Raw genomic sequence first — 461,373 nt, forward strand, 5'->3', positions numbered from 1 at the left:
CATGTCCGGCACGGTCGCGGAGGCCGGGACGGTCTTGCCCAGCGCCTCGCCCTCGATGTCCACATTCGGCAGCACACGGTTCAGGGTACGGGGCAGCCACCAGGCCCGGTGGCCGAGCAGGGCCAGGACCGCGGGAACCATCGCCATCCGGACCACGAAGGCGTCGAAGGCGACGGCGGCGGCCAGGCCGACGCCCATCGTCTGGATGGTCGGATTGCTCATCCCGACGAATCCGGCGAACACGCTGACCATGATGATCGCCGCCGCGGCCACCACCCGGCCGCTGTACCGGAAACCGTTGACGATCGCCTCGCCGGGGGACCCGCCGTGGACGTAGGTCTCCCGCATCCGGGACAGGAGGAAGACCTCGTAGTCCATGGCGAGGCCGAACACGATGCCGATGATGAGAATGGGCATCAGCGACATGACCGGTCCGGTCTGCTCGATGCCGAGCGCGTCCGCCGCCCAGCCCCACTGGAAGACGGCGACGAGGACACCGAAGGCGGCACCCACCGACAGCAGGAATCCCAGCGCGGCCTTGACCGGGACCAGGACCGAGCGGAAGACCACCAACAGCAGCAGCACCGCGAGGCCGATGACCACGGCCAGATAGGGCAGGAGGGCGTCCGACATGGCCTCGGAGATGTCGATGTTCAACGCGGTCAGGCCGGTCACCAGAACGCCCGCGCCCGTCTCGGCCCGGATGTCCGGGGCCCTGTCCCGCAGCGCGTGCACCAGGTCCTTGGTCTCGCCGCTGGTCGGCGCGGTCTCCGGGACGGCGGTGATGACGGCCGTGTCCCCGTTCTCGCTGAGCACCGGATCAGCGACGGACGCCACCCCGTCCACGCTCTCCACGGTCCTGACGACCTGGTCCGCGGCGGCCCGGGCGTCCGTGGACTCCGCCAGGTCCACCACCACGGTCAGCGGGCCGTTGAATCCGGGGCCGAAGCCGTCCGACAGCAGGTCGTAGGCGCGGCGCTGGGTGGTCTCCACCGACTTGGACTCGTCGCCCGGGAGGCCGAGTTCGAGGCTCAGCGCCGGCACGGCCACCGCTCCGAGGCCGAGTCCGGTGACCAGCAGCACGACCACCGGCCGGCGCAGCACGAACCGCGCCCAGCGGGCGCCGAGGCCGGGCCGGCCGGCCCTGCGGGAGTGTTCGCTGCCCGGCCGGCCGGCCTTGCGCAGGGCGCGGGGAAGGACCCGCCGGCCGAAGAAGCCGAACAGCGCGGGGACCAGCGTGAGGGCGACGAGCACGGCGAGGGCCACGGCGCCCGCGCCGCCCATGCCCATCTTGGTGAGTTCGGGGATGCCGACGACCCCCAGACCGACCAGGGCGATGAAGACGGTCGCACCGGCGAAGACGACGGCGGACCCGGCCGTCCCCACCGCCAGACCGGCGGCCTCTTCCGGCTCGACGCCCTTGGCGCGCTCGTCCCGGTAGCGGGAGGTGATGAAGAGGGCGTAGTCGATGCCGACCGCCAGCCCCAGCATCAGCGCCAGGATGGCGACCGTGGAGGTCAGGCCCAGCGGAGCGGCCAGCGCGGAGACCAGGCCGAAGGCGATGCCGACCCCCATGAAGGCGGTCAGCAGGGACAGTCCCGCCGCGACCAGCGACCCCAGGGCCAGGACCAGCACCACCGCGGCCACCGCCACGCCGATGATCTCCGTCGTACCGCCCGGCGCCTCGTCCGAGTCCAGGGCCGAGCCGCCGATCTCGACGGTCAGCCCCGCGGTTCGGGCCTGCTCCGCGGCGTCTTCGAGGGCGCTCTTCGTCTCCTCGGTCAGGTCGATGACGTCCGCGGTGTAGGTGATCGTGGAGAAGGCGATGGTGCCGTCCTCGCTGACGGTTCCGCTCTCATAGGGGTCGGCGACCGACGCGACCTGGCTGCCCCCCTCCAGCGAGCCGAGTGTCTCCTCGACGGCCGCCTTGTTCTCCTTGGCCGTCACCCGCTGCCCGTCCGGGGCCTGGAACACCAGGCGGGCCTCGGCACCCGTGGAGTTGCCCTGCGGGAACCGCTCGTCCAGCAGGTCGAACGCCTTCTGCGACTCGGTGCCGGGCATGGAGAGGCCCTCGTCCTCCGCGGCCGGCGCCATGGCGGCGGCCGCGATGGCCGCCACCAGGGCGCACAGCCACAGAACCCCTACGAGTCGGCGTCGCCGGAAGGCCCACCGCCCGGCCCGGTAAAGAAAAGTAGCCACGTGCTCATCACTCCAGAGACATGAGAAACGCGCGGAATCCCGCGCGCCTCCCACACTCCCCTCGGCCACCCCCACGGGGCATCGTCCCCCGAACCCGTCCCGGCCTGGTGCCCCCGAACCACCCGCCAACCCGATCTAGTGCATGCGCACTAGACGCCCGCGCCCGCCCCGCCGTTCTCCCCGTCCGTGACAGCGGAACGCCACACGGCTCCGTCCTCCTTTCCCCCTGTTTCGGGACGTCCGATTCATGAAAAGCGCGGGATTGTCACAAGGGGGGATACGGATCGGCGTGAACCGGTGGGTGCGTTCCCACCGTCTCTAAGGGCGAACGACCGCTTTCTTGCGGTACCCCTGTTTTCAAGGACGCACGTACCCATGTATTTACCGGTTAGTAGCAGGAATGCGCCTGTCCGAACGGGCAATGCGAATTGCCCTTCCGTCCCCATTTCGAATTGCCCTTCCGTCCTCATTCTTTTGACAGAAGGCGGGGCGCGCGCATGAGAAAGAGGTTCGATCCGCTGACCGTCGCGGCGTTGGCGGTGGCGGTGGTCTCCATCTCGACCACGGCCCCTCTCACGGCCGCCGCCTCCGCCTCACCCTTGGCCATGGCCTTCTGGCGCACCGCTCTGGGCTTCGCCACGCTCGGACCGTTCCTGCTGATCCTGCGCCGCCGCGAGGTGGTCCGGGTCGCGCGCGGGGAGCGCGACCTGGTGCGCCGCGAGCAATGGCGGCCACTGGCCTACGGCTTCCTGGCGGCGACGGCACTCGCCCTCCATTTCGCGGCCTTCATGACGAGCACCCGGATGACGACGGTCGCCATGTCGACCGCGCTCGTGGCCACGCAGCCGGTCTGGCAGGCGCTCATCGCCGCGGCGCAGGGGGTCAGGGCGTCCCGCATCACCTGGGCGGGGCTGATCCTCGCCGTGGTGGGAGCGGCGGCGGCCGCGGGCCTGGACGTGAAGTCCGGCGGACCGGCGCTGACGGGTGACCTGCTCGCCCTGGGCGGGGCGGTGGCCCAGGCGGGCTACACGGCCCTGAGCCAGAAGGCGCGCGCGGACGTCAGCACCCCGCTGTACTCGACGTTCAGCGCGCTGGTCTGCGGCCTGGAACTCTTCGTCATCTGCTGGATCGCGGACATTCCCCTCACGGGCTTCGACACCTCGACGCAACTGTCCCTGCTGGGACTGCTCCTCCTGCCCCAGCTCCTGGGGCTGGGCTCGATGAACTTCGCACTCGGCAGGGCATCGGCGACGACGGTCAGCGTTCTGCTCCTGCTGGAAACCCCGGTGGCGGCACTGCTGGCGTGGTGGCTGATGGGCCAGAGCGTGGCGCTCGCGTCGGTACCGGGAATGCTGCTGATCATCATCGGCACCACGATCGTGGTGACCAAGGGGGAGGCCGACCAGGAGGAGCCCCGCCAGGAGCAACACCCAGCCCGTGTCCCACCGCCCCCGGGCCCCGCCCCGAGTCCGAGTCCGCACCTGGTGCCGGCGGGCAGGTACGACGACACCCCGACACTGAGCTTCGTGGCCACATGGCTGGCGTCCCCCAAACCGCAACTGATCGGGCCGGAGGCGAGACGTGACCCGAGAGCGGCGTGGGCGGGCCTCGTCGACGAGATCGACAGTCCGACGGTGAGCCTCAGCCCGCCCTCGTTTCCTCCGGCCTCCGCGGCCGGCCACCGGATCACGGGGCCGGACGATCACCCCACGCCTTCCGGAGAGCCGGCTGGACCTCGTCCCCCAGCAGGATGTGGGTCGTCGTGTCCGGGAGGGTGGGCAGGGCCGCCCAGTGGGTGACGGCGTTGCGGTGGGAGCGGCCGTAGGGGAGGTGGATGTAGCCGTCGGAGTCGATGAAGCAGTCCGTGTGCTCCGTGCCGTCCTCGCTGAAGTGCAAAGACGTGAAGTACATCGGCCTCACCAGCCAGAACTCCTCCCCCGAAGCGGTCTCGGGCCGGGCGGGGTCCGGGGGATACCGGCCCGTGACCGCCGCTGCCACCGGTGCGCCGCTGTGCGGCAGTTCCTCGCGTGCGTCGACCCAGGTCACCTGGGTGTTGTGACTCGTCATACCCGTCCTTGGTCAAGCGTTGTCGGTATCCGGTAGGACCGCACCGCGCCGGTATGGGTTGAGCGTGTCCCAACCGGCCCCCGCCGGCGGACAACTGACGGTGAGTCGGAAACGGACGTCGCGAAGCCGTCGTCGTCATGTCACGAGCGTGTCCTGAGCGTTCTCCCGACACAACGCGGGCAACCACACTCACCGTCATCGGGGACAGAAAGCAACACGGGTGAACAGACGGCCCCCCTTGCAGAGGACGGACACCAGCATGCGTACTCGGAAGATCTCGATACTGGCGATCACCGCGGCGGCCCTCAGCCTGGCCCTCACGGCCTGCGAGAACGGCGACGCGGCATCCTCCTCCCCCGGGGGCGGTTCAACGGTCACGGCCACCGGCACCCCGGGGCCCGACACCGCCGGGGACAAGGGCAACTCGTCCGGCACGCCCGCCAAGCCCGACCAGAAGTGCACGGACCAGATCGACTACTCGGCCGACTCGCGGTCGAATGCCGAGATCAACTCGATCGGTGCGGACACGGGTACCTGTCCGCCGGTGCAGAAGTCGCCGTCGGATGTGAAGTGCACGGATCAGATCGACTACTCGGCCGACTCGCGGTCGAATGCCGAGATCAACTCGATCGGTGCGGAGACCGGTTCCTGTCCGCCGGTGCAGAAGTCGCCGTCGGATGTGAAGTGCACGGATCAGATCGACTACTCGGCCGACTCGCGGTCGAATGCCGAGATCAACTCGATCGGTGCGGAGACCGGTTCCTGTCCGCCGGTGCAGAAGTCGCCGTCGGATGTGAAGTGCACGGATCAGATCGACTACTCGGCCGACTCCCGGTCGAATGCCGAGATCAACTCCATCGGCGCGGAGACCGGCACCTGCCCGCCCGTCGAGGCCGGGTGAGGCCGGACCCACACCGGCCCCAGCCCCAGCACCAGCACCGCCGCGTACCACGCCCGTGGTACGCGGCGGTCGTCATGTACGCCTCCGGGAGGTGCCCCGGTTCGGTCTCCGGTCGACATCCGGGCGACAGGTTCGCCCCGTACCGTTGACGCATGGATCTTCGACTGTCCCCGACGCGGTGGCCGCGGCCCCGGCGGCCCAGACGGATCGCCGCCGCCGCGGCAGCCGTCGTCGTGCTCGCCGGTGCCGGGACCTGGAGTGCCGTCGCCTCCGACGACGCCCCCGCCGTGCGCCGTGCCGACCGGGTCATCAGCACCGGCGAGGGGGTGCGGATCGACACCTCGTACTTCACCGCCGGAGCCGACGGGCGCCGGCCCGCCGTGCTGCTCGGGCACGGTTTCGGCGGCAGCAAGGAGGACATGCGGGGGCAGGCCGAGAAGCTCGCCCGGGACGGATACGCCGTACTGACCTGGTCCGCGCGCGGCTTCGGGAAGTCGACCGGGAAGATCGGGCTGAACGACCCCGAGGGCGAGGTCGCCGACGTCGCCCGGCTGATCGACTGGCTCGCGGACCGGCCCGAGGTGCGGCTCGACCGGGACGGCGACCCCCGGGTCGGGATGGCGGGCGGCTCGTACGGCGGTGCCGTCGCCCTGCTCGGCGCCGGGTACGACGACCGGGTCGACGCCATCGCTCCGGCGATCACCTACTTCGACCTCGCCGACGCGCTCTTCCCGAACGGCGTGTTCAAGAAGCTGTGGGCCGGCATCTTCGTCAACTCCGGCGGCGGCTGCGACGCGTTCGAACCCGCGCTGTGCGCCATGTACGAGCGGGTCGCCGAGTCGGGCGTGCCGGACGCCGAGGCCCGCGAGCTGCTCGAGGAGCGTTCGCCGTCCGCGGTCGCCGACCGCATCGACGTGCCCACGCTGCTGGTGCAGGGGCAGTCCGACTCCCTCTTCCCGCTCGGCCAGGCCGACGCCGCCGCGCGGGCGATCCGCGCCAACGGCGCCCCGGTCGACGTCGACTGGATCGCGGGCGGACACGACGGCGGCGACATGGAGACCGACCGCGTGGAGGAGCGGGTACGGAGCTGGTTCGACCGGTACCTGAAGGGCGAGGAGAGCGCCGGCACCGGCCCCGCCTTCCGCGTCACCCGCACCGGCGGCGTCGACTCCACCGACGGACAGGCCGTGCTGAACGGCGCGAGCGCCGGCACCTACCCGGGGCTGGACGCCGGCGGCCGGTCCGTCCCCCTCACCGGACGCCAGGAGCAGCGCTTCGACAACCCGGCCGGCGCCAGTCCGCCCGCCGTCTCCGCCCTGCCCGGCCTCGGCGGCACCGGCGGACTCGCCCAGCTGTCCTCGCTCGGCATCGGGATCTCCCTGGACTTCCCCGGCCAGTACGCACGCTTCGAATCCGCCCCGCTCGACAGCGATCTGCGGATCACCGGTTCGCCGACCGTCACCGTGCACGTGAAGTCGTCCAGCGAGGACGCCGTCCTGTTCGGCAAGGTGTACGACGTCGGCCCGGACGGCCGGCAGCAGGTGCTGCCCTCGCAGCTGGTCGCCCCGTACCGCGTGGAGGACGCCCGGTCGGGCAAGGACGTGACCCTCACCCTCCCCGCCGTCGACCACGAGGTCCAGAAGGGCCACCGGCTGCGCCTCGTGCTCTCCTCCACCGACCTCGGCTACGCCTCACCGGCCGCCCCGGCGACGTACACCGTCTCCCTGAAGGGCGATCTCACGGTGCCCACCGCGCCCGGTGTGAGCACCGCCGCCGCCCCGCTGCCCGCCTGGGTGGTGTGGCTGCCGATCGCCGGCGCGCTGATCGCGCTGGCGCTGCTGCTGACCGGACGCCGCCGCACCACCGCCCCGGCCCCGGACCCCGGCCTGGCCGACGTCCCGCTCCAGATCACCGGCCTGAGCAAGCGCTACGCCCGCTCCACCGACCGGTACGCCGTGCAGGACCTGTCGTTCCGTGTCGAGAAGGGCCAGGTGCTCGGCCTCCTCGGCCCGAACGGCGCGGGCAAGACGACCACCCTGCGCATGCTGATGGGTCTGATCAGGCCCGACGGCGGTGAGATCCGCGTCTTCGGCCACGCCATCCGCCCCGGCGCCCCGGTGCTGTCCCGGGTCGGCGCCTTCGTCGAGGGAGCGGGCTTCCTGCCGCACCTCTCCGGCCGGGAGAACCTGGAGCTGTACTGGCGGGCCACCGGCCGCCCGCCCGAGGACGCCCACCTGGAGGAGGCCCTCGAGATCGCCGGACTCGGGGACGCCCTCGCCCGCGCGGTGCGCACCTACTCGCAGGGCATGCGGCAGCGCCTGGCCATCGCCCAGGCCATGCTCGGCCTCCCGGACCTGCTCATCCTGGACGAGCCGACCAACGGCCTCGACCCGCCACAGATCCGCGAGATGCGCGAGGTGATGATCCGGTACGCCGCCGGCGGACGCACGGTCATCGTCTCCAGCCATCTGCTCTCCGAGGTCGAGCAGTCCTGCACCCACCTCGTCGTCATGGACCGCGGACGGCTCGTCCAGGCCGGCCCGGTGCACGAGATCGTCGGCTCCGGCGACACCCTCCTCGTCGGCACCGCCACGCCCGTGGAGGAGCCGCTCGCCGAGAAGATCGCCGCACTGCCGTGCGTCGCCTCGGCCGACCGCACCGACGAGGGGCTGCTGGTACGGCTCGACGCCGACGGCACCGCCGCGGGCCTGGTCGCCGAACTGGTCCGGCTCGAGGTGCCCGTGGCGTCGGTCGGCCCGCACCGCCGCCTCGAGGACGCCTTCCTCACCCTGATCGGAGGTTCCGCATGAGCACGCTCACCGAGCGGAACGGGACGGCCCGGGACACCGCCTCGGCCGAGGTCGCCGCCGGCTACCGGGCGGGCCGCACCCTGCCCCTGCGGGTGGAACTGGTCCGCCAGCTCAAGCGCCGCCGCACCCTGGTGATGGGCGCCGTCCTCGCCGCCCTGCCGTTCGTGCTGGTGATCGCCTTTGCGATCGGCGGCACACCGGACGGCGGCCCGGACGGCGACCGCGTGAACCTGATGGACACGGCCACCTCGTCCGGCGCCAACTTCGCCGCCGTGAACCTGTTCGTGTCGGCCGGCTTCCTGCTGGTCATCCCGGTCGCCCTGTTCTGCGGGGACACGGTCGCCTCCGAGGCCGGCTGGTCCTCCCTGCGCTATCTGCTCGCCGCGCCCGTGCCCCGGATGCGGCTGCTGTGGTCCAAGCTGGTCGTCGGACTGGGGCTGAGCCTCGCCGCGATGGTGCTGCTGCCGGTGGTGGCGCTCGCCGTCGGAACGGCCGCCTACGGCTGGGGGCCGCTGCAGATCCCCACCGGCGGCGCGCTCGAACCCGGCACGGCGGCGCAGCGCCTCGTGGTGGTCGTGGCGTACATCTTCGTGTCGCAGCTGGTCACCGCCGGGCTGGCGTTCTGGCTGTCCACCCGCACCGACGCCCCGCTGGGCGCGGTCGGCGGGGCGGTCGGCCTGACCATCGTCGGCAACGTCCTCGACGCGGTCACCGCGCTCGGCGACTGGCGCGACTTCCTGCCCGCGCACTGGCAGTTCGCCTGGGCGGACGCCGTCCAGGCCACCCCGGAGTGGTCCGGCATGGTCCAGGGCGCGGCTGTCTCCGTGACGTACGCACTGGTGCTGTTCGCGCTGGCGTTCCGCGGATTCGTGCGCAAGGACGTGGTGTCCTGACGCCCCGGGCCCGCGTGCGGCGTTACGCGGGCCAACCGGGTGAACCTGCGCAACCGATTCCGCGGAGCCGGGTTGATGAGGGAGTAGGCCATGCGGCAGCGGAGGGCCAGAACGCGTGGCCGCTCCCGACTCTTCAAGCAGGAAGACAACCACATTGCGACAGACCCTGAGCAGGGGAGTGTTCGCGGCGGCGGCGGCCGCCACGGGCATTCTGTCCCTGTACGGAACCCCCGCCCTCGCCGACTCGTTCGCGGGGGGCGGTGCCGAGGATTCTCCCGGTGTGCTGTCCGGGAACAACGTGCAGGCGCCCGTCCACGTGCCGGTGAACGCCTGCGGCAACACCGTGACCGTGGCCGGCGCCCTCAACGAGGCCGCCGACAACACGTGCGTCAACAGCGATTCCCATGACGGACACGGTGGCGGCGCGCACGCGGTCGGCGGCACCGAGGGCTCGCCCGGCGTCGGCTCCGGCAACAACGTGCAGGCACCGGTCCACGTGCCGGTGAACGCCTGCGGGAACAGTGTCAACGGTCTCGCGGCGGCCAACGGCGCGTACGACAACACCTGCGCCAACGTCTCCGGCCACGACGCGCACGACGCCGCGCACGACGACGGCAAGGCCGCGGACCGCTCGGGTGGCTCCTCGTACGCGGAGGCGAGCGGCTCCTCGTACACGGACCCCGAGTCCGGCTCCTCGTACACCGGCTCCGGTGACGGCGCGCACGCGGTGGGCGCCGCCCAGGGCTCGCCCGGTGTGCTCTCCGGCAATGTCATCCAGGCTCCCGTCGACCTGTCGCTGAACGCCTGCGGCAACAGCGTCAACCTCGTCGGCCTGTTCAACGGCGCCAGTGGCAACACCTGCGTCAACGAGACGGGCCACGAGAAGGAGAAGGAACAGGAGAAGGAGAAGGACAAGGAGAAGCCGGAGCCTCCCGTCAAGGTGAAGACGCCTCCCACGCCGGCCGAGGAGCCGCCGGCCATGGAGGAGCCCGGCAACCCGCCGCACATGGCTCAGACCGGCACCGACGGCATGATGGCGGCCTCGGCCGCCGGCGCGGTGCTGATCACGGGCGGTGCGATGCTGTACCGCCGCGGCCGTCTCGCCCGCCGGTAACCCCCGCAGGGTGCCGGGACCGCCCCGTCCGGCACCCGCACCCTTCCGACGCAGCGTCCCCCGGACCGGTCAGGTCCGGGGGACGCTGCGCCGTACGCCCTCGGTCAGCCGCGCACCGGCGACGGCGTCCCGCTGCGGCTGCCGGTGCCCGGCACCGGAACCGTGCCGCGCACCGGGGTCGCCCCGAGCCGCCGGCGCACCCCCTGGACCAGCGTCGACGCCGTGAACGTGGCGCCGTGCACGAAGCGCATCGCCGGGCCGAAGCCGGACGCGGTCACCAGGCCCGCGAGGAACAGACCCGGATACGAGGTCTCGAGGCCGTGCCCGGTCGCGGGGGAGCCGTCGGGCAGCACCGACAGCGTCCCGCGCAGTTCGGCGGAGAGCATGCCCAGCCGGTCACGGTGGGCCTTGAACCCGGTGGCGGCGATGACGTGTTCGGTCTCCATGCTGCGCCGGACGCCGGAGTGGTCGGTGAGGTCGAGCCGCAGCCCGCCGGGCACCGCGGCGGCCGCGGTCACCTCGTGACCCGGCAGCAGGTCCACCGCCCGCTCCACCCGGTCCCGCACCCACCAGGCGCCGGCCGGACCCAGCGCCGTGGCCGCGATCCGTGAGCGGGTCGACTCCGGCAGCCGCCGGAACAGGTTCGGGCGCTCGGAGTAGAACCAGTTGCGCCAGCCGGGGCCGAGACCGCTGTGCGGGGAGCGGACCGACTGCCACCGGGACCGCTCGAGGGGCGGCGGCACGTCGTTCCACCGCAGCCGCTCCGCCCGCGCCAGCACCCGTACCCGCGTGCCCTGTTCGGCGAGGAGCGCCGCCGTCTCGAGGGCCGCCTGGCCGCCGCCGATCACCGTGACGTCCTTGCCCTGGAACGGGCCGAGGTCGTTGTGGTGGCTGCTGTGCGTCACCAGCGTGGGGTGCAGTCCGCGCAGGGTCGCCGGCACCTCGATGAACGGCATCACCCCGACCGCCAGCGCCACCGTCCGCGCGTGCAGCGCCTCCCCGTCCTCGGTGACCGCCGTGAAGCCCTCGGCGCTCGGCGACACGCGGGTGATCGTGCGCTCGTCCACCGCCGGCACGGCGTTGCGGGCGAACCACAGGCCGTACGACGCGAACGCCTCCACCGGGATCGGTTCCGCGTGACGCGCCGTCATGCCCTGTTCCTCGCAGTACGCGTCCAGCGTCCAGCGCCCGGCCGGGTCGGAGAGGTTGGACGCCCAGGGCTCCGACTTCAGGAACATGCCGGCGGGCATGTGGTCCCGCCAGGACGCCATCGGCCGGCCGAAGACGCGCAGGTTCAGTCCGGCGGCCGCGGCGTGGGACGCGATCGACAGACCGTACGGCCCCGCGCCCACCACCAGAAGGTCGTACATCATCAGCTGCTCGCTTTCTCGTTGTCGGTCCGTGAGGACCGGGAGGTCCGTGAGGTCCAGGGGGCCCGGGGGATCCGTGAGGTCCGGGAGGCCGGGGCCGTCCCGGGGCCGGCCGGGCGCGGCGCCGGTACCCAAGCCGCCGGGCCCAGCCGCCGGCGCAGCCGGCCGGAGACATGGCGGGCCCACAGCGCCCACATCGCCCGTCCGGGCCCGGGGTCGTCCCCGGCGTGCCAGGCCAGCTCGCGCCCGCCGGGCGGCGTGCGCAGCGCGGCGAGGGGCGCGTAGTTCTCCACCACGAACGACCGCCCGGTCAGCGGATCCCCGTCCGGCAGCGGACGGCCGGTCAGATCCAGGTGCAGGGCGCGTACGACGTCCAGCCCCGCGCTGTCCGCGAACAGCCGGAACTGGGCGCCGGGGCGCGGGTTGAAGTCGAGGAGGTGGTAGCGGCCGGTGGTGCCGCAGCGGCGGAAGTCGAGGTCGAAGACGCCGCGGTAGCCGAGCTCGCCGGTGAGGTGCTCGGCGAGGGCGCAGATCTGGGAGTTGGGCGCCCAGTGGCCCACCGCGGTCAGCCCCGCGCCGCGCGGCCAGGACTGCCGTTTGCGGCCGGCGCCGCCCGCGCGGACCGTGCCCGAGCGGTCGGCGTAGCCGTGGAAGAACCAGTCCCGGTCCTCACCCGGCGGCAGATACGACTGGAGCAGCAGTGGGCTGCCCGCCTCCGTCGTGCGCGCGTACAGCTCCCGTACGTGCTGAACGGAGTGCAGCAGCCGGGTGCTGCGCAGTCCGCTGCCGGGCGGGAGCAGCCAGGGGCGGCTCCACTTGGCGACCAGCGGCAGCCCGAGCCGCTCCGCGTCGGCGACGGCACGGTCGGGGCTGTCGGGGACCAGCGTCTCCGGGTGCGGGATGCCCACGGCGGCGCACAGGGAGGCCAGTTGCGCCTTGTCGGCGACGCGTTCGGGCAGCGTGGCCGGCATCGCGGGCAGCAGGTAGTCCGGCGCGAGCTCCTCGCGCAGGCGGCCCGCGGCGATGGCGGTCGCGTCGTCCAGCGGGATCAGGACGGCGGGGCGGCCGACCTGCCCGGCCACGCGGCGCAGCACGGCGAGGATCTCCTCCCCGGTCGCCTCCGGCGGCGGCGGCGGATGCATGCGGCGCACATAACGCGAGCGCGGCACGGGACTTCCCGTGGAATCGGCGACGACATGCACCTCCGCACCGGCCCGGCCGAGCGATCGTACGGCCCCCAGCGTTCCGTGGTGAAAGGGATTCCGGTCGGTCCGCAGCAATACGGCGGGGACGCGGATGTCAAGCGATGACACGCATTCTCACTTTCTTCTGGTACCGGCTCACCCGCACGGGTCACCCCGGTACTCGAAAGCCGCAGTGACGGTGGCACCGACGGTTTTTGTATGACTGAATTCATATGACTGCCCGTCAAGAGCGTGGAATTCCGGCACACGGCGGACGACAGCGAGAAGAGGAGCAGCCAATGGCCCCACAGCACAGGCGGGTCCGGGCCCGGGCAATGGCCGTGGGCACGGCGGTGGCCGTCGTGTCGGCCGCCCTCGCGGCCGGTCCCGTGGCGGGGGCGGGGGTGGCGCGGGCCGACGACTCCCGCCCCGTGCGGCCGGTCCCGACGGAACCCGCGGCGGCCGCCCCGGCCCCGGGACCCGCGCCCGCCGCCCCCGCCGTACCCGCCCTCCCCGCCGTCCCGGCCGTCGGAGCGCCGCGGATCACCACGCCGTTCGCCCCCCTGCGCAGGCCGGGTGTGCCGGCCTTCGGCGCCTTCCTCGCCTCCGACGCCCGGGGCGTCGAGCGCATGGAGGAGCTCAGCCGCTGGCTGGGCGGCGCGGAACTGCGCGTCGGGCACACCTACCTGCCCGGCAACCGCTGGAGCGACATCGAGGGCGACATCGGCTTCCTCGAGTCGTGGGCGCGCTGGCGCAACGCCGAGAAGGACCGGATGCTCGTCCTCAACGTCCCCCTGCAGGAGCGCAACGAGGAGGGCGTCTCCGACGAGGAGGTGCGGCGCCTGCTGCGGCGGGGCGCGGCGGGAGAGTTCGACCACCACTTCCGTGCCCTCGCCGAGCGGCTCGTCGCGCTGAAGGTGCCGGACACCATCCTGGTGCTCGGCTGGGAGATGAACGGCATCACCTACACCCACCGGTGCGGCCCCGACCCGGAGTCCTGGAAGAAGTACTGGAACCGCGTCGTGACCACCATGCGGTCGGTGCCGGGCCAGAAATTCCGTTTCGATTTCACCCCGAGCCGGGGCCGGGACGCCATTCCCTGGACGGAGTGCTACCCGGGCGACGACACGGTCGACATCATCGGCATGGATTCCTACGACCAGCCCGCCGGACGGTCCTTCGACGAACAGGTGAAGGAACCCTACGGACTCCAGGCGCACGTCGATTTCGCCAAGGCGCACGGAAAGCCCATCTCGTACCCGGAATGGGGGCTCTTCCGCAACGGCGACAATCCCGAGTACATGCGGCGCATGCTCGCGTGGATGGAGGAGCACCGGCCGCTCTACAACACGGTGACCGACTACTGCCCGCACGGGGTGTGGCAGTGCGACGACAACCCGCACTCCTCCCGCGTCTACAAGAACGTGCTCTACGGCCGCACCCACGGCGCGGATCCGGAGACCACCCCCGAGGCCACCCCGGCGCCGTCCGCGCCGGCCGGGCAGGTCCCCCCGGAGAACTGCTCGCCGCTGGACCTGGGCCGCTGGGTGGAGTACTGGCTCGGCGGAAAGCTCTGTCTCCGCTTCGACTGGTGGTCGCGCGACCGCTGACGCGGCCGCCGTTCCGGCCCGGCGCACCGCCCTCACCGCTGCACATCGGCGGCGGTGGCCGGGCCGGGCACCGAGGCGGCCGGCACCGCGTCGTCGGCCCGGCCGCCCCGCCTCGGCCGTACCAGCAGGGCCAGGCCGCCCAGCAGCCCGCCCGCGCTCGCCCCCACCAGGGCGGTCACCGCCGTCGACGCGGACGCCGGCCCGCCGGGCTTGACCGCGCGCGAGAACTGCACCAGACGCACCTGGGTGCTGCCCTTGGTGTCCTCCGCGTGCCGGGTCAGCGCCCGCGAGACCGCGTTCGCCATGTCGACGGCCTCCGCGGGCCGCGTCGAGGTGGCCGTGACGGACACCATCGGGGCGTCCGGCGAGGTCGACGTGCGCACACTGTCCCGCAGCGTGCGCAGCGGCACCCCCGCCCACACCTGCGCGTCCCCGAGCACCGCGAGCTGCGTGGCCACCCGCCCGTAGGCCTGCGCGAAGCCGCGCGCCGCGTCCGGGGTCGTCTGCCCGGTCGGTACGGCGACGACGTAGCTGGTGGCCTGGTACGACGGCGGCGTGAGCAGTCCGTACGCGCCGCCGAGCAGCCCGCCGAGCAGCGTGCCCGCCACCAGCGCGGACCAGGCGGGCAGCCGCTTGAGGCGGGCGAAGGACGGAAGGCGCCGACGGGTCTCGGTGTCGGTCATGACGGGCTTGCTCCCTTGTGGACATGCGGGGACGGCCAGGACGGCCGGGGCGCGGAGGACGGCGACGTGCCGGCGAGGGCCGCCGCGTACACGTCCATGAGCCGGGCCGTGCTGCGGGTGATGCTGTAGTGACGGGCGGCCTCCCCGGCCGCGCGGGCGCCGGGGCCCGCCGCACCGGCCTCGGCGATCGCGCGGGCGTACGCGTCCGGCCCGCCGCGCACCCGCCGGGCCGCGCCGGCCGCGGCCGGCGGCAGGTCCTCGATCGCCGGGCAGGAGGCGTAGAGCACGGGCAGCCCGGACGCCAGCGCCTCCACGGCCGCCAGCCCGAAGGCCTCCTCCGCGGAGGGCGAGGCGAACAGGTCCATCGCCGAGGTCAGCGAGGGCAGGTCGGGACCGGGGGAGCCGTCGGGCAGGGCGGGGCGCTCCCCGGTGAACAACACCCGCCCGGCCACCCCGGCCTCATGGGCCGTACGGCGCAGGACGTGCTCCTCGGGGCCGCCGCCCACCAGCAGCAGCCAGTGGTTCTCCGGCAGCCGGGCCAGCGCCCGGATCAGCACGTCGAACCGCTTGCCCGGGGCCAGCCGGCCGACGCCGCCCACGACGAACGCCCCCTCCGGCAGCCCCAGACGCCGCCGGGTGAGCGCCCGCCGCTCCGGGTCGAAGCGGAACCGGTCCACGTCGACGCCGTTGGGCACCACCTCGATCCGCGGGGCGGGCACGCCCCATCGCCTCAGCCGCTCGGCCACCGTCGGGGAGACGGCGACCGTCGCCGAGCCGAGCCGCTCGCTCGCCAGGTACAGCGCGCGCACTCCCGGGGTCAGCCGGCGGCCCTCCATCTGCGAGTCGCCCAGCGAGTGTTCGGTGGCGACGACCGCGCGCACCCCGGCGAGGCGGGCGGCGAGCCGGCCGTACACACAGGCCCGGTACAGATGGGTGTGCACCAGGTCGTAGCCGCCGGAGCGGATCAGCCGCACCAGGCGGGGCAGGGCGGCCAGGTCGCGGTTGCCGTGCATGCCCAGATGCACGACGCGGACCCCGTCGGCGCCGAGCCCCTCGGCGACCGGGCCCGGGTTGGTGAGCGTCACCACGTCGCACGCGACGGGCAGATGACGCAGCAGCAGCCGCAGTTGCAGCTCCGCCCCGCCGACGCCGAGACCGGTGATGATGTGCAGGGCCTTCATCACACGCCCTCCACCGGGCGGCGGCGCAGCCGGTGCAGCCGGAGCTTGAGATACAGGCGCAGCGCCGTGTCGTTCTGCCCCACGTGCGCCCGCGGCAGGGCGTGCGGGCCGGTCAGCGGTCCGGGGTCGATGGCGCAGGCGTAGCGGTAGCCGGCAGCCCGTACGGCCCCGACGACCCGCGCGTCGACCGTGCCGTACGGATAGCAGAACCCGTTCACCGGCGTCCCCGTCAGCTCCGCGAGCAGGGCGCGGCTCTCGGTCACCTCGGCGGTGAGGGTGGCGTCGTCGACGCGGGTGAGGTCGAGGTGGGTCAGTCCGTGCGAGCCGATCTCCACGCCCTCGGCGGCGGCGCGCCGGATGCCGTCCGCGGTCAGCAGCGGCTTGCGCGGGCCCAGCGGGTCCCACGCGTTGTCGCCGCCGAGCCGGCCCGGCAGTACGAAGAGCGTGGCGCCGCAGCGGAAGCGGCGCAGCAGCGGCAGGGCGGCGGTGAGGAAGTCGGTGTACCCGTCGTCGAAGGTGAGGCCGACCAGGTCCCGGCCCTCGCCGCGGGCCCGCGCGGCGAGCAGGTCGGTGACCGGAACGCCCCGCAGCCCGCGCCGGCGCAGCCACGTCAGCTGCCGCTCGAGCCGTTCGGGCGTGACGGTGATGCGGTACGGGTCGTCCGAGCAGTCGCCGACCGAGTGGTACATCGCCACCCAGGGGACGGGCCCGGGGCGGGACGCCGGGGAACTGCGGGTGCCGAGGGAATCAACGGAAGCGGCCATGTGTGAGCTTTCGTGTGACGGTGCGTACGGAGCGCACGGCGGATGCGGAGCCCCGTGCGCCCAGGACGGACAGGACGAGCGGGACGAAGACGGCGGTCACGGTGAGGCAGCCGGCCGCGAGCGCCGCCACCGGCGAGGCGTACCGGCTCGCGGCGTACGCCCCCGCGGCGACGGCGAGGGCCGAGGCCAGCACGGGCCGGGCCAGCTCCGCCAGTACGGTGCGGACGCCGACCGTGACGCCGCCGGCGTCCTCGCGGCGGGCGGAGCGCAGGCCCGTCAGCAGCAGGACGGCGGTGACGGTGATGCCGATGGCGTTGGCGGCGGCGATCCCCGCCACCCCCCAGCGGCCCACCGTCACGGCACCGGTCAGCGAGGTCGCGGCGATGCCCGCGGTCATCACCCCGACCGGGTACCAGCGGGGGCGGCCCGCCGAGAAGTAGCAGCGCACGAGGGCGCCCACGAGGGTCTGGCCGAGCAGGCCGAGCGCGTACACGCGCATCACGTCCGCCGTCGCGGCGGTGTCGGCGGCGGTGAACGCGCCCCGCTGGAACAGCAGGTGGATCATCTGCGGGGCGCAGGCGATCACCGCGGACATGCCCAGCAGCACCACGCAGGACGCCAGCAGCAGGTCCCGCTGCACCCGGGCGCGGGCCCGTTCGGTGTCGCCGTCAGCGAGGGCACGCGCCACCACCGGAAAGGTGACCGTGCACACCATCAGCGACAGCGTCATGGGGATCTGGGCGACCTTCTGCGCGTAGTTCAGGTGCGAGATGGCGCCGGCGGGCAGCGAGGACGCCAGGAACCGTTCGACGAGCACCTGCGACTGGCGGCACAGCGCGAACAGCAGGACGGCGGCGATCAGCGCGAGCCGCACCGGCCGCTCCTCGTCGGCGGGCGCGGTGACGGTCGCGGGCCCCGCCGCGCGGGAGGCCAGCTGCCGCCACAGCGACGGCAGTTGCACCGCCACCATCAGACAGCCGCCCACCGCGACCCCGGCCGCGGCGGACCGCACGCCCCACTCCGCGCCAAGGAGGAACATCGTCGCGACGATGCCGGTGTTGTAGGCGACGTAGATGGCCGCCGGCGCGAAGAAGCGCCGGTGCGCCCTGAGTGCGGCGCTGCAGTACCCGGCCAGGCCGAAGGCCAGCAGGCTGAGCGCGGTGAGCCGGGTGCAGTCGACGGCCAGGCGCGGATCGGGCAGACCGGGCGCCAGCACGCGCACGAGGAACGGCGCCCCGGCGGCGGTCAGTGCGGCCACCGCGGCGAAGGCGAGGCACAACCGCGGCAGTGTGGCTCGCACCAACTCCCGCACCGGGTCACCGGGAACGCCCCGCGCCCGGCGCGCCAGCGCCACACTGAACGCCGGGATCAGCGCGATCGCCAGCCCGTCCTCGATCAGCAGCGTCGCGGCGATCTCCGGCACGGTCCACGCGACCAGGAACGCGTCGGTGTCGCTCCCGGCCCCGAACAACCGCGCCAACGACTGATCCCGCACCAGCCCCAGCACGGACCCGGCGATCGACAACACCGCGGTCACCAACGCGGCCCGCGCGAGAAAACCCCGGGACGCGGTGGTGCCGCCGGCGGGTTCGGCCTCCGCTCCGGCCGGCCGGGGTCCGGTCCCGGTGGTTTCGGGGGCGGCGGTGACGTCGAGGTGGTGGTCGGTGCCGGCCGGCTCGGCACGGCCGGCGCCCGTGGCGGTGTCGCTCGCAGCGGTGGTACCGGCGGCGAGCGCGCCGGGGCCCGCCGCCTGCGATCGGTGGGCTGGGCGCTTGGATTCAGGGGCCGTACGCGCGTCGGGGCCGGTGCCCTTGGCGAGGGGTGCGGCCGCGCCCGGCCGGTCCGGCGCGGTCGTACGGCCGGCGGGGCCGCCTCCGTCGCCGGGTGACCGGCCGGTCCGCGGTCCGGCCGGGGCCGGTCTGCCGGTCGTGGGCCGGTGCGGCGCCGGACCGCGGGTGCCGTGGCCGCCGGACCCGCCCGACTCCGGCGCGATCCCGCCGGTGGCGAGGACATTGGGCCCGGCGCCGCCGACTGCCGCGCCGCCGACCGCAGCGGCGCCGGGTGCCGTGCTGCCCACCACCGCGCCGCTGACCGCCGTGCTGCCGGGTGCCGTGGTGCTGACCGCCGCGCTGCCGACCGCCGTGCTGCCGGGTGCCGTGCCGCCAGGCGCCGTGCTGCTGACCGCCGCGGCGCCGACTGCCGCGCCGCCGGGCGCCGTGCTGCCGATCGCCGTGCTGCCGACCGTCGCGGCGCTGACTGCCGTGCTGCCGGGTGTCGTGCTGCCGACAACCGTGTTGCCGGGTGCCGTGGTGCTGACCGCCGCGCCGCTGACCGTCGTGCCGCCAGGCGCCGTGCTGCTGACCGTCGCGGCGCTGACTGCCGTGCTGCCGAGTGTCGTGCTGCCGACAACCGTGCCGCCGGGTGCCGTGGTGCTGACCGCCGCGCCGTTGACCGTCGTGCTGCCGGGCGCTGTGCTGCCGATCGCCGTGCTGCTGACCGTCGCGGCGCTGACTGCCGTGCTGCCGGGTGTCGTGCTGCCGACAACCGTGCTGCCGGGTGCCGTGGTGCTGACCGCCGCGCCGTTGACCGCCGCGCCGTTGACCGCCGTGCCGCCAGGCGCCGTGCTGCCGACAACCGTGCTGCCGACTGCCGCGGCGCCGACTGCCGTGCCGCCGGGTGCCGGCGCGGTGGGGTTCGTGCCGTGGCCGGGGCCGTGAGCGGCACCGGCACTCGCACCGGTGGCCGCACGGAGGGCGGCACACGCGCCCGTACCGGTGTCGGCACCCGCGCCCGTACCCGCGTCGGTGCTCGTTCCAGGGCCCTGCGAAGGCACCACCGTCATCGGGTCACGGCCTCCTCGAGGCGGTCCGGGGCGCCGTCGCCGCATCCGGGGGTGTCGGGTCGTTCGGCGTGGGGGAGGGCCCACCAGGCCGTCAGGCCCAGGGCCACGCCGGTCAGTACCGTCGAGGGGCCGCCGATGTCGCCGTACACGAAGTCGGTCAGCTGCCAGAGCAGCAGGCCGCACGCGACCAGCCCGCAGTCCAGACCGGGCCCGCGCCGCCGCACCCGCAGCAGACCGCGCACCGCGCACACCAGCAGCGCCAGCCAGCTCCCGGCGAGGGCGACAAGGCCGACCAGGCCCTGCTCGCTCAGCACCAGCAGATACATGCTGTGCGGGGAGAGCAACGCCTGCTTGTGGTACGACTCGCCCGCACCTCCGATGTCACTGCCCGACGACAGCGCCAGCGTCGCGTGTCCGTCCCGGTACTCGGGAAAACCCTTCAGCCCCACACCGGTCAGCGGCTGCTCGCGCCACATGCCGGCCGCCGCCGCCCACAGGGTGTACCGGTCGATCACGGACTGGTCCGGCGCGTCGGTGACCTCCGTGATGCTGTCGATCCGCTCCTGCAGCATCGCCGTACCGACGCCGAACCCGCCCATCAGGACCACCCCCGCGGCGACCAGGGCCGCCCCCGCCTTCAGGGCGCGCCGCAGCCCCGCGAACGCCAGCTGCACGGAGCACGTCAGCGCGGTCGCGATCCAGGCACCCCGGCTGAAGGACAGCGCCAGCGGCAGCACCAGCGCCAGCGCGCACCCCGCGGCGGCCGCCCGCTGCCGCAGCGGCGTCCGGCCCAGCGCGAGCCCCACCGCGCACACCACGCCCAGCGACACCGCCGTCGCCATACCCATCACGTCCTGCGCCCCGAAGGTGCCGACCGCCCGGATGGTCTCCCCCTGGTAGGAGGCGCCGGTCCCGGTGACGTACTGGTGCACCCCCACGGCCCCCTGCCACAGCGCGAGCCCCACGAACGCCCAGGCCAGCACCCGGAAGTCGGCCCGGCCCCGGAGCAGCACCAGCACCGCCGCCGGGACCAGCACGAAGACCTGCAGATAGCGGCACATGCCGCCGACCCCCGCCGCCGTCGACTCCGCCCCCATCGCGGCGAGCGCGAACCCCGCCACCGGCAGCCCCAGCACCACCGCCGCGCGCGGCGTCAGGGGCCGCCGCCGCTCCCGCAGCAGACGGATCACGCAGTACCCCACGACCAGTGCGGACACCACGTCGGCGGCCCCCGCGCCGTCCCCCGCCGACGGAAGGGCCAGCAGCGCGACCACCGCCACCAGCGGCAGGACCGGCGCCAGTGCGGCGGCCCGGGGCGGCAGGGGGACGAGGACGTGGCTCACGGGTCGTCAGCTCCCCGTCGGACGGACCAGCGTGGCCGCCGTGCGCAGCAGGATGCAGATGTCCTGCCACAGCGACCAGTCGTCGATGTAGGCGTTGTCGAACCGGCAGCGGTCCTCGATCGAGGTGTCACCGCGCAGCCCGTGGATCTGCGCGAGCCCGGTGATGCCGGTACGCATCCGGTGGCGCGCCGCGTATCCCGGGTACGTCTGGCTGAACTGCGCCACGAAGTACGGCCGTTCGGGGCGCGGACCGACCAGGCTCATGTCGCCGCGCAGCACGTTCCACAGCTGGAGCAGCTCGTCCAGCGAGGTGCGCCGCAGCATGCGGCAGAACCGGCGCATCTCGTGCTCGCCCGCCACGCTCCACCGGGTCGCCGACTCGTGCTCGTCGGCCGGGCGGTGGGTGCGGAACTTCAGCAGCGTGAACGGCTCCCCGTTCCGGCCGATGCGCTCCTGCCGGAACACCACCCCGGGCCCGTCGGTGATCCGCAGCGTCACGGCGCACACCAGCAGCAGCGGGCTGACCAGCAGCAGCATCGCGCCGGAGAGCAGGACGTCGAGGGCCCGCTTGCCGATGCCGCCGTCGCGCGCCGGCCCGAAGTCCAGCCGCCGGCAGGCGAACCCGGCCAGCCGCTCCCGCGTCGGGCAGGGCCCGGCGTCGGGCTCGACCTCCCAGACCACGCACCCGGCCCCGGCCAGCGACCGCAGCAGCGGCCCCTGTTCGGCACGGACCGCCGGATGGACGGCGAGCACGGCCCGCACCCCGTTCTGGATGACCGCCCGCTCGACCTCCTCGTCCGTGCGCAGCACGGGCACCCCCTCGCCGCCGTCCGCCTGCCCGGCGACGACCCCCACCGGCCGCACCCCGCACCCCGGGCGGCGCAGCACGGCGGCGGCCACGCGCTGCGCGGTCGCCGCCGGCCCGATGACGAGCGCGGCGTACGGATGCCGCCGCAGCGCGGCGCGCCGCCGCCCGTGCACCACCGCCCGCAGCACACCGCCCGCCGTCACCTGCACGGCGAGCCCCGCCAGCAAGGTCGAGGCGGACAGCGCCTCGTCCGGCCGGTACGCCGCCCACAGCGCCGCGGTCCCCAGCCAGGCCACCGCGGCACGACCGCACACAGCGGGCAGCTCGTCCAGCAGCCCCGGCGTCCACGGCCGGGCACCGCGCGGACGCGGCAGCAGCGACACGCCGGCCAGCAGCGCGACGAGCAGGGGATGCGGCCCGGCACCGGCGAGCACCGGCACCGCGAGCAGGACGGCACCGGCGTCCGCGACGAGCAGCGGCACCGGGGAGTCCGGCCGGGCGGGCGGCCGCGAGGCGGGCAGCCGGGGGCCGTCGTCGGCGGGGCGCGGCGGCATGACGGAGACGGGCGAGAATCCGTGCTCCCGCGGCGGTACGCCGGGGGAGGGCACGGTGCGTTCGGCGGTCACGAGTGGATGGACTCCCTGTGCTCGTACGACTCGGCGGTCGGTGACATCCGTTCGGCCCCGGCGTCCCCGGCCGTCCGGTGCGCGCGCGCCCAGGGCGCCGTCGCGGCCGGCCAGGTGCCGAGCAGATCGCGGTAGACGCCGGTGACCGCCCTCGCGGTGTGCCGCACGTCGTGGAGGGACAGCACATGGTGGCGGCCCCGGTCGCCGAGGGAGGCACGCAGCGACGGGTCGAGCAGCAGCGCGGCGACGGCGCCCGCCAGCGCCCGCGCGTCCTCCGGCGGCACCAGGCACGGGCCGGCGAAGGAACGCGGCAGGCTCTCGCGGGCGCCGTCGACGTCCGTGACCACCACGGGCCGCCCGCAGGCCATCGCCTCCAGCGGCGCGAGCGCCATGCCCTCCCAGCGGGACGGCAGGACGACGACATCGGCGGCCTGGTACCAGGGCGAGGCGTCCGCGACGGCCCCCGCGAACAGCACGGAGGCGGGGGCGGCCGCGCGCAGCCGGTCACGGTCGGGGCCGTCGCCGACCAGGACGAGACGGGCGTCCGGGACCTGGCGCAGCACGGCGTCCCAGGCCCGCAGCAGGACGTCCTGCCCCTTCTGCCGGCACAGCCGGCCCACGCACACGGCGAGCGGCGCCCGCGCGTGCGTCCCGGCCAGCGGCGCGAGCCCGTCCCGTACGGCCTCCGCCGGGGCCGGGCGGAAACGCTCGGGGTCGATGCCGTTGGGTACGACGGCCCACCGGCCGGTGATCCCCGCGCGCACCCCGGTGGCGCGTTCGGCCTCGCTCACGCACATCACCCGGGCGGCCCAGCGTGCCGCCCACCGCTCCCAGCGCAGCGCGAGGGCCGCGGTGGAGCCGCCCACCGCCTCGAACGACCAGGCGTGCGGCTGGAACACGGTGGGGATCCGCCCGCGCACCGCGAGCCGCCCGGCGAGCCCGGCCTTCGCGCTGTGCGCGTGCAGCAGGTCGGGGCGCGCCTCGTCGAGCAGCCGGGCCAGCTGCCGCACCTCGCGGACGAGCGACGCGCCCGGCGAGCGCGTCGCGTGCCAGTGCCGTACGTGCGCGCCGAGCGTGCGCAGCTGGCCGGCGAGCGCGCTGTCGGGGCAGACGGCGGTGACGTGCAGCCCGTCCGCCAGCTGGGCCCGCACCAGGTCGGTGACGACCCGCGCGACCCCGCCGTCCACGGGCTGGGTGAGGTGCAGGACCCGCGGCCGGTGTCCGGACGACGGTGGCAGCTCCGTGCGCACGGCTTCCTCGCTCGGGCCGGGCTCGGCGACGGGCGGCGACGCGTTCACCGTCGGGCGTCGACGGCGGCGAACAGCACGCCCGCCCACGCGGCGTCGCGCTGGGACGTGAGGCGGACCGTGGCCCGGTCACCGGCGCGCGCCAGACGTTCGCCGAGGTCGAACACGTCGGAGTCGTAGCCGAGGGTGTTGGTGTGGGCGGGGACGCGTGCCGGGGCGGTCCCGGGGGCGGAGACGGTGGAGTTCAGCACGTCGTCGAGCGGGTTGGCCCGGTTGGCCAGCGCGGTGGCCGGCGCACCGCCCGCGCTCACGGTGAGCGAGTCGCCGGTGGTGCCGCGGTCGCCGTTGTAGGCCACCAGACCCACCTGGCCGGCGGCGCCCGCGGCGAACGGGATGTCGCGCAGCGCCATCTCCGCGCCCCCGTCGGAGGCGAGCGGCGTGAAGCCGTCCCAGATGGACAGGTGCCGCAGCGGCTCCGCCGGGTCCTCGTACGCCACGACCAGCGTCCAGCCGCCCCAGGCGCCGGCCGCCGACCTGCCGGAGGCGACGTTGATCTGCGCCACCGTGTACAGGCCAGGCGCGCTGTCCCGCACCAGCCGGGTCACATCGGCGGAGGCCTGGAAGGCGTCCGCGCCGTCCGCCACGCGGTGGCCCACGACCGTGTCCGCGAGCAGTTCCTTGTACGCGCCGCCGGGTTCGGCGATCAGCACCCGCTCGTTGTCGGCGGCCGGCTTCTGCTCGCCCACGAGGAGATTGCCGCCCCAGTACAGACGGGCGTAGGTCACGCGGGCGCCGGCGGGCAGCCGGAGCTCCGCGCGGGAGGAGTTGTACGTGTTCGGGTCGCTGTCGACGTCGATGTAGCCCATGTCGAAGTCGCCGTTCACACCGTCGGCGTCGCCGCCGCGCACGTTCCGGCAGGAGGACGCCGAGGTGCGGCAGGTGGCGGAGGAGTTGGCCGCGCGCACGATGTTGCCGTGCTGGAGCGCCCGGTAGCGCTCGCCGAAGGCGAGCCCCTCGGCCTCCGGGGCGGGCGCGGACGGCGCCGCGGCGGCGGGGCCGCAGGGGACCCACAGCGCGGCGAGCGCGAGGGCGCCCACGGTCGTACGGCGAAGCAGCTGACCCAGGGATTGACGCATGTCCGTCGGAGCCTTTCGGAACAGGTGGCGGCGGCAGGCAGCGGAGACGAGTGCGATGCGTCCGCCCATGAGGGTGCTTCAGAGGTTCGCAACTCTAGCCATCAAACGAGCAAATCAATTGAAATCGGACCAAGAGTGGCAATTGTGTTGAAACGGTGAAGTCGAGTGTGCGTGTCATCCGGCCCGGTGCACCGTCTGGTCAGGCAGAACAGCGAGAGGGTGAAGGGCGGAACCGAACGGCGTACGCCCGGTCGCGAGGGACCGTGGGCGCTTACACGGTGAGTTCAAGATCCGAAACTCCGCGAAAGGAACCTCCATGCGCGCTCTGCCGGCACGGCGTATCGCACTCGGCGCACTGTGCGCCGCCCTTCTGGCCGGAACCACCGGCCCCGTCGCCATGGCAGCGGACCCGGCGCCCGAAAGCGACCGCGCGGTGTCGTCCGCCGCGCTGCTGACGCAGCTCAGGCATGTCGACACGCACGGCAGTGAACTCACCCCGGTCGTCGACCTGGTGAACGCCGTACTCGGGGCGCCTGGCGGCCGACTGCCCCGGGAACGGGCCGTGAAGCTGGGCGACGCCGTCCAGGCCGCCGTGGCCAAGGCGGCGGACGGCGACCCCTCGACCACGGTCACCTCGACGACGGTGACCACGTCCACGTCAGCATCGATGTCCACGTCCGGAGCGACAGCACCCGGGACCGTACCGGCCGTCACCGCCTCGGCGACGGGTGTGCTCCTGCCGTCGACGACCGAGACCGCCGCCGGCCCCGCGAGCGACGTGATCGGCGTCGTGCGGGAGGCCCTCGACAACCTCCTGGACCTGCTCCTGCCGAAGGACGGCACCGCGACCGCCGACGAGCCGACGACCGGCTTCACCGCCGAGACCTCTGACGAGTCCACAGCCGCGACCACGGACGGGACCACCGACGAGTCCGCGGATGCATCCACCGAGGCGGCCATGTCGCCGGTCGGAAACCTGCTCGCCCGCCTGGACGCCCTCGTCGAGGCGCTGACCGCTGCCGACACACAGGTGACCACCCTGCCCGCACCCGCCGCCGCGACGCCGTCGGAGCCCAGCACGCCCACCACATCCACCACGCCGGCCACGCTCCCCGCGCTCACCTCACTTCTGTCGACTTCCTGAACCGCCCACGAAGCGGTATTCACTCCGTCAGCCGTTCATAGATTTCATATGAGGACTCGGAAATCTTCGACTTTCCGGTTTCCGCCCGGGCTGGGGATCGTTGAGCACGGCGACAGAATTCCCCTCCGGCGCCCCGCGTTGCCGAAGAAAGGAACACGATGAAGTCCCTGAAGGCTGCCGCCGTTCTTGCCGGGTCCCTGATCGCCGCCGGTGTAGCCGCCCCCGCGTACGCCGCGAACTCCACCGACCTGGCGTCCACCCGCCTCGACACCGGCCTGCGCACCGCGGTCCCCTTCGAGCTCATGCCGCTGTACGAGTCGGACTCGCTCGTCGAATCCGACGAGGACTCGCTGCTCGGCACCACGAAGGAAGCGGCCGCCGTCGTGAACGAGGCCAAGCCGGTGCATGGCAATGTGGGGCTGCGCGCCTGAGAACAGGCCCAGCGAATTCGGCCCCCGGTTTCCTGCCGGGGGCCGAATTGCTGTGCCGCGGTCGTTGCTCGTGCGGGCCGCCGCTGTTGCTCGGGAAACGGGCGCCGCTCGGCTACGGCAAGAGCCCCGGCGCGCGAGGCTGCCGGGGCTCTCGGGGTACTACGGCGGACGTCCGTAGCCTTGATTCCCTGCGGTACGTCAGCCGTTCACGCAGACATTGCCGGCGGCCGGGTTGAGGAAGCCGATGACGTTCACGGTGTTGCCGCACACATTGATCGGCACATGGACCGGAACCTGGACCACATTGCCGGACGCGACACCGGGCGAGTGGACCGCTGCACCCTCCGCGCCGGAGTGGGCAGAGGCCATTCCGGCGCCGCCGAGCACCACGGCACCCGTGCCGAGAGCCAGGGTGGCCGCCTTCGCGATGCGAGACATCACGTTCTCCTTACTGGTCTGGTAATCGCGGCAGCATGACGAGCGGCCGCACTCCCCGCTCAACGCGGAGGCAGGGTGTCGGGTCACGGCTCATGTCCAGAGATCACCGCTTGATCCACCTTTGGGTGCGAACGGTGACCTCGACGCAGCCCTTCTGTCGACCGTTCGGGACGGCATAACAGGCCTATGACCTGCACTTTCACAGAAAACATGTGCAAATGGGCGTTTCGGCTGTCCAAAGTCGCAAAGGTCCCTTACGTTAGCAACTGTGAGTGACCGGTCCGTAATGGACTGTGTCCGCTACGAGAAACGGAGAGGTAATGCGTAAGTTCCAGAAGGCCGCCGTCGTCGCGGCCATGCTCGGCAGCGCTGGCTTCCTTGGTGCCGGCGTCAGCTACGCCGGTGACAACCCGGGCTTCGAGCTCAACAGCGAGCAGACGACGACCTGTGCGCTGGACCAGTCGATTCAGTCGCTGGTGGCCATCGACGACATCAACGCCGGTGTTGGCGCGCTCCTCGGCCTGGGCAACGCGGAGAACAGCGAGACCAACGCCGTGGCCTGCTCCTCGAACCTCGGCTGAGCAGTCGCTGTCAGGTGAGCCCGGTGGGCTCCGGGTTCCGCGCCTTCGTGGTGCGGACCCGGGCCCGCCCGGCCCCTCGGCCATCCCACGACCGTCAAGGAAAAGGTTGATGCTCCAGTCGAAGAAGAGTGCAGTGGCGGGCCTCCTGGGCAGCCTCGCGCTGATCGGTGCCGGTGCCGTGCAGGCCGTCGGTGCCGAAAGCCCCGGCAACTGCACCGAGAACGACAAGGGTCAGATTCGCTGCATTGAGGTGAGCGAGCACCGCGTCGTCGAACAGGACGGTACGGTCCGCGTCGACAGCAAGGCGACGCAGAGCTGTTCCGGCAAGGGTGAGCTCACCTGCAGCAACACCCTCGTCCTCGAGGACGAGAAGTCCTGACTGTGCGGGTGATGCGCCTCTGCGGGTCGCTCGATGGTCGAATTGCCGGGCCGATTGTGTGAAATGGCGACAGTAATCTGATGTGTCTTTTTGCGCCATGTGAATACCGTTCGGCGTTTCACTATTAATTGCCGCAAATGTCGCCCTAGGTTTGGCGGCTGTCACCGACCGGCCCGTTCCGGGTCGCGTCACATCCAGAATGGAGCAGTAATGCGCAAGTTCCAGAAGGCCGCTGTCGTCATGGCGATGCTCGGCAGTGCCAGCTTCCTCGGCTCCGGCGTCAGCTTCGCCGGTGACGAGCCGGAGGTGGAGATCAACAACAGCCAGACCACCACCTGCGTGCAGGACAACTCGGTCCAGTCGCTGATCGCCATCGACGACATCAACCTGGCGGTCGGCATCCTGGGCCTCGGCAACGCCGAGAACGAGGAGACGAACGCCGTGAAGTGCGCCAGCACCCTCGCCCTCGGCGGCGAGTGACCACCCTCGGGTGATGGGGCAGGCCCCGGCGTCCGGTCGCATCCGATCGGGCACCGGGCCTGCCCTGCTTCGTTGACCGTTTCGGCATCCGTAACGGTACCGCCGCCCGGTCGCGGTGGTGCCGAGCGTCGAGGAAAAGGCAGATGCTCAAGTCGATCAAGATCACGGTGATGACGGGAGTTCTCGGGAGCTCCGTCCTGATCGGCCTCGGCGCCGTTCAGGCCGCCGCTGTTGAGGGCCCCGGCACGTGCACCAACAACGGCAGGGGCCAGGTGCGCTGCGAGGACGTGCGCAAGGAGCAGATCTCCAGCGAGGAGTACGGGACGATCCACCTCGTCAACGACATGAAGCAAAAGTGCTCCGGTAGCGGTGCGGTCTCCTGTGCCACCAGGGTCCTCGTCGACGGCGAGGAGTCCTGACACCGCCGCGGTCGTGCGAAAGGGCCGGAACCCGCTTCGGGTTCCGGCCCTCCACGCGATCGGCGTCATGCCGGGGCGGGCACGGCTGCGGCGCACGAGGCCTCGATGGGAGTGCAGTACGGCAGCCCGTCGACGGGCCGGTCGGTGCAGAACCGGGCGATCAGGTCTGCCGATTCCTGCCTGCGCTCGACCGTGACCAAGTGGTCGGCCTCCTTGACGGTGGTGAACAGCGCCCCGGGCATCGTCGCGGCGAGTTCGCGCCCCATCTGCGGCGTGCATAGGGTGTCGTACTCTCCGGTGAACACCAGGGACGGCACACAGGGCACCGGCAGCGGCCGGTAACACCCGTGCGTCACCAGCCGCGTGTTGTGCTCGACCGCCTTCTGGATGTCCTCCGGTGTCTGGTTCATGAACTGACGCTGGAGCAGCCGCGCGACGGCGGCGTGCCTGCGCACCTTGCCGGCCTCCGGGTTGGACATGAACAGCCGCACCAGGCCGTCGGCGGCCTGCGCGACGTCCCCCCGTGCGAGCGTCTCCGACAGCCGCGGGACGGCCTCGAGGTAGAGCTTGGGGAGGCGCATCGCCGCGGCCGCGAACACGATGCGCCGGACCGACTCCGGATGCCGCTGGGCGAACCGCAGGCCCACGGCCTCACCGAAGCAGCCGCCGAACAGGTTCACCTGCGGCACCTCGAGCTCCGTCAGCATGTGCTGGACCGCGTCCGCGAGAAAGCCCATGTCGTAGTGGGCCGGCAGGAAGTCCGAGTCGCCGTAACCGGGAAGATCCACGGTGATCATCGTGCACAGGGGTGCCAGCCACTTCTCGTGGTTCTGCCAGGAGTACCGGTTCTGGGACGACCCGCCGAGCAGCAGCAGCGGAGCCGTGCGCGGGGCACTCTGCCGGACGATCCGGCAGGTGTACGCGAATCCCCCGAAAGTGAGCCTTCGTTCCTCCACCTGCTCGGGCCCTGGACTGAGGAGCCCGGAGTACCCCGCGGGGGGCGGGTCCTGGGCGGTAGTGACGGCAGTGCGCATGAGCGGCTCCGGGAAGGGCGGAACGACGGCGAACCGTTCCATGATTACCAGGAAACGCTCCATTCGGACGCACTCACTCAATTGTGGGCGATCCGAAAAAACTGCCCGCGCGTAAAGGACACGGAAACCAGGCGGGCTGTCGCGCTAGTGTGCGAGCGTGACTTTATCCGTCGTAGTGGGATCAGGGCCCGCGGGAGCAGCCACCGCACGGCTGCTGGCCGACAGGACCCAGTCAGTGAGAGTCGTCACCAGATCGGGCCGGAGCCGGGAGCCCGGTATCGAGCACGTCGCCTTGGACGCGGGGGACAGCACGCGGCTGACCGAGGCCGTGCAGGGCGCGACCGCGATCTACTGCTGTGCCGCACCGCCCTACCATCGCTGGGCGAGTGAATGGCCACAGCTGGCCTCGTCGGTCTGCGCGGCGGCCGAGGCGAGCGGGGCCGTCCTGGTCATGCTCGGCAACCTGTACGGGTACGGCCCGGTGGACGGCCCCATGACCGAGGGGCTGCCGCTCGCGGCGACCGGCACCAAGGGGAGGGTGCGCGCCGCCGTGTGGGAACAGCTGCGGACCCTGCACGAGCAGGGCCGTATCAAGGCGGTCGAGGTGCGGGCCTCGGACTTCTTCGGGCCCGGCGTGACCGACGGCGGGCACCTGGCCGCGCGGGTGATGCCGCGACTGCTGCGCGGCAAGCCCGTCTCCACGCTCGGGGATCCCGACGCGCCCCACAGCTGGAGCTTCGTCCCCGATGTGGCCAGGGCCCTGGTCGAGGTCGCGGGCGAGGAACGGGCCTGGGGCCGCGCCTGGCACGTGCCGACCGAGCCCGCGCTGTCCGTCCGGGAGATGGTCGACCGCCTCGCCGCCCAGGCGGACGTGGGACCGGTCGCGGTGCGCCGGGTACCGCCGGCGGCCCTGGGGGTGGCGTCGCTCTTCTCCCCGCTGATCCGCGAACTGCGGGAGATCCGCTATCAGTTCGACCGGCCGTTCGTCGTTGATTCGAGCGCCTACGAAGCCGAGTTCTCGGTCCGGGCCACGCCCGTCGACGCCCAGGTCAAGACGGTGGTGGACTGGTGGCGTGAGCGCGCGGCGGCTGCCGTCGCGTGACATCCGAGAGAACGCGTGACTTCCAAGAGAACGAGGGGATCCAGAGTGAGTGCAACGGGGGCGCGGCGTGATGACGTCGCGGTGGTGGGAATGGCCTGCCGGTTTCCGGGGGCCCGGAATGTCAACGAGTACTGGAGGCTCCTCACGGAGCCCCATCCGCAGTTCTCCACCGTCCCGGACTCGCGGTGGCGTGCGGCCGGTTTCCGCAGCGACGACTTCCGCGATGTGACGTCGTCCTACACGGACACGATGGCGCTGCTGCCGGACGTGGGGCACTTCGACCCGGCGCACTACGGCATACCGCCCCGGCGGGCCAAGGCGATGGACCCCCAGCACCGGCTGCTGATCGACCTCGCCCGTGAGGCGATCCAGGACGCCGGGTGGGAGGCCGAGGGCTTCGACCGCGAGGAGACCTCGGTGATCACGGCGCTGAGCGAGAGCGGCTACCGCGAGCTCAGCACCATGCACATCCGGATGCGGCAACTGGCCGGCGGGGAGTTCGGGGTACCGGCGGTCCATCCCCAGCTACGGGAGACGGTCCGCGCGGTCGCCGGGCTGCACGGCAGTTCCGTGGCCGGGCTGCTGCTCAACATGGGACCGAACACCGTCAGTTCGGTCTTCGATCTGCACGGCGAGAGCTACGCGCTGGACGCGGCGTGTTCCGGTGGACTCATGGCCGTGGCCAACGCCGTGTACGCGCTGCGCGCGGGCCGCTGCCGTATCGCCGTCGCCGGTGGCGCGCAACTGATCCTGGCCCCGGACCTGCTGGTGGGGCTGTGCCGGGTCGGTGCCCTCTCCCGCAGCGGCGCGTGCCGGCCGTTCGGCAGCGGGGCCGACGGGTTCGTCCTGGGGGAGGGCGCCGGGATCCTGGTGCTGCGGCCGCTGTCCGACGCGCTGGCGGCCGGCGACCGGGTCTACGCGGTGATCCGGGGTGTGGGCACCGCCAACGACGGGACCGTGCCGGGCGGAATGCAGCCGCAGGCGGCGGGCCAGGTCCGGGCACTGCGCCGGGCCTACCGCGACGCGGACCTCGGCCCGGACTCGGTGGACTACCTGGAGGCGCACGGCACCGGGACCGCGGCCGGGGACCCGGTCGAGGTCGCGGCTCTGCGCGAGCTGCGCGGTGCGCAGGGTGCGCCCGCCTTCCTGGGCGCGGTGAAGGCGGTGGTGGGGCACTCGCTCAACGCCGCCGGGATGGCCGGTCTCATCAAGACCGTGCTGGCCGTGCACCGGGGAGTGATACCGCCGCAGCCGGAGTTCGAGCCGGCCGACCCGGCCGCGCTCGACGCCGCGCGGCTGACCGTCCCGACGACGCCGACCCCGTGGCCCGGCACCGGCCGGCCGCGCCGGGCGGGAGTGAGCGCCTTCGGATTCGGCGGCACCGGAGTCCACATGGTGGTGGAGGAGAACGCCACGGCAGCCGCCCCCGCGGCACGGGACGGGGAGTCGCAGCTGCTGGTGCTGAGCGCCCGCGACCGGGCCGGGCTGGCCCGGCACGCCAGGGAACTCGCCCACACCCTCACCGGCGACCGGCCGTCGCTGGCCGCGGTGGCGGACACCCTGGCCCGCCGCGCGCCCTTGACGGAGCGCCTCGCCCTGGTCGTGGAGGACACCGCCGACGCCGCCGCCAAGCTGGCCGCGGCGGCCGACGCCGTGGCGACGGGGCGTACCGGCGAGCTGGGGCCGGGGCAGATGGCCGGCACGGTCCCGCCCGGCGAGCTGCCGAAGGAGGCGGAGGTCCCGGCACCCGGCGCGCTGGACGCCACGGCGCGTACCGCCGCGCTGGCCCGGCTCGCGGAGCGCGCCGTCACCGGCACGGGCATCCGTCCGGTGACGGAACGAATACCCCCGTGCACGCTGCCGCCCAGTCCGCTCGCCCCGCGCCATCACTGGGTGGTGGACGAGTCGGCCCGTCAGCTGGTGGGGGAGGAGGGCGAGGACCGGCCCCGACCGGTGGAGTCGGAGTCGCCCGGGACGGCGTCCGAGGCGGTGCCCGGGGCGACGCGGGAGGACCGTGCGTCCGTCGCGTCCGTCGTTTTCGAAGAGGTGTCGCGGACCGGTGTCTTCCCCCTCGAAGGGCTGGGCGAGCGCACGGCCCTGGTGACCGATCTCGGTTTCGACTCGCTGATGCTTCAGGAGCTCGAGACCAACATCGGCAAGCGCCTGCCGGGCTTCCGTACGGACGAGCTCCACTCGCCCGACATCACCATCGGACGGCTGATCACGCTGGCCGGTCCGCATCTCACGGAGCCGCCGGCCCCCAGTGAGGTCCTGCCCCGGGAGGAGCCGGGGGCGGACTGGGAGGACGGGACCGCGTGCGTGGACGACTTCCCCGAGGTGCGGCAGTTCGAGGAGCGCCTCGACCACCTGGTCCGCAGCGGTGCGGACTTCCCGTACTTCCGGGTCCACCAGGGCAACATCCGCGACACGACGGTGATCGGCGGCCGGCCGTACCTGTCCTTCGGCAGCTACAACTACCTGGGGCTCTCCGGTCATCCGGCGGTCAACGAGGCCGTGCACGAGGCCGTGGACCGGTACGGGACGTCGGTCTCGGCGAGCCGCGTGCTCTCCGGCGAACGGGACCTGACCATACGGCTCGAACGGGCCCTGGCGGGCTTCCTCGGGGCCGAGGACTGTCTGGCGCTGGTGAGCGGCCACGCCACCAACGTCACCGCGATCGGGCACCTCGTCGGCGCGGGGGACCTCGTCGTGCACGACGCGCTCGCCCACGACAGCATCCTTCAGGGCATCACGCTGTCCGGGGCGGCGCGACGCCCCTTCGCCCACAACGACATGGGGCAGCTCGAGGGCATGCTGCGGCTCAACCGGACCCGGTTCAGAAGGGTGCTGATCGTCGTCGAGGGCGCCTACAGCATGGACGGCGATCTGGCCGACCTGCCCGCCGTGATCGAGCTGAAGAAGCGGTACGGCGCCCTGCTGATGGTCGACGAGGCGCACAGCATCGGCACCGTGGGCGAACGCGGCCGTGGCGTCGGTGAGTTCTTCGGCGTCGACCGGGCCGATGTGGACCTGTGGATGGGCACCCTCTCCAAGGCGTTCGCCAGCTGCGGCGGTTACCTCGCGGGCTCGGCCCGGACCGTGCGGTGGCTGCGGCACACGCTGTCGGGTTTCGTCTACAGCGTCGGCCTGACCCCGGCCAACGCGGCCGCGGCGCTGGCCGCCACCGAGCTGATCGAGGCCGAACCGCACCGGGTGCGCACGCTGCGGCGCAACGCGGAGCTGTTCCTCACCCTGGCCGCCTCGGCCGGTGTGGTGACGGGGACCAGCGCCGACACCCCGATCGTGCCGTGCATCCTCGGTGCTTCGCCCATGACCCTGCGCGTCGCCGACCGGCTGTTCGAGCGGGGTGTCATCGCCGACCCCATCTTCCATCCCGCCGTGGAGGAAGGGCTTTCGAGGCTGCGGTTCTTCCTCTCCAGCGAGCACCGCGAGGACGACATCCGGCGGGCCGTCTCGATCCTGGCGGAGGAGGTGGCGGCGGCTCGGGCATGAACGGCCCACGTCAGATCAGGGTGCGCTCGATCCGGCTGAGCATGGCGATCTCCCCGGATTCCGCGTCCTCGTCCTCGACCTCGTCCGGAGGTGTGCCGTGCCGGCCCTCGGTGCTGCCCACCCGCTGGGAGAGTATGTAGGCGATGACCTCCGCTTCCTGTTCCTGGACGTCGTCGTAGGTCGCGCGCAGGAGCATGTCGCGCACGAGGTCGGGATCGAGGTTGGGGAAGAGGAGGCGGGCACTCGCCTCGTCGAGCCAACCCGCCCCGCGGTGGCAGCAGATGATGTGGCCCAGCTCGTGCAAGATGATGTGCTCCTGATGCGCGCTGGTCGTGTTGGCGTCGTAGAAGATGAGATCCTCGTCCCGTGCGGCGACCCATATGCCGCACGGGTGCGACGCCGGCATCGGTAACGGGACCAGAGTGATGGGACGTTCCCTGATCTCGCCGAGGTAGCGGCAGAGTTCTGCCACGTCGGCCATCTCCGGCAGGTCCAGGGCGTCGACGCGCCGCGCGCCGGCCTTGCGCAGCCGCTTGAGCTGACTGCGCCGGTCCTGGACGAAGGCACGTTCCTTCTTGGTGTGCTTCACTCGTCGGCCCCCCTCATTCCGGGTCCGAGGAGTCGGCGACCGGCGGCAGGCCCTGAAGCTGCCGGTACTGGTCCATGATGGCCGTGATGGCCTGGAGGTTCTCCTTCTTCATCCCGGCGGCCCGCATCGCCACCGCGCGGACCCCTGCCTGCCGCAGCGCCTCGATGGCGGCGACCTCGCCGAGGACCGACTCGGCGACCTCGTCGTCGAAGAAGTAGGCGACCGACACCCCGAAGAAGCGGGCCAGGGCGGACAGCAGGTCCGGTGAGGGGTTGGAGCGTTTGCCCGTGCGCAACTGCGACAGATACACACCCCCGACCCTGAGCTCGGGGTTGACTCGTTTCAGTTCTTCGGCCACCTCGGCGTTGGTCCAGTGCCTGCCTTTGGGGCGAACCGTTCTGAAGAGGTCGTCGAGACGCACGGCCAGTACAGGCCGGTCCTCGGTCTCGGGCATCACGATCTCCTTCCCCGCCTCCCCCGACCTTGCTCCCAGCTGTGCGACAGTTTCGCAGATTAGCCAGTAGTTGACAAATGGCCGAGAATCCGCCAGCGTGGGCCACCGCGGATAGCTGACAGTTAACTTGGCTCGCGGGGGTGGCGAAGTTGACTGCCGGCCTTGCCTGTCCGGCCCGACCCGCCGAGTAGGGGTCGGGCCGGACGGAGGCAGGCCGCGGCCGCCGGATCCGGCGGGAGAGGCAGGGATGCCACGGGAAGGCCCGCCAGGGGCCGCCCGGTCCGGCGGGGACGGTTCATGCCGGTCTCCCCGTGCGCGGCGACGGTCCGGCGCGGCGGTCTCCCCCTCTGTGCACAGGTCATTCGCGGTTGAAACCTGTGGACGGGCGAATAGGGGTACCGCCCGGCCGGAAAGCGTCGTTAGCATCCGCCGCACGGTTGTTCGCACATACTTTCCGGCAGCTTCACACGCTGTCCCCACGGGAAAGGGAAAAGCGTTACTGTGACTGAACCAGCAGTGGCCAGCGCGTGGATCCGACAGTTCCACCCGGCGCCGGACAGCGCCGTGCGGCTGGTCTGTCTGCCGCACGCGGGCGGTTCCGCATCCTTCTACTTCCCGCTGTCCCAGGCGCTGTCCGACCGCCTGGACGTCATGGCGATCCAGTACCCGGGCCGGCAGGACCGGCGCCGGGAACCGTGCATCGAGGACATCGGCGACCTCGCACGCGCCATCGCCGCCGAGCTGGAGCCCCGGCTCGACCGGCCGATGGCTCTCTTCGGGCACAGCATGGGCGCGACACTCGCCTTCGAGGTGACCAGGGTGCTGGAGCGGACGTACCACTTCACCCCGGCCCACGTCTTCGTGTCGGGCCGCAGGGCTCCCTCGGTCCACCGGGAGGAGACGGTGCACCTGCGCGGTGACGACGGCATCCTGCGCGAGATGCTGGCCCTGCAGGGCACGGACGCCGGAGTGCTCGCGGACGAGGAGCTGCTGCGCATGGCGCTGCCCGCGCTGCGCGGCGACTACCGGGCGATCGAGACCTACCGCGCCGAGCCGGGGGCCGTCGTCACGGCCCCGGTCACCGCTCTGACCGGTGACTCCGACCCGCGCGTGTCGATCGGCGACGCGGAGGCGTGGCGCCCGCACACCGAAGGCCGTTTCGACCTGCGGGTGTTCACCGGCGGCCACTTCTTCCTGGCGCAGCATCAGAAGGAGATCACCGGGCTGGTGGCCCGTCAGCTCCTCGCGTCCTGACCGGCGGGAAGCCATCGAAGGGCACCGGCAGGGACAAGCGCCCGTCCCGCCGATGCTCCGCACCGACCAAGGGCGCGCGCGGTGCGGCTTGAGTGCCGCACCGGCAACTCACGGGGGAGTAAGTAAAGTTGCAATCTGTCAATCTCACTCACCGCGACGAACAGGTGGCGGAACTCAGGCGGGCGTTCGCCGACGCGCGGGAGGCCTCCGGCCGGATCGTCCTGATCACCGGCGCCGTGGGAAGCGGCAAGACCGTCCTGCTGACCCAGTTCGCCGACGAGACGGTGACCGACGGGGCCCTGCGGCTGGACGCGTCGGCCGCCCGCGGCGAGGACCGCATCCCCTTCGGGATCCTCCGGCGCCTCATGGCCCATGCGCCGCTGTCGCCCTCCGCGCGCGCCGAGGCGGACCGGCTGCTGCGGCCGCAGTCCGCGACCCTGGAGCCGGCCGCGGTGACGGAGGCGATCCCCCAGCTGGCCGTGGCGCTGCTGCGATCCGCCGGTGACCGCCTCCTGGTCATCGCCGTCGACGACGTCCACCACAGCGACCAGCAGTCACTGCAGTTCCTGCTGCACATGGCCCGCCGCATCCGCCACGAGCGGGTGCTGATGGTGTTCACGGACACGGCCCGGCGCTGGGACAGCACGGCCTGCTACCGCTCCGAACTCTCCCAGCAGCCCCATTTCCGCCGCATCCGGCTCAAGCTGCTCTCCCGCACCGGCACCCAGGAGATGATGGCCGGTCAGCTGCCCCCTGCCGCCGTCGCCCGGCTCAGCGGCGAACTCCATCAGGTCACCGGCGGCAACCCGCTGCTGCTGCGCGCGCTGGCGGCGGACTACCGGGCCACCGCCGAAACCGAGGGCACCCCCCTGAAGGTCATCCGGGCCGAGACCTACGACGAGGCACTGCTCGACTGCCTGCACCGCTGCGGCACCGAGAGCCTCGCCGTGGCCCGGGCCATCGCCGTGCTCGGCGAGCGCTGCGCACCGGCGCTGCTCTGCCGGCTGCTGAACCTGAGCACGCAGGCCGTCGACATGGCCCTGTACACGCTGAACCTGTGCGGGGTGGTCCACGGCAACTGCATCCGCGACCCCGAGGCGCTGAAGACGATCTACCACGCCACGCCCGCGGCCGTCCTGGCCGACCTGCACCGGGACTCCGCCGCTCTGCTGCACGCGGAGGGCGCTCCGGCGACCGAGGTGGCCCGGCACCTGCTGCGGCTGCTGAACGGACACGAGCTGTGGGCGGCCCCCGTCCTGCGGGAGGCGGCCGAACACGCCCTGGCCGGTGGCGACACGGCCTTCGCCCGCCGCTGCCTGGAGGAGGCCCTGGCGGCCACCGCCGACGACCGGGTGCGAGCGGCGGTCCGCCAGCGGCTCACCGGTGTCCTGTGGCGAACCCTGCCCACGGCCACCGAGACCCATCTGCCGCAGCTCCTCATCGACATGACCGAGGGCCTGCTCTCGCCGGTGGAGGCCTCGGCGACCCTGTCGCAGCTCGCGTGGACGGGCCAGGTGGAGCAGGCGGCCGAGGTCACCGAGCAGCTGAGCGAGGCGCAGCCGTGGGGGCCGGATGTCGACGGCCGCCTCACCGGTGTCCGGTCCTGGCTGGCCATGCTCTCCCCGCGGCTGCGGGAACGGCTGGCCGGCGACGGCACGGCACCGTCCGGGGAGGAGGCCCGCACGGACGACCCGTACTTCCACGCCGCCGCCGCGGTCACCGAGTCCCTGTCGTCCGCCTCGACGGACAAGGCGCTCTACGTCCTGCAGCGCTACCAGCTCGGCGACACCACCGTGCAGTCGCTGGTGTTCGCCCTGTGGGCACTGATCTACGCGGAACGGCTGGACCTGGCCGACGACTGGAGCAGGCGGCTGCTCGCCGAGTGCTCGGGCACCAACGCCTCGTCCTGGCAGGCGCTGCTGCAGTCGGTGCGCGCCGAGGTGGAGCTGCGCCGGTCGCGGCTGAGCGGCGCCGAACACCTCGCGAACGTCGCGATGCGCGGTATGTCGACGCGCAGCTGGGGACTGGGCGTGGCCTTCCCGCTGTCCGTCCGGGTCGAGGCGCTCACCCGCATGGGCTGCTTCGACGAGGCACTGGACCTGCTCAGCCGGCCGGTGCCGGAGGCGCTGCTGGAAACCCTGCCGGGGCTGCACTACCTGCGTGCCCGCGGCCACTTCTACCTGGCGACCAACCGCCACCACGCGGCGCTCGGCGACTTCCTGGCCTGCGGTGAACTGGTGGAGCGGTGGGGCGCGGACACGCCCGCGCTCGTGCCCTGGCGGACCGACGCGGCCGAGGCGTGGCTGGCGCTCGGGCAGCACAAGCGGGCCGCCCGTGCGGCGGCGGAGCAGCTGGCGCGGATCCCCGCCCAGGAGCGCCGGCTGCGCGGCATCACGCTCCGGGTCCTGGGCGCGGCGACCCGGGACACCACGGCGCGCACGGCGATGCTCCAGGAGGCGGCCGAACTGCTCGAGGGCGGCGAGGACCAGCTCCAGCTGGCGCTCACCCTGGGCGAGCTCGGCGACGTCCACCACGCCGCGGGCGACTTCGGCGGAGCCCGGATGCTCGCCCGGAGGGCCTGGCACCTGGCGAAGTCGTGCGGTGCGGAGCCGGTGTGCCGGCGGCTGGCCCCGCTGCGCCCGGAGGAGGAGTCCCCGGTGGAACCCGGCCCCGAGAACGAGCTGTCCCAGGCGAACGACGCCCTCCTGTCGGAGGCGGAGAACCGGGTGGCGGTGCTGGCCGCGCAGGGACTGACCAACCGTGAGATATCGGCGAAGCTGTACATCACGGTGAGCACGGTCGAGCAGCATCTGACCCGGATCTACCGGAAGCTCGGCGTGAAGCGGCGGCGCGATCTGCCCACGGCACTCGCCGAGCTCGCCCAGGCCGCCTGCTGAAACCCCCTGTCCACCCCCTATTCCGGGCAGAGGTAATTCCACCCGCTGTTCCACCTTGCTGTTGATGCGTCTTCGACAGGGGCAGTCGTAGGGTGATCTGCGAAATGCGATATCCCCCGTATCGGAGGCTCCCCCCATGTACGTCAACAGCCCGAGTGGTATCAGCGTGCACCGGATTTACTGCACCACACAGTCGGCGAAATACCGGCTGGCCTGTTTTCCGCATTTCACCGATGCGCCCCTGGACTTCCACAGGCTGTCCGGCCTGCTCCTGCCCGGCGTGGAGACCCTGGCCTTTCAGTACATCGGCAGCCTCCCCGACGGAACCCCCGCGCACATCAGGGACGTCGAGGACCTGGCCGACCAGGCACTGCGGACCCTCCTGGAGTGGACGGACCTGCCCCTGGCCCTGTTCGGCCACCGCAGCGGCGCCTACCTGGCGCTGCGGGTCGCCGAACGGCTGGAGGAGGAGTACGGGTTCGGCCTCGCCAGCCTGTTCGTCGCCGACCGGGCCGCGCCCCACGAGGTCGGGCACGAGGAGGGGCGCCAGGTGGGGTGCCGCGTCGTGGCCCTCACCGGCGTGCCCTCGCAGCGCGCCGAGCCGGACGCCGTGGGCGCCTGGCGGAACGTCACCACCGGACCGTTCGACCTCGAGGCGTTCCGCGGGATGAACGGATATCTGGATTACAGCTCCAGCGAGGTCGCGAATCTCATTCACGACCAGCTTCTCTCCCTTCCCCTCTGATCCCTCACCGGCCTGGGGAGACCGCGCCGGATGAGGGGCGACTAGGGGCACACGTAGGGGTTCCCCAGGCCCGCCCGAGAAACCATAGTTTCCCGGGCGGGACCCTGTAACTCGTGTTGCGTCCTAGCCCGGTCCGGACGCGGAAGGGAGCGTGCGGAATGACCGCCAAGATATTCGCATCCGACTCTGTGCAGACGCTGGCGGAATTCGAGGACGACGTTCTTCGACTTGCCGATGTGCTCGCCGAGCGGGGTGTCACACCCGGTCAGCGGGTCATCCTCAAGGCGGGGAACTCGGCCGCCTATGTGGCCACCCTCCTCGGACTCATGCACGCCGGGGCGTCCATCGTCCTCGTCGACCAGCAGGCACGCCCCGAGGAGACCAGCCGCATCGCCCGGCGCACCGGCGCGAAACTGGTCCTCGTCGACAACGACGCGCCCGTCGACCCCGAACTGCGGCCCATCGCCCTGTACGAGCTGCTGGTCGCCGCCGCGGGCCGCTCGCCCCTCGGCCGGCGCCTGTCCTTCGACACCTGGTGCGACCTGCCCGACTCCCTGATCATGTGGACCTCCGGCTCCACGGGGGACCCCAAGGGCATCGTCAAATCGGGACGCAAGTTCCTGAAGAATCTGCGGCGCAACGCCGACCAGGTCGGCCACCGCGCCGACGACGTCCTGGTGCCCCTGCTGCCGTTCTCCCACCAGTACGGCCTGTCCATGGTGCTGATCGCCTGGCTGGTGCGCTGCTCGCTGGTCATCACGCCGTACCGCCGCCTCGACCGCTCACTGATCATGGCCGGGCAGGCCGGCGGCACCGTCCTGGACGCCACGCCCGCCAGCTACCGCAGCATGCTCAACATCCTGGAACGCACCCCGGCCCTGCGCGCCCACCTCCAGCAGGTGCGGATGTTCTGCGCCGGCGCCGCGCCCCTGGACCAGCCGCTCGTCGACCGTTACGTCGAGGAGTTCGGCCTGCCGCTGCTGGACAGCTACGGCAGCACCGAACTGGGCAACATCGCCTTCGCGACCCTCGACAACCCCGTCTCCTGCGGCAGGGCGATGGAGGGCATCCGGCTGCGCGTCACCGACGAGGACGGACTGCCCCTGCCGGCCGGGCAGGTGGGCGAGATCGAGGTGGACACCCCCGACGCCCTGGAGGGCTACCTGGGCGAGGACGGCGAACTGGCACCCGTGCCGGGCGGCTGGACCCGCACCGGCGACCTCGGCCACCTCGACGAGCACGGCAACGTCTTCGTCCTCGGCCGCAAGTTCGCCGTCCACCGCAAGGGCTACACCCTCTACCCCGAACTGATCGAGCGGAAGGCCGCCGCGGCCGGCTGCTCCACCCGGATCGTCGCCGTCGACGACGAGGCGCGCGGCTCCCAGCTCGTGTTCTTCGTCGAGGACGAGGAGGACCGCGGGGTACCGCACTGGCGGACGGTGCTGCGCGACGCGCTGCCCGAGTACGAGGGGCCCGACGTGGTCATCGCCCTGGACCGCTTCCCGCTCAACCGCAACGGCAAGCCGGACAAGCTGCTGCTGCGGCGACTGGCGGACGAACACCGCACCAGCCGCATCCCGGGGCAGCGCGACGCGTCGTCGCAGGACACCCGGACGTCGGTCTGAAGCCATGAGGATCGCTTGCTGGCAGGCGGCCTGCCGCCCCGGAGGCATTCCCGGATTCCTGGACCGGCTCCGCGAGGTGGCCCGGCAGGCCGCCGACGGCGGCGCGGAACTGCTGCTCACCCCGGAGATGTCGGCGGGCGGCTACCCGCTGACCGCCACCGCGCTCGCCCGCGCCGCCGAACCGGCGTCCGGCCCCACCGCCGAGGCCGTCGCCGGCATCGCGCGACGCCACGGGATCTCGGTGGTGCACGGATGGCCGGAGACCGACGGCACGGCCGTCCACAACGCGGCCATGCTCACCTCCCCCGACGGCCGGCTGCTGACGTACCGCAAGGCCCACCTGTACGGGCCGGAGCGAACGCAGTTCACCCCCGGTGGCGACGGCGTCGTGCAGACCGTCCTGAACGGCGTCACCGTCGGACTGCTGATCTGCTACGACGTGGAGTTCCCCGAGGCGGTCAGGGCGCACGCGCTGAACGGCACCGAACTGCTGCTGGTCCCCACCGCCCTGATGCGGCCGTGGGACTTCGTCGCCCGGACCCTCGTCCCGGCGCGGGCCTTCGAGAGCCAGATGTTCATCGCGTACGCCAACTGGACCGGCGACCACGAAGGGCTGAGCTTCTGCGGTCTGACCTGCGTGGCCTCGCCGCACGGCACCCAGGTGCGCGTGGAACACGCCGGGGAGGGCGTCCTGTTCGCGGACATCGACCCGAAGGACGTCACCGCGGCCCGCGGCACCACCACCTACCTGCTCGACCGTCGCCCCGAGCTCTACGGCGAGCTCCACTGACGGACCCCCGGCAACCCATCAGGAGGCAACACCATGGTGCGCGACTCCGAGTCCGGACTGCCCATCGAGCCGGTCTACGGGCCCGATGCCCTCGACGGCTGGGACCCGGCGGACAAGCTGGGCGAGCCGGGGGCGTATCCCTTCACGCGGGGTGTGTATCCGACGATGTACACGGGCCGGCCGTGGACGATGCGTCAGTACGCGGGTTTCGGTACGGCGACGGAGTCCAATGCCCGGTACAAGCAGTTGATCGCGAACGGGACGATGGGTCTGTCGGTGGCGTTCGATCTGCCGACGCAGATGGGTCATGACTCCGACGCGCCGATCGCGAGCGGTGAGGTCGGCAAGGTGGGTGTGGCGATCGACTCGATCGACGACATGCGGGTGCTGTTCGGCGGGATTCCGCTGGACAAGGTGTCCACGTCGATGACGATCAACGCGCCGGCGGCCCTGTTGCTGCTGCTGTACCAACTGGTGGCGGAGGAGCAGGGCGTCAGCGCCGACAAGCTGACGGGCACGATCCAGAACGATGTGCTGAAGGAGTACATCGCGCGGGGTACGTACATTTTCCCGCCGAAGCCGTCCTTGCGGCTGATTGCGGACATCTTCAAGTACTGCCGGGCGGAGATCCCGAAGTGGAACACGATCTCGATCTCCGGCTATCACATGGCGGAGGCGGGCGCCTCGCCCGCGCAGGAGATCGCCTTCACCCTCGCCGACGGTATCGAGTACGTGCGGACGGCGGTGGCGGCCGGGATGGATGTGGACGACTTCGCCCCGCGTCTGTCGTTCTTCTTCGTGGCGCGGACGACGGTCCTGGAGGAGGTCGCGAAGTTCCGTGCGGCGCGCAGGATCTGGGCGCGGGTGATGAAGGAGGAGTTCGGGGCGAAGAACCCCAAGTCGCTGATGCTGCGTTTCCATACGCAGACGGCCGGGGTGCAGCTGACGGCGCAGCAGCCGGAGGTGAACCTGGTCCGTGTGGCCGTGCAGGGCCTGGCCGCGGTGCTGGGTGGTACGCAGTCGCTGCACACCAACAGCTTCGACGAGGCCATCGCCCTGCCCACCGACAAGAGTGCGCGGCTGGCGTTGCGTACGCAGCAGGTGCTGGCGTACGAGACGGATGTGACGGCGACGGTCGATCCGTTCGCGGGTTCCTATGTCATCGAGAGGATGACCGACGACGTCGAGGCGGCGGCGCTTGAGCTGATGCGGAAGGTCGAGGACCTCGGAGGCGCGGTCAGCGCCATCGAGCACGGCTTCCAGAAGAACGAGATCGAGCGCAGCGCTTATCGCATCGCGCAGGAGACCGACTCCGGTGAGCGGGTCGTGGTCGGCGTCAACCGTTTCCAGCTCGACGAGGAAGAGCCGTACGAGCCGCTGCGTGTGGATCCCGCGATCGAGGCCCAGCAGGCCGAACGCCTGGCGAAGTTGCGCGCATGGCGGTGTGCCGAGCGGGTGGGTGAGGCCCTGGTCCGGGTGCAGAAGGCGGCGGCGGGCGAGGACAACGTCCTCTACCCGATGAAGGACGCTCTGGCCGCCGGTGCCACGGTGGGCGAGGTGTGCGACGCCCTGCGCGAGATCTGGGGGACCTACACCCCCGACCACACGGGAGGGTCGTGGTGAGAAGAGGAGAAGCGGGCATGCTGTCCGAGCCGATCCGTATCGTCGTGGCCAAGCCCGGCCTCGACGGGCACGACCGGGGTGCCAAAGTGGTCGCCCGGGCCCTGCGCGATGCCGGGGTCGAGGTGATCTACACGGGTCTGCACCAGACGGCCGCGGACATCGTGGCCACCGCCCTCCAGGAGGACGCCCACGGCATCGGGCTGTCGGTGCTGTCGGGCGCCCACATGACCCACTTCACCGAGGTGTTGGCGCTGCTCCGCCAGGAACAGGCCGGCGACATCAAGGTGTTCGGTGGCGGCATCATCCCCGAGACGGACATCCCGCGGCTGCGGGAGCGGGGTGTGGCCGCCGTGTTCACGCCCGGCACGCCGGCGCGGCGGATCGTGGAGTGGGTGCGGGAGGAGTTCGGGTGCGCCGGTACCCCGGAGAAGGTCTGACATGGATGTGGCCGGATCTCAGCGCTTGGCCCAGAACGCCACGCCGACCACACCCCTACGCCTCGTAACCGACCGGTACGGTTTGGCCATGAGTTTTTCCGGAACGAGCGCTGCTGGCGAGAACGCCGGGCTGCGCGAGGCCGTCAAGGGCACCGCGCGCGACCTGCTGGTGAAACGAGGTGCCGGGGGACTGTCCCTGGACGCCGTGGCCCAGGAGGGCGGCCGTGCCGTCGCCGAGGTCGAAGCCGTCTTCCCGCACCGGGACGACCTGCTGACCGCCCTGGTCGTGGACGCCTACAACGCCTCCGGCGCCGCGATGGAACAGGCCGACCAGGCCGCCAGGGACGCCGGTGCGCCGGCGGGCGGGCGGCTCCTCGCGGCGACCCGCGCGCTGCGGCAGTGGTCCTTCGCCAACCCCGGCGAGTTCACCCTGATCTACGGCTCGCCCGTGCCCGGCTACCACGCCCCGCAGGACACCGTCCCGCCCGCCTCGCGCACCCCCGCCGTGCTGGCAGGGATCGTACGTTCGGCGCTGGAAGCAGGTGAACTCGCCCCGCCCCGAAGGGAGTTGCCCGGACCTCCGCTGCTGAGGCCGGAGGCCGTGCAGCTCTTCGGCGGCGTGCCCGAGGCACCGTTCTCGGACATCATCGAGCGCGGCATCGTCCTGTGGAGCAACCTGATCGGACTCCTGGTCTTCCAGGTCTTCAGCCGGACCCACGACAGCGTCCGGGACGAATCCGCGTTCTTCGACTACGCCGTCGCCGTCGCGGCGGAGAGCGTCGGGCTGGACGTCGACCCGTCGGGCGGGGGAGCGGGCCCTGAACACGATTAGGACCGTCTGTTTCGTCATCGCGGCACTGTCGTCCTACGCCGCGCTCGTCTACCGGCTGTGCCAGGTCCGGCGCAGCTGGCGGGACAGCTCCTACCGGGCCCTGCTGGTCACCCTGGGATTCCAGTGCCTCACCTTCACCATGGGCGCCGTCGCCATGACCGACGACCACGTCCTCGGCGTCGGCAACCTCGCCATCCTCGTGATGCACCTGTCGGCGGTCGCCTTCTGCGTCTGCGCGCAGATCATCCTGCTGCGGTGGGCGGAGGACGAGGGCGCCGACCGCAAGATCCGCTACTGGGTGACGGCCGGCATCGCCCTCGACCTGTTCCTGACCGTTCTGTTCCTCGTCGCCGACGGCCCCCACCGGCCGGCCGCGGACTTCAACACCGGCAGCGGCCAGCCGCTGGTCCTGACCTATCTCCTGGTCTTCATCGTCTCCCAGGCGCTGCCGTGCGTGACGGTCTTCCGTCAGTGCGGCCCCTACGCGCGCAGGGCGGGCAGGACCCCGCTGCGCCAGGCCCTGCGGCTGCTGTCCGCCGCCGCCGTCGTCCTCTTCCTCTACTGCGCCGCCCGCACGGTCAACATCCTCACCGCCGCGGCCGGGCTCGACATCGGCGCCTGGCAGCTGGCCCCGTCCGTGCTCAGCGCCGTCGGCATCGTGGACCTCTCCCTCAGCCTCACCATCTCCTCCTGGGGAGCCTCCCTCACCCGGCTGGTGGAGTGGGCCCGCAACTACCGGTCGTACCGCGTGCTCTACCCGCTCTGGCGGGACCTGTACGAGTCCTCCCCGGACATCGTGCTGGAGCCGCCCGCGGCCACCGTCTCCGACCTCGACTACCGCCTGCACCGGCGGGTCATCGAGATCCGCGACGGATGGCGTGACCTGCGCCCCTACATCGACCGCGGCGCGCACGACGACGGCGGCGCCGGCCCGCGCGCCGACGAGGACCGGCAGGCCTTCGCCGAGGCCGCCCAGATCCGGCAGGCCCTGCACGCCAAGCGCACCGGCACCATCCCCGACGACAACAAGGACGCCGCCGACTTCGAGGACCGGGACACCGACAACTTCAGCGCGGAGGTCACGTGGCTCACCAAGGTCGCGGCCGCCTACAGCAAGCTCGGCAGAACCGGCGCCAACCCCCCGGAATCCGGGGCGGAAGCGGTGCGCGTCCCTAGGGGACGTTAGGGGTGGGGGCCACCGGCTCTCCTTGAGTAGGGTCACCGCTCGCGGACCGAACCGCGAGCGGTGGCCGCCGGCCCCGCGCGTCGCCGGCGCAGCCAGAAGGAGAGCCATGTCCAGCGCAACCGCCCTCGTCTTCCCCGGCATGGGACCGTCGAACTTCTCCGAAGTGGGGAAGTTCATGGTGCTCGACCCCTACACCCGCCGTCGGCTCCAGGAGGCCGACGAGGCCCTCGGATACCGGCTCCTCGACCGCTTCTACGCCTCGGACAGCGACTATTCCGAGTACACCCAACTCGCCTTCCTGGTGAATTCGATCGCGCTCGCCGACCGCGCCGTGGAAACCCTCGGAATGCGCCCGGAGATCTGTGTCGGACCCAGCTTCGGGCAGAAGGCCGCCGCCGTGTACGCGGAGACCATGAGTTTCTCCGACGCCCTGCGGATGACCGCGGAAACCGCCCGCTGCGAGGCCGAGTTCTTCGCCACCGAATACACCGACACCGTCACCCAGTCCGTCGCCCGCACCCCGCGCGCGCAGCTCGAGGAACTCGTCGCCGAACTCAACGGCCGCGGCGAACTCTGCGAGATCTCCGGCTACATGGACAGCACCTTCTTCCTCGTCACTCTGCGCGAATCCGCCCTCGACGGGTTCACCGCCGCCGTACGGGCCATGAACGGGCACCCCATGTACACCATGCGGCCGCCCGTGCACGCCCGTGCCTTCGCCGCACTGCGCGCCAAGGCCGAGCGCGAGGTGTTCTCCCGCTACCGGATCGACGCCCCCGCGCTCACCGTCGTCGCAGATCAGGACGGACGGATCGTGGACACGGCCGACGCCGTGCGCACCATGCTCCTGGACACCTTCGACCGCCCCGTCGACTGGCCCGCCGCCGTCGAAGCGCTGCGCGGACTCGGCGTGGAGCACGTCGTGGTGACCGGGCCCGACAACCTCTTCCGCCGGCTGGCGTGCACCACCTCCCACTTCCAGGTCACGGCCTTCGACCCGAAGAGCACCGTGCGCCGCATGACCGCCCCCGTCACCACACCCGCCAGCGCCTGAACCCGCCCCGAAAACCGGGTGAATTCCCCTTCGGTCAGGGGGTTTTAGGGGTGCAGACAAGCTCCTGGAGCTGCGTAGTCTCGGCCATGGATCGGCGTTCGCCGAGAAGTGCGGCAGAGCTCTGGAGTGGTCAAAAATGCTGGATGATCCCCGCGAATTCGAGGCGCGCCCACAAGACGCCCGCCAGGAAAACCCCGGGCACCATCGGTCCGCGGTCCGCGACGCGCTCGCCGGAGCCTCCGCATACGAACGCAGGCGCATTCTCGTCACCCTCGTCCGCGAGCAGGCGGCGGACATCCTACGGCGCCCCGCCGACGAGATCGGCCCCGACCGGCCGCTCCTCGACCTCGGACTCGGCTCGCTGGGCGCGGTCGAACTGGTCCGCCGCATCGGCGACGCCACCCGGCTGCGCCTGCCGCTCGTCCTGGTCTACGACCACCCCACCCCCGAAGCCCTCGCCGAGCAGCTGACCGCCGAACTCGCCGCCGACGGCCTCACCTTCGACGACACCACCGAGCCGGCCGAGGCCGCCCCGGACCCCGTGCCGGCCGGCACCCAGGACGACCCGGTCGTCATCGTCGGCATGGGCTGCCGCTTCCCCGGCGACGTCACCTCGCCCGCACAGCTGTGGGACCTCGTCGCCGAGGGCCGTGACGCCGTCAGCGCCTTCCCCGACAACCGCGGCTGGGACCTCGACGCCCTCTACGACCCCGACCCCGACCACCCCGGCACCAGCTACACGCGCCACGGCGGCTTCCTCCACGACGCCGACCAGTTCGACCCCCAGTTCTTCGGAATGACCCCGCGCGAGGCCCTCGCCACCGACCCCCAGCAGCGCCTGCTCCTCGAGACCGGCTGGGAGGCCCTGGAACACGCGGGCATCGACCCGACCACGCTGCGCGGCAGCCGCACCGGCGTCTTCGTCGGCGCCGAGACCCAGGAGTACGGCCCCCGCCTCGGCGCCGCCGAGGAGGGCCTCGAGGGCTACCTCCTCACCGGCAACGCCGCCAGCGTCGCCTCCGGCCGCGTCGCCTACGCCTTCGGTCTGCAAGGCCCCACCCTCACCGTCGACACCGCCTGCTCGGGCTCCCTCGTCGCCCTGCACCTGGCCGCCCGCGCCCTGCGCGCCGGCGAGTGCACCATGGCCCTGGCCGGCGGAGTCGCCGTCATGTCCTCGCCCGGCGGCTTCCTCGCCTTCAGCCGGCAGCGCGGCCTGTCCGCGGACGGCCGCTGCAAGCCGTTCTCCGCGCACGCCGACGGCACCGGCTGGTCCGAGGGCGTGGGCATCCTCGTCCTCGAGCGGCTCTCCGACGCCCGGCGCAACGGCCACCGGGTCCTCGCGGTCGTCCGCGGCACCGCCGTCAACTCCGACGGCGCCTCCAACGGCCTCACCGCGCCCAACGGCACCGCCCAGCGCGGCGTCATCCGCCAGGCCCTCGCCGACGCCGGCCTCACCGCCGCCGACATCGACGCCGTCGAGGCCCACGGCACCGGAACCGTCCTCGGCGACCCCATCGAGGCCCGCGCACTCATCGAGACCTACGGCCGCGACCGGCCCGCGGACCGGCCCCTGTGGCTCGGCTCGATCAAGTCGAACCTCGGCCACACCCAGGCCGCCGCCGGGGTCGCCGGCGTCATCAAGATGGTCATGGCCATGCACCACGGCACCCTGCCCGCCACCCTGCACGCCGACGAGCCCACCCCCCACGTCGACTGGTCCGCGGGCGAGGTACGACTGCTGCAGCACAGCCGGGCATGGGCCGGGGCCGGGGACGCCCCCTGCCGGGCCGGTATCTCCTCGTTCGGCATGAGCGGCACCAACGCCCACGCCGTGATCGAGGCACCGCCCGCCGCCGACCGCGGGCCGGAGGAAACGGACTACTCGGCCGACTCCTCCGGCTCCGCAGAGACCCCGCCCTCCTCGGGTAGCTCCGGCTCCGCAGACTCTCCGCACTTCTCGGGTAGCTCCGGCTCCGCAGACTCTCCGCACTTCTCGGGTAGCTCCGGCTCCGCAGACTCTCCGCACTTCTCGGGTAGCTCCGGCTCCGCAGACTCTCCGCACTTCTCGGGTAGCTCCGGCTCCGCAGACTCCCGGCACTTCTCGGGCAGCTCCGGCTCCGCGGCCTCCCCGCACCCCGCGGACACCTCCGGCGCCGACGCCGCCCCCCTGCCCTACACCCTGTCCGCTGCGACCCCCGACGCCCTGCGTGACCAGGCACGCCGGCTCCTCGACCACCTCACCGCGCACCCCGGCATCTCCGGCGCCGACCTCGCCCACTCCCTGGCCACCACCCGCGCCCACCTGCCCCACCGGAGCGTCGTCGTCGCCGGTGACCGCGCCGAACTGCTCGACGCGCTGGGCACGCTGGCCGAGGGCGGCGAGCACCCCGGCGCCGTCACCGGCACCCGTACCGACGGCGGCACCGCCGTCCTCTTCACCGGCCAGGGCAGCCAGCGCCCCGGCGCCGGCCGCGAACTGGCCGCCGTCTTCCCGGTGTTCGCCGACGCCCTCGACGAGGTCTGCGCCGCCCTCGACGCCCACCTCGACCGGCCCCTGAAGCAGCTCATGTTCGCCGACGAGGGCACCCCCGAGGCCGCCCTCCTCGACGAGACCCGCTACACCCAGCCCGCCCTCTTCGCCCTCGAGGTCGCCCTCTACCGGCTCGCGGCCTCCTGGGGCCTGCGCCCCGACTACGTCACCGGGCACTCCATCGGCGAACTCACCGCCGCGCACATCGCCGGCGTCCTCAACCTCGCCGACGCCGCCCTCCTGGTGACCGCGCGCGGCCGGCTCATGCAGGAACTGCCCGCAGACGGCGCCATGACGGCCGTCGAGGCGACCGAGGAGGAGATCCTCCCCCTGCTCGCCGGCCGCGACCACGAGATCGGCCTCGCCGCCCTCAACGGCCCCGGCTCCGTCGTCCTGTCCGGCACCGAGGACGCCGTCACCGAGATCGCCGGGATCTGGCAGGCACGGGGCCGCCGCATCCGCCGCCTCGCCGTCAGCCACGCCTTCCACTCGCCGCTGATGGAACCCATGCTCGACGAGTTCCGGTGGATCGCCCGGGTCGTCGACTACCGGCCGCCCACCATCCCCGTCGTCTCCAACCTCACCGGCCGCACCGCGCCCACCGAGGACATCTGCTCCCCCGAGTACTGGGTCCGCCACGTCCGCCACGCCGTACGCTTCGCCGACGCCATCGGCTTCCTGCGCGGCCAGGACGTCCGCCACTTCCTCGAACTCGGCCCCGACAGCGTCCTGTCCGCCCTTGGACGGCAGACCGCCGGCGACGACTCGCCCGCCCTGTTCACCCCCGCCCTGCGCAAGGACCGCCCCGAGGCCCGCCAGCTCACCGCCGCCCTCGCCGGACTCCACGCGCACGGCGCCCGCCTCGACTGGGCCGCGGCCCTGGCCGACCGCGGCGGCAGCCGCGTCGACCTGCCCACCTACGCCTTCCAGCACCGGCGCTACTGGCTCGACGCCACCGCCCCCGGCACCGACGCCGAGGGCCTCGGCCAGCGTGCCACCGGACACCCCCTGCTCGGCGCGGCCGTCGCCCTGCCCGACTCCGGCGGCATCGTCCTCACCGGGCGCATCTCGCAGCGTACGCACGCCTGGCTCGCCGACCACGCCGTCATGGGCACGGTCCTGCTGCCGGGCACGGCATTCGTCGAGATGGCCGTCCGCGCCGGCGACGAGGCCGGCTGCGACCGCCTCGACGAACTCACCCTGGCCACCCCCCTCGCCGTACCGGAGCACGGCGGCATCGCCCTGCGCGCCACCGTCACCGCCCCCACCGCGGACGGCTCCCGCGAACTGACCCTCCACTCACGGCCCGAGGACGCCCCGGACGACGAGTGGACCCTGCACGCCACCGGCCTGCTCGCGCGGGCCGGCACCACCCCCGCGGCACCGGCCGAGGCCTGGCCCCCGGCGGACGCCCGGCCCGTCGACCTCACCGGCTTCTACGAGCGCCTCGACACCGACGGCTACGGCTACGGCCCCGTCTTCCAGGGCCTGCGCGCCGCCTGGCGGCACGGAGACGACATCCTCGCCGAGGTCGCCCTGCCCGACGACGCCGCCGACAGCGCCGGACGGTTCACCCTGCACCCCGCGCTCCTCGACGCGGCCCTGCACACCACCAGCCTCCTCACCACCGAGGACGGCGACGGCGTGCACCTGCCGTTCTCCTTCGCCGGGGTCTCCCTCACCCTCGGCGGCGCGGCCAGGTGCCGGGTCACCCTCTCCCCGACGGGCACCGGCACCGTCCGGCTCGCCCTCGCCGACGCCACCGGCGCCCCGGTCGCCACCGTCGAGGCCCTGACCATGCGCCCGGCCTCCGCCGACCGGCTCACGGCCGCCGCCGTCACCCACCACGACGCCCTGCACCGTGTCGAGTGGACACCCCTCACCGCACCGGCCACGGACACCTCCACCGCCGCCTGGGCCGTCCTCGGCGACGACACCTCCCCGCTCGCCACGGCCCTGACCGGCGCCGGCGTCAACGCCACGGCCCGCACCGGACTCGACACGGCCGCCGCCGACGCACCCGGCCTCGTCGTCCTCAGCAGCGCCCCGCACGAAGGCGACGACCTCGCCGCGTCCGTGCACACCCGCGTCGCCGCCGTGCTGGAACCGCTCCAGCAGTGGCTCGCCGACCCCCGCTTCGAGGACACCCGGCTCGTCGTCCTCACCCGCGGCGCCGTCGCCGCCGCCTCCGACGAGGCACCCGCGGACCTGCCCGGCGCCTCGGTCCGGGGCCTCGTCCGCTCCGCCCAGGCCGAGAACCCCGGCCGGATCCTGCTGATCGACCTCGACGAGCCGCGGTCCGCGGCGGCACTGCCCGCCCTGGTCGGCCTCGACGAACCGGACCTCGCCCTGCGCGACGGCACTCCGTACGCCCGGCGCCTGGTCCGCGCACCCGTCCCCGCCGCCACCGAAGACAACGAGGAGAACACGGCAGCCGCCGACGGCACCTGGCTCGTCACCGGCGGCACCGGCGCCCTCGGTGCCCTGGTCGCCCGCCACCTCGTCGCCCGGCACGGCGTCCGCCGGCTGCTGCTCACCAGCCGCCGCGGCCCCGACGCCCCCGGCGCCGACCGGCTCACCGCGGACCTCACCGCCCAGGGCGCCCAGGTCACCGTCGCCGCCTGCGACGCTGCCGACCGCGACAGCCTGCGGTCCGTCCTCGCCGCCGTACCCGACGAGCACCCGCTCACCGGCGTCGTGCACACCGCCGGCGTCCTCGACGACGCCCTCATCGGGTCCCTCACCCCCGAGCGGCTGGCCCGCGTCCTGCGGCCCAAGGCCGACGTCGCCGTCCACCTGCACGATCTCACCCGCGACCGGGACCTCTCGGCGTTCGTGCTCTTCTCCTCCGACGCGGGCGTCCTGCCCGCCCCCGCACAGGGCAACTACGCCGCCGCCAACACCTTCCTCGACGCCCTCGCCGAACACCGGCGCGCCCAGGGACTCCCCGCCCTCTCCCTCACCTGGGGACTGTGGGAGCAGCGCAGCGGCATGACCGCCCACCTCACCGACGCCGACGTCGAACGGATGAAGCGCGCGGGCTCCCTGCCGCTGCCCACCGACCTCGGACTCGAACTCCTCGACCTGGCCCTGCGCACCACCCTGCCCGTCGTCGCACCCGTGCGCCTCGACCTCGCCGCCGTACGCGCCTCCGGTGACGTACCCGCGCTGCTGCGAAGCCTGGTCCGCACCCCGGCCGTCCGCCGCGGCACCGCCGACGCCGGCGACTCCGCCCGGACCTTCGCCGACCAGCTCGCCGCGCTCACGCCCGCCGACCGCTACAAGGCCGCCATCGACCTCGTACGGCGCACCGTCGCCCTCGTCCTCGGCACCGGCCGAAGCGACGCCCTGGACGACGAACAGGCCTTCAAGGAGCTGGGATTCGACTCCCTCTCCGCCGTGGAACTGCGCAACCGGCTCACCGCCGCGACCGGTCTGCGGCTGCCGGCCACACTGATCTTCGACTATCCGACACCGGGCGCCCTCGCCCGCGAACTCGCCTCCGGCCCCGCCGACACCACCTCCGCGGCCACCACCCCCACCACCGTGGCCGCCCCCGACGACGACCCCGTCGTCATCGTCGGCATGGCGTGCCGTTACCCCGGTGACGTGCGGTCGCCGGAGGACCTGTGGCGGATGGTCGCCGAGGGCACGGACGGTGTGTCGGGGTTCCCGGAGGACCGTGGCTGGGACGTGGAGGGCATCTACGATCCGGATCCGGACCGTCCGGGGACGACGTATGTGCGTGAGGGCGGTTTCCTGCACGACGCGGCGGAGTTCGATGCCGGGTTCTTCGGGATCAGTCCGCGTGAGGCGCTGGCGATGGACCCGCAGCAGCGGCTGCTCCTCGAGGTGTCCTGGGAGGCGTTCGAACGCTCCGGCATCGACGCCCAGGCCCTGCGCGGCGACTCCGTAGGCGTCTTCGCCGGCGTCATGTACGGCGACTACGCCTCCCGCGTCGACGAGATCCCGGCCGACGTCGCCGACTTCGTCGGCAACGGCAACTCCTACAGTGTCGCCTCCGGCCGCGTCGCCTACACCTTCGGCTTCGAGGGCCCGGCCCTCACGGTCGACACGGCGTGTTCGTCGTCGCTGGTGACCCTGCATCTCGCGGCGCAGTCGCTGCGGCGCGGCGAGTGCTCGATGGCCCTGGCCGGCGGTGTCACCGTCATGTCGACCCCGGACACCTTCATCGACTTCTCCCGCCAGCGCGGACTCGCCCGCAACGGCCGCTGCAAGTCGTTCGCGGCCGCCGCGGACGGCACCGGCTGGGGCGAGGGCGTGGGCATGCTCCTGCTGGAGCGGCTGTCGGACGCGCGGCGCAAGGGGCACCGGGTGCTGGCTGTGGTGCGGGGCTCGGCGGTCAATCAGGACGGCGCGTCCAACGGCCTGACGGCGCCGAATGGTCCCGCGCAGCAGCGGGTGATTCGTGCGGCGTTGGCGGATGCCGGGCTGTCGGCGGCGGATGTGGATGCGGTGGAGGCGCATGGCACGGGCACGCGGCTGGGCGATCCGATCGAGGCGCAGGCGTTGCTGGCGACGTATGGGCAGGAGCGGTCTGGTGACGATCCGTTGTTCCTGGGGTCGTTGAAGTCGAACATCGGGCATACGCAGGCGGCTGCGGGTGTCGGTGGTGTGATCAAGATGGTGCAGGCGTTGCGGCATGGGGTGTTGCCGAAGACGTTGCATGTGGATGAGCCGTCGGGTCAGGTGGACTGGTCGGCGGGTGCGGTGGAGTTGCTGAGGGAGACGCGGGAGTGGCCCGAGGTGGGGCGTGCGCGTCGGGCGGGTGTGTCGTCGTTCGGGATCAGTGGGACGAACGCGCATGTGGTGCTGGAGGCCGCACCGGAGGAGGCGGAGCCGGTCGTCTCCGATTCGGGGGCGGTGGTGCCGTGGGTGGTGTCGGGCAAGTCGGCTGCCGCGGTGCGGGATCAGGCGGCGCGGCTGGCGGAGTTCGTGGCCGAGGGCGGGCCGCGTGTGGTGGATGTGGCGGCGTCGCTGGTGCGGTCGCGGGCCACGTTCCCTCACCGGGCAGTCGTCGTCGGTGCACGGCGTGACGAACTCGTAGCTGAGCTGGCCGAGTTGAGCGTGGCTCCGGCTGGTTCGGTGGGTTCGGGTGTGGTGTTTGTGTTCCCGGGTCAGGGGTCGCAGTGGCTGGGGATGGCGGTGGAGCTGGCGGAGGCTTCGCCGGTGTTCGCTGAGGCGCTGGCCGAGTGCGAGGCCGCTCTTGCCCCGTTTGTGGACTGGTCGCTGAGCGAGGTGCTCAGGGATGGGGAGGGTGGTTGGCTGGAGCGGGTTGATGTGGTTCAGCCGGTGTTGTTCGCGGTGATGGTGTCGTTGGCGCGGTTGTGGCGGTGGCTGGGGGTGGAGCCGGCTGCGGTGGTCGGTCATTCCCAGGGTGAGATCGCGGCTGCGTGTGTGGCGGGGGCGTTGTCGCTGGAGGATGCGGCGCGTGTGGTGGCGTTGCGGTCGCGGGCGATCCGGGTGCTGTCCGGACGCGGCGGCATGGTGTCCGTCGCCCTGCCGGTCGACGCCGTACGGGAGCGGATCACCGCGTTTGAGGGCCGTGTGTTGGTGGCGGCGGTCAATGGTCCGTCGTCGGTGGTGGTCTCCGGTGAGCCGGGGCCGTTGGAGGAGTTGGTTGCCTCGTGTGAGGCGGAGGGTGTGCGGGCGCGGGTGATCCCGGTGGATTACGCCTCGCACTCGGCCCAGGTCGAGGAGCTGGAGACGGAGCTCCTGGATGTCCTCGCTCCGATCAGTGCTCGGTCGTCCGAGGTGCGGTTCTTTTCCACCGTGACGGGTGACTGGCTGACGGACACGTCGGTGATGGATGCCGGGTACTGGTATCGGAATCTGCGTCAGACGGTGGAGTTCGCCGACGCGGCGGCGGCGTTGGTCGAGCAGGGGCATGGTCTGTTCATCGAGGTCAGCCCGCACCCCGTGCTGACCGTGGGGCTGGGCGAGACGGTCGAGGTGGCCGACCGGCCGGTGTCCGTCCAGGGGACGCTGCGTCGCGACGACGGCGGCTGGCAGCGTTTCCTGGTCTCGGCGGGGCAGGCGTTCACGGCCGGCGCGGACGTGGACTGGGACAGGACACTGCCGGAGGACGCCCGGATCGTCGACCTGCCGACGTATGCCTTCCAGCACACCCGCTACTGGCTGGAGAACACCGGTGGTGTCGGGGACGTGGCGTCCGCCGGACTCGCGGCCACGGATCATCAACTGCTGTCCGCTGCCGTGGCGTTGCCGGACTCCGACGGTGTCGTCCTCACCGGGCGCATCTCGCAGCGTACGCATTCCTGGCTTGCCGACCACGCCGTGAACGGCATGGTTCTGCTGCCGGGTACCGCGTTCGTGGAGATGGCGGTGCGGGCCGGTGACGAGGTCGGTTGCGGCATGGTCGAGGACCTGACGCTGGCTGCGCCGCTGGTCGTGCCGGAGCGGGCCGGTGTGGTCCTGCGGGTGGTGGTCGGCGCGGCGGGTGAGGACGGACGGCGTGAGCTGTCGGTGTTCTCGCGTCTCGACGACGAGAGCGGCACCGACGCCGACACGAGCTGGACGTGCCACGCCACCGGAGCCCTCGCCGTGGGCGACGGGTCATCGGCGGCCACGCTGGACCTCTGGCCGCCGCGTGAGGCGCGGCCGGTGAACGTCGCGGGCTTCTATGCGTCGGCCGAGGCGGACGGGTACGGGTACGGGCCGCTGTTCCAGGGTCTGAAGGCCGCCTGGCGGCACGGTGACGACGTGTTCGCGGAGGTCGTCCTGCCCGAGGGTGCGGACGCGGCCGGGTTCGCCCTGCACCCGGCCCTCATGGACGCCGCACTCCACGCCACCGGCCTCGCCGATGCCGACCGGGCCGACGGCTCGGGACCGCTGCTGCCGTTCTCGTGGAGTGGTGTGACCCTGCACGCGCAGGGCGCGACCGCGCTGCGGGTGCACGTCCGGCCGGTGGGCCGCGACGCCGTCGCGCTCACGCTCGCCGACAGCTCCGGTGCGCCCGTGGCGTCCGTCGAGTCGCTCGCCCTGCGTGCGCTGTCCACGGACGGACTGACAGCCGACCCCGCAGGTGAGGCGGCCTTCCACGGCTCCCTCTTCCGTTCGGAATGGCGTCCGCTGACCCTGCCCGAGGACGTGCCGGCACCCTCGTGGGCCGTCGTGGGGCGGGACCCGCTCGGGCTGGCGGGCGTGCCGTCGTACGGCTCGCTGGAGGAGCTGACCGGCGACGTGCCCCCGTACGTCCTCGTCACCCTGCCCACCGCGCAGGACGCGGCCCTCGCCGAGCAGGTGCACGACGCCTTGCAGGAGACCCTGCGCCTGGTGCGGAGCTGGCTCGCGGAGGACCGGTTCGCCGGATCGCGGCTCGTACTGGTCACCCGGGGCGCGGTCGCGGGCGAGCCGGGGGAGAGGATCTCCGGGCTCGCGCAGTCGCCGGTGTGGGGCCTGGTGCGCTCCGCGCAGGCCGAGAACCCGGACTGCTTCGTCCTCGTCGACGCCGACGAGGCACCCGCTTCCCTGGCCGCCCTGCCGGCCGCGCTCGCCACCGGCGAGCCCGAAATCGTCCTGCACGGCGGCGAGGCCCGCGTCCGCAGGCTCGCCCGGGTCACCGAGCGGCAGGCCCTGGTGCCGCCGCAGGACGGTCCCTGGCGGTTGGACGTCTCGGCCAGCGGCACCCTGGAGAACCTCTCCCTGGTGCCCGCGCCCGACATGGCCGAGCCGCTGCGCGAGGGCGAAGTGCGGATCCACGTCCGCGCCGCCGGCCTCAACTTCCGTGACGTGGTGACCGCGCTCGGCATGGTCGTCGTGGACGAGATCATGGGCGGTGAGGCGGCCGGTGTGGTCGCCGAGGTCGGTCCGGGTGTCACGGACCTGGCGGTCGGTGACCGTGTGGTGGGCCTGTTCACCGGGTCCTTCGGTCCGCTCGCCGTGACCCACCGCGACTACCTGGTCCCGATGCCGCAGGGATGGACGTTCGCCGAGGCCGCCGCCGTCCCCGTCGTCTACGCGACGGCCCTGTTCGGCCTGGTGGACCTGGCCTCGACCGCCCCCGGCCAGCGGGTCCTGGTGCACGCGGGCGCCGGTGGCGTCGGCATCGCCGCCATCCAACTGGCCCGCCATCTCGGCGCCGAGGTGTTCGCCACGGCCAGCCCAGCCAAGTGGGACACCCTGCGGGCGCTCGGCCTGGACGAGGATCACATCGCCAACTCGCGTGATCTGGGCTTCGAGGAGAAGTTCTCGAAGGTCACCGGCGGTGAGGGCATGGATGTGGTGCTCAACTCGCTGGCGCGGGAGTTCGTGGACGCCTCGCTGCGGCTGCTGCCGCGTGGCGGTCACTTCCTGGAGATGGGCAAGACCGACAAGCGCGACCCCGAGGAGGTCGCCGCACAGCACCCCGGCGTCCGGTACGCGGCGTACAACCTGCCCGACTTCGAGCCGTCCCGCTCCCAGGAGATGCTCACCGAGGTCGTCGAGCTCTTCGAACGCGGTGTGCTCACCCACAGCCCCGTCACGGCGTGGGATGTGCGGCGGGCTCCGGAGGCGTTCCGGTTCATGAGTCAGGCGCGGCATGTGGGGAAGATCGTGCTGACGGTGCCGGTGGGGCTGGATCCTGCGGGGACGGTGCTGATCACGGGTGGGACGGGCACGTTGGGTGCGTTGGTGGCCCGTCATGTGGTGGTGGAGCACGGGGTGCGCAGTGTGGTGCTGACCAGTCGGCGTGGTCTGGCGGGTGAGGGTGCGGCCGCGTTGGTGGCGGAGTTGGAGGCGTTGGGTGCGTCGGTGTCGGTGGTGGCGTGTGATGTGAGTGACCGGGAGGCGTTGGCGGGGGTGTTGGGGGGTGTTCCTGCGGGGGCTCCGTTGACGGCGGTGGTGCATGCGGCGGGTGTGCTGGATGACGGTCTGGTGGGGTCGTTGTCGGGGGAGCGGCTGGCGCGGGTGGTGCGTCCGAAGGTGGATGCGGCGGTGCATCTGCATGAGTTGACGCGGGGGATGGATCTGTCGGCGTTCGTGTTGTTCTCGTCGGCGGCGGCGACGTTGGGGGAGTCGGGGCAGGGTAATTACGCGGCGGCGAACACGTTCCTGGATGCGTTGGCGGAGGTGCGTCGGGCGGAGGGTCTGCCGGCGACGTCGCTCGCGTGGGGGTTCTGGGAACAGCGCAGCGGCATGACCGCCCACCTCACCGACGAGGACGTCGAACGCATCAAGCGCACCGGAGTCCAGCCGCTCCCCACCGAGCTCGGCCTCGAACTTCTCGACCACGGCACGGCGTCCCCCTGGCCCACCCTGGCACCGATCCAGCTCGACACGGCCGTCCTGCGCGAGAGCGGAACCATCCCGCCCCTGCTGCGCGGCCTCGTCAGGGCACCCGCCCGGCGCACGGTCGCCGCGGGCCCCGCCGCCGAGTCGGCGGCGTCGCTCACGGACCGGCTCGTCGCCCTGCCGGCCGCGGAACGCGAACGGTTCGTCCTCGACCTGGTCCGCCGCGACGTCGCCACCGTCCTCGGCCACGGAGGAGCGGACGCCGTCGAGGCCGCCCAGGCGTTCAAGGAGATCGGCTTCGACTCGCTGACCGCCGTCGAACTGCGCAACCGCCTCTCCGCGGCCACCGGACTGCGCCTGCCCGCCACCCTCGTCTTCGACTACCCCAACCCCGCGGCCCTGGCCCGCCACCTCGTGACCGAGCTCGCCCCGGCCGACGCCGCGGCCCCGGCCGACTCGCAGGAGGAGCGACTCCGGGCCGCCCTGTCGGAGCTGCCGCTCGCCCGGCTGCGCGAGGCAGGCGTGCTCGATGTCCTGCTCACCCTCACGGGGCTCGACGACGAGTCCGCCGGCGCGGACGCCGACGCCGGCACGGACGAGAGCGAGGGCGCCATCGACGAGATGGACGCCGAGAGCCTCATCCAGCTCGCCCTGAGCAACCCCGACGCCTGATCCGAGACCTGTGGAGCATGTGATGGCTACGTCCAACAACCAACTCGTCGATGCCCTGCGTGCCTCGCTGAAGGAGACGGAGCGGCTCAAGCAGCAGAACCGCCAGCTGATCAGCGCCGGGACCGAACCGGTCGCGATCGTCGGCATGGCGTGCCGCTACCCCGGTGACGTGCGGTCGCCGGAGGACCTGTGGCGCATGGTCGCCGAGGGCACGGACGGTGTGTCGGGGTTCCCCGAGGACCGTGGCTGGGACGTGGAGGGCATCTACGATCCTGATCCGGACCGTCCGGGGACGACGTATGTGCGTGAGGGCGGTTTCCTGCACGACGCGGCGGAGTTCGATGCCGGGTTCTTCGGGATCAGTCCGCGTGAGGCGCTGGCGATGGACCCGCAGCAGCGGCTGCTGCTCGAGGTGTCGTGGGAGGCGTTCGAACGCTCCGGCATCGACCCCACCACCCTGGCCGGCGGTACCGCCGGTGTCTTCATGGGCGTGATCAACAACGACTACACCGCCAAGGCGCAGTCCGTCCCCGCCGAACTCGAACCCTTCCTCGGCAACGGCGGCGCCAGCAGCGTCGCCTCCGGCCGTATCGCCTACACCCTGGGCCTGGAAGGGCCCGCGATCAGCATCGACACGGCGTGCTCGTCGTCCCTCGTGGCGCTGCACCTGGCGGTGCAGTCCCTGCGCCGCGGCGAGTGCTCGCTCGCCCTGGCCGGAGGCGTCAGCGTGATGGCGAACCCCGGCGGCTTCCTGGAGTTCTCCCGGCAGCGGGGGCTCGCGGTGGACGGCCGATGCAAGGCGTTCGCGGCGGCCGCGGACGGCACCGGGTGGGCCGAGGGCGTCGGTGTGCTGGTGGTGGAGCGGCTGTCGGACGCGCGGCGCAAGGGTCACCGGGTGCTCGCGGTGGTGCGGGGCTCGGCGGTCAACCAGGACGGCGCGTCCAACGGCCTGTCCGCCCCGAACGGTCCTGCCCAGCAGCGTGTCATCCGCGCGGCGCTCGCCAACGCCGGTCTGTCGGCGACGGACGTCGATGCGGTGGAGGCTCATGGCACCGGGACCACGCTCGGGGATCCGATCGAGGCGCAGGCGCTGCTGGCGACGTATGGCCAGGACCGGTCGGGTGAACAGCCTCTGTGGCTCGGCTCGTTCAAGTCGAACATCGGACATGCGATGGCGGCTGCGGGTGTCGGTGGTGTGATCAAGATGGTGCAGGCGTTGCGGCATGGTGTGTTGCCGAAGACGTTGCATGTGGAGGAGCCGTCGGGTCAGGTGGACTGGTCGGCGGGTGCGGTGGAGTTGCTGACCGAGACGCGGGAGTGGCCCGAGGTGGGGCGTGCGCGTCGGGCGGGTGTGTCGTCGTTCGGGATCAGTGGGACGAACGCGCATGTGGTGCTGGAGGAGGTGCCGGGGGAGGCGGAGCCGGTTGTCTCCGATTCGGGGGCGGTGGTGCCGTGGGTGGTGTCGGGTAAGTCGGCTGCTGCGGTGCGGGATCAGGCGGTGCGGCTGGCGGAGTTCGTCGCCGGGAGCGAGTCGCGTGTGGTGGATGTGGCGGCGTCGCTGGTGCGGTCGCGGGCGACGCTCTCGCACCGGGCGGTGGTGGTGGGAAGCGAGGCCGAGGAACTCATCGCGCAGCTGCGGGAGTTGGCGGAGACTCCGGCTGGTTCGGTGGGTTCGGGTGTGGTGTTTGTGTTCCCGGGTCAGGGGTCGCAGTGGCTGGGGATGGCGGTGGAGCTGGCGGAGGCTTCGCCGGTGTTCGCTGAGGCGCTGGCCGAGTGCGAGGCCGCTCTTGCCCCGTTTGTGGACTGGTCGCTGAGCGAGGTGCTCAGGGATGGGGAGGGTGGTTGGCTGGAGCGGGTTGATGTGGTTCAGCCGGTGTTGTTCGCGGTGATGGTGTCGTTGGCGCGGTTGTGGCGGTGGCTGGGGGTGGAGCCGGCTGCGGTGGTCGGTCATTCCCAGGGTGAGATCGCGGCTGCGTGTGTGGCGGGGGCGTTGTCGCTGGAGGATGCGGCGCGGGTGGTGGCGTTGCGGTCGCGGGCGATCCGGGTGCTGTCCGGGCGTGGCGGCATGGTGTCCATCGCTCTGCCGGTCGACGCGGTACGGGAGCGGATCACCGCGTTTGAGGGCCGTGTGTCGGTGGCGGCGGTCAATGGTCCGTCGTCGGTGGTGGTCTCCGGTGAGCCGGGGCCGTTGGAGGAGCTGGTCGCTTCCTGTGAGGCGGAGGGTGTGCGGGCGCGGGTGATCCCGGTGGATTACGCCTCGCACTCGGCGCAGGTCGAGGAGCTGGAGACAGAGCTCCTGGATGTCCTCGCTCCGATCAGTCCTCGGTCGTCCGAGGTGCGGTTCTTTTCCACGGTGACCGGTGACTGGCTGACGGACACCTCGGTGATGGATGCCGCGTATTGGTATCGCAACCTGCGTCAGACGGTCGAGTTCGCCGACGCGACGGCGGCGTTGATCGAGCAGGGGCATGGTCTGTTCATCGAGGCCAGTCCGCATCCCGTGCTGACGGTGCCGGTGGAGTCGAGTATCGAGGCTTCCGGGCAGGCCGGTGTGTCGGTGATCGGCAGCCTGCGTCGCGACGACGGCGGCTGGGAGCGTTTCCTGGTCTCGGCCGGGCAGGCGTTCACGGCCGGCGCGGACGTGGACTGGGACAGGACCCTGCCGGAGGACGCACGGATCGTCGATCTGCCCACGTATGCCTTCCAGCACACCCGCTACTGGCTGGAGAGTGGCGGAAGCACGGGAGACGTGACCTCGGTGGGCCTTGAGGCCACGGATCATCAACTGCTGTCCGCTGCCGTGGCGTTGCCGGACTCCGACGGTGTCGTCCTCACCGGGCGCATCTCGCAGCGTACGCACGCCTGGCTCGCCGACCACGCCGTCATGGGCACGGTCCTGCTGCCGGGTACCGCGTTCGTGGAGATGGCGGTGCGGGCCGGTGACGAGGTCGGTTGCGGCATGGTCGAGGACCTGACGCTGGCCGCGCCGCTGGTCGTGCCCGAGCGGGCCGGTGTCGTCCTGCGCGTGGTGGTCGGAGCTGCGGACGAGGACGGACGGCGCGAGCTGTCGGTGTTCTCCCGTCTCGACGACACCTCGCAGCCCGACTCCGGGTGGACCTGCCATGCGACGGGCGTGCTGGCGCTCGGTACCCAGGCGTCGCCCATGTTCGACCTGGGCGTCTGGCCGCCGCGTGAGGCGCGGCCGGTGGACGTCGCGGGCTTCTATGCGTCGGCCGAGGCGGACGGGTACGGGTACGGGCCGCTGTTCCAGGGCTTGAAGGCCGCCTGGCGGCGGGGTGAGGAGGTGTTCGCGGAGGTCGTCCTGCCCGAGGGTGCGGACGCGGCCGGCTTCGCCCTGCACCCGGCCCTCATGGACGCCGCACTCCACGCCACCGGCCTCAGCGGCGACAGCGGCGCGGTACAGCTGCCGTTCGCCTGGAGCGGGGTGTCGCTGCTCGCGTCCGGGGCCACCCGGCTGCGGGTGCGGGTCACCAGGTCCGGCGACGGCGTCGTGTCCCTGCAACTCGCCGACGGGGCCGGGGCGCCGGTGGCGTCCGTCGAGTCGCTGACGCTGCGCGACGTCACGGCCGAGCAGCTGTCCGCCCGGCCCGGTGACCCCGACGCCCTCTTCCGCAGCGAGTGGACGGCGCTCCCCGCCCCGACCGGCCTCGACGCCGACGCCCAGGATCGCCGTTGGGCGCTCGTCGGCGCGGCCGGCACGCTCGGGCTCGCGGACACCCCGACCTATGCGTCGCTCGACGAACTCGCCCCGGCCCTCGCCGACGAGTCCGCCGAGGCACGGCCCGACACCGTGATCGTGCCGCTCCTCGGCACCCACGACGCGGCGGACGACGTACCGGCGGCCGTGCACCGCGCCGCCTGCGAGGTCCTCGCGACGGTGCAGCAGTGGCTGGCCGACGACCGGTTCGCCGATCTGCGGCTCGTCCTGGTCACCCGGCGCGCGGTCGCGGCCGGCTCAGGTGAGAAGGCGGTGGACCTGGTCCACGCCCCGGTGTGGGGTCTGGTGCGCTCCGCGCAGGCCGAGCACCCCGGCCGCCTCGTCCTCGTCGACACCGACGGCGTCGACACCGCCGTACGTGCCCTGCCCGCCGCGCTGGCGCACCGAGAGGAGCGCGAGTTCGCGCTGCGCGACGGCACCGTGCTCGTACGGCGTCTCGTGCGCGCCGCGTCCGGGGGCGCCCTGACCCCGCCCGCCGACGCCGAGTCCTGGCGGCTCGACGCCACCGTGCGCGAGACCCTCGACAACCTGGAACTGATCCCCGCCCCCGAGGCGGTGGCGCCGCTCGCCGACGGCGAGGTACGGGTCGCCGTGCGCGCCGCCGGGGTCAACTTCCGTGACCTCGTCTCGCTGCTCGGCATGGCGGCGACCGAGGAGATCATGGGCGGTGAGGCGGCCGGTGTGGTCGCCGAGGTCGGTCCGGGTGTCACGGACCTGGCGGTCGGTGACCGGGTGGTGGGCCTGTTCACCGGGTCCTTCGGTCCGCTCGCCGTGACCCACCGCGACTACCTGGCGCCGATGCCGGAGGGGTGGACGTTCGCCGAGGCCGCCGCCGTCCCCATCGCGTATCTCACCGCCTACTTCGGCCTGGTGGACCTCGGCGGTCTGCGCCCGGGCAGCCGGGTCCTCGTCCACGCGGGAGCCGGCGGTGTCGGCACCGCGGCCGTGCGGCTGGCCCGTCATTTCGGGGCCGAGGTGTTCGCGACGGCCAGCCCCGGCAAGTGGGATGCTCTGCGGGCGCTGGGTCTGGACGAGGATCACATCGCCAGCTCGCGTGATCTGGGCTTCGAGGAGAAGTTCTCGAAGGTCACCGGTGGGGAGGGCATGGATGTGGTGCTCAACTCGCTGGCGCGGGAGTTCGTGGACGCCTCGCTGCGGCTGCTGCCGCGTGGCGGTCACTTCCTGGAGATGGGCAAGACCGACAAGCGCGACCCCGAGGAGGTCGCCGCACAGCACCCCGGCGTCTCCTACCGGGCGTTCGACCTCGTCGAGGCCGGACCCGACCGCACCCGCGCGATGCTCGCCGACATCCTCGGCCTGTTCGCGCACGGAGCACTGCGGCCCCTTCCCGTCACGGCGTGGGATGTGCGGCGGGCTCCGGAGGCGTTCCGGTTCATGAGTCAGGCGCGGCATGTGGGGAAGATCGTGCTGACGGTGCCGGTGGGGCTGGATCCTGCGGGGACGGTGCTGATCACGGGTGGGACGGGCACGTTGGGTGCGTTGGTGGCCCGTCATGTGGTGGTGGTGCACGGGGTGCGCAGTGTGGTGCTGACGAGTCGGCGTGGTCTGGCGGGTGAGGGTGCGGCCGCGTTGGTGGCGGAGTTGGAGGCGTTGGGTGCGTCGGTGTCGGTGGTGGCGTGTGATGTGAGTGACCGGGAGGCGTTGGCGGGGGTGTTGGGGGGTGTTCCTGCGGGGGCTCCGTTGACGGCGGTGGTGCATGCGGCGGGTGTGCTGGATGACGGTCTGGTGGGGTCGTTGTCGGGGGAGCGGCTGGCGCGGGTGGTGCGTCCGAAGGTGGATGCGGCGGTGCATCTGCATGAGTTGACGCGGGGGATGGATCTGTCGGCGTTCGTGTTGTTCTCGTCGGCGGCGGCGACGTTGGGGGAGTCGGGGCAGGGTAATTACGCGGCGGCGAACACGTTCCTGGATGCGTTGGCGGAGGTGCGTCGGGCGGAGGGTCTGCCGGCGACGTCGCTCGCGTGGGGGTTCTGGGAACAGCGCAGCGGCATGACCGCCCACCTCACCGACGTCGACATGCAGCGCATGCGGCGCTCCGGCGTCGTACCCCTGACCAGCGAACTCGGTCTGCGGCTCTTCGACGAGGGACTCTCCTCGGCCTGGCCGGTCCTCGCACCGATCAAGCTCGACACAGCCGCCCTGCGGACCGCAGGAGACATCCCGCCCCTGCTGCGCGGCCTCGTCCGGGCGCCCGCCCGGCGCACCGTAGCGGCGGACACCACCGGCGGCGGCAGCTCCCTCGCCGACCGGCTCGCCGCCATGGCACCCGCGGAGCGTGAGCGCTACCTGCTCACAACCGTCCGCACCCATGTCGCGGCCGTCCTGGGCTTCACCGACGGCGAGGCCGTCGTCCCCACCCAGGCGTTCAAGGAGATCGGCTTCGACTCGCTGACCGCCGTCGAACTGCGCAACCGGCTGGCGACCGCCACCGGCCTGCGCCTGCCCGCCACTCTCGTCTTCGACTACCCCAACCCGACCGTGCTCGCCCAGCACCTCGGCGCCGAACTCGTCGGCGACGCCCCCGCGCCCGCCGGCCCCGGGACCGCTCCGGTCGCCGCCGTCGCACGGGACGACGACCCCGTCGTCATCGTCGGCATGGCCTGCCGCTACCCCGGCGGGGTCCGGTCGCCAGAGGACCTGTGGCGCATGGTCCACGACGGCGTCGACGCCATGACGGGCTTCCCCGACGACCGCGGCTGGGACGTCGAAGGGCTCTACGACCCCGACCCCGACCACCCCGGCACCACCTACACGCGTGAGGGCGGCTTCCTGGAGGACGCCGGTCACTTCGACCCCGAATTCTTCGGGATCAGTCCGCGTGAGGCGCTGGCGATGGACCCGCAGCAGCGGCTGCTCCTCGAGGTGTCCTGGGAGGCGTTCGAACGGGCCGGCATCGACCCCGAGGCGCTGCGCGGCACCCCGACCGGCGTCTTCATGGGCGTCATCACCAACGACTACACATCCAGCGTGCCCTCCATCCCGGAGGACGTGCAGCCCTTCCTCGGCAACGGCGGCTTCAACAGCGTCGCCTCCGGCCGCGTCGCCTACACCCTGGGCCTGGAAGGGCCCGCGATCAGCATCGACACGGCGTGCTCGTCGTCCCTGGTGTCCCTGCACCTGGCCGCCGACGCGCTGCGACGGGGCGAGTGCTCCATGGCCCTCGCCGGCGGTGTGGCGGTCATGGCCACGCCCATCGCGTTCACCGACTTCTCCCGGCAGCGCGGCATGGCGGTGGACGGCCGCTGCAAGGCCTTCGCGGCGGCCGCGGACGGCACCGGGTGGGCCGAGGGCGCCGGTGTGCTGGTGGTGGAGCGGCTGTCGGACGCGCGGCGCAAGGGGCACCGGGTGCTCGCGGTGGTGCGGGGCTCGGCGGTCAACCAGGACGGCGCCAGCAACGGTCTGTCCGCCCCGAACGGTCCCGCGCAGCAGCGCGTCATCCGTGCGGCGCTCGCCAACGCCGGTCTGTCGGCGGCGGATGTGGATGTCGTCGAGGCGCACGGCACCGGGACCACGCTCGGTGACCCGATCGAGGCGCAGGCTGTGCTGGCGACGTACGGGCAGGAACGGTCCGACGGTCAACCGCTGTTCCTGGGGTCGTTCAAGTCGAACATCGGCCACGCCATGGCGGCCGCGGGTGTCGGCGGTGTGATCAAGATGGTGCAGGCGCTGCGGCACGGAGTGCTGCCGAAGACGCTGCACGTCGATGCGCCCACCCCGCATGTCGACTGGTCGGCGGGTGCGGTGGAGCTGCTGAGGGAGACGCGGGAGTGGCCCGAGGTGGGGCGTGCGCGTCGGGCGGGTGTGTCGTCGTTCGGGATCAGTGGGACGAACGCGCATGTGGTGCTGGAGGAGGTGCCGGAGGAGGCGGAGCCGGTTGTTCCCGATTCGGGGGCGGTGGTGCCGTGGGTGGTGTCGGGCAAGTCGGCTGCCGCGGTGCGGGATCAGGCGGCGCGGCTGGCGGAGTTCGTGGCCGAGGGCGGGCCGCGTGTGGTGGATGTGGCGGCGTCGCTGGTGCGGTCGCGGGCGACGTTCCCCCATCGTGCGGTTGTCGTGGGCCGGGAAAGCGGCGAACTTACCCAGCAGCTCCGGGACTTGACCGAAACTTCGGCTGGTTCGGTGGGTTCGGGTGTGGTGTTTGTGTTCCCGGGTCAGGGGTCGCAGTGGCTGGGGATGGCGGTGGAGCTGGCGGAGGCTTCGCCGGTGTTCGCTGAGGCGCTGGCCGAGTGCGAGGCCGCTCTCGCTCCGTTTGTGGACTGGTCGCTGAGCGAGGTGCTCAGGGATGGGGAGGGTGGTTGGCTGGAGCGGGTTGATGTGGTTCAGCCGGTGTTGTTCGCGGTGATGGTGTCGTTGGCGCGGTTGTGGCGGTGGCTGGGGGTGGAGCCGGCTGCGGTGGTCGGTCATTCCCAGGGTGAGATCGCGGCTGCGTGTGTGGCGGGGGCGTTGTCGCTGGAGGATGCGGCGCGTGTGGTGGCGTTGCGGTCGCGGGCGATCCGGGTGCTGTCCGGGCGTGGCGGCATGGTGTCCATCGCTCTGCCGGTCGACGCGGTACGGGAGCGGATCTCGTCGTATGAGGGCCGTGTGTCGGTGGCGGCGGTGAATGGTCCGTCGTCGGTGGTGGTGTCGGGTGAGCCGGGGCCGTTGGAGGAGCTGGTCGCGTCCTGTGAGGCGGAGGGTGTGCGGGCGCGGGTGATCCCGGTGGATTACGCCTCGCATTCGGCGCAGGTGGAGGAGCTGGAGAGGGAGCTTCTGGATGTTCTGGCGCCGATCAGTCCTCGGCCGTCTGATGTGCGGTTCTTCTCCACCGTGACGGGTGACTGGCTGACGGACACCTCGGTGATGGATGCCGCGTACTGGTATCGCAACCTGCGTCAGACGGTCGAGTTCGCCGACGCGACGGCGGCGTTGATCGAGCAGGGGCATGGTCTGTTCATCGAGGTCAGCCCGCACTCCGTGCTGACCGTGGGGCTGGGCGAGACGGTCGAGGTGGCCGACCGGCCGGTGTCCGTCCAGGGGACGCTGCGTCGCGACGACGGCGGCTGGCAGCGTTTCCTGGTCTCGGCCGGGCAGGCGTTCACGGCCGGCGCGGACGTGGACTGGGACAGGACACTGCCGGAGGACGCCCGGATCGTCGACCTGCCCACGTATGCCTTCCAGCACACCCGCTACTGGCTGGAGAACACCGGTGGTGTCGGGGACGTGGAGTCCGCCGGACTCGCGGCCACCGATCACCCGCTCCTCTCCGCCTCCCTGCCGCTGGCCGAGTCGGACCGGACCGTGCTCACCGGGCGGCTCTCGCTGCGTACGCATCCCTGGCTCGCCGACCACGCCGTCATGGGCACGGTCCTGCTGCCGGGCACGGTGTTCGTGGAGATGGCGGTGCGGGCCGGTGACGAGACCGGCTGCGCCCGGCTCGTCGAGCTGACGCTTCTGGAGCCGCTGGTGCTCAGGGCGTCCGAGGCCGTGCAGGTGCAGGTCGCCGTCGGTGCGGCCGACGAGAACGGGCGCAGGCCGGTGGACATCCACTCCCGGCCGGCGGACGCGGACGACGGCACCGCCGACTGGACCACCCACGCGACCGGCGTGCTGGCCCCCGAGGCGGTCGCCGCCTCGATCGACCTCGTCGCGTGGCCGCCGGCCGGGGCCCAGCCGATCGACCTGGGCAGCGGATACGACGACCTGGTGGCCCAGGGGTACGAGTACGGCCCCGTCTTCCAGGGCCTGAAGGCCGCCTGGCGGCACGGTGACGACGTGTTCGCCGAGGTCGCCCTGCCCGAGGGCGTCGGCGCGGGCGGATTCGCCCTCCACCCGGCGCTGCTCGACGCGGCGCTGCACGCCCTCGGCACCGTCGAGAGCGGTGGCTCCGGTGAGCCGGGTGTCCGGCTGCCGTTCTCCTGGAACGGTGTGTCCGTGCACGCGACCGGCGCCACCTTCCTGCGCGTACGGCTGACGCCCGAGCCCGCCGGTGACCGGGTGCGGGTCAGTGTCGCCGACGCGGGCGGCACGCCGGTGGCGACCGTCGAGGAACTCGTCCTGCGGGCGATCTCCCCCGAGCAGTTGTCCGCGGCCGCCGGGCCGAAGGGCGACATCCTGTACCGCACCGAATGGAGCCCGCTCTCCGTCGCACCGGAGGCCTCCGCGGCGCACGACGGCCGGACGGTCGTCGGGGTGGACACGCCCGGGCTCCAGCAAGTGCTCAAGACCGGGGGCGAGGAGGTCGTGAACCACCCGGACCTCGCCGCGCTGGCCGAGGCGGTCGACGCGGGCGCCACCGTGCCGGACGTCGTGCTCGCCCCGTTCACCGCTGCACCCGTCGCGGGCGAGGGCGGCCTGCCGGCCGCCGTGCGGGCGAGCACCGGCCGGGCGCTCGAACTCGTCCAGGAGTGGCTGGCGGACGACCGGTTCGCCGGGGCCCGCCTGGCGCTCGTCACGAGCGGCGGGGCCGCCACGGCGCCCGGCACGGCACCCGAGGATCTGGGACTGGCCGCGGTCTGGGGGCTCATACGGGCCGCCGAGGCCGAGCACCCCGGCCGGTTCGTCCTGATCGATCTGGACCAGGAGCCGGCGTCCCGCCAGGCGGTCCCGGCGGCGCTCGCCACGGGGGAGCCCGAGGTGGCCGTGCGGGACGGACGTCTCCTGGCCCGACGGCTGCACGCGGTGCCCGCGACCGAGGGGACGACCGGTGCCGGTACGTCGGCCGCCACCGGCCCGACGGACGCCGCGCCGCCCGTCTTCGCCCCCGCCGGCACGGTGCTCGTCACCGGCGGCACCGGCACCTTGGGTGCCCTGGTCGCCCGGCACCTGGTCACCCGCCACGGTGTGCGCAGGCTCCTGGTCACCAGCCGCCGCGGCCTCGCCGCCGAGGGCGCCGCGGAACTGCGCGACGAACTCGCCGGGCTTGGCGCGACGGTCGACGTCGCGGCCTGCGACGTGGCCGACCGGGACGCGGTACGGGCGCTGCTCGACGGCATACCGGCCGAGCACCCGCTGACCGCCGTCGTCCACACCGCGGGGGTCACCGACGACGGGGTCGTCGCCGCCCTCGACGCGAAACGCCTGGACACCGTGTTGCGCCCGAAGGTCGACGCGGCCGTCCACCTGGACGAACTCACCCGGGAGCTGGGGCTGCCGGTCACCGCGTTCGTGCTCTTCTCCTCCGCCGCCGGCACCATCGGCAGCCCGGGACAGGCGAACTACGCCGCGGCCAACGCCTTCACCGACGCCCTCGCCGCCCGGCGCCGGGCCGAGGGGCTGCCCGCGGTCTCCCTGGCCTGGGGCTTCTGGGACCAGCGCAGCGAACTCACCGCACGGCTCGGCGAGACCGACGTGGCACGCATGAGCCGCTCCGGGGTCACCGCGATGCCGACGGCGACCGGACTCGCGCTGTTCGACGCGGCGCTGGGCAGGGAGGAAGCGGTACTGGTACCGGTGCGCTTCGACCTGCCGGCCGTCCGCGCCCGGCTCCTGGAGCACGGCACCCCGGCCGTCCTGCGGGACCTCGTCCGGCTGCCGGCGCGCCGGAACCAGGCGCAGGCCGCGCTGTCCCGCTCCGAGGCCGACGCGCTGCTCCAGCGGCTCGGGGCGCTGCCGGCGCAGGAACGCGCCAAGGCCGTCCTCGACCTGGTACGCACCCAGGTCGCGGCCGTGCTCGGCTTCGCCGGACCGCACGCGGTGGCCGCCGACCGGGGCTTCCTGGAGCTCGGGTTCGACTCGCTGACCGCGCTCGAGCTGCGCAACCGGCTCACCGCCGTCACCGGACTGCGGCTGCCCGCCACGCTGATCTTCGACTACCCTTCGGCGCACGCGCTGGCCGATTACGTCGTCGCCGAGCTGCCGGACACCGAAGCGGCGGGCGCCGCCGCCTCTCTTGTCCGGACCGAACTGGAGCGGCTGGAGAAGGCCGTCTCCGGCACGGAGGTCCCGGAGGAGGAGCGGGGCGAACTCGTCGAGCGGCTGCACGCCGTCCTGGCCACGCTGGGCGGGGCCGGTGGCGGCTACACCGAAAGGCTCGAATCGGCCTCCGACGACGAGATGTTCGCGTTCATCGACAATGAGCTCGGCCTTTCGTAGGGGCGGGGCCACTACCGAATCCTGAATTCGTCGCAAACCCTGAAGGCGGGCCGCTTCGACCCGCCTTCAGGGCTCTCTTGCATAGGGGTCGACCCAGGGGCGGCTAGGGGTGGTCGAGCCCAACGGGCCGGACCAAGCTTGGCTCGAACAGCTCCTGGGCTGCTGTGTGTTTGCGCCAGGCCATCGACGAAGAGGTTGCCCCAGATGCAGAACGAGCAGAAGCTTCGCGACTACCTCAGGCGGGTCACGGCCGACCTGGCGCAGACTCGCCAGCGGCTGCACGAGGCGGAGGCCAAGGCCAACGAACCCATCGCCGTCGTCGGCATGAGCTGCCGCTATCCCGGCGGCGTCACCTCGCCCGAGGAGCTGTGGGATCTCGTCGCCGGCCGGCACGACGCGATCTCCCCCTTCCCCGAGGACCGGGGCTGGGACATCGACGCACTTTACGACCCCGACCCCGAGAACTCCGGCACCTTCTACGCCCAGGGCGGTGGATTCCTCGAAGGCGTCGGGAATTTCGACGCCGAATTCTTCGGCATCAGCCCGCGCGAGGCGCTGGCGATGGACCCGCACCAGCGGCTGCTGCTGGAAATCGCATGGGAGACCTTCGAACGGGCCGGAATCGACCCGCAATCCATGCGCGGGAGTTCAACCGGCGTATTCGCCGGAGTGATGTACCAGGACTACGCGTCCCGGCTCGACACCATTCCCCACGAACTCGAAGGATATATCGGCAACGGCAATGCCTACAGTGTCGCCTCCGGTCGCGTCTCCTACACCCTCGGCCTCGAGGGCCCCGCGATCACGGTCGACACGGCGTGCTCGTCGTCTCTGGTGACGCTGCACCTGGCGGTGCAGTCGCTGCGGCGCGGCGAGTGCTCGATGGCCCTGGCCGGCGGTGTCACCGTCATGTCGACGCCCGACGTCTACATCGAACTCAGCCGCCAGCGCGGACTGTCCCCCGACGGCCGCTGCCGCTCCTTCGCCGACGGCGCGGACGGCACCGGCTTCTCCGAGGGCGCCGGCATGATCCTCCTGGAGCGGCTGTCGGACGCGCGGCGCAACGGTCACCGGGTGCTCGCTGTGGTGCGGGGCTCGGCCGTGAACCAGGACGGCGCCAGCAGCGGCCTGACGGCGCCGAATGGTCCCGCGCAGCAGCGGGTGATTCGTGCGGCGTTGGCGGATGCCGGGCTGTCGGCGACGGATGTGGATGCGGTGGAGGCGCATGGCACGGGCACGCGGCTGGGCGATCCGATCGAGGCGCAGGCGTTGCTGGCGACGTATGGGCAGGAGCGGTCTGGTGACGATCCGTTGTTCCTGGGGTCGTTGAAGTCGAACATCGGGCATACGCAGGCGGCTGCGGGTGTCGGTGGTGTGATCAAGATGGTGCAGGCGTTGCGGCATGGGGTGTTGCCGAAGACGTTGCATGTGGATGAGCCGTCGGGTCAGGTGGACTGGTCGGCGGGTGCGGTGGAGTTGCTGAGGGAGACGCGGGAGTGGCCCGAGGTGGGGCGTGCGCGTCGGGCGGGTGTGTCGTCGTTCGGGATCAGTGGGACGAACGCGCATGTGGTGCTGGAGGCCGCACCGGAGGAGGCGGAGCCGGTCGTCTCCGATTCGGGGGCGGTGGTGCCGTGGGTGGTGTCGGGCAAGTCGGCTGCCGCGGTGCGGGATCAGGCGGCGCGGCTGGCGGAGTTCGTCGCCGAGGGCGAGTCGCGTGTGGTGGATGTGGCGGCGTCGCTGGTGCGGTCGCGGGCCACGCTCTCGCACCGGGCGGTGGTGGTGGGAAGCGAGACCGAGGAACTCATCGCGCAGCTGCGGGAGTTGGCGGAGACTCCGGCTGGTTCGGTGGGTTCGGGTGTGGTGTTTGTGTTCCCGGGTCAGGGGTCGCAGTGGCTGGGGATGGCGGTGGAGCTGGCGGAGGCTTCGCCGGTGTTCGCTGAGGCGCTGGCCGAGTGCGAGGCCGCTCTTGCCCCGTTTGTGGACTGGTCGCTGAGCGAGGTGCTCAGGGATGGGGAGGGTGGTTGGCTGGAGCGGGTTGATGTGGTTCAGCCGGTGTTGTTCGCGGTGATGGTGTCGTTGGCGCGGTTGTGGCGGTGGCTGGGGGTGGAGCCGGCTGTGGTGGTCGGTCATTCCCAGGGTGAGATCGCGGCTGCGTGTGTGGCGGGGGCGTTGTCGCTGGAGGATGCGGCGCGGGTGGTGGCGTTGCGGTCGCGGGCGATCCGGGTGCTGTCCGGGCGTGGCGGCATGGTGTCCGTCGCTCTGCCGGTCGACGCGGTACGGGAGCGGATCACCGCGTTTGAGGGCCGTGTGTCGGTTGCGGCGGTCAATGGTCCGTCGTCGGTGGTGGTCTCCGGTGAGCCGGGGCCGTTGGAGGAGCTGGTCGCTTCCTGTGAGGCGGAGGGTGTGCGGGCGCGGGTGATCCCGGTGGATTACGCCTCGCACTCGGCGCAGGTCGAGGAGCTGGAGACAGAGCTCCTGGATGTCCTCGCTCCGATCAGTCCTCGGTCGTCCGAGGTGCGGTTCTTTTCCACGGTGACCGGTGACTGGCTGACGGACACGTCGGTGATGGATGCCGCGTATTGGTATCGCAACCTGCGTCAGACGGTGGAGTTCGCCGACGCGACGGCGGCGTTGGTCGAGCAGGGGCATGGTCTGTTCATCGAGGCCAGTCCGCATCCCGTGCTGACGGTGCCGGTGGAGTCGAGTATCGAGGCTTCCGGGCAGGCCGGTGTGTCGGTGATCGGCAGCCTGCGTCGCGACGACGGCGGCTGGGAGCGTTTCCTGGTCTCGGCCGGGCAGGCGTTCACAGCTGGCGCCGACGTCGACTGGGACAGGACCCTGCCGGAGGACGCCCGGATCGTCGACCTGCCCACGTATGCCTTCCAGCACGCCCGCTACTGGCTGGAGCCGGAGCAGCTCGCCGACGATGTCACGGTCGACCCGCTCGACGCCCGCTTCTGGGAGGCCGTCGAGCGCGGGGACCTCGCCGCGCTCAGCGACGATCTCGAACTCGATGTCGCTGACGACGCCCAGCAGAGCGCGCTCGGCGACGCCCTCCCCGTTCTTGCCAACTGGCGCCGACAGCGCCGTAACCGCTCCCTCGTGGACTCCTGGCGGTACCGCGTCTCCTGGCGCCGGATCGCCGACCCGCGGTCACCCAACCTGCAAGGCGGCTGGCTCCTCGTCACACCCCCGGACGGCACGTCCGACAACGGCGTCGAGAACTCCCTGACCGCGTACGGCGCCACCGTCGTCCGCGTACCGTGGGACCCGACGGACACCGACCGCACCGCACTCGCCCTGCGGCTGCGCACCGCCGCCGACGACCTGCCCACCGGCGTACGGGGTGTGCTGTCGCTCCTCGCGGACGACACGCGTCCGCACCCCGAGCGGCCCGACGTGGCGGCCGGTCTGGCGGGCACGCTCACGCTCACCCAGGCCCTCGGTGACTCTGCGATCGAGGCACCGCTGTGGCTGCTGACCCGGGGAGCCGTCTCCACCGGCGCCGCCGACGGGCCCGCCCGTCCGGCGGGAGCGGAGATCTGGGGGCTCGGACGGGTCGTCGGACTCGAACACCCGCAGCGCTGGGGCGGCCTCGTCGACCTCCCCGACCACGCCGACGACCTGGACGAGCGGGCCGCCGCGCGGCTCGCCGGAGTCCTCAGCGGCATCGGCGACGAGGACCAGCTCGCCGTGCGCGGCACCGGTGTCCACGCCCGCCGGCTGGTCCGCGCCCCTCTCGCCGGAAAGCCGGCGCGCAGCTGGCGCCCGCGGGGTTGCGTACTGGTGACCGGCGGCACCGGCGCCCTCGGAGCGCACGTCGCGCGCTGGCTCGCCCGCAACGGCGCCGAGCATCTGGTGCTGACCAGCCGCCGTGGAGCGGACGCGCCGGGAGCGGCCGAACTGACCGCCGAGCTGGAGCAGTCCGGCGCGCGGGTCACCGTCGCGGCCTGTGACGCCGCCGACCGGGACGCACTGGCCGGCCTGCTCGCGGGCCTGGAAACCGACCTCACCGCCGTGGTGCACGCGGCCGGTATCGGGGACGTCGCCGCCGTGACGGACACCGGGCTCGACGACCTGGCCGCCGCCCTGTCCGGCAAGGCGGCGGGCGCCCGGCACCTCGACGAACTGCTCGGCGACACCCCGCTCGACGCGTTCGTGCTGTTCTCGTCCAACGCCGGCGTCCTCGGCGGCGGCGGGCAGAGCGCCTACGCCGCCGCCAACGCCTCCCTCGACGCCCTCGCCGAACAGCGCCGCGCCCGCGGACTGGCCGCCACATCCGTCGCTTGGGGCCTGTGGGACGGCGGCAGCGGACTCGGCGACGCCGATGACGCCGACTACGTACTGCGGCGCGGCCTGCGCCCGATGACGCCCGAACTCGCGGTGGCGGCCCTGGTACGCGCCGTCGAGCACGACGAGACGACGGGTGTCGTCGCCGACATCGACTGGGAGCGTTTCGCCACCGCCTTCACCGCGCACCGCTCCCGCCCCCTCATCGCCGACCTGCCCGAGGTCAAGGAGCTACTGACGGCCGCCGAACAGCCCGGCGACGACAGCCCCTCCGCGCTCGCCGCCCGGCTCGCGGACGTGCCCGCGCAGGAGCGGGCCGGGATCGTCCTCGACCTGGTCCGCACCCAGGCGGCGGCCGTCCTCGGCCACGCCGGACCCGAGGCGATCGAACCGCACCGAGCCTTCCGCGAGCTGGGCTTCGACTCGCTCAGCGCCGTCGAGGTCCGCAACCGGCTCAGCACCGCGACCGGCGTACGGCTGCCCGCCACCCTCGTCTTCGACCACCCCTCGGCGAGTGCTGTCACCGACTTCCTGCTCGCCGAGGTCCTCGGCGACTCCACGGACGCCGCCCCGCTCGCCGCCGCGACGGCCGCGCTCGACGACGACCCGATCGCCATCGTCGGCATGGGCTGCCGCTACCCGGGCGGCGCCCACTCCCCCGAGCGACTGTGGCAGCTGGTCCTCGAAGGCCGCGACACCATGGGCGAGTTCCCCACCGACCGCGGCTGGGACCTCGACGCGATCTACGACCCCGACTCGGCGAAGTCGGGCACCACCTACACCCGTCAGGGCGCGTTCGTGTACGACGCGGGCGCCTTCGACGCCGGTTTCTTCGGGATCAGTCCGCGTGAGGCGCTGGCGATGGACCCGCAGCAGCGGCTGCTGCTCGAAGCGTCCTGGGAGACCGTGGAGCGCTCCGGCATCGACCCCACCACCCTGCGCGGCAGCGCGACCGGCGTGTTCGTCGGCGTCAGCTCGCAGGGCTACGGCACCGAGGCGTACGAGATCCCCGAGGGCGCCGAGGGCTACTTCATCACCGGCGGCCAGACCGCCGTCGTCTCGGGCCGGGTCTCCTACACGCTCGGCCTGGAGGGCCCGGCGATCACCGTCGACACGGCCTGCTCGTCGTCGCTCGTCGCGTTGCATCTCGCGGCGCAGTCCCTGCGGCAGGGTGAGTGCTCCCTGGCGCTCGCGGGCGGTGTGGCCGTCATGACGAGTCCCGGCGCGTTCATCGAGTTCTCGCGCCAGCGCGGCATGGCGGTCGACGGCCGGTGCAAGGCGTTCGCGGCGGCCGCGGACGGCACCGGCTGGGGCGAGGGTGTCGGCCTGCTGCTGCTGGAGCGCCTGTCGGACGCGCGCCGCAACGGTCACCAGGTGCTGGCCGTGCTGCGCGGCTCGGCGATCAACCAGGACGGCGCGTCCAACGGCATCAGCGCCCCCAACGGCCCCGCCCAGCGACGCGTGATCCGTCAGGCGCTCGCCAACGCTGGTCTGACGACGGACGACGTCGACGCGGTCGAGGCGCACGGCACGGGGACGACCCTGGGCGACCCGATCGAGGCCCAGGCCCTGCTGGCCACCTACGGGCAGGAGCGGTCGGAGGACCGACCGCTCTGGCTCGGCTCCATCAAGTCGAACATCGGCCACACCCAGACGGCGTCCGGCGTCGCCGGTGTCATCAAGATGGTGATGGCGCTCCAGCAGGGTGTGCTGCCGGCGACGCTGCACGTGGACGAACCGACACCGCATGTCGACTGGTCGTCGGGTGCGGTGGAACTGCTCACCGAGCGCCGTGACTGGCCGCAGTTCGACGGCCGTCCGCGTCGCGCGGGTGTCTCCTCCTTCGGCGTCAGCGGAACCAACGTCCACCTGATCCTCGAACAGCGGCCCGAGGACGAACCGGCCGACCAGCCCGCGGGCCGGAACTCCGACGACGGGGACGGGGACGGGGCGCGCACCGACGGCATCGTGATGTGGCCCTTCTCGGCCAAGTCCGACACCTCCCTGCGCGGCCAGGCCCAGAAGCTCCTCGACCTGCTCACCGAGCGCCCCGACCTGGACCCGGTGGATGTCGGCTTCTCTCTGGCCGCCACACGCACCTCGTTCGAACGGCGTGCGGTGGTACTGGGCACGGACCGTGCGGAGTTGGTGCGTGGGCTGTCGGCTGTGGCTGCTGGTGCGGCGGGGCCGGGTGTGGTGTCGGGCCGGGTTGTGGGTGGTCGTACGGCGTTCCTGTTCACCGGTCAGGGTGCGCAGCGGGTGGGGATGGGGCGTGAGCTGTATGACGCGTTCCCGGTGTTCGCTGCCGCGTTGGATGAGGTGTGCGGGGTGTTGGACGAGTGGGCCGAGCGTCCGGTGCGGGAGGTGTTGTTCGCCGAACCGGGCACGGCTGAGGCTGCTTTGGTGGACCGGACGGGGTTCACGCAGGTGGCGTTGTTCGCGCTGGAGGTGGCGCTGTTCCGGCTGGTGGAGTCCTGGGGTGTGCGCCCGGACTTCGTGGCCGGGCACTCGGTGGGTGAACTGGCGGCCGCGCATGTGGCGGGCGTACTGACGCTGGGGGATGCGGCACGTTTGGTGGCTGCGCGGGGCCGGCTGATGGAGGCGCTGGCCGAAGGCGGCGCGATGGCAGCGCTGGAGGCCACTGCGGAGCAGGCGGCTGAGCTGGTTGCCGGGCGTGAGGCGGAGGTGTCGATTGCCGCGATCAACGGCCCCACCTCGGTCGTCATCTCCGGTGTTGCGGCGGTGGTGGACGAGATCGTGGAGGGGTGGAAGGCGGCGGGTCACCGTGCGCGCAGGCTGACGGTGTCGCATGCGTTCCACTCTCCGCTGATGGAGCCGATGCTGGCCGAGTTCGGTCAGGTCGCGGCCCAGCTGGACTACCGCGAGCCCCGCACGCCCGTGGTGTCGAACGTCACCGGTGAGCTGGTGACGTCGTACGACGCCGAGTACTGGGTGCGGCATGTGCGTGAGGCGGTGCGTTTCGCGGACGGGGTGCGTTTCCTGGCCGGCCAGGGTGTGACCGCTTTCATCGAACTGGGTCCGGACGGTGTGCTGTCCGGCATGGGCCAGTCCTGTCTGCCGGAGGACGAACGCACGCTGTTCGTTCCGGTGTTGCGCAAGGACCGCGACGAGGCCCACACCCTGACCACCGCGCTCGCCCGCGCCCACACCCACGGTGTCACGGTGGACTGGCAGGCCCTCTTCGCCGGCCGCAACGCCCACCGGATCGACCTGCCCACCTACGCCTTCGAGCACGAACACTTCTGGCTGAAGCCCGCTGCCGCCCTCGGTGACGTGACCTCCGCCGGTCTCGGTGCTCCCGACCACCCGCTGCTGGGTGCCACGGTGGCGCTGCCGGATTCCGACGGTGTGGTGCTCACGGGCCGCTTGTCGCTCCGCACGCACCCGTGGCTGGCGGACCACGCCGTCATGGGCAGCGTGCTGCTGCCGGGCACCGCGTTCGTCGAACTGGCCCTGCGCGCGGGTGACGAGACCGGCTGCGACCTGGTCGAGGAGCTGACCCTCGCCGCCCCGCTCGTCCTGCCCGAACAGGGTGGCGTGGTCCTGCGGCTCACCGTGGGCGCCGCCGACGACTCCGGCCACCGCGAGCTGGCCGTCTACTCCCGTCCCGAGGACGCGCTGCCCGAGGAGCCGTGGACCACTCACGTCACCGGTCTGCTCGGACACGGAGGCTCGCCCGTCGAGCAGCACGCGGCCCTCACCGAATGGCCGCCGCCCGGCGCGGAGGAGGCCGACGTCGAAGGGCTCTACGCCGACTCCGCCGAGGCCGGCTTCGCCTACGGCCCCGTCTTCCAAGGCGTACGCGCGGCGTGGCGGCGAGGCCAGGAGGTGTTCGCCGAAGTCGCCCTGCCCGAGGACGCCGACGCCACCGCGTTCGGCATCCACCCCGCCCTCCTCGACGCCGCCCTGCACGCGGTGGGCTACGGAGATCTGCTCGCCGACGACGGTGAGGCGAGGCTGCCGTTCTCCTGGAACCGGGTCGCCCTCCAGGCCGCGCACGCCTCCGAACTGCGGGTCCGGCTGGCCCCCGCCGGCGACAACGCCATCTCCGTGACCGTCGCCGACGGCACCGGCGCGCCCGTCGCCTCCGCCGCGTCGCTCTCCTTCCGGGCCGTCTCCGCCGACCAGCTGTCGGTCTCGCGGGGGCCCGCCTCCGACTCCCTCTTCCACCTCGACTGGACGGAACTGCCCTCCGCCGCACAGGCGGCGGACGCGCCCGCCCTGTCGGTCGCCGTCCTCGGCACGCCTCTCGCCGGCCTGCCGGACGCGGCCGTGTACACCGACCTCGCCGAGGTCCAGGACGTCCCCGACGTCCTCGTCGTACGGCTGTCCGCCGCATCCGGTGACGGTACGGCGACGCTCGAGGCCGTACGCCAGGCCACCACCAAGGCGCTCGACGTGGCACGCGCCTGGCTGGCGGACGAGCGGTTCGCCGACGCATGCCTGGTGCTGGCCACCGAGGGGGCCGTCGCGGCCGACGGACGCCCTCTGGGTGATCTCGCGTATGCCCCTGTGTGGGGCCTGATCAGGGCCGCGCAGGCGGAGAACCCCGGCCGCTTCCTGCTGCTCGACCTCGACACCGCCGAGGACGCGTTCCCGCTCACGCCCGCGCTGGCCGCGGCCCGTGCCGCAGACGAAGGGGAACTGGCGATCCGTGGCGGTCGTGTTCTGACGCCGCGGCTGGTGCGCTCGGTGCCCGCGGTGGAAGACAGTGCCGGGGGCTTCGGTTCGGGCACGGTGTTGGTGACGGGTGGCACGGGTGCGTTGGGTGCGCTGGTGGCGCGGCATCTGGTCACCGAGCACGGTGTGCGGGATCTGCTGCTGACCAGCCGGCGCGGTGCGGACGCGCCGGGAGCCGCTGAACTCGTCACCGAACTGGAGCAGTTGGCTGCGCAGGTGTCGGTCGCCGCGTGTGATGTGGCTGACCGGGACGCTCTGGCCGGTCTGCTGGAGGACGCGCCCGACCTGTCAGCCGTGGTCCACACCGCGGGTGTGCTGGACGACGGTGTGCTGACGGCGATGACCCCGGACCGCATCGACGCGGTGCTGCGCCCGAAGGTCGACGCGGCTTGGCATCTGCACGAGTTGACCCGCGACCGTGACCTGGCCGCGTTCGTACTGTTCTCCTCGGCCGCAGGTGTCTTCGGCAACCCGGGGCAGTCCAACTACGCCGCCGCCAACGCCTTCCTCGACGCCCTTGCCGAGCATCGGCACACCCTCGGTCTGCCCGCGACCTCGGTCGCCTGGGGGCTGTGGCAGAAGTCCGGCAGCATGACCGACGATCTCGGCGAGACGGACCACACCCGGATGTCCCGGTCGGGCGTCACCGCGCTCTCGGACGCCGACGGGCTCGCCCTGCTCGACGCGGCACAGGCCGCCGCCGACCGCCCGGCGCTCGTGGCGATCCGCCTCGACCCGGCCGGACTCCGCGGCCAGACCGTCCCGCCCGTCCTGCGTGGTCTGGTGCGGGTGCCGGTGCGTCGGGTGGCGCGGGCTGGTGTGGTGGAGTCGTCGGCGTTGGCGCGTCGTGTTGTCTCGGTGGATGAGGCGGAGCGGGTGCCGGTGGTGCTGGAGGTGGTGCGGGCGCAGGTGGCGGCCGTGCTGGGCTTTTCGGGTGCGGGGTCTGTGGATGCGGGTCGTGCGTTCAAGGATCTCGGGTTCGATTCGCTGACTGCGGTGGAGCTGCGGAATCAGCTGGGTGCGGCGGTGGGTCTGCGGTTGCCGGCGACGTTGGTGTTCGACTATCCGACGCCGCTCGCGCTGTCCGAGCACATCGTCAGCGAGCTGCTCGGTACCGCGGACATGACTCCGGCGGCCACGACGGCAACCACGGTGTCCGTTGACGAGCCGATTGCGATCGTGGCGATGAGCTGCCGTTATCCGGGTGGTGTGGAGTCGCCGGAGGATCTGTGGCGGCTGCTCGCGGAGGGGCGGGACGCGATCTCGCCGTTCCCCACCGACCGCGGCTGGAACACCGACGCCCTCTTCGACCCGGACCCGGACAACCCTGGTACCTCGTACACCACCGAGGGTGGCTTCCTGGAGGGCGCGGCGGAGTTCGACCCGGGCTTCTTCGGGATCAGTCCGCGTGAGGCTCTGGCGATGGACCCGCAGCAGCGGTTGCTGCTGGAGACGTCGTGGGAGGTGTTCGAGCGGGCCGGGATCGACCCGGCCGGGCTGCGCGGCAGCAGGACTGGTGTCTTCGCCGGCGTCATGTACCACAACTACGCGACCCGGCTCTCCCGGGTCCCCGAGGAGGTCGAGGGCTTCCTCAGCACCGGTGCGTCGAGCAGCGTGGTCTCCGGCCGGGTGTCGTACACGTTCGGGTTCGAGGGTCCGGCGGTGACGGTGGACACGGCGTGTTCGTCGTCGTTGGTGGCGCTGCATCTGGCGGCGCAGGCGCTGCGGCAGGGCGAATGCTCCCTGGCGCTTGCGGGCGGTGTGACGGTGATGCCGACGGCGGACACGTTCGTGGAGTTCTCGCGTCAGCGTGGTCTCGCGCTGGACGGCCGGTGCAAGTCGTTCGCGGCCTCCGCGGACGGCACCGGCTGGGGCGAAGGCGTGGGTGTCCTGTTGCTGGAGCGTCTGTCGGACGCGCGCCGTAACGGTCATCAGGTGCTGGCGGTGGTGCGCGGTTCGGCCGTGAACCAGGACGGCGCTTCCAACGGTCTGACCGCCCCCAACGGCCCCTCCCAGCAGCGCGTCATCCGTCAGGCCCTCGGCAACGCCGGTCTCTCCACCACGGACGTGGACGCGGTGGAAGCCCACGGCACCGGCACCACGCTCGGCGACCCGATCGAGGCGCAGTCCCTGATCGCGACGTACGGGCAGGAGCGGGCGGAGGACCGACCGCTGTGGCTCGGCTCCATCAAGTCGAACCTGGGTCACACGCAGGCCGCGGCCGGTGTGGCGGGTGTGATCAAGATGGTGATGGCGATGCGGCAGGGTGTGCTGCCGGCGACGTTGCACGTGGACGAGCCGACGCCGCATGTGGACTGGTCGGCGGGTGCGGTGGAACTGCTCACCGAGCGCCGTGACTGGCCACAGCTCGGCGGCCGTCCGCGTCGCGCGGGTGTCTCCTCCTTCGGCGTCAGCGGAACCAACGCCCACGTCGTCATCGAACAGGCCGCCGAGCCCCCGGCCGTTGCGGAGCGTCCGGGCACCGACCCCGTCGTGAGCATGACCGTCGTCCCCTGGGTCTTCTCCGCCCGCTCGGAGGACGCCCTGCGCGCCCAGGCGGCGCGCCTGATGGAGGCCGTGGAGGCGGACGACACCCTCAACCCGGTGGATGTCGGCTTCTCTCTGGCCACGACGCGTGCGCACTTCGAGCATCGGGCGGGTGTGATCGCTGCCGGTCGTGCGGAGTTGGTGCGTGGGCTGTCGGCTGTGGCTGCTGGTGCGGCGGGGCCGGGTGTGGTGTCGGGCCGGGTTGTGGGTGGTCGCACGGCGTTCCTGTTCACCGGTCAGGGTGCGCAGCGGGCCGGGATGGGGCGTGAGCTGTATGACGCGTTCCCGGTGTTCGCTGCCGCGTTGGATGAGGTGTGCGGGGTGTTGGACGAGTGGGCCGAGCGTCCGGTGCGGGAGGTGTTGTTCGCCGAACCGGACAGTGTTGAGGCTGCTTTGGTGGACCGGACGGGGTTCACGCAGGTGGCGTTGTTCGCGCTGGAGGTGGCGCTGTTCCGGCTGGTGGAGTCCTGGGGTGTGCGCCCGGACTTCGTGGCCGGGCACTCGGTGGGTGAACTGGCGGCCGCGCATGTGGCGGGCGTACTGACGCTGGGGGATGCGGCACGTTTGGTGGCTGCGCGGGGCCGGCTGATGGAGGCGCTGGCCGAAGGTGGCGCGATGGCGGCGCTGGAGGCGACACCGGAGCAGACTGGCGAGCTGATCGCGGGCCGTGAAGCCGAGGTGTCGATTGCCGCGATCAACGGCCCCACCTCGGTCGTCATCTCCGGTGTTGCGGCGGTGGTGGACGAGATCGTGGAGGGGTGGAAGGCGGCGGGTCACCGTGCGCGCAGGCTGACGGTGTCGCATGCGTTCCACTCTCCGCTGATGGAGCCGATGCTGGCCGAGTTCGGTCAGGTCGCGGCCCAGCTGGACTACCGCGAGCCCCGCACGCCCGTGGTGTCGAACGTCACCGGTGAGCTGGTGACGTCGTACGACGCCGCGTACTGGGTGCGGCATGTGCGTGAGGCGGTGCGTTTCGCGGACGGGGTGCGTTTCCTGGCCGGCCAGGGTGTGACCGCTTTCATCGAACTGGGTCCGGACGGTGTGCTGTCCGGTATGGGGCAGTCCTGTCTGCCGGAGGACGAGCGCACGCTGTTCGTCCCGGTGTTGCGCAAGGACCGCGACGAGGCCCACACCCTGACCACCGCGCTCGCCCGCGCCCACACCCACGGTGTCACGGTGGACTGGCAGGCCCACTTCGCCGGCCGCAACGCCCACCGGATCGACCTGCCCACCTACGCCTTCCAGCACGAACACTTCTGGCTCCAGGACCTCCCCGGCTCTGGTGACGTGGGAAGCCTCGGCCAGCGCCCCACCGGGCATGCGCTCCTCGGCGCCACGGTGGCGCTGCCCGACTCGGACGGTGTGGTGCTCACGGGCCGCTTGTCGCTCCGCACGCACCCGTGGCTGGCGGACCACGCCGTCATGGGCAGCGTGCTGCTGCCGGGCACCGCGTTCGTCGAACTGGCCCTGCGCGCCGGTGACGAGACCGGCTGCGACCTGGTCGAGGAGCTGACCCTCGCCGCCCCGCTCACCCTGCCCGAACAGGGCGCGGTCGACCTCCGTGCCGTCGTCGGCGCCGCCGACCCGGACGGAGCCCGCACCCTCACCATCCACTCCCGCCCGGAGCACGCGCTCGCCGAGGAGCCGTGGACCACCCACGCCACCGGCGCCCTGCGGCAGGCCACCGTCCGCACGGCGGAGTCCGGCTTCGACGCCGTGGTCTGGCCTCCCACGGGCGCTGAGCCGCTCGCGATGGACGGGTTCTACGACGACATGGCCGCGGCCGGTCTGCTGTACGGCCCGCTGTTCCAGGGGCTGCGTGCCGCCTGGCGGGGCACGGACGGAGAGGTGTTCGCCGAGGTCGCCCTGCCCGGGGACACCGGCGCCACCGAGTTCGGCATCCACCCCGCCCTGCTCGACGCGGCCCTGCACGGCACCGGGTTCAGCGACCTCGTGGCCGCGGACGGCCGGGCCAGGCTGCCGTTCTCCTGGCAGGGAGTGAGCCTGTACGCCACGGGTGCGTCGGTGCTGCGGGTGCGGATCACGGCCGTCGGTCCCGACACGATCGCACTGGCGGTCTCCGACGAGACCGGCGCGCCGGTCGCCGCCGTCGAGGCGCTGGACTTCCGCAGCGTCACGGCCGAACAACTCGCGGAGACCTCCCCGGCCTCTCTGAACAACTCCCTCTTCCGGGTCGACTGGACGGAGGTCCCGCACCCGGCATCGGACGCCGGTCTGTCGGCGGTCGTCCTGGGCCCGGACGAGGACCTGGCGGCCCTGGCCGGCAGCACCGACGTACCCGACCTGGTCTTCCTGACCTGCTCGACACCGGTGGGAGCCGGTGCGGACACCGCCCACATGGCGGCGCACCGGGCGCTGGCCGCCGCACGCGGCTGGCTGGCGGACGAGCGGTTCGCCGAGTCCCGGCTGGTCTTCCTCACGGCCGGTGCCGTCTCCGTACTGCCCGACGAGCCGGTGCCCGGCCTCGCCGACGCGCCCGTGTGGGGTCTGGTGCGGTCGGCTCAGGCCGAGAACCCGGGCCGGTTCGTGCTGCTCGACGTGGACGAGGTGGTGTCGACCACCGAACTGGCGTCGGCTCTGGCGAGCGACGAGCCCCAAGTGGCCGTTCGTGGCGGTCGTGTTCTGACACCGCGGCTGGTGCGCTCGGTGCCCGCGGTGGAAGACAGTGCCGGGGGCTTCGGTTCGGGCACGGTGTTGGTGACGGGTGGCACGGGTGCGTTGGGTGCGTTGGTGGCGCGGCATCTGGTCACTGAGCACGGTGTGCGGGATCTGCTGCTGACCAGCCGGCGCGGTGCGGACGCGCCGGGGGCCGCTGAACTCGTCACCGAACTGGAGCAGTTGGGTGCGCAGGTGTCGGTCGCCGCGTGTGATGTGGCTGACCGGGACGCTCTGGCCGGTCTGCTGGAGGACGCGCCCGACCTGTCCGCGGTGGTCCACACCGCGGGTGTGCTGGACGACGGTGTGCTGACGGCGATGACCCCGGACCGCATCGACGCGGTGCTGCGCCCGAAGGTCGACGCGGCTTGGCATCTGCACGAGTTGACCCGCGACCGCGACCTGGCCGCGTTCGTACTGTTCTCCTCGGCCGCCGGTGTCTTCGGCAACCCGGGGCAGTCCAACTACGCCGCTGCCAACGCCTTCCTCGACGCCCTCGCCGCCCACCGCCGCGCCGCCGGGCTCCCGGCCGTCTCCCTCGCCTGGGGAGCCTGGTCGGAGAGCGCCGGCATGGCAGGCACCCTCGACGCGGACGAGATGGCTCGTATACAGCGCTCCGGCGTCGGTGGTCTTTCCTCCTCCGAGGGGCTCGCCCTCCTCGACGCCGCGCTCGCGGACGAACGGGCGCTGCTCGTCCCCATGCGGCTGGACATCCCCGCCCTGAGCGCCCAGCCCGACACCCTGCCCAGCCTCTTCCGCGGTCTGGTGCGGGTGCCGGTGCGTCGGGTGGCGCGGGCTGGTGTGGTGGAGTCGTCGGCGTTGGCGCGTCGTCTTGTCTCGGTGGATGAGGCGGAGCGGGTGCCGGTGGTGCTGGAGGTGGTGCGGGCGCAGGTGGCGGCCGTGCTGGGCTTTTCGGGTGCGGGGTCTGTGGATGCGGGTCGTGCGTTCAAGGATCTCGGGTTCGATTCGCTGACTGCGGTGGAGCTGCGGAATCAGCTGGGTGCGGCGGTGGGTCTGCGGTTGCCGGCGACGTTGGTGTTCGACTATCCGACGCCGCTCGCGCTGTCCGAGCACATCGTCAGCGAGCTGCTCGGTACCGCGGACATGACTCCGGCGGCCACGACGGCAACCACGGTGTCCGTTGACGAGCCGATTGCGATCGTGGCGATGAGCTGCCGTTATCCGGGTGGTGTGGAGTCGCCGGAGGATCTGTGGCGGCTGCTCGCGGAGGGGCGGGACGCGATCTCGCCGTTCCCCACCGACCGCGGCTGGGACGTCGAGGGCATCTACGACCCGGACCCCGACCGAGCGGGCAAGAGCTATGCCCGTGAGGGTGGCTTCCTGCAAGGGGCGGCGGAGTTCGACCCGGGCTTCTTCGGGATCAGTCCGCGTGAGGCTCTGGCGATGGACCCGCAGCAGCGGTTGCTGCTGGAGACGTCGTGGGAGGTGTTCGAGCGGGCCGGGATCGACCCGGCCGGGCTGCGCGGCAGCAGGACTGGTGTCTTCGCCGGCGTCATGTACCACAACTACGCCAGCCGTCTGACGGACGTGCCGGACGAGGTCGAGGCGTTCCTCGGCAACGGCAGCGCCAGCAGTGTCGCATCGGGCCGGGTGTCGTACACGTTCGGGTTCGAGGGTCCGGCGGTGACGGTGGACACGGCGTGTTCGTCGTCGTTGGTGGCGCTGCATCTGGCGGCGCAGGCGCTGCGGCAGGGCGAATGCTCCCTGGCGCTTGCGGGCGGTGTGACGGTGATGCCGACGGCGGACACGTTCGTGGAGTTCTCGCGTCAGCGTGGTCTCGCGCTGGACGGCCGGTGCAAGTCGTTCGCGGCCTCCGCGGACGGCACCGGCTGGGGCGAAGGCGTGGGTGTCCTGTTGCTGGAGCGTCTGTCGGACGCGCGCCGTAACGGTCATCAGGTGCTGGCGGTGGTGCGCGGTTCGGCCGTGAACCAGGACGGCGCTTCCAACGGTCTGACCGCCCCCAACGGCCCCTCCCAGCAGCGCGTCATCCGCCAGGCGCTCGCCAACGCTGGTCTGACGACGGACGACGTCGACGCGGTCGAGGCGCACGGCACGGGGACGACCCTGGGCGACCCGATCGAGGCCCAGGCGCTGCTGGCCACCTACGGCCAGGAGCGGGCGGAGGACCGACCGCTGTGGCTCGGCTCCATCAAATCGAACCTGGGTCACACGCAGGCCGCGGCCGGTGTGGCGGGTGTGATCAAGATGGTGATGGCGATGCGGCAGGGTGTGCTGCCGGCGACGTTGCACGTGGACGAGCCGACACCGCATGTGGACTGGTCGGCAGGCGCGGTGGAACTGCTCACCGAGCGCCGCGAGTGGCCGGAGACGGGCGGCCGTCCGCGTCGCGCGGGCATCTCCTCCTTCGGCATCAGCGGAACCAACGCCCACATCCTCGTCGAGCAGGCACCCGAAACACGGGTGCCGGTCATCGACGACGCGGCGCCCGTCAACACGCCCGTCGCCCCGGTCCTCGCCTCCGGCAAGACCGTCGAGGCCCTGCGTGCCCAGGCAACAAACCTGTTGTCGTACGTCCAGAACCACCCCGAGGCGGCCGTCGCCGACCTCGGACTCGCATCGACCACGACGCGTGCGCACTTCGAGCATCGGGCGGGTGTGATCGCTGCCGGTCGTGCGGAGTTGGTGCGTGGGCTGTCGGCTGTGGCTGCTGGTGCGGCGGGGCCGGGTGTGGTGTCGGGCCGGGTTGTGGGTGGTCGCACGGCGTTCCTGTTCACCGGTCAGGGTGCGCAGCGGGCCGGGATGGGGCGTGAGCTGTATGACGCGTTCCCGGTGTTCGCTGCCGCGTTGGATGAGGTGTGCGGGGTGTTGGACGAGTGGGCCGAGCGTCCGGTGCGGGAGGTGTTGTTCGCCGAACCGGACAGTGTTGAGGCTGCTTTGGTGGACCGGACGGGGTTCACGCAGGTGGCGTTGTTCGCGCTGGAGGTGGCGCTGTTCCGGCTGGTGGAGTCCTGGGGTGTGCGCCCGGACTTCGTGGCCGGGCACTCGGTGGGTGAACTGGCGGCCGCGCATGTGGCGGGCGTACTGACGCTGGGGGATGCGGCACGTTTGGTGGCTGCGCGGGGCCGGCTGATGGAGGCGCTGGCCGAAGGTGGCGCGATGGCGGCGCTGGAGGCGACACCGGAGCAGACTGGCGAGCTGATCGCGGGCCGTGAAGCCGAGGTGTCGATTGCCGCGATCAACGGCCCCACCTCGGTCGTCATCTCCGGTGTTGCGGCGGTGGTGGACGAGATCGTGGAGGGGTGGAAGGCGGCGGGTCACCGTGCGCGCAGGCTGACGGTGTCGCATGCGTTCCACTCTCCGCTGATGGAGCCGATGCTGGCCGAGTTCGGTCAGGTCGCGGCCCAGCTGGACTACCGCGAGCCCCGCACGCCCGTGGTGTCGAACGTCACCGGTGAGCTGGTGACGTCGTACGACGCCGAGTACTGGGTGCGGCATGTGCGTGAGGCGGTGCGTTTCGCGGAGGGGGTGCGTTTCCTGGCCGGCCAGGGTGTGACCGCTTTCATCGAACTGGGTCCGGACGGTGTGCTGTCCGGTATGGGGCAGTCCTGTCTGCCGGAGGACGAGCGCACGCTGTTCGTCCCGGTGTTGCGCAAGGACCGCGACGAGGCCCACACCCTGACCACCGCGCTCGCCCGCGCCCACACCCACGGTGTCACGGTGGACTGGCAGGCCCACTTCGCCGGCCGCAACGCCCACCGCATCGACCTGCCCACCTACGCCTTCCAGCACGAACACTTCTGGCTGGTCTCCGGACCGAACACCGGTGACCCGGCGGGCCTCGGACTCGACGCCGCGGACCACCCGCTTCTCGGCGCCACGGTGGCGCTGCCCGACTCGGACGGTGTGGTGCTCACGGGCCGCTTGTCGCTCCGCACGCACCCGTGGCTGGCGGACCACGCCGTCATGGGCAGCGTGCTGCTGCCGGGCACCGCGTTCGTCGAACTGGCCCTGCATGCCGGTGACGAGACCGGCTGCGACCTGGTCGAGGAGCTGACCCTCGCGGCCCCGCTCACCCTGCCCGAGCAGGGCGCGGTCGACCTCCGTGCCGTCGTCGGCGCCGCCGACCCGGACGGAGCCCGCACCCTCACCATCCACTCCCGCCGGGAGGGCGCGGCGTCCGACACGCCCTGGACGCTTCACGCGACCGGCCGCCTCACCGAGGCCGGAGAAGCCACGGCCCCGCCCGTGACGTCCACGACGCAGCCCCCGGCCGACGCGGTCGCGGCCGACGTCACCGGGGTCTACGACGACCTCGCCGGGCTGGGACTGGAGTACGGCCCGCTGTTCCAGGGTCTGCGTGCGGCGTGGCGGGGCGCGGACGGTGAGGTGTTCGCCGAGGTCGCCCTGCCCGAGGACACCGGCACCACCGCGTTCGGCATCCACCCGGCCCTGCTCGACGCGGTGCTCCACGCAGCCGGCTTCGGCGCGATGGCAGCCGAGGACGGCAAGGCGAGGCTGCCGTTCTCCTGGCGTGGTGTGCGCCTGTACGCCACGGGTGCGTCGGTGCTGCGGGTGCGGATCACGGCCGTCGGTCCCGACACGATCGCGCTGGCGGTCTCCGACGAGACCGGCGCGCCGGTCGCCGCCGTGGAGGCGCTGGACTTCCGCTCCGTCACGGCCGAACAGCTCGCGGCGGCGGGGGACCGGGACTCCGCACAGGAGGACCTGTTCCAGCTGGACTGGGTCTCGCTCCCGGTGACGCCCGCGTTCCCCGAGGACGGATGGGCGGTGCTGGGCGACAGTGCCCCGGCCCTGCTGCCCGCCCTCAAGGGCGCGGAGATCGATGCGACGGTCCACCCGACGCTGTCCGGGCTCCGCGAGGAGATCGCGGCCGGGGTGCCCGCGCCGTCCGCCGTACTGGTGCCGATCGGCGACCTCGTCGGCGCGCTTCCGGACACGGCTGCCGTGGCCCGCGCGACGACGCACCACGTGCTCGCCCTCCTCCAGGAGTGGCTCGCGGACGACCTGCTCGCCGGCTCCCGCCTGGTCCTCGTGACCTCGGGCGCCGTCGCGGCCACGGCCGAGGACACGGTCACCGACCTGTCGTACGCGCCGGTGTGGGGTCTGGTGCGCTCGGCCCAGGCCGAAAACCCGGGCCGGTTCCTGCTGCTCGACGTGGACGACGTGGCGTCGGCCGCCGGGCTGGCGTCGGCGGTGGCCGGCGGTGAGCCGCAGCTGGCGATCCGTGGCGGTCGTGTCCTGGCGCCGCGGCTGGTGCGCTCGGTGCCCGCGGTGGAAGACAGTGCCGGGGGCTTCGGTTCGGGCACGGTGTTGGTGACCGGCGGCACGGGTGCGTTGGGTGCGTTGGTGGCGCGGCATCTGGTCACCGAGCACGGTGTGCGGGATCTGCTGCTGACCAGCCGGCGCGGTGCGGACGCGCCGGGAGCCGCTGAACTCGTCACCGAACTGGAGCAGTTGGGTGCGCAGGTGTCGGTCGCCGCGTGTGATGTGGCTGACCGGGACGCTCTGGCCGGTCTGCTGGAGAACGCGCCCGACCTGTCAGCCGTGGTCCACACCGCGGGTGTGCTGGACGACGGTGTGCTGACGGCGATGACCCCGGACCGCATCGACGCGGTGCTGCGCCCGAAGGTCGACGCGGCTTGGCATCTGCACGAGTTGACCCGCGACCGCGACCTGGCCGCGTTCGTACTGTTCTCCTCGGCCGCCGGTGTCTTCGGCAACCCGGGGCAGTCCAACTACGCCGCCGCCAACGCCTTCCTCGACGCCCTCGCCGCCCACCGCCGCGCCACCGGGCTCCCGGCCGTCTCCCTCGCCTGGGGGCTGTGGCAGCGGGACAGCGGTATGACCGCCGCGCTGGACGGCGGCGACGTACGCCGGATGTCCCGGGACGGTGTGACGGCCCTGTCCGACGACGAAGGGCTCGCCCTGTTCGACGCCGCCCTGCGGGGTGCCGCGTCGGTGGTGCCCATCCGGCTCGACCTCGCCGCGCTGCGCGCCGGGGGCGAGGTGCCCCCGCTGCTCACCCGGCTGGTGAAGACGCGGGCCCGGCGCACGGCGTCGGCCGGTACGGGCGGGGCGGCGCTGCGGGAGCGGCTGGCCGGGCTCGCCGGCGCCGAGCGGGAGGCCGTGCTGCTGGAGGCGGTCACCGCCGAGGTGGCCGCGGTGCTCGGGTACGCGGGGACCCAGGAGGTCGAGCCCGACCGGGCGTTCCGGGACCTCGGGTTCGACTCGCTGACCGCGGTGGAGCTGCGCAACCGGCTCGGCGAGATCACCGGGCTCAAGCTGTCCGCGACGCTCGTCTTCGACCACCCGTCGCCGGCCGAGCTGGTCGCGCACATCGCGGACGAACTCGGCGACGAGCAGGGCGGGTCGCCGGTCCTCGACGACCTGGACCGGCTCGCCCGCACCCTGGCCGGGGCGCGGCCCGACGACGCCCAGCGGGCCAGGGTCACCGCACGGCTGCGGGCGCTCCTCGCGAGCTGGTCCGAGGCGGAGCCCGGAAGCGAGGAGGGCGACGACGTCGCCGGGACGATCGAGTCGGCCAGCGACGACGAGATCTTCGAGTTCATCGGCAAAGAGTTCGGTATCTCCTGATCCGCATCTGCGAGGAGCGCAACACGATGGCGAACGAAGAGAAACTGCGACACTTCCTCAAGCAGGTCACGGCCGATCTGCACCAGACGCGGCAGCGGCTGAGCGAGCAGGAGGCGAAGGCGTACGAGCCGATCGCGATCGTCGGGATCGGCTGCCGGTTCCCCGGCGGGGTCGAGTCGGCCGAGGATCTGTGGGACCTGGTGGATCAGGGCCGCGACGGTGTGGTCCCCTTCCCCACGGACCGCGGCTGGGACGTCGACAACGGCGTGCGGCCGCTGACCTGCCGCAGCGGCGGCTTCCTGGACGACGTGGCCGGCTTCGACCCGGTGTTCTTCGGGATCTCGCCGCGGGAGGCCGCGGCCATGGACCCGCAGCACCGGCTGATGCTGGAGGTGGCGTGGGAGGCCTTCGAGCACGCGGGCATCGACCCGACGGGACTGCGGGGCAGCGACACCGGCGTGTTCGCCGGGCTGATGAACAACTCCGACTACGTCTCGCCGCTGACCACCGTGCCCGAGGGCGTCGAACCGTTCCTGGGCACGGGCAGCACCGGCAGCATCGTCTCCGGCCGCATCGCCTACACCCTCGGCCTCGAGGGCCCGGCGCTCACCGTCGACACGGCCTGCTCGTCGTCGCTGGTGACGCTGCATCTGGCGGTCCAGGCGCTGCGCCAGGGAGACTGCTCCCTGGCGCTGGCCGGCGGGGTCACGGTGATGTGCACGCCGACGACGTTCTTCGAACTGAGCCTGCTCCAGGGCCTCGCGCCCGACGGCCGGTGCAAGTCCTTCGCGGAGTCCGCCGACGGCACCGGTTTCGCCGAGGGCGCGGGCATGCTCGTCCTGGAGCGGCTGTCCGACGCCCGCCGCCGGGGGCACCGGGTGCTGGCCGTGGTGCGCGGCACCGCGGTCAACCAGGACGGTGCGTCCAACGGGCTCACCGCGCCCAGCGGGCCCTCCCAGCGGGATGTGATCCTCGCCGCGCTGGCCAACGCCCGGCTGAGCCCCGACCAGGTCGACGCGGTCGACGCGCACGGCACGGGGACGACGCTCGGCGACCCGATCGAGGCCCAGGCACTGCTGGCGACGTACGGCACGGCCCGGCCCGAGGGCAGGCCGCTGTGGCTGGGATCCCTGAAGTCGAACATCGGCCATACGCAGGCCGCCGCCGGGGTCGCGGGCGTCATCAAAATGGTGCAGGCCATCCGGCACGGGGTGCTGCCCCGGACGCTCCACGTGGATGAGCCGTCCGGCCGGGTCGACTGGTCGGCGGGCGGGGTCGAGCTGCTGACCGAGGCCCGCCCGTGGCCCGAGACGGGCGCGCCCCGGCGGGCCGGTGTCTCCTCGTTCGGTCTGAGCGGCACCAACGCGCACGCCATCATCGAGCAGCCCCCCGCCGAGGACGAGGCACCGGCCGCCGACGCCCCCGCGGGGCCGGTGCCGGTGCTGCTGTCGGCGAAGACGCCCGACGCGCTGCGCGGCCAGGCCCGTGCGCTCCGCGTCCACCTGCGCCGCGACCCCGGCCTCACCCCGTACGCGGTGGGGCGGGCGCTGGTCCGCGACCGGGCGCTGTTCGACCATCGGGGCGCGGTCGTCGCCGCCGACCGGGAGACGCTGATGAGCGGCCTGGCGCTGCTCGCCGACGACGAGACCGCCGGGGACGTGGTCCGCGGGACCGCCCGGCCGGGGGCGCGTGCGGTGTTCGTCTTCCCCGGGCACGGCACCCAGTGGGCCGGCATGGCGGCCGGACTCCTCGACAGCGAGCCGGTGTTCGCCGAGTCGGTCGCCGCCTGCGACGCCGCGTTCGCCGAGTTCCAGGACTGGTCGGTCGAGGCCGTGCTGCGCCAGGAGCCCGGTGCGCCCACCCTCGACCGGATCGACGCGGTGCAGCCGGTGCTGTTCACCATGATGGTGTCCCTGGCCGCCCTGTGGCGCTCGTACGGCGTCGAGCCCGCGGGCGTGATCGGGCACTCCCAGGGCGAGGTGGCCGCGGCCTGTGTGGCGGGGGTGCTCGGTCTGCGGGACGCGGCGCGCATCACCGCCGCCCGGAACACGGCGCTGTGTTCGCTGGCCGGGAAGGGCGCCATGGCGTCGGTGCTGGCCGGGCAGGACGAGGTGCTGTCCCGGATCGCCCGCTGGGAGGGCCGGCTGTCGGTCGCCGCGGCCAACGGCCCCGCCGCCTGCGTGGTCTCCGGCGACCCGGACGCCGTGGACGCCTTCGTCGCCTCGTGCGAGGAGGACCGGCTCCGGGCCCGCCGGATCCGCGGGGCCGACGCGGCCGGTCACTCCGCCCAGGTGGAGGCGCTGCGCGAGCGGCTCCTCGACCAGCTGGCCGTGGAGCCGGGCCCGTCGGAGCTGCCGCTGTACTCGACGGTCACCGGCGGCCGGATCGACCCGGCGGACATGGACGGGGAGTACTGGTACCGCAACGCCCGCCAGACCGTGCAGTTCAACGACGCCGCCCGGGCGATGCTCGCCGACGGCCACCGCGTCTTCCTCGAGGTCAGCCCCCACCCGGTGCTGACCGTCCCGCTCCAGGGCATCGCCGACGACGCGGGCGTGTCCGTCGCGCCGGTGCCCACGCTGCGCCGTGACGAGGGCGGCCGGCACCGCTTCCTCGGCGCGCTCGCCCAGGCCGCGAGCCACGGTGTCGTGCCCGACTGGGACACCGTCTTCCCCGTCGACTGCCCTCGCGCGGAGCTGCCCCCGTACGCGTTCCAGCGCGAGCGCTACTGGCTGGACAGCCTGCCCGCGGCCGGTGACGTGTCCGCGGCCGGGCTGCAGCCGGGCGGGCATCCGCTGCTGTCGGCCGCCGTCACCGTCGCAGACACCGAACACACGGTGCTGACCGGGCGGCTGTCGCTGCGCACCCACCCGTGGCTCGCCGACCACGTCGTCCTCGGCACGGTCCTCGTGCCGGGCACCGCGTTCGTCGAGATGGCCCTGTGCGCGGGTGACCGCACCGGGTACCACCGGCTCGACGAGCTCACCCTCGCCGCGCCGCTGGTCCTCACCGGTGACACGGGCACGGCCGTCCAGGTCGTCGTCGGCCCGCCCGACGACACCGGCCGGCGCCCCGTGTCCGTGCACGCCCGCACCGACGGCGCCCCCGACGACCTGCCGTGGACCCTACACGCCACGGGCGCGCTCGCCCCCGAACCGGCCGCCCCCGACTTCGACTTCACGGCCTGGCCCCCGGCGGGCGCCGAACCCCTCGTCACCGACGGCCTGTACGACCGGCTGCACGCCGCCGACGTCGGCTACGGGCCGGTGTTCCAGGGGCTGCGGGCCGCCTGGCGCTCCGGCGACGACACCTACGCCGAGATCAGCCTGCCCGAGCAGGCGGCGTCCGAGGCGGCCGCGTTCGGACTGCACCCCGCCCTGCTGGACGCCGCCCTGCACGCCGGCATGGTCGGCGCCGAGATCTCCGCATCGGTGCGGCTGCGGCTGCCGTTCGCGTGGACCGGCGTCACCCGCCACCTGGACGGCGCCGCCCGGCTGCGGATCCGGCTGACCAGGACCGCGCAGAACGAGATCTCCCTGCGCGCCGCCGACGGCGACGGCATCCCGGTGCTGTCCGCCGAGGGCCTGGCCGTACGGGATGTCGCGCCGGAGACGATCGGCGCCACGGCCGGCCGGCACCACGACACCCTGTTCGCCGTCGACTGGACCCCCCTGCCCGGCGGCGGGCGGGCGGACCTCGGCGACTGCGCGGTCGTCGGCGCCGTACCGGGCGATGCCCTGCGCGCCGCCACCCGCCACGACACGCTCGACGCGCTGATCGCCGCGCTGGAGGCCGGCGCGCCCGCCCCCGAACTGGTCCTGCTGCCGCTCACCGGGCACACCGCCCCGGGCGGGGTGGAGCCGGCCGCGGTGCACGAGCGCACCGCGGAGGTGCTGCGGCTGCTCCAGGCCTGGCTGAACTGCCCGCAGGCCGCCGGGACCCGCCTGGCGTTCCTCACCCGCAACGCCGTGGCCGCCGTCCCCGGCGAGCCGGTCACCGGCCTGTGCGAGGCCGCCGTATGGGGCCTGGTGCGCTCCGCGCAGTCGGAGCACCCGGGCCGGTTCGCGCTGGTCGACCTCGACGGCACCGCCGAGTCGGAGCGGGCGCTGGCCGCCGCCCTGGCGAGCGGTGAACCGCAGACCGCCGTCCGCGCGGGCGCCGTCAGCGCCCCGCGGCTCGCCCGGCCCGACCTCACCTCCGACGGTGTAGCCGGCCGGCCCGCCCTCGACCCCGAGGGCACCGTGCTCGTCACCGGCGCCACCGGCACGCTGGGCGCGCTGGTCGCCGCCCACCTGGTGCGCGAGCACGGGGCGCGCCGGCTGCTGCTGACCAGCCGGCGCGGCCCGGCCGCCAACGGCGCGGACGCGCTGCGCGCCGAACTGGAGGCGCTGGGCGCCGAGGCGGAGTTCGCCGCCTGCGACACCGCCGACCGGGACGCCGTCGCCGCGCTGCTCGACGCGATCCCCGCGGACCGTCCGCTGACCGCCGTGGTGCACAGCGCGGGCGTCCTCGACGACGGCGTGCTGGACCTGCTGACACCGCAGCGGCTGCACGGCGTGCTGCGGCCCAAGGTGGACGCCGCCCTCCACCTGCACGACCTGACCCGGGAACGGAACCTGTCGGCGTTCGTGCTGTTCTCCTCCGCGGCGGGCGTCGCGGGCAACCCCGGCCAGGCCAACTACGCCGCCGCGAACGCCTTCCTCGACGCCCTCGCCGCCGACCGCCGCGCCCAGGGGCTGCCGGCCGTCTCGCTGTCCTGGGGACTGTGGAACGAGCGCAGCGGCATGGCCGGCGACCGGGACGAGGAGGAGGTGAAGGCGGCGCTGCGCACCGGCATCGCGGGCCTGGACACCGAGGAGGGCCTCGCCCTCTTCGACGCCGCGCTGTCCTCGGACCGCGGTCATCTGGTGCCGATGCGGCTCGACTTCGCCGCCCTGCGCACCGGCCTGGACGAGGTGCCGCCGCTGCTGCGCGGCCTGATCCGGGTGCCGCCGCGGCGCTCCGGGTCCGCCGACGGCGCCGCCCGCGCCTTCCGGGACCGGCTCGGCCGGGCCGGGGACGCCGAACGGCCCGCCGTGGTGCTGGAGTTCCTGCGCACCCAGGTGGCGTCCGTGCTCGCGCTGCCCGACGCGTCCCTGGTCGACCCCGAACGGCCCTTCCTGGAAATGGGGTTCGACTCGCTGACCGCGGTCGAACTGCGCAACCGGCTGTCCCGGGCCGTCGGGGTGACGCTGCCGCCGACGGTCGCCTTCGAGAACCCGACGCCCGCCGCTCTGGCCGCGTACATCGCCGACGCCGCGGCCGCCGCACCCGAGCGGGCCGACGGGCCCGGTCCGGCCGCGCACACCGCCCAGGGGGAGAGCCTGTTCGGGCCGATGGTGCGGCGCGCCGTCGAACTGGACCGGCTGGCCGAGTTCACCGGACTGCTGTCCGCCGCCTCCGAGTTCCGCCCCGTCTTCACCTCCGGCGCCCAGCTGACCGGCGAACTCGACGTCGTCCGGCTCGCCAAGGGACCCGCCGGACCCGCCCTGGTGTGCATCCCCTCCGTCCTGGCGATGTCCGGGCCGCACGAGTACGCGCGGTTCGCCGCCGCGTTCCGCGAGGTGCGCTCCGTGTCCGTGCTGCCGGCGCCCGGGTTCCTGCCCGGCGAGCTGTTCCCCGCGAGCGTCGAGGCGCTCGCCGAGGCACAGGCGGACGCGCTGCTCGCCCACACGGACGGGGAGCCGTTCGCGATCGCCGCGCACTCCTCGGGCGGGATGCTCGCCCACGCCCTGGTCCGCGCCCTGGAGACCCGCGGCGCGGGACCCGACGCGCTGGTGCTGATGGACGTGTACGCGCCCAGCCGCAAGGCGTTCGACGGGATCGAGAGCCGGCTCGCGGGCGGCATGAGCGGCGACGCGGCGGGCTTCCTGCCCATGGACGACGCGCGGCTGACCGCGATGGGCGGCTACTTCCGGCTCTTCGCGCAGTGGGACCCCGAGCCGGTCGCCGCCCCGACGCTGCTGGTGCGGGCCGAGGAGCCGCTGTCCGCCTGGGAGGCGGGCGACGACTGGCGCTCGCGGTGGGAGCACCCGCACGACGCCGTGGACACCCCGGGCGACCACTTCTCCATGATGGAGGAGCACGCCGCCGCCACCGCCGCCGCGGTGGAACGCTGGCTCGCCGCCCGGAGCGCCGGCTGACCGGAGAACGGGAGCGCACGGGAGGGCGGTCCACCCGGGGTGGACCCGTGGGTGGAGGAAACCGCCCTCCTTGCCGGACCCGTACCTCCACCGCCGGGCCCAGGTAAACACCGCAGCCCGGCCCTACTTTTTCTTCCGTAAGGCAAGGCCCCTGGCCCAGGGGGCGGATGAAGGGGGCTCGGATGAGTGACGCCATGCAGGAGGCGCTGCTGCTCAGCGGCGCGCTGTTCGCCATCGTCATGCTGACCCAGGTCGGCCGGCACAGCTTCGGCTGGATCAAGTTCGGCGTGTCGATGGGCTTCACGGTCTACCTGTACTGGGACACGTACGAGCGCACGCCCGTCACCACCGCCAACACCACGGCCGCCGTCCTCGGCATCCTGATCGGCACCGGCATCGGCTACTTCCTGATGCGGCACATGGTCGTGTACCGCAACGAGCAGAAGAAGTACAAGGTCTACACCCGGGCCGGCTGGCCCTACCTGCTGATCTGGGTCGCCGTGCTGGTCCTGCGGACCTGCTTCCTGCTGGCGCTGGAGAACTCCGACTGGTTCTCCGAGAAGGTCGGCACATTCATGATCGAGAACAACCTCGGTTCGGAGGGCATCGCCGCGTTCTTCGTCCTGATGGCGATGACGATGGTGGGCTACCGCACCGTGGTCTGCCTCATCCGGGCCCGGCGGCTGCCGCCGGCCCCGCAGACCCCGTCCGGCGACTCCGCCGGTACGGACACGACGCCCGTGGCGGGCCAGGACGAAGCCGGGAAACCCCCCGTACCCGGCTCTGCCGCCGCCACGCGCGACGGGGCGGCGACGTCCGCCTGAACGGCGGCGTCCCCGCCCCATCCCCCGGCCCGGCCCTGAGCGATCAGGGCCGGGCCAGTCCTTTCTGGAACGCGTAGCGCACCGCGTCCGCCCGGTTGCGCGCGTCGATCTTGGCGAACGCGTTGTTGATGTGCGTCTTGACGGTCGTCTCCTCGATGAACAGCGAGGAGGCGATCTCCGCGTTGCTCAGCCCCTCGGCGATCAGCCGCAGCACCTCGGCCTCCCGGTTGGTCAGACCGTCCGGGAAGACCCGCCGGCGGGGCCGCTCCTTCACCGCGGGCGCCGGGCCGGGGTCCGCGGGCACCGGGGGCGCCGGCGCGGCGAGCGCGGCCGCGAGCCGGCGGGTGACCGTCGGGTCGAACGTGGACTGCCCGTGGGTGGAGTTGCGGATCGCCATGGCGATCTGCTCGCGGTTGGCGTCCTTGGTGAGATAGCCGCGCGCCCCCGCGTTCAGCGCGGCCGCGATCGACTCGTCGTCGGCGTAGGTGGACAGCGCGAGCACCGCCACGTCCGGGTGGTCGGCGAGGATGCGCGCGGTCGCCTCCGCGCCGCCCATTCTCGGCATCCGCAGATCCATCAGCACCACCTGCGGGGTGGTCTCCGCCACCAGCCGCACCGCCTCGACACCGTCCGAGGCGCCGCCGACGACCTCGATGTCGTCCATCAGATCCAGCAGGGACATCAGCCCCTCACGGACCAGTTGCTGGTCGTCGACGACCAGCACCCGAACCGGCCCGGCCGTCCGTTCCGTCGTGCTCACTCGTAAAACCCCCGAGGTCGTGCTCCAGGTCCTGGCAGGCGCACCGCGCAGTGACGAACCTACCCGCTGTCATGACGAAGGGCGCGGGTCCGCGGCTCCCGGCGGACGGCTCCGTCCCCGGTCAGCCACGGGCCCGCGCCCGTGCCCGCTGTACGGCGCTCAGCGCGCGGCGGCTTCCGGCAGCTCCCCGGCCAGGTGGAGCGCCCGGCAGGCCCGGCGCTGCACCTTGCCGCTGGTCGTGCGGGGCAGCGTGCCGCGGCGGATGAGGCGGACCTCGTCCACGTGCAGCCGCTGACCGTCGTACACGGCCCGCCGCACGTTCTCCCGCAGCCGCTCGGCGCCGTTCTCGCGCAGCACCCGGCCGTCCGTCTCCACCACGACGACGAGCCGCTCGGCGGTGCCGTCGTCGACGGAGAACGCGGCGGCGCAGTTGGGCCGCAGCCCCTCGGCCGCGCTCTCGGCGGACAGTTCGATGTCCTGCGGATAGAAGTTGCGGCCGTTGCGGATGACGACGTCCTTCAGCCGGCCGGCCACGAACAGCTCGCCGTCGTGCACGAACCCCAGGTCGCCGGTGCGCAGATACGGCCCGCCGGGCTCGCCGGCCACCTCGGCGCCGAACGTCTCCCGCGTCTCCCGCTCCCGGCCCCGGTAGCCGAGGGCCACACAGGGGCCGTCGATCCAGATCTCGCCGATCCGCCCGTCCGGGCAGGCGGCGCGGGAGGCCGGGTCGACGATACGGACCCGGGTCGTGGAGGCCGCCGCCCCGGCGCCGATCAGCGGCTGGGCCCCGTCCGTGCCCTCGGCGAGCAGCTCCAGACGGCCCTCCATCAGCGCCTCGGTGCCGACCCACAGCACCGTCGGCACCCGGTCCGACGGGGAGGCCGTGGCCTTCAGGGTGTTCTCGGCCAGACCGTAGCCGGGGCACATCGCCTCCGGTGCGAATCCGGTGGCCGCGAACGCCTCCGTGAACGCCCTGACCGAGCGGTGGCGCACCGGCTCGGCACCGTTGGCGGCGACCCGCCAGGCGGACAGGTCCAGCGGGTGGCGTGCCCCGTTCTCCGCGAGATCGCTCACGCACAGCTCGTAGGCGAAGCTGGGGGCGGCGGCGTGCGTGCCGCGGAACCGGGTCAGCGCCTCCAGCCAGCGCAGCGGCCGGCGGACGAACGCGGCGGGCTCCATGAGGTACGCCGGGATGCCGGAGCACAGCGGCAGCAGTACCCCGAACAGCATGCCCATGTCGTGGAAGAGCGGCAGCCAGGAGACGACCACGCCGTCCGGCCCGGTCGGCCAGACGTCCTCGGTCTCGGCCACGTTGTGCAGGAAGTTGGCGTGCGAGACCTGCACGGCCTTGGGGTGCCCGGTGGACCCGGAGGTGTACTGGAGCAGCGCCACGTCGTGCGGCTCGGGCTCGGGCGCGGTCCACCCGCCCGGCCGCCCGGGCAGTGTTCCGGTGTCGACGAGCCGCAGCCCCGCCAGCTCGGGCACCCCGGCGAACCGCTCCTCCAGGTCCCGCTTGACCGCGCCGGTGGTCAGGACGGTGGTCGTCCCGGCGTCGTCGGCGATCCGCCGCAGCCGCTCCAGGCCGCGGCGCCGGGTGGGCACCTGGACGGGGGCGGCGGCCACCCGGGCGTACATGCAGCCCAGCAGGGTGCGGATGAACTCCAGGCCGGTCGGGTAGAGCAGCACGGCGCTGTCGCCGGTGCCGAGTCCGGCGGCGGACAGCGCCGCGGCGCGGGCCTGCGCCTCCGACTCCAGGCGCCGGTAGGTCAGTTCGCCGTCGGGCGTCTCACCGTCGCGCAGATACACATAGGCGGTCTCGTCCGGCTGCTTGACGCTGCGCAGCGCCAGTGCCTCCGTCACGGTGCGCGCGGCGGCCGGCACGTGGTCCTGTGGGTGTGGGGCCATGGTGGGGTCCTGTTCTTCAGTCGTAGGGAAGTGCGACCGGAGCGAGGCCGTCGAAGACGTCGCCGGGGCCGGGGTTGGCGGCGTGGGTGCGCCCGCCGAGCCGGTGCAGGACGCCCCAGACCGCGTTCAGCGCGGTGGTCACCGCCCCTTCGGCGAAGCCCGGCGTCCAGGAGACGTCGTCGCCGCACAGGAACAGACCGCCGTGCGCGGCATCGGCCCGGTCCTGCGCGAACTGGGTGAACAGCCGCCGCTGGTACCGGTACTGGCCGGGAAGGTTGGCGCGGAAGGCCCCCATGAAGTGCGGCTCGCTCTCCCAGGTGACGCCGATGGGGCCGTCGATGATGTGCGAACGGATGTCGACGCCGGGGTAGATGTCGGCGAGCCGCGCCAGCACGACGTCCAGGCGCTCGCGCTGCGAGAGGGTCGCGAACTTCAGCGAGTCGTCGTTCCACGTGTACGACAGGCACATCACGCCCGGCCGGTCCGGTCCCTCGTCGAAGAGGTACACGCCGCGCGCCGAGCGGTCGGTGAGGGTCATGCCCATCGTCTCGCGCCCGGTCCGCGGGTCGGTGTCGCGCCAGAACGGCCGGTCGGTGAGGACGAACAGCTTCGAACTGCCCATGTAGTGGGTGCGTTCGACGGCGAACCACTCGTCGGTGGACAACAGCGACGGGTCGCAGTCGATCCGGTTCAGCAGCGTCCACACGTGCGGGGTGAACACCACGGCCGCGTAAGGGCGCACCGCGCCGGACGCGTCCGTCACCTCGATGCCGGACCCGCTGCGGCGCAGCGCCCGCACCCCGGGTCTCGGCGTGCCGCCGTGCAGGGAGGCGAGCGAGGTGCCGGCGGGCCAGTGGACGAGGTCCTCGGGGGAGCGGTGCCACAGGCCGCGGGGGAGCTGCTCGGCCCCGCCCTCGATCAAGACGTGGTTGTTGTCGGCCTCGGTGAAGACGACCCGCAGGATCTCCAGCATCGAGTTGGGGAAGTCGGTGTCCCAGCCGCCGCTGCCGAAGCCGACCTGGCCGAAGATCTCGCGGTGCCTGAAGGAGCGGAACGCCGGGGAGGAGGCGAGGAACCCCCAGAACGACATGTCGTCGTACTCGGTGACCAGGCGGTTCCACACGCTCTTGAGGGTGCGGGTGTCCCGGTCCTGGATCGCGCCCCGTATCACCGACAGCTCGGTGCGTTCCTGCAGGGACTTCTCCCACGCGGTGGAGACCTCCTGAAGGACCGGCGGCAGATCGTCGGCGTCACGCGCCCACTGCGTGCGCCCGGCGAGGTGGACCACGGTCGTCGGCGTGCCGGGGGCGAGCGGGTTGGGGAAGGGGCGGGTCGCGAGCCGCAGCGTGTCGATGTAGTGGAACAGCGCCCGGGAGGAGACGGGGAAGCGCATCGCGCCCATCTCCGCGACGCTGGACGGGTGCCGGGGGAAGGGCGTGGAGCGCATGCGTCCGCCGATCCGTTCCACCTCGTGGACCACGGGGCGCAGCCCGAGCCGCAGCAGCTCGTGGGCGGCGGTCATCCCGGCCATGCCGGCGCCGACGACGGCGACCTCGGTGCCGTACCGCTCCGGCGGCAGCGAGCCGAGGCCCGCCGGGTGGCGGAGCCAGTCGTCGTACGCGAACGGGAAATCCGGCACGAGCATGGTCACCGGAGGAGAACTGGCTGGCATCATCGAGAAAACCTCTCGGGCCGTGCGCGAAAACCCGGACCGGAAGCTGGGAAGCCGACGGGAAAGAGAAATGTCACCGCGGCAAGGGGCACGGAGAATCCGAATCCGGCGGACTTATCCAATTGAGCCCGCCGATGGGTACGTGAACAACCCCTAGCCGCCCCAGTGCCCCGCCGCGCCCGGGCCGGCCGCCCACGACGGCTTCATTAGGGGGTCGGTGACGGCGGTAGGGGCTTGTTCCGGCCTATTCGCGCTGTTCATTCTTGAGTGCCCTGCCGCACCGGTTCGCCTGCGGGAAGCGTTCTCCGGCGGCCCACTCCGACCACTCCGATATAGGGAGACACACGCGATGACAGCCTCGCGAACGGGGCACCAGGAGCCGTCGGACTCCGGCTCGCCGGCGTCACAGGAGGAACGCGAACGCGCCCACCGGCTGATCACTGCGGTCATGCCCGGACTGATGGCGGGCATGTTCCTTGCGGCTCTGGACCAGATGGTCATGAGCGCCTCGATCCGGACCATCGCCGACGACCTCGGCGGGCTGCACCTTCAGGCCTGGGCCACCACCGCCTACCTGATCACCTCCACGGTCACGACCCCGCTGTACGGCAAGCTCTCCGACATCTACGGCCGCAAGCCGCTGTTCGTCGTCGCGGTCGTCACCTTCGTGGCCGGCTCACTGGCGTGCGCCCTGGCCCAGACGATGCATCAGCTCGCCGTCTTCCGCGGGCTCCAGGGACTCGGCGGCGGCGGTCTGACGGCTGTCGCCGTGGCGATCACGGCCGACCTGGTGCCGCCGCGCGAACGCGCCCGCTACCAGGGCCGCTCCATGACGGTATGGCTCGCCGCCAGCCTCCTCGGACCGCTGATCGGCGGACTGTTCTCGGACGCCGGCGCGGTCCTCGGCATCACCGGCTGGCGCTGGATCTTCCTGATCAACGTGCCCATCGGGGCCGTGGCGCTCATCGTGATCCTGCGGGTGCTCAACGTGCCGCACCGGGCCCGCTCCCGGCGGATCGACCACTGGGGGGCCGCGGCCATCACCGGCGGCACCGTGCCGCTGCTGCTCCTCGCCGAACAGGGCCAGCAGCGGGGCTGGACCGCGCCCTGGTCGCTGACGTGCGCGGTGCTCGGCGGGGCCGGGTTCCTGGCGTTCCTGCTGATCGAGTGGCGCCTCGGCGAGGACGCGCTCATCCCCCTGCACCTGTTCCGCGTCCCGACGTTCAGCGTCGCCATCGCGGTCACGATGCTGGTGGGCGGCGGCATGTTCGGCGCCATCTCGGTGGTGCCGCTGTACCTGCAGATCGTGGTGGACAACTCCCCGGTGCAGGCGGGCCTGATGATGCTGCCGATGCTGGCGGGCGTCTTCATCTCCACCGTCTGGTCCAGCCGCGTCCTCAAACGCGGCGGCGGCTACAAGGCGTTCCCGATCATCGGTGCGGGGGTCACCGCCGTGGGCATGTTCGCCTTCCGGGCGACGGACGCGGGCACCCCGCTGTGGGTGCGCATGGTCATCCTGGTCGCGTTCGGCATCGGCATCGGCAACTGCACCCGCACGCTCATGGTCGCCGCCCAGAACTCCGTGCCCGTCGCGGACATCGGCTCGGCCACCGCATCGCTCACCTTCTTCCGGCAGGTGGCCGGGGTGTTCGGGGTGGCGGCGTTCCTGTCGGTGCTCTTCGGGGTGCTGCCGGCGAAGCTGTCGGAGACGGCCGCCCGGCCCGAGGTGGCCGCCGTCATCGAGGACCCGGCCGTCGTCGCCGACGAGCGCAGCGAGCCGTTCTTCGCGCTGAAGGACGGCACCCGGAAGCAGTTGGAGGACTCGTCGTTCCTGGACGACGCGGACCCGCGGCTCGCGGACCCGTTCCGCGACGCCTTCGACGCCGCCACCGACCGGGTGTTCCTGATCGGCGGACTGCTGATGTGCGTCACCGCCGTCCTCGCGATGTTCCTGAAGGAAGTACCGCTGCGCGAACTGAGCGCGGCCCAGCTGGCCGAGCGCGAAGCCGCCGCGAAAGCGGCGGAGTGAGGGCTCCGCCCGGGACGAGCAAGCAACGAGAGAGGGGACCGGTGTGAGTGCGGACGCTGTGGAGGCGGAGGACATGAGGGGGCACGACGGGAGTGTGGACACGGGGGGCTTCGACGCGGTGACGCCGTGGGCGGACCCCCAGTGGCGGGCCGAGGTGCTGGCCTGGGTGGAGGAGGCACTGGCCCGGCGCGACCAGAAGCCCGCGTCCGGCGCCGAGGGGCCGCGGGTACGGCTGCGGCCCTGGTCGGTGCTGGTCCAGGTGCCGGTCGAAGGGGGCACCCGCGTGTGGTTCAAGGCGAACCCCGCCGCCTCCCGCTTCGAACCGGCGCTCGCCGGGGCCCTGCACTCCTGGGTGCCCGGCCAGGTCCTGGAACCCGTCGCCGCGGACACCGGGCGCGGCTGGACGCTCTTCCCCGACGGCGGCGAACAGGTCGCGCTCGGCGGGACGTCCGGCGACGTCAAGGCCTGGGAGGACCTTCTGGTGCAGTACGCGGTGCTCCAGCGCGCCGTCGCCGCCCACCGCGAGGAACTGCTGTCCTTCGGCCTGCCCGACCTGCGGCCCTCGGGCCTCGCCCCGGTCCTGGGCCTGCTCACCCACCGCACGGGCGGACTCGACGACGCGGTGCACACCTCCCTGTCCGGCCTGGCCCCGCGTTTCGCCCAGTGGTGCGCCGAGCTGGAGGCCGCCGGCATCCCGGCGACGCTCGACCACGCCGACCTCCAGGACGGCCAGCTCTTCCGCGCCGACGGCGGCCGCTTCGTCTTCCACGACTGGGACGCGGCGTCGGTCGCCCACCCCTTCGCGAGCCTCGTCGTGGTGGCGCGGGCGGTCCGCCGGCGGTTCGGCGACGACGCGTCGGCGGTGCTGGCCCGGCTGCGGGACGTCTACCTGGAGCCGTGGACGGACGACGGCCACTCCATGGCCGAGCTGCGCCGCCTCGCCGACCTCGCCACCCGGGTGGCGCCGCTGGGACAGGCGGTACGCGCGCTGGCCCCGGGCCGGATGTTCCCCGGTACGGAACTGGACACGAGGGCGGTGCACTCCGTGGGCGTACAGGAGGGGCTGGCGGTCGCCTGCGGACTCATGCTGACGCTCTGACGTACCGGACCGGCCGGACGAAGGACACCGGACGCGGCCGAGGCCCGCTTCCCCGCCGACCCGGCGGGGAAGCGGGCCTCGCCAATTGACCGTCGATTTACCGTTGACCGGGCCATGAAACGGTTAATCCGGCTTTCCCTAGGGGAGTTTAGGGGGTTGTCCCGTCTCTCGCGGCGCGGATAGCGTGCGATGCCAACGGTCCCGGGCGGCGATGACATTGGCCGAGTGAATGGGATCGAATTCTCGCCGACCATCGGCATTCGCCATCGACACCTTGGGAATGGTGGACGTGTCCAAGTCTCTGTATGAAGTCGGAGAGATTCCTCCGCTCGGTGAAGTCCCGGAACGGATGTATGCGTCGGTCATTCGGCAGAACCGCTTCGGAGAGCCGAAGGAGGCCTTTCGCACCGAGGTCGTCGACACGCCCCGCCCGGGCCGCGGCCAGGTGCTGGTGTACGTCATGGCCGCCGGCATCAACTACAACAACGTGTGGGCGTCACTCGGCACGCCGATCGACGTGATCGGGATGCGGCAGAAGATGTTCGGCGCCACCGAGGACTTCCACATCGGCGGCACCGACGGCTCCGGCGTCGTCTGGGCCGTCGGCGAGGGCGTCAAGGACGTGAAGGTCGGCGACGAGGTCATCATGTCGGGCGCCAAGTGGGACGAGACCGCCCAGGACATCCGCCTGGGCGCCGACCCGCTGTGGTCCAAGTCCCTCCAGGCCTGGGGCTACGAGACCAATTACGGCTCGTTCGCGCAGTACGCCCTGGTCGACGAGTACCAGTGCCACCCCAAGCCCGCCTCCCTGTCCTGGGAGAACGCCGGCAGCTTCATCGTCACCGCCGCCACCGCCTACCGGCAGCTGTGCGGCTGGGAGCCGCACACCGTCCGCCCGGGCGACCCGGTCCTCATCTGGGGCGGTGCCGGCGGCCTCGGCTCCATGGCCATCCAGATCGTCCGGTTCCGCGGCGGCATCCCGATCGCCGTGGTCTCCGACGAGGAGCGCGGCCGGTTCTGCGTGGAGCTGGGCGCCGAAGGCTTCATCAACCGCAAGGAGTTCGGCCACTGGGGCCGGCTGCCCGACGTCGCCGACACGGCGGCCACCGAGGCATGGAGCGCGGAGGCCCGCCGGTTCGGCAAGAAGATCTGGGAGATCCTCGGCGAGCGCCGGGCGCCCCGGATCGTCCTCGAACACTCCGGCCAGGACACCCTGCCCACCTCGATCTTCGTCTGCGACTACGGCGGCATGGTCGCCATCTGCGGCGGCACCAGCGGCTACAACGGCGATGTCGACCTGCGCTACCTGTGGATGCGCAGCAAGCGGCTGCAGGGCTCGCACGGCTCGGACACGACGCAGAACCGCGAGGTCATCAACCTCGTCGGCACGGGCCGCATCGACCCCTGTGTCCACTACTGCGGCACCTTCGAGGACATCGGCCCGGCCCACCAGATGCTGTACGACAACGCCCACCCGACGGGCAACATGGCCGTCCTGGTCAACGCCGAGCGCCACGGGATGACGTCCTTCGCCCGCTCCTGACCACGGACCGCACACGGCAGCGGGCGGCGGACCACCCCGGAGCCCGGCGCCTCGCGCCCGGCTCCGGCCCCCGGCCCCGCCGCGCTCCCGACGCGTCGCGGACCTCACCGCGACGCGCCCCCGGCCGTTCCCGGCCCGCTCACCGGCCACAGGGCCGGCCCGGGGCCACGCACGCCCTTCCACTCACGCCGAAAGGTTCCCCTCGCTCATGCGCGTTCTCTCCACCGTCACCGGTTCCCAGGGCCACGCCCGCGCCGTCCTGCCCCTCGTACGGGCGCTGGCCGCGGCGGGCCACGAGGTCGTCGTGGCCCTTCCCCCGCATCTCGCCGACGTGTACACCGACTCCGGTGCCCGCGTCGAGGCCGTCCTGCCCGACTTCATCGCGGCCATGCAGGAGATGCGCCAGCTCCGCGAGAACATGGACCCCTCCCTGCTCGGCCCGAACGGAGAGGTCGACGAGCGGGCCCAGCTCATCGGTTTCGCCGGCGGCCCCCAGGTCGCCAGCGCCTACCGCGCGGTCCTGCCCCTGGCCGAGAAGTTCCGCCCCGACCTGGTGCTCCGCGACGGCGGTGAGCTCGCTGGCTGTCTGATCGCGGAGAAGCTCGGCATCCCGCACATCTCCGCCCCCTCCGGCGCCGGCAACCTGATCGACCCGGCCGGCCTCGCCCCCCTCCTCAACGCCCGCCGCGAGGAGCTCGGCCTGCCCGTGCAGGACGACAAGTGGTCCATCTACGCCCACGGACGCATCGACTGCATGCCGGAGGGCTACGCCTTCAACGCCTTCGAGTCCCCGGAGCCGTTCCGCTACAGCCAGCCCATGCTCACCGACGGCAGCGGCGGCCTGCCGCCGGAGTTCGCCGAGCTGTCCGGCGACAAGCCGCTGGTCCTCGCGTCCGTCGGCACCTCGCTGCCGGTCGTGATGGGCATGCAGTTCATGGGCATCGAGCTGCCCGACGGCATGATGGACCCGGCCGACACCCTGCGCGCCATCGTCGGCGGGCTGTCCCGCATGGACTGCCACGGCATCGTCTCCAGCGGCGGACTGCCCGTCGAGGACCTGGAGCCCGGCCCCAACGTCCACGTCGTCGACTGGGTCCCGCAGCCGCTGCTGCTGCAGTGCGCCCAGGTCTTCCTCACCCACGCCGGCTACAACGGCATCCGGGAAGGCATCAAGGCCGGTGTCCCGATGGCCACCCTGCCCCAGTACGCCGACGAACCGCACAACGCCGTACGCATCGGTGAACTCGGTCTCGGCGCCCCCATCGAGGACGTCACCCCCGAGGGCATCGCCGCGGTCTGCGAGCGCCTGCTCACCGACGAGAAGATCACCGCCAACGTCCGCTCCGCGCACCGCCGCATGCTCGGCCTGCCGGGCATCGACGCCGCGGTCGCGCACCTGGAGCAGCTCGCCGGACACGGACGGACCGCGGTGTGAGCGCCGGATCCGACGGCCGCCGGGCCGTGTTCGGGCTGCGACCGGGCGACCGTGCCCTGGTCGTCGCCCCGCACCCGGACGACGAGACCATCGGGCCCGGCGGCACCGTCGCCCGGCTGGCCGCCGAGGGCGTCGAGGTCCACGTCCTGTGTGTGACGGTCCGCGCGGCCCGGATGTACGGCAGCGTCAGCGACCCGTCCGTCCGGCTGGCGGAGTTCGACAAGGCGTGCGCGGCGCTGGGCGTCGCCCGCTCGGTGATCGCCTGGGTCGACGAGACCGGCGACCTCGACATCAGCACCCGGCAGCGGGCCCTGGTGGATCTCATCGAGCGTCACGAGGAGGTGTCGCTGGCGACGGCGCGGCCCCGGCTGATGCTGATCCCGTCGGCCGGCGGCTTCCACCAGGACCACCAGGCCGTCCACCGCGCCGCGTTCGCCGCGGCCCGGGTGCAGACGAAGGGGCTCAAGCCCACGCCGGAGCTGGTGCTCGGCTACCGGGGCGTCGAGGACCGCTGGTCCGCGCAGAACGAGTCCTGGTGGGCGCATGTCGACACCACCCGCTTCTGGGCCGCCAAGGAGGAGGCGCTGCGGGCCTACGGCACCCAGATGAGGGCCGAGGGGCCGCGGTCCGTCGAGCAGATCCGGCTCACCGACACGGTGACCGGCTCGGTCCTCGACTTCGGCTGCGCCGAGAGCTTCGTCCCCTACCGGATGGCCTACGGGCATTCATGACATCGGGCCGGCCCCCGAGAGGGACCGCGTCTTCAGAGCAAGGAGACACCACATGAGCGGTCAGCGCGTGGGCATGGTCGGGATCGGCTACGCCGGACTGCCCCTCGCCGTGGAGCTGGGGCGCGCGGGCAACCGCGTGACCGGGTTCGACATCGACCAGGAGCGCGTGGACCTGGTCAACTCCGGGCGCTCCCCGGTCGACACCGTCACCGACGACGACATCCGCGGTCTCGAGGGCCGGCTGGACGCCTCCTCGGACCCGTCCGTGCTCGCCGAGTGCGAGGTGGTCGTCGTCTGCGCGCCGACTCCCGTCCGCGGCGACCGGCCGGACCTCGGGCCGCTGCTCGGCGCCACGAAGTCCGTACGGGACCGGCTGCGCCCCGGCCAGCTGGTGATCGTCGAGTCCACCACCCACCCGGGCACCACCGACAGCCTCCTGCTGCCGGTGCTGGAGGAATCCGGGCTCAAGGGGGGCACCGACTTCAACATCGCCTACTCACCCGAGCGCATCGACCCCGGCAACACCCGGTACGGCATCAGCACCACGCCCCGGGTCGTCGGCGGCCTCACCGAGGTCTGCACCGACCGGGCCGTGGCGTTCTACCGCCAGGTCACCGAGGTCCACCGCACCCGCGGCATGCGGGAGGCCGAGGCCGCGAAGATCCTGGAGAACACCTACCGCCAGGTCAACATCGCCCTGGTCAACGAGTTCGCCCAGCTGTGCCACAGCATGGACATCAACGTCTGGGACACCATCGAGGCGGCCGCGACCAAGCCGTACGGATTCACGTCGTTCCGGCCGGGCCCCGGCGTGGGCGGTCACTGCATCCCGGCCGACCCGCTGTACCTGGTCCACCACGTGGCGACCATGGGACTGCCGTTCCACATGGCCGAGACGGCGCACAAGGTCAACGAGGGCATGCCGCTGTGGGTGGCGGACCGGATCGTCAAGGATCTGGAGGCGTCCGGCACCCCCGCGGACACGGCCACCGTGCTCCTGCTCGGTGTCACCTACAAGGCGGACACCGCCGACACCCGTCACACCCCCGCCGTCCCCATCGCCCGGACGCTGCTCGAGCGCGGCGTGCGCGTGGTCTGCCACGACCCCTACGCCGACGGTCTCGACTGGCCCGGCGGCCGCGTCGAGTCCGTCCCCGACCTGGACGAAGCGCTCGGCGAGGCCGACATGACCGTGCTGCTCCAGCGCCACAAGGAGTACGACACGGAGCGCCTCGGCCGCCGCGCCCGCAGGCTGTTCGACACCAGCGGGGCGGCGGCGGACGTCGCCGGCGTCGTGCTCTGACGTATCCCCGCCGGGCCCACCCCGGTGGAGAAGGGGCGGAGACCGGTTCTCCGCCCCGATCTCCACCGTCGGGTGGGTCCGTCGCATCGCGGACGTCCCTACTCTCGGGGCATTCGCCCAAAGGAGTGCTGACATGCAACTGGCCCTGGATCTCGACACGGTCATGACCGTCATGCTGGTCCGCTTCGCCCTGGTGGTCGCGGCCGTCTCCGTGCTTCTGATCATCGGCTTCGCGATCGTGATCACCCTCAAGCGCAACGGCCGTATCGACGGCGTCTCCAAGCACGTCGGGCCCGTCGCCCGCGCCCTGAGCCAGAGCCGCGCACTGAACACCGACCGCTACGGCCGCCCGCCGGGCCTGCGCCGGCGGGCCCTGCTCTCCGTACTGGACCACCTCGGCCGTGAGGGGAACCGCAAGTGATGCCCGCCGCCCTGACCGTCCTGGCGTCGTCGGACGACGAGAAGGACGAGATCCTCCATCACCTCATCCGCGACCACCTGTGGAAGCTGGGTATCGTGGCCGTCGCCGGGCTGATCGTGGTGACCGCCATGGTGATCATCTACAAGAAGGCCGGCGTCAAGTAACCCTCTCGTCGGGGAGCCGTAGGCATGACAACGACGCCCGAGGGCGGTCACTTCATCGACCGGCTCGCGCCCGGGTGGCTGGTCGTCCAGTTCCTGGGCACCGGGATGCTGGTGGTGGCCCTGGTCACCGCCCGGGAGGACTCCCTGTGGATCTGGGGCGTCTACGCCTTCAGCGTCATCACCTGGATCCTCTTCATCGTCCTCCACCCGTGGCGCCCGCGCGGCGCGGCGGCCGTGCTGGCCGCCAGCGCGCTGGTGCCCGCCCTCGTGGTGGGGGCCGCGGACGACTCCACGGCCGTCATCCTGCTCTGCGTGATGCTCGGCCGGTTCACCTCGCTCACCGCCCCGTCGGGGCAGCTGATCGCCGGGGTGACGGCGGTGTGCCTGCTGCTGACCTGGATCAGCTGCACGGCGGCCGACCGCCCGCTGAGCGACGTACTGGGCTATCCGCTGCTGATCCTGGTGCTCACCCTGCTCAGCCTGAACCGGCGTCAGTCGCAGCTGCGCGCCGAGCAGGCCGAGCAGTTGCTGGACCAGACGCGGCTGGTGCAGCAGGAGCAGGCGCGCGCCGCCGCCCTCGCCGAACGCACCCGGATCGCCCGCGAGATGCACGATGTGCTGGCGCACTCGCTCGGGGCCCTGACGGTGCAGCTGAAGGTGGCCGAGGCGTTGATCGAGAAGGGCGACACGCAAGCGGCGCTCGCCCGGGTCCGCCGCTCGAACCGGCTGGCGGACGAGGGGCTCACCGAGGCGCGCAACGCGGTCGCCGCACTGCGCGGTGACGTGCCGTCGCTTCCCGCGGCACTGAGGGATCTCGTCGCGGAACACCGGGCCAGTCACCCGGGCGAGGTGACGCTGGACATCACCGGCGAGGCGCGCCGTCTCGAGCCGGCCGCGGCGGTGTCGCTCATCCAGGCCACCCGTGAGGCACTCACCAACGCGGCCAAGCACGCGGCGGGGGAGAGGGTGGAGATCTCACTGGACTTCGGCGACGACGCCGTCCATCTGAGGGTGGCGAACAGCACCCCGCGCGACACCCTGCCGGACGCCGACCATGTGCCGGGCTACGGGCTGACCGGGATGCGTGAGCGGATCGCGCTGGTCGGCGGCACGCTCGCGGCGGCCAGGGAGGACGAGGGCAGGGCCTGGGTGCTGTCGGCCGAGGTGCCCGTCTGAGGGTCAGAACTCGATTTTGGCCAGCAGGCCGGCCAGCGACGTGGTGCCGTCGAGGAGCCACGGGCCGACGTTCCCCGTCTGGCTGAGGAAGAGCCCCAGCAGCACGCACAGCACGGCATGCCCGAGCTTCAGGCTGCCGCCCCGCCAGATGAAGAAGATGGTCACTCCGAGTAACAGCAGGACGACGACTGAGATGGCCATATTGTTCCCTCTTTGTGAGGATATCGACGCGCTTGCAGCAGAACGCTACTGAAGCCGCCGTCGAAACTCCTGGGCCCGCGGATGGAGACAAGGGTGGAGTCGGCGGAGGGCGGGAACGCACCCGGAGACGGACGCGAGGGTGCGGGCGCGATGGCCGTCACCAGGGGCGGCCACGCCGTCCGGCGCCGGCAGCACCGCCGCCGGACGCTCCCGCACCTGCTGCGCAACGCAAGAACGCCCTCCCGAAGGAGGGCGGCGACTGGGCGCCCCCGGCAGGACTCGAACCTGCGGCCAAGCGCTTAGAAGGCGCCTGCTCTATCCACTGAGCTACGGGGGCCGGTGTGCTGGCCTGGGTGTCAGGGTGTCCTGGTCGGACGCGTCCCTGACGTTGCCGGAGACAAGGATAGGGCTCCCGCATCCTTGTCCCTGCCGCCTCGCCTCCGTGGCTCGATGTGGAGGTTCGGTGAAGCGGTCCTGATAATCGCAGGCAGGTACGAATCGTGCACCGTTTTTGGCCTCTGGCGCATCGGGTGTTGTCCACTCGTTATGCCTGGACCGCCCCCGTGCCTCAGTCGCCCCTTCCACCCCTTGTGTCCGGTCGGCACGCAGGCATGCTCATATGCTTCAGAATTCCCCTAAAATTGGGCATTCTTCGCATGTGGTGACCTTGGACGTACGGCCTCAGCTGCTCGACGCACTCTCCGCCCTGCGCGACCGTGTCGCCGCCGCACGCTTCCCGCTGCCCCTGGCGGGGGCCGCACGCGCGCGTGCCGACCGCGACGAGCTGCTCGCGCAGCTCGACGACTATCTGGTGCCCCGGCTGAAAGATCCCGAGGCGCCGCTGCTGGCCGTCGTGGGCGGCTCCACCGGGGCCGGGAAGTCCACCCTGGTGAACTCCCTCGTGGGCCGGCGCGTCAGCGAGGCGGGCGTGCTGCGGCCGACGACACGGACGCCCGTGCTCGTCTGCCATCCGGAGGACCACCACTGGTTCAGCGGCATGCGGGTGCTGCCCGACCTCACGCGCGTATGGGTGCCCCACCACCAGGACCCGGCGGACGACCTGCTCCTGCCCGGCGAGAACCCCGCCCGCGTGCTGCGCGTCGAGACCGCCGACACCCTGCCGCCCGGCCTCGCCCTCCTGGACGCCCCCGACATCGATTCCCTGGTGTCCGACAACCGGGTCCTGGCCGCCGAACTCATCAGCGCCGCCGACATCTGGATCATGGTCACCACCGCCGCCCGCTACGCCGACGCCGTTCCCTGGCACATGCTGCGCACCGCCAAGGAGTACGACGTCAGCCTGGTCACCGTCCTGGACCGGGTGCCCCACCAGGTCGTCTCCGAGGTGTCCCGGCAGTACGGCGCCCTCCTCACCAAGGCCGGACTCGGCCACGTGCCCCGCTTCACCGTGCCCGAGCTGCCCGAGTCGGCCTGGGGCGGCGGCCTGCTGCCCGCCACCGCCGTGGCCGCGCTGCGCACCTGGCTCGTCCACCAGGCGCTGGACCCCGCCGCCCGCCAGCACGTCATGGCCCGCACCGCCCACGGCGTCCTCGACTCCCTCAACGCCCGCCTGCCCCAACTCGCCGGGGCCGCCGCCGCCCAGTACGCCGCCGCGCTGCGGCTCACCTCGGCGATCGAAATCGCGTACGACAGCGAGCACTCCCGTGTGCGGGGACGGCTCCAGGCCGGGGCCGTGCTCGCCGGGGACGCGCTCAAGCGGTGGCGCGCCTTCCCCCTCGACTGCACCCCGGGCGAACTCCTCGACACCCTGGTGGAGAGCCTCAGCGCGCTGCTGCTGTGCGCCGTCGCCGCCGCAGACGAGCGCGTGGAGGACGCCTGGCGGCGCGAGCCCGCCGCGGACGCCCCCGAGCTCACCGCGCGCGCCGCCGCCCCGGAGAGCGCCGAACACCGCATCGGCCTGGCCGTACGGCGCTGGCGGCGCGAACTCGAGGAGTACGCCGAGGACGAGGTGCGCGAGCTGGACCGCGGCCTCGCGCCCGACCCCGAGGTGGTCGCCGCGCTGGTGGCCACGGCCCTCCTGGGCGGCCGCCGGGCCCGCACCGCCGGGGAGGGGCTCGCCGAGCGGCTCGGCGCACACGGCGCGCTGCGCCTGCGGGACCGCGGCGGACGCTTGCTCGTCGGCTGCGTGGACCGGGTCATGCACGCCGAACGCGAACGCCGGCTCGCCCCGCTCGACGCGCTCGAGGTGCACGCGGAGCCCCAGCCCGAACTCATCGCCGCGTTGTCCGTACTGCAGAAGGAGAGGTGACCGGTGACCGCCGTCACTGACCAGGACCACACCGAGCACCCGGAGCACCCCGAACGCCCCGAACGTGACGCCGAGGGCGCTCCCCGAGCGGAGGCCGGTGGCCCCTGGGACGACGGGCTGATCGCGCGGCGGGTCAACGGGAGCGGCACGGAGGAGCAGCACCGGGTGACCGAACCCCGCTCGTCCACGCCGCAGAAGGTGACGCCCCTGACGTACGGCCCCCAGCTGGGGTCGCGGCTCGACGCGCTGGGCGAACTGGTGGGCCTGTCCCGCACCCGGCTCGACAACCGCACCCTCGCCCAGGCCGGCCGGGTCCTCGACGAGGCCGCCGCGCGGCGCGCCCTGTCCGGACAGCACACCGTCGTCGCCATCGCGGGCGCCACCGGCAGCGGAAAGTCCCAGCTGTTCAACACGTTGGCCGGGGTGCCCATCTCCGAGACCGGCGTACGGCGGCCGACCACCGCCGCGCCCATCGCGTGCAGCTGGAGCGACGGCGCCGCGAGCCTCATCGAACGCCTCGGCATCCCGCCCCGGCTCAGGCGGCGCCCCCTCCAGGCGACGGCGGACGCCGACGACCGGCTGCGCGGGCTCGTCCTGGTCGACCTGCCCGACCACGACTCGGCGGCCGTGCAGCACCGCGAGCAGGTGGACCGCGTCCTGGGCCTGGTCGACGCCGTCATCTGGGTCGTCGACCCCGAGAAGTACGCCGACGCCATGCTGCACGAGCGCTATCTGCGGCCGATGGCGGCCCACGCGGAGGTCATGTTCGTCGTGCTCAACCAGATCGACCGGCTTCCCGGGGAGGCCGCCGAGCAGGTCCTGGACGACCTGCGGCGCCTGCTCGACGAGGACGGCATCGTCCTGGGCGAGTACGGCGAACCGGGCACGACCGTGATGGCGCTGTCCGCGCTCACCGGCGACGGGGTCGGCGAACTGCGGGAGGCGCTCGGCCGCTTCGTCTCCGAACGCGGCGCCCCGGCCCGCCGGATCTCCGCGGACCTGGACATCGCGGCGGCCCGCCTGTGGCCCGTGTACGCCACCCGCCGCCGCACCGGCCTGAGCGAGGAGGCCCGCGAGGAGTTCTCCGACCGGCTCGCGGACGCGGTGGGCGCCACGGCGGCGGGCGAGGCCGCCGAGCGCGCGTGGCTGCGCAACGCCAACCGGGCGTGCGGCACGCCCTGGCTGCGGCTGTGGCGCTGGTTCCAGGAGCGGAGCGAACCCGGCACCGGCAGGGTCGTCGTGCGCGGCAGGCCCGACGAGCAGGCCACCGCGCGGCAGCGCGTGGAGCAGGCGGTGCGCACGGTGTCCGACCGGGCGTCGGCCGGACTGCCGGCGCCGTGGGCACGGGCCGTGCGGGAAGCCGCCGTCCGCGGCTCGCAGGGACTGCCGGAGGCGCTGGACGAACTCGCCGTCCGCGCCGGACTGCCCCCGGGAAAACCGCCCCGGCCCGCCTGGTGGCCGGTCGCCGTGTTCGCCCAGGTCTCGATGACGGCCCTTCAGTTCATGGGCGGGCTGTGGCTGCTGGGGCAGATCATCGGGATCACGGTGCCGAACCTCGGGGTGCCGGTGCTGCTGATGGTGATCGGCATCGTCGGCGGGCCGCTCATCGAGTGGAGCTGCCGCATGGCCGCCCGCGGGCCGGCCCGGCGCTACGGGCTGGAGGCGGAGAGACGCCTGCGAGAGGCGGCCGCCGGGTGCGGACGGGCCCGGGTCCTGGACCCGGTGGCGGCGGAACTGCTGCGCTACCGCGAGGTACGGGAGCAGTACGGGCGGGTGGTGGGGGTGCGGACGGGGAGCGTCTGAGACCGGCGCCTGCGGCTCTGCTCGGACGGTGCCGGTCCCTCTTTCGGGTGGCGGAGTTTTCCACAGGCTGGGGGTGGTCCACAGCGCCCGGCGGGCCCGGCCCGACGGAGGCAGTCTGGCTTCACGGCGATCGCGGGAGGGACCGGGATCGCCGCGCCAGACGGCAGCCGTACGGGACGGGCCCGTACGCGTGTCCGCCCGGCCCCGTCGGCGAGGACGCCGGCGGGACCGGGCGGGGGAGGGAAACGCGATGAACGAGACGATGGTGTGCGTGGTGGGGAACGTGGCGACCCGGCCGGTCTACCGGGAGACGGCCTCCGGCCCCGCGGCGAGGTTCCGGGTCGCGGTCACCGCCCGGTACTGGGACCGGGAGAAGAACACCTGGGCGGACGGACACACCAACTTCTTCACGGTGTGGGCCAACCGGCAGCTCGCCACCAACACGGCGGCGTCCCTGTCGGTGGGCGACCCGGTCGTCGTCCAGGGCCGGCTGAAGGTGCGCACGGAGACCCGGGAGGGGCAGCCCGGCTGGATGTCGGCGGACATCGACGCGGTGTCGATCGGGCACGACCTGGCACGGGGCACGACCGCCTTCCGCCGCGCACCGCGACCGGAACAGACGCCTGCGGTGGCCGAACGAGCGGAACCCGACTGGGAATCCCCGCCGGACAGCGCACCGCGGACGCGGGAACCGAAGGAGAGCGCGGCCGTGACATGACGTCAGCGGCCGGCAACGCGGCGCCACCGCCTCGGAACTGAGGCTTATCGGCGGATACATGCCGGTCCATCCGAGGTGGATTTGTCGATAAGCCATCTCGCCAGGAGTCCCGGCGATAACGATTCCGAGTCGGATCGGTCCTCCGATGCGATCATCGGCAAGCGCTGTCCGCCGTCTCCTTAGGATGCCGGGACGGCCCCGGGGCTCAGGGGTCCGGAGATTCTGCTGGTGGGACCGTCCCCCCGTACAACGGGTCCTGCTCGGAAGGGAATTCGGTGTCTGTTTCGTTCTCCGCGCGGTCCGTGCGCGGACGTGGATCGGTCCGCCTCACGGCGGGAACGCTGGTGTCCGCACTGGTCGCCACCACCGTGCTGGCCGGTGCCGGAACGGCCGCCGCCGACGGCGACGGTGCGACGGTCCCCGGCCACACCGGACGCGGCGGAGCCACGGCGACCGTGGCCGGACTCAAGACCTACGGTGCGGCCGTCATCCACGGCGCCACCGGCGACCAGCAGGTGTCGGCGGGACTGTTCGAGATGTCCGTCGAGGGCGGCGGCACGCTCCAGACGTACTGCGTCGACATCAACACCCCCACGCAGAAGGACGCCAAGTACCACGAGACCGCCTGGAGCGGGACCTCGCTGGGCACCAACAAGGACGCCGGCCGCATCCGCTGGATCCTGCAGCACTCCTACCCCCAGGTGAACGACCTGGCGGCGCTCGCGAAGAAGGCGGGCATCCGCGGCCAGCTCACGGAACAGGACGCCGCGGCCGGCACCCAGGTGGCCATCTGGCGCCACTCCGACGACGTGGACGTGGACGCCGTCGACCCCCAGGCCGAGCAGCTCGCGGACTACCTGCAGAAGAACGCCCGCAACCAGGCGGAGCCGAAGGCGTCGCTGACCCTGGACCCGCCGACGGTCTCCGGCCGCCCGGGCGCGCGGATCGGCCCGGTGACGGTACGCACGGACGCCCGCAGCGTGACGATCGTGCCGCCCGCGGACGCCACGGCGAGCGGCGTGCGCATCGTGGACAAGGACGGCGAGCCCCTCACCACCGCCACCAACGGCAGCGAGTTCTTCTACGAGGTGCCCGAGGACGCGTCCGCGGCCACCGCCGAAGTGACCGCGCAGGCCTCGACCACGGTGCCCGTCGGCCGCGCCTTCGTCTCCGACTCCAGGAGCCAGACGCAGATACTCGCCGGGTCCAGCGAGTCCACCGTCTCGGCGACGGCGACCGCCACCTGGGCGCTGGAGGGCGCGATACCCGCGCTGTCCGCCCGTGAGAACTGCGCCAAGGGCGGCGTGGACCTCACCGTCACCAACCACGACGACGAGCCCTTCACCTTCGAACTGGCGGGTACGGAGCACACGGTGGCGGGCGGCGCGTCCCGGACGGTGACGGTTCCGCTGAGCGAGGACAGGGCGTACGACTTCACGGTCACGGGCCCGAACGGCTTCGGGCAGCGGTTCACCGGCATGCTCGACTGCCTGACCAGGACCGCCGAGACCGGCACGACCGTCCAGAGCTACACGGCCCCGACCCCCTTGGCCGGCGCCCCCGCCGACACCAACCTCGCCGAGACCGGCTCCTCCAACGCCACCCCGTGGATCGCCGGCACCGCCATCGCCCTGGTCGTCCTCGGCGGCGCGGGCCTGGTCATCACCCGCCGCCGCCAGACCCCGACCGACGACTGATCCCCGCCCGGGTCACAGACCCGGGCGCTCGACCAAAGTCCCGTCGGGCCCGAGCGCGTAGAACCGCGGAGGACCCACGACCTCCTCGGCACGGCGCAGTGCCGCCGCCCCCCCCGTTCGGCTGGACCGGGCCGCGGGGGATCCCGCACGGACGCTCAGCAACGCCTCGATCCTGGTGAGTTGGGGCAAGAAAGTTGTGTCAGAATGATCGTCGCCGGACGGCGTCCCGGAAGCGCGACGCCGTGTCGCGGGGTGTCGTGGTTGGTGATTCCGCCGACTGCGAATAGTCCCCCGTGCAAGCCGGCCACCGGTCGCGAATGGCTGACCGAACTGACGAGTAGTCCCCGTGCGGCGTCGTCCACGCGGGCACATTCCAGTCCAGGAATTCACTGCTCAGGTTTTCCACAGGCCCGTTGAAACACCGACCGGGCCGTACACCTCCAGGCCGAGATTCGGTAGCTGTTCCGATTGCGCAACCGAAGGGAATGTACGTATGTTCCGTAAGTTCATGACAGCCGCCACGACCGCAGTGGCGGCTTCCGTACTGGTCGTGGGCCTGCCCGCGACGCAGGCGTCCGCGGCGGCGATTCAGGAGGTCGCGTGCAACAATCGCACCGACTTCCTCAAGATCACCTCGTCTTACGCCAGCACGGGCGAGACCTGCTTCGCGAACGCCGGGAGCCTGCCTGTGGGACTTGTCGGGGTGAACCACGTTTCTTCAGGGAATAACGCGGGATACCTCGTATACCGTGATTTCCTTAGCCAGATTGATCGCGAGTACCACTTCGGGAAGGGGCACAACAAGCCCGTCAACTTCTTCGGTGTGTTCCGCGTCGTCATCTACTGATCCGATGCACCGGTAGACCTTTCGAGGGCCCGAACCGGTCGACGGTTCGGGCTTCGTCCCGGTCGCCGTGGGTGCCTGGCGGTCACGGGGCCGTGCGAGGGTGTCGAGGGCGCTCGGCGGTGACCGACGGTGACGGGTGATGCGCGGGGTGCGCGTGGAAAGGGCTGGTCGAGGGCCGAGGGGCGGACGCGTTTCCGCCCAGGGGTGGCGGTACGGCAAGATGGGGTGTATCTGCCCACTGCCTGATTTCAAGCTGCCGGACGGTTTCTCTTGGCTGAGTTCATTTACACCATGCGCAAGGCGCGCAAGGCGCACGGCGACAAGGTGATCCTCGACGATGTCACCCTGAGCTTCTACCCGGGGGCGAAGATCGGTGTCGTCGGCCCGAACGGCGCCGGTAAGTCGACCGTTCTGAAGATCATGGCCGGGCTGGAGCAGCCGTCCAACGGTGACGCCTTCCTCACGCCCGGCTACACCGTGGGCATCCTGCTCCAGGAGCCCCCGCTGAGCGAGGACAAGACCGTCCTGGAGAACGTCCAGGAGGGTGTCGCCGAGATCAAGGGCAAGCTCGACCGGTTCAACGAGATCGCCGAGCAGATGGCGACCGAGTACACCGACGAGCTCATGGACGAGATGGGCAAGCTGCAGGAGCAGCTCGACCACGCGAACGCCTGGGACCTCGACGCCCAGCTCGAGCAGGCCATGGACGCCCTGGGCTGCCCGCCCGGCGACTGGCCGGTCACCAACCTCTCCGGTGGCGAGAAGCGCCGCGTGGCGCTGTGCAAGCTGCTGCTCGAGGCGCCCGACCTGCTGCTGCTCGACGAGCCCACCAACCACCTGGACGCCGAGTCGGTGAACTGGCTGGAGCAGCACCTCGCCAAGTACGAGGGCACCGTCGTCGCCGTCACCCACGACCGGTACTTCCTCGACAACGTCGCCGGGTGGATCTGCGAGGTCGACCGCGGCCGGCTGCACGGCTACGAGGGCAACTACTCCAAGTACCTGGAGACCAAGGCCGCCCGTCTCAAGGTCGAGGGCCAGAAGGACGCCAAGCGGCAGAAGCGGCTCAAGGAAGAGCTGGAGTGGGTGCGCTCCAACGCCAAGGGGCGCCAGGCCAAGTCCAAGGCCCGTCTGGCCCGCTACGAGGAGATGGCCGCCGAGGCCGACAAGATGCGGAAGCTGGACTTCGAGGAGATCCAGATCCCGCCGGGCCCGCGCCTGGGCAACGTCGTCGTCGAGGTCAACAACCTCACCAAGGGCTTCGGCGACAAGCTCCTCATCGACGACCTCAGCTTCACGTTGCCGCGCAACGGCATCGTCGGCGTCATCGGACCCAACGGCGCGGGCAAGACCACGCTGTTCAAGATGATCCAGGGCATCGAGGAGCCCGACTCCGGCACCATCAAGGTCGGCGACACCGTCAAGATCTCCTACGTCGACCAGAGCCGCGAGAACATCGACCCCAAGAAGAGCCTCTGGGCGGTCGTCTCCGACGAGCTCGACTACATCAACGTCGGCCAGGTCGAGATGCCCAGCCGCGCCTACGTCTCCGCCTTCGGGTTCAAGGGCCCGGACCAGCAGAAGGCGGCCGGCGTGCTCTCCGGCGGTGAGCGCAACCGGCTGAACCTCGCGCTCACCCTCAAGCAGGGCGGCAACCTGCTGCTCCTCGACGAGCCGACCAACGACCTCGACGTCGAGACGCTCTCCAGCCTGGAGAACGCCCTGCTCGAGTTCCCCGGGTGCGCCGTGGTCGTCTCCCACGACCGGTGGTTCCTGGACCGCGTCGCCACGCACATCCTCGCCTACGAGGGCGAGTCCAAGTGGTTCTGGTTCGAGGGCAACTTCGAGTCGTACGAGAAGAACAAGATCGAGCGGCTCGGCCCGGACGCGGCGCGTCCGCACCGTGCCACCTACAAGAAGCTGACCCGGGGCTGATCTCTTGCGCCACATCTACCGCTGCCCGCTGCGCTGGGCGGACATGGACGCGTACGGCCACGTCAACAACGTGGTGTTCCTCCGCTACCTGGAGGAAGCACGCATCGACTTCCTGTTCCGCCCGGAGAAGGACTTCCAGCAGGGGTCCGTGGTGGCGCGCCATGAGATCGACTACAAGCGGCAGCTCGTCCACCGGCACACGCCCGTGGACATCGAGCTGTGGGTCACCGAGATCAGGGCGGCGTCCTTCACCCTCACCTACGAGGTGAAGGACGACGACCTCGTCTACGTCCGCGCGTCCACGGTGATAGTGCCGTTCGACTTCGAGGCCCAGCGCCCGCGCCGGCTCACCGGGGAGGAACGCGCGTTCCTCCGGGAGTACACGGACGACGCCGACGACGAGAAGAAGGAGGAGGCCGTCGCCGCATGACGGCACTCCACCTCGCCGACGAAGGGGAGGCCGCGGACCTCGCGGCCTTCCTCTCCCGGCTGCTGCACTACGACCGGTCCGCCGCCGTCCGGTTGCAGGCGGCCGGCACGGCGCTCGCCGTCTTCGGCCGGCCGCCGTCGTTCGAGGTGCTCGTCGTACGCGCCGTCCGGCTGGCGAAGCCGTACGAGAACGGGCTCGACGTCACGCTGGACGTGACCGTGTCCGCGGGTGAACTGCTGGAGTCGGTGGACGAGTCCGCCGCCACGGCCCTCGTGCCCGGCGCCGTCACCGGCCCGCCGTGGGCCGGGGTACTGCCCCCTCGCGGCGGCTGGCGGGCCGAACCCGGGCTGCCGGCGCCCCATGAGCTCCGCGCACTGGTCGCCGCGTCGGTCGCGGAGTTCCGTTCCCGTACGGAGGAACTCGCGCCCGAGCGGCGTACCCGCGCGGAACTCGACCGCATCGGGCGGGAGATCTGGTCCCGCACGGTCGCGGACACCGGCCTGCCGGTGCGGGCGGTGCACGCCGCCCAGTCGCTGGGCTTCCTGCGGGGCGCCGAGCAGACGCTCCTCACCTCGGGATCCTGGCTGCGCCTGCGGACGCCCTACGGCTCGGTCGCCGTACGGCGCACGTCGGGACTGCTCGGAGGGCTCGACCTCAGCATCCGCTGAGGCTCTCCTTCCCCGTTACTCCACGCTGTCGTCCGGCCGCACGGCGATGTGGTCGGGCTCCAGTTCCAGGGCGACGCGGTCCCGCATGTTCAGGGCGCGGGTGTAGTCCGCGGGGAGCTGGAGGCGGCCCGCGCGGTCCAGCATGGCGTACTCGCGCGCGACCACCGACTCGTGGCCGGTGACGGCGTCCACCTCGCTGCGGCGCAGCACCTCGGTCGACGTACGGCCGTCACGGATGGCGACCGTGCGGCGCACCTCGCCCGCCACCTCCTGGTCGTGGGTGACGATCACGATCGTCGTGCCGAGCTGCTCGTTCGCCGTGCGGAACGCGGCGAAGATCTGCTCCGCGGTGTGCGAGTCCAGCTCGCCGGTCGGTTCGTCCGCGAGCAGCACCGACGGGTCGTTCGCGATGGCCACCGCGATGGCCACGCGCTGCTGCTGCCCGCCGGACATCTCGTGCGGGCGCCGGTCGCGGCAGTCGCCGACCTCCAGCAACTCCAGGAGCTCCAGCGCGCGTTCGGCGCGGGCGCGGCGTCCGGCACGGGACCGGCCGCGGCGGCCGGCCAGCTGCATGGGCAGGGCGACGTTCTGCGCCGCGGTCAGGTAGGGCAGCAGGTTGCGCGAGGTCTGCTGCCACACGAAGCCGACGACCTCACGGCGGTAGGCGAGGCGGTCCTTCGCGGACATGGTGAGCAGATCCCGCCCGGCCACGCGGGCCGCGCCGGCCGTCGGGGTGTCCAGGCCGGCCAGGATGTTCATCAGGGTGGACTTGCCGCTGCCGGACGCCCCGACGAGGGCCATCAGTTCGCCCTCGCGCACCAGGAGGTCGAGTCCCTGGAGCGCCTGCACCTCCACCCCGTCCGCGGTGAACACACGGACCAGCCGGTCGCAGGTGATGAGCGTGTCGTGGCCGTAGGCCGGGCGGTCGCGGTCGGCCGTGACGCGGCCGGCGAGTTCGGCCAGGGTGGGATTCGAGGTCATCGGAAGCCTCCTGCGGAGAGAAGGGGAGAAGTCGACGCGTCACGGGGCGGGCGGAGGCGGCTCACCGGGCATCGCCCGCTCTCAGCTCCCGTACCGATCCCTTGCGCCCCGACCACCAGGCCTGCGCCGCCGCGATCCCGACGGACAGGGCGACGACGGCCAGCGCCGGCACCACCAGCGACACCGGATCGGTGCGCAGCGCCGCCCGTCCCGCCGGGGACTCGGACGCCGCGACGGCGATGGTGGTCAGGTCGATGCCGGGCTCCAGCAGCCGGATGGCGGCCCAGGCCGTGAGGATGCCGCCGGCCGCCGCGAGCAGCGCCTGCGGCAGGGACTCCAGGACGAGCAGCCGGCGGCCCTGGGCGCGGGTGAGGCCCATGGTGCGCAGCCGGGCCAGCAGGGCGGCGCGTTCGGGGGCGGCGCGCAGCAGGGTCAGCAGCAGCGCGAGCACGGCGTAGGCGGTGCCGGCCGCCACCGCCGCCGTGTAGACGCGCTCGGCGCCGGACTGCAGCGGTGAGCCGACGAACCCCTCGAGCCGCTCCGAGCGGAGCTGGACCCGCGCGGCGTCGCCCGCCGCCTCGCGCAGCGCGGCCCCGTCCGGGTGGCCGGTCACCAGCAGCGCCGTCGGCCGGGCGAGGGCCCGCGGCAGCCCCGACCGGTCCACGATCAGGAAGTCCGGCCCGGTCAGCACCGGCGTCCGCTCCCGCACCCCCGCGATCCGTACGGTGACGAACTCGGCGGCGTCCAGCCGCACACGGAACGGCCGGGTGCCGTAGCGGTCGGCGACCTCGGGGGACGCCAGGGCGGGCAGCACCGCGGCATCGCCGCCGGAGGCGCCGGAGGCGCCGGACGCCTTCAGCTCGTCCGCGTCGAACGTCCCGATGCCGGTGTGCCGGGCGAGGGCCGCGTACCCGGCCGGGTCGACACCGGCCACCGGCACCGTCAGCCGGCCGTTCGAGGGATACGAGTAGGGGAAGACGCTCACGGCGGTGACGTCCCGCACGCCCGGTGCGCGCCGGACCTTGCCGGTGAGGTCGGCGGGCAGGTTCCGCAGCGCCTCGAGGCGGGCGTCGGCGCCGACGGAGACCGTGGCCGCGCGGTCCCGGGCGTCGGCCACACCGGTGAGGACGCTGCCGCCGAAGGCGGCCGTGGTCAATGCGGTCAGCAGCGCCAGCAGAGGCAGCATCGCGGTCCCCGGGGCACGGCCCGCGCGGGCCAGCGACAGCGGGCCGACCACACCGCGCAGCCGCCCGGCCGGGCGGGCCAGCCCGCGCAGCGGCCACGGGTGCAGCCGCGCCAGCACCAGGGCGGCGATCATCCCCACCAGCACCGGGGCGAGGGACACCAGCTCGTCACCGGACCCGGCCCCGCCGTCCGGCGTACCGCGGGTGCGCAGCGCCACCACCGCGCCCACCGCCAGGGTGAGCAGTGTGAGTTCGGCGACCGTGCGCCGCCGGGACGGGCGGGCCGACACGAGGTCGTCGCGGGCGGTGTGCACGCGTACCGCGCGGTGCGCGGCGACGGCCCGCAGCGGCAGCGCCGCACAGGCGAGCAGGGCCACGGCAGCGGCGGCGGCCACCGCGTACGGCAGCCGGGGCCCGGGCACCGCGAGCCGGGCGGCGGCCATGCCCAGTGCGGCGCCGGGCACGGCCGCCACCGCCGTCTCCGCCAGCAGCCGTCCGGCGAGCGAGCGCAGGGAGCCGCCCCGGGCCCGCAGCAGGGTGAGTTCGGCGCGGCGCCGGTCGGCGGCGAGACCGCCCGCCATCAGCAGGACGACCGCGGCGACCGTGCCGGTGCCGAAGGCCGCGACGGCCACGACGGGTCCGATGGCGGAGCGCAGTTGGGCGTACTCGCCGAAGACCTCGTCGAGCGAGGTCTCGGCCAGCAGGGGCGAGGAGGCGGCCGTGCCGGCCCGCCGGAGCAGCGGGCCCGCCTCCAGGGAGGCCACGGCCGACTTCAGCTTCGGCAGGTCGTAGCCGTGCAGGGCGGAGGTGTCGGGGGCCAGCGCCCAGTACCGCTCGGGGACCCCGGTGGTGCCCAGGAGGGCCGGGCCCGCGTCCGGGGGCAGCAGCAGCGCGGCGACCCAGTACTGGTTGCGCGACGGGTCGTCGGGGCGGGTCGCCAGGCTCGGGCTGTGCATCACGGGCGTGGTCGACCAGTACGCCTCGCCGGGGGCGAGCGGTTCGACGATGCCGGTGATCCGTACCGTCAGCGGGTCGCGTTCCACCCCGGGGACGTGGAGGACGGAGCCCACCTCGATGTTCAGTTTCCGGGCCGTCTCGCTGCTGACGGCCGCCTCGACGGCCGTCGTCCCCGCGGTGACGTCCTTCGGGGCCCGCGGCAGCCGGCCCGCCGCCGGCCGGGAGTGCCGGTCGAGCCCGCTCTGGGCGATGAGGTGGAACTGCGGCGGCACCCCGTCCGGCCGGGACAGCCAGGGGTCCGGTACCTCGACCCGCTGGGTGGTGCGCACCCCGTAGGACGACTGGCCGGCGTCGATCGGCAGGGCGTCGCCGGGCAGCGCGAGGATCGTGCCGTACGGTCCGCTCGCGGCCTCCCGGCGCAGGCCGGCCTCCCGCGTCTCCTGCGGCTCGATCACGTCGTCATGGGAGGTGTACAACTGCACGGTGGTGCGGGCGGGCCCGGCCACCTCGACCGAGCGGCGCAGGCCCGCGTCGCCGTACCGGTCGACGGCGAGCGGCAGCGCGGCCGCGAGGAACGCGGTCACCGCGGCCAGCAGGGCGAGCGCCACCGTGGCCCCGGGGGCCGACCGCAGCCGTGTCCGTACCCAGGGAGCGACCGTGCGGGGCCGCCTCGGCGTCTGTACGCTCACGTCACTCGCCTCCCCGTTCACGCAGCGACGTCACCGGGTCCGCGCGGCGCAGCGCCAGTACGGCCGTGATCACCAGCAGGGTGAGCGCCACCGTGGCCCCGGGGGCCGACCGCAGCCGTGTCCGTACCCAGGGAGCGACCGTGCGGGGCCGCCTCGGCGTCTGTACGCTCACGTCACTCGCCTCCCCGTTCACGCAGCGACGTCACCGGGTCCGCGCGGCGCAGCGCCAGTACGGCCGTGATCACCAGCGGGACGGCGGCCACCGCGGCCAGCAGGGCGGCCACCCGCAGAACGGGCAGCTCCACCAGGACCTCGGGCACCGGGCGGGTGGCCTCCGCGGTCAGCATGATCAGCGGGACCACCGCGCGGGCCAGCACCGCGCCCAGCAGGACGCCCACCGTCAGCGCAAGACCGACCAGCACCCCGTGCTCGGCGAGCACCACCCGGGCCAGCCGCCGCCGTGAGGTGCCGAGCGCGCGCAGCACCGCGAACTCGGCGGACCGCTCGCGCAGCGACCCCGCCGCGCTCACCGCGAACCCGACCGCCGTCAGCGCCGCCGCCGCGACGGCAGCCGCCCCGAACGCCGTGCCGGGCCCGGCGCCGAACGGGTCGTCGCGCAGCTCCTCGGCGATCTCGTCCCGCACCACCAGGCGGGACGGGTCCATGTCGGGCCGGTCGCGCAGCGCCGCGGCCACCTGGCCCGTCCGGCCCGGCTCGGTCGCCAGCCACCACTCGTCGGGCGGCAGGCTCTCGTCGTGCTGCTCCTGGAGCACCCGGTTGACGGCCCGCAGATCGACCAGGAGCGCGCCCCCGTCGTCCTGCCCGCCGGCCGGCGTGGACGGCAGCTCCCGCACCGACCGTACGATCCGCACCGGCACGGTGCCCCCGCCGATCCGCACGTCCAGCCGCTGCCCGGTCCGCGCGCCCGTGGAGGCGAGGTAGCGGTCCGTCGCCACGGCGCCGACCTCGGACACCGCCCGCTGCGGGACGCGGAGGCCGATCGTGAGCGGCGAGGGCCGCCAGGACATGTCCGTCGGGACGTAGCCGGTGCGGTAGGTGAGGGTCGACGGGTCGTCCGGGGCCGCCGTGGGCCGGGTCGGGCTCGTCCTCCCGCCGGGAGAGGACGCCGCTCCGTCCGCGTGGGCGGACATCTTCCACCCGGCCGGCAGCGACAGCTCCCGCTCCCGGCCGCCGGTGTCCGTGGCGGTCAGCGAGGCCAGGGTGAGGCGGTGCCGCTCGCCCCGCCCGACCGGCTGCAGCAGGTCGAGCCGGAGCCCGGTCAGCGTCAGTTCCCCGGGCGGCGCCTCGGCGGCCTCGGTCAGGTCGAGGGTGAGCGCGTGGGGCCGCCCGTCGGTGGGCAGGGCGCCGAGGGCGAGCGTGTACGGGACGCCCGAGGAGTCCTCCAGAGTGGCATGGACGTCGATGTCGCTCTCCGCGTCCGCGCCCCGGATCCGCGCGGTGAGCGCCAGGCTCGCGGTGCCCGCCGGTACACGGACGCCCGCGGAGGTGTCCTTCGGGGCCAGTCCTGCCACCAGCGCGCGCACCGGCACGGGCGCGAGATCGGGGCGCATCAGCAGGGTGTCCGCCGCGTGCGCGGTGTCCAGCGCGAGCACGGTCGCGCTCCGGCCGGCGGACAGCGGCAGGCTCGTGCGGGCGGCGGGCACGGCCAGGCGTACGCCCGGGACGTCCGCGTACATCCGGGTGTGGCCGATCCCGTTGTCCCCGGCGCCCAGGACGCGTACCTGCGCCCCGGCCCGGAAGTCGGCCTGGTCGTCCTGCGAGCGCTCCCAGGAGGAGCCCTGGCCGATCGCCAGCATGCCCAGCGCCACGGCGAGCACCAGCAGCAGCACCGGTCCCGCGCCGCGCATCGGGCGGCGGCCGATCTGCCAGCCCGCCAGCGCCCCCGGCAGTCCCCGGCCCGCCGCAGCCCGGCGTTCGGCGAGCCGCGCCAGCGGCGGCAGCAGCCGCAGCGTCAGCACCGTCCCGGCGAGCAGCGCCAGCGCCGGGGCGACCACGAGCAGCGGATCGACTCCGAGGTCCTCGCCCACGGCCTCGGCGGGCCGTCGGCTCAGCCGCCAGTACGCCACACCGGCCACCACCAGCAGACCCACATCCGCCCCCGCCCGTACGACGCCCGGCAGGGGTTTGGCGCGGCCGGGCCGGAAAGAGGCGGTGAGCGCGGGCAGCGTGACGGCCAGGGCGCAGCCCAGGGCCACGCCCGCCGACACCAGCCACAGCGCGCCGTGCCCGGCGACCGCGCCCACGGAGGCGTCCAGGCGCAGTCCGATCCGGGCCAGCGCGCCCTGCCCGGCCAGCAGCCGGACGAGCGGTCCCGCCAGCAGCGGGGCACACGCTGCCGCGGGCACGGCCAGCAGCAGCGCCTCCACCGCCGCGAGCCGGGCCACCTGGGCGCGGGAGGCGCCGCGGGCCCGCAACACCCGGGTCTCGCCTGCGCGTTCGGAACTCAGCAGCCGTGCCACCAGCAGCAGGGCGCACGCGGCGAGCAGGGCGATCTGCAGCGCGATGATCAGAAGGGTGGAGCGGGAGACGAGCAGGGAGCGCTCGATACGGTCCAGGGTGGCGGGCAGTTCGCTGGTGGCGGTCGCCCTGCCGCCCAGCGCCTCGGCCTTGGGCAGGGCGGCGACGCCCTCGCGGGCCGCGTCGCGCAGCGCGTCGATCCGGTCGCGGGTCGTCGTCGAGAAGTCGGCCGAGGCCAGCCAGCCCGACGCGGCCGTGCCGACCCGGCCGCCGGTGAACGCGGCGGGGTCGGCGAGCAGCGGGCCGTACGTCGTGAAGTGGAGCTCGACGATGCCGCGGCCGCCCAGTTCATCCAACTGCCAGTACGGTGACGCGGTGTTCACGGGCCGGTAGACGCCGGTGATGCGCACGCGTGCCGGCGGGCCGTCGAGGCGGTTGTCGAGGGTGAGCGTGGCGCCCGGCGTCAGGCCGAGGGCCCGCGCGGCGGCCTCCGGCACGGCGGCCTCGGTCTCCTCGCCGGCGCGCTCCCGGGGCATCCGCCCCTCGGTGATCCGCACCTGGGCCGGGTCCAGCGCGGCGAAGTGCGTGAGGTCGGGCTCGTCCGCCTCCGCGCGTTCGCCCGGTGGGCGCAGGGAGGCGGGCAGGGCGTAGGGGCCGGAACGGGTCAGGGTGCGCAGCGTCACCGGCAGCCCGTCGAAGACCTCGCGGGCGGCCTCGCGCACGGCGGCGTCGGCGGCGGCGCGGCCGTCCTCGGGCACCTCGGCCTCGACGGCGAGCGTGGTGTCGGCGGCGTGGCGGGGGTTGGACAGGGCGTGCCGCAGCGCGGCGTCGCCAATGGTGGTCGAGTAGGCGGTGAGAGCGGCCAGCACCGCCGTGACCAGCAGGACCGTGAGGAGCGCGGCGGCGAGGAGGGGGCGGTGGGCGCGTGCGCGGGCGAGGACAAAACGTACCGTGCCTGCTGCGGCAGTCACTCAACCCCCCGTGGTTGTCCCGACCTCCGGGTGATGTTGTCAGAGGACGCGGGACGGGGGTAACCGGGTGGCGCGCGGGTTTGACCGGATCGTGATCGGAAAGCGGTGAGAACTGATCGGAATCCGACCGTCCGAGGGTGGTGAAGGTTCTTCGCGCCCCCCGTCCCTTCCCGTCAGTCCGGGGAGTTGATCAGGGTGGCCGCCGCGTAGGTGAGGTACTTCCACAGGGTCTGTTCGTGTTCCTCGGACAGACCCAGTTCGTCCACCGCGTCGCGCATGTGCTTCAGCCAGGCGTCGTGGGCCGCGCGGTCGACCTTGAAGGGGACGTGGCGCATGCGCAGGCGCGGGTGGCCGCGGGTCTCGCTGTAGGTGGTGGGGCCGCCCCAGTACTGCATGAGGAAGAGCGTGAGCCGGTCCTCGGCCGGGCCCAGATCCTCCTCGGGATACATGGGCCGCAGCAGCGGGTCGTCCGCCACCCCCTGGTAGAAGCGGTGGACGAGCCGGCGGAAGGTCTCCTCCCCGCCGACCTGCTCGTAGAAGGTCTGCTCCTGAAGCGTGCCGCGCCGAATCTCTGTCACGCCGTCCATGGTCTCAGACGCCATGGCCTAGGACTCGGGTCCTAGGGAGCGGTCAGGCCGTTCACCAGGGCCCGGAGGCCGTCCAGATAGGTGTTCGCCCGATCGTCGCCGCCGCGACCACCGGCGTCGCACCCCACGAGGCCGGCATGGCCTCCGGCCTCATCAACAGCTCCCGACAGCTCGAAGGAACGCCGTCATGACGACGACACCCCTCGCGCCCGCCGACCTGTTCGCCTCGGCGCCGCACCTCCACCCCGGCGGCGATGTCCGGGCCGCCGAACGGCGGATGACGCACAGCGACCCCGGTGCCTGGCAGCTCGCGACGTTCCACGTGGAGACCGGCGCCGACATGCACGCCGACCACTGGGAGATGCACCCCGAGGCCGAGGACATGGTGCGGCTGCGGCCGGGCACGGCCGTGATCGTCCCCCGTGGCCGCCGGCACCGCCTGGAACTGGACGCCCCCAGCGACCTGATGTCGATCACCCTGCGCCACGGCACGCGGCTCGAGAAGCGCACCGGCACCCGCTGAGGGCGGGCCGCTGCTCAGCCCCGGCGGATCGTGATCGTCGTCCAGGCGCCCACGTGGACGCGGTCGCCGTCCTGGAGCGGGACCGGGACGAACGGCTGGATCGGCTCGTCCGACCCGTTGACCGTCGTGCCGTTCGTCGAGTTCTGGTCGACGACCGCCCAGCTGCCGTCCGGCTGCTGCACGAGTACCGCGTGCTGGTGCGAGACGCCCGGGTCCTCCGGCGGGGTGGACAGATCGATGTCGGGGGTGTCGCCGGTGGAGTGGCGGCGGCGGCCGATGGTGATCTGGTTGCCGGTGAGCTGGCGCTGCTGCTCCGGCGAGTACGCGGGCAGGTTCAGGCCCGCGGCCTCGGGGCCGGAGCGCTGCATCATCGCCATGAAGTAATCGCGGTCCGGACCGATCGTCGCGGTCCAGGTCGCGGGGCCCTGCGGCGGGCGGGGCTGCTGCGGGAAACCGCCGGGTCCGGGCGGCGCCTGGGTGGCACCGGGCTGCGGGTAGCCGTAACCGCCGCGCTGACCGGGACCGTTCGGTCCGCCGGGCCCGCCCGGGCCACCGGGTCCGCCCGGGCCGTTCGGGCCGCCGCCGGGGCCTCCCGGCGGGGAGATCACCCAGTCGTCGTCACCGCCCCCGAAGCCGGGTCCGCCCTGCGGCGGGCGGCCGGTGTCCTGCGGGTATCCGGGCGGGGCCGGCGGTCCGGGCTGGTACGCCTGCGGAGCACCCGGGCCGCCCGGGCCGCCCGGGCCACCGGGGCCACCAGGACCACCGGGTCCGGGGCCGTGCGGGCCGCCGGGTCCTCCGTGACCGCCCGGGCCGGGCGGGGGCGTCGGGCGGGACGGTTCGCCGCCGAAGCCGGGCGGGCCCGGCGGGATCGGCTCGGCGGGCCGGTTCACCTGCGAGGGGCGCGAGCCTTGGTAGTCGTAGGAGTCACCGCCGCCGTACGACGGGCCGGGCGGCGGCTGCTGCTGGTAGGGTCCGCCCGGACCGGGGGCCGGGGGACGCGGGGCGGCCGGGGTGTACGACGTCGCCGTGTTCGTCAGGAAGTTCCACCGGCACTCCTCGCAGAACGGCGCGCCGCCCTCACGCGGCGTACGGCACTGCGGGCACAGCTCCGTGCGGCCGCCGTTCGGAGCGCCTGGGCCGCCACCGGGGCCACCGGGACCGCCGTAGCCGCCGGGGCCACCCGGGCCGGGACCGCCTGGGCCGCCGGGACCACCCGCGGGGCCGCCGGGCGGAGGGAATCCGTAACCTCCGCCACCGGGCGCCGGCGGCGGGGGAGGCGGAGGTGGGGGCACGGCACCCGCCATGCGGTGACCGCACACCTCGCACCAGTCGTCGGAACCCGACTGGTGTCCGTTCGGGCAGGTCGGCATGTCGGCGCTTCCCCCTCTCCTTTTCCGGTCGCTTTCGACCGGATTTCTCCAACCCCGAGGGGTCAGGCTCGATCACTTATAAATACTTACAGATCACTTCTTCACACGAACGGTCTTGGTCGACCGGGTTTCGAGAGTCATCTCGTCGGCCTCCTCCACCTTCGCCTTCAGTCGCACAGTACCGGTCGCGGCGTCGACGACGTCCACCACCTTCGCAAGCAGTTTCGCAGTATCCGCGTTGCCCGACGCACTCGCGAGCTGAACGGCACGGCCCAGTTTGGCCGTTGCTCCATTGATATCTCCCACTTTGCGCAGATCCAACCCTTCTTGGATGACGTGCGCCAGTTCGGCCTGCCCGGTGTAGTGGGCGACCTGAGGGTGGATCGCCGTCGAGGCGGCCATGTCGTCGGTCCACACCGCCCGCACCAGCCCTTGTGCGCCGAGGTTCTGCACGCTGCCGTCGGGCTGCGGAATGACCAGCGAGAGCCGGGCCGCCAGCATCTCCCGGCCGATGCCCGCGGGCGGGACCTCGACGCATACGTGGTAGTCACGGGACTCGTCGCCCCAGCTGCCCAGGGGGTAGTCGCCCGCCCGGGGACCCGCCTCGGTGCGGCGGCCGGTGAGTTCCTCGACGGTGGGCGCGACCTGCTTGACGAACTTCACGGCCGTACCGACCGGCGTCCACAGCCGCAGCGAGACATCCGCGACCTCCTTGCCCATCGCCGTCTCCATCATCTGCGTGAAGTCGGCGGCGAGGCCGGACGGGTCGGCGACGATGTCGGCGGTGCCGAGGAGCGCGGAGGCGATGCCTGTGACTTCTTTCACTTCCCAGTCGGTGCCCACGCCTCGGGCGTCACAGGTGAACCGTCCGGCGCAGGAGTCCAGGGCCGCCTTCAGGTCCTCGGGCGACTCGTGCTCGTTGCGGCCGTCGGTGAGCAGGATGCCGTGCCGGATCGCCACGTCCGCCGACGCCAGCAGCCGGTCGGCCAGGCGCAGCCAGGTGCCGATCGCCGTGCCGCCGCCCGCGCTGAGCTTGCGCAGCGCCTCCTTGGCCTGGTCGCGGGTGGCGGCGTCGGCGACCGCGAGTTCACCGGCGCCGGGGTAGACCTCCTTGGCCACGTGGGTGCCGCCGACCACCGCGAAGTGCACCCCGTCGCGCAGGGCGTCGATCGCGGCGGCCGTCGCGTCGCGGGCGTTGCGCATCTTGGTCGGCGGGTAGTCCATCGAACCCGAGCAGTCGACCATGAGCACCACGGCCGCGGACGGGCCCTCGCCCGGCGAGTACACGTGGGGCGCCGTCAGCGCGCTGCCGATGGTGCCGCCGCCGGTCGCCGTGACCGTGACGATGGCGTTGACCTCGCTGCCGCCTTCCGGCAGGTACTCGTTCTGGTACACGTCCACCGAGAACTGCGGCACGTTCGGTTTCGAAAAAATGGCCATGCCTGTTCGATCCCCCTCGGGTGCCCCGACATCGGGGCGACGACGGCTGTCGGACCGGTCCCCTCCGGTCCGTTGAGGCTTCCCCGTAGGACGTGTCCCGTACGCGGCCTCAGGCCGATCCTGCCCCCTGGGGGACGGCGGGGAACGGCACGAGGGCCACTGTTACGTTGTCGTGGCCCCCGCCGTCGAGGGCGTGACCGACCAGCACCCGCGCGCTGTGCAGCGGGCGCACGGCGGCGTCGGCGGGGACGACCTCGGCCATGTCGTCGGCGGACTCCGCGTAGTTCCACAGGCCGTCCGTGCAGACCACGACCACTCCGGGCCGGTCCGGCTTGAAGGACGCGGTGTGCGGCTCGAGTTCGTAGGCGTCGGCGCCGAGCCAGCCGGTGATCGCGTGGGCCCGGTGGTCGGCGTACGCCTCGGCCTCGCCCATCAGACCCGCGGCGACCATCTGCGCGGCCCACGAGTCGTCCTCGGTGAGCCGGGCGGCCGGGGCGGAGCGGTCCACCGGGACCCAGTAGGCACGGCTGTCCCCGACCCAGCCCACGACCAGCAGACCCTGGGTCACCACCGCGCCGACGATCGTGCACGCCGGGGCGTTCTGGTGCGGGTCCTGCTCGCTGGCGGCCGGGTCCGGCGCGTCGGCGAGCGCGTTGACCGCGTCGGAGGCCGCGATGATCGCGTCGTGCATCGCCTGCTGCGGGTGCGTGCCGCGCGGCAGGGCCGCGAGCAGCGACTCGCTCGCGGCGCGGGACGCGGCCGCCGACGCCTCGTCGGGGCGGGTCGCCGAGGAGACGCCGTCGCAGACGATCGCCACGGAGGCGGGCGAGCCGTCGGGCAGCGCGGTGGTGCCGACGCCGAAGGCGTCCTCGTTGCGGTGGTGGCGCAGTCCGCGGTCGCTGACCGCGGCCAACGGTCCGCATTCCTGTTCCATGTGGTCCCGTTCGCGCGGCTGGGCGTGGCCGCAGTTCTCGCAGTAGCCGTCGTCGTCCACCCTGCCCGCACGACAGGCCACGCACACGGCGGCGGCGTCGCCGGCGCTGTGCTGCCCCACCGGTTCGGCAGCCACCCGCGGGTCGGGCGCCTGCAACGGATACTCATCGGGCTGAGTGGACCGACGCCCGCCGCCGTGGGCGCCGGCGGGGTGGTCGGGGACGGCACCGGCGGCGCGATGGGGTTCGGCGTCGGCGGCGGGTCGGTCTGCGGCGACGCCGGCAGGGCGGCCGGGGACGGCACCGGCGGCGGGACCGGCCGACTCCGCGCGGCGGTCGAAGCGCACGCCGGTCGACGGAGCGGGGGGTGCCGCGGGGGGCGGCGGCACGACCGGGGCGCTCCCGGGCGACGGTGGCGGTACGACGGAACCCTCGGACGAGGTTCCCACGGCGGGACTTCCAGCGCCGGGGCCTCCGGTGGCGGGCGTGCCGACGTGGGGAGTTCCGGTGCCGGGGTGCCCGGTGGCGGGGCCTCCGGTGGGGGTTCCGGTGCCGGGGTGTCCGGCCGCGTGAGGTCCGGTGGCTGGGGTTCCGGTGGGGCCTCCGGCGGCGCGGCCTCCGGTGGCGGGCGTGCCCGCGTTGGGGGTGCCGGTGCCGGGGCGTCCGGCGGCTGGGGTTCGGGCGGGGTGTCCGGTCGCGTGAGGGCCGGTGGCTGGGGTTCCGGCGGCGGGGGCGCCCGCGCTGGGGGTTGCGGTGCCGGGGCGTCCGGCTGGGGTTCCGGTGGGGGCCCCGGTGGCGCGGCCTCCGGTGGCGGGCGTGCCCGCGTTGGGGAATTCGGGGCCGGGGTGTCCGGCGGCTGGGGCTCCGGGGGCAAGAGGGCCGGGGCCCGCGGCCGCGTGGGGGTCGTGCGGGTTGGTGGGGAGGGGGGAGCCGTCCGAGTTCGTGCCGGGGACGTCCGTCGGCTGGTGGGTCGGGGGGCCCTCCACGGAGCCGTCGTGGCGGGCGGACGGCCAGTCCGCCGGCACCTGAGGCGGCACCGAGCCGTTCAGTGTGATCGTCGGCTCGTCACTGGGCCGTGCGGGAACCACGGACAGGTCATATCCGCACGCACCGCAGAAACGATCACCCGACTCGAGGGGTTCCTCGCAGCTCGGGCATTTCGACAGAGCGGCCTGCTGAGGCATCTGCGACATCAACTACACCCACGTCCGGGGGCGGTAACGATTGGCACGTTCCACCAGGTCGATCCTCTCCTCGCCGCTCCGCGCCAGCCGGGCCAGCGTGCGGTACGAACGCTCCAGGCCGAAGCGCAGACCGCGCTCGTCCAGGCCGCTGCCGAGCAGCGTCCGTCCCCCGGCGGCGGGAGGGGCGGAACCCTGGCCCCCGGAGAGTACCCAGTCCAGACCGCAGCCGAGGACCTCGGCCGACAACTGCTCCCGCCGTGCCGGATCCAGCCCGTACGCCTCCAGGGCCTCGACCTGCCCGGCGGCGGCGGTCAGGTCGTTCAGGAACGGTACGTCACCGGCGGCGGCCGTACGCCCGCGCAGCCGCGCCCGGACGGCCGCCACCCGCGCGGCCGTGTAGTGGATGGAGGACTCCGGAACCGATTCCAGGGTCCGCACGGCACCCCCGCGGTCCCCGGCCGCCAACTGGACCCGGGCCAGCCCGAACGCGGCGCTCACATAGCTCGGATCGGTCGCCCACACCAGGCGGTAGTACTCCGCGGCGTTGTCCAACTGGCCCAGTACCTCCGCGCACAGGGCCAGCGCCAGCTTCGGCGCGATCTCGCCCGGGAAGGCGTCGTAGATCGCGTCGAAGGCGAGCGCGGCGCTCTCGTGATCGCCGGTGACCAGCGCGGCGACGCCCCGGTACCAGACCACCCGCCAGTCGTCGGGGTCGTGTTCCTCCACGGCGCGCAGCGTCTCCAGCGCGACGGCCCACTCGCCGGTCTCCAGCCGGGCGCGGACCTCGCGCAGCCGGGTCTCGGTCGACGGGGCGGGCGCCCCGGCCAGCGCGTTGATCAGCTCACCGGGTGCGGACGTGAGCAGGCCCGCGAGGAAACCCGCGTTGGGGTCGGACGGGTGGACGTGCGGCACGGGCAGCGCGAGCGCCGCGGTGGCGCAGTCGACCGGCTTGACGAGGGCGGGGGGCGCGGGCAGCGCGGGAGGCGCGGAGGCTGTGGAAGCGGGTGCCGTGGAAGCGGGTGCCGGGCGCGTTCTGCGGGAGGTCCGTGTCCTGTTGCCCAGCCGGGAGACGTCGCCCAGGGCGGTGAACAACTCCGTGTCCGTCACCCGCGGTTCCGGCCCGAACAGCGGCGACAGCGCCGGACGGGCCCGCCCCGACTGCAGCGAGACGACCTCGCGCAGCACACCCGTCAGCTGCTCGGTCATCTCCTGCGCCGAGGCGAACCTGCGCGCCGGGTCCGGGTCGGTGGCCCGGACGAGGAGCCGGTAGAAGGACTCGTACTGCCGGAACACCTCGATGGTGTCCGGGTCCGGCAGCGAGTCCACGTAGACCGTGGTGTAGCCCTGGAAGTCGAACGTCAGGACGGCGAGCGTACGGGCCACCGTGTACAGGTCCGACGCCACCGACGGGCCGACGTCGGCGACCTCCGGTGCCTGATAGCCGACCGTGCCGTAGATGGCCGACTCGTCGTCGTCCATCCGGCGCACCGCGCCCATGTCGATCAGCTTCAGCTCGTCCTCGGTCTGGATCGCGTTGTCGACCTTGAAGTCGCAGTACAGCAGGTTCCGGCTGTGCAGATGACCGAGCGCCTCCAGCGCCTCGATGCCGTACGCGCACGCCTGCTCCACCGGCAGCGGATCGCGCCTCCCCTCCGGTGTGCGGCGGGCGTTGGCGATCTCCTTGAGCGACTTGCCGCCGACGTACTCCATGACGATGTAACCGTCGAGCGAACCGGTGCGCTGGTCCAGGTGCTCCACGAAGTTGTAGATCCGCACGATGTTGGCGTGCTCGATCTCCGCGAGGAACCGCCGCTCGGAGATCGCCGCCGCCATCGCGTCCTGGTCGCCCGTGTCCAGCAGGCCCTTGAGGACCACCCAGCGGTCCGAGACCGCCCGGTCCACGGCGAGGTAGATCCAGCCCAGACCGCCGTGCGCCAGACAGCCGACCACCTCGTACTGGCCGTGCACCACGTCCCCGGGCCGCAGCTTCGGCACGAACGAGTACGGGTGCCCGCACTTGGTGCAGAACCCCTCCGTACGCCCCGGCCGGCCGCTGCGGGCCCGCCCCACCGGCGCCCCGCAGTCCGAACGCGAGCAGAACCGCTTGCGTTCGGGCACCTCGGGGTGGTCCAGCACCATCGCCCGCGGATCCGGGCGCGGGATCGGCGGCACCTGCACCAGGCCGGCGCCCAGCCGCCCCCGGCTGCCGGAGGAGGAGGCACCGGCGCCGGAGCTGCGCACCGACACCGAGCGGTTCGACGCGCGGCCCGACAGTGAGCGGGACAGGCGGCCGGAGACCGAGCGGCGGGACTTCGACGACTGGGACGACGTACGGGAGCTGCGGCCGGTGGAGCGGGAGCCTCGTGAGCTTCCGGTGCCCGAGCTGCCAGCGCTGCCCGAGCCGCCGGAGCTGCCCGAGCCGCCCGTGCCGGAGCCGCCGGACGTGATGCCGGTCGGGGGCGAGACGACCAGGCCCCTGGGCGACACGACCGGGGCCAGACCGCAGGTGTCGCAGTACAGTTCACCGCCGCCGACGTCCTCGTACGTGCCCCCGCAGTCCGGGCGCTGACAGGTACGCGGTGCCGCACCGGCGTCGGGCTGCTGCTGCTCCGGCTCGCTCATGACCGCGCCTCCCCCTTGTCCCTCATGCGTCCGGCCCCCTCCGGTCGTCGGGCCCGTTCTGGCCCGGTACCCGCGGGGCGGCCCCCAACTGCTCCAACGCCGCCTGCTGGTAGCGCAGCACCGCCTCCTCCGCGGCGCGCAGATCGCAGGGCGCGCTCCACAGCATGCGGCGCGCCTTCTCGTACCGCTCCACCAGGAAGGGGTCCTCCGCCAGCCCGTGCCGGGCCACCTTCGCCTTGTACGCGTCCAGCCGGCCGCGCAGCTCAGCGCGGACGGCCAGCGGCGCCGTGACCGCCGTCAACGACTCGCGGGCGCGCAGCAGTTCGTCCTCCGCCTTCTCCTCCAGCGACTCCAGGAGCGGGGACAGACGGTGCCACTGCGCGTGCCTGCGGTACTCGGCCGCCGTCGTCAACTGCTCCTGCAGAGCCGTCGGCGGACCGCTGACCACCGGCACCTCCGTCGCCGCGATCTTCGCCAGCACCTCGCCCCGCGCGGTGCGGGCCTCGGCGAGCGTGCGGTCGGCGCGGGACAGCACGTCACGCAGCCGGACGATCCTCTTCTCCGCGTCCTGACGCACCGTCAGTACCGCGTCGATCTCCCGGCGTACGTCCTCCAGCGCCCGGGCCTCCCGGTCGTAGACCGTGGTGTCGGGCCTGCCGCCGCCCGGCGCGGAACTGCCTTCGGCGGGCTTCCAGAACGCGAGCGGGTCGGACACCACCTGCTCGCGCAGCTTCGTCAGCGTGCGGGTGATCCGCTCCAGGTCGTCACCCGCCGGGTGCTCGCCCGGGCGCACCCCCACCGAGTGCGCGAGCCGGCTCGTGCGCTGGAGTTCGGCGGCCAGTAAATCGATCCTCGCGGGCAGCGCCGACCACACCGCGTCCGCGGCCACGACCATGTCCAGCGAGGTCGCGTACAGCTCGTTCATACGGTCGACGAGGGCGGCGAGCGAGTAGCGCTCGCTGAGTCTGCCGGGCCGGCCGCCGTGGAGGGTGGGCGCGTTGGCGGTCGCCGCCGCGCTGCCCGCGACCGTCACCGACTCGCCGCGCAGCAGCTCCGTCAGCTCCACCAGGTCCTCCCGGCTGGACCAGCGGCGGCGGGCGCGGATCTCCCGGGCGGTGCGCAACGCGGCCGTGTACGCGTCGAAGTAGGTCCACAGCAGCGTGATCGACGCCTCCGTGGATCTCCAGCGCTCCTCGGTGAGGCCGGTGAGCCGCGCGCCCTCAAGGAGTCTTCGGCCCGCGTGGTCCTGCAGGGCGAGGAGCGAGGTCTCGATCGCCTCGTGCTCCGCGCCGAGCCGCGCCAGCGCACGGTCCACCTCGTCCCGGTCCAGTACCGGCCCGGTGGGGTCCGTGTCGGCCATCGATCACCTCTCGCTGGGGAGTCGTTGATGCTGCTTGGGGCTCGCTCGGGTCGGCTTGGCTCTATTCGGGGTGGGGGTGGGTGGTTGGGGGAGGTGTGGGTGGTTGGGGTGGGTGGGGTCAGTCTTCTCGCAGGTACTCCGGGGGCGGGGGTTTCGATGCGGTGGGGTCCTCGCCCAGTGTCGCCGACAGCCAGTCCGCGTACGAGGCGTCCCAGCCGTCCGCGTCCTCACGGAAGTCGACCAGGATCTGGTTGACCCGGCGGACCAGGTCGTCCGCGTCCTCCTTCATCGCCACGCCGTAGTACTCGGCCGTGAACGCCTCACCCTTGAGCTCCACCGTCGGATCCTGCGCTGCCTGGCTGGCCGCGAGCGCCCCGTCGGTGACCACCGCGTTGACCTCCCCGAGTTGCAGCCGCACCAGACAGTCGAGCTGGTTGGGCACCGTCGTACTGATGTCCGTGGACTCCGGGAGCCGGCCGGCCTTCTTGTCCGCCTTCAGCTGCGTGTGCGCGGTCGATCCCGCCGCCGTGCATATCCTCTGGTCCGCGAGGGTCTTGTCGTACCCCTTGATCGGCGAGGACTTCGGGGCCAGGACCTGCTGCCCGGTCCTGAAGTACGGGGCGGAGAAGGCCACTTCCTGCATACGGTCGCAGTTGATCGTCATCGTACGGACGACCATGTCGACCCGGCCGCCCATGATCGCGTCCGTGCGCTGGTCGGTCGGGATCGCCTGGAACTGCACCGCGTTCGGGTCGCCGAGGATGTCCTCGGCGATGCGGTGCACCAAGTCGATGTCGAAGCCCTCGAGTTTGCCGGTCACGCCGCCGTTGGGGTCGCGGTAGCCCCAGCGGTAGCTGTTCTGGTCCACCCCGACGCGCAGCTTGCGCTTCTCGCCCTCACGGTTCTTGATCTCCTCGATCGTGGGGCCGTCGGCGGTGGAGGGGGGCAGCGTCTGCTTCTCCGGGTCGGTGCACTCCGCGTCGGCCCGGGCCTGGGTCGTTCGGCTCGCCTGGGACTGTGCGGGTGCGGCGGCGTCGGCGGGGCCGGAGGTGTTCGAGCCGTCGCGGTTCACGGAACCGGTGCAGGTCAGCATCAGGGCGAAGACCAGGGTGACGGCGCAGCCGGCCGCCATCGCTCCCACCCCGCCCCAGCCCCTCACGCCTGCCCGCAGGCGTCGTGCGGTCATCCTCGGCGTCCCCTTCGGCTCGGCCGGCCCCTTCGGGTGCGTTGCGTGTGCGTTCATCGGTACTCCGTCAGCCTGCGGCCGATGCCCAGCACCGCGCCCGCCGCCCCCAGCACGGCGAGGACCGCCGCGCCGGCCGGCAGGCCCGTCAGCGCGTCCCTGCCGTCGCCGGCAGCCTGCTTGAACTCGCGCTCCTCGTGCTTCAGCGCGGCGGCCAGGTTGTCATCGACGCTGTCGAAGCACTCGCCCGTCGCGCCCTTCGCGCCGATCACCATGTCCAGCGCCTGCTGGTAGTTGCCGTTCTCGTCCTGCGTGCGTGCCGCCTTGTGGCGCTTCTGCCACTCCGTCATATTGCCCACGGCCGCGGTGACCGGCTTCGCGCCGGCGTCGTCGTCCGCGAGGCGCTCGGCGCGGGCCAGGCCCTCGGCGAGGGTCTCCATGTCCTTGCCGAAGTCGTAGTCGTAGGCGTCGTACGTCTCGTCGCCCACCTCCGTCGTCTCCGCGCCGCGCGCCACCAGGGTCAGGTTCTCGTTGCCCCGGGCCTTCAGGGACGCGATGCGCGCGTCGTGCAGGACGTTGAGCGAGCGGACTCCGTGGTCGAAGGACTCGTTGAGGTTCGAGCGGGCGAGGGTGTGGCCTGCCGTCAGCCACAGCAGGACGATCGCGGCGGCCGCCGTCGCGGCCACGAGGCCGTGGTTGAGTACGCGGTTGGTGCGCAGGTAGTTGCGGCGCTGGGCCCAGGCGAGCGCGGCGAGCACGGCGACGCCGAGGGCTATCGCGAGCCAGGGGTACGGGGTCGCGTCCGCGTAGTCGTCGCTGAGACGCCGGTTCTCGCTGGTGTAGAGGTCCTCCGCCGCCGGGAGCATCTCCTCCTGCATCTTCTCGTTCGCGTACCGGAGGTAGGCGCCGCCGACGGGGTAGCCCTGGCGGTTGTACGTGCGGGCGCGTTCGACCAGGCCCTTGTACTCCGGGAGCAGGCGGTTGAGTTCGGCGATCGTCGTCGCGGAGGGGGAGCCGGGCTCCGCGTTGGCGGCGGCGTTGACGAGTTTCTCGGCCGCGGTGCGGATGTCCAGCTCGTAGCGCTCCCGGGAGCGGGGGGTCTCCTGACCGCCGGCGAGGAAGCCGCTGGACGCGGTGGTGTTGGCGTCGGCGAGGGAGCGGTAGATCTCGGCGGCGTCGGTGGTGAGCGGCTGGCTGCTGGTGAGGACGTCGTTGGCGGCGTCGGCCCGCTCGGTCATCTGCCAGGCGGTGACGGCGCCGAACGCGACGACGAGGGTGGCGAGGACCGCGCCGATGATGCGGAGGCGGCCGGGTTCCGTGGTGGCGGCCCTGCGGACGCGGTCCACGCCGTCGGCGAAGGCGGTACGGCGGGTGCCGGCGGGGGGCGCGGGGGGTGGGGTGGTGTGCGGGTGTCCCGGTTGGCCCGGTTGACCACCCGGTGCCGGCGTGCGCTGCGGTGGCATCGCGGGCAGTGCGGGCAGTGCGGGCGCGGCGTTGCCCGGTGGTGGCGCCGTGCTCTTCGGCGTGTTGGTCACTTGCCCCCCCATGGTCCTCCTCCGCGGCAAGTATCGCCGCCGGGGCTGACATATGCACCGGCCTTGGCACGATCTTGATCCAATCGCAGTGCGATTGCCGGTCATGACGATGCTGCTGCCGCCCCCACCCTGCCCAGGAACACGCCTCGGAAATCGGTTCGGTTCCCAACGGACGTACGCCTGCGGCGCAGCTGCGGGTGCGGTGGGGGTGCGCGTAGCGCCCACGGGGGGTGGGTGGTGCGGGGGCGGGTCGGGGGTGTACGTCCTCGGACTGGCGCGATTGTGCTTGTTGGCGGGAGGTGAACGGCGCGGACGCGCCAGCCACTGCGGGCGCACACCCCCGCCCCGCCCCCTCCTCGCCGTCGGCGCCTGCCGCGCGGCTGCGGGCTGCGCGCCGCCGCTTCCCGCCATCCGCGCCGTCCGCGTGATCCGCGCCGTCCGCGTGATCCGCGTGATCCGCGCGAGCCCCGCGAGCCTCGCGATCCGCGGGCAGTCGTGCCTCCCCCAGAGCCTGAAGGGCCTGGGAGGCACCCCCATGGGCGATGGGGGTCCCCCGCTCATGGGGGTACCTCCCGCTCGAGCGAAGCCGAGAGTGGGGGAGGCACTCCGCTGGCGCCGGGCTGCGTGAACACCCCGGTCCACGCCAACGCAGGGCACCTGCGGACCGCGCCGGCTGTGCAACAGCCCCCGGTCACCGCAAGGTCCGGCGGCCGCAGGCGCCGTGGGGCGGGGGCTGGGCGCTGGCCGAGGAGGCGCATAGTCATCCCTTGACTCCGGTGAGGGTGATGCCCTCGACGAACGCCTTCTGGGCGAAGAAGAACACGAGGATCACGGGCGCCATGACGAGCACGGTCGCCGCCATGGAGAGGTTCCAGTCGGTGTGGTGGGCCCCCTTGAAGGACTCCAGACCGTAGGACAGGGTCCACGCGGCCGGTTCTCCACCGTGATGTTGGGGTGTTCCTTCTCGAAGCGGTCCACGGTGGCCTGGACGGCCTTCACCTCGGCGAGGGCGCGCCGGCCGTGCCAGAAGGTGAGGGTGGTCTCGGCGTCGGGGTCGTCGGTGGCGCCGTCCGCCGGGGCAAGGATCGCTTTCCTTTATATTCCGGGCATAGCGGTGCTCCCTGGGGCAAGGGGTGGGAGGGGGAAGGGGGTGCGGCGGGGTCAGCGGGAGGTGTCGAAGACCTCGTCGCGGGTGGTCGCCAGCGCGCTCTCCAACGCGCCGCGCAGGACGGGGTGTTCACGGACGTCGCCCACGACGAGCCGGGGGCGGGGCGCGGCCAGTTCCTCCAGTTCGGACTGGATCAGGGCGCGCAGCACCTCGCCGCCCGAGGTGAGGCCGGTGCCGCTCAGAACGACGAGTTCGGGGTCGAGGACGGAGACGAGGGAGGCGAGGCCGGTGGCCAGGCGGGTGGCGTAGGTGCGCAGGAGGCGGCGGTGGGGGCCGTCGTCGTCGGGGAGCGCGGCGGCGCGTTCGAGGAGGGCGGCCGCCGCCTCGGGGTAGGCGTTCTGGGGGATGTCCTCGATGCCGAGTTCGCGGGCGAGCCGGGGGACGGCCTGGGAGCCGGCGAGCTCCTGGAAGCCGCCGCTGTTGGCCTTGGTGACCTGGCGGACCAGGGGGGTGCCCGGCACCGGCAGGAAGCCGACCTCGCCGGCGCCGCCGGTCCAGCCGCGGTGCAGCCGGCCGCCGAGGACCAGGGCGGCGCCCAGGCCCTCCTGGTTCCACAGAAGCACGAAGTCGCTGTGGTCGCGGGCCGCGCCCAGGCGTTGTTCGGCGACGGCGACCAGGTTGACGTCGTTCTCGTACTCGAACGGCATCGGCAGGGCGGCGGCCAGTTCGTCGAGCAGGGTGGGGGAGTGCCAGCCGGGGAGGTGGGAGGCGTAGCGCAGGCGGCCGGTGTTCGGGTCGAAGGCGCCGGGGGTCCCTATGACCACGCGGTGGACGTCCGCCCGGGTCAGTCCCGCCGCCTTCACCGCGCCGTCCAGCGCGTCGGTGACCTGCTGGACGACGGGGACGGTGGCGCGGCGGCCGGGGGCGGGCACCTCGTGGAGGCCGATGGTGCGGCCGGTGATGTCGGCGACGGCGGCGCGGATCCGCCGGGGGGTGACGTCGAGTCCGGCGGCGTGGGCGGCGGACGGGTTGACCTCGTACAGCTGGGCGTTGGGGCCCGGGCGGCCCTCGGTGGTGCCGGTGGCGAGGACCAGTCCGGCCGCTTCGAGGCGGGCCAGGAGCTGGGAGGCGGTGGGCTTGGACAGGCCGGTGAGCTTGCCGATCCGGGTGCGGGAGAGCGGGCCGTGCGCCAGCAGGAGGTCCAGGGCGGTGCGGTCGTTCATGGCGCGCAGCACGCGCGGGGTGCCCGGCGTACCGGCGGTTCCTGCCATGGGGTGCGACACCTGCCCTTCTTCACCGCTCAGCTTCTCAGCGGCCGGTGCGGGACGTCCATCCCGGGCGGCCGCGTCGGTCGGTCACTGTTAGGAAAGTTTCCTGTCGGATGTCCAGGAACGTAAGCCCGGTGCGGAGGGGGCGTCAAGGGGGGAGACGGCACAGGGCGGCACCCGGGGATTCCGGGTGCCGCCCTGTGTGGGGCGGCGGTTACTTCGTGGTGCTCGTCGGGGGCAGCGGGGACGCGGCGATGGACTGCGGGGAGACGGAGCTGGCGTAGGCGGAGGGGGCCGCCATGCCGGCCGTCGGGTCGGGGGCCGGCGCGTCCTCCACGGCCGTGGCGCCGCCGACGATGGGGATGCCCCGGGCGTCGAACGCCTGCTTGATGCGCCAGCGCAGTTCCCGCTCCACGGTCAGGGACTTGCCCGGCATGGTCTTCGCCGAGACCCGGACCACCATCGACTCCAGCAGCACCGAGTCCAGGCCGAGCACCTCGATCGGGCTCCACAGGAACTCGTTCCAGGGCTCCTCCTTGCCCATCTTCTCGGCGACCTGGTCCAGCGTGGCCTTCACCCGGTCCAGATCCTCGTCGGAGCGGACCGTGACGTCGACGCCCGCGGTCGCCCAGCCCTGGGAGAGGTTGCCTATGCGCTTGACCTCGCCGTTGCGCAGGTACCAGATCGCGCCGTTCTCGCCGCGCAGCTTGGTCACCCGCAGCCCGACCTCGATGACCTCGCCGGAGGCCACCCCGGCGTCGATCGAGTCGCCGACGCCGTACTGGTCCTCAAGGATCATGAAGACGCCCGACAGGAAGTCCGTCACCAGGTTCCGCGCGCCGAAACCGATCGCCACGCCCGCGACACCGGCCGAGGCCAGCAGCGGCGCGAGGTTGATCTGGAAGGTGCCCAGGATCATCAGCGCGGCCGTGCCCATGATCAGGAAGGACGCCACCGAACGCAGCACCGAGCCGATCGCCTGCGAGCGCTGCCGGCGCCGCTCGGCGTTGACCAGCAGACCGCCGAGCGTGCCGCCGTCCACCGCCTGGCCGGTCCGGGACATCCGGTCGACCAGCTTGGTGATGGCCCGCCGCACCACGACTCTCAGCACCACCGCGATCACCAGGATCAGCAGGACCCTGAGCCCGATCGCGAGCCACGTCGACCAGTTCTCCTCGACCCAGCCCGCGGCGTTGGTGGCGCTCTCCTGGGCGTCCTCGAGCGAGGGCACCCGCGGGGTGCCGGACTCCGAGGGCGTCGGCGACGGATCGGCGGCCGGCAGGGAGACGGACAAGGACACGGCAGGTACCTCCAGGTGCACACACTGCCTCCGGTGCGGCGGTCAAGGCCGATGAGGTCACGATCGGGTCACCGGACGGGCAGAACCACCACACTAACGGGGCATTGTGCGGGGCACGGCCGAGTGTGTGAAGAAGAGATGGTGCTCACTGCGCGTGAACAGGCCATGATCCTGGGGATGAACCCGGAGTGTGGTCGAAAACACTCCCAGCCCGTTACCGGGACATGGTGGCGCTTCCACCAGGCATGAGGGGAAACTGACTACGGATCGTCCCGGCGCGAGCCACGCGCCGCCGGCGTACAAGGAGGCCATTCCGTGCCGCATGTCCTGGTCCTCAACGCGTCGTACGAGCCGCTCGGTGTCGTACCGCTCCGCCGCGCGCTCGTGCTCGTCCTCGAGAACAAGGCAGTCTGCCTCGAGGAGACCGGCGCCTATCTGCACAGCGCGACCGTCACAGTCCCCGCACCCAGCGTGGTCCGGCTCAAGCGTTTTGTGCGGGTCCCCTACCGGGGGCCCGTTCCCCTCACCCGCCGCGCGCTCTTCGCCCGCGACGGGGGCCGGTGCATGTACTGCGGTGGCGTCGCAACCAGCGTCGACCACGTCATCCCGCGCAGTCGCGGGGGCAAGCACGTCTGGGACAACGTGGTGGCGTCATGCCGCCGCTGCAACCACGTGAAGGCCGACCGCCATCTGATCGAGCTGGGGTGGCGCCTGCGCCACAAACCGGCTCCGCCCACGGGTCTGGCCTGGCGCATCATCGGCACGGGCCATAGGGACCCGCGCTGGCTGCCGTACCTGCAACCGTACGGCGCGGACGACGCCATGGCCCGGATCGACGGCATCTCTGCCTGACACCGATCCGGGCCATTCGTATCGGCGGATCGGCCGGCGGGCGTCAGGACGGTGCCTCCGCGGCGGTGTCGGGGGGCAGGGACTCCGCGACGGCGTCCCGGGGCAGGGTCTCCGCCTCCACCACTCCGTCCAGTACGTCCCGCACGGTGTAGCGGCCGAGGGTGGTCGCCACCGCGTCGGCCACCGTGCGGTCCAGCGCGGTGAGCGTCCTGCGCACGCCGCGGCCGGTGGCGCAGGAGGGGTCGGGGCCGTGCAGGCCGAGGACGGGTTCGTCGCCCTGGAAGAGCTGCCAGACCTGCTCCAGGGTGATGCGGGCGGGGTCCGCCGCCAGCACGGAGCCGCCGTTGACCCCGGGGCGTGAGTCGACCAGCCCCGCGCCGCGCAGCGGCCCGAGGACACGGCGGACGTAGACCGGGTTGGCGTTGGTGCTTCGGGAGAGCTCCTCCGAGCTCACGGCGCGGCCGTCGGAGATGCCGGCCAGGTAGGTCAGTACGTGGACGGCGACGGCGAACCGGGTGTTGGTGGGTCGGACCATGCCTCCATCTTGCCCTTTTGTAGCCGCCGTGGCTACGCTTCAAGTAATTCGTAGCTGAGACGGCTACAAAAATCCGTAGCCATTCTGATTACAGTTAGGGGTGAGGGTGATGATCGGCATCACCGGCGCTTCCGGACCGCTCGGCCGCGCCACCGCCGAGGCGGTGCTGCGCACCGTCGACCCGCGCGAGGTCGTCCTGACCACGCGCTCGCCGGACACGCTCGCCGACCTCGCCGCGCGGGGCGTCCAGGTGCGGCGCGCCGACTTCGACCGGTACCGGGAGCTCACCGACGCGTTCGCGGGCGTCGAGCGGCTGCTGCTCGTCTCCACCGACCACGTGGGCGGCCGGCTCGCCCAGCACCGGGCGGCCGTCACGGCGGCGGCCCGGGCGGGGGTGGCGCACATCGTCTACACCTCCGTGCCCGACCCGGTCCCGGCCAACCCGGCCGTGGTGGTCGCCGACCACGCGGGCACCGAGCGGGCGCTGCGCGAGAGCGGGCTGCGCTGGACCGTGCTCCGCAACCACCTCTACGCCCACCTCCAGGTGCCCGTGATCCAGCGGGCGGCGGCCGACGGACGGCTCGTCACCAACGCCGGCCACGGCAGGTCCGCCCACGTCTGGCGGGAGGACTGCGCCGAAGCCGCCGCCGCGGTGCTCACCCAGGACGGGCACGAGGACCGCGCCCTCGACATCAGCGGCCCGCGCGCGCTCGACGCCGACGACCTCGCGGCGCTGGCCGGCGAGATCGCGGGCCGTGACGTGGAGGTCGTGCACGTCGGCGACGACGAGTTCGCGGCCGGACTGCGCGCCTCCGGGCTCCCCGAACCCGCGGTCGCGATGGTCACCTCCTTCGGTGCCGCGACCCGCGCCGGCCACCTCGCCCGCCCCACCGACGCCGTCACCGACCTCACCGGCCGCGCCCCGCGCCCCCTGGAGGACGCCGTCCGCGCCGCCCTCGGCATACGTCCCGCCCACCGCCCCTGACGCGCACCGCACCAGGCCCCCCCGCACGCTTCCCGCACCTCAAGGAGACCCACACCATGACCACCGCGAACGACACGGCCGTGACCGGCGCCGGCACCGAGCTCCAGCTGCGCCGCCTCGGCTGGGCGGGCGTCGAGGTCCGCCTCGGCGAGACCCGCGTCGTCATCGACGCGCTCGAGAACGTCGAACCCCTCCGCCCCGTCCTCGGCCGCCCCAAGCGCCCCCTGCCCGCCGTCGACGTCCCCGCCGGCACCCACGCCCTGATCACCCACCTCCACCCCGACCACTACGACCGGGACCTCGTCGGGCGCCTCGCCGCCACCGGCACCGCCGGCTGCCACACCACCAGCGCGGCCGCCCTGGCCGAGGACGGCATCGAGGCCGTGGCACAGGAACTCGGACAGCCGCGCCGCATCGGAGAGCTGACCGTCACACCGGTCGTCTCCCTGGACTGGCGGGGCACCGACTCTCACCAGGTCGCCTGGGTCGTGGAGGGCGCGGGGCGGCGCGTCATCCACTGCGGGGACACCATGTGGCACGGCAACTGGTGGCAGATCGCCCGCGACCACGGCCCCTTCGACGTGGCGTTCCTCCCGGTCAACGGCGTCATCGCACGCTTCGAGGGCTACGAGGCCCACGTGCCCGTCACGCTCACCCCCGAACAGGCCGTGGAGGCCGCCGCCGTCCTCGGTGCCACCGCCGCCTGCGCCATCCACTACGAGCTGTTCAACAACCCTCCCGCCTACACCGAACAGCCCGACATCCCCGACCGGTTCCGCCGCGCCGCCGAGGCCCGGGGCGTCATCCCGCACCTCGTGGCCGACGGCGGAAGCGTGCCGCTGCCCGTGGCCGCCGCACAGAGCTGAGAGCGAAGGCAGTCGCCATGAGGTTCGCAACCATCGAGCGCACGAACGGCACGGCCGCCGTCGTGGCGGTCTCGGACACCGAGGCCGCCGTACTGCCGGACGGCTTCACCGACGTCGCACACGTCATCGCCGCGTCCGAGGAGGCCCGGGCGGCGGCGGTCGCCCAGGCGCTGCGCACGGGCCGGCGCCTGCCCGTGGCGGAGCTGTCCTGGCTGCCGCCGGTGCCCCGGCCGGGCAAGGTGCTGTGCGTCGCCCTCAACAACAGCGCCAACCCGGACCGCATCCTGTCCGGCCCGGACACCCCCGCCCTGTTCCTCAAGCCCTCGACGGCGCTGGTCGGCCACGGCCGCGCCATCCGGCTGCGCGAGGACGACGGACGGGTCCACCCGGAACCCGAACTCGCCGTCGTCATCGGCCGGTCCGCCACCGACGTCGACCCCGCCGACGCCCTCTCCCACGTGTTCGGCTACACCGTCCTCAACGACATCACCGCACCCGGCCTGCGCGCCGAGGACACCTTCCACTACGGGGCGATCCACCCCGACCCGCAGGCCGCCGACGGCGTGCGCACCGTGGAGAGCTGGGTCAGCTACCCCGGCCGCTACAAGGGCTCCGACACCTTCGCACCCCTGGGCCCCTGGGTCGTCACCGCCGACGAGGTGCCCGACCCGCACGCCCTGCGCATCACCTGCTCCCACGACGGCCGGACCGTCACCGACGACACCACGGCCCATCTGCGGTTCGGTGTCGCGCAGGTGATCGCGTTCGCCTCCCGCTACCTGACCCTGGAACCGGGCGACGTGATCGGCATGGGCACGGCGCTGCGCCGCTCGGCCACGGGCGGCGCGGTGCAGAACCTCGACCTCAACCGCCTCGGCGGACGGGTGGAGATCACCATCGACCGCGTCGGCACCCTCGCCAACACCGTGGAGTGGCGATGACCGTCGACCCGGCCACCCGCGCGGAACTGGCCGACCTCAACGCCCGTTTCGCCTGGGCCCTCGACCTGCACGACTTCGACGCCCTGCGCGACCTGCTCGCACCGGACGTCCACTACGCGGGCGGCAGCGGCGAGTTCCACGACGCCGACGCCGTCATCGCCTCCTTCCGCGCCCGCCCCGGCACCCGCACCACCCGGCACGGCCTGGGCAACCTCCTGCTGCGCGAGGGACCGCACGCCACCGTGCTCGGCCGCTCCAGCTGGCACACCTTCGCCGCCAACACCGACCCGGCGCCCGGCGTGCCGCTGTTCATGGTCGCCGACTTCCACGACATCTACGCCCGCGACGCCTACGGGTCCTGGCGGATCGCCGAGCGCGTCATCGCGCCCGTCTTCCGCGACGACGCCCTCGCGCCGCCCCGCACCCCCGGAGCACCGTGATGACCGACGAACCCCGCCACGAACTCGCCCACCTCGGCCCCCACGCCCTGCGCACCCCCGACCCCGAGGGCACCCTGCGCTACTTCACCGGCCTGCTCGGCATGGACGTCGTCGCCGAGGAGGGCAGGGCCACCTACCTGCGGGCCTACGGCGACTACGAGGCATGGTCGCTCAAGGTGATCGCCGACGAACGCGCCGAACCCGCCTGGGTCTCCTGGCGCACCTGGAGCCCCGGCGCCCTGCTGCGCCGTACCGATTGGCTCGAGACCCACGGACACCGGGGCCGCTGGGTCCCGGCCGACCGCGGCATCGGCCCCTGGTACGAGTTCACCGACCCCGACGGACACGTCTTCCGCCTCTACCACGGCACCCGGCGCCACACCGCCCCGCCGGAGAGCCGCCCGGCCGTCCCGACCAACCACCAGGCCTACGCGGGGCGCGGCGCGAACGTCCGCCGCCTCGACCACGTCAACCTCCTCGCCCGCGACGTCCGCGCCTGCCGCGAGTTCTGGGAGACGGCGTTCGGGCTGCGCACGTACGAGATCGTCCGCCGGCCCGACGGCCACCGGGAGGCCGCCGCCTGGATGAGCAGCTCCATCCAGGGCCACGAACTCATCTACACCGGCGAGAACACCGCGGCCCAGGGACGGCTGCACCATCTCGCGTACGTCGTCGACAGCCGCGAGGAGGTGCTGCGCGCCGCCGAGATCGTCGCCGACGCGCGCATACCGATCGAGGCCGGGCCCTCCCGGCACACCGCCATCCAGGGCTTCTACCTCTACACCCGCGAACCCGGCGGCCACCGCATCGAGATCGCCCACGGCGGCTACCTCGTGTTCGCCCCCGACAGCGAGCCCCACATCTGGAACGCCGAGGAGTGGAAGGCCAAGCCCGGCTGGGGCGCCCCCCTGCCACCGGAGTTCCACCTCTACGGCACCCCGCCCGACGGCACGGCACCGGGAGGCGACGATGCACGCTGAACGGACGCGCACGGAACGCCTCCTGCCGCCCCCGCCGCATCAACTCCCCCCGGGCCAGGCGGTCTTCCGCCGCCGCCTGCTCGACGGGCCCCGGGGGCGGCGCGGGGACGTGCCGCTGACCGACGAACGGGGCGCCCTCGTCGGCCCGTTCGCCGTCATGGCCGTCGCCCCCGGCGTCGGCGACGCGGTGCAGAACCTGGGCGCCGCGCTCCGGTACACCGCCGGGCTCGACCCGCTGCTGCGGGAGGCGGCGGTCCTGCTCGTCGCGGCCCACCACGACAGTGCCTTCGAGTGGTACGCCCATGAGCCCGCCGCGCGCCGGCTCGGTCTCGGCGACGGCGAACTCGCCCTGCTGCGTGCCGGAAAGCCGCCGCGGCGCGTCTCGCCGGCGCACCGCGACGCACTGCACGCCGTCTGCGTGATGCTCCGCACCGGAGGCCTGGACGACGCCACCTACGCCGACACCGTGGCCGCGCTGGGCGAACGCGCCCTGGCCGAACTGGTGTGGCTCACCGGCTACTACACGATGCTCGCCCTCGCCCTGAACGTCTTCGACCCGCCCGGCCCGCCCGCTCCTCCCGGCCCATCGGGTCAGGGGCCCGCCGCCGCCCCCTGACCGGCCCCTCCGTACAACCCGCTCCACCGCGCCACCACCTATACCGAGGAACGCAGCCATGCGCGTACACATCGTCGTCCACGAGTCGTTCGAAGGCCCCGGAGCCATCGAGGACTGGGCCCGCACCAGGGGCCACGCCCTCACCCGCACCCGTCTCCACGAGGGGGACGCGCTCCCGGCGTCCGCCTCCGGCATCGACCTGCTCGTGGTCATGGGCGGGCCGCAGAGCACCACCACGACCACCGAGGAGTGCCGGCACTTCGACGCCGCCGCGGAGCAGGCCCTGATCGCCGCCTGCGTCACGGCGGGCGCGGCGGTCGTCGGCGTCTGCCTCGGCGCCCAGCTCCTCGGCGAGGCCCTGGGCGCCCCCGCCGAGCCGAGCCCGTACCGGGAGGCGGGCGCCTTCCCCGTCACCCTCACCGCGCAGGGCCGCCGCCACCCCTTCCTCGCCGGCTTCGGCGACTCCTTCACCGCGGGCCACTGGCACAGCGACATGCCCGGCCTCACCCCCGGCGCGGCCGTCCTCGCCGCCAGTGCCGGCTGCCCCCGCCAGATCGTCGCCTACGGGGACCACGTCTACGGCTTCCAGTGCCACCTGGAGTTCACACCGGACCTGGTACGGGACCTGCTCGCCCGCACGAACGACGAAGCCCCCCGCCCCGAGGGCCCCTTCGACCGCCCCGACGGCCTGCGGACCCTCGACCTCCCGGCCATGAACCACCGGCTCACGTCCTTCCTCGACCGCCTCGCGGGGGTGTGACATGACGGAACCGCACTACCTCTCCGCCACCGAGATCCTGCGCCGGTACCGGGCGCGCACCTTGTCACCCGTGGAACTGGTCCGGGCCGTCATCGCCCGGGCGGAACGCGTCGAACCGCACGTCAACGCCTTCGCCGAGGAGATGTTCGAGCAGGCGCTGCGCGCCGCGGCCGCCGCCGAGAAGCGCTACCGGCCCGGCGGCGACCCACGCCCGCTGGAGGGCCTGCCCGTCGCGGCCAAGGAGGAACAGCCCCTGGCCGGGCACCCCGTCACCGACGGCACCCTGCTGCGCCCCGCCCGCGTGGCCGGGGAGACGGCCGTGGGCCTGGCCAGGATCCAGGCGGCGGGCGGCATCCTCCACGCCCGCACCACCACCTCGGAGTTCTGCTGCATGCCGCTGTCGCACACCCGCCGCTGGGGTGTGACCCGCAACCCGTGGAACCTCGACGCCTCCGCGGGCGGTTCCTCCGGCGGCTCCGCGGCCGCCCTCGCCGCCGGCACCGCCACCCTCGCCACCGGCTCCGACATCGGCGGCTCGCTGCGCGCCCCCGCCTCCTTCAACGGCGTCGTCGGCTACAAGCCGCCCCACGGCCGCATCCCCGTCCTCCCGCCCGCCGGGCTCGACCCGTACTTCCACCACGGCCCCATGGCCCGGACCGTCGCCGACACCGCCCTGCTGCACAACGTGATGGCGGGCCCCGACCCACGCGACCCGGCCTCCGCGCGCCGCCCGGCGGTGCCCGTCCCGGCCGACCTCGCCGGCGTACGCGGCCTGCGCGTCGCCGTCAGCACCGCGCCGGGCGACTTCCCCGTCGACCCCGAGATCCGCACCCGCACCGCGGAGGCGGCCGAAGGCCTGCGCGCGGCCGGGGCCGTCGTGGAGGAGGTGGAGATCGGCTGGCGGCTCGAGGACATCAACCGCGCCCTGTGGGCCCACTTCGGCCAGGGCGGGGCCGCGGAGATCCTCGCCCTGGACCGCGCGCACCCGGGCGTGATCACCCCGTACACCCTCGCGTTCGCCCGCCGCGGCATGGCGGCCGCCCCGACGGTGGACCCCGCCGAGGGACGGCGCCTCGAGGCGGCCGTACGCGGGCAACTGGACTCCGTGCTCGCCGGGTTCGACGCCTTCGTCCTGCCCACCGTCGGCGCGACGGCCTTCGCGGCCGGCGAGGACTACGTCGAGACCGACCTCGTCGTGAACGGTGTCCCCCTGGCCCACTTCGCCGACGCCTCCCTCACCCCCGCCTTCAACATCTGCAGCGCCCACCCGGTCCTCTCGGTCCCCTCGGGCCGCGCCTCCAACGGCGTCCCCACCGGCGTACAGATCGTCACCGCCCCCGACACCGAAACCACCGCCTTCCGCATCGCGGCAGCAGTCGAACAGACAACAGGCGCAGGCTTCAGCGCAACCTGGACCCCCCGACTCCCGCCCGAAGCCCCCGGGACCACGCCCACCGCCCCGAGCTAGTGCCGCGGCAGGCAACGTTTGCCCGTCAAGGAGCGGCGTCCGGTGCGTGCTCTCGGCGTGCCGGCCGGAAGTCCTCGTACTGGACGTACTTGGGCTTTCGGCCGGTGCGGCGAGAGTGCGTGCCGGGCGTCGCGACGGGGCGAACGTTGCCTGCCGCGGCACTAGCCTGCGCGCGACGCTCAGTCCGCGACCGCGTATGCCTCCACCGACCACAGGGAGTACCCGAACCGTGTCGCGCGCTTTTCGCCCTGGACGCGGATGTGGCGGACGTCGGGTTCGTCCATGCGGACGGTTTCGCGGCCGCCCTTGCCGTTGTGGATCTCCGCCGCCGTGCGCCAGTTCCGGCCGTCGGCCGAGACCTGCACGCGGTAGGCCGAGGCGTACGCGTCCTGCCAGTGCAGCGCCACCTTCCCCAGGCGCACCGGGCGCTTCAGGTCCACCTGCCACCAGGCGTCGTCCTCCGCGGGGGAGGACCAGCGGGTGCCGGCGTCACCGTCGTTGGCGCCCGTGGGCGGGAAGTCGGGTGTCTCGTCGGCCGAGGAGCTCGCCCGGCCCGAGCGGGCCAGGTCCGGTCCGGCGGTGGGCGGCACGGCGTGGACGGTCAGCGTGCGGGTCGCGCCGCCGAAGGCGAAGCGGATGTCGTACGACCGGGCGGGTGTGTCACGCTTCACCGTCACCTCGACCGTTACCTTCCGCGGCGTACCGCGCGCCACGGTCAGGGTCTTGTCCGGCACGCGCACGTCGATGCCCTTCGGTGCCTCGGCGGTCAGCCGGCCGCGCACCTCCTCGGGGCGCAGCGAGCCGAGGGTGAGCGTCAGCCGCCGGGTGGCGCCGATGCCGGCGTCCGCCCGGTGGTCGGGCAGCTCCAGGGAGGCGGACTCGTCCGCGAACCAGGGGACGAGATGCCGGACCCGGGCCGGGTCGGCGCCGGTCACCCGGACGGCGTCGATCCGCCGGCCGTCCGCGCGCAGTTCGGTGGCGCCCCGCTCGGACAGCGCGCCGAGGCGGCGCCACCCCTCGCCCGGCACGCGCGCCTCCACGACGCCCTCCGTCCCGGGCTCGGTGAGCACCGTGACGGCGTCCATCGCGCGGGCGTCCGGGAGGTCGAGCGCGTGGTCGCCGCCGGTCCGCGCGGGCGGCTCGTGGTCGATGCCCGCCCAGCTCCGGTACGCCTCCTGCGCCCGGCTCAGGAACGGCTCCAGGACGCCCTCGCCGACCGTCACCCGCGCGGACCCGGCCTCCTCCCGCAGCGCACCCAGCCTCCGGTACGCGGCCCAGGCGGCGCCCGCGTCCCCGGCCCGCTGCGCGCGCAGCATGTCCAGGGCCGTCGTACCGGCGTCGCCGTAGTGGGCCAGCCGCTCGGTCCACGGGGCCACCTCGGTGCCGAGCGCGGTGCCCGACAGCCGCTCCGGCAGCCGGCGCAGGGCGGTGAAGGCGGTGCGCAGCCGGACGGACTCCGCCGTCTCGTCCGTGCCGCGCGTGGTCGCCCGGGTCCGCCAGAACTCCTCCATCAGCGGTCGCAGATACGCCGACTCCTTGCCGCCCAGCTCCGAGGACGCGGTGTTCCCGGCGAGCGCGGTCAGGTCCGCCTCCCGCCGTGCGTCGCCGCCGGCCAGATCGGCGATCGCGGCCCGCCAGGACTCCTGGGGGCGGTAGTCGCGCGGGTTCCAGGCGAAGTCGGCGGCCGTGAACAGCGGGATGCGCGACGCCTCGGGCTGCTCCATCGCGTTGGCGAGCAGCCCGGCCGAACCGGCGGCCACGGCCGGTTCACGCCCCTGATAGGGGCCGAGGAAGAGCCGCCCGGGGGCGTAGTCGTTCACCGGGTAGTTGTCCATGGTCACCAGCGGGTGACCGAACACCCGCCGGGCCTCGGCGAGTTGCCCGCCCGTGATGGTGCGCGGCACCACCCCGACCCCCGTCCACGCCACCTCGACCCCCGCGTCCAGCGCGCGGCCGAGGGCCCGCCGGTAAGCGGTCGACCCCTCCTCGTAGTACTCGGTGGGCATCAGGGACAGCGCGGCGGCCTCCGGGTGACGGGCCGCCAGGTGCCGGGAGACGGCGTTCGCCACGTGCGCCTGCGCGCGGGCGGCGGCCCCGGGGCCCGTGCCGAACCGGTCCGCGTCCGCCCCGCAGTGCCACTCGCTGTAGCTGACGTCCTGGAACTGCAGCTGGAAGGCGCGGAACCCCAGCGCCCACATCGCGTCCAGCTTGCGCGTCAGCGCGCGCAGATCGTCGTCCGAGGCGAAGCACATCGTCTGCCCGGGCGCCACCGCCCAGCCGAGCGTGACGTGGTTGCCCCGGGCCCGCTCGGCCAGCTCCCGGAACTCCGCGCGCCGCCGCGCCGGGTAGGGCTCCCGCCAGCGGGCCTGCCGCAGCAGGTCCTCGCCGGGTGCGTAGAGGTATCGGTTCTGCTTGGTGCGGCCCAGGAAGTCCAGCTGGGCCAGCCGCTGCCGGTGCGTCCAGGCGGGGCCGTAGAAGCCCTCGGTGACGCCGCGCACGGTGGTGGCCGGCCAGTCGCGTACGACGGCGGCGGCGATCGTGCCGTCCGGGCGCAGCAGCTGCCGCAGCGTCTGCACGGCGTGGAACTGTCCGGCCCCGTCGGCGCCCGCGAGGGAGACGACGCCCTTGCCGACGGTCAGCGCGTAGCCGCCGGCCGGAAGGGCGTGCCGTGGGTCGTCCGGGGCGCGCTCCCTGCCGACGCGCACCACGAGCGCCCCCTTGGGTACCTGTGCGCCGGGGGCGCTGAACCGGCGCGCCCCGGCCTCCCGCAGCAGCTCCCGCACCGCCCGGACGGCGTACGGGTCGGCCGCCTCGTCCGTGACCAGGGCGACCTCCTCGGTCACCTCGGCCGCCGCGCCGTTCGCGCGCAGGGAGTGCGGGCGCGGCCACACGGAGAGGCCGCCGGCCCCGGTGGCGTCGGAGGCGGGGGACGTGGCCGTCCCCGGTGCGGGCGGCGCCGCCACCGCGGCCGGTACGACCCCCAGGGTTCCGGCGAGCACGGCGAACGCGAGGGCGGCCCTCCGGGCGTTCGCGGTCCTCCCACGCCGCAGCCGCACGCGACCCTCCCTTGTCGTCCGGGGCGGCCGTCCGGCCGGTGACCGGCGACCGTGTCCAATTCGTTATCGAGAAACCCTGAGCCCACCATTCCTGCGGTGAACGTGTCAATGAGAGTGGACGTTGTGGCGCATTTGTCCCACTGTGGAGGGACTGTGGAGGGACGGAAGAGGGACGGAGGAGGGACGGGGCAGGAAGAGAATGTGAGCAGGAGCACGTTGAACCACTTTGTGCGTCTGGCATCGCGCCCGCTGGGTAGGGCTGCGAGATAACCCGCACGACCCGCACCCGCACGCCCGCGTGATCCGCGCACCGTGCTCGACGAGGAGGCCATCTGTGGCTGCACCGGCGTACGTTCCTTCCCCGGCCCTGTCCAAACGCGTGGCGGAGCCGACCGCCGACGAGCCTCACTTCTGCGTCTTCAGCGCAGAGGGCACCTGCACCGAACTCCCGCTGACCAGCGAACCCCCGCTGCCCGACGCCGAGCCCCTCACCAGCGAACCGCCGCTCGCCGAGGCCGCGCCCCTGACCAGCGAGTCCGACGCTTTCAATGACTCCTCCGACGCCTCCGGACTCGACTCCTTCCCGGCCCAGTACCGCCCGGAGCCCTAAGTGACCGCGCCACGGCCGGCCGAGCCCCCTTCCGAGGATCTGTCCCGGCTCGCCGCCCTGCACGGCGTCGCCACTTCCTACAGCCCCTCACCGGACCGCACGGTCGCGGCCACGGCCACCGCCGTCAGCCTCGCGCTGGCCGCCCTCGGTGTCGACGCCTCGACACCGGAGGCCGTCCGCGCCGCCCTCGCCGCCGGCGAACACGAACGCGCCGAGCGCCTGCTGCCCCCCACCGTGGTCGCCTGGGGCACCGCCGCCCCCGCGGCCCTCACCGCGCTCCCCGAGGGCACCCGGCTGCTCGTCCGCACCGAACAGGGCGAGACCCGCGCCTCCGTCGAGCACCTCCCGCCCGGCGTGCACGAGCTGACCGCCAGCACGCCCGACGGCCGCGCCGCCCGCGCGCACCTCGTCGTCGCCCCGGCCAGGCTGCCCCGGCCGCCCGGCCGCGCCCACGGCCTCCTGGTCCAGCTCTACTCGCTGCTGTCCCGCCGTTCCTGGGGCATGGGCGACCTCGCCGACCTCGGCGAACTCGCCGGCTGGGCCGGACGTGCCCTCGGCGCCGGATTCATCCAGGTCAACCCGCTGCACGCGGCCGTCCCCGGCCCGCCGACCGACCCCTCCCCCTACCGCCCCTCCTCGCGCCGCTTCCCCGACCCGGTCCACCTCCGCGTCGAGGACGTCCCGGAGTTCGCGTACACCGACGCCCCGGACCGCGTACGCGCCCTGCGCGAGCGGGCCGCACGGCTGCGCGAGGACGTGCTCGACAAGGGCGCCCTGATCGACCGGGACGCGGTCTGGGAGGCCAAGCGGGAGGCCCTCGAACTCGTCTACGAGGTGCCGCTCACCCCCGGCCGCCGCGCCGCCTACGCCGACTTCCTCGCCGCGCAGGGCCCGGCCCTGGAGGACCACGCCACGTACAACGCCCTCGCCGAGGTCCACGGCCCCGACTGGCACCGCTGGCCCGCCCCCCTGCGCGAGCCCCGCTCGCCCGCCACCGCCGACGCGCGGCGCGAACTCGCCGGCCGCGTCGACTTCCACTCCCGCCTCGTCTGGCTCACCGACGCCCAGCTCACCGCCGCCCAGCGCGCCGCACGCGAGGCCGGCATGCCGGTCGGGATCGTCCACGACCTCGCCGTCGGCGTCCATCCCGCCGGTGCCGACGCCTGGGCGCAGCAGGAGTACTTCGCGGCCGGCATGTCCGTCGGCGCGCCCCCGGACGCCTTCAACGCGCGCGGCCAGGACTGGGGCCTGCCGCCCTGGCGCCCCGACCGCCTCGCCGACTCCGGCTACGCGCCCTTCCGCGCCCTGCTCCAGGCCCTGTTCCGGTACGCGGGCGCCCTGCGCATCGACCATGTCATGGGCCTGTTCCGGCTCTGGTGGGTCCCCGAGGGCCACCCGCCCACCGAGGGCACCTACGTCCGCTACGACGCCGAGGCCATGCTCGCCGTGCTCGTCCTGGAGGCCTCCCGCGCCGGGGCGGTGGTGATCGGCGAGGACCTCGGGACCGTCGAACCGGGGGTGCGCGAGGCGCTGCGCGAACGCGGCGTGTACGGCACCTCGGTGCTGTGGTTCGAGCGGGACTGGGACGGCGACGGCCGCCCGCTGCCCCCGGACGCCTGGCGCGCCGACTGCCTCGCCACGGCGACCACGCACGACCTGCCCTCCACGGCCGCCCGGCTCAGCGGCGACCACGTGGAGCTGCGGGACCGCCTGGGGCTGCTGACCCGGCCCCTGGAGGAGGAGCGGGCGGAGGCGGCGGCGGACGTGGGGGAGTGGCGGGAGCTGCTGCGGCGGCAGGGGCTGCTGAGGGAGGACGCCGGTGAGGAGGCGGAGATCCAGGCGGTGCACCGGTATCTGCTGCGGACACCGGCGCGGATGATCGGCGTATGGCTGCCGGACGGCGTCGGGGACCGGCGGCCGCAGAATCTGCCCGGCACCTGGGACCAGTATCCGAACTGGCGCCTTCCGATCGCGGACGCGCGGGGACGCCCGGTGACGCTGGAGGAGCTGGCGGAGTCGGCGCGGCTGCGGGCGCTGATGGACGTGCTCGCACCGTAGTGCCGGGGCCGCCGCGTCCGTGGGCGGCCGGCCGCGACAGGCACCCCCTTACGACACCCCGGCCGCGCGGCACTGAACCCCGTTCGATAGTTTGGGGACCGTGGACAAGAAGAACGCCCTGCGCGCCGGCGCCCTGGCAGCCGGTACGACGCTGATGATGCTGCTCATGTCGTCCCCCGCGCTCGCGCTCACCCGCGACGACGGCGACGACCCCGGCACGGGCCTGAGCGTCATCGAGACGCTGGGCCTCTACGTCTTCCTTCCGATCGGTCTGTTCCTGGGCATCGCCGCGCTGGTGATGATCGGCGACAAGTCGCACAAGAAGAAGGACGTCACCAGCTCCAACATCAGCACCAAGGCCGAGGCCAAGGCCTGACGGCGGCAAGCCCGGCCCCGGTCCCGTCCAGGGTCCGCTTCATGGTCTGATCCCGGGCCGCAGCACCGGCCGCCCCGCGCACCTTCCCGAGGGCGCCGCCCCGCACGTACGTACGCGCATCCGCCGTACGCGACGCGGGCGGCGCCCTCGGTGTTTCCCGCTCACTGCGGGTACGGCGCCGTCAGGTAGCGCTGGACGGTGGGGGCCAGCCACGCCGCCGCCTCCTGGATGTCCAGCGCCACGGCCGGCGGGAACCGCAGGATGTAGCGGGTGAGGGCGAACCCGAGCAGCTGCGAGGAGACCAGCGCGGCGCGCGCCGGGACCTGCTCGGGGTCGGGGCAGAACCGCTGGGCGAGCGGGAGCACCTGCTCCCGGAAGATGCCCTGCATGCGCTCGGCGCCGGCCTGGTTGGTGGTGCCCACCCGCAGCAGGGCCGTGAGCACCTCGCTCTCCTCCCACATGGCGAGGAAGTGCGCCACCAGGGCCCGGCCCACCTCGTCCCGGGGCAGTGTCGCCGGGTCCGGCAGCCGCAGGTCGATCGTGACGGCGGCCGCGAACAGGCCCTCCTTGTTGCCGTAGTAGCGCATCACCATCGACGGGTCGATGTTCGCGTCCTTGGCGATGGCGCGGATGGTGGCGCGCTCGTAGCCGTCGGCGGCGAAGCGCTCGCGGGCGGCTTCCAGGATGGCCGCGCGGGTGGCTTCGGAGCGGCGCTTGGGTGGTGCGGGGGGTGCAGGCGGTGCTGGCGGTGCAGGCGGTGCGTGGGGTGCGGGGGGCTTGCCGGCTGTCATGCCAACAACTGTAGGTCAACGATCGTGGGCCAACAAGCGTATGCCAACACATGTTGACTTCACTCCGCCCCGCGGTCTACCGTTGTCAACAAGCGTTGGCCATCAAATGTTGGCAACCAGTCGTTGGCAAACGAATGTTGGCACCGAGGAGGCCCCCATGAGCGGCACCGGCACCGGTACCGGCTCCACGCCCACCCCCGACCGGACCCCCACCCCCACGCCCCCGCACCGCGTGATCGTCGTCGGCGCCGGCCCCACCGGCCTGCTCCTCGCCGGTGACCTCGCCGCCGCCGACATCCCCGTCACCCTCGTCGAGCGGCGCCCCCACGGGATCAGCAACCTCTCCCGCGCCTTCGGTGTGCACGCCCGCACCCTCGAGCAGCTCGACGCCCGCGGCCTCGCCGACCCCCTGCTCGCCACCGGCAGCACCATCACCCGGCTGCGCCTCTTCCGCCGCCTCTCCCTGGACCTGGGCACCCTCCCCTCCCGCTTCCCCTACCTGCTCATCACCCCGCAGTGCGAGGTCGAGCGGCTGCTGGAGGAGAGGGCGCGCGACCTCGGCGTGGAGTTCCTCTTCGAGCACGAGGTCGTGGGGCTGCGCCAGGACACCGAGGGCGTCGACCTGGACGTCCGCGTCCCGGACGGCACCGTCGTCACCCGCCGCGCGGCCTACGTCGTCGGCACGGACGGCCACCGCAGCGCCGTGCGCCGGGCGGTCGGCCTGCCCTTCCCCGGCGTCTCCGTCATCAAGTCCCTCTTCCTGGCGGACGTCCGGCTCGCCGAGCGCCCGCCGGGCGTGCTCACCGTCAACGGCGCCGGCGACTCCTTCGCGATGATCGCGTCCTTCGGCGACGGCTGGTACCGGGTCATGGGCTGGAACCGCCGGCACGAGGTCCCCGACGACGCGCCGCTCGAACTCGACGAGGTCAAGGAGGTCGCCCGACGCGCCTTGGGAACCGACTACGGCATGCACGACGCCCGCTGGCTCTCCCGCTTCCACAGCGACGAACGGCAGGCGCCCGAGTACCGCGTCGGACGGGTCTTCCTCGCCGGTGACGCCGCGCACGTCCACTCTCCCGCCGGCGGCCAGGGGATGAACACCGGGCTCCAGGACGCGGCCAACCTCGGCTGGAAGCTCGCCGCCGTACTCCACGGCCGGGCGCCCGAGGGCCTCCTGGACACCTACCAGGCCGAACGCCACCCCGTCGGCAAGGCCGTGCTGCGCAGCAGCGGCGGGCTGGTCCGGCTGGCGCGGGCGACGCACCCCGCCCTGCGTGCCGTGCGCACCCTGGTCGCCGTGGTCCTCAACGCCGTCCGCCCGGCCAGGGCCAAGGCGCTGGCGCAGATCTCCGGCATCGGCTACGCCTACCCGGCCCCGCGCGGCGCCCACCGCCTCACCGGCACCCGGGTCCCCGACGTGGCGCTGCACGGCGGCCGGCTGTACGAGGCGCTGCGCGGCGGTCGCTTCGTCCTGATCACCCCCGAGCCGTACGACGTCGAGGGCGCCCGCAAGGGATGGCTGACCGCGGAGCGCTGGGCCTCGGAGGGCCGTCGTACGACCCTGCTGGTACGCCCCGACGGCTACGTCGCCTGGGCCGCGGAGTCCGCCGGATCCGCGGAGATCGAGAGCGCGCTGGCCGCCCACTCGGGTTGAGGCGGCCGGCGGTCACCGTTCGGTGGCGAGGAGCAACTCCCGCAGCAGATCGGCGAGCTGTCGGGAGCTCTGCTCGTCCAGGGCGGACAGTGCCTCCGTCTGCTCGGCGAGACCCGCGACGACGGCCGCGTCGATCAGCCGAAGCCCCTCCTCGGTGAGTGTGACCTGGAGTCCGCGCCGGTCGTGCGGGTCGGGTGAGCGGCGCAGCAGGCCGGCCCGCTCCAGCTTGTCGAGGCGGCCGGTCATCCCGCCGGTGGTGAGCATCAGCGTCGCCGAGAGCTGCCGGGGGGAGAGGGTGTAGGGCTCCCCGGACCGGCGGAGCGTGGCCAGGACGTCGAACTCCCCGCGCGAGATCCCGTGCCGGGCGTACGCCTTGTCCATCCGGTCGCCCATGGCGCGCGTGAGCCGGTAGATGCGCCCGAAGACCTCCATGCCGGCCGTGTCGAGATCCGGCCGGACCTGTGCCCACTGCTCGATGATCGCGTCGACGGGGTCCCTGGGGCGCCGCTCGGGGGGAGTGCTCATGGGCAGGAGTATCCGCCGCCCCCGGTTCGCCCGCAAGAAAGTGGATCGACAGAAAGCAGCTTGACGGCAAGTAGCTTAGCGTTAAGCTACTTGCGACTGACCGAGTCGACCGCTGTATCCGCCGACCGCCCCGGAAGAGGTGCGCCGCCATGGCAGCGAACCGCGCCACCCTCATCGCGCTCACCGCCCTCGCCCCCGTCTCCTGGGGCACCACCTACGCCGTGACCACCGAGTTCCTCCCGCCGGACCGCCCGCTGTTCACCGGCCTGATGCGGGCGCTGCCCGCCGGACTGCTCCTTCTGGCGCTCGCCCGGGTACTGCCGCGCGGTGCCTGGTGGTGGAAGGCGGCGGCGCTCGGCGCGCTCAACATCGGCGCCTTCTTCCCGCTGCTGTTCCTCTCCGCGTACCGGCTGCCCGGCGGCATGGCGGCGGTCGTCGGCTCGGTCGGCCCGCTGATCGTCGTGGCCCTCTCGGCCCTGCTGCTGGGGGAGCGTCCGACCGTCCGGAACGTCCTCACCGGCGTGGTGGCCGCGTTCGGCGTCAGCCTGGTCGTATTGAAGGCGGTCGGCGCCCTGGACGTCGTAGGCGTCCTGGCGGCCCTCGGCGCCAGCGCGTCGATGTCCGCGGGCACGGTGCTCACCAAGCGGTGGGGCCGCCCGGACGGCGTGGGCCCCCTCGCCCTCACCGGCTGGCAACTCACCGCCGGCGGCCTGCTCATCGCCCCCGTCGCCTTCGTGGCCGAGGGCGCCCCGCCCGTCCTGGACGCCCCGGCGGCCGGCGGCTACGCCTACCTCGCCCTGGCGAACACGGCGATCGCGTACTGCCTCTGGTTCCGGGGCATCGGCCGCCTCAACGCCACCCAGGTCACGTTCCTCGGCTCGCTCTCCCCCCTCACGGCGGCGGTGGTCGGCTGGGCGGCCCTCGGCGAGTTCCTGACCCCCCTCCAACTCCTGGGCATGGCCCTGGCCTTCGGCGCCACCCTGACGGGCCAGCTCCCCACCCGCCCCGGGGCGGTCTCCGGCGCGCCCGTACCCTCTCGTCCCGTGCACGCGGCCGTGGAACCGCCGAAGGTCCGGCGCTGAGGCGTCCGGGTCGGCCTGGGCCTGCCGACGACTGCCTTGTCCGGGTTCTTCACGAGACCGATCAGTCAGGAACGACTGTTCTCAGACAGCTGCTGCGGATGCCGCCACTCGCGGGGTCTTCGTGGTGAAGTGTGGGACTCCGGCAACTCGACAGCAGGGAGCACTTCTTCCGATGACCACTCGGTCCGCACACCCCGGGACCGCCTCGGGCATGGATGTCTCGCCGTTCAAGCCGCCTCTTGTCAGAGCGGTGTTCAGGGACGTGACCTCGTTGCACGTCTCCCGGCAGGCCGTCCGGGCCGCCGCGTCAGTGACACGGACCGTGCTGGCGGAGATCGTCGACGGTGCGAGGGGAGCGGCGGCGGAGGAGGGCCGCAAGAAGCTGGTTCCCCGGGACCTGCTCTCGGCCATCGGCCGCAACGTCGAGGTCGAGGTGGGAAGCCAGTGGTACGTGTACAGCCCGACGTTCCGTGGCCTGACCGGCGTCGTGTATGACGCCGACGGTGTCGTCGTGCCTCCCCGTCAGCGCGGCGGAGCGCGCCAACCAAGTGGTGTGGACGGCGCCCACCGGTTCGAGGCCGGGGTCAAGAAGCTGTTGCGGAGCCGGGGGACGACGGCCGTCCCGGTGATGGTCCGCGACCTGGACGGCATAGCAAGCGTGTTCCTGACGGACCTGGCCCGGGACGCGGCCATGGTCGTCCGCGAGGGCGGGGTCAAACGTTTTGGTTCGGTCACCCTGGGGACGTCGGGCGATCCCGAGTCATTCCTCAAGAGCCCCCTCCGGGCCCTGTCCACCCGCAAGGGGGACTGGCGGACCATCGGCAGGGATGACGTCCTGGCCGCCACCGGGATGCAGCTGTTCGGCGACCTCAGGGAGCGGGCCCTCGCCGAAGCGCGCGAGGCGATACCGCACACTCCGGCCGGCTGATCGGGTGCGGCCGCCGTTGCCGCGGACGCGTCCAATTCGATGGCCGCTGCCCGCCACGTCTGCGAGCATCCGGCTCATGCCGACCTTCGACACGCCCGACGGAACTCGCCTCGCCTACCACCGGAAGGGGGCCGGGGGTGACGGACCGCTGGTCTGCGTCCCCGGGGGTCCGATGATGCCCTCCGCCTACTTCGGTGACCTCGGCGGGCTGGCCGACCGGCAGGAGCTGGTGCTGCTGGATCCGCGCGGCACGGGGGACTCGGCCAGCCCCGCCGATCCGGCCGGCTCCCGGGTGGACCGGCAGGCCGAGGACGTCGAGGCGCTCCGGGCCGCCCTCGGCCTGGAGCGGGTGGACCTCCTCGGGCACTCGGCGGCCGGGGACCTCGTCCTGGCCTACGCGGCCCGGTACCCGGAGCGGGTGCGCTCGCTCGTGCTGGTCTGCGCCCGTGCGCGCACCGCCGGGATCGACTTCCCCGTCGAACGGCGCCGTGAGGCACTGGAGTTGCGCCGGGACGAGCCCTGGTACGAGGAGGTCCGGCCGGCGTTCGAGCGGGCGGTGTCCGGGAAGGCGGACGACGCGGACTTCGATCTGCTCGACCGCCTGTCCTACGGCCGCTGGGACGCCGCCGCGCAGGCGCACGCCGCCGCGTGCGCCACGTGGTTCGACGAGGAGGCGGCGGCCGCCTACCTGGCTCCGGGCGCCTTCGACGACGCCGACGCCGCCCGCGCGGTACTGGCCGCCCTCGACGCGCCCGTCCTCGTCCTCTCCGGTGCGCTGGACGGCTCCCCGCGTCCGGACTCCGCAGCCGAGGTGGCGGGGCTCTTCCCGCACGGCGAGCACGTCGTGCAGGCGGGCGCCGCCCACAACCCGTGGGTGGACGGTCCCGATGACTTCGTCCGCACGGTCACCGGGTTCCTGGCACGCGTCGACCGCTGAGGGCCTGAGGGCCTGAGGGCCGTAACCCCGCCCGCGGTCAGTGTGGAATCACCCAGTCCGGCCTCCAGGTCCCGGCGGCGTCGTGGCCGGCCGTCGTGGCGGCGAGGTGGGCGCGGAGGGTGGCCAGCGCCGGGTGGGGGTTGTCGCGGTGCCAGAGGAGCGAGTGCGGGTAGACGGGCGTCGGGCCGGTCACCGGGATGCGGCGCAGGTCGTGGCCGTCGGGCCAGATGAGGCGGGAGTGCTCGCCCATGAACGTGGCCAGGGCCGGGGTGTCGGCGATGGTGTCGAGCAGTGCGTCGGAGCCGAAGTTGGGGCCGGTCGACTCGATGGTGAGGCCGAACTCGGCGACGAGGTCGTCGTAGTAGGCACCCCACTCGGTGCCGGGGGCGATGCCGGGCATCCAGATCCGGTGCCCGGTGAGCCGGGCGAGGGGCACGGACCGGGCGTCCGCCAGCGCGTGGGCGGGCCCGGTGAGGAGCTGAAGCGGCTCGTCGAGCACCCGGACGGACCGGATGTCCTCGCCGAGCGGCCGGCCGGGCGCGGCGACGGCGCGGAAGGTCGCGTCGATCGCACCGGACCGGAGGGCGGCGACGGCGCTCTCGATGTCGACCAGCATCAGCACATCGAGGTCGACCTCGGGGTGCGCGCGGTGGAAACCGCGCATCAGGCCCGACTGCGCGCTGCGCGAGGCGATCACGTCGACGCGCAGCGGCCGGCGGCCGGGGCGCACGGACGCGCTCGCACGCTCCGCGACGCGCAGCAGTTCCCGTGCGTGGGGCAGGAACGCCCGCCCGTCGATGGTGAGTTCGGCGCCGCGCGGGGCACGGGTGAACAGGCGCACGCCGAGGGTGCGCTCCAGCGCGGCGATGCGTTTGGAGACGGCCTGCTGGGTGACCGACAGGTCGGCGGCGGCTGTCTGGAACCGGCCCGCTTCCGCGACGGCGACGAAGGTACGCACGGCTTCGAGGTCCACGCCGACCCACCATAGTGAACAACCAATGGTTGTGAGGCACGCCCGATTCGGTTGTTTGACCTGCGCCTGTTCGGCCCGATTGTCTCTGCTCGGTCAACGCCGGATTGTCCGGACGGGACCTCGCTGGACGGGACCTCGCTGGAGGGGACCTCGAGAGGAGTGGGCCGAGCATGGTGGGCAGGAGGCGACTGGGCCGGCGGTTCGGCTGGCTGTGGGCGTCGTACGCGGTGAGTGCCTATGGGACGGGCCTGGGGTTCGGGGCGCTGCCGCTGATCGCGGTGCTGGTGCTGCACGCCGGGCCCGGCGAGGTGGCCGCGCTGTCCGCGGTGGGGCCCGCGGTGGGTGCGCTGATCGCGGTGCCGCTCGCGCCGTGGGTGGAGTTCCGGCGCAAGCGTCCGGTCATGATCATGATGGACCTGTCCCGGTTCGTGGCCCTGGCGACGATCCCCGTCGCCTACGCCGTCGGGCGGCTCGGTCACGTCCAGCTGCTCGTGGTCTCCGCCGTCGTCGCCGCGTCCAGGATCACCTTCAACGCGGCCGGCGGCGCCTACCTCAAGGCCCTCGTACGGCCGGAGGACCTGCTCATCGCCAACGCGCGCTTCGAGTCCACGAACTGGAGCTCCATCGCGGTCGGACCACCGCTGGGCGGAGCGGCGATCGGCCTGTTCGGGCCGGTCACCACCGTGGTCGCCAACGCGCTCAGCCATCTGCTCTCCGCGCTGGGCATCCTCGCCATCCGCGGCCGGGAGGAGCCACCGCGAGGGACCGGCACGAACGCGGCGGCCGGTGCGGGCACGCTGCTCGACGGGTGGCGCCACATCTTGCGCCACCCCGGACTGCGTCCTCTCTACCTCAACCAGATGCTCGTCGCCGGCCTGATCATGGCCACCGAACCGCTGCTGGCCGTGCTCCTGCTGCGCCAACTCGGCTTCCCGCCCTGGCAGTACGCCCTCGCCTTCGCCGCCCCCTGCCTCGGCGGGCTCATCGGCTCCCGGCTGGCCCCCCGGGTCGTGGCCCGCCACGGCCGGCACCGCGTCCTCCGGACCGCCGGCACCCTGCGCGCCGTCTGGCTGATCGGCCTGGCCTTCGTGGGACCCGGTGGCGTGGGCCTCGTCACCGTGATGGCCGTCGAGCTGGCCATCATCGTCAATATGAGCCTGTACGGCCCGGTGCTCGCCACCTACCGGCTCGAACACACCCCCGAGCATCTCGTCGCCCGCACTCTGACCGCCTGGTCGATCGGCCAGCAGGCAGCCATCGCCGTCCTCACGGCACTCACCGGCCTGCTCGCCGACCTCACCGGTCCCCGCACCGCACTCACGGCCGCGGGCGTACTGATCCTGACCACCCCACTCCTGCTGCCCCGGCAGGACCGGACACCCCACCCCGAACCGAAACCGTCCCCCAGCCCCTCATGAGGCAGCCCCTGTGTGAAGGGCGCCGGAGGCTCCGGCGGGCACGCCCCGATCCGAAGCCCGCCGCTGCCCGACCGGCGTCGACTGGAAGATCTCCGCGTTCTCCACTTACAGCTCACCAGGGAACCGGGCCGTGCTCGTCGAAGAAGCCGCCGGTCGGCCCGTCGTCGGGCAGCGTGGCGAGCCGGACGACCACGGCTGCGCCGTCGGCCGCGGTGCGGGTGAGACCGGGAAACGCCGTGGTGAGGTCGGTCGCACACGGCCCCGGATCGGCGGCGTTGACCAGGATGTTGCGGCTGCGCAGTTCCTTGGCGTACTGCACGGTCAGGGAGTTGAGTGCGGTCTTGGACGGGACGTACGCGGCCAACGGGGGCCGGGTGGTGAAGTAGTCCTCGGGATCGGTCATCCGGGCGATGGAGCCCAGTCCACTGCTGACATTGACGATCCGGGCGGCGGGGGAGCGGGCGAGCAGTGGCAGCATCGTGGTGGTCACGCTGATCACGCCGAACACGTTGGTCTCGAACACCCCGCGTACGGCGGACAGTTCGACACTGCCAGGGCTCTGGGCGGCCAGGTCGCCGGAGATACCGGCGTTGTTGACCAGGATGTCCAGCCGGCCGAAGCGCTCCTCGATCCAGCGGGCGGCGGACAGGACGCCGGCGCGGTCGGTGACGTCCAGGGTGACCGGATACACCCGCGGGCCCAGGCCGGCTGCGGCTGCCGCACCGCGGTGCGGGTCGCGCGAGGCCAGCAGGACGTTCGTGCCGAGCGAGGCGAGCTGGGCTGCGACCTCGCGTCCGATGCCCTTGTTGGCACCGGTGACCAGGGCAGTCGTGGTTTCTGTCATGCGTTCAGCCCACCACGGGGGCGGCCGGGGGTTCCAACACCGATCAGGTACGCAGCGATACCGTGCGGGTATGGAAAGACTGGAGGTCCGCGAGCTCGTCTACTTCACCGCTGTCGCCGAAGAACTGCACTTCGGCCGGGCGGCCGCCCGGCTGGGGATGGCCCAACCGCCGCTCTCCCGGGCCATTCAGCAGCTCGAACGACGGCTGGGCGTAGCCCTGTTGGAACGTGGCAGTCGCCGGGTCGCACTGACCGAGGCGGGGGCCGTCCTGCTCCGCGAGAGCCGTACAGTGCTCGAGGCCGCGTCGGCCGCGGCGCACCGCACCCGGCGGGCCGGCCGTGCCGACCCGCGTCTGGTCCTGGTCATCAAGCCGGGCGGCGACGGTGGCCTGCTGCCCGCGATCCTCGAGACCTATCAGGCTGAGCCTGGTGCGCTGCCGGTCGAATTGGTGTGCGACTTCGGTCCGCGTGAGATCCTCCTGCGGGAGGGGCGCGCCGACGCCGCCCTGCTTCACCTCCCTCACCACGACCTCGCCGGCCTGGACACCCAGGACCTCCTGAACGAGACGCAGCTTCTCGTGATGCCGAGGTCGCATCGCCTCGCGGGCCGTACCCGGGTCTGCCGGAACGACTACGCCGGGGAGCCCCTGCCGCGCTGGCCCGGGGCATCCGAGGGCGGCTCGCACGGACCCGAGGTCCACGACCTCGGGCAGCTTCTCCACCTCATCGCCCTGGGCCGCATGGTCGCCGTCCTCCCCGCCTCCATCCGCGGCCAGCTCCGCGACGACCTGGTCGCTGTCCCAGTCGATGATGCCGAGCCCACCACGCTCGTCCTCGCCTGGCCTGAGCACGCCACCTCCCCAGCCCTGGCCGCCTTCGTCCGCGCGGCCGTAGCCGTGGCGGGCGAGGCGACGGGCCACGGCGGGTAGAGCGGGGAGACACGCGGGGCGGGAGGCGCCCTCCCCCTGGTGCGACCGTCTCGTGACAAGTCGAGGGCTGAGGGCTGAGGGCTGGCATATTCGCTGCTGCTGCGAGAGGCTGGCCCGTCACGGGTTGATCTTCAGCGCACGGAGGCTACGAGCTCATGGCAGCATCAGGGAACCAGCTCGTACCAGCAGCAGGTGCATACGAGATCGATCAGGCGGCATCAACGGTCCGCTTCGACACACGCGCCATGTTCGGGCTGCTCCCAGTCCGAGGTACCTTCACGATCGGCCATGGCCGGATCACTGTGGCGGACCCGGCTGAAGAGTCGTCGGTGCACGTCGTGATGGAGGCAGGAAGCTTCGAGTCGGGCAATCAGCAGCGTGACGGCCACGTCAGATCCTCCGACTACCTGGACGTGGCTCGGCATCCCGAGATCGGCTTCCGAAGCCGGCGTCTGGAACGATCCGGCGCTGATGCCACTCTGCACGGCGAGTTGACGGTATGCGGGATGACTCAGCCGATCGCCGTCACACTCGGCACAGTGGCCCACGAGGGCAAGCGGATGACAGCGAGCGGCACTACCACCATCGACAGGTATGCCTTCGGCATCACCAAGGCCAAGGGGATGACGGGGCGGCATCTCGAGATCACTGTGGAAGTCGTCGCACACCGCTGATCGGGCCGAAGGCGAGGCGGTCGACGTTGGCCGCGCAGGGCCCCCGCGGTCCGGCTCCATGTAGCCGAGCCGGTCACCGAACTGGTCAACGAGCTGGTCGAAGCCGCGGACGAAAAGATCCTGACCAGGACCATCGCCCGCTACGGACGCGTCGATCTCCTCTGCATAATTCGCAGCGACTTCTCCCGCGGGAACTACGCCGCCTTGATGCGCCGTTCGGAGCGGCAACGGGCCCGGTCGCCGGCTGCCGTGCTCGCGGCAGCCGGCAGGCCCGCCCGGGACTGAAACGGCCGTGCCTGCCGGATGCGTACGGCCCCGCGAGCGGCGGTCAGACGACGATCACCCGCCGCCCCCGTGTGTGCCCCGCCTGGCTGTCGGTGTGGGCGAACGCCGCCTCGGCGAGGGTGTAGGACTTCTCGACCGGGATGTGCAGCCTGCCCTCTCCGATGAGGCGGACGGTCTCCTCGAGGGCGTCCGGCACGCTGCCGGCCACGTTGGAGAAGCGGGCGCCGTGATCCGGCGCGGTCAGGTCGGCTATGGAGATCACCTTCGCCGGGTCCCCGGTGAGCTCGGCGAGCTCCCGGACGACGCCCGCGCCGGCCAGGTCGAGGGCCGCGTCCACCTCGCTGAACGCCCGTACCCGCCCGGCCCAGCCCTCGTCGTACGTCGTGGCGTGCGCCCCCAGGCTGCGCAGGTACTCCTGGTTCGCCGCCCCGGCCGTGCCGATCACCGTGATGCCGCGCTCGCGGGCGATCTGCAGCACCGCCGACCCGACCCCTCCCGACGCGCCGCTGACCAGCAGGGTCTGTCCGGGGCGGACACCGGACTCGCGAAGGATGCGCAGCGCGGTCTCCATGACCGAGGGGTAGCCGGCCGCCTCCTCGAACGAGAGCCCCGCGGGCATACGGGCCCAGGCGTGCAGTACGGCGAACTCTGCGTAGGTGTCGACGCCTTCGCCGAACACGCGGTCGCCGATACGGACCCCTTCGACGCCCTCGCCGACCTCGTCCACCACTCCGGCCGCGTCCAGTCCCACACCGGACGGCAGCCCGGCCGGACGGGCGGGCCGCATCTGGCCCTCGCGGATTCTCCAGTCGACGGGGTTCACCCCCGCCGCCTGTACGGCGACACGTATCCGGCCGGGGCCCGCATGGGGCTCCTCGGCGTCGATGAGGCGGAGGACGTCGGGGCCGCCGAACTCGGCGAAGCTCACTTTCTTCATGCCGCCGACCGTAACACTAACCGTTAGTTTAAAAAAACGGTTATGGTTTTGCATCTGGTAGCGTCAGATCATGCCCGAGCTGCCGTCCGGACGCCGAGAACGCAAGAAGGCCGCCACCCGCCAGAAGATCGCCGACACCGCCCTGCGCCTCTTCCTGGAGCGCGGGTACGACGAGGTCGGCATCCGTGACGTGGCCGCCGAGGCCGACGTGGCCGTCACCACCGTCTTCGCCCACTTCGCCTCGAAAGAGGCCCTGGTGTTCGAACGGGACGCGGACTTCGAGCAGCGCCTCGCCCGGGCGGTCACCGACCGGGCGCCCGGCGAACCCCTCGTCCCCGCGCTGCGCCGCGAGATCCACGCCATGGTGCGCCATTGCCTATCGGACGACGCCGCTCCCGTCTGGCACATGATCGACACCTCGCCCGCCCTGCGGGAGTACGAGGGGTCGATGCGGCTGCGGCACGCGGAGGTCCTGGCGACGGCCCTCGCCGCCGAACCCGGCCCGCCCCGCACCGGCACGGCCCGCCGGGCGATCGCCAGGTTCGTGGTGGACGCCTTCGCACTGGCCCGGGAGGCGGACGACCCGCAGTCCGCCGTGGACGAGATCTTTCACATGATCGAAGCAGCCTGGGAGGCCGCCGACGCGGGCGCCCGGGCTTCTCTGTCAGGCTGAGCGACGGACGAGGCGGCAAGCTGGAATCGAGTACCGCGCGTCTGCTCCACCCAGGCCACCAGCGGTCAGGGCGTCGTCCCGCTCGCCCCTACCGGCTGACCCCCGTCCCCTCAGACGGGCTCCGGAAGCGGACCAAGGCACTTGATCACCCGCTCACGCAGGAGGAGGTACTCCTCCCAGCGGCGAGGCAGCGGGCCCGGTGGCCGCGTCACGACACGAGCAGCCGTGACCGTCTGCCCACGCTGGAACTGCTCGAGTGTCAGGTCCAGTTCCACACCGCTGGGCAGCCGATTCCACCAGTGGAAACCGTGCTGGGTCCCCTCAAGATGCACCTCGCCGACCATGAGGTCACCGCCGAAGACATCGTTGACGACCAAAGCCGTGATGTCGCAGTGCCCCCAGGCCGGGTTGAGCGGCTCCCAGTCGGCCTGGTCGTCGGGCGAGCAGGTGTCGGCGGCCCAGCCGGCACGCAGGGCCTTGTCGAGATCAAGCAGGTTCCAAGGGGTTGTCATGCCGCCAGCATCGCAGCCACCGCAGACAACACCGATGGCGCAGGCGCCACGGCCCGGCTGCGCAGATACAGCCGAACAGAGGACGAATGGTCATACCGGACAGGGAGATCAACTGTCCGTCAGTAAGGACTTGACATGTCCGCTCACTCGGATGTCCCACTGTCCGTGGACACCCGCACCCGCGGGGATGGTCCCAGGCAGCGTCAGCCCGTCCCGTTCAACCGCCGCTGCTCCCCGGCCCCGCGGGGAATGGTTGGAGCGTGCACAGGGGCGACTGGCCCTCGGTCTCGGAGGTGTTCGCCGGGCAGTGGGTCTGTCAGGCGGGTGTGAACTCGTATTGAAGTTCGTAGAGGTGGCCCGCCTTGACCATGACAGTGGCCTCGACCGGGCGGTCGTGGTCGCTGTACACCACGCGCAGCGTGCGGAGTACCGGAAGGTCGCTGGGCAGGGACAGGGCCTGGTACTGCTCCTGGGTGGGGACTCTGGCCGAGACACGGTCGACGCTGAGGCGTGGCGGGAAGCCGAGTTGGCTCAGGAGTGTCGGGGTGCCGCCCTTGATTTTCCGCTTGGCCATGATGGCGGTGCCCCGGGCGATGGGCAGCGGGTAGTAGGACTTGACCAGTTCGACCGGTTCTCCGTCGATGGAGAGGATTTGCTGACGCAGCACGGCGGTTTCGGTGTCGTCGAGGCCCAGTGAGGAGGCGACATCGGCCGGGGGTCGTGTCTCGATCACGTCGAGCAGTGTGCTGTGTGCCCGGTTGCCGTGCCGTGCAGCTTCCGTCAGCCAGCGGTAGGGCTTCCCCGGGTCTGCGGGAGCCATGTATGCAGCCGGGCGCAGGGTTCGCTGGCGGTGTTCGCGGACCGTGACAGCGGACCCTGCGCGTCCGACGACGAGTTGCTCGTCCTTGAGGATGTGCAGGGCTTTCTGGATGGTCGCGTTCGAGGCGTCGAACCGCTCCTTGAGCTGGGCAGTTGAAGGAAGGTTGGAGCCGGCTGCCAGGTCGCCGCTCATGATTTCGTCCCGGAGGTCGGCGGCGATCCGTTCGTGGAGCGACCGGCGGTCCGGCGATTCCCTGTGGGTGGGCACTGTCATCCGATCCGGATCTCGTAGCGCAGGCGCTGCCGGTGTGCCGGCATGACCATCCTGTCGACCTGAAAGGGCCGGTCGTCGCCGTCGAAGGTGACCCGGCTCAGCCCGATGACCGGTTCGTCCGGCCCCAGGCGCAGGACCTGCCGCTCCTCCGCACCCGGCATCCGCGCGGTCACGTCTTCGCGGACGCGGACGCCGACGTGTCCGCGCTCGGCAAGGAACGTCACCGCACCTCCGGGGATCTTCTTCTTCTCGGCGAGACGGGTCCCCCGGGCGATGCGCGCGGGGTAGTAGGTGTCCGTCAGTTCACATGGCTCCCCGTCGAGTTCGATCACTCTGCGGCGCACGATCACCGTTTCCTCCGACGATTGCCCGAGCAGTGCGGCGACTTCCTCCGAGGCCGTGGTCTCACCGGCGTACGCGATGCGCTGTGTGCCCTTGCCTCCGCGCGCCTCGGCCTCGGCCGCCCAGGCGTCCGATCGTCCCGTTTCCCGTGCAGTCAGATACGGCAACGAGGTGCTGACCCACGTGCTGTCGCTCACTGTGGCCTCCATGGGGGCGGGTGTTCGATCGACCTTACTGCTTTACACGTTAAGCGATGTGTTCCCGGCCCCCATACCCGCGCTCCTTATCGCTTTTCGCGAAAGGTGGTACGTTCTTCCGTGACCGTACAGCTACTGGATCAAGGCGGTGGTGCACTGTGCCTCTGTCACGGCAACGTCGATTTCCGAGGTCGCGCCGATCAGTGCCTGCCGCACGCAGGTTCGCTCTCGAAGCGCTCACGGAGTGGGGCTATCGGGATCGGCATGACGACGTGCGTCTCTGCGTGTCGGAGCTGGCGACCAACGCTCTGCTGCATGGTGCGCCGCCGGGGCGTGACTACGCTCTGGTGGTGATCGGCGACGGCCCGCTGGTCCGCATCGAGGTGCGCGACAGCGGTGGGGGATGCCCGCAGGTGCGCGGGACGGTGTCGGACGACTGTGGAGGGCGAGGGCTGTACATCGTCACAGCCCTGGCCGACGACTTCGGAGTGACGGCGCACAACCCCGGCAAGACCGTCTGGGCCGTATTCAAGATGGCCACGCCTCAGTGAGGGACAGCGATGGAAGCAGTTGAACAAGCGCGGCTCAACGCGTACTTCGGGCGCATTGCCTCCCAAGTTGCAGACCGAGGAGGTCACCGCCGCCGCGTGGCGGGACGTGGCGTCCATGCGGGACTCTTGCCTGCGTGAGCGCGTGTGGGACGCGCTGCGTTGACCGGGCTGCGCATGGCAGGGGGCGCCCGGCGTGGTACCGGGCGCCCCACGCGCGTACCGGTTAGGAAGCCGCCGCCGTCGCGTCCGCGGACTGGGCGCGCAGGGCGCGTTCCACGCCTGCGCGGGATTCCGAGACCAGGCGGCGCAGGGCCGCGTTGGGCTCCGTGGCGGTCAGCCAGGCGTCCGTCTTGTCGAGGGTCTCGCCGGAGACCTGGATGCCGGGGTAGAGGCCGACCACGATCTGCTGGGCCATCTCGTGCGAGCGCGAGGCCCACACGTCCGCCAGGACCTCGAAGTACCGGTCCGTGTACGGCGCCAGCAGCTCCCGCTGGTCGGTCTGGACGAAGCCGGCGATGACCGCCTCCTGGACGGCGTTCGGCAGCTTGTCGGAGTCGACGACCGAGGCCCATGCCTCGTCCTTGGCCTCCTCCGTCGGGCGGGCCGCGCGGGCGGTGGCGGCGTGACGTTCGCCCGCCGCCGTCCTGTCCCGCTCGTACTCGGCCGCGATCTCCGCCTCCTCGAACCGGCCCACCGCCGCCAGCCGCTGCACGAACGTCCAGCGCAGCTCGGTGTCCACGGCCAGCCCCTCGACGGTCTGCGTGCCGGCCAGCAGCCTGTCCAGCAGGTCCAGCTGCTCCGGCTCACGGGCGGCCGCCGCGAAGGCGCGCGCCCACGCCAACTGGTGGTCACTGGCCGGCTCCGCGGAGCGCAGATGGGCCAGCGTGGCGTCGGCCCAGCGGGCCAGCAGGGTGTCGCGGGTGATCGGGTCGGCGTACAGGTCGAGGGCCAGCTTGACCTGGCGGTGCAGCGACTGCACCACGCCGATGTCGGACTCCTTGCCGATGCCCGACAGCACGAGGGAGAGGTAGTCGCGCGCGGCGAGTTCCGCGTCCCGGGTCATGTCCCAGGCGGAGGCCCAGCACAGCGCCCGGGGGAGCGAGGACTCGAAGTCGCCCAGGTGCTCGGTGACGAAGGCCAGGGACTGCTCGTCCAGGCGGACCTTGGCGTAGGACAGGTCGTCGTCGTTGAGCAGGACGACCGCCGGACGGCGCGTGCCGGCCAGCTGCGGTACGGCGGTCAGCTCGCCGTCGACGTCCAGTTCGACGCGGTCGCCGCGCACCAGCTTGCCGGTGGCCTCGTCGAGGTCGTACAGGCCGATCGCGATGCGGTGCGGGCGCAGGGTCGGCTCGCCCTTGGCGCCGGCCGGGAGCGCGGGGGCCTCCTGGCGGATGGCGAACGAGGTGATGACGCCGTCGCCGTCCGTCTCGATCTCCGGGCGCAGGACGTTGATGCCGGCCGTCTCCAGCCACAGCTTCGACCACGTCTTCAGATCACGGCCCGAGGTCTCCTCCAGGGCGCCCAGCAGGTCCGACAGGCGCGTGTTGCCGTACGCGTGGCGCTTGAAGTACGCCTGCACGCCCCGGAAGAACTCGTCCTCGCCGACGTACGCGACGAGCTGCTTGAGCACCGAGGCGCCCTTGGCGTACGTGATGCCGTCGAAGTTGACGAGCACGTCGTCCAGGTCGCGGATGTCGGCCATGATCGGGTGCGTGGACGGCAGCTGGTCCTGGCGGTAGGCCCAGGTCTTCATCTGGTTGGCGAACGTGGTCCAGGAGTGCGGCCACTTCGAACCGGGCGCGTCGGCCTGGCAGGCGGCCTCCGCGAAGGTGGCGAACGACTCGTTCAGCCACAGGTCGTTCCACCACTCCATGGTGACCAGGTCGCCGAACCACATGTGGGCCAGCTCGTGCAGGATCGTGGCGGCCCGCATCTCGTACGCGGCGTCCGTCACCTTCGACCGGAACACGTACTGGTCGCGGATCGTCACCGCGCCCGCGTTCTCCATCGCGCCCGCGTTGAACTCCGGCACGAACAGCTGGTCGTACTTCTTGAACGGGTACGCGTAGTCGAACTTCTCCTGGAACCACGCGAAGCCCTGCCGCGTCACGTCGAAGATCGCGTCGGCGTCCAGGTACTCGGCCAGCGAGGGCCGGCAGTAGATGCCGAGCGGCACGGACTGGCCGTCCTTCTCGTACACACTGTGCACGGAGTGGTACGGGCCCACGATCAGTGCCGTGATGTACGACGAGATGCGCGGCGTCGGCTCGAAGACCCAGACGTTGTCGCGCGGCTCGGGCGTGGGCGAGTTGGAGATGACCGTCCAGCCCTCCGGCGCCTTCACGGTGAACTGGAACGTCGCCTTCAGATCGGGCTGCTCGAAGCTCGCGAAGACCCGCCGGGCGTCCGGCACCTCGAACTGGGTGTACAGGTACGCCTGGTCGTCGACGGGGTCGACGAAGCGGTGCAGGCCCTCACCCGTGTTGGTGTACGCGCAGTCGGCCTCCACACGGAGGACGTTGCGGCCCTTCAGCAGGCCCGGCAGGGCGATACGGGAGTCCGCGAAGACCTCGGCGGGGTCGAGGGCGTCACCGTTGAGGGTCACGTCGTGCACGGCCGGGGCGACCAGGTCGATGAAGGACTCGGCGCCGTCGCCGTCCTCGGCGACGTCGAAGCGCACCGTGGTCACGGACCGGTAGGTACCGCCCTCCTGCGCGCCGGAGAGATCCAGATCGATCTCGTACGAGTCAACGGTCAGCAGCTTCGCCCGCTGCTGCGCCTCTTCGCGAGTCAGGTTTGTGCCAGGCACGCGGTCATCTCCTCGTTATGTGTGGGTTGCGCCATCCTTCCACGCGGAATCCGGCTGAGGCGATGACCGAGCCGGATCATGGGGATACCCCTGTGTCGGGGCCGTCCGGACGGCCCCGACGGGCGGTTCCGGCGCATTCGGAGTTCTCGGGTGGCCAAGATGTTCCTACCCGGAGTAGCATCGAGTGTATGAAGATCAGTGTGAGTCTGCCTCAGGAGGATGTCGCCTTCGTCGACGAGTACGCCGAGCGCACGGAGGCCGAATCCAGGTCGGCCGTGATACACGCCGCGATCGAGCTGCTGCGGCAGGCGCAGCTCGTACAGGAGTACACCGAGGCGTTCGCCGAGTGGGACGCGGGCGAGGACGCCGCCGCCTGGGACCGGACGAGCGGGGACGGGATCGCCGATGAGACGTGGTGACATCTACATGGTGGACCTGGAGCCGGTCAGGGGCAGCGAGGCCAACAAGGTCAGGCCCGCCGTGATCGTGTCCAACGACGGTGCCAACGAATCCGTCGAGCGGAACGGCCGCGGCGTCGTGAGTGTCGTGCCGCTGACGTCGAACACCACGCGGGTCCTGTCGTTCCAGGTCTTCCTGCACGCCGACGAGAGCCGGCTGCCCAAGGACTCCAAGGCGCAGTGCGAGCAGGTGCGCGCCGTCGCGCCGGACCGGCTGCTGCACCGGGTCGGTGCCGTCCCCCGGCAGCGGATGGCCGACATCGACGTGGCGCTGCGGCGGCACCTGGCGCTCTGAGCGCGCCGAGGGGGCGGGCCCACCGGTGGCCCGCCCCCTCGGCCATGCCTGCGGCGTCGTCAGCCGCGCAGCTCCTGTGCCACCAGCTCCGCGATCTGCACCGCGTTCAGCGCCGCGCCCTTGCGGAGGTTGTCGTTGGAGACGAACAGCGCCAGGCCGTTGTCCACCGTCTCGTCGGCACGGATACGGCCCACGTACGACGGGTCCTGGCCGGCCGCCTGGAGCGGCGTGGGAATGTCGGTGAGGACGACACCCGGGGCGTCCGCCAGCAGCTCGGTCGCGCGCTCGGCGCTGATCGGGCGGGCGAAGCGGGCGTTGATCTGCAGCGAGTGGCCGGAGAACACCGGGACGCGCACACAGGTGCCGGAGACCTTGAGCCCGGGGATCTCCAGGATCTTGCGGGACTCGTTGCGCAGCTTCTGCTCCTCGTCGGTCTCGTTCAGACCGTCGTCGACGAGGTTGCCCGCGAAGGGCAGCACGTTGAAGGCGATGGGGCGCTTGTAGACACCGGGCTCGGGGAAGTCGACCGCCGCGCCGTCGTGGGTCAGCTTGTCGGCCTCGTCGACCACCTTCTGGGTCTGGCCGTGCAGCTCCGCCACGCCCGCGAGGCCGGAGCCGGACACCGCCTGGTACGTGGCGACGACCAGCGCCTCCAGGCCCGCCTCCGCGTGCAGCGGACGCAGCACCGGCATCGCGGCCATCGTGGTGCAGTTCGGGTTGGCGATGATGCCCTTGGGGCGGTTCGCGATCGCGTGCGGGTTGACCTCGGAGACGACGAGCGGGACCTCGGGGTCCTTGCGCCAGGCGGAGGAGTTGTCGATCACGACGGCGCCCTGCGAGGCGACCTTCTCGGCCAGCGCCTTCGAGGTCGCGCCGCCCGCGGAGAACAGCACGATGTCCAGGCCGGTGTAGTCGGCGGCGGCCGCGTCCTCCACCGTCACGCCGTCGAGCTCGGTGCCGGCGGAACGGGCCGAGGCGAACAGGCGCAGCTCCGTGACGGGGAAGTTCCGCTCCTTGAGGATCCTGCGCATGACCGTGCCCACCTGACCGGTGGCTCCGACGATTCCGACCCTCACGGCGACTCCCTACTGCGTCCTGGTACGTACCTGATGTGCCTGGCCGAGGCTCTTCCATGATGCGGCCGACCACGGCCCGGCTGTCCAATTCTTTGCCCGCTCTGCCCGCCCACTGGGACGGCGGGCCGCGGCGCGCGGGTTGCGGACCTTCGGTCGTAGCCCCGCTGAGCTACAGGAATTCAGCTCGTTGGGGGTGCGGACCGCAAGGTCCCCTGCCCGGTTCGTTCTCGCCCACACGGGGATGTGACGTACGCCTCGGCGGCATCCGGGAAAGTCGCGTGAACGATCCGGGCGGGAGTGGCGTCGTAGGAGAAACAGCGTGAGGGGGGTGGCCAGTGCTGCGCGGAAGGGCCCGGCGCGGCCGGGGGACGTACGTCGCTGCCGACGACGATCCGCTGGACGCGGCGCAGGAACGCCGGGTGCGGGCGGTGCTCGCACTGGGCGGGGTGCCGCAGGCGGACCTGCTGGACGGGGTGCAGCAGGTCCGCCTGCGGCTGCTGGAACGTGCCGCGAGCGGCAGGGAGGCGCCGCGGGACGTCTCGGCGTGGGCGGCGGTCGTCGCCTCCAACCTCGCCATGGACTGGCACCGGGCCAAGCGCCGCCAGGAGCGGCTCGGGGAGCGGCTGGCCGCGCTGCGGCCCGCGGAGACGGCGCCCTCCGGGGAGGAGGCCAGCCTGCTGTCCCTGGCCGTCGCCCGTGGCCTGGACCAGCTGCCCGACGCGCAGCGGCAGGTCGTCGTGCTGCGGTTCTACGCCGACCTGCCGGTGCGGTCCATAGCCGAGCAGCTCGGCGTTCCGGAGGGCACGGTCAAGAGCCGGCTGCACACGGCGGTGCGCGCGCTGCGCGCCCGGCTGCACGATGACGAGGTGGTGTGACGTGACCGCCCACGACGAGCCCGACTACGACGGCCCCGAGCACGACGAGCCCGAGTACGGCGGCCCCGAGTACGGCGGCCCCGAGTACGGCGGCCTGGACGCGCTGATGGCCGCCCTTGTCGACGAGCCGCTGCCGGAGGAGGCCCGGCGGGACCCGGCGTTCCTCGCGGAACACACGGCGGCTCTCGCCGACCTCGCGGTCCTGCGCGAGCAGCTGACGCGGATCGGCGACGCGCTCGCCGCCCCGGAGGAGACTCCCCCGGGGCGACACCCGGCCGCTCACCCCGGGAAGCGGCCGGCCCCCGACACCGGGCCGGGCCACCCCCCGGCCGCCCCGGCCCCGCCGCCGCCCCCCGTCCCGCTGAGCCGCCCGCACCGGAGGCGCAGGCGGGTGGGGAAGGCCGTCCTCGGCTGGGCGCTCGCCGCTGCCGCCGCGGGGCTCGTGCTCGGCATGGGGTGGCTCGTGACGCAGAGCGAGGGCGGCATGGACGACTCGGCGGGCGGCAGCGCGGCCGCCGACTCCCGGGAGGCGAGCGGTTCCGCCTTCGGCAGCCCCCGCTACCTCGCGTGCGCGCGCCTCGTCGCCGAGGGGTCGGTGGCGTCGGTGGAGCCGGTACCGGGGGCGGTGGCCGGAACGGAACGCGTCACGCTCCGGGTGAGCCGGTACTACAAGGGTGAGGGCGAGGTCACGTTCCTCCAGGACGTCGTCGAGACGACCCCCCTGAGCCCGGGCGACCGCGTCCTGGTCGGCATCCCCCTGGACGACGACCGCCCCGACACGGTGATCGTCGACGAACAGGAGATCGTCTCCGAACGGGCCCAGATCGTCGCTTCGCTGTCGGCGGCGCGCTCACTGACCTGCGACTGAGGTGGAAGCGCTGCGCGCGCGGGAGGGGCGGGTGTCGGCGGGGGCACCTGCCCCGCCGGGGTGGTTGTCGGTGAGGTGGAGGCGGCTCGGGAGCAGGGCCGTGCTGCCGCCTGGCTGCCTGCGCGCCGTGCGCTGACCTGCGGCTGAGCGGGGGGGGCGCCGCGCGTGCTGGAGGCGCGGGTGCACCTGCCCCGCCGGGTGGCTGTCGGTGAGGAGAGGCTACTCGGGAGCGGTGTCGAGTTGTCGGCCGGCTGCCTGCGCGCGTGCGCTGACCTGTGGCCGAGAGGGGGTGCCGAGCGCGACGGAGGTGTGTCTGCCCCGTCGCAGTGGTCGCGGGCGAGGCGGGGGTCGCTCGGGAGCGGGTGCCGGGGCGTCGCATTGCCGTCCGGCACGCGTGTCCTGACCGGCGGCTGGGGGCGCGTCGGCGCCTGCGTTGCCGGTGGGGTGGAGGCCGCTCGGGAGGGGACGCGTGTCGTTGCCTCGCGGCGTGCGGCGTGCGGCGTGCGCTGTGACGTGCGGCGTGCGCTGTGCGCTGTGACGTGCGGCTTGGGGTCCGCGCGGGTGTCGGTGAGGCGGGGGGCGCTCGCGAGAGGGGGCTGGGCGGCGCATCGTCTGCCGGGGGTGCGTGGTCCGGCCCGTGACGTGACGGAGGGGCGGGTGCCCGTGTGGGCGCCCGCCCCTCCAATGGTGTCGGGTCGGCCGGCTACGGGACGACCTTCTCGATGGCCACGTTGCCAATGCCCGCCACCGTGCCGCGGGCGTTGACCAGTTGGACCCGGCCGAAGAACGCCCGGCCCTCGGGGGCCTCCGCCGTGACGGTGACCTCGCCGGAGACGGTGGCCGAGTCGCCCGTGCCGAGGTCCACCGGCGTGGAGCCGTCGACGTCGACGGAACCGAGCGTCGCGGAGAAGAAGACGTCCCGGTAGTCGTAGTCCGTGGAACCGGCCGGGACCGAGTAGCCCACGACCTCGACCGTGTACTCACCGGCCGCCGGGTCGGGGATGGACACCGACTCCTCCGAGTCGCCGTCCGCGGACTGGGCGACCCGGTTGCCGTCCGCGTCGTAGACCGTCAGGTCCAGGTCGGCGGAGGTGTCGGAGACGTTGCCGATGGACACGTCGAGCGACGCGGCGCCCTCGGGCACCTCGACCGTCGTCGTGTGGGTCTCACCCGTACGGATCGCCGGTCGGTCGGTCTTGGACGAGCCGAGCGGCCCGCCGACCAGCTTGCCCTCCAGCGCGGCGAACTCGTTGGTCACGTCCCACGAGACGGTGGCCGGCGTGCCGATCTTCGCCTCGGACACGGTCACGGTCTCCGGGTCGAAGGCCGCGCCGAGCACGGCGACGTCGAGCTTGTACGGGTTGTCGAGCAGCGGCGAGGTACGGCGCGACTCGACCTCGACCTCCCAGACGCCCGGCTGCGGGTCCGCGTACGAACGCACGTCGGGGCGGCAGGGGTTGGTCGGGTTGTCGTAGTTCGGGTAGCAGTAGATCGTCGACGTCGGGTCGGCCGGGACGCCGTAGGGGTGAATGGCGATGAACCGCGTCTGGCTCTTGCCCTTCAGCCCGCTCAGGGCGACCTCCAGCGTCCTCGCGCCCTCGGGCACGGTGAGGAAGTAGGAGGTCGTGTCGTTGCGCTGGGCCTTGCCCGAGACGGAGAACGTGTGGTTCACCGGCGTGGAGACGACCACGGTGGTGAGGATCTGCCGGTCGACGCCCTCGGTGCGCGGGTCGTCGACCTCGAGGATCGCGCTCTTGAGGCCGGCCGAACCGGGCCGGGCCTGCACCTTGACGGTCACCGGCTTGTTCAGCGGCAGCCGGATGTCGTCGTCGCCGAGGATCCGGAAGGTGCGGCCCGCGTTGTTCTCGAGGTCGAGTTCGTGGCGGATCGCGCGGTCCGGGCCGGACGTACGGGTGATCGTGATGTCGTACGTCTTCTTCTGGCCCGCCTTCAGGCCGCCCTCGCGGTCGTAGAGGCCGGTGCCGAAGCCCGGGGTCTCCAGGAACTGGTCGATCGCGGTGTCGACCGGCGCCTTCACCGTGTACCGGTGCGCGGTGGCGCCGTCACGGATGGCGTCCCAGGCGTCCTCGATGTCGATGAGGCCGGCGCCCTCCTCGTAGGCCTGCACACCGCGGATGTGCTCGGCGGTGGAGGTCAGGGCGGTGCGCAGCTTCGCCGGGGTGAGGTCGATGCGCTTCTGCTTCGCCGCGGACAGCAGCAGCGCGGAGGCTCCGGCGGCCTGCGGGGAGGCCATCGACGTGCCCTGGAGCATGCCGTAGCCGGCCGGGAGGTCGTAGCCCGCCTCGGGGACCGGGGCGCCGGGCAGCCAGGTCTGGATGGTGTTGACCGCCGCGCCGGGCGCGACGAGCGTCGGGGTGAAGCCGCCGTCCTCGCGCGGGCCGCGCGAGGAGAAGGGCATCATGTCGTACTTGGTCCGCACCTCGGAGCCGTAGTTGGCGGCCCAGGTCTCGCGGGAGACGGACGCGCCGACGGAGATCACCTTGTCGGCGAGGCCGGGGTCGCCGATGGTGTTGGCGCCGGGGCCGGAGTTGCCCGCGGAGATCACCAGCTGGACGCCGTAGGTGTCGATCAGGCGGTTGTAGAGCTCCACGCGGGCGTTGTTGCCGTCGTTGAGCGCCGGCAGCCCGCCGATGGACATGTTGACGATGTCGACGCCGCGCTTGGTGACGAGGTCGATCATGCCTTCGGTGAGCGCGACGTTGGTGCAGCCGCCGGTCCAGGTGCAGGCGCGGGAGGAGACGAGCTTCGCGCCGGGGGCGGCGCCGTCCATCCGCCCGCCGAACAGGCCGTTGGCGGCGGTGATGCCGGCGACGTGTGTGCCGTGCTCGGACTCGATGACACCGATGTTGACGAAGTCCGCCTTCTGGCCGACCCAGTCACCGCCGTAGGGGTCCATCGGGACGTCCTTGCGGATCTCCACGACGAACGGCTGGCGCTCGGCGACATCGGTCTTCGGGTCGTCGGTGCCGAAGTACCCGATCTGGAAGCCGTCCTTGTACGGCTTCATCGGGGTGTCGTCACCGAAGTCGTGGTTGTTGTTCAGGTCGACGCGGACCGTGCCGGCGGCGGGGTCGTAGAGCACGCCCCAGGAGTCGGTGGTGTCGCCGTCGCGGTTGGCGTCACCGGCCGCGTCGCCGCCGGTGGTGTACGACTCCAGGAAGGTGCTGATCCGGTACGAGCCCTCGGGCGCGCTCCAGGTCGTGCCGCCGTAGGTGAAGGTCGGTCCGGAGACGGAGGAGACCATCGGACGCCAGGTCCGGTCGCTGTCGACGACCGGGTCGGTCGCCGTCACCCAGTCGACGATCTTGCGTTCGCCGGTGGTGGTCTTCTGCAGCGCCGGATGGGCGAGGTCCACGCCGGAGTCGAGGATGCCGATGGTGATGCCGCGGCCGTCGGCGCGCGGGTGGTCCTTGACGAACTCGACGGCGCCGGTCTCGAAGGACGGGTTGTACGGGTTCTTCGCGGGGGTGCGCCGGTCGGGACCGGGGTAGGCGCGGCCGTGGTGGCCGCGGCCCTTGCCGGCGTGGCCGGTGGTGTCCGCGCCGGGCCGCGGGTCGTCCAGCGGGATCTCGTCGCGCAGGTCGACCCCGTGCACGGAGGAGAGCTTGGTGGCGGCGGCGATCGCGGCGTCCGCCCTGCTGGTGGGGACGGTGGCGCGGACGTAGCCGAGCTTGTCGTCGGTCCGGCCGACCGAGCCGCCCTTGACCGCGTTCAGCTGCTCGGCGACCTGCTCGGTCTGTCCGGGCGCGGTGGCGATCATCATCGTGACGTGCTTGGCGCCCTCGGCCTTGGCCTCGGAGAGCAGGTCCGCGTCGTCCGCGCCGAGCTTGTCGTCGGCGGACTTGACGTCGGCGTCGGCCGGGGTGGCGGGCGGCGTGTCGGCGGCGAGGGCCACGGGTATCGGCCCGGCCGCGGCGAGCGCGGCGACGAGTCCGGCGGCCACGGCGATGCGGGCCGCGCGTCTGGTGCCCGATATGGGGGCGCGGGGGGTGTGGGTCATCGGCATCCCTTGCACGTAAAGGAACGGTCGGGAGCGGCCGGAGCCGTTCGTCCCGGGCCGGCGGCCCGGAAAACGGCCCCGGACGATCGTTGAGCCTTACGCAAGGGACTGCTATTTGGGGAGAGTTGTTCGAGGCGAAATGGATGTGTGGGGAAAACCCCCGGTGCGCTTATGGGGGGATGGCGCCCGAAGCGGACAACTCGCCCTTGCCTGCGCGGAGTCAGGCGTCCTTCGTGCGCGCGTAGTGCCGGGACGCCTTCGCCCGGTTGCCGCACGACGCCATGGAGCACCAGCGGCGGGTGCCGTTGCGCGAGGTGTCGAAGAAGTGCAGCGTGCACGCCTCGTGGGCGCAGGCGCGGATCCGGTCGGGCGCGGTCTGGAGCAGCCGGAGGTAGTCGCGGGCGGCGAGCCAGGCCGGGCCCCACGAGGGGTCGTCGAACTCGGGCCGCTCACCCGGCCCGTCCGCGGTGAGCGTGGCCCGGATCCGTCCGTGCGCGAGTACGGCGTCCACGGCCTCGGCGCCCCGGCCGGAGCCGCCCTCCACCGCGCCGAGCAGCGCGTCCCGTGCCTCGAGGGTGTGCCGCAGGGTCGCCGCGTCGGCGCGGAACCGGTCGCCCAGGCCGTGCGCGTCCAGCCACACCGCGAGCCCGTCGGTCCCGTCGAGCAGGTCCAGCGTGACGGCATCGCGGACCCACCGCGTGTTGAGCAGGTCCAGGGCGAGCGGCTCACCGGTCAGCGGCCGCGGGTCGGTGCGGTCCGGTGCGGACATGGGCGGCTCCTTTCCTGGCTAACCTCTCAAGGATACGTGACCGGTTGCGCGGGGTGTGCGGGGAGCCCTGCCGGTGTCCCGCCCGGCGGGTTAACGTCCCCTGATGCGACAGACGTTGAGGGTGGCGGCCTACGCCGTGGTGATGCGCGACGGCCAGTTCCTGCTCGCCCGGTCCCCGGGCCCCGACGGCGTCCCGGAGTGGGTGCTGCCGGGCGGCGGCATGGAGCACGGCGAGGACCCCTGCGACACCGTGCGCCGGGAGGTCGAGGAGGAGACCGGCTACCTGATCGAGGTCACCGGGCTGCTCGGCGTGGACTCCGTCCGCCGCGCCCTGCCCGGCCGCCTCGGCCGCACCGTCGACCACCACGCCGTACGGCTGGTCTACGAGGGCCGCGTCACCGGCGGGGAACTGCGCAACGAGGTCGGCGGCTCCACGGAACTCGCCGCCTGGCAGCCCCTCACCGCCGTCCCGGACCTGGTCCGGGTCCCCCTGGTCGACATCGCCCTGCGCCTGTGGCACGAGCGCCCCCCGACGGGCCGCGCGGAGCCCGCCACCGGCGGGTGACCCGGCGTACGGGCGGCCCCCGCCCCGGCGTACGGGCGGCCCCCGCCGTGGACACGCACCACGTCCTCCCGCCCCGTCCCTCCGAACCCGCCTCCGCGTCCGCACGAGGAGCGGCCGCGCGGCGTGCCATGCCGGCGGCCTCTCCTCTCCCCTCCTGGTGCCGCCCGGCGGCTAGCGCGGCAGAGCAACGACGTAGGCCGCGGGATCGCGGTCGGCCGAGGTCATCAGGGCCGTGCGGACCACCGCCGCCTGTTGCTCCATCGCGTCCCGGAGCTTGCGCGGGGTGATGTGCACCACCGTGATGCCCAGGCGTTCCAGGTGTTCCCGCTTGCGGGTGTACTCCGCCCACTCGACGTCGTCCTCGGGGCGCCGGCCGGGGCGGGGGGCGCGGGTGTCCAGTTCGACCGCCACCGAGTGGTCGGGCCAGTACGCGTCGACGCCGCCCAGGTGAGGGCCGCCCGGCAGGCGCAGGTCGACGTTCCAGCAGGGGTCCGGCAGGCCGTGCTCGCGGACCATGCGGTACAGCCGCGCCTCCGCGAGCGTCCGGCCCTCGGCCAGCAGCGAGTCCACCGCGTCCACCACGTGCGGCCGGTTCAGCAGCTTGGCGCCGGTCAGTTCCCGCACCACGGCCGCCGGCTCGCAGTGGCCGCCCCGTACCGCCTCCGTCAGCAGCCGCCGTACGGTGGCCGCGTCCTCCAGGCCCGCCACCGCGTCGGCCAGCGCGCGGGCGACGGGCGCCACCGGCAGGCCCGTGACCTGCTCGGGGACGGGCAGGGCGGCGGTGCGCACGATCCGGGCGCAGCCGGCCGAGCGCAGCCGGCGCAGCCGCGGGACCAGGACGTCGAAGGTCTCCAGCGACGGCAGCGGGGGAGCGCAGGAGAAGCCGTGCAGGGTCAGCGCGGCCAGCCCGCTGATCATCACCTCGCCGTAGCGGGAGGCGGGCGGCTCGCCCGCGCCGGGCTGGACGGGAACGCCCGTGGTCCGCTCCCGTGCCGCGTACAGCAGCACCGCGTGCAGCCGCTCCTCACTGGTCGGCGGGCCGGGGTGGAGCAGGACGACGCCCGGGAGGAGATGCTGCCAGGGTCCCCCGGGACGGCACCGCTCGCCGGCCTCCGCGGCGGAGATGCCGTGGGCGCGCAGCTGTGCGTGGGTCAGCACCCGGAGCCCGGTGCCGGTGGAGAGGTGGTGCAGGGGGCGGGGGGAGAGCGGGGTGTTGTGGTTCATGCCCGGCAATTTCCCGTCTCCGGGCGGTCCCCGAACCCCTGTTACAGGCTCGTCGACAAATGAGGACAAGCATGCCCTAAAGGACGCCTGTTCGGATACCGAAAACCCCTGGTCCGTTCGTGTGCGGACCAGGGGTTACGGCTGCTATTGACGTACTTCCGTAACGATGACGGAACGCCAAATCATGGGCCAAAGCTACGCGGCACGGTCGCACTCCTGGCCCCGCAGCGCACGGGCCAGGTCGTCCCGGGCCTCCAGCACCAGGCGGCGCAGCGCCAGGGCCGCGTCCTCGTGGGCGGCGAGCCACGCGTCCGTCGCCTCCAGCGTCTCCCGCGAGTCCTGGAGGGAGGGGAACAGGCCCCGCACCACGTGCATGGCGATCTGGATCGACCGCTCCCGCCACACCCGCTCGATCGCCGCGAAGTACTTCTCCGCGTACGGGGCGGTCAGCTCCCGCCGGGACGGCTGGGCGAAGCCCGCGATCGTCGCCTCCACCAGCGCGTTGGACAGCGTGTCGGACTCCACGACCTGCGCCCAGCACTGCGCCTTGACCGCCGCCGACGGCCGGGCGGCCAGACAGCGCACGTGGTGCCGCCTGCCGGACGCGGTGTCGTCCCGGGCCAGTTCCTCGTCCAGCCGCTTCTCGTCCGCCACGCCGTGCGCGGCCAGCGGCTCCAGGAACGCCCAGCGCAGCTCCTGGTCCACCTCCAGCCCCTCGATCCCCGTGGTGCCGTCGAGGAGCGAGGTCAGCAGCTCGAAGTCGGCCGGCGCGCCGGCCGTGTGGGCGAAGAACCGCGCCCAGGCCAGCTGGTGCTCGCTGCCCGCCTCCGCGGCGCGCAGCTGGGCCACGGCGCCCTCGGCGAGCCGCCGCCCGGCCTGCTCGCGCAGCTCGGGCACGGTGTAGTGGACGGCCGCCGACTCGGCCCACGCGTGCAGCATCTGGAGCACGCCGATGTCGGTCTCCCGGTCCGCGAACCGCAGCACCAGGCCGATGAACTCCCGGGCCGGAAGCAGCGCGTCGCGCGTCATGTTCCACAGCGCCGACCAGCACAGCGCACGGGCCAGCGGGTCGGTCAGCGCGCCCAGGTGCTCGCGCAGCGTGGCCAGCGACGTCGTGTCGAAGCGGGTCTTGCAGTACGTCAGGTCGTCGTCGTTGACCAGCACCAGCTCCGGCGCGTCCGCGCCCGCCAGCTCCGGCACGAGCGTCCGCGCCCCCTCGACGTCCGTCTCGGCCTGCGCGTACCGCTCGAGGGCACCGGACTCCGTGCGCCGGTACAGGCCCACCGCCACCCGGTGCGGGCGCAGTTCGGGGTGCGACTCGGGGGCCTCCTGCACCACCGCCAGCTCGTCGATCCGGCCGTCTGCGGTCAGCAGCACCTGCGGGGTCAGCGAGTTGACGCCCGCCGTCTGGAGCCAGGACCGGGCCCAGGCACCCATGTCCCGGCCACTGGTCTCCTCAAGGACCGACAGCAGGTCACCGAGGCGCGTGTTGCCGTACGCGTGCCGCTTGAAGTAGCGCCGGGCGCCCTCCAGGAACGCGTCCTGGCCGACGTACGCCACCAGTTGTTTGAGCACCGAGGCGCCCTTGGCGTACGTGATGCCGTCGAAGTTGAGTTTGGCGTCCTGGAGGTCGCGGATGTCCGCGGTGATCGGGTGCGTGGAGGGCAGCTGATCCGCCCGGTAGGCCCACGCCTTGCGGCGGTTGGCGAAGGTGATCCAGCCGTCGGTGAAGCGGGTGGCGCCGACCAGCGAGAAGGCGCCCATGAAGTCGGCGAAGGACTCCTTCAGCCACAGGTCGTCCCACCACTCCATGGTGACCAGGTCACCGAACCACATGTGCGCCATCTCGTGCAGGATCACATTGGCGCGGCCCTCGTACGACGCCCGCGTGACCTTGCCCCGGAAGATGAACTCCTCGCGGAAGGTGACCATCCCCGGGTTCTCCATCGCGCCCAGGTTGTACTCGGGCACGAACGCCTGGTCGTACTTCCCGAAGGGGTACGGATAGTCGAAGTGGTCGTGGAAGAAGTCCAGGCCCTGCTTGGTCACCAGGAACACGTCGTCGGCGTCGAAGTGCGGCGCGAGACCCTTGCGGCACATGGCGCCGAGCGGGATCCGCAGCCGCGTCCCGTCCTCGGACTCCCGCTCGTAGGTGTCCGTCACATAGTGGTACGGGCCCGCGACCACACAGGTGATGTACGTCGAGATCGGCTTGGTCTCGGCGAACCGCCACACCCCGTCGGTCAGCTCACCGGCGCCGTTGCTCCACACCGTCCAGCCCTCGGGCGCCCGCACCTCGAACCGGTACGGCGCCTTGAGGTCGGGCTGCTCGAAGTTGGCGAAGACGCGCCGGGAGTCGGCCGGCTCGTACTGCGTGTACAGGTACACCTCGCCGTCCTCGGGGTCGACGAAACGGTGCAGGCCCTCGCCGGTGCGGGAGTAGGCGCACCGCGCGTCCACGACGAGTTCGTTCTCGGCGGCGAGGTCCTCCAGCCGGATCCGGGTGCCGTCGAAGACCTCCCCCGGGTCGAGGTCGCGCCCGTTGAGGGAGACGGCCGTCACGCCCGGCGCGATCAGGTCCGCGAAGCTGCTCGCGCCCGGCTCGGCGCAGCGGAACCGTACGGTGGTCACGGACCGGAAGGTGCGCGGCCCCTCGCCGGGACCGTCACCGACCGCCGACCGCAGGTCGAGGGAGACCTCGTACCCGTCGACGGACAGCAGCGCTGCCCGCTCCCGGGCCTCGTCACGGGCAAGATTCTCACCGGGCACGGGCGGACTCCTCATGCGTCGTCGACAGGGCTGGACAGCACCGATCCTGCCATGTGCCCCTGACGCGGGGCAGCCGGGAATGGCCGGGACCAGCTGCGCGTTGCCCCAAGGAGATATCGCCTGCCCGAGGGAGCGACATGCCGGACAAGTCCCCTGCCACGCCCGTCGACTTCTGGTTCGACCCGCTGTGCCCCTGGGCCTGGATGACGTCCCGGTGGGTGCTGGAGGTGGAGAAGCAGCGCGACATCGAGGTCCGCTGGCATCTGATGAGTCTGGCGGTCCTCAACGAGGACAAGCTCGACGAGCTGCCCGCGGAGTACCGCGACATGCTCGAGAACCAGGCATGGGGCCCGGTGCGGGTGGTCATCGCGGCCCAGCAGGAGCACGGCCCCGAGGTGCTCGGCGCCCTCTACACCGCCCTCGGCACCCGCATCCACAACCAGGGCGCGGGCCCGGGCAAGGAGACGGTCGCCGCCGCCCTGAAGGACGTCGGCCTGCCCGACTCCCTCATGGAGCACTGGGACTCCACTCCGTACGAGCCGGAGCTGCGCGCCTCCCACAAGGAGGGCATCGACAAGGTGGGCCAGGAGGTCGGCACCCCGGTCATCGCCGTCCCCGGCGCCGGCGGCGAGGAGATCGCCTTCTTCGGCCCGGTCGTCACGCCCGCCCCCAAGGGCGAGGAGGCCGCCCGGCTGTGGGACGGCACCCTCGTGGTGGCCTCCGTCCCCGGCTTCTACGAGATCAAGCGCACGCGGACGAAGGGGCCGGACTTCAGCAACCTGTGACGCGTATGCCGGAAGCCCTCGCGCGTCACGACCGCGCGAGGGCTTCCCCTTTTCCGCCTGCCGGGTGAGCGGTGAGAAGACGATCACGGGGCAGGGGGCTCACGGGGTCTTATTGCATAGAGCTTGCAACTGCTGCATCTCCACGCTAGCAGCGGAAAGGGCTGTCCGTGAGCCCTGAGCGCGCCGAACGGCCCCCGCGTGTCCACGCGAGGGCCGTCGCACCCAAGGTCTGCGGGCCGCCCGTACCGGCTTCGGGGGCGACGTGACGGTGGTGCTGGGCATGGGCGTGTGTCGTCCAATGCGGGAGAGGGCAAAAACGCCGCCCAGTCTGAGTGCCCTGGTCACGGGCGCGGGGGAGCCGCCCAGCATGTGGACGCGCGTCATGCGGACGGTGGCGCTCCGGTTACCGGGGGTGGGACGGTGCAGCCGGCCGAGCCTTTGGTGATTCCCTACAGCCGCCCGCCCAGGGCCCGGTGTTGGCGAGGCCACCTCACCTCAGTGACCGGCGTCACCTCGTATCCAGGATTGACCCCGCTCTTTGTCCGGAGCCCACCAAGCCCCGGTTCGAGCCTTTGTCGGGCGCTGCTGGTGATCGGCGCGGGGGCGCCGGGATAACGTCACGGTCGTCCCCAACCGCCCTCACCCCGCGGAGACCCCATGAGCACCGCCACCGTCACGTCCGCCCGCTCCGGACAGGTCCTCGCCGACCTCGTCCCGGCCTCCCGCGTCCGGGACGCGGCTCTCGTGCTCGGCGGTGCCGCGCTCACCGGCCTCGCCGCCCAGATCGCGGTGCCCGTGCCCGGCTCCCCGGTCCCCGTGACCGGCCAGACCTTCGCCGCGCTCCTCGTCGGCACCACCCTCGGCGCCGGCCGGGGCCTCGCCTCCCTCGCGGTGTACGCGCTGGTGGGCATGGCCGGCGTCCCGTGGTTCGCGCAGGGCGGGTCGGGGATGGCGATGCCGTCGTTCGGCTACATCCTCGGCATGCTGCTGGCCGCCGGCGTCGTGGGCGCGCTCGCCCGTCGCGGCGCCGACCGCTCCCCCTGGCGGATGGCGGGCACCATGGCCCTCGGCTCGGCGATCATCTACGCCGTCGGCGTGCCCTATCTGGCCTTCGCCGCCGACATGTCCGCCTCCGCCGCCGTCGCGGCCGGCCTGACGCCGTTCCTCATCGGTGACGCCCTGAAGGCCGCCCTGGCGATGGGCGTGCTGCCGACGGCCTGGAAGTTCGTCAACAAGCGCTGACCGTCGCACGGTTCACCGACACGAGGCTCGCCGGCCGACCACGCCGGCGAGCCTTCGTGCGTGGTGCCGTCAGCCCCGCGCGTCCTGCGTCCGCCGCGACGACCACCACAGCGCCGCCGCGCCGGCCACGACCATCGAGGCACCGGCCGCCCCCAGCAGCGCCAGCTGTTCGGCGGGCCCCGTCTTGGGAAGCTCATCGGCCCCGGGGCTGACCGGCTGGTTGTCGGTGCCGAGCAGCAGCGGGGTCGCCGGGGCGTTCGGCGAGGGGTTGGTGGTGCCGAACGGCACCGGCCCCTGCTGCCAGAACGTCCTGCCGCCGTCCGCGCTCTGCACGGGCAGGCAGATCTTCCCCGCCTTGCTCAGGTCGTACGTCGCGTCCACGGTGTACGACTTCGACGCGCCCGCCGCGAGATTGTCGACGGCGCAGGAGAAACCGCTGTTCGCGCCTTCCGGAAGATTCTTCTCGGCAATGCGGGAGCAGCCCTCGACGTTCTTGACGGTGAGGCCGTCGAATCCGACGACGAGAAGGCTGACCTTTCCGCTTTCCTTGCTCCCTCCGTTCTTCACCGTGGCGGTGATCTCCGTCTTTTCCGAGCTGTTGTCGACCGAGATCTTCTCGGGCAGGAGTGTGGTCAGTTCGACCCCTGACGGTGCCGGGTCGACGGCCTTTCCCCCTTTACTGCTCCCCGGTCCCTGATCGTCCGCGCCGGCCGTGCCCGACAGGGTCAGCACCGCCGAGAAAGATGCTATAACCAGCGATCCTGTGGTGATCTTCATGCGGTGTGTGCGACGAGAACTCATGTTCGCCCCCCTTGTCTGCGCCTGAATTCGCAGTACTCGAAGAGGTACCACAAGATTTGTCCGCACTATGCTGGGACGGCCTGAAGTGTGACCATTGAGTTTCACGCGGCGCGGCGCGGAGGGGGTGCAGCCCATTGCCGGGAAAAGCGAACTACGGCGGTGTTCCAGGGGTGCTCGTTGCGGGGCGGTATCGGCTGGTCCAGAGTATCGGTCAGGGGGGAATGGGGCGGGTGTGGCGGGCCGCCGACGAAATGCTCGACCGGGAGGTCGCCGTCAAGGAAATGCGGCTGGCGGGCCTGGACGCGGAGGACTCGGGCACGCGCCGCGAACGCAGCCTGCGCGAGGCGCGGGCCACGGCCCGGATCGACCACCCCAACGTCGTGCGGGTCTACGACGTGGTCGACGAGGGCGAACGCCTGTGGATCGTCATGGAGCTGGTGCACGGCCGCTCGCTGGAGCGGATCATCGCCGAGGACGGGCCGCTGGGTCCGCGCGCGGCGGCGGAGATCGGGCTGGAATTGCTGGAGGCGCTGCGGCAGGTCCATGCGCGCGGGGTGCTGCACCGGGACATCAAACCCGGGAACGTGCTGGTGGAGGAGGGGGAGCGGCGCCGTGTCGTCCTCACGGACTTCGGTATCGCGGCGATGCAGGACGCGAAGGCGCTCACCGTGGTGGGGATGCTGGTCGGGTCCCCCGACTACATGGCCCCCGAACGCGTCTCCGGCCGCCCGCAGGGGCCGCCGTCCGACCTGTGGTCCCTGGGTGCCACGCTGTGCGCGGCCCTGGCCGGCCACTCCCCCTTCGCCCGCGCCACCACGTTGGCCACGCTGCACGCGGTCCTCTACGAACCCCCTGAAATCCCGCACACGGCGGGCCCGTTGCGGGACACCCTCACGGCCCTCCTCGACAAGAACCCCGACGCCCGCCCCACCCTGGCCTCCCTCCGCACCACCCTCCCCGGAATAGCCCACCCACCCCCACCTCCCACACTCCCGTCCCTGGTGGGGGGAGACGTGCCGGGCGTGGCCCCCGGCGATCCGAACACCGGTCCCGAGCCCGGCGGGGTGGGGGAGCGGGGCGGTGGGCCCGAGCCCTCCGGTGTGGGGGAGCCGGGTGGTGGGCCCGGGTCCTCCGGGGCGGGGGAGCCCTGCCCCGCGTCCGTCTCCGGCCCCGGAACCGGGGACTCCGGTGCCGCATCGCCGGCCCCGGGCTCGGCGTTCCGTCCGGATCCCCGGGATTCCCGGCCCGCGGCCGAACCGGCGGCTCCACAGACCGGGGACGGGGTCCCCCCGCCCGGTACCGGCCCGCAGGACTCCGTTCCCGGCACGCCCCCTCGGCCACCCGAGCCCGCGGCCGAACCCCCTGTTCCGTCTTCCGGGAGCCGGTCCTCCCGACCGGCCGACCCACGGCACAGCCTCGCGCCCGGAGCCGCGTCACAGGCCGCCGGCGCGGCCCATGGTGCTTCAGGTTCCGGCTCCGCCGTGCAGGACCCCGGGCCGGGCGGTGTGCCCGGGGCGGTGCACGGTGACTCCTCAAGTGGGGGTTGCGGGCCATACGGCCCGGGAGCGGGGGACGGCCCAAGTGCCCTCGCGGCCGAGGCTGCTTCCTCCGCGGGCGTGGGGCAGGGCCCTGGTGTGGGCGCTGTGCCGGGGGCCGTTCCCGGGGCGGTGGGCGGTGGCTCCGAGGGCGTGGGCCGGTCTGGCGGGCCGTGTGGCCCGGGGGTGGGGGATGGCCCCGGCGCCTTCGCGGCCGAGGCTGCTTCCTCCGCGGGCGTGGGGCAGGGCCCTGGTGTGGGCGCTGTGCCGGGGGCCGTTCCCGGGTCGGTGGGCGGTGATTCCTCGGGGCCGGGTGCGGGCGCCCTCACGGCCGACGCAGCCGTGGCTCCTGTGCCCGGCGCGTCCGGGGGCGCGGGGCCGCGCGGCACGGAGGTCGGTGTGCACCCGGGTGGGCCCGGGGGCGCGCCTTCGGGGCCCGGGAGCGTCGGTGAGCCGCCCGGGGACGGGCGTGGGCGGCCGGAGCGCCAGGCCCGGGCCGGAATCGGTGGCACGGGCGAGGGGCCCGGGGACCGGCGCGGCGCGGCGGAGCGCGCGGTCGCTCGGGCGGTCACCGTGCGGCGGCCGGCCCCCGGCCCGGACACGGCCCGCCCGGGGCGCGGCGCGCGGCGGCGGATCGTCGTGGCCGCCGTCGCCGGGAGCGTCGCGGCCGCACTGGCCGTCGTCCTGGCGGTCAGGGGCGGGGAGGAGCCCGGGAGCGAAGACACGGCCGGCGCCTCGCCGGCCGTCACCCGCAGCGGCTCACCCACCGTCGCCGGCACCTCCCGCCCCGCCACCCTCCCGCCCGGCACCCGCCGGGAGGCCGGCGGGTTCGCCTGGGCGCCGCCCGACGGCTGGCGCCGCGACGTGCAGACGGGGGCGGAGATCCACTACACCTCACCCGAAGGCGACCAGGAACTCGCCGCCAAGTCCTCCCTCGCCCGCGGTGACCTGCTCGAGACCTGGCAGACCTCCGAACGCAACGCCCACCAGGGCCAGGACTACGTGAAGATCCGGCTGGAGGAGACGACGTTCCGCGGCCACCCGGCGGTGGTCTGGGAGTACACGTTCACGCTCAAGGGCCTCCCCTGGCACGCCCGGCTGCTCGGCTTCAACGCCGGCGGGAAGTCGTACCAGATCAACACCTGGTACCGGCCGGAGAACGGCGCGGCGGCGCTGAAGACCTACGAGAGGGTGAAGGAGAGCTTCACCGTGCTGTGACGACGCCGCGACGGCACCGGCCGCCGCGCCCCGCCACCCCGCGCCGCCTCGCCGCGGCAGCCGTGTCACACTCGTCGCATGCGCGTGTATCTCGGCTCCGACCATGCGGGCTACGAACTCAAGAACCACCTCGTCGAGTGGCTCAAGGCGGCGGGACATGAGCCCGTCGACTGCGGCCCGCACATCTACGACGCCCAGGACGACTACCCGCCCTTCTGCCTCCGCGCCGCCGAGCGGACCGCCGCGGACCCCGGCTCCCTCGGCATCGTGATCGGCGGCTCCGGCAACGGCGAGCAGATCGCCGCGAACAAGGTCAGGGGCGTACGGGCGGCCCTGGCGTGGAGCGAGGAGACGGCGGCGCTGGGGCGTCAGCACAATGACGCCAACGTGGTCGCGGTGGGCGCGCGCATGCACAGCCAGGACGAGGCGACGAAGTTCGTCGAGACCTTCCTGAGCACCCCGTTCTCCGGCGACGAGCGGCACATCCGCCGCATCGACATGCTCTCCGCCTACGAGACCACCGGCGACCTCCCCCCGATCCCGGCCCACCACCCCCAGCAGTAGAGAGACGGGACGCGGTACGCAGAACAGCGAGTGAGGGGGGACCCGTGCCCGAGGGCCACACGATCCACCGGCTGGCCGCGGACTACGCGGAGGCCTTCGCCGCCGGCGACCCCCTCCGCGTCACCAGCCCCCAGGGCAAGTTCACCGACGCGGCCGCCCTCCTCGACCGCACCCCGCTGCACTCCACCGACGCCCACGGCAAGCATCTCTTCCTCGGCTTCGGCGGCGCTCCGGGGGCGGACGGGCCCGCCGACTGGGTCCACATCCACCTCGGACTCTTCGGCAAGGTCACCTTCGGCCCGGCCCCGGCGCCGCCGCCCACCGACACCGTCCGTCTCCGCCTCGCCGACGACGCCTCGTACGTCGACCTGCGCGGCCCCACCACCTGCGCCCTGATCACGGACGGCGAGAAGCGGGCGGTGCACGACCGCCTCGGCCCCGACCCGCTGCGCCCGGACGCCGACCCGGACCGGGCGTACCGCAGGATCAGCCGCAGCCGTACGACGATCGCCGCGCTCCTCATGGACCAGAAGGTCGTCGCCGGCGTGGGCAACGTCTACCGCGCCGAGGTCCTCTTCCGGCACGGCATCGACCCCTACCGCGCGGGCCGGGACATCACCGCGGAGCAGTGGAAGGCGATCTGGGCCGACCTGGCCGGACTCATGCGCGAGGGCGTGCGCAACAACCGCATCGACACCGTCCGCCCGGAGCACACCCCCGAGGCGATGGGCCGCCCGCCGCGCGTCGACGACCACGGCGGCGAGGTGTACGTCTACCGCAGGGCGAACCTGCCCTGCCACATCTGCGGCGGCGAGATCCGCACCGCCGGTCTCGCCGCCCGCAACCTCTTCTGGTGCCCGGTCTGCCAGCGCCCCTGAAACGCGCTCAGAAACCGTGCGGCAGCCAGGGCGCCGCACCGCCGCTGCCGAACGCCAGGGACGCCTCCGCCAGCGCGCCCGGCCGCAGTTCACGCACCCGGCCCGCCCCGGCGAGCGCCGTGAGGCTCACCCCGCCCAGATACGCCGCCCCCAACTCCCGTACGGACACGGCGAGGTCGGCCGCGTCCTCCGTACGCTCGCAGGACGCGCCCTTCGTGTCCCCGGTCAGCCGCCAACGCCCCTCGTTCCAGGGGCAGAAGGAGTCCGCCACCTCCAGCACGACATCCACCGGCGCCTGGTACGTCCGCGCCCGCAGCGCCGCCCCGACGTCCACCAGACGCACGTAGAGCGCGTCCCGCAGGGTCGGACGGCAGCGGCGTATGTCCGACACCAGGTACTGCCAGCTGTCGTCCACCGGCCGCCCGCGCGCCACCAGCGTCGACGTCAGGTCGATGTCGAACAGGAACCGCCACAGCGCCGCGTCCGCCGCCGGGTCCAGCGCCGCCAGTTCGCTGAGCCGCACCTCGCCGTCGGGCCCGGCCGGCCCCCAGGACGGCACCACATGGAACCGCGCGTACCCGACCGTCCCGCCGTCCCGCTCCGCGACCACGCACTGCAGCGGCGACCCGCCGTCGCGCCGGCTCTCCGGGTCGAGCAGCCCCAGCCGCTCCCAGCCGGGCCGGCGCGCCGTCATCCCCGGGCGGCCCGGCACCAGCCGGGCGTAGACCGCCTCGCACGCGTCCAGCACCTCGGCGGGCTCCGCGTAACGCAGCCGTACGTCATCCGTACCGGCCGGCACCGACAGACCCGCGCGCCGGGTGTCGATCGTCGCGTCCGTCTGGAAGGTCGCCGCACCGTAGCCGAACCGGCCGTAGATCCCCGGCTCGGACGCCGTGAGCACCGCCAGCGGCTCGCCCCAGGAGCGCACGTCGTCCAGCTGCCGCCGCATCATCGACGTGAGCAGCCCGCGCCGCCGGTGGGTGGCGGCCACGCTCACCATGGTGACGCCCGCCGCCGGCACGGACGCGCCACCGGGCACGGTCAGCCGGAAGGAGAACGCCCCCGCCGACCCCACGCACGCGCCGGCGTCCCAGGCGGCCAGGAAGCGGTCGAACTCGGTGAGCGCGTTCCACAGTTCGCGCTCCTCGGGCGCCTCCGGGGGGCCGCCGAAGGCACGGAGGAGATTCGCGTACATCTCGTCCCATTCGTCCGGCTTGAGTGTCCGGAGTTCGGGCGCGGGGTCCCTCTGCTGGTTCGCCATGAGCCATGCCTACCAGGGCAATGCGGGACGAGCGAGAGAATTTCTCCCGTGCGGCCCCATGACGGCATCCCGTGAAGTTCACTGTGAGTCCGGTCCCCATCAGGGGGACAACCAGGACCTCCCGTGCCAAGCGGCCGGTCCGATGGATAGGGTCCCGGACTAATGACAGCAGAACGACAGCGGCGGGCGGAAGCCGACACGTTGACGGCCCGGTTGAGGAAGCAGTGGCACCGGGCCCGCGTCGGCGTGCGCCGAGCCGCGGTCGACTACTTCCGCGGCGACGGCTCGGACTGGATCGCGCTCGCCGGACTGCTGCTCACCGTTCCGCTCATCGCGGCCGGAACCCTCGCCAACTCCGTGTGGTGCGCGCCGGCCGCACTCGTCATCCCGATCGTCGCGGGCGGACTGCTGCTGCGCCCGGCGAGTCTGCTCGGTCTGTACGCGGCCGCGGCCACCGCGCTGATCGTGGAGGCGGTGCGGCTCGGCCCCTACACCGAGGGCGCGGCGCGGGTCACCCCCGGTGTGGTTCTGGTCGTCGCGGCCTGCGGGTTCTTCGGGCTGCTCGTCGCCCAGTTCCGCAGCAGGGTGGGCGTGCCCTGGCGGCGCGGCGGCACCATGCTGTTCGACCTGCGCGAACGCATCCGGGTGCAGAGCAAGCTGCCGAAGCTGCCGGACGGCTGGCACCGTGAGATGGCGCTGCGTCCGGCGGGCGGACAGTCGTTCTCGGGCGACTTCGTGGTGGCGGCCCGCACCAACGGGGGGCGCACCCTGGAGGTCGTGCTCACCGACGTCTCCGGCAAGGGCATGGACGCCGGTTCGCGCGCCCTGCTGCTGTCCGGTGCCTTCGGCGGTCTGCTCGGCAGCCTCCCGCCGCACGCCTTCCTCCCGGCCGCCAACGGCTATCTGCTGCGCCAGGACTGGGACGAGGGGTTCGCCACCTCCATCCACCTGGTGCTCGACCTGGACTCCGGCGACTACGAGCTCTACTCCGCCGGCCACCCGCCCGGCCTCCAGCTCAGCGCGGGCAGCGGCCGCTGGGAGGAGAAGGCCGCCGACGGCCCCTTGCTGGGCGTGTACGACGGCGCCCAGTTCGACCCGGTGAAGGGCTCGCTGCGTCCCGGAGACGTCCTGATGCTCTTCACCGACGGCCTGGTGGAGACCTCCGACCGGGACATGGTCGAGGGCATCGACCGCCTCACCGGCGAGGCCGACCGCTACGTCGCCGGCGGCTTCCACGGCGCCGCCTGGCACCTCATCGAGTCCGTCGCCAAGGACGTCAACGACGACCGGGCGCTGCTGCTGATATGCCGCGAGGGCCCGACGGCCGCGGCGGGCCGCTGACGGAGTCGCGGCGGTTCGCGACACGTCGGGTCGATGCACGCCGGTGAGGCCCGCATCGCACCGGTGCCAGCTCACCCCCCAGCGCTGTGCAGCGGGGCAACTGCCCTGAGCATCGTTCGCCCGGAGCCGGCTCGGGCGGCGCGCCGTTCGCTCCACGCCCGGCCGGCGAGGGGTGACATGGGCCCCCTGGAAGGCGGGGTTCGATACCCGATCCCCGATACCCGATACCCGATCCCCGAGGCCCGATCCCCGATACCCGATCCCCGAGGCCCGATCCCCGAGGCCCGATCCCCGAGGCCCGATCCCCGACGCCCGAGGCCCGACGCCCGACGCCCGTCGGCCCTCGGGCCGTTGATACGGTCCGCACCGCCTCGGAGCCGTCGCCCCGGCCCCAACGGCCGGAGGCGCGGGGCAGACTGGCCGCATGACCGAGACACCGCGCACCCCGCTGACCGTCGATCAGGTGGAGGCCCTTGCCCGTGCCGCGCATGCCGGGCAGACGGACAAGGCGGGGCGGCCGTACGCGGAGCATCTCCGGGCCGTCGCCGAGGGCGTGCGGGCGCGGGGCGGTGACCCCGAACAGATCGCGGCGGCCTGGCTGCACGACGCCGTCGAGGACGACAGGCTGACGGAACGGTGGCTCGACGAGGCCGCGCTCACCAGGCGGACCAAGGACATCGTCCGCGCGGTCACCAAGCGGCCCGGGGAGCCGCCCGAGGCGTACGCCGCCCGCATCCTCGCCACCCCCGGCGCGCTGCTCGTGAAGGAGGCGGACCTGGCGCACAACGCCGACCCGGCCCGCCTCGCCGTCCTCGACACCCCCACCCGGAAACGGCTGACCGGGAAGTACGCGCACATGCGCGCACTCCTCGGGCTGACGGACTGAGCCGGACCGGGCGCCAGGCCCTGCCGGACCTAGACCGAGACCTTCTCGCCCTGCGGGCGCACCTCGCTGCCACCGGCGCGCTGCTCGCGTTCGCGGGCCGTCTCGGCCGGGTCCTGCCGGAAGGCCCACGCCATCTTCGGCTCCACCACGCACCGCAGGGTCCGCTGCACCGGCTTGGTGCACAGCGCCGTGACGACGGCGGCCGCGAGGACGGTCAGTCCGATCGCGCCGACCGGCTCGCCGAACGCCGGGTCGTTGAACCAGCCCGCGTAGTTGCCCGCCTTCACCAGGAAGGCGTGCAGCAGGTAGCCGTAGATCGTGCCCGCGCCGAGTGCCGTGAACCACATGTGCCGGCGCGGCACCCAGGCGAAGAAGACGGCGGTCATCACCAGCGAGCAGCCGAGCGTCGCGAAGACCATGAGCGGGCCCGCCCACCACGGCGCGCCCAATTCCTCCGCGGCGCTGCTGTGGTAGAGCCAGCCGAGCTTCAGGTGCGGCATCGTCCACCACGCGAGGGCCGTCACCGCGGCGACGACCGGCAGGGACATCAGGCGCACCGAACGGCGCTGCACCCGCTGGAAGTGCTCGGGCCGCAGCACCAGGCCGAGGACGAAGAACGGCAGGAACTGCAACACCCGCTGGAGTTCCAGGTCGTCACCGATCTGCGGCGACACGGAGCCGAGCGCGGCGAGGACCAGCGAGACCGCCAGCGGATGACGGATCGTCCGCCACACCGGGGTGGTCACCCGCCAGACGACCAGGGCACACAGGAACCACAGGTGGTAGGTGGGGTCCAGCAGCGTGATGCCGTTGTCGGGGTCGTCGTTGCCGAAGCGCTGGAACAGCGCGTACGCCGTCTCGAAGACGACATAGGGGACGATCACCCCGGTGATCAGCCGCTTCACATGCTTGGTGCGCAGGTCGAAACTGCGCGAGAAGTAGCCGGAGATCAGGATGAACGCCGGCATGTGGAACGTGTACACCACGCGGTACGCGGTCTCCACCGCTCCGTCGTCCAGGATCTGGCCCCAGGCGTGGCCGACGGCCACCAGCACGATCGCCAGGTACTTGGCGTTGTCGAAGAACGCGTCGCGCTGTTTGCCGGACGGCGCCGGCCGGTCGTTCTCCCTGCTCGTGGTGCGCGGGCTCGGCACTCCGTCCGCCGGCGACTGTGCCGGGGGGAGCGGCGTCCTGTGGTTGCCGTGCGGTCGCTGCGAGTTCGTCACTGACCCTCCCGCCAGGGACTCGGGGAGGCGGTCGGTGAGCTCGCTGCGCTTGCGGGGGACGAGGCAGCGTGAAACATCTGAGGCACCCTAGCGTTGTCCGTGGGATTTCGTAAAACGCCTGACGTCATTCCTGGTTATCCGGTCCGGGTACCCCGGATTGGGGAAAGTGAGCATGCCCATCGGGTGACGGTCAACACATCGAGCGAGCGCCCGGTTTGACCGCTCCACAGGGTCTCTTTGTCATGACAGTTCAGGACTGAGCGGGGCATGAGAGCGGCAGGCGACTCCGGTGAAATGTCCGGCTTCGTCAGCCTTTCCCGCCGCGCGTCGCGGGCGCGTCGGATGAGCTGCGGGGGCAATTCGAATTACCTGCGAACGGGTTGTGTGGAGACGGAAACGATCCCCTCGAATTCCCTGTGCGGGTGTCCCTTCGAATTGTCGTGCGACACGGTGCCGTTGGCCCTCGGGGGCGGGCGCACGCACGCGCGCCGGGACACCGTGAGGCGGATGATGCGTCAGCCCTCGCATGGTGGGGCCCCGTTGGTGGCACGATGGTTCTGGCGGGGTGCGCGGGGTCGCGTCGCCCGGGCCGGGGAAGCCGGAACCGACCGAGGGTGTGATCAGTTGTGGCCATTTCACTGTCAGTGGTGCTGCTGTTGGGGATCATCCTGGTGGTGCTGATGAGAGGCGGCTCCATCAAGGCCGGGCCGGCGATCGTGGCCGTCCTCTTCGGCTTCTTCCTCGCCTCCACCGGCATGGCCGACGACATCCAGCGGTTCCTGGACTCGATAGCGGAGATGATCAACTCGATCAGCTTCTGACCCCGCCCCGCCCCGCGCGGACCCCGTCCACGACCACGTAACGATCAGGGCCGGACCGAGGATGAGGACCTCGACCCGGCCCTGAGCCGTCCGGAGCGGGCGAGGGAATCGCACCTGCGGGGGAGGACCTCATGGACGTCTGGACCGTTGTCGCCGCACTGTCGGCGGTCCTGGGAAACCTGATAGCGGTCGTGGTCGCCGTGGCGAGCCTGCGCAGGGCGGACAAGGCGCTCGACCAGGCGCAGGAGATCGCGCGCGAGGCCCGGGACGCTCACTACCGCATCGAGGGGGCTGCCTCGGCGATCGCGTGGCGTGAACAGGTCATCGACCTGCACGACCGCGGCCTCACGCCCGAGCAGATCAGGCGGATCATGGAACTGGAGGACGGGGGCGACGGATACGAGGAGGGGAACGGCCGTATCGACGACATACTGCGCGATGTTCCCCGGCCGCGGGGCGGGTGACCGAAGGTCCAGGGGGCTCGCCGGGGCCCGACCGGCTGATCGCAGCCCCGGAAAGCGGTCAGGGCCAGGCGGAGGAACGACCTCCGACCTGGCCCTGGGCCACGTGGAGCGGGCGACGGGAATCGAACCCGCGTAGCCAGTTTGGAAGACTGGGGCTCTACCATTGAGCTACGCCCGCACGCAGTGCGCCGCGCGTCGGGTGACCGCGGCACTGACAGGCATCGTAGCGGGTCGTGCGCCCTCGTCGCACACCCCGTTGCCGCACCCCCTGTTTCCGCCCGCCGACGGCGCCGCAGCGTGCCCGGGAAATGCGGCGGCCGATCCGGCCTGCATGCATGTACCCTACGTGTCGCACCAGACGGGGTGTGGCGCAGCTTGGTAGCGCGTCCGCTTTGGGAGCGGAAGGCCGTGGGTTCAAATCCCGCCACCCCGACCACCCACCTGCTCATCCGCCGGTGATCGCCTTTTGGGTGCCGTAGCCGCTGCCGTTACTATGCAAGCTGCGCGCCCTGTGTGTCTCTGAAGTCCTCCGGGCGGCGAATCGGCCGGACCGTTCTGGTACCGGCGGAACCCGAGAAGTCAGCCACAAGGAGACCGAACCGTGAAGAGCGCCGTGGAGACCCTGAACCCGACCCGGGTTCGGCTCACTGTCGAGGTGCCCTTCGAGGAGCTCAAGGACAGCCTCGACGCGGCGTACAAGAAGATCAACCAGCAGGTCACGGTGAAGGGCTTCCGCAAGGGCAAGGTCCCGGCCCGCGTCATCGACCAGCGCTTCGGCCGCGGTGCGGTGCTGGAGGAGGCCGTCAACGAGGCCCTCCCGAAGTTCTACACCGACGCCGTCAACGAGGCCGAGCTCAGCCCGCTGGGCCAGCCCGAAGTCGACATCACGGAGCTGAAGGACGGCGAGACGCTGAACTTCACCGCCGAGGTCGACATCCGTCCCTCCATCGAGATCCCGGACTACTCCGGCATCGAGGTCGAGGTCGACGCCGTCGAGGTCAGCGAGGAGGACGTCGACAAGTCGGTCGAGCAGCTGCGTGAGCGCTTCGCCTCCACCAGCCCGGTGGAGCGCGCCGCCGAGGACGGCGACGTCGTCACCATCGACCTGCAGGCCAAGGTAGACGGCGAGGTCCTCGAGGACGGCGTGGCCGACGGTGTCTCCTACACCATCGGCTCCGGCGAGCTGCTGGACGGCATCGACGACGCCGTGAAGGGCCTGGAGGCCGGCGGCGAGGCCACCTTCGCCTCCGAGCTCAAGGGCGGCTCGGCGGCCGGCAAGGAGGCCGAGGTCACCGTCAAGGTCACCCAGGTCGCCAAGCGCGAGCTGCCCGAGCTGGACGACGACTTCGCCCAGCTCGCCTCCGAGTTCGACACCCTCGAGGAGCTGCGCGCGGACAGCCGCAAGCGCCTGGAGAACATGAAGCAGTACGACCAGGCCACGCAGGCCCAGGAGCGCGTCCTGGACAAGCTGCTCGAGCTGGTCGAGGTCCCGGTCCCCGAGAAGCTGCTCGAGGACGAGATCAACACCCGCAAGCACAACCTGGAGCACCACCAGCTCGGCCAGATGGGCCTCGACCTCGCGAAGTACCTGGAGATCCAGGGCAAGACCGAGGAGGAGTTCGAGACCGAGACCCGTGAGGCCGCGGTCAAGGGCATCAAGACCCAGTTCGTGCTCGACGAGCTGGTCAAGCAGGAGAAGCTCAACGTCAACCAGGAGGAGCTCACCGAGCACCTCATGCGGCGCGCCGCCTCCTCCGGCATGTCCCCCGACCAGTTCGCCCAGGCCGTCGTCGAGCAGGGCCAGGTCCCGCTGCTCGTCGGCGAGGTCGCCCGCGGCAAGGCGCTGGCCGCCGTGGTCGAGAAGGCCACGGTCAAGGACACCAACGGCGAGATCGTCGACCTCGAGGACGACGAGGAGGACGAGACCACGGCGTCCGCCGAGGCCGCGGCCGAGGGCGCCGAGCAGGCCCCCGCCGAGGAGAAGACCGAGGGCTGACCCTCGCGTCACCGCTGACGTGATCAGCAGGCCCCGGGGTGCACGGCACTCCGGGGCCTTCCTGTCCGGCCGGACGGCCCGCGGCCCCGCAAACCGAACAGGCACCTCTCTACGCCCCCGGCGAACACTCCCGTTACCGGGATTCCCCGGCGGAGTCCCCGCGTTAGGGTCCTTGAATACCAGGGGACGTGAGTCACCGGATACGGCTCCGACCCTGTAGGGATACGTGAGACGGCCCGGCGCCGTCGTAAGACGAGCAGGTGGATACGTGACGAATCTGATGCCCTCCGCCGCCGGCGAGCCTTCCATCGGTGGTGGCCTCGGCGACCAGGTCTACAACCGGCTGCTCAACGAGCGGATCATCTTCCTCGGCCAGCCGGTCGACGACGACATCGCCAACAAGATCACCGCACAGCTGCTGCTCCTTGCCTCCGACCCGGACAAGGACATCTACCTGTACATCAACAGCCCCGGCGGCTCCATCACGGCCGGCATGGCGATCTACGACACCATGCAGTACATCAAGAACGACGTGGTGACGATCGCGATGGGCCTGGCGGCCTCCATGGGCCAGTTCCTGCTGAGCGCCGGCACCCCCGGCAAGCGCTTCGCGCTGCCCAATGCCGAGATCCTGATCCACCAGCCGTCCGCCGGCCTCGCCGGTTCGGCCTCGGACATCAAGATCCACGCCGAGCGGCTGCTGCACACCAAGAAGCGCATGGCCGAGCTGACGTCCCAGCACACGGGCCAGTCGGTCGAGCAGATCACCCGCGACTCCGACCGTGACCGCTGGTTCGACGCCTTCGAGGCCAAGGAGTACGGCCTCATCGACGACGTGATCGCCACGGCCGCCGGCATGCCGGGCGGCGGCGGCACCGGGGCCTGAGCGGCCGTACGGAGCCCCTGCGGCCCCGTACCGCCCCCACCGGGCGCCCGTGCCCGGTGACCCGCCCCAGCAGCCCCAGCCGACCGCCTCAGCCCCTTTCAGGAGACACCGTGAACGACTTCCCCGGCAGCGGCCTGTACGACCGCCCCCACAGCCTCAAGGGCGCGGGAGGTACCCCCAGCGCCGAGTACACCGGCCCCGCGGCCGAGTCCCGCTACGTCATCCCGCGCTTCGTCGAGCGCACCTCCCAGGGCATCCGCGAGTACGACCCGTACGCGAAGCTCTTCGAGGAGCGGGTGATCTTCCTCGGCGTCCAGATCGACGACGCCTCCGCCAACGACGTCATGGCGCAGCTGCTGTGCCTGGAGTCGATGGACCCCGACCGGGACATCTCGGTCTACATCAACAGCCCCGGCGGCTCCTTCACGGCGCTCACGGCGATCTACGACACGATGCAGTACGTGAAGCCGGACATCCAGACGGTCTGCATGGGCCAGGCCGCCTCCGCCGCCGCCGTCCTGCTGGCCGCCGGCACCCCCGGCAAGCGCATGGCCCTGCCCAACGCGCGCGTGCTGATCCACCAGCCGTACAGCGAGACCGGCCGCGGCCAGGTCTCCGACCTGGAGATCGCCGCCAACGAGATCCTCCGGATGCGTACGCAGCTGGAGGAGCTGCTGGCCAAGCACTCCACCCGGCCGATCGACAAGATTCGCGAGGACATCGAGCGCGACAAGATCCTCACGGCCGAGGACGCGCTGGAGTACGGCCTGATCGACCAGATCATCACCACCCGGAAGATGGACAACTCCAGCCTGCGCTGACGCGGGGCGGGGGTGTAACGTCTGCCGCCCCTTGGCACGGTTTGGCACGGTCCACGTCAAAGTGAACCGTGCCAAGGGGGGCCCGAACGGGGGGCTCGGCAAGGTACCGTCGGACATAAGGCAGCACCAGGAGCCGCCGGACATGGACGTCCGGTCGTCTCCCAGGCGAAGGGGAAGCACACCGTGGCACGCATCGGTGACGGCGGCGATCTGCTCAAGTGCTCGTTCTGCGGCAAGAGCCAGAAGCAGGTCAAGAAGCTCATCGCAGGGCCCGGTGTGTACATCTGCGACGAGTGCATCGATCTCTGCAACGAGATCATCGAGGAAGAGCTCGCCGAGACCAGTGAGGTCCGCTGGGAGGAGCTCCCCAAGCCCCGCGAGATCTACGAGTTCCTCGAGGGGTACGTGGTCGGGCAGGAGGCGGCCAAGAAGGCCCTCTCCGTCGCCGTGTACAACCACTACAAGCGCGTCCAGGCCGGCGAGAACGGCGGCGCCCAGGGCCGTGAGGACGCCATCGAGCTGGCGAAGTCCAACATCCTGCTGCTGGGCCCCACGGGCTCCGGCAAGACGCTGCTGGCCCAGACCCTCGCCCGCATGCTGAACGTGCCCTTCGCGATCGCCGACGCCACGGCGCTCACCGAGGCGGGCTACGTCGGCGAGGACGTCGAGAACATCCTGCTGAAACTGATCCAGGCGGCCGACTACGACGTCAAGAAGGCCGAGACCGGGATCATCTACATCGACGAGATCGACAAGGTCGCCCGCAAGAGTGAGAACCCGTCGATCACCCGCGACGTCAGCGGTGAGGGCGTACAGCAGGCCCTGCTGAAGATCCTCGAGGGCACCACGGCCTCCGTGCCGCCGCAGGGCGGCCGCAAGCACCCGCACCAGGAGTTCATCCAGATCGACACGACGAACGTGCTGTTCATCGTGGGCGGCGCCTTCGCCGGTCTGGAGAAGATCATCGAGGGCCGGGCCGGCGCCAAGGGCATCGGCTTCGGCGCGACGATCCGCTCCAAGCGGGAGATGGAGTCCAAGGACCAGTTCGAGGAGGTCATGCCGGAGGACCTGGTCAAGTTCGGCATGATCCCCGAGTTCATCGGCCGGCTCCCGGTCATCACCAGCGTGCACAACCTGGACCGCGAGGCCCTGCTCCAGATCCTCGTCGAGCCGCGCAACGCGCTGGTGAAGCAGTACCAGCGCCTCTTCGAACTCGACGGTGTGGAGCTGGACTTCGAGCGCGAGGCGCTGGAGGCCATCGCCGACCAGGCCATCCTGCGCCAGACCGGCGCCCGCGGCCTGCGCGCCATCATGGAGGAAGTCCTCCAGGGCGTGATGTACGAGGTCCCCTCCCGCAAGGACGTCGCCCGCGTCGTCATCACCGCCGATGTGGTCCTCTCCAACGTCAACCCCACCCTGATCCCGCGCGACGCCCGCGGCCGGGGCTCGGGCGAGCAGAAGACGGCGTAACCGCCACCGCACCGCGCACGCGAAGGGGCCCCGGTCGACCCGGGGCCCCTTCCGCGTCCGTCTCCGGCGGTGCTCAGGCCTTGACCCGCGCCGCCGTTCGCAGTTCTGCGGCGAACGACGCGACGTCGTCCGTGGCCAGGTTGCCGCTGCCGCCCTTCTGCGCCGCTGCCAGGTCCAGCCCGTTGACCACGCCGTAGGTGCTGTAGTCGGCCCACACGCACACCGGCATCTCGAGCTTCTGCTCGCCCTCGGTGATCGAGGCGGTCTGGCACTTCATGACCGCGCCGTCGAGACCGTTCGGCTCGACCGTCTCGGGGCTGCCCTTCCAGGTGACCGTCTCCGGCTCACCCGCGTTGTCGCCGGTGTCCTTGGAGTTCTCGTGGGCGGTGGCGAAGCCCTTGTCGATGGTGGCCTCCGGGTCACCGATCTCCCCGTAGGCGCCGTTGAACGCCATGGCCTTGCCCAGCTTGGTGGCCGAGCCGCTGGCGTAGGACGCCTTGACCACCGTGCCGCTCTCGATGCCGAGCTTCTTCAGGTCGGCGGCGGACTCGGTGCCCGTCGGGCCGCCGTCGTCCGAACCGTCGCCGCCCTTCTTGAACTCGCCGACCGAGGCCGGGGGCTCCAGCTTGTGCGGGCCGTCGTCCTCCAGGGCGCTCGCGCCGCCGCCTCCGCCGATCACGAAGTACACGCCGACACCGATGGCGGCCACGACCGCGACCGCGCCGACGATGATGGCGGCCTTCTTGCCACCGCCGCCGCCCGAGGCCGGGGGCTGCTGCGGCGCGCCGTACGGGGCCTGCCCGTAGGGCGGCTGCTGGCCGTACGGGGGCTGCTGCGGCGGAACACCGGGCTGACCGGGCGGCGGTGTCTGCTGGGGGTGGCCGTAGCCGGGCTGGGGGGCCTGCGGCGGCTGTCCGCCGTAGGGACCCGGTTGTCCGTACGGCCCCGGCTGCTGGGGCTGTCCCCCGTACGGGCCCGGCTGGTTGTAGCTCATTACTGGATTCCCCTCCGGGTGGAGTGTGGTGGTCGGGTGGTCAGGCCTTGACGCGGACCTCGTTGCGGACCTTGGTGGTGATGTCCGAGGCGGCGCTCTTGGTGATGTCCTTGGTGTTGTCGCCGGGCGAGACGATCACGACGGTGCTGTAGTCGGCCCAGGCGCAGAACCAGTTGGTCGTCTCCTTGCGGGTGAGGTCGTTGGTGCCCTTGGCAGCCTGGCACTTCATCACCGCGCCGTCGATGTCGACCGCCTCGGGCTCGCCCACCAGCTCGGACATCAGCTTGTTGTCCGACCCCTCCTCCGTCTCCTTCTTGAGGGACGCGAAGATCTTGTCGAGCGCCGCCTCCGGGTCGGCGACCTCGCCGTAGGCGCCGACGAACGACACACCCCGCGCGGTCAGCAGTTCCGACTGGTCGGGGATCGTGGTCGGGTCCTGCGGGTCGTAGCCGCTGAAGTCGGCCGTCGAGTAGGAGGCGCCGACGGACTTGCCGTCCTTGATGCCGCCCTCGGCCAGGTCCTCCACCGTGCTGGAGCTGGAGTCCTCGCCGCCCTCGCCGACCCGGGTGTAGTCGCTCATCAGCGTCTTCGGCGCCGACAGCTTGTGCGGGCCGTCGTCCTCCAGGCCGCCCGCCCCGCCGCCTCCGCCGATCACGAAGTACACGCCCACGCCGATGGCGGCCACGACCGCGACCGCGCCGACGATGACGGCGGCCTTCTTGCCGCCGCCGCCCGAGGCCGGGGGCTGGGGCGGCATGCCGTACGGGGCCTGCCCGTAGGGCGGCTGCTGGCCGTACGGGGGCTGCTGCGGCGGCACTCCGGGCTGGCCGGGCTGCTGCGGGTAGCCGTAGCCGGGCTGGCCGGGCGGCGTCTGCTGAGGGTAGCCGTAGCCGGGCTGCGGAGTCTGCGGCTGCTGGCCGTACGGACCCGGCTGGCCGTACGGTCCGGGCTGCTGTGGCTGCCCGCCGTACGGGCCCGGCTGGTTGTAGCTCATTTCTGGGTTCCCCTCCAGATGCTTATGCGTTGCTGACATCCTGACTCAGGAGTGACAGGTTCAGGTCGGCGGGGGTCGCACCGTTACAAAGGAAACGCGTTTCGGGACAGGCCCGTGACGCCTCTAAACTGAGCCGCGTGACCGAGAACGCTCAGCAGCAGCCACCAGCGCCCACCACCGAACTGCCGACCCAGTACGCGCCGGCCGACGTAGAGGGGCCGCTGTACGAGCGCTGGGTAGAGCGCGGTTACTTCGAGGCGGACGAGAAGAGCGACAAGCCGCCCTACACCATCGTCATCCCGCCGCCGAACGTCACCGGCAGCCTGCACCTCGGGCACGCCTTCGAGCACACCCTCATCGACGCCCTCACCCGCCGCAAGCGCATGCAGGGCTACGAGACGCTGTGGCAGCCCGGCATGGACCACGCCGGCATCGCCACGCAGAACGTCGTCGAGCGGGAGCTCGCCAAGGAGGGCAAGTCCCGCCACGACCTCGGCCGGGAAACGTTCGTCGAGCGCGTCTGGCAGTGGAAGAGCGAGTCCGGCGGCCAGATCAGCGGCCAGATGCGCCGCCTCGGCGACGGTGTCGCCTGGTCGCGCGAGCGCTTCACGATGGACGAGGGCCTCTCCAAGGCCGTCCAGACCATCTTCAAGCGGCTCTACGACGACGAGCTGATCTACCGCGCCGAGCGCATCATCAACTGGTGCCCGCGCTGCCTGACCGCGATCTCCGACATCGAGGTCGAGTACCAGGACGACGACGGCGAGCTCGTCTCCATGAAGTACGGCGAGGGCGACGACACCATCGTCGTCGCCACCACCCGCGCGGAGACCATGCTCGGTGACACCGCCGTCGCCGTTCACCCCGACGACGAGCGCTACAAGCACCTCGTCGGCAAGCACATCAAACTGCCGCTGACCGACCGCTCCATCCCGGTCGTCGCGGACGAGCACGTCGACCCCGAGTTCGGCACCGGCGCCGTCAAGGTGACCCCCGCCCACGACCCGAACGACTTCGAGATCGGCCAACGGCACGACCTGCCCGCCATCGCGGTCATGGACGAGCACGCGGTCATCACCGCCCACGGCCCCTTCCAGGGCCTGGACCGGCTCGAGGCCCGCTCCGCCATCGTCGCCGCGCTGCGCGCCGAGGGCCGGATCGTCGCCGAGAAGCGGCCCTACGTCCACTCCGTCGGCCACTGCTCGCGCTGCAAGACCACCATCGAGCCCCGGCTGTCCATGCAGTGGTGGGTCAAGGTCGGCCCGCTCGCCAAGGCCGCCGGTGACGCGGTCCGCGAGGGCAAGGTCACCATCCACCCGCAGGAGATGGAGAAGCGGTACTTCGACTGGGTCGACAACCTGCACGACTGGTGCATCTCGCGGCAGTTGTGGTGGGGCCACCGCATCCCCGTCTGGTACGGGCCGAACGGCGAGGTCGTCTGCGTCGGACCCGACGAGGAGCCGCCCGCCGGCGAGGGCTGGCACCAGGACACCGACGTCCTGGACACCTGGTTCTCCTCCGGACTGTGGCCGTTCTCCACCCTCGGCTGGCCCGAACAAACCGAGTCGCTCGCGAAGTTCTACCCGAACTCCGTCCTGGTCACCGGCTACGACATCCTCTTCTTCTGGGTCGCCCGGATGATGATGTTCGGCCTCTACGCGATGGACGGCACCCCGCCGTTCCACACCATCGCCCTGCACGGCATGGTCCGCGACCAGTTCGGCAAGAAGATGTCGAAGTCCTTCGGCAATGCGGTCAACCCGCTGGACTGGATGGACAAGTACGGCTCCGACGCCCTGCGCTTCACGCTCGCGCGCGGCGCCAACCCCGGCGTCGACGTCCCCATCGGCGAGGACTGGGTCCAGGGCTCGCGCAACTTCGCCAACAAGATCTGGAACGCCACCCGCTTCGCCCTGATGAACGGCGCGACGGTCCAGGGCCCGCTGCCGGACCCCTCGACGATGTCGGCGACCGACCGCTGGATCCTGTCCCGGCTGAACTCGGTCATCGCCGAAGTCGACGCCCACTACGACGACTTCCAGTTCGCCAAGCTGTCCGACGCGCTGTTCCACTTCGCCTGGGACGAGGTCTTCGACTGGTACGTCGAAGTGTCCAAGACGACGTTCCAGGCGGGCGGCGAGCCGGCCGAGGTCAGCAAGCGCGTCCTCGGCGAGGTCCTCGACGTCACGCTCAGGCTGCTCCATCCCATCGTCCCCTTCGTCACCGAGACGCTGTGGACGACCCTGACGGGTGGCGAGTCGGTCGTCATCGCCGACTGGCCCGCCGACAGCGGCTTCCGGGACGCCGGCGCCGAGCGGGAGATCGCCACGCTCCAGTCGGTGATCACCGAGGTCCGCCGCTTCCGCGCCGACCAGGGCCTGCAGCCCGGCCAGCGGGTTCCGGCCCGGCTCACCCTCGACGGCACGGCGCTCGCCCCGCACGAGCCGGCCATCCGGCAGCTGCTGCGCCTCCAGCCGGAGGGCGACGCCTTCACCGCGACGGCGACCCTGCCCGTCGAGAGCGCCGAGGTCGCGCTGGACCTGTCCGGCGTGATCGACGTCGCCGCCGAGCGCAAGCGGCTCGCCAAGGACCTCGCCGCCGCCGAGAAGGAGAAGACCCAGGCGACGGCGAAGCTCGGCAACGAGGCGTTCCTGGCGAAGGCGCCGGACCACGTCGTGGACAAGATCCGCACGCGGCTGGCGAAGGCGGAGGAGGACATCGCCCGCATCACCGCCCAACTGGAGCGCCTGCCCCAGACCTGAGGCGGCCCCCCCGGCCACCCACGGCCCCCGACCGCAGCGGCCGGGGGGCCGTCCGCGTGCGGCCGGTGGCGTCGGGGTCACCGGCCGGCTGGTGCGTCTGGCGGAGGTCTGGCCGACCCCGGCACGCACGGCCTCCGACCGCGGTGGTCCCGGGCCGTTCCTCTCGCGGGCGCGGTCATGGCCTCCGACCGCTGCGGTCGGAGGCCGTTCACGTCGTGGTGGGGGGTGCGTAACCCGGCCGGGGGAGGCTGCGGCTCCGTCCGCCGTCCGGCCGCCGCCGTCAGGAGCACCCCGCGATGCCCCGCACCACCGCGCCGCAGCCCGCCGAGCCGCCCGTGCGGGACGGGCCGCCCCACGCGGACCGGCGCCACGACATCGACCTGCTGCGCGTGCTCTGCACCGCCGCCGTCGTGCTGGTGCACGCCTCCGCCGAGTTCCTCGACGCCGGGCACCGCACGAGCGGCGTCGTCGGCGACTCGGCCGGCCGGTTCGCCGTACCCGCGTTCTACGCCATGGCGGGGTGGGCCGCCCTCGCCGGCTCGCCGGTGCGCGACGAGGCCCGGCTCCTCACCCGGCTCGGCCGGATCCTGCGCCCGATGGCGGTGTGGACCGCCCTCTACCTCGCGTGGCAGCACCTGAGCGGACCGCCGCCCCCGGACGGCACCGCCAGGGAGGCGCTCGGGGCGCTCTTCGGCTCCGTCGAGGCCGCCTTCCACCTCTGGTACCTCTACGCCTACGTCCCGCTCCTGCTGCTCCTCGGCTGCGCCGTGCTCGTCCTGCGGCAGGGTGCCCTGCCCCGCCGGGCGCTGCTGCTGCTCGTCGCCTTCGCCGTCGCCCCGGCAGCCACCGGGGACCTGCGGACGCTGACCGGGCTGCCGCCGCACACCTGGGAGTGGGGCGTGTCGCTGTCCTCGCTCGGGTACGCGGTCGCGGGCGCCGCCCTGCTCACCGCCCGGCGGGACGGCCGGCACGGCCCGCGCCCGCTGTGGCTCGCGGCCACGGCGGTCGCCCTCGTCGCGCTCGTCGCGTACCAGTTCACGGTGCGCCACCCCGCCGCCTACGGAAGCGTGGCGGTGGCCGCACCGACCTTCGCGGTGCTCGCGGCGGTGACCGGGGTACGTGTGCCCCGGCGGGCGCGGGCGGTGCTGGAACGGCTGTCGGACGCGTCGTTCGGCACCTATCTGGTGCATCTGCTGTGGGTGTCCCTGCTGGCCGGGCCCGCCGCCGAGGCGCTGCCGGCGGGGTGGTGGGCGCCCCCGGGGCTCGCCGTGACGGCGGTGGCCGCGGCCGCGCTGTCCTTCGCCGCGAGCGTCCTGTGGGGCCGCCTCGGGCTGCGGAAATGGCTCGGCTGACGCGGGGGCCGGGGCCTGGCCGGTGCGGGCCCGGCGGCTCCGTAGACTGGGGGCCGTGAGCGAGCGCCCAGAATCAGCAGGTCCCGACCCGGACGACACCTTTGACGAGTTCGCGGAGCTCGTCGAGGAGGAGACCCGCCGCGATCCCGATCTCGCGGTGATCGAGGCCGGCAGCCGCACCCTGCGCACCCAGAGCGGCCCGCCGCAGGCGGACGTGCCCGCGCGGCCCGAGGACCCCGAGACCGACCGGGCCCTGCGCGAGGTCGAGGAGGAGCTCGCCACCCGCTGGGGCGAGACGAAGCTGGAGCCGTCCGTCGCCCGGATCTCCGCGCTGATGGACGTGCTGGGCGAGCCGCAGCGCGCCTACCCGTCGATCCACATCACCGGCACCAACGGCAAGACCTCCACCGCCCGCATGATCGAGGCGCTGCTCGGCGCGTTCGAACTGCGCACCGGCCGCTACACCTCCCCGCACGTGCAGTCGGTCACCGAGCGGATCAGCCTCGACGGGGCGCCGGTCTCCGCGGAGCGGTTCATCGAGACCTACCGGGACATCAAGCCGTACATCGAGATGGTCGACTCCCAGCAGGAGTACCGGCTGTCCTTCTTCGAGGTGCTCACCGGCATGGCGTACGCCGCCTTCGCCGACGCCCCCGTGGACGTGGCGGTCGTCGAGGTCGGGATGGGCGGCAGCTGGGACGCGACCAACGTGATCGACGGCGGCGTCGCCGTGGTGACGCCGATAGACCTCGACCACACCGACCGGCTGGGTGCCACCCCCGCGGAGATCGCCACCGAGAAGGCCGGCATCGTGAAGCGGGACGCGACGGTGATCATGGCCCAGCAGCCGGTGGACGCCGCGCAGGTGCTGCTGAAGAAGGCCGTCGAGGTCGACGCGACGGTGGCCCGCGAGGGGCTGGAGTTCGGCGTCGTCGCCCGGCAGGTCGCGGTGGGCGGCCAGCAGGTGACCCTGCGCGGGCTGGGCGGCGAGTATCCCGAGGTGTACCTCCCGCTGCACGGCGCCCACCAGGCGCACAACGCGGCTGTGGCGCTCGCCGCAGTGGAGGCGTTCTTCGGCGTCGGCGCGCAGCGCGTCGAGCCGCTCGACATCGACACGGTGCGCAAGGCGTTCGCCGCCGTCGCCTCCCCGGGCCGGCTGGAGGTCGTACGGCGCTCGCCGACCGTCGTCCTGGACGCCGCGCACAACCCGGCGGGCGCGCGGGCGGCGGCCGCCGCCGTCGGGGAGGCGTTCCAGTTCAGCCGGCTCATCGGGGTCGTCGGCGCGAGCGGCGACAAGAACGTGCGCGGGCTGCTGGAGGCGTTCGAGCCGGTCTTCGCCGAGGTCGTCGTCACGCAGAACTCCAGCCACCGCGCGATGGACGCCGACGCGCTGGCCGCCGTCGCCGTCGAGGTGTTCGGCGAGGACCGCGTCCAGGTCGAGCCGCGGCTGCCGGACGCGCTGGAGGCCGCGATCACGCTGGCCGAGGAGGAGGGCGAGTTCGCGGGCGGCGGTGTGCTCGTCACCGGTTCCGTCATCACGGTCGGCGAGGCCCGGCTGCTGCTGGGAAGGGGGTGAGGACCGGTGCGTACGCTCTGCGCCTCGACGCTGATCGGTGAGTTCTTCGTCATCGGTTTCGCCGGGCTGGTCGCGATGAAGGACGCGGACCTGTCCACCGGCACCGTGTGGACGGTGTGCGGCGTCGCGATGTTCCTGTGCGTGGCCCTGTGCGGGATGATCACGCGGCCCGGCGGGGTGGCCCTCGGCTGGGCGCTGCAGATCGCCCTCGTCGCCTCCGGGATCTTCGTCCCGATGATGTACTTCATGGGTGCGCTCTTTGCCCTGCTGTGGTGGGCCTCGGTGCACTTCGGGCGAAAGGTGGACGAAGCCAAGGCGAGGTTTGCGGCGCAGCAGCAGGCGTAGCCGGGCGTTGTCGGTACCGGCTGCTTTACTGTGCTCGGCACCAGGGCCCTCTCCGCCGTCGCGGAGGTGGTCCCGGCTTTCCCTTTTGCTCGACGTATTGCTGATCGTGCTCCCCGCCGCCGCGGGGCCTTCGGGCCGGTCCGGGTGCTGTCTTCTCCGTTCCACCCGGTAGCCTCAGGTCATTCGATTTCCTGGCCTGCAAGGAGCCGCACACCATGACCCAGCGCACCCTCGTCCTCCTGAAGCCGGACGCCGTCCGCCGCTCACTGGTCGGCGAGATCATCAGCCGTATCGAGCGCAAGGCCGGCTGGAGGATCACGGCGCTGGAGCTGCGCACCCTGGACCGTGCCACGCTGGAGCAGCACTACGCGGAGCACGTCGGCCGCCCGTTCTACGAGCCGCTTGTGGAGTTCATGGCGTCCGGGCCGGTCGTCGCGATGATCGTCGAGGGCGAGCGGGTGATCGAGGGGCTGCGCAAGCTGGCGGGGCCCACCGACCCGATCGCCGCCGAGCCGGGGTCGATCCGCGGCGACTTCGGGGTGATCGTCCGGGAGAACCTGATCCACGCCTCCGACTCCGAGGAGTCCGCCGAGCGCGAGGTGAAGATCTTCTTCCCGGGCCGCGCGTGACCTCGTACGGCCGGCCGCGCATATCCCGCGCATAACGATCACATCGCGGGTGTGTACGCGGCGTATGCCGCGTGCCGGATGGTCTGGGGGCTTTGCCCCCGGACCTTTTTTGGCATATGCGAGGCGTTCGGGGGAACGGATGCCCCCGATGGCCCGTCTCCACAAGCAGGGCGACACGCCATCTGATGACAATGGCGAAGACCCTCGCGCAGTGTTCGCGAAGGCGCGTCTACCATGGAAGCCTTCACGTCACCGCACCCACCTCGCCAACCTGAAAAGCCCTCAAAAGCTCGTGGGAAGGCCAGACGAATCCTGATGGGGAACTCAATGTCGTTCATCGGCCGTGACATGGCTGTCGACCTCGGGACCGCCAACACGCTGGTGTACGTCAGGGGTCGCGGGATCGTACTCAACGAGCCGTCCGTGGTCGCGATCAACACCAACACCGGTGGCATCCTCGCGGTCGGTGCCGAAGCGAAGAAGATGATCGGGCGCACGCCCGGCAACATCGTTGCCGTGCGCCCGCTGAAGGACGGCGTCATCGCCGACTTCGAGATCACCGAGCGGATGCTCCGCTACTTCATCCTGAAGATCCACAAGCGGCGGTATCTGGCCCGGCCGCGCGTCGTCGTGTGCGTCCCCTCGGGCATCACCGGCGTCGAGCGCCGCGCCGTGATCGAGGCGTCGTCCCAGGCCGGCGCCCGCCAGGTGCACATCATCGAGGAGCCCATGGCCGCCGCCATCGGCTCCGGGCTGCCGGTCCACGAGGCCACCGGCAACATGGTGGTGGACATCGGCGGCGGCACCACGGAGGTCGCGGTCATCTCCCTCGGCGGCATCGTCACCGCCCAGTCCATCCGCGTCGCGGGCGACGAGCTGGACAACGCCATCATCCAGCACATCAAGAAGGAGTACTCGCTCCTGCTGGGTGAGCGGACGGCCGAACAGATCAAGATCACGATCGGTTCGGCGTACGACCTCGACTCCGACGAGCACACCGAGATCCGCGGCCGGGACCTGGTGTCCGGACTGCCCAAGACCGTCGTCATCTCCGCGGCCGAAGTGCGCAAGGCGATCGAGGAACCCGTCAACGCGATCGTCGACGCGGTCAAGACGACCCTCGACAAGTGCCCGCCGGAGCTCTCCGGCGACATCATGGACCGGGGCATCGTGCTGACCGGCGGCGGCGCCCTGCTGCGCGGCCTCGACGAGCGGCTGCGCCGGGAGACGGGCATGCCGATCCACATCGCCGAGGACCCGCTGGACAGCGTGGCGCTCGGCTCCGGCAAGTGCGTGGAGGAGTTCGAGGCGCTCCAGCAGGTGCTGGACGCCCAGCCCCGCAGATGAACCGCGCCTCCGACTCCGCCGTACGGGACGTTCCCCTCTCGTACGGCGGATCGCTGGCATAGCGGCCCCGGCTCCCCCACGAGCCCGGCCGCACCGGACATGCCGCCCCCACACCTGAACAACACGACACCTCATACCCGTTCTCGACGAGGAAGGCACGGCCGCCGCACGTGAGGGACACGAAAGAGAGCCGGCTGCTCCTGGTGCTGCTGATCGCCATCGCGTTCGCACTGATCACGGTGGACATCCGCGGCGGGGAGGACTCGCCGGTCGACGGGGCCCGGCAGGCCGCGGCGACCGTCTTCGGCCCGATCGAGAACGGCGTGTCCAGCGCGGTCGACCCGATCGGCAACGCGGTCACCGCCGTCCGCGAATCCGGTGACCGGCACGACCGGCTCGCCGAACTGGAGCGGGAGAACACCGCGCTCAGGGCCGAGCTCGGCAGCGACGACCGCAACCGCAGCCGCCTCGACCAGCTCGAGAAGCTGCTGAAGATCTCCGGCCGGGGCCAGTACGGCATCAAGGGCGCCCAGGTCATCGCCATAGGAGCGGCCCAGGGCTTCTCCTGGACCATCACCATCGACGTCGGCGCGAGCGACGGCATCAAGCGCGACATGACCGTACTCAACGGCGACGGACTCGTCGGCCGCGTCACCACCGTCGGCCCGAACTCCGCCACGGTGCTGCTCGCCAGCGACCCCGACTTCACCGTCGGCACCCGCATGGAGGCCAGCGACGAACTCGGCTTCGCCTCCGGCCAGGGCGACCGCCCGCTGCGCGTCGAACTGCTCAACGGCAAGGCCGAGATCAAGAAGGGCGACCGCCTGGTCACCTTCGGCTCCCAGGCCGACAAGCCGTTCGTGCCCGGCGTCCCCGTCGGCGTCGTCTCCCGCGTCGACCCCTCCGGCGGCGACCTCACCCGCACCCTCTACGTCACGCCGTACGTCAACTTCAGCAAGCTCGACGTGGTCGGCGTCGTCGTCCAGTCCCCGGAGAAGGATCCGCGCGACACGGTGCTGCCCAAGAAGCCCAAGCCGACGCCCACCCCGACCGTCACGGTGACGGTCACCCCCTCCGCCCCCGCCGGCGGCCAGTACCAGCAAGAGCAGTAGGAGCTGACACCCCCATGCGCGTCAACCGGATCCTGCTCTCCAGCTCGCTGATCGTCGTCGCCCTGGTGATCCAGGTGAGCGTCCTCGCCCGCCTCCACCTCCCGGGCGCCGTTCCCGACCTGCTGCTGCTCACCGTCCTCGGCCTCGCCCTGGTCTACGGCCATGTCGGCGGCGCCCTCGTCGGCTTCGCCGCCGGTCTCCTCGTCGACCTCGCCCCGCCCGCCGACCACGCCGCCGGCCGCTACGCCCTCGTGCTGTGCGTCATCGGCTACCTCGCCGGACTCGTCAAACCCGAGAGCGGCCAGGTGAAGTCCGCCACCGGCCCCATGGTCGTGGTCGTCGCCGCCGCCGTCGGCTCCACCCTGCTCTACGCCGGTGTCGGCGCCCTCGTCGGCGACACCGCCGCCCGCCACGTGGGCCTGAGCAAGCTGCTGTTCACCGCCGCGCTCTACGACCTGCTGCTCGCGCCGTTCGTCGTCCCCGGCGTGATGGCCCTGGCGCGGCGCGCCGAGAACGACCCGCTCGCCGAGACGGGCTCCGCCAAGTCCGGCGACATCTCCTCCGGCTGGCTCTCCGGCGGCACCGGACTGCGCATCGGCGGCCAGAAGAACGGACTGCGCGTCAAGGCGGCCCGGGCCCGGGTGGCCCGCGCCGGACGCATCAAGGGGGTCAAGCGCCTGTGACCTGGCGGAACTTCACCCCAACGAGTGAACGACGGGGGAACGCCGGCACCGGCCCCGGCCGTTCATCCCTCGTACCCACCCACGCGCACACGCCCTGAGAGGAGGACATCACGTGACCAACATCCCCGAGACCGGCCGCAGTCCGCGGGTCCAGATCCGCCTCGTCGTCATCCAGGTCCTCGTCATCTCCCTCCTCGGCACCCTCGGCGGGCGCCTGTGGTACCTCCAGATCCGCGAGGGCGACCAGTACGCCAAGGAGGCCAGCGGCAACCACGTCCAGCAGGTCGTCCAGCCCGCCGTCCGCGGCTCCATCCTCGACGCCCGCGGAGTGGCCCTCGCCGACAACGAGACCCGGCTCGTCGTCTCCGCCTCCCGCACCGAGCTGCTGAAGATGAAGGACGACGGCAAGGCCGTCCTCACCAAGCTCGCCGGCGTCCTCGGCATGAAGCCGAAAGAGGTTCAGGAGAAGGTCCGCCTCTGCGACGCCGAAACCCCCCAGCCCTGCTGGAACGGCTCGCCGTACCAGCCCATCCCCATCACCGACGAGGCCACCCCCAAGCAGGCCCTGCAGATCCGCGAGCGCGCCGAGGACTTCCCCGGTATCACCGCCGAACCCCAGGCCGTGCGCCGCTACGCCGCCCCCGGCAAGGCCAACACCGCCCAGGTCCTCGGCTATCTGTCGCCCGTCACCGACGAGGAGATCCAGAAGGCGCAGGACACCGACTCGCCGTACCTGCGCTCCGACATGGTCGGCCGCTCCGGCCTCGAGCGGCAGTACGACAAGCAGCTGCGCGGCAAGGCGGGCGTCACCCGCTACGAGGTCGACAAGCTCGGCCGCGTCCTCGGCCAGGCCGAGTCCGACCCCGCCGAGCCCGGCTCCAACCTCGTCACCAGCATCGACGCCCGCGTCCAGCGCATCGCCGAGTACGAGCTGAACGAGGCGATGAAAGACGCCCGCAAGGTCCACGACCGCAACACCAACCGCAACTACGAGGCCGACTCCGGAGCCGTCGTCGTCATGGAGGCCAAGACCGGCCGCATCGTCGCCATGGCCTCCAACCCCACCTACGACCCCAACGCCTGGGTCGGCGGCATCTCCGCCAAGGACTACGCGGCCCTCACCGGCAAGAAGTCCAACTACCCGCTGCTCAACCGCGCCACCCAGGGCCTGTCGGCACCCGGCTCCATCTTCAAGGTGATCCCGACCGCCGCCGCCATACAGGCCGGCTACTCCTTCGACGGCCCCTACGAGTGCTCCAGCTCGTACTCCATCGGCGGACAGGTCTTCAAGAACTTCGAGTCCCAGAGCTACGGCGGCATCAGCCTCGGCCGCGCCCTGGAGGTCTCCTGCGACACCGTCTTCTACCGGCTCTCCCACGAGGAGTGGAAGCGCGACGGCGGCAACAAGCCCAAGAAGAAGCCGAACGACTGGTTCTACAAGACCGCCCACCAGTTCGGCCTCGGTGAGAAGACCGGCATCGACCTGCCCAACGAGGTCACCGGCCGCGTCCCCGACCGCCAGTGGAAGAAGGACTACTGGCAGGCCAACAAGGACGCCTGGTGCAAGACCGGCAAGAAGGACGGCAGCTACGCCGAGCGCATCGCCTACGAGAACTGCCTCGAAGGCAACCGGCTGCGCGCCGGTGACTCCGTCAACTACTCCATCGGCCAAGGCGACACCCTCGTCACCCCCATCCAGATGGCCACCATCTACGCCGCCATCTCCAACGGCGGCACCCTGTACGACCCCACCATCGGCAAGGCCGTCATCAGCCCCGACGGCAAGACGGTCACCGAGATCGAGCCCAAGGCCCACGGCAAGCTGCCCACCAGCAAGAAGACCCTCTCCCAGATCGACGGAGCCCTCGCCGGCGTGGCCACCCACGGTACGGCCGCGTGGCGGTTCGGCGGCTGGCCGCAGGACGAGATCCCGATGCACGCCAAGACCGGTACCGCCGAGGTGTACGGCAAGCAGACCACGTCCTGGTTCGCCACCTACACCAAGGACTACTCGATCGTCATGACGATCTCCCAGGGCGGTACGGGCTCCGGCGCCTCGGCCCCCGCCGTGCGCAGCATCTACAACGCGCTGTACGGCGTCTCCCCGGACGGCGAGATCGACAAGAAGAAGGCACTGCTGCCCACCCCCCAGAAGAAGCTCCCCGAGGTCCGCACCGACGGCACCATCAAGTCCCCGAAGCTCCCCAAGGACCCCGCCAAGGAGCACCGCGCGAGCCCCTCGCCCGGCGCGAGCGCCACCACCGGGCAGGACGGCGACACCGACACGCCGGCCAGCACCGTCGCCTCACCGGAGAACCCCAACCGCGACACCCGCCGCCGCGAGCGACGGCGGGGCGGCGGACGCCGCGGGGGCGACGGACAGCCGCGCGGCGACGGGCATCCCCGCGCTGAAGGGCGGTCCCGTGCCCGCGCCCGCATCCGTCACCGGCGCCGCCGGTCCGGCACCCGGGGGACGGCATCATGACCGGCGGCGTCAACAGCTTCCACGTCTCCGGATACGGCCCCGAGCGGGCCGGCTGGACCCGGATCTTCGCCCGCGACTCCCTGGCCCGCCGCCTCGACTGGCCGATACTGCTCTCGGCGATCCTGCTGTCCCTGCTGGGCTCGCTCCTGGTCTACTCGGCCACCCGCAACCGCACCGAGCTCAACCAGGGCGACCCCTACTACTTCCTGGTCCGGCACTGGCTCAACACCGGCATCGGACTCGCCCTGATGATCGGCGCCCTCTGGCTCGGCCACCGCGCCCTGCGCACGGCCGTGCCCCTGCTGTACGGCGCCTCGGTCTTCCTGATCCTGCTGGTACTCACCCCGCTGGGCTCCACCATCAACGGCGCCCACTCCTGGATCAAACTCCCCGGCGGCTTCTCCCTCCAGCCCTCCGAGTTCGTGAAGGTCACGATCATCCTGGGCATGGCGATGCTGCTCGCCGCCCGGGTCGACGCCGGCGACAAGCCCTACCCCGACCACCGCACGGTCCTCCAGGCACTCGGACTCGCCCTCGTCCCCATCCTGATCGTGATGCTCATGCCCGACCTCGGGTCGGTCATGGTCATGGTTGTCATCGTGCTCGGCGTACTGCTCGCCTCCGGCGCCTCCAACCGCTGGATCTTCGGCCTGCTCGCCGCCGGCGCCGCCGGCGCGGTCACCGTCTGGCAGCTCGGCGTCCTCGACGAGTACCAGATCAACCGGTTCGCCGCCTTCGCCAACCCCGAACTCGACCCCGCAGGCGTCGGCTACAACACCAACCAGGCCCGCATCGCCATCGGCTCCGGCGGACTGACCGGCTCCGGCCTCTTCCACGGCTCCCAGACCACCGGCCAGTTCGTGCCCGAGCAGCAGACCGACTTCGTCTTCACCGTCGCCGGGGAGGAACTCGGCTTCGTCGGCGGCGCGCTGATCATAGGCCTGCTCGGCATCATCCTCTGGCGCGCCTGCCGCATCGCCCGCGACACCACCGACCTGTACGGCACGATCGTCGCCGCCGGCATCGTCGCCTGGTTCGCCTTCCAGACGTTCGAGAACATCGGCATGACCCTCGGCATCATGCCGGTCACCGGACTGCCCCTGCCGTTCGTGTCCTACGGCGGCTCGTCCATGTTCGCCGTCTGGCTGGCGGTCGGCCTGCTCCAGTCGATCCGCATCCAACGCCCGATGTCCGCGTAGCCACCCGCCCGCCACCTCCGGAGCGCACGTCACCGGTGCGGAGCGGCCCACTGCCGCTCCGCACCCGGGGCGACTAGATTCGATGCATGGCGGACACACAGCGCGAGATCGAGCGGAAGTACGAGTCGGACGGCGGCGAACTGCCCGACCTCACCCGCGTCCCCGGCGTCGCGACCGTCCGCGACCGCGGCGTCACCCACCTCGACGCCACCTACCACGACACCGCCGACCAGCGCCTCGCCCGCTCCGCCGTCACCCTGCGCCGCCGCACCGGCGGCTCCGACGCCGGCTGGCACCTGAAGTTCCCCGTCGCCCCCGGCGTACGCGACGAGATCCGCGCCCCGCTCTCCGACACCCTCCCCGACGAGCTCGCCGCCCTGGTCCGCTCCCGCGTCCGCGACCGCGCACTGCGGCCCGTCGTCCGGCTGCGCTCCGACCGCACCGTACGCCACCTTCTCGACGCCGACGGGCGGCTCCTCGCCGAGGTCAGCGTCGACACCGTGCACGCCCAGCGCCTCACCGGCGAGGGCGGCACCGCCCGGTGGACCGAGATCGAGGTCGAACTCGCCGAGGACGGCGACCCCGCCTTCCTCGACAAGGTCGACAAACGCCTGCGCAAGGCCGGCGTACGCCCCTCCGCGTCGGCCTCCAAACTGGCCCGGGCCCTCGCCGAGACAGCCCCGGACGCCACCACACCCCCCGCCACCGAACCCGCCACGGCCCCCGAAGCCGCCCCGAAGCAGAAACGGCGGTCACGCCCCGACGGGAAACCCGTCACCGCCGCGGACCACGTCCTCGCCTACGTCCGCGCCCAGCGCGACGCCCTCGTCGAGCTCGACCCCGCCGTACGCCAGGACGTCCCCGACTCCGTCCACCGCATGAGGGTCGCCACCCGCCGTCTGCGCAGCACCTTCCGCACCTTCCGCACCGTCCTCGACCCCGAGGCGACCGGCCCCGTCGCCGCCGACCTGAAATGGCTGGCCGGGGAGCTCGGCCTGGACCGCGACCAGGAGGTCCTCGCCGAACGCCTCGGCGCCGCCCTCAGCGCACTGCCCGACTCTCTCGTCCACGGCCCGGTCGCCGACCGCCTCGACGCCTGGTCCCGGGCCCGGCACAGCGGAGCCCACGGCCGCATCACCGGCATCCTCGACTCCCGCCGCTACCTCGCCCTCCTCGACACCCTGGACGCCCTCCTCGCCGACCCGCCGCTGCACAAGAAGGCCGGGGCCGACCCGGCGAAGACCCTCACCAAGGCCGTACGCAAGGACTTCGGCAAGGTCGCCGGCCTCGTCACCCGGGCCCTCGACCTGCCACCCGGCACCGACCGCGACGTCGCCCTGCACGAGGCCCGCAAGAAGACCAAGCGCACCCGCTACGCCGCCGAGGCCGCCGTGCCCGCGCTCGGCGGACCGGCGAAGGAACTCGTCGGCGCCATGAAGTCCCTCCAGGGCCTGCTCGGCGACCACCAGGACAGCGTCATGGCCCGCCGGACCCTGCGCGAGCTCGCCGCCGTCGCCCACGCGGCAGGGGAGAGCGCCTTCACCTACGGCGTCCTGTACGGCCGCGAGGAGCACCGCGCACAGGCCGCCGAGGCCGCCCTGCCCGAGGCCTGGACCTCGATCAGGAGAAGCACCGCCCTCTGAGCGCGTGCGGGGGACCCCTCCGGCCGGGTTACGCTGAATGGTCACCCCTGTCAGCACACAAAGGTTCGCGAGATGCCTGCCGAAGCCGCCGAGTCTGTGAAATCCGTGTTTCCGCAGCTCGAAGCTCTGCTCCCGCATGTGCAGAAGCCGATCCAGTACGTCGGCGGAGAGCTCAACTCCACGGTCAAGGACTGGGACTCCTGCGACGTCCGCTGGGCGCTCATGTACCCCGACGCCTACGAGGTCGGACTGCCCAACCAGGGCGTCATGATCCTCTACGAGGTCCTCAACGAACAGGACGGCGTCCTCGCCGAGCGCACCTACAGCGTGTGGCCGGACCTCGAGGCGCTGATGCGCGAGCACCGGGTCCCGCAGTTCACCGTCGACAGCCACCGCCCGGTCCGGAACTTCGACGTGTTCGGCCTGAGCTTCTCCACGGAGCTCGGCTACACCAACATGCTCGCCGCCCTGGACCTGGCCGGCATCCCCCTGGAGGCCAAGGACCGCACGCTGGACGACCCGATCGTCATGGCCGGCGGCCACGCCGCGTTCAACCCCGAGCCGATCGCCGACTTCATCGACTGCGCGGTCATCGGCGACGGCGAGCAGGCCGTCCTCGAGGTCACGCGGATCATCCGCGCCTGGAAGGAGGAGGGCCGCCCCGGCGGCCGCGAGGAGCTCCTCTTCCGCCTGGCGAAGACCGGGGGGGTCTACGTCCCCGGCTTCTACGACGTCGAGTACCTCCCCGACGGCCGTATCGCCCGCGTCGTACCGAACAGGTCCGGCGTCCCGTGGCGCGTGTCCAAGCACACGGTGATGGACCTCGACGAGTGGCCCTACCCCAAGCAGCCCCTCGTCCCGCTCGCCGAGACCGTCCACGAGCGCATGTCCGTGGAGATCTTCCGCGGCTGCACCCGGGGCTGCCGCTTCTGCCAGGCCGGCATGATCACCCGCCCGGTACGGGAGCGTTCGATCACGGGCATCGGCGACATGGTCGACAAGGGCCTGCAGGCCACCGGCTTCGAGGAGGTCGGCCTCCTTTCGCTGTCCTCCGCCGATCACTCGGAGATCGGCGACATCGCCAAGGGCCTGGCCGACCGCTACGAAGAGGACAAGATCGGCCTCTCCCTCCCCTCCACCCGCGTCGACGCCTTCAACATCGACCTGGCCAACGAGCTGACCCGCAACGGCCGCCGCTCCGGCCTCACCTTCGCCCCCGAGGGCGGCTCGGAGCGCATCCGCAAGGTCATCAACAAGATGGTCTCCGAGGACGACCTGATCAGGACCGTCGCCACCGCCTACGGCAACGGCTGGCGCCAGGTGAAGCTGTACTTCATGTGCGGCCTGCCCACCGAGACCGACGACGACGTCCTGCAGATCGCCGACATGGCCACCAGGGTGATCGCCAAGGGCCGCGAGGTCTCCGGCTCCAACGACATCCGCTGCACGGTCTCCATCGGCGGTTTCGTCCCCAAGCCCCACACCCCCTTCCAGTGGGCCCCGCAGCTCTCCGCCGAGGAGACCGACGAACGCCTCGGCAAGCTCCGCGACAAGATCCGCGGCGACAAGAAGTACGGCCGCTCCATCGGCTTCCGCTACCACGACGGCAAGCCCGGCATCGTCGAGGGCCTGCTCTCCCGCGGCGACCGCCGCATCGGCGCGGTGATCCGCGCGGTCTACGAGGACGGCGGCCGCTTCGACGGCTGGCGCGAGCACTTCTCCTACGACCGCTGGATGTCGTGCGCGGACAAGGCCCTGGCCGAGTTCGGCGTGGACGTCGACTGGTACACCACCCGCGAGCGCACCTACGAGGAGGTCCTGCCCTGGGACCACCTCGACTCGGGCCTCGACAAGGACTGGCTCTGGGAGGACTGGCAGGACGCCCTCGACGAGACGGAGGTCGAGGACTGCCGCTGGACCCCGTGCTTCGACTGCGGCGTGTGCCCTCAGTTCGACACATGGCCACAACTGAGCGACAGCGGCAAGAAGTTGCTGCCGCTGACGGTCAAGAAGTCGGCTCCGACCAGCTGAAATGAGGGAGCGGGGGATGACTGAGCCACTGCGGCGCATCGCTGAGGCTGTGGCGGATGCCACAGAGGATGAGGTGGCCGTGGTGCTCGGTTCCCTCGGGTCCGTGCAGGCGCGGCAGGCGACCCGAGAGGCTCCCCGAACGCCTCTGCCGGCCGCTGGCGCTCACGCGGGCATCCAGTCCGAGGTGGAGTGGATTTAGCTGGCGGCCGCACGAGCATTCTCGAAAGGCATCTGGTGTGATCTGCGGGCTAGCCGGTAGGTCATAGTGTCGCGGTCGATACTGTGGTATTGCCTTTTCGGCTCGTTGGCGATTCCTGCCGATCGTCCCCATTTGTCTATAGCGGGGGCCCTTGATCGGGGCCCTCATCGTACGAGTAGCGCTGCTCATACTGAACTTCACCGATGTTGTGATAGCCGCGCTCTTCCCAGAAACCGCGACGGTCCGACGTCATGTATTCGATTCCACGCACCCACTTGGGGCCTTTATAGCCGTACAGGTGCGGCACCACGAGTCGCAAGGGGAAGCCGTGAGGCAAAGACAGCCGTTCTCCATGATTGTGTGTAGCGAATATGGCATCGCCATATAGAACGTCGCTCAATCGCAGATTTGCACTGTACCCGTACTCCGCCCACACCATAATGTGTGTGACATCAGTGGCTGGCGGAACTAGGTCTAGTAAAGTAGAGGCTTTTACGCCGCTCCAGACATTGCCCGGCCAAGTCCACTTCGATACACAATGGAGGTCGGCAGAGACTTGAGATTTCGGCAAGTTTTGAAACTGATCCAAGGAGAATGAGGTTATATCGTGCATCGCCGTGGCGCCAAAAATGCGAAATTCCCAACGTTCTGGCTTGAATCGGGGAACCGGCCCGAAGTGCTTAGCACCCCAAGAGCTCCGCGTCCTCTGGTCCGGGGCAGAGATAATACTGTAGTCAATGTGGCCGCTAATATTTCGTCTCTGAGTGAAGTCCCAAATTAACCGCTCGGCGTCCTGAGGGGAGTGACGTGCACGGAGCGCCAGGACAGCCTCGAACACCTCGCCTCCAGTTCTCTGGGCGACGAATTTCAGCACTTGCCTCAGTGCCGACTCGTGCCCGGATTCGCGCAGGGCGATCAAGCCGTCAGAGAGTTCATTTATTGGCAGTCGGCTCATGTCACGCAAGAGAAGGTCTAGCTCGGATTTTTTGCCGTTCTCTTGCAGGCGGTTCAGTGCGCGTACAACCTCTGGAAATGGGTTCGCCCATTCATTAGAGTTCCAGATGTGTTGGCCTGTTATTTTGCGGTGCTGACCTAGGGCCTGGGTGGTAGGGCGGACAGATGCTGGTGCTTTGAGTCCGAATGTGCGCGCATCATTCGATGGGGTTTCGCGTGAATTTGTGTGATCCGCAGGTTGTGCTTCGCGAATTAGGAGAACGCAATCGTTGATAGCTTCGTGTACGCGTCTCAGGGCGGAGGATACGTCTCTTAAGAATGTTGCGTCAGAAGGAACGGATGCGCGCTCTATCAACTCGGTCATCGCCCATACATCGATGTTTACGTCATCTGTAGGCGTGTCTTGCAAGTTGACTTTCTGAAGGACCATCCTTAGCTCGGCCACTCGGTCGTCTGTTTGTCGAACCATTAATAGTGCCTGCTGGCGTTCCGTTTCGGCGCGGTTCATCTCGATCTGCGCTTGGGTTAGGTGGGTGCGGGTTGCAGCCAGCCTCGTGCGGATTTTGTCGCTTGGCTTATTGGCGCGTTCAAGTTGGGTGATTTGTTCGCTTAGTCGACCGATCATTACAAGGAGGACGCTAACCAGTTGAGTACTGTTGGTTAGCGCTTGCTCACTCGCTGCGCGCGCTTTGACTGCTTGGACCAAATCGGCCTGGGCCTCGATGGTCTGTTGTTGCGCTGCCACGACTGGGTCGGTTGTGGCAGTGCTCTTGCGGGCTGGCGCTACAGGCTCGCTGTGTGGCGGAGTCGGTGAGTGTCTGTGCCGGTCCCAAAGACGTTTGGCTTGTGATGTGCGCCGTGCCGCAACCCTCTCATCCGCACATACATCGATGATCGCTTCAACTAAGGCCCAGTCCAACCCCTTGCCGCTCAAACGTTCGGAAAGTGTGCTGAGTGGCGGCACGACGCCGGTTGTGAAGTGATCTGGAGTGAGTAGCGTCCTCACTTGGCGAAGCCCCACTCCCTTGGCGTCGATGATGTCCCTCAGTAAGCAAGCAAGATCATTGATCTCTTGGCTGGTGCCTCGCAGAGAGCCCCATCCACGCCCCGGCCTACCCCTGCCCCCCACGCCCCGCCCCTGTCTCTCGTCCGCTGAACATTGAGGTCTTGTTCCCCCGAACAATGATTATTGTCCGGGTGTGACCTGGGCGAAACTCGCGTCGACTAGCTGGACACTACCGCCGAACGCACCGTTTCCGGTGTCAGAACACCTGATTCACGGAGACGATCCCAGATGGCAAGCCGTAGCACGAAGCGTCCCTCCCCTCCCACTGATGACCAGGTCGAGTGCAAGCCCAAGTCTCGCTGGAAGCTCGCAACCGCAGCAGTGGGAGGCGTCTGCGCAGGAGCGGCTCGCGCTCTCACGAGCTGGCTCTTGACCCGCCTGACCGAAGACGACTGAGGGCGCCGGCGTTCCGGGGCGGAAGCATGTGAAGAGGGTGGGATGCCTCATCGTCGAATCCCCTTCGGTAGTCACGCCGTCGCGTGGCGCGTCGTTTCCCCGATACCGTCGCAGTGCGACGTGCGACGGGTTGGTCACCCGTAGGAGTGCGTCGGTTGATCGCGCGACTAGGGGAGCTGGTACGGGCATGGCGGTTGACGCTGCTCGGTCGGAAGAGGGGTTCACGTCCGAGAGGGCTGCGCGCGTGATGAGTACCGCGTGCCGAGTAGCCGGGTTGGATGACAGGGGCGCAGAGCTGATCCGGTTCGGGGAGAACGCTCTGTTCCGTCTGGCGTCGGTGCCCGTGGTCGCGCGTGTGGCACGGGGAGAGGAGTGGCTACCCAAAGCACGTATCGAGGTGGCCGTGTCGCGGTGGTTGGCTGATGAGGGCTTCCCCGGGGCGCGCATCCTCGATGACCTTGAGCAGCCGTTCTTGGTCGACGGACACCCGGTGACCTTCTGGCATCTCATCCGTGAGGGTGACCGTAAGGCGACATACGGGGAGTTGGGCGGCATCCTTCGGGATCTGCACTCGATGACGTTGCCGGCCGGGGTGGAGTTTCCCTCGTTTGATCCCTTCGGTAAGCAGGAGCTGCGGATCAGTCGGGCTCCGATTCCGGAGGATGATCGGGTCTTCCTGTGGAAGCGCTGGCGTGAGTTGCGTGATCAGTTCGAAGAGCTGAGCTTCGAGACTTCCAAGGGGCCCGTTCACGGTGACGCGCACGTGCAGAACCTCATGGTGGACGATCAGGGGCAAGTCATCTTGATCGACTTTGAGGCGTTCTGCTTCGATCACCCGGAGTGGGACCTGATGGTCACCGCCACGGAGCACCACAGCCTTGGGTGGCAGACGGACGAGCAGTACGCCGACTTCGTACGGGCTTATGGGCGGGACCTGTACGACTGGCCGGGGTACGACACGCTGCGTCGGCTTCAAGAGTTCGGCATGACGACGTGGCTCATGCAGAACGTGCGGGAGGACGAGAGGACGGCTGCTGAGTACCGCCGGCGCATCTCGGCCCTGCGTAATGATGACGCGCCTCGGGACTGGCGGCCGTGGTAGCCGCTACTCGTCGTCGTCCAGACGGGCCAGTGCCTCGGTCACCTTCTCGTTGAACGCGACTACGGCGGGGTGGGCCGCGTGTGTGCTCACCTCGGCCTGGAAGTCGGTCACGTAGCGCTGGAAGCGGGAGGACTGAAGGGAGTCTCCGCCCTCGACTGCGAGACTCGCGGTGGTGACCGCGGCTTCCAAGTCGCCGTTTATGAGCTGGCTCTGGGCGAGCACCATGCGGCAGAACCCGAGGGTGCGAGCGTATGCCGGGTCGGTGCTGTCGACGGCGCGCTGTGCCTGCTCCACGGCTTCACGACGCATCCGCAGGTCACGGAAACAGTGGCAGAACTCGCCCGTGAGCTCCGCCTCGTCGAAGTAGCTCAGCCATGCCGGATCGTCTGCGCTGTCGGTCCGTTCGAAGTGGCGTTCTGCTTCGTTCATCGCGCGGGCCGCGCCGGCCTTCTCGCCTGCGTTGGAGAGGGCGCGGGCCTCCATGGCCCAGTAGTTGGACATGGCGCGTGGGGTAGCTCGGCCCTTGGCACCCTCGACGGCGGCGCGGGCGAGCTGGATGGCTTGGGCGTGGTTGCCGAGGTAGTTGGCCTGGTGGCTGAGGTTGCCGAGGATTCGGGCACCGAACATGCGGTCGTCGATCACTTGGGTCAGACGGAGGGTGGACGACAGGTAGCGGTGGGCGAGTCGGTGGTTCCCGGTGTCGTACGCGGTCCACGCCAGGAGCTGGGAGACCTCTGCGGCGGCGCCGAATAGGGCGGTGCCCACCTTCTCGCTGTAACTGGCGTCCAGCAGGGGCAGGACTTCGTGGCGGAAGTAGTGGCGTAATGCCTTGTGGCCGTGGCCTCCGCCGTACTTGAAGTCGAGTTGCATGAACATGCCTGCGGCGTCCCTGATCGCGCGTACGTCGCGCATGCCGACCCGTTGGCGTCCGGCACGGTCGGCTTGGATGCCGTCGGGGCGAGCGATCATCCATGAGAGGACTGCGGAGCTGAGGTCACCGTCCGCAACGGTCAGCCGGTCGTCGACGGGGGTTCTCACGGTCTCGTCCGCAAGGCTGCTCAGCGTGGAGAGCACTTCGGGAACGGTGCTCGGGTAGCCGACTGGTTGTGGGGCGGTGGGCTGCGCGTGGTCGGAGAACCCGAGATCGCCGGGCGTGATGTGGCGGCCGAGTTTGGTGCTCAGTACGTCGGCCATGATCGCGGCTGTCTGGGGCTGGATGCCCGCGCCGTCTCGCCATCGCTGCACTGAGACGTGAGTGGTTCCAAGGTTGATGCCGCGTGCGGCGGCGGTGTCCTTCATGCGCTTCGCAAGGCCCTTGTTCGAGACCTTGGCCTGCTCCATGACGGCGATCAACTGCGCGTTCGGCTCTCGGCTCATGCTCCCCTGCCAACCCGAGAATGACGGCGAGTGTTCATCGTGTCACAGCAGTGTCAGCCTTGGGGGGTTCATTGGTGAACCCCCTTTGCCTTTGCCGGTGTTCACGTGAACCCCCTGGTGAACGCTCCCGGTCGCGCCTGCTTCGCCGTGTACTGGCGTGCGTGAAGCAATCGGTGCCATGAGTGCCGCGGGGCCTCGGAAGGGGAAGTGATGGATGCGGGGAAGAGCGAGCGGCTGGCGGGTGAGCTGGACGCGTACGCGCACTGGTTCGCGACGCCGGAGCCGTACTCGGACGGGCATTTCCTGTCGTTGACGCTGTTCGCCGAGTTCAGTGACACGGCGCGGGTGGCGCGCTACATGACGTCCGTGTTCCTCCGGGGTGCGGGCGCCGGTGCGGTGCTGGACGATGCTCGGCTGGTTGTCTCGGAACTGGTCGGCAACGTCGTGAATCACGCTGTGCCGGACCGGCATCTGTCCACCCCCGGTGGCTGTCGGCGCATCGATCTGATCTTCAAGCTGTGGCCGAAGTGGCTGTTCATCGGTGTCGCCGACGAAGACTCGACTCCTCCACTGCTCCCGGCGGGAGAGGTGTTCTCCTCTGGACTGCTCGGAGAGTTGCCTGAAGCGGTGCTGCCCGACAGCGGTCGAGGTCTGCTGATCGCTCAGCGCCTGGCGGCGGCCGTCTGGTGGACGCCGGAGGAACGAGGCGGAAAGACGGTCTGGGCCCGCTTCGATCTGAATGGCGAGAAGGAGCCCGTACCGCACTGATGGTCTCCGGGCCACCGCCTTGGTTTCGCTCCTTCGCGATCGGGAGCGGCGGCGGTCTGGTAACCGGCCGGAGCTTGACCCCTCCGGCCAGGGCGCGGCTCCTCCGGACTTCCGGCAGCTCCCCTCCCGGCCGGAGGGCCGCGCCTGACAACCACAAACCGAGACCGGGCCACCCCATCAGCCCTGGAAAGCGAAGGGTGGCCCGGCTGGGAACGCGGCGGTTCCCGGTGCCTGATGGTACCGGGGCCGCCGTGCTGCGTGTTTTCCCCGGTCCCAAGAGATATGACGACTCGTTACCTGGATCGGGACAGAGGTGGGCAAGGTGACTGGCTCGGGTGAGAGCTGGCTGAGTGACGGTCTTGATGACGTTGCAGGGGACGACTGCGGCCTGTGGATGCCGGGAGTCGACTACGTGGCGGGCTGGCGTACGGCGCGTGAGGCTGCCGACCGGCTGAACCGCGCCCTCCTCGGGGTTGGCGTCGAGCTGTCCGTCGCACGGGCGGTCGCCTCAACGGACGGGGAGGGGCGCGGGGTCGTACGGCTGGCGGGCCGGCCGGAAGCGACAGAGCAGCTTGCCCGGCTCCTGGAAGGGCTCGCAGACGGTAGCGGCGGTGCGCTATGAGGGGCCCTTGCGCCGGTGAGTGGCGCGCGTGGGCACGTCGCCTGCCGGAGAGACTTTGGGCGGTAGCTGCCATGGGGCGAGTGAACAGGGGGCCCTACGCTGGCCCGGCGAATCGGGCAGGCACTGGCCCTGCCCGCGTATATGCCCGATGGGCCCCCTGTTCTTCGAGGCTCGCCCCATGGGAGCTGCCTAAAGTCTCGGAGGCCGGCGACCCCCGGCCGACCACGCCCCGGCTGACGATTGCTCGTCGACGCCCGGTTTCCTTGAGCGGGCTGCGGTGTGGGGCGCTCGGCGACCGGACGGGACCGGCGGCCACGCCGCACGCCCGGCCGGGGCGGCCGTGCGGCCCGGCGCGCCGCAGGCGCGCCCTTGAGGAAGTGAAGGCTGTTTCGACCGATGCGCCTCGTCCCTTAGGCCTTGCGGCGTCGGGCGGGCTGCTTGTCGGCGGTGATCCGGTAGGCGATCTCGGCGCGGTCCGCACCGACGCGCAGTTCTTCGAGGATCAGCGGCCGGTCGTCGGTGCCGTGCGCGACGCGGGACAGATGCAGGATCGGGGTGGCGTCCGGGAGCTGGAGGGTGGCGCGCTCGTCGGGCAGCGGCATGCGGGCTCGGACCGTCTCCGACCACCACAGGGCGTGGCCGTCCTGGGTGAGCAGTCGGTAGATCTCTGCCGGTGGCTGGCACGGCTCCTTCCCGAGCGGTGGAACCGCTTCCGCCACCTCGAAGGGGATCAGGGTGCGGTGCATGACGCGGGTGCCGGTGTCGGGGTCACTGAGCAGGCGGTCACAGCAGAAGAGCGCTTCCTCTTCGCCGAGTTCGAGCAAGCGGCCGGTGGTCTTGGTGGTACGGGCGCGGTACGTGGTCGGCTTTTCGGTTTCCTTCCATGCGTCACCGTTGGGCATGGTGAACCGGTCGTCGCTGGTGCGGCTGATGCGGCGGTCGATGGCGAGGGCAGGCTGGCCGTCGGAGCGTACGAAGCTGCCTTTGCCGTGCCGTACATCGATCAGCCCTTCCGCGCGCAGTGCGGCGATCGCGTTGCGCACGGTGGGGCGGGAGACCCCGTAACGGGCGATCAGTTGGGACTCCGAGGGCAAGGGAGAGTCCGGTGCGAACTCGCCGGACAGGATCGCTTCGCGGATGGCGGCGGCCACCTGCTGATAGAGGGCTCCGGGGCGCTGGATCTCTGTCATCTCGGCTTCTCCGGTTCGGTGTCGTAGGCACGTCGCACGCGCGTCATCACTCGTCAGCATAAGTAGTTGCACCTCTGCCGTGCAGCACTTCATAGTCATCACTCGTAAGGACAAGTGACGTCCGGATGTGCTGGACGTCCTGACAGGCCAGGGAGGCCGAAGAACATGCAGTCCATTCCCGTGGACACGGCGCGGCTGGGCGTACTGCGGTGCGCCATCGCGCCGGAAGCGAAGATCAGCAACCCCGAGACGCAGGAGGTGAAGAAGGACCGGGACGGCAACCCGGTGTTCACCGTGGCCGTCACCGTGCGGCAGGACCGGCGGCGGATCTCCGTCATCGAGATCGCGGTGACCGGTGAGCCCAAGGGCATTGAGGAAGGGCAGATCGTCACGGTCACCGGACTGACGGCGTTCATGTGGACCATGGGCGACCGGCACGGCGTCAGTTTCCGGGCGGACGCAATCACGCCCGTGCACGGCGGCACCGCCGCACACCGCAAGGGCGGTGACGCGTGATGGGGCCGATCCTGCTCGCCCTCTTGCTCGCGGCGCTGGCCTGGGTGCTCGTCGTCGGTGACGTGGTGCGCCGGCACCGCCCGGCCTGGCACTGGTACCTCGTCGGCTACTCCGTCACCGCGTGCCGGGTGGTCTTGACCTGGCGCAAGGTCGCCATGCTCAACGACTTATCCGTCTCCCGTCGTCCGGCCCGCGGGCTGCTCGGGGACCTCGTGGTCAAGGGCGATCCGGTTCGGCCGATCGCTCCGAGAGCCTCGTTCCCCCGTGCCACCCCGTTGGGGCTGACCGTGGCCGTGCGGTTGCACGCGGGCCAGACCCCGGCGACGTACATGAAGGCGGCTGATGCTCTGGTCCACGCCTGGCGGGTACATGCGGTGCGGGTCACCTCGCCGGAACGCGGCCTGGTGCTCCTCTCCGCGATGGCCACTGACCCGCTTCGACGGCCCGGCTTAGCCACCGCACCGGCTGAACTGCTCTCCGTACTCATCGGCGCACTGGAGAGCGGCGGGGCGTGGGTGATGAACCTCCGGCTCGTCCCCCACTGGCTCATCGTCGGGGCCACCCGGTCCGGCAAGTCCACCTTGCTGGCCCGGATGATCACTCAGCTTGCCCCGCAACGCGTTGCCCTGGTCGGCATCGACTGCAAGGGCGGCATGGAACTTGGGCTGTTTACTGGTCGGCTGAGCGCGCTTGCCACCTGCCGACGCGAAGCGGTCGCCGTACTCTCCGCACTCGTCGTCGACATGCAGGAACGGATGAACACCTGCCGAACGGCCGGCGTGCGTTCGATCTGGGAGCTGCCCGACAAGCTGCGTCCCGTGCCGGTCGTCGTGCTGGTCGACGAGATCGCGGAACTGTACCTGTCCGACGGCACCCGCGAGGGCAAGGCGGAGGCCGAACAGTGCTCCACGCTCCTGCTCCGCATCGCTCAACTCGGGGCCGCGCTCGGCCTTCACCTGGTCGTCGCCGGGCAACGCGTCGGCTCCGACCTCGGCCCCGGTGTCACCGCGCTGCGGGCCCAGCTCGGCGGCCGTATCTGCCACCGCGTCAACGACCCCGGTACGGCTGAGATGACCCTCGGAGATCTCAACAAGGACGCCGTGGCCGTCGCCCAGTCGATCACACCGGAGGAACGCGGGGTCGCCGTGTGCACCGGACCGGACGGCGGCTGGAGCCGTGCCCGCTCGCACCTGACCCCCACGGACGAGGCAGCTGCGACGGCCCGCACGTTCGCCGGCATGACCCCGGAACTGCCCACCGTTCACCGCGCCCTCGTGGCGCTGGAAGGGGAGAACAAGTGATCAGCACAGGCACGGCGTTCACATTCTCGGTGATCTTCGGGTTCATCACCGTTCTGCTCGTCCGCTCCCGCGACGTACGGGCCTGGGAAGCGGTCTGCGTCGGCCTCTTCGGCCTCTACCTCGGCCAGACCCCCGTGATCCACACCGTGCACGGCCTCGTCACCTGGGTCATCAGCGGTTTCTCCCACACCTGAGCAGGAAGGACACACCACCATGCCCATGCCTCGCGTGAGGTGCCCGCACTGCAAGGGCGACGGAGCCCGCAAGACCTGGACCGGACGCACCCGCCGCTGCCGCGTCTGCCGGGGCACCGGAACCATCCGCTGACCCTCGCCCGCCCACCGACCGAGCAAGGGAGGCAATCCCATGACCGACCCCGCGCCACCCACCATCCCCTGTGCCGCTGCGGCGGCCCACACCGGAAGGTCACCACCATCACCCCGGAGTACACCCCGGCTGACAGGCGCGCCGTCCTCGACCGTGCGGCGCGCCTGCGCCAGATCCCCGAAACCGACCGCGACGCCATCCGCATCGCCCAAGATCCGCAGTTCTCCCGCTGGCTGGAGCAGATCACCGCTACCGGCGGCTGCTCCCACCCCGTCCACCTGTCCGGCTCCACCACCACCCTGGACAGCACAACCGGCGAGATCCTCCGCCAGTACGACACCCGCAACGAACCCGGCGAACGCCTCCTGGTGCGCTGCCGCAACCGCCGGGCAACCGTCTGCGCCCCCTGCTCCCGCCTCCACGCGGGCGACACCTTCCACCTCGTCCGCGCAGGCCTCCTCGGCGGCAAGAACGTCCCCACCACCGTCCGCGACCGCCCACGGCTCTTCGTCACCCTGACCGCACCGTCCTTCGGCCCCGTGCACCGGACCGGGGAACGCTGCCGCCCCCGCCGTAACAGCGGCACGTGCGAGCACGGCCGTCCCCTCGGCTGCGGCACAGAGCACACCGCGAACGATCCCCTCGTCGGCCAACCTCTGTGCCCCGACTGCTACGACTACACCGGACACGTGCTCTGGCACGCGCACGCCTCCAAGCTGTGGGACCGCTTCGTCATCGACGTCCGCCGCCGCCTCGCCTCCTCCGCCGGCCTCGTACAGTCCCGCTTCGCCCAGCACGCCCGGCTGTCCTTCGCGCGCGTCGCCGAGTACCAGAAACGGGCGGCCGTCCACGTGCACGCCGTCGTCCGCCTCGACGGCCCCGACGGACCGTCCGACGAACCCCCGCCCTGGGGCACGGCCGACCGGCTCACCGCCGCCGTGCGCGCCTCCGCCCAGCGGGTCCAGGTCCGCACCCCCTACAGCCCGGCCGTCGGCGAACTGCACCTTCGCTGGGGAGCCCAACTCGACATTCGATCGCTGTACGCCGACGGTGACGGGCCCGGTGATGACGCGGTGGCCGCATACGTCGCGAAGTACGTCACCAAGGGAGCGAGCGACACCGGCGCCGGCACCGACTACAAGGTCACCACCCGGGACGACATCGACACGGCACCCGTGAGCGGACACGTCCGCACCCTCATGCGCACCTGCTGGCACCTCGGCGGCCTCCCGGAGTACGCGCCTCTGCACCTGCGCGCCTGGGCTCACACTCTCGGCTACCGCGGCCACATCCTCACCAAATCACGGGCCTACTCCACCACCTACGCAGCCCTACGCGCTGAACGTGCCCACCACGTTGGCCAAGCCGAGATTCCCGATGCGATCACGGATGCGCACTGGCGCTACGTCGGCTCCGGTCACACGCCTGGCGCCGCTCTGATCGCGGCTGGAGTCGCCGAAGACCTCGCGGAGTGCCGGCGACTCATTGCTGATGCCAGGCAAGAGGGAGGCGGGCCCCGATGACTCCGCTACCCGCGCCCGAACCCTCGAATGACAGAGCTGCGAGCCTCATCGAGAGCGAGATTGTGATCGTGGATGAGGACGGCACAGAGGAACCGTTCGACGCCGCTGCATGGTTCGAGTGAGGAGTGAAGCCGCCTTACCTGCGTCATGGGAAGGCGGCTCCGTTCTGTGCGGTGTGCAATCAGAGGGCTTGCGCGAAGTCGTCTTCGCGGATCACAAGCCGTTCGCGCACGTCCTTCGGGATCAGCAAGCGAAGGTGCACCTTCGGGGCCCGGACCCCCGGCACCTTCGTGCGGGTGACCTCGCAGCGGATCCCGACGCGGTACAGGTCTGCGGACATGGCCTCCATGCCGCCTTCCTGCCAGTGCTCACGGAACGTCTTGCCGCCGTGGACGTTGACCCATCGGTCCTTCGCCGTCTCTGGATCAATCGCTTCGAGCTCCCCGATGAGCTTGTCGAGTGTCGCCTCTGCCTGCTCCTTCGTGAACCGCGTCTTTGCGTACCGGCCTCCGGGTTCGAGTTCCTTCATGTAGAGCGCGATGGACTCCTGAAGGCGCTTGATCTCCCGTCGCGCCTCGGCACCCTCCGCGTACTGGCGAACCTGTACGGGGAAGTCTCCGAGGACCTTCAGCACGTCCTCCACCAGGCGTTCGTAGACCCGCTCGGGGTTGGGCGCCCCGTGCCCGCCGCTCTTGCAGTTGCGGCATCGCAGGTAGGGGTAGGTCCCGAAACCGTTTCTCGTGACCTGCACGGTCATGTTCGTCTTGCAGTCGGCGCACAGGAGCACGCCGAGGAACTGCGTAGCTCCTCCAGGACGGCGTGGCGGTTGCTTCTTCATCCGCTTGTCGAGAGCTGCGCCGAGGGTCTCGAACTCCTCCTCGGTGAAGACGGGGGGAGCGACCCTGATCGGCTTGCCGTCCTTGCCGAGGATTGGTTTCGAACGCCGCTGTCCGCCGTTCTTGTCCTCCTCCACCCGGAAGCCGAGGAGCGCCGGGTTACGGAGACGGCGGAGGAGCGTCGCCACGGTGAGTCCTTGGCTCATGAGGCCGGACCGCTTCAGGCAGCGCACCATGAAGCGGGCAGAGCAGTCTCGAAGCGCCATGCGCCGAGCCCAGTGCAGTGCCTTGTACGCCTCGGGATCGATGACGAGAACCACCCTCCCCGTGTCGTCCTCGTCCGTGACGTAGCCGTACGCCGGCTTCCCGATCAGCCAGTCCTCCTGAGACTTTGCGTAGTCCCAGAGGCTCGTGACACGAGTGGATGTGTTGGCCGCTTCGATCTCGGCGATACCACCGATGATCGTGACCATGATCTTGCCCGCAGTCGTGGTGAGATCAAGGCTGTCGTTCTTCGAGACCAGGTTCTTCCCGCGCTTCAGGCTCCATTCGATCATCGTCGAGAGGTCGGAGAGCCGACGTACGAAGCGATCGAGCTTCCAGAACAGGATCTCGTCGAACTCGGGGGAGCGGTTGTTCAACCAGTCCCCGAGTTCCTTCCGCTTCCATGGCGGAACCTTCGTTGCTGACACGTTCAGATCTGAAGCGACGCCCACGACTCGGCACCCTCGTTCCCTGGCCAGGATGCGGAGATCGAGCTCCTGACGTACCGGTGACGTCGTGTCGTCCGTCAGTACGGATAAGCGAATCGACAGGAGTGCCCGGGGTGCGTCATCCGGGAGTAGCGCCTCAGCCTGCTTCAGCTCCGCCAAGAGCGCGAGATCGGCTTTGGTCCACTCGGCTTCCACGTTGTAGGCCGCACGGTCTGCCGCGCGCCTCCGCTGTCCTCGTTTCCTCATGTCAGCAGCGTAGATGTTGTTTTGGGCGTTTTTCCATATGCCCGCAGATGGACACGAGTATCCAGATCGGCCCGACGGGCAAGAAGCTGCTGCCGCTGACGGTGAAGGAGGCTCACAACAGCTGAGACGCAGCGGATTCGGGGTGGGCCTGTCAGCGTTTGGGATCTTCTGAGCATATTGAGGGCCGTGCTCGGCGTGCCGTGAGGGGCGGCGCCACCCTGAGGAGGGCTGCGGTCCTGGTGTAAACGGTGCTGGCGAGGGCGTCGTTCAGGGCCAGGCGCGAAGGGGTGTCCGGTCGGGATGTGCTGAAGAAGCCCCCGCTGGGCCGCGGCGCGGGCGAGGCGGTGGCGAGCCAGACAGGGGTCGGCGCGCGGTCATCTCCGGTCCGCGACTCAGCCTCCACAGCGTATCGGTCTGGGTATCGGCCAACCCCGCTTCCCGGGCCAGCTCCTTGAGCTCGGTATGCACACGGGCGCGAAGCGCGAACAGACAGTCATGGAGCTCCTCTCGACTCCATGCCGAAACCTCCTGTTCCGGCTGCCTGCTGAGTGGTCGTCCGGTCAGTACTCGCAGCAGAGTGGAGAATGGGGTTCCAGTTGCGTTTGAGGCAGTAGTCAGGAGAGATCATGCGTGCTGTTCAGTACGACCGGTTCGGGTTACCCGATGTGCTGCGCATCAACGAGGTGCCCACGCCCGATCCCGGACCGGGAGAGGTGCTCGTCGACGTGCACGCCGCGAGCGTGGACGCATCGGAGACCGCCTTGCGCTCGGGCAAGTTGCGCAGAGTCATCCGTGCCGGCCTTCCCCGCGGCACGGGCACCGACTTCGTCGGCCGCGTCACGGCAGTGGGCTCCGGCGTTCATGCGTGGCACGCCGGAGACGCGGTGTGGGGGCTCATGCCGCACTTGACGTTCGGATCCATAGCCGACTATGTCAGCGTGCCCGAGCAGCGGCTCGCCCGGGCACCGAAGAACCTCGACTTCCTCGAAGCTGCCGCCCTTCCGGTATCGGGCACCACCGTCTTGACCGCCCTGACGGACAAGGCGCACCTCGCAGAGGGGGAGCGGCTTCTGGTCCGCGGTGCCGCAGGAGGTGTCGGCAACGTCGCCGTGCAACTCGGCAAGGCCCTCGGCGCCCACGTCACCGCCCTTGCCGGTGCTCGTCACCTCGACTGGGTCGGAGAACTCGGCGCAGACGAGGTTCTGGACTACCGAACGACCCGGCCGGAAGATCTCGGCCGTTTCGATGTCATCCTCGACGTGGCGGGCACCGGTCTCGGCGCCTTCAGAAGGCGGCTGACTCGGCAGGGCCGCTTGGTCGCGCTGGCATTTGACCCGGACCGGATCATCTTGTCGATGATCAGTATGGGATTGCGGGGCGCCGTCTCGCCACGGCGGAACAAACTCTTCAGCAACAACCCGTCGGCCGACCGGATAGCAGAACTCACCCGGTCCGTCGAGGCCGGAAGCATCCGGCCCATGGTCGACACGGTCTTTGCGATGACAGACGTCGCTGAGGCGCACAGAAGGCTCGAAGCCGGTGGCGTCCGCGGGAAGTACGTCGTCGACATGCAGCGCGCATAGCCCATTTCCCTGCGTGTGGCGGGACAGGGGTCGACGACGACTTCCTTCGGTGGCGTGGGGCCCCGGACTCAACGGCGCGGTGGGCGGGAACCACCCCCTTCAGGGGTCGGAGGATGTCAAGGGGTGTCGCGGTCGTAGGGGCGGATGCGGTGGCGGGGGGTGACGGTGCGGCGGGGTGGGCGGGTGAGGGTGATCTGGCGGACCAGTTGCTGGAAGCAGGCCAGGGCGGCGACGCCCGGCAGGGCCGCCGCGGCGGTGTCGGTGAGGGTGTGCGGTGCCTGGGCCACGCAGAGGAGGACCGCGACGGAGGAGAAGAGCAGGACGACGAACCAGGAGTGCAGGGCGCGTCGTTGGTGGAGTGCCGCGCGGAGGACGGAGAGGGATCCCGCGAGCCAGGGGCCGTAGACGAGGATGGGCCACCAGGCCGAGGAACTGCCGCTGCTGTGGGCGGTGGTGACGAGCAGCAGGGGTTCGTAGGTGACGACGCCGCTGAAGACGCTCACCATCGATACGGTGACCGCTGCCATGGCGGCGATGACATAGCTGGCGACGCGCAGGGCGTCGGGGCGTTTGCGTGGGGGTTTGCGGTGTCCGCGCGGGGCGCGCAGGGGCGGCAGTTCGGCGGTGATCTCCTGGAGGTTGCCCATCGGGCTGCCGGCGGGCGGTGCGGTGACCGAGGCCTCCTCGCGCGGGGGCGGCACGGTTCTGCCGTACTCCTCGCCGCGGGCCTCCTGGAGCAGGTAGGCCAGTTCCTCGGCCGGGTCCCAGGGAGGCACGGCCGGTTCCACGGGCTCCGCATAGACGGCTCCGGCCCGGTGCCTTCCGGTGCCCGATTCGGGAAAAGGGGCCGCCATGTCAGCGCCGTACCAGAGAGGGTCGTAGCGTTCATCATTCATGTCAGGATTGATTCATCCGGCCGGTGGTGGCGGTCAACAGTGGTTCTGTGACGAGCAGTTGGAACGGCCCTGACCTGCTTTCCTTCATACAGCGACTAACGGCGGCCCTTTCACTTGGATGCGCGGCGAATGAGTGAACGGCCGTGGTGACAATTGCTTTGTATAAGCCTCGGAATTCCTTTTTTTCGACTGGCGTTCAGTGTATGAAGAATATTTTCTCGGGGGTGGCCGCATCCGCGCGGGCGGCTGCGGCGTCCCTGCGGGTATGGAGCTGGAGAAGACGCCGGAGCGGCCCGCGGGCGGCGAGGGGTGCCTCGTCGTGGCGGTCCGCGTGCCCGTGCGGATCGTGGTGCTGGTGCTGGTCGTGCCGGTCCGGATGGTGTGGGACGCGCTGGTGGTCGCCGGGCGGTTCCTGAACGACACGGTGTTCCGGCCGGTCGGGCGGGCGCTGCTGTGGCTGGGGCGTGCGGTGTTCGTGTGGCCGTTCGTGGGGCTGTGGCGGTATGTGCTCGTGCCGCTGGGCGGGGGAGCCGCCTGGCTGGGGAGGGTGCTTCTGGTCCTTCCGGCCGTGTGGTGCTACCGATATGTGCTGACTCCCCTCGGACACGCCGCCGTATGGGTGTACGCGCGTGTGCTGACGCCGGTCGGGCACGCGCTCACCGCGGCCGGCGCCGCGCTGTGGGCGGGGGTGGCGTGGCTGGGGAGGTATCTGCTCGTCGTGCCGTCGGTGTGGGTGTACCGGTGGGTGCTCACGCCGGTGGGGCACGCGCTCGCGTGGTGCGGCCGGGGGCTCGCGTGGTGCGGCCGGGGCTGTGTGTGGCTGGTGGCGGCGATCGCCGCCGGGATCGGCGCGGCGCTGTACTGGACCGCCCGCATCCTGCTGGTGCTGCCCGCGCTCGCGGTGTGGCGGTGGGTGCTGGCGCCGGCCGGGCGGGCGCTCGGTGTCGTCGCGCGGGAGATCCGGGACGCGCTCGGGCACGCCTGGCGGGTCGCCGGACACATCTCGCTCGCCGTGGGGCGTGCCCTCGCGACGCTCTTCCGGTGGATCTTCGTGGAGCCCGCGCGGTGGGTGTACCGCAGCGTGCTGACCCCGGTGGGACACGCGGTGCGCGACGCCGTACTGCGGCCCGTCGGCCGGGCCGCGCGTGCCGTGGGCCGGGCCACCCGGCAGGCGCTGGAGTCCGCCCGCGCCTCGGTCCGGCGGGCCCGTGCCGACATCCGGCGGATGCTGCTGGGCGGACCCGCGGAACCGCAGGTCGCGCACCGGCGGGAACCTACTGGCCGGGAGGCACGTACTCTTGGTAGCAGTACGACCGCTCTCACGAAGGACTGAAGAACACTGGGCAAGCGACAGCCCGAAGGCCCGCCGCCCGCACCCGCGGTGCAGCGCATCCGACTGCGCTACACCAAGCGCGGCCGCCTCCGGTTCACCAGCCACCGTGACTTCCAGCGTGCTTTCGAGCGCGCGCTGCGCCGCGCCGAGGTGCCGATGGCGTACTCGGCGGGGTTCACGCCGCACCCGAAGGTGTCGTATGCCAATGCCGCACCCACCGGCACGGGCAGTGAGGCGGAGTACCTGGAGATCGCGCTCACCGAGGCGCGCGACCCCGAGCAGGTCCGGACCCTCCTCGACGAGTCGCTGCCCGCCGGGCTCGACGTCGTCGACGCGGTCGAGGCCCGCTCGTCCGGTCTCGCCGACCGGCTCACGGCTTCCGTGTGGGAGCTGCGGCTGGACGGCGTCACCGCCGAGGAGGCCCGCCGCGCGGTGGACGCCTTCAACGCGGCCGGGACCGTGGAGGTCCAGCGCCGCACCAAGAACGGCGTCCGCACGTTCGACGCCCGCGCGGCGGTGGCGCACCTGGAGAGCGCGGAAACGCACTCGTCGCCGGCTGATAGGCCGACCGACCGGCCCTGTGCGATACTGCGCCTGGTTGTTCGGCACGTGACGCCTGCCGTACGACCCGACGACGTCCTGTCCGGTCTCCGCGCCGTGGCCGACCTGGCGCCGCCGGTCCCCGCAGCGGTGACCAGGCTGGCGCAGGGGCTGTTCGATGAAGAGACCGGCACGGTGACCGACCCGCTCGCGCCCGACCGCGAGGCAGCAGCGTCCGAGCCGCATCCGGCCGGAGCCACTGCCACCGCGACGGCGCCGGCGTAAGGAAGGTCCCGCGCAGGGACGTACGTCGTAAGCGCCGCCCTCGAACTCGGGAGCCACCTGGGTCGGGCAGCGCACCGACCAGAAGACTTTCGCCAGGCCGTACGCATTCGGCGTACGGAACCGGCGAGACAGGACACAGAGAGCTTCCGAGCGGCGCCCGCGCCCCGGACGGCGGCAACCGCGCATCGCGCGAGCCGCGGACGTCACCGGCATCGCCGGACCAGGCGCGGCGCCCGGGAGCCTGACGGGAGAAACGCCCGCATGCTCGAACCGATCGAGCCCACCAAGGGCTCCGAACCGAACACTCCGAGCGACACCTTGCCGCCCAGGCGGCGGCGCCGTGCTGCTTCCCGCCCGGCGGGCCCGCCCGCCGCAGCCGCGGCCGGGGCGGCCGCCGAGACCGTCGCGCCGGCCATACCGGCCGCGGAGAGTGCCGACGCCCCCGCGCCGACCGCGCCCGAGAACGGGCCCGAGCCGGCTGCGCTCGCTGCGGAGCAGGAGACGGAGGCCGCGGCCCCCGCGCCCCGGCGCCGTCGTGTGGTCCGCCGCGCGGCCGCGCCCGCCGGGTCACCGGCGTCCGCGGACTCCGCGGAGACGGTCGTACCGGCGACACCGGCCGCCGCCGAGAGCGCCGAGAGCGCTGAGTCCGATGCCGAGGACGCCCCCGATGCCGTGGTGACCGCCGGGTCCGACGCGGACGCCGCCTCGCGTCGCGCCCGTCGTCGTGCGACCCGCACGGTGACCTCGCCGGAGGAGACCACGGAGACCGCCGAGGCCGCAGCGACCGTCGAGCCGGGGGCTCAGGCCGCTCCCGAGGCCGGCGATGCGCCCGTGACCGCCGGGTCCGACGCGGACGCCGCCTCGCGTCGCGCCCGTCGCCGTGCGACCCGCACGATGACCTCGCCGGAGGAGACCACGGATGCGGCAGCGACTGGGTCCGAGACTCAGCCCGCTCCCGAGGCCCCTGTGGCCGACGCGGACGCCGCCTCGCGTCGCACCCGGCGTCGTGCGACCCGCACGGTGACCTCGCCGGAGGAGACCACGGAGACCGCCGAGGCCGCAGCGACCGTCGAGCCGGGGGCTCAGGCCGCTCCCGAGGCCGGCGACGCGCCCGTGACCCCCGAGTCCGACGCGGACGCCGCCCCGCGCCGCGCCCGTCGCCGTGCGGCCCGCACCGTGTCCGCACCGACGGAGACCGCCGAGCAGGCGCAGACCCCCGCCGCGCGGGCCGAGGCATCCGAGACCACCGAGACCACCGAGGACGCCGCGCCCCGTCGCACCCGGCGCCGTGCCTCGCGCAGTGCGTCCGCTCCGGCCGGTGCGCCGGTGACCGCCGGGACGGCGGAGGGCGACACCGAGGAGACCGAGCAGGCCACCCCGATCGCCGAGGAGGCCCCGGTGACCGAGAACGACAAGCAGGACGAGACCCCCGAGACGCCCGCCGAGCAGGCCCCCGCCGACGAGGCCGCGCCGCGCCGCCGCCGTCGCGTGGTCCGCAAGGCCGCCGCCGGTTTCGCCGAGCCCGCGCGCACCGCCGCCCGCCCGGCAGCGGCCGAGGAGGACGAGGAGAGCGGCCCGCGGCGCCCCGCGCGCCCCGCCGTCGCCGTGTTCCAGCCGCCGGTGTTCACCGAGCCCCGCTTCCAGACGCCCGAGCGCGCCGCGGCCGAGGCGGCGGCCGAGGTCGCCGAGCCGGAGGAGACCGAGGAGCCCGAGGAGACCCAGGAGCTCCCGGAGGAGCAGCCCGCCGCTTCCCGCCGCCGTCGTCGGCGCCGGGGTGCGGGCGACGCGGAGGACACCGCCGCCCGGACCGCCCCGGCCGCCGAGGACGAGGCCGAGGAGGCCGAGGAGCCGGCCCAGGACCACGCGGACGCCGACACCGAGGACCAGGACGACGGCGAGTCCTCCGGTTCCCGCCGCCGCCGTCGCCGTGGTGGCCGTCGCCGCCGGCGCGGCGAGTCCGCCGAGACGGAGACCGAGGGCGAGGAGTCCGGCGAGAAGGACGCCGACGCCGAGCACCTCGCCGCGAAGCAGGCCGCCCAGGACGCCGAGGACACCGCCGAGCAGGCGGAGGAGGACGCCGGGGAGCGCGAGGAGTCCGGCGGCTCCAGCAGCAGCCGCCGTCGCCGTCGCCGCCGTCGCCGGGCCGGTGACGGCGGCGGTGAGGCCGAGACCTCCACCGACGACCCCGAGCGCACGGTCGTCAAGGTGCGCGAGCCGCGCAAGCCGTCCGAGCCGTCGGACGAGGTGCAGTCCATCAAGGGCTCCACCCGCCTGGAGGCGAAGAAGCAGCGCCGCCGCGAGGGCCGTGAGCAGGGCCGCCGCCGCGTGCCGATCATCACCGAGGCCGAGTTCCTGGCCCGCCGCGAGGCCGTCGAGCGCGTCATGGTGGTGCGCCAGCACGGCGACCGTACGCAGATCGGTGTGCTGGAGGACGGGGTGCTCGTCGAGCACTACGTCAACAAGGAGCAGGCCACCTCGTACGTCGGCAACGTCTACCTCGGCAAGGTGCAGAACGTGCTGCCGTCGATGGAGGCCGCCTTCATCGACATCGGCAAGGGCCGCAACGCGGTGCTCTACGCCGGTGAGGTCAACTTCGAGGCGCTCGGCATGTCGGGCGGCCCGCGCCGTATCGAGTCCGCGCTGAAGTCCGGCCAGTCGGTCCTGGTCCAGGTGACCAAGGACCCGATCGGCCACAAGGGCGCCCGTCTCACCAGCCAGGTCTCCCTCCCGGGCCGCTACCTCGTGTACGTGCCCGAGGGCTCGATGACCGGCATCAGCCGCAAGCTGCCCGACACCGAGCGGTCCCGGCTGAAGACCATCCTCAAGAAGATCGTCCCCGAGGACGCGGGCGTCATCGTGCGCACCGCCGCCGAGGGCGCGAGCGAGGAGGAACTGCGCCGCGACGTCGAACGCCTCCAGGCGCAGTGGGAGGAGATCAAGAAGAAGTCCAAGAACGGCGGCAGCGCGCCGACGCTGCTGTACGGCGAGCCGGACATGACCGTCCGGGTCGTGCGGGACATCTTCAACGAGGACTTCTCCAAGGTCGTCGTCAGCGGTGACGAGGCCTGGGAGACCATCCACGGCTATGTGTCGCACGTGGCGCCGGACCTGGCCGAGCGGCTGTCCCGGTGGACCAGCGAGGTCGACGTCTTCGCCACGTACCGGATCGACGAGCAGCTCGCCAAGGCGCTGGACCGCAAGGTCTGGCTGCCCAGCGGCGGTTCGCTGGTGATCGACCGGACCGAGGCGATGGTCGTCATCGACGTCAACACCGGCAAGTTCACCGGTCAGGGCGGCAACCTCGAGGAGACGGTCACCAGGAACAACCTGGAGGCGGCCGAGGAGATCGTGCGCCAGCTGCGGCTGCGCGACCTCGGCGGCATCATCGTCATCGACTTCATCGACATGGTGCTGGAGTCCAACCGGGACCTGGTGCTGCGGCGCCTGCTGGAGTGCCTGGGCCGGGACCGTACGAAGCACCAGGTGGCCGAGGTGACCTCGCTGGGCCTGGTGCAGATGACCCGCAAGCGGGTCGGCCAGGGTCTGCTGGAGTCGTTCTCGGAGACCTGCGTCCACTGCAACGGCCGGGGCGTCATCGTGCACCTGGACCAGCCGTCCGCCTCCGGTGGCGGCGGCAAGCGCAGGAAGCGGGCGCGGGCCGGCGCGGCGGAGCAGCCGCACGAGCACGAGGCCCCCGCGGCCGTCGTGACGGCCGAGCAGGAGGCGGAGGCGGAGTCGGTGGCCGAGGTCGCCGCCGAGGCCGCGGAGCCGGTCGCGCTCCCCGCCCCCGAGTTCAACCCGGACGAGGAGCTGTACAGCAGCGCCGCCGAGGCGGAGGCCGCGGCCACCCGTGGACGTTCCCGCCGCCGGGCGAGCCGGCGGGTGTCCGCTCCCGCGGGCGCCCCGAAGCGGGACGCCGACAAGGCCGACAGGGCCGGCCGGCAGAAGGCGCAGGAGCCCGAGCCGGCCGGGGAGACCGCCCCCGAGGCGGCCCCGACGGCGCAGGACGTGACCGCCGCGCAGGAGGTCACGCGTCCGGTGCGGCCGGAGTCGGCCGCCGAGGCGCTGGCCGAGCCCGCGGCCGTCGAGGACGCGGTGGTGCCGGAGCCCGCCGAGGAGGCCGCCCCCAAGGGCCGTACGCGGCGCCGGGTCGTCCGCAAGGTGACCGCGCCGGCCGGTTCCCCGGCGGGAGCCGAGGCCGCGGTGGTGACGGTCAGCGAGACCGCGAAGGCGGAGGAGGCGCCGAAGGCGGAGGAGGCCCCCGCCGAGGCCGGTGCCCCGGCCGAGGCGGCCGCTCCCGCGGAGCCCGAGGCCCCGGCCCGTCCGCGCCGGCGCGCGGTGCGCAAGCCGAGCACGTCCACCGCGTCCGCGGAGGCGGCCGTGACGGTTGTCCCCTCGGCCCCGGCGCACGAGCCGGCACCGGCCGCCGCGGAGCCTGCCGAGGAGCCGTCGCAGGCGCCCGCCGAGAAGCCCTCGGAGGAGCCCGCCGGCGAGTCCGCCGCGCAGGGCGAGGCCGCCGAGGAAGCCGCTCCGGCCAAGAAGACCGCCCGCAAGGCGGCCAAGAAGGCCACGGCGAAGAAGGCCGCCACGAAGAAGACGACGACGGCCAAGAAGACCGCCGCCAAGAAGACGACGGCCAAGAAGGCGGCGAAGACCACCAAGGCGGCCGCCACCAAGACGACGACCGCCAGGACGACCGCCAAGACGGCGGCGAAGAAGTCGGCGTCGAAGAAGACCGCGGCCGCCGATCAGCAGCCGCCGTCCTCGGTCACGGCCGTGACCGACGAGGGCTGACGGCCCTCCCCTGTGTGGTCCTGTCCCCTGGGACAGGACCACACCCTTTCCCACGGGCCGCGCCCACCTGCGCCGACCGCGCGCGGGCGTGCCCGTCAGACAGCTGCCGCCGAGATGACACATCCCCGACTCGGTCGGACCCGGGGAACGTAAGGAGAAACCGCGATGATAGGCCTCGTGCTTGCGGCCGGCGCCGGACGCCGGCTGCGCCCCTACACCGACACCCTGCCCAAGGCGCTGGTGCCGGTGGGCCCCGCGGGTGAGGAGGGCGAGCCGACGGTCCTGGACCTGACCCTCGCCAACTTCGCCGAGATCGGGCTGACCGAGGCCGGTGTCATCGTCGGCTACGCCAAGGAGGCCGTCTACGAGCGCAAGGCGGCCCTGGAGGCGAAGTACGGGCTGAAGCTGACGCTGATCGACAACGACAAGGCCGAGGAGTGGAACAACGCCTACTCGCTGTGGTGCGGCCGGGACGCCCTGAAGGACGGGGTGATCCTCGCCAACGGGGACACGGTGCACCCGGTGTCGGTGGAGAAGACCCTCCTGGCGGCGCGCGGTGACGGCAAGAGGATCATTCTCGCGCTGGACACGGTGAAGAAGCTCGCCGACGAGGAGATGAAGGTCGTCGTCGACCCGGAGCGGGGGATGACGCGGATCACGAAGCTGATGGATCCGGCCGAGGCGACGGGTGAGTACATCGGGGTCACGCTGATCGAGGGCGAGGCGGCCGGGGAGCTGGCGGACGCGCTGAGGGCGACGTTCGAGCGGGACCCGCAGCTGTACTACGAGGACGGTTACCAGGAGCTGGTGAACCGCGGGTTCCGGATCGATGTGGCGCCGATCGGCGACGTCGAGTGGGTCGAGATCGACAACCACGACGACCTCACGCGCGGGCGGGAGATCGCGTGCCAGTACTGACCCGGCTCATTCCCTCGCCGGTCGTCGTCGACATCCGTCCCGGCGCCCTCGACGACCTCGCGCACGTCCTCGCGGACCAGCGGATCTCGCAGTCGGGCAGACTCGCGGTGGCGATCAGCGCGGGCTCCGGGGCCCGGCTGCGCGAGCGGCTGTCGCCCGCCCTGCCGGGGGCCACGTGGTTCGAGGTCGGCGGCGGCACCATCGACGACGCGGTCCGGCTCGCCGACGAGATGAAGTCCGGCCACTACGACGCGGTCGTCGGACTCGGCGGCGGCAAGATCATCGACTGCGCCAAGTTCGCCTCCGCGCGGGTCGGCCTTCCCATGGTCTCCGTGGCCACCAACCTCTCGCACGACGGCATCTGCTCGCCCGTCTCCATCCTGGACAACGACGCGGGCCGCGGCTCCTACGGCGTGCCCACGCCCATCGCGCTGCTCATCGACCTCGCGGTGATACGCGAGGCGCCGATCCGGTTCGTACGCTCCGGGATCGGGGACGCGCTGTCCAACATCTCCGCGGTCGCCGACTGGGAGCTGTCCCACCGCGTCAACGGCGAGAAGGTCGACGGTCTCGCCGCCGCCATGGCCCGGCAGGCCGGCGAGGCCGTGCTGCGCCACCCCGGCGGCTGCGGCGACGACGGCTTCCTGACCGTGCTGTCCGAGGGGCTGGTGCTGTCGGGGATCGCCATGTCGATCGCGGGGCACACCCGGCCCGCCTCCGGGGCCTGCCACGAGATCAGCCACGCGCTGGACCTGCTGTATCCCCGGCGCGCCGCCAGTCACGGCGAGCAGGTCGGCATCGGCGCGGCGTTCGCGACGCATCTGCGCGGCGACCACGAGAGCGCCCGGATCATGGCCGACGCGCTCCGCCGGCACGGGCTGCCGGTCGTCGCGCGGGAGATCGGTTTCGACGACGAGGAGTTCGTGCGCGCCGTCGGGTTCGCCCCCGAGACCCGCCCGGGCCGCTACACGATCCTGGAGCATCTCCAGCTGTCCCCGGCACAGATCAAGGACGCGTACGCGGAGTACGTCGCGTCGGTCACCGGCTGACGGACGGGGTCCGGTTTGACCCTCGTGGGCCGGGCCCCGTAACCTTGACCGTCGGCGTGTCCATCGGGACCGCCACATCCCCGTAAACCTCTTCCTCCCGGACGCGGCCGCGGCCGGGAGAGGTCGCCCGCGTGTATGCGTGGGCGACTGGCCTGCGGGGGTGCCGTTCTTCGAGTGAGAGAGTGAGATCCGCGTGTACGCCATCGTGCGCAGCGGTGGTCGCCAGCACAAGGTTGCTGTCGGCGACATCGTCGAGGTTGACAAGATTTCCACCGCCAAGGTCGGCGACACGGTCGAACTCTCGACCCTGCTCGTCGTGGACGGCGACTCCGTGACCAGCGACCCGTGGGTGCTGGCCGGCATCAAGGTCCAGGCCGAGGTCGTGGACCACCACAAGGGCCAGAAGATCGACATTCTGCGCTACAAGAACAAGACCGGCTACCGCCGTCGTCAGGGCCACCGCCAGCAGTACACGGCGATCAAGGTCACTGAGATCCCCGCGGCTGCGAAGTAAGGGACTGAGGAGAGATGGCACACAAGAAGGGCGCATCGTCCACCCGTAACGGTCGTGACTCCAACGCTCAGCGCCTCGGCGTGAAGCGCTTCGGCGGTCAGGTCGTGAACGCGGGCGAGATCCTGGTCCGCCAGCGCGGCACCCACTTCCACCCGGGCGCCGGCGTCGGCCGTGGCGGCGACGACACGCTGTTCGCGCTGCAGGCCGGTTCGGTGCAGTTCGGCACCAGCCGTGGCCGCAAGGTCGTGAACATCGTCCCGGTCGCCTGATCCAGGCTTTTCGACCGTACGTTTCGCGAGGCGGACCTCACTTCCCGGTCGGGAAGGCGGGTCCGCCTTTCGCGTGTTACCCAAGAGATGACCCCGTAGTAACTGGAGGCACATTCCATGACCACCTTCGTGGACCGCGTCGAGCTGCATGTCGCCGCGGGTAACGGAGGCCACGGCTGTGCCTCCGTCCATCGCGAGAAGTTCAAGCCGCTCGGCGGGCCCGACGGCGGCAACGGCGGACGCGGCGGCGATGTGATCCTCACCGTCGACCAGTCCGTGACCACCCTGCTCGACTACCACCACTCGCCGCACCGCAAGGCCACCAACGGCAAGCCCGGCGAGGGCGGCAACCGCAGTGGCAAGGACGGCCAGGACCTGGTCCTGCCCGTGCCCGACGGCACCGTGGTGCTCGACAAGGCGGGCAACGTCCTGGCCGACCTCGTCGGGCACGGCACCTCCTACGTCGCCGCCCAGGGCGGACGCGGCGGGCTCGGCAACGCCGCCCTCGCCTCGGCGCGCCGTAAGGCGCCCGGGTTCGCGCTGCTCGGCGAGCCGGGGGACCTCCACGACATCGTCCTGGAGCTGAAGACCGTCGCGGACGTGGCGCTCGTGGGCTATCCCAGTGCCGGCAAGTCGTCCCTGATCTCCGTGCTCAGCGCCGCCAAGCCGAAGATCGCCGACTACCCGTTCACCACGCTGGTGCCCAACCTCGGTGTGGTCACCGCCGGTTCGACCGTGTACACCATCGCCGACGTGCCGGGGCTGATCCCGGGCGCCAGCCAGGGCAAGGGTCTTGGCCTGGAGTTCCTGCGGCACGTCGAGCGGTGCAGCGTGCTGGTGCACGTGCTGGACACCGCCACCCTGGAGTCCGACCGCGACCCCGTCTCCGACCTCGACGTCATCGAGGAGGAGCTGCGGCAGTACGGCGGTCTCGACAACCGGCCGCGGATCGTCGTCCTCAACAAGATCGACGTGCCGGACGGCAAGGACCTCGCCGAGATGGTGCGGCCGGACCTCCAGGAGCGCGGCTACCGCGTCTTCGAGGTGTCCGCCGTGGCCCACACCGGGCTGCGCGAGCTGTCCTTCGCCCTCGCCGAGCTGGTGGCCGAGGCGCGCGCCGCCAAGCCGAAGGAGGAGGCGACCCGCATCGTCATCCGTCCCCAGGCGGTCGACGACACCGGCTTCACCGTCACCCGCGAGGAGGTCGGCGGGGAGCCGCTGTTCCGGGTGCGCGGCGAGAAGCCCGAACGCTGGGTCCGCCAGACCGACTTCAACAACGACGAGGCCGTCGGCTACCTCGCCGACCGGCTGGGCCGCCTCGGTGTCGAGGAGGAACTGATGAAGGCCGGCGCCCGCTCGGGCGACGGCGTGGCCATCGGCCCCGAGGAGAACGCCGTCGTCTTCGACTGGGAGCCGACCGTCACCGCCGGCGCGGAAATGCTCGGCCGCCGGGGCGAGGACCACCGCTTCGAGGCCCCCCGCCCCGCCGCCCAACGCCGCCGAGACCGCCAGGCCGAACGCGACGAAGCAGAACGCGAGTACGACGGCTTCGAGCCGTTCTAGTGCCGCGGCAGGCAACGTTTGCCCGTCAAGGAGCGGCGTCCGGTGCGTGCTCTCGGCGTGTCGGCCGGAAGTCCTCGTACTGGACGTACTTGGGCTTTCGGCCGGTGCGGCGAGAGTGCGTGCCGGGCGTCGCGACGGGGCGAACGTTGCCTGCCGGGGCACTAGCCCGCGCACGCCCCGTGCGAGAGGTGCCCCGGGCCGGTACATCGGCCCGGGGCACCGCCATGTCCGCCGCCGTGTCCGGCCGCAGGGACGTAAATTGACGGAGCGTCAGCTGTTACGAAATCTTGCGGCGGTTGCCGGGCTGTTGAGACGGGACGCGCGAAAACGGGGGTTACGGTGATCGGAAACGCTGCTCGTGGGGGAGGGCACAGTGCATACCGAGACCGTATCGGGGCCCACCGTTTCGGTGGTCATACCGGTCTACAACGCGGGGGAGCATCTCGAGGAATGTCTGCGGTCGATCGCGGACCAGTCCCTGGGATTCGAGCACCTCGAGATCGTCGCCGTGGACGACGCGTCCACGGACGACAGCGCGGACTTATTGGACGCCTGGGCGGCACGGCACCCCGGGCGGGTGCGGGTCGTGCGGCTGGCGGAGAACACCGGGGCGCCGGGCGGGCCGCGCAACCGGGGCATCGAGGAGGCCACCGGTGAGTTCCTGTTCTTCGCCGATCCCGACGACCGCCTGGGCACCGAGGCGCTGGAGCGGATGGTGGGGGCCGCCCGGCGCGACGACTCCGACGTGGTGCTCGGACGCATCAGGGGAGTGGGCCGCAAGGCGCCGGTGACGCCGTTCCGCAAGAACGTCGCGGGCGGGGACCTCTTCTCCTGCAAGGCCGTGTGGACCCTCACCGCGCACAAGTTGTTCCGGCGCTCCCTCGTCGAGGAGCACCGGCTGCGGTTCGCCGAGGGGGTCCGGCTGGCCGAGGAGCAGATGTTCGTCGTCCCGGCCTATCTGCACGCCCGGTCCATGTCCGTGGTGGCCGACTACGACTGCTACCACCTGATCCACCGGGACGGCTTCCCGCATCTGACCCACGAGGTCCCCGACCCGGCCGTCTTCTACGCCAACCTGCGCAACGTCCTGGACGTGGTCGTGGAGCACGTGCCGCCCGGCAGCCGGCGCAACGGTCTGCTGTACCGGTGGCTCACCCTGGAGATCCTCGGCCGGTTCAAGGAGCCCTTCGCCGAGCTGCCGGACGAGGCCCGGACCCTGCATGTGAAGCTCGCCGGGCAGCTGCTGCGCGAGTACGTCCCGCAGGAGCTGGTGGCCGAGCTGCCGCCGCTCTCCCGGCTGCGCTGCCTGCTGCTCACCGAGGGGGCGGTCGAGGAGATCACCGCGCTGTGCGCCCTGGTGCCCCGGCCGCGCCCGGCTCCGGAGCTTCCGGCCCCCGCCCCCGTACCGCACGCCGCGCCGCGGCTGCGGGGCCGGATCCGCGCCCTGACCGTCGCGCTGGCCGCCCGCACCCGCCCCGCCGCGGGGAAGGGCGGGCGCTGAGCCGGGAGGGCCGCAGAGGGAACACGCGAAAGGGCGACGGCCGGACGTATCCCGTCCGGCCGTCGCCCTTTCGTGCTCCAGGGAGCGGAACCCGCTCAGACCTCCTTGGCCTGCTCGAGCATCCGGTCCACGACCCGCTTGGAGGCCTCGCCGTCGTCGAGGTCGCAGAACAGGTGGTGGAACCGCTCGAACCGCTCCGCGTACTCCTCCGACACCTTGTCGATGTCGCGGATCGCCGTGACGAGCTCCTCCGAGGTGGAGATCAGCGGCCCGGGCGAGTCCTTCTCGAAGTCGAAGTAGAAGCCCCGCAGCGTGTCCCGGTAGTGCTCCAGGTCGTACGTGAAGAACAGCATCGGCCGCTTCAGGTGGGCGTAGTCGAACATCACCGACGAGTAGTCCGTGATCATGATGTCCGCCGCCAGGTACAGGTCGGCGATGTCCGGGTACTCCGACGCGTCCCACACGAAGCCGTTGCCGGCGCCGGGCACGGCGTCGACGACGTTGGAGTGCCGCCGGATCAGCAGCACATGGTCGTCACCCAGACGGCGACGGGCGTCCTCCAGGTCGATCCGCAGATCGAACAGGTACTGCCCGGCGCTGTGCGACTGGTCGTCCCGCCAGGTCGGCGCGTACAGCACGACCTTCTTGCCGCCCGGAATGCCGAGCGTCTCCTTCACCTTCTCCGCGATCTTGTCGCGGTCGGGCGAGTACAGGTAGTCGTTGCGCGGGTAACCGGCCTCCTGGATCTCCCCGTCGTAGGAGAAGGCCCGCTTGAGGATCGGCGTGGAGAACCGGTTGGAGGAGACCAGCAGGCTCCAGTTCTTCGCCTCGAGCGCCAGCCGGTTCTGGTACTCGCGGTCGAAGTACAGCGTCTCGATGTCGTGGCCGATCTTCTTCAGCATCGTGCCGTGCCAGGTCTGCACGATGACCTGGCCGGGCCGCCGCTCCACCCACTCGGGCAGGTGCCCGTTGGTGACGATGTACCGGGAGGTGGCCAGCGCCTCGAACCACTCACGGCCCCACATGCGCACCTTGTCCGCGGTGGGCGGCAGCACCACCTGCCCGTCGCGCACGGCCCACAGGAACTTCAGGTCACTGCCGCGGCGCAGCAGTTCCTCGTGCATCGCCCGCGGGCTGTCGGAGTACTGCTTGCCGTTGTAGCTGAGGAAGAACACCTGGTCGCGCAGCGGCTGCCGGCGGCCGGCCTCGTACACCTCGCGGCGCAGCTGGAGCTGGCGGTACGGGCCGCGCTCCAGGTCGCTGAGCTCGGAGCGGCAGTTGAGCTGCGGGTAGTCGCTCCAGCGGTTCTCGAACCAGTAACGGCGGCCGCCCAGCTCGCTGTGGAGCGGGAACCGGGGCAGGGCCAGCCGGTCGATGACGAACTCGGCGTCCGGGACGTTCCCGTCCGAGGAGCGCAGCAGCAGGTTCCAGCGGCCCGCCTTCAGCGGCACCTGACCGGAGCCGCCCATCACCGACGGGTCGAAGGCCACGGTGAACGTGCCGTCCGCGGACCACTCGGCGGGCGCCGTGCGCTCGTCGTAGCGGTTGGTCGCCTTCAGGACGAGGTCGGAGCCGATGAGCGCCCGGCTGCCGCGGCCGCGCACCACGAGCTTGCCGCTCTCCAGGCGGAGGTCGGTGATCACGGCCCGGCGGGTCCGGCCGGTGATCTTCAGATAGCCGTTGTGGCCGGAGGTCAGGGCGATCTCACGGTGGGCGCCCTCCTCGCCGAAGGAGTCCGGCAGGTCGAAGGAGAGGTCCTCCAGGCCCTCCCGGACGACGCTGCTGAACTGGCGCTCCGTGCCGTCCCCGGCGGTGGCCACCAGCATCGTGCTCCACCGGCGGCGGTCCGGCTGGGCCTGGTCGTCGACCGTGCTGGTGCTCAGCAGGGCCACGTCCGCCAGCGGCACCCGCGCACGGAACGTCGTCGTGCTGCCCTGCTGGGCGGTCTCGACGGAGTAGGTGCGTATCTCGCCGCTCTTGTTGTGGCTCAGACGGAACGTCACCGTCTCCCCGCTCTTCAGCGGGACGCGGATCTCACCGCTGATCTCCACCGCGTCGCCGTCAAGGCGGCGGTCGGTGATCAGGGCGCGCACCTTCTCGACGCGCAGCTTGAGCGCGCTGCGCTCCACGGTCGGCAGCAGCCGGAAGTCGTCGTCGAGCCACTGGTACGGCGGGAAGTTCGCGGCCGAACCGCCGCGCGCCCAGACGCCGCTGCGGCGCACCAGACCGGAGGCGTAGACGTTGATGCCGACGTGCCAGAGGCCCTCCTGCCAGGTGCCGCCCTTGCGCAGCTTCGCCGGGTCGAGGGCCAGCTCCCAGCCCGCCCAGTCGTAGTTGTACCGCTGCTGGTTGGAGTCGGTGGTGCACTCGGGCCGGTGGACGTTCTTGGCCGGCAGGAAGACGCGCCGGCGCGAGCCGTTGCGCTTCAGCTGGACGATCTTGACGCTGCTCCGCTTGGCGGACACGTCGATCTTGTCGATGTAGGCGTCGCCGGACAGCACCAGCTTGCCGTCCTGCCAGGTCACCGAGCGCAGCGGGGCGCGCAGGTCCAGGTCGCCGTCGATGCGCAGCGCCGACTTCGGCAGCTCGAGGCCGCTCTCCTCCAGCGTGCGGAAGCTGGCGTACTTGCGGAAGGTGCCGGAGACCTCCACCGGCTCCTTGCGGCGCTGCGAGGCCAGCAGGGCGATCAGCTCGGGCATGGCGTGCTTGCGGACCAGCAGCCACTGCACCCGCAGATCCGTCGGCAGCGCCAAGACGATCTTCGGGTCGACCATGTCGAGGTAGCGGTTGGCCGCCTCCAGGAACGCCTCGTGGAACTCGACGGTGGCGTCCGGCAGCACCCGCATGAACAGCCGCAGGTCGTCGCGGAGCACCCGGTCGTCGTACTGGCGCTTGTACTCGGCGAACTCGGGGCCCGTCTGCTGGGAGAGGTAGTCGCTGACCATGCTGACCGCGGTGACCCGGTCGCGGATGGCCTGGGGCTCCTTGCGGCGCTGGGTGATCGAGGGGGCCGACTCGCCCTCGCGCAGCCGCCAGAAGTACGTCGGCTCACCGATGACGTCGACGGCCTCGGCCCGGTAGTGGGCGGGCAGGACGACGGGGATGTCCTCGTGGAGGATGCCCTCGGGGAAGACGAAGCCCTCCCGCTCCCAGAAGCTCCGCCGGAAGATCTTGTTGCAGGCGATACGGTCGGCTATGAGCTTCGGGTTCCTGGATATGTGGGTGCGCTTGCGGGCCTCGCCGGCCAGCATCTTCAGCAGCGGCACCTGCCACGTCTTCTCGCCCTTGAGGTGGAAGACGTTGCCGGTGGCGAAGTCCGAACCGGACTCGTCCAGGCTGGCGAGCATCTGCCGGTAGGCGTCCGGCGGGATGAGGTCGTCGCTGTCGACGAAGGTGAGGTACTCCGACTCGTCCGACATGTGCTGGATGCCCGTGTTGCGGGCCGCGCCGAGTCCGGCGTTCTCCTTGCGGATCAGCTTGAAGCGCTCGTCGCGGTCCGCGTACGCCTCGGCGATGGCGGCGGAGCCGTCGGGGGAGCCGTCGTCGACCATCAGGACCTCGATGTCCCGGAAGGTCTGCGCGGCGAGCGAGTCCAGGCACGCGGGCAGATAGCGCTCGACGTTGTAGATGGGGACGATGACACTGAGCCGAGGGGCCATGGCTTGGTGGTCTCCTTCCGGGGGTCAGGCCCGCTCGACCAGCTCGAGCGCCTGGTCGGGGGTCGGTGCGTGGGGGCGTTCGGTGAACGGGACGAAGGGCAGCGTGCTCTCCTCGCCGAGGAAGACGCGCCGCACCACCCTTTCGGCTGCGTGGCCGTCGTCGAACTCGCAGAAACGGAGCCGGAACCCGGCGCGGCGCTCGGCGGCGTCCGCCGACTCGTACTCCCGCGAGCCGAGCAGCCGGATCAGCTCGGCCTGGGTGGTGGCCACCACACCGGGCGGCTCCTCCAGCAGGTTGAAGTAGGTGCCGCGGACCGCGGAGTAGATGTCCCAGTCGGGGGCGTAGATGATGATCGGCCGGTCGAGGACCGCGTAGTCGAACATCGCCGACGAGTAGTCCGTGATGAGCGCGTCGGCGGCCAGGTACAGCTCCTCCACCCGGCCGTGGCCCGACACGTCGACGATGCGGCCGCTGCGGCGCAGTTCGTCGACGTGGGGGGAGCTGCCGTAGAAGTAGTGGCCGCGGATCAGCAGCGTCACGTCGGGGCCCAGCTCCTCGGCGAGCCGCGCGAGGTCGAGGGCCGGGGTGAAACCGGGCTGGTACTCGCGGTGGGTGGGCATGTACAGCAGGGCCCGGGTGCCGGCGGTCAGTCCCAGTGCCTCGCGGGCCCGGCGGACGTCCTCGGCCTTGGCGTTCACCAGGAAGTCGTTGCGCGGGTAGCCGGTCTCCAGGGTGGTGTACGAGCAGGGGTACACCCGCTCCCACACGGCGGTGGAGAAGCTGTTGGAGCTGATGCTGAAGTCCCAGCGGTCGCACCGCTCGAGGAGCTTCTCGAAGTTCATGTGGGTGGAGGCCGGGTACTTCTGCTGGTCCAGGCCCATCGTCTTCAGCGGGGTGCCGTGGTGCGTCTGGAGGTGGATCTGGCCCTCCCGCTTCACCACCGAGTCCGCGAAGTTCACGTTGTTCACGAGGTACTTGGCACGTGCCACGGCCGCCCAGTACTCCCGCGAGCCGACCCGGACGTACTCGACACCCTCGGGCACCGTGTCCACGGCGTCCGCCCGGATCGCCCACACCCGGCGGATCCCGGGGGCGAGGCGGGCCAGTTCGGCGTCGATGGCCGCGGGGTTGCAGGAGACGCTGCGGCTCCAGTAGGCGGAGAACAGCGCGAGGTTCTCGTCGAGCGGGAGCCGCAGCTGCGACTGGTAGAACATGCCGACCGCGCTGCGCTTGGAGCGGCCGATCGCGGCCGCCGCGCGGTTTTTGACCCTGCGCCGGAACTTCACGGCGGCGGTGGCACCGGCCATGGCCGCGTACGCGTCACGCTCCAGCATCGCGTACTTGTGGCCGCGGCCGCCGGCCGGGCGCTGGAACCCCTCGGGCCGGTGGGCGCGGTAGTCGGCCGAGGCGCGGTGGAAGAACTCCGCGCGGGCCGACTGCGGCAGCCGGCCCGGACGCTCCAGCACGGTCAGGTAGTGGTCGACCATCTTGCGGAACAACGGCCCGCGCCACTCGTCGAGTTCCGGGTGCGCCGCGATGAAGTCGAAGACCCGGCGGTACTGGTCGAAGACGTCGAAGTGCTTGCGGCTGACCGTCTTGAGGATGTTCCCGCCCTCACGGCGCTGCCGGTACAGGACGCAGACGCGGTCCAGTACGGCGATGCGCTCGGCGCTGATCAGCGAGCAGAACGTCCAGGGGGCGTCCTCGTAGTAGCCCGGGGGGAAGGTGAGGCCGGTGCGCTCGATGAAGTCGCGGCGGTAGGCCTTGTTCCAGACGATCTGGAGCAGATTGAGCAGCTCGGGGCGGTCGGCGAGGCGGAAGACGTCCGGGCCCCCGCTCTTGAGCAGGTCCGCCCGCTGGTTGGGCCGGACCTCGCCGTCCCAGTAGGTGCGGGCGTAGTCGTAGACGAGTATCTCGGGGTCCCCGGTGGCGTCGAGGCGGTCGGATATCGCCGCCAGCGCTCCGTCGGACAGGGTGTCGTCACTGTCCAGGAACAGCACGTAGTCGCCCTCGGCCCGCTCCAGACCCGCGTTGCGCGCGCGACCCAGCCCCACGTTCTCGGTGAGGTGAATCACATGAATACGCGGGTCTCTCGCCGCGTACTGGTCCAGGACGGCGCCCGATCCGTCCGGCGAGCAGTCGTCGACGGCGATGATCTCGAAGTCCGTGTAGTCCTGTCCGAGAAGGGAATCCAGGCACTCGGGCAGATAACCCTGCACCTTGTACACAGGGACAACGAGAGAGAGTCTGGGCATCCTTACAACCTGTTCCGAGAACTGACCGCGTGCGCGCTTTGCCTTGGGCTTGGGGCCCGGCCGCGCTCCGGGCATCCATGGACCTGGAGGGCGTCGCCGCATCAGCGTAAAGGATTCATGCGAAGTTTCCGTGGGCGAGGTGGCCGGACGCACGGCGACCGGCCAGTGACGTAATCGACCGAATCCAGGAGCTTCTTGTTCGTCGCTGTGCGTATGCTGTGCGACCTCTGAACGTCCGAAGCAAACCGTATGTGTCGTTCTGCCGCAATGGCCGGATTCGATTTTCCGGGTCCCGCGGAACACTCTGCATGCAGTGACTGCGACCTTGGAGGCATGAGGATGAGCTGGCTGGTCACCGGTGGAGCCGGATACATCGGCGCGCATGTGGTGCGTGCCCTGCGCGACGGCGGCGAGTCCGTGGTCGTCTACGACGACCTGTCCACGGGCAGCAGGGACCGGGTGCCGGACGGAGTGCCTCTCGTCGTCGGCAGCGTCGTGGACCGTGAACCGCTGGAGCAGGCAATTCGTGACCATGCTGTGACAGGAGTCGTGCACATCGCGGCCAAGAAGCAGGTCGGCGAGTCCGTGGAGCGGCCGCTCCACTACTACCGCGAGAACGTCACCGGCGTGCAGACGCTCCTTGAGGCCATGTCCGCCACCGGCGTCGACAAGGTCGTCTTCTCCTCCTCCGCCGCCGTCTACGGCATGCCCGATGTGGACCTCGTCACGGAGGACACTCCCTGCGCGCCGATGAGCCCGTACGGGGAGACCAAGCTCGTCGGCGAGTGGCTGATCAGGGCGGCCGCCACCGCGTACGGCATGCGCGGCGCCTCCCTGCGCTACTTCAACGTGGCGGGCGCGGCCTCCCCGGAGCTGTCCGACGCCGGGGTCTTCAACCTCGTCCCCATGGTCTTCGAGCGGCTGGAGGCCGGCGAGGCGCCGCGCGTCTTCGGCGACGACTACGCGACCCCCGACGGCACCTGCGTCCGCGACTACATCCACGTCCTGGACATCGCCTCCGCCCACCTGGCGGCCGCCCGCCGCCTCGACGAGGCCCCCGAGGGCACCGCGCTCACCCTGAACATCGGGCGGGGCGAGGGCAGTTCGGTTCGCGAGATGGTCGACCGCATCCTCAAGGTCACCGGCAACGAGAACGTCGTCCCCGAGGTGACGGCCCGTCGCGCCGGCGACCCGGCCCGCGTGGTCGCCTCGGCGGACCGCATCCGCGAGGAACTGGGCTGGACGGCCCGGCACGGCCTGGACGAGATGATCGAGTCGGCGTGGCAGGGGTGGCGGTACCGCCACTAGTGCCGCGGCAGGCAACGTTTGCCCGTCAAGGAGCGGCGTCCGGTGCGTGCTCTCGGCGTGCCGGCCGGAAGTCCTCGTACTGGACGTACTTGGGTTTTCGGCCGGTGCGGCGAGAGTGCGTGCCGGGCGTCGCGACGGGGCGAACGTTGCCTGTCGGGGCACTAGACACCGCGATCCCACCCCGAAGCGGACCCCGGCCATCCCTCCCGGCCGGGGTCCGCGTGGTTATTTGAGTACGGCGGCCGCGAGCCGCAGCTCGCGGAAGGCCTGCTCGATCTGATCGTGGAGGGAGACGGACGGCTCGTCCGTCCAGCGGCGCATCGCGATGACGAGGGTGTCGATGGCGACCTGGGCGCACAGGGGCGCGGTCCGCGCGTCGACGCCGCGGGCCCGCAGGGCCTCGGTCAGCGCGTCCGCCAGGTTGGCGTTCTTGGTCAGTGAGCGTTCCCGCAGTGCGGGCGTCGCGGCGATGAGCCGTGCCGTGGGCTCGCTGAAGGGGCGGTTGCGCTCCCACAGGGGCACGGTCGCGTAGAAGGCGGCGCGCAGGGTCGGCAGCGGTTTCGTGCCGTGCGGGACGGCCGCGACGGCCTGGACCAGCGCCTCGCGCAGTTCCTGTTCCCCGTCGAAGAGCATCTCGCGCTTGTCGGCGAAATGGCGGTACGCCGTGCGCTCCGTCACACCGGCGCGCGAGGCGATGGCCTCGACCGACGTCTGATCGAAGCCCTGCTCGGTGAACAGCTCCAGTGCGGCCTGCTGAAGCCGCCGACGCGCCACGTCCCCTCTTCTCGGCATGCGCCGACCTTATCACCGTGCCCCCTCGTGGACCGTCACACCTTGACGTTTCATGTGTCAGAGTCTGACTATACAAACGTCAGAGCCTGACGATAAAAGTGTCACACTGTGACTCATGATCAGTGAGGGGTCCGCGCATGGAACAGCGATTCGGCGGAAGGACCGTGGTCGTCACCGGTGCCAGCTCCGGGATCGGGATCGGCCTCGCCAGACGGTTCGCCCAGGAGGGGGCGAACGTGGTGCTCGCGGCCCGGCGCAAGGACCGACTGGACGCGCTCGCGGCCGAGTTGGGCAAGGAGCACACGCTCGCGGTCGCCACCGACGTCACCCGCCCGGAGGCCGTGGAGGCGATGGCCGAGGCCGCCGTGCGGCGGTTCGGGGGCCTGGACGTGCTGGTGTCCAACGCGGGCCTGAGCGTGGTGAAGGAGTTCGAGGAGACCACCCCCGACGACTGGCGGCTGGTCATGAGCACCAACATCGACGCCTGCTACTTCGGGGCACGGGCGGCGCTGCCGCACCTGAAGCGGACCCGGGGCACCATCGTCCACATCGCTTCCGCGTCCGGCCTGGGCGGCGACCGGCGGCTCACCGCCTACAACGCGTCCAAGGGCGCCGTCGTGAACTTCACCCGCGGCCTCGCGTACGACCTCGGACGCTTCGGGATCCGGGTGAACGCCGTCGCCCCCTCCCTGACCCTCGGCGAGGAGCACGCCGCCGACCACCCCGACGCCGGGCATCTGGTCGAGCGGTTCAACCCGCGTCGGGCCCTGACCGGCTGCAGCACCCCGGCCGACATCGCCGCCTCGGTCGCCTTCCTCGCCTCGGAGGACGCCCGCTTCATCTCCGGGGCGGTGCTGCCCGTCGACGGCGGCATCACCGCAGCCAGCGGCCAGCCGCCCCTGTTCTGACCACCCCCCGTTTTCTGACATCCCCCGTTCGACACAAGGACCCACGACGATGACGTACGACCTCGACCCCGAACTCGCCGCCGCGCTGGACGCCCTGCCCAAGGGCCCGAACGGCGGCCTCCTGGACTTCTCCGACATCCCCGCCGTCCGCGCCCAGGCCGACGCGATCGCCGCCCAGGTGCCGGCCCCCGAACCGGACCCGCGGATCAAGAGCGAAACGCTCGGCATACCGCGCGCGGACGGAACCGTCCTCGACGTGGTGATGGTCCACCCCGGCAGCCCGGACCGGCCGCGCCCGTGCCTGCTCTACTTCCACGCCGGCGGGCAGGTCCTCGGCAGCGCCCACGACCCCTTCTTCCACACCTATGCCGCGGACCTGGCCCTGCGGCTGGACATCGTGCTGGCCGTGGTCGACTACCGGCTGGCCCCGGAGACCCGGGCCCCGGGCGCGGCCGAGGACGGCTACCTCGCCTTCACCCACCTCACCGCGCATGCCTCCGAGCACGGGATCCTCCCGGACCGGGTCGGGCTCGCCGGGGCGAGCGGCGGCGGGGCGCCCGCCACGGCCGCCGCGCTCATGGCCCGCGACCGGGGCGACCGGCCGCCGCGGCTGCTGTCGCTGAACTACCCGATGCTCGACGACCGCAACGAGACCCCGTCCAGCCACGAGATCGTCGACGTCGGCGTCTACGACCGCCGGGAGAACCTGTACGCCTGGGCCGCCGTACTGGGCGACCGCGCGGGCGCACCCGACGTCCACCCCTACAGCGCCCCCGGCCGCGCCACCGATGTGGCGGGTCTGCCGGACACCTTCCTCGCCGTGGCCCAGTACGACGTCTTCCGCGACGAGAACATCGACTTCGCGCGCCGGCTGATCGCCGCCGGTGTCCCGGTCGACCTGCACCTGTACTCGCACGCTTTCCACGCCTGGGACGTGTTCGCCCCGGACTCCGGCCTCACGAAGGCGTTCGAACAGACCTGGCACGACTATCTGCGCCGCCACCTCCACGGCTAGCCGCCCCCGCCGGCGGGTCCGAGGGCGCGGGCGACGACGCCTCGGCCGTGCCCCGGGGCCCGGGGATGCCCGCCGCGGACCGGGTCCGCTGCCGTGCCCGGTGCTCGCCGGACCTGGCGCACAGCGCCGTCACCGCCGCCGCGAAGCGCTCCTGGGAGGAAGGGCGCGCCGGGCCCAGCAGCCGTAGTTTCAACTCCGTGCGAGCCGCCGCCAGTTCGTCCTTCTCCGGATGCCGGACCGTATCCAGCAGGGCCGGGACCCCCGCCGCGTCAGGCGTCAGGACGGTGGCCGCCGTCACCGTGGGGAAGGCCGCGCGGAACGCCGGTTCCGGCAGGTCGCCGGTGTTGGTGACGGCGTACGGCTTGCCGCCGGCCAGGAAGTCGGTGATGACGCTGGACACGTCGCTGATCAGCAGGTCGGCGACGTTGAAGCAGGAGTGGAGCGAGGGGCGGGCGTCGTCGACGATCCGGTGCGCGTCGTCCGGCAGCGACGCCCAGTAGGCCGCCTCCCAGTCCGCCGTCGCCCGTGCCACCGCCTCCGCCCGGCCCGGTGCGGGGGCGGACTGGGCGAGCATCCGCTCGACCTGGTCGGCGCCCGCCCGGAACCCGGCCGTGGTGAGCCGGTCCAACTCGGCGGTGAGACGGAGCAGTTCCGGAGAGGGCGCACAGGAGCGCGAGCGGTTCGCCGCGTGGATCAGCTCCCGGATGCGGCGGTCTGCGGCGGCCGCCCGCGGGTCCACCGAGCCGGTCAGCGGGTGCGGCTTGTACAGCAGCCGCACGCCCGGGTCCGCGAGCAGCGCCCGCACGAGGTTCTCCCCGGCGGCGATCACCGAGGTGTTGCCCGGGTTGCCGTCCCAGCCCTCCCAGGTCGGCGCGTACAGCACGGTCGTCGGGCGCCCGGCCGGCGGGCCCGCGTAGGGGCGTACGGCGTCCAGCTGGGGCCGGCCGATCTCCACCACGTCCTTGTCCTCGACGCCCACGTCGGCCAGCGCGTACCGCTCGCGCGCCGCCGGACCGGCCACCCACACCTCGTCGTACGCCTTGGCGTAGGGATTGCACGACGACAGCTTGTCGCTCTCCCCGTGGTTGACGAAGGCGTGCTTGATCGTGGGGATGCGCAGCACCTGCGAGGTCTTGCCGGAGTTGGAGGGGTGCAGGAGCACCTGGAGCGTGGAGTGCTCGAGCCGCATCAGCGTGGGCACCTTCGGCAGGCACACCACCGGGATGTCGGTCGCCGCGATCCTCGGCACCATGAACCGCTCCCGCAGGATGACGACCGGCCGGGCGTCCAGCCGGGCCAGCGGCTCCAGCCACATGTCGGCCTGGTAGGCGGAGGCCACCCCACCGGAGAAGTACAGCCCGACCGTCGGCCGGTACTCCGCCAGCCAAGCGTCGAACCAGTCCAGCACCTCCTGCTCGCCGGCCGGGCGCCGCCCGGGGAGCAGCCGCAGCAGCAGGACGGCCAGCCCGGCGAGGGCCAGGGCCAGCGACAGCGCGACACCGGCCGCCGCGCAGCGGATGTCGTCGGTCGCCGCCGTCGCCGCCAGTCCGGCCGTCGCGGGCAGGCCGAACACCAGCAGCCGGTGCCCGGGCCGGCGCAGCAGGGCCGGCGGGGCGGGGGAGAGCCGCAGCGCGGAGGCGTCGATGTTCCGGGTCACCACGGGCAGCGTGCGGGTACGGCGGACCAGCACCGACACCGCCTGGACCGCGCAGTGCAGGGCGTAGAACGCGAGCAGCCCCGCGACGACCACCGCGTACCGCGTCTCCCGGTCCTGTTCCCCGAGCCGCAGCAGCCCCACGACCAGCAGCAGATCGCGCACCACGTGGCGCACGGTGAGGTCCGCGTGGGCCTTCGCGAACACCGACAGCAGACCCCGCTGCCAGCGGTACAGCGCACCCTCGACGACCAGGGACAGCACGGTCGCGGCGACCAGCAGCGGCAGGTGCGGCGCGAGGGCGGCGACGGCCTGGACCGCGCAGGCGCCGACGAGGGCGGCCGCCACCAGCGCCTTGGCGAGGACGGTACGGCCGGGCGGACGGAGCAGTGGGAAGCGGTGGCGGCGGAATCCCGCCCTGAACCGCCGACGGGACGTGGGATGGGGCACTGCGGTCACTCCAGGGTCGTCAGAGGCGTGCGCCGGGTTAACGCCCGTCGGCCGCCGGACGACACGCGCGTGTCCGGGAAGCGCCGGCGCGCGGACCGGCCGTGCGTCGCGGCCCGCCGTCCCGGACCCTGGACCGCCGAGCGGCCTTCGCTCCGCTTCGCGTAGATTGCGTGACGGGTGAAGTGATCGGCACGAGGGGACGGGCGGCAAGGTGGCAGGCGCGAGGCAGGCCGTGGGCGAGGCACGCAGGATCGTCGTCAAGGTCGGCTCGTCGTCGCTGACCACCGCGGCGGGCGGTCTGGACGCCGACCGGGTGGACGCCCTCGTGGACGTCCTGGCCAAGACCAGAAACGAGGGGGTGGCCCGCACCTCGGTTGAGGGTGGTGGCGGGAGACGGGTGGGCAGGGGCGAGCGCGAGGTGGTGCTGGTCTCCTCCGGTGCCATCGCCGCCGGGCTCGCCCCGCTGGGGCTGCGCCGCCGCCCCACCGACCTCGCCCGCCAGCAGGCCGCCGCCAGCGTGGGCCAGGGCCTGCTGGTCGCGCGCTACACCGCCTCCTTCGCCCGCTACGGCGTACGGGTCGGCCAGGTGCTGCTGACCAGCGACGACATGAGCCGCCGCGCCCACCACCGCAACGCCTCGCGCACCCTCGACAAGCTGCTGGCGATGGGCGCCTTCCCGGTCGTCAACGAGAACGACACCGTGGCCACCGACGAGATCCGCTTCGGCGACAACGACCGGCTGGCCGCCCTCGTCGCCCACCTGGTCCGCGCCGACCTGCTGGTGCTGCTGTCCGACGTGGACGGCGTCTACGACGGCGACCCCGCCCGCCCCGGCACCTCCCGCATAGCGGAGGTCAGGCACCCCGGGGACCTCGCCCACGTCGAGATCGGCAGCGCCGGCAGGGCGGGCGTGGGCACCGGCGGCATGGTCACCAAGGTCGAGGCGGCCCGGATCGCCGCCGCCGCCGGGATCCAGGTGGTGCTGACCAGCGCGGTGCACGCGGCCGAGGCCCTCTCCGGCGGCGACACCGGCACCTACTTCCACCCCACCGGCCGCCGCTCCGCCGACCGTCTGCTCTGGCTCCAGCACGCCTCCACCCCGCGGGGCGCGCTCACCCTGGACGACGGTGCCGTGCGCGCGGTCGTGCAGGGCCGCAAGTCCCTGCTGCCGGCCGGGATCGCGGGCGTCGAGGGCGACTTCAGCGCGGGCGACCCGGTGGAGCTGCGGGACCGCGAGGGGCGGGCCGTGGCGCGGGGGCTGGTCAACTTCGACGCCAAGGAGATCCCCCTCCTGATCGGCCGCTCCACCCGCGAACTCGCCCGGGAGCTCGGACCGGGGTACGAACGCGAGGTCGTACACAGGGACGATCTGGTGGTCCTGCATCCGTAATGGGCCGAAACGTCCGCCCTCGGTGGTGGACGTTCCGCAAAAGTGCCCCGCGATCCGCGGCGGCCTGCTCAACTTTGTCGCAAGGGACAAGCCCGCCCGACCCCCGGGCGGTCCGCGTATGGAGGAGGCCGCCGTGAGACGAGTGCGCCCCGGTACGACGGCGTCTCGCGGTGGTTCCGGCTCCCGTGCGGCCGGCGACGAGCGCGCCCTGACCAGCGTCGCGTCCGGTGACCGCTTCCCGGGCGGCGAGCCTCCCGACCTGCCGCGCCTGTGGCACGTCACCCTCAGCGTCTCCGGGGCGCCGGCCCCGGCCGGTGAGGTGCGGCGGGCCCTGGAGCAGCTCGCCCACGACCATCCCTTCCTGCTCACCAGCCGCTACGCCGACGACCACGCGGAGATCCGTTACTGGGAGGAGGCCCGCGACCTGCACGACGCGGCCGCCGTGGCGCTGCGCCTGTGGGGCGAGCACCGGCAGACCGCGGGCCTGCCGCCCTGGGAGATCGTCGGCCTCGAGGTCATCGACCGGGCCACCTACCACCAGCGCGTCGCCGCGGGGAACGGGCCGGTCCTGGCCACCCCTGTCGGTGTCCACCCGTTTTGAACCCGTGTCTCATGGTTCGGGATGAAGGCCGGTGCCGCCGTCCGGCCGCACTACCCTTCCTTGCATGACCACGCTCTCGCCGTACGACTCGATGTCCCCGGTCAACCAGGCCGCCTACCGGGCCAAGGGCGCCGCCGCCACGCTCGCGCCGCTGCCGCGCGCGACCAAGGACGACGCGCTGCTCGCCATCGCGGACGCGCTGGAGGTCCGCACGAGCGAGATCGTCGAGGCCAACGCCCAGGACGTGGCGAAGGCCCGCGAGGCCGGCACCAGCGAGGGAATGATCGACCGGCTCACCCTCACCCCGGAACGCGTGCGCGCCATCGCCGCCGACGTACGGGACGTGGCCGCGCTGCCCGACCCGGTCGGCGAGGTCGTGCGCGGTTCCACGCTGCCCAACGGCATCGATCTGCGCCAGGTCCGGGTGCCGCTCGGCGTCGTCGGGATCATCTACGAGGGCCGGCCGAACGTGACCGTGGACGCCGCCGCCCTCTGCCTGAAGTCCGGCAACGCGGTCCTGCTGCGCGGCTCCTCCTCGGCGTACCGGTCGAACACCGCGCTGGTGCGGGTGCTGCGCGACGCCGTGCACGGCGCGGGGCTGCCCGCCGACGCCGTCCAGCTGGTGCCCGGCGAGAGCCGCGAGAGCGTGCGCGAGCTGATGCGCGCCCGGGGCCTGGTCGACGTGCTCATCCCGCGCGGCGGCGCCTCCCTGATCAACACGGTGGTCCAGGAGTCCGTCGTCCCGGTCATCGAGACCGGCACCGGCAACTGCCACGTCTACGTCGACGCGCAGGCCGACCTCGACATGGCCGTGGAGATCCTGGTCAACTCCAAGGCCCAGCGGGTCGGCGTGTGCAACGCCGCCGAGACCCTCCTGGTCCACCAGGACATCGCCGCCGAGTTCCTGCCCCGCGCCCTGGACGCCCTCGCCGACGCCGGGGTGACCGTGCACGCCGACGAGCGCGTGATGGCGTACGCCAAGGACTCCCGCGCCTCCGTCGTGGAGGCCACCACGGAGGACTGGGAGACCGAGTACCTGTCCTACGACATCGCCGCCGCCGTCGTCGACTCGCTCGACCGGGCCGTCGAGCACATCCGGCTGTGGACCTCCGGCCACACCGAGGCCATCGTCACCACGTCCCAGCAGGCGGCCCGCCGGTTCACCCAGCTGGTGGACTCCACCACGGTCGCGGTGAACGCCTCCACCCGGTTCACCGACGGCGGCCAGTTCGGTTTCGGCGCCGAGATCGGCATCTCCACGCAGAAGCTGCACGCCCGCGGCCCGATGGGCCTGCCCGAGCTGACCAGCACGAAGTACATCGTCACGGGCGACGGCCACGTACGGCGCTGACGGGCGGCCGCGCGGGGGAGTCGTGGCCGGGGGCGTCTCAGGGGCGGTCTCAGCAGCCGGATGAATTTCCATACCGTCTGCCCAAATTGACCCCCCAGGTCTACTCTGGATCCGTGCCGGAGGACGTGGGGGGCACGCCGTTCCCTGACGGCTGGGAGCCCGACGACGACCACGACCGCGGGGTGTCGGACGAAGAGTTCGCCTCCGTGGTCTTCGACGAGGCCTTCGTACGTGCGGCCGAGGTGCACGAGCCGACCGCCGTCGAACGCCTCCTGGCCGCCGCCGAGGCGAGAGCCGAGGCCTCCGAGGCCGAGGCCCGCCGGGGCCGTGCCCGCGGCGAGCGCTACGACGACGGCTACCGCGGCTACCGGGGCGGCCACGGCGACGACGACTGGGACGACGCCGACGCCCTGGAGGACGAGCACGGCTCCCCGGGCGGCTACGGCGGGCCGGTGCGCTGGCACCGCCCCGTCGCCTGGGTGCTCGCCCTGGTGATGGGCATCGGCATGGTGGCGCTCGCCTTCTCGGCGGTCTACCGGGGCTCCTCGTCCAACCGCCAGGACCCGGTCCCGCCGCCCGCCTCCACCGGCGTGGACCGCGGCGGAGCGGCGACCCCCTCCGCGTCGGCGGACTACTCCCGGCCGACCGTCCCGGTGATCCCGCCGGGCACCCCGTGAGACCCGCCGCCGGCTTGGTGGGGACCTGTCAGAAGTTCCGGTCCGGCGGGGCGTTTACCGGGCCCTCGCCGAACCTACCCTGAAGATATGGGAGGGCCTTCGGATCCGCCCGAGGGGACGCCCGAGGGAGCCCCGGGAGGCGGAGAGGACGAGTACAGGTCCGTCGTCTTCGACGAGTCCTTCGTCCGCGCTGCCCGGCTCCAGGAGTACTCCGCCCAGGAGCGCATCACCGACCACGCCCCGGCCGTGCGCCGCCGCCCGCCCCGGCGCCGGAGCGGACTGTCCCGGCAGGCGCTGGTCCTGGTCCTGCTGATCGCGGTGGCCTTCGGCACCGCCGTCTACATGGGCGTCCGCCACCCCTACCGGACCCCCGTCGCCGACGCGCCCGCCGAGCCGCTGCGGATGACCGTCGTCCCGCTCGCGCCGAAGGGCGAGGTGCCCGGCACCGCCGACGTCGAACGCCTGTACGCAAGCAGTCCGGCGGCCCAGTTCCGCGCCGGTGCCGAGGGGGTGCCCCTCCCGGCCTCCCGGCACACCGCGCACTTCTCCGACGACCAGGTGGTGGCCGCCCTGCTCACCGCCAAGGACTACGTCGTACGGTCCTCCCTCGACCCGGGCGTGCTCACCGGCGGCGAGACCCGCCCCGTGCGGGTGCTGGTCGACTCCGGCCAGCTGGAGCAGTTCGACCGGAGCTTCGACCGGCCCGCCGGCGACGGCCGGCACGCGCCCACCGGATGGCTGGTCCGCTTCGACCCCGCCCACGTGGAACTGGCCGACGACGGCATCCGGGCCCACGGCACCATGCAGGCCGCCGAAGCCGACTCCGGCACCCTCGAGGTCACCACCGACCACACCTTCGTCTACGCGCTGCGCCCGGCGGACTCCGGCGGGAACGCCGAGGCGTCCCTGTTCACGGTCCGCCGGGCACTGCAGTTCCGCTTCGACCACGACGACCTGCGCCTGCACCAGGCGGAACTCGTCACCGCCCGGGTCCAGGCCGGGCCCCTGTCCTGCGCGCAGGACACCACCGCCCGCCTGCGCCCGCTCCTCGCCGGCCAGAAGGCCGAACGGAACGAACCGGCCGGCACCGACCCCTACACCACGGACACAGCCCCCGCCCTGTGCGGAGCCCTGGCCCCCGAGGCCCAACCCACCCCGTGAACACCCCTCCCCACGCCCGACGAACCTCGGACACCGTGACGCGGGGATTCCAAGCGTCGCGTCGCGCGGCTGGCAGGCGACTTGCACTCCGGTGCCGCGGACCGGACGTTGTGACCCGGGGAACTCCGGGCGCCGTTGCGCCGGGGGTTTGGACCCCGGCCCGTGGGCGCTCGTCAGGCCCCGGCCCGTGGCCGGCTCGTGCACGGCACTCCGGTGCCGGGACCCGGCGGGAGCCCGGGCGCCGTCGCACGGCGGGCCTCAGGCGGGCCCCCGCGCGGGGGGATCTCAGGTCCCGCTCGCGGGGAATCTCACGTGTCGTCGCGGGGGGAGTCGCCGTTGGCCGTGTCCGTCGGGGTGTCCGTGTCACGCGGGCCCTGCTTCGGGCCCGACGCGAAGCCGCCGAAGCCCCGGCGGACCCGGCCCCCCAGGTCGCCGGCGCCGCCCGCGATGTCGCTGACCAGCTTCATCAGCGGGTCCTTGGAGTTCTTCACCTCACCGGCGTAGCTGCTCGCCGACTCCCGCCAGGAGTCGCGCACCGAGGCGTCCTTGTCCTCGTCACGGCGCGGGTAGTGGCCGTCCATGATCCGCTGGTAGTCGCGGGATGTCGCCCACTTCTTCAGCTCGGCCGCGCGCACCGTCGTGAACGGGTGCGAGCGCGGCATCACGTTGAGGATCTTCAGCACGGAGTCGCGCAGATCACCCCCGGCCTCGTACTCGTCGGCCTGCTCCAGGAAGGCGTCCACGTTCATCTCGTGCAGGTGGTTGCCGCCCGCGATCTTCATCAGGCCGCGCATCGACGCCGTCAGGTCCTGCCCGACCAGCAGCCCCGCCCGGTCCGCGGACAGCTCCGACTTGCGGAACCACTCACGCAGCGCCGTCACGATCGCCATGATCGCGAAGTTGCCCAGCGGGATCCACGCGACCCGGACCGCCAGCGACGTCAGGAACAGCAGGATCGTCCGGTACACGGAGTGCCCGGACAGCGCGTGCCCGACCTCGTGCCCGATGACCGCCCGCATCTCCTCCTCGTCGAGCAGCTCCACCAGCCCCGTGGTCACCACGATGATCGGCTCGTCCAGGCCGATGCACATGGCGTTCGGATTCGGGTCCTGGTTGACGTACATCGGCGGGACCTTCTCCAGGTCCAGGATGTAGCAGGCGTCCCGCAGCATGTCGTTGAGGTGGGCGAACTGCCGGTCGGAGACGCGCACCGAGTCGGACAGGAACAGCAGCCGCAGACTGCGCTCGGGCAGCAGCCCGCTCAGCGCCTTGAAGACCGTGTCGAAGCCGCTCAGCTTCCGCAGCGCCACCAGCGCGGAGCGGTCGGCCGGATGTTCGTACGCACGCGAGGAGATCCCGGGGAAGCGCCTGCGCTGCCTGCTCGGCACGTTCTCGTGCCCGTTGTGCTGATGGCCGTCGGACATGTTTCCCCCATGGGCGTCTGAGTGACCTGTGCGGGCCCTTCGCTCCCCCGCGGCGATACCCAGCCTAGGCGCAGATACCGCGGACGGGCAGTGCGGCGCCACAGCCGGGGAGGTGCGGGACAGTGCTCCGGGTCGTTCTGGTCGTGATGCTGGTGGGCGGTGCGCCGACCGCGTGGCCGCTGTTGCGCGGCCACAGCCGGAAGGACGACTGAGCGCCGCGCGAGGTTGCCCGGCGCCGGGGACGGCCGCGCCCACAACGGCGGAGTCGGCGTGATCGCCGCCGAGGCGCCCGCTTACGATGAGCGGACGCACGTCTTTATCCCGCCCACACGCGATAGGTTCTGCCGAGATGAGCTTCCCCAGCACCGCCGCCCAGTTGGTCACCCTCGCCGCCGAGGGCGGAGAGCACGGCGGCAACCACGAGAGCCTGAGCCCCTACCTCACCGGCGGCGGGGCGCTGTTCGCCCTGCTGCTCCTGCTGTGGATCACCACCCGCTTCAACCGCGACCGCTGATCCCCGGTCACCCGGGGGCACTGGCGGACGGGGCGCTCAGGCGGGGCCGGTAGGGTCTGCACGCATGGGAGAGCAGGACATGCCTACCGGCCCCGGCAGCGGCCCGGCCACACAGGGCAAGCGCCGTCTGGGCGTGATGGGCGGCACTTTCGACCCGATCCATCACGGGCACCTGGTGGCGGCCAGCGAGGTCGCGGCGCAGTTCCACCTGGACGAGGTGGTGTTCGTCCCCACCGGGCAGCCGTGGCAGAAGAGCCACCGCGCGGTCTCCGCCGCCGAGGACCGCTATCTGATGACGGTCATCGCGACCGCCGAGAACCCGCAGTTCTCGGTCAGCCGCATCGACATCGACCGCGGCGGCCCCACCTACACCGTGGACACCCTGCGCGACCTGCGCGCACTCAATCCGGACACGGACCTGTTCTTCATCACCGGCGCCGACGCCCTCGCCCAGATCCTCACCTGGCGCGACAGCGAGGAACTCTTCTCCCTGGCACACTTCATCGGCGTGACCCGGCCCGGCCACCACCTGACCGACGCCGGGCTTCCCGAGGGCGGTGTCTCCCTTGTGGAGGTTCCCGCCCTCGCCATCTCCTCCACGGACTGCCGTGCGAGAGTCGCCAAGGGAGAACCCGTCTGGTACCTGGTGCCGGACGGAGTCGTGCGCTACATCGACAAGCGCCAGCTGTACCGCGGCGAGTGAGCCGAGAGGGGCACCGGTGAACGACCGATACGACGCGGGATACGGGGGCGACGCGGGATACGGGGGAGGAGCCCCGTACGAGCTCGTCGGCTACGACGAGTACGGCCGGCCTGTCTACCGCCAGGCCACGGACCAGCAGGCCCAGCAGTCCCAGCAGACGCAGCAGCCCCAGCAGTACGACGGCTACCAGCAGCAGGGCTACGGCTACGACCCGTACGCCACGGGCGGCCACCAGCAGCCGTCCTACGACCCGTACGGGACGCACGGCACCCCCGCCCCGCAGCAGCCCCAGGCCCCGTCGTACGACTCCTACGACGGCTACGACCCGTACGCCACCGGCGGTCACCAGCAGCCGTCGTACGACCCCTACGGGCAGGCCCCGCACGCCGCCGCCCCCGGCACCGGACAGCAGCCCCGCGTCACCGAGCAGACCGCGCACATCCCGCAGCAGGCCGGCCCGGTCGACGAGGAGCACGGCCCCGACGAGCCCGGCGGCCGGGAGTACCACACCGAACAGTTCGCCTTCGTCGAGGAGCCCGACGACGACTCCGAGGACGTCATCGACTGGCTCAAGTTCACCGAGAACCGCACCGAGCGGCGCGAGGAGGCCCGGCGCCGCGCCCGCAGCCGGATCGTCGCCCTCGTCGTGGTGTTCGCCCTGGTCGCGGCCGGCGGTGTCGGCTACCTCTGGTACGCGGGGAAGCTGCCCGGACTGTCCTCCGGCACGGAGACCGGCACCACGACCTCCGCGGGCGCCCAGAAGCGGGACGTGATCGTCGTCCATCTGCACGACACCGAGCGGGGCGGCACCGCCACCGCCCTGCTGGTCGACAACACCACCGCCAAGCAGGGCACCACCGTCCTGCTGCCGAACTCCCTCGCCCTCACCGCCGAGGACGGCAGCACCACCACACTCGCCAAGTCCGTCGAGGACGACGGCTCCGAGGGCACCCGGACCGCGCTCGACACCGTCCTCGGCACCGACATCGAGGGCACGTGGCGGCTGGACACCCCCTTCCTGCTCACCCTCGTCGACCTCGTCGGCAACATCGAGATCGACACCGACACGGACGTGCCCGACCCGGACGCGGAGAAGAAGGGCGAGGCCCCCCTGGTCAAGAAGGGCAAGGGCCAGACCCTCAGCGGCAAGATGGCCGTCGCCTACGCCACCCACCGGGGCTCCGACGAGGCCCAGAACGCCCAGCTGGAACGGTTCGGGCAGGTGCTGCACGGGGTCCTGCGCAAGCTGACCTCCGAGCCGGACGCCGCCACGACCACCATCCAGACCCTCGGGCAGATCATCGAGCCGCCGCTCACCGACAAGGACCTCGGCGCCTTCCTCGCCGGGCTCTCCGACCTCGCCAAGGGCGGCGACCACAAGACGGCGCTGCTGCCCGTGCAGCAGGACGGCACGCTCACCGCCGAGGCGAGCGACAGCGTGGTCAAGGACATCCTCGGCGGCACCGCCAAGAGCCCCGACCCGAACGCCGCGGTCAGCGTCTCCGTGCGCAACGCCACCGGCGCGGACGACTCCACCGAGAAGGCCCGCGTGGTCCTCCTCAACGGCGGCTTCACCTTCCGTTCGGCCGGCACCGCCGACGCCCCGCAGGCGACGTCGAAGGTGGTCTACGCGGACGCCGCGGACAAGGCGAACGCCGCCGAGGTCGCCAAGACCCTGGGGCTGGACGCGGACGCCGTGAGCAAGGGCAAGACCTCCGCGAACGCCCGCGTCTCGGTCGTCCTCGGCCAGGACTACGACCCGGGCTCGTAACGCGGCCGGGCGCTTTCACGGGCGCACCCCCTCAATCACGTGGGGTGCGCCCGGCGGTCGTGAGACCCTTGGAGTCAAGTGACCGCCGATCGAAAGCCACGCAGTGACCGCAACCGACCGTTCCCTCGAGCTCGTCCGTACCGCAGCCCAGGCGGCCGCCGACAAGCTCGCGCACGACATCGTCGCCTACGACGTCAGTGACGTGCTGTCCATCACCGACGCCTTCCTGCTGGCCTCCGCGCCCAACGACCGCCAGGTCAAGTCGATCGTCGACGAGATCGAGGAGCGGCTGAGCAAGGAGCTCGGCGCCAAGCCGGTCCGCCGCGAGGGCGACCGCGAGGCCCGCTGGGTGCTGCTCGACTACGTCGACATCGTCGTCCACGTCCAGCACAGCGAGGAGCGCGTCTTCTACGCCCTGGAGCGGCTGTGGAAGGACTGCCCCGAGCTGGAGCTGCCCGAGGACGCCCAGGCGACCCGCGGCAAGGCCGCCGAGCACGCCAGGCTCCAAGAGGCCGAGGAGGCGGCGCAGGCGGGCGGTGACTGGCGGTGAGCGCCACCGGTGAGGTGCGCGGGTCCGGGCGCCGGGGCCGCCGCGTCATCCTGTGGCGGCACGGTCAGACGGCCTGGAACGTGGAGCGCCGGTTCCAGGGCTCCACGGATGTCGAGCTCACCGAGGAGGGCATCGCCCAGGCTCGCCGGTCCGCCCGGCTCCTGGCCGGACTGCGGCCCGACGCGGTCATCGCCTCCGACCTGAAGCGGGCGGCCGCCACGGCCGGCGAACTGGCCGCGCTCACCGGACTGGACGTCACCCACGAGGAGGCGCTGCGGGAGACCTTCGCGGGCGTCTGGCAGGGCCTGACGCACGACGAGATCATCGCCAGGTACGGCGACGAGTACGCCGCGTGGAAGCGCGGTGAGCCCGTCCGCCGGGGCGGCGGCGAACTGGAGACCGAGGTCGCCGACCGCGCCGCCCCCGTTGTCCTGCGGCACACCGAGAAGCTCCCGGAGGACGGCACGCTCGTCGTGGTCAGCCACGGCGGCACCATCCGCACGACCATCGGCCGCCTGCTCGGCCTCGACCCGCACCACTGGGAGAGCCTGGGCGGCCTCACCAACTGCTGCTGGTCCGTCCTCGGCGAGGGCGCCCGGGGCTGGCGCCTCCTGGAACACAACGCCGGCACCCTCCCCCAACCGGTCCTCGGCGACGACGACTGAACCCCCACGGCGCCACCACCCCAGTCCCCGGCGGCCGGCCTCCGTGGCCGTGTCCGTGCGGTACGGGACCCGGAGGCCGGGGACGGCGTGGTCCGGGCACATCGGTCAGGCGCCCGGGACGCTGCCGTCCGAGGTGACTCATGCCGGGCGGCCTGGGCGCGTGACCCGGAGCGAGGAGCGCGGCCAGGCGGCCCGTGGTTCCGTCGGGGGTTCTGCGGTGGGGCCGGTCTCGAGGGGCCAGGGGCCCGTGATCGGACGGCCCGGGTCCCTGAGGGCGGGCGGGGTGCCGGGCGTCACGGGAGCGCTCGCGTGCGAGGTGCCGTGGCGGCCCTGGGCCCGGGTTCGGGGACCGTGTTCCGGCACGTCGGGGCCCGTCGGGCCGTGGCTCGGAGGGCCGGGGGCCGGGAGGGGCGGGGGGTGGGTGAACCGGTGCGGGGGCGGATTTCACTTTCTGGCAGGTGGCAGGCTAAAGTTCTTCTTGTTCGGCCCGCCGAGCGGGACGGAACGCCAAACGGTCACACCGTGTGGCTCGGGGCTATAGCTCAGTTGGTAGAGCGCCTGCATGGCATGCAGGAGGTCAGGAGTTCAATTCTCCTTAGCTCCACATGACGAAGATCCCGCCTCCTCCCAGGGAGGCGGGATTTTTTCGTTGTCCGCAGATGAGCAGGACCGGTCCCTGAGGCGTATACCTCTGCGAGGCGCCGTGCCGTGTCCTGACCGGTACCCCGGCGTCGCTGACCGTGTTGGCCCGGTCGTGGCAGAATCAAACGACCGGAAGGGGGCGCGGCCCGACGGGAGGGAGTTGTGATGCCAGCGAGCATCCTCGAGGAGGTCGACCACCTCCTCGGAGCGGTGTCGACCCGACGGACCTCGACCCGGCTCAGCTGCCCTTCCTGCGGTTCCGCCCACGTCGCCCAGGTGCTCGGCGACAACGGCGGGATCTCCTACGTGTGCACGGCCTGCGGCCACAGCTGGAGCTGACCGATGGGTGCACACAGGCGGAAGTGCGACTGGTGCGGCAGCGGGACGCCGATCGTCCGTGACATGGAACCGCTCAATCCCGACTACCAGTATTGGTGCGAGGAGTGCGCACGGGCGCTGATCATAAAAGGCGACCCCATCGAGACGTACCGCGAACTCGAGGGCGAGCCGATCTACGGCCGGCTCCTGGAAGAGCACTGCACACTCAAGCGTTTCTATTCGTTCGTGACGGCCTGACCGGTCCGGTCATGTCGGACATGGGCGAGTGCGGCGAAAACCGATTTGGTGTTGGCCCGGGTCGACCGTGTAAAGTTGGCTGCGCCGCCGGGGAAACCGGGCGGAGCAGGGCACGGGGCTATAGCTCAGTTGGTAGAGCGCCTGCATGGCATGCAGGAGGTCAGGAGTTCAATTCTCCTTAGCTCCACAGAAGTCGAGGGCGGATCATCCGAACGGATGGTCCGCCCTCGCTCGTTGTACGGCACGGGGGAGCGGCCGACGCACCGGGGCGGCCCGCAGGCCGCCCCGGGCGGTGCCGTCAGCGGCCCAGCGCGCGCCGCCCGCGGCCCTGGGAGAGCACCGGCAGATTGCGCGACGGCGCCTTGGCCTGGGGCGACTCGTCCTCGATGCGCAGGGCCAGCGCCGGGCAGCGGCGCACCGCGCGCAGCGCCTTGGCCTCCGCGAAGCGCGGCACCTGCGCCTGAGCCACCGTCGGGAAGCCGTCCGCGCCGAGCTGGAAGACCTCGGGCAGGATGTCCGCGCACAGACCGTGGCCCCGGCACAGCGTCCAGTCGACGTAGATCTTCTGCCGGCTGGGGCCGTTCTCCTCGCCTCCGCCGCCCGGGATGCCCGTAGGGGCCCTGCCCCCCTCGAAGAGCGGCAGAACGCCCGCCACGGGCCGTCCGCAGCCGTTGCCGAGGACATGGGCGGCCAGGTCGTCGGTGAATGCCTTGATGGTCGACTCCAGGAACATCGCGGAGCCGTCCGGGTGCGAGCACGCGCCGCGCCGCTTGACGTTCTTGGCGACCTGCTTGACCGCCTCCAGGGCGGCGGGCCCGCCGCCGTTGAGGATGTCCTCCAGGCCCCGCGCGGCGGCCGGCAGCCCCAGGTAGCAGGGGCCGCACTGGCCGGCGCTCTCCTCCGCCAGCCACTTCGCCACCATCAGCGACTCGCCCAGCGGGCAGGTGTCCTGACTGATCGGCAGGATGGCGCCCGCGCCCAGCGAACCGCCCACCGCGTCCAGCGAGTTGCGGGAGACGATCGCCTCGTTGACGGTCGCCGCGTCGATCCACTTGCCGTGGTAGCCGCCCGTCAGCACCCCCTGCGGCACCGGCGGACCGCCGGCGAGCTGGAGGACGTAGCGCAGCGGCACGCCCGTCGGCACTTCGATCACCATGGGCCGGGCCACCGCCCCGGACACCGTGAGCATCACGGTGCCCGGCTCGTCGTACAGGCCCGTGTTGCCGTAGCGCTCCGGGCCGATGCGCGCGGCGATGGCGAGCTGGGCGAAGGTCTCGGCGTTGGACAGCAGCGTGGGTGCGCCGCCGACGCCGTTCCTCGAGGCGCTGACCTTGCGGCCCGGCGGAATGGCCGGACCGCCGTCGATGGAGCGGATCAGGGAGGCCGCGGCCCCCGTCACCATGCGGACCGGGTTGCGCTGCACCCGGGCGCGCAGCGCCGAGCGGCGGCCGTTGCTCAGGCCGCGCTCGGCGAGCGCCTGTTCCATCGAGCGCTGGGTGGACTCACGGGTGACCCCCACCACGAGCGTGCGGGCACCCATGGCCTCGGCGCACAGCAGCGCGCCGTCCAGGATGAGATGCGGGGCACGGTTGATGAGCACCGTGTCCTTGCGGCAGGCCGGTTCGTCCTCGCTGCCGTTGACGACGACGACCGGCCGGACGCCGCGCTTGATCGCCGTTTCGGCCACCGAGCGCAGCTTCTTGTGGAAGGGGAAGCCCGCGCCGCCGCGGCCCTTGAGGTTGATGCGTTCGGCGAGCTGCGCGAGCTGCTCGCCGCCCAGCGGCTCGAGCGGCCCGTGCACCTTGAGGTGCATGGGCAGATCGAGCCGGTCGACAAGGTCGAAGCCCGACGTCAGCTGAGGAAGGCCGACCACGCGGACTTCGGGTACGTCGGGCAGAGCCTCGTTCACTTATAGCCTCCGGACGGAGTGTTCCAGGGTTCGCCGGAACCCGGTGCGTCGAAGTCGTAGGACGACGACGGCGCACCGGAGGGTGTTTCAGGGGTGGGACCGCTGTTGTACGTGTCATTCGGGTTGTACGTGCCGTAGAGGCCGTTCGTCTCACCGGTGTCGTACACATCACTCGAGCCGTAGCCGGAGGCGGCCGAATTGTCATAGGCCGGGATGTTGTATCCGGTGTCGTTGAGCGGGTCGTACGCCGACGGCGGGGCCTCGCCGACGGGCGGCGGGGACGGGATCGGCCAGTTGCCCGAGGTGCTGGAGGGGCCGTCCACGCGCGGGATGGCCTCCGTGGGCTGCATGTCGGGCAGCTCCATGCGGGCGGTCGCGTCGCCGAGGGGCGGCGGTCCGCCCGCCGGCTGGCCGGGCGAGGACACCGCGCGGTAGGCGGCCGCGAAGCCGTTGCCCGGTTCCGGCGCGGGGGCGGCGCGCTCGGCGGTCTCGTACAGCGGGCGTTCGCCGGTCTCGTACAGGGGGCGTTCGCCGCCTCCGCGGGCCCGCCCGTCGTCCCGCGCGGCGCCGCGCCCGCCGTAACCGGCCAGGGACGGCTCGGCCGCCCGGGCCCTGCTCTCCTCCAGCCGCTCCTCGCGCTCCCGCTGCGGGTCGGAGTCGATCAGCGCGGCGATCCGGTCGGCGATTCTGCGCTTGACCCGGGGCGGGGAGGCCCGCACCACCAGGGCCGCCAGGACGCCGAGCACGGACAGCCCGTAGAGGATCAGGAAGATCGGCTTCGCCGCGCGACCCGCGTAGAGGCCGTGCACGAGCGCGGCGCACCAGGCCGGATAGGCCAGCATGTGCATGGCCCGCCAGCGGGCCGCGACGGGCGCCGGGGAGGCGAAGCGGTTGCGCAGGATGCCGGTGATGCCCACGAAGATCATCAGCAGGCCGGCCAGCGTGCCCAGGCCGATCAGGAAGGACCGTCCGGTGACGGCCTCGTCGTCGGTGAGGGCCAGCCCGAAGGGGATCACCGCGGCGATCCACGTGGTGTGGTCCAGGACCAGCTTGATGACGATGTGGATCAGCAGGAAGACGATCGAGGCGACCGCGGTGGTGCGGTGCACCGCCTGCGCGAGGATCCGCTGACGGGGGCCGAGCACGATCCGGTCCTGGGCGATGAGCCCCCAGATGACCGAACAGCTGAGGCACACGAGCGACAGGACGCCGACGCCGAAGTTGAGGAACTCCAGGAACCAGTCGTCCGCCGTGCTGTCGTCCGGCCTCACGACCTACCTCCCGACATCACGACGTGGAGCGGGCGCGACGGAGTGGCAGCCGACCGGCCCCGCGCGGGGGGTGGGCTGCTGTCTGGACGAGGCTTCATGGGGGCAACTCCGAACGGTTCGGTCAAGCGGTCCCGCTGCCGAACTCTAAGCCTCGTCGTACCCATCAGTACGAGGTTTGAGTTATTGCGCTGTTATCAAAAGACGATGTGGTCGCTGTGATGTCCCTTAGTGGTTGTTACGCGAAGTAATCTTTGACCCATGGTCAACATGTCCGGGAAGTGCGTCGCGGTGAGATCGGAGGCTGCGGTACCCTGGCGCCATGCGTGCCGTACGCCTTCTGCTTAGCGAGCCGCGCTGATCAGTCCCGACCGCCGGTGACCGGCAGGTCGGAATCGGCGCGGCGTCCCCTCCTGTGTGAGGGGATTTTTCATTTCCGGCAGTCGCAGCAGCAGGCGAAGACGATCGATGGAGCATTGAGGATCATGAGCGAGACGAACCCCGCAGCCGCGGAGGCCGCGCCGCACCGCTACACGGCCGCCCTGGCCGCCGAGATCGAGGCACGCTGGCAGGACTTCTGGGACGCCGAGGGGACGTACGACGCGCCCAACCCCGTGGGCGACCTGGCCGGTGACCCGGACCTGGTCGCCCGGCCCAAGAAGTACATCATGGACATGTTCCCGTACCCCTCCGGCGCGGGCCTGCACGTCGGTCACCCCCTGGGCTACATCGCCACCGACGTCTTCGCCCGCTTCCAGCGCATGACCGGGCACAACGTCCTGCACACCCTGGGCTTCGACGCCTTCGGCCTGCCCGCCGAGCAGTACGCCGTGCAGACCGGCACGCACCCGCGCGTGTCCACCGAGGCCAACATCAAGAACATGCAGGTCCAGCTGCGCCGGCTGGGCCTGGGCCACGACAGGCGCCGGTCGTTCGCCACGATCGACCCGGACTACTACAAGTGGACCCAGTGGATCTTCCTGCAGATCTTCAACTCCTGGTACGACGACGAGGCGAAGAGGGCCCGCCCGATCGCCGAGCTGGTCGCACAGTTCGAGTCCGGTGAGCGCGCGCTGCCCGGGGGCACCTCCCAGGCCGAAGGCTCTGGGGGAGGCCGCTCCTGGAGCGAGCTGACCGAGGCCGAGCGCGCCGACGTGCTGGGCGAGTACCGCCTGGCCTACGCCTCCGACGCGCCCGTCAACTGGTGCCCCGGCCTGGGCACGGTGCTGGCCAACGAGGAGGTCACCGCCGACGGCCGCTCCGAGCGCGGCAACTTCCCGGTCTTCAAGGCCAACCTGCGCCAGTGGAACATGCGGATCACGGCCTACGCCGACCGCCTGCTGGACGACCTGGACGCCCTGGACTGGCCCGAGGCCATCAAGCTGCAGCAGCGCAACTGGATCGGCCGCTCCGAGGGCGCCCGCGTCGACTTCCCCATCGACGGCGAGAACATCACCGTCTTCACCACGCGCCCCGACACCCTGTTCGGCGCCACCTACATGGTGCTGGCGCCGGAGCACCCGCTGGTGGAGAAGTTCACCCCGGCCGCCTGGCCCGAGGGCACCCACGAGGTGTGGACCGGCGGCCACGCGACGCCCACCGAGGCCGTCGCCGCCTACCGCGCGCAGGCCGCCGCCAAGTCCGACGTCGAGCGGCAGGCCGAGGCCAAGGACAAGACCGGCGTCTTCATCGGCGCGTACGCCACCAACCCGGTCAACGGCGAGCGGGTTCCGGTCTTTATCGCCGACTACGTCCTGATGGGCTACGGCACCGGCGCGATCATGGCCGTCCCCGCCCACGACACGCGCGACTTCGCCTTCGCGCGGGCCTTCGAACTGCCCGTCGTCTGCGTGGTCGAGCCGACCGACGGCCGCGGCACCGACCCCGCCACGTGGGACGACGCCTTCGTCTCCCACGACGCGAAGATCGTGAACTCCTCCGGCCCCGGCGTCTCCCTGGACGGCCTGGGCGTCGTCGAGGCCAAGGCCCGCATCACCGAGTGGCTGAAGAGCGAGGGCCACGGCGAGGGCACCGTCAACTACCGCCTGCGCGACTGGCTGTTCAGCCGGCAGCGCTACTGGGGCGAGCCCTTCCCGATCGTCTACGACGAGGACGGCATCGCCCACCCGCTGCCCGAGTCGATGCTGCCGCTGGAGCTGCCCGAGGTCGAGGACTACAGCCCGCGCACCTTCGACCCCGACGACGCCGACACCCAGCCCGAGACCCCGCTGTCCCGCAACGAGGACTGGGTGAACGTCACCCTGGACCTGGGCGACGGCCGCGGCCCGCGCCGCTTCCGCCGCGAGACCAACACCATGCCCAACTGGGCCGGTTCCTGCTGGTACGAGCTGCGCTACCTGGACCCGCACAACAGCGAGAAGCTGGTCGACCCCGAGGTCGAGCGGTACTGGATGGGCCCGCGCGAGGGCATGCCGCACGGCGGCGTCGACCTGTACGTCGGCGGAGCCGAACACGCCGTGCTGCACCTGCTGTACGCGCGCTTCTGGTCCAAGGTGCTGCACGACCTGGGGCACGTGTCCTCGGCCGAGCCGTTCCACAAGCTGTTCAACCAGGGCATGATCCAGGCCTACGTCTACCGTGACAGCCGGGGCATCGCCGTACCGGCCGCCGAGGTGGAGGAGCGCGACGGCGCCTACTGGTACCAGGGCGAGCGCGTCACGCGGCTGCTGGGCAAGATGGGCAAGTCCCTGAAGAACGCGGTCACTCCGGATGAGATCTGCGCCGAGTACGGGGCCGACACGCTGCGCCTGTACGAGATGGCCATGGGCCCGCTGGACGTCTCGCGGCCGTGGGACACCCGCGCGGTGGTCGGCCAGTTCCGGCTGCTGCAGCGGCTGTGGCGCAACATCGTCGACGAGGCGACCGGAGAGGTCACCGTCGTCGACACCGACGATGTCGACGAGGACACCCTGCGCGCCCTGCACAAGGCGATCGACGGAGTGCGCGGCGACCTGGAGGGCATGCGCTTCAACACCGCCATCGCCAAGGTCACCGAGCTGAACAACCACCTGACCAAGCGGTCGGGCGCGCTGCCGCGCACGGTCGCGGAGCCCCTGGTGCTGCTGGTGGCTCCGCTGGCCCCGCACGTCGCCGAGGAGCTGTGGCGCAAGCTGGGCCACACCGGCTCGGTGGTGCACCAGGACTTCCCGGTCGCCGACCCGGCGTACGTGGTCGACGAGACCGTCACCTGCGTCGTGCAGATCAAGGGCAAGGTCAAGGCGCGGCTGGAGGTGTCCCCGGGCATCTCCGAGGACGAACTGGAGAAGGCCGCGCTGGGCGACGAGCGGGTCGTCGCGGCGCTGGACGGGGCCGGGATCCGCAAGGTCATCGTGCGGGCGCCGAAGCTGGTGAACATCGTTCCGGCGTGAGGTTCGTGAGATGAACGGGGCGGGCTCCGCGCCTGCAGTCGCGGCGTGGGGCTCGGGGTAGTCCCCTACGGGCAGGTTCGGGGTTCTGTCGGAACTCCCGACCTGCCCGTTGCGTTTACCGTTGGAGTACGGCGCGGAGCGTGCCGGACGCGCCGGGACGGGCCGAAGAGCCTGGAGGAGGAGCCTCGTGGAAGCGGTGTTCGCAGTGATCGCCCTGCTCTTCGTGCTCTTCGTGGCGCTCGGTGTGTACGCCACGGTGAAGGTGGTCGGCGCCGCCAAGCGCAGCGCGGACCGGCACATCACGCAGGCCCGCCGCACGGTCGAGGACCACACGCTGCGGGCCAAGGCGTTCGCCCAGTCCGGCCCGGCCGGTGAGATCGCCCAGCTCCGCCTGAAGCTGCGTACCTCCATGCGCGCCACACAGGACGCGCTGGAGGCCGCCGCCACCGAGGACGCCTCCCTCAAGGAGTCCCTGGACCTGTTCCGTCGGCTCAGCGCGCACGGCCATGAGCTGGACGGTGACCTCAGGCGCCTGGAGTCCGAACCGGACCGCACCACGCTCGCCGCGCGGCTGCCCGAGCTGCGCGAGCGCACCGAGCGCATCACGGGCTCCGCGGACTCCCTGCGCTGGGCGGTCCGCGACCGCACGCGTCGCTTCGCGGAGGACGACCTGGACTCCCTGAGCGGCCAGATCGACATGGAGGCCGGAGCGCTGCGGCACTGGACCACCACGGAGGCGCAGCCCGCGCCCCCGCGCTGGCCGGAGGCCCCCGAGGCCGACACGGCCCGGTCGGCCGGCCAGACCTGGCCGGAAACGGAACCGGCGGACCCGCCGCGGCAGCCCGCCGGCGGGGAGCCGGAACGGGACTCCACCCGGGCCGCCCTCGACCCGCCCGCGCCGCGGCGGGCCTACCCCTGGGAGAAGAAACCCCGCCCCGAGAGCACCACGTAGGGCTTCACGCAGGTGCTCAGGTGGAGCCGCACGTGAGCATCACGCAGAGCCTCACGTGAGCACTGCGCAGAGCCCCACGTGGGCACCGTCCGGACCGTCCGATCCGGCCACGGCCGCACCGGGCCCGCGGGCCCGGGCTGCCGCCCGGACACTACGCCAGGTAACCTCCAGCTCATGTCCCGCCATGTCGCGATCGTCACTGATTCAACGGCCTACCTCCCGGCCCCGACGATGGAGCGGCACCGCATCACGGCGGTACCCCTGACCGTGGTCCTCGGCGACCGCGCCCTCGAGGAGGGCACCGAGATCTCCACCCGCTCGCTGGCCCAGGCTTTGCAGAAGCGGCGACCCGTGACGACGTCACGGCCCAGCCCCGAGGTCTTCGCCGAGACCTACCGCAGGGTCGCCGCATCCGGCGCGACCGGCATCGTCTCCCTGCATCTGTCCGCCGAGCTCTCCGGCACCTACGACGCGGCGGCCCTCGCCGCCCGCCAGGCACCCGTACCCGTGCGGGTGGTGGACACCGGCATGATCGCCATGGCCCTCGGCTTCTGCGCGCTGGCGGCGGCGGAGGCCGCGGAGGCGGGCGGCACCATGGACGAGGCGGTCACGGCCGCGGAGAAGCGGGCGGCGGGCACGTCGGCGTACTTCTACGTCGACACGCTCGACTATCTGCGCCGGGGCGGGCGGATCGGCGCCGCCCAGGCACTGCTGGGCTCGGCCCTCGCGGTGAAGCCGCTGCTCCAGCTGGCGGGCGGCCGCATCGAACCGCTGGAGAAGGTGCGGACGGCGTCGAAGGCGATCGCCCGCCTGGAGGAGATCGCCGCCGACCGGGCGGGCGGGGCGGAGGTCGACGTCGCCGTCCACCACCTCGCGGCCCACGAGCGCGCCTCGGCCCTGGCGGACCGGCTGCGCGACCGGCTGCCGAAACTGGCCGAGCTGCATGTCAGCGAGGTGGGCGCGGTGATCGGTGCGCACACGGGGCCGGGGCTGCTGGGCGTCGTGGTCTCGGCCCGCTGAGACGACGGCCGCGCCTCGTACGGGTGACGAAGTTGTCCACAACCGGCCGGTAATCCCCGGAAAACGACCAAGATCATCGCGACCGGACCGCTGTGCCGCACGCTCGTCACATGGCACTCCGATCACGCTCACGCACCGCACGCGCCACCAGCGGCCCGGGCCGCGCCCCCGCCTCCGACCACCGAGTCCGCCACCGCCGCCCGGGCCGCCCCCGCTACCGGGCACGGGGGCGCGAGCGCCCTTCTCCACCTCCGGCAGATGAACTCCGCCGCCGGGCAGAGCAACTGTTCGGCGAAGCCGAGAGTGGGGGAGGCACCCCGCAAACGCCGGGCTGCGCAACGACCCCCCGGCCCACAGCAACGCCGAGCACCGAACGAACTCCGAGCTGGGCATTAGCACCAGCGAACCCCGCGCCACCGCCTCGCACGTTCCGCCCAGTAGCCGGCAGCCGGACCATCCCCGTGCGCTCACTCACGCCCACCCTCGGCCAAGATCCCCCGGAGCCACCCCTCGACCCGGACGAGCCCCAGACCCCACAACGGCACCGCACCGCCCTGGCACTACGGGAGCGTCTCCCCCTGTGGGTGCAGACCCACTGCGGTCTGCAACGACGCAGCGTGATCGCACTGTCGGCCCTCCTGGCCCTCGTCCTGACCTTCGCCGTCCAGCACTTCTGGGCAGGCCGCACCGAGCCGGTCAAGGCCCCGGAGGTGGTACGGGCAGCCGCACCGCACGGGAACAGGGCCCCGGCCCGCGCAACGAAACCGAACGACGCCTCGCCGGCCCCGGAGATCGTCGTCGATGTCAGCGGCAAGGTGCGCGAGCCCGGCATCCACCGCCTGCCCGCGGGATCCCGCGTCGAGGACGCGCTGAAGGCCGCAGGCGGAGTACGTCCCGGAACGAAGACGGACACCCTCAACCGCGCCCGTTTCCTGATCGACGGCGAACAACTGGTCGTAGGACGCCCCGCCCCACCCGGCGCACCCCCCGCATCCGGAACCGGAACCGGGTCCGGGTCCGGCACGGCGGCAAACGGCCCCCCGACCCCGGTATCCCTGAACACCGCCACCCTGGCCCAACTCGAAACCCTCCCCGGAGTCGGCCCCGTGCTGGCCCAGCACATCGTCGACCACCGCACCCGCAACGGCGGCTTCCGCTCGGTGGACGAACTGCGCGATGTCAACGGCATCGGCGACCGCCGCTTCGCGGACCTACGCGACCTCGTACGGCCATGACCCCACGGACGACGGACCCGCCGCAGATCCCCGCACCCCCCACCCGCCGCCCCGTACACGCCGCGTCCGGCAAACGCCTGGGCGCGGCACACCCGAGACAGGAGGGACCCACAGACCTCCGACTGGTCCCACCCGCCCTGACCGCGTGGGCCACGGCGGCCCTGATGCTGCACGCACCGCCCGCCCTGGCGACGGGCACGGTGATCGTCTCCGTGCCGGCGGCGGCCGTACTCCTCCTGGCCCGCAGCCGCCTCACACGCCGGGGACGCGCCACGGCCCACGCCGTCGCCGCCGCGCTGCTGTGCGCCGCCGCTGCCGCCGGCTCGGCGGGCCTGCACGGCGCAGACCTGCGGCGCGGCCCCGTACCCGAGCTGGCGCGGGCGTACGCGAGGGCCACGGCCGAGGTCGAGATCACAGCCGACCCCCGGCTCACCCGGCCCAGGGTGAGCGGAAACCACATGGCCCGGCGGTCCGTACTGATCGAGGCCGAGGTGAGACACGTACAGAGTCCGAACGAAGCGGCGCAGACAACCCGAGCCCCCGTACTCCTGATCATCGACACACCCCACCCGGAGAGGGGTTCCCCCTGGCTCGACCTACTGCCCTCAACCCGGCTGCGGATCGACGCGAGGCTCGCCCCCGCGAGAGCGAGCGGCGACCGCTTCGCAGCCGTCCTGCGAGTGAAGGACGCAGACGAACGACCGGAGACGGTGGAGGGCCCCTCGGCCCCCCAGCGCCTGGCAGGCCGCCTGCGAGCCGGCCTGCGCGAGGCGACCGACGGCCTGTCGGAGGACGCGCGTGCCCTGCTGCCCGGTCTGGTCGTGGGCGACACCGCACGCCTCACCCCGGAGCTGGACGAGGCGTTCAGGGAGACCGACCTGACGCACACCCTCGCCGTCTCCGGCGCGAACTTCACCATCCTCCTCGCCCTGCTCCTCGGCCCGTCCGGCCTGGCGCAGCACACCGAACGCCGAGGCCTGGCGCCCCGCTTGGGCATCCCCCTCCGTGCGACGGCCCTCCTGGGCGCCGCGCTCTCCCTCGCCTTCGTCGTCGTGTGCCGCCCCGACCCCAGCGTGCTGCGGGCCGCCGCCTGCGGATCCGTCGCCCTGCTCGCACTCGCCACCGGCCGCCGCAGATCCCTCATCCCGGCGCTCGCGACGGCCGTCCTGCTCCTGGTCCTCTACGACCCCTGGCTGGCCCGCAGTTACGGCTTCCTGCTCTCCGTGCTGGCCACCGGCGCACTGCTCACCCTCGCGCCGCGCTGGAGCGCGGGCCTGCGCCGGCGCGGCGTCCCGCCCCGTCTCGCGGAGGCGCTGGCCGCCGCGGGCGCCGCGCAGGCACTGTGCGCACCGGTGGTGGCCGTGCTCGCCGCGCGGGTGAGCCTGGTGGCGATCCCGTGCAACCTGCTCGCGGAGTTCGCGCTGGCACCCGCCACGGTGCTGGGCTTCCTTGCGCTGGCCACCGCGCCCGTGGCGATGCCGGCGGCGAAGGCACTGGCCTGGTGCGCGAGCTGGCCCACGGAGTGGCTCGCGCAGGTCGCCAGGACCGGGGCGGCGCTGCCCGGCGCGGGAGTGGACTGGCCGGGCGGCTGGACCGGCGCGGCGACCCTCGGCGCCGCCACCGCGGCCGCACTGGTCCTGGGCCGCCGCCTGCTGCACCACCCCTGGTGGTCCGCCGCCTGCGCACTCCTTCTGCTCCTGCTGGTGGTGCAGCCACGGCCCCTGACCCGGGCCGTCACGGGCTGGCCGCCGCCCGGCTGGCGCATGGTGATGTGCGACGTCGGTCAGGGCGACGCGTTGGTACTGGCGGCGGGGGAGAGCTCCGGCGTGGTGGTCGACGCCGGACCCGACCCGGCCCTCGTGGACCGCTGCCTGCGCTCCCTGGACGTCGACCGCGTCCCGCTCGTCGTCCTGACCCACTTCCACGCCGACCACGTGGCGGGCCTGCCCGGTGTGCTGCGCGGACGGGAGGTGGGCGGCATCGGGACAACTGCGTTCGAAGAGCCCGCCGACCAGGCCGCGTTCGTACGAAGAATCGCGGCCGCCGAGGACATCCCGGTGACGCACGCCGTCGCGGGCGAGGAACGTCGTACGGGCGACTTGTCCTGGAAGGTGGTGTGGCCGCCGCCGGGCGCGCATCCGGCGGCGGAGGGCCCGAACGACGCGAGCGTGGCCATGCTGGTCCGCACGGCCGGCCTGCGCCTGCTGCTCCTCGGCGACCTGGAACCCCCGTCCCAAAGCGCCCTGGCGAGCGCCCCGGTCGCCGACCGCCTGACCGACGTGGACGTCCTCAAGGTCGCCCACCACGGCTCGGCCCACCAGTCCCCGGCCCTCATCCGCCGCGCATCCCCCCGCCTGGCTCTGATCAGCACAGGAAAGGACAACACCTACGGCCACCCGTCCCCCACCACGATCACCGCCCTGACGGCCGACGGCGCGACGGTCCTGCGCACGGACCAGGACGGCGCCCTGGCGGTGACCGGCACCGCAACCGGAGAACACCCCCTGGCGGTGACCCGGCACGGCGGTCTTCCCTGAATCGTCGGCCGGGAGGGACGGTCACCCGGCCTGTTCCCGCAGGTCCGCGGTGGGAGCCGGCACGGGCGCGCACCAGGCCACTACCGCGCCGGTCACGAGCCCCAGGACGACGGACCTCCTTCGACGGGGCCGGCGTTCTGCGGCCGATGTGGAACATCGGAGATCGAACCCCGAGCGGCGAACCCGACCTCGGCATCGCCCGGCTCTGGGTGGAGTTCATGCCCTTCTTGGAACCCGGTGGACGATCCTCGGCGCGGCTCGCCCCGCTCGACCCTCTGCGATGGCAGCACCTCCGGTCCGGCCAGGTGATCACCATGCACGAGGACCGATCCGTCGCTGGAACGGCCGTCATTCTGGAGATTCACCGCCTCCGGACACCGCGTTGACCCATAAATAACGGGCAAGCGCTCGGACGCGTATTCCGGACAGGCCGTGGCCAGCCCGGACAAGCCGTCGTTGTCCGGGACAGCTCACTGCCGTAGCCGTCGCGCGGTCGGTTTCGGCAGGGTCTGGGGTGCCCGGAGCGGATCGCGAGCCGGGTCATGCACGGAGGTTCACGCCCCACCACGAATGGGAGGACGAACATGGCCGACAAGTTACGAGACCGGAAGAACGGCGTGGTCGGTGCCATCGCCGCGACCCTGCTCCTCGCCGCCGGTGTCCTCGCGCCGACGGCGGCAGCCGCATCCCCGGCACCCACGAGCGCGGTGTCCGCGGCGGCCACGTCCCAGCGCCTCGCTCCGTCCGCCGATACGGACGCGCAGTCGCGGTGTCTGGTCTGGTGGCGGACCAGCGCCAACTACGAGGGACTGACGGCAGGTTACAGCTGGGCGTGGAATGTCTCCCTGGGCATGGGCTCCTCGGGCGACCGCGTCCGCGAGATCCAGTGTCTGCTCGACTGGTGGGGCTACTACGGCGACGCTCTCGACGGTGTCTACGGCCCGGTGACCTCCTTCGCGGTCGACAACTTCCAGTGGGACCACTGCCGCGGCTCCGTTGTCGAGTCCGGCATCGTCGACCCCGCGACATGGCGGTGCCTCCGGGACGGCGGCGAGAGGTGAACCATGGGTCCTCCCGGGAAAGCGGGAGGGCCTTCAGCCGGGGAACGGAGGAGAAGAGCCGTCGCGGGCGCGACACTGGGGGTATGAGTGAGGGCATCAGTACCGCCGGGGTCGACGCGTATCTGCGGCGGCTCGGTGTCGAGCAGCCGGCCTGGCCCACGGTGGACGCGCTGCGCGAGCTGCATCTGCGGCATCTGCGGACCGTGCCGTTCGAGAACCTCTCCATCCACCTCGGTGAGGAGATCGTGCTCGAGGAGAAGCGGCTGCTGGAGAAGGTCGTGGAGCGGCGCCGGGGCGGGTTCTGCTACGAACTCAACGGCGCGTTCGGCGCCTTGCTCGCCGCGCTCGGCTACGACGTCACGCTGCTCGCCGCCCGGGTCTACGGGGACGGGGGCCGGCTCGGCATCCCGTACGACCATCTCGCCCTGCGGGTGCGGACGGTGGACGGCGGCGACCGGCTGGCCGACGTCGGCTTCGGGGCGCACTTCCATCTGCCGCCGGCCTTCGGGGAGCGGGGGGAGCAGGAGGATCCCGCAGGTAGGTTCCGGATCGTCGAGGCCGGGGTGGACGCGGCCGGGGTGCGCGGCGGGCACGGCACGGTGGAGGCGGCGGACCTGGACGTGCTGCGCGACGGCCGGCCGGTGTACCGGCTGGAGGTGCGGCCGAGGGCGCTCGGCGACTTCACCGCCGGGGCCTGGTGGCACAGCAGCTCCCCGCGCTCCCACTTCACACGGTCGCTCGTGTGCTCCCGGATCACCGAGGACGGGGGACGGATCACGCTCAGCGGCCGGCGTTTCACGGTCACCGCGCCGGACGGGACGCGGGAGGAACGGGAGATCGCCGCGGACGAGGAGGTGCTGGCGCTCTACCGGGACCGGTTCGGCATCGCGTCGCTGGGCACGGTGCCGACGGTGAGGGAGATGAGGGGGACGGGAGGGGACGGCTGAGGGCGGTACCCGACAATGGCCCGCGTGAGTGATGTGCGACATGTGCTGGTGCTGCCCGACCGTGACGCCGCGGGAGAGGTGGCCGAGGCCCTCGGGGAACGGTTCGGCGTGGACGAGGAGCCCCGGCTGGTGCGGGACGCGCTCGCCGGCGAGGACGACGCGGAGGACGCGCAGTGGCTCGTCGTCCTGCGCGACGAGGCCGGGCGGCTGGACCCCGGCGAGCTGAACGACTTCGCCGCCGAGTGGGAGGGCTGGCGGGAGGAGCCGTAGCCGACGGCGTTGTCGGTGGGGCGTGGGATGCTTGTCGCGATGGCCAGGAAGACCGGATCCGACGACCCCCTCGCCCCCGTGACGCTCGCCGTGGGCCAGGAGGAGCTGCTGCTCGACCGCGCCGTGCGGGACGTGGTCGCCGCCGCGAAGGCGGCCGACGCCGACACGGACGTACGCGAGCTGACCCCCGACCGGCTCCAGCCCGGCACCCTCGCCGAGCTGACCAGCCCGTCGCTCTTCGCGGAGCGCAAGGTGGTGGTCGTACGGCAGGCGCAGGACCTGTCGGCCGACACCGTCAAGGACGTCAAGGCGTATCTCGCGTCGCCCGCCGAGGAGATCACCCTCGTGCTGCTGCACGCGGGTGGCGCCAAGGGCAAGGGCCTGCTCGACGCGGCGCGCAAGGCGGGGGCGCGGGAGGTGGCGTGCCCGAAGATGACCAAGCCGGCGGACCGGCTGGCCTTCGTGCGCGGCGAGTTCCGGGCTGCCGGGAGGTCCGCCGCGCCCGAGGCGTGCCAGGCGCTGGTCGACGCCATCGGCAGTGATCTGCGCGAGCTGGCCTCGGCCGTCTCCCAGCTGGTCGCGGACGTCGAGGGCACCATCGACGAGGCGGTCGTGGGCCGGTACTACACCGGGCGGGCGGAGGCGTCGAGCTTCACGGTCGCCGACCGGGCGGTCGAGGGACGCGCGGCGGAGGCGCTGGAGGCGCTGCGCTGGTCGCTGTCGACCGGCGTGGCCCCGGTGCTGATCACCAGCGCGCTGGCGCAGGGCGTACGGGCGATCGGCAAGCTGTCGTCGGCGCGCGGCGGCCGGCCCGCCGATCTCGCCCGTGAGCTGGGCATGCCGCCGTGGAAGATCGACCGGGTGCGCCAGCAGATGCGCGGCTGGACCCCGGACGGCGTGGCGGTGGCCCTGCGCGCGGTCGCCGAGGCCGACGCGGGCGTCAAGGGCGGCGGCGACGACCCGGGGTACGCCCTGGAGAAGGCGGTCGTCACCATCGCCCGCGCGGCCCGGTCGCGGGGCAGGGGTTAGCCGAACAGCGGAAGGCCCCGCTCACGCACCCTGGGGAAGGGTGGGGGCGGGGCCTTCCGGTGAAGCCGGTGAGCTCGTACCCGCGTGGCGAACGCAGGCCGCGTACGAGCTCGGGGTGCCGGACAGGGGGCGGATGAGAGAGGGCCCGCCCGGGTCCCGCCGGCGATCAGATCAGAGTGGTTCAGCCCTTGGCGGCCGCGACCTTCTGAGCCAGCGCCGACTTCTTGTTGGCGGCCTGGTTCTTGTGGATGACGCCCTTGGAGACGGCCTTGTCGAGCTGACGCGCGGCGACGCGCTGGTACTCGGTGGCCTTCTCGACGTCACCCGCGGCGGCGGCCTCGCGGGCCTTGCGGATCGCGGTCTTCAGAGAGGACTTGACGGCCTTGTTGCGCAGCCGGGCCTTCTCGTTGGTCTTGTTCCGCTTGATCTGGGACTTGATGTTCGCCACGAATGAGCCTCTACAGGTTCTGGTACGGGACCGCGCGGGAGCCGCACGGCTCGGTACCGGGTGATTTTCTTGGGTGTGCCTCGCGCTGAGAGGGCATGAGACACAGCCCCCCACATTAGCAGCGGCCCATTCCGTGGCCCAAACCCGTCCCGGGTCCCCACCCGTGGGACCATGGAGGCTACGTATCGATCCGACCCGAGACCGCAGACGGACAAGCACACGTATGCGGACGCCTCAAGAATCAGGACCCTGCGTGCCCGCGATCCCCAGCCATGTGCCCGAGCCGAGCCGTACCGACCCCGCGCTGATCCGCAATTTCTGCATCATCGCGCATATCGACCACGGCAAGTCCACGCTCGCCGACCGGATGCTCCAGCTGACCGGTGTGGTCGAACAGCGGCAGATGCGTGCCCAGTATCTCGACCGCATGGACATCGAGCGTGAGCGCGGCATCACGATCAAGTCCCAGGCCGTGCGGCTGCCGTGGGCGCCGACCCACGACAAGGGCAGCACGCACATCCTCAACATGATCGACACTCCGGGCCACGTCGACTTCACCTACGAGGTCTCCCGCTCCCTCGCCGCGTGCGAGGGCACCATCCTCCTCGTCGACGCCGCCCAGGGCATCGAGGCCCAGACCCTCGCCAACCTCTACCTGGCGATGGAGAACGACCTCCAGATCATCCCGGTGCTCAACAAGATCGACCTGCCGGCCGCGCAGCCGGAGAAGTTCGCCGAGGAGCTGGCGAACCTGGTCGGCTGCGACCCCGACGACGTGCTGAAGGTGTCGGCGAAGACCGGTCTCGGCGTCGAGGCGCTGCTGGACCGGGTGGTCGCCGACGTCCCCGCCCCGGTCGGCGTCAAGGACGCCCCCGCCCGCGCGATGATCTTCGACTCGGTGTACGACTCCTACCGCGGTGTCGTCACCTACGTCCGTGTCGTCGACGGCCAGCTCAGCAAGCGCGAGCGCATCCGGATGATGTCCACCGGCGCCACCCACGAGCTGCTGGAGATCGGCACCAACTCGCCGGAGATGCTGCCGGCCGACGGCCTCGGCGTCGGCGAGGTGGGCTATCTGATCACCGGTGTGAAGGACGTCCGCCAGTCCAAGGTCGGTGACACCGTCACCACCCAGAGCAAGGGCGCCGAGGAGGCGCTCGGCGGCTACAAGGACCCCAAGCCGATGGTGTTCTCGGGCCTGTACCCCCTGGACGGCTCCGACTACCCGCTGCTGCGCGAGGCCCTCGACAAGCTCCAGCTCAACGACGCCGCCCTGGTCTACGAGCCGGAGACCTCCGCCGCCCTCGGCTTCGGTTTCCGCGTCGGCTTCCTCGGCCTGCTGCACCTGGACGTGATCCGTGAGCGCCTCGAGCGCGAGTTCGGCCTCGACCTCATCGCCACCGCGCCCAACGTCGTCTACCGCGTCCTCATGGAGGACGGCACCGAGCACACCGTCACCAACCCCAGCGAGTTCCCCGAGGGGAAGATCGACGAGGTCTACGAGCCGGTGGTGCGGGCCACGATCCTCGCGCCCAGCGAGTTCATCGGCTCGATCATGGAGCTGTGCCAGAACCGCCGCGGTGTGCTGCTCGGCATGGACTACCTCTCCGAGGACCGCGTCGAGATCCGCTACACCCTGCCCCTGGCCGAGATCGTCTTCGACTTCTTCGACCAGCTGAAGTCCAAGACCCGCGGCTACGCCTCGCTGGACTACGAGCCCACCGGCGAGCAGACCTCCAGCCTGGTCAAGGTCGACATCCTGCTGCACGGCGACAAGGTGGACGCCTTCTCCGCGATCACCCACAAGGACCAGGCGTACGCATACGGCGTGCGGCTCGTCGCCAAGCTCAAGGAGCTCATCCCGCGCCAGGCGTTCGAGGTGCCGGTGCAGGCCGCCATCGGCTCCCGGGTCATCGCCCGCGAGACCATCCGCGCCATCCGCAAGGACGTCCTCGCCAAGTGCTACGGCGGTGACATCTCCCGTAAGCGCAAGCTGCTGGAGAAGCAGAAGGAAGGCAAGAAGCGGATGAAGATGGTGGGTTCCGTGGAGGTTCCGCAGGAGGCCTTCATCGCCGTCCTCTCCAGCGATGACGGCGCGGGATCGGGCAAGGCCAAGAAGTAGCCGGGGGTTACTGCGGGTCACTCCGCAAACCGGGCGGAACCGGGGCCCGTCGTACGCGAGTGCGGCGGGCCCGGCCCGTCGGTCGGGTAGCTCTCTGTACGAAGTGACAGGCCGTGGCCCCTTACGCCGGGGCCGGTGGACCTTTACTCTGTCCGTGCTCGATAGTTACTCGCGAGTTAAACAACGCCGCGAGCAAACCCCAGCCGCACTGAGCCAGCCGCACCGTCGCGGGCCCCGGAGGATGTCGTGAGCGACACACAGACACTGATCGAGAACCGACCGCCGTCCGTGGCGGCCCTCTTCCTGGAGCGTGTGGCGGCCACACCGGACGCCGAGGCCTACCGCTACCCCGTCCCGCCCGCCTCGGGCGAGGGCCCGGACGAGTGGAAGTCGCTCACCTGGGCGGAGGCCGCCGAGCGGGTCCACACCATCGCGGCCGGCCTGATCGAGCTGGGCGTGGAGCCGGAGCAGCGCGTCGCCCTCGCCTCCTCGACCCGGGTCGAGTGGATCCTCGCCGACTTCGGCATCCTCTGCGCGGGCGCCGCCACCACCACGATCTACCCGCAGACCAACGCCGACGAGTCCGCCTACATCCTCTCCGACTCCCAGAGCCGGGTGATCATCGCGGAGAACGCCGAGCAGGCGGCCAAGGCGGTGGCCAAGCGCGCGGAGCTGCCCGACCTCACCCGGGTCGTGGTCATCGACCCGGCCGGCGTCGACACCGACGACTTCGTGATCACGCTCGCCGAACTGGAGAAGCGCGGCGCCGCCCGCCTCCAGAAGGAGCCGGAGCTGGTCAAGGAGCGGGTCGCCGCGATCACCAAGGACCAGCTCGCCACCCTCATCTACACCTCCGGCACCACCGGCCGCCCCAAGGGTGTCCGGCTGCCGCACGACTCCTGGTCCTACATGGCCAAGGGGATCGCCGCGACCGGCCTGATCAACGGCGACGACGTGCAGTACCTGTGGCTGCCGCTCGCCCACGTCTTCGGCAAGGTGCTCACCTCCGGCCAGATCGAGGTCGGCCACGTCACCGCCGTCGACGGCCGCGTCGACAAGATCATCGACAACCTTCCGGTGGTCAAACCCACCTACATGGCGGCCGTCCCCCGCATCTTCGAGAAGGTCTACAACGGCGTCGCCGCCAAGGCGAAGGCCGGCGGGGCCGCCAAGTACAAGATCTTCCAGTGGGCCGCCGGGGTCGCCCGCGAGTACGGCAGGGTCACCCAGGACAACTTCCGCCGCACCGGTACCGCGAGCGCCCCCCTCGGCCTGCGCACCAAGCACGCCGTCGCCGACAAGCTCGTCTACGCCAAGATCCGCGAGGCCTTCGGCGGCAACCTGCGCGCCTGCATCTCCGGCTCGGCGGCCCTCGCGCCCGACATCGGCTTCTTCTTCTCCGGCGCGGGCATCCACATCCTGGAGGGCTACGGTCTCACCGAGTCCTCCGCCGCCTCCTTCGTCAACCCCGGCGAGGCCTACCGCACCGGCACCGTCGGCAAGCCGGTGCCCGGCACCGAGGTGCGCATCGCCGACGACGGCGAGATCCTGCTGCGCGGCCCCGGCATCATGCAGGGCTACCACAACCTGCCCGAGAAAACCGCCGAGGTCCTGGAGCCCGACGGCTGGTTCCACACCGGCGACATCGGCGAACTCTCCGCCGACGGCTACCTGCGCATCACCGACCGCAAGAAGGACCTCATCAAGACCTCCGGCGGCAAGTACATCGCGCCGGCCGAGGTCGAGGGACAGTTCAAGGCGATCTGCCCCTACGTCTCCAACATCCTGGTGCACGGCGCCGACCGGAACTACTGCACCGCCCTCATCGCCCTCGACGAGGCCGCCATCACCGCCTGGGCGGCCGAGAACGGCATGGAGGGCAAGCCGTACGCCGAGATCGTCGCCGCGCCCGCCACGGTCGAGATGGTCGACGGCTACGTCAAGCAGCTCAACGAGGGCCTCCAGCGGTGGCAGACCATCAAGAAGTTCCGCATCCTGCCGCGCGACCTCGACATCGAGCACGGCGAGATCACCCCGAGCCTGAAGCTGAAGCGTCCCGTGGTGGAGCGCGAGTACAAGGACCTCATCGAGGAGATGTACGAGGGCACACGCGAGGCGTGAGCGAGCGAGACGGACGATGAAGGGGCGGGTCCCGGGACCCGCCCCTTTCCCGTCGCCGGCGCCGCGGGTCATCAGACCCGCGGAAGCAGGAGGTTCGGCCGGATCCCGGGTACGTACACCACCGCGTCCGCCGACCGGACCAGGTCGACCGGGTCCGGGTCCCGGGGCCAGTGCGTGCCGATCTCGCGTTTGGGCCGGGGCGTGTCCAGCCAGGCGTGGGCGGCGGGCGGCGCGGTGCGCAGGTCGAGGAACCAGGCGTGGCCGCCCACCCGGTCCAGGGTGTGCTCGACCGTCCCGGCGGCGGGCGGCCCCGCGTGGAACACCTTCACGTCCTCGTCGCGGGGTTCGCTGACGCCCGCGTCGGTGGCGTGGAAGGAGCCGTGCCCGAAGGCCAGGCCCACCACGCGGTAGTCGTCGCCCAGCGCCGCGCGGAGCAGGCCGCCCTGGATGAGGGGGTAGTCGGGGGTGTAACCCTCCAGGTACGCGTGGCCGTTGTGGGCGGCCAGCATGGTCCGGTCACCGGTCTGCCGGAGCCACCACAGGGTGTTCTCCACCATCAGCGTGTCGCGGTAGGCCATGGCCTCGCGTGCGTCGGCCGGGTCGTCGTAGTCGAAGGCGTACTGGCGCGCGACCTGGTCGACGGCGTGTGCGTTCTGCACCGCCAGGTCGTGCTCGTCGGCGGTCCCGCTCCGCCCGGCGGGGCTCTGGGCGCGCAGCAACTCCAGGACGCGGCCGGTGCGTTCGGCCTTCTCCCGCCGCACGGCCAGTGGTTCCTCGATGTAGGCCTCCATGTACGCGCCGGCGGGCGCGGTGGGACGCAGTCCCCGGTACAGCTCGGTGACGGCGGGCAGCAGATGGGGGTGGGCCCGCCGGACGTGGTCGGTGACCCGGTCGTACAGCTCCGGTCCGGCGTAGCTGCTGTCGTTGCCGGCGAAGCGGAGCGGGTCGCCGGGGTGGGCGACGTTGTACGCGCGCATCCAGCGGACCGTGTCCAGGATTTCCCGGGTGTGCATGAAGAGGTAGGCGTTGTGCAGCTCCTCGGACATGATCCGGGCGGGGTCGCCGCGGCCGGTGAGCACGTGGTCGTTCAGGCGGAGCCCGGTGCTCCACGGTGCCTCGAGGACGAAGGAGCGGAAGCCCTTCTCCGTGACCAGGTACCGGAACGCCCGGTGCTGGAAGGCGAGGAACTCGTGGCCGCCGTGCGCGGCCTGCCCGATGCCGGCCAGCCGGGCGTCGCCCACCGTGTCGCCCAGGGGGCGCAGGTCGTCGAGGGGGCCGGTGGGCTGCACGGTGCGCAGGGGGCGGGCGGCCTGCTGCAGGGCGGGCAGCGGGTCGGCGGACCCGGCCGGCGGGCGGGCGCGCTGTGCGGACGCCTCCCGGTCGAGCCGCCGGCTCGGCCGGATCTCGTGCAGGTGCACCAGCAGGTCCGCCGATGCGAGCATGGTGACGCGGTCGCCGGGCGGGGGGTAATCCGTGCCGATCTCCCGTTTGGGCAGGGTGGTGCCAAGCCAGGCGCGGGCGGCGGCCGGTGCGGTGCGCAGGTCCATGAACCAGTCGCGGTGCCCCACCCGGTCCAGGGTGTGTTCGAGGGTGCCGGGAGCGGCGGGCTCCACCGCGAACCGCCTGACGTCCGCGTCGACCGGGTTCTGCAGGCCCTCTTCGGTGGCGTGGACGGCGCCCCGGTCGAAGGAGAGCCCCACCGCCAGGTAGCCCTCGCCCAGTCGCCGCCGGAGCACCTCGCCCTGGGTGACGGGGAGGAGTGGGTTGGAGGTGCGGGTGTACAGGTGGCTGTTGTGGCCGCCGAGCACCATCCGGTGGCCCGTGTGGCGGTGCCACCAGAGGCTGTTCTCCGCCATGGCCGTGTCCCGGTGGATCATGGCCGCCGCCACGTCCTCGGGGTCGGTGAGATCGAAGGCGTACAGGCGGGCCACCTGGTCGATGACGGTGGCGTGCCGGAGCGCCCAGGCGTGCTCGGTGCGGTCGGCGTGGCCGGCACCGGCGGGTTCGCGGGCGCGGAGCAGCGCCAGGACGCGGCCGGTGCGCTCGGCGCGGTCACGGCGCTCGTCCAGGGGTGCGGTCGAGGCGGCGCGCATCCACTCGCCGACGGGCACGGTGGGACGCAGTCCGCGGTACAGCTCGGTGACGTCGGTCAGCAGGTCGGGGTGGGCCCGCCGGAGGTGGTCGATGACCCGGTCGTACATGTCCGGTCCGGCGTAACTGCTGTCGCTGCCGGTGAAGCGCAGCGGGTCGTCGGGGTGGGCGACGTTGTACGCGCGCATCCAGCGGATCATGTCCAGGTAGTCCTGGCTGTGCAGCAGCAGAAAGGCGTTCTGGAACTCCTCGGCCATGATCCGGACGGGATCGCCGCGACCGGTGAGCAGATGATCGTCCAGGCGGATCCCGGCACTCCAGTTGGCCTCCAGGGCGAAGGAGCGGAAGCCCTTCTCCTCGACCAGGTACCGCAGGGCCCGGTGCCTGAAGGTGACGAAGTCGCGGGAGCCGTGGGCGGCCTCGCCGATGCCGACCAGCACGGCGTCGCCGACCGCCTGTCCGAAGGGGCGCAGGTCGTCGAGGGGGCCGGTGGCCTCCACGGTGCGCAGGGGGCGGGCGGCCTGCTCGAGGGCCGGCAGGGGGTCGCCGGCGGCCGGGACGGGTCCGCCGCGCCAGGTTCCGGTTCTTCCGCCCGCCGGGGTCGCCGCGGACACACCGGGTACGACGACGAACCCCACGAGCAGCGCCACGGCGAGCCGCCGTATGAAGGAAGGGGCCATGGCGCCAGCTTCCCCGGCCGGGTCCCGTACCGCGCTCCGTAGGTCACCCGTGCGGAGCAACGGCGCGGTCCGTGGCCGAAAGTTGACGACTTTTCGACCGATCTTGATCAGGTGTGCCGGAGGGGTCCCCTCCCCGGCGGCCACTTCGGTAACTGCTTGCTTATGGGTGGGGTCTGTCTGTCACCCTGTCACCAGCGATCGAGTTCTCTTCGTACGAACTGCCCGGGGAGCCGCCCATGCGGGCCATTCCGACCCAGCGGGAGACCGCCCCGCGTGTCTCCGACGCGCGCGGGCGTACGCGGGTGGAAGCGACCCTGTCCGGAAGTCCCCTTGCCCCCGGTGCCGCACGGGCCCTGCTGCGCAAGACGCTCACCGAGTGGGCCGGGCTCCCGGTGCCCGGCGCCGGCCGGCTCACCGGCCGCGTCGGTGACGACGCCACGCTCGTCGCCAGCGAGCTGGTCACCAACGCCGTCGTGCACGCCGGTACCGACGTGCGCCTGATCTGCCGGCTGGAGGAGGACACCGGCGCACTCGTCGTCGAGGTCGCCGACCACCACCCCTCCCGCGCCCCGCGCGGCGACGAACCGGAGGTGCCGCCGGCGCACGCCACCTCCGAGTTCGGCCGCGGCCTGCGCCTGGTCGCCGCGCTCTCGGAGTCCTGGGGGATCACCTACCGCCCGGGCACCAAGACCGTCTGGGCGCGACTGTCCCCGGGGGAGCGCGCGGCGGGCGAACAGACCGAGGCGCACGCCTCGGCACACGACCTGCGAGTGCCCGAAACCCCCACCCCGGATTCGCGCGGCACGCGGGGTCCGGCAGACGCGCGCGCCGCGCGAGGCTCGGGGGACCTGGACGCCGGGCGGGTCTCGGAGGGCCCGGACAGTGCGCGGGGTTCGGCAGCCCTGCCCGCCGACGAAGATCCGAGCGAGCCGCACGCCGTGCGGGGCTCGGAAGGCCGGCACGCCGTGCGGGGCTTGGAGGGTCCGCATGCCTCCGTGGATCCGGGCGGTTCGCATGCCGTGCGGGGTTCGGCTGACCCGCATGCCGCGCGGGGCTTGGAGGGTCCGCATGCCTCCGTGGATCCGGGCGGTTCGCATGCCGTGTGGGGTTCGGCTGACCCGCATGCCGCGCGGGGCTTGGAGGGTCCGCATGCCTCCGTGGATCCGGGCGGTTCGCATGCCGTGTGGGGTTCGGCTGACCCGCATGCCGTGCGGGGCTCGGCAGAGCAGCATGCCCCCAGGGATCCGGACGGCCCGCATGCCGCGCAGGGTTCGGTAGACCTGGGTGCCTCCGCCTCCTGGGATCCGAGCGAGCCGCACGCCGTGCGGGGCTCGGAAGGCCGGCACGCCGTGCGGGGCTTGGAGGGTCCGCATGCCTCCGTGGATCCGGACGTTCCACATGCCGCGCAGGGTTCAGCAGACCTGCATGCCAGCGGAGATCCGAGCGAGCCGCATGCCCTGCGGGGTTCGGCAGAGAAGCATGCCGTGCAGGGCTCGGCCGCGCCGCACGCGCTCCGAGATCCGGACGGCTCGCGCGCCGCGCAGGGTTCGGCAGACCTGGGTGCCTCCTGGGACCCGAGCGAGCCGGAAGCCCTGCGGGGCTCGGAAGGCCCGCATGCCGTGCGGGGTTTGGAGGGTCCGCATGCCTCCGTGGATCCGGGCGGCCCGCATGCCGCGCAGGGCTCGGCAGGTCCGCGGGCCCCCGGGGATTCGAGCGAGCCGCATGTTGCGCGGGGCTTCGCGGAGGCGTTCGTCGTGCGGGATGTGCAAGACGTTGGTGGTCCGCGTGACGTGGAGGGCTTGCGGGAGCCGGTGCTCGTGGGGGGCCGGGATGCCTGGCGTGGGGGGTCGTACGGGGACGACTGGCTGGCGCGGCGGCACGGGCGGGACGGTACCTGGCTGGGGCGCGGTGCCCTCTCCTTCCTCGCCGAGGCCTCCGACCTGCTCGCCGGTCAGCTGGACGAGGACCTGGTCGCCTCCCTCACCGGACAGCTGATCGTGCCCCGGCTGGCCGACTGGTGTGCCGTGTGGCTGGAGGACGAGGCCACCGGCCACGCCGGCTGGCGGGCGGGCGGTCCCCGTCTCGCCCGCGTGTGGCACGCCAGCGAGAACCGCATCGAGGGCCTGAGCCGCGCCCTGGAACAGCGGCCGCCCCACCCCGGCGACCCATTACGTTCCGGCCCCGTGCCGTACACGTGGCCGGGCGCCGCCCTGGACGGACCGGACGACGACGGGTGCGACGCACCGCCGGACGACGGCGGCGCCGGCACCGCTCTCGCCTACCGCCTCGTCGCGGGCGGGCGGCCGCTCGGGACGCTGGTGATCGGGCGGGGCGGGATCGACCGTTTCCCCGACGAGATCACCGGCCTCGTGGAGGACCTCGGCCGGCGGGTCGCCCTCGCCATCGGGGCCGCCCGGCAGTACGCCCGCCAGGCGACCATCAGCGCCGTGCTCCAGCGCGGCCTGCTGCCCGGCGCCGTCGCCGAGATCCCCGGCGTGCGCAGCGCGCTCGTCTACGAGCCCTGCGACAAGGGCGGCCCGAGCGGCGACTTCTACGACCTCTTCCCGGCCGGCCGAGGCCGCTGGTGCTTCGCCGTCGGTGATGTGCAGGGCAAGGGCCCGGAGGCGGCCGTCGTCATCGGCCTGGCCCGGCCCTGGCTGCGCCTGCTCGCCCGCGAGGGCTACCGCGTCGCCGACGTCCTCGACCGCCTCAACCAGCTCCTCCTCGACGACGCCACGGAGGCCGCCGACGCCGCCGCCCGCGCGCTGGTGGCCGCCGGCGCCCGTCCCACCGCCCCCGGCGACGGCCCCCAGACCCGCTTCCTGTCCCTCCTCTACGGCGAGCTCGTCCCCTTCCCCGGCGGCGTCCGCTGCACCCTCGCCTCCGCCGGACACCCCCTGCCCCTGCTGCTCGACCCCGACGGCGGCGTCCGCCCGGTGGCGCAGCCGCAGACCCTGCTCGGCGTGGTCGAGGATGCGGCGTACACCAGTGAGACCTTTGAGATGTACTCCGGCGACACCCTGCTCTGCGTCACCGACGGGGTCACCGAGCGGCGCTCGGGCTCCCGCCAGTTCGACGACGGCGACGGGCTCGCCACGGCCCTGGCGGGCTGCGCGGGGATGGAGGCCGAGCTGATAGCGGAACGGATCACCCAGCTCGTGCACGAGTTCGGCGCCCGCCCGCCCGCTGACGATCTCGCCCTGCTGGTGCTCCAGGCGGAGTGACCCGGCGGAGTGACCCGCCCGGTGCGGGACAATGGAGCACATGCCTTCCGCACTCCCCGACGGCGAGCCCGTCCCCGCCGACGGCGCGCTGCCCGCGTCCGCGCTCGCCGGGGCCGCCGACCGCCCCCTCGGCTTCTACCTGCACGTCCCGTACTGCGCCACCCGCTGCGGCTACTGCGACTTCAACACCTACACCGCGACCGAGCTGCGCGGCACCGGCGGTGTGCTGGCCTCCCGCGACAACTACGCCGAGACCCTGATCGACGAGATCCGCCTGGCGCGCAAGGTGCTGGGCGACGACCCGCGTCCGGTCCGCACGGTGTTCGTCGGCGGCGGTACGCCGACCCTGCTCGCCGCCGGCGACCTGGTGCGGATGCTGGGGGCGATCCGGGAGGAGTTCGGGCTGGCGGCGGACGCGGAGGTGACGACGGAGGCGAACCCCGAGTCGGTCGACCCGGCGTATCTCGCGGCGCTGCGGGAGGGCGGCTTCAACCGGGTCTCCTTCGGTATGCAGAGCGCCCGGCAGCACGTGCTGAAGGTGCTGGACCGCACCCACACCCCCGGGCGCCCGGAGGCGTGCGTCGCCGAGGCACGGGCGGCGGGCTTCGAGCACGTCAACCTCGACCTGATCTACGGCACGCCGGGGGAGTCCGACGCGGACTGGCGGGCGTCCCTGGACGCGGCGGTCGGGGCCGGGCCGGACCACGTGAGCGCGTACGCGCTGATCGTGGAGGAGGGGACGCAGCTGGCGCGCCGGATCCGGCGGGGCGAGGTGCCGATGACGGACGACGACGTCCACGCCGACCGGTACCTGATCGCCGAGGAGATGCTGTCGGCGGCCGGTTTCCACTGGTACGAGGTGTCGAACTGGGCCACGTCGGACGCCGGCCGCTGTCTGCACAACGAGCTGTACTGGCGCGGCGCGGACTGGTGGGGCGCCGGCCCGGGCGCGCACTCGCACGTGGGCGGGGTGCGGTGGTGGAACGTCAAGCACCCGGGCGCGTACGCGGCGGCGCTGGCCGGCGGACGGTCGCCGGGGGCGGGGCGTGAGGTCCTGTCGGACGAGGACCGGCGGGTGGAGCGCATCCTGCTGGAACTGCGGCTGCGGGAAGGCGTACCGCTGTCGCTGCTGCGGGAGGACGGACTGGCGGCTTCGCGCCGTGCACGCGCGGACAGGCTGCTCGAGGAGGGTCCGTACGAGGCGGGGCGGGCCGTGCTGACGTTGCGCGGCCGGTTGCTGGCGGATGCGGTGGTCAGGGACCTGGTGGACTGATCACTCGGCGGAGTGAATCACTGTGGAAGTGGTCTCGAAGACCAGCGTGGACAGGGACTACGGCGTCAAACGTCTGATCTACGCCGCAGGTGAAGTGCCCGCTTACCTGATCATCGACCCGGTCATGGCGCAGTGCGTCCTCTACTCGGAGCCGGCCGGGCGCGGCGAGGGTGCCGACTATCAGGTCCAGCGGGTCACTCGATTCGGGGCGCCGCTGCCACTGGAACAGCTGGGCGTCGAGCTGGACACCACCGAGTTCGGTACCTACAAGGGTGTCAAGCCACATCACCACCCGTGACGAAGTCGATCAGCTCCTCCACCCGCCCCAGGAGCTCCGGCTCCAGGTCCTTGTACGTGCGCACCGAGCCCAGGATCCGCTGCCACGCCTCTCCCGTGTGAGCCACCCGCCACCCCAGCGCCGCACACACCCCCGTCTTCCAGTCCTGCCCCCGCGGCACCCGCGGCCAGGCCTCGATCCCCACCGACGCCGGCTTCACCGCCTCCCAGATGTCGATGTACGGGTGGCCCACCACCAGGGCGTGCTCGCTCGTCACCGACTCCGCGATGCGCCACTCCTTGGAGCCGGGGACCAGATGGTCCACCAGCACGCCCAGCCGCGCGTCCGGACCGGGCGCGAAGTCCGCCACGATCGACGGCAGGTCGTCCACACCCTCCAGGTACTCCACGACCACCCCCTCGATCCGCAGGTCGTCGCCCCACACCTTCTCGACCAGCTCGGCGTCGTGCCGCCCCTCCACGTAGATGCGCCCCGCGCGGGCCACCCGCGCCCGTGCGCCGGGAACGGCCACCGACCCCGACGCCGTACGGGTGGGCCGGGCCGGGCCGGACGCCGGCCGCACCAGCGTCACCACGCGCCCCTCGAGCAGGAACCCCCGCGGCTCCAGCGGGAACACCCGGTGCTTGCCGAAGCGGTCCTCCAGCGTCACCGTCCCCGCCTCGCAGCGGATCACCGCGCCGCAGAAGCCGGAGCCGGGTTCCTCCACCACCAGCCCGGGCTCGGCGGCCACCTCCGGGACGGGCTGCGGCTTCTTCCACGGAGGGGTCAGATCGGCGGAGTACTGGCGCATTCCCGCGACGATACGAGGATTTCGCCCGCCGTGATCAGTCCGACACGCCGAAACGCCGTGCCAGCGCGTCGCGTTGGGCCCGCACGAACGACGCGTCGACCACCGCTCCGTGACCGGGCACGTACCGCGCGTCCTCGCCGCCCAGCGCCAGCAGCCGGTCCAGCGCGGCCGGCCACCGCTCCGGTACGGCGTCGGGCCCGGCCTGCGGCTCCCCGGACTCCTCCACCAGGTCGCCGCAGAACACCACCTCCGGGTCGCCGGGGACCAGGACCACGAGATCGTGGGCGGTGTGGCCCGGGCCCACGTTCGCCAGCAGCACCGGCCGGTCGCCCGCCGGCCCCAGGTCGAGCGTCCACTCGCCGCTCACCATGTGCCGGGGCGGGACCAGCGCGTCCACCGCCTCCTCCGCGACCCGCGCGTCCAGCCCGTGGCGCACCGCGTCCGCGCGCAGCTCCGCCCGCCCCCGCGCCGTCAGCACGGTGTCCATGCCCACCGCGCCGAACACCTCCGCGCCCGCGAAGGCCCCCGCCCCGAAAATGTGGTCGAAGTGGGGATGGGTGAGCGCGAGATGCGTCACACGGCGGCCGGTGAGCGCCTGCGCCTCCGCCCGCAACCGTGCGCCCTCCGCCGGCGCGGACCCCGCGTCGACGAGCAGCACGCCGCCCGACCCCACCACGAGCCCCGCCGTGCAGTCCCACCCGGGCAGCCGGCGCCGGCCCACCCCCGGCGCCACTTGCTCCCATCCCGACTCTTCCCAAGTCACGGTCATGACGGGACGCTATCGAGGACACCGCCGCCCGGCACGACGGGCGGCGGGACCGGCCTTGCCCGGTGCGTACCCCCCGGCCGTACACTGGGCCGGGGAAGTCTGGCACTCGCGTGCGAAGAGTGCCAGAGACATGACCGGGCGGACAGCTACTGGAGGTGTGCGCGATGCTCAGTGAACGCAGGCTCCAGGTACTGCGCGCCATCGTCCAGGACTACGTGGGCACCGAGGAGCCGGTCGGCTCCAAGGCGCTCACCGAGCGGCACAACCTCGGCGTCTCCCCGGCCACCGTGCGCAACGACATGGCGGCCCTGGAGGAGGAGGGCTTCATCGCCCAGCCGCACACCAGCGCCGGGCGCATCCCCACCGACAAGGGTTACCGGCTGTTCGTCGACAAGCTCGCCGGCGTCAAGCCGATGACCGCGCCCGAGCGGCGCGCCATCCAGAACTTCCTCGAGGGCGCCGTCGACCTCGACGACGTGGTCGCCCGGACCGTACGGCTGCTCGCGCAGCTCACCCGGCAGGTCGCCGTCGTGCAGTACCCGTCGCTGACCCGGTCCACGGTGCGGCACGTGGAGCTGCTGTCGATGGCGCCCGCGCGGCTGATGCTGGTGCTGATCACGGACACCGGCCGGGTCGAGCAGCGCATGGTCGACTGCCCGGCGCCGTTCGGCGAGTCGTCCCTGGCGGACCTGCGGGCGCGGCTGAACAGCCGGGTAGCGGGCCGCCGGTTCACGGATGTGCCGAGTCTGGTGGAGGACCTCCCGGAGGGCTTCGAGGCCGAGGACCGCGGTACGGTTTCCACGGTGCTCTCCACCCTCCTGGAGACGCTCGTCGAGGAGAACGAGGAGCGGCTGATGATCGGCGGTACCGCCAATCTCACCCGCTTCGGACATGACTTCCCCCTCACGATCCGGCCCGTCCTTGAGGCGCTGGAGGAGCAGGTCGTGCTCCTCAAGCTGCTCGGCGAGGCGAAGGATCCGGGCGTGACCGTCCGAATCGGTCATGAGAACGCCCACGAAGGACTCAACTCAACGTCCGTCGTGTCGGTCGGCTACGGTTCGGGCGGCGAGGCTGTTGCCAAGCTCGGCGTGGTCGGACCGACCCGCATGGACTACCCGGGAACGATGGGAGCGGTACGCGCAGTGGCACGGTACGTCGGACAGATCCTGGCGGAGTCGTAGTGGCCACGGACTACTACGCCGTACTCGGCGTGCGCCGCGACGCGTCGCAGGAGGAGATCAAGAAGGCCTTCCGGCGGCTCGCCCGCGAGCTGCATCCGGACGTCAATCCTGATCCGAAGACGCAGGAGCGGTTCAAGGAGATCAACGCCGCCTACGAGGTGCTGTCGGACCCGCAGAAGAAGCAGGTCTACGACCTCGGCGGCGACCCGCTCTCGCAGGCCGGCGGCGGCGGTGGCGCGGGCGGCTTCGGAGCCGGCGGCTTCGGCAACTTCTCCGACATCATGGACGCGTTCTTCGGCACGGCGTCGCAGCGCGGGCCGCGCTCGCGCACCCGCCGGGGCCAGGACGCGATGATCCGCATCGAGGTGGAGCTGGACGAGGCCGCGTTCGGCACCACCAAGGACATCCAGGTCGACACGGCGGTCGTCTGCACCACCTGCAACGGCGAGGGCGCCGCGCCCGGCACCAGCGCGCAGACCTGTGACATGTGCCGCGGCCGCGGTGAGGTCTCGCAGGTCACGCGGTCCTTCCTGGGCCAGGTCATGACGTCCCGCCCCTGCCCGCAGTGCCAGGGCTTCGGCACCGTCGTCCCCACCCCGTGCCCGGAGTGCGCGGGCGACGGACGCATCCGCTCCCGGCGCACGCTCACGGTCAAGATCCCGGCCGGTGTCGACAACGGCACCCGGATCCAGCTGGCCGGCGAGGGCGAGGTCGGACCCGGCGGCGGCCCGGCCGGCGACCTGTACGTGGAGATCCACGAACTCCCGCACGCCACCTTCCAGCGGCGCGGCGACGACCTGCACTGCACGGTCACCATCCCGATGACCGCGGCGGCCCTCGGCACCAAGGTGCCGCTGGAGACGCTGGACGGCATGGAGGAGGTCGACATCCGGCCCGGCACCCAGTCCGGCCAGTCGATCCCGCTGCACGGCCGGGGCGTCACCCACCTGCGCGGCGGCGGCCGGGGCGACCTCATCGTCCACGTCGAGGTCCAGACCCCGACCAAGCTCGACCCCGAACAGGAACGCCTCCTGCGCGAACTGGCCAAACTCCGCGGCGAGGAACGCCCGACGGGGCAGTTCCAACCCGGACAGCAGGGGTTGTTCTCGCGGTTGAAGGATGCGTTCAACGGGCGGTGACCGGGTGGCGCCGGGGTCGTGGTGGTGTGCTGCTGGGGGTCCGGGGGTCGGCCCCCGGGTGGGCACAGTCAGCCTGGGCAGCAGGGGTTGTTCTCGCGGTTGAAGGATGCGTTCAACGGGCGGTGACCGGGTGGCGCCGGGGTCGTGGTGGTGTGCTGCTGGGGGTCCGGGGGTCGGCCCCCGGGTGGGCACAGTCAGCCTGGGCAGCAGGGGTTGTTCTCGCGGTTGAAGGATGCGTTCAACGGGCGGTGACCGGGTGGCGCCGGGGTCGTGGTGGTGTGCTGCTGGGGGTCCGGGGGTCGGCCCCCGGGTGGGCACAGTCAGCCCGGACAGCAGGGGTTGTTCTCGCGGTTGAAGGACGCGTTCAACGGGCGGTGACGGCGTCTGCGGACGGCCGTGGGGCTCGTGTCCGCGGCCCTGCCGAAAAGTGGCTTATGCCAAGGGGAAGGGACGATTCGGAGTTGGCCGGGGGACGTGACAACATGCCGTCATGTCCTCCGTACCGACCGATCTCTTCCCGCACCCCATCGTGCAGGCGCCGATGGCGGGCGGTGTCGCCGTGCCACAGCTCGCCGCGGCCGTGTCCGAGGCGGGCGGGCTCGGTTTCCTGGCCGCCGGGTACAAGACCGCGGACGGGATGTACCAGGAGATCAAGCAGTTGCGAGGGCTGACCGCACGGCCCTTCGGAGTCAACCTCTTCCTGCCGCAGCCGGAGACCGCCGACCCCGCCGCGGTCGGCGTCTACGCCCATCAGCTGGCCGGCGAGGCCTCCTGGTACGAGACGGAACTCGGCGACCCCGACAGCGGCCGCGACGACGGCTACGACGCCAAGCTCGCCGTGCTGCTGGACAACCCGGTGCCGGTGGTGTCGTTCCACTTCGGCGTGCCCTCCCGCGAGGTGCTGGAGTCGCTGCGCCGCGTCGGCACCTTCACGCTGGTCACCGCCACCACCGCGGAGGAGGCCCGCGCCGTGGAACGGGCCGGCGCGGACGCGGTGATCGCGCAGGGCGTCGAGGCCGGCGGCCACCAGGGCACCCACCGGGACCTCCCGGAGGCGGCGGGCTCAGGACTGGGCGTGCTGTCCCTCGTCGCGCAGGTCCATGAGTCCGTGGGCATCCCGGTCGTCGCCGCAGGCGGCATCATGCGCGGCGCCCAGATCGCCGCCGTCCTCGCGGCGGGCGCGGCCGCGGCCCAGCTCGGCACCGCCTTCCTCGCCGCCCACGAGTCCGGCGCGCACGCCCTGCACAAGCAGGCCCTCACCAGCCCCCTGTACACCCGCACCGAGCTGACCCGCGCCTTCTCCGGCCGCCTGGCCCGTGCCCTGGTCAACCGCTTCGTGCGCGAGCACGGCCCGTACGCGCCGGCCGCCTACCCGGACGTCCACCATCTCACCGCGCCCCTGCGCAAGGCCGCCGCGAAGGCCGGTGACCCGCAGGGGCTCGCGCTGTGGGCGGGCCAGGGCCACCGCATGGCCCGCGAGCTGCCGGCCGGGCAGCTGGTGGAGGTCCTGGCGGCCGAACTCGCCGCCGCCCGGACGTCGTTGTCGGTGGGAGGCGTCCGATGACCGCGCCGGTGTTCGTCGTCGACGACTTCGGCGCTCCGGCCGAGGGTGGCACCGGCCGGTACGTGCTCGACGGTCCCGAGGGACGGCACGCCGTCTCCGTGAAACGGCTGCGGGCCGGTGAGCACGTCGTCCTCACCGACGGCGCGGGGCGCTGGGCCGAGGGCGAGGTGGAGGGCACCGAGGGCAAGGATCGGCTGATCGTACGGCTCGGTGAAGTGACCGAGGAGCCCGAGGAGTTGCCCCGGATCACCGTCGTCCAGGCCCTGCCCAAGGGCGACCGGGGCGAGGTGGCCGTGGAGACGATGACCGAGGTCGGCGTCGACGTGATCGTGCCGTGGGCGGCGGCGCGGTGCATCACGCAGTGGAAGGGCGAGCGCGGGCTGAAGTCGCTGGCGAAGTGGCGGGCGACGGCGCGGGAGGCGGGCAAGCAGTCACGGCGGGTGCGGTTCGTGTCGGTCGCGGACGCGGTGACGAGCAAGGAGGTTGTCCCACTTCTCGCCGAAGCGGAGTTCGCGGCGGTGCTGCACGAGAGCGGGGCGGAGCCGCTGGCCGCGGCGGAGCTCCCCGAGTCGGGGGACATCGTGCTGGTCGTCGGGCCGGAGGGCGGGGTGTCGCCGGAGGAGCTGGCGTTGTTCGAGGGGGCCGGTGCGGGGGTGTACCGGCTGGGACGGAGCGTGCTGCGCACGTCGACGGCGGGGACGGCCGCGGCGGCCTTGCTGCTGGGGCGTACGGGCCGGTGGTCGTAAGGGGGGTGTTTTCGCCCCCGCCACCCCTTCCTGTCCCGCCCCGCCGCCCCTTCCCGTCCCGCCCCGCCACCCCTTCCCGTCCCGCCCCGGGGCTCCGCCCCGGACCCCGCTCCTCAAACGCCGGAGGGGCTGAATTGCAGCGCCCCCGGGGCACTCAGTGTGGCCGTATGCGCCCTACCGCCTTCGCCGGGGCGGTGGCAGGCTGCCGTGCATGCGGGCGATGAACAGGGCTCCGCGAGGGGCACGTTGGGCGCGGCGGGCGGCCGCCGTAAGCTTCGCCGCGGTCGCCGTGACCGGCGTCGCGGCCTGCGAGGGCGGCGGACTGAGCTCCGCGGCCATCGCGATCACGACCGACGAGGCCGTGACCGACGCGCTCAACGACCGGAAGGCCGACGTACGCTGGCTGAGCTGCACCGCGTCCTTCGGTGACGACCAGGGCGACCAGGACGCCGCCGCCTCCGTCGACTGCCAGGGCGAGACCGGGAGCGGCAAGGAGATCACCGTCACCGGCGAGGTCACGCACGCCATCAACGGCGCCTGCGTGCGCGGCAACCTCACCGCGAAGGTGGACGGGAAGCAGGTGTTCCGCGTCGACGGCCTGGGCAACTGCGACGGCAGTTCACCGCCCCGGGTGAACCAGCCCACGCAGAGCGGCGGCGACGGCCCCCGCCCCGCCGTCACCGTGACCGTCACGACGACCGTGTGGTGCGACCAGTACCCGTCCTGTCGCCCCGTCGAGGGCAAGTGATCGGAACCCCTGTCCAGGAGAGCCCCCTCCTGCATAGGGTGATCGGGTGACACAGCCTGCATCGGTCGCATCCGCCGCCTACCTCCGGTTTCCGCATCCGCACGGCGAGTTGGTCGCCTTCACCGCCGAGGACGACGTGTGGCTCGCCCCGCTCGACGGCGGCCGCGCCTGGCGGGTCAGCGCCGACAACGTGCCGGTGAACCATCCGAGGATCTCGCCCGACGGCACCACCGTCGCCTGGACCTCCACCCGCGACGGCGCCCCCGAGGTGCACGTCGCGCCCGTCGACGGCGGACCCGCGCGCCGGCTGACCCACTGGGGGAGCCTCAAGACCCAGGTGCGCGGCTGGACGGCGGACGGACGGGTCCTGGCGATCAGCACCCAGGGCCAGGCCAGCCTGCGCCGCACCTGGGTCCGCGCCGTCCCCCTCGACGGCGGCCCCGCCACCACCCTCCCCTACGGCCCCGTCGGCGACGTCGCCCAGGGCCCGCACACCGTGCTGCTGTCCGCGCCGATGGGCCGCGAGGCGGCGTGGTGGAAGCGCTACCGGGGCGGCACCGCGGGCAAGCTGTGGATCGACCGCGAGGGCGACGGCGAGTTCGTACGGCTGCACGAGGACCTGGACGGGAACATCGAGTACCCGCTGTGGGCGGGGGACAGGATCGCGTTCCTCTCCGACCACGAGGGCACCGGAGCGCTGTACTCCTCCCTCGCCGACGGCTCCGACCTGCGCCGGCACACCCCCCTCGAAGGCTTCTACGCCCGCCACGCCGCCACCGACGGCACCCGTGTCGTCTACTCCAGCGCCGGCGAGTTGTGGATCCTCGACGACCTCGACGGGGCCGAGCCGCGCCGCCTGGACATCCGGCTCGGCGGGCAGCGCGTCGACCTGACGCCGTACCCGGTGAACGCGGCCCGCTGGTTCGGCTCCGCCTCCCCCGACCACACCGCGCGCGGCAGCGCCGTCTGTGTGCGCGGCACCGTCCACTGGGTCACCCACCGCTCCGGTCCCGCCCGCGCGCTCGCCGCGACACCGGGCGTACGGGCCCGCCGCCCCCGCACCTTCCGCACGGACGGCGAGGAATGGGTGGTGTGGGTGACCGACGCCGAGGGCGAGGACGCCCTGGAGTTCGCCCCCGCCACGGGCCTCGCCCCCGGGGCGACTCCGCGCCGGCTCGCCGCCGGGCAGCTCGGCCGGGTGGTGGAGCTCGCCATGGCGCCCGACGGCAGCCGCGCCGCGATCGCCTCGCATGACGGCCGGCTCCTCCTCGTCGAGCGGGAGACCGGCGAGGTCCGGGAGGTCGACCGCAGCGAGGACGGCGACGTCTCCGGGCTGGTCTTCTCGCCCGACTCCGCCTGGCTCGCCTGGGCCCACCCCGGCCCGCGCCCGCTCAGCCAGCTCCGCCTCGCCAACACCACCGACCTGTCGGTCACCGAGGCGACCCCGCTGCGCTTCCAGGACTACGCGCCCGCCTTCACCCTCGACGGCAAGCACCTGGCGTTCCTGTCGAGCCGCTCCTTCGACCCGGTCTACGACGAGCACGTCTTCGACCTCGCCTTCGTCGAAGGGGTCCGCCCGCATCTGATCACCCTCGCGGCGACCACCCCGTCCCCCTTCGGGCCGCAGCGGCACGGACGCCCCTTCGAGACGCCGGACCGCGACGAGACACCCGACAGCGAGGGCACCCCCACCACCCGTATCGACCTCGACGGCCTCGCCGACCGCATCGTGCCGTTCCCGGTCGAGGCCGCCCGCTACACCAACCTGCGCGCCGCCAAGGACGGGGTGCTGTGGCTGCGGCACCCGGTGCGGGGCGTGCTCGGCGCGTCCCGGGCCACGCCCGACGACCCCGACCCCAAGACCGACCTGGAGCGCTACGACCTCGCCCAGCAGCGCATCGAGCATCTCGCCGTGGGCGCCGACCACTTCGAGGTCAGCGGCGACGGCAAGCGGGTGCTGCTGTGGACCGACGGACGGCTGAAGGTGGTGCCCAGCGACCGGCGCGCCTCCGGTGACGACGACAGCGACAGCAACATCACCGTCGACCTCGGACGCATCCGGCAGTTCGTGGACCCGGCCGCCGAGTGGCGCCAGATGTTCGACGAGAACGGCCGCATCATGCGGGACAACTTCTGGCGTCCCGACATGAGCGGGGTCGACTGGGACGGGGTGCTGGACCGCTACCGGCCCGTGCTCGGCCGGCTCGCCACCCACGACGACCTGGTGGACCTGCTGTGGGAGGTGCAGGGCGAGCTCGGCACCTCGCACGCCTACGTCACCCCGCGCGGGTACGTCGGCGACGGTCCGCGGCAGGGACTGCTGGGCGCGGACATCTCCCGCCACGAGGACGGCAGCTGGCGGGTGGACCGGATCCTGCCCACGGAGACCTCCGACCCCGACGCCCGCTCGCCGCTGGCCGCGCCGGGCGTCGCCGTACGCGTCGGGGACGCGATCGTCGCCGTCGCGGGGCAGGCGGTCGACCCGGTGACCGGACCGGCGCCGCTGCTGGTGGGCACGGCGGGCAAGCCCGTCGAGCTGACCGTGTCGCCCGCGGGCGGCGGCGAGCCGCGGCACGCGGTGGTCGTGCCGCTCTCCGACGAGGAGCCGTTGCGCTACCACGCGTGGGTCGCCGACCGGCGGGCGTACGTGCTGGAGCGGTCCGGCGGGCGGCTCGGCTACATCCATGTGCCCGACATGCAGGCGCCCGGCTGGGCGCAGATCCACCGCGACCTACGGGTGGAGGTGCTGCGCGAGGGGCTGATCGTCGATGTGCGGGAGAACCGGGGCGGGCACACCTCGCAGCTGGTGGTGGAGAAGCTGGCCCGGCGGATCGTCGGCTGGGACCTGCCGCGCGGCATGCGGGCGGAGAGCTATCCGCGGGACGCGCCCCGGGGGCCCGTCGTCGCCGTCGCCAACGAGTTCTCCGGGTCCGACGGCGACATCGTGAACGCGGCGATCCGGGCGCTCGGGATCGGACCGGTGGTCGGCACCCGGACCTGGGGCGGCGTGATCGGCATCGACAGCCGCTACCGGCTGGTCGACGGGACGCTGGTGACCCAGCCGAAGTACGCCTTCTGGCTGGAGGGGTACGGCTGGGGCGTGGAGAACCACGGCGTCGACCCGGACGTCGAGGTGGTGCAGCGGCCGCAGGACCACGCGGCGGGCCGGGACGTACAACTGGACGAGGCGGTGCGGCTGGCGCTCGCCGCGCTGGAGACGTCGCCCGCGAAGGAGCCGCCGGCCCTGCCGTGAGCGGGGAACGGGCGACGGCCCGCGGGTACGATGCTCGAAGGTGATCGGCGGCTCGAGGAGGGTGCATGGCTGGGGAACCTCAGGACGACTGCCTGTTCTGCAAGGTCGTCGGCGGGACCATCCCCGCGACGATCGTGCGGGAGACGGAGACGACCCTCGCGTTCCGGGACATCAATCCCCAGGCGCCCACGCATGTGCTGGTGATCCCCAAGGAGCACCACCGGGACGCCGCCGCCCTCGCCGCCGAAGCGCCTCGGATCGCCGCGGACGTGCTGCGGGAGGCACAGGCCGTCGCGGACGAGGAAAAGCTGGAGAGCTACCGGATCGTCTTCAACACCGGCAGCGGGGCCGGCCAGACCGTGTGGCACGCGCACGCCCATGTGCTGGGCGGCCGCGGTCTCGAATGGCCCCCCGGATAACCCGCCTTGTCCGTGCGTGAACTGGTGGTGCTCGGCACCGCCAGCCAGGTTCCCACCCGGCACCGCAACCACAACGGCTACCTGCTGCGCTGGGACGGCGAGGGCATCCTGTTCGACCCCGGCGAGGGCACCCAGCGGCAGATGCTGCGCGCCGGGGTCGCGGCGCACGACCTGAACCGGATCTGCGTCACCCACTTCCACGGCGACCACAGCCTCGGGCTCGCCGGGGTGATCCAGCGCGTCAACCTCGACAAGGTGCCGCACGGGATCACCGCGCACTACCCCCGTTCCGGGCAGCGCTTCTTCGACCGGCTGCGGTACGCGACCGCCTACCGCGAGACGGTCGCGCTGGTGGAGGCGCCTGTCGACGCGGACGGGGTGGTCGCCCGTACGCCCGGCTACACGCTGGAGGCGCGGAAGCTGTCCCATCCCGTCGAGGCGTACGGGTACCGGTTCGTCGAGCCGGACGGCCGGCGCATGCTGCCCGAGCGGCTCACGGCGCGCGGCATCTCGGGGCCGGACGTCGGGCGGATCCAGCGCGAGGGCTCCCTGCGGGGGGTTGCGCTGGAGGAGGTCAGCGAGGTGCGGCGCGGGCAGCGGTTCGCGTTCGTCATGGACACGCGGCTGTGTGAGGGGGTGTATGCGCTGGCGGAGGGGTGCGACATGCTGGTGATCGAGTCGACGTTCCTCGACGAGGAGAAGGAACTCGCGGAGGAGTTCGGCCACCTGACGGCGGGGCAGGCGGCGGGGGTCGCGCGGGACGCGGGGGTACGGCACCTTGTCCTCACCCACTTCAGCCAGCGCTACTCCGACCCGGAGGAGTTCTCGCGCCAGGCGCGGGCGGCGGGCTACTCGGGCGAGCTGACGGTAGCCCACGACCTGCAACGCGTAGCCCTCCCCAAACGCCGCTGACGCGGAGCTGGGGGCACCTCCCAGGCCTTTAAGGCACTGGGGGAGGCACGACTGCCCGCGGATCGCGGTGTGTGGCAGCCCGGCGCCGGCGGGGTGCCGTCGCGCCCCGCGGATCGCGGCGGCGACGCGGATCGCGGGGCGGGGTGCCCGGGTCCGTGTTCGCGTAGCCCGGCGCTTGTGGCGCCATCCTGCCCGCGGATCGCGGGGCGGGGCGCCCGGGCCCGTGTTCGCGCAGCCCGGCGCAGGGGCGGGCCCGCGGATCGCGGGGTGTTCGTGGGGCCCGGTGTGGGGGTGCGTGTGCGGGGCGGGGTCAGCGCCAGTGGACGGAGCCGTTGGTGGGTGGGGGTGTGGTTTCGATCTTGGTGCGGGTTTCGCGCATGACGGTGACGATCCGTTCCTCCCGCTCCGGCGTCAGCCGCGACACCGGCACCGAGCAGCTGATCGCATCCTGCGCCGGTGTGTCGTACCGCAGGGCGAAGCCGAAGCCGACGATGCCGGGCAGCCCCTCCTCGCGGTCCACCGAGTAGCCACGCTCCCGCACCCCCGCCAGATCCGCCGCCAGCGCCTCGCGTGACGTGTGGGTGCGCGGGGTCGCCGCGTCGTAGGGGCCCTCGGGCAGCTCCTCGTCCGGCCGCTCCGCCAGCAGGGCCTTGCCGAGCGCGCCCATGTGGGCCGGCAGCCGCCGTCCGACCCGGCTGATGGTCCGCAGGTACTCGTGGGACTCGCGCGTCGCGAGATACGCCACGTCGTATCCGTCCAGGCGCCCCATGTGGATCGTCTCGCCCAGCGCCTCGGACGCCTCGTCGAGATACGGCCGTACGGCCCGCACACGCGGGTCCGAGTCGAGGTAGGCGGTGCCGGTGAGCAGCGCGTGGATGCCGATGCCGTACAGCGAGCCGGTGACGTCCGTGCGGACCCAGCCGCGCGAGACCAGGGTCTGGAGCAGCGCGTACATCGAGCTGCGGGGCACCTCCAGGGCGTCCGCGAGCTCCTGGAGGCGGGCCGGGCGGTCACCCCGCGCGGCGAGCAGTTCGAGCAGCTCCACGGTGCGCGCGGCGGACTTCACCTCGCGCACGCCCCCTGCGGCGGACCCTGTCTCCGGCATGCGCCGATGGTAGTCCGGCGGGAGGAGGCGGCGACCGGACCATTGACGCGCCCTCGTTCGCGTACGTAGCCTGCATTTCTATACATGGATGCCATCTACATAGGGAGATGAGCGAGGGTGAGCCCCGATACCGATACGACGGACAGGGCCTCCGTGGCGAGACGCCTGGAGGACGGCATGGCGAACGGGGTGTTGTCCTTCCCGCTCACGGCCTTCCACGACGACGGCTCCCTGGACCCGGACGGTTTCCGCGCCTATGTGGCGCAGCGGATCGCCACCGCGCCCGGCGCCGTCTTCCCCGCCTGCGGCACCGGGGAGTTCTTCTCCTTGGACGAGGACGAGTACCGGCAGGTCGTCACCATCACCGTCGAGGAGGCCGCGGGCCGGATCCCGGTCGTCGCCGGCGTCGGCTACGGCTGGGCGCAGGCCACGCGGTTCGCGCGGATCGCGGAGGAGGCCGGCGCCGACGCCCTCCTCGTACTGCCGCACTACCTGGTCGCCGCCCCGCAGGAGGGCCTCGTCGCCCAGCTGGCCGCGATCTCCGCCCGCACCCGCCTGCCGCTCGTCACCTACCAGCGCGGCCAGGTCGCCTACACCGCCGACTCGCTCAAGCGGATCGCCGCCCTGCCGAACGTCATCGGGCTCAAGGACGGCCACAGCGACCTCGACCGGATGCAGCGCCTCACCCTCGCCGCCCCCGAGGACTTCCTGTTCTTCAACGGCGCCGCCACCGCCGAGATCCAGGCCCGCGCCTACGCCACCGTCGGCGTCCCCGCCTACTCCTCCGCCGTGCACGCCTTCGCCCCCGAGATCGCCAACGCCTTCTTCGCCGCCCTGCGCGACGGCGACGAGGGCACCCTGGACAAGCTGCTGCGCGGCTTCTACGTCCCCTTCGTCGAACTGCGCGACCGCACCCCCGGCTACGCGGTGTCCCTGGTGAAGGCCGCGGCCCGGCTGCGCGGACACCGCGTCGGCCCCGTGCGCGCCCCGCTCACCGACCCCGCCGACCGCGACCTCGCCGACCTCAAGGCCCTGCTCACCACCGGACTCGACCTCGTAGGAGCCGCCCTGTGACCACGCCGACCTCCCGCTCCGGCGATCTGACCGTCACCGAAGTCCGCCTCACCCCGATCCTCGTCGCCGACCCGCCGCTGCTGAACACCCAGGGCGTCCACCAGCCGTACACGCCCCGGCTGATCGTCGAGGTGGTGACCGCCGACGGGACCACCGGGCTGGGCGAGACCTACGGCGACTCCAAGTACCTGGAGCTGGCCCGCCCCCTCGCCGACCGGCTGGTCGGCCACCGGGCCGACGACCTGAACCGGCTCTACGTGGAGGCCGACGAGGTGGCCGTCGACGAGGCCCGGGTCTCCGGCCAGGTGGACGTGGGCGGGCTGCGCGGCGTGCAGACCGCCGACAAGCTGCGCCTGTCCGTGCTCTCCGCGCTCGAGGTCGCCTGCCTGGACGCCGTCGGCAAGAGCCTCGGCCTGCCCGTGCACACGCTGCTCGGCGGCAAGGTGCGCGACGCCGTCGAGTTCAGCGCGTACCTCTTCTACAGGTGGGCGGACCACCCGGAGGGCGTGGCGGCCGAGAAGGACGACTGGGGCGCCGCCGTCGACCCGGCCGGCGTCGTCGAGCAGGCCCGCCGGTTCAAGGAGCGGTACGGGTTCACGTCGTTCAAGCTCAAGGGCGGTGTCTTCCCGCCGGACGAGGAGATCGCGGCCGTACGCGCCCTCGCCGCCGCGTTCCCCGGGCACCCGCTGCGCCTGGACCCCAACGGCGCCTGGTCGGTCGAGACGTCGCTGAAGGTCGCCGAGGAACTCGGGGACGTCCTCGAATACCTGGAGGACCCCACCCTCGGCACCCCCAGCATGGCCGAGGTCGCCGCCGGGACACCGGTGCCGCTCGCCACCAACATGTGCGTGACGACGTTCGCCGAGATCAAGGAGGCCTTCGTCAAGGACGCCGTCCAGGTCGTGCTCTCCGACCACCACTACTGGGGCGGGCTGCGCAACACCCAGCAGCTCGCCGCGATCTGCCGCACCTTCGGCGTCGGCGTCTCCATGCACTCCAACACCCACCTGGGCATCAGCCTGGCCGCGATGACCCAGGTGGCGGCGACCGTGCCCAACCTGCACCACGCCTGCGACTCCCACTACCCCTGGCAGTCGGAGGACGTGCTCACCGAGCGCGTCACCTTCGAGGGCGGCACCGTGCGGGTCTCTGACGCCCCCGGCCTCGGCGTCGAGCTCGACCGCGACCGGCTCGCCGCCCTCCACCAGCGGTGGCTCGACGACGACGGCTCGCTGCGGGACCGCGACGACGCGGCCGCCATGAAGATCGCCGACCCGGACTGGACCCCGCCGTCGGTGCCGCGCTGGTGATCCCCCGACGGGCGGGTCGGGAGTGACGGGCGTCACGATGCCGGTGCGGTGGTGCACACTGGCCTGATCCGCACCATGTCAGGGAGCACCGTGATGGGGTCCACCGGGAAGGCACGCGTCAAGGGTCCGGACCGCTCGTGCCCGCTCGATCCCCTCGCCGCCCTGCGCACACCGGACGACCCGCCCTGGGACGTCTATCTCACCGGCACCGTCTTCCTCGACATCGTCTTCACCGGGCTCGACTCCGCCCCGGTGCGCGGGACCGAGTCCTGGGCGCGCGGGATGGGGTCGAGCCCCGGCGGTGTCGCCAACATGGCCACCGCCCTGGCCCGCCTCGGCCTGCGTACCTCCCTCGCGGCGGCCTTCGGCGACGACCACTACGGCGAATACTGCTGGGACGCGCTGGAGCAGGGCGAGGGCATCGACCTCTCCCTGTCGCGCACCGTCCCCGGCTGGCACTCGCCCGTCACCGTCTCCATGGCCTACGAGGGCGAGCGCACCATGGTCTCCCACGGTCACGAGCCGCCCCCGGAGGAGCCCGCGCCCGACTGCCCGCCCCGCGCGCGTGCCGCCGTCGCGTCCCTCACGCCCGGCCGCAGCGCGCCCTGGATCGCCCAGGCCGCCCGCAAGGGGGCGCGGATCTTCGGCGACGTCGGCTGGGACGACAGCGGGGCGTGGGACCTGGACCGGCTGCCCGACCTGCGGCACTGCGAGGCGTTCCTGCCCAACGCGGAGGAGGCGATGCGCTACACGCGCACGGACAGCCCGCGCGCGGCCGCCCACGCCCTCACCGACCATGTGCCGGTCGCGGTCGTCACCCTGGGGGCGGAGGGCGCGTACGCGGTGGACCGGCGCACGGGGGAGACGGCCTCGGTGCCGGCCATCGAGGTCGAGGCGCTGGATCCCACGGGGGCGGGGGACGTGTTCGTCGCCGGGTTCGTGACGGGGACGCTGGCCGGGTGGCCGCTGGCCGACCGGCTCGCCTTCGCGGGGCTCACGGCGGCGCTGTCCGTGCAGGAGTTCGGGGGCTCGCTGTCGGCGCCGGGGTGGACGGAGCTCGGCGCGTGGTGGCGCCGGGTGCGGTCGGTCGAGGGGCAGGAGCCGTCGGCGCTGCGCCGCTACGCCTTCCTGGCGGGGCTGGTGTCGGGGGAGCTGGGGCGGCCGTGGCCGCTGCGGCGGGCGGTGCCGACCATCGGGTTCGGCCGGTCGGCCTGAGGAGACGGGTGCGCCGCGCGGGTGCCACGGGGGCGCTGTCCGTGCAGGAGTTCGGGGGCTCGCTGTCGGCGCCGGGGTGGACGGAGCTCGGCGCGTGGTGGCGCCGGGTGCGGCGGGCGGTGCCGACCATCGGGTTCGGCCGGTCGGCCTGAGGAGACGGGTGCGCCGCGCGGGTGCCACGGGGGGCGCCCGTGCGAAAAGGCCTACGGAGTTGCCACCCCTCCGTCGTACCCTGGGAAAGGCGAGGCCGCCCACAGCTGCGCGGCCGTGAAGAGGAGGATCCGCAGGCCTTCAGAGCCGGCCCATGACTCAGACACCCACAGATCGCACCGCCGCGCAGGGACAGGCGAGAGTGCAGTTCACCGTCCCCGCCCAGCACCCCATGGTGACCGTGCTGGGGTCCGGAGACTCCCTCCTGCGCGTGATCGAGAAGGCTTTCCCGGGGGCCGACATCCATGTCCGGGGCAATGAGATCAGCGCGGTGGGCGACGCCACGGAAGTCGCTCTCATTTCGCGCGTGTTCGACGAGATGATGCTGGTGCTCCGCACCGGGCAGCCGATGACGGAGGACGCAGTGGAACGCTCGATCGCCATGCTCAAGGCGAGCGGGGACGGGGAGGGCGAGGGCGAGGAGACCCCGGCCCAGGTGCTCACGCAGAACATCCTGTCCTCCCGCGGCCGCACGATCCGCCCCAAGACGCTCAACCAGAAGCGCTACGTGGACGCGATCGACAAGCACACCATCGTCTTCGGCATCGGCCCGGCGGGCACCGGCAAGACCTATCTCGCCATGGCCAAGGCGGTGCAGGCCCTGCAGTCCAAGCAGGTCAACCGCATCATCCTGACCCGGCCCGCGGTCGAGGCGGGCGAGCGCCTCGGCTTCCTGCCGGGCACGCTCTACGAGAAGATCGACCCGTATCTGCGCCCGCTGTACGACGCGCTGCACGACATGCTCGACCCCGACTCCATCCCCCGTCTGATGGCGGCCGGGACGATCGAGGTCGCGCCGCTTGCGTACATGCGCGGCCGCACGCTCAACGACGCCTTCATCATTCTCGACGAGGCCCAGAACACCAGCCCCGAACAGATGAAGATGTTCCTCACCCGCCTGGGCTTCGACTCGAAGATAGTGATCACGGGTGACGTCACCCAGGTCGACCTGCCCGACGGCACCAAGTCGGGTCTGCGGCAGGTGCAGGACATCCTGGAGGGCGTGGAGGACGTGCACTTCTCCCGGCTGTCGTCGCACGATGTCGTCCGGCACAAGCTGGTGGGCCGTATCGTCGACGCGTACGAGCAGTACGACAGCCAGCACGGCACGCGGAACGGCACCCACAAGGGCGGCCGGGGCACGTCCGGGCACAAGGGGAAGTAGACCGAGCACCAGATGTCGATCGACGTCAACAACGAGTCCGGAACCGAGGTCGACGAGCAGGCGATCCTCGACATCGCCCGCTACGCGCTCGCCAGGATGCGCATCCACCCGCTCTCCGAGCTCTCGGTGATCGTGGTGGACGCCGGTGCCATGGAGCAGCTGCACATCCAGTGGATGGACCTGCCCGGCCCGACGGACGTCATGTCGTTCCCGATGGACGAGCTGCGGCCCCCGTCCAAGGACGACGACGAGCCCCCGCAGGGGCTGCTCGGCGACATCGTGCTCTGCCCCGAGGTCGCCGCGAAGCAGGGCGCGGAGGCGGAGACGCGGCACACCATGGACGAGGAGCTCCAGCTGCTCACCGTCCACGGTGTACTGCACCTGCTCGGCTACGACCACGAGGAACCGGACGAGAAGGCCGAGATGTTCGGCCTGCAGGCCGCCATCGTGGACGGCTGGCGTGCGGAGAAGGGCCTCACCGGCCCCTCCCCGGCCCCCACCGTGTCATGAGTCCGACCCTCGTGCTCGGCGCGATCGCCCTGGTGGTGGTCGCCTGGCTGGCCGCCTGCGCGGAAGCGGGCATCGCGCGTGTCTCCAGCTTCCGCGCCGAGGAGGCCGTACGGTCCGGCCGCCGGGGCAGCGACAAGCTCGCGCAGATCGCCGCGGACCCGACCCGCTATCTCAACGTCGCGCTGCTGGTCCGCGTCGTCTGCGAGATGGCCGCCGCGTCGCTGATCACCTACGGCTGTCTCGGGGAGTTCGACCGGACCGCCGAGGCCCTGCTGATCGCCATCGCGATCATGGTCCTGGTGTCGTACGTCGCCGTCGGGGTCTCCCCGCGCACCATCGGCCGCCAGCACCCCCTCAACACCGCCACGGCCGCCGCGTACGTCCTGCTGCCGCTGGCGCGGGTGATGGGTCCGATCCCGTCGCTGCTGATCCTCATCGGCAACGCGCTCACCCCGGGCAAGGGCTTCCGGCGCGGGCCCTTCGCCTCCGAGGCGGAGCTGCGCGCGATGGTGGACCTCGCGGAGGCGGAGTCGCTGATCGAGGACGAGGAGCGCCGCATGGTGCACTCGGTCTTCGAGCTCGGCGACACGCTGGTGCGCGAGGTCATGGTGCCCCGCACCGACCTGGTGGTCATCGAGCGGTACAAGACCATCCGGCAGGCCCTCACGCTCGCCCTGCGCTCCGGTTTCTCCCGCATACCGGTGACCGGCGAGAGCGAGGACGACATCGTCGGGATCGTCTACCTCAAGGACCTGGCCCGCAAGACGCACATCAACCGGGACGCCGAGAACGACCTGGTGTCCACGGCGATGCGCCCGGCGTTCTTCGTGCCCGACACCAAGAACGCCGGCGACCTGCTGCGCGAGATGCAGAAGGAACGCAACCACGTCGCCGTCGCCGTCGACGAGTACGGCGGCACCGCCGGCGTCGTCACCATCGAGGACATCCTCGAGGAGATCGTCGGCGAGATCACCGACGAGTACGACCGTGAGCTGCCGCCCGTGGAGGAGCTCGGCGACGACCGCTACCGGGTCACCGCCCGCCTCGACATCACCGACCTCGGCGAGCTGTACGGGCTGGAGGAGTTCGACGACGAGGACGTGGAGACGGTCGGCGGACTGCTCGCCAAACAGCTCGGCCGGGTGCCGATCGCGGGCGCCTCGTCCCTGGTCGAGCTCCCCGACTCGCGCACGCTGCGGCTGACCGCGGAGGCCGCGGCCGGCCGCCGGAACAAGATCGTGACCGTGCTGGTCGAGCCGGTGGGCCCCGTGGAGCCGCCCGCGGAGGAGGAGGCGGGGACGGAGTGACCCCGGCACGACTGCGCACGCTGTGCCTGTCCTTCAACGCGGCCGTGGAGGACTTCCCCTTCAACCCGGAGACCTCGGTCTTCAAGGTCGGGGGCAAGCTGTTCGCGCTGTCCACCCTGGACCGGCGGCCGCTGACGGTGAACCTCAAGTGCGACCCCGAGGACGCGGTCCGGCTGCGCGCCGAGCACCCGGGTCTGATCGTCCCCGGCTACCACATGAACAAGCGGCACTGGAACACCGTCACGGCGGACGGCTCCCTCCCCGACCGCCTGGTCAGGGAACTGGTGGAGGACTCCTACGACCTGGTCGTGGCCGGCCTCCCACGCGCCGAACGCCTCCGCCTCGACCGGGCGTGACGTACGCGGGCGTCCCCCCGGCGCACACCGAATTGGCCTGACCGGCCCCTCGCCATGCCGGGTGGCCGGCGGCAGAATGGGTGCACGGTTCGCTGACGCCACCGCTCCGGGCCGCCTGCCAGGGAAACTCGGAACGGCAGCGTCTTCCTACGGCGTCCGCCGCTCTCGGCCCCGGCCCTTCAGGTCGGGGCTGACTGCTGTCACATCCAGGGCAGAACCCACTCGTCGACGATCTTGTGTATCGCGATGAAGAGGTTGATCAGCGGGAGGGCCGGGGCCACCCGCTTACCCCAGGTGCGTGCGACTCGCTCCGGGCGGCGCTCTCCTTCCTGTTCCTCCTGACGGTCCGGCATCGGTGATCGGCTCCTCTCGGCTCCGTCCGTCGCCGAGGCTCGGCGAACCGCGAACGGGCGCTGTCAGGAGGAGGGGCAACGGCCTCGACGTGTACGCACGGTGTCCGCTGAGCGCGCTGATGGCTGATCAACTCCCTTGCCGACATGGGCGGTTCGACAAGCGGTACGCTGGACAGCGTAACCCGAAGGGTGCGGATTGGACAGTGCTTGTTGCGACTCTGCTTTGTGTGACATCTAAAAGGGACCATCCCATATGCCAGGTAGCAGATTGACTCAAGTCGAAGTGCAGGCTCCCACTGACTGTGGTAGTCCTCTCCCCTGGGGCGACGTATGGCAGCCGTTCCGGCGCGTCCTTTTCGAAAGGTATCGATGAGGCATATGTACACCTGCTATGTTGCGCATTGCTGGATCCGATGGGGAGGTGAGCAAACATGGTCGTGACGAGTGCGGCATTGCTACGCCTGCGGTTGCGCAGCGAACTCCGCAAGGCCCGCGTGGCCATCGGGCTGACGCAGCGTGAGGTCGCCGACCGGATGGAGTGGAGTCCGTCCAAAGTCATCCGCATCGAAGCGGGAGAGGTGGGCATCTCGGTCAACGACCTGCGTCCGCTCGCCGCCGCGTACGGGATCACGGACCGGCGCAAGCTCGAGGAGTTGCTGGATATGGCCCGGGGGAGCCGGCGGATGCCGTTCGCCGAGTACCGGGATCTGTACAGCAAGGACTTCCTGCAGTTCCTCGCGCTCGAGTCGGCCGCCTGGATCAACCGGCAGTACAACTCGCTCGTCATCCCCGGACTCCTGCAGACCGAGGAGTACATGCGTGCGGTGATGCACGCGTTCGACAAGAGCGCGTCGGACGAGGCCATCGATCGCGGCGTGGAGGCGCGGCTTGCGCGGCAGGATCTGCTGGAGGGGGCCGACGGACGTCAGTTCTTCTTCGTCCTGGACGAATCCGTGGTGCGCCGGGTGACCGGAGGCAGGGGCGTGATGCGGGCACAGCTGGAGCACTTGGCGGATCTGTCCCTGCTCGACCACGTCACCGTCCAGATCCTCCCGTTCAGTGTCGGCGCCCACCCCGGTATCCAGGGGCCCTTCACCCTGTTCGAGTTCCAGGCCGAGGAGATGGAGGACGCTCTCTTCATCGAGGACTCCCGCGGTGTCTCCTACCACCAGGAGTCCTCGGAGGAGATCAGGCGCTATCTGGAGCGGTTCTGGGCTCTTGAGGATCTGGCGCTCAAGGACGGAGTGGATGTGGTCCTCCGCCGCCTCGCGGAGCGTGTGGGTGAGGGAGGGGACGAACTGGAGGGGCTGCTGCAGCTGGATCCCGCCTGAGTGACTGCTCGCCCGCCAACTTGCCGCATGGCTGAGCAAGTTGGCGGGATTGTCGTGCCTGTCCACGGAGGACACGGCGGTATTCTGGGGAAGCTGCTGCGTGTCCCCGCGACAGCTGTACGGGGGCACCCCGGCTGGACCGTCCGCAACCGGGGTGGAGGTCGAGGGTTGAGCGGGTCATGGGCATGGCGCAAGAGCAGAGCCAGTGGGAATACCGCGTCGACCTGCGTGGAAGTCGCGTACACCGGCCGTGAGGTCCTCGTCCGTGACTCCAAGCGGAGGTACGACGGCGTCGTCGGTGTCGCACCAGCCGCCTGGACCTCCTTCCTCCGCTGTGTCGCCGACCTGTCCGCGGGCCCGGAGCAGCCCGAACCGGGGCGCCCTCACATCTGACGTCACCCGCTTTCCTATGCTCCTCCCATGACCGAGAACACCGACCTCGACCCCGAGGACCGCAAGATCGTCACCCTGGCCCGTTCCGCGCGGGCCCGTAACGGTGTGCCCGAGGGGGCCGCCGTGCGGGACGAGACCGGGCGGACGTATGTCGCGGGCACCGTGGCCCTGGACTCGCTGCGGCTGAGCGCCCTGCGGACGGCGGTGGCGATGGCCGTGGCGTCGGGTGCGACGTCGCTGGAGGCGGCAGCCGTGGTGACGGATGCGGGCTCGGTGCCGGCCGAGGACGTGGCCGCCGTACGGGACCTCGGCGGGGCCGGGACTCCGGTGCTGGTGGCGGGCCCCGACGGAACGGTCCGGGAGACGGTCAGCGCGGGCTGATCCGGCGTGGCCGAACCGTGCCCTGTTACCGCCGGTAAATAGGCCAGATTTCAACCTTGTCGCGCACTGCCTCCCGCGCATCAATAGAACCGCAGTTCCTCCGAACGGAATCGAACAGTTCCCCCGACAGAATTCCCCCCACGGAGTTCCCCCCACACGGAAAGGGAGCCGGATCCCATGAGAGGCAAGCGATTCGGAACAGGCGTGTCCCTGGCTGCCGGTGCGCTGGCGGTCTGCGGGCTCGTGTTCGCCCCCAGCGCCGCGGCCGTCGCCCCCGGGTCGGCGACGGTCAACGCCGACTGCGGCAGCTGGGGCGGCGGCGACGCCACCCTCACGGCCACCCAGAGCGGCACGTCCGCCACCATCACCATCAACACCACCGCGGTCACCGCGCCCCTGTCGATCAGCAAGGACTCGCTGGTCTCGGAGCTGACCATGGTGAAGGCCGGCGGCGGCACCAGCGTCTTCAAGGGCACCAAGAACCCGGCCATGTCGACCGGTGACGCGCTCGAGGTCGGTCCGCTCTCCGGGACCGTGGCCTCCGGCGACAGCCTCGAGGCGTTCGGCGGGACGCTGAAGGTGACCGCGTTCGGCTTCATCACCATCACCTGCACGGCGACCGCGCCGCAGTCGCCCGGACCGTTCGTCTTCGACTGATCCGCCGGGCGGACGCACGGCCGGGCGGGGGCCCGCACGGGAGCCCCCGCCCGGCCCGTTCCGGACGGTGGTACGGCGGGCCCTCCCGCATCAGGGAGAATGGGCGCCATGAGTGTTCGTACCCAGTCATCCGAGCAGCCGGCCGAAGCCGTCCACCGGGCCGGTTTCGCCTGCTTCGTGGGCCGTCCCAACGCGGGCAAGTCCACCCTCACGAACGCTCTGGTCGGGCAGAAGGTGGCGATCACCTCCAACCGGCCCCAGACCACCCGGCACACCGTGCGCGGCATCGTGCACCGGCCGGACGCGCAGCTGATCCTGGTGGACACCCCCGGGCTGCACAAGCCGCGCACGCTGCTCGGCGAGCGGCTGAACGACGTGGTGCGCACCACGTGGGCGGAGGTCGACGCGATCGGGTTCTGCCTCCCCGCGAACGAGAAGATCGGCCCCGGCGACCGCTTCATCGCCAAGGAACTGGCCGGTATCAAGAAGACCCCGAAGATCGCCATCGTCACCAAGACCGACCTGGTGGACGGCAAGACGCTGGCCGAACAGCTGATCGCCGTGGACCGGCTGGGCCAGGAGCTGGGCATCGTCTGGGCCGAGATCATCCCGGTCTCCGCCACGGCGAACCAGCAGGTCGATCTGCTGGCCGACCTCCTCATCCCCTTGATGCCGGAGGGCCCCGCCCTCTACCCCGAGGGTGACCTCACCGACGAGCCCGAGCAGGTCATGGTGGCGGAGCTGATCCGCGAGGCCGCGCTGGAGGGCGTCCGCGACGAGCTGCCGCACTCCATCGCCGTGGTCGTCGAGGAGATGCTCCCGCGCGAGGACCGCCCCGCCGACAAGCCCCTGCTCGACATCCACGCCAACCTGTTCATCGAGCGCCCCAGCCAGAAGGGCATCGTCATCGGCCCCAAGGGCAAGCGCCTGAAGGACGTGGGCATCAAGTCCCGCAAACAGATCGAGGCCCTCCTCGGCACCCCCGTCTTCCTCGACCTCCACGTCAAGGTCGCCAAGGACTGGCAACGCGACCCGAAACAACTCCGCCGCCTGGGCTTCTGACGCCCCGCCCCGCTGGGCGGCGGCGACCCCCTGTCCGGCCCGGACCCCGCTGACTGCCGAGAACGGGCCGGCGCCGTCGGCGTCGCGTACCGCGGGGGGTTCGGGGCTGGGTATGGCCGCTGCGGGGCGGCAATCGCAGGTCCGGTGCGGCGGGGGTCCGCGGCTGGTTGGCGAGGGGCCGGCGCCGTCGGTGTCGCGTAGCGCGAGCGGTTCGGGGGGCCCTGGGAATGCCCGCTGCGGGGCGGGAGCTGCATGCCCGGTGCGGTCGGGGCTGCCGGCTGGCCGCCGAGGGCGGGCATCGCTGCTGGGGTTGCGTACCGCGGGGGGTTCGGGGCTGGGTATGGCCGCTGGGAGGCGGCAGCCGCAGGTCCGGTGCGGCCGGGGTCCGCGGCTGGTTGGCGAGGGGCCGGCGCCGTCGGTGTCGCGTAGCGCGAGCGGTTCGGGGGGCCCTGGGAATGGCCGCTGCGCGGCGGGAGCCGCAGGTCCGGTGCGGTCGGGGCTGCCGGCTGGCCGCCGAGGGCGGGCAACGCTGCTGGGGTTGCGTACCGCGGGGGGTTCGGGGCTGGGTATGGCCGCTGCGGGGCGGGAGCCGCAGGTCCGGTGCGGCGGGGGTCCGCGATGGTTGTCGAGGGCGGGCAGCAGGATTCGGGAGGCTGTCGTGGCTCGGGGCTCTCCGGCGGGCGCCCGGGAGGGTGCGCCGGAGGGACACGGCGGAACGCTCGCCCCGGCGGCAGCCGGTCAGCGGTGCTGCTCGCGCAGGAGTTCCCGGTACCAGCCGTAGGACGTTTTCGGGGTGCGGGTCCGGGTGGGGTAGTCGACGTGGACCAGGCCGAAGCGGCGGGCGTAGCCCTCGGCCCACTCGAAGTTGTCCAGCAGGGACCACACGAAGTAGCCGCGTACGTCCACACCCGACTCCATCGCCCGGTGCAGCGCGCGGATGTGGGCGTCGAGGAAGGCGACCCGGTCCCGGTCGTCCCGGCCGTCGTACGCGCAGCCGTTCTCGGTGACGACCACCGGCGGGAGGCGGTCGCCGTAGCGGGCGCGGAAGGAGGTGAGGACCTCCGTCAGCGCCTCCGGGACCACCGGCCAGCCGAAGTCCGTCTCCGGGCGGCCCTCGATCCGCCGTACCGAGAAGGGCAGTTCGGCCGGCATCCGGACACCGCCGAAGTCGACCTCCGTGCCCTGCGGCGCGCCCACCCGCGTCGGCGCGTAGTAGTTGATTCCGTACCAGTCCAGCGGCTCGGCGATGACCGTCAGGTCCGCCTCCACGTCGCCCGGCATCAGCTCGCCGATGCCCTCCGGGTAGCGGCCCAGCAGCAGCGGGTCGGCGAACATCCGGTTCACCAGCGCGTCGTAGAAGTCCGCCGCCGCCACGTCCGCCTCGTCCTGGGACGCCGGCCAGGTCGGCGCGTGGGAGTTGGCGATCCCGATGTCGTCCGCGCCCGCCGCCCGCAGCGCCCGTACCGCAAGACCGTGCGCGAGCAACTGGTGATGGGCCACCGGCAGCGCGTCCAGGAGCAGCGCCCGGCCGGGCGCGTGCACGCCCAGCGCATGCCCCAGCAGCGTGTGCTCGGCCGGCTCGTTGAGCGTGATCCACTTCCGCACCCGGTCGCCCAGCCGCTCCGCGACCTCGGACACGTACTGCGCGAACCGCTCCGCCGTGTCCCGCTCCAGCCAGTCGAAACGGGCCGGCAGATCCCAGTGGAACAGCGTCGGCACCGGCCGCACGCCCGCCGCGCACAGGTCGTCGACCAGCCGGTCGTAGAAGTCCAGGCCCCCCTTGACCAGCACTCTCGGCCACGAGATCGAGAAGCGGTACGCGTCCACCCCCAGCCCGGCCAGCAGCGCCACGTCCTCGGCGTGCCGGTGGACGTGGTCGCAGGCGACCGCCGCCGTCGAGCCGTCCCGCACCCGCCCGGGTTCCGCCTCGAACTCGTCCCACACGGAGGGCTCGCGCTCGTCCGCCGCCCCCTCGATCTGGTGCGCCGAGGTCGACACACCCCACAGGAAGCCGTCCGGGAAGCGGGGCATCGGGTTCGTCGTCGCCATGGCCCGGATCATCCGCACCGACCAGGAGGGAAGTCAACGCCATCGCGCCGCACGGGCGTTATGCGCCTTCCTTCAGTACGCGGCCGATCAGCCGGCGCTGCTCGGGGGTCAGCCGGGGGTCCGCGCAGTACACCGACCTTCCGTCCACCGTGATCCGGTAGCTGAAGCCGTCCGGCACCCCCGCGGGCGGGGTGCCCCGGCCGGCGGCGAGGGCCGCCTCGGCCAGGGCGCGCCACTCGTCGGCGTCGGGCCGCCCCGAGGTGTCCACCTCGGCCCGCCGCTCGATCCCCGCGAACCCGCCCGTGCGCCGCACCTGAATACGCATGGGTCCGTGTCTAGTACGGAACTACAGCGTCCGCACCCCCACCCGCTCCCACGCCTTCGTCACCGCCTGGAGCTCCTCGCCCTCCCCGTACCGGGCGCGCGCCGCTTTCAGGGTGAGCGTGGCGAAGTCCGTGAACTGCGCGTTCTGATCCAGCTCGCCGCCCGTCAGCACGTCGTACCAGACCTGTCCGGCCCGCTCCCAGGCATGCCCGCCGAGCGTGGTGGCCGCCAGGTAGAAGGCGTGGTTGGGGATGCCGGAGTTGATGTGCACGCCGCCGTTGTCGCGGCCGGTGCGGACGTAGTCGTCCATCGTCGCGGGCTGCGGGTCCTTGCCGAGCACGTCGTCGTCGTACGCCGTGCCCGGCTCCTTCATGGAGCGCAGCGCCGTGCCGGTGACGCGCGGGGCGAGCAGGCCGGCCCCGATCAGCCAGTCGGCCTCGTCGGCGGTCTGGCCCAGCGTGTACTGCTTGATGAGCGCGCCGAAGACGTCCGACACCGACTCGTTGAGCGCGCCGGACTGGCCGAAGTAGTCCAGGTTCGCGGTGTACTGCGTGACGCCGTGGGCGAGTTCGTGGCCGATGATGTCGACGGAGACGGTGAAGTCGAGGAAGATCTCGCCGTCCCCGTCGCCGAAGACCATCTGCTCGCCGTTCCAGAAGGCGTTGTTGTAGTCCTCGTCGTAGTGCACGGTCGCGTCCATCGGCAGTCCGCTGCCGTCGATCGAGTCCCGGCCGTACGCCGTCAGGAACAGCTCGAACGTGGCGCCGAGACCGGCGTAGGCGCGGTTGACGGTGGCGTCCTGGCCGGGCTCGTCGCCCTCGCCGCGCACCGTGTGCCCGGGCAGGTCGGTGCCGTGCCGGGCGTCGTACACCGTGCGGCGCGGTGTGCCGGGCTGCACCTCGGCGAGGGTCGCGACGGCCGGCGCGCCGACGACCGTGGTGAGCCGTCGCTGGGTGCGCTCGTAGGCGTCGCGCCGCAGGGTCCGGCGGGCGGGGCCGTGCAGCACGGGGTCCTCGGCCTGCGCGAGCCGGTCGAGGACGTGCGGCGGGACGATGGTGCAGAAGACGGGCTCGATGCCCCCGTTGGTGGTCATGCCGGAACCATCGCACTGCGTCACTGACATGTCACCCCCCGCTATCATGATTGGTGAAATCCGGAACCACCCGCCCCCCGGGACGCACAGCAAGTGGTATACGGCACTTTTGGTCCCCTTCGTCCCTCCGGTCCCGCATACTGATACGGACCCTCGCACGGTGGTCGTCTCGGTTAAGCTGCGGAGCATCATGCGTTTCGGGCTGCTTCTCCTTAGCTGCCGCGGTGAGGGTCCGCAGTAGAGGCCGACCCCCTCCCCGCGGAGTTCGGCGCTGCGCCGTCGGCCGTCCATCAGGACACCCCGCGGACCCCCGAGGAGCCCACGCACCATGGCAAACCGCCAGCAGCCCAGTTCCATGCCGATCCAGAAGTACGGCCGTTACGAGCAGGTCGACATCCCCGACCGCACCTGGCCGGAGAAGCGGATCACCACCGCCCCCCGCTGGCTCTCCACCGACCTGCGCGACGGCAACCAGGCCCTGATCGACCCCATGTCGCCCGTCCGCAAGCGCGCGATGTTCGACCTGCTGGTCAAGATGGGCTACAAGGAGATCGAGGTCGGCTTCCCCGCCTCCGGCCAGACCGACTTCGACTTCGTACGCTCCATCATCGAGGAGCCCGGCGCCATCCCGGACGACGTCACCATCTCCGTACTGACCCAGGCCCGTGAGGACCTGATCGAGCGGACGGTGGAGTCCCTGAAGGGCGCCAAGCGCGCCACCGTGCACCTGTACAACGCCACCGCGCCCGTCTTCCGCCGCGTGGTCTTCCGCGGCTCCAGGGACGACATCAAGCAGATCGCCGTCGACGGCACCCGGCTGGTCATGGAGTACGCCGAGAAACTGCTGGGCGACGAGACGGAGTTCGGCTACCAGTACAGCCCCGAGATCTTCACCGACACCGAGCTGGACTTCGCGCTGGAGGTCTGCGAGGCGGTGATGGACGTCTACCAGCCCGGACCGGGCCGCGAGATCATCCTCAACCTGCCCGCCACCGTCGAGCGCTCCACGCCCTCCACGCACGCCGACCGCTTCGAGTGGATGGGCCGCAACCTGTCCCGCCGCGAGTACGTCTGCCTGTCCGTCCACCCGCACAACGACCGCGGCACCGCCGTCGCCGCCGCCGAGCTGGCGCTGATGGCCGGCGCCGACCGCGTCGAGGGCTGTCTGTTCGGGCAGGGCGAGCGCACCGGCAACGTCGACCTGGTCACCCTGGGCATGAACCTGTTCTCCCAGGGCGTCGACCCGCAGATCGACTTCTCCGACATCGACGAGATCCGCCGTACGTGGGAGTACTGCAACCAGATGGAGGTCCACCCGCGCCACCCGTACGTGGGCGACCTGGTCTACACGTCCTTCTCCGGCTCCCACCAGGACGCCATCAAGAAGGGCTTCGACGCGATGGAGGCGGACGCCAAGGCCAGGGGCGTCACCGTCGACGACATCGAGTGGGCGGTGCCGTACCTGCCGATCGACCCCAAGGACGTCGGCCGCTCCTACGAGGCCGTCATCCGTGTCAACTCGCAGTCCGGCAAGGGCGGCATCGCCTACGTCCTGAAGAACGACCACAAGCTGGAACTGCCGCGCCGGATGCAGATCGAGTTCTCCAAGATCATCCAGGCGAAGACGGACGCCGAGGGCGGCGAGATCACGCCGGCCGACATCTGGGCGGTCTTCCGGGACGAGTACCTGCCCAACCCGGACAACCCCTGGGGCCGTATCCAGGTCGCCGCGGGCCAGTCCACCACCGACCGCGACGGCGTGGACACCCTGACGGTCGAGGCCACCATCGACGGCGAGGAGACCACCCTGGTCGGCAGCGGCAACGGTCCGATCTCGGCCTTCTTCCACGCGCTGGGGGGCGTCGGCATCGACGTACGCCTGCTGGACTACCAGGAGCACACCATGAGCGAGGGCGCCTCCGCGCAGGCCGCCTCGTACATCGAGTGCGCGATCGGCGACAAGGTTCTGTGGGGGATCGGAATCGACGCGAACACCACGCGGGCCTCGCTGAAGGCGGTCGTCTCGGCCGTCAACCGCGCGTCGCGCTGAACAGCCGTTTCGTGGGGTTTGAGGGGCTCCGCCCGCCGATTTCGGCGGGCGGAGCCCCGTCGTTTACCGGCCAATGAGTGTGCAGGTCACGGAAAGGTCTCGTCCGGGGTACTGACTCAGCCTCAATGATGTGGCTAACATCACGCAAGCGCGGCGATGGTGCTGTGACGTTGATGGAGGTGCGACGTGCTGCCAGAACGGGGACCCAACGGCCGTGCCGCCGCTGTCGGACTGTCGCGACTGATGGGCACCCGCACCGCGTGGACTGCCGTCGGCGACGGGGAGTTCTTCTGTCCCGGCTGCGGCGGCGACCGCAACTACCAGCGGCTCGCCGGACGGCGCCGCTTCACCCTGCTCGGCGTGCCCGTGCTGCCGCGCGGCGCGTCCGCGCCGACCGTCGAGTGCGCCGCCTGCCGCCGACACTTCGGCACCGACGTCCTGGACCATCCCACCACCACCCGCTTCTCCGCGATGCTGCGCGACGCCGTCCACACCGTCGCCCTCGCGGTCCTCACCGCGGGCGGCACCGGCTCCCGCGCCTCCCTGGAGACGGCCGCCGTCGGGGTGCGCGCGGCCGGCTTCGACGACTGCACGGAGGAGCAGCTGGCCGCGCTCGTCGAGGCCCTGGAGGCGGACACCGGCCGCTTCACCGGCGAACCGTGCGCCGCGGGCCTGGCCATCGAACTCCACGAGGCCCTCGACCCCCTCGCCCCCCACCTCGCCGGCCCCGGCCGCGAGTCCATCCTCCTCCAGGGCGCCCGCATCGCCCTCGCCGACGGCCCCTACACCCCCGCCGAACGCGACGCCCTCGCCACGGTCGGCGCGGCCCTCACCATCTGCTCCGACGACATCACCCGACTCCTGGCAGCAGCGGCCCGCACCCCGTCCTGACCGGAGCCGGGCCCGGGCGCGGGTGAGGACACGTCACGAAGCGGTCGGCGTTGCCGGGGCTTTGGTGAAGTGCCGGACGAGGTAGTCGTTCAGGGCGCGGTGGAAGCTCGTCGCGAGGTGGGACCGCGGGGCGAACAGGTCGAAGGCGTGGTAGGCGCCGGGGTAGAGGTGCAGTTCGACGGGGACGCCGTGGGCGCGCAGGCGCGCGGCGTAGTCGAGGTTCTCGTCGCGGAAGACGTCGAGTTCGCCGACGCCGATGAAGGTCGGGGGCAGGCCGGCGAGGTCGGTTGCCCTGGAGGCGGCGTGGTAGGGCGTGACGTCTTCGGTGCCGGTGCGGTCGCCGAGGACGGTCCGCCAGGCCAGGATGTTGGTCGAGCGGTCCCAGATGCCGATGTCGGTGATCTCCCGGCTCGACTCGGTCGTGTTGCGGTCGTCGAGCATCGGGTACATCAGCAGCTGGAACAGGGGGGTTTCCGCGCCGCGGTCGCGGATCAGAAGGGCGCTGGTGGCGGCGATGCCGCCGCCTCCGCTCTGGCCGGCCAGGCCGATCCGGGCGGGGTCGAGGCCGAGATCGGCGGCGTTGTCGCTGATCCACCGGTAGGCGGTGTATCCGTCCTCGGCGGCGCCGGGCGCGGGAGTCTCCGGGGCCAGGCGGTAGTCGACGAGCGCGATGGCGCAGCCGAGCGCCGCGGACAGCGGCTTGAGCCAGGGGGCGTCCTGCGCGGCGAAGCCGAGCACCTGCCCACCGCCGTGGAACCACAGGAGGACCGGCAACGGCCCGGTCGGGTTCCGGGGACGCAGCAGGAGGATCGGGACGTCGGGGCCTTCGGCGCGCGGCACCTGGATCTCGTGGGTGGCGACGGTGGGCTCGTCAGGGACGGTGCCGGCGACGGATTCGGCGAGCGCGCGGACGGCCTGGCGGGTGGCGGGGATGTCGGTCAGGTCGAAGATGCCGTTCGGGCCGATCGGCATGGCCTGGAGTGCTGCGGCCAGTTCGCTGTCGATCGCGGGTCGGGAGCGGGGCATGGCTCTTCCTTCGAGGGTGGGGTCTGCGTCGAGGCGCGGGAGGGTGGTGAGGCCGTCGGTGCGGCGAGGCGGCGCGCACTCCAGGTCTTGGAGAGCGGGCCGGGGTGCGTTCAGTGGGTGGTGGTGGCCGGGGCGTCGAAGTAGTGCCCCTGGGCGAGGTCGTCGAGGAGGCCGGGCCGGACGGGCTTCCAGCCGAGGAGGTCCTGGGTCAGCTTGCTCGAGGACGGGTTGTCGGCCTGGGCGTGGGCGCTCAGGAAGCCGAAGTGGGCCTCGGTCTCGGTCGGCGGGATGCTGACCACGGGCAGGTCCAGCCCGCGGCCGATGCCCTCGGTGATCTCCCGGAAGGTGATCCCCTGGTCGCCGACGGCGTGCAGCCGTGACCCCGCCGGCGCGGATTCCAGCGCCAGCCGGTACAGGCGTGCCGCGTCGAGCGTGTGGACGGCGGACCAGCGGTTGGCCCCGTCGCCGACGTAGGCGGCGACGCCCTTCGACCGGGCGATGGAGATGAAGGTCGGGATGAAGCCGTTGTGGTCGAGCGCGCTGTGCACGGTCGGGGTGAGCCGGACGACGGACGAGCGGATGCCGCGTTCGGCGAGTGCGACCACCGCGTTCTCGGCGTCGATCCGCGGGCCCGCGTCGAGCGCGAAGTCCTCGGTGAGGGTGTCCTTCAGCCCCGCGAAGGCGAACAGCACGGTTCCCGACGTGGCCACCAGAGGCTTGCCTGTGCCGGCGAGCGCGTCCCCGAGGGCGTCGATGGCGCGCAGATCGGCTGCGACCGCGCCGTCGAAGTCGCCGGCGAACATGGCGTCGTGCTTGAAGGCCAGGTGGATGACGCCGTCGGCCGCGGCGGCGGCCGCGGCGAGGCCGTCGGGATCGTCGAGGTCGCCTCGGTGCACCTCGGCACCGGCAGCCGTCAACGCGGCGGCGGACTTGTCCGAGCGGGCCAGGCCGACGACCTGGTGTCCCGCTTCGAGAAGTTCGGGGACGACGGCGGAGCCGACGTGTCCGGAGGCTCCGGTGACGAATACGCGCATGATGTGCGCCTTCCTGCTGCAGGCTCCCCACCCGGGGGCGGAGGGCACTGATGTCAGTTCGTGACATCACCGTACCTGCGATGTCAGTCCCTGTCATCACTTTGACGTCAGAGTCTGTCATCGCGGGGGTAGGGTCGGAGCATGAGCCGATGGAAACCCGACGCACGAGGCCGCCTGGAGAAAGCGGCGCTGGAGCTCTACAACGACCAGGGCTTCGACGCCACCACCGTCGCGGAGATCGCCGGCCGCGCCGGGCTGACCGAACGGACCTTCTACCGGCACTTCGCCGACAAACGGGAAGTCCTCTTCCCCAGCGACAGCCCCCTCCCCACCGTCCTCGCGGACGCCACGGCCGCCGCCCCCGTCCCGCTCCCGCCGCTCGAGGTGGTCACCCGCGCCCTGATCGAAGCCGTTCCCGTCTACGAAGAACGCGAGGACCTGGTACGGCAACGCCAGACCGTCATCGCCGCCAACCCCGGACTCCAGGAACGCGAACTGGCCAAACTCGCCGCACTCGCCTCCACGCTCACCCAGGCGCTGCGTGAACGCGGTCTGGAGGCCACCACCGCAGCACTCGCCGCGGACATCGGGATCGCCGCGTTCAAGGTCGCCTTCGAACGCTGGGTCGACCACCCCGGCCGGCACACCCTCGCCCAGCACATCCGGGACACCCTGGACACCGTCAGGCACCTCACCGCGCCCGCCGGACACGTTTGATCGAGACGGGGCAGGCGGTCGCTGCCGGGCCCCACTGAGACGGTCCCCTGATACTCCCGCGGGAGTACCGCCGCCCCCGGGCCGCCCCCCGCAGTACCCCCCAACTCGCCCTTGCGCCCGACGTCCGGGGCTCTCCTCGACGGGAGGCTGGGAGGGCGTTTTCGGATATCGGAGTGGGAGGGGAGGCCGTCTCATGGGGGCCGGAAGTACAGGTGCCGGGCGGCGGCGGGTCGTGCCGTGGGCGGTGGTCGGGCTGTGGCTGGCCGCGCTCGTGCTGGTCGGGCCGCTGGCCGGGAAGTTCGGCGAGGTGCAGCAGAACCGGGCGGTGGACTATCTGCCCGACAGTGCCGATTCGACGCAGGTGGCCCGGATCCAGGACGAGTTGCCCGGGGGTGAGTCCACCGATCTGGTGCTGGTGTACCACCGGGAGGGCGGGCTGACCGCCGGTGACCGGGAGGTGGCCGCCGGGCAGGTCGCCGAGGTGGAGAGCGGCTTCGAGCTCTCCCAGCGGCCGCGGGGCATCGACTCCGAGGACGGCAGCACCCTCATGTACCCGGTCTCCAGCACCGAGCCGGGGCAGGACGAGGAGGCCAGGGACGCGTTCGTCGACGGGGTGCGCGAGATCGCCGACGGGGGCGGCGGGCTGAGCGTCGAGGTCGGCGGGCCCGGCGCGCTCAACACCGACATGGGCAAGGTGTTCGAGACCATCGACGGCACCCTGCTGATGGCCACCCTCGGCGTCGTCACCGTGCTGCTCGTGCTGATCTACCGCAGCCCGTTCCTGTGGCTGGTGCCGCTCGCCGTCGCGGGCGTCGCGGCCGCCGTGGCGATGGCCGCCGGGTACGGGCTGCACGAGCTGTTCGACGTCACCATCACCGGCCAGAGCGGCGGCATCATGACCGTCCTCGTGCTCGGCGCCGGCACCGACTACGCCCTGCTGCTCGTCTCCCGCTACCGTGAGGAACTGCGCCGCCACGAACGGCCGTACGACGCCATGCGCGCCGCCCTGCGCGGCAGCGGACCGGCGATCCTCGCCTCCTCCGGCACCGTCGCCGCCGGACTGCTCTGCCTGCTCGCCGCCGACCTCAACAGCAGCCGGGGCATGGGCCCGGTCGGCATGATCGGGGTGCTCGCCGCGCTCGTCGCCATGACGACCCTGCTGCCCGCGGTCCTCGTACTGCTCGGCCGCCGCGTCTTCTGGCCGCTGATCCCCGCCTTCGGCAGCACGCCCAAGGCGCGCCGGTCACTGTTCGCCGCCATGGGCACCTCGGCCGCACGGCGCCCCGCCACCGTCCTCGCGGGCGGCGCCGTACTCCTCGGCGCGCTCGCCCTCGGCACCCTCAACCTCGGCGGCGACCTCAAGCAGGAGGACTCCTTCACCGAACGCCCCGAGTCCATCTCCGCGATGCGGACCCTCGCCGAGGAGTACCCCGAGCGCAGCTCCCAGCCGCTCACCGTGATGGCGCCGGCCGACCGGGCCGAGGCGGTCCTGGCCGAGGCCCGCGCCACGGAGGGGGTCGCGGACGCCGCCGCCGGACGCAGCGGCGACGGCTGGACCGAGATCACCGTGTTCGCCACCGCCGCCCCCGAGTCACCGGGCGAGACCCGCACCATCGAGGCCCTGCGCGAGGCGCTCGACGACCACGGCGCCTACGTCGGCGGCCCCAGCGCCCAGCAGATCGACCTCGCCGACAGCGAGGCACGCGACCGCAAGGTGATCGTGCCGCTGGTGCTCGCCGCCGTGTTCGTCATCCTCGTGGCGCTGCTGCGCAGCCTCGTCGCGCCGCTGCTGCTGCTCGGCGCCGTGGCCGCCGTCTGGGGCGCCGCCCTCGGCATCGGCGGGCTGGTCTTCGAGCCGCTGTTCGGCTTCGCCGGCACCGACCCCGGACTCGGGCTGCTGTCCTTCGTGTTCCTGGTCGCCCTGGGCGTCGACTACGGCATCTTCCTCCTGCACCGCATGCGCGAGGAGTCCCTGAACGGCGCCGAGCCCGAGGACGCCGCGCTCACCGCCCTGCGCACCACGGGCGGCGTGATCGCCTCCGCGGGCGTCGTCCTCGCCGCCACGTTCGCCGTGCTCACCACGCTGCCCCTGGTGCCGCTGGTGGAACTCGGCTTCGTCATCGCGGTCGGCGTCCTCCTCGACACCTTCCTCGTGCGGACCTACCTCGTCACCACGGCGAGCGTGCTGCTGCGTCGGCGGCTGTGGTGGCCCGGCAGGCTCTCCCGCACCCCGGAGCCGGCCCCGCCCGCCCGGCAGCCGGAACCGGTGTAACAGCCCGCACGCGAACCGGGCGCCCCTCCCTCCCGGAGGGGCGCCCTCCTCCCGGAGGATGGACCCCGTGCAGACGAAGAGAGCGCAGGAAGAGGAACGCCCCCGCACCGGCGAGCGGATCATGGCGGCGATCAGCCGCGACCCGCTGACCGCCCCGCACGCCCTCCGCAACGACACGTTCCTCGCCGCCTGCACCGCCGCCGCCGCGCTCGTCGTCGCGCTGCTCTTCGACCACGGCCGCCGGCCCGACGCGCTCGGCTGGACGCTGCTGCTCGCCGCCCACGCGCCGCTGCCGTGGCGCCGCCGCCGCCCGCTGCTGGTGCTGCTGCTGGCGATGGCGCCGGTCGTGCCGTACCACGCCCTGGACAACAATCACATCGCGCCCGTCGCCGGGTCCATGGTGGCCCTCTACACGGTCGCCGCGACCGGCACCCCGCGCCGCACCCTGCTCCTCGGCACCGTCCTCATCGGCACGACCCTCACCATGAACGCCCTCACCAACCCCGACGGCATCGTGGAGCTGATCCGCATCACCGGCTGGGTCGTGGCCGTGCTCTTCCTGGGCGTCGACGTCCGCTTCTACCGCCAGTACGTCACCGCCATCGTCGAGCGCGCCGAACGGGCCGAGCGCACCCGCGAGGAGGAGGCCCGCCGCCGGGTCGCCGAGGAACGCCTGCGCATCGCCCGCGACCTGCACGACCTGCTCGCGCACAGCATCACCCTCATCGGCGTGCAGACCTCCGTCGCCGCGCACGTCCTGGCCGCCGACCCCGAACGCCTCGACCGCGCGACCGTCGCCAAGGCCCTCGACGACATCGCCGACACCTGCCGCACCGCACGCGGGGAACTCCGTACGACCCTGGAGGTGCTGCGCGACAACGGCGGCCCCGGGGACACCCGGGGTCCGCTCGCCGGGCTCGACGGCGTGCCCGACCTGGTGGAGACCGCGCGCCTGGCGGGCGCCCGCGTGGAACCGGCCGTGCGGGTCGAGAGCCCCGTCCCGCCCGCCGTCGGCGCCGCCGCCTACCGGCTCGTTCAGGAGGCCCTCACCAACGCCGTACGGCACGCGGGGCCCGAACCGGCGGTCCGCGTCGACCTGCGCGAGGAGGACGGCACCCTCCATCTCTCCGTCACCGACGACGGCACCGGCCCGACCCCCGGCGGCACCCCCGGATTCGGCCTCGTCGGCATGCGTGAACGGGCCCGCAGCGTGGGTGGCACACTCGACGCCGGACCGGGGGAGGGCGGCGGCTTCCGGGTGACCGCGACGCTTCCGCTGACGACCGCGACACGGGAAGGAACGGCCCGATGACGATCCGCGTGCTGCTCGCCGACGACCAGACCCTCGTACGGGAGGCGTTCGCGATGCTCGTCGAGTCGGCGCCCGACATGGAGGTCGTCGGCCAGGCCGCCACCGGCCGGCAGGCGATGGAACTGGCCCGCGCCGAGCGCGCCGACCTCGTCGTCATGGACATCCGCATGCCCGACCTCGACGGCATCGAGGCCACCCGGCTGATCGCCGCCGACGACGATCTCGCGGGCGTCAGGGTCCTCGTCCTCACCACCTACGACACCGACGAGAACATCGTGGACGCGCTGCGCGCGGGCGCCTCCGGCTTCCTGGTGAAGGACACCAGACCGGCCGAACTCCTCGACGCCATCCGCACGGTCGCGGCGGGCGACGCCCTGCTCTCGCCCGGCCCCACGGCCCGCCTGATCGAACGTTTCCTCCGCACCCCGTCCGCGCCCGTCGCCGCAGGCCCCGAGTGCCTGTCCGACCGGGAACGCGAGGTGCTCGCCCTGGTCGCCCGGGGCCTGAACAACACCGAGATCGCGGAGTCGCTGGGGCTCAGCCCGCTCACCGCGAAGACCCACGTGAGCCGGACCATGGGCAAGCTCGGCGTCCGGGACCGGGCCCAACTGGTGATTGTGGCTTACGAGTCGGGACTGGTGGCGCCGGGGAGGGCGTGAGCCCGGCGGCTCACAGGGTGTGGTGCAGCCAGCGCTGGATGGTGGTGTTGATGCCGGCGGACAGCGCGCTCAGGCTCTCGATGGCCTCGCGGTCCTCGGGACGCGGCGGGATGCCCGCGGCGGTCAGCGCGGCGTGCAGCTCGAGCCTGCGGCGGTCGCGCGGGCCGATGGGGGTGTCGACGCGGTCGGCGGGGTGGGGCGGGGCCAGCAGGTAGTCGCCGGCCGGCTGTCCCTCCGCCGGGGGCCACCAGGCGGGGCCCGTGCCGTCCTCGACGGCGTAGGGGTCGACGAAGTCGTGGTGCGGGCCGTAGGCGAAAGCGGCGGTCGCGGTCATGTCGGTCTCCTCACCCAAGGGTGTCGCTTCTGCGGTACAGGAGCCCGCGGGCCGCTTCCGCGGTTGCGCCCGGGCCGAAACGTCACGCCAACGGCGTCTTCGGCAGCTCATCGACTCACAAAGAAATCGTTGCAAAGGAATCCTTGCAACGGTTTCTTTGCATAGCTATCTTCGGACCCATGGACGAGCCCCGTGAACCCGCGCTCCGCCGCCTCGACGCCCGCTCGCTGCGCGGACTCGCGCATCCGCTGCGCATGCAGTTGCTGAACGCGCTGCGGCGCGGCGGGCCGGCCACCGCCTCCCAACTGGCCGAGAGACTCGGCGAGTCCAGCGGGGCCACCAGCTACCACCTGCGTCAGCTCGCCGCCCACGGCTTCGTGGAGGACGCGCCGGAGCACGGCAAGGGGCGCGAGCGGTGGTGGCGGGCGGCCCACGAAGGCGTGCGGTTCGACGACGCCCTGGTCAGGGACGGAGACCCCGAGATCCGGGGGGCCGCCGACCTCTTCCTCCACGAGGTCGCCAACCAGCACACCCGGGAGATCGCGACCTGGCTCGGCACGAACGGCGACTGGCCCGAACAGTGGCGCGGCGCCTGGGACCTGAGCGACTGGACGCTCAGCCTCACACCCGACCTCGCGGAGGAGCTGAAGCAGAAGATGCACGAGCTGCTGGAGAGCTACCGGGCCAAGGCCCCCGAGGCCGGCACGCCGGACGCCGAGCAGGTGCGCGTCCACACCCACCTCTTCCCCACCCGTACGGACTGAGAGGCTGCCCGATGCACCCGGAGATCCATCTCGCCGTCCACCGCGCGCGTGCCGCCGAGCTCCGTGCGGAGGCGGAGGCCCACCGTCTCGCCGCCTCGGTCCGGCGCCCGCGGCCCCTCCGCACCCGCCTCGGCTGGACCCTGGTCGACCTCGGCCTGCGCCTGGCCACCAGCCCCCGGAGACCGGCCCTGGCGCCCTGACAGGTCGGGCGGGGTCGCGGCCCCTCTTTTCAGGCCATGGCCCCGACGGTACGTATGAACTCCGCCCAGGCGGCCGACCCGACGACGATCACGGGACCGGCGGTCCCGGACTTGCTGTCCCGGACGGGGACGACGCCGGGGAAGTCGTGGGCGACTTCGACGCAATCTTCTGCGCCGCTTCCGCCGCTGTAAGTGCTCTTGCGCCAGTAAGCGTTGGTCAGGTCGAATTCGCGCATCGTCGGTAGCCCTCCGCCGCCGCCTCGATCATGTCCAGGGACGCATCCAGTGGCAGAGACGCGGCCCTGAGAAGATCGTAATCCGCCTGTACCCGCTTCACTACAGCCGGATCGTCCAGCAGACTGCCTGACAGCACCCCTTCTGTATAGACGGTTGGTGGTGCGTCCTCGAACTTCATGAGCTTCATCGCCTTGCCCATCTGCGGGTGTGCGCCAGCAGAGAACGGCAACACCAGCACCAGGGCTTTGCGGCTGCGCGCCGTCTCCGCGATGTGATCCAACTGCTGGGCCATGACTGCGGGAGAGCCGACCGGGACGCGTAGTACGGCTTCGTGAAGGAGCACCCAATACACCGGCCGTGCAGCGTCCTTGAGTAGCTGAGTACGCGCGATGCGAAGTGCGACCATTTCATCGACGTACTCGTCCGTGGCGAGTGGGGCGCTCGCGAAGTAGATCGAGCGGGCGTACTCGGATGTCTGGAGGAGCCCCGGGACCACGGTCGGTGCCCACTCGCAGACGTTTGTCGTCAGCCGCTCCAACTCTGCGGCGTGTGCGAAGTACTCCGCGTACGGCTGCTCCTTGATGAGTTTGCGCCAGAGCCGTTCGAAAAAGCCGTCGGTTTGTAGTGACTCATCAATCCGTTGGGCCACGTCCAATTGCGGTTTGCGGACCGCCTGTTCGAACTGGCCGATGTAACCGCCGGAGACGAACACCCTCGTCCCCAGCTCCACCTGCGTGAACCCCGCGTCCTCCCGGCGTCGCTTCAGCTCCGCCCCGAAGAACTCCCACGCCGCTTGACGCGAACCGTTGGCCATTGATCAACCCCTTTGTGCAGCGCCGGACTTGTAGAGCGCGGACCACTTCCGAAGTGTAGACACCCTCCGTCACTGTTGGCATACGAAGAGTGAAACTCGAGAGGAAGGGAATCAGCTTGACGGCACAACACGCGGCGCTCTGCGTCGAAGAAGCGGAGGAAGTGGTGAAGGAATTGCGGGCGGCACTCGCGAAGGCCGGAATTTCACTGCCGTCACTGGGGTTGGACCCGGTGAGTCTTGCGCGTGAGGCGCCCTGTCCGCTCGTGGAATTGGGGCGGTGTTCCGTGGCGACCGCGAGGCTCATCGCGGCGGTGCTGCGGTGAAGCCGCCCGTCGGCGCGTACGTCGTGGACACCGGGACCGAGCGGATCGGCATCGTCATGGGGCATGAGGGGCCCTATGTCCAGCTGAGACCCTTCGGCGGCGGCCGGGAGTGGGACGCCGACCCCGAGGTCGTACGGCAGGCCACCGCGGCCGAGCGGCTGCGCGCGGCGACGGCGTACGCCAATGCCCGCAGCCGCGGGGAGGTGCCCTGAACGTAGGAGAGAATGGGTGCCATGAGTCTGTTCCGCGACGACGGCATCGTGCTGCGCACCCAGAAGCTGGGTGAGGCGGACCGGATCATCACCCTGCTCACGCGCGGTCACGGGCGGGTACGCGCGGTGGCGAGGGGCGTGCGCCGGACGAAGTCGAAGTTCGGTGCGCGCCTCGAACCGTTCTCGCATGTGGACGTGCAGTTCTTCTCGAAGGGGAGCGAGCTGATCGGGCGCGGTCTGCCGCTGTGCACGCAGAGCGAGACGATCGCGCCGTACGGCGGCGGGATCGTGACGGACTACGCCCGCTACACCGCCGGGACGGCCATGCTGGAGACGGCGGAGCGGTTCACCGACCACGAGGGCGAGCCGGCGGTGCAGCAGTATCTGCTGCTGGTGGGCGCGCTGCGGACGCTCGCCCGGGGCGAGCACGCGCCGCATCTCGTGCTCGACGCGTTCCTGCTGCGCTCCCTCGCCGTGAACGGGTACGCGCCGAGCTTCACGGACTGCGCGAAGTGCGGGATGCCCGGACCCAACCGGTTCTTCTCGGTCGCGTCGGGCGGCTCCATCTGCCCCGACTGCCGCGTCCCCGGCAGCGTCGTGCCCTCGCCCCAGGCCCTGGCACTCCTCGGAGCGCTGCTTACGGGAGACTGGGAGACGGCGGACGCGTGCGAGGCGCGGTACGTCCGCGAGGGGAGCGGGCTGGTCTCCGCCTACCTGCACTGGCATCTGGAGCGCGGGCTGCGCTCGCTCCGGTACGTCGAGAAGTGACGCGCGCAGCCGAAACGAACATCCAGAGGAGACGACAGGCATGGCCGTACGCGGGTTCCTGGGGCATCAGCGCCAGGAGTACAGGACGCCGGAACCGCATCCGTCGGGCGCGCGGCCTCCGAAGATCCCCGGCGAGCTGGTCCCGAAGCATGTGGCGATCGTCATGGACGGCAACGGGCGCTGGGCGAAGGAGCGGGGGCTGCCGCGCACCGAGGGGCACAAGGTCGGTGCCGAGCGGGTGCTGGACGTGCTCCAGGGCGGGCTGGAGATGGGCGTCGGGGCGATCTCGCTCTACGCCTTCTCCACCGAGAACTGGAAGCGCTCGCCGGACGAGGTGCGCTTCCTGATGAACTTCAACCGGGACTTCATCCGCAAGACCCGCGACCAGCTGGACGAGCTGGGGATCCGCGTGCGGTGGGTCGGGCGGATGCCCAAGCTGTGGAAGTCCGTGGCCAAGGAGTTGCAGGTCGCCCAGGAGCAGACCAAGGGCAACGACCGGCTGACGCTGTACTTCTGCATGAACTACGGCGGGCGCGCGGAGATCGCCGACGCGGCGGCGGCGCTGGCCGAGGACGTGAAGGCGGGGAGGCTCGATCCGTCGAAGGTGACCGAGAAGACCCTCCAGAAGTACATGTACTACCCGGACATGCCGGACGTGGACCTGTTCCTGCGGCCGAGCGGTGAGCAGCGGACGTCCAACTATCTGCTGTGGCAGAGCGCCTACGCCGAGATGGTCTTCCAGGACGTGCTGTGGCCGGACTTCGACCGGCGCGACCTGTGGCGGGCGTGTCTGGAATTCGCCTCGCGGGACCGGCGGTTCGGCGGGGCCGTTCCGAACGAGGAGCTGCTGGCCATGGAGGGCCGTCAGGAGTCCTGAGCGGGGCCGCGTGTCGTAGCGGTGCTGCGGGGGTGTGCTGTTCATGCTGGCGGTATGTCCGATGTGTCCCCCTTGGAAGTGCGGCGCACCATGGTGCTGACGGTGCTCACGGTGTTCGCGGGTGCGGTCGACGCCGTGAGCTTCCTGACCATGGGGAAGGTGTTCTGCGCGCTGGCGACCGGCAATGTGCTGTTCCTGTCGTTCGCGCTGGCCGGGGAGGGGGATGTGCCGGTGGCGCGGCCGGCTGCGGCGATCGGGGCGTTTCTGGTGGGGGCGGGGCTCGGGGCGGTGCTGCTGAGGTGGTTCGCGGCGCGGGGGTGGCGGTGGTTCGCCGTGGGGCTGGTGGCGGAGGGGGCGCTGCTGGTCGGCGCGGGGGTGGTGGCGCTGGTGCGGCACGGCACGGGGGATGCCGGGGACGGGGCCGACGCCGATCTGGTGGTGGTCGCGGGGGTGGCGCTGGCGATGGGGCTGCGGGCGTCGACGGTGTTGCGGGTGCATGTGCCGGGGATGCCGACGTTGCTGAGCCAGACGGCGTTCGCTCAGCTGCTCAATGCTCTGTCGGAGCGGCCGCGGGTGGTGTGGCGGGGGATGCCGGCTCGGGAGCGGATGGCTCGGGTGCGGTGGACTGCCACGGTGGTGGGGATTTTCGCGGGGGGTGTGCTGGGGACGTTGCTGTTGGTGCCGTTGGGGACGGGGCGGGCGCTGGTGGGTATCGGTGCGGGGGTGCTGGCGCTGGCGGGGGTGGGGCGTGCGGCGCTGCGGTAGGGGCGGTGCGGGTGCGCTTGCGTGCGCTGGAGGGGTGCACCTGTGCCGGTGCCGGCCGGGGGTGGGTTCTCTGCCGGCGCTTGCCGGGTGCCGCTGCGCCCACCCTCCCCCACTCTCGGCTTCGCTCGAGCGGGGGGACCCCCATCGCCCTGGGGGTACCTCCCAGGCCCTTGAGGCTCTGGGGGAGGCACGACTGCCCGCAGCTACGCTTCCGCGCACTCCGCGCAGGTGCCGAAGATTTCTACTGTGTGGGCCACGTTGACGTAGCCGTGTTCCGCTGCGATGGCCTCGGCCCACTTCTCCACCGCCGGGCCCTCGACCTCGACCGCCTTGCCGCAGCTGCGGCAGACCAGGTGGTGATGGTGGTCGCCGGTGGAGCAGCGGCGGTAGACGGACTCGCCGTCGGCGGTGCGCAGGACGTCGACCTCGCCCGCGTCGGCGAGGGACTGCAGTGTGCGGTAGACCGTGGTGAGCCCGACCGAGTCGCCCTTGTGCTTGAGCATGTCGTGGAGCTCCTGCGCGCTGCGGAACTCGTCGACCTCCTGAAGGCACGCCGCCACGGCGGCACGCTGCCGGGTGGAGCGGCCCTTCACGGGCGGTCCTGCGGTCGTCACGGGAATGCCTCCTCACGTCTGGCCTCTGCCCGGGCCATTGTGCCAGTCCGGGCGCGGACCGGTCAGGGTCCGGCCCCGTGCCCTCCGGAACGACTGGCCGGAATCGCGCATTCCGCGGGGTCGCCGCCGGGCTGCGCGGCGGCCAGCGCCCGGGCGCGGCGGCGGGCCAGCGGCGTGGCCAGCACGGTCAGCGCGATGAACGCGCCGATCGTCAGCAGCACGATCGTCGCACCGGGCGGCACATCCTGGTAGTACGAGGTGACCGTGCCGCCGATGGTCACGGCGACGCCGGTCGCGACGGCGATGGCGAACGTGGCGGCGAAGCTGCGGGTGAGCTGCTGGGCCGCCGCGACCGGTACCACCATGAGGGCGCTGACCAGCAGCAGCCCGACCACGCGCATCGCGACGGCGACGGTGACCGCGGCCGTGACCGCCGTGAGCAGGTTGAGGAAGCGCACCGGCAGGCCCGTGACCCGGGCGAACTCCTCGTCCTGGCTGACCGCGAACAGCTGCCGGCGCAGACCGACGGTGACCACGATCACGAACGCGGCCAGCAGGCAGATCGCGGTGACGTCGGACTCGGAGACCGTGGACAGCGAGCCGAAGAGGAACGAGGAGAGGTTCGAGGTGGAGCCGCCGGGGGCGAGGTTGATGAACATGACGCCGCCGGCCATACCGCCGTAGAACAGCATGGCGAGGGCGATGTCGCCGCGGGTCCTGGCGTACCAGCGGACCAGTTCCATGAAGACCGCGCCGAGGACGGAGACCAGGGTCGCCATCCACACCGGGGACCAGGAGAGCAGGAAGCCGAGGCCGACGCCGGTCATCGCCACGTGGCCGATGCCGTCGCCCATGAGGGCCTGGCGGCGCTGGACCAGATAGATGCCGATGGCGGGGGCGGTGATGCCGACCAGGACGGCGGCGAGCAGCGCCCGCTGCATGAAGGCGTAGTTCAGGAATTCCATCGGATCAGCTCAGCAGTCCCGTGCGGATCGGTTCGGTGCCCGCCGGTGCGTGCGGGTGGACGTGGTCGTGGCCGGGTAGTGCATGCTGGCCGACGGCCTTCGGGGGTGCGCCGTCGTGCAGGACGCAGCCGTCGCGGAGCACGACCGCACGGTCGATCAGCGGCTCCAGCGGGCCCAGCTCGTGCAGGACGAGGAGGACCGTGGCGCCCTCGACGACCTGGTGCCTGAGCGTCTCGGCGAGGACCTCCTGGCTGGCCAGGTCCACGCCCGCCATCGGTTCGTCCATGATCAGCAGCTCGGGTGCGGCGGCGAGCGCGCGGGCGATGAGGACCCGCTGGTGCTGGCCGCCGGAGAGGGCGTCGACGGAGTCCTTGGCGCGGTCCGCCATCCCGACCAGGTCCAGGGCGCGGCGTACGGCCTCGCGGTCGGCCTTGCGGAAGAGGCCGAAGCGGGTGCGGGCCAGGCGGCCGGAGGAGACCACCTCGGTGACGGTGGCCGGGACGCCGCTCGCGGCGGTGGTGCGCTGCGGGACGTACCCCACGCGCGCCCACTCGCGGAACCGGGTTCGCGGCGTGCCGAACAGCTCGATCTCGCCGCGGGTGACGGGCACTTGGCCGATGACACTGCGCACGGCGGTGGACTTGCCGGAGCCGTTGGCGCCGAGCAGCGCGACGACCTCACCGTGGCGCACGGTGAGGTCGATGCCGCGCAGGACGGGGCGCGAGCCCAGCTCGGCGTGGACCCCGCGCAGGGAAATGACGGGCTCGGTCGTCATGCCGTCCTCCGGTGTTCGTCGGTCATGGGGCGCCCATGGCCTTCTGCAGGGCCGTGAGGTTGGCCTCCATGACCTGGAAGTAGTCGTCGCCGCGGGACTCGTCGGTGATGCCCTCGACCGGGTCGAGGACGTCCGTCTTCAGCCCCGCGTCGCCGGCGAGGGTCTTGGCGGTCCTGTCGCTGACGAGCGTCTCGTAGAAGACGGTGGTGACGCCGTCCTCCTTCGCCATGTCCCCGAGTTCCTTCACACGCGCGCCGCTGGGCTCGGACTCGGGGTCCAGACCGCTGATGGCCTCCTCGACCAGGCCGTAGCGCTCGGCGAGGTAGCCGAAGGCGGCGTGCGTGGTGATGAAGACGTCGGTCTTCCGGTCCGCGAGGCCGGTCTCGAACTTCTTGTCGAGGTCGTCGAGCTTACCGACCAAAGCCGCGGTGTTCTTCTCGTAGTCGGCGGCGTGGTCGGGGTCGGCCTTGCCGAAGGCCTCGCCGACGCCCTCGGCGACCTCGGCGTACTTGACCGGGTCGAGCCAGATGTGGGGGTCCTGGCCGCCCTCGTGCTCGTGGCCGTGCTCGTCGGCGTGCTCCTCCTCGTGGCCGGCCTCGGTGCCGTGCTCCTCCAGGGAGGTCAGGGTGCTCGCGTCGATCTTCGTGTCGATCCCGGACTGGCCGATGGCCTCGTCGACGCTGGGCTGGAGCCCCTTGAGGTAGAGGGCCGCGTCGGCCTCCTCGAGCTGCGCGGTCTGCTTGACGCTGATCTCCAGGTCGTGCGGTTCCTGGCCGGGCTCGGTCAGACTGGTGACGTTGACGTGCTCGCCGCCGATCTGCTCGGCGAGGAAGGCCATCGGGTAGAACGACGCGACGACGTCGAACTTGTCGGTGTTGCCGGCGGCGGCGCTGTCCGAGGAGCAGGCGGTGAGGGTGCCGAGACCGAGGGCGGCGACCGTGGCCAGCGCGGCCGCGGATATGGGGCGTCGTCGTGCGTTCATGACACCCATTTTCAACTAATATGGAAACCGTTGTCAACAAGGCTCAGTGAGGTGCTGCGAGAGGCACCGAATTGGTCGCGGGGCATGCCCCGCCGGTAGCCTGAGAACTCCGCTGGAAGCAATCTCGCTTCGCCCGCCCGTCTCCCGACCACCACCCCCCCATCGAGGCGCTTCGCGCCGCACCAGTCAGTCACCGTCGTCGTAATGAAGAGAGCACCGTGGCCGCCGACAAGATCGACACCATCGTCAGCCTGAGCAAGCGCCGTGGCTTCGTATTCCCCAGTAGTGAGATCTATGGCGGCACGAAGGCCGCCTGGGACTACGGACCGCTGGGTGTCGAGCTCAAGGAGAACCTGAAGCGCCAGTGGTGGCGCTACATGGTCACCTCGCGCGAGGACGTGGTCGGTATCGACTCCTCCGTGATCCTGGCCCCGGACGTGTGGGTCGCCTCCGGTCACGTCGCCACCTTCACGGACCCGCTGACCGAGTGCACCTCCTGCCACAAGCGGTTCCGCGCGGACCACCTGGAGGAGGCGTACGAGGAGAAGAAGGGCCGCGCCCCGGAGAACGGCCTCGCCGACCTCAACTGCCCCAACTGCGGCAACAAGGGCACCTTCACCGAGCCCAAGCAGTTCTCGGGTCTGCTCGCCACCCACCTCGGCCCGACGCAGGACTCCGGCTCGATCGCCTACCTGCGCCCCGAGACCGCCCAGGGCATCTTCACCAACTTCGCCCAGGTGCAGACCACTTCGCGGCGCAAGCCGCCGTTCGGCATCGCCCAGATGGGCAAGTCGTTCCGCAACGAGATCACGCCCGGCAACTTCATCTTCCGCACCCGCGAGTTCGAGCAGATGGAGATGGAGTTCTTCGTCAAGCCGGGCGAGGACGAGAAGTGGCACGAGTACTGGATGGAGCAGCGCTGGAACTGGTACACCGGCCTCGGCCTGCGCGAGGAGAACATGCGGTGGTACGAGCACCCGAAGGAGAAACTCTCCCACTACTCCAAGCGCACCGCTGACATCGAGTACCGCTTCCAGTTCGGCGGCGGCGAGTGGGGCGAGCTGGAGGGCGTCGCCAACCGCACCGACTACGACCTCAACGCCCACTCCAAGGCCTCCGGCCAGGACCTGGCCTACTACGACCAGGAGGCCGGCGAGCGCTGGACGCCGTACGTCATCGAGCCGGCGGCCGGTGTCGGCCGGGCGATGCTCGCCTTCCTGCTCGACGCCTACGTCGAGGACGAGGCGCCCAACGCCAAGGGCAAGATGGAGAAGCGGACCGTGCTGCGGCTCGACCACCGCCTCGCGCCGGTGAAGGTGGCCGTCCTCCCGCTGTCCCGCAACGCGGACCTGTCGCCCAAGGCCAAGGGGCTCGCCCAGTCGCTGCGGCAGAACTGGAACATCGAGTTCGACGACGCCGGCGCCATCGGCCGCCGCTACCGCCGCCAGGACGAGATCGGCACGCCGTTCTGCGTCACCGTCGACTTCGACACCCTGGACGACAACGCGGTGACCGTGCGCGAGCGCGACAGCATGAAGCAGGAGCGCGTGTCGCTGGACCAGATCGAGGGCTACCTCGCGGCGCGGCTGACCGGCTGCTGACGGCCGCCGGACCTGCCACCCCCAGCCGACCCGGTTCCGCTGGGGGTGGTCCTGTTCGGGGGCGCCGGCCCGGCGGGGCGTCGACTGACAGATGGCAAACTGACAGATAGCAAACTGACAGATATTGATATCTGTCATTCCCTCGTCCCGCGTGCCACTGTGGAGGCATGACGACGCACACCCGACCCCTCGGAACCACCGGCCCCCGGGTCTCCGCCCTCGGCCTCGGCTGCATGGGCATGTCCGCGCTGTACGGCGAGGCGGACCGGGACGAGGCCATCGCCACCCTCCACGCGGCGCTGGACGCCGGTGTGACGCTGCTCGACACCGGCGACTTCTACGGCATGGGCCACAACGAGCTGCTGATCGGCGAGGCGCTGCGCACCGCCCCGGCCGGCCTGCGCGACGGCGCGCTGATCAGCGTGAAGTTCGGCGCCCTGCGCGACCCGGACGGCAACTGGTCCGGCTACGACGGCCGCCCGGCCGCCGTGAAGAACTTCGCCGCCTACTCGCTCCAGCGGCTCGGCGTCGACCACATCGACGTCTACCGCATCGCCCGCGCCGACTCCGACGTGCCCATCGAGGAGACCGTCGGCGCGATCGCGGAGCTCGTCGAGAAGGGCCATGTGCGGCACATCGGCCTCAGCGAGGTCGACGCCGACACCGTCCGCCGGGCCGCCGCCACCGCGCCCATCACGGACCTGCAGATCGAGTACTCGCTGATCTCCCGCGCCGTGGAGGAGCAGATCCTGCCGACCACCCGTGAGCTGGGCATCTCCCTCACCGCCTACGGCGTGCTCTCCCGGGGGCTGATCTCCGGCCACTTCGCCCCGGACCGCGAGCTGCCCGCGCACGACTTCCGGGCGCGCTCGCCCCGCTTCCAGGGCGACAACCTCCGGCACAACCTGGACCTCGTCGAGGCGCTGCGCGAGGTCGCCGCGGCCAAGGGCGTCTCGGTCGCCCAGATCGCGATCGCCTGGGTGCTCTCACGCGGCGAGGACATCGTTGCGCTGGTCGGCGCCCGCACCCGGGAGCGGCTCACGGAGTCGCTGGGCGCGCTGGACGTCACCCTGGACGCGGCCGACCTCGCCGCGATCGAGCGGGCCGTGCCGGAGGGCTCGGCGGCGGGCGACCGCTACCCGGCGCCGCAGATGGCACACCTCGGCACGAAGGAGTGAACCGGCCCCCGGGTAGGGTCCAGACATGCCAGCCAGCGCCCCCCTGACCGCCGAGCGCATCCTCGAGGCGACCGAGGAGGTGCTGCGCCGGCACGGCCCGGCGAAGGCCACCGTGGTGGACGTGGCCCGCGCGCTCGGCGTCAGCCACGGCAGCGTCTACCGGCACTTCCGTACGAAGGCGGCGCTGCGGGAGGCGGTCACCCAGCGCTGGCTGGACCGGACGTCCGACGCGCTGCGGGGGATCGTCGCCGACGAGGACCGGGACCCGGAGTCCCGGCTGCGCGACTGGCTCGCCGCCCTGTTCGACGCCAAGCGCCGCAAGGCGGGTGACGATCCGGAGCTGTTCGCCACGTACTCGGTGCTGGTGGCCGGGCAGGGCGCGGTGGTCGCCGACCATGTCACCGAGCTGACGGGCCAGTTGACCCGTATCGTCGCCGCGGGCGTGGCCTCGGGCGACTTCGCCGCCACCGAGCCCGCGGCCGCCGCCCGCGCCCTGTTCCAGACCACGGGCCGCTTCCACGACCCGGCATACGCCCCGGAGTGGGAGCGCCCCGAGGCGGACGCCGACTTCGCGGCGGCCGTAAACCTTCTGGTGCGGGGGCTGCGGGCGTGACGCCGGTCAGGCGGCGGTCGGGTCCACCGTCGCCTGGTGCGCCTGGGCCAGATGCTCCTGCGCCTTGAGCCACGGCAGGAACTGGGCGCCTCTGCGCCAGCCGCACGTGTCACATCTGATCGTGCGCTGCACGCCGGTGCGTTGGACACGCACCGTGTGCTCGCGGCCGTGCAGATCCCAGCGGCTGACCTTGCTGGTGTCGAGCTGCGGCATGGTGCCTCCGGCGGTCGGCGGGTCGGTGTCGCCGTACTCGTGCCCCCGTTCGGGGACGACAAGGAGTGTGCAGCAAAAGCAACATCAACAGGGACCGACGCCCGCGGAGGTTGTGCGCGGGTCAGGCGACGACCCCGGTGTGCTGCCGGAGCTCCGCCGACTCCAGCCGCAGCGCCGTGCGTTCGGCGGTCGCGCGGGCCCAGCGGCCCGAGGTCAGGGCGCCGGTCACCAGGACCGCCAGGCCGCACGCCGCGAGGATCCACCACGCGGGCCGCGCCGCCGGCACGAACGTTTCCGCGTACGACGACGAGCCCACCCCGGCCGCCAGCACCGCGCCGATCACCGCCACCCCGAGCGCCTGGCCCAGCTGCCGGCTGGTGGAGGCGACCGCCGAGGCCACCCCCGCCTGGGCGACCGGCATGCCGGAGACGGCCGTGTTGGTGATGGGCGCGTTCACGAAGCCGAAGCCGATGCCGAACAGCACGTACCCGGTGAAGAGCGTGACGTTCGACGTCTCCGCCTCGAAGACCGCGAAGAGGAGCCCGCTCACGGTCATCGCGGTGCCCGCGATCAGCAGCGGCAGCCGTGGCCCCCGGGTGCCGATCAGCCGCCCGGACAGCGGGGCGCACAGGAAGGTCGGGACGGCCATCGGGAGCATCCACAGACCGGCGTCCAGGGCGCTCAGCCCCCGCACGTTCTGGAGATACAGCGTGGACAGGAAGAGGAACCCGCCGAGCGCCGCGAACGAGGTCACCGCCGTCACCGTGGCCCCGCTGAACGGAGCCGAGCGGAAGAAGCGCAGGTCGATGAGGGGTTCGCGGCGGCGGGGTTCGTACAGCAACAGGGCGACGAGGGCGGCCAGGGCGAGGACGGCGTAGGGGGCGACCGCCGTCGCCCCGGCGTGCGGGGCCTCGATGATCGCGTAGGTGAGGGCGCCGAACAGGACGATGACCAGGACCTGTCCGACCGGGTCGGGGCGGCGAGCCTTCGGTGCCCGGGACTCCGGGACGAAGCGCCAGGTGAGGAGCAGCGCGGCCAGGCCCACCGGCAGGTTGATCCAGAAGATGGAGCGCCAGCCGACCGACTCCACCAGCACGCCCCCGACCAGCGGACCGGCGGCCATCGATATGCCGACCACCGCGCCCCACAGGCCGATCGCGCGGGCCCGCTCGCGCGGGTCGGTGAAGGTGTTGGTGATGATCGACATGGCGACCGGGTTCAGCATCGAGCCGCCCACTGCCTGCACCATCCGGAAGGCGACCAGCCACGACAGGTCGGGCGCGAGGGAGCACAGCACCGAGCCGAGGGTGAAGACCACCAGGCCCGACATGAACACCCGCCGCCGGCCGATCCGGTCGGCCGTGGAGCCGGCGAGCATCAGCAGGGAGGCCAGGACCAGCGTGTACGCGTCGATGGTCCACTGCAGTCCCGAGGTGCTCGCGCGGAACTCGCGCTGCATGGCCGGAAGGGCGACGTTGAGGACCGTGTTGTCCAGGCTCACGATCAGCAGGCTCATGCAGCAGATCGCGAGCACCAGCTGGCGTCGGCCGTGGCTGAGCTCGGGCATGGGCGCCATCGTACGCCCATTTCGATAGTGCGTCTAACTAATGATCCTGTGCGATCGTGCGGGATCGGGTCCCGGGTCCCGCGCGGCATGGGGGACAGCGGCATGCGGGACAATGGGGGAATGCCCATGCCCTCGCCGACCCCGAGCACGCCCGTGAACACGACCCTGCGCATCGGACCGCACGCCGTGCTGCCGCCGGTCGTGCTCGCCCCCATGGCCGGGATCACCAACGCGCCGTTCCGCACCCTGTGCAGAGAGTTCAGCGGGGGCAAGGGGCTGTTCGTCAGCGAGATGATCACCACGCGGGCGCTGGTCGAGCGCAACGACAAGACCATGCAGCTGATCCGCTTCGACGCGACCGAGCAGCCGCGCTCCATCCAGCTCTACGGCGTCGACCCGGCGACCGTCGGCAAGGCCGTCCGCATGATCGCGGAGGAGGACCTCGCCGACCACATCGACCTCAACTTCGGCTGCCCGGTCCCCAAGGTGACCCGCAGGGGCGGCGGCTCCGCCCTCCCGTACAAGCGGAACCTGCTGCGGTCCATCCTGCGCGAGGCGGTGAGCGGCGCCGGGGACCTGCCGGTGACGATGAAGATGCGCAAGGGCATCGACGACGACCACCTCACCTACCTCGACGCCGGCCGGATCGCCGTCGAGGAGGGCGTGACCGCCATCGCGCTGCACGGCCGCACCGCCGCCCAGCACTACGGCGGCACCGCCGACTGGGACGCCATCGCCCGGCTGAAGGAGCACGTCCCGGAGATCCCGGTGCTCGGCAACGGCGACATCTGGTCCGCCGACGACGCCCTGCGCATGGTGCGCGAGACCGGCTGCGACGGCGTGGTCGTGGGCCGCGGCTGCCTCGGCCGGCCGTGGCTGTTCGCGGACCTGGTCGCGGCCTTCGAGGGCCGCCCCGACGCCTACGCGCGGCCCACCCTGCGTGAGGTGGCCGACATCATGGTGCGGCACGCCACGCTGCTCGGGGAGTGGCTCGGCGACCCGTCGCGCGGTGTCGTCGACTTCCGCAAGCACGTCGCCTGGTACCTGAAGGGCTTCGCGGTCGGCTCCCAGATGCGCAAGCGGCTCGCGGTCACCTCCTCGCCGGCGGAACTGCGCGCCGGGCTGGACGAGCTGGACCTGGACCAGCCCTGGCCCGCCGGCGCCGACGGCCCCCGCGGCCGGACCTCCGGCAACAACCGGGTGGTGCTGCCCGACGGCTGGCTGAAGGACCCCTACGACTGCGCGGGCGTCGGCGAGGACGCGGAACTCGACACCTCCGGCGGCTGATCAGCCCGTCGTGGGATGCGGGACGGAGCCGAAGGCCGTCAGGAAGCGGTCGCGGAAGGAGCTCATCCGCCACACCGGCGCGTCCTTCGCGGGCCTGAGCCCCTCGGTCCAGTTCCAGCCGTCGGTCTTCGCCAGCACCTCCGGGTCCTTGGCGACGATCGTCACCGGCACGTCCCGGCTCGCGCCGTGGCCGCTGACCCGGGCGATCGGCTGGTGGTCGCCGAGGAAGACCAGCACGGTGTCGTCGGTGCCGTAGCGCTCCAGCCACTGGGTGAGGCTGGTGACCGAGTACTGGATCGACCTGCCGTACTCCCGCCGGGAGGCGGCGGAGTCGGCGATGACGTCGGAGGACTTCAGCCCCGCCCGCTGGATGGCGTCGAAGACCGAACCGTCGCCGAGGTCCTCCCAGTCGACCAGCTCCGGGATCGGAGCCCAGGGCTGGTGGCTGGAGGTGAGGATGATCTCCGACATCAGCGGCCGGTCGTGCTTCCTGCCGTGCTCCAGCCGCTCGAACGCCTCCAGGGCGTACTGGTCCGGCATGGTCGACCAGCTGAACTTCGGCCCCCGGTAGCCCAGCTCGAAGGCGTCGTGGACCCGGTCCAGGCCGTACCATTCCGCCTCCGGCCAGGCCTTCTGCACACCGGGCATGATGCCCACGGTCTCCCAGGCACCGGTCTTGCGGAACGCCTTGGTGAGGGTGAGATGGTCGCCGTTGGTGACGGTGCGGTAGCGCTGCTGGTTGTCGATCCACAGGCCGGACAGCGCCGTGGAGTGGCCCAGCCAGCTGCTGCCGCCGTACGTCGCCGAGGTGAGCCAGCCGGAGCGGGCGCGGTAGCCGGCCTGCGCGAGCGCGGCGGTGCGGGCGTCGAGGGTGCGGGTGACGCCGGGCGCGATCTCCGGGTCCTCGACGGCGCTGCGGCCGTAGCTCTCGATGAAGGCGATGACGACGTCCTTGCCGCGCAGGTCGGGCAGCAGCTGGTCCGGGGGAGTGGCGCCGAAGGTGTCCGCCCTGGCCTCCTTGGCGAACGCCGCCTCGTCGCGCAGGGTGTTCACCACGCGCTCGGTCTGCCCCTTCACCGTCCCGGCGGCCCGGTCGGAGGCGACCGGCACCCCGGCGATCTGCAGCCCCAGGGCCGTGCAGGTGACCCACGCGGTGCCCGCGATCAGCGCGCCCCGGGTGGCGCGGGCGCGGTGCCGGGCCAGCAGATTGCCGAGCCGGACCGCCGCCAGCGCCATGACGACCACGATGGCCACGGCGAGGAGGACCGCGCCGACGGCCGCCGCGGTGGCCGCCGTGCCGCCCAGCGAGTCCTCGACGTAGGACAGGCCGTCGTCGAGCAGCCCCCAGTCCAGGACGAGGTTGAAGCCGCGGCCCAGATACTCGGTGAACCCGATGTCCAGCAGGTTCAGCACGGTCAGGACGCCGATGCCCGCCCCGCAGAGCGTGGCCGCCACGACGCGCGGCCGGCGCGGCAGCGCGAGCACCAGGACGGCCCCGATGATCGCCTCGGCCGGGATGCGGGTGAAGCGGTTCGGACGCAGCGCCGGGGCGGAGTTGGGCAGCAGCAGGGCGCCGACGACGAGGACGGCGGCCAGGACGTGGAGGCTCCGGCGCAGGGCGCGGGCGGCGCCGGGGTGCGCGATGCGCAGGGCGCGCAGGCGGATGCGGGCACGTCCGAGGACGCGTGTGGAGACAGGCAACCCGGGAGGTCCCTTCCGTACCGAGGCCGGTGAGGAGGCGGACCCGGCGTGGGGGTCCGGGTCCGCCGTCGTTCCGTACGGCCGGGCCGCCCGGTGCGTTCAGCTGACCGGGGACTTCGGGGTGCGGGCGGGGGTGCGCGCCGCCCGCGGGGGCGGGTCCGCATGGTGGAATCCGGCGCGGTGTGGCAGCGTGATTCTCGCCACCCTTGATAAGGGTTGCGCTCAGATGAGCGGATCTTGAGCGGCTGCACTTCTCAAAGGGTGGCACTCAGTGCCATCTCTTGATCGTTCATCGAGCGAAATCAAACGTGGAGAATGCCGCTCATCTGAGCACTCGATGACCCGATAGGCGGGGTGGTGCGTTCAAGAAGTGAAAACACTCGTTCGCGACCGCTTGCCAAGCCTTGACTTTCAATCCGCTGGCGCGCGAGGGATGACAGGCGCAAGACCCACAAGTGGACGTACCCAGACGCCTTTGATCTGGGTACATTCCTCGCCGTCAGGGCAGCCACCGCGTCCTCGAGGAGTCGAGACCCGTGTCGGAAAACAAAGATCCCCGCGGAACCCAACCGGGCACCAGTGTTGAGGGCGTGAAGTTCGTCTACGACTTCACCGAGGGCAACAAGGACCTCAAGGACCTGCTCGGCGGCAAGGGTGCCAACCTCGCCGAGATGACCAACCTGGGTCTTCCCGTCCCTCCCGGCTTCACCATCACCACCGAGGCGTGCAAGACCTACCTCGACAGCGGCGAGGAGCCGGCGGCACTGCGTGACGAGGTGAGTGCGCACCTCGACGCCCTGGAGTCGCGGATGGGCAAGAAGCTCGGGCAGGCCGACGACCCCCTCCTCGTGTCGGTCCGCTCCGGCGCCAAGTTCTCGATGCCCGGCATGATGGACACCGTCCTCAACATCGGCCTGTCCGACAAGTCCGTGCAGGGCCTGGCCAAGCAGGCCGGTGACGACCGGTTCGCCTGGGACTCCTACCGGCGCCTCATCCAGATGTTCGGCAAGACCGTCCTCGGCGTGGACGGCGAGCTGTTCGAGGACGCGCTGGACGCGGCCAAGGCCGCCAAGAAGGTCACCGACGACACCGAGCTGGAGGCCGCCGACCTCAAGAAGCTGGTCACCAAGTTCAAGAAGATCGTCAAGAGCGAGTGCGGCCGGAACTTCCCGCAGGACCCGCGCGAGCAGATGGACCTCGCCATCAAGGCGGTCTTCGACTCCTGGAACGGCGAGCGCGCCAAGCTCTACCGCCGCCAGGAGCGCATCCCGCACGACCTGGGCACCGCCGTCAACGTCTGCTCCATGGTCTTCGGCAACCTCGGCCCCGACTCCGGCACCGGCGTCGCCTTCACCCGCGACCCCGCCTCCGGCCACCAGGGCGTCTACGGCGACTACCTCCAGAACGCACAGGGCGAGGACGTGGTCGCGGGTATCCGCAACACGGTCCCGCTCGCGGAGCTGGAACGGATCGACAAGAAGTCGTACGACCAGCTCATGCAGATCATGGAGACCCTGGAGAACCACTACAAGGACCTCTGCGACATCGAGTTCACCATCGAGCGCGGCCGGCTGTGGATGCTCCAGACCCGCGTCGGCAAGCGCACCGCGGGCGCGGCCTTCCGTATCGCCACCCAGCTGGTGGACCAGGGCCTGATCGACGAGGCCGAGGCGCTCGCCCGCGTCAACGGCGCCCAGCTCGCCCAGCTGATGTTCCCGCGCTTCGACGAGGAGGCCAAGGTCGAGCAGGTCGGCCGCGGCATCGCCGCCTCCCCGGGCGCGGCGGTCGGCAAGGCGGTCTTCGACTCCTACACCGCCGTCAAGTGGTCGCGCTCCGGTGAGAAGGTCATCCTGATCCGCCGCGAGACCAACCCCGACGACCTCGACGGCATGATCGCGGCCGAGGGCATCCTCACCTCGCGCGGCGGCAAGACCTCGCACGCGGCCGTCGTCGCCCGCGGCATGGGCAAGACCTGTGTCTGCGGCGCCGAGGAGCTCGAGGTCGACACCAAGCGCCGGCGGATGACCGTCCCGGGCGGGCACGTGGTGGAGGAGGGCGACCTCGTCTCCATCGACGGCTCCTCCGGCAAGGTCTACCTGGGCGAGGTACCGGTGGTCCCGTCGCCGGTCGTGGAGTACTTCGAGGGCCGGATGCACCCGGGCGCCGACGACGCCGACGAGCTCGTCGAGGCCGTGCACCGGATGATGGCCTTCGCCGACCGCAAGCGCCGGCTGCGGGTGCGGGCCAACGCCGACAACGCCGAGGACGCGCTGCGGGCACGGCGCTTCGGCGCCCAGGGCATCGGCCTGTGCCGCACCGAGCACATGTTCCTCGGCGACCGGCGCGAGCTGGTCGAGCGGCTGATCCTCGCCGACACCGAGGCCGAGCGTGAGGAGTCCCTCAAGGCCCTGCTCCCGCTCCAGAAGCGGGACTTCGTGGAACTCTTCGAGGCGATGGACGGCCTCCCGGTCACCATCCGCCTGCTCGACCCGCCGCTGCACGAGTTCCTCCCCGACATCACCGAACTGTCGGTGCGCGTCGCCCTCGCCGAGTCCCGGCAGGAGCCGCACGAGAACGAGCTGCGCCTCCTCCAGGCCGTGCACCGGCTGCATGAGCAGAACCCGATGCTGGGCCTGCGCGGCGTACGCCTCGGTCTGGTCATCCCCGGGCTGTTCACCATGCAGGTACGGGCCATCGCGGAGGCCGCCGCCGAGCGCAGGGCCGCCAAGGGCGACCCCCGCGCGGAGATCATGATCCCGCTGGTCGGCACGGTCCAGGAGCTGGAGATCGTCCGCGAGGAGGCCGACAAGGTCATCGCCGAGGTCGAGGAGGCCACCGGCACCTCCCTCAAGCTCTCGATCGGCACGATGATCGAGCTGCCGCGCGCCGCGCTGACCGCCGGTCAGATCGCCGAGGCCGCCGAGTTCTTCTCCTTCGGCACCAACGACCTCACCCAGACGGTGTGGGGCTTCAGCCGGGACGACGTGGAGGCGAGCTTCTTCACGGCCTACCTGGAGAAGGGCATCTTCGGGGTGTCGCCGTTCGAGACGATCGACAAGGACGGCGTCGGCTCCCTGGTGAAGGCCGCGGCCAAGGCCGGCCGGGAGACCCGCCCCGACCTGAAGCTCGGCGTGTGCGGCGAGCACGGCGGCGACCCGGAGTCCGTCCACTTCTTCCACGAGGTCGGCCTGGACTACGTCTCCTGCTCCCCGTTCCGCATCCCGGTCGCCCGCCTGGAGGCCGGCCGCGCGGCGGTCACCTCGAAGGGCAGCGACCACCGCTAGAGAGCCCCTCCGGGCCAGTGGACCCCGGGTCCGTCGTCTGTCACCCGACCACCCTCACCGATCGACGACGGCCCCGGATCACGAAGGGAGGAGCGGCACCCGTGCGGGGGTGCCGCTCCTCCGTGCGTGCCGGGCGGCGCGCCGTGTACGGTTCAGCGGTTCTCGCGCCGCTTGCGGGCCGCGATCATCAGGCCGCCGCCCAGCAGGACGACGGCCGCGCCGCCCGCCGCGATGTAGGGGGTGGTGTCGCTGCCGCCGGTCTCGGCGAGGTCGGTGCCGCCGCCGCTCTGCTCCTCGCCGCCGGTCTTCTCCTCCTCCGCGGCGCTGTCCCCGCCGGTCTCCTCGTGCGGCGTGAAGCCGGCGGGCGGCTGGTCGCAGCCGATCCCGTCGTTGTCGCGGTCCAGGTGCTTGCCGTAGTGGTCGTCGCCCTTGGTGATGTTGCTGTACCCGTTCTCGTACGCGTCGGCGCAGTTCTTGAACGGGTGGTTGCCGTCGTGAGCCACTGCGGTGGCCGGTACGGCGGCCAGGGCGAGGGCGGCGAGGATCGCGGCGGCGGAGGTACGGAACGGGTTCATGGTGAGGAGCCCCCCAGATCGGGCGTATGCGTGTGCATGGTACGAGAGTGCAGAAGCTACTGCCGTGCGCACGGTGTGGCGGGGATATGAAGCTCCTGTGATACGAACGTGACGTGACCGGACGGTAGCTCTCCGCTACGCCCGCGGGCGCGGCCGGCGGGCCGGGCGCAGCGGGACCGCCACCGCCGTGAACGTCGTCTCCGGCGTCTGCGGGCTGGTGAAGCGCGCGTTGACCAGATAGAGGCGGTCACGGAAGCGGGCGGCGGTGGCGGGGACGTCGAAGCGCGGGTCGGTGATCGTACGGCGCAGGGTCGCCTTCGTCGCGCGGGCGTCCAGCTCGAACACCGTTACCATGTTCGCCCGGTTCTGCACCACGTACAGGGTGCGGCCGACGCGGACCATCCCGTCGCCGTTCACCACGTCCTGGGCGCCGGACAGCGCGATGCGGGCGGTGCGCCCGGTGCGCAGGCTCACCCGGTGCAGCTCGCCCGACGCGCCGTTGACCACGATCACTCGGTGCCCGTCCGGGGTGCTCACGACGCCGTTGGCGTTGATGACGTCGGGCAGCTGCTCCCAGTCGCCGGTGAGCGGCAGCGCCCGGACGCGGCCGCCCCGCCCGCGCGGGACGCCGTACAGGACCGCCTCGCGGGAGTCGGTGAACCAGGCGCGGTCCCGGAACAGCACCACGTCGTTGATGAACGGGGAGGCCGCGTCGGTGAGTTGATACGTCTCGCGCAGGGCGCCGGTGCGGGCGTCGACGACACGAGCGGTGCCGCCCCCGCCGCCGGCGACGTACAGCAGGCCGTCGTGACCCGCTTTCAGGCCGATGGAGACCCGGCCGGGGGATCCCTCGTGCAGGACCTCGCCCTTTCCGGTGCGCAGGTCGGTGCGGAGGATCGCGCCGTCGGCGCGGGAGCCCAGGTAGGCGTAGGGCGCGCGGCCGATGGCGATGCCCTCGGGCAGCCAGCCGTCCGGCAGGGGGAACTCGGCCGGCCACGGCCACTCGGGCCGGTGGCCCGTGGCGCGCGCCGGGCCGGCGCCGGCCGCCACCGCGACGGCGGCGACGGCGGCGCCGCCGAGCACGGCGCGCCGGGAGGGCGGAAGGGGCAGCGGGTCGTGGTTCCGGTTCATGTCCGGACCTCCATGACGGATCGCAGCGGTACCTGAAACGGACCTGACCGATGCAACCCGATGCACCGCGCCCGCTGAAGGTGCCGCCGCAACCCGACAGGAAGTCGACAGCCGCCCCGCCGGGTCAGGCCGCCTTCACCTCGTACGCCGTCACCCGTACCGTGTCGTCGTCCAGGCACCGGCCCGACTCCAGGTCGAAGCGCTGCTTCAGCAGCGGCGAGGCGACGAAGGGGCGGCCCCGGTGGGTGCCGGTCAGGCCGCGGGAGAGGACCGCCGCGCCGGTGAAGGGGTCGCGGTTGTCGATGGCGTAGAGGCGGCCGGCGCGGTCGGCGAAGACGGCCACCTGGCGGCCGTCGGGCAGCAGGGCCGCCACCCCGCGGCCCGGGAGCAGCGCGCTCAGGTCGCAGACCGTGAACCAGTCGTCCGTGAGGCGGAGCTGAACCTTCAGATCGGTGGTCTCCAGGGCCAGGGTCATCGCGTAGAGCTTCCTTCCAGGATGTCGTCGGCGGGTCGCAGGCCGATGTTCAGCAGCGGCAGGTCGGGCTTCATCTGGTCGCGCTCGGGCACGAAGGCGACGACCGGGTCGGGGGTGTCGGGCGCGTTCACGAAGGACACGAAACGGGCCAGCTTCTCCGGGTCGTTGATGGTCTCGGCCCACTCGTCGCGGTAGTGCGAGACATGAGCGGCCATCAGCGCCTCCAGCTCGTCGCAGATGCCGAGCGAGTCGTGCACCACCACGTCCCGTACGTGGTCCAGGCCGCCGGGGATCCGCTCCAGCCAGACGCTGGTGCGCTCCAGGCGGTCGGCGGTGCGGATGTAGAACATCAGGAACCGGTCGATCAGGCGGACCAGTTCGGCGTCCGAGAGGTCCTGCGCGAGCAGGTCGGCGTGGCGCGGGGTGGCGCCGCCGTTGCCGCCGACGTACAGGTTCCAGCCGTTGGCGGTGGCGATGACGCCGAAGTCCTTCGACTGGGCCTCCGCGCACTCGCGCTGGCAGCCGGAGACCGCCGACTTGAGCTTGTGCGGGGAGCGCAGCCCCCGGTAGCGCAGCTCCAGGTCGATCGCCATGCGCACGGAGTCCTGCACGCCGTAGCGGCACCAGGTCTGCCCGACGCAGGACTTCACGGTGCGCAGCGACTTGCCGTAGGCGTGGCCGGACTCGAAGCCGGCGTCGACCAGCCGGGCCCAGATGAGCGGGAGCTGTTCGACGCGGGCGCCGAACATGTCGATCCGCTGCCCCCCGGTGATCTTCGTGTAGAGGCCGAAGTCCCGGGCGATCTCCCCGATGACGATGAGCTTCTCGGGCGCGATCTCACCGCCGGGGATGCGCGGCACGACCGAGTACGAGCCGTTCTTCTGGAGGTTGGCCAGGAAGTGGTCGTTGGTGTCCTGAAGGGCGGCCTGTTCGCCGTCGAGGACGTAGGTACTGGCACCGATCGCCGGGGCGAGGGAGGCGATGATCGAGCCGACCGCCGGCTTGCAGACCTCGCAGCCGTCGCCACCCCGGGCGGCCTCGCGGCCGTGCCGGTCGAGCAGCTCCTGGAAGGAGGCGATGCGCAGGGCCAGGACGATCTCGTACAGCTCCTCGCGGGTCTGCGAGAAGCAGCCGCACAGGCCCTTGTCGACCTCGACGCCGCTCGCCTCCAGCTCGGCGTTGACCAGCTGGCCCAGCACCTTGACGCAACTGCCGCAGCCGGTACCGGCCTTGGTGCACTTCTTCACCTCGGGCACGGTGGTGCAGCTGTGCTCGGTGACCGCGCCGCGGATGGTGCCCTTGGTGACGTTGTGGCAGGAGCAGATGACGGCGTCGTCGGGCAGCGCGGACGGGCCGAGCTGGGCCGGGGCCCCGGCACCCGCGGGCAGCACCAGCGCCTCCGGGGCGACGGGCGGCACCGAGCCGGTGAAGGCGCGCAGCGTGCCGTACGCCTCCGCGTCGCCGACCAGGATGCCGCCGAGCAGCGTGCCGTCCCGGCCGATGACGAGCTTCTTGTACAGGCCGGCCCGGGAGTCGGAGTAGACGACGTCCAGGCAGTCCTCGGCGGTGCCGTGCGCGTCGCCGAAGGACGCCACGTCCACGCCGAGCAGCTTCAGCTTGGTGGACAGGTCCGCGCCGGTGAACGACGACTCGTCCGCCGCGATCGTCGCCGCAGCCGTCTCCGCCTGCTCGTAGCCGGGCGCCACCAGCCCGTACACCCGGCCGTCGGCGGCCAGCGCGCACTCGCCGATCGCGAACACGTGCGGGTCGGTGACCGTACGGCACTGCTCGTCCACCGCGATGCCGCCGCGCTCACCGACGTCGAGGCCGCAGTCACGGGCCAGCTGGTCGCGGGGGCGGACACCGGCGGAGAACACCACCATGTCCGTGGCGAGTTCGGAGCCGTCGGACAGCTTCATGCCGGTGACCGCGCCGTCCGCGCCGGCCACGATCTCCTGGGTGCCGACGCCGGTGTGGACGGCCAGGCCCATGTCCTCGATGGTGCGCAGCAGCGCCGCGCCGCCGCCCTCGTCGACCTGCACGGGCATCAGCCGGGGCGCGAACTCCACGATGTGGGTGGTCAGCCCGAGGCCCTTGAGCGCGCCCGCCGCCTCCAGACCGAGCAGCCCGCCGCCGACCACCGCGCCGGTCGTCGACGTCCGCGCGTACTCCTCGATCGCCAGCAGGTCCTCGATCGTGCGGTAGACGAAGCAGCCCCGGGCGTCCTTGTGGGGAACCGGCGGCACGAACGGGTAGGAGCCGGTGGCGAGGACGAGGATGTCGTAGCCGACGACCCTGCCGGACTTCGCGGTGACCTTCTTCGCCTCGCGGTCCACGCTCAGCGCGGGGTCGCCGACGTACAGCTCGATGCCGTGCGTCTCGATGAACGCCGTGTCCGTCATGGACAGGTCCTCGGGGGTCTTCCCCGAGAAGTACGAGGTGAGCTGGACACGGTCGTACGCCGGACGCGGCTCCTCGCACAGCACGACCACGCGGTGCGTGGCGGTCAGACCGCGCTCGGCGAGCGCCTCGAGGAAGCGCTGGCCGACCATGCCGTGGCCGATGAGCACGATGGTCGGTGTGTCCGTGGGCATCAGGAGCCTCCGTCATGGGTGAGCAGGTGGAGCAGGGGCCCGCCGTCGGACGGGAGCGGCTCTGCTCCCTCCCAGGCGCGCGCGAGGGCGCCGACGGTGCCGAGTTCGCCGACCAGGACCCCGCCGACCAGGCGGTCGTCGCGGACGACGACCTTGCGGTAGGTGCCGCGGGTGGCGTCGGTGAGCTGGACGACGTCGTCGCCCGGCAGCGCCTCGGTCTCGCCGAACGCGGCCAGGTCGAAGGGGCTGTCCGGCCCGGCGAGGGTGAGCCGGGTCAGGGAGCGGGTGCCGGTGTAGCGGGCGGTGGTGTCCCCGGCGAGCAGCGCGGCGAGCGCGTCGGCCTGTTCGAGGGCCGGGGTGGCGAGCCCGTACACCGTGCCGGCGTGCTGCACGCAGTCGCCGACGGCGTGGATGGACGGGTCGGAGGTGCGCAGCTCGTCGTCGACGAGGATGCCCTTGCCGACCTCGAGCCCAGCGGCCTGCGCGAGCCCCACCCGCGGGTGGACGCCGCAGGCGAGCACCACGAGGTCGGCGTCGAGGGCGTAGCCGTCGGCCATCTCCACCGAGCGGACGGCGCCGGCGACGCAGCGCACGTCCCGCACCCGGCACTCGGTGTGCACCTCCACGCCGAGGCCGGTCAGATACCGCTCGATGAGCGCGGAGGCGGCCGGGTCGAGCCGGCGCTCCATGAGCCGCCCGGCCTGCTGGGCGAGGACGACCTGGGCGCCGCGCACGGCGAGCGCACGGGCCGCGGAGACACCGAGCAGCCCGCCGCCGATCACCACCGCCCGCACCCCCGGACGGACCGCCTTGGCCAGGCCCAGGCAGTCGTCCATGGTGCGGAAGGCGTGCACGCCCTCGGGCAGCTCGTGGTCCGCCGTGAACAGGCCGCGCAGCGGCGGCAGCACCGGGTTGGAGCCGGTGGCCAGGACCAGGCGGCCGTACTCCACCACCGTGCCGTCGGCGCAGGTGACGGTCCGGGCGGCGCGGTCGATGCCGGTCACCCGGGCCCGGGTCAGCTCCGCGGGCGCCGGCAGGGCGATCACCTCGGGGCTGTAGCGCCCCGCCAGCACCTCGGCGAGCAGCACCCGGTTGTACGGCCGGTGCTCCTCCTCGCCGATCAGCGTCACGGGCGTGCCGAGCTCGCCGAGCCGGCGGGCGAGTCGTACGCCCGCGAGGCCGGAGCCGATCACCACCACACGCTCATTCGAGGTCATGCCCTTGAGCGTGCGGTGCGGGTGTTTCCCGTCGGCATCCCTTCTGTTTCCCGCGCGGAACGCTGATCTCAGCGGCGGACGGCGGCGGGTGTGAGGAGGGCGGGCCCGCCCGCGGGCCCGCCGCCAGGCCCGGAGCCCCCGCCGGTGCCGCCCCGTCCCGCCCGCAACCTCAATAAACGCTCATCTTGATGGACGTACCATCTATCTCGTCCATAGGGTCGCGGTCATGCCCGACATCTCCCTCACCGCGGTCGTCCTGCTCTGCCTGGCCGCACTCGCCGCAGGCTGGGTCGACGCCGTGGTCGGCGGCGGCGGGCTGCTGCTCCTGCCCGCCCTGCTGCTGGGCCTCCCCGCCGGAACCCCGGCCGCGCACGCCCTGGGCACCAACAAGGCGGTGGCGATCGTCGGCACCACGGGAGCCGCGGTCACCTACGCCCGCAGGGCGCCGGTCGACGTGCGGACGGCCGTGCGCATCGGCCTGGCCGCGCTGGCCGGGTCCTCGGGCGGGGCCTTCTTCGCGGCCGGGATGAGCACCGAGGTCCTCAAGCCGGTGATCATGGTGGTACTGCTGGCCGTCGCCGCCTTCGTGATCCTGCGCCCCTCCTTCGGCACGGCCCCCGCCGCCGGCCCGGTCACCCGCCGCCAGGTGCTCGCCGCGATCGGCCTGGGCGGCCTCGGCATCGGCTTCTACGACGGGCTCATAGGCCCCGGCACCGGCACCTTCCTCGTCCTCGCCCTCACCGCCCTGCTCCACCTCGACCTGGTCACCGCGTCCGCCACCGCCAAGATCGTCAACTGCTGCACCAACGCCGGCGCCCTCGCGATGTTCGCCTGGCAGGGCGCGGTGCTGTGGCAGCTGGCGGCCCTGATGGCGGTGTTCAACCTGGCGGGCGGTACGCTCGGCGCCCGCACGGCCCTGAAGAAGGGCAGCGGCTTCGTCCGCGTCGTCCTGCTGACGGTCGTCTTCGCGCTGGTGGCCGACCTGGCGTACGAACAGTGGCTGGCCTAGCGACAGAAGACGGACCGACAGACAGTCGGGCAGAAAGTCGGACAGACCGACAGAGCGACAGACAGACCGACAGGCAGACGGACAGACAGGCGGACAGACAGAAGGAGCACGACCGCGTGAAGCCCTGGAGACCCGTCCTCGCCGCCGCCCTCGTGTGCGCGGCCACCGCCTGCTCCGCCGGCTCCGCGCCAAACCCCCCGGACCCCTCCGACGCCCCCGGGACGAGCGCGCGGGTCACCGAGTCCGGCAGTCCGGCGGACGCCGAGCCGGTCGCCGCCGTCATGCCCGATGTCATCGGCGGCAACGCCGGGCGGGCACAGGAACAGATGGGTCCCGGGACCGACATCGTCTTCGAGGACGCCACCGGGCAGGCACGTCCGGTGGACGATCCGGCCGGGTGGCGGATCTGCACCACCCGGCCCGGAGCGAACCGGCAGATCACCGACTACCCGGTGGTTCTCGGCGTGGTGCGCACCTCGGAACAGTGCGGGGACGTCACGCCCGGGTGAGGTGACGGTCAGCGGGCGCCGGTCAGGTGCGCGTACACGACCACGTTCCCCTGGTAACCCGTGGTGCGGGAGTAGCCCCCGCCGCAGGTGATGACGCGCAGCTCGGGGCGGGGCGCCGCGCCGTAGACCTTCCGGTCGGGGAAGTCCCGCGCGTCGTAGACCTCGACCGCGTCCACGGTGAACACCGCGGTCCGCCCGTCGCGCCGGTCCACCTCGATGGTGCTGCCCTTGCGCAGGGCGCCGAGGGAGTAGAAGACGGCCGGGCCGTCGGCGTTGTCGACGTGGCCCGCGATGATCGCGGTGCCCCGCTCGCCCGGGGTGGTGCCGGACTCGTACCAGCCCGCGAGGTTCTCCCGGTCGGCGGGCGGGACGCCGAGGCTGCCGGTGCTCGTCAGACCGAGGCCGGTCAGGGGCGCGTCCACGTCGATCGCGGAGATGCGCACGCGGTCGGGCGGCGAGGGCGGCAGCGCGGGCGCCGCGGGCCGGGCGGCGCTGCGGGCGTCGGTCCCGGTGTGCGCCTGGGCGGCCGACGGCTGCGGCGGGGGGCCTCCGCTCCCGCCGCTCAGCAGCAGTGTCCCGGAGCACAGGGCGAGCACGGTGACGGCGGTTATCGCTGCGTTGCTCGGGCCCCCGGCCCGGCGGCGGAAGCTGCGGCGCATCACGGACTGGACCTCATCTCGGATCGGCCCCGTACCCCCTCCGGGCCGCGAGGGGCGTCGGACCCGGAGGGGGAGGGGAACGTGCGGTACCGGCGGGGACGGGCAGCGGAGGGTGCCCGTCAGATCCCGTCGCCTCTCGCCCGGCGATGCAGGAGCCAGGTACCGCCCGCGGCGGCGACGGCGAGAGCCGTCACACCGGCCGCGGTCTGTACGGGGTCGTGGCCCAGCGCGCCGCCGACCCCCGTCTTCACACTTCCCCGCGGGTGCACCTGCTGCGATTCCGGCGTCAGCGTGACCAGCAGGTCGCCCGCCACCCGCCGGTCGCCGCCGGCACACGTCGCGACGATCTGGTACGTCCCCGGCTGCGCGCTCGGCGGCACCTGGAACTGTCCGATCGCGTCCCGCTCGTGGGTGCTCGGCGTCAGCGTGAAGCGTCCCGCGCCCACGGCGGAGGCGTCGCCCCGGACCGTGTCCTCCTCGCCGCACGCCGCGGTGTTCGCGGTCACCTGCGCGCCGGGCACGACGGAGGACGGGTACAGCTCCAGGTCCCCGGCCGAGGCGTCGCGGGGCTGCACGGCGTGCGCGGGGGCGGCCAGCAGCCCCACGGCGGCCACGGCGAGGGCGGCGCCGGTCAGGGCGGACCTGCCGGTGACGCCGGTCAGCGGCCGGGCGGTACGTCGCATCGATGCTCCCTCGAGCTCACGAAGGGGAGCGGCCCGCGGCACCCCCATGTGCCGCCGTCGGTCGCGTCCCTGCTGTTCCGAGGTAAGTCCCACCATGCCGACCCCGCTTCCTGAGGAGGCGTCAGGAGGCGGGCTGAACGGGTGTCAGACGCACCCGTACGGCTGCGGAATCCGCCGCGTTTCAGCAGGTCACGGCCGCCGCGCCGAACCGCTATCGCAGAAGCACCCGAAGGTGCGCGGCGCGGGGGATGAACGGGTGACCGGGGCGGGCGGGAACGGGAGGCACTAGGGTCGCGGGCGGGGAGGTGAGGCCGGATGAGGCTGCGCACCGCGGTCGTGCTGGCGCTGTGGGCCCTCGTGATCTGGGGGATGTTCCAGGCCGTCGGGGGACTGGCGAACCACGCCTACACGAAGGACGTGTTCTGCCCGGGGGTCAACCTGGGGCCGGACGGTGAGGAGCACCCCTCGCCGATGCGACCGGGCGACCGGTGCTATCCGGATCTCGACAGCAACGAGACCAGAACCTTCGACGAGCAGCGCGCGGCCCAGCGCGCGGAGCGTGGAGACGTCGTCATCGGCTCGTGCGCGTTCGGCGTGGGGGTGCTCGGGCTGGGCGCCCTGTTCGTCCAGAGCACCCTGCCGGAACGGTCGCCGCGCCCCCGGTGGGGCGTCCGCGCGCGACGACCGCGCGGGCGGGTCTAGGACCGCACCTCTCACCTCACCTCACTCACCTCACATCACCCCGCCCCGCCACTGCCCGCCCGTGACGGGCTTCCCACGGGAGCGCAGTTCCGCGGCGACGGCGGGGGCGGCGACGTAGACCCACGCGCGGACGGGTGTGCCGTCCGCCTCCCTGGAGGACCTCGCGCACCACCCGCTCGTAGAGGTTGCGGGAGCCGCCCGGTACGTACCCCTCCAGCCGGTCCAGCTCGGCGAGCAGCCCCGCGTACGCCTCCGGCCGCGCGGTCACCAGTTCCCCGGCCACGGTGCCGCCGCCGCCCGGCTCCTCGACGGCGTACGGATAGCCGGGCCCCTCGTACAGGGTCGCGTCCGGGAGCCGGCCGGGTTCCTCGCGCAGGGTGCGGCCGCGCAGCAACAGGTCGTGGTTGCGCTCGCCGGGGCGCAGCACAGCTTGCGCAGCTCACGAACCGAGCCCTTGAGCCCGAAGTGCTCGAACGAGACCGCCGACACCCAGTTCGCGGCCTCGTTCGCCGCGCGCAGGGTCCCCCCAACGGCCGATGCCTGCACGGCATCCGGCGTGAGTTTCACCTGCACGACGAGTTTTATGCCAGCGATCCTGACATTGACCTATGTCACCTCGATGGGAACCAAACCCCTACGTACACAGGGGAAGAAGCGTCGTCTACACCCTCCTTGCGCACTTGGTCTTCACCCCCAGGTATCGACGGAAGGTCTTCACCGACACCATCCTCGCCCGGTGCGAAGAGGTCATGCGGAAGGTGTGCGAGGACTTCGGCGCAGAGCTGCGGGAGTTCAACGGCGAGACCGACCACGTACACCTCCTGGTGCACTACCCGCCCCAGATCGCCCTGTCCCGGCTCGTCGGCAGCCTCAAGGGCGTCTCCGCCCGCCGCCTGCGACAGGACTTTCCCACCCACATCAACCAGTACCTATGGGGCGGACACTTCTGGTCCCCGTCCTACTTCGCCGGTTCCTGCGGCGGTGCACCACTGGCCGTGGTCAAGGATTACATCGAGAACCAGAAGCCCCCAGACTGAGCGCGGCACCATCGTTTGGGAACATTCCAGAGCGATGCGGCGGCGCTCCGCGCCGCCCGGCTCAGGATGCAATTCCTCCCGGGTCTGAGGACCCGGGGTTCCTTGCAAGATCAGGCTGAACGGCCTCCAGCCGCACCGCGCACGCCTTGAACTCCGGCATCCGGGAGGTCGGGTCGAGGGCCGGGTTGGTCAGGGTGTTGGCCCGGCCCTCACCGGCCCAGTGGAACGGCATGAACACCGTGTCGGGGCGGATCGCCGTGGTGATCCGCGCCGGCGCCACCGCCCGCCCCCGCCGGGACACCACGGCCACCGGGTCGCCCTCGGCCGCGCCGAGCCGCTCCGCGAGCCGCGGGTGCAGCTCCACGAACGGGCCGGGAGCGGCGGCGTTCAGCTCGTCGACCCGGCGGGTCTGCGCACCGGACTGGTACTGCGCGACGACCCGCCCGGTGGTCAGCAGCACGGGGTACTCCTCGTCTGGCTCCTCGGCGATCGCCCGGTACGACACGGGCACGAACCGCGCCCGCCCGTCCTCGGTGGCGAACCGCTCGAGGAACAGCCGGGGCGTACCGGGATGAACGCGAGCGCCGGCCCCGGCGCCCGCGGTTCCCGTGCCGGGGCCGGTTGTGGCGCCGATTCCGTCGGCGGGCGTGGTTCCGGTGCCGGGCGCGTGGGCCGGTGCCGGGCGGCCGTGCAGGTCACTGGACGCGGCGTCCGGGGCGCCTCCGGCGCTGGCTCGTGTGCCGGGGCGGGGCCGGACGGGGGTGTCTGCGCCGGTCTCCGTGGCGGCCGTGGTTCCCGTGCCGGGGCCGGTTGCGGCGCCGGGTCCGTCGGCGGGTGCGGTTTCGGTCGCGGCGTCGGTCGTCGCGCCGGTTTCGTCCGCCGGGGCCGGGCAGGGCCAGAAGACGCCGTTTTCCTCGGCCAGCCTCCGGTAGGTGATCCCCGAGTAGTCGGCGGGGCCGCCCGCGCTGGCCCGGCGCAGTTCGTCGAAGACCTCCTCGGGGTCGGTCGGGAACCCCTTCTCCAGGTTCCGCTCCCCGCCCAGCCGCGCGGCGAGTCCGTGCATGACCTCCAGGTCGCTGCGGACGCCCTCCGGCGGCGCGACGGCCCGGCGGCGCAGCAGCACACGCCCCTCCAGGTTCGTCGTCGTCCCCGTCTCCTCCGCCCACTGCGTCACCGGCAGCACGACGTCGGCGAGCGCGGCCGTCTCGGACAGGACCACGTCGCACACGGCCAGGAAGTCCAGCGAACGGATCCGCTCCTCGACGTGCGCGGCGCGCGGCGCCGACACCACCGGGTTGGACCCCATCAGCAGCAGCGAGCGGATGTCCGTGCCCAGCGCGTCCAGCAGCTCGTACGCGCTGCGCCCCGGCCCGGGCAGCGTGTCGGGGTCCACCCCCCACACCCCGGCGACGTGCGCCCGCGCCGCCGGGTCCGTCAGCTTGCGGTAGCCTGGCAACTGGTCGGCCTTCTGGCCGTGTTCGCGGCCGCCCTGCCCGTTGCCCTGCCCGGTCAGGCACCCGTACCCGGACAGCGGGGTGCCGGGCCGCCCGGTCGCGAGGGCGAGGTTGATCCACGCGCTCACCGTGTCCGTGCCCTTGGCCTGCTGCTCCGGCCCCCGCGCGGTCAGCACCATCGCGGACCCGGGCGCGCAGAACAGCAGTACGGCCTCCCGCAGCTGGGGCACGGAGACGCCGGTGATCCGCTCCACGTACTCCGGCCAGTGGGCCATCGCGGAGGCCCGGGTCTCCTCCCAGCCGACGGTGCGCTCGCGGACGTACTCCTCGTCCGTGCGCCCCTCGGCGACGACGAGGTGCAGCAGGCCCAGCGCCAGCGCGAGGTCCGTGCCGGGGCGCGGGGCCAGATGCAGATCGGCCTGCTCGGCGGTCTTCGTGCGGCGCGGGTCGACGACGATCAGCGTGCCGCCGTTCTCCTTCAGCTCGGTGAAGTAGCGCAGGGACGGCGGCATGGTCTCCGCCGGGTTGGACCCGACCAGGATCACGCAGCCCGTCCTCGGGATGTCCTCCAGCGGGAACGGCAGCCCCCGGTCGAGTCCGAACGCCCTGGTGCCGGCGGCCGCCGCCGACGACATGCAGAACCGCCCGTTGTAGTCGATCTGCGAGGTGCCGAGCACCACCCGGGCGAACTTCCCGAGGCTGTACGCCTTCTCGTTGGTCAGCCCGCCCCCGCCGAACACCCCGACCGCGTCCGCCCCGTACTGCGCGCGGGTACGCCCCAGCTCCCCGGCGATCCGGTCCAGCGCCTCCTCCCAGGAGGCCGGCACCAGCTCACCTCCCGCCGACCGCACCAACGGCGAGGTCAGCCGCACGGCCGACGACAGTACGGCCGGAGCGGTCCGCCCCTTCCCGCACAGCGCCCCCCGGTTCACCGGGAAGTCCGCCCGCTCACTCACCTCGACGCCGGCCCCGTCCGGGGCGGGCGTCAGATTCATCCCGCACTGCAACGCGCAGTAGGGGCAGTGCGTGGGCGTCACGGTGTTCTGCATACCGCTCACCCTGAGCCGCAGGTGTTACGCACCACGCCGACCGCTGTTACACCCCGGGTACGACGCCCTCCCAGCCGGCCTCCGGCCGTGGTGAGGCGCCCGCGCCCCCGCGGTATGCGTGGTCGGTCATCACCGTGCGCGCTCCGCACGGGCCGCCGTCAGGGCCCGTTCCACCCCGGCCTCCCTGGGCCCCAGGAACCGCGGGTCCGGGCGGAAGGCCGCGTCCAGGGCCGCCTTGCCGGCCGCGAGGAGTTCACGGACGGCGCCGTAGTACCAGACGCCGTTGTGGGGTTCGTCGACGCCCACGCCGTACGAGGAGACGCCGGCCGCCTCGCACAGGGCCACCGTGCGGCGGACGTGGAAACCCTGGCTGATCAGTACCGCACGGTCCACCCCGAAGATCTTCTTCGCGCGGACGCAGGAGTCCCAGGTGTCGAAGCCCGCGTAGTCGCTGACGATCCGCTCGTCGGGCACCCCGTGCCGGGTCAGGTACGTGCGCATCGCGTCGGGCTCGTCGTAGTCCTCCCGGCTGTTGTCGCCGGTGACCAGCACCACCTCGATCCGCCCCGCGCGGTACAGCCGCGCCGCCGCGTCCAGCCGGTGCGCCAGATACGGCGACGGCTCCCCGTCCCACAGCCCGGCGCCGAACACCACGGCCACCTCGGTGCGCGGCACATCCGCGGTGGTGCGCAGCCGGTCGCCCGTGGTCAGCCGCAGCCAGGTCGCCGGCAGCAGCGCCAGCACGCACACCGCCACCACCGCCTGCACCAGCCGTCGCTGCCCCGTACGGGTGCGCGGCAGACGCGGACGGCGGACTGCGAAACGGCGCATCGGACGGCCCCTCCCCGGTCGCTCCTCGACCCCGAGAGACGCCCCACCACCCCCCGGCGGTTGACCCCACCCCCTGTGACCACCCTCACGCGATCACATGGAACCGCAGGTCAACCACGCTCACACACCCCGTGGTCCACATGGTGAACCCCCGGAAAACACCCGTCATCCCCGCGCAACGGGACGGCAACGTCCCGCGCCGACGATCGGTGCATGACGCCGTACACCATGAACCCACCCGCTCTCGTCGTCGTGGCGCACGGCAGCCGCGACCCACGGGCGCTGAGCACCGTACGGCAGCTCCTGGCCGGGGTGCGCGCACTGCGCCCCGGCCTGCCCGTGCACCTGGGCCACATCGAGCTCAACGCGCCCCTGCTCCCCGACACGCTCGCCGAGCTGGACGCGCGCGGCACCGAGGCGGCCGTCCTCGTCCCGCTGCTGCTCAGCCGCGGGTACCACGTCAAGCGGGACATCCCCGGGATGGCCGCCCGTGCTCGGCTGCACACCCGCGTCGCCGCCCCGCTCGGCCCGCACCCCCTGCTCGTGGACGCCCTCCACGCCCGCCTCACCGAGGCCGGCTGGCACACCCCGGCCGACGCCGCGGCCCGGCGCGAGAGCGCGGTGATCCTCGCGGCGGCCGGCTCCCGCGACCCCGGGTCGAGGGCCGACACGGGCCGCACCGCGCGCCTGCTCGCCGCCCGGCTCGGCGTCCCCGTCGTCCCCGCCTACGCCTCCGCGGCGGACCCCACCGTCCCCGACGCCGTGCGCACCCTCGCCGCCCGCGGCCGCCACCGCGTGGCCGTCGTCTCCTACTTCACGGCCCCCGGCCGCTTCGCCGCGGAGTGCGCGGCGGCGGCCTCGGGAACGGCCTCCGCCCCCCTGGGCACCCACCCGGCCATGCCCCGTCTCCTCCTCCACCGCTACGACGAGTCCTTGCACACCACCTCGTCCCCCGCCTCCCTGGAGCTCGCGTCAGCCTCTTGAGGGGGTCAGGGGCAAGAGGCGCGCGGGCGCAAAGGGGGTCTGGGGGCGAAGCCCTGGGCGAAGCCCCCAGGGACGGGACGGGAAGGGGCGGCGGGGGCGAGACAACCCTCAGTCCAGATACCCCCGCAGCTGATCCGCGAAGGCATGATCCCGCAGCTTGTTCAGCGTCTTGGACTCGATCTGCCGAATCCGCTCCCGCGTCACCCCGAAGATCCGCCCTATCTCCTCCAGCGTCCGCGGACGCCCGTCCACCAGCCCGTACCGCAGCTGCACCACCTTCCGCTCCCGCTCCCCGAGCGTCGACAGCACCGCCTCCAGATGCTCCCGCAGCAGCAGGAACGCCGCCGACTCGACGGGACTCGCCGCGTCCCCGTCCTCGATGAGGTCGCCGAGCGCGACATCGTCCTCCTCGCCCACCGGCGCGTGCAGCGAGACCGGCTCCTGCGCCAGCCGCAGCACCTCCCCGACCCGCTCGGGCGGCAGATCGAGGTGCGCGGCGACCTCCTCCGGGGTCGGCTCGTACCCGCGCTCCTGGAGCATGCGCCGCTGCACGCGCACCACCCGGTTGATGAGCTCGACGACATGCACCGGCACCCGTATCGTCCGCGCCTGGTCGGCCAGCGCCCGGGACATCGCCTGGCGGATCCACCACGTGGCGTACGTGGAGAACTTGTACCCCCGGGCGTAGTCGAACTTCTCCACCGCCCGGATCAGCCCGAGGTTGCCCTCCTGGACCAGGTCCAGCATGGTCAGGCCCCGGCCCACGTACCGTTTGGCGACGGATACGACGAGCCGCAGGTTCGCCTCGATCAGCCGCCGTTTGGCCATCCGGCCCATGACGACCAGCCGGTCCAGGTCCAGCGCGAGCCTGCTGTCGAGATCGGGGGTGCGGCGCAGCTTCTCCTCCGCGAACAGCCCCGCCTCGACGCGGCGGGCCAGCTCGACCTCCTCGGCGGCGGTCAGCAGCGGGATGCGGCCGATCTCGCGCAGATACTGGCGGAACAGGTCCGAGGAGGGCCCGCCGGTCTCGGGACGCACGGGCGCGCGCGGACCCACGACGGCAGTGGCGTCAGTGGCTTCGGAGGCGTCGACGGGATCGGCCGGGGGCCCGGCCGGCTCCGACGGCTCGGCCGGCTCGGGCGGCTGGGGCGGCGTCTCGGGGTGGTGCGCGACGCGGCCCTGCGCCGGCATGGCGACGAGCACGTTCGCGTCGGGCTCGGTGAGGGTCTGGGTCTGGGTCTGCACCGGGGCGACCTCCAGGATGATCGCTGCCAGGGGGGACGGCAGCGGTACTTCGGGGGCGGAGTCGGCGGCCTCGCCGCTGTCCGTCCCGTACGCGATGGGCGGAACCGCGGATGTCCGGGACCCGTCGGGGACGGGTCGGCCGCGCTCCGAGGACTCAGGCACCGCCCCCCAGTGTGGGGTACGACACATCGTCCCCACGAGGGGCGTGCGGTGACTTTTTGAGTCCGGTGCGTGACCGGGCGATTACGCGGACCGCCTCACAGGGCGGCCGCGCCGTGCTCCCGCAGCGCCTGGTCGTACTGCTGAAGCACCCACAACTCGTTCTGCACGGAGGTCAGTTCGGCCGGGTCGCCGTGGGCGCCGAGACGGGTGAGACGGCTGGTGATGTCGCGGATCCGGCGCTCCACGGCGCGCCGCCGCACCGTGACCAGCTGGGCACCCGCGTAGGTCTCGTCGACCTCCTTGACCCCCCGGTGCAGCATGATCGCCTCGACCGCGAGCTCGGTGACCATGGCGCGGACGGTGTCGTCGGGCGCGGCGTCGCGGACCCGGACCAGATACTCCTGCGGGTCCTGCACGCCGTACTCCGCGCCGCCCGCGTCCATGATCGCCTGCCGTACGGCCGCGTAGGGCGGGGCGGTGAACTCGTCGACGCCGTACGCGTCGAAGGCCGGGGAGACCAGCTCCGGGCGCTGGAGGGCGAGCTTGAGGAGCTCGCGCTCGGTGGCGAAGACCGGGTTGCGCAGGTTGAGGGCGGGGCCGCGCGGGGCGGCGGACGGGGCGTACTGCTGCGGCCCGCCGCCGTGCTGCTGCCGGCGGTCGGGGGCCGGGCCCTTGCCGCCGCGCTCGCGGGCCCAGCGGGCCAGCTGGGCGACCCGCTTGACCACGAACTGGGTGTCCAGGATGCCCAGCATCCCGGCGAGTTCGACGGCGACCTCGTGCTGTGCGCCGCTGTTCTTGATGCGGGCGACGATGGGGGCCGCCTCGTCCAGGGCGGCGGCGCGGCCCGCCGGGGTGTCCAGGTCGTAGCGCCGGACGACCTGGCGCAGGGCGAACTCGAAGAGCGGCGTGCGCGGTTCGACCAGGTCGGCGACGGCCTCGTCGCCCTTGGCGAGCCGCAGGTCGCAGGGGTCCATGCCGTCGGGGGCGATGGCGATGTAGGTCTCGGCGGCGAACTTCTGGTCGTCCTCGAAGGCGCGCAGGGCCGCCTTCTGGCCGGCCGCGTCGCCGTCGAAGGTGAAGATCACGCGCGCGCTGCCGTTGTCCATCAGCAGTCGGCGCAGGATCTTGATGTGGTCGCCGCCGAAGGCCGTGCCGCAGGTGGCGATGGCGGTCGTGACGCCCGCGAGATGACAGGCCATGACGTCGGTGTAACCCTCGACGACCACCGCGCGGGACGCCTTCGCGATGTCCTTCTTCGCCAGGTCGATGCCGTAGAGGACCTGGGACTTCTTGTAGATCGCGGTCTCGGGGGTGTTGAGGTACTTGGGCCCGTTGTCCGCCTCGTAGAGCTTGCGGGCGCCGAAGCCGACGACGTCCCCGCCGATGTCGCGGATCGGCCACATCAGCCGGCCGCGGAAGCGGTCGATGGGGCCGCGGCGGCCCTCCTGGGAGAGGCCGGAGAGGAGCAGCTCCTTGTCGCTGAAGCCCTTGCCGCGCAGGAAGCGCGTGAGGTGGTCCCAGCCCTGGGGGCTGTAGCCGACGCCGAAGTGCTGGGCGGCGGCCTGGTCGAAGCCCCGCTCGGCGAGGAAGACCCGGCCGGTGTCCGCCTCGGGGGAGGTCGCGAGCTGCTCCGCGTACCACTCCGCGGCGATCTTGTGGGCCTCGACCAGGCGGATGCGCTCGCCGCGCTGGTGGGTGGGGTTGTACCCGCCCTCCTCGTAGCGCAGGGTGATGCCGGCCTGTCCGGCGAGGCGCTCGACCGCCTCCGAGAAGGAGAGGTGGTCGATCTTCATCACGAACGTGATGGTGTCGCCGCCCTCCTGGCAGCCGAAGCAGTGGAAGAGTCCCTTGCTCGGGCTGACCTGGAAGGACGGCGACTTCTCGTCGTGGAAGGGGCACAGTCCCTTGAGGTTCCCGCCCCCCGCGCCCCGCAGCTGGAGATACTCGGACACGACGGCGTCGATCGGGACCGCGTCCCGAACCGCCTTCACATCCTCATCATTGATCCGCCCAGCCACGCGTGAATTCTACGGGGCCCCGCCGACAACACCTGGCCGCCGTGGTACCGCCCGGCTAGCCGAGGAGACTCTCCAGCGGCACATGCGGGTCCGCCAGCCGTTCCGTGTCCACCGGCCCCCGCGACCGGATCATCGCCTGGATCGGCTCCGTGACGTCCCACACGTTCACGTTCATCCCGGCCAGCACGCGCCCCTCCTTCACCCAGAACGCGATGAACTCCCGCTTCCCCGCATCGCCCCGGATGACCACCTGGTCGTAGGAGCCCGGCGGCGCCCACCCCGAGTACTCCATCCCCAGGTCGTACTGGTCGGTGAAGAAGTAGGGAACGCGGTCGTAGATCTCCTCCCGGCCCAGCATCGAGCGGGCGGCGGCCGGGCCGCCGTTCAGCGCGTTGGCCCAGTGCTCCACGCGCAGCCGCGTGCCGAACAGGGCGTGCGGGAAGGAGGCCACGTCACCGGCCGCGTAGACGTCCGGGTCGGAGGTCCGCAGCCGTTCGTCGACGAGGACGCCCCCGCCGTCCGCACGGTCGGCGAGCTCCAGTCCCGCGGCCTCCGCGAGCGCGACCCGCGGGGCCGCGCCGATCGCGGCGAGGACGGCGTGCGCCGGGTGCTCCTCGCCGTCGTCGGTGCGGGCGGCGAGGACCATGCCGTCCTGACCGGTGATCTCGGTGAGCGTCGCGCCGAAGTGGAAGCGCACGCCGTGCTCGCGGTGCAGCTCCGCGAAGAGCTGGCCCAGTTCGGGACCGAGGACCGAGTGCAGCGGGGTCTGCCCCCGGTGCACCACGGTGACCTCCGCGCCGTACTCGCGGGCCGCGGCCGCGACCTCCAGGCCGATCCAGCCGGCGCCGGCGATCACCAGATGGCCGTTGTCCCGGCCGAGGGAGGTGAGGACGCCCTTGAGCCGCTCGGAGTGGGCGAGGCGGCGCAGGTGGTGGACGCCCGCGAGGCCGGTGCCGGGGATGTCCAGGCGGCGCGGCTCGGCGCCGGTGGCGAGCAGCAGCTTGTCGTAGCGGACGGTGGTGCCGTCGTCGCCGAAGCGGACGGTCTTCGCGGCCCGGTCGATGGCGTCGACGGTCTGGCCGAGGTGCAGTTCGATGTCGTGGCGCGCGTACCAGGCGGGCTCGTGCACGAAGACGCTGTCGCGCTCCTCCTTGCCGAGGAGGTACCCCTTGGACAGCGGCGGACGCTCGTACGGGTGGTCGCGCTCGTCGCAGATCAGTATCACGCGGCCGGTGAAGCCCTCCGCTCTCAGCGTCTCGGCCGCCTTGGCGCCGGCCAGCCCGCCTCCCACGATGACGAAAGTCTGATCCGCGTCGACCACGTGATGCCTCCTTGTAACGGTGTAGCCATCTGCGAGCGTCCCGCACCCAGAATGATGCCGGAAGGGGGAGTGACCCGATCAGGCCATGCGGGTCATCCCTGCCCCGTGAGCCGCGCGTGAAGCGAGCGCGCCGAGGCGTCCGTCAGGGACGCGATCTGGTCGACGATCACCCGCTTGCGGGCGCGGTCGTCCGGGGCCCGGTCGAACAGCGCGCGGAACTGGGGGTCCAGCCCTTCGGGCGCGCGGGCGGTGAGCGCCTCGGCCAGTTCGACGACGACGACGCGCTGGTCGGCGCGGAGCAGTTCCTGCTCGGCGCGCTGCATGACGTACCGGTCGGCGACCGCCTTGAGGACCGCGCACTCCATCCGGGTGCTGCGCGGCACCACCAGCTCGGCCGCGTACCGGGTGAGGCGTCCGCTGCCGAAGGCCTGCCGGGTGGCGCCCTCCGCGGCCAGGCAGAAGCGGCCGATGAGCTGACTGGTGGCGTCCTTCAGGCGGGCCTGGGCGACGGCGGTGCCGTCGTAGCCGTGCGGCCACCACTCCTGGGCGAGCAGGCGGTCGAGGGCCTCGGCCAGTTCCCCGGGGTCGGTGTCCGCGGGCACGTACCGGCCCACGGCGACGGCGAAGACCTCCCGGCGCTCGGGCTCGGCGTGCAGGCAGCCCGGGTCGATGTGGCCGGCGTGCAGGCCGTCCTCCACGTCGTGCACCGAGTAGGCGACGTCGTCGGACCAGTCCATGACCTGGGCCTCGAAGCAGATCCGGCTGTTGGGGGCGTCCTCGCGCACCCAGTCGAACACCGGGCGGTCGTCCTCGTAGACCCCGAACTTGGGGGAGTCCGGGTCGGTGGGGTGGGCGCCGCGCGGCCAGGGGTACTTGGTGGCGGCGTCGAGGGTGGCCCGGGTGAGGTTGAGGCCGACGGAGCCCTCGGGGGTGAACCGTTTGGGTTCGATACGGGTCAGGAGGCGCAGCGACTGGGCGTTGCCCTCGAAGCCGCCGCAGTCCTCGGCGAACTCGTTCAGCGCCTGTTCGCCGTTGTGCCCGAAGGGCGGGTGCCCCAGGTCGTGGGAGAGACAGGCCGCCTCGACGAGGTCGGGGTCGCAGCCGAGCGCCGCGCCGAGCTCACGGCCGACCTGCGCGCATTCGAGGGAGTGGGTGAGGCGGGTGCGCGGACTGGCGTCCCACACCTGGCTGTGCTCACCCGGCGTGACGACCTGCGTCTTCCCGGCGAGGCGGCGCAGCGCCGCGGAGTGCAGGACGCGGGCGCGGTCACGCTGGAAGGCGGTCCGCCCGGGGCGCTTGTCGGGCTCGGCGGCCCAGCGGGCGACGGACATCGCGTCGTACGCGGCGGGGAGTGCGGTGCCTTCCATGCCTCGACAGTACGGGGAAGCTGTGACAACCCGTGCAGCCCCGGCCGCACGAGGGGAGTAGCATCGCGGGCATGGAGTGCTTCGCCGCCGGCCGTACGCGCCGCTGAGGACGGCCCGCCGCCGCATCGCAGGCCGCGAGCCGGATCGCCGCTGTCCGATCCCCTCGGTCCGAGAGGCACCCTTCCATGCTCATTCGCGCATACGGCCGTCCCGACCAGGCACGGCTCATCGAGCTCACCATCGACACCTTCCGGCCGTTCTACGAGGACTCCTTCCGCCCCCTCGTCGGCGAGGCCGCCTTCGCCAACCAGCACGGCGACTGGCGTGAGGACTACCGCAGGCAGGTGAGCGAACTCCACGACCCCGAACAGCACAAGTACGTCGCCGTCGCCGAGACCGGCGGCGCCGTCGCCGGGTACGTGGCGTGGCACGTCGACCCGGCCCGCCGCAGCGGCCGGATCGAGCTGCTCGCCGTCGCGGCGCCGTACCGCCGGGACCACGTGGGCACCGCCCTGTGCGAGCACGCGTTCGGCGAGATGCGGCGGCTCGGCGCCCAGGTGGTCGAGATCGGCACCGGCGGGGACGCCTTCCACGCCCCGGCCCGGGCCCTCTACGAGAAGCTCGGGTGCGTGGCACTCCCCGTGGCCGTCTACTACCGCCGGCTCTGACGCCGCGCCCGGTCCGGGGCGTCGCCCGCCCCGGACCGGACAGACGGTCCCTAGTCGACCTCCGCCACCGCCTCCGCGAACTGGGCCTTGTACAGGCGGGCGTAGGCGCCGTCCGCGGCCAGGAGCTTTTCGTGGGCGCCCTGTTCGACGATCGAGCCGTTCTCCATCACCAGGATGGTGTCCGCGTCCCGGATCGTCGACAGCCGGTGGGCGATGACGAACGACGTACGGCCGTGCGCCAGTTGTGCCATACCCTTCTGGATCAGCACCTCCGTGCGCGTGTCCACCGAGCTCGTCGCCTCGTCCAGCACCAGGATCACCGGATCGGACAGGAACGCCCGAGCGATCGTGATCAGCTGCTTCTCGCCCGCGCTGACCCCCGCCCCCTCGTCGTCGATCACCGTGTCGTAGCCGTCGGGCAGCGTACGGATGAACCGGTCCGCGTGCGCGGCACGCGCCGCCTCCTCGATCTCCTCCCGGGTGACCTCACGGGACGCGCCGTAGACGATGTTCTCCGCGATGGTGCCGCCGAACAGCCAGGTGTCCTGGAGCACCATGCCGATGCCGGAGCGCAGTTCCTCCCGGGACATCCGCGCGATGTCGACCCCGTCGAGGGTGATGCGCCCGCCGGACACCTCGTAGAACCGCATCAGCAGGTTCACCAGCGTGGTCTTGCCGGCTCCCGTCGGTCCGACGATCGCGACCGTCCGGCCCGGTTCCACCGTCAGCGACAGGTCCTCGATCAGCGGCTTGTCGGGGTCGTACCGGAACGACACGTGCTCCAGCGCCACCCGCCCGCGCAGCGCCTTGGGCCGCTCGGCGGGCGAGACGTCCGCCTCCTGCTCCTCCGCGTCCAGCAGCTCGAAGATCCGCTCGGCGGAGGCGACGCCCGACTGCACCAGGTTGGCCATCGACGCGACCTGCGTCAGCGGCATCGAGAACTGCCGCGAGTACTGGATGAACGCCTGCACGTCCCCGATGGACAGCGACCCCGACGCCACCCGCAGCCCGCCGACGACCGCCACCAGCACATAGTTGATGTTCGACACGAACATCATCAGCGGCTGCATGATCCCGCTGTTGAACTGCGCCTTGAACCCGGCCTCGTACAGCGCCTCGTTCTCCTCGGCGAACCGCTTCGCCGACTCCTCCTGCCGCCCGAACACCTTCACCAGGGTGTGCCCGGTGTACATCTCCTCGATGTGTGCGTTGAGCCGGCCGGTGGTACGCCACTGCGCCACGAAGTGCGGCTGCGACCGCTTGCCCACGCGCGTGGCCACGACGAACGACAGCGGCACCGTCACCAGTGCCACCAGCGCCAGGATCCACGAGACGTAGAACATCATCGCGAGCACACCGATGATGGTGAGCAGCGAGTTGATCAGCTGGCCCATCGACTGCTGGAGCGTCTGCCCGATGTTGTCGATGTCGTTGGTGGCGCGGCTGAGCACCTCGCCGCGCTGCCGCTTGTCGAAGTACGACAGCGGCAGCCGCGACAGCTTCGCCTGCACGTCCTCGCGCATCCGGAACATCGTCAGGTTCACGGCCCGGTTCACCAGCCGGGTCGCCACCGCCATCAGCAGACCGGCGGCCAGGAACACCGCCAGGGCCCCCAGCAGGACCTGCCCCACCGCCGTGAAGTCGATGCCCTCACCGGGGGTGAAGTCGGTGCCGCGGAGCATGTCGGCGACATCGCCCTCGCCCCGCTCGCGCATCGACTCCAGGACCTCTTCCCGGGTGGCGCCCTCCGGCATGTCCCGGCCCACGATTCCGTCGAACACCAGGTCGGTGGCCGCGCCGAGGATCTTCGGCCCGATCACGCTCAGGCCCACGCTCACCACGACACAGGCCAGCAGCGCGCCGATCGTCAGGCGTTCCGGGCGGAACCGGGCGATCAGCCGTTTGCTCGACCCCTTGAAGTCGATCGACCGCTGGTCGGGGCCGCCGCCGGCCATCATCCGTCCTCCGGGCCCCGCCATCAGGCAGCCTCCGCTTCCGTCAGCTGGGAGAGCACGATCTCCCGGTAGGTCTCGTTGTCCGCCATCAGCTCGTGGTGCCGGCCGGTGCCGACGACCCGGCCCTCGTCCAAAACCACGATCCGGTCGGCGTCGCGGATGGTGGCCACCCGCTGGGCGACGATCACCACGGTCGCCTCGGCCGTCTCCCGGGCGAGGGCGGTGCGCAGGGCCGCGTCGGTGGCGTAGTCGAGCGCGGAGAAGGAGTCGTCGAAGAGATAGATCTCGGGCCGCTGCACCAGCGTCCGGGCGATCGCCAGACGCTGGCGCTGACCGCCGGAGACATTCGTCCCGCCCTGGGCGATCGCCGCGTCGAGGCCGCCCTCGAGCCGCTCCACGAAGTCCTTGCCCTGGGCCACCTCCAGCGCGTGCCACAGTTCCTCGTCGGTGGCGTCCGGATTGCCGTAGCGCAGGTTCGTCGCGACCGTGCCCGCGAAGAGGTACGGCTTCTGCGGCACCAGACCGACGGTCCGCGCCAGCAGCGCCGGGTCGATGTCCGCCACCGGCACCCCGTCGACCAGCACGGCGCCGTCGGTGGCGTCGAACAGCCGCGGTACCAGCCCGAGCAGCGTGGACTTGCCGCTGCCGGTCGAGCCGATCACGGCGGTGACCTCGCCGGGCCGCGCCTCCAGGTCGACCGACCGCAGCACCGGCTCCTCGGCACCCGGGTAGCGGAAACCGGCGCCCCGGATCTCCAGATGCCCGTGCCGGCGCAACTCGGTGACGGGCGCGGCGGGCGGCACCACGCTCGTGGAGGTGTCGAGCACCTCGTGGATGCGCTCGGCGCACACCTCGGCGCGCGGCACCATCATGAACATGAACGTGGCCATCATCACGGACATGACGATCTGCATCAGATAGGCGAGGAACGCCGTCAGATCACCGATCTGCATCCCGCCGCTGTCGATCCGGTGCGCGCCGAACCACACCACCGCGAGCGACGACAGGTTCACCACCGTCATGACCACCGGGAACATCAGCGCGAGCATGTTGCCCGCGCCCAGCGACACATCGGTCAGCTCGGTGTTGGCGGTGCGGAACCGCCCCTTCTCGTGGTCGTCCCGCACGAAGGCGCGGATGACCCGGTTGCCGGTGATCTGCTCGCGCAGCACCCGGTTCACCGTGTCGAGCCGCTTCTGCATCGCCCGGAACAGCGGGCGCAGCCGGCGCACGATCAGCGTCACGCAGATGCCGAGCACCGGCACCACACCGACCAGCACCCCGGACAGCGGAACGTCCAGCCCGAGCGCCATCACGATGCCGCCCACGCACATGATCGGCGCCGACACCATCAGCGTGAACGTCATCAGGGTCAGCATCTGCACCTGCTGGACGTCGTTCGTCGTACGGGTGATCAGCGACGGCGCGCCGAAGTGACCCACCTCACGCGCGGAGAACGACTGCACCCGGTCGAACACGGCGGCACGCACGTCCCGTCCCAGCGCGGCCGCCGTCCGGGCGCCGTAGAACACGGCACCGACGTTGCACACCACCTGGGCCAGCGAGATGCCGACCATCAGGGCGCCGTAGCTCAGGATGTAGCCGGTGTCACCTCTGACGACTCCGTTGTCGATGATGTCGGCGTTGAGGGTGGGCAGGTAGAGCGTGGCGCAGGTCTGCAGGAACTGCAGCAGCACCAGCAGGGTGATGGGTCTCTTGTAGGGCCGCAGATGGGACCGCAGGAGTCGTATGAGCACGCTGAATCTCTCGGGTGGTCGACACGGGCGATTGGTTGCCCGTGGCCCCTATCGTCGAACACTCCACCCGCGTTACCTCAACCGATTTAAACCGGCTTCCGCACGGCGCGGACCGGCTCCCGCGCTCCCGGTCCGCGCCCCCGGCGCTCCCCGCTGAACGCCACACCGCCGCTACATGCGGAACGCCCCCGGATGGGTCTGCTCCCGCACCGCCACGAACTGCTGGCGCACCGCCTGGCCCACCGCCAGTTCCTCGCCCGGATCCAGCACCTGCGCCACCGCGCCCTGCCACACCGGCGGCGTCCGCGGATCCAGGGTGCCCTGGGACACACCGAGCGCCCACGCCGCCTGCCGGGCCGCGCCGATCGCCGCGTAGTCCGCCGGCTGCGGCACCACCACCTGCGCCCCGAACAGCGCGGGCGCCGCCGCCTGCACCGCGGGCAGCTCCGCGGCCGGGCCCAGCAGGAACACCCGCCGCACGTCCACGCCCCGGCCGCGCAGCACGTCCAGCGCGTCCGCGAGCCCGCACAGCATCCCCTCGAACGCGGCCCGCGCCAGGTGCTCCGCCCGCATCGACTCCCGCCGCAGCCCCGCCAGCGTCCCGGCGGTGTGCGGCAGGTTCGGCGTGCGCTCACCCTCCAGATAGGGGAGCAGCACCAGTCCGTGCGCCCCCGGCGTCGACTTCATCGCCAGCTCGGACAGGCTCTCCAGATCGGGCAGCCCGAGCAGCTCCGCCGCCCCGCGCAGCGCCCGTACGGCGTTGAGGGTGGTGACCACCGGCAGGTGCATGCCGGTCGCGTCGGCCAGCGACGTGATCATGCCCTGCTGGTCGACGAGCGCCTCGGCGTGCACGGCCATCACCGACCCGGAGGCGCCCAGCGACACCACCGCGTCGCCCAGCCCGATCCCGAGCCCGAACGCCGCCGCCATCGTCTCGCCGGTACCCGCGGAGATCAGCAGCCCCTCCGGTGTCGTACCGGCCGCGTCCGCCGGGCCGATCACCTCGGGGAGCATCGCCTGGTGCCCGAGCGCCAGCTCGACCAGGTCGGGCCGGTAACCGCCGGTGGCCGCCGCCCAGTAGCCGGTCCCCGACGCCGCGCCCCGGTCGGTGGTCCGCCGCACCGGCCGGCCGAGCAGCTGCCACACCAGCCAGTCGTGCGCCTGGAGCAGTACGGCGGTGCGCGCCGCGTTCTCCGGCTCGGTGCGCGCCAGCCAGCGCAGCTTGGTCACCGGCTGCGCGGCCCCCGGCACGGAACCCACCGCCTGTGCCCACGCCTCGCGCCCGCCGAGCGCGTCGATCAGATCGGCCGCCGCGACCTGGGCCCGCTTGTCGCCGCCGGTCATCGCGGGCCGCACCGTGTTGCCCTGCGCGTCCAGCGGCACCAGCGCGTTCGCCTGCGCGGACACGCCGATGGCCTGCACGCCCTCCAGCAGACCGCCGCCCGCCGCCTCGCCCAGGGACAGCAGCCAGGCCTGCGGGTCGACGTCGGAGGGGCGGCCGCCACCGTCGGGGGTCTGCACCGGATGCTGGGCATACCCCTGCCTGAGCACGGCCCCGGTGTCCGTGTCGCAGACGACGATGCGAGTGAAATCGGGCGCACTGTCCAGCCCGGCGACTATCCCCATACGGCGATTTTGCCGCATGAGGAGGGTGGGTGGGGCTCGGGCGCCGCCGGACGGGGCAACCGTCAGGTGTTGCTGGTGCCCCAGTCGTCCTCGGCCGGGCCGTGCGCGGTGCGCTCCCGCAGGGCGTGCACCCGCTGGGCGACCGAGTCGGGCATACGGTCGCCGACCTTGTCACTGACCGCGTGGTACGCCTTGTCCGCGAACTCGCGCCCCTGCTGCGCCGCGCTCTCCGCGGTGTTGCGCACGGCCGGGTTCTGTGCAAGCTGCTGTGCCTGCTTCTTCATCTGCTCGTAGCGCTCGCGCCCGGCTTTCGTGCCCAGCACGTAACCCAGGACGACTCCGGCGACGAACGTGAGCCGGTAACGCATGGCGGCCACCCTTCCCGTTGTTCCAGTCTGCGTAGGTCTCCGGTGCGGCGACGGCGCCGGGGAGTACCGATTGGCGGAGCACCCCCCTGCTTGCGCTAATGTATGTGTCGCAGCGAGCGCGCGCCCCCTGGCGGTTACCCAGGTAGGTGCGTTCGATGCAACGAGGCATTCCTCCGTAGCTCAATTGGCAGAGCAGCCGGCTGTTAACCGGCAGGTTACTGGTTCGAGTCCAGTCGGGGGAGCTCGGTCCTCCGTAGCTCAATTGGCAGAGCAGCCGGCTGTTAACCGGCAGGTTACTGGTTCGAGTCCAGTCGGGGGAGCATGCTGAACGAGGACCCCCGCAGGGGTCCTTTTTCATGTCCGCGGGAACCGTCCGGGGCCCGCCGGTGGTCTCCATGGTCACCAAGGCCGTACGCAGCCGACCATCCGAAGCAGGAGATCGTATGAGCGGCTATGCTGCGGCAGACGGCGCGCACACATGTACGCGACACGCCGCTATGGGGCGGTAGCTCAGCCGGTTAGAGCAGCGGACTCATAATCCGTCGGCCGTGGGTTCGAGTCCCACCCGCCCCACCAGTATCGTGCCCTGACCTGCGGAAACGTCTGTTCAGTGCCCCTGAGTCACCTAATCGGCCCCAACGGAGAGAATCCGCTGCTCACGAGTACTGCCTTGGGCGTCACGGCGGGTGTCTGGGCGCTCTCGTCGAGGCTCTGACCTGCGGCGATATGGAAACAAGCTCGGCTGCTGGTGGTTACGCAGTGAAGCCGAAAGCAAGATTCAGGGGACGCGCAGGGGACGCGAGGAAATGGAGTGGATCCGCAGGAAGCCGACGGCCTGACCGTCGGCGCCGTCACTGTCCACCCCGCCCCAGTCTGCCGGGCACCCGCTCTTCCTTCGGCCGCTGTTCGGGCTGAGATATCGAACGTCAAGCAGGGGAGGTCGTCAACGGCTCCGCCTCCGCCTTGTCGAGTATCAGATTCTCTGAGAGTATGAGGTCATGAAGACGATGACCGCTACCGAAGCATCACGGAACTTCGCTTCCGTGCTCGACAGCGCGGAACGCGGCGAAACCATCGTGATCACCCGCGGGGGCAAACGCCTGGCCGTGCTCGGTCCGGCGCCCAAAGCCACGGGCCGTGCGGTGAAGGATGCTCTCCTGCCCTATGTCGACACCCTCGACGACGCCTTCGAGGGCGATGTGATGGCCACCCGTGATCTGCTGACCCTGGACGATCCGTGGAACGACTGATCCTGGACACCGGCGTATTGATCGCGGTCGAGCGCCGGAAAGTCGTCCTCGACCATGTGCTCGCGGACGATGACGACCCGGTGATCGCCGCCATCACGGCCGCGGAGTTGCTCCAGGGCGTCGAACTGGCCGACGACACCAACCGGCTTGCCCGCCAGTCATTCGTCGACGCCATCCTCGCCACCGTTCCGGTCGAGGAGTACACCGTGGACATCGCGCGGGCTCATGCGCGACTGCTCGCCCACGTCCGCAGGGCCGGCCAGCCCAGAGGAGCCCACGATCTGATCATCGCGGCAACCGCCCTGACCACCGCACGCACAGTAGTCACCTATGACAAGCGAGCGCGCTTCGACGACCTTCCCGGTGTTCGCGTACGTAGGTTGTGACGGGCCCGGGCGATTGGCTGTTGCCAGGTGCGCCTGCCCCAGTGGTTGCCCACCGAGTGACGGGAGTTGTGGCAGGGTTTCCTTTGTCATCACCGTGACTCAGTGGTGCGCGCTGCAGCCAGCAGCCCCACCGAGCCAGGCGCATCCCCCCGTGAGATGGGCGAAAGCGGCGGTGTGGGTGAGACCGCGGTCCGCAGCATGCCCGCTACGGCGCTGGCGCCGACTGATGAGCATCCTTGACCGGCACGGGCTGTGAAAGGGCTCCGGCAGAGGGCTCATCGGCAATGGGAGAACGACAGGGACAGGGGACGGCTCTCCCCGTCGGAAGGCAATTCCGCTGCCGGAGGGTGGCAAAAGGGGGCCCATCACTCGACCTGGGCTGATGCCGCCCGACCGTTCCCCAGTTCCCCTCGAGGCTCTGCGGACCGCCAGTGGACACGCAGTGGACGGAAGGACCCGGAAGGATCAGGAAGGCCGGAGCAGAGCCAGAACGGCGAAGTGCATCTGACCTGCGGTTATAGGAGGATCGAGGCAAGAGCGGGGACGGATCGGAAGATCAGAAAAGGACTCATGATCCGTCGGCCGTGGGTTCGAGTCCCACCCGCCCCACCACACGCCCTCCGCGAGGCACTGTCCCAACCTGCCGAGGAAGGGCCCGCGTCCGCGCCAGGGGCACCATGGGCGGCGCCGCGCCTGTGCCCGGCTCACCCCGCGTCGTCGTCCGACGCGTCGGGGGCGTCCGACGGGTCGCGTTCGCCCTCCGCCTGGGAGGGGGTGGTGTGGGGGATGTCGGGGGTGGTCCACTCGGCGTCGTCCCGGTCGCCCTCGGCCTGGGAAGGAGTGTGGTCGGTCATCGTGCTGCCTCCTCGTCGCGCCGGTCGTGCCCGACGAGTACCCCCGTGCCCACCCGGCTCACCGTGACGAGCGGCGGGCCGCCGCCCGGGACAGCGCGATGCGCACCTCCTCCGGCGGGGGCGTACCCTCCGTCGCCGCACAGGCCGTGAGCGACTCGGCGACCGCGCGCAGCTTGGTGTTGGCCAGCTGCGACGCCTCCCGCAGGATGTGCCAGGCCTCGTCCGAGGTGCAGCCGTACGTCGCCATCAGGATGCCGCGCGCCTGGTCGATGACCGGGCGGGAGGCGATCGCCTGGCGGAGCTGCTCGACCTCCTCCTGCAGCAGATGCAGCCGCTCCTCGCGCTCCCGCGCCACCGCCGAGGGGGCCGGCGGCGGTGTGCCGTGCGGGGCGGGGGAGCGCAGCGGGTCCGTGGTGTCCAGGCCGGCGAGCTCCAGGATGCGGCGCGGCTGGCCGTTCCAGCGGGTGGCGGTGACCGGGAGGCGGCGCCGCCGGCCGTGGTCGCGCAGCACCTCGAGGAACTCCAGCCCCGCCGAGTCCATGAAGTGCACGCCGCTCATGTCCAGGTCGATCCGGGCCGTGCCGACGGGCAGCCCGGCCAGCTTCTCGGCCAGCGCCTCGGCGCACCCGCGGACCAGCTCGCCGCGCGGAGTGAGCAGCGCCCGGTCCGCGTCCATGCGTCCGCCGATGACCAAGGGGTTCTGCCTTCCCGGGAGGGGGAGAGGTGCAGCGGAGCTCATGTCACCGCCTCGTCGGTACTCGTGGATCGTCTGGGGTTCGTGCGGGTCCGGCCGCCCCCGGCACCGTGCGGTGCGGCCGCGTACGGTTCCGGCTGCGTTCCGGGTGCGCCTGCCCACCGTGCGGCGTACTACACACCGCGACCGGGAATGGCCGGGATACGACCGGGGTAGGCGGACCCCCGGAAACGTGGGGAGATGTGCGTCCGGCGGTCGGCAGTGAACGCCGCGTGGACCCGGGGATCCCGGGACGAAACGTTTCTGACCGTGCATCCGCTGCGAGGATGCCGTGGGATGCGAGCGGCCGGGGAGATCGGGTCCGGCCACGCACACGATCTGGGAGCGCGCCCCGCAACGGGCGGTGCGCGAAGGTGATGCCGTGTACGACCTGAAGCTGTCCGAGGTGACGTCCGCCGACGCCGCGGGAGCCGGCGCGCCCGCGGGTGCCGCCCGGCCCGGCCCGGCGACGAGCGGGGCGACGAGCGGGGCGACGAGCGAGGTGGCGAGCGAGGTGGCGATGTCATGAGCACCCGCGCCGCGCCCCCGCACGCCGACGCCGACCCCTTTCACCACCCCGCCCTCTTCTACCGGGACGACCAGGAGTACCTGGACGGCACCGTCCCCTTCGTGCGTGAGGGACTCGCCTCCGGCGAGCCCGTCGCCGTCGCCGTGCCCGGTGACCGGCTGCGGCTGATCCGCGACGCGCTGGGCGCCGACGCGGAGGCCGTCCGGCTCCTCGACATGCGGGAGGCGGGCCGCAACCCCGGCCGGATCATCCCCGGCGTGCTGCGCGCCTTCGCCGACGCGCTGCCCGCCGGACACCGGGCGCGGATCGTCGGCGAGCCGGTGTGGGCCGGCCGCACCCCGGCCGAGTACCCGGCCTGTGTCCAGCACGAGGCGCTGATCAACGCCGCCTTCCGGGGCCGCGCGGCGACCATCCTCTGCCCCTACGACGCCGCACGGCTGCCCGCCCACGTCCTCGACGACGCCCGCACCACTCACCCCACCGTCATCCCCGCCGGCTCCCGCACCGCCCGGCACAGCGCCGCGTACGCCCCCGACGCGGCCGTCGCCCGCCACAACGCGCCGCTGCCGCTCGTCGCGGACGCCCTGACCTACCCGTTCGCGGCCGGCTCCCTCCCCCTGGCCCGGCACGCCGCCGCGGACGAGGCACGGCGGCTCGGCCTCTCCGGTCTTCCCCTGGAGGACCTGACCCTCGCCACGGCCGAGCTGACCACCAACAGCGTGGTGCACGGCGGTGGCTTCGGCGTCCTGCGGGTCTGGGGCGAGGGCGGCCACGTGCTGTGCGAGGTGCGCGACCGCGGACGGATCACCGACCCCCTCGCGGGGCGCCGCCCCGCACCCCGCGACCAGCGGGGCGGACGCGGACTGCTGATGGTCCATCTGCTCGCCGACCTGGTGCGCGTCCACACCGGCGACGAAGGCACCACGATCCGCTGCTGGTTCTCCCGCTGACCGGCCCCCGCCGCCGTCAGGCGCCCAGCGGGTCCAGCACCAGCGGCGCGATCCTGCCCTCCAGCATCGCGCCCAGCCCCTCCACCGCACACAGCTCCGGCCGCTCCGCGATGTGCACCGGCATGCCCGTCGCCTGACGCAGCATCTGGTCCAGACCCGGCAGCAGGGCGCTGCCGCCGACCATCATGATGCCCCGGTCGGCGAGGTCGGCGACCAGATCCGGCGGGCACTCCCGCAGCACCTTCCCGATCCCGTCGAGCACCGCCGTGAGCGGCGTCTGGATGGCCCGCCGCACCGCCGCCGTGTCGACCTTCACGGTCCGGGCGAGGCCGGTGGCGACGTCCCGCCCGTGGATCTCCGTCGACTCCGGACCCTGCGGGGTGAGCCCGTTGCCGGACAGGGTGAGCTGCAGGGGCCGTACCGACTGGCTCGGCAGCATCAGCTCGTGCTGGTGGCGCAGATGCTGCACGATCGCGTTGTCCACGGCCTCGCCGCCGACGGGAATGCGCTGCGCCTGCACGATCGACCCCAGCGAGAGCACCGCCACCTGCGTGGCCGCCGCACCGCACACCATGATCATGGTGGCCTCGGGCTGTTCCACCGGCAGACCGCAGCCCACGGCGGCGGCGATCAGGGTGTCGACCAGCTCCACCCGGCGGGCACCGAGCCCGACCAGCGTCTCGATCGCGGCGCGCTGGGCCAGCGGATCGGCGTCGTGCGGGGTGCAGGCCGCCGCCCGCAGCCGCGGCCTGCGGCGCAGCGCCCGGCGGGTCCGGTCCCCGATCAGCTGCCGCAGCATGCGCTGCGCCATCTCGATGTCGACGACCGTGCCGCCGTTCACCGGCCGCACCACCCGGATGTAACCCGGCGTGCGGCCCGTCATCTTCTCCGCGAACTCACCGACCGCGATCAGCGCGCCGGTCCGCGTGTTCACGGCGGCCACGGACGGCTCGTCGACGACGAGTCCGGCGCCCTTGACATACACCCGGGTACGGGCCGCCCCCAGGTCGACGGCGAAGTGGCAGCGGCGCAGCTGCTCCAGACTTGCGGTCACGGCAGACCCTCCCGAGTGCGGAGCCGGCGGCCCGCCGGGCGGCGGACCTCTCAGGCATCGTGCGCGGCGGGCGGGGCGGGCGCCTTTCCTGGACGGCCGGGTGGGGGGCCGCCGAACGGGGGGTGCGGACCCTGACCGCGGGTCAGGAGGTGCTGCGGGGCGGCAGGGAGCGGACCGTGTCGAGCACGGCGCCCAGCCCTTCCACGACGAGACACGGCGGGCCGGAGCTCCGGAGGATGCCCTCGGCGTGCCGGCACCCGATGAACGGCACGCCCGCCGCCGCGGCGGCGGCGCTCTCGACGGCGGTCGACCCGATCATCACGCAGCGGTCCGGGGTCGTGCCGAGCCGCCGGAGGGCACGGTGCAGCACGTCCGGATGTGGCATCAGCCGCGCCAGGTCGGCCGACCGGCCGTGCGCCCCGCCCCGCAGGGTGCGGTCGAGACCCGCGTACATCAGGAAGGTGTCGGCCGCGTCCGCCGCGTGATCGGTGACCACGGCCAGGCCCAGCCGCCGGTCGGACAGCTCCCGTACGAGGTCGACGGACAGGGGTTCGGGGCGGGCGGTGTGGGCGGCCGCCGACTCGTAGCGGTTCAGCTCGACCCGCAGCTGCTGCACCGAGGGGTGGTCCGCCAGCTCCCGGAGCAGCCCGGCAGGGGTGAGGCCGTCCGGACGCTCCCGCTCGTCGCCCGCGAGGCGGGCGAGGTCCTGCACGATCTCGGATGCCCGGGACGGGGGCCACAGCGTGGTGAGGGTGCCGTCGAAACCGAGGATCACCGCGTCGGCGGCGCGCAGTATCGCGGCGGGGTCGGTCACCGTGGGCCGTGCTCCCGGCCCGAGCGGCTGGGCACTGACCGTGAGCTTCCAGCGAACGGCGCAACCGGGCACGTCGTGGAGCCCGAGCCGGTCCATGAGCGTCTGCCGCAGCCGCCACAGGCCGTCGGAGGGGAGGCGGCGGGCCACCTCCCGCACCTGTTTCAGGAAGTGGCTGCCGAGGAAGCCCTCCGGGTCGCGCGGGCCCTCCTCGATCAGGGCGACCGGGTCGGAGACCCGCCAGACGGCCTCACCCTGGACCACGGCCACGAACGTCTGCGCCGGGCCCGGTTCGCCCTGTGCCTCCAGCACCGTCCTGCGCTCGGCCAGATCGACCTCGTAGTAGTGGTCGGTGTCGTGCTCCCGGACCGTGTCCCACTCCTCACCGGGCCGTCCGTAGACGACCGTCCGCGTCAGGCCCAGCGAGGGCGGGAGATGTCCGGCGGGCAGGGGATAGGGACCCAGCACCGGAGGCGTCGGGGCGGGGCCGCGGGGGACGGTGACGTACCAGCCCGCCGCACCGTCGCCGGCGTCGAGAGGCCGGAGCAAGGCGTCGAGGTCCCGGTCCCGCGCCAGTTCCCTCCGCAGGGACGGGGCGAGGGCGAACACGCCGTGCGCACCGGAGGAGACCAGTACCGCACGGACCGCCGGCTCGTCCGGCAGCTCACCCCTGCTCTCCTGCCACGCCCGCCACGCGGTCACCATCAGCCGGGGCAGCCCGACTTCCCTGAGCATGTCCGGGAACCCCCGCAGGGCGGCACGCAACAGTGGCTCCGCGAGGGGGATCGACCACACGACGACCGTGTAGCTCTCGTCCTGCCCGAAAAGCTCATAGGCCCCGTACGGCAGGCCGCAGGCCGTCAGGATCCGGGTGACCGCCCGCCCCAGGGCCGCGAGCGTGTCGGACGACACGGGGTCCACCAGGTCGAAACGGAGGCAGGTGCGGGCGTGGCCGTGGTGCGCCGGGCCGGACTCGACGGGCTCGGAGGACGCAGCCGAAGGCCCGTCACCGGACGGATCCCACGCGGGATAGACGCCGTCGGGCAGCTCGTCCGGCGCGGCGAGCGGGTCGTAGGCCGGTTCCTCGGTGGCGAGAGGCGGCAACTGCGGTGTGCCGTCGGCGGCCTCCCCGCGCAGTTCGCGCCCGAGGGCGAGCAGTTCGGGATCCTGCCCGCCGGCCATTTCGTACTCCTCGTACGCCGCCAGGGCCTCCTCGGTCCGCCCCTGAAGGCGCAGCGCAAGGACGTGGAGGCGGCGGAGGTCCTCGCGGAAGGGGTGGGCGGCCACCAGACGTCCGAGGTCCTCGGACGCGCGCTCCGCCTCCCCGAGGTCCAGGTCGGTCTCCGCGAGCTTGCGGTGCAGGTCCAGACGGAGCCGGGCCAGCCGGGTCCGGGCGCTCCGGGCGGCGGGGCCCGGCACACCGGCGAGGACGGCACCCTCGCTCCACAGGGCCAGCGCGTCGGAGAGCAGCGTGCGCGCCTCGGCGAGGTCGCCCCCTCTGCGCGCCTCGTCGGCGCCACGGACCAGGCTCTCGCAGAGCAGCAGGTCCACGTGGTCCGGGCTGGTGTGCAGGACGAAGCCGTCGGGAAGCGTCCCGAGCACTCCCGGGCCCAGGACACGGCGCAGCCGTGCGACGGTGGCGTCCAGGACCTTCGAGGCGTCGCGCGGTCTCTCCTGTGCGCTCCACACGCCCTGCTGGAGTTCGCCGAACGGCACCGCGCGGCCGTGCTGGAACAGCAGCATGGCCAGCACGGCGCGTTCGTTCGGGCCCAGGTCGGCGGGCCCGCTGTCCAGTTCGACGCCGAAGGGGCCGAGCATCCGGTAGAAGCGCCGTGTGTAGGCCGCTTCGGCCCGGCGCTCGAGTTCCGGGTCGAGGAGCAGGTCCCTGCCGCGCAGCTGTTTCTCCGGGGAGGAGGACATCAGCAGTTCGAGAACGTGCGTGTACGTCGCCCGCAGCTCCGGCGGCAGAGGGCCGAGGTCGTCCGGCTCCACGGGAACGGGCCGCCGCGGGGATCCCCGCGTCAGCATCAGCAGCAGCTCGCCCAGCGCCCGCAGATCCTGCGCCCGCCCCGCCGCGCCCGGGGTCCGGCCGGGTTCGGCGAGGGTGAGCTTCACCGTTCCGTCGGGCAGCAGCATCACCCGGGAGACATTGAGCCCGCCGCAGGTCAGACCCACGGCGTGCACCGCGGTGAGGGCCCGTGCGAGCTGCGCGCCGACCGATACCAGCAACGTGGGCGGCAGACCGTAACCGTTCGGCGCTGCGAGGGAGCTCAGGGGTACGCCGTCCAACTGCTCCATGACGACGAAGGGCACGCCTGAGTGGAAGCCGGTCCCGACGACCCGCACCAGGTTCGGATGGCCGAGCCCGTCCAGCAGCCGTACGTCGCGCAGCAGCGCCGTACGGCGCTCCGGTTCGGTGACCGTCCAGTGCAGCCGCAGGACCACCGTCCCGTTCGCCCGCGTGTCCTCGGCCTGCCAGAGGCCTCCGGACGTCGAGAGCCGCCGCACCAGCCGGTACCGGCCCCCCACGACCCCCTCGACCTCACCAAGGCGGGGCGGCGCCGCCGACACCTCGCCCCCCGTCATCCGCCGGGCGCTGTCCTCGCTGACCGACGCGAACGCCTCACCGTCCACACCGGCCGCCGTGCCCGACGGAGCCGGGACGAACGCCTGGAACTCTCCCGGCACCCGGCCCGCCCGGTCCTCGATCAGGGCACCGACGCGCTCCAGCAGGGCGGCGGTGTCGTACCGGGCCGAGCGGGGCAGGCTGCGCAGCAGCAGCTCCGGTACGCCGGGACGGAAGGCGTAGGAGCCGGGGGGACCCGGGACGGCGGTCAGCAGCCCGCTGAGGATGACCTCGGCGATGTGCTGGGGCCGCGGGTCCGGGTCGATGGCGGCCTGCACCAGGCGCATGACCGGCAGATCGGGGCGGCCCAGGGCCAGGTGGCCGGCCAGCCGGAAGGCCTCCGGGGAGGCGCTGCCCCGGAAGCGCAGGACCAGTTCCTCGGGGGTGAGGCGGCCGAGGTCCGCACGGTGGCCGGCGTCCGCCAGGACGGCGGGACGCAGGTCGGCCACGGCCCCCGGGAACGCCGTCCCGCCCGGCGCGGCGACCAGCCGGGCCCAGTTCGACAGCCACTCGGGGGCCGGTTCCAGCACCGGCAGCGGGAGCATTCCCTCCGGTGGGAGCCGGTGGCCGGGGCCGGAGGCGTCGTAGGGGGTGAAGTCGTAGGGGGTGAAGGCGAGTGTCGCGGAGGGTGCGACGGGGTGCGGGGCGGAGAGCAGGCCCGGCGTGGCGGGCAGGGCGGTGTCCCGCCACAGGTGTTCGGGCAGCGGCTGGACGACGGCCACGGGCATCCGGCGGGACCAGCGGCGCAGGGTGCCGTACCACAGCTCGCCGGCGCGGCCGGCGCGCCACTGCGGGCCCATGCAGTCGCTGATCACCAGGGTGACCTCGCGGCCGTCGGCCGGGGTGTGCGCGCCCGCGCCGCGCACCGTGCCGTCGGCGCCGACGGAGAGCAGGGCGACGGTGCGGAAGATGCCGGACTGGGCGAGCGCCGTGTGCAGTTCGCGGACCAGCGGGCGCCACACCGGCATCGTGGGACCGGTGTCGTGCACCAGGGTGAGCCGCAGCCAGCGTTCCCGGGCGGGGCGCATGACCGGCAGCCACCAGTCGGGGGTGGCGCCGAGGCGGGCGATGCGGTCGGCGGTCGCCCGCTCGTCCAGTTCGCTGCCCAGCGGTGCGTCGACCCGGCGTTTGAGCGGGCGTAGCGACCGCTGCAGTGCCAGGGGCCGGCGCAGCATCGGGGGCGCCGGGGCGAGCAGGGCGGTGTGCGGTTCCTCGGACGGGAGCTCGGAGGACGGGTCGGAGCCGTCCCGGTCCGGGCCGTCCGGGTCCGCCGGGGACGGCAGACGCAGGGGCGCGCGCGGCGGTTCGGCCTGGGCGGGGGGTGGTGGCGGGGCGGGAGCGGGCGGCGGGGGAGCGGAGGGCGGGTCGGGAACGGCGGGGCCGGGGGCGGCGGATTCGCGGGGTGGCCGGGGCGGGCGCGCGGGAGCGTCGGGCCGGTGCTCCATCGTCCGCGCCAGCCACAGCAGTTCGGCCAGTTCCAGCGAGGTCGGGCGGACACCGCCGGCCGCCCGGCCCAGGACGTCGGCCAGCCGGGCCAGCGGGTCCGGGGAGCCGGGGTGGTGCGCGGGCGGGTCAGAAGGCATCGGCCTGCGGGGTCCGCCCGAGGTACGGCATCAGCTGCTCGGCCAGGTCGTCCAGGGACTCGGCGCCGAGTCCGGTGCTGTGCGCCAGGTAGATGGCGTTGAGGAGCTGGTCGGTGGCCAGGTCGCCGGCGCCCGAGCGGGCCAGGAAGCGCTCGATCAGGCCCTGTGCGTAGGTGTCGGGCTCCCCGAGGTGCGCGCGGACGATGCCGGCGAGCTGGTGGTCGTCCGGCTGGCGCAGCTTCAGCGTGACGCAGCGGCGCAGGAAGGCGGGCGGGAACTCGCGCTCCCCGTTGCTGGTGAGGACGACGAAGGGGAAGGCCCGGCAGCGCACCCGGCCGCTCCGGACCGGTACCCGTTCCCCGGTGCCGTCGATCATCACCTCGGCCTTCCCCTCGGGGCGGTGCCGGGCGGTGCGGGCCAGTTCGGGGATCTCGTACTGGCCCTCCTCCAGCACGTTCAGCAGGTCGTTGGGCAGGTCGAGGTCGCTCTTGTCGATCTCGTCGATGAGCAGGGCGCGGGGGCGGGCGTAGGGGAGGAGCGCGGTGCCCAGGGGGCCGAGCCGCAGATGGTCCTCCACGCCCGACGGGTCGCCGGGCGGGTCACCGGCGGCCGCCCCGTCCGGCGCCCGGTCGGACCGTTGCGCGGACTGCCCGGCCATGCGCCGCTCCGCGTACAGCCGGGAGAGCGGATCGTACTGGTAGAGGCCGTCGTTCAGGGTGCTGCGGCTGGTGATGTTCCAGCGCAGCACCGGGCCGAGCCGCAGCTCGCGGGCGACCGCGTAGACCAGCGAGGACTTGCCGGTGCCGGGCGGCCCGGTGACCAGCAGCGGACGGCGCAGATACAGGGCGGCGTTGACGAGCTGGACCGTCTGCGGTGTCGCCCGGTAGGTCGCGGCGCGATGGGTGCGGTCGGGGGAGACCGCGGCGGCGTCGGCCTCCTCGTCGGGCGGGTCGAGCGCGGGACCGCCGTCGAAGGCGCGCCAGGGCGGGGGCGGCGGCAGGTGGTCGATGCCGTCGTGCGGTTCCTCGGTGCCGGTGTAGACGGGCCACAGGGGCATGGGTTCCTTCTCCGTGGGGTCTCGGCGGGCGGTGGGCCCTGACGGGCGGTCAGGCGACGGGTGAGTGCAGCGGTGCGGGGGTCTCGGGGAAGCAGCGCGGGTCGTCCCACAGCAGCTGCACGTCGCCCGCCCAGTGCCCGTCCGCCTCGTCGTGGGCGTCCGCGGTCAGCCGCAGGGACAGCAGGTGGTGCGGCAGGTCGGCGGGCGGGACCCCGGCGACGGACGCGGTGAGCGCGTCGAGGAAGGCACCGCCCCCGCAGGGGCCCTCGTGGTCCGGTCCCGGGCAGCCCGCGCGGGGCCACAGCAGCACGGGGACGGGGACGTTCAGGCCGACCTCGAAGTGCTCGCGTGCGGCGTCGGGGGGAGAGGCGAAGCCGATCAGATCGGTGCCGTCGTCCCACAGCCGCTTGCGCAGACTGGGTCCCCGCTCCCGCGTGCCGCAGTCGATGCGGTGCACGGCCGCCGGACCGCCGTCCAGCTTCTGCCACTTCTTGTGCAGCTGATGGCGCATCCGCCCGCTGCGGTGGCGGGTGCGGTCCGCCACCACCAGCGGATAGGCGCAGCCGAGCGGAGTGGGGTCGTCCGCGCCGCACTCCCAGCGCGCCACCGGCTCGTTCAGCCAGCCGCGCGGGAGGACGAAGGCGAGCAACTCGTCGGCCCCCGGGGCGAGCTGGGTGACGGCCTGGTCGATGTGCTCCTGGACGAAGGCCCGTACGGCGGACCGCGGCAGCCGGCGGGCACCCACCGGGCGGCGCTGCCCGTCGCGGTACGCGGACACCTCCACGGTGACCTGGTCGGGGCCGGCCCCGCTGTGCTCGATCTCCACGACGATGGGCGACCAGGCCGGCGCGCGGCCCGGCGGCCGTTCCGGGGGCGTCCCGGGCGTCCCCGCCGCACCGCACCCGCTCTCCGCACCCTCCAGCAGTTCCCGCAGCCGGACGAGGAACTGCGGCACCGCCTCCGGTACTTCGAGCTGCAGATGGACCGCCAGGGACGCCAGGGACGCGAAACCGCCCGCGGGCAGATCGGGGCCGAGGGGGCCGACGGCGTCGGCGTACAGCCGGCCGGTGTCGGCCGTCCGGTTCTCCCGCTCGGCCCGCCGCACCAGGTGGTGCAGCTCCCTGAGCCGGGCCGGGGTGAGGTCCGGTGAGGGCACCAGCTCGCCCAGGCCGCTCCAGTAGCGGGCCATGACCTCGGTGGGCAGCATGCGCCCCACGCGACCGTCCCGGCCGCCCGCGATCGCCGTGACCATGCCGACCACCGAACCGTCGGGCAGCTGCACCGCCGCACCGCTGAAACCGTCGGCCAGCGGCTGTCCCTGTACGGAGACGGCCTCCAACTGCACCCACTCGCCCGCGATCAACGGACCCCGCGCCGCGCGGCAGTGCGCGATCGAACCCTCGTCGTACCCGCGCGGGAACCCGTACGCGGCCAGCTCGGGCGCGGGGGTCTCCCGTCCGGCGCCGGGCGGCGCGAAGACCGCCGGGGTGATCGGTACGTCCCGCTCCAGTTCCAGTACGGCCAAATCCCCGGGGTCGGTGACGCCGCCCCGCCAGCCGCCGTGGACGGCCACCCCGGCGGTGAGCTCCCCCAGGTCGGGCCGGTGCGGGAAGCTCACCGTCACCGCCGCCGTGCCGCTCGCCGCCACGACATGGGCGCAGGTGACCACTTGGCGGGCCGAGACGAGGAAGCCGGAGCCCACGGCCTTCCCGCACTGGATCCGGGTGTGCCAGGCCGCTCTGTTCATCGGCGGCCGCTGGCCTCACGGTCCGTCCCCGGCGCCCAGCTGAGCTTGACGACCAGATGTCCCTCCGCCGCTCCCTTGGCGATCACGGCACCGGCCTCCGCGGTGAGTTTCACCCCGAACTCCAGCTCCACCGCGTCCGGTCGCAGCGAGCCGTCGCGGAACACCCGCAGGGCGGACTCGGCGGCCGTCCGCACCCCCTCCAGGGCGCCCTCGAAGGTGCGCGCCGCCTGGGCCGGGGTGCCGTCCCGTGAGACGAGCCGGGCCCCGGACTCGTCCTCCACCCCCTCCACCACGACAGCGGCGCCGCTCTCGGTGGTGAACTGCATCAATCCGTCCATCGCGCGACGTGCCCCCGATTGTGTACGACTGCGTGAAGCCTTGCGTGAACACCCCATGCTACGCACGGCGTTCACCCGGTGACGGTCAACCGCCCGACTTCACCCATCCGTCACCGCCGGTGCCCACGATCCCGCGCACCACGCCCAGCTCCACCAGGTCCTGCGGCCGGATGCGGAGCTGAGCGGCCGTCTCCTCCACCTGCTCCGGCGGCCGTTTGAGGATGGCCGCCGCGAGGTCCGGGGCGATCACCGAGAAGTAACTGTCCGGTGTGACCCAGGTGTTGCCGGGCGCCGCCAGGGCCAGCGCGCCGCCGGAGCCGCCCTCCCCGACCACCAGCGTGGTGACGGGGGTGCGGGCGGCGGCCACGGCGCCGAACAGGTCGGCGATCGCGGCCCCCGCGCCCTGCCGCTCCACCTCCGCGTCGTTGGCCGCGCCCGGGGTGTCCACCAGCGTCAGCACCGGGATGCCGAGCCGGCCGGCGAGCCGGACCAGCCGGGCGGCCGTGCGGTACCCGGCGGGACGGGTGGCCGCCCCGGTCTGCGCCGCGAAGGCGACCGTACGGCCCTGGTGTTCGCCGAAGCCGCAGAGCATTCCGTCGGGATCCGTGCCGCCGCAGCGGTCGCCGCCGATCGTGACGCGGGAGGTGAAGTAGGCGTCCAGATAGGCGGCGGCGCGGGGGCGGCGGGGGGAGCGGGCGCGGCGGACCGCCTCCCAGCCGGTGTCCGGCAGGTCCGCCGCGCCCAGGGCGGGCGGCGGCGGGGCCGGCGCGGTGGAGGGGCGGGTCAGCAGGCGCAGCCAGCGGCCCAGGGTGTCCCGCAGCTCCTCGGGGCGGACCACCGCGTCCGCCGCGCCCGCCGCGACCTGCGCCTCGGCCGTGTACGCCGCCGGGTCCGCGTCCGCCGGCCGCACCCGGGACCCGGCGAACCCGACCTGGGCGCCGGGCAGCGCCAGGACGACGTCGGCGCCCGCGCCCAGGGTGGCCCACCCGCCGCCGGTCGTCGGGTCCCGCAGGACCGCGATCTGCGGCAGCCCGGCCTCCCGGGTGAGCGCGGACGCCCGCGCCACCCGCTGGAGCTGGGTGAGCGCGAGCATGCCCTCCTGCATCCGGCTCCCCCCGGTGGCGACCAGCGGCACCACCGGCAGCCGGTCCGCGCGCGCCCGCGCGTACGCGGCCTCCAGACGGTCGCCGGTGCGCTCGCCCAGGGAGCCGCCGAGGAAGCCGAACTCGAAGGCGACGACGACCGCCCGGGTGCCGCCGATGCTCGCGGTGCCGCAGATCACGGACTCCTGCTCGCCGGTGTGTTCGGCGGCGCGGGCGCGGGCGGTGTCGTAGCCGGGCCAGCCGAGCGGGCCGTCCGGCGGCGACGGCCGGTCCGGACAGGACAGCTCGGTGAAGTCGTCGGCGAGGGCGGCGACGGCCTCACGGGCGGAGAAGCGGTCAGCCACGGGCCAGCGCCCGTTTCATGATCTTGCCCATGTCGTTGCGGGGGAGGGCCTCGAGATGGTGCAGGACGCGCGGGCGCTTGTGCGGGGCCAGGCGCCCGGCCACATGGTCGGCCAGCTCGTCCAGCGCGGGCGGGGACAGCGGGTCCGCCGGCACCACCCACGCCACGATCCGCTCGCCCAGGTCGTCGTCCGGCTCCCCGGTGACCGCGGCCTCCCGCACGCCCGGGTGCTCCAGCAGCGCGTTCTCGATCTCCCCCGCGCCGATCTTGTAGCCGCCGCTCTTGATCAGGTCGGTGGCCTTGCGGCCGACGATGCGGACATAGCCGTCGGCGTCGCGCACCGCCATGTCGCCGGTGCGGAACCAGCCGTCGGGGGTGAAGGCCCGGGCCGTGGCGTCCGGCCGGTTGAGGTACTCGGTGAACAGGTTCGGCCCGCGCACCTGGATCTCGCCGACCGTCTCACCGTCGTACGACGTCACCGGCGAGCCCTCCTCGTCCACCAGCCGCAGCTCCACGCCCGGCAGCGGCACGCCCACCGTGCCGGGGCGGGCCTCGCCGTCCGCGCGGACGGCGGTGTTCATCAGCGTCTCCGTCATGCCGTACCGCTCCACGACCCGGCGTCCGGTCGCCGCCCCGATCCGCTCGTGGTCGTGCACGGGCAGCGCGGCGGAGCCCGACACCAGCAGCCGCGCCCCGGCCAGCGCCGCGGCCAGGTCCGGCGCGCCGGGCAGCGCCTCGGCGACGCGGTGGTACATCGTCGGCACCCCGAACAGCATGGTCGCGCCGTCGTTCAGCTCGCGCGCCACGCCCTCGGTGGTGAACCTGCCCAGATGGCGCACCGAGCCGCCCCGGCGCAGCGGGCCGAGCGTGCCGAGCACCAGGCCGTGCACATGGAACAGGGGCAGCCCGTGCACCAGCACGTCCTCGCCGGTCCACTGCCAGGCGTCGGCGAGGGCGTCCAGGGTGTGGGCGATCGCGCGCCGGGGGATGACGGCGCCCTTGGGCGGGCCGGTGGTGCCGGAGGTGTAGACGATCAGCGCCGGGTCCTCCGGGTCCCGGGCGCGGTCGTCGGGGAGGGAACCCGGGGCCGCCGCCCCGGCCGACGGGTCGACGTCGAGCCGGGGCAGGGCGGCCAGGGGGGCGGGCAGCTGCTCGCCGGGGGCGGCGAGCACCAGGTCGGGGGCGCTGTCGGAGAGGATGTGCCCGAGCTCCTTGGCGCCCGACTTCGGGTTGAGCGGCACGACGGCCTGCCCGGCGAGCAGCGCCGCGGTGACCGCGACCGCGGTCTCCATCGTGGGCGTGGCCCACACGGCGACCCGGCGCACCTCCTTCAGGCCCCCGGCCACCGCGCCCGCCGCGGCGGCGAGCTCCCGGTAGGTCAGTGAGCGCTCACCGAAGCGCAGGGCGGGCCGGTCGGCCGGGCCGTCGGTCAGAGCCGGGAAGAGAGAGGACACGCGTCATGCTCCTTCTGTGGAACTGCTGTCGTTCGAAGGCTGTCAGGTGCTCGGGCCGTCGGCGACCTACCCCCAGCCGGGCACGACCATGACCAGCCACACCACCGCCGGGACCGCCGCGACGACGATTCCGCCGTACGCCATCAGCTGCCGGAAGAAGCGGTCACGGTCCACGTCGGGAGCGGCGGCCAGGACCAGTGCGCCGTTCGTGGAGAACGGGCTGACGTCCACCACCGTCGCCGACACCGCGAGCGCCGCCACCATGCCGACGGCCCCGATCTCGCCCTGGGCGAGGAACGGCACGGCCAGCGGGATGAGCGCGCCCATGATCCCGACGGAGGAGGCGAACGCCGACACGATCCCGCCGATGTAGCAGAGCAGCACCGCGGCGAGCAGCGGGACACCGATGCCGCCGACGCCCTCACCGGCCCAGGTGATGGTGCCCATCTCGTCCAGGACACCGACGTAGGTGAGCACACCGCAGATCAGCAGGACCGTGGGCCAGGCGATCTGGCCGACCGCCTTGCGGCTGTCCTCCGGCCAGGCGGTGCTCAGCACCACGGCGAGGGTGATGGCGGTGAGACCGGCGTCCAGGTCGAAGCCGAGGACGGCGACGACGAGGGCGACCAGACAGACGAGGGTGGCGATGACGGGAACGGTGGGCGCGACGGCCGCGGGGGCGTCGGGGAGGGTGCCCACCGTGGTGGGGGCCGGGGCGGTACGGGTTCCGGTGCCGCCCGTCCCCGGGGCGCCGGAGCCGCCGCCACCGCCGGAGTCCTTCCCTCCCGGCGCCTCGGCCGGGCCCGCACCGATGTCGGTCACGGCCCCCTGGCGCCACAGCTTCAGCCCGCCGCAGACGACGAAGACCACCACGGCGATGGCGAAGTTGGCCAGCAGCGAGGCGAGGAACAGCGTGATCTCGCTGCCGGGGAGACCCTCGCGGTCGACGATGCCGTTGACGATGGAGCCGTAGATGCTGATCGGCGAGAAGCCGCCGGCCTGGGCGCCGTGCACCACCAGCGCGCCCATGAGCAACGGGCTGATGTGGTACCGCGCGGCGAAGCTCAGCGCGATGGGCGCGACGATCGCGACCGCGGCCGGGCTGACCGCGCCGATCGCGGTGAGCGCGCCGGTGAGGGCGAACATCACCCAGGGGATGAGGGCCACCCGCCCGCGCACCAGCCGGACGGCCGCGTACACCAGCCAGTCGGTGGTGCCGTTGGCGCGGGCGATGGCGAACAGATAGGTGACGCCGACCAGGACGACGAACAGATCGCCCGGGAAACCGGCGAAGACGCCGTCCGCGTCGAGGTCGGCGACGAGCGTGCCGACCCCGAACGCGGCGGCGAAGGCCAGTGCGCCCATGTTGACGGAGCGGGTGGTGGCGATGACGAACACCACCGCCAGGACGAGAACGGAGATGAGTTCGGGGGACATGCGGGCTCCCGAGTGGCCGAGTGGATGAACCACTTGTCGCTGGAGGGGGGTGGTCCGGTTGGCTGGAAAGCGTGCGGTGCGCGGGAGGTGCCGTCAAGGGGTCGCGCAGAAATTGGTTCAGCCACTTGGCCATTTCGGTCGCGCCCGGTGCTAGTCTCCCGACGAGAGGGGGACCCCGTGACCGACGCCCTGCGCCCCATGACGAAACAGCGCCTGTACGAACAGGTGCTGGACCGATTGCGCCAGTACGTCACCGAGGGCGGCCTGCGGGCCGGCGACCGCCTGCCGCCCGAACGGGACCTGGCCCAGCGGCTCGGGGTCAGCCGGGCCTCCGTGAAGCAGGCGATCGTGGTCCTGGAGGTCCAGGGCCTGGTCGAGGCCCGGCACGGCGGCGGCACCTACCTGGTACGGGACAGCCTCGACGTCGAGCCGGTCGACCGCATGGTGGAACGCCGCCGGCGCCTCCCGGACGTGCTGGAGGCCCGGGAGGCGCTGGAGACGAAGCTCGCCGAACTCGCCGCCGAGCGCCGCACGGACGACGACCTCGCCGCGATGCGGGCGGCGCTCGCGCACATGGCGGAGGAGATCGAGGCGGGCGGCGGCGGTGTGGAGGGGGACCGGCGGTTCCACGCGGCGGTGACGGCGGCGGCGCACAGTGGGCTGCTGGCGGATTTCATGCGGTCGATCGCCGAGCAGATCGCCGAGAGCCGCAACGAGTCGCTGCGTCAGCCGGGGCGGCCGCATCGGTCCCTTGCGCAGCATCAGGCGATTCTCGACGCGATTGCGGAGGGGCGGGGCCGGCAGGCCGCCGCGGCGATGCGCAGGCATGTGCGGACGGTGGCGAAGGTGCGGTTGCTGGACTGGGACCCGGAGGCGGAGGAGCGGTAGCCGCGGGTGCGCCGGGGGCGGGGGCGGGTGCACCGGTGTGGTTGCCGGCCGGGGGTGTTCGCGCAGCCCGGCGCTTGCGGGGTGCCGTCGCGCCCACCCGTGCCGCCCTGGGGGTACCTCCCAGGCCCTTAAGGCACTGGGGGAGGCACGACTGCCCGCGGGAGCGCTAGGCCGTTGTCACCACGTCTGCTACTACGCAGGCGATGTTGTCCGGGCCGCCTGCTGTGTTGGCCTGGGCGATCAGGGTGTGGACCGCTTCGGCGGGGGTAGGGGACGTGGTCAGCAGGGTGGTGATCGTGTCGTCGGGGACGGCCCTCGGGAGGCCGTCGGAGCACAGGAAGTAGCGGTCGCCCGGCTGGGCGTCGTGGAGGCGCAGGTCGGGGGAGGACGTGGTGGCCTCCGTACCCGTGAGGGCCTTCAGCAGGAGGGTGCGCTGGGGGTGGGAGACCGCTTCCTCCGGGGTCAGCCGCCCCTCGTCCAGCATCGACTGGACCACCGTGTGGTCATGGGTGATGCGGAACAGCTCCCCCTCCCGCAGCAGATACGCACGCGAGTCGCCGATGTGCACCAGCGCCAGGCGGGAGCCCGTCCACAGCAGGGCGGTCAGCGTGGTGCCCGCCTCCGCCGAGCCGTCCGCCGCGTCCCGGACCGCCTGCGCGGCCCCCTGCACCGCGTCCTCCAGGAGGTTCAGCACCCCGCCCGCCGGTATCTCCCGCGTGTCGAGGAACCGCAGCGCCTCCACCGCCGCGCTGCTCGCCGGCGCCCCCGCCGGGCCGAAGCCGTCGGCCACGGCGAGCAGACGCCCGCCCGCGTACGCCGCGTCCTGGTTGGCGGGCCGGACCAGGCCCCGGTCGGTGTGGGCGCAGTAGCGCAGCTCCAGTGTGCTCATGGCGGTGTCCCTTCTCGATGCTTGCGTCAGGTGATCGACAAGGAACGCGGCGAGGTCCCGCCGTACCGCCGTCTCCGCCTCCACCCGGGCCCAGTACGCCCGGATCTCCACGGCGGCGGCAGCGTCGTCCAGCGAGCGGACCCGGCGGATCTCGGCCAGCGGCATGCCCATGCGGCGCAGCCACGCCACCAGACGGGCCTGCTCCAGCTGCTCGACCGCGTAGTAGCGGTAGCCCGTGTCCGGGTCCACCCGGGCGGGGCGCAGCAGGTCCAGCTCGTCGTACAGGCGCAGGGCCTTGGGGGACAGCCGGCACGCCTTCGCGAAGGCGCCGATCGTCAGCATGTCCATATCCCCGTCCTCCTGCGTGCTGCTGCGTCTTCCGCGTTCCGCCATCGATGCTGGGGCTTCCCCGAAGGTGAAGGTCAAGCGCCGGTTCATCCGTGGTGCGGCGGAAGGAGGATACGGAACGTGGCGCCCTCGCCCGGGGCCGTGCTCAGCTCCACCCGGCCGTGGTGGGCCGTCACCAGGGACCGCACGATCGCCAGGCCCAGCCCCGCGCCCCCGTCCCCGGTGCGGCTGCGGGCGGCGTCGGCGCGGTAGAAGCGGTCGAATACACGGGCGGCCTGGTCGGCGGACATGCCCGGCCCCTCGTCGTGCAGTTCCAGGACGGCCAGCCCGTCGCGCGTGCCGACCCCGATACGGACCGGGGTGCCGGCCGGGGTGTGGGCGACCGCGTTGCCGACGAGGTTCGACGTCACCTGCCGCAGCTTCGCCTCGTCGCCCAGCACCGGCGCGCCGCCGGGCGGGCCGCCGCCGGGCCCGGTCAGGGTGACGGGCCGCCCGGGGTCGAGGGCGCGCAGGTCGTGCAGCGCGTCGGCGGCCAGCGTGCGCAGGTCCATGGGGGTGAGCCGCAGCGGCGGGTCCGCGGCGGACGCGGGCTCGTCGAGCCGGGCGAGCAGCAGCAGGTCCTCGACCAGCCGGATCAGCCGTCCCGCCTCCCGCTCGACCCGGCCCATCGCGGCGTCGACATCGGCGCGTTCGGGCATGCCGCCCATCCGGTACAGCTCGGTGAACCCCTTGATGCCGAACAGCGGGGTACGCAGCTCATGGCTGGCGTCCGCGAGGAAGCGGCGCATCTGCTCCGCCGCGGCCGCCCGGGCGGCGTCGCCCTCCTCGATCCGGTCCAGCATGCCGTTGAGCACCCCGGTCAGCCGGCCCAGCTCGGTGCGCGGGTCGGCGGGCCCGGGCACCCGGCTGGACAGGTCGCCGTCCGCGATGGCCGCCGCGGTGGTCTCGATCCGCCGCAGCGGACGCAGCCCGACCCCCACCGCGAACCAGCCCGCCGCGCCGAGCAGCACCAGCACGAGCGTGTTGATCACCAGCACCCGCGTGCCGAGCTGCCGGATCGTCGCGTCGACCTGGGCGAGCGAACCGGCGACCACGACGCTCCCCCCGTCCGCCTCCGGTCCTTCGAGCGGCAGGGCGACCGCCCGCCAGGCCGGTCCGCCGTCCCGGGCGGGCACCTCGAAGGCCCGCCCGTCGCGCGCGGCGACGGCCGCCGAGTCCAGCTCCGGCAGGACCGGGGGGTTCGCCACGGCCGGCCGGACCGTGCGCCGTTCACGGCCGTCCGGGTCCAGGTGGACGACATGGATGTCGCCGGTCAGCCGCTGCTCCACGCTCTGCCGCGCCTGCGGGGTCAGGTCACGCGCCAGGTCGGCCAGGCCGGCGAAGCGCGAGGTGACCGTGGCGGCGGTGCGCAGCCGGTCGTCCAGCTGCCCGACCAGGTCCCGTTGCAGCAGCGTCACCACCAGCGCGCTGCCGCCGAGCAGCGCCATCACGAGCAGCGCCAGCGAGATCGCCAGCAGCCTCCCGCGCAGCGAGACCCGGCCGCGCAGCGCCCCCACCCCGCCCCACCTCACGGCCGGGGCCTGCGCAGCACGTACCCGGTGCCGCGCACCGTGTGGATGAGCTTCGGGTCGTCCTGGTCCACCTTGCGGCGCAGATAGCTGATGTAGGAGGCGACGATGCTGTCGTCACCGCCGAAGTCGTAGTGCCAGACCAGCTCCAGCAGCTGGGCCTTCGACAGCACCTGACCGGCGTTCTCCATCAGCACCCGCAGCAGGCTGAACTCGGTCGGCGAGAGCTGCACCGGCCGCCCGTCCCGCATCACCTGGTGGCTGTCGGGGTCCAGCTCCAGCGTCCCGACGACCAGCCGCCCGTCCGCCGGACGGCCGCCGGTGCGGCGCAGGATGGCGCGGATACGCAGCACCAGCTCCTCCAGGTTGAACGGCTTGGTCAGATAGTCGTCACCGCCCGCCCTGAGCCCGCCGATCCGGTCCTCGGGCGCGTCCCTGGCGGTGAGGAACAGCACCGGCGGATGCCCCGGAGGCGCGGCGGAGTGCTGCTCGCGCAGCCGCCGTACCACCTCGAAGCCGTCGAAGTCCGGCAGCATCACGTCCAGCACGATCAGGTCCGGGCGCCGCTCCCGCACCGCCGCCAGCGCCTCCGCCCCCGTCTCCACCGGCACCACGTCGAACCCGGCCAGCCGCAGGCTCGCGGACAGCAGCTCCCGCAGGGTCGGTTCGTCCTCCACCACCAGCAGCCGTTCGGATGCCGTCATCCGTCCACTCCCGCCTTGATCGCCGGCCTCCAGTGTCCAGGGTCCGCGCGCTACGCGTCCCGCCTGCGGAAGGCGGCGAACGCGGCGACGAGCAGGACCGCCACACAGACCGCCATCATGGAGAGACCGGGCCAGGGGGCCAGCAGGTCCGGGTCGCGGTAGCCGGTGACGATCTGCCCGCCGGCGATGGGCGGCCAGTACTTCACCGTCCAGTCACCGAGCGCCCCGGGCAGCGCCGGAGCGAAGCCCCGCACGATCAGCATCACGCCGAACAGGGTCGTCACCGTCGCCGTCGTGCTGCGGATCACCGTGCCGGTCGCCAGCCCGAACAGCGCGGCCAGCGTCAGATACAGCGCCCCGCCGAGGACGGCGCGCAGCGACCCCGGATCGGACAGGGCGACATGCGGGGCGCCGGCGTCCGCCAGCGCCGACTGCCCGACCAGGAACCCGCCGAGACAGATCAGCAGCGCCACCGGCAGCGCGACCGCGATCAGCGTCACGGCCTTGGCGGCCAGCACCCGGGTCCGCCGCGGTACGGCGGTCAGCGTGCCGACGATCGTACGGGCGCCGTACTCGGAGGTGACCACCAGCGCGCCCAGCAGGCCGAGCGAGACCTGGGCGAGCAGATAGCCGCGCAGACTGATCGCCAGCGGGTCGAAGGAGGCGCGGTCGGCCGCGCTCAGGTTTGGGTACTCGTCGCCGGCGGCCGTGCCGCCCAGTGCCGCCAGCCCGATGCCGAAGGCCACCGTGCCCAGGACGACGGCGAGGGTCGACCGCATCGTACGGATCTTGATCCACTCGGCGTGCAGACAGTGCACGAACGTCGCCCGGCCCGCCGCGGGCGCCGGGGCGCTCATGGTGCTCGCGCTCATCGGACCGTCTCCTTCGCCCCGTCGGGTGCGTGTTCCGTGTGGTACTCGACGACATCGCGGGTCAGGTCCATGAAGGCCTGCTCCAGGGACACCTGACGCGCGGTCAGCTCGTGCAGCTCCACCCCGCCCGCCGAGGCCAGCGCGCCGATCTCGGCCGTGTCGAGACCGGTCACCACCAGTCCGTCCGCGCCGTCCTCGCGCACCTGGACCGCCGCGGACAGCATCCGCCGCAGCGCGGCCGCCTGCGGGCTGCGCACCAGGACCTCCCGGCCGGAGCGGGCGTCGATGAACGCCCGCATGGCGGTGTCCGCGACCAGCCGTCCGCGGCCGATGACGATGAGATGGTCGGCGGTGAGCTCTATCTCGCTCATCAGGTGGCTGGACATCAGCACCGCGCGTCCCTCGGCCGCCATCCGCCGCATCAGCCCGCGGATCCAGACGATGCCCTCCGGGTCGAGGCCGTTGAGCGGTTCGTCGAAGACCAGCACCGGGGGGTCGCCCAGCAGCGCCGCCGCGATGCCGAGCCGCTGCCGCATGCCCAGCGAGAAGGTGCCGGTCCGGCGCCGGGCGACCCCGTCGAGCCCCACCTCCGCCAGCACCTCGGCCACCCGCCGGCGCGGGATGCCGTTGGAGGCCGCGAGGGCCAGCAGATGGTGCCGGGCGGTACGGCCGGGCAGCACCGCGCCCGCGTCCAGCAGCGCGCCGACCGCCCTGAGCGGCGCCGGGTGGTCGGCGTAGGGGCGGCCGCCGACGGTGGCGGCGCCGGACGTGGGGGCGTCCAGGCCCAGGATCATCCGCAGCGTGGTCGACTTGCCGGCGCCGTTGGGGCCGAGGAACCCGGTCACCTCCCCGGGGCGGACGGCGAACGTCAGGTCGTCGACGGCCAGGACCTCGCCGTAGCGTTTGGTGAGTCCGCGGACTTCGATCACAGTCACTCCAGAACCGATGGTGGGTGTGCGGGGTGCGCGCGCCGTCGGACCGCCGCGCACCACCCACCGTGGGCGGGCCGTCTGGACCGGTCTGGGCGTTTCTGAACGCCCCCTGGGAACCCCCGCCACGGGCCGCCGGAAAACCGCAGGTCACGGCGGACCGGCCGGCGGGACGGCGGCCGAATTCACACAGAACTCCCAGAAACCGAACTGCTAGCCTGCACGTCGATCGACTGTTCGTACGAGGAAGTGAGTCGCCGTGCCCCGTATCGCGCTCGTCACCTGCGCACCCGGCCCCGACGTGGCCGAGGACCGCGATCTGCCGGCCCTGGTGCGGGCGCTGGAGGACGCCGGGGCGCGGGCGTCCGCCGAGGTGTGGGACGACGACCGGGTGGACTGGGCGGCCTTCGACCTCGTCGTGATCCGCTCCACCTGGGACTACAGCTGGCGGGCGGCGGAGTTCACCGCGTGGGCCGAGCGGTGCGCCGCGGTCACCCGGCTGGCCAACCCGGCCGACGTGGTGCGGTGGAACACCGACAAGCGGTACCTCGCCGACCTCGCCGGCGCCGGGGTGCCCGTCGTGGACACCCGCTACCTGGCCCCCGGCGACCCTCTCGACCTCCCCGGCGACCACGAGTACGTCGTCAAACCGGCCTCCGGCGCCGGCGCCCGGTTCGCCGCCCGCTACACCCCCGACGAGCACGCCACGGCCGTACGGCACCTGGAGCGCATGCACGCCGACGGGCTCACCGCGATGGTGCAGCCCTATCTGCGCGCCATCGACACCACCGGGGAGCGGGCACTGCAGTACTTCGGCGGGACCCTGCTGCACGCCAGCCGCAAGGGCCCCGTCCTCGCCCAGGGCACCCCCTACGACCAGCGCAAGACCGCCCACCCCGGACTCACCGAGTGGACGCCGAGCCTGGAGGAGGCCGCGATCGCCAGGAAGGCGATGGCCTGCGTGCCGGGCCGGCCCGAGTTGCTGTACGCGCGCGTCGACCTGGTGGACGGGGACGACGGCCGGCCCCGCGTGATGGAGCTGGAGCTCGTCGAACCGAACCTGTTCCTGTGGCTGCACCCCGAGTCGATGCCGCGCGTCGTGGAGGACGTCCTCAAGGCCGCTTCTCGCTGACCGCCGTACGCTGCAGCAGCCCCCACGTGAACTCGGCGACGACCTCGTGCCGTACCCCCGCCGCGTCCGGGGCCGTGAAGGCCAGCCCCCACCGGGTCGGTGCCGTGCCCTCGAGCGGGCGGGCCGGGGCGAAGGCGCGGGCCGCCTCGTCCACCGTGCAGGACCAGGGCGTGAGGTCCTCCACCGTGCGCAGCACCGGCGGCCGGGCGCCCGGCGCCCGGACCAGCCACGCGTTCCACACCGCGCCGCCGGCCGCCGGGGTCAGCACCTCGAAGCGCAGCGCGGGCCACAGCGGCAGCCGCCACAGCCACGCCTCGCAGTCCAGGTCGCCGATCCGGCGCGGGGCGCGCGACTCCGGCTCGCCCAGCACGGACCGGTACCGGGACAGGGCCGGCCGGGAACGCGGCGAGCGGACCATCGCCTGCCAGCGCTTGTTGGCCTCGCGCATCTCGGTCAGGGAGGCGCCCAGCTCGCGCCGGGCGTCCTCCACCGGCCCGGGATTGTGATCGGCCATGCGGCGCAGCAGCACGAGCTGGAAGTCGCGCGGGGTGAAGGGCTCAGTGGGGCGTCGTCCGGTGGGCACGGAACCCATCGTCGCCCACCGGGGGCCCGCCCGGGCGGCGGCCGTCGCCCGAGGACGAGCAGCGGCCGCGGGATGCGACGGGGGGCGCTGCTCGCGACGGCTCGCGCGCCGGCGGCTCACCCATTGCCCCTTGGTGCGGGCTGCGACTAGCCTGTGTTCGTCATGCCGATCGCCTGTTGAAATATCGAACGCATCGCAGGCGCCTGAGACACATTAGGGAGGGGGCAGGTCGTGGGACGCCTCGTACCAGCCGTGACCCGGGCTCTCGACATACTCGAGCTCTTCCTCGACGGGGACGGCACGCTCTCCGCCCCCGACATCGTGCGCAGGCTCCAGCTGCCGCGCACCACCGTCCACGAGCTGGTGACCACGCTCGCCGCCCGCAAGTACATCGTCCCCGTGGCCGGCCAGCCCGGACGCTACCGGCTCGGCGTGCGCCCGTACCAGCTCGGCGCCCGCTACGCCGAGCAACTCGACCTCGCCGCCGAGGGCCGGCAGGTCGCCCGGTCCGTCGCCGAGACCTGCGACGAGACGGTGCACGTGGCGATCCTGGAGGACACCGACGTCATCTACATCGCCAAGGTCGACTCCACCCACGCGGTGCGGATGGTCTCGGCGGCCGGGCGCAGGCTGCCCGCGCACTGCACCTCCGTCGGCAAGATGCTGCTGGCCTCCCTTCCCGAGCAGGAACTCGGCGCGCGCCTCCCCGACGGAGCGGAGCTGCCCGCGATGACCCCCAACAGCATCACCGACCCGGCCGTGCTGCGCGAGACGCTCGCGGAGATCCGGACCCGGGGCGTCGCCGTGGAGAGCCGCGAGTCCAACCCGGACGTCTCCTGCGTCGCCGCGCCCGTGCGCGACCGCACGGGGCAGGTGGTCGCCGCACTGTCCATCTCCGTACCGATGAGTCGCTGGAGCGACGAACGCCTGGGCGAGCTGGAGCAGCTCGCCGTGAAGGGCGCCGCCGAACTGTCCGAACGCCTGGGCCACCGGAGTGCCGCATGACGAACACGTACGAGGTCGCCGTCCGCGAGGAGGCCACCCTGGGGGAGGGCCCCACCTGGGACCCGGCCACGGGCCGGCTGCTGTGGATCGACATCCTCGGCTCCCGCGTCCACACCTACGACCCCGCCACCGGCCGGCGCACCGTGCGCCGTACCGAGCAGCACGTGGGCGCCGCCAAACCCCGCGCGGGCGGCGGTCTCGTCCTCAACCTGCGCGACGGCATCGGCCTGGTCGACCCCGACGACACCTTCCGCTGGCTGCACTACGAGCCCGTGCCCGGCCGCCGCGGCAACGACGCCGCCGTCGCCCCCGACGGCAGCCTCTTCGCGGGCACCATGCGCTACGACGAGGCACCCTGCGGCGGCACCCTGTCCCGCGTCACCGGCGACGGCACGGTCAAGGTCCTCCTCGACGACGTGGCCGTGAGCAACGGCACCGGCTGGAGCCCCGACGGGCGGCTGATGTACTACATCGACTCCCCGACCCGCCGCGTCGACGTCTTCGACGTCGGTGAGGCGGACGGCCGGATCAGCAACCGGCGCTCGTTCGCGGCGATCGAGGAGGGCGCGGGCTTCCCCGACGGGCTGTGCGTCGACGCGGAGGGCTGTGTGTGGGTCGCGCTGTGGGACGGGGGCGCGGTACGCCGGTACACGCCCTCCGGCACGCTGGACCGCGAGATCCGCCTGCCCGTACCGCTGGTCACGGCCTGTGCGTTCGGCGGCCCCGACCTGACGGACCTCTACATCACTACGGCCCGGGTGGGCCTGACCGCCCCCCACCCCCTGGCGGGCTCCGTCCTGGTCGTCCCGGGAGCCGGCAAGGGCGTCGCTCAGCCCGCGTTCGCGGGCTGAGCGCGGGGAGCGGCCGGTCGTCGCCCTCCTACTTCATCAGCTGCTCGATGGCGTCGGCCGCCGCGGAGGCGCCACCGGCCGCGCGGAACGACTCGGCCATGTCCGCCAGGGCCGCCCTGATGTCCTTGTCCCGGTGCACGGCGAGCGCGGCCTCCCGCAGCACCGGGGCGGTCCGCTCCTCCAGGGTGACGCCCAGACCGAGCTCCCGCAGCCGGCGCGCGTTGCCCACCTGCTCCGGCGTCTGCGGCACGGCGACCGTGGGCACCTGGTGGTGAACCGCTTCCATGGTGGAGTTCATGCCGGCGTGGGTCACGAACACGTCGGCACGCTTGAGCACGTCGAGCTGGGGGAAGTAGGGGCGGATCTCGAAGTTGTCGGGTATGCGCCCGAGTTCGGCCGGCTCGACACGGTCTCCGACAGCCATCGCCACGTGCCACTCGGTGTCGCCGAATGCCTCGATGCAGAGGCGGAAGAACTCCGGGTTCTGGTTCATCATCGTCCCGAGGGAGATGAACAACAGGGGTGTGCCCGCCGACGGCGGCTCCCAGCTGCCGGACTCGGTACGGGTGTACTCGGACGGCCCGACGAAGACGTAGCGGTCGTCGAAGGTGTCGCCCGCGTACTGGAACTCCCGGGGCACACAGACGACGCAGAGTTCGTGGGGAACACGGGTGAGGATGGTGCCCAGGGTCCCGGTGACACCGAAGGCCGAGGTGTACTTGCGCACCCGGGCCTCTGCAGCGGCGGACGAAGCGGCCAGCCGGTCCGGGTCGGGAACGAACTCCTGCAGCGGTGAGTAGTGCTCGTTCGCCGCGAACGAGGGCCGTATCTGCACGGCGGGCACACCGAGCATTCCGGCCAGGGTCACACCGGCCAGGGAGTTGGCGTCGTAGCAGATCACATCCGGCGGATCGGCGGCGAACCCTTCGCGCAGGATCGGCAGTTCGCGCTCCGTGTGCGCGAGGACAAGGTCGGTGATCATCGCCACGATGTCCGTGTCGGGCCGGCGCAGGGCGCTCTCACCCGACTTGCCCTGGTGCTGGAACTCGGCGTCGGGCAGCGGTAAGTGGCGGGCCCCGGCCCGCCGGACGGCGTCGGCGAAGGCCGCGCTGGCCGCGTAGGTGACGCGGTGTCCTCTCCTGACCAGTTCGGCCACCCAGGGCAGTGTCGGATTGATGTGACCGCTGCCGTCGCGGCCGATGAAGGCGATGTGCTGTTGCATCCGGTGATGACCCCATCCCGGTCGGAGAGCGTGACGTACCCGGTGAGCGGCGGCCGCGCAGGAACCCCCACGGCCACCTCTTTCGCCGCCGCCGCCCCCGTCATCGTCCGCGCCCCGCGCAAGCCCGGACAACAGACGTCCGGGCAGCCCCCGGGTCACATCCCCGAGCGATCCAGTGACCGCAGCAGTGCCCGTTCGCTCGTCGTCATCGGCGGCTCGGTGGACGGCGGCAGCGGGGACCCGGCGAGGGCCGCAAGGACCGCCCCGGGGCGGAACATCCGCGTCGGGGCCGCCCGCAGGCTCGTGACCTCCCAGATCACCGACGCCGCCGCGTACGACCCCGTCGCCGCCTTCATCATGCGACGCGAGTACGCCGACACCACCCGGTCGGCCACCGTCGGCGCGCCGCCCCGCACCCCCGGGTACATGACGTCCTGGCTGACGGCCACCGACCACGCCGCGTCCGCCGCCCGCGCCGTACCCCGCAGCACCCGCCGCGCCAGCCCCGGCGTGCCGAGACCACCGGGCGAGCGGGCCAGCTCACGGCCGAGCACCCGCGCCCCGAACGCGGCCACCGACATCCCGTGCCCGTACGCCGGGTTGAACGTGGCCAGCGCGTCCCCCAGCACCACGAACCCCTCCGGCCAGCGCGGCAGCTTCTCCAGATACCGCCGCACATTGCTGGTCGAGCGGCTCAGATGCACATCGCCCAGCGGCTCCGCCCCGGAGATCAGCCGCCCCACGATCGGGTCGGGCAGGTCCAGCGCGTACCGAAGGAACCCCTCCGGGTCGGCCGGCGGCTCGCCCCCGCGCGATCCGCCGCAGCTCACCAGCCAGCGGCCGCCCTCGATCGGCAGGACCATCGCGCTCCGGCCCGGCCGGGAGACGTACGGATTGGCCTGCACCATCGTCAGCGGGAACCGTTCCGCCCCCTCCGGCACCCGGTAGAGGCGCGAGGCGTTCACCAGCCCGGAGTCCACGGCCCGCTCCCGCACCCCGGTCAGCCCGAGCCCGCCCAGCCAGCTGACCACCCGGGTGCCGCGCCCGCTCGCGTCGACGACCAGGTCCGCCTCGAGATCCGTGTCCCCGCCGGGCGCCGCGACGCGCACCCCGCGCACCCGCCGGGCGGAACCGGTCAGACCGACCACGGCCGCCTTGCGGATCTCCACGGCTGCCTGCTCCCGTACGGTCTCCCGCAGCACCCAGTCCACCAGCGCGCGGCTGCACGTCAGCATGGCCGGGCCCGCGCGCCGCCAGCGCCGCAGCCAGCCGTCGGGGGTGAGGGCGAGCATGCCCGAGCTGAGCGGTATCTCGTGCGCCCCGGCGGCGAGTAGCCGCCCCCGCAGCCCCGCGTCCGGCAGCAGCTCCTCCATGGCTTCCAGGCCGCCCGCCATGAGCAGATGCGCGTGCCGCCCCTGCGGCAGCCCCCGGCGGTGCTCGGGCCCCTCGGGCAGCTCGTCCCGGTCCAGCACGATCACCTCGTCCGCCCCCGCGGCGGACAGCACGGCGGCGGCCAGCATGCCGGCGAGACCGGCACCGATGACGACAGCTCTACGCGACATGGGGTTCCTCGGGTTCGGTCCTGGATCCGGTCAGGGAGGACGGCACGGCACCGTCGGAGGCGGCGCCCGCGCCGGGCTGCCCGCGCAGCGCCTCGGCCAGCTCCACCAGTCCGCCGGTGCCGGAGACCTCGGTGGCGTGCAGCCGGTAGCTGCAGCCCGTCTGGGGTGGTTCCTCGCGGGCGGCGGCCCGCCGCGCCGCGTCGGCGAGCATCGCCGCCTCCGCCGCGAGCCGCGACTCGTGGGGTGAGCGGCCCGCGCGCAGGGAGCGGTCCCGCACCCGCTCGCGCACCCGGTGGTCGAAGTACGGTGCCAGCGCCAGCAACGCGTCGTGGATCGACACCTCGCGCCACTGCAGCCGCGCCTGGGGCAGCTGCCACCAGTCGGTCGGCGGCTTGGGCGCGGTGGACGCCGACCTCACCAGGGACCACAGCGGGGCCAGCCGCCGGTGGTCGCCCAGCGCCCGCCACTGGGCGACCGCGGACGGCAGCAGATACCCGGCCGAACACAGCAGCGCGGCCAGCGAGGCCATCGGCGGGGCCACCGTGGTGGACAGGAAGTCGAGGTCGTGGCCCGTCCAGCGCGCCACGATCGCCGTGTACTTGGCCGCCTGGAAGCCCAGCACGTCCAGCAGCGCGCCCACCAGGATCAGCCGCAGCCCGGCCCGCAGCGGACCGCCGACCTCGCGCCCCCACTTGACGCAGAGGGCGCACATCACCAGCATCGCCGCGCTGTGCCCGACCAGGTACAGCAGGATCATCTCCCGCATGAACGGCGTGCTCGCGTAATAGGTGTCGAGGTCCGTCAGCCGCTCGGTGTCCGCCTCGGCGAGCACGAACAGCACGACGATCGCCACTACCAGCAGACCGTAGGCGGCGACGGTGCGCAGCACCCTGCGCCGCACCCGCGCACGCGGACCGCCCCGCCAGTTGATCAGCAGCACCAGCACCGCGCAGCTGTACGCGGAGAGCATGCCGTAGGTCAGCGGTGCCCCGAAGTTGGGGACGCCGGTCAGCTCGTTGACGGTGGACAGGGTGGCCGGGGCGGCGCACACGAAGACCAGCGCCCCGAGCACGATCGCCACACAGGTGGAGACCAGCAGCGGGTTGCGCATGGCCCTGCGCGGGCGGCGCAGCAGCAGCGCGGAGGTCATTCCGAAGACGAAGGCCGCCAGATAGACGACGAGGCTCACGACGGCCCCCTTCTCACTTCCGCACCCCGGTTCACACGGTCCCCGCCGTCGTCGTCCCGCTCGGCACGGCGGAGGCGGCGGGCACCGGGCCGGCGCCGGCCAGGGCGTCGGCGATCCGCGCCAGCACGGCGGGACCGGGCACCCGGTCCGGGAACCGGCCGTCCGTGCCGGGCGGCGGGGCCGGCCGGTCCGGGTCCGCCTCCTGCCGCAGCGCCGCGGTGATCACCGCGGCCCACGCGGCGGCCTCGGACCGCTCCGGATCGCCCGTGGTGACCAGTGCGCACGCCCGGGTCCGGTCGAACAGGTCCTGGTCGAAATAGGCGTCCAGATGGCTCAGCGCGTTGTGGATGCTGGTCTGGCGCCACATCAGCCGGGTGGTCGGGGAGGCGAACCGGGGCCGCGGCAGCCGCAGGGCCCGGCGGGTCAGGAGATCGTCCAGCGCGTCCTCCAGCGGCCCGAGCCGGGCGTACGTCCGGCCGGCCTGCCGCCACTCGCCCAGCCGGGGCGCCGTCAGCGGCACCAGCACGCCGACGACCGTCAGCAGGGCACCGAGTCCCGCGGCGGCCGGGGAGACGGTGGTGCTCAGCGCCGACCAGTCCCGTCCGGACCAGCGGGCCCCCACCGCGATCAGCTTGGCCACGCTGTAGCCGCCCCCGCACAGCGAACCGGCCCCGAGCAGCAGCAGCCCCGCCCGCAGCCGGCCCCGCACCCGGCGCGCCCAGCGCAGTGAGGAGACCGCGGTGACCGTCACGGTGATGAGGTGCGCCAGCAGGTACAGCACGATCATCTGGGCCATGTACGGGGTCGTCGCGTAGTACGTGTCCAGGTCGGTCCGGCGCTCCACGGGCGCCTCACCGAGGGCGAAGGTCACCGCGATGCCGAGGACGACCACGGCGTAGGCGAGCAGCCAGCGGCGGGCGGTGCGGCGCACCCGGGGCCCGCCGCGCCAGTGCACGATGAGGACCTGCGAGGCGGCGCAGTACCCGGTGATCGCCGCATAGGTGACCGGCGCCGCCAGGTTCGGCACCCCGCCGAGCCGGTTGACGGCGCCCACCGTCGGCGGCGCCCCGAGGAAGAAGCACAGCCCCGCCAGGCCCAGCACCGCGCAGATCGCCCGCAGGTACGGATCGCGCCGGTGCCGCAGCAGATCGGGCGCCTTCACCAGCAGGCCGAGCCACAGCACCCCGCAGCTGACGTAGTTGATGAGGCCGTTCATCTCTTCGTCCCGCGGTAGTTGAGCGCGGCCCCGATGCGTCCGGCGAGGTCCTGCGGGTCCGCGGAGCCGGCGCCGCCCGGGGCGTACACCGGGTCGGCGGACGCGTCGAGCCAGGTGCGCAGCCGGCGCCCCATCAGCATGCCGAAGCGGTCCGCCTCCTGCTCCTCGGCCAGACTGAAGTCGGTGCGGGCGGCGACGGGCAGGGACCCGCCGGCGCCCTGCGCGGCCGGCTCCCGGCGGCTCATGTGCCACACCTCGTGGCAGAAGATCACGATCTGGTGCCACACGGCGGCCCGCTCGTCCACCACCACGTCGTCGTGGCCCTCCCGCTCCAGCCACAGTCCGCTAGCGGTGTGCGGGGGGAACGCCGCCCGGTGCACCACCACTTCACGTCCGCGCCAGGCGCTGACGGAGCCGACGAGCGCGTCGAACAGCACCTCGGGATCGGCCGGCACCTCCACCCGGATGGGGTCGATGAGGGCGTCAGCGAGACGACGCATCTCCTTCCTGGTACGCACCGCTGTCTCCCTGTTCCCCTGGGCGTGGCTCGGTCACTTGTGCAATATGCCAAGGTGTGGGCCCTCCCGGCCAGTTGAACGTGGCGCACGGTCACTCCGTGACCGCCACGGTGTCCCCGGGTGCCACCGCGCGGGCGCGGACCTCCCGGATCACGTCGGGATGGCGCAGGGCGCGTGAGACGGCCCCGATCTCGTGGAGCAGCTGCGTGGTGTCGGGCCCGTGGCCGCCGGCGCCGTCGTCCCGGCCGGTTCCGGCCTCGACGGCGTCGAGGATCACGACGGCCGCCGCGAGCGCCCTCGCCCGCTGCGGCGCGAAGCCCAGGCCCCGGGCGGCGGCGTACGACCGCTCGCGCAGCCGCTCGTCGGTCCGACGGGCCAGCGGCAGCAGTACGTCACGGATGAACGTCTCCCGCCGGGTCAGGCGCAGTTCGGGGCCGGCGCGCAGCACGAACGGCAGGCCGGAGCCGTGCACGGTCCGCATCAGGAGGTACAGGGGCCGCAGCCGCCGGTGGGCGCGGCGGATCCGCCAGCGCGCGTGGAGGTACTGGCCGGCGTGCGGCAGGATGAAGCCGACCGCGATCGACACGGCCGACAGACACGCCAGCGCCGGCGCGACGTCGAGATTGAGCCGGTCCAGGTCGTGCCCGGTCCAACGGGCCCCCACGGCGGTGAGCTTGGCGGCGTCGAAGGCGAGGTTCAGCGCGTAGCCGATGCCCAGGAACTTCAGTCCCCAGCGCAGCCATGCGTCGAGTCCGTCGGTGCGGATCCAGTTCCAGATCAGCTTCGAGGTGATGAGCCCGGCGACGGTGTGCGCGAGGAGGTACAGCAGGATCTCCTCGCGCATGAACGGCGTGGTGGCGTAGTAGGTGTCCAGGTCCCGGGTGCGCTCCACGGGCACGTCCGCGAGGGCGAACAGCACCCAGAGCAGGACGATCACGCCTCCGTAGGCCCACAGGACGCGGCGGGTGGCCCTGCGGGTGGCGGCGGAGCGCTCCGACGGGCCGTCGCGCCAGGCGACGATCAGCACAAGACAGGATCCGCAGAACGCGGTGAGCAGGGAATACACCCAGGGCGCCGAGATGTTGGGCACGCCGGTGACGCGGTTCACCCAGACGATCGTGGAGGGCGCGACGAACACGAACACCGCGCAGGCGAGCAGCAGCAGACCGCCGACCGCGCGCAGCAGCGGGTCGTTCCACAGCCTGATGATCGTCGGCAGCTTGATGGCCAGGGCGGCGGCCAGCACGAGGGCCGGGATCCACCAGAAGGACGTGTAGAGCTCACTCAGGAGCGAGGCCGGGCCCAGGGCCGCGTCCGCGAACTCCATCGCGTCTCCTCGCTCTCCTCGCCCGCCGGAACCAGGGCCGTTCGAGCCTACGCGGATGGACGTGTGCCCGTCAGGCGAGCGTGTGTACGAGACGAAGTCCCGTCCGGATCCCGCCCGTCTCGTTGACGTGCCCGGACATCCCCCCTTACGGTCACGTTCGAAGTTGCGAGCACTATCCGATATGCCGAACAGAGGAAGGGGTCACCGTGCGCACCGCCCGTTTCACCCTGGATCCCGCCTTCACCGTGGGCGAAGTGAACCCCCGCCTCTTCGGATCGTTCGTCGAACACCTGGGCCGCTGTGTGTACACCGGCATCTTTGAGCCGGGCCACCCCGCCGCGGACGCCGAGGGCCTGCGCACGGACGTCCTCGACCTCGTCAGGGAACTCGGCGTCACCGCCGTCCGCTACCCCGGCGGCAACTTCGTCTCCGCCTACCGGTGGGAGGACTCCGTGGGCCCCGTGGCGGACCGCCCCCGCCGCCTCGACCCCGCCTGGCGCTCGACGGAGACCAACCGCTTCGGCCTGTCCGAATACATCGCGTTCCTCAGGAAGCTCGGCCCCCGCGCCGAACCCATGATGGCGCTCAACCTCGGCACCCGGGGCGTCACCGAGGCCCTGGAACTCCTGGAGTACGCCAACCACCCCTCCGGGACCGCCCTTTCGGACCTGCGCGCCGCGCACGGCGACAAGGAGCCCTTCGGCATCGGGCTCTGGTGTCTCGGCAACGAGATGGACGGCCCCTGGCAGACCGGCCACAAGACCGCCGAGGAGTACGGCCGTCTGGCCGCCGAGACCGCCCGCGCCATGCGCCAGTTCGACCCCGGGGTCGAACTCGTCGCCTGCGGCTCCTCCGGCCAGTCCATGGCGACCTTCGCCGAGTGGGAGGCGACGGTCCTCAAGGAGACCTACGACCTCGTCGACCACATCTCCCTGCACGCCTACTACGAGCCCCTCGACGGCGACGTGGACTCCTTCCTGGCCTCCGCCGTGGACATGGAGTCCTTCATCGAGAACGTGATCGCCACCTGCGACCACGTCGGCGCCCGTCTGAAGTCGACGAAGCGGATCACCCTCTCCTTCGACGAGTGGAACGTCTGGTACATGTCCCGCGCCGGGGAGCAGGTCGCCGCCCTGGACTGGCCCGAGGCCCCCCGCATCCTCGAGGACCACTACAGCGTCACCGACGCCGTCGTCGTCGGCTCGCTGCTCATCGCGCTGCTCCGGCACGCCGACCGGGTGGCCGTCGCCTGCCTCGCCCAGCTCGTCAACGTGATCGCCCCCATCATGACCGAGCCCGGCGGCCCGGCCTGGCGGCAGACGACGTTCTTCCCCTTCGCCCAGGCGTCGCGGTACGGCCGCGGCGAGGTCCTCGACGTCCGCGTGGACTCACCGGTGTACGAGACGGAGAAGTACGGCGAGGCCGACCTCCTGCACGCCACCGCCGTACGCGCCGAGGACGGCACGGTCACCGTCTTCGCCGTCAACCGCGACCGCACCGCCCCGCTGCCCCTGGAGGTGACGGTGGGCGCCCTCGCGGTGACCTCCGTCGTCGAGCACAGCGTCCTCGCCGAGGCCGACCCCGACGCCGGCAACACCCTCGCCGAGCCCGACCGGGTCACCCCGCGCGCGGCAGCGGGCACCACCCTGGACGGCGGCCGCCTCACCGCCGTACTGGAGTCGCTGTCCTGGAACGTGATCCGGCTGGCGTGACGGGCCCGCTCACTTCCCCGGTGAGTCCACCGCCCCCACCGGCACCCCGCCCCGCGCCGCGCCGAGCAGCGTCAGCCGCACCTCGCCCGGCCCCGACAGCGTGCTCGTGTCGGACAGCACCGCCAGGGCCAGGGTGTTGGTGCCCCGGGTGCGCAGGATCCCGTTCGGCAGGACGAAGGTGTGCTGCCGGCCCGCCCCGTTGAGGTACTCGCCCATGTTCCAGCCGTTGAGGAACACCTGGACGCGGTAGGCGCGCTCCGGGTCGTCGTCGAGCGTCAGCCCGACCGAGGCGTCGATGTCCGGATCGATGCCGAGCCGGAACTCGGTCCGGTACCAGGCCACCCCCTGTCGCCGCTCCGCGCGCGGGAAGTCCACGGCCCGCCAGTCCCGGTCGTCGTGCCCCGGCAGGTGCCAGCCGTGCCGCTCGCCGTGCAGCCCGCCGTTGTTGAGCGGTCCGCGCACCCGGTCCGGCGCCACCGCGCCCTGGATCCGCCACTGAACGTCCCGCGACCCGCCCTCGAAGCCGACGGCCACGAGCCCGCGCGCGGTCTTGTGCGGGTCCCGCGCCGCCTCGTCCGCCCCGTGCTGCATGGGCCGCACCAGCACGGACAGCACCTGCCGTCCGGGCCTTCGCAGCTCCTCCGGCAGGGGGAAGGCGGCCGTGGCCGTCCGGGTGTCCCGCGCCGCCGTGTCCTCCTCCGGCACCGGCATGCGGTGGGCGCCCAGGGGCCGCCCGTCCAGCCAGGCCATCAGCAGGCCGTGCGGACCCGTGCGGTAGGACAGGGACACCGAGGTGAGACCGCGCGTGTCGGTCAGCCGTCCCCGGTACCAGACGTCGCCGTAGTGGAAGCCGTAGTCGTCCGCGAAAAGCACCGGGCCGTCCGCGGGCACGGGCGTGGTGCTGTGGGTGGCGGTGCGGTCGGCCACCGTCCACGCCGAGTCGTCGAAGTCCGGCTCGGACTCCGGGCTTCCGCCCCGGCGCCGCCAGCCGCCCAGTCCGGGCAGCGGCACCTCGGCCACCTCCGGCATCATCCCCTCCATCACCAGGCTCCCGGCCCGGCCGAGGTAGGTGGGCACCGGCCGGCCGTTCCAGGTCACGGAGGTGATCCCGCGCGGCGCCCACACCTCCACCCCGGTCTCGATCACGACGTCGCCGGTCAGATGGACGGTGGAGCCGCGCAGCTCGGCCGAGCGCAGCAGCGCCGGGCCGTAGACCAGCAGGGAGCCGGAGGGGGTCTCGTACGGCCACAGGCGCAGCGCGGTCGCGTCGTCGGCGAACAGCAGCACCATCGGGACCTCGGAGTCCCCGCCCCTGAGGAGGACCCGGCTCAGTCCGCCCACGCCGAGCGGCACGACGATGTTGAGCCGGCCCCGGTCGTAGGTCCACGCGGGCTGGGTGTCCGCGCGCAGCACCTCCGGCTGGGTGTCGCAGTCCAGCGCGATCTGCGCCTGCTCGCCGGCGCGGCCGACGAACACGGCGACGTCCGTCCGGCCGGCGGCCATGCTCAGCATCGGCTGCGCGGTGCTGTACGCGAGCTTCCGCCGGCCCAGGCGCAGTCCGGAGACGAGCAGTTTGGCGTCGCGCGGCGCCACGGTGACCGGGACCTTGACGCCGGTGCCCGGCAGTGCCGAGCGGACCTCCTCGTCGGAGTCGTTGCGCACCACGTACACCTGGGCGCCGGTGTCGGGGTTGGCCAGGTGACGCACCGTCAGCCGCTGGTCCGCCGCCCGTGTCCCGTCGACCGGGTTCAGGCGGGCGAGGTCGGGCACCGTGCGCACCAGATGCCCGAACTGCTGGAGCGGGGCCATGGCCGGGGTGACCCCGCGGCCCTCGTCGACCGGCGCCCCCGAGCCGTACGAGGCGGGGAGCCCCGGCCCGGGCAGCCAGCCCCACGACGTGCCGCCGAACACCCTGCCGACGCTCTGCGCGGTGAACCCCCGGGCCAGGTCGGTGAGATGACCGCTGCGCCGGTACCCGGCGCCGCAGCGGAGCCCCGGCGTCCGGGGCCCGCCCTCGCGGCCGCCGAACCGCCCGTCCCCGTGCAGGACGGGTACGTCGATGCGGTCGGCGCGCGCCTTGGCGTACAGGTGGGCAAGACCGGCGCGCCGGGCCGGATCACCCGCGGTGGCCGTGCCGCCGTCCTCGAGCTGGTACAGCAGCACCGTGCCGCCGCCCGCGGTGAACAGGTGCCGTACGGCGATGGAGTTGACGGCGGTCAGCCATGCGTCGGCGTGCCGCAGATACTCCGGGTCGTCGGTGCGCGCGGTCCCGTCGACGGCCGCCAGCCATCCGGGCAGACCGCCGGCGTCCACCTCGGGGCCGAGGTACGGACCCGGGCGCAGGATGACGTACAGGTGTTCCTCGGCGGCCATGCCGAGGAACAGGTCGAGGTCCCGTACGCCGGTGAAGTCGTGCTTCCCGGGCGCGGGGGAGTGGTGATTCCACGGCACGGGGACGCTCACCGCGTTGTGCCCGTGGGCGCGCAGCTTCTGCAGGACGTCCCGCCACAGGGAGGGGCTGGGCAGCCGGAAGGGGTGCATCTCCGCCGACCACAGCACCAGCCGGCGGCCGTCCACCAGCAGACAATGCCCGTCGGAGCCGATCCGGTGCCGCCTGCCGTCCGCGCGCGGCGGAGGCGGAGGCGGGCCGGTCGGCACACCGCGCGGTTCGCGCGTGCCGGTCGCCGCTCCGCCGCTTCCGGCCAGCGCCAGACCGAGCGCCGCCGTACCGGCCAGAGCGGTGAAGGTGCGCCTGCTGAGCTCCAAGGGAGCGCCTCCTGTTGTGGTGCCACACGCCGTGCCAGGGGGGTCATTGTCCACGAACGCGAACCCCGTCGTTCACAGGACGCTCCCGGTACGTCCCTTTGTGTCCCGCCGCGTCATGGCGGACGTGAATGGCCTGAGTTCGCCCTGTCCGGCGGTCGCGGTGCTCCATACGATGCGAGCGCTCCCGGTCTTCACCGCACCTTCATGCCTCCTTCACGAAGCCGGGAGCGCATGTGCCTGCGGAATTGGCATGTACATGAAGCTTCAACCATCACCCCCCACGGAAGGACGGAGACACTCCATGGCTGGTGGCCTGCTCATGGGCGCCGCGACCGCGGCGCTCCTCGCTGCCGCGCTCCCCGCGCACAACCCGTCGACCGGTTTCGAGGACCCGCCCCCGGACAAGATCGTCATCAAGGTCGCCACAGTGAACGGATCCGGATGCCCCCAGGGCACGGCGGCCGTCGCCGTCTCGGCCGACAACACCGCGTTCACCGTGACCTACAGCGACTATCTCGCCCAGGCCGGCGGGAACTCCGATCCCACGGCGTCCCGCAAGAACTGCCAGCTCAGCCTGCTCGTCCATGTGCCGGCCGGCTTCACCTACGCCATCGCCAGCGCGGACTACCGCGGCTTCGCCGCGCTCCAGCCGGGCGCGAGGGGCACGCAGAGAGCGTCGTACTACTTCCAGGGCTCCCCGAACACGGAGTACCGCTCGCACCCCTTCTCCGGCCCGTACGACGACAACTGGCAGGCCACGGACGAGACCGACTGGGCGCAGCTGGTCTACGCGCCCTGCGGCGTCCAGCGCAACTTCAACATCAACACCGAGCTGCGGGTGAGCGCCGGCAGCTCGTCCGACGAGGTCAGCTTCATGACGATGGACTCCACGGACGGAGACATCAGCACGGTGTACCACCTCGCCTGGAAGGAGTGCCCGGCCGGCTGACCCGCCCCTGAGGAGCGGGCGGACCGACGCGAGACCGCCGGTCGGCCCGCTCCCGCCATTTGCCTCAACAACCCTTGCACCACTGCGACTTGAGTCTCACAATCCATCGCACAGAGCCGCGCGGCGGGATACGCCGGAGGCATCGGGGGTGTCTGTATGAGTGCCGGTTCACTGCCACGGGAGTACCGGATCAGCCGCGGCCGGACCACCGGCATCGTGGTCGCCGTCTCCTTCGCCTGTCTGCCCGGGGTGCTCGCCCTCTGGGTCACCGACGACTTCTCCGCGGCGGTGAAATGGTCGGTCGTCCTGCCGCTCCTCGCGCTCCTCGCCTGGCTCGTCACCGCCTCCACGCGCGCGAGCACCACCGCGGACCTCAAAGGCATCCGCATCCGCGGCTTCTTCCGGACCCGGCGCCTGGCCTGGTCGCAGATCCAGGACATCCGGGTCGAGATCAACCCCGGCGCGGTGGTCCAGGACAACGCGTCCCAGCCGAACTTCGTCTCCTACGCCTACCGGGACGACGGCAAGCGGCTCCAGTTGATGTACCTGGACGACGCGACCGTGAACCTGGAACGCGAGGTCGCCCTGCTGCGCGCCGCGTGGGAGGAACTGCGCGGGGAGGACTGGACGCGGTCGGCGGACATCTCCCGCCGCATCGCCCGCGGCGAGGCCCGGCGGCTGGCCGCGATGGCCGGCTTCGCCTGGGCGATGCTCTCCTTCCTCCCGCTGGTCGCCCTCATGCTGCTCCCGCTGTTCGCGGACCTCCCCGACGCCCTCGACACCTCATGGTGGCCCTTCCTCATCATGGGCACGGGCCTCCCCGCGGCCTTCGCCCTGGGCATGACCCTCTCCTACCGCAAACGCGTACTCCTCCTGACCGACGAGCCCTGACCCCGACGTTCCCCCTCGCCGGGGCCCCGGCACGGTCGCCTTCGCCGGGGCCCGCGGCGTGCGCCCGCGGCCCGGGACTCCGTTGGTGTCCGTCCGGCTCTGTCGCCATGGCCCCGGGCGTGCCCGCCGTTCGCGGACGGTCACCGGTCGTTGGGGTCCCGTTGCCCGTACGGCCCGGGTCCCTGCGTCCGTGCTCAGCCCGTCCGGCCCATTCCCGCGGGTTCCGGCCAGGCGGCCTGGGCGCCCGGCCAGCCTGTCGCCGGGGCCGTGGAGAGGCCGTCGGTGCCGCGGACCTGGGCGGCCGTCAGGCCGCCGCGGGCCGGGACGCCGGGCGGGGTCGGGCCGGTGGGGTACGGCGTCTGGGCCGCCGGGGCCAGGGGCTGGGCGGCAGCCGGCATCGGGGCGGGCTGCGGGACCGGTTCCGGTATCGGCACCGGCTGGGGGACCGGCTGCGGGGCCGGTGCCGGTGCGGGCTGGGGAATCGGCTGCGGGACTTGCTGGGGGACTTGCTCGGGGACCGGTTGGGGGGCCGGCTGGGCCGCGATGCCGGCTGCGGCCGGCACCGGCATCCCGCCGGGCGGGTCCGACCTCACGGTGGACGCCGCGGCGGGGAGCGGCATGCCGGTGCCGGCGGACGGAGCGGCGGCGAGCCCCGGAACGCCGGCACCGGCGGCCTGAGCGGCGAGCCCGCGCATGCCCGCCCCGTTGGTCTCGCTCACCAGGCGGTCCACTGCCGCCGTGCCCGAGCTGTAGCTGGTCCCGGTGGCCTGCTCGGGCACGGCGGCTCCCCTCCTGGACGTCCCGTAGAGCACCTGTTCCAGGCCGGACACCAGGCGACGTACGTCCACCTGGGGGCGTACCACGAGACGCAGGAAGCGGCTGGAGGAACCGATCTTGTTGCCGCACTCACGGACCAGGATCCGGTGCTCGGTGAGCATCCGGTCCCTGACCACGGTGCCCTCGGCGCCCACCGGGAGGCGCACGAAGAGGAAGTTGCCCTGTGACGGGTAGACCGTCAGCCCGGGCAGCGAGGAGAGCTGGCCGGACATGTCCATCCGGTCGCGGCGCACCTGGTGCAGGCTCTGCGCGTACTCGGCACCGTGCTCCTTCAGCATGAACACCACGTGCTCGGCGAAGGAGTTGAGGTTCCACTTGGGCAGCATCGAGCGCACCCGCCCCGCCAGCGCCGGGTTGGCGACCAGATAGCCGAACCGGATGCCGTGCAGGCCGAAGTTCTTGCCGAGGCTGCGCAGCACGATGACGTTGGGCCGCAGCATCGCCTCCTGCACCACGCTCGGCTCGTTCTCCGCGTCGGCGAACTCCAGGAACGACTCGTCGATCACGACCAGGTCCAGATCCGCCATCGCGTCCATGAACTGCACGATCGCGTGCTTGTGCAGAAACCCGCCGTCGGGGTTGTTCGGGTTGCAGATGACGGCGACCCGGGTGCCGCGCGCCCGGATGAACTCCGCGTACTGCGCCAGGTCGAGGGCGAAGCCGCTGGACTCCTGGAGCGGGAACATGTCGACCCGCTTGCCGGTCTCCATCGGCTGGTCGGTCCAGCGGCCGAAGGTGGGGACGGGGACGGCGAGGGACTCCCGGACCAGGAGATGGTCGATCCAGGTGATCAGCTCCGTGGAGCCGTTGCCCATCGCCACGCACTGCGGCGGCAGTTGGAGCAGGCTGCACAGCTCGGCCGTGATGGTGTCGGCGCTGCTCGGGTAGTACGTGATGATGTCGCGCAGCCGGCCGGCCATCTCCTCGAACATGGCCGGGGTGGGGAAGTACGGATTGCAGGGGATGCAGAAGTCCACCGGGCCGGCCCCGTCGCTCTCCCGTGTCAGCGCCGCCATCGACGGACTGTGCGCCGTGGTGCTGCGGAACAGCGAGGTGACGTTGTCGGCCATGGAACCTCCGTGTGCGGCGGGCCCGCCGGGGACGTAACGGGCCCGTCATGCCTGGGTGGCCCGTGCGGGGGAGCACGGGCCACCCAGGAGTACGGAGCAGGGCGCACGGCCGTTCAGCTCATGTGTGGAAAATGTAATCGCCGGGGCGCCGGGCGGAGGCGCGGCTCAGACGCCGAACGAGTGGACCGTCGTCGTCCGGTAGGTCTCTCCCGGCCGCAGCACGGTCGACGGGAACGACGGCTGGTTGGGCGAGTCCGGGAAGTGCTGGGTCTCCAGGCACAGCCCGTCGCCCTGCCGGTACACCCGGCCGCCGGAGCCCACCAGGGTGCCGTCGAGGAAGTTGCCGGAGTAGAACTGCAGCCCCGGCTCGTTGGTGGCGATGCGCAGGGTGCGGCCGGAGGACGGGTCACGCAGGACGGCGGCATGCTCCGGGCGCCGGGTGATGCCCTTGTCCAGCACCCAGTTGTGGTCGAAGCCCTGCCCGTACAGCACCTGCTGGTGCGCGGTGCGGATGTCCCGGCCGATCGGCTTGGCCCGCCGGAAGTCGAACGGGGTGCCCGCGACCCGCGCCAGTTCCCCGGTGGGGATCAGCCCGGAGTCGACCGGCGTGTAGCGGGAGGCGGCGATGGACAGCTCGTGGTCGTGGACCGAGCCGCTGCCCTCGCCGGCCAGGTTCCAGTAGACATGGCTGGTGAGGTTGACGACGGTGGCCTGGTCGGTGGTCGCCGCGTAGTCCACGCGCCAGTCGCCGGCGCGGGTCAGGGTGTAGGTGACCTTCACCCGCAGGGTGCCCGGGTAGCCCATCTCGCCGTCGACGGCGGTGTAGTACAGGTGCAGGCCGACGTCGGAGCCGCGGGTGAACGGCTCGACGTCCCAGACCCGCTTGTCGAAGCCCCGCTCGCCCCCGTGCAGGCTGTTGTCGCCGTCGTTGACGGAGAGCTGGTACGCGGTGCCGTCGAGGGTGAAGCGGCCCTGGCCGATCCGGTTGCCGTAGCGGCCGATCAGGGCGCCGAAGTACGGGCTGGAGTCGACGTACTCCTCCAGGGTGGCCAGGCCCAGGGAGACATTGGCCCGCCGGCCGCGCCGGTCGGGGATCTCCAGGGACCGCACGATGCCGCCGTAGGAGAGGACCTCCATCCGGGTGCCGCCGTTCGCCAGCGACCACGCGTGCACCCTGGTGCCGTCCGCGAGCCGGCCGAAGAGCCTCCTCACCGGCCTCCCCCTGCCTGCCGAAGCGTGTGCCGTCCCGCCGAGGGCGGTGCCGGCGGCCACCCCGGCCGCCGCCGCTCCGGCTCCTGCCATGACCGTGCGTCTGCTCAGTTCCATGTGTGCCGCTCCCGAAGGGGAAGGGGCCCCGCCGTCCGGCGGGGCCCGAGCCGACTTACGAACCGACCTTGCGCTTGTTCCACACGTCGAAGCCGACCGCCGCCAGCAGCACCAGGCCCTTGATGACCTGCTGCCAGTCGGTGCCGACGCCGACGAGGTTCATACCGTTGTTCAGCACGCCCAGGACCAGACCGCCGATGATGGCGCCGAGCACGGTGCCGACACCGCCGGCCATCGACGCGCCGCCGATGAACGCCGCGGCGATCGCCTCCAGCTCGAAGTTGAGACCGGCCTTGGGAGAGGCCGCGTTGAAGCGGGCGGCGAACACCAGACCCGCAAGGGCCGCGAGCATGCCCATGTTCAGGAAGACCAGGAAGGTGACCCTCTTGTCCCGCACACCCGACAGCTTGGCCGCGGGCAGGTTGCCGCCGATGGCGTAGATGTGCCGGCCGATGACGGCGTTGCGCATCATGTAGCCGAACCCGACGAGCAGCGCGCCGAGGATCAGCAGCACGATCGGGGCGCCCTTGTAGCTGGCCAGCAGCAGCGTCACCACGAGGACGGCCGAGGCGAGCGCGACGAGCTTGAGCGCGAACAGCTTGCCGGGCAGGACGTCGAGGTCGAACTCCTTCTGCCGCCGGCGGTCGCGCACCTCCTGGAAGAGGACGAGGGCGATCAGCGCGAAGCCGAGGAGCAGGGTGAGATTGTGGTAGTTGGTCTCCGGACCGACCTCGGGCATGAAGCCGTTGGCCATCTTCTGCAGGCCGCGCGGGAACGGGCCGAGGGTCTGGCCCTCCAGGAAGATCTCGGTGAGACCGCGGAAGGTCAGCATGCCCGCGAGGGTCACGATGAACGACGGTATGCCGCCGTAGGCGATGAACCACCCTTGTACGGCCCCCGCGATGGCGCCCACGGCCAGGCACAGCACCACCGCGACCGGCCAGGGCAGATCGTTCCTGACCATGAACACCGCGGCCATGGAGCCGACGAACGCCGTCAGTGAGCCGACCGACAGGTCGATGTGCCCGGAGATGATGACCAGCATCATGCCGATCGCGAGGATCAGGATGTAGCTGTTCTGCAGCACCAGGTTGGACACGTTGCGCGGCAGCAGCAGGTCGCCGTCGGTCCACACCGCGAACAGCGCCACGATCAGACCGAGCGCCATCAGCATGCCGTACTGCCGCATGTTGCGGCGCATGCCGTCCAGCATCAGCTGGAGCAGGCCGTCACCGCCGCCCGCCCCGTTCTTGCCCGGTGGCGCGGATGCCGGGGTCTTGTCGGTGACTGTGCTCATCGGGATACCTCTTTGTCCTTCGTCATCTGACGCATCAGCGATTCCTGGGAGGCCTCGGCCCGCGAGAACTCACCGGTCAGCCGTCCTGCGGCCATCGTGTAGATGCGGTCGCACATGCCGAGCAGCTCGGGCAGTTCGGAGGAGATGAAGACGACCGCCTTGCCCTCGGCGGCCAGTCGGTCGATGACCGTGTAGATCTCGTACTTGGCGCCGACGTCGATGCCGCGGGTCGGCTCGTCGAGGATCAGCACATCGGGACCCGCGAAGATCCACTTGCTGAGTACGACCTTCTGCTGGTTGCCGCCGGACAGCTTGCCCACCGGCTCGAACACCGTCGGCGCCTTGATGTTCATGGACGTGCGGAAGCCTTCGGCGACCTGACGCTCCTGGTGCTCGTCCACCACACCGCGCGTGGCGACCTTGCCGAGGGCGCTGAGCGAGATGTTGCGGTTGATGGTGTCGATGAGGTTCAGGCCGTAGTGCTTGCGGTCCTCGGTGACGTAGGCGATGCCGTGTCCCACCGCCTCGGGGACGGTCCTGGTACGGATCTCCTTGCCGTCCTTGAGGACCGTGCCGCCCGCGTGCCGGCCGTAGGTGCGGCCGAAGATGCTCATCGCCAGCTCGGTGCGGCCGGCGCCCATCAGACCGGCGATCCCGACGATCTCGCCGCGCCGGACGGTCAGCGACACGTCGTCGACGACCTTGCGCTGCTGGTCGATCGGGTGGTGCACGGTCCAGTTGCGGATCTCCAGGGCGGGCGCGGTGCCCTCCTCCGGATGGTGCGGGGTGCGCTCCGGGAAGCGGTGCTCCAGATCGCGGCCGACCATGCCGCTGATGATCCGGTCCTCGGTGGTCTCCGGGGCCTTCACGTCGAGCGTCTCGATGGTCCGCCCGTCCCGCAGGATGGTCACCGAGTCGGCGACCCTGCGGATCTCGTTCAGCTTGTGGGAGATGATGATCGCGGTGATGCCCTGGTCCTTCAGCTGCAGGATCAGGTCGAGGAGTTTGCCGCTGTCCTCGTCGTTGAGCGCCGCGGTCGGCTCGTCGAGGATGAGCAGCTTCACCTTCTTCGACAGCGCCTTGGCGATCTCCACCAGCTGCTGCTTGCCCACGCCGATGTCGGCGACGCGGGTCTCCGGGTGCTCGTCGAGCCCGACCCGGCGCAGCAGTTCGGCGGCGTGCCTGAGGGTCTCGTTCCAGTTGATGAAGCCGCGGGTGGCGTGCTCGTTGCCGAGGAAGATGTTCTCGGCGATCGAGAGGTAGGGCACCAGGGCCAGCTCCTGGTGGATGATCACGATGCCGCGCTCTTCGCTGGCCCGGATGTCCTTGAACCGGCAGAGATCCTCCTCGAAGAGGATCTCCCCCTCGTAGCTGCCGTGCGGGTGGACGCCGGAGAGGACCTTCATCAGGGTCGACTTGCCGGCGCCGTTCTCGCCGCAGATGGCGTGGACCTCGCCCCGCTGGACGGTCAGGCTGACGTCCGACAGCGCCTTGACGCCGGGAAAGGTCTTGACGATCGAGCGCATTTCCAGGACGGGTCCCGCCATGGTCGTGCCTTCCAATCAGTGGGTTACGGCGGTCAGTTGAGGTCGCTTTCCGTGATGTAGCCGGAGTCGACGAGCTCCTTCTTGTAGTTGTCCTTGTCCACCGCCACCGGCTCGAGCAGGTAGGCGGGGACGACCTTGGCGCCGTTGTCGTAGCTCTTGGTGTCGTTGGTCTCGGGCTTCTTGTCGTTGAGCAGGGCGTCGACCATGTTGGAGGCGACCTTGGCGAGTTCGCGGAGGTCCTTGAAGACGGTCATCGACTGCTGGTCGGCGATGATCGACTTCACCGAGGCGACCTCGGCGTCCTGGCCGGTGACGACCGGCAGCGGCTTGTCCTTGGTGCCGTAGCCGTCCGACTTCAGGGCGGACAGGATGCCGATGGAGATGCCGTCGTACGGCGAGAGCACCGCGTCCACCCGGTCGCTGCGGTAGGCCGAGGTGAGGATGTCGTCCATGCGCTTCTGCGCGGTGCCGCCGTCCCAGCGCAGGGTGGTGACCTGATTGAGGTCCGCCTGGCCGGACTTGACGACGAGCTGCTTCTTGTCGATGTAGGGCTGCAGGACGCTCATGGCCCCGTTGAAGAAGTAACGGGTGTTGTTGTCGTCGTTGGAACCGGCGAACAGTTCGATGTTGAAGGGGCCCTTCTCGCTGCCGTCCTTCAGGCCGAGCTGCTCGACGATGTAGGTGCCCTGGAGCTGGCCGACCTTCTCGTTGTCGAACGAGGCGTAGTAGTCGACGTTCTCCGTGCCGAGGATGAGGCGGTCGTAGGAGACCACCGGGATGTCGGCGTCCTTCGCCTGCTGCATGACGTTGTTCAGCGACTTGTTGTCGATGGCCGCCACGATCAGGGCGTCCACGCCCTGCGTGATCATGTTCTCGATCTGCGAGACCTGCTGGTCGGGGTCGTCCTCGCCGAAGACCAGCTTGGTCTTGTAGCCCTTGGACTCGAGCTCCTTCACGACGTTGTCGCCGTCGGCGATCCAGCGCTCGGAGGACTTGGTCGGCATCGCGATGCCGATGGTGGCTCCCTCGGAGCCTCCCTTGTCCTCCTCGCTGCCGCCCTCACTGCTCTGACCGCAGGCGGACAGGGTGAGGGCCAGGGAGGCTGCTCCGGCTATGGCGGCGAGGACTGCTCTGCGGTTACGCATCATGATCATCCTTGATCTTTGGGCGGTGTCGGTCCGGACGAGCGGTGCGCTTTCCGGGAGGTGGAACCAGGAGACCGGGAAGGGATGTGTTGGATTGTGCGCGGCTGTGTCTACTTCTGTGAAGCCGCGTTTCCGTAACGTTATGACGAAATTTCGAACCGGCGGAGCTCCCCCGGAAGCCGGGAGCCGAGCGGCGCCATCTCGCCGTCCGCCCCGTGCCGGGCCAGCAGGTCCAGCGCCAGCCGGCCGCGCCGCACCCGCTCCTTGGCGGTGGCCAGGGTGAGCTCGCGCAACTGGTGCCCGTACGGGTAGATCCCGGGCGCCTTCGCCAGGCCGAACTTCAGGTACAGCGGGGCGCCGCGCCGGATGAGCTCGGCGACCTCGTACATCCGCACATAACCGCCCAGGTCGTCCGGCGCCTCGATGTACATGTCCATCGGAGCGGCCGAAACCCGGCGTATCTCGGTGACATGAGCGAGCGTCAGATCGCTGGGCACGTTGACCGAGTCGGCGCCGAGCCGTTCGCAGACCGCGAACGAGGCCGGGTTGACCGGCCCGGCGAGCGCCGAGACCTTCAAGGTGGTGTCGGCCGGGAGGAGACCGGCCGCCCGCGCGCGGTGCAGCGTCCACAGCACGCCCTCGTCGGCGACCAGCAGGCACCTGACGCCCAGCTCCGTGGCCCGCACCGCGTCCTCGACACAGCCGGCCACCGCGTCGTGGCCGCGGGCGCGCAGTCCGGCGCCGTGCGAGTCGGTGCGGACCGAGCCGCCGATGTCCCAGGTGCCGCGCGGGCCGGTGAACAGACACAGCTCGATGTCCCGCTCCCCGGTGGCCTTCACCATCTCGGTGATCTCGGCGTCGGTCAGCATCCACACCCCGCTGCCCTGGCTGATCCGGTGGATCGGCACATCGAGGCGCGAGGCCTCCTTCAGTACCACCGCCAGCGCCTCGGGCCCCTCGCACGAGGGAATCTCGGTGCGCCAGCGGCCGCCGCCGGGGAAGGCGTGCGGCGAGGCGTCGGCGGGATCGAGGTCGGGTGCGCCCAGTCCGAGCGCGGTGAGCACCTGCTCACCGGGCCGGCGGGGTGCCTGGGGGGAAGCGTCGGTCACGGGGCTGTCCTTCGTGTTCGGTATATCGGACGAGGTTCGCACCTCGGGGTGCGGGTCGGTGGGGAGGTGCGCCGGTACGGGGACCCCCGTACCGGCGCACGCGCTAGGGACGCAGCAGGACCTTGCCCACGGCCGGATCGCCGGATCCCACCAGCGCGATGGCCCGCGGGAAGTCGGCGAGCGGCAGCTCATGGGTCACCAGCGGCAGCGGATCGAGCAGTCCCGCGGCGAACACCCGCACGGTGTGCGCCCAGGCATCCGGCGGCGCCCCGAAGACGGTGTGTACCTCCAGCTGCCGTACGACCAGATCCGTCGGGTCGAGCCCGTCGGCACCCGGCGCCGGGATGCCGGTCAGCACCAGCCGCCCGCCGCGCCGCAGCAACGAGGCGGCCGTACGGGCCGCGTCGGCGGACCCGGCGGTCTCGATCACCACGTCGAAGCCGTCCGGCAGCGGCTGGTCCTTGGTACGGAACCCGGTGGCCCCGTACCGCCGCGCCAGCGCCTCCCGGTCGCCCCGGGTGCCCACGACCAGCAGCTCGGACGGCGATCCCGCCCGCAGGAACTGCACGGCGAACATGCCGAGCGTGCCCGTCCCGACCACCGCGACCCGCTCGCCCGGAACGGCGTGCGCCTTCAGCGCCGCGGCCGCGATACAGGCGGCCGGCTCGAGGAGCGCGGCGGCGCTCAGATCGGCGTCGTCCGGCAGGACGTGCAGCAGCCGGGCCGGCAGGGTCAGCGTGGCCGCCATGGCGCCCGGCTGGGTGAAGCCGGTCTCCTCGTACCCCGCCGAGCACAACGTGGTCTCACCGGCGTGACAGCGGTCGCAGACCTGGCAGTTGCGGAACCCCTCACCGACCACCTTGCGGCCCACCAGCGACTCCGGGACGCCCGCACCCACCCGCCGCACGGTCCCGGACCACTCGTGACCCGGCGTCAGCGGATAACGCACGTACCCCTCGGGCCGGTTGCCCTGGTACACCTCGCGGTCGCTGCCGCAGATGCCGGCCGCGTGGACGCGCACCAGCGCCTCGCCCGGCGCGGGCTCGCGCGGCTCGTGCGGTACGAGCCGGTGCTCGCCGGGACCTTCGACGACGACGGCGGTGCTCACTGCGTCCCCTTCGGCTTGCGCTGCTCCCAGCCCTCGGCCCACAGGTCGAACCGGGCCTGCTGCTGCGGGAACTCGGCCGCCGCGTCGACGTCCAGCTCCACGCCCAGGCCGGGCGCGTCGGAAGGATGGAAGCAGCCGTCCTCCGGATCCACCCGCGGCGCGCCCTTGACGACCTTCTTGATCTCCGCGTCCGCGAAGTCGTTGAAGTGCTCCAGGATCTTGAAGTTCGGGGCGGTGAAACCGACCTGGAGGGACGCGGCGGTGAGCACCGGGCCGCCGACGTTGTGCGGGGCGACCAGCATGTAGTGCGTCTCCGCGGTCGCCGCGAGCTTGCGGGTCTCCCAGATGCCGCCGATGTGGCCGACGTCGGGCTGCAGGATGTCGGCCGCCTGGCTCTCGAACAGCTCCCGGAACTCGATGCGGTCATGGATGCGCTCACCGGTCGCGACCGGCATGTCGACCTTCGCGGCGACCTTCTCGAGCGCCTTGAGGTTCTCCGGCGGCACCGGCTCCTCCAGCCAGGCCGGCCGGAACGGCGCGAGCTCCCGGGCGAGGCGGACGGCGGTGGCGGGGGAGAAGCGGCCGTGCATCTCCAGCATCAGCTCGGCGTCGGGGCCGATGGCGTCGCGCACGGCCTCGATCAGCGAGACCGCGTACAGCGTCTGCTGCTGGTCCAGCTCGAAGTGCCCGGTGCCGAACGGGTCGATCTTCAGCGCCCGGTACCCGCGCTCCATCACCGTGCGCGCGGCCTTGTGGTACGCGTCCGGGGTGCGCTCGGTGGTGTACCAGCCGTTGGCGTACGCCTTCACCCTGTCGGTGACCTTGCCGCCGAGCAGCTGCCACACCGGGACCCCGAGGGCCTTGCCCTTGATGTCCCAGCAGGCCATCTCGATCACGGCGACGCCGGACATCACGATCTCACCCGCGCGGCCGAAGTCGCCGTACTTCATCCGGCGGACGAGGTCCTCGACGGCGAAGGGGTCGGATCCGAGAATGTGGTTGGCCTCGGCTTCCTTCAGATACCCCAGGAGGGCGTCGGTGTGGCCCAGCATCCGGGTCTCGCCGACTCCGGTGAGCCCTTCGTCGGTGTGCACCAGGACGTAGGTCAGGTTGCGCCACGGCGTCCCGACCACGTGTGTGCTGATTCCGGTGATGCGCACGGCTGTTCGCCCCTTGCCTGTTCGATATTTCGTCACCCGTTCGAAATGCTGGCGTGACAGTAAGGAGGGGGTGGTGGGGGTGTCAATGGGTTACGCGCACAACGGTTTCGACAGGTTCGAAACCTATGGGCAATGGTCCGCACCAAACCTTCACAGCAAGCCCTAGGAACCGGACCCGAGCGGAACCTAACCTTCCCGCGTCATGGACTTTTGCCACCCGTGCCAACGGCACCTCAATGGCGCCCTGGCCTGCCCCGGCTGCGGCACGCCCGTCGAGACGCCCAGCGCCCCGCCGCCGCGGGAGCCGGCCGCCGGGCCGGACCCGGCCGAGGAGAGCGGGCCCGACGGGGAGCCGGAGGAACCGGCGCCGCGAGGCCGGCGGGCCGAGGATCTCTCCGCGGGGCAGAGCCGCCGCGACCGCAAGGCCGCGGCGCACCGGCGGCGGCGCAACCGGACGTTGCTCGTCGCGGCGGGGTTCGTGCTCGCGGCGGGCGGGTTGAGCCTGGCGGAGCTCGGCCTCGACGCGCCCGGCACGAAGCGGGAGCCGGCTTCTGCCGGGGAGTCGCCGGACGGCGGCTCGACGAACGTGAAACCGTCCGCGTCGTCGAGTGCCGCGACGGAGGTGAAAACGCCGGGGGCGTCGGCGAGTTCGAGTGCTTCCGGCTCGGCGTCGGCGTCCGCGTCCGGCTCGGCGTCGGCGTCCGCGTCGCCGGACGAGGAGACCACGGAGTCGAAGGCTCCCGCGTCGGCGGACGTGCCGTCGTCCGACGACGCCCCGGCGACGACGCCATCGGACCCGCCGTCCCAGCCGGAGCCGGACCCCACGACGAAGAAGCCGGAACCGGACCCCACCCCCACGGAAACCTGCGACCGCTTCCTGTGGTGGTGCACGTAACCCTGCCGGGGGGCGCGCTGTAACCCCGGGGCGGGTTGCGCACCCAGCGCCGGAACGCCGGCCGCGCCGGCGTGGGCCGGGGGGTGTCTGCAAGGCCCGGCGCTACGGGGTGCCGCCGCGCCCACCCGTGCCGCCCAGCGGCACGACTGCCCGCGGTTGGCGGCAGCAGGCCGCGGATCGCGCGGATGGCGGCGTGGAGCGCGCGGATGGCGCGGGGAGCGGCGTCGCGGATCACGCGGAGCGCGCGGAGCGCGGCAGGCGCGGACGGCGGGGAGGGGCCGGGACGGGGGTGTGCGCCCGCAGCGACTGGCGCGTCCGCGCCGTTCACCCCCACCGACAAGCTCAATCGCGCCAGTCCGAGGACGTACACCCCCGGCCCGGCCCCGCACCCCCACCCACCGTGGGCGCTACGCGCACCCCCACCACACCCGCAGTTGCGCCGCAGGCATTCAGAGGCGCACCCCCACCACACCCGCAGTTGCGCCGCAGGCATTCAGGCGTGCACCCCCACCACACCCGCAGTTGCGCCGCAGGCATTCAGAGGCGCACCCCCACCACACCCGCAGTTGCGCCGCAGGCATTCAGGCGCGCACCCCCACCGAACCCGCCGCGGCGCCGCAGGCGTTCAGTCCGCTGTCAGCATGCGTCGCAAGGCGTCGCGCAGCGCCACTCGTTCCGGCTCCGACAGCCCCGCCAGCGGCTCCCGCGCGAACCGCAGCGACTCCCGCAGGCTCCGCGCCACCCGCCGCCCCTCATCCGTCGCCGCCGCCAGCTTCACGCGCCGGTCCGCGGGATCCGGCCGCCGCTCCACCAGCGCCCGCGCCTCCAGCCGGTCCACGATCCCCGTGACGTTCGACGGCTCGCACTTCAACCGCTGCGCCAGCTTCCGCATCGGCAGCGGCTCCAGCGACAGCAGGCTCAACAGCCTCGCCTGCGCCCCCGTCAGCGCGTGACCCGCGGCTGCTTCCTCGTACTCCTCGTGGTACCGGGCCACGACCGAGCCGATGAGGTCGACGACCTCCAGCGTGAGCGCATCGGGCCGGCTGGATGAGGTACGCGGTGGTGTGGCCATGCTCTCCAGGGTACCCACTTGCTTGACAGGCTGAAATGTTCAGCACCATGGTTGTTTCAGGTACTGAAATACTTCGACGAAAGGTGCCAGGCCATGCCCGACGCCCCCACACCCCCCACCACCGGCCGCGAGTGGCACCTGATGAGCCGGCCCGTCGGCTGGCCCAAGCCCGAGGACTTCGCCTTCCTCGAGGCGGAGATCCCCGCCCCGGCCGAGGGCCAGGTGCTGGTACGGAACGCGTACCTCTCCGTCGACCCGTACATGCGCGGCCGTATGAGCGCCGCGAAGTCCTACGTCGCCCCGTACGAGCTGGGCAAGCCCATGCAGGGCGGCGCCGTCGGCGAGGTCGTCGCCTCCAACGCCGAGGGCATCGCCGTCGGCGACCACGTCCTGCACTTCTTCGGCTGGCGCGAGTACGCCGTCGTGGACGCGAGGAACGCCGTCAAGGTCGACCCCGAGGCCGCGCCCCTCTCGGCGTACCTGGGTGTGCTGGGCATGACCGGGCTCACCGCCTATGCCGGACTGCTGCGCACCGCCGCCTTCAAGGAGGGCGACGCCGTCTTCGTCTCCGGTGCCGCCGGCGCCGTCGGCAGCCAGGTCGGGCAGCTCGCCAAGCTCAAGGGCGCCTCGCGGGTGATCGGCTCCGCCGGCTCCGCGGAGAAGGTGAAGCTGCTCGTCGACGAGTACGGCTTCGACGCCGCGTTCAACTACAAGGACGGCCCCGTGCGGGAGCAGCTCCGCGCCGCCGCCCCGGACGGGATCGACGTCTACTTCGACAACGTCGGCGGCGACCACCTGGAGGCGGCCATCGGCAGCCTCAACCGGGACGGCCGTATCGCGGTCTGCGGCATGATCTCGGTGTACAACAACACCGAGCCCGCCCCCGGCCCGCGCAACCTTTCCCGGCTGATCCAGACCCGGGGCCGTATCGAGGGCTTCCTCGTCGGCGACCACTACGACCTCCAGCCGGAGTTCGTGCGGGAGGTCGGGCCGTGGGTGCGCTCGGGCGAGCTGAAGTACCGGGAGACCGTCGTGGAGGGCATCGAGAACAACCTCGAGGCCTTCCTGGGGGTGCTGCGCGGCGACAACACCGGGAAGATGATCGTCAAGCTCTGACGGGCCGTCGTTCGGGTGCGGCCCGGTGGCCGTATGCCTGCGGCGCCGCTGTCCCTCCGGTGGGGGTGCGCGTAGCGCCCACGGTGGGTGGGTGGTGCGGGGCCGTGCCGGGGGTGTACGTCCTCGGACTGGCGCGATGGGGCTTGCTGGTGGGGGAGGCCGGCGCGGACGCGCCAGTCGCTGCGGGCGCACACCCCCGTCCCGTCCCCTCCCCGCCGTCGGCGGCCGTTCCCGGCTCCCCGCTACAGTGCAGCCATGCGTGATCTTGGGGTGGGGTTCCGGTACCTCGTGAAGGGCCAGCAGTGGGTCGGCAGGCACGGCAGGCAGTACGGGTTCGGGCTGCTTCCCGGGGCCATCACGTTGGTGCTGTACGCGGCCGCGCTCGTTGCGCTGGCACTGTGGGGCGCGGACTTCGTCACCTGGGCGACGCCCTTCGCCGAGGACTGGCCGAGCCCGTGGGCTGGGCTGTTCCGGGGCTTTCTCACCGTGGTGCTGTTCGCGCTCGGGTTGCTGCTGTCCGTTGTCACGTTCACCGCGATGACCCTGTTCATCGGGCAGCCGTTCTACGAGAGCCTTTCCGAGCGGGTCGACCGCGATGTCTCGCCCGACGGCACGGCGCCCTCGTCGGGGCTGCCCCTGCTGCGCGACCTGTGGATCTCCGCACGGGACGGTCTCCGTATCGTGGTGCGCGCCCTGGTGTGGGCCGTGCTGCTGTTCGCGCTCGGGTTCGTGCCGGTGGCCGGGCAGACCGTGGTGCCGGTGATCGGGTTCTTCGTCACCGGGTTCTTCCTGACCGAGGAGCTCACCTCCGTCGCGCTCCAGCGGCGCAGGGTGGAGCTGCGGGAGCGGCTCGTGCTGCTGCGGTCCCGCAAGACGCTCGTCTGGGGCTTCGGCACCCCCTTGGCGGTCGCCTTCGTCGTTCCGTTCGTCGCCGTGTTCCTGATGCCGGGCGCGGTCGCCGGAGCCACGCTGATGGCACGCGACCTGCTGGGGGAGGAGACGGCCGGGGACGGCTCCGAGAAGGCGGGCCTCGTTCCGGAGTGAGGCGTCCCCGGCCGGAGGTGCGTCAGTCGCGGTCCGCGCCGATCGCCACGGTCACGATCGACCGCACCTGGTCGATGATGTCGAGCCGGTTCCGGACGAACTGGGGGTCGGTGATCTCCGTGGTGTTGCCGGCGCCGAACTGAAGGACGGGTGTGTGGACGTGGCCGCCCGGCAGGGTGGTGTGCAGGCCGAGGCGGTCGCGCAGGAGGGTCGCCCGGTAGGCGATCTCGTTGGAGAGGTAGTCGCCGCCGCCCCCGGCGCGGGCGGTGGAGCCGGCTGTCGGTCCGTCGGGGCGGCGCACCGCCTCCGTGCCGCCCGCCGGGATCTCGGTCACCTCCGTGTTGTCGTACACCGGGAAGCGCCCGGTGTCCGCGGCGACGATCTCCGCGTACGGCAGCGTGGTCGACGTCCACTGCGGCTGCGTGGCCGGGTCGGAGACCGGGACCGTCTCCGGGCGGCCGGTGTTCTCGTTGTCGCCGAAGCCGCCCCGCCAGGCCCCGTTGGTCCGCTCGATGTCGAAGCGGCCCACCCGGCCCTGGCTCACCGTGGTGAACAGGTCGGCCTTCGGCAGATGCGGCCGCAGCGCCCGCTCCACCGTGCCGGCCGTGAAGTCCCGCCACCGGACCGGGAACACGGCCGTCTCGATGCGCGCCGGACCCTGCGGGGTCTCGATCACCGTGCCGTCCAGGGCGAGCGCTGCCGCGCCGGACGGGTTGGAGATGCGGATGTCACGGTCCAGGGTGAACGGGTCGAAGCCGGTCACGAGGATCCGCTTCATCCCCTTGCGGTGCGGATAGTGGACGGTGGTCTGTCCGCGCGAGGTGCGCTCCAGCGCGTCCAGCAGCCGCGCCCGCTGGTCCTCCCTGAACCGGAAGTCCGGCTGCCACGCGCGCAGTTCACGCGTCATGCCGAGCCGCGCCCAGTACAGCGGGCGGTCGTCGTCGCGGCTGAGGTCCCCGGCGGCCGGGCCGCGCCCCTGTGCCCGGGCGACCGCTCTGCGCCACAGCTCCGTTCCCTGGCGGAGCACGGCGTGCCGGGCCTGGGCGTAGGTGCGGGCACGGTCGAGGGCGCGGGCGAGGTCCGGTGCCGCGTCGGCGAATCCGGAGCGGCGGAGTATCTCCTGGGGGGCGGCGCCGTCGAGGCGTTGTTCCTCGACGGTGGGAGCGGCGGCGGCCGGGCCGGCCGCGGTCGCCGCGGTGGTGGGGGCGGCGAGACCGGTCAGCAGGGCCAGGCCGAGGACACCGATGCGAACACGTCGTGCAGTCAAGGGAGTTGAGGCCTTCCGTCGATGTGGGGTACGAAATGCCGGAGGCCGCAGTATCGCGTGATCGCAGTGGTCCACGCCATGGGGTGGGGTGCGGGTCGCGTAACGGAAGACGCGGAACGGATGTGAAAGGTTCGTACGGGATTCAAGCGGGCAGCCTGATGGGAGGCCGCCGTGGCGCGGAAGCGGTTACCGTCGAACCCGGGCGGTGCCCACATGAGCAGCCCCGGCCCGGGACCCTGACCCCGGACCGGGGCTCATGTGTGCGGTGGGCCACCGCTACCGCGCGCCGAACCCGTACACCGTCTCGGAGCGGAACACCTCACCCGGCCGCAGGACCGTGCTCGGGAACTCCGGCCGGTTCGGCGAGTCGGGGAAGTGCTGCGTCTCCAGCGCGATGCCGGCCCCGGGGATGAAGGGCTCCCCGATGTGGTCCGCGGTGTAGAGCTGCATCCCGGGCTCCGTGGTCGCCACCGTCAGCACGCGGCCGGTCGCCGGGTCGTACAGCTCGGCCACCTCCTCGGGCGTCGCGGTGACCCCCTTGTCGAGCACGAAGTTGTCGTCGTACCCGGTGCCCGCCTTGCGCGCCTCGCGGAAGTCGAAGCGGGTGCCGGAGACGCCGGCGAGCTCACCGGTCGGGATCAGCTCCGCGTCGGACGGGGTGTAGCGGGAGGCCGCGAGCCGCAGCTCGTGCCCGGACGCGCTGCCGGAGCCCGCCAGGTTCCAGTACGAGTGGTTCGTGAGGTTCACGTGGGTCGGAGCGTCCGTCACCGCCTCGTAGGCGATGCCCAGCGCACCCCGCTCGTCGAGGGTGTACGTCACCGTGACCTCCAGCCGGCCCGGGAAGCCCTCCTCGCCGTCCTCGGCGACGAGGGACAGGCGCAGTCCGTGCTCCACCGGGGTGACCGCCCACACGCGCTTGTCGAAGCCCCGTGCCCCGCCGTGCAGCGAGTTCGGGCCGTCGTTCGGGGCCAGGGTGCACGTGCGTCCGTCGAGGGGGAAGCGGGCGCCGGCGATCCGGTTGGCGTACCGGCCGATGAGGGCGCCCAGGAAAGGCTTCGGATACCGGAGATAGCCCTCCAGGTCGGAGAACCCCAGCACCACGTTCCCGGTCCGCCCGTCCCGGTCCGGCACCTCGACGTCCTGGACGATCCCGCCGTACGACAGGATCCTTACCCGTACGCCCGCCCGCTGCAGGGTCCAACGGTGCACCGGCGTGCCGTTGGGAAGTGTGCCGAAGAGTTCGTTCATGTGCGAAACAATAGCCATCAGTTCTTCGCCGTGACCGTCCGGTACGCGATCTCGGCCAGTCTGGCCTGTCCGTCGACGCTCGGATGGAACCAGTCCCAGTGGCTCAGCTGCTCGGTGCCGAAGCGGTACGCGTACACCGCGCCGCCGTCGAAGCGGCAGCGGCGGTCCTCGGCGCACACCTCCTTCAGCACCTCGTTGTAGTCCTCCACCCGGTTCTGCACCGTCTCGCGCCGCTGCGTCGCCGCCGCGTCCATCGCGTCCGCGTCGCCCAGCATCGACGGGCAGATGCCCAGCTTCCACACCTGCTTGCCCAGGGTGCTGGTCCGCCCCTGCGCCCACAGCCGCTTCAGATCCGGCACGCTCGCCACGTACACCTGCGCCGTGGGCAGCGCCTCGCGCAGCGTCCGCATCGCCTCGCGGAAGTCGGCACGGAAGTCGGCCACCGGCGTCATGGCCGCCGTGGTGTCCCGGCAGGCGTCGTTCGCCCCGGTCATCACCGCCACCAGCTCGGGGGAGTGCTCCGCCGCCCGCGCCATCTGGCCCGGCAGATCCGCCATCCGGGACCCGCTCACCGCGTGGTTCCAGCTCCGCTCGGCCGCCTGCGTGCGCCCCAGCAGCCGTACGGCGAGACTGTCGACCTTCTCGCTGTCACCCGTCGCCCACGACACCTCGGGACAGTCCGACAGCACCGAGCAGGCGTCGAAGCCCCGCGTGATGGAGTCGCCGACGGCGGCCACGGAGTCCGGGGAGGCGTCCCACAGGGGAGTGGGCTTCGGGGACGGGCGGTGCTGCTTCGCCTGCGTCCCGGACGGGGCGGGGGAGTCGCCGCCGACGGCGTCGCAGCCCGCCACGCCCAGGGCTGCGGCCGTCACCAGCGCGAGCACGGTCCGTGAACGGCGCGTCCCCCCGCGCGTCGCCTGCTCCATCCGTCGCCTCCCCTCGTGTCGGTGTGCGGGTCCCCTCACCTTCCACAACGCACGGGAGTTCCCGCACAGGCGTCCTGCCGGGTGAATGGCGACGGTTTCCCGGCACCGGGACGGACGGTACGTCACACTCCTTGCGCCGTCGCACGGTAGCCTCGCCCTCAAGACGACCCGCTCAGCCCGGAGGTTCCGGTGACGACTCGTGGAGTTCTGTACGTGCACTCCGCGCCACGCGCGCTGTGCCCGCACGTCGAGTGGGCCGTCGCCGGAGTGCTCGGCACGCGCGTGAGCCTGGACTGGATCCGCCAGCCCGCCGCCCCCGGCACCTGGCGCTCGGAGTTCTCCTGGCAGGGCCGGGCGGGCACCGCCTCCAAGCTCGCCTCCGCGCTGCGCGGCTGGCAGATGCTGCGCTTCGAGGTCACCGCCGAGCCCAGCGCCACCGTCGAGGGCGAGCGCTACAGCTGCACCCCCGACCTGGGCATCTTCCATGCCGTGACCGGCATCCACGGCGACATCCTCATCCCCGAGGACCGCCTGCGCGCCGCCCTGGTCCGCTCCCGGACCGAAGAGACCAGCCTGGAAGCGGAAATCGCCAAACTCCTCGGCAAACCCTGGGACGACGAACTCGAGCCGTTCAGATACGCGGGAGAAGGCGCCCCGGTCCGCTGGCTCCACCAAGTGGTGTAGCCGTTCAGGGGCGCGGGGAACTGCGCAAAAAAAAAGGGGGGTCCGGGGGACGAGAGAACCCGGACCGCACACCCGCACGAGAAAGGACCCCCACCCAACAAAGGCGGAGGCCCTCCCTCACTGACCGGCCCCGGTCACACGGACCGGAACGCCAGCACCACGTTGTGCCCACCGAACCCGAACGAGTCGTTCAACGCGGCGATCCGCCCGTCCACGGGCAGCTTCCGTGCCTCGCCCCGGACGACATCCGCGTTCGCCTCCGCCTCCGAATCGATGTTCTCGACGTTGATCGTCGGCGGAGCCACCCGGTGGTACAGCGCCAGCACCGTCGCCACCGACTCCACCCCGCCCGCGCCACCGAGCAGATGACCCGTCATCGACTTGGTCGCGGAGACCGCGAAGTGGTCCGCGTCGTCCCCGAACACCTTCCGCAGCGCCTTCAGCTCGGCGATGTCACCCGCCGGCGTGGACGTCGCGTGCGCGTTGACGTGCACGATCTCGGCCGGGTTCAGGTCCGTCCGGTCCATCAGGTTCTGCAGGGCGTGCGAGATGCCCCGCCCCTCCGGCTCCGGCTGCACGATGTCGTGGGAGTCGGCGGAGATGCCCTGGCCGACCGCCTCCGCGTAGACGCGGGCGCCGCGTGCCGCGGCGTGCTCGGCGGACTCCAGGACGATGACGCCCGCGCCCTCGCCCATGACGAAGCCGTCGCGGGCGACGTCGTAGGGGCGCGAGGCGCCCTGCGGGTCGTCGTTGTTCTTGGACATCGCCATCATGTTGCCGAACGCGGCGATCGGCAGCGGGTGGATCGACGCCTCCGTGCCGCCCGCGACGACGATGTCGGCGCGGCCGGTGCGGATCATCTCGATGGCGTAGCCGATGGCCTCCGCGCCGGACGCGCAGGCCGAGACCGGGGTGTGCACGCCCGCACGGGCGCCCACGGCCAGGCCCACGTTCGCCGAGGGGCCGTTCGGCATCAGCATGGGGACGGTGTGCGGGGAGACGCGGCGTACGCCCTTCTCCTTCAGCACGTCGTACTGGTCCAGCAGGGTCGTCACGCCGCCGATGCCGGAGGCGATGACCGCGCCCAGCCGGTCCGGGTCGACGCTCGTGTCCTCGCCGGCCTTGGCCTCGAAACCGGCGTCGGCCCACGCCTCCTTGGCCGCGATCAGCGCGAACTGCGCCGAGCGGTCCAGGCGGCGGGCCTGCGGCCGGGGGATGACCTCGGTGGGCTCCACGGCCACCGGTGCCGCGATGCGGACCGCCTGCTCGGCGGCCCACTCCTGCTCCAGGAGCCTGACGCCGGAACGTCCGGCGACCAGCCCCTCCCAGGTTGAGGCTGCGTCGCCACCCAGCGGTGTGGTTGCGCCGATACCGGTGACGACCACGGTGCGATTGGTCGGGCTCATCGGAATGCTTTCTCCAACGGTTTTACGAGGATTCGTACGGCGCCACCGCCGGGTGGCGGGGCCGGGCCGGCCGGCCCCCGGGCCTCCGTACGGACGAAGGCCCGGCAGGGCTCAGCTCTGGTGCTTGAGGATGTACTCGGTGGCGTCGCCGACCGACTTGAGGTTCTTGACGTCGTCGTCCGGGATCTTGACGTCGAAGCGCTCTTCGGCGGCGACGACGACCTCGACCATGGACAGGGAGTCGACGTCCAGGTCGTCGGTGAAGGACTTGTCCAGCTGGACGTCCTCAACCGGGATGCCGGCGATCTCGTTCACGATCTCCGCGAGACCGGCGACGATCTCTTCCTGAGTGGCGGCCATGGTGGCGCTCCTTCGTTGTGATTCCAGCGGTTGTGGCCCCCGCCGCGTGAGCGGCGGGTTCTGCGGTGCCCGTGCCGGATTCGATCATCCGGCACGGAGTGCCTAGGGGAGGGTAACGACCGTTGCGGCGTACACGAGACCCGCCCCGAAGCCGATGACGAGCGCGGTGTCGCCGCTCTTCGCCTCACCGGTCGCCAGGAGCCGCTCCATAGCGAGCGGGATCGAGGCGGCCGAGGTGTTGCCGGTGGTGCGGATGTCACGGGCGACCGTGACGTGCTCCGGCAGTTTCAGGGTCTTCACCATCGAGTCGATGATCCGCACGTTGGCCTGGTGCGGGATGAAGACGTCCAGGTCGTCCGCGGTGATCCCGGCCGCGTCCAGCGCCTGCTGGGCGACCTTCGCCATCTCGAACACGGCCCAGCGGAAGACCGCCTGGCCCTCCTGCGTGATCGCGGGGAACTTCTCGACGGTCCCGTCGCGGTAGTCCGTCCACGGCACGGTCTGCTTGATGGTCTCGGACTTGTCGCCCTCCGAGCCCCACACGGTCGGGCCGATCGCGGGCTCCTTGGACGGGCCGACGACCACCGCGCCGGCGCCGTCGCCGAACAGGAAGGCCGTGGCCCGGTCCTCCAGGTCGGTCAGGTCGCTCAGCCGCTCCACGCCGATGACCAGCACGTAGTCCGCGGATCCCTCGACCACCAGGCCCTTGGCCAGGGTGAGCCCGTAGCCGAAGCCCGCGCAGCCGGCCGAGATGTCGAAGGCGGCGGCCCTGTCCGTGCCCAGCTTGTCGGCGATCTCCGTGGCGACGGCGGGCGTCTGGCTGAAGTGCGAGACGGTGGAGACGACGACGGCGCCGATCTGCGAGGCGTCGATCCCGGCGTCCGCGATCGCCTTGCCGGACGCCTCGACGGACATCGCCGCGACGGTCTCCTCGGGGGAGGCCCAGTGCCGGGTCTCGATGCCGGAGCGGGAACGGATCCACTCGTCGGACGAGTCGATCGTCTCCAGGATCACCTCGTTCGGCACGATCCGGGTGGGCCGGTAGCCGCCCACGCCGAGGATGCGCGCGTACGGGGCGCCCTTGCTGGGCTTGATCTTCGCCATGCGGGTCGGCTCCTTCGGGCGATCAGGCGGCGTGCTCGGCGATGAGCTCGCGGGCCGCGTCGAGGTCGGCGGGGGTCTTCAGGGCCAGCGTCCGCACGCCGGGCAGGGCGCGCTTGGCGAGGCCGGTCAGGGTGCCTCCGGGGCAGACCTCGAGGAGGGCGGTGACGCCGAGCTCCTTGAAGGTCTCCATGCACTGGTCCCAGCGGACCGGGTTGGCGACCTGGCCGACCAGACGCTGGAGCACCTCGGTGCCGGAGGTGACGGCCCTGCCGTCCTTGTTCGACACGTAGGTGATCTTCGGGTCGCCGGGCGTCAGCGCCTCGGCGGCCGTGGCCAGTGTGTCGACCGCCGGGCCCATGTGGTGGGTGTGGAAGGCGCCGGCGACCTTGAGCAGGACCACGCGGCGCACGCCCTCGGGCTTGTCCGCCTCCAGCGCGGCGAGCTGCTCCTTGGTGCCGGCCGCGACGATCTGGCCCGCGCCGTTGATGTTCGCCGGGGTCAGGCCCAGCTTCTCCAGGTGCGCGAGGGTGGTCTCGTGGTCGCCGCCGAGCAGCGCCGCCATGCCGGTGTCCGTGGTCGCGGCGGCGTCGGCCATGGCCAGGCCCCGCTTGCGGACCAGGGACAGTGCGGCGGTGTCGTCGAGGACACCCGCGAAGACGGCCGCGGTGATCTCGCCGACGCTGTGACCGGCGACGGCCCCGGGCGCCACGTCCGAGATGGCACCGAGTGCCGAGGCGGACAGCAGCCCGGCCGCGACCAGCAGCGGCTGGGCCACGGCCGTGTCACGGATCTCGTCCGCGTCCGCCTTGGTGCCGTAGTGGACGAGGTCGAGTCCGATGACGTCGGACCACGCGGCGACGCGGTCCGCGGCACCGGGGAGATCGAGCCATTCAGTCAGGAAGCCGGGCGTCTGGGCGCCCTGGCCGGGAGCGACGAGTACGAGCACTCTCACACTCTCTCTTGGGGACGGCCACGGCCGCCCGTGGGGACAAGGACGAAGAACGGAGGGGGGTTTTGTGGGGCCTCGACAAAATGTTAGGACTGAAGATCGCCATCGACCAGACGCCCCAGGATCAGCGCGATTCGCAGGGTGAAGGCAGAGCGTACATCGGAGGGTGACCATCCGGTGACGTCTGTCACACGTCGAAGCCGGTAACGAACGGTGTTGGGATGAACGAACAGCATGCGCGCGGCGCCCTCGAGACTGCTCGCCTGTTCGAGATACACACTGAGCGTTTCCAGCAGTGCGGCACCGGCCTCCTCCAGCGGTCTGTAGATCTCCTCCACCAACTGCTCGCGCGCGGACGGGTCTCCGGCGATCGCGCGCTCCGGAAGCAGATCGTCCGCCAGGACCGGGCGCGGGGCGTCCTGCCACGCCGGGCACGCCTTGAGGCCCGCTGCGGCGGCCTGCGCGGACCGGGTCGCGGCCTGCAGGTCCGGCACCACGGGCCCGGCCACCACGGGTCCCGCCGCGAACGGTCCGATCAGCGACTTCGCGACGCCCAGCGGGTTGTCGCTGCCGCCCGCGATCACCACGAGCCGGTCCCCGAGCACCCCGGTCAGCACCTGGAGCTTGGCGTGCCGGGCGGCCCGCCGGATCGCCTCCACGGTCAGCTCCGAGTCGCCGTCGGGCGCGGTCCCCAGCACCACGCACACGTGCTCGGGCGAGTTCCAGCCCAGCGCGGCGGCCCGTGACACGGCCCCCTCGTCGGCCTCGCCGCTGAGCACGGCGTTCACGACCAGCGACTCCAGCCGCGCGTCCCAGGCACCCCGTGCCTCGGCG

General features: G+C 72.2%; 348 protein-coding genes, 8 tRNA genes and 7 pseudogenes (2 of these 363 running past the window's edge). 212 read left to right on the plus strand and 151 right to left on the minus strand.

Annotation, left to right across the window (positions count from 1 at the left end; all coding sequences use genetic code 11):
- On the minus strand, positions 1–2,199 hold the 5' portion of the coding sequence (locus AC5L3C_RS24575; RefSeq protein WP_493650864.1) for an MMPL family transporter. The gene continues 48 nt to the left of window position 1, outside the view; 2,199 of the gene's 2,247 nt are visible here — the first part of the coding sequence; its start codon is at positions 2,197–2,199; its stop codon lies off the left edge, out of view.
- 497 nt (positions 2,200–2,696) lie between these two features.
- On the opposite strand from AC5L3C_RS24575, the gene AC5L3C_RS24580 reads away from it, so the two are divergent.
- Positions 2,697–3,998, plus strand: coding sequence for a DMT family transporter (locus AC5L3C_RS24580; RefSeq protein ID WP_493650865.1), 1,302 nt, complete (start codon positions 2,697–2,699; stop codon positions 3,996–3,998).
- Here the strand turns inward: AC5L3C_RS24580 and AC5L3C_RS24585 are convergent.
- Positions 3,886–4,266 (minus strand): AQJ64_40280 family protein, encoded by a 381-nt coding sequence (locus AC5L3C_RS24585; RefSeq protein WP_493650866.1) that lies wholly within the window; start codon positions 4,264–4,266, stop codon positions 3,886–3,888. The genes AC5L3C_RS24580 and AC5L3C_RS24585 overlap by 113 nt on opposite strands.
- Before the next feature lie 259 nt (positions 4,267–4,525).
- Here AC5L3C_RS24585 and AC5L3C_RS24590 point away from each other — a divergent pair, with 259 nt between their 5' ends.
- From AC5L3C_RS24590 to AC5L3C_RS24605, 4 genes are all read left to right on the plus strand, one after another.
- On the plus strand, positions 4,526–5,167 hold the full coding sequence (locus AC5L3C_RS24590; protein ID WP_493650867.1) for a hypothetical protein: 642 nt from the start codon (positions 4,526–4,528) through the stop codon (positions 5,165–5,167).
- A 152-nt stretch (positions 5,168–5,319) separates the two neighbouring features.
- The gene (locus AC5L3C_RS24595) at positions 5,320–7,977 is read left to right on the plus strand and encodes an alpha/beta fold hydrolase (RefSeq protein ID WP_493650868.1); all 2,658 of its coding nucleotides are present in this window, start codon (positions 5,320–5,322) and stop codon (positions 7,975–7,977) included.
- Entirely contained in the window at positions 7,974–8,870 is an 897-nt protein-coding gene (locus AC5L3C_RS24600; protein ID WP_493650869.1) for an ABC transporter permease, read from the plus strand. The genes AC5L3C_RS24595 and AC5L3C_RS24600 overlap by 4 nt, the downstream gene beginning before the upstream one ends.
- A 154-nt stretch (positions 8,871–9,024) precedes the next feature.
- Positions 9,025–9,984, plus strand: coding sequence for a chaplin (locus AC5L3C_RS24605; RefSeq protein ID WP_493650870.1), 960 nt, complete (start codon positions 9,025–9,027; stop codon positions 9,982–9,984).
- Positions 9,985–10,088: 104 nt separating this feature from the next.
- Here the strand turns inward: AC5L3C_RS24605 and AC5L3C_RS24610 are convergent, their stop codons facing one another.
- Together AC5L3C_RS24610 and AC5L3C_RS24615 are read right to left on the minus strand one after the other, a co-directional pair.
- Positions 10,089–11,354 (minus strand): NAD(P)-binding domain-containing protein, encoded by a 1,266-nt coding sequence (locus tag AC5L3C_RS24610; protein WP_493654003.1) that lies wholly within the window; start codon positions 11,352–11,354, stop codon positions 10,089–10,091.
- Positions 11,355–11,356: 2 nt separating this feature from the next.
- Positions 11,357–12,667, minus strand: coding sequence for a carboxylate--amine ligase (locus AC5L3C_RS24615; protein ID WP_493650871.1), 1,311 nt, complete (start codon positions 12,665–12,667; stop codon positions 11,357–11,359).
- Positions 12,668–12,837: 170 nt separating this feature from the next.
- On the opposite strand from AC5L3C_RS24615, the gene AC5L3C_RS24620 reads away from it, so the two are divergent.
- Entirely contained in the window at positions 12,838–14,148 is a 1,311-nt protein-coding gene (locus AC5L3C_RS24620; protein ID WP_493650872.1) for a glycoside hydrolase family 26 protein, read from the plus strand.
- Between the two features lie 32 nt (positions 14,149–14,180).
- On the opposite strand, the gene AC5L3C_RS24625 is transcribed toward AC5L3C_RS24620, so the two are convergent.
- The 9 genes from AC5L3C_RS24625 to AC5L3C_RS24665 are packed head-to-tail and all read right to left on the minus strand — an operon-like array spanning position 14,181 to position 24,778.
- Positions 14,181–14,831: a YveK family protein gene (locus AC5L3C_RS24625; RefSeq protein ID WP_493650873.1), complete on the minus strand. Its 651-nt coding sequence runs from the start codon at positions 14,829–14,831 to the stop codon at positions 14,181–14,183.
- Positions 14,828–16,012 carry a glycosyltransferase gene (locus AC5L3C_RS24630; protein WP_493650874.1) on the minus strand — a complete coding sequence of 395 codons (1,185 nt, stop codon included), beginning with the start codon at positions 16,010–16,012 and terminating at the stop codon, positions 14,828–14,830. Before AC5L3C_RS24630 ends, AC5L3C_RS24625 begins: the two co-directional genes overlap by 4 nt.
- Positions 16,012–16,776, minus strand: a complete 765-nt coding sequence (locus tag AC5L3C_RS24635; RefSeq protein WP_493650875.1) for a polysaccharide deacetylase family protein — start codon at positions 16,774–16,776, stop codon at positions 16,012–16,014. Before AC5L3C_RS24635 ends, AC5L3C_RS24630 begins: the two co-directional genes overlap by 1 nt.
- Complete coding sequence (locus AC5L3C_RS24640) at positions 16,760–18,304, minus strand: lipid II flippase MurJ (RefSeq protein WP_493654004.1); 1,545 nt, start codon at positions 18,302–18,304, stop codon at positions 16,760–16,762. Before AC5L3C_RS24640 ends, AC5L3C_RS24635 begins: the two co-directional genes overlap by 17 nt.
- Positions 18,305–18,309: 5 nt before the next feature.
- Positions 18,310–19,560 (minus strand): histone H1-like repetitive region-containing protein, encoded by a 1,251-nt coding sequence (locus AC5L3C_RS24645; protein WP_493654006.1) that lies wholly within the window; start codon positions 19,558–19,560, stop codon positions 18,310–18,312.
- Between the two features lie 54 nt (positions 19,561–19,614).
- Entirely contained in the window at positions 19,615–20,961 is a 1,347-nt protein-coding gene (locus tag AC5L3C_RS24650; RefSeq protein WP_493650876.1) for an O-antigen ligase family protein, read from the minus strand.
- Between the two features lie 6 nt (positions 20,962–20,967).
- Entirely contained in the window at positions 20,968–22,395 is a 1,428-nt protein-coding gene (locus AC5L3C_RS24655) for an exopolysaccharide biosynthesis polyprenyl glycosylphosphotransferase (protein ID WP_493650877.1), read from the minus strand.
- Positions 22,392–23,645: a glycosyltransferase gene (locus tag AC5L3C_RS24660; protein ID WP_493654008.1), complete on the minus strand. Its 1,254-nt coding sequence runs from the start codon at positions 23,643–23,645 to the stop codon at positions 22,392–22,394. Before AC5L3C_RS24660 ends, AC5L3C_RS24655 begins: the two co-directional genes overlap by 4 nt.
- 44 nt (positions 23,646–23,689) lie before the next feature.
- The gene (locus AC5L3C_RS24665) at positions 23,690–24,778 is read right to left on the minus strand and encodes a DUF3344 domain-containing protein (RefSeq protein WP_493650878.1); all 1,089 of its coding nucleotides are present in this window, start codon (positions 24,776–24,778) and stop codon (positions 23,690–23,692) included.
- 316 nt (positions 24,779–25,094) lie between these two features.
- Here AC5L3C_RS24665 and AC5L3C_RS24670 point away from each other — a divergent pair, with 316 nt between their 5' ends.
- Positions 25,095–25,922 carry a hypothetical protein gene (locus AC5L3C_RS24670; protein WP_493650879.1) on the plus strand — a complete coding sequence of 276 codons (828 nt, stop codon included), beginning with the start codon at positions 25,095–25,097 and terminating at the stop codon, positions 25,920–25,922.
- 158 nt (positions 25,923–26,080) lie between these two features.
- Positions 26,081–26,353, plus strand: coding sequence for a hypothetical protein (locus AC5L3C_RS24675; protein ID WP_125506406.1), 273 nt, complete (start codon positions 26,081–26,083; stop codon positions 26,351–26,353).
- Between the two features lie 198 nt (positions 26,354–26,551).
- Here AC5L3C_RS24675 and AC5L3C_RS24680 read toward each other — a convergent pair whose 3' ends face one another.
- A complete protein-coding gene (locus tag AC5L3C_RS24680; RefSeq protein WP_125506407.1) occupies positions 26,552–26,791 on the minus strand; it encodes a chaplin in 240 nt (79 codons plus the stop codon).
- Between the two features lie 320 nt (positions 26,792–27,111).
- On the opposite strand from AC5L3C_RS24680, the gene AC5L3C_RS24685 reads away from it, so the two are divergent.
- The 4 genes from AC5L3C_RS24685 to AC5L3C_RS24700 all read left to right on the plus strand — a co-directional run bounded on the left by AC5L3C_RS24685 (position 27,112) and on the right by AC5L3C_RS24700 (position 28,650).
- Complete coding sequence (locus tag AC5L3C_RS24685) at positions 27,112–27,372, plus strand: hypothetical protein (protein WP_125506408.1); 261 nt, start codon at positions 27,112–27,114, stop codon at positions 27,370–27,372.
- A 109-nt stretch (positions 27,373–27,481) separates the two neighbouring features.
- Positions 27,482–27,751 carry a hypothetical protein gene (locus AC5L3C_RS24690; RefSeq protein WP_125506409.1) on the plus strand — a complete coding sequence of 90 codons (270 nt, stop codon included), beginning with the start codon at positions 27,482–27,484 and terminating at the stop codon, positions 27,749–27,751.
- Between the two features lie 210 nt (positions 27,752–27,961).
- A complete protein-coding gene (locus tag AC5L3C_RS24695) occupies positions 27,962–28,231 on the plus strand; it encodes a hypothetical protein (protein ID WP_125506410.1) in 270 nt (89 codons plus the stop codon).
- A 143-nt stretch (positions 28,232–28,374) separates the two neighbouring features.
- Positions 28,375–28,650, plus strand: a complete 276-nt coding sequence (locus tag AC5L3C_RS24700; RefSeq protein ID WP_125506411.1) for a hypothetical protein — start codon at positions 28,375–28,377, stop codon at positions 28,648–28,650.
- 65 nt (positions 28,651–28,715) lie between these two features.
- Here AC5L3C_RS24700 and AC5L3C_RS24705 read toward each other — a convergent pair whose 3' ends face one another.
- On the minus strand, positions 28,716–29,726 hold the full coding sequence (locus AC5L3C_RS24705; RefSeq protein WP_493650880.1) for an alpha/beta fold hydrolase: 1,011 nt from the start codon (positions 29,724–29,726) through the stop codon (positions 28,716–28,718).
- 115 nt (positions 29,727–29,841) lie between these two features.
- Between AC5L3C_RS24705 and AC5L3C_RS24710 the strand changes: the two genes are divergently transcribed.
- Together AC5L3C_RS24710 and AC5L3C_RS24715 are read left to right on the plus strand one after the other, a co-directional pair.
- On the plus strand, positions 29,842–30,786 hold the full coding sequence (locus AC5L3C_RS24710) for an NAD-dependent epimerase/dehydratase family protein (RefSeq protein WP_493650881.1): 945 nt from the start codon (positions 29,842–29,844) through the stop codon (positions 30,784–30,786).
- A 45-nt stretch (positions 30,787–30,831) separates the two neighbouring features.
- Entirely contained in the window at positions 30,832–34,299 is a 3,468-nt protein-coding gene (locus tag AC5L3C_RS24715; protein ID WP_493650882.1) for an aminotransferase class I/II-fold pyridoxal phosphate-dependent enzyme, read from the plus strand.
- A 10-nt stretch (positions 34,300–34,309) separates the two neighbouring features.
- On the opposite strand, the gene AC5L3C_RS24720 is transcribed toward AC5L3C_RS24715, so the two are convergent.
- On the minus strand, positions 34,310–34,888 hold the full coding sequence (locus AC5L3C_RS24720; protein WP_493650883.1) for a toxin: 579 nt from the start codon (positions 34,886–34,888) through the stop codon (positions 34,310–34,312).
- Between the two features lie 13 nt (positions 34,889–34,901).
- Positions 34,902–35,342: a helix-turn-helix domain-containing protein gene (locus tag AC5L3C_RS24725; RefSeq protein ID WP_493650884.1), complete on the minus strand. Its 441-nt coding sequence runs from the start codon at positions 35,340–35,342 to the stop codon at positions 34,902–34,904.
- 501 nt (positions 35,343–35,843) lie between these two features.
- Between AC5L3C_RS24725 and AC5L3C_RS24730 the strand changes: the two genes are divergently transcribed.
- The 16 genes and pseudogenes from AC5L3C_RS24730 (at position 35,844) to AC5L3C_RS24805 (ending at position 99,883) form a co-directional block, all read left to right on the plus strand.
- A complete protein-coding gene (locus AC5L3C_RS24730; RefSeq protein ID WP_493650885.1) occupies positions 35,844–36,596 on the plus strand; it encodes a thioesterase II family protein in 753 nt (250 codons plus the stop codon).
- A gap of 128 nt (positions 36,597–36,724) precedes the next feature.
- The gene (locus AC5L3C_RS24735; RefSeq protein WP_493650886.1) at positions 36,725–39,493 is read left to right on the plus strand and encodes an AAA family ATPase; all 2,769 of its coding nucleotides are present in this window, start codon (positions 36,725–36,727) and stop codon (positions 39,491–39,493) included.
- A 136-nt stretch (positions 39,494–39,629) separates the two neighbouring features.
- The gene (locus AC5L3C_RS24740; RefSeq protein ID WP_493650887.1) at positions 39,630–40,238 is read left to right on the plus strand and encodes a thioesterase II family protein; all 609 of its coding nucleotides are present in this window, start codon (positions 39,630–39,632) and stop codon (positions 40,236–40,238) included.
- A 158-nt stretch (positions 40,239–40,396) separates the two neighbouring features.
- Entirely contained in the window at positions 40,397–41,863 is a 1,467-nt protein-coding gene (locus AC5L3C_RS24745; RefSeq protein ID WP_125506419.1) for a class I adenylate-forming enzyme family protein, read from the plus strand.
- Between the two features lie 4 nt (positions 41,864–41,867).
- The gene (locus AC5L3C_RS24750; RefSeq protein WP_493650888.1) at positions 41,868–42,653 is read left to right on the plus strand and encodes a carbon-nitrogen hydrolase family protein; all 786 of its coding nucleotides are present in this window, start codon (positions 41,868–41,870) and stop codon (positions 42,651–42,653) included.
- Positions 42,654–42,686: 33 nt separating this feature from the next.
- The gene (locus AC5L3C_RS24755; protein ID WP_493650889.1) at positions 42,687–44,276 is read left to right on the plus strand and encodes an acyl-CoA mutase large subunit family protein; all 1,590 of its coding nucleotides are present in this window, start codon (positions 42,687–42,689) and stop codon (positions 44,274–44,276) included.
- A 17-nt stretch (positions 44,277–44,293) separates the two neighbouring features.
- On the plus strand, positions 44,294–44,713 hold the full coding sequence (locus AC5L3C_RS24760) for a cobalamin B12-binding domain-containing protein (protein ID WP_493650890.1): 420 nt from the start codon (positions 44,294–44,296) through the stop codon (positions 44,711–44,713).
- An 88-nt stretch (positions 44,714–44,801) separates the two neighbouring features.
- Complete coding sequence (locus AC5L3C_RS24765; RefSeq protein ID WP_493650891.1) at positions 44,802–45,545, plus strand: TetR-like C-terminal domain-containing protein; 744 nt, start codon at positions 44,802–44,804, stop codon at positions 45,543–45,545.
- A complete protein-coding gene (locus tag AC5L3C_RS24770) occupies positions 45,532–46,731 on the plus strand; it encodes an MAB_1171c family putative transporter (protein ID WP_493654010.1) in 1,200 nt (399 codons plus the stop codon). The genes AC5L3C_RS24765 and AC5L3C_RS24770 overlap by 14 nt, the downstream gene beginning before the upstream one ends.
- Positions 46,732–46,837: 106 nt before the next feature.
- Positions 46,838–47,785 carry an ACP S-malonyltransferase gene (locus AC5L3C_RS24775; RefSeq protein ID WP_493650892.1) on the plus strand — a complete coding sequence of 316 codons (948 nt, stop codon included), beginning with the start codon at positions 46,838–46,840 and terminating at the stop codon, positions 47,783–47,785.
- A 139-nt stretch (positions 47,786–47,924) separates the two neighbouring features.
- A complete protein-coding gene (locus tag AC5L3C_RS24780; RefSeq protein ID WP_493654011.1) occupies positions 47,925–60,242 on the plus strand; it encodes an SDR family NAD(P)-dependent oxidoreductase in 12,318 nt (4,105 codons plus the stop codon).
- A gap of 22 nt (positions 60,243–60,264) precedes the next feature.
- On the plus strand, positions 60,265–72,066 hold the full coding sequence (locus AC5L3C_RS24785; RefSeq protein ID WP_493650893.1) for an SDR family NAD(P)-dependent oxidoreductase: 11,802 nt from the start codon (positions 60,265–60,267) through the stop codon (positions 72,064–72,066).
- A 204-nt stretch (positions 72,067–72,270) separates the two neighbouring features.
- A pseudogene (locus AC5L3C_RS24790) lies at positions 72,271–72,348 on the plus strand (polyketide synthase docking domain-containing protein); the annotation flags it as partial.
- A 27-nt stretch (positions 72,349–72,375) separates the two neighbouring features.
- Positions 72,376–92,877 carry a type I polyketide synthase gene (locus tag AC5L3C_RS24795; protein WP_493654013.1) on the plus strand — a complete coding sequence of 6,834 codons (20,502 nt, stop codon included), beginning with the start codon at positions 72,376–72,378 and terminating at the stop codon, positions 92,875–92,877.
- A 68-nt stretch (positions 92,878–92,945) separates the two neighbouring features.
- Positions 92,946–99,059 (plus strand): annotated as a pseudogene (locus AC5L3C_RS24800) (type I polyketide synthase); the annotation flags it as partial.
- 182 nt (positions 99,060–99,241) lie between these two features.
- Positions 99,242–99,883: a hypothetical protein gene (locus AC5L3C_RS24805; RefSeq protein WP_493650894.1), complete on the plus strand. Its 642-nt coding sequence runs from the start codon at positions 99,242–99,244 to the stop codon at positions 99,881–99,883.
- Between the two features lie 43 nt (positions 99,884–99,926).
- Here AC5L3C_RS24805 and AC5L3C_RS24810 read toward each other — a convergent pair whose 3' ends face one another.
- From AC5L3C_RS24810 to AC5L3C_RS24820, 3 genes are all read right to left on the minus strand, one after another.
- Positions 99,927–100,643 (minus strand): response regulator, encoded by a 717-nt coding sequence (locus AC5L3C_RS24810; protein ID WP_493650895.1) that lies wholly within the window; start codon positions 100,641–100,643, stop codon positions 99,927–99,929.
- A gap of 159 nt (positions 100,644–100,802) precedes the next feature.
- On the minus strand, positions 100,803–102,548 hold the full coding sequence (locus AC5L3C_RS24815; protein WP_493650896.1) for a fatty acyl-AMP ligase: 1,746 nt from the start codon (positions 102,546–102,548) through the stop codon (positions 100,803–100,805).
- A gap of 16 nt (positions 102,549–102,564) precedes the next feature.
- Positions 102,565–104,223, minus strand: a complete 1,659-nt coding sequence (locus AC5L3C_RS24820; RefSeq protein WP_493650897.1) for a flavin monoamine oxidase family protein — start codon at positions 104,221–104,223, stop codon at positions 102,565–102,567.
- 346 nt (positions 104,224–104,569) lie between these two features.
- Between AC5L3C_RS24820 and AC5L3C_RS24825 the strand changes: the two genes are divergently transcribed.
- From AC5L3C_RS24825 to AC5L3C_RS24865, 9 genes are all read left to right on the plus strand, one after another.
- On the plus strand, positions 104,570–106,249 hold the full coding sequence (locus AC5L3C_RS24825) for an MDR family MFS transporter (protein ID WP_493650898.1): 1,680 nt from the start codon (positions 104,570–104,572) through the stop codon (positions 106,247–106,249).
- Between the two features lie 43 nt (positions 106,250–106,292).
- Complete coding sequence (locus tag AC5L3C_RS24830) at positions 106,293–107,348, plus strand: aminoglycoside phosphotransferase family protein (protein WP_493650899.1); 1,056 nt, start codon at positions 106,293–106,295, stop codon at positions 107,346–107,348.
- Positions 107,349–107,628: 280 nt separating this feature from the next.
- Complete coding sequence (gene ccrA, locus AC5L3C_RS24835) at positions 107,629–108,891, plus strand: crotonyl-CoA carboxylase/reductase (protein WP_493650900.1); 1,263 nt, start codon at positions 107,629–107,631, stop codon at positions 108,889–108,891.
- Positions 108,892–109,099: 208 nt separating this feature from the next.
- Entirely contained in the window at positions 109,100–110,326 is a 1,227-nt protein-coding gene (locus AC5L3C_RS24840; RefSeq protein ID WP_493650901.1) for a nucleotide disphospho-sugar-binding domain-containing protein, read from the plus strand.
- Entirely contained in the window at positions 110,323–111,057 is a 735-nt protein-coding gene (locus AC5L3C_RS24845) for a PIG-L deacetylase family protein (RefSeq protein WP_493650902.1), read from the plus strand. The genes AC5L3C_RS24840 and AC5L3C_RS24845 overlap by 4 nt, the downstream gene beginning before the upstream one ends.
- A 52-nt stretch (positions 111,058–111,109) precedes the next feature.
- On the plus strand, positions 111,110–112,360 hold the full coding sequence (locus AC5L3C_RS24850) for a nucleotide sugar dehydrogenase (RefSeq protein ID WP_493650903.1): 1,251 nt from the start codon (positions 111,110–111,112) through the stop codon (positions 112,358–112,360).
- Between the two features lie 133 nt (positions 112,361–112,493).
- Entirely contained in the window at positions 112,494–112,781 is a 288-nt protein-coding gene (locus AC5L3C_RS24855; protein WP_125506435.1) for a hypothetical protein, read from the plus strand.
- Complete coding sequence (locus tag AC5L3C_RS24860) at positions 112,781–112,945, plus strand: hypothetical protein (protein ID WP_164555717.1); 165 nt, start codon at positions 112,781–112,783, stop codon at positions 112,943–112,945. Before AC5L3C_RS24855 ends, AC5L3C_RS24860 begins: the two co-directional genes overlap by 1 nt.
- Positions 112,946–112,969: 24 nt before the next feature.
- Complete coding sequence (locus tag AC5L3C_RS24865; protein WP_125506436.1) at positions 112,970–114,121, plus strand: sensor histidine kinase; 1,152 nt, start codon at positions 112,970–112,972, stop codon at positions 114,119–114,121.
- 3 nt (positions 114,122–114,124) lie between these two features.
- Here the strand turns inward: AC5L3C_RS24865 and AC5L3C_RS24870 are convergent, their stop codons facing one another.
- Positions 114,125–114,322 (minus strand): hypothetical protein, encoded by a 198-nt coding sequence (locus tag AC5L3C_RS24870; protein WP_125506437.1) that lies wholly within the window; start codon positions 114,320–114,322, stop codon positions 114,125–114,127.
- 264 nt (positions 114,323–114,586) lie between these two features.
- Positions 114,587–114,659 (minus strand) — tRNA-Arg (locus AC5L3C_RS24875).
- A 321-nt stretch (positions 114,660–114,980) separates the two neighbouring features.
- Here AC5L3C_RS24875 and AC5L3C_RS24880 point away from each other — a divergent pair.
- From AC5L3C_RS24880 to AC5L3C_RS24915, 8 genes are all read left to right on the plus strand, one after another.
- Entirely contained in the window at positions 114,981–116,591 is a 1,611-nt protein-coding gene (locus AC5L3C_RS24880) for a dynamin family protein (RefSeq protein ID WP_493650905.1), read from the plus strand.
- A gap of 3 nt (positions 116,592–116,594) precedes the next feature.
- Entirely contained in the window at positions 116,595–118,394 is a 1,800-nt protein-coding gene (locus tag AC5L3C_RS24885; RefSeq protein ID WP_493650907.1) for a YfjP family GTPase, read from the plus strand.
- A 250-nt stretch (positions 118,395–118,644) separates the two neighbouring features.
- Entirely contained in the window at positions 118,645–119,112 is a 468-nt protein-coding gene (locus AC5L3C_RS24890; RefSeq protein ID WP_493650909.1) for a single-stranded DNA-binding protein, read from the plus strand.
- Positions 119,113–119,387: 275 nt separating this feature from the next.
- Positions 119,388–120,809 (plus strand): Cys-Gln thioester bond-forming surface protein, encoded by a 1,422-nt coding sequence (locus AC5L3C_RS24895; protein WP_493650911.1) that lies wholly within the window; start codon positions 119,388–119,390, stop codon positions 120,807–120,809.
- Positions 120,810–121,302: 493 nt separating this feature from the next.
- Positions 121,303–121,656: a beta/gamma crystallin domain-containing protein gene (locus tag AC5L3C_RS24900; RefSeq protein WP_493650912.1), complete on the plus strand. Its 354-nt coding sequence runs from the start codon at positions 121,303–121,305 to the stop codon at positions 121,654–121,656.
- A 270-nt stretch (positions 121,657–121,926) separates the two neighbouring features.
- A complete protein-coding gene (ettA, locus tag AC5L3C_RS24905) occupies positions 121,927–123,591 on the plus strand; it encodes an energy-dependent translational throttle protein EttA (protein ID WP_493650913.1) in 1,665 nt (554 codons plus the stop codon).
- A 4-nt stretch (positions 123,592–123,595) separates the two neighbouring features.
- Positions 123,596–124,021: an acyl-CoA thioesterase gene (locus tag AC5L3C_RS24910; RefSeq protein ID WP_493650915.1), complete on the plus strand. Its 426-nt coding sequence runs from the start codon at positions 123,596–123,598 to the stop codon at positions 124,019–124,021.
- On the plus strand, positions 124,018–124,689 hold the full coding sequence (locus AC5L3C_RS24915) for a DUF8185 domain-containing protein (RefSeq protein ID WP_493650917.1): 672 nt from the start codon (positions 124,018–124,020) through the stop codon (positions 124,687–124,689). Before AC5L3C_RS24910 ends, AC5L3C_RS24915 begins: the two co-directional genes overlap by 4 nt.
- A 15-nt stretch (positions 124,690–124,704) precedes the next feature.
- Here AC5L3C_RS24915 and AC5L3C_RS24920 read toward each other — a convergent pair whose 3' ends face one another.
- The 5 genes from AC5L3C_RS24920 to AC5L3C_RS24940 form a co-directional block, all read right to left on the minus strand.
- On the minus strand, positions 124,705–125,670 hold the full coding sequence (locus tag AC5L3C_RS24920; protein WP_493650919.1) for an ABC transporter ATP-binding protein: 966 nt from the start codon (positions 125,668–125,670) through the stop codon (positions 124,705–124,707).
- Between the two features lie 61 nt (positions 125,671–125,731).
- Positions 125,732–128,500 carry an ABC transporter permease gene (locus AC5L3C_RS24925; protein ID WP_493650921.1) on the minus strand — a complete coding sequence of 923 codons (2,769 nt, stop codon included), beginning with the start codon at positions 128,498–128,500 and terminating at the stop codon, positions 125,732–125,734.
- A gap of 1 nt (position 128,501) precedes the next feature.
- A complete protein-coding gene (locus tag AC5L3C_RS24930) occupies positions 128,502–128,672 on the minus strand; it encodes a hypothetical protein (protein WP_493650922.1) in 171 nt (56 codons plus the stop codon).
- Between the two features lies 1 nt (position 128,673).
- A complete protein-coding gene (locus tag AC5L3C_RS24935; protein WP_493650923.1) occupies positions 128,674–131,949 on the minus strand; it encodes an FtsX-like permease family protein in 3,276 nt (1,091 codons plus the stop codon).
- Positions 131,950–132,122: 173 nt separating this feature from the next.
- Positions 132,123–132,536 carry a globin gene (locus tag AC5L3C_RS24940; protein ID WP_493654014.1) on the minus strand — a complete coding sequence of 138 codons (414 nt, stop codon included), beginning with the start codon at positions 132,534–132,536 and terminating at the stop codon, positions 132,123–132,125.
- 187 nt (positions 132,537–132,723) lie between these two features.
- On the opposite strand from AC5L3C_RS24940, the gene AC5L3C_RS24945 reads away from it, so the two are divergent.
- Positions 132,724–133,059, plus strand: coding sequence for a cupin (locus tag AC5L3C_RS24945; RefSeq protein ID WP_493650925.1), 336 nt, complete (start codon positions 132,724–132,726; stop codon positions 133,057–133,059).
- Positions 133,060–133,073: 14 nt separating this feature from the next.
- Here the strand turns inward: AC5L3C_RS24945 and AC5L3C_RS24950 are convergent, their stop codons facing one another.
- From AC5L3C_RS24950 to AC5L3C_RS25000, 11 genes and pseudogenes are all read right to left on the minus strand, one after another.
- Entirely contained in the window at positions 133,074–134,429 is a 1,356-nt protein-coding gene (locus tag AC5L3C_RS24950; RefSeq protein WP_493650926.1) for an FHA domain-containing protein, read from the minus strand.
- Between the two features lie 93 nt (positions 134,430–134,522).
- Positions 134,523–135,869, minus strand: a complete 1,347-nt coding sequence (locus tag AC5L3C_RS24955) for a vWA domain-containing protein (protein ID WP_493650927.1) — start codon at positions 135,867–135,869, stop codon at positions 134,523–134,525.
- A gap of 109 nt (positions 135,870–135,978) precedes the next feature.
- Complete coding sequence (locus AC5L3C_RS24960) at positions 135,979–137,250, minus strand: PP2C family protein-serine/threonine phosphatase (protein WP_493650929.1); 1,272 nt, start codon at positions 137,248–137,250, stop codon at positions 135,979–135,981.
- 747 nt (positions 137,251–137,997) lie between these two features.
- A complete protein-coding gene (locus AC5L3C_RS24965) occupies positions 137,998–140,607 on the minus strand; it encodes a serine/threonine-protein kinase (RefSeq protein WP_493650931.1) in 2,610 nt (869 codons plus the stop codon).
- Between the two features lie 22 nt (positions 140,608–140,629).
- Entirely contained in the window at positions 140,630–141,967 is a 1,338-nt protein-coding gene (locus AC5L3C_RS24970; protein ID WP_493650933.1) for a coiled-coil domain-containing protein, read from the minus strand.
- Between the two features lie 118 nt (positions 141,968–142,085).
- A complete protein-coding gene (locus AC5L3C_RS24975) occupies positions 142,086–143,153 on the minus strand; it encodes a glutamate ABC transporter substrate-binding protein (protein ID WP_493650934.1) in 1,068 nt (355 codons plus the stop codon).
- A 53-nt stretch (positions 143,154–143,206) separates the two neighbouring features.
- On the minus strand, positions 143,207–144,685 hold the full coding sequence (locus AC5L3C_RS24980) for a GlnX family signal transduction membrane protein (RefSeq protein WP_493650936.1): 1,479 nt from the start codon (positions 144,683–144,685) through the stop codon (positions 143,207–143,209).
- Positions 144,686–145,445: 760 nt separating this feature from the next.
- Positions 145,446–145,622, minus strand: a pseudogene (locus AC5L3C_RS24985) (carbohydrate ABC transporter permease); the annotation flags it as partial.
- Positions 145,622–145,753: pseudogene (locus AC5L3C_RS24990) on the minus strand (ABC transporter substrate-binding protein); the annotation flags it as partial. The pseudogenes AC5L3C_RS24985 and AC5L3C_RS24990, both read right to left, overlap by 1 nt.
- Positions 145,754–145,846: 93 nt before the next feature.
- The gene (locus tag AC5L3C_RS24995; protein WP_493650938.1) at positions 145,847–147,064 is read right to left on the minus strand and encodes an ROK family transcriptional regulator; all 1,218 of its coding nucleotides are present in this window, start codon (positions 147,062–147,064) and stop codon (positions 145,847–145,849) included.
- A 211-nt stretch (positions 147,065–147,275) separates the two neighbouring features.
- Positions 147,276–148,361, minus strand: a complete 1,086-nt coding sequence (locus tag AC5L3C_RS25000; RefSeq protein ID WP_493650939.1) for a mechanosensitive ion channel family protein — start codon at positions 148,359–148,361, stop codon at positions 147,276–147,278.
- Between the two features lie 315 nt (positions 148,362–148,676).
- Here AC5L3C_RS25000 and AC5L3C_RS25005 point away from each other — a divergent pair, with 315 nt between their 5' ends.
- Positions 148,677–149,213, plus strand: coding sequence for an HNH endonuclease (locus tag AC5L3C_RS25005; protein WP_125506459.1), 537 nt, complete (start codon positions 148,677–148,679; stop codon positions 149,211–149,213).
- Positions 149,214–149,256: 43 nt separating this feature from the next.
- Here the strand turns inward: AC5L3C_RS25005 and AC5L3C_RS25010 are convergent, their stop codons facing one another.
- The gene (locus AC5L3C_RS25010; RefSeq protein WP_493650940.1) at positions 149,257–149,748 is read right to left on the minus strand and encodes an Rrf2 family transcriptional regulator; all 492 of its coding nucleotides are present in this window, start codon (positions 149,746–149,748) and stop codon (positions 149,257–149,259) included.
- Between the two features lie 109 nt (positions 149,749–149,857).
- Here AC5L3C_RS25010 and AC5L3C_RS25015 point away from each other — a divergent pair, with 109 nt between their 5' ends.
- The 8 genes from AC5L3C_RS25015 to AC5L3C_RS25050 are packed head-to-tail and all read left to right on the plus strand — an operon-like array spanning position 149,858 to position 156,804.
- Entirely contained in the window at positions 149,858–150,733 is an 876-nt protein-coding gene (locus tag AC5L3C_RS25015; RefSeq protein ID WP_493650942.1) for an NAD(P)H-binding protein, read from the plus strand.
- 56 nt (positions 150,734–150,789) lie between these two features.
- Positions 150,790–151,599, plus strand: a complete 810-nt coding sequence (locus AC5L3C_RS25020; protein ID WP_493650943.1) for an MBL fold metallo-hydrolase — start codon at positions 150,790–150,792, stop codon at positions 151,597–151,599.
- A gap of 17 nt (positions 151,600–151,616) precedes the next feature.
- Positions 151,617–152,540: a fumarylacetoacetate hydrolase family protein gene (locus tag AC5L3C_RS25025; protein WP_493650944.1), complete on the plus strand. Its 924-nt coding sequence runs from the start codon at positions 151,617–151,619 to the stop codon at positions 152,538–152,540.
- Positions 152,537–152,980, plus strand: a complete 444-nt coding sequence (locus AC5L3C_RS25030; protein ID WP_493650946.1) for a nuclear transport factor 2 family protein — start codon at positions 152,537–152,539, stop codon at positions 152,978–152,980. Before AC5L3C_RS25025 ends, AC5L3C_RS25030 begins: the two co-directional genes overlap by 4 nt.
- Positions 152,980–153,960 (plus strand): VOC family protein, encoded by a 981-nt coding sequence (locus tag AC5L3C_RS25035; RefSeq protein WP_493650947.1) that lies wholly within the window; start codon positions 152,980–152,982, stop codon positions 153,958–153,960. The genes AC5L3C_RS25030 and AC5L3C_RS25035 overlap by 1 nt, the downstream gene beginning before the upstream one ends.
- A complete protein-coding gene (locus AC5L3C_RS25040; RefSeq protein WP_493650949.1) occupies positions 153,950–154,576 on the plus strand; it encodes a carboxymuconolactone decarboxylase family protein in 627 nt (208 codons plus the stop codon). The genes AC5L3C_RS25035 and AC5L3C_RS25040 overlap by 11 nt, the downstream gene beginning before the upstream one ends.
- A gap of 58 nt (positions 154,577–154,634) precedes the next feature.
- Positions 154,635–155,336 carry a glutamine amidotransferase-related protein gene (locus AC5L3C_RS25045; protein ID WP_493650951.1) on the plus strand — a complete coding sequence of 234 codons (702 nt, stop codon included), beginning with the start codon at positions 154,635–154,637 and terminating at the stop codon, positions 155,334–155,336.
- 1 nt (position 155,337) lies between these two features.
- The gene (locus AC5L3C_RS25050; RefSeq protein WP_493650952.1) at positions 155,338–156,804 is read left to right on the plus strand and encodes an amidase; all 1,467 of its coding nucleotides are present in this window, start codon (positions 155,338–155,340) and stop codon (positions 156,802–156,804) included.
- A gap of 179 nt (positions 156,805–156,983) precedes the next feature.
- Here the strand turns inward: AC5L3C_RS25050 and AC5L3C_RS25055 are convergent, their stop codons facing one another.
- A complete protein-coding gene (locus AC5L3C_RS25055; protein WP_493650954.1) occupies positions 156,984–159,860 on the minus strand; it encodes a beta-N-acetylglucosaminidase domain-containing protein in 2,877 nt (958 codons plus the stop codon).
- Between the two features lie 334 nt (positions 159,861–160,194).
- On the opposite strand from AC5L3C_RS25055, the gene AC5L3C_RS25060 reads away from it, so the two are divergent.
- The 3 genes from AC5L3C_RS25060 to AC5L3C_RS25070 all read left to right on the plus strand — a co-directional run bounded on the left by AC5L3C_RS25060 (position 160,195) and on the right by AC5L3C_RS25070 (position 162,904).
- On the plus strand, positions 160,195–160,470 hold the full coding sequence (locus tag AC5L3C_RS25060) for a hypothetical protein (protein WP_493650955.1): 276 nt from the start codon (positions 160,195–160,197) through the stop codon (positions 160,468–160,470).
- On the plus strand, positions 160,471–162,528 hold the full coding sequence (malQ, locus tag AC5L3C_RS25065) for a 4-alpha-glucanotransferase (RefSeq protein ID WP_493650957.1): 2,058 nt from the start codon (positions 160,471–160,473) through the stop codon (positions 162,526–162,528).
- Between the two features lie 100 nt (positions 162,529–162,628).
- Positions 162,629–162,904, plus strand: coding sequence for a hypothetical protein (locus AC5L3C_RS25070; RefSeq protein WP_493650959.1), 276 nt, complete (start codon positions 162,629–162,631; stop codon positions 162,902–162,904).
- A gap of 161 nt (positions 162,905–163,065) precedes the next feature.
- Here AC5L3C_RS25070 and AC5L3C_RS25075 read toward each other — a convergent pair whose 3' ends face one another.
- A complete protein-coding gene (locus AC5L3C_RS25075; protein WP_493650961.1) occupies positions 163,066–163,695 on the minus strand; it encodes a TetR/AcrR family transcriptional regulator in 630 nt (209 codons plus the stop codon).
- A 157-nt stretch (positions 163,696–163,852) separates the two neighbouring features.
- Here AC5L3C_RS25075 and AC5L3C_RS25080 point away from each other — a divergent pair, with 157 nt between their 5' ends.
- Positions 163,853–165,349 carry an FAD-dependent monooxygenase gene (locus AC5L3C_RS25080; RefSeq protein WP_493650962.1) on the plus strand — a complete coding sequence of 499 codons (1,497 nt, stop codon included), beginning with the start codon at positions 163,853–163,855 and terminating at the stop codon, positions 165,347–165,349.
- Between the two features lie 12 nt (positions 165,350–165,361).
- Here AC5L3C_RS25080 and AC5L3C_RS25085 read toward each other — a convergent pair whose 3' ends face one another.
- Positions 165,362–165,874: a MarR family winged helix-turn-helix transcriptional regulator gene (locus AC5L3C_RS25085; protein WP_493650963.1), complete on the minus strand. Its 513-nt coding sequence runs from the start codon at positions 165,872–165,874 to the stop codon at positions 165,362–165,364.
- A 149-nt stretch (positions 165,875–166,023) separates the two neighbouring features.
- Here AC5L3C_RS25085 and AC5L3C_RS25090 point away from each other — a divergent pair, with 149 nt between their 5' ends.
- The 3 genes from AC5L3C_RS25090 to AC5L3C_RS25100 all read left to right on the plus strand — a co-directional run bounded on the left by AC5L3C_RS25090 (position 166,024) and on the right by AC5L3C_RS25100 (position 168,821).
- Positions 166,024–166,956, plus strand: coding sequence for an EamA family transporter (locus AC5L3C_RS25090; RefSeq protein ID WP_493650964.1), 933 nt, complete (start codon positions 166,024–166,026; stop codon positions 166,954–166,956).
- 172 nt (positions 166,957–167,128) lie between these two features.
- Positions 167,129–167,884 carry a hypothetical protein gene (locus AC5L3C_RS25095; RefSeq protein WP_493650966.1) on the plus strand — a complete coding sequence of 252 codons (756 nt, stop codon included), beginning with the start codon at positions 167,129–167,131 and terminating at the stop codon, positions 167,882–167,884.
- A gap of 76 nt (positions 167,885–167,960) precedes the next feature.
- Positions 167,961–168,821 carry an alpha/beta fold hydrolase gene (locus AC5L3C_RS25100; RefSeq protein ID WP_493650968.1) on the plus strand — a complete coding sequence of 287 codons (861 nt, stop codon included), beginning with the start codon at positions 167,961–167,963 and terminating at the stop codon, positions 168,819–168,821.
- A gap of 37 nt (positions 168,822–168,858) precedes the next feature.
- Here AC5L3C_RS25100 and AC5L3C_RS25105 read toward each other — a convergent pair whose 3' ends face one another.
- Entirely contained in the window at positions 168,859–169,794 is a 936-nt protein-coding gene (locus AC5L3C_RS25105) for a LysR family transcriptional regulator (protein WP_493650969.1), read from the minus strand.
- Between the two features lie 170 nt (positions 169,795–169,964).
- On the opposite strand from AC5L3C_RS25105, the gene AC5L3C_RS25110 reads away from it, so the two are divergent.
- Positions 169,965–171,212 carry an MFS transporter gene (locus AC5L3C_RS25110; protein WP_493650971.1) on the plus strand — a complete coding sequence of 416 codons (1,248 nt, stop codon included), beginning with the start codon at positions 169,965–169,967 and terminating at the stop codon, positions 171,210–171,212.
- A gap of 112 nt (positions 171,213–171,324) precedes the next feature.
- On the opposite strand, the gene AC5L3C_RS25115 is transcribed toward AC5L3C_RS25110, so the two are convergent.
- On the minus strand, positions 171,325–172,056 hold the full coding sequence (locus AC5L3C_RS25115; RefSeq protein WP_493650972.1) for an SDR family NAD(P)-dependent oxidoreductase: 732 nt from the start codon (positions 172,054–172,056) through the stop codon (positions 171,325–171,327).
- A gap of 70 nt (positions 172,057–172,126) precedes the next feature.
- Here AC5L3C_RS25115 and AC5L3C_RS25120 point away from each other — a divergent pair, with 70 nt between their 5' ends.
- The 3 genes and pseudogenes from AC5L3C_RS25120 to AC5L3C_RS25130 form a co-directional block, all read left to right on the plus strand.
- Positions 172,127–172,984: a LysR family transcriptional regulator gene (locus AC5L3C_RS25120; protein WP_493650973.1), complete on the plus strand. Its 858-nt coding sequence runs from the start codon at positions 172,127–172,129 to the stop codon at positions 172,982–172,984.
- A 155-nt stretch (positions 172,985–173,139) separates the two neighbouring features.
- Positions 173,140–173,658 (plus strand): YceI family protein, encoded by a 519-nt coding sequence (locus AC5L3C_RS25125; RefSeq protein ID WP_493650975.1) that lies wholly within the window; start codon positions 173,140–173,142, stop codon positions 173,656–173,658.
- Positions 173,659–173,733: 75 nt separating this feature from the next.
- Positions 173,734–173,826: pseudogene (locus AC5L3C_RS25130) on the plus strand (IS21-like element helper ATPase IstB); the annotation flags it as partial.
- Positions 173,827–173,986: 160 nt separating this feature from the next.
- Here AC5L3C_RS25130 and AC5L3C_RS25135 read toward each other — a convergent pair.
- Complete coding sequence (locus tag AC5L3C_RS25135) at positions 173,987–174,880, minus strand: NADP-dependent oxidoreductase (protein WP_493650977.1); 894 nt, start codon at positions 174,878–174,880, stop codon at positions 173,987–173,989.
- A 70-nt stretch (positions 174,881–174,950) separates the two neighbouring features.
- Here AC5L3C_RS25135 and AC5L3C_RS25140 point away from each other — a divergent pair, with 70 nt between their 5' ends.
- Positions 174,951–175,553: a TetR/AcrR family transcriptional regulator gene (locus AC5L3C_RS25140; protein ID WP_493650979.1), complete on the plus strand. Its 603-nt coding sequence runs from the start codon at positions 174,951–174,953 to the stop codon at positions 175,551–175,553.
- A 110-nt stretch (positions 175,554–175,663) separates the two neighbouring features.
- Here AC5L3C_RS25140 and AC5L3C_RS25145 read toward each other — a convergent pair whose 3' ends face one another.
- The 3 genes from AC5L3C_RS25145 to AC5L3C_RS25155 form a co-directional block, all read right to left on the minus strand.
- Positions 175,664–176,065 (minus strand): YunG family protein, encoded by a 402-nt coding sequence (locus AC5L3C_RS25145; protein ID WP_493650981.1) that lies wholly within the window; start codon positions 176,063–176,065, stop codon positions 175,664–175,666.
- A gap of 316 nt (positions 176,066–176,381) precedes the next feature.
- Positions 176,382–177,158, minus strand: coding sequence for a GntR family transcriptional regulator (locus AC5L3C_RS25150; protein ID WP_493650983.1), 777 nt, complete (start codon positions 177,156–177,158; stop codon positions 176,382–176,384).
- Complete coding sequence (locus AC5L3C_RS25155; RefSeq protein ID WP_493650985.1) at positions 177,155–177,697, minus strand: GntR family transcriptional regulator; 543 nt, start codon at positions 177,695–177,697, stop codon at positions 177,155–177,157. The genes AC5L3C_RS25150 and AC5L3C_RS25155 overlap by 4 nt, the downstream gene beginning before the upstream one ends.
- Positions 177,698–177,753: 56 nt before the next feature.
- Here AC5L3C_RS25155 and AC5L3C_RS25160 point away from each other — a divergent pair, with 56 nt between their 5' ends.
- Entirely contained in the window at positions 177,754–178,248 is a 495-nt protein-coding gene (locus AC5L3C_RS25160; RefSeq protein WP_493650987.1) for an ATP-binding protein, read from the plus strand.
- 223 nt (positions 178,249–178,471) lie between these two features.
- Here AC5L3C_RS25160 and pepN (AC5L3C_RS25165) read toward each other — a convergent pair whose 3' ends face one another.
- Positions 178,472–181,057, minus strand: a complete 2,586-nt coding sequence (gene pepN, locus AC5L3C_RS25165) for an aminopeptidase N (protein ID WP_493650988.1) — start codon at positions 181,055–181,057, stop codon at positions 178,472–178,474.
- A 188-nt stretch (positions 181,058–181,245) separates the two neighbouring features.
- Here pepN (AC5L3C_RS25165) and AC5L3C_RS25170 point away from each other — a divergent pair, with 188 nt between their 5' ends.
- Positions 181,246–181,476 carry a ribbon-helix-helix domain-containing protein gene (locus AC5L3C_RS25170; protein ID WP_493650989.1) on the plus strand — a complete coding sequence of 77 codons (231 nt, stop codon included), beginning with the start codon at positions 181,246–181,248 and terminating at the stop codon, positions 181,474–181,476.
- Positions 181,463–181,810: a type II toxin-antitoxin system PemK/MazF family toxin gene (locus tag AC5L3C_RS25175; RefSeq protein WP_493650990.1), complete on the plus strand. Its 348-nt coding sequence runs from the start codon at positions 181,463–181,465 to the stop codon at positions 181,808–181,810. Before AC5L3C_RS25170 ends, AC5L3C_RS25175 begins: the two co-directional genes overlap by 14 nt.
- Positions 181,811–181,869: 59 nt before the next feature.
- On the opposite strand, the gene AC5L3C_RS25180 is transcribed toward AC5L3C_RS25175, so the two are convergent.
- On the minus strand, positions 181,870–182,886 hold the full coding sequence (locus tag AC5L3C_RS25180; protein ID WP_493650992.1) for an aspartate-semialdehyde dehydrogenase: 1,017 nt from the start codon (positions 182,884–182,886) through the stop codon (positions 181,870–181,872).
- Between the two features lie 335 nt (positions 182,887–183,221).
- On the opposite strand from AC5L3C_RS25180, the gene AC5L3C_RS25185 reads away from it, so the two are divergent.
- Positions 183,222–183,761: an RNA polymerase sigma factor gene (locus tag AC5L3C_RS25185; RefSeq protein WP_493650993.1), complete on the plus strand. Its 540-nt coding sequence runs from the start codon at positions 183,222–183,224 to the stop codon at positions 183,759–183,761.
- A 1-nt stretch (position 183,762) separates the two neighbouring features.
- Positions 183,763–184,629 carry a hypothetical protein gene (locus AC5L3C_RS25190; RefSeq protein WP_493650994.1) on the plus strand — a complete coding sequence of 289 codons (867 nt, stop codon included), beginning with the start codon at positions 183,763–183,765 and terminating at the stop codon, positions 184,627–184,629.
- Between the two features lie 703 nt (positions 184,630–185,332).
- Here the strand turns inward: AC5L3C_RS25190 and AC5L3C_RS25195 are convergent.
- Together AC5L3C_RS25195 and AC5L3C_RS25200 are read right to left on the minus strand one after the other, a co-directional pair.
- Positions 185,333–188,650, minus strand: coding sequence for a S8 family serine peptidase (locus AC5L3C_RS25195; RefSeq protein ID WP_493650995.1), 3,318 nt, complete (start codon positions 188,648–188,650; stop codon positions 185,333–185,335).
- A gap of 220 nt (positions 188,651–188,870) precedes the next feature.
- Positions 188,871–189,419: a CGNR zinc finger domain-containing protein gene (locus tag AC5L3C_RS25200; protein ID WP_493650996.1), complete on the minus strand. Its 549-nt coding sequence runs from the start codon at positions 189,417–189,419 to the stop codon at positions 188,871–188,873.
- A 103-nt stretch (positions 189,420–189,522) separates the two neighbouring features.
- Here AC5L3C_RS25200 and AC5L3C_RS25205 point away from each other — a divergent pair, with 103 nt between their 5' ends.
- Complete coding sequence (locus AC5L3C_RS25205; protein ID WP_493650997.1) at positions 189,523–189,984, plus strand: NUDIX hydrolase; 462 nt, start codon at positions 189,523–189,525, stop codon at positions 189,982–189,984.
- Between the two features lie 171 nt (positions 189,985–190,155).
- On the opposite strand, the gene AC5L3C_RS25210 is transcribed toward AC5L3C_RS25205, so the two are convergent.
- Together AC5L3C_RS25210 and pepN (AC5L3C_RS25215) are read right to left on the minus strand one after the other, a co-directional pair.
- Positions 190,156–191,208, minus strand: coding sequence for a hypothetical protein (locus AC5L3C_RS25210; RefSeq protein WP_493650999.1), 1,053 nt, complete (start codon positions 191,206–191,208; stop codon positions 190,156–190,158).
- A gap of 195 nt (positions 191,209–191,403) precedes the next feature.
- The gene (pepN, locus tag AC5L3C_RS25215; RefSeq protein ID WP_493651000.1) at positions 191,404–193,977 is read right to left on the minus strand and encodes an aminopeptidase N; all 2,574 of its coding nucleotides are present in this window, start codon (positions 193,975–193,977) and stop codon (positions 191,404–191,406) included.
- A gap of 137 nt (positions 193,978–194,114) precedes the next feature.
- On the opposite strand from pepN (AC5L3C_RS25215), the gene AC5L3C_RS25220 reads away from it, so the two are divergent.
- Both AC5L3C_RS25220 and AC5L3C_RS25225 read left to right on the plus strand, forming a co-directional pair.
- Positions 194,115–194,762 carry a mycothiol-dependent nitroreductase Rv2466c family protein gene (locus tag AC5L3C_RS25220; RefSeq protein WP_493651002.1) on the plus strand — a complete coding sequence of 216 codons (648 nt, stop codon included), beginning with the start codon at positions 194,115–194,117 and terminating at the stop codon, positions 194,760–194,762.
- Between the two features lie 657 nt (positions 194,763–195,419).
- A complete protein-coding gene (locus AC5L3C_RS25225) occupies positions 195,420–196,004 on the plus strand; it encodes a biotin transporter BioY (RefSeq protein ID WP_125506493.1) in 585 nt (194 codons plus the stop codon).
- Positions 196,005–196,073: 69 nt separating this feature from the next.
- Here the strand turns inward: AC5L3C_RS25225 and AC5L3C_RS25230 are convergent, their stop codons facing one another.
- The gene (locus AC5L3C_RS25230; protein ID WP_493651004.1) at positions 196,074–196,805 is read right to left on the minus strand and encodes an LPXTG cell wall anchor domain-containing protein; all 732 of its coding nucleotides are present in this window, start codon (positions 196,803–196,805) and stop codon (positions 196,074–196,076) included.
- Positions 196,806–197,026: 221 nt separating this feature from the next.
- Between AC5L3C_RS25230 and AC5L3C_RS25235 the strand changes: the two genes are divergently transcribed.
- The 3 genes from AC5L3C_RS25235 (at position 197,027) to AC5L3C_RS25245 (ending at position 201,000) form a co-directional block, all read left to right on the plus strand.
- Entirely contained in the window at positions 197,027–199,558 is a 2,532-nt protein-coding gene (locus AC5L3C_RS25235) for a protein kinase domain-containing protein (protein ID WP_493651006.1), read from the plus strand.
- 78 nt (positions 199,559–199,636) lie between these two features.
- Positions 199,637–200,122 (plus strand): ribose-5-phosphate isomerase, encoded by a 486-nt coding sequence (locus AC5L3C_RS25240; protein ID WP_493651008.1) that lies wholly within the window; start codon positions 199,637–199,639, stop codon positions 200,120–200,122.
- 44 nt (positions 200,123–200,166) lie between these two features.
- Complete coding sequence (locus AC5L3C_RS25245; protein ID WP_493651010.1) at positions 200,167–201,000, plus strand: Fpg/Nei family DNA glycosylase; 834 nt, start codon at positions 200,167–200,169, stop codon at positions 200,998–201,000.
- A gap of 7 nt (positions 201,001–201,007) precedes the next feature.
- Here AC5L3C_RS25245 and AC5L3C_RS25250 read toward each other — a convergent pair whose 3' ends face one another.
- The gene (locus AC5L3C_RS25250; RefSeq protein WP_493651012.1) at positions 201,008–202,261 is read right to left on the minus strand and encodes a GNAT family N-acetyltransferase; all 1,254 of its coding nucleotides are present in this window, start codon (positions 202,259–202,261) and stop codon (positions 201,008–201,010) included.
- Between the two features lie 162 nt (positions 202,262–202,423).
- Between AC5L3C_RS25250 and AC5L3C_RS25255 the strand changes: the two genes are divergently transcribed.
- Positions 202,424–203,602: a PP2C family protein-serine/threonine phosphatase gene (locus AC5L3C_RS25255; RefSeq protein ID WP_125506498.1), complete on the plus strand. Its 1,179-nt coding sequence runs from the start codon at positions 202,424–202,426 to the stop codon at positions 203,600–203,602.
- Between the two features lie 424 nt (positions 203,603–204,026).
- Entirely contained in the window at positions 204,027–204,488 is a 462-nt protein-coding gene (locus tag AC5L3C_RS25260) for an HD domain-containing protein (protein WP_493651014.1), read from the plus strand.
- 29 nt (positions 204,489–204,517) lie between these two features.
- On the opposite strand, the gene AC5L3C_RS25265 is transcribed toward AC5L3C_RS25260, so the two are convergent.
- Positions 204,518–205,714: an acyltransferase family protein gene (locus AC5L3C_RS25265; protein ID WP_493651015.1), complete on the minus strand. Its 1,197-nt coding sequence runs from the start codon at positions 205,712–205,714 to the stop codon at positions 204,518–204,520.
- Positions 205,715–206,340: 626 nt separating this feature from the next.
- Between AC5L3C_RS25265 and AC5L3C_RS25270 the strand changes: the two genes are divergently transcribed.
- Positions 206,341–206,535, plus strand: a complete 195-nt coding sequence (locus tag AC5L3C_RS25270) for a hypothetical protein (RefSeq protein WP_125506501.1) — start codon at positions 206,341–206,343, stop codon at positions 206,533–206,535.
- A gap of 131 nt (positions 206,536–206,666) precedes the next feature.
- Complete coding sequence (locus AC5L3C_RS25275; protein WP_493651018.1) at positions 206,667–206,999, plus strand: hypothetical protein; 333 nt, start codon at positions 206,667–206,669, stop codon at positions 206,997–206,999.
- Between the two features lie 104 nt (positions 207,000–207,103).
- Here AC5L3C_RS25275 and AC5L3C_RS25280 read toward each other — a convergent pair.
- A tRNA-Gly gene (locus AC5L3C_RS25280) sits at positions 207,104–207,177 on the minus strand.
- A gap of 181 nt (positions 207,178–207,358) precedes the next feature.
- Here AC5L3C_RS25280 and AC5L3C_RS25285 point away from each other — a divergent pair.
- The 5 genes from AC5L3C_RS25285 to clpX all read left to right on the plus strand — a co-directional run bounded on the left by AC5L3C_RS25285 (position 207,359) and on the right by clpX (position 212,172).
- Positions 207,359–207,435 (plus strand) — tRNA-Pro (locus AC5L3C_RS25285).
- 165 nt (positions 207,436–207,600) lie between these two features.
- Positions 207,601–208,995, plus strand: coding sequence for a trigger factor (gene tig / locus AC5L3C_RS25290; protein ID WP_493651020.1), 1,395 nt, complete (start codon positions 207,601–207,603; stop codon positions 208,993–208,995).
- A gap of 280 nt (positions 208,996–209,275) precedes the next feature.
- Positions 209,276–209,881, plus strand: a complete 606-nt coding sequence (locus AC5L3C_RS25295; RefSeq protein ID WP_164555846.1) for an ATP-dependent Clp protease proteolytic subunit — start codon at positions 209,276–209,278, stop codon at positions 209,879–209,881.
- 110 nt (positions 209,882–209,991) lie between these two features.
- Positions 209,992–210,702 carry an ATP-dependent Clp protease proteolytic subunit gene (locus tag AC5L3C_RS25300; protein WP_493651022.1) on the plus strand — a complete coding sequence of 237 codons (711 nt, stop codon included), beginning with the start codon at positions 209,992–209,994 and terminating at the stop codon, positions 210,700–210,702.
- A 183-nt stretch (positions 210,703–210,885) separates the two neighbouring features.
- On the plus strand, positions 210,886–212,172 hold the full coding sequence (gene clpX / locus AC5L3C_RS25305) for an ATP-dependent Clp protease ATP-binding subunit ClpX (protein WP_004931355.1): 1,287 nt from the start codon (positions 210,886–210,888) through the stop codon (positions 212,170–212,172).
- Between the two features lie 73 nt (positions 212,173–212,245).
- On the opposite strand, the gene AC5L3C_RS25310 is transcribed toward clpX, so the two are convergent.
- Positions 212,246–213,166, minus strand: coding sequence for a hypothetical protein (locus tag AC5L3C_RS25310; RefSeq protein ID WP_493651024.1), 921 nt, complete (start codon positions 213,164–213,166; stop codon positions 212,246–212,248).
- 40 nt (positions 213,167–213,206) lie between these two features.
- Positions 213,207–214,160, minus strand: coding sequence for a hypothetical protein (locus AC5L3C_RS25315; protein WP_493651026.1), 954 nt, complete (start codon positions 214,158–214,160; stop codon positions 213,207–213,209).
- A gap of 137 nt (positions 214,161–214,297) precedes the next feature.
- Between AC5L3C_RS25315 and AC5L3C_RS25320 the strand changes: the two genes are divergently transcribed.
- From AC5L3C_RS25320 to AC5L3C_RS25375, 12 genes are all read left to right on the plus strand, one after another.
- Positions 214,298–216,922: a valine--tRNA ligase gene (locus AC5L3C_RS25320; protein ID WP_493651028.1), complete on the plus strand. Its 2,625-nt coding sequence runs from the start codon at positions 214,298–214,300 to the stop codon at positions 216,920–216,922.
- Between the two features lie 296 nt (positions 216,923–217,218).
- Entirely contained in the window at positions 217,219–218,274 is a 1,056-nt protein-coding gene (locus tag AC5L3C_RS25325; RefSeq protein WP_493651030.1) for an acyltransferase, read from the plus strand.
- Between the two features lie 55 nt (positions 218,275–218,329).
- Positions 218,330–219,850, plus strand: a complete 1,521-nt coding sequence (gene folC / locus AC5L3C_RS25330; protein WP_493651032.1) for a bifunctional tetrahydrofolate synthase/dihydrofolate synthase — start codon at positions 218,330–218,332, stop codon at positions 219,848–219,850.
- Positions 219,851–219,856: 6 nt separating this feature from the next.
- On the plus strand, positions 219,857–220,195 hold the full coding sequence (locus tag AC5L3C_RS25335) for a DUF4233 domain-containing protein (protein ID WP_493651034.1): 339 nt from the start codon (positions 219,857–219,859) through the stop codon (positions 220,193–220,195).
- Between the two features lie 215 nt (positions 220,196–220,410).
- Complete coding sequence (gene ndk / locus AC5L3C_RS25340; protein ID WP_493651035.1) at positions 220,411–220,824, plus strand: nucleoside-diphosphate kinase; 414 nt, start codon at positions 220,411–220,413, stop codon at positions 220,822–220,824.
- Positions 220,825–221,151: 327 nt separating this feature from the next.
- On the plus strand, positions 221,152–222,171 hold the full coding sequence (locus AC5L3C_RS25345; protein WP_004001297.1) for a rod shape-determining protein: 1,020 nt from the start codon (positions 221,152–221,154) through the stop codon (positions 222,169–222,171).
- A 170-nt stretch (positions 222,172–222,341) separates the two neighbouring features.
- Positions 222,342–223,283: a rod shape-determining protein MreC gene (gene mreC, locus AC5L3C_RS25350; RefSeq protein WP_493651037.1), complete on the plus strand. Its 942-nt coding sequence runs from the start codon at positions 222,342–222,344 to the stop codon at positions 223,281–223,283.
- Between the two features lie 14 nt (positions 223,284–223,297).
- On the plus strand, positions 223,298–223,966 hold the full coding sequence (gene mreD / locus AC5L3C_RS25355) for a rod shape-determining protein MreD (RefSeq protein ID WP_493651039.1): 669 nt from the start codon (positions 223,298–223,300) through the stop codon (positions 223,964–223,966).
- Positions 223,967–224,078: 112 nt separating this feature from the next.
- On the plus strand, positions 224,079–226,451 hold the full coding sequence (gene mrdA / locus AC5L3C_RS25360) for a penicillin-binding protein 2 (protein ID WP_493651040.1): 2,373 nt from the start codon (positions 224,079–224,081) through the stop codon (positions 226,449–226,451).
- On the plus strand, positions 226,448–227,650 hold the full coding sequence (gene rodA / locus AC5L3C_RS25365; protein ID WP_125506515.1) for a rod shape-determining protein RodA: 1,203 nt from the start codon (positions 226,448–226,450) through the stop codon (positions 227,648–227,650). The genes mrdA and rodA overlap by 4 nt, the downstream gene beginning before the upstream one ends.
- Before the next feature lie 86 nt (positions 227,651–227,736).
- The gene (locus AC5L3C_RS25370) at positions 227,737–229,293 is read left to right on the plus strand and encodes a CYTH and CHAD domain-containing protein (protein ID WP_493651042.1); all 1,557 of its coding nucleotides are present in this window, start codon (positions 227,737–227,739) and stop codon (positions 229,291–229,293) included.
- Positions 229,294–229,365: 72 nt separating this feature from the next.
- A complete protein-coding gene (locus AC5L3C_RS25375) occupies positions 229,366–231,324 on the plus strand; it encodes a TIGR03960 family B12-binding radical SAM protein (protein WP_493651043.1) in 1,959 nt (652 codons plus the stop codon).
- A 335-nt stretch (positions 231,325–231,659) separates the two neighbouring features.
- Here AC5L3C_RS25375 and AC5L3C_RS25380 read toward each other — a convergent pair whose 3' ends face one another.
- A complete protein-coding gene (locus AC5L3C_RS25380; RefSeq protein ID WP_411573094.1) occupies positions 231,660–232,274 on the minus strand; it encodes a molybdopterin-dependent oxidoreductase in 615 nt (204 codons plus the stop codon).
- 1,852 nt (positions 232,275–234,126) lie between these two features.
- Between AC5L3C_RS25380 and AC5L3C_RS25385 the strand changes: the two genes are divergently transcribed.
- A complete protein-coding gene (locus tag AC5L3C_RS25385; RefSeq protein ID WP_493651044.1) occupies positions 234,127–235,041 on the plus strand; it encodes an aminoglycoside phosphotransferase family protein in 915 nt (304 codons plus the stop codon).
- 3 nt (positions 235,042–235,044) lie between these two features.
- Here the strand turns inward: AC5L3C_RS25385 and AC5L3C_RS25390 are convergent, their stop codons facing one another.
- On the minus strand, positions 235,045–236,418 hold the full coding sequence (locus tag AC5L3C_RS25390; protein ID WP_493651045.1) for an NsdA family TPR-like regulatory protein: 1,374 nt from the start codon (positions 236,416–236,418) through the stop codon (positions 235,045–235,047).
- A 210-nt stretch (positions 236,419–236,628) separates the two neighbouring features.
- Between AC5L3C_RS25390 and AC5L3C_RS25395 the strand changes: the two genes are divergently transcribed.
- On the plus strand, positions 236,629–237,186 hold the full coding sequence (locus AC5L3C_RS25395) for an ATP-binding protein (protein ID WP_493651046.1): 558 nt from the start codon (positions 236,629–236,631) through the stop codon (positions 237,184–237,186).
- 322 nt (positions 237,187–237,508) lie between these two features.
- Positions 237,509–237,808, plus strand: a complete 300-nt coding sequence (locus tag AC5L3C_RS25400; RefSeq protein ID WP_493651048.1) for a hypothetical protein — start codon at positions 237,509–237,511, stop codon at positions 237,806–237,808.
- Between the two features lie 410 nt (positions 237,809–238,218).
- Here AC5L3C_RS25400 and AC5L3C_RS25405 read toward each other — a convergent pair whose 3' ends face one another.
- Positions 238,219–238,998 carry a GntR family transcriptional regulator gene (locus AC5L3C_RS25405; protein ID WP_493651049.1) on the minus strand — a complete coding sequence of 260 codons (780 nt, stop codon included), beginning with the start codon at positions 238,996–238,998 and terminating at the stop codon, positions 238,219–238,221.
- 165 nt (positions 238,999–239,163) lie between these two features.
- Between AC5L3C_RS25405 and AC5L3C_RS25410 the strand changes: the two genes are divergently transcribed.
- The 4 genes from AC5L3C_RS25410 (at position 239,164) to AC5L3C_RS25425 (ending at position 242,665) form a co-directional block, all read left to right on the plus strand.
- On the plus strand, positions 239,164–239,514 hold the full coding sequence (locus tag AC5L3C_RS25410; RefSeq protein WP_493651051.1) for an SCO3933 family regulatory protein: 351 nt from the start codon (positions 239,164–239,166) through the stop codon (positions 239,512–239,514).
- Positions 239,514–240,815 (plus strand): FtsK/SpoIIIE domain-containing protein, encoded by a 1,302-nt coding sequence (locus tag AC5L3C_RS25415; RefSeq protein WP_493654016.1) that lies wholly within the window; start codon positions 239,514–239,516, stop codon positions 240,813–240,815. The genes AC5L3C_RS25410 and AC5L3C_RS25415 overlap by 1 nt, the downstream gene beginning before the upstream one ends.
- Positions 240,812–241,009 carry a hypothetical protein gene (locus AC5L3C_RS25420; protein ID WP_493651053.1) on the plus strand — a complete coding sequence of 66 codons (198 nt, stop codon included), beginning with the start codon at positions 240,812–240,814 and terminating at the stop codon, positions 241,007–241,009. Before AC5L3C_RS25415 ends, AC5L3C_RS25420 begins: the two co-directional genes overlap by 4 nt.
- 297 nt (positions 241,010–241,306) lie before the next feature.
- Positions 241,307–242,665 carry a replication initiator gene (locus AC5L3C_RS25425; RefSeq protein ID WP_493654018.1) on the plus strand — a complete coding sequence of 453 codons (1,359 nt, stop codon included), beginning with the start codon at positions 241,307–241,309 and terminating at the stop codon, positions 242,663–242,665.
- A gap of 181 nt (positions 242,666–242,846) precedes the next feature.
- Here the strand turns inward: AC5L3C_RS25425 and AC5L3C_RS25430 are convergent, their stop codons facing one another.
- Positions 242,847–244,409, minus strand: a complete 1,563-nt coding sequence (locus tag AC5L3C_RS25430; RefSeq protein WP_125510390.1) for a recombinase family protein — start codon at positions 244,407–244,409, stop codon at positions 242,847–242,849.
- A 677-nt stretch (positions 244,410–245,086) separates the two neighbouring features.
- Between AC5L3C_RS25430 and AC5L3C_RS25435 the strand changes: the two genes are divergently transcribed.
- A complete protein-coding gene (locus AC5L3C_RS25435; RefSeq protein ID WP_493651055.1) occupies positions 245,087–246,043 on the plus strand; it encodes an NAD(P)-dependent alcohol dehydrogenase in 957 nt (318 codons plus the stop codon).
- A 116-nt stretch (positions 246,044–246,159) separates the two neighbouring features.
- Here the strand turns inward: AC5L3C_RS25435 and AC5L3C_RS25440 are convergent, their stop codons facing one another.
- Entirely contained in the window at positions 246,160–246,939 is a 780-nt protein-coding gene (locus AC5L3C_RS25440; RefSeq protein ID WP_493651057.1) for a hypothetical protein, read from the minus strand.
- A gap of 265 nt (positions 246,940–247,204) precedes the next feature.
- Between AC5L3C_RS25440 and AC5L3C_RS25445 the strand changes: the two genes are divergently transcribed.
- The 9 genes from AC5L3C_RS25445 (at position 247,205) to AC5L3C_RS25485 (ending at position 259,705) form a co-directional block, all read left to right on the plus strand.
- Positions 247,205–248,272: a hypothetical protein gene (locus AC5L3C_RS25445; protein WP_493651058.1), complete on the plus strand. Its 1,068-nt coding sequence runs from the start codon at positions 247,205–247,207 to the stop codon at positions 248,270–248,272.
- Between the two features lie 48 nt (positions 248,273–248,320).
- Positions 248,321–249,097 (plus strand): TIGR03936 family radical SAM-associated protein, encoded by a 777-nt coding sequence (locus AC5L3C_RS25450; RefSeq protein ID WP_493651060.1) that lies wholly within the window; start codon positions 248,321–248,323, stop codon positions 249,095–249,097.
- 261 nt (positions 249,098–249,358) lie between these two features.
- A complete protein-coding gene (locus tag AC5L3C_RS25455) occupies positions 249,359–253,891 on the plus strand; it encodes an Rne/Rng family ribonuclease (protein WP_493651062.1) in 4,533 nt (1,510 codons plus the stop codon).
- A gap of 165 nt (positions 253,892–254,056) precedes the next feature.
- Positions 254,057–254,809, plus strand: coding sequence for a phosphocholine cytidylyltransferase family protein (locus tag AC5L3C_RS25460; RefSeq protein ID WP_493651064.1), 753 nt, complete (start codon positions 254,057–254,059; stop codon positions 254,807–254,809).
- Entirely contained in the window at positions 254,797–255,858 is a 1,062-nt protein-coding gene (locus AC5L3C_RS25465; RefSeq protein ID WP_493651066.1) for an iron-containing alcohol dehydrogenase family protein, read from the plus strand. Before AC5L3C_RS25460 ends, AC5L3C_RS25465 begins: the two co-directional genes overlap by 13 nt.
- 193 nt (positions 255,859–256,051) lie before the next feature.
- Positions 256,052–256,372: a 50S ribosomal protein L21 gene (gene rplU / locus AC5L3C_RS25470; protein ID WP_006132815.1), complete on the plus strand. Its 321-nt coding sequence runs from the start codon at positions 256,052–256,054 to the stop codon at positions 256,370–256,372.
- 14 nt (positions 256,373–256,386) lie between these two features.
- On the plus strand, positions 256,387–256,641 hold the full coding sequence (rpmA, locus tag AC5L3C_RS25475; RefSeq protein WP_006132816.1) for a 50S ribosomal protein L27: 255 nt from the start codon (positions 256,387–256,389) through the stop codon (positions 256,639–256,641).
- A gap of 117 nt (positions 256,642–256,758) precedes the next feature.
- Positions 256,759–258,204, plus strand: a complete 1,446-nt coding sequence (obgE, locus tag AC5L3C_RS25480; RefSeq protein WP_493651068.1) for a GTPase ObgE — start codon at positions 256,759–256,761, stop codon at positions 258,202–258,204.
- Between the two features lie 373 nt (positions 258,205–258,577).
- Positions 258,578–259,705 carry a glycosyltransferase family 2 protein gene (locus tag AC5L3C_RS25485; protein ID WP_493651069.1) on the plus strand — a complete coding sequence of 376 codons (1,128 nt, stop codon included), beginning with the start codon at positions 258,578–258,580 and terminating at the stop codon, positions 259,703–259,705.
- 95 nt (positions 259,706–259,800) lie between these two features.
- Here AC5L3C_RS25485 and AC5L3C_RS25490 read toward each other — a convergent pair whose 3' ends face one another.
- Complete coding sequence (locus AC5L3C_RS25490; protein WP_493651070.1) at positions 259,801–263,364, minus strand: bifunctional glycosyltransferase/CDP-glycerol:glycerophosphate glycerophosphotransferase; 3,564 nt, start codon at positions 263,362–263,364, stop codon at positions 259,801–259,803.
- A gap of 24 nt (positions 263,365–263,388) precedes the next feature.
- On the minus strand, positions 263,389–265,620 hold the full coding sequence (locus AC5L3C_RS25495) for a bifunctional glycosyltransferase/CDP-glycerol:glycerophosphate glycerophosphotransferase (protein WP_493651072.1): 2,232 nt from the start codon (positions 265,618–265,620) through the stop codon (positions 263,389–263,391).
- 339 nt (positions 265,621–265,959) lie between these two features.
- Between AC5L3C_RS25495 and galE the strand changes: the two genes are divergently transcribed.
- Positions 265,960–266,928 carry a UDP-glucose 4-epimerase GalE gene (galE, locus tag AC5L3C_RS25500; RefSeq protein WP_493654020.1) on the plus strand — a complete coding sequence of 323 codons (969 nt, stop codon included), beginning with the start codon at positions 265,960–265,962 and terminating at the stop codon, positions 266,926–266,928.
- A 225-nt stretch (positions 266,929–267,153) separates the two neighbouring features.
- Here galE and AC5L3C_RS25505 read toward each other — a convergent pair whose 3' ends face one another.
- The gene (locus AC5L3C_RS25505) at positions 267,154–267,720 is read right to left on the minus strand and encodes a TetR/AcrR family transcriptional regulator (protein ID WP_493651074.1); all 567 of its coding nucleotides are present in this window, start codon (positions 267,718–267,720) and stop codon (positions 267,154–267,156) included.
- Positions 267,721–267,857: 137 nt separating this feature from the next.
- Here AC5L3C_RS25505 and budC point away from each other — a divergent pair, with 137 nt between their 5' ends.
- Entirely contained in the window at positions 267,858–268,628 is a 771-nt protein-coding gene (gene budC / locus AC5L3C_RS25510) for a meso-2,3-butanediol dehydrogenase (RefSeq protein WP_493651076.1), read from the plus strand.
- A 49-nt stretch (positions 268,629–268,677) separates the two neighbouring features.
- Positions 268,678–269,643 (plus strand): alpha/beta hydrolase fold domain-containing protein, encoded by a 966-nt coding sequence (locus AC5L3C_RS25515; protein ID WP_493651077.1) that lies wholly within the window; start codon positions 268,678–268,680, stop codon positions 269,641–269,643.
- Here the strand turns inward: AC5L3C_RS25515 and AC5L3C_RS25520 are convergent.
- Positions 269,585–271,687 carry a hypothetical protein gene (locus AC5L3C_RS25520; protein ID WP_493654022.1) on the minus strand — a complete coding sequence of 701 codons (2,103 nt, stop codon included), beginning with the start codon at positions 271,685–271,687 and terminating at the stop codon, positions 269,585–269,587. The two genes, AC5L3C_RS25515 and AC5L3C_RS25520, sit on opposite strands and share 59 nt — an antisense overlap.
- Before the next feature lie 271 nt (positions 271,688–271,958).
- Here AC5L3C_RS25520 and proB point away from each other — a divergent pair, with 271 nt between their 5' ends.
- The 5 genes from proB (at position 271,959) to AC5L3C_RS25545 (ending at position 276,927) form a co-directional block, all read left to right on the plus strand.
- Positions 271,959–273,137, plus strand: a complete 1,179-nt coding sequence (proB, locus tag AC5L3C_RS25525; protein ID WP_493651078.1) for a glutamate 5-kinase — start codon at positions 271,959–271,961, stop codon at positions 273,135–273,137.
- Between the two features lie 142 nt (positions 273,138–273,279).
- Positions 273,280–273,738, plus strand: coding sequence for a DUF8830 family protein (locus AC5L3C_RS25530; RefSeq protein WP_493654023.1), 459 nt, complete (start codon positions 273,280–273,282; stop codon positions 273,736–273,738).
- 64 nt (positions 273,739–273,802) lie between these two features.
- A complete protein-coding gene (locus AC5L3C_RS25535) occupies positions 273,803–275,089 on the plus strand; it encodes a glutamate-5-semialdehyde dehydrogenase (RefSeq protein WP_493651079.1) in 1,287 nt (428 codons plus the stop codon).
- A gap of 113 nt (positions 275,090–275,202) precedes the next feature.
- Positions 275,203–275,766, plus strand: a complete 564-nt coding sequence (locus tag AC5L3C_RS25540) for an SCO2584 family spore wall biosynthesis protein (protein ID WP_493651080.1) — start codon at positions 275,203–275,205, stop codon at positions 275,764–275,766.
- Between the two features lie 87 nt (positions 275,767–275,853).
- Entirely contained in the window at positions 275,854–276,927 is a 1,074-nt protein-coding gene (locus tag AC5L3C_RS25545) for an SCO2583 family membrane protein (protein WP_493651081.1), read from the plus strand.
- Positions 276,928–277,235: 308 nt separating this feature from the next.
- Here AC5L3C_RS25545 and AC5L3C_RS25550 read toward each other — a convergent pair whose 3' ends face one another.
- A complete protein-coding gene (locus tag AC5L3C_RS25550) occupies positions 277,236–278,351 on the minus strand; it encodes a M48 family metallopeptidase (protein ID WP_493651082.1) in 1,116 nt (371 codons plus the stop codon).
- Positions 278,352–278,700: 349 nt separating this feature from the next.
- Here AC5L3C_RS25550 and AC5L3C_RS25555 point away from each other — a divergent pair, with 349 nt between their 5' ends.
- The 9 genes from AC5L3C_RS25555 (at position 278,701) to AC5L3C_RS25595 (ending at position 283,959) form a co-directional block, all read left to right on the plus strand.
- The gene (locus AC5L3C_RS25555) at positions 278,701–278,865 is read left to right on the plus strand and encodes a hypothetical protein (RefSeq protein ID WP_164555723.1); all 165 of its coding nucleotides are present in this window, start codon (positions 278,701–278,703) and stop codon (positions 278,863–278,865) included.
- Positions 278,866–278,929: 64 nt separating this feature from the next.
- Complete coding sequence (gene nadD, locus AC5L3C_RS25560; protein WP_125506540.1) at positions 278,930–279,568, plus strand: nicotinate-nucleotide adenylyltransferase; 639 nt, start codon at positions 278,930–278,932, stop codon at positions 279,566–279,568.
- Positions 279,569–279,584: 16 nt separating this feature from the next.
- Positions 279,585–281,339 (plus strand): LCP family protein, encoded by a 1,755-nt coding sequence (locus tag AC5L3C_RS25565; RefSeq protein ID WP_493651084.1) that lies wholly within the window; start codon positions 279,585–279,587, stop codon positions 281,337–281,339.
- A gap of 103 nt (positions 281,340–281,442) precedes the next feature.
- Complete coding sequence (rsfS, locus tag AC5L3C_RS25570) at positions 281,443–281,889, plus strand: ribosome silencing factor (RefSeq protein WP_493651086.1); 447 nt, start codon at positions 281,443–281,445, stop codon at positions 281,887–281,889.
- Positions 281,880–282,554, plus strand: a complete 675-nt coding sequence (locus tag AC5L3C_RS25575) for a histidine phosphatase family protein (RefSeq protein ID WP_493654024.1) — start codon at positions 281,880–281,882, stop codon at positions 282,552–282,554. Before rsfS ends, AC5L3C_RS25575 begins: the two co-directional genes overlap by 10 nt.
- Positions 282,555–283,085: 531 nt before the next feature.
- Positions 283,086–283,158 (plus strand) — tRNA-Ala (locus AC5L3C_RS25580).
- A gap of 203 nt (positions 283,159–283,361) precedes the next feature.
- On the plus strand, positions 283,362–283,535 hold the full coding sequence (locus AC5L3C_RS25585) for a hypothetical protein (protein ID WP_006136075.1): 174 nt from the start codon (positions 283,362–283,364) through the stop codon (positions 283,533–283,535).
- 3 nt (positions 283,536–283,538) lie between these two features.
- Positions 283,539–283,772 carry a hypothetical protein gene (locus AC5L3C_RS25590; protein WP_019523121.1) on the plus strand — a complete coding sequence of 78 codons (234 nt, stop codon included), beginning with the start codon at positions 283,539–283,541 and terminating at the stop codon, positions 283,770–283,772.
- 114 nt (positions 283,773–283,886) lie between these two features.
- Positions 283,887–283,959 (plus strand) — tRNA-Ala (locus tag AC5L3C_RS25595).
- A 111-nt stretch (positions 283,960–284,070) separates the two neighbouring features.
- Here AC5L3C_RS25595 and AC5L3C_RS25600 read toward each other — a convergent pair.
- Both AC5L3C_RS25600 and AC5L3C_RS25605 read right to left on the minus strand, forming a co-directional pair.
- Complete coding sequence (locus tag AC5L3C_RS25600) at positions 284,071–285,681, minus strand: NADH-quinone oxidoreductase subunit NuoF family protein (RefSeq protein WP_125506544.1); 1,611 nt, start codon at positions 285,679–285,681, stop codon at positions 284,071–284,073.
- Positions 285,678–286,952, minus strand: coding sequence for a cytochrome b/b6 domain-containing protein (locus AC5L3C_RS25605; RefSeq protein WP_493651088.1), 1,275 nt, complete (start codon positions 286,950–286,952; stop codon positions 285,678–285,680). Before AC5L3C_RS25605 ends, AC5L3C_RS25600 begins: the two co-directional genes overlap by 4 nt.
- Positions 286,953–287,434: 482 nt before the next feature.
- Between AC5L3C_RS25605 and leuS the strand changes: the two genes are divergently transcribed.
- The 9 genes from leuS (at position 287,435) to holA (ending at position 299,389) form a co-directional block, all read left to right on the plus strand.
- The gene (leuS, locus tag AC5L3C_RS25610) at positions 287,435–290,338 is read left to right on the plus strand and encodes a leucine--tRNA ligase (RefSeq protein WP_493651089.1); all 2,904 of its coding nucleotides are present in this window, start codon (positions 287,435–287,437) and stop codon (positions 290,336–290,338) included.
- Between the two features lie 187 nt (positions 290,339–290,525).
- The gene (locus AC5L3C_RS25615; RefSeq protein WP_493651091.1) at positions 290,526–291,290 is read left to right on the plus strand and encodes a hypothetical protein; all 765 of its coding nucleotides are present in this window, start codon (positions 290,526–290,528) and stop codon (positions 291,288–291,290) included.
- Between the two features lie 174 nt (positions 291,291–291,464).
- Complete coding sequence (locus AC5L3C_RS25620) at positions 291,465–292,310, plus strand: DegV family protein (protein WP_493651093.1); 846 nt, start codon at positions 291,465–291,467, stop codon at positions 292,308–292,310.
- A gap of 110 nt (positions 292,311–292,420) precedes the next feature.
- Complete coding sequence (locus tag AC5L3C_RS25625; RefSeq protein WP_493651095.1) at positions 292,421–293,545, plus strand: ComEA family DNA-binding protein; 1,125 nt, start codon at positions 292,421–292,423, stop codon at positions 293,543–293,545.
- Positions 293,542–296,082: a ComEC/Rec2 family competence protein gene (locus AC5L3C_RS25630; RefSeq protein WP_493651097.1), complete on the plus strand. Its 2,541-nt coding sequence runs from the start codon at positions 293,542–293,544 to the stop codon at positions 296,080–296,082. The genes AC5L3C_RS25625 and AC5L3C_RS25630 overlap by 4 nt, the downstream gene beginning before the upstream one ends.
- Before the next feature lie 584 nt (positions 296,083–296,666).
- Complete coding sequence (locus tag AC5L3C_RS25635; protein ID WP_493651099.1) at positions 296,667–297,143, plus strand: peptidoglycan-binding domain-containing protein; 477 nt, start codon at positions 296,667–296,669, stop codon at positions 297,141–297,143.
- 83 nt (positions 297,144–297,226) lie between these two features.
- Entirely contained in the window at positions 297,227–298,090 is an 864-nt protein-coding gene (locus AC5L3C_RS25640; RefSeq protein WP_493651100.1) for an arylamine N-acetyltransferase family protein, read from the plus strand.
- A gap of 24 nt (positions 298,091–298,114) precedes the next feature.
- Positions 298,115–298,360, plus strand: a complete 246-nt coding sequence (locus AC5L3C_RS25645) for a hypothetical protein (RefSeq protein ID WP_493651101.1) — start codon at positions 298,115–298,117, stop codon at positions 298,358–298,360.
- 39 nt (positions 298,361–298,399) lie between these two features.
- Positions 298,400–299,389 (plus strand): DNA polymerase III subunit delta, encoded by a 990-nt coding sequence (gene holA / locus AC5L3C_RS25650; protein ID WP_493651103.1) that lies wholly within the window; start codon positions 298,400–298,402, stop codon positions 299,387–299,389.
- Between the two features lie 181 nt (positions 299,390–299,570).
- Here the strand turns inward: holA and rpsT are convergent, their stop codons facing one another.
- Positions 299,571–299,837: a 30S ribosomal protein S20 gene (gene rpsT, locus AC5L3C_RS25655; RefSeq protein WP_125506554.1), complete on the minus strand. Its 267-nt coding sequence runs from the start codon at positions 299,835–299,837 to the stop codon at positions 299,571–299,573.
- Positions 299,838–300,090: 253 nt separating this feature from the next.
- Between rpsT and lepA the strand changes: the two genes are divergently transcribed.
- Positions 300,091–301,959: a translation elongation factor 4 gene (lepA, locus tag AC5L3C_RS25660; RefSeq protein WP_493651105.1), complete on the plus strand. Its 1,869-nt coding sequence runs from the start codon at positions 300,091–300,093 to the stop codon at positions 301,957–301,959.
- Positions 301,960–302,205: 246 nt separating this feature from the next.
- Positions 302,206–304,080, plus strand: coding sequence for an AMP-dependent synthetase/ligase (locus AC5L3C_RS25665; protein WP_493651107.1), 1,875 nt, complete (start codon positions 302,206–302,208; stop codon positions 304,078–304,080).
- Between the two features lie 71 nt (positions 304,081–304,151).
- On the opposite strand, the gene AC5L3C_RS25670 is transcribed toward AC5L3C_RS25665, so the two are convergent.
- Entirely contained in the window at positions 304,152–306,851 is a 2,700-nt protein-coding gene (locus tag AC5L3C_RS25670) for an erythromycin esterase family protein (RefSeq protein ID WP_493651109.1), read from the minus strand.
- A 236-nt stretch (positions 306,852–307,087) separates the two neighbouring features.
- Between AC5L3C_RS25670 and AC5L3C_RS25675 the strand changes: the two genes are divergently transcribed.
- The 3 genes and pseudogenes from AC5L3C_RS25675 to AC5L3C_RS25685 form a co-directional block, all read left to right on the plus strand.
- The gene (locus AC5L3C_RS25675) at positions 307,088–310,075 is read left to right on the plus strand and encodes a SpoIIE family protein phosphatase (protein WP_493651111.1); all 2,988 of its coding nucleotides are present in this window, start codon (positions 307,088–307,090) and stop codon (positions 310,073–310,075) included.
- A 40-nt stretch (positions 310,076–310,115) separates the two neighbouring features.
- Entirely contained in the window at positions 310,116–311,348 is a 1,233-nt protein-coding gene (hemW, locus tag AC5L3C_RS25680; RefSeq protein WP_493651113.1) for a radical SAM family heme chaperone HemW, read from the plus strand.
- A 22-nt stretch (positions 311,349–311,370) separates the two neighbouring features.
- Positions 311,371–311,646: pseudogene (locus AC5L3C_RS25685) on the plus strand (Uma2 family endonuclease); the annotation flags it as partial.
- Here AC5L3C_RS25685 and AC5L3C_RS25690 read toward each other — a convergent pair.
- The gene (locus AC5L3C_RS25690; RefSeq protein WP_493651115.1) at positions 311,624–312,436 is read right to left on the minus strand and encodes a DUF3097 domain-containing protein; all 813 of its coding nucleotides are present in this window, start codon (positions 312,434–312,436) and stop codon (positions 311,624–311,626) included. The pseudogene AC5L3C_RS25685 and the gene AC5L3C_RS25690 overlap by 23 nt on opposite strands.
- 34 nt (positions 312,437–312,470) lie before the next feature.
- Positions 312,471–313,205: an MBL fold metallo-hydrolase gene (locus AC5L3C_RS25695; RefSeq protein WP_493651116.1), complete on the minus strand. Its 735-nt coding sequence runs from the start codon at positions 313,203–313,205 to the stop codon at positions 312,471–312,473.
- 164 nt (positions 313,206–313,369) lie between these two features.
- Here AC5L3C_RS25695 and hrcA point away from each other — a divergent pair, with 164 nt between their 5' ends.
- The 8 genes from hrcA to AC5L3C_RS25735 all read left to right on the plus strand — a co-directional run bounded on the left by hrcA (position 313,370) and on the right by AC5L3C_RS25735 (position 323,167).
- A complete protein-coding gene (gene hrcA, locus AC5L3C_RS25700) occupies positions 313,370–314,386 on the plus strand; it encodes a heat-inducible transcriptional repressor HrcA (protein WP_493651118.1) in 1,017 nt (338 codons plus the stop codon).
- Entirely contained in the window at positions 314,386–315,525 is a 1,140-nt protein-coding gene (gene dnaJ, locus AC5L3C_RS25705) for a molecular chaperone DnaJ (RefSeq protein ID WP_493651120.1), read from the plus strand. The genes hrcA and dnaJ overlap by 1 nt, the downstream gene beginning before the upstream one ends.
- 490 nt (positions 315,526–316,015) lie before the next feature.
- The gene (locus AC5L3C_RS25710; protein ID WP_493651122.1) at positions 316,016–317,089 is read left to right on the plus strand and encodes a nitronate monooxygenase; all 1,074 of its coding nucleotides are present in this window, start codon (positions 316,016–316,018) and stop codon (positions 317,087–317,089) included.
- On the plus strand, positions 317,086–317,835 hold the full coding sequence (locus tag AC5L3C_RS25715) for a 16S rRNA (uracil(1498)-N(3))-methyltransferase (RefSeq protein ID WP_493651124.1): 750 nt from the start codon (positions 317,086–317,088) through the stop codon (positions 317,833–317,835). The genes AC5L3C_RS25710 and AC5L3C_RS25715 overlap by 4 nt, the downstream gene beginning before the upstream one ends.
- Positions 317,836–318,046: 211 nt before the next feature.
- Positions 318,047–318,583, plus strand: coding sequence for a hypothetical protein (locus AC5L3C_RS25720; protein ID WP_493651125.1), 537 nt, complete (start codon positions 318,047–318,049; stop codon positions 318,581–318,583).
- A 46-nt stretch (positions 318,584–318,629) separates the two neighbouring features.
- Positions 318,630–321,836: a S41 family peptidase gene (locus tag AC5L3C_RS25725; protein ID WP_493651126.1), complete on the plus strand. Its 3,207-nt coding sequence runs from the start codon at positions 318,630–318,632 to the stop codon at positions 321,834–321,836.
- 65 nt (positions 321,837–321,901) lie between these two features.
- Positions 321,902–322,255, plus strand: a complete 354-nt coding sequence (locus AC5L3C_RS25730; protein WP_493651127.1) for a histidine triad nucleotide-binding protein — start codon at positions 321,902–321,904, stop codon at positions 322,253–322,255.
- 6 nt (positions 322,256–322,261) lie between these two features.
- Positions 322,262–323,167, plus strand: a complete 906-nt coding sequence (locus AC5L3C_RS25735) for a ribonuclease Z (RefSeq protein WP_493651129.1) — start codon at positions 322,262–322,264, stop codon at positions 323,165–323,167.
- Between the two features lie 310 nt (positions 323,168–323,477).
- Here the strand turns inward: AC5L3C_RS25735 and AC5L3C_RS25740 are convergent, their stop codons facing one another.
- Positions 323,478–324,272, minus strand: a complete 795-nt coding sequence (locus AC5L3C_RS25740; RefSeq protein WP_493651131.1) for an IclR family transcriptional regulator — start codon at positions 324,270–324,272, stop codon at positions 323,478–323,480.
- A 177-nt stretch (positions 324,273–324,449) separates the two neighbouring features.
- On the opposite strand from AC5L3C_RS25740, the gene AC5L3C_RS25745 reads away from it, so the two are divergent.
- The 8 genes from AC5L3C_RS25745 to AC5L3C_RS25780 all read left to right on the plus strand — a co-directional run bounded on the left by AC5L3C_RS25745 (position 324,450) and on the right by AC5L3C_RS25780 (position 331,419).
- Entirely contained in the window at positions 324,450–325,346 is an 897-nt protein-coding gene (locus AC5L3C_RS25745; protein WP_493654025.1) for a 5-dehydro-4-deoxyglucarate dehydratase, read from the plus strand.
- A complete protein-coding gene (locus AC5L3C_RS25750) occupies positions 325,343–326,656 on the plus strand; it encodes a glucarate dehydratase family protein (protein WP_493651132.1) in 1,314 nt (437 codons plus the stop codon). The genes AC5L3C_RS25745 and AC5L3C_RS25750 overlap by 4 nt, the downstream gene beginning before the upstream one ends.
- A 93-nt stretch (positions 326,657–326,749) precedes the next feature.
- Positions 326,750–327,871, plus strand: coding sequence for a carbohydrate kinase family protein (locus AC5L3C_RS25755; RefSeq protein WP_125506573.1), 1,122 nt, complete (start codon positions 326,750–326,752; stop codon positions 327,869–327,871).
- A gap of 8 nt (positions 327,872–327,879) precedes the next feature.
- On the plus strand, positions 327,880–328,023 hold the full coding sequence (locus tag AC5L3C_RS25760; RefSeq protein WP_493651134.1) for a hypothetical protein: 144 nt from the start codon (positions 327,880–327,882) through the stop codon (positions 328,021–328,023).
- A 152-nt stretch (positions 328,024–328,175) separates the two neighbouring features.
- The gene (locus AC5L3C_RS25765) at positions 328,176–329,246 is read left to right on the plus strand and encodes a PhoH family protein (RefSeq protein ID WP_493651135.1); all 1,071 of its coding nucleotides are present in this window, start codon (positions 328,176–328,178) and stop codon (positions 329,244–329,246) included.
- 12 nt (positions 329,247–329,258) lie between these two features.
- Complete coding sequence (gene ybeY / locus AC5L3C_RS25770) at positions 329,259–329,756, plus strand: rRNA maturation RNase YbeY (RefSeq protein ID WP_125506575.1); 498 nt, start codon at positions 329,259–329,261, stop codon at positions 329,754–329,756.
- Positions 329,753–331,063: a hemolysin family protein gene (locus tag AC5L3C_RS25775; protein WP_493651138.1), complete on the plus strand. Its 1,311-nt coding sequence runs from the start codon at positions 329,753–329,755 to the stop codon at positions 331,061–331,063. The genes ybeY and AC5L3C_RS25775 overlap by 4 nt, the downstream gene beginning before the upstream one ends.
- The gene (locus AC5L3C_RS25780) at positions 331,060–331,419 is read left to right on the plus strand and encodes an MmcQ/YjbR family DNA-binding protein (protein ID WP_493651140.1); all 360 of its coding nucleotides are present in this window, start codon (positions 331,060–331,062) and stop codon (positions 331,417–331,419) included. The genes AC5L3C_RS25775 and AC5L3C_RS25780 overlap by 4 nt, the downstream gene beginning before the upstream one ends.
- A gap of 200 nt (positions 331,420–331,619) precedes the next feature.
- Here AC5L3C_RS25780 and AC5L3C_RS25785 read toward each other — a convergent pair whose 3' ends face one another.
- Positions 331,620–331,772 (minus strand): hypothetical protein, encoded by a 153-nt coding sequence (locus tag AC5L3C_RS25785; protein ID WP_493651142.1) that lies wholly within the window; start codon positions 331,770–331,772, stop codon positions 331,620–331,622.
- A gap of 431 nt (positions 331,773–332,203) precedes the next feature.
- On the opposite strand from AC5L3C_RS25785, the gene AC5L3C_RS25790 reads away from it, so the two are divergent.
- From AC5L3C_RS25790 to era, 5 genes are all read left to right on the plus strand, one after another.
- Entirely contained in the window at positions 332,204–333,103 is a 900-nt protein-coding gene (locus AC5L3C_RS25790) for a helix-turn-helix domain-containing protein (protein WP_493651144.1), read from the plus strand.
- Positions 333,104–333,130: 27 nt separating this feature from the next.
- Positions 333,131–333,496: a DUF397 domain-containing protein gene (locus AC5L3C_RS25795; protein WP_493651146.1), complete on the plus strand. Its 366-nt coding sequence runs from the start codon at positions 333,131–333,133 to the stop codon at positions 333,494–333,496.
- Between the two features lie 27 nt (positions 333,497–333,523).
- Positions 333,524–333,877 carry a cytidine deaminase gene (locus tag AC5L3C_RS25800; protein WP_493651148.1) on the plus strand — a complete coding sequence of 118 codons (354 nt, stop codon included), beginning with the start codon at positions 333,524–333,526 and terminating at the stop codon, positions 333,875–333,877.
- Positions 333,878–334,054: 177 nt separating this feature from the next.
- Positions 334,055–334,534, plus strand: coding sequence for a hypothetical protein (locus AC5L3C_RS25805; protein WP_493651149.1), 480 nt, complete (start codon positions 334,055–334,057; stop codon positions 334,532–334,534).
- Between the two features lie 108 nt (positions 334,535–334,642).
- A complete protein-coding gene (gene era, locus AC5L3C_RS25810) occupies positions 334,643–335,596 on the plus strand; it encodes a GTPase Era (RefSeq protein ID WP_493651151.1) in 954 nt (317 codons plus the stop codon).
- Positions 335,597–336,334: 738 nt separating this feature from the next.
- Here era and AC5L3C_RS25815 read toward each other — a convergent pair.
- From AC5L3C_RS25815 to AC5L3C_RS25825, 3 genes are read right to left on the minus strand one after another with little or no spacing between them, the layout of a single operon-like run.
- Positions 336,335–337,645, minus strand: coding sequence for a GH1 family beta-glucosidase (locus tag AC5L3C_RS25815; RefSeq protein WP_493651153.1), 1,311 nt, complete (start codon positions 337,643–337,645; stop codon positions 336,335–336,337).
- Between the two features lie 58 nt (positions 337,646–337,703).
- A complete protein-coding gene (locus AC5L3C_RS25820; RefSeq protein WP_493651155.1) occupies positions 337,704–337,970 on the minus strand; it encodes a protealysin inhibitor emfourin in 267 nt (88 codons plus the stop codon).
- Between the two features lie 21 nt (positions 337,971–337,991).
- The gene (locus AC5L3C_RS25825; RefSeq protein ID WP_493651157.1) at positions 337,992–339,062 is read right to left on the minus strand and encodes a M4 family metallopeptidase; all 1,071 of its coding nucleotides are present in this window, start codon (positions 339,060–339,062) and stop codon (positions 337,992–337,994) included.
- A 328-nt stretch (positions 339,063–339,390) separates the two neighbouring features.
- On the opposite strand from AC5L3C_RS25825, the gene leuA reads away from it, so the two are divergent.
- Together leuA and AC5L3C_RS25835 are read left to right on the plus strand one after the other, a co-directional pair.
- Positions 339,391–341,112, plus strand: a complete 1,722-nt coding sequence (gene leuA / locus AC5L3C_RS25830) for a 2-isopropylmalate synthase (RefSeq protein WP_493651159.1) — start codon at positions 339,391–339,393, stop codon at positions 341,110–341,112.
- A 186-nt stretch (positions 341,113–341,298) separates the two neighbouring features.
- A complete protein-coding gene (locus AC5L3C_RS25835; protein ID WP_125506584.1) occupies positions 341,299–342,003 on the plus strand; it encodes a TerB family tellurite resistance protein in 705 nt (234 codons plus the stop codon).
- Between the two features lie 33 nt (positions 342,004–342,036).
- Here AC5L3C_RS25835 and AC5L3C_RS25840 read toward each other — a convergent pair whose 3' ends face one another.
- Together AC5L3C_RS25840 and AC5L3C_RS25845 are read right to left on the minus strand one after the other, a co-directional pair.
- The gene (locus tag AC5L3C_RS25840) at positions 342,037–343,029 is read right to left on the minus strand and encodes an alpha/beta hydrolase (RefSeq protein WP_493651161.1); all 993 of its coding nucleotides are present in this window, start codon (positions 343,027–343,029) and stop codon (positions 342,037–342,039) included.
- Between the two features lie 110 nt (positions 343,030–343,139).
- Positions 343,140–344,063, minus strand: a complete 924-nt coding sequence (locus AC5L3C_RS25845) for an SDR family oxidoreductase (RefSeq protein WP_493651163.1) — start codon at positions 344,061–344,063, stop codon at positions 343,140–343,142.
- A gap of 141 nt (positions 344,064–344,204) precedes the next feature.
- On the opposite strand from AC5L3C_RS25845, the gene AC5L3C_RS25850 reads away from it, so the two are divergent.
- The 4 genes from AC5L3C_RS25850 (at position 344,205) to AC5L3C_RS25865 (ending at position 349,023) form a co-directional block, all read left to right on the plus strand.
- Entirely contained in the window at positions 344,205–344,780 is a 576-nt protein-coding gene (locus AC5L3C_RS25850; protein ID WP_125506587.1) for a TetR family transcriptional regulator, read from the plus strand.
- Positions 344,781–344,973: 193 nt separating this feature from the next.
- Positions 344,974–347,052 carry an MMPL family transporter gene (locus AC5L3C_RS25855; RefSeq protein ID WP_493651165.1) on the plus strand — a complete coding sequence of 693 codons (2,079 nt, stop codon included), beginning with the start codon at positions 344,974–344,976 and terminating at the stop codon, positions 347,050–347,052.
- Positions 347,053–347,110: 58 nt separating this feature from the next.
- The gene (locus tag AC5L3C_RS25860; protein ID WP_493651167.1) at positions 347,111–348,364 is read left to right on the plus strand and encodes a sensor histidine kinase; all 1,254 of its coding nucleotides are present in this window, start codon (positions 347,111–347,113) and stop codon (positions 348,362–348,364) included.
- Positions 348,361–349,023, plus strand: coding sequence for a response regulator (locus tag AC5L3C_RS25865; RefSeq protein WP_125506590.1), 663 nt, complete (start codon positions 348,361–348,363; stop codon positions 349,021–349,023). Before AC5L3C_RS25860 ends, AC5L3C_RS25865 begins: the two co-directional genes overlap by 4 nt.
- Before the next feature lie 10 nt (positions 349,024–349,033).
- Here AC5L3C_RS25865 and AC5L3C_RS25870 read toward each other — a convergent pair whose 3' ends face one another.
- Positions 349,034–349,357 carry a hypothetical protein gene (locus AC5L3C_RS25870; RefSeq protein WP_125506591.1) on the minus strand — a complete coding sequence of 108 codons (324 nt, stop codon included), beginning with the start codon at positions 349,355–349,357 and terminating at the stop codon, positions 349,034–349,036.
- A gap of 179 nt (positions 349,358–349,536) precedes the next feature.
- Between AC5L3C_RS25870 and AC5L3C_RS25875 the strand changes: the two genes are divergently transcribed.
- Together AC5L3C_RS25875 and AC5L3C_RS25880 are read left to right on the plus strand one after the other, a co-directional pair.
- Positions 349,537–350,121: an ArsR/SmtB family transcription factor gene (locus AC5L3C_RS25875; RefSeq protein WP_493651169.1), complete on the plus strand. Its 585-nt coding sequence runs from the start codon at positions 349,537–349,539 to the stop codon at positions 350,119–350,121.
- 11 nt (positions 350,122–350,132) lie between these two features.
- Entirely contained in the window at positions 350,133–350,321 is a 189-nt protein-coding gene (locus tag AC5L3C_RS25880) for a hypothetical protein (RefSeq protein WP_493651171.1), read from the plus strand.
- Between the two features lie 29 nt (positions 350,322–350,350).
- Here the strand turns inward: AC5L3C_RS25880 and AC5L3C_RS25885 are convergent, their stop codons facing one another.
- Together AC5L3C_RS25885 and AC5L3C_RS25890 are read right to left on the minus strand one after the other, a co-directional pair.
- Positions 350,351–350,557: a DUF397 domain-containing protein gene (locus AC5L3C_RS25885; RefSeq protein WP_493651173.1), complete on the minus strand. Its 207-nt coding sequence runs from the start codon at positions 350,555–350,557 to the stop codon at positions 350,351–350,353.
- Positions 350,539–351,372, minus strand: a complete 834-nt coding sequence (locus AC5L3C_RS25890; RefSeq protein ID WP_493651175.1) for a helix-turn-helix domain-containing protein — start codon at positions 351,370–351,372, stop codon at positions 350,539–350,541. The genes AC5L3C_RS25885 and AC5L3C_RS25890 overlap by 19 nt, the downstream gene beginning before the upstream one ends.
- Before the next feature lie 116 nt (positions 351,373–351,488).
- Between AC5L3C_RS25890 and AC5L3C_RS25895 the strand changes: the two genes are divergently transcribed.
- The 5 genes from AC5L3C_RS25895 to AC5L3C_RS25915 are packed head-to-tail and all read left to right on the plus strand — an operon-like array spanning position 351,489 to position 354,317.
- Positions 351,489–351,695, plus strand: coding sequence for a hypothetical protein (locus AC5L3C_RS25895; RefSeq protein WP_125506596.1), 207 nt, complete (start codon positions 351,489–351,491; stop codon positions 351,693–351,695).
- Entirely contained in the window at positions 351,692–351,907 is a 216-nt protein-coding gene (locus tag AC5L3C_RS25900) for a hypothetical protein (protein WP_125506597.1), read from the plus strand. The genes AC5L3C_RS25895 and AC5L3C_RS25900 overlap by 4 nt, the downstream gene beginning before the upstream one ends.
- 21 nt (positions 351,908–351,928) lie before the next feature.
- The gene (recO, locus tag AC5L3C_RS25905) at positions 351,929–352,675 is read left to right on the plus strand and encodes a DNA repair protein RecO (RefSeq protein ID WP_493651177.1); all 747 of its coding nucleotides are present in this window, start codon (positions 351,929–351,931) and stop codon (positions 352,673–352,675) included.
- A 40-nt stretch (positions 352,676–352,715) separates the two neighbouring features.
- On the plus strand, positions 352,716–353,552 hold the full coding sequence (locus AC5L3C_RS25910) for an isoprenyl transferase (protein WP_493651179.1): 837 nt from the start codon (positions 352,716–352,718) through the stop codon (positions 353,550–353,552).
- Positions 353,553–353,606: 54 nt separating this feature from the next.
- The gene (locus AC5L3C_RS25915) at positions 353,607–354,317 is read left to right on the plus strand and encodes a YoaK family protein (RefSeq protein ID WP_493651181.1); all 711 of its coding nucleotides are present in this window, start codon (positions 353,607–353,609) and stop codon (positions 354,315–354,317) included.
- Positions 354,318–354,520: 203 nt separating this feature from the next.
- Here AC5L3C_RS25915 and AC5L3C_RS25920 read toward each other — a convergent pair whose 3' ends face one another.
- From AC5L3C_RS25920 to AC5L3C_RS25935, 4 genes are all read right to left on the minus strand, one after another.
- The gene (locus AC5L3C_RS25920) at positions 354,521–354,931 is read right to left on the minus strand and encodes a Fur family transcriptional regulator (RefSeq protein ID WP_493651183.1); all 411 of its coding nucleotides are present in this window, start codon (positions 354,929–354,931) and stop codon (positions 354,521–354,523) included.
- Positions 354,932–354,993: 62 nt separating this feature from the next.
- Positions 354,994–355,896, minus strand: a complete 903-nt coding sequence (locus tag AC5L3C_RS25925) for a metal ABC transporter permease (protein ID WP_493651184.1) — start codon at positions 355,894–355,896, stop codon at positions 354,994–354,996.
- Between the two features lie 4 nt (positions 355,897–355,900).
- Positions 355,901–356,671 (minus strand): metal ABC transporter ATP-binding protein, encoded by a 771-nt coding sequence (locus AC5L3C_RS25930; RefSeq protein ID WP_493651186.1) that lies wholly within the window; start codon positions 356,669–356,671, stop codon positions 355,901–355,903.
- 22 nt (positions 356,672–356,693) lie between these two features.
- Positions 356,694–357,653, minus strand: coding sequence for a metal ABC transporter substrate-binding protein (locus AC5L3C_RS25935; protein WP_493651187.1), 960 nt, complete (start codon positions 357,651–357,653; stop codon positions 356,694–356,696).
- A 218-nt stretch (positions 357,654–357,871) separates the two neighbouring features.
- Between AC5L3C_RS25935 and AC5L3C_RS25940 the strand changes: the two genes are divergently transcribed.
- The 3 genes from AC5L3C_RS25940 to AC5L3C_RS25950 all read left to right on the plus strand — a co-directional run bounded on the left by AC5L3C_RS25940 (position 357,872) and on the right by AC5L3C_RS25950 (position 361,045).
- Positions 357,872–359,254 (plus strand): glycine--tRNA ligase, encoded by a 1,383-nt coding sequence (locus tag AC5L3C_RS25940; protein ID WP_125506605.1) that lies wholly within the window; start codon positions 357,872–357,874, stop codon positions 359,252–359,254.
- 167 nt (positions 359,255–359,421) lie between these two features.
- Positions 359,422–360,432 carry an aldo/keto reductase gene (locus AC5L3C_RS25945; protein WP_493651188.1) on the plus strand — a complete coding sequence of 337 codons (1,011 nt, stop codon included), beginning with the start codon at positions 359,422–359,424 and terminating at the stop codon, positions 360,430–360,432.
- 25 nt (positions 360,433–360,457) lie between these two features.
- On the plus strand, positions 360,458–361,045 hold the full coding sequence (locus AC5L3C_RS25950) for a TetR/AcrR family transcriptional regulator (RefSeq protein WP_493651190.1): 588 nt from the start codon (positions 360,458–360,460) through the stop codon (positions 361,043–361,045).
- Between the two features lie 6 nt (positions 361,046–361,051).
- Here the strand turns inward: AC5L3C_RS25950 and AC5L3C_RS25955 are convergent, their stop codons facing one another.
- Together AC5L3C_RS25955 and AC5L3C_RS25960 are read right to left on the minus strand one after the other, a co-directional pair.
- Entirely contained in the window at positions 361,052–361,258 is a 207-nt protein-coding gene (locus tag AC5L3C_RS25955) for a hypothetical protein (protein WP_125506608.1), read from the minus strand.
- 121 nt (positions 361,259–361,379) lie between these two features.
- Positions 361,380–362,825, minus strand: a complete 1,446-nt coding sequence (locus tag AC5L3C_RS25960) for an MFS transporter (protein ID WP_493651191.1) — start codon at positions 362,823–362,825, stop codon at positions 361,380–361,382.
- Positions 362,826–362,951: 126 nt separating this feature from the next.
- On the opposite strand from AC5L3C_RS25960, the gene dusB reads away from it, so the two are divergent.
- On the plus strand, positions 362,952–364,112 hold the full coding sequence (gene dusB, locus AC5L3C_RS25965; RefSeq protein WP_493651192.1) for a tRNA dihydrouridine synthase DusB: 1,161 nt from the start codon (positions 362,952–362,954) through the stop codon (positions 364,110–364,112).
- On the opposite strand, the gene AC5L3C_RS25970 is transcribed toward dusB, so the two are convergent.
- Positions 364,113–365,813 (minus strand): alkaline phosphatase family protein, encoded by a 1,701-nt coding sequence (locus AC5L3C_RS25970; RefSeq protein ID WP_493651193.1) that lies wholly within the window; start codon positions 365,811–365,813, stop codon positions 364,113–364,115.
- A 536-nt stretch (positions 365,814–366,349) separates the two neighbouring features.
- Between AC5L3C_RS25970 and ppdK the strand changes: the two genes are divergently transcribed.
- The gene (gene ppdK, locus AC5L3C_RS25975) at positions 366,350–369,097 is read left to right on the plus strand and encodes a pyruvate, phosphate dikinase (RefSeq protein ID WP_493651195.1); all 2,748 of its coding nucleotides are present in this window, start codon (positions 366,350–366,352) and stop codon (positions 369,095–369,097) included.
- Between the two features lie 152 nt (positions 369,098–369,249).
- On the opposite strand, the gene AC5L3C_RS25980 is transcribed toward ppdK, so the two are convergent.
- The 5 genes from AC5L3C_RS25980 to AC5L3C_RS26000 all read right to left on the minus strand — a co-directional run bounded on the left by AC5L3C_RS25980 (position 369,250) and on the right by AC5L3C_RS26000 (position 375,089).
- Complete coding sequence (locus AC5L3C_RS25980; protein ID WP_493651196.1) at positions 369,250–369,672, minus strand: excalibur calcium-binding domain-containing protein; 423 nt, start codon at positions 369,670–369,672, stop codon at positions 369,250–369,252.
- A gap of 135 nt (positions 369,673–369,807) precedes the next feature.
- Complete coding sequence (locus tag AC5L3C_RS25985) at positions 369,808–370,803, minus strand: SMP-30/gluconolactonase/LRE family protein (RefSeq protein WP_493651197.1); 996 nt, start codon at positions 370,801–370,803, stop codon at positions 369,808–369,810.
- A 124-nt stretch (positions 370,804–370,927) separates the two neighbouring features.
- A complete protein-coding gene (gene nirD, locus AC5L3C_RS25990) occupies positions 370,928–371,278 on the minus strand; it encodes a nitrite reductase small subunit NirD (protein ID WP_493651198.1) in 351 nt (116 codons plus the stop codon).
- Positions 371,275–373,872 (minus strand): nitrite reductase large subunit NirB, encoded by a 2,598-nt coding sequence (nirB, locus tag AC5L3C_RS25995; RefSeq protein ID WP_493651200.1) that lies wholly within the window; start codon positions 373,870–373,872, stop codon positions 371,275–371,277. Before nirB ends, nirD begins: the two co-directional genes overlap by 4 nt.
- Complete coding sequence (locus AC5L3C_RS26000; RefSeq protein ID WP_493651202.1) at positions 373,872–375,089, minus strand: NAD(P)/FAD-dependent oxidoreductase; 1,218 nt, start codon at positions 375,087–375,089, stop codon at positions 373,872–373,874. The genes nirB and AC5L3C_RS26000 overlap by 1 nt, the downstream gene beginning before the upstream one ends.
- 226 nt (positions 375,090–375,315) lie before the next feature.
- On the opposite strand from AC5L3C_RS26000, the gene AC5L3C_RS26005 reads away from it, so the two are divergent.
- Together AC5L3C_RS26005 and AC5L3C_RS26010 are read left to right on the plus strand one after the other, a co-directional pair.
- Complete coding sequence (locus AC5L3C_RS26005; protein ID WP_493651203.1) at positions 375,316–376,098, plus strand: sulfite exporter TauE/SafE family protein; 783 nt, start codon at positions 375,316–375,318, stop codon at positions 376,096–376,098.
- Between the two features lie 116 nt (positions 376,099–376,214).
- Entirely contained in the window at positions 376,215–376,607 is a 393-nt protein-coding gene (locus AC5L3C_RS26010; protein WP_493651204.1) for a hypothetical protein, read from the plus strand.
- 8 nt (positions 376,608–376,615) lie between these two features.
- Here the strand turns inward: AC5L3C_RS26010 and AC5L3C_RS26015 are convergent, their stop codons facing one another.
- On the minus strand, positions 376,616–377,266 hold the full coding sequence (locus AC5L3C_RS26015) for a class F sortase (protein WP_493654027.1): 651 nt from the start codon (positions 377,264–377,266) through the stop codon (positions 376,616–376,618).
- Between the two features lie 119 nt (positions 377,267–377,385).
- The gene (locus AC5L3C_RS26020; protein ID WP_493651206.1) at positions 377,386–377,949 is read right to left on the minus strand and encodes a hypothetical protein; all 564 of its coding nucleotides are present in this window, start codon (positions 377,947–377,949) and stop codon (positions 377,386–377,388) included.
- A gap of 315 nt (positions 377,950–378,264) precedes the next feature.
- Here AC5L3C_RS26020 and AC5L3C_RS26025 point away from each other — a divergent pair, with 315 nt between their 5' ends.
- The gene (locus tag AC5L3C_RS26025; RefSeq protein ID WP_493651207.1) at positions 378,265–378,651 is read left to right on the plus strand and encodes a hypothetical protein; all 387 of its coding nucleotides are present in this window, start codon (positions 378,265–378,267) and stop codon (positions 378,649–378,651) included.
- Between the two features lie 30 nt (positions 378,652–378,681).
- Here AC5L3C_RS26025 and AC5L3C_RS26030 read toward each other — a convergent pair.
- A pseudogene (locus tag AC5L3C_RS26030) lies at positions 378,682–379,078 on the minus strand (gamma-glutamylcyclotransferase family protein).
- 181 nt (positions 379,079–379,259) lie between these two features.
- Between AC5L3C_RS26030 and tnpA the strand changes: the two are divergent.
- Positions 379,260–379,688 carry an IS200/IS605 family transposase gene (gene tnpA, locus AC5L3C_RS26035; RefSeq protein ID WP_493651209.1) on the plus strand — a complete coding sequence of 143 codons (429 nt, stop codon included), beginning with the start codon at positions 379,260–379,262 and terminating at the stop codon, positions 379,686–379,688.
- 61 nt (positions 379,689–379,749) lie between these two features.
- On the opposite strand, the gene AC5L3C_RS26040 is transcribed toward tnpA, so the two are convergent.
- The gene (locus tag AC5L3C_RS26040) at positions 379,750–382,191 is read right to left on the minus strand and encodes a molybdopterin oxidoreductase family protein (protein ID WP_493651211.1); all 2,442 of its coding nucleotides are present in this window, start codon (positions 382,189–382,191) and stop codon (positions 379,750–379,752) included.
- 129 nt (positions 382,192–382,320) lie between these two features.
- On the minus strand, positions 382,321–383,022 hold the full coding sequence (locus AC5L3C_RS26045; protein WP_493651213.1) for a SanA/YdcF family protein: 702 nt from the start codon (positions 383,020–383,022) through the stop codon (positions 382,321–382,323).
- A gap of 213 nt (positions 383,023–383,235) precedes the next feature.
- Between AC5L3C_RS26045 and AC5L3C_RS26050 the strand changes: the two genes are divergently transcribed.
- Positions 383,236–384,006: a sirohydrochlorin chelatase gene (locus tag AC5L3C_RS26050; protein WP_493651215.1), complete on the plus strand. Its 771-nt coding sequence runs from the start codon at positions 383,236–383,238 to the stop codon at positions 384,004–384,006.
- A 108-nt stretch (positions 384,007–384,114) separates the two neighbouring features.
- Here AC5L3C_RS26050 and AC5L3C_RS26055 read toward each other — a convergent pair whose 3' ends face one another.
- From AC5L3C_RS26055 to AC5L3C_RS26070, 4 genes are all read right to left on the minus strand, one after another.
- Positions 384,115–385,413 carry an RNA polymerase sigma factor gene (locus tag AC5L3C_RS26055; RefSeq protein ID WP_493651216.1) on the minus strand — a complete coding sequence of 433 codons (1,299 nt, stop codon included), beginning with the start codon at positions 385,411–385,413 and terminating at the stop codon, positions 384,115–384,117.
- A gap of 95 nt (positions 385,414–385,508) precedes the next feature.
- Entirely contained in the window at positions 385,509–387,431 is a 1,923-nt protein-coding gene (gene dnaG / locus AC5L3C_RS26060; RefSeq protein WP_493651218.1) for a DNA primase, read from the minus strand.
- 55 nt (positions 387,432–387,486) lie between these two features.
- Positions 387,487–388,752 (minus strand): NAD(P)/FAD-dependent oxidoreductase, encoded by a 1,266-nt coding sequence (locus AC5L3C_RS26065; RefSeq protein ID WP_493651220.1) that lies wholly within the window; start codon positions 388,750–388,752, stop codon positions 387,487–387,489.
- Between the two features lie 92 nt (positions 388,753–388,844).
- Positions 388,845–390,119 (minus strand): deoxyguanosinetriphosphate triphosphohydrolase, encoded by a 1,275-nt coding sequence (locus AC5L3C_RS26070; protein WP_493651221.1) that lies wholly within the window; start codon positions 390,117–390,119, stop codon positions 388,845–388,847.
- 185 nt (positions 390,120–390,304) lie between these two features.
- On the opposite strand from AC5L3C_RS26070, the gene AC5L3C_RS26075 reads away from it, so the two are divergent.
- Positions 390,305–390,787 (plus strand): GNAT family N-acetyltransferase, encoded by a 483-nt coding sequence (locus AC5L3C_RS26075; RefSeq protein WP_493651223.1) that lies wholly within the window; start codon positions 390,305–390,307, stop codon positions 390,785–390,787.
- Between the two features lie 50 nt (positions 390,788–390,837).
- Here AC5L3C_RS26075 and AC5L3C_RS26080 read toward each other — a convergent pair whose 3' ends face one another.
- From AC5L3C_RS26080 to AC5L3C_RS26095, 4 genes are all read right to left on the minus strand, one after another.
- A complete protein-coding gene (locus AC5L3C_RS26080) occupies positions 390,838–392,766 on the minus strand; it encodes an ABC transporter ATP-binding protein (RefSeq protein ID WP_493651225.1) in 1,929 nt (642 codons plus the stop codon).
- Complete coding sequence (locus AC5L3C_RS26085; RefSeq protein ID WP_493651227.1) at positions 392,766–394,499, minus strand: ABC transporter ATP-binding protein; 1,734 nt, start codon at positions 394,497–394,499, stop codon at positions 392,766–392,768. The genes AC5L3C_RS26080 and AC5L3C_RS26085 overlap by 1 nt, the downstream gene beginning before the upstream one ends.
- 171 nt (positions 394,500–394,670) lie before the next feature.
- Positions 394,671–396,125, minus strand: a complete 1,455-nt coding sequence (locus tag AC5L3C_RS26090; RefSeq protein ID WP_493651229.1) for a xylulokinase — start codon at positions 396,123–396,125, stop codon at positions 394,671–394,673.
- A gap of 62 nt (positions 396,126–396,187) precedes the next feature.
- On the minus strand, positions 396,188–396,493 hold the full coding sequence (locus tag AC5L3C_RS26095; RefSeq protein ID WP_125506640.1) for a YtxH domain-containing protein: 306 nt from the start codon (positions 396,491–396,493) through the stop codon (positions 396,188–396,190).
- Between the two features lie 169 nt (positions 396,494–396,662).
- On the opposite strand from AC5L3C_RS26095, the gene AC5L3C_RS26100 reads away from it, so the two are divergent.
- The 5 genes from AC5L3C_RS26100 (at position 396,663) to AC5L3C_RS26120 (ending at position 398,129) form a co-directional block, all read left to right on the plus strand.
- Positions 396,663–396,735, plus strand: a tRNA-Asn gene (locus AC5L3C_RS26100).
- A gap of 5 nt (positions 396,736–396,740) precedes the next feature.
- A tRNA-Asn gene (locus AC5L3C_RS26105) sits at positions 396,741–396,813 on the plus strand.
- A gap of 179 nt (positions 396,814–396,992) precedes the next feature.
- Positions 396,993–397,069, plus strand: a tRNA-Ile gene (locus tag AC5L3C_RS26110).
- A gap of 422 nt (positions 397,070–397,491) precedes the next feature.
- On the plus strand, positions 397,492–397,743 hold the full coding sequence (locus AC5L3C_RS26115) for a type II toxin-antitoxin system Phd/YefM family antitoxin (protein ID WP_027731192.1): 252 nt from the start codon (positions 397,492–397,494) through the stop codon (positions 397,741–397,743).
- Positions 397,731–398,129, plus strand: coding sequence for a PIN domain-containing protein (locus tag AC5L3C_RS26120; protein ID WP_493651232.1), 399 nt, complete (start codon positions 397,731–397,733; stop codon positions 398,127–398,129). Before AC5L3C_RS26115 ends, AC5L3C_RS26120 begins: the two co-directional genes overlap by 13 nt.
- A 704-nt stretch (positions 398,130–398,833) precedes the next feature.
- Here the strand turns inward: AC5L3C_RS26120 and AC5L3C_RS26125 are convergent.
- Together AC5L3C_RS26125 and AC5L3C_RS26130 are read right to left on the minus strand one after the other, a co-directional pair.
- Positions 398,834–398,983: a hypothetical protein gene (locus tag AC5L3C_RS26125; protein WP_164555725.1), complete on the minus strand. Its 150-nt coding sequence runs from the start codon at positions 398,981–398,983 to the stop codon at positions 398,834–398,836.
- 58 nt (positions 398,984–399,041) lie between these two features.
- Positions 399,042–399,722, minus strand: coding sequence for an ANTAR domain-containing response regulator (locus tag AC5L3C_RS26130; protein WP_493651234.1), 681 nt, complete (start codon positions 399,720–399,722; stop codon positions 399,042–399,044).
- 376 nt (positions 399,723–400,098) lie between these two features.
- On the opposite strand from AC5L3C_RS26130, the gene AC5L3C_RS26135 reads away from it, so the two are divergent.
- Both AC5L3C_RS26135 and AC5L3C_RS26140 read left to right on the plus strand, forming a co-directional pair.
- The gene (locus tag AC5L3C_RS26135) at positions 400,099–400,245 is read left to right on the plus strand and encodes a hypothetical protein (protein ID WP_493651235.1); all 147 of its coding nucleotides are present in this window, start codon (positions 400,099–400,101) and stop codon (positions 400,243–400,245) included.
- Positions 400,242–401,195, plus strand: a complete 954-nt coding sequence (locus AC5L3C_RS26140; RefSeq protein ID WP_493651237.1) for an anti-sigma factor RsbA family regulatory protein — start codon at positions 400,242–400,244, stop codon at positions 401,193–401,195. The genes AC5L3C_RS26135 and AC5L3C_RS26140 overlap by 4 nt, the downstream gene beginning before the upstream one ends.
- A gap of 16 nt (positions 401,196–401,211) precedes the next feature.
- Here the strand turns inward: AC5L3C_RS26140 and AC5L3C_RS26145 are convergent, their stop codons facing one another.
- From AC5L3C_RS26145 to AC5L3C_RS26180, 8 genes are all read right to left on the minus strand, one after another.
- On the minus strand, positions 401,212–402,249 hold the full coding sequence (locus AC5L3C_RS26145; protein ID WP_493651238.1) for a rod shape-determining protein: 1,038 nt from the start codon (positions 402,247–402,249) through the stop codon (positions 401,212–401,214).
- 142 nt (positions 402,250–402,391) lie between these two features.
- The gene (locus tag AC5L3C_RS26150) at positions 402,392–407,269 is read right to left on the minus strand and encodes an SAV_2336 N-terminal domain-related protein (RefSeq protein ID WP_493651240.1); all 4,878 of its coding nucleotides are present in this window, start codon (positions 407,267–407,269) and stop codon (positions 402,392–402,394) included.
- Positions 407,259–408,326, minus strand: a complete 1,068-nt coding sequence (locus AC5L3C_RS26155; protein WP_493651241.1) for an AAA family ATPase — start codon at positions 408,324–408,326, stop codon at positions 407,259–407,261. The genes AC5L3C_RS26150 and AC5L3C_RS26155 overlap by 11 nt, the downstream gene beginning before the upstream one ends.
- 49 nt (positions 408,327–408,375) lie before the next feature.
- On the minus strand, positions 408,376–410,073 hold the full coding sequence (locus tag AC5L3C_RS26160) for a VMAP-C domain-containing protein (RefSeq protein ID WP_493651242.1): 1,698 nt from the start codon (positions 410,071–410,073) through the stop codon (positions 408,376–408,378).
- A complete protein-coding gene (locus AC5L3C_RS26165) occupies positions 410,070–410,411 on the minus strand; it encodes a CU044_2847 family protein (RefSeq protein WP_125506647.1) in 342 nt (113 codons plus the stop codon). The genes AC5L3C_RS26160 and AC5L3C_RS26165 overlap by 4 nt, the downstream gene beginning before the upstream one ends.
- A gap of 85 nt (positions 410,412–410,496) precedes the next feature.
- Positions 410,497–411,858 carry a carboxyl transferase domain-containing protein gene (locus AC5L3C_RS26170; protein WP_493651244.1) on the minus strand — a complete coding sequence of 454 codons (1,362 nt, stop codon included), beginning with the start codon at positions 411,856–411,858 and terminating at the stop codon, positions 410,497–410,499.
- Positions 411,851–413,311 carry an acyl-CoA synthetase gene (locus AC5L3C_RS26175; protein WP_493651246.1) on the minus strand — a complete coding sequence of 487 codons (1,461 nt, stop codon included), beginning with the start codon at positions 413,309–413,311 and terminating at the stop codon, positions 411,851–411,853. Before AC5L3C_RS26175 ends, AC5L3C_RS26170 begins: the two co-directional genes overlap by 8 nt.
- 66 nt (positions 413,312–413,377) lie before the next feature.
- The gene (locus AC5L3C_RS26180) at positions 413,378–414,748 is read right to left on the minus strand and encodes an SLC13 family permease (protein WP_493651247.1); all 1,371 of its coding nucleotides are present in this window, start codon (positions 414,746–414,748) and stop codon (positions 413,378–413,380) included.
- 177 nt (positions 414,749–414,925) lie between these two features.
- On the opposite strand from AC5L3C_RS26180, the gene AC5L3C_RS26185 reads away from it, so the two are divergent.
- A complete protein-coding gene (locus AC5L3C_RS26185) occupies positions 414,926–415,636 on the plus strand; it encodes a FadR/GntR family transcriptional regulator (protein WP_493651248.1) in 711 nt (236 codons plus the stop codon).
- 166 nt (positions 415,637–415,802) lie between these two features.
- On the opposite strand, the gene AC5L3C_RS26190 is transcribed toward AC5L3C_RS26185, so the two are convergent.
- The 5 genes from AC5L3C_RS26190 to AC5L3C_RS26210 form a co-directional block, all read right to left on the minus strand.
- The gene (locus AC5L3C_RS26190) at positions 415,803–416,873 is read right to left on the minus strand and encodes a MerR family transcriptional regulator (RefSeq protein ID WP_493651250.1); all 1,071 of its coding nucleotides are present in this window, start codon (positions 416,871–416,873) and stop codon (positions 415,803–415,805) included.
- 86 nt (positions 416,874–416,959) lie between these two features.
- Entirely contained in the window at positions 416,960–418,429 is a 1,470-nt protein-coding gene (locus tag AC5L3C_RS26195) for a sensor histidine kinase (RefSeq protein ID WP_493651252.1), read from the minus strand.
- An 11-nt stretch (positions 418,430–418,440) separates the two neighbouring features.
- On the minus strand, positions 418,441–419,145 hold the full coding sequence (locus AC5L3C_RS26200; protein WP_125506657.1) for a response regulator transcription factor: 705 nt from the start codon (positions 419,143–419,145) through the stop codon (positions 418,441–418,443).
- Between the two features lie 50 nt (positions 419,146–419,195).
- Complete coding sequence (locus AC5L3C_RS26205) at positions 419,196–420,017, minus strand: ABC transporter permease (RefSeq protein ID WP_493651253.1); 822 nt, start codon at positions 420,015–420,017, stop codon at positions 419,196–419,198.
- The gene (locus AC5L3C_RS26210; protein ID WP_493654028.1) at positions 420,014–420,946 is read right to left on the minus strand and encodes an ABC transporter ATP-binding protein; all 933 of its coding nucleotides are present in this window, start codon (positions 420,944–420,946) and stop codon (positions 420,014–420,016) included. The genes AC5L3C_RS26205 and AC5L3C_RS26210 overlap by 4 nt, the downstream gene beginning before the upstream one ends.
- A gap of 259 nt (positions 420,947–421,205) precedes the next feature.
- On the opposite strand from AC5L3C_RS26210, the gene AC5L3C_RS26215 reads away from it, so the two are divergent.
- On the plus strand, positions 421,206–422,078 hold the full coding sequence (locus tag AC5L3C_RS26215) for an ATP-grasp domain-containing protein (protein WP_493651254.1): 873 nt from the start codon (positions 421,206–421,208) through the stop codon (positions 422,076–422,078).
- Here AC5L3C_RS26215 and AC5L3C_RS26220 read toward each other — a convergent pair.
- Positions 422,059–422,670: a hypothetical protein gene (locus tag AC5L3C_RS26220; protein WP_493651255.1), complete on the minus strand. Its 612-nt coding sequence runs from the start codon at positions 422,668–422,670 to the stop codon at positions 422,059–422,061. The genes AC5L3C_RS26215 and AC5L3C_RS26220 overlap by 20 nt on opposite strands.
- A gap of 222 nt (positions 422,671–422,892) precedes the next feature.
- Between AC5L3C_RS26220 and AC5L3C_RS26225 the strand changes: the two genes are divergently transcribed.
- Together AC5L3C_RS26225 and AC5L3C_RS26230 are read left to right on the plus strand one after the other, a co-directional pair.
- The gene (locus AC5L3C_RS26225) at positions 422,893–423,666 is read left to right on the plus strand and encodes an IclR family transcriptional regulator (protein ID WP_125506661.1); all 774 of its coding nucleotides are present in this window, start codon (positions 422,893–422,895) and stop codon (positions 423,664–423,666) included.
- The gene (locus AC5L3C_RS26230) at positions 423,663–424,517 is read left to right on the plus strand and encodes an SMP-30/gluconolactonase/LRE family protein (protein WP_493651257.1); all 855 of its coding nucleotides are present in this window, start codon (positions 423,663–423,665) and stop codon (positions 424,515–424,517) included. Before AC5L3C_RS26225 ends, AC5L3C_RS26230 begins: the two co-directional genes overlap by 4 nt.
- A gap of 28 nt (positions 424,518–424,545) precedes the next feature.
- Here the strand turns inward: AC5L3C_RS26230 and AC5L3C_RS26235 are convergent, their stop codons facing one another.
- From AC5L3C_RS26235 to AC5L3C_RS26260, 6 genes are all read right to left on the minus strand, one after another.
- Complete coding sequence (locus AC5L3C_RS26235; RefSeq protein ID WP_125506663.1) at positions 424,546–425,739, minus strand: macrolide family glycosyltransferase; 1,194 nt, start codon at positions 425,737–425,739, stop codon at positions 424,546–424,548.
- Positions 425,740–425,894: 155 nt separating this feature from the next.
- On the minus strand, positions 425,895–427,301 hold the full coding sequence (locus tag AC5L3C_RS26240) for an FAD-dependent oxidoreductase (protein WP_493651259.1): 1,407 nt from the start codon (positions 427,299–427,301) through the stop codon (positions 425,895–425,897).
- The gene (locus tag AC5L3C_RS26245; protein WP_493651260.1) at positions 427,291–428,490 is read right to left on the minus strand and encodes an MAB_1171c family putative transporter; all 1,200 of its coding nucleotides are present in this window, start codon (positions 428,488–428,490) and stop codon (positions 427,291–427,293) included. Before AC5L3C_RS26245 ends, AC5L3C_RS26240 begins: the two co-directional genes overlap by 11 nt.
- A gap of 31 nt (positions 428,491–428,521) precedes the next feature.
- Positions 428,522–429,706 (minus strand): MAB_1171c family putative transporter, encoded by a 1,185-nt coding sequence (locus AC5L3C_RS26250; protein WP_493651262.1) that lies wholly within the window; start codon positions 429,704–429,706, stop codon positions 428,522–428,524.
- Positions 429,703–430,224, minus strand: a complete 522-nt coding sequence (locus AC5L3C_RS26255) for a toxin (RefSeq protein WP_493651264.1) — start codon at positions 430,222–430,224, stop codon at positions 429,703–429,705. Before AC5L3C_RS26255 ends, AC5L3C_RS26250 begins: the two co-directional genes overlap by 4 nt.
- Positions 430,225–430,315: 91 nt before the next feature.
- Complete coding sequence (locus tag AC5L3C_RS26260; protein ID WP_493651266.1) at positions 430,316–431,551, minus strand: MAB_1171c family putative transporter; 1,236 nt, start codon at positions 431,549–431,551, stop codon at positions 430,316–430,318.
- A gap of 206 nt (positions 431,552–431,757) precedes the next feature.
- Here AC5L3C_RS26260 and arfA point away from each other — a divergent pair, with 206 nt between their 5' ends.
- Positions 431,758–433,263, plus strand: coding sequence for an arabinosylfuranosidase ArfA (arfA, locus tag AC5L3C_RS26265; protein WP_493651267.1), 1,506 nt, complete (start codon positions 431,758–431,760; stop codon positions 433,261–433,263).
- 9 nt (positions 433,264–433,272) lie between these two features.
- Here arfA and AC5L3C_RS26270 read toward each other — a convergent pair whose 3' ends face one another.
- Positions 433,273–436,029, minus strand: a complete 2,757-nt coding sequence (locus AC5L3C_RS26270; RefSeq protein ID WP_493651269.1) for a glycoside hydrolase family 35 protein — start codon at positions 436,027–436,029, stop codon at positions 433,273–433,275.
- Positions 436,030–436,330: 301 nt separating this feature from the next.
- Between AC5L3C_RS26270 and AC5L3C_RS26275 the strand changes: the two genes are divergently transcribed.
- Both AC5L3C_RS26275 and AC5L3C_RS26280 read left to right on the plus strand, forming a co-directional pair.
- Positions 436,331–436,978: a DUF4360 domain-containing protein gene (locus AC5L3C_RS26275; protein ID WP_493651271.1), complete on the plus strand. Its 648-nt coding sequence runs from the start codon at positions 436,331–436,333 to the stop codon at positions 436,976–436,978.
- A 156-nt stretch (positions 436,979–437,134) separates the two neighbouring features.
- Complete coding sequence (locus AC5L3C_RS26280) at positions 437,135–437,869, plus strand: PH domain-containing protein (RefSeq protein WP_493651272.1); 735 nt, start codon at positions 437,135–437,137, stop codon at positions 437,867–437,869.
- Between the two features lie 194 nt (positions 437,870–438,063).
- On the opposite strand, the gene AC5L3C_RS26285 is transcribed toward AC5L3C_RS26280, so the two are convergent.
- The 8 genes from AC5L3C_RS26285 to AC5L3C_RS26320 all read right to left on the minus strand — a co-directional run bounded on the left by AC5L3C_RS26285 (position 438,064) and on the right by AC5L3C_RS26320 (position 448,468).
- The gene (locus AC5L3C_RS26285) at positions 438,064–439,776 is read right to left on the minus strand and encodes a pyridoxal phosphate-dependent aminotransferase (protein WP_493651274.1); all 1,713 of its coding nucleotides are present in this window, start codon (positions 439,774–439,776) and stop codon (positions 438,064–438,066) included.
- 165 nt (positions 439,777–439,941) lie between these two features.
- The gene (locus AC5L3C_RS26290) at positions 439,942–441,102 is read right to left on the minus strand and encodes an aldose epimerase family protein (protein WP_493651276.1); all 1,161 of its coding nucleotides are present in this window, start codon (positions 441,100–441,102) and stop codon (positions 439,942–439,944) included.
- Between the two features lie 55 nt (positions 441,103–441,157).
- Positions 441,158–442,399 (minus strand): multiple monosaccharide ABC transporter permease, encoded by a 1,242-nt coding sequence (mmsB, locus tag AC5L3C_RS26295; RefSeq protein WP_125506674.1) that lies wholly within the window; start codon positions 442,397–442,399, stop codon positions 441,158–441,160.
- The gene (gene mmsA, locus AC5L3C_RS26300; protein WP_493651278.1) at positions 442,396–443,946 is read right to left on the minus strand and encodes a multiple monosaccharide ABC transporter ATP-binding protein; all 1,551 of its coding nucleotides are present in this window, start codon (positions 443,944–443,946) and stop codon (positions 442,396–442,398) included. Before mmsA ends, mmsB begins: the two co-directional genes overlap by 4 nt.
- A gap of 32 nt (positions 443,947–443,978) precedes the next feature.
- The gene (gene chvE, locus AC5L3C_RS26305) at positions 443,979–445,091 is read right to left on the minus strand and encodes a multiple monosaccharide ABC transporter substrate-binding protein (protein ID WP_493654029.1); all 1,113 of its coding nucleotides are present in this window, start codon (positions 445,089–445,091) and stop codon (positions 443,979–443,981) included.
- 140 nt (positions 445,092–445,231) lie between these two features.
- Entirely contained in the window at positions 445,232–446,200 is a 969-nt protein-coding gene (locus AC5L3C_RS26310; RefSeq protein WP_493651279.1) for a hypothetical protein, read from the minus strand.
- A 103-nt stretch (positions 446,201–446,303) separates the two neighbouring features.
- Positions 446,304–447,308, minus strand: a complete 1,005-nt coding sequence (locus AC5L3C_RS26315; RefSeq protein ID WP_493651280.1) for a zinc-dependent alcohol dehydrogenase — start codon at positions 447,306–447,308, stop codon at positions 446,304–446,306.
- Positions 447,305–448,468: a mandelate racemase/muconate lactonizing enzyme family protein gene (locus AC5L3C_RS26320; RefSeq protein WP_493651282.1), complete on the minus strand. Its 1,164-nt coding sequence runs from the start codon at positions 448,466–448,468 to the stop codon at positions 447,305–447,307. The genes AC5L3C_RS26315 and AC5L3C_RS26320 overlap by 4 nt, the downstream gene beginning before the upstream one ends.
- A 202-nt stretch (positions 448,469–448,670) precedes the next feature.
- Here AC5L3C_RS26320 and AC5L3C_RS26325 point away from each other — a divergent pair, with 202 nt between their 5' ends.
- Positions 448,671–449,363, plus strand: coding sequence for an SCO2400 family protein (locus AC5L3C_RS26325; RefSeq protein WP_493651283.1), 693 nt, complete (start codon positions 448,671–448,673; stop codon positions 449,361–449,363).
- 625 nt (positions 449,364–449,988) lie between these two features.
- Here the strand turns inward: AC5L3C_RS26325 and AC5L3C_RS26330 are convergent.
- Positions 449,989–450,435, minus strand: coding sequence for a MarR family winged helix-turn-helix transcriptional regulator (locus AC5L3C_RS26330; protein WP_493651285.1), 447 nt, complete (start codon positions 450,433–450,435; stop codon positions 449,989–449,991).
- A 93-nt stretch (positions 450,436–450,528) separates the two neighbouring features.
- Here AC5L3C_RS26330 and AC5L3C_RS26335 point away from each other — a divergent pair, with 93 nt between their 5' ends.
- Together AC5L3C_RS26335 and AC5L3C_RS26340 are read left to right on the plus strand one after the other, a co-directional pair.
- Entirely contained in the window at positions 450,529–451,551 is a 1,023-nt protein-coding gene (locus AC5L3C_RS26335) for an NADP-dependent oxidoreductase (RefSeq protein ID WP_493651287.1), read from the plus strand.
- Between the two features lie 255 nt (positions 451,552–451,806).
- Complete coding sequence (locus AC5L3C_RS26340; RefSeq protein WP_493651289.1) at positions 451,807–452,595, plus strand: EI24 domain-containing protein; 789 nt, start codon at positions 451,807–451,809, stop codon at positions 452,593–452,595.
- Between the two features lie 22 nt (positions 452,596–452,617).
- On the opposite strand, the gene AC5L3C_RS26345 is transcribed toward AC5L3C_RS26340, so the two are convergent.
- From AC5L3C_RS26345 to AC5L3C_RS26355, 3 genes are all read right to left on the minus strand, one after another.
- Positions 452,618–453,862, minus strand: coding sequence for a pyroglutamyl-peptidase I (locus AC5L3C_RS26345; protein ID WP_493651290.1), 1,245 nt, complete (start codon positions 453,860–453,862; stop codon positions 452,618–452,620).
- 276 nt (positions 453,863–454,138) lie between these two features.
- The gene (locus tag AC5L3C_RS26350) at positions 454,139–455,110 is read right to left on the minus strand and encodes an aldose epimerase family protein (RefSeq protein WP_493651292.1); all 972 of its coding nucleotides are present in this window, start codon (positions 455,108–455,110) and stop codon (positions 454,139–454,141) included.
- 17 nt (positions 455,111–455,127) lie between these two features.
- Positions 455,128–456,036, minus strand: coding sequence for an SGNH/GDSL hydrolase family protein (locus AC5L3C_RS26355; protein WP_493651294.1), 909 nt, complete (start codon positions 456,034–456,036; stop codon positions 455,128–455,130).
- Positions 456,037–456,225: 189 nt separating this feature from the next.
- On the opposite strand from AC5L3C_RS26355, the gene AC5L3C_RS26360 reads away from it, so the two are divergent.
- A complete protein-coding gene (locus AC5L3C_RS26360) occupies positions 456,226–456,720 on the plus strand; it encodes a DUF3145 domain-containing protein (RefSeq protein WP_125506684.1) in 495 nt (164 codons plus the stop codon).
- Between the two features lie 134 nt (positions 456,721–456,854).
- Here the strand turns inward: AC5L3C_RS26360 and AC5L3C_RS26365 are convergent, their stop codons facing one another.
- The 5 genes from AC5L3C_RS26365 to fasR form a co-directional block, all read right to left on the minus strand.
- Positions 456,855–458,126 carry a beta-ketoacyl-[acyl-carrier-protein] synthase family protein gene (locus AC5L3C_RS26365; protein ID WP_493651296.1) on the minus strand — a complete coding sequence of 424 codons (1,272 nt, stop codon included), beginning with the start codon at positions 458,124–458,126 and terminating at the stop codon, positions 456,855–456,857.
- A gap of 111 nt (positions 458,127–458,237) precedes the next feature.
- Entirely contained in the window at positions 458,238–458,486 is a 249-nt protein-coding gene (locus AC5L3C_RS26370) for an acyl carrier protein (protein ID WP_493651297.1), read from the minus strand.
- A gap of 102 nt (positions 458,487–458,588) precedes the next feature.
- Positions 458,589–459,590, minus strand: a complete 1,002-nt coding sequence (locus AC5L3C_RS26375; RefSeq protein WP_125506687.1) for a ketoacyl-ACP synthase III — start codon at positions 459,588–459,590, stop codon at positions 458,589–458,591.
- A gap of 22 nt (positions 459,591–459,612) precedes the next feature.
- Complete coding sequence (locus AC5L3C_RS26380) at positions 459,613–460,536, minus strand: ACP S-malonyltransferase (protein WP_493651299.1); 924 nt, start codon at positions 460,534–460,536, stop codon at positions 459,613–459,615.
- A gap of 89 nt (positions 460,537–460,625) precedes the next feature.
- Positions 460,626–461,373 carry the 3' portion of a fatty acid biosynthesis transcriptional regulator FasR gene (gene fasR / locus AC5L3C_RS26385; protein WP_493651301.1) on the minus strand. The gene runs 458 nt beyond the window's last position, so the window shows 748 of its 1,206 coding nt (coding positions 459–1,206); its start codon lies off the right edge, out of view; its stop codon occupies positions 460,626–460,628.

The organism is Streptomyces speibonae (assembly GCF_984686075.1).

Bases quoted from the DNA above. Each gene is read 5' to 3' on its own strand.
- AC5L3C_RS26075 (WP_493651223.1), top strand. From the start codon at position 390,305: ATGCTCATTCGCGCATACGGCCGTCCCGACCAGGCACGGCTCATCGAG.
- AC5L3C_RS25795 (WP_493651146.1), top strand. From the start codon at position 333,131: ATGGCTGAGCAAGTTGGCGGGATTGTCGTGCCTGTCCACGGAGGACAC.
- AC5L3C_RS25260 (WP_493651014.1), top strand. From the start codon at position 204,027: ATGACCGAGACACCGCGCACCCCGCTGACCGTCGATCAGGTGGAGGCC.
- leuS (WP_493651089.1), top strand. From the start codon at position 287,435: ATGAGCGAGACGAACCCCGCAGCCGCGGAGGCCGCGCCGCACCGCTAC.
- AC5L3C_RS25220 (WP_493651002.1), top strand. From the start codon at position 194,115: ATGCCGGACAAGTCCCCTGCCACGCCCGTCGACTTCTGGTTCGACCCG.
- AC5L3C_RS25550 (WP_493651082.1), bottom strand. From the start codon at position 278,351: ATGTCCGACGGCCATCAGCACAACGGGCACGAGAACGTGCCGAGCAGG.
- AC5L3C_RS25140 (WP_493650979.1), top strand. From the start codon at position 174,951: ATGCCCGAGCTGCCGTCCGGACGCCGAGAACGCAAGAAGGCCGCCACC.
- AC5L3C_RS26285 (WP_493651274.1), bottom strand. From the start codon at position 439,776: ATGGCCGACAACGTCACCTCGCTGTTCCGCAGCACCACGGCGCACAGT.
- AC5L3C_RS25120 (WP_493650973.1), top strand. From the start codon at position 172,127: ATGGAAAGACTGGAGGTCCGCGAGCTCGTCTACTTCACCGCTGTCGCC.
- AC5L3C_RS24685 (WP_125506408.1), top strand. From the start codon at position 27,112: ATGCGTAAGTTCCAGAAGGCCGCCGTCGTCGCGGCCATGCTCGGCAGC.
- AC5L3C_RS25985 (WP_493651197.1), bottom strand. From the start codon at position 370,803: ATGAACCGGAACCACGACCCGCTGCCCCTTCCGCCCTCCCGGCGCGCC.
- AC5L3C_RS25865 (WP_125506590.1), top strand. From the start codon at position 348,361: ATGACGATCCGCGTGCTGCTCGCCGACGACCAGACCCTCGTACGGGAG.
- rodA (WP_125506515.1), top strand. From the start codon at position 226,448: ATGACCGGCGGCGTCAACAGCTTCCACGTCTCCGGATACGGCCCCGAG.
- AC5L3C_RS25415 (WP_493654016.1), top strand. From the start codon at position 239,514: ATGGGGCCGATCCTGCTCGCCCTCTTGCTCGCGGCGCTGGCCTGGGTG.
- AC5L3C_RS24705 (WP_493650880.1), bottom strand. From the start codon at position 29,726: ATGGAACGGTTCGCCGTCGTTCCGCCCTTCCCGGAGCCGCTCATGCGC.
- AC5L3C_RS26280 (WP_493651272.1), top strand. From the start codon at position 437,135: ATGAGTGCCGGTTCACTGCCACGGGAGTACCGGATCAGCCGCGGCCGG.
- AC5L3C_RS24915 (WP_493650917.1), top strand. From the start codon at position 124,018: ATGACGGCACTCCACCTCGCCGACGAAGGGGAGGCCGCGGACCTCGCG.
- AC5L3C_RS24950 (WP_493650926.1), bottom strand. From the start codon at position 134,429: ATGCCGACCTGCCCGAACGGACACCAGTCGGGTTCCGACGACTGGTGC.
- AC5L3C_RS25715 (WP_493651124.1), top strand. From the start codon at position 317,086: ATGACCGCGCCGGTGTTCGTCGTCGACGACTTCGGCGCTCCGGCCGAG.
- obgE (WP_493651068.1), top strand. From the start codon at position 256,759: ATGACCACCTTCGTGGACCGCGTCGAGCTGCATGTCGCCGCGGGTAAC.
- AC5L3C_RS24675 (WP_125506406.1), top strand. From the start codon at position 26,081: ATGAAGTCCCTGAAGGCTGCCGCCGTTCTTGCCGGGTCCCTGATCGCC.
- AC5L3C_RS25845 (WP_493651163.1), bottom strand. From the start codon at position 344,063: ATGCGCGTATTCGTCACCGGAGCCTCCGGACACGTCGGCTCCGCCGTC.
- AC5L3C_RS25630 (WP_493651097.1), top strand. From the start codon at position 293,542: ATGACCCCACGGACGACGGACCCGCCGCAGATCCCCGCACCCCCCACC.
- AC5L3C_RS25870 (WP_125506591.1), bottom strand. From the start codon at position 349,357: ATGACCGCGACCGCCGCTTTCGCCTACGGCCCGCACCACGACTTCGTC.
- budC (WP_493651076.1), top strand. From the start codon at position 267,858: ATGGAACAGCGATTCGGCGGAAGGACCGTGGTCGTCACCGGTGCCAGC.
- AC5L3C_RS25240 (WP_493651008.1), top strand. From the start codon at position 199,637: ATGCGCGTGTATCTCGGCTCCGACCATGCGGGCTACGAACTCAAGAAC.
- AC5L3C_RS25225 (WP_125506493.1), top strand. From the start codon at position 195,420: ATGAGCACCGCCACCGTCACGTCCGCCCGCTCCGGACAGGTCCTCGCC.
- AC5L3C_RS25670 (WP_493651109.1), bottom strand. From the start codon at position 306,851: ATGGCCCCTTCCTTCATACGGCGGCTCGCCGTGGCGCTGCTCGTGGGG.
- AC5L3C_RS26230 (WP_493651257.1), top strand. From the start codon at position 423,663: ATGACGAACACGTACGAGGTCGCCGTCCGCGAGGAGGCCACCCTGGGG.
- AC5L3C_RS25100 (WP_493650968.1), top strand. From the start codon at position 167,961: ATGCCGACCTTCGACACGCCCGACGGAACTCGCCTCGCCTACCACCGG.
- AC5L3C_RS24580 (WP_493650865.1), top strand. From the start codon at position 2,697: ATGAGAAAGAGGTTCGATCCGCTGACCGTCGCGGCGTTGGCGGTGGCG.
- AC5L3C_RS24620 (WP_493650872.1), top strand. From the start codon at position 12,838: ATGGCCCCACAGCACAGGCGGGTCCGGGCCCGGGCAATGGCCGTGGGC.
- recO (WP_493651177.1), top strand. From the start codon at position 351,929: ATGAGTCTGTTCCGCGACGACGGCATCGTGCTGCGCACCCAGAAGCTG.
- AC5L3C_RS25945 (WP_493651188.1), top strand. From the start codon at position 359,422: ATGACGACGCACACCCGACCCCTCGGAACCACCGGCCCCCGGGTCTCC.
- ccrA (WP_493650900.1), top strand. From the start codon at position 107,629: ATGGTGGACGTGTCCAAGTCTCTGTATGAAGTCGGAGAGATTCCTCCG.
- AC5L3C_RS25935 (WP_493651187.1), bottom strand. From the start codon at position 357,653: ATGAACGCACGACGACGCCCCATATCCGCGGCCGCGCTGGCCACGGTC.
- AC5L3C_RS24670 (WP_493650879.1), top strand. From the start codon at position 25,095: ATGCGCGCTCTGCCGGCACGGCGTATCGCACTCGGCGCACTGTGCGCC.
- AC5L3C_RS25275 (WP_493651018.1), top strand. From the start codon at position 206,667: ATGGACGTCTGGACCGTTGTCGCCGCACTGTCGGCGGTCCTGGGAAAC.
- AC5L3C_RS25255 (WP_125506498.1), top strand. From the start codon at position 202,424: ATGACAGCAGAACGACAGCGGCGGGCGGAAGCCGACACGTTGACGGCC.
- AC5L3C_RS24695 (WP_125506410.1), top strand. From the start codon at position 27,962: ATGCGCAAGTTCCAGAAGGCCGCTGTCGTCATGGCGATGCTCGGCAGT.
- AC5L3C_RS25315 (WP_493651026.1), bottom strand. From the start codon at position 214,160: ATGAGCTACAACCAGCCGGGCCCGTACGGCGGGCAGCCACAGCAGCCC.
- AC5L3C_RS25790 (WP_493651144.1), top strand. From the start codon at position 332,204: ATGGTCGTGACGAGTGCGGCATTGCTACGCCTGCGGTTGCGCAGCGAA.
- AC5L3C_RS24825 (WP_493650898.1), top strand. From the start codon at position 104,570: ATGACAGCCTCGCGAACGGGGCACCAGGAGCCGTCGGACTCCGGCTCG.
- AC5L3C_RS25745 (WP_493654025.1), top strand. From the start codon at position 324,450: ATGGCGAACGGGGTGTTGTCCTTCCCGCTCACGGCCTTCCACGACGAC.
- AC5L3C_RS24890 (WP_493650909.1), top strand. From the start codon at position 118,645: ATGAACGAGACGATGGTGTGCGTGGTGGGGAACGTGGCGACCCGGCCG.
- AC5L3C_RS25695 (WP_493651116.1), bottom strand. From the start codon at position 313,205: ATGACCGTGACTTGGGAAGAGTCGGGATGGGAGCAAGTGGCGCCGGGG.
- AC5L3C_RS25765 (WP_493651135.1), top strand. From the start codon at position 328,176: ATGACTCAGACACCCACAGATCGCACCGCCGCGCAGGGACAGGCGAGA.
- AC5L3C_RS25390 (WP_493651045.1), bottom strand. From the start codon at position 236,418: ATGAGCCGAGAGCCGAACGCGCAGTTGATCGCCGTCATGGAGCAGGCC.
- AC5L3C_RS24635 (WP_493650875.1), bottom strand. From the start codon at position 16,776: ATGGCCGCTTCCGTTGATTCCCTCGGCACCCGCAGTTCCCCGGCGTCC.
- chvE (WP_493654029.1), bottom strand. From the start codon at position 445,091: ATGCGTAACCGCAGAGCAGTCCTCGCCGCCATAGCCGGAGCAGCCTCC.
- AC5L3C_RS25860 (WP_493651167.1), top strand. From the start codon at position 347,111: ATGGACCCCGTGCAGACGAAGAGAGCGCAGGAAGAGGAACGCCCCCGC.
- AC5L3C_RS25720 (WP_493651125.1), top strand. From the start codon at position 318,047: ATGCGGGCGATGAACAGGGCTCCGCGAGGGGCACGTTGGGCGCGGCGG.
- AC5L3C_RS24775 (WP_493650892.1), top strand. From the start codon at position 46,838: ATGTCCAGCGCAACCGCCCTCGTCTTCCCCGGCATGGGACCGTCGAAC.
- leuA (WP_493651159.1), top strand. From the start codon at position 339,391: ATGGCAAACCGCCAGCAGCCCAGTTCCATGCCGATCCAGAAGTACGGC.
- rpmA (WP_006132816.1), top strand. From the start codon at position 256,387: ATGGCACACAAGAAGGGCGCATCGTCCACCCGTAACGGTCGTGACTCC.
- AC5L3C_RS24595 (WP_493650868.1), top strand. From the start codon at position 5,320: ATGGATCTTCGACTGTCCCCGACGCGGTGGCCGCGGCCCCGGCGGCCC.
- AC5L3C_RS26275 (WP_493651271.1), top strand. From the start codon at position 436,331: ATGGCTGGTGGCCTGCTCATGGGCGCCGCGACCGCGGCGCTCCTCGCT.
- AC5L3C_RS25030 (WP_493650946.1), top strand. From the start codon at position 152,537: ATGACCGTCGACCCGGCCACCCGCGCGGAACTGGCCGACCTCAACGCC.
- AC5L3C_RS26250 (WP_493651262.1), bottom strand. From the start codon at position 429,706: ATGAACGGCCTCATCAACTACGTCAGCTGCGGGGTGCTGTGGCTCGGC.
- AC5L3C_RS26340 (WP_493651289.1), top strand. From the start codon at position 451,807: ATGCGTGATCTTGGGGTGGGGTTCCGGTACCTCGTGAAGGGCCAGCAG.
- AC5L3C_RS24920 (WP_493650919.1), bottom strand. From the start codon at position 125,670: ATGACCTCGAATCCCACCCTGGCCGAACTCGCCGGCCGCGTCACGGCC.
- AC5L3C_RS25460 (WP_493651064.1), top strand. From the start codon at position 254,057: ATGATAGGCCTCGTGCTTGCGGCCGGCGCCGGACGCCGGCTGCGCCCC.
- AC5L3C_RS26260 (WP_493651266.1), bottom strand. From the start codon at position 431,551: ATGGAGTTCGCGGACGCGGCCCTGGGCCCGGCCTCGCTCCTGAGTGAG.
- AC5L3C_RS25805 (WP_493651149.1), top strand. From the start codon at position 334,055: ATGAGAGGCAAGCGATTCGGAACAGGCGTGTCCCTGGCTGCCGGTGCG.
- AC5L3C_RS24955 (WP_493650927.1), bottom strand. From the start codon at position 135,869: ATGGCCATTTTTTCGAAACCGAACGTGCCGCAGTTCTCGGTGGACGTG.
- AC5L3C_RS26150 (WP_493651240.1), bottom strand. From the start codon at position 407,269: ATGCCTTCTGACCCGCCCGCGCACCACCCCGGCTCCCCGGACCCGCTG.
- AC5L3C_RS26290 (WP_493651276.1), bottom strand. From the start codon at position 441,102: ATGGAACTGAGCAGACGCACGGTCATGGCAGGAGCCGGAGCGGCGGCG.
- AC5L3C_RS26200 (WP_125506657.1), bottom strand. From the start codon at position 419,145: ATGACGGCATCCGAACGGCTGCTGGTGGTGGAGGACGAACCGACCCTG.
- AC5L3C_RS24805 (WP_493650894.1), top strand. From the start codon at position 99,242: ATGAGTGACGCCATGCAGGAGGCGCTGCTGCTCAGCGGCGCGCTGTTC.
- AC5L3C_RS26330 (WP_493651285.1), bottom strand. From the start codon at position 450,435: ATGGCCACACCACCGCGTACCTCATCCAGCCGGCCCGATGCGCTCACG.
- AC5L3C_RS25295 (WP_164555846.1), top strand. From the start codon at position 209,276: ATGCCCTCCGCCGCCGGCGAGCCTTCCATCGGTGGTGGCCTCGGCGAC.
- AC5L3C_RS24610 (WP_493654003.1), bottom strand. From the start codon at position 11,354: ATGTACGACCTTCTGGTGGTGGGCGCGGGGCCGTACGGTCTGTCGATC.
- AC5L3C_RS26235 (WP_125506663.1), bottom strand. From the start codon at position 425,739: ATGCAACAGCACATCGCCTTCATCGGCCGCGACGGCAGCGGTCACATC.
- AC5L3C_RS26155 (WP_493651241.1), bottom strand. From the start codon at position 408,326: ATGCCCCTGTGGCCCGTCTACACCGGCACCGAGGAACCGCACGACGGC.
- AC5L3C_RS24900 (WP_493650912.1), top strand. From the start codon at position 121,303: ATGTTCCGTAAGTTCATGACAGCCGCCACGACCGCAGTGGCGGCTTCC.
- AC5L3C_RS25815 (WP_493651153.1), bottom strand. From the start codon at position 337,645: ATGGCGACGACGAACCCGATGCCCCGCTTCCCGGACGGCTTCCTGTGG.
- AC5L3C_RS24600 (WP_493650869.1), top strand. From the start codon at position 7,974: ATGAGCACGCTCACCGAGCGGAACGGGACGGCCCGGGACACCGCCTCG.
- AC5L3C_RS25675 (WP_493651111.1), top strand. From the start codon at position 307,088: ATGCGGGCCATTCCGACCCAGCGGGAGACCGCCCCGCGTGTCTCCGAC.
- AC5L3C_RS25025 (WP_493650944.1), top strand. From the start codon at position 151,617: ATGAGGTTCGCAACCATCGAGCGCACGAACGGCACGGCCGCCGTCGTG.
- AC5L3C_RS25210 (WP_493650999.1), bottom strand. From the start codon at position 191,208: ATGAACCACAACACCCCGCTCTCCCCCCGCCCCCTGCACCACCTCTCC.
- AC5L3C_RS25020 (WP_493650943.1), top strand. From the start codon at position 150,790: ATGACCACCGCGAACGACACGGCCGTGACCGGCGCCGGCACCGAGCTC.
- AC5L3C_RS26335 (WP_493651287.1), top strand. From the start codon at position 450,529: ATGCCCGACGCCCCCACACCCCCCACCACCGGCCGCGAGTGGCACCTG.
- AC5L3C_RS25950 (WP_493651190.1), top strand. From the start codon at position 360,458: ATGCCAGCCAGCGCCCCCCTGACCGCCGAGCGCATCCTCGAGGCGACC.
- AC5L3C_RS24590 (WP_493650867.1), top strand. From the start codon at position 4,526: ATGCGTACTCGGAAGATCTCGATACTGGCGATCACCGCGGCGGCCCTC.
- AC5L3C_RS24740 (WP_493650887.1), top strand. From the start codon at position 39,630: ATGTACGTCAACAGCCCGAGTGGTATCAGCGTGCACCGGATTTACTGC.
- AC5L3C_RS25590 (WP_019523121.1), top strand. From the start codon at position 283,539: ATGGGTGCACACAGGCGGAAGTGCGACTGGTGCGGCAGCGGGACGCCG.
- AC5L3C_RS24755 (WP_493650889.1), top strand. From the start codon at position 42,687: ATGGTGCGCGACTCCGAGTCCGGACTGCCCATCGAGCCGGTCTACGGG.
- AC5L3C_RS25880 (WP_493651171.1), top strand. From the start codon at position 350,133: ATGCACCCGGAGATCCATCTCGCCGTCCACCGCGCGCGTGCCGCCGAG.
- AC5L3C_RS25515 (WP_493651077.1), top strand. From the start codon at position 268,678: ATGACGTACGACCTCGACCCCGAACTCGCCGCCGCGCTGGACGCCCTG.
- hemW (WP_493651113.1), top strand. From the start codon at position 310,116: ATGCCTTCCGCACTCCCCGACGGCGAGCCCGTCCCCGCCGACGGCGCG.
- AC5L3C_RS25445 (WP_493651058.1), top strand. From the start codon at position 247,205: ATGGAGCTGGAGAAGACGCCGGAGCGGCCCGCGGGCGGCGAGGGGTGC.
- AC5L3C_RS25170 (WP_493650989.1), top strand. From the start codon at position 181,246: ATGAAGATCAGTGTGAGTCTGCCTCAGGAGGATGTCGCCTTCGTCGAC.
- galE (WP_493654020.1), top strand. From the start codon at position 265,960: ATGAGCTGGCTGGTCACCGGTGGAGCCGGATACATCGGCGCGCATGTG.
- AC5L3C_RS26000 (WP_493651202.1), bottom strand. From the start codon at position 375,089: ATGACCTCGAATGAGCGTGTGGTGGTGATCGGCTCCGGCCTCGCGGGC.
- AC5L3C_RS25110 (WP_493650971.1), top strand. From the start codon at position 169,965: ATGGTGGGCAGGAGGCGACTGGGCCGGCGGTTCGGCTGGCTGTGGGCG.
- AC5L3C_RS25785 (WP_493651142.1), bottom strand. From the start codon at position 331,772: ATGCCGGACCGTCAGGAGGAACAGGAAGGAGAGCGCCGCCCGGAGCGA.
- AC5L3C_RS26045 (WP_493651213.1), bottom strand. From the start codon at position 383,022: ATGCGCCGTTTCGCAGTCCGCCGTCCGCGTCTGCCGCGCACCCGTACG.
- nirB (WP_493651200.1), bottom strand. From the start codon at position 373,872: ATGCCCACGGACACACCGACCATCGTGCTCATCGGCCACGGCATGGTC.
- AC5L3C_RS24965 (WP_493650931.1), bottom strand. From the start codon at position 140,607: ATGAGCGAGCCGGAGCAGCAGCAGCCCGACGCCGGTGCGGCACCGCGT.
- AC5L3C_RS24585 (WP_493650866.1), bottom strand. From the start codon at position 4,266: ATGACGAGTCACAACACCCAGGTGACCTGGGTCGACGCACGCGAGGAA.
- AC5L3C_RS25345 (WP_004001297.1), top strand. From the start codon at position 221,152: ATGTCGTTCATCGGCCGTGACATGGCTGTCGACCTCGGGACCGCCAAC.
- AC5L3C_RS25160 (WP_493650987.1), top strand. From the start codon at position 177,754: ATGTGTTCCCGGCCCCCATACCCGCGCTCCTTATCGCTTTTCGCGAAA.
- AC5L3C_RS25775 (WP_493651138.1), top strand. From the start codon at position 329,753: ATGAGTCCGACCCTCGTGCTCGGCGCGATCGCCCTGGTGGTGGTCGCC.
- AC5L3C_RS26125 (WP_164555725.1), bottom strand. From the start codon at position 398,983: ATGACCGACCACACTCCTTCCCAGGCCGAGGGCGACCGGGACGACGCC.
- AC5L3C_RS25235 (WP_493651006.1), top strand. From the start codon at position 197,027: ATGGGGCGGGTGTGGCGGGCCGCCGACGAAATGCTCGACCGGGAGGTC.
- AC5L3C_RS25175 (WP_493650990.1), top strand. From the start codon at position 181,463: ATGAGACGTGGTGACATCTACATGGTGGACCTGGAGCCGGTCAGGGGC.
- AC5L3C_RS25620 (WP_493651093.1), top strand. From the start codon at position 291,465: ATGTCCCGCCATGTCGCGATCGTCACTGATTCAACGGCCTACCTCCCG.
- AC5L3C_RS25150 (WP_493650983.1), bottom strand. From the start codon at position 177,158: ATGACAGTGCCCACCCACAGGGAATCGCCGGACCGCCGGTCGCTCCAC.
- AC5L3C_RS24820 (WP_493650897.1), bottom strand. From the start codon at position 104,223: ATGATGCCAGCCAGTTCTCCTCCGGTGACCATGCTCGTGCCGGATTTC.
- AC5L3C_RS26165 (WP_125506647.1), bottom strand. From the start codon at position 410,411: ATGGACGGATTGATGCAGTTCACCACCGAGAGCGGCGCCGCTGTCGTG.
- AC5L3C_RS25075 (WP_493650961.1), bottom strand. From the start codon at position 163,695: ATGACAGCCGGCAAGCCCCCCGCACCCCACGCACCGCCTGCACCGCCA.
- mmsA (WP_493651278.1), bottom strand. From the start codon at position 443,946: ATGGCGGGACCCGTCCTGGAAATGCGCTCGATCGTCAAGACCTTTCCC.
- AC5L3C_RS25495 (WP_493651072.1), bottom strand. From the start codon at position 265,620: ATGCCCAGACTCTCTCTCGTTGTCCCTGTGTACAAGGTGCAGGGTTAT.
- AC5L3C_RS26220 (WP_493651255.1), bottom strand. From the start codon at position 422,670: ATGGGTTCCGTGCCCACCGGACGACGCCCCACTGAGCCCTTCACCCCG.
- AC5L3C_RS26325 (WP_493651283.1), top strand. From the start codon at position 448,671: ATGGACTTTTGCCACCCGTGCCAACGGCACCTCAATGGCGCCCTGGCC.
- AC5L3C_RS26130 (WP_493651234.1), bottom strand. From the start codon at position 399,722: ATGAGCTCCGCTGCACCTCTCCCCCTCCCGGGAAGGCAGAACCCCTTG.
- tnpA (WP_493651209.1), top strand. From the start codon at position 379,260: ATGTCACCTCGATGGGAACCAAACCCCTACGTACACAGGGGAAGAAGC.
- AC5L3C_RS26160 (WP_493651242.1), bottom strand. From the start codon at position 410,073: ATGAACAGAGCGGCCTGGCACACCCGGATCCAGTGCGGGAAGGCCGTG.
- AC5L3C_RS24725 (WP_493650884.1), bottom strand. From the start codon at position 35,342: ATGCCCGAGACCGAGGACCGGCCTGTACTGGCCGTGCGTCTCGACGAC.
- AC5L3C_RS25310 (WP_493651024.1), bottom strand. From the start codon at position 213,166: ATGAGCTACAACCAGCCGGGCCCGTACGGGGGACAGCCCCAGCAGCCG.
- AC5L3C_RS25050 (WP_493650952.1), top strand. From the start codon at position 155,338: ATGACGGAACCGCACTACCTCTCCGCCACCGAGATCCTGCGCCGGTAC.
- AC5L3C_RS25855 (WP_493651165.1), top strand. From the start codon at position 344,974: ATGGGGGCCGGAAGTACAGGTGCCGGGCGGCGGCGGGTCGTGCCGTGG.
- ybeY (WP_125506575.1), top strand. From the start codon at position 329,259: ATGTCGATCGACGTCAACAACGAGTCCGGAACCGAGGTCGACGAGCAG.
- AC5L3C_RS25230 (WP_493651004.1), bottom strand. From the start codon at position 196,805: ATGAGTTCTCGTCGCACACACCGCATGAAGATCACCACAGGATCGCTG.
- AC5L3C_RS26205 (WP_493651253.1), bottom strand. From the start codon at position 420,017: ATGAGCGCGAGCACCATGAGCGCCCCGGCGCCCGCGGCGGGCCGGGCG.
- AC5L3C_RS25370 (WP_493651042.1), top strand. From the start codon at position 227,737: ATGGCGGACACACAGCGCGAGATCGAGCGGAAGTACGAGTCGGACGGC.
- AC5L3C_RS25195 (WP_493650995.1), bottom strand. From the start codon at position 188,650: ATGACCCACACCCCCCGCGCCCCCATATCGGGCACCAGACGCGCGGCC.
- AC5L3C_RS25375 (WP_493651043.1), top strand. From the start codon at position 229,366: ATGCCTGCCGAAGCCGCCGAGTCTGTGAAATCCGTGTTTCCGCAGCTC.
- AC5L3C_RS25910 (WP_493651179.1), top strand. From the start codon at position 352,716: ATGGCCGTACGCGGGTTCCTGGGGCATCAGCGCCAGGAGTACAGGACG.
- AC5L3C_RS25545 (WP_493651081.1), top strand. From the start codon at position 275,854: ATGGGAGGGCCTTCGGATCCGCCCGAGGGGACGCCCGAGGGAGCCCCG.
- AC5L3C_RS25080 (WP_493650962.1), top strand. From the start codon at position 163,853: ATGAGCGGCACCGGCACCGGTACCGGCTCCACGCCCACCCCCGACCGG.
- AC5L3C_RS25095 (WP_493650966.1), top strand. From the start codon at position 167,129: ATGACCACTCGGTCCGCACACCCCGGGACCGCCTCGGGCATGGATGTC.
- AC5L3C_RS26140 (WP_493651237.1), top strand. From the start codon at position 400,242: ATGAGCACCCGCGCCGCGCCCCCGCACGCCGACGCCGACCCCTTTCAC.
- mreD (WP_493651039.1), top strand. From the start codon at position 223,298: ATGCGCGTCAACCGGATCCTGCTCTCCAGCTCGCTGATCGTCGTCGCC.
- AC5L3C_RS24850 (WP_493650903.1), top strand. From the start codon at position 111,110: ATGAGCGGTCAGCGCGTGGGCATGGTCGGGATCGGCTACGCCGGACTG.
- AC5L3C_RS26180 (WP_493651247.1), bottom strand. From the start codon at position 414,748: ATGTCCCCCGAACTCATCTCCGTTCTCGTCCTGGCGGTGGTGTTCGTC.
- dusB (WP_493651192.1), top strand. From the start codon at position 362,952: ATGCCCTCGCCGACCCCGAGCACGCCCGTGAACACGACCCTGCGCATC.
- AC5L3C_RS24945 (WP_493650925.1), top strand. From the start codon at position 132,724: ATGACGACGACACCCCTCGCGCCCGCCGACCTGTTCGCCTCGGCGCCG.
- AC5L3C_RS25125 (WP_493650975.1), top strand. From the start codon at position 173,140: ATGGCAGCATCAGGGAACCAGCTCGTACCAGCAGCAGGTGCATACGAG.
- AC5L3C_RS25410 (WP_493651051.1), top strand. From the start codon at position 239,164: ATGCAGTCCATTCCCGTGGACACGGCGCGGCTGGGCGTACTGCGGTGC.
- AC5L3C_RS24975 (WP_493650934.1), bottom strand. From the start codon at position 143,153: ATGACCGCACGACGCCTGCGGGCAGGCGTGAGGGGCTGGGGCGGGGTG.
- AC5L3C_RS26040 (WP_493651211.1), bottom strand. From the start codon at position 382,191: ATGCAGAACACCGTGACGCCCACGCACTGCCCCTACTGCGCGTTGCAG.
- AC5L3C_RS26025 (WP_493651207.1), top strand. From the start codon at position 378,265: ATGAGGCTGCGCACCGCGGTCGTGCTGGCGCTGTGGGCCCTCGTGATC.
- AC5L3C_RS26370 (WP_493651297.1), bottom strand. From the start codon at position 458,486: ATGGCCGCCACTCAGGAAGAGATCGTCGCCGGTCTCGCGGAGATCGTG.
- AC5L3C_RS26095 (WP_125506640.1), bottom strand. From the start codon at position 396,493: ATGCGTTACCGGCTCACGTTCGTCGCCGGAGTCGTCCTGGGTTACGTG.
- AC5L3C_RS26115 (WP_027731192.1), top strand. From the start codon at position 397,492: ATGAAGACGATGACCGCTACCGAAGCATCACGGAACTTCGCTTCCGTG.
- AC5L3C_RS25090 (WP_493650964.1), top strand. From the start codon at position 166,024: ATGGCAGCGAACCGCGCCACCCTCATCGCGCTCACCGCCCTCGCCCCC.
- AC5L3C_RS25440 (WP_493651057.1), bottom strand. From the start codon at position 246,939: ATGAATGATGAACGCTACGACCCTCTCTGGTACGGCGCTGACATGGCG.
- AC5L3C_RS24700 (WP_125506411.1), top strand. From the start codon at position 28,375: ATGCTCAAGTCGATCAAGATCACGGTGATGACGGGAGTTCTCGGGAGC.
- AC5L3C_RS25435 (WP_493651055.1), top strand. From the start codon at position 245,087: ATGCGTGCTGTTCAGTACGACCGGTTCGGGTTACCCGATGTGCTGCGC.
- AC5L3C_RS26050 (WP_493651215.1), top strand. From the start codon at position 383,236: ATGACGCCGTACACCATGAACCCACCCGCTCTCGTCGTCGTGGCGCAC.
- AC5L3C_RS25820 (WP_493651155.1), bottom strand. From the start codon at position 337,970: ATGCGTATTCAGGTGCGGCGCACGGGCGGGTTCGCGGGGATCGAGCGG.
- AC5L3C_RS25535 (WP_493651079.1), top strand. From the start codon at position 273,803: ATGACCACGCTCTCGCCGTACGACTCGATGTCCCCGGTCAACCAGGCC.
- AC5L3C_RS25585 (WP_006136075.1), top strand. From the start codon at position 283,362: ATGCCAGCGAGCATCCTCGAGGAGGTCGACCACCTCCTCGGAGCGGTG.
- mmsB (WP_125506674.1), bottom strand. From the start codon at position 442,399: ATGAGCACAGTCACCGACAAGACCCCGGCATCCGCGCCACCGGGCAAG.
- hrcA (WP_493651118.1), top strand. From the start codon at position 313,370: ATGCTCAGTGAACGCAGGCTCCAGGTACTGCGCGCCATCGTCCAGGAC.
- AC5L3C_RS25635 (WP_493651099.1), top strand. From the start codon at position 296,667: ATGGCCGACAAGTTACGAGACCGGAAGAACGGCGTGGTCGGTGCCATC.
- AC5L3C_RS24815 (WP_493650896.1), bottom strand. From the start codon at position 102,548: ATGGCCCCACACCCACAGGACCACGTGCCGGCCGCCGCGCGCACCGTG.
- AC5L3C_RS25730 (WP_493651127.1), top strand. From the start codon at position 321,902: ATGGCTGGGGAACCTCAGGACGACTGCCTGTTCTGCAAGGTCGTCGGC.
- AC5L3C_RS24630 (WP_493650874.1), bottom strand. From the start codon at position 16,012: ATGAAGGCCCTGCACATCATCACCGGTCTCGGCGTCGGCGGGGCGGAG.
- AC5L3C_RS25825 (WP_493651157.1), bottom strand. From the start codon at position 339,062: ATGACCACCAACGGGGGCATCGAGCCCGTCTTCTGCACCATCGTCCCG.
- AC5L3C_RS24745 (WP_125506419.1), top strand. From the start codon at position 40,397: ATGACCGCCAAGATATTCGCATCCGACTCTGTGCAGACGCTGGCGGAA.
- AC5L3C_RS25385 (WP_493651044.1), top strand. From the start codon at position 234,127: ATGGCGGTTGACGCTGCTCGGTCGGAAGAGGGGTTCACGTCCGAGAGG.
- AC5L3C_RS24865 (WP_125506436.1), top strand. From the start codon at position 112,970: ATGACAACGACGCCCGAGGGCGGTCACTTCATCGACCGGCTCGCGCCC.
- AC5L3C_RS25640 (WP_493651100.1), top strand. From the start codon at position 297,227: ATGAGTGAGGGCATCAGTACCGCCGGGGTCGACGCGTATCTGCGGCGG.
- AC5L3C_RS26350 (WP_493651292.1), bottom strand. From the start codon at position 455,110: ATGAACGAACTCTTCGGCACACTTCCCAACGGCACGCCGGTGCACCGT.
- AC5L3C_RS24625 (WP_493650873.1), bottom strand. From the start codon at position 14,831: ATGACCGACACCGAGACCCGTCGGCGCCTTCCGTCCTTCGCCCGCCTC.
- AC5L3C_RS26190 (WP_493651250.1), bottom strand. From the start codon at position 416,873: ATGGACATGCTGACGATCGGCGCCTTCGCGAAGGCGTGCCGGCTGTCC.
- AC5L3C_RS25915 (WP_493651181.1), top strand. From the start codon at position 353,607: ATGTCCGATGTGTCCCCCTTGGAAGTGCGGCGCACCATGGTGCTGACG.
- nirD (WP_493651198.1), bottom strand. From the start codon at position 371,278: ATGACCCTGGCCCTGGAGACCACCGATCTGAAGGTTCAGCTCCGCCTC.
- AC5L3C_RS25455 (WP_493651062.1), top strand. From the start codon at position 249,359: ATGCTCGAACCGATCGAGCCCACCAAGGGCTCCGAACCGAACACTCCG.
- AC5L3C_RS24665 (WP_493650878.1), bottom strand. From the start codon at position 24,778: ATGCGTCAATCCCTGGGTCAGCTGCTTCGCCGTACGACCGTGGGCGCC.
- AC5L3C_RS24690 (WP_125506409.1), top strand. From the start codon at position 27,482: ATGCTCCAGTCGAAGAAGAGTGCAGTGGCGGGCCTCCTGGGCAGCCTC.
- AC5L3C_RS25045 (WP_493650951.1), top strand. From the start codon at position 154,635: ATGCGCGTACACATCGTCGTCCACGAGTCGTTCGAAGGCCCCGGAGCC.
- AC5L3C_RS24860 (WP_164555717.1), top strand. From the start codon at position 112,781: ATGCCCGCCGCCCTGACCGTCCTGGCGTCGTCGGACGACGAGAAGGAC.
- AC5L3C_RS25930 (WP_493651186.1), bottom strand. From the start codon at position 356,671: ATGACGACCGAGCCCGTCATTTCCCTGCGCGGGGTCCACGCCGAGCTG.
- AC5L3C_RS25710 (WP_493651122.1), top strand. From the start codon at position 316,016: ATGTCCTCCGTACCGACCGATCTCTTCCCGCACCCCATCGTGCAGGCG.
- ndk (WP_493651035.1), top strand. From the start codon at position 220,411: ATGACCCAGCGCACCCTCGTCCTCCTGAAGCCGGACGCCGTCCGCCGC.
- AC5L3C_RS25875 (WP_493651169.1), top strand. From the start codon at position 349,537: ATGGACGAGCCCCGTGAACCCGCGCTCCGCCGCCTCGACGCCCGCTCG.
- AC5L3C_RS25885 (WP_493651173.1), bottom strand. From the start codon at position 350,557: ATGCGCGAATTCGACCTGACCAACGCTTACTGGCGCAAGAGCACTTAC.
- AC5L3C_RS25015 (WP_493650942.1), top strand. From the start codon at position 149,858: ATGATCGGCATCACCGGCGCTTCCGGACCGCTCGGCCGCGCCACCGCC.
- AC5L3C_RS25690 (WP_493651115.1), bottom strand. From the start codon at position 312,436: ATGCGCCAGTACTCCGCCGATCTGACCCCTCCGTGGAAGAAGCCGCAG.
- nadD (WP_125506540.1), top strand. From the start codon at position 278,930: ATGGGAGAGCAGGACATGCCTACCGGCCCCGGCAGCGGCCCGGCCACA.
- AC5L3C_RS25505 (WP_493651074.1), bottom strand. From the start codon at position 267,720: ATGCCGAGAAGAGGGGACGTGGCGCGTCGGCGGCTTCAGCAGGCCGCA.
- AC5L3C_RS24995 (WP_493650938.1), bottom strand. From the start codon at position 147,064: ATGGCAGGAACCGCCGGTACGCCGGGCACCCCGCGCGTGCTGCGCGCC.
- AC5L3C_RS25135 (WP_493650977.1), bottom strand. From the start codon at position 174,880: ATGAAGAAAGTGAGCTTCGCCGAGTTCGGCGGCCCCGACGTCCTCCGC.
- AC5L3C_RS26020 (WP_493651206.1), bottom strand. From the start codon at position 377,949: ATGCGACGTACCGCCCGGCCGCTGACCGGCGTCACCGGCAGGTCCGCC.
- AC5L3C_RS24785 (WP_493650893.1), top strand. From the start codon at position 60,265: ATGGCTACGTCCAACAACCAACTCGTCGATGCCCTGCGTGCCTCGCTG.
- AC5L3C_RS24970 (WP_493650933.1), bottom strand. From the start codon at position 141,967: ATGGCCGACACGGACCCCACCGGGCCGGTACTGGACCGGGACGAGGTG.
- AC5L3C_RS26080 (WP_493651225.1), bottom strand. From the start codon at position 392,766: ATGGCGGGGCCCGGAGGACGGATGATGGCCGGCGGCGGCCCCGACCAG.
- AC5L3C_RS25840 (WP_493651161.1), bottom strand. From the start codon at position 343,029: ATGCCCCGCTCCCGACCCGCGATCGACAGCGAACTGGCCGCAGCACTC.
- AC5L3C_RS25925 (WP_493651184.1), bottom strand. From the start codon at position 355,896: ATGGAATTCCTGAACTACGCCTTCATGCAGCGGGCGCTGCTCGCCGCC.
- AC5L3C_RS25490 (WP_493651070.1), bottom strand. From the start codon at position 263,364: ATGGCCCCTCGGCTCAGTGTCATCGTCCCCATCTACAACGTCGAGCGC.
- AC5L3C_RS25955 (WP_125506608.1), bottom strand. From the start codon at position 361,258: ATGCCGCAGCTCGACACCAGCAAGGTCAGCCGCTGGGATCTGCACGGC.
- AC5L3C_RS24855 (WP_125506435.1), top strand. From the start codon at position 112,494: ATGCAACTGGCCCTGGATCTCGACACGGTCATGACCGTCATGCTGGTC.
- AC5L3C_RS25555 (WP_164555723.1), top strand. From the start codon at position 278,701: ATGAGCTTCCCCAGCACCGCCGCCCAGTTGGTCACCCTCGCCGCCGAG.
- AC5L3C_RS26240 (WP_493651259.1), bottom strand. From the start codon at position 427,301: ATGTCGCGTAGAGCTGTCGTCATCGGTGCCGGTCTCGCCGGCATGCTG.
- AC5L3C_RS25325 (WP_493651030.1), top strand. From the start codon at position 217,219: ATGCCCCGCACCACCGCGCCGCAGCCCGCCGAGCCGCCCGTGCGGGAC.
- AC5L3C_RS25800 (WP_493651148.1), top strand. From the start codon at position 333,524: ATGACCGAGAACACCGACCTCGACCCCGAGGACCGCAAGATCGTCACC.
- AC5L3C_RS25405 (WP_493651049.1), bottom strand. From the start codon at position 238,998: ATGACAGAGATCCAGCGCCCCGGAGCCCTCTATCAGCAGGTGGCCGCC.
- AC5L3C_RS25960 (WP_493651191.1), bottom strand. From the start codon at position 362,825: ATGCCCGAGCTCAGCCACGGCCGACGCCAGCTGGTGCTCGCGATCTGC.
- AC5L3C_RS24750 (WP_493650888.1), top strand. From the start codon at position 41,868: ATGAGGATCGCTTGCTGGCAGGCGGCCTGCCGCCCCGGAGGCATTCCC.
- AC5L3C_RS24765 (WP_493650891.1), top strand. From the start codon at position 44,802: ATGAGTTTTTCCGGAACGAGCGCTGCTGGCGAGAACGCCGGGCTGCGC.
- AC5L3C_RS26090 (WP_493651229.1), bottom strand. From the start codon at position 396,125: ATGGGGATAGTCGCCGGGCTGGACAGTGCGCCCGATTTCACTCGCATC.
- AC5L3C_RS25625 (WP_493651095.1), top strand. From the start codon at position 292,421: ATGGCACTCCGATCACGCTCACGCACCGCACGCGCCACCAGCGGCCCG.
- AC5L3C_RS25205 (WP_493650997.1), top strand. From the start codon at position 189,523: ATGCGACAGACGTTGAGGGTGGCGGCCTACGCCGTGGTGATGCGCGAC.
- AC5L3C_RS26015 (WP_493654027.1), bottom strand. From the start codon at position 377,266: ATGCGCCGCAGCTTCCGCCGCCGGGCCGGGGGCCCGAGCAACGCAGCG.
- AC5L3C_RS24680 (WP_125506407.1), bottom strand. From the start codon at position 26,791: ATGTCTCGCATCGCGAAGGCGGCCACCCTGGCTCTCGGCACGGGTGCC.
- AC5L3C_RS25115 (WP_493650972.1), bottom strand. From the start codon at position 172,056: ATGACAGAAACCACGACTGCCCTGGTCACCGGTGCCAACAAGGGCATC.
- AC5L3C_RS25035 (WP_493650947.1), top strand. From the start codon at position 152,980: ATGACCGACGAACCCCGCCACGAACTCGCCCACCTCGGCCCCCACGCC.
- AC5L3C_RS25085 (WP_493650963.1), bottom strand. From the start codon at position 165,874: ATGAGCACTCCCCCCGAGCGGCGCCCCAGGGACCCCGTCGACGCGATC.
- AC5L3C_RS25010 (WP_493650940.1), bottom strand. From the start codon at position 149,748: ATGGTCCGACCCACCAACACCCGGTTCGCCGTCGCCGTCCACGTACTG.
- AC5L3C_RS24870 (WP_125506437.1), bottom strand. From the start codon at position 114,322: ATGGCCATCTCAGTCGTCGTCCTGCTGTTACTCGGAGTGACCATCTTC.
- AC5L3C_RS25395 (WP_493651046.1), top strand. From the start codon at position 236,629: ATGGATGCGGGGAAGAGCGAGCGGCTGGCGGGTGAGCTGGACGCGTAC.
- AC5L3C_RS25980 (WP_493651196.1), bottom strand. From the start codon at position 369,672: ATGAACCCGTTCCGTACCTCCGCCGCCGCGATCCTCGCCGCCCTCGCC.
- AC5L3C_RS25740 (WP_493651131.1), bottom strand. From the start codon at position 324,272: ATGCCGGAGACAGGGTCCGCCGCAGGGGGCGTGCGCGAGGTGAAGTCC.
- AC5L3C_RS25200 (WP_493650996.1), bottom strand. From the start codon at position 189,419: ATGTCCGCACCGGACCGCACCGACCCGCGGCCGCTGACCGGTGAGCCG.
- AC5L3C_RS26070 (WP_493651221.1), bottom strand. From the start codon at position 390,119: ATGGAAGGCACCGCACTCCCCGCCGCGTACGACGCGATGTCCGTCGCC.
- AC5L3C_RS26375 (WP_125506687.1), bottom strand. From the start codon at position 459,590: ATGGCGAAGATCAAGCCCAGCAAGGGCGCCCCGTACGCGCGCATCCTC.
- AC5L3C_RS25890 (WP_493651175.1), bottom strand. From the start codon at position 351,372: ATGGCCAACGGTTCGCGTCAAGCGGCGTGGGAGTTCTTCGGGGCGGAG.
- AC5L3C_RS25040 (WP_493650949.1), top strand. From the start codon at position 153,950: ATGCACGCTGAACGGACGCGCACGGAACGCCTCCTGCCGCCCCCGCCG.
- AC5L3C_RS26005 (WP_493651203.1), top strand. From the start codon at position 375,316: ATGCCCGACATCTCCCTCACCGCGGTCGTCCTGCTCTGCCTGGCCGCA.
- AC5L3C_RS25755 (WP_125506573.1), top strand. From the start codon at position 326,750: ATGGGGTCCACCGGGAAGGCACGCGTCAAGGGTCCGGACCGCTCGTGC.
- AC5L3C_RS26355 (WP_493651294.1), bottom strand. From the start codon at position 456,036: ATGGAGCAGGCGACGCGCGGGGGGACGCGCCGTTCACGGACCGTGCTC.
- AC5L3C_RS25850 (WP_125506587.1), top strand. From the start codon at position 344,205: ATGAGCCGATGGAAACCCGACGCACGAGGCCGCCTGGAGAAAGCGGCG.
- AC5L3C_RS25145 (WP_493650981.1), bottom strand. From the start codon at position 176,065: ATGACAACCCCTTGGAACCTGCTTGATCTCGACAAGGCCCTGCGTGCC.
- AC5L3C_RS24940 (WP_493654014.1), bottom strand. From the start codon at position 132,536: ATGGACGGCGTGACAGAGATTCGGCGCGGCACGCTTCAGGAGCAGACC.
- era (WP_493651151.1), top strand. From the start codon at position 334,643: ATGAGTGTTCGTACCCAGTCATCCGAGCAGCCGGCCGAAGCCGTCCAC.
- AC5L3C_RS24840 (WP_493650901.1), top strand. From the start codon at position 109,100: ATGCGCGTTCTCTCCACCGTCACCGGTTCCCAGGGCCACGCCCGCGCC.
- AC5L3C_RS25250 (WP_493651012.1), bottom strand. From the start codon at position 202,261: ATGGCGAACCAGCAGAGGGACCCCGCGCCCGAACTCCGGACACTCAAG.
- holA (WP_493651103.1), top strand. From the start codon at position 298,400: ATGGCCAGGAAGACCGGATCCGACGACCCCCTCGCCCCCGTGACGCTC.
- AC5L3C_RS24760 (WP_493650890.1), top strand. From the start codon at position 44,294: ATGCTGTCCGAGCCGATCCGTATCGTCGTGGCCAAGCCCGGCCTCGAC.
- AC5L3C_RS26365 (WP_493651296.1), bottom strand. From the start codon at position 458,126: ATGAGCCCGACCAATCGCACCGTGGTCGTCACCGGTATCGGCGCAACC.